The organism is Rhodococcus cercidiphylli (assembly GCF_033042225.1).
GTDB lineage: Bacteria > Actinomycetota > Actinomycetes > Mycobacteriales > Mycobacteriaceae > Rhodococcoides.
Genome location: NZ_JAWLKE010000001.1, coordinates 1 through 461373, shown reverse-complemented (window position 1 = coordinate 461373; position 461373 = coordinate 1). Strand labels below are relative to the sequence as shown.

Here is a 461373-nt window from a genome sequence, read left to right as displayed (position 1 = left end):
CAACGACGCCATCGAAGAGATGGTCTCCAGCGGTGCCTGGGAGCAGGCCTTCAACGACACCGTCGGCGCATCGGGCTACCCGCTTCCCGCAGCGCCGACAGTCGACCGCTACTGATCGACTCGATCGTCGTGTCCCGCAAGCCTCGCTTGCGGGACACGACGGTTCGATCTCTCCGAGCCGTGAGGATCAACAAGCACCGTGAATCTATTGAGCAAGTACGGCGATCAACTGATCGAAGCATTCCTGACGACGATCTATCTGACATTGGCATCACTCGTCGGTGCGCTGATCATCGGAACCATCGTCGCCGCCATGCGGGTATCTCCTATTCCGATCGCACGTGGAATCGCTGCCACGTACGTCACCATCTTCCGTAACACTCCGTTGACCCTGGTCATCCTGTTCACCTCGTTCGGCCTGTTTCAGACAATGGGCGTCTCTCTGGCGTCTCAGTCGTCCCCTACGGGCCTCGACGACAACAACTTTCGCCTGGCAATCCTCGGTCTGAGCATCTACACCGCGTCGTTCGTCGCCGAATCGCTGCGGTCCGGAATCAACACGGTCCCGGTCGGTCAGGCCGAAGCGGGTCGCTCACTCGGCATGACGTTCACACAGAACATCTCCATCGTCGTTCTGCCACAGGCATTCCGAGCCGTGATCGGACCTCTCGGCAGCGTCGTGATCGCGCTCACCAAGAATACGACCATCGCATCGGTGATCGGCGTCGCCGAGGCGTCGTTCCTGATGAAGAACATGATCGAGAACGAGGCCGCGATCTTCGTCGTCGGTGGCATCTTCGCACTCGGGTTCATGATCCTGACGCTCCCGACCGGGTTGCTGTTCGGCTACATCAGCAAGCGATTGGCGGTGTCATGATGAGTGATGCAGTAGCAGTTCTGTACGACGTCCCGGGCCCGAAAGCGGTACTGCGATACCGCATTCTGACCGTGGTCGTTGCAGTCGTCTCGCTGGGGATCGCGTTTCTGATCTACCGGGCGCTCGACTCGAAGGGGCAGTTGACCGCTGAGAAGTGGGATCCGTTCCTCGAATCGACCACGTGGACCACCTATCTGTTGCCCGGTATTCAGGGCACGCTGGTGGCAGCGGCCCTGTCGATCGTGTTCGCCCTGATCCTCGGTGCCGTACTCGGTATCGGCAGGTTGTCCGATCATCGAGTCGTGCGAGTGATCAGTGGCGCATTCGTCGAGGTGTTCCGCGCCGTTCCGGTGCTGATCCTGATGATCTTCCTGTACGCCGTCTACGCCGACTACGAGGTCTTCAAAGTCAAGTACCTGGCCTTGGCTGCGGTGGTCACGGGTCTGACCCTGTACAACGGTTCGGTCATTGCCGAGATCGTGCGTGCCGGCGTCAATTCCCTGCCCAAGGGCCAGCGCGAAGCCGCGTCGGCGTTGGGCATGCGCAAGAGCCAGGTCATGCTCCTGGTTCTGCTCCCCCAGGCCGTCACCGCCATGCTTCCGGCGATCATCTCGCAGATGGTGGTAGCACTGAAGGACTCGGCGCTGGGTTACGTCATCGGCTACGTCGAAGTCGTCCGTTCCGGGCAGCAGGTGGGCGCGTTCTACAGCAACTACCTGCCGTCGTTGGTGATTGTCGCCGTCATCATGATCATCATCAACTCCGCTTTGACGAAGCTGGCCACCGTGGTGGAACGTCGTCTGCGTTCTCGCAAGCGCAAGGCCGGCGCGACTGAAGTGGTTCCGGCTCTCGACGGTGGTCAGGCAGCCTGACCACACGACACTGAAACTGGTCGAGGCCCTCGACAAGTAAGGCCCGCAACACCGATGGTGTTGCGGGCCTTACTGTTTCTCGACGGCACCGGCTCGAGGTGGACGATCACATCGAGTCGGGGCCGTCGAAGTCTTCGGTATCGGCACCTGCGCAGTCGAGCTGCTCTTTGACCACTGCGAATGCCATCGACTGCGAGTAGCCGCGGCGGGCGAGCATGCCGACCAGCTTGCGCACAACCTTGTCTCGCTCGGTTCGAGCATCGGGTCCGCTGGGATCGGGCAACTGCAGCGTGCGGAATCGCTTGCGTATCAACTCGGCTGCGCGCTGACGCTCGTCGTCGGCATCGATCAGATCGAGTGCATCCACAGCGAGTTCGTTGCTGACTCCCTTGTTGCGGAGCTCCATGCTCAATGCACGTTTGCCCTTGCCGGAGTACTTGTGCCGGGATTGGACCCACTGCTGAGCGAAGGATTCGTCGTCGACCAGCTTGGCCTTCTCGAGCCGGTCGAGAACGGCGTTCGCGATCTCTGCGGTGAAACCCTTCTTGGCCAGGCTCGCTTCGAGTTCGTGCCTGCTTCGCGCTCGGTCGGTCAGCAACCGAAGGCAGACATCTTTCGCCTGCGCCTCGGTGCCGCCGCCTTCGTCTCGCTGCTGCACAGCGACAACAGGTTAGAAGTCGACCGGAGCAGCTGCGGGCTCCTCTGCGGTGACGTCCGCGCCGATCTGCAGCTTCTCCATGATCTTCTTCTCGATCTCGTCCCGTACGTCCGGGTTCTCGAGCATGAACTTGCGGGCGTTCTCCTTGCCCTGACCGAGCTGGTCACCTTCGTAGGTGAACCACGAACCCGACTTACGAATGAAGCCGTGCTCGACGCCCATGTCGATCAACGAGCCTTCGCGGCTGATGCCCTTGCCGTAGATGATGTCGAACTCGGCCTGCTTGAACGGCGGTGCAACCTTGTTCTTGACCACCTTGACCCGGGTTCGGTTACCGATGGCATCGGTTCCGTCCTTCAGGGTCTCGATGCGGCGGATGTCGAGGCGAACCGAGGCGTAGAACTTCAATGCCTTACCACCGGTGGTGGTTTCGGGAGAGCCGAACATGACGCCGATCTTCTCGCGCAGCTGGTTGATGAAGATGACGGTGGTGCCCGAGTTGCTCATGGCACCGGTGATCTTGCGCAGCGCCTGGCTCATCAGGCGGGCCTGCAGACCCACGTGGCTGTCGCCCATCTCACCCTCGATCTCGGCGCGCGGTACCAATGCCGCCACCGAGTCGATCACGAGGATGTCGAGAGCACCCGATCGGATCAGCATGTCGGCGATTTCGAGAGCCTGCTCACCGGTATCGGGCTGCGACACCAGCAAGGCATCGGTGTCGACGCCGAGCTTCTTCGCGTAGTCCGGATCCAGAGCGTGCTCGGCGTCGATGAAGGCAGCGATGCCGCCGGCTCGCTGAGCACTGGCCACTGCATGGAGGGCGACGGTGGTCTTACCCGAGGATTCCGGACCGTAGACCTCGATGACACGTCCACGCGGCAACCCTCCGATGCCGAGTGCCACGTCGAGCGCGATCGATCCCGTGGGGATGACGGCGATGGGCTGTCGGACCTCGTCACCGAGGCGCATCACCGAGCCCTTGCCGAAGTTCTTGTCGATCTGCGCAAGTGCGAGATCGAGCGCTTTGTCGCGATCGTATGCAGCCATCGTGAGCTCCCTGTGTCGTGTCGTTCAGCTGTGTCGTATCGATCAGCTTTGTCGTCGGTAACGCTAGAACGGGGTACCGACAAGAAGTTTCTCGAGACCGCTCAGCAACCGTTGACATCAGCATAGGGGAACACGTGTTCGAGTCAACTACCTCGGCTTTCGACACGCCGGAAAAGATCGACCGGACCGGTGCGGTACTACCAGCGCTCTTTCGGAACGTCGAACTCGTAACAGATCGAGCGCCACACTTCTCGCGGGTCGACGCCGTCCTCGATGGCCTGCGCTCCGGTGCGACCGATGCCGGACAACACATGATCGGCCAGCAGGGAGTTTCCTCGAACGGAGCCGAACTCCTCGGTGAGGAGTTCACGAAATTCGGTCAGACGCACAACGACAACCCTAGCGCCCGCTCCGTGGACCGCTGCGGGCGAGCACGTGACGACACACCGACACCGGATCCTCGACGGACTGCGACCCGTCCGCCGCCGCCCCCGCTGCCCGAGCGAAACGCGGATCGGACAGCACCGTGGCCACCGCGTCGGCGATCGAGGTCGGCGTCGGGGGTCGTACGATGACCGCACTCCCCTGCCGGGCGGCCCGATTCGCCAGCTCCCACTGATCACCACCGCCGGGGACGGCCACCACCGGAACGCCGTGGACGAGAGACTTGGCCAGCATGCCGTGGCCACCGCCGCATACCACTACATCGGCACGGCGCAGCAGTTCGTCCTGGCGGCCGAGGCCTGCGTTCGCCCAGCTCGGGAGAGCGTTGGGACCTCCGTCGAGAACGGAGGCCACGACCCGCACCCCCTTGCCGTCCAACCCTTTCAGCGCCATCTCGAGCATTCCTTCCGCACCGGTGAAGGCGGTCGACGGCGCGACCATCACCAGCGGTGCCGAGCCGTCGGGAGCATCGAGCAGGTCGTCCGTCGGCTCCCACAGCAGCGGGCCGACCACGTGCGCCTCCGCCGGCCAGTCGGGACGGTGCACCTCGAGCGCGGGAATGGTGGCAACGAGCCGAGCAGCGGGGCCCGGGTCCTCGGCAGGCAACCCGATGCTCGTCCGTGCGTTGGAACGCTGTACGCGCCCCTGAGCGATCGAGCGTGCCGTCAACGCGCGCATCACCACATCGCGCAGCCTGCCCCGAATCCCGATACCCGGAGCCAAGCCACTTCCGATGGGAGGCAACCCTTTCGAGGGCGAATACAGAGGATGGGGCGAGAGTTCGACCCAGGGGATACCGAGACGCTCGGCGGCCATGCCACCCCCTGCGGTGAGGATGTCGGACACGACGAGATCGACGTTCTCCCGCTCGAGGTCGGGTAGCAACTCGGTCGAGACGAACGCCGCCCGAGAGTGGATCCGTTGTCCGGCATCGAGATCGTCGTCTTCCGGCCGCGGTGCGAGTCCACCCAGCGGAAGCGCTCGCAGGCCCGCGGCGTGCGCGGCGGGTACCCAGCGGCTACCGGTGAAGAGGATCGGTTCGTCGCCGGCCGCGCGGAAGAGCAGAGACAGGGCGATCGCCGGAAAGGCATGCCCCGGATCGGGCCCGGCCACCACTGCTACTCGCACCGACCCAGCGTGCCACACTCGAGCCGTACCGCTCGACGTGTGCCGAGATCAGGTCGCGAGAGGGGCGGTCAGGTCAAGACGCAGCCTCGTTCACGCACCCTCGGGTCGCAAGTAACGGTCGACGGCGAACGCCATCTGGCGTGTCACCTCGGCACCGGACACCCGCTCGGACACCATCTCCGCGGACTGGACCGCAGACTGCACCATCAGCAACACCAACGTGGCCAGAGTGGTGGGATCCCCCGCACGAATCGAGGAATCACGTTGTCCGGCAACGACCAGAGAAGCCAGTGCATCGATGATCAACGCCTGACTGGTTCCGAGCCGATGCAGAATGTACGTGGCGAGCACGTCGGAATCGGAACGCAGAATCTTCACGAAAAGCGGATGGAGTCGAATGCGGTCGGCAACGTCACCCACGGCAGTCACGAGCTGATCACGAGCCGGTGCCGAAGCGTCGAAGCTCGGAATCAGGGCACCGATCTCTCGCGTGAGCAGGCTCGACACCACAGCTCGTGTATCGGCCCATCTTCGGTACACGGTGGGCCTGCTGACCTTGGCGCGACGCGCAATCTCGGCCAAGGTCGTGCGCTTGACTCCGTGTTCGAGGATGCAGGACCGGGCCGCGTCGAGAACGGTGTTCTCGACCGACTTCTCGGGAGCAGCGGTCACGGACGACGACTGCGGTTGCTCCGACGAGACAGGACTCGACGCCGGCTGCTCGATCACGTGCCACCTTTCTCGATTCGGACAAAAAGACCGTATTACGCGTAGTAACAGTCTATTTCGTTACAGTACCTCACGGTTACACGCACATCGGGCCCGAAGATCGCCGGTAACACGCATGCGCAATCTGCGTCGGGGGCATTCGACCAGGAATCGCCTCGGTCACCACCACGGCAATCGTCGACCCTGGCAAGCTGATCGATGTGATCGAAAAATCGTTGCGAGCATGACCCGATCGGTGACGGTGTTGACCAATCCGATGGCCGGCGGTGGGCACGCGGGGCACGCCGGACGGTGCGCCGTGGCTCGACTGCGGGAGCGTGAACTTCACGTCACGGCCATCGAAGGCCGCACACCCGGGGATGCGTTGACTTTGCTCGAGAAGGCAGTCGGCAGCGGTACGGACGCGGTGGTCGCCGTCGGCGGCGACGGGCTAGTCAATCTCGTCGTCCAAGTACTGGCCGGCACCGACGTCCCGATGGGCCTGATCCCGGCCGGTACCGGCAACGATCTGGCACGGTCTCTGGGACTGCCTCGAAGCAATGCTGTTCACGCCGCCGACATCGTCGCCGACAACGTCACCCGCGCAATCGATCTCGGACGGATCGGCGAGCGCTGGTTCGCCACCGTCCTGTCCAGTGGTTTCGACTCGCTGGTCACCGAGAGGGCCAAGCGACTGCGCTGGCCACGCGGACCGCTGCGGTACAACGCAGCGATGATGCTTCAGCTGGCGTCCCTCCGAAAGCTGCCGTACGTCATCGAACTGGACGATGCCGAGCTTCGTCTCGACGCCACCCTGGTCGCTGTCGGAAACGGCAGAAGTTACGGTGGCGGGATGGTCGTGTGCCCCGCCGCGCTCGTGGACGACGGGCTTCTCGACGTCACCGTCATCCGAGGGGTGAGCCGGACTCGACTGCTCGGACTGTCCCCCACGCTCTACCGGGGAACACACATCGACCGGCCCGAGGTGGACACCTACACCTCGACGCAGGTCACGCTGCGATGCGACGGAATCGTCGCCTATGCGGACGGTGAGCGAGTCGCCGAACTACCTGTCACCGCGCGTTGCGTGCCGCGGGCACTTCGGGTGTTCGTGAATCAGGATCCCTTGGCTCGCGGGTGACCGAGCCGCCGCGTCAGAACTTCAGCGACGAGCGATCGTTGTCGGAGGAGATCGCCTTGTACAGCCATACCAGGCCCAACACGATCGCGCCGGCCACCACGAGCCAGAAGACACCCTTGATGATGGTGCCCAGAAGCGCGAGCGCAATCCAGATCAGAACGATGAATCCCAGTACTTTCCAGAACATGAGTGCTCCTACCGTGTCGCCGCGCACCGTGTCGTTTCGCGTACTTCGATACTGGCACTCGCGCGCGACGAACACATCGGGGTGAACCCTGAATTGTCTCAGCGGTGCCGCGACCGAATCTGGTCGAGTTCGGTGAGCGCCTCGGCCCACCCCTGCAGTCGATCCGTAGCCGACAGCAGCTCGCGTCGATGCGATTCCACGACCGTCGTCGACGCCGATCCTGCCGGTCCGGTCATCCGCGCGGCCGCGGCCACGAGCTGCTCGTACTGATCGACACCGGTGGCGAGTTCGGCTGCAGCCGAGGCTATTCCGCCGCGCAGGTGCTCGCGGGTCACAGCGCTTGCCGCCCCCGCACGTTCCAGAGCGGCGATGTCGACGGCGACTCCTTCGAGGCCGCGGGCTGCGTCGGAGGTCACCCCGATCATCTCCTCGACGTCCTCGGCACCGATCGTCTCGGACCTCGCCAGGATTCCCAGTAGCTCGAACAGACTCTGCTCGGCACCGGCCAGTCGGGTCATCGACTCGTACGCGGCAGATCCGCGCTGAGGCAACACGCGCTTGGTCGGTAGTCCCACCGGCACCGGCTGCGCTCGAAGACGCCGCAACCGCGTCACCGCGAATGCGGCCGGGACGGCCATCAGCGCAGCACTACCGCCGCCCACGAACAGAGTCCACTCCGGTGCCGACAGCACGGCCATCCCCGCAGTTCCCACGGCCGTCGTCGTGGACGCGGCACCGAACCTGATTCCGCGTCGTCTGGCGCGGCGAATTTTCTTCAGGTGCTTGACGCGGGGATCCCTTCGGCGCCCTGCGGCGTCGAGAATCGAGGTCCCGACACTCCGAGCGGACTCCGCCAGAGATTTGACCACGGCACCGGACTCGGTGACGGCTGCGGTCACGGCCTCGCGATCGAGCGAAACGGCCGGCCGCTTACGCGACCGGCCGGATTCGTGTTCTCTACTGTTCATGTCGACGTTGCTGTCGGACGTCCGAGCTGTTCGCCGGCTCGATCTATGCCTGAGCCGGCGGCTCGGGCGTCGCGTCCGGGGACTTCGAGATCGAGGGCTTCGCCGCGGCATTGCCCGACGGCAACGAGTCGCCTGCCATCGATGCACGAATCTGTTCGAGGCGGCTGTGACCCGCCATCTGCACCGACGCCTGCTGAACCTCCATCATGCGACCCGACACGGTGTTCTGGGCCAGCTCTGCCGATCCGAGGGCATCTGCGTAGCGACGTTCGATCTTGTCGCGCACCGCGTCGAGGCTCGGGGTGTTGCCGGGCGCGGACAGCGTGCTGTCCATCGACCGCAGGGATTCGCTGACCTTCTCCTGCATCTTCGCCTGCTCGAGCTGGCTCAGTAGCTTGGTGCGTTCTGCGACCTTCGACTGCAGAGCCATGGCGTTCTGCTCAACGGCCTTCTTCGCCTGGGTGGCTGCCTGCAAGGACTGGTCGTGCAGGACCTTGAGGTCCTCGACACTCTGCTCGGCGGTCACCAGCTGTGCTGCGAACGCCTCGGCTGCGTTCGTGTACTGCGTGGCCTTCTCGATGTCGCCTGCAGTGGCGGCCTGATCGGCCAGCGTCACCGCCTGCCGCGCGTTCGCGTTGAGCTTCTCGACCTCGTCCAGCTGACGGCTGAGCTTCATCTCGAGCTGGCGCTGATTACCGATGACCGACGCGGCCTGCTGGGACAGAGCCTGATGCTGTCGCTGTGCGTCTTCGATCGCCTGCTGAATCTGAACTTTGGGGTCGGCCTTCTCGTCGATCTTGGAATTGAAGAGCGCCATCATGTATTTCCAGGCCTTGACGAAAGGATTAGCCATGGGGTGGTCCTGCCTCCATCTGTTGCGCCGCGGTGGCCGCGTACGGGTCGGCTGCTCTCGCAGTGACCGAAATGAACCTGTCCGTGCTGTGAAAGTCGGGTGCGTGGTCTGGGTCAGGAGTGGAAACTGGGTACTTTTCCGATCTTAGGCGGCGGCGAGTGCTCTGGCAGCAGGTGCCGGAATCACGACGCGAGTATCGCCGTCGATGCGGGTGGCGACCGCCGCCTCGTCGAGCCGCGCGGCGGCGGTCGAGGCGTCGGACAGTGTCACACTGACATCGCTCATGACGTCCGAGAGCGGGACGGCGAGGGCGTCGCAGATCGCAGCGAGGAGCTCGCTCGACGCTTCCTTGCGACCGCGTTCGACCTCGGAAAGGTATCCGAGGCTGACGCGTGCGGTGTTCGAGACTTCACGCAGGGTTCGGCTCTGTGCGACGCGAGTACGCCGCAAACTGTCGCCGAGTGCTTCACGCAATAGCAGCGCCATCTCGCTCCTCCTCGTTGGTGTTCGTGCCGACGGCTGTGCCGTCGAGACGACAACGTTCACATCTCGTTCGTCCGGAGCCGTCACGATGTTCAACGTCCCAGTCGGTCCGATTGGTTCCCGACCCTATATGCCCGTTCACTGCGACACGCGCCGAAACAGCTGCGACACGGCCACCACGACTGTAGCCCGCCGACGAGTTCACGCGGAGGACACGCCTCGGCGCAGACGAACGGCCTGCACCACGTAGTCCATACCGGTGTAGACGGTGAGCAGTACCGCCAGCGCCATCAAGGCGACCGCGACCGGGTCGAACACGCTCGGCAGCGGGCACAGGTACACCCCGATCGCGAACGTCTGCACCAGAGTCTTCACCTTGCCGCCGCGCCCTGCGGGGATCACTCCGTGGCGGATGACGGCGAACCGCACCGCGGTGATGCCGATTTCCCGCACACCGATTATCACCGTCACCCACCACGACAGGTCGCCCAACATCGACAGTCCGACGAGCGCGGCACCGATCAGAGCCTTGTCCGCGATGGGGTCGGCCATCTTCCCGAAATCGGTGACGAGACCGTACTTGCGGGCCAACTGACCGTCGATCCGGTCGGTGATGGCAGCAGCAGCGAAGATCGCGGTTGCCGCCAGCCGCCAGGATGTGTCGTGGCCGTCACCGACGAACAGTGCCGCGAGAAAGACCGGCACCAGTGCGATTCGGAGCACCGTCAGGACGTTCGCGATATTGAGCAACGGCACTTCGTCCGGACCACCGGTGACAGCGTTGCCGTGAGGCAGTCCCGAATCACGTGGGACCGAAGCACCGGAGGGACGGTTGCCCGGAATCTCGCCACTGGATGGAACGCCGTGATCGGGCGTCACCGGCCCGCTCATCGGCAGAACCGCGCGCCGTCGACGACGTACCGGTCGGTGTGTCGGCTTCGGCGCAGCACCGATCCGCCGAGACGGGGACACAGCTCACTGAACGACACACGAAAAGTTTATCGGTTGCGGTACTGACTACTGTTCACCCCATGACTTCTGGGCCGAATCGGGCGAGTCGCGACATCGCAGACCCCGAATCCGACGTGCAATCCGACATCGCGGACCTCGGCTCCGCGAACGACGGCACCCTCGTCGTGCGTCGAGCCAGAACCTCCGACATCCCCGAGATCAAGCGTTTGATCGACATCTACGCCGGACGCATTCTGCTCGAGAAGAACCTCGTCACCCTGTACGAGGCGGTGCAGGAGTTCTGGATCGCCGAGCGTGACGGCGAGATCATCGGCTGCGGTGCGTTGCATGTGCTGTGGGCCGATCTGGGCGAGGTTCGCACGGTCGCCGTCGATCCCGCCGCCAAGGGGCACGGCGCAGGCCACCTGATCGTCGCCAAACTGATCGAGGTCGCTCGTGATCTGGCGCTGCAGAAAGTGTTCGTGCTGACCTTCGAGGTGGACTTCTTCTCTCGACACGGGTTCGCCGAGATCGACGGAACCCCCGTGACGGCCGAGGTCTATGCGGAAATGTGCCGTTCCTACGACACCGGCGTGGCGGAGTTCCTGGACCTGAGTTACGTCAAACCGAACACTCTGGGCAACACGCGGATGCTGCTGTCGCTCTGACAGAATTCCGGGATCACCCCTCGAATCCGGAAGAGAGCTCCATGCCCCTGATCGCCGTCAGCTACACCTACTCACCCGCCACCACGGACGGACGCGACACCCACCGCGCAGCGCACCGCGCCTGGTTGGCCGACCTACTAGACCGGAAAACTCTGGTGTCGAGTGGACCGTACGCCGACGGCAGCGGTGCGCTCCTGCTGGTGGAGGGCGCGGATGCTGCCACCGTCGAGAAGCTGTTCGCGCAAGACCCGTTCGCGGTGGAGAACCTGATCGAGTCGGCGACCTTCCACGAATGGACGCCCGTCATGGGCACCTTCACGTCCTGATCTGCCCCACTCCCCCCCCGTTCGCGTGAATGGACCACTGCACCGCCGAGACGGCTGCAGTGATCCATTCACCCAGGCCGGGAAGCGGTCAGAACTCCTCCGACGCGGGCTGCTCGTCCGGGTCGCCGCCCTTGATTGACCACAGCAAACCGTCGAGCTCGTCGGGCTTGACGAGTACCTCGCGGGCCTTCGAGCCTTCGCTCGGGCCGACCACTCCGCGGTTCTCCATCAGGTCCATCAATCGCCCGGCCTTGGCGAAGCCGACTCGAAGCTTGCGTTGCAGCATCGACGTCGAACCGAACTGACTCGTCACGACCAGTTCGACCGCCTGCAACAGCACGTCGAGGTCGTCGCCGATGTCCGGGTCGACGTCCTTCTTGTCCGAGACCTTCGCAGCGGTGACGGTCTCGTTGTACTCCGGCTCGGCCTGGTTCTTCGCGAAGTCGACGACGGCGGCGATTTCCTCGTCGGTGATGAACGCACCCTGCAGACGCGTCGGCTTGCCCGCACCCATCGGCAGGAAGAGCGCGTCTCCCATACCGATGAGCTTCTCCGCACCCGGCTGGTCCAGGATGACGCGGGAGTCGGTCAGGGACGACGTGGCGAAGGCCAGACGCGACGGCACGTTCGTCTTGATCAAGCCCGTCACGACGTCGACCGAAGGACGCTGGGTGGCGAGCACCAGGTGAATGCCGGCGGCGCGCGCCTTCTGGGTGATCCGCACGATCGCCTCTTCGACGTCACGCGGGGCAGTCATCATCAGGTCGGCCAGCTCGTCCACGATGGCCAGGATGTAGGGATACGGCCGGTAGACGCGTTCGCTGCCCAGTGGTGCGGTGATCTCGCCGGACCGCACCTTCTTGTTGAAGTCGTCGATGTGACGGACCTTGTTGATCTGCATGTCCTGGTAACGCTGCTCCATCTCCTCGACGAGCCAGGCCAGCGCCGCGGCAGCCTTCTTGGGCTGCGTGATGATCGGGGTGATGAGGTGCGGAATTCCCTCGTAGGGCGTCAGCTCCACCATTTTCGGGTCGATCAGGATCATCCGAACCTCGTCCGGGGTCGCCCGTGCGAGCAGCGAGACGAGCATCGAGTTCACGAAGCTCGACTTACCGGAACCGGTCGATCCGGCCACCAGCAAGTGCGGCATCTTCGCGAGGTTGGCGCTGACGAAGTCGCCCTCGATGTCCTTACCGAGTCCGATCACCAACGGATGGTGATCCTTACGCGTCGACGGCGCAGTGAGCACGTCCGCCAGACGGACCATCTCACGGTCCGAGTTGGGCACCTCGATACCGACCGCGGACTTGCCAGGGATAGGCGCGAGCAGGCGAACGTTGTCGGTGGCGACGGCGTAGGCGATGTTGCGTGCGAGTGCCGTGATCTTCTCGACCTTGACGCCGGGGCCCAGCTCCACCTCGTAGCGGGTGACCGTGGGGCCGCGGGTGAAACCGGTGACCGCGGCATCGATCTTGAACTGTTCGAGTACCTCGGAGATCGCCTCGATCATGGCGTCGTTGGCCTGGCTGCGGGTCTTGGGCGGATCTCCGTCGATCAGCAGCGACAGCGACGGCAGCGTGTAATCCCCGTCGACGACGCGATCGACGACGATCTTGTCGTCCTCGGCCGGCTGTTTCGGTTCGGCCGCCTTCACGATCGGCTTGGGCTTCGGCCGCGGGGGCGCGACCGGCTCGGGAGCAGGTGCGGGGACAGCGGCGGCGGGTGCGATGACCTCGGTGGCAGCCTCGGGCGGCGGGGTCTTGCGCGCGCGTGACGGCTTGACGACCGGGATGTATTCCTCGGTCGGGTAGTTGTCGTAGGGGTCCGCGCCTCCGTGGACCGGGTAGCCGTCGGCGTCGAAGTTGCTGTCGTAGTCGCCGTAGCCCTCGTCACCGAATTCGGAGCCGAAGTCGGCCGGGTCGTACTCGTCGTATTCGTCGCCGCGGCTGTCGGTGCCGAACAGTGCACGCATCCGATCGGGTACATCGCGCACGGTGGTGCCGGTGAGAAGCAGCACTCCGAACAGGCCGGCGAGCAGCAACAACGGCACGGCCAGCCACACGGTGAGGCCGTCGGCTATGGGTCCACCTGCCACGTATCCGACGAAGCCTGCGCCCTCGGATCGGCCGGCGGCGTCGGTCGGTGAGCCTGCGGCCATGTGCCACAGTCCGAGGATCGGCAGGCCGAGCAGGATCGATCCCAGAACAAGTCGCGGCCGTACCTCGGGATGCGGTTCGGAGCGCATCAGAACGACGGCGATGGCGACTCCGAGCACGGGCACGACGTAGCCGGCTCCACCGATGACGGCGCGGATACCCACCTCGATCCATTCGCCGACCGGTCCCCCGGCGCTGAGCCACACACTCGCGGCGATGACGACACTGGCGGCGATCAGTCCGAGGGCGATCCCGTCCCGCCGGTGGCCGTGCTCGATGTCGGCGGCTTTGCTCACCGTCCGCGTCGTGGCACCGACTCCGCGTGCTGCCATCGACCAGGTGGAGGCGATACCTCGCCCGATCGCGTCGAGGGCACCGCGTGACTTCTTCTTCGCCGCGGGCCGCCGAGACGTCGACGCACCCCTGGCAGGGGCCTTACCGCGGGAGGACGCGTTCGCACGCGACGTCGCGGGATTGCGCGGCGCGGTGGGCTTCTTCGGCGTCGTCACGGTGCGCGCAGTACGCCCGCCACCGGACTTACGGGCGGTGCCGGACGCGCGCGAGGAGCCGGATCCGCTGGATCCGGCTCTGGCGGTGGAGGTGCTGGTCTTTCCTGCCATGCCCTCAGGCTAGTCGCAACAGCCCCGTCGAAACCATCCGCAACACCAGTAACAGCGGGGGTGAATGTGTCAGAAGCTCAGATCGAGTGCCTTCACGGCAGCCACGTCGTCCGCCGAACCCTCGTACAGCACCTCGATCTGATCGCGCCCGAACGCGTAGAGCAGCAGTTCCGACGGCTCCCCCACCACGGTCACGCCCGGGCCCGATCCACCCTTGAACGTGGCCGTGCGGCCGTCCGGGGTGCGGACGTGAACCGGAATCGGCGCAGAACGGTGTCCGGCCCGGCCTATCAACCGAACTTGCGGCCACAGGCGCGTTTCCACCGCGGCCGGCAACACTCGTCGAGTCCAGCTCTCGCCTGCCCGGCGGAGATCCTCGTGATGAACGAACATCTCACCGAGATTGATCAGGGGGTCCAGCAGTGCGAACGGCGACCACATGGGCGGCCCCGTCCGTATGTCCTCCACTACCGTCGTGAACGGTTTGTTCGCAACGGATCGCTGGACGCGCTCCGTGTACCCCGCGAGCGGAGAGAGAAATATGCCGGGCGAGGCGTCCAGGCGTCGTTCCCGGACGACGAGATGCGCCGCCAGATCGGCTGCGGTCCACTCTCCGCACAGCGTCGGCGCATCGGGACCCACGTCGAGAAGGGTCTGGACCAGTTGGGAACGTTCATCCTGGGCGAGGCTCACGCGGTCCACGGTACGTCCCGAGCGATCCGACGGCATCCCGCCGCCCCACACTCCCCGATGTTCGATGCACCTGCGGCGTCGGTAGCCTCCCAACAGTGCCGGTATCGGAAATTCTCGTCATCCTGCTCGCCGGACTCGGAGCCGGAGCCATCAACGCCGTCGTCGGTTCCGGGACGCTGATCACGTTTCCGACGTTGGTCGCATTCGGCTATCCCCCGGTGGTCGCCACCATGTCCAATGCGGTGGGCCTGGTGGCGGGAAGCGTCTCGGGTACGTGGGGTTATCGCCGAGAGTTGCGTGGACAATGGCATCGACTGCGGTGGCAGTTGCCTGCCTCGTTCTTGGGCGCGCTCGGCGGTGCCTGGCTGCTGCTCCATCTACCCGAAACCGTGTTCGCCGCAGTGGTTCCGGTATTGCTCATCGGCGCGCTGATTCTCGTTGTCGCACAACCGAGAATCCAGGCCTGGGCCAAACGGCGATCGGAAGCCGCAGGCAAGGCCGCGAACCACATCAGCCGTACCCGGATGGCCTTGGTCACCGGCGGCACTCTGCTGGTCGGCATCTACGGCGGCTATTTCACTGCCGCACAAGGCATCCTGCTCATCGGGGTGATGGGAGCGCTGCTCCCCGAGACCATGCAGCGGATGAACGCAGCCAAGAATCTTCTGTCATTGGTCGTCAATGTCGTTGCAGCGGTGACGTACACGATCTTTCGCTTCGACGACATCAGCTGGCAGGCAGCGGGACTAATCGCGGTCGGCTCGCTGATCGGTGGAGCCGTCGGAGCGCGCTACGGCCGCCGGCTCTCGCCGGCGGCCCTGCGCGGCGCCATCGTCGTCCTCGGTCTGATCGGACTCTGGCGACTGCTCGTCTAGACGATCGCGTCCAGTTCGGCTGTGGGAGCGCCTAGTTCGACTGCGGTTGCGGCTTGACTGCGATGATCGTCGGAACGATCATCGGCTTGCGGCGATACTTGTCCGCCACCCACCGACCGACGACACGACGCACTGCCTGCGCGATGCGGTGCGTATCGGACACGCCGTCGGACGCCAGACGCTGCAACTCCGACTCGACGAGTTGACCGGCTTCCTTGAGTGCAGCCGGATCGTCGGAGAATCCGCGACCGGACACCTCGGGCGCGGTCACTGCACGACCGGTGGCCGAATCGACGGCGACGCTGATCGCGATGAAACCGCCCTCGCCCAGCACCAGTCGGTCGGACAGCGTCGAATCGCCGACGTCACCGACAGAGAGGCCGTCGACGTAGACGTGCCCCACAGGCACCTGTCCGACGATCTCGGCGAGACCGTCGACCATGTCGACCACCACGCCGTCCTCGGCCAGCACCACTCGCTCCTCGGGTACGCCCGTCGCCTTGGCCAGCGCCGCGTTGGCGCGCAGGTGACGCCACTCGCCGTGCACCGGCATGGCATTGGTGGGCCGAACGGCGTTGTAGAGGTAGAGCAGCTCTCCCGCCGACGCATGGCCGGAGACGTGAACCTTCGCATTCTGCTGCGTCACGACGGTCGCACCCCGCTTGGCGAGGCCGTTGACCACCGCGAACACCGAGTTCTCGTTGCCGGGAATGAGTGAGGACGCCAGCACCACGAGATCGTTCGCCTTGACGTTGATCTGTCGATGCTCGCCGCGAGCCATCCGGGACAGCGCCGACAACGGCTCGCCCTGCGAACCGGTGGAGATCAGCACCAACCGGTCGTCGGGAAGCGTTGCGGCAGTGTCGACATTGACCTCGAGACCGTCGGGCACACGCAGGTAGCCGAGATCCTGAGCGATCTGCATGTTGCGGACCATCGACCGGCCGACGAACGCCACGCGGCGGTTGTACCGCTCGGCGACGTCGATGACCTGCTGAATGCGGTGCACGTGGCTGGCGAACGACGCAACGATGACGCGTTGCTTCGCCTTGCCGATGACGGTGTCGAGTACTCCGCCGATCTCGCGTTCCGGCGTGACGAATCCGGGCACCTCGGCATTGGTGGAGTCGACCAGAAAGAGGTCGACACCCTCGTCGCCGAGCCGGGAGAAGCCGGCCAGGTCGGTCAGACGACCGTCGAGCGGCAGCTGATCGAGCTTGATGTCACCCGTGTGCAGCACCAGCCCGGCATCGGTCCTGATGGCGATGGCGAGCGCATCGGGAATGGAGTGGTTCACCGCGAAGTATTCGCAATCGAACGGGCCGTGCTGCGTGTGCTGACCCTCGATGACCTCGACGAGGTTCGGGCGCAGCCGATGCTCACGACACTTCGCCGCTACCAGGGCGAGCGTGAACTTCGATCCGACGACGGGCAGATCGGGCCGCAGGCGCAGCAGGAACGGGACTGCTCCGATGTGATCCTCGTGGCCGTGCGTCAGGACCACGGCCTCGACGTCGGCCATGCGGTTCTCGATGTGCCGGAAATCGGGCAGGATCAGGTCGACACCGGGTTGCTGGTCCTCGGGAAAGAGCACGCCGCAGTCGATGATCAGCAACTTGCCCTGGTGCTCGAACACGGTCATGTTGCGGCCGATTTCGCCGATACCACCCAGCGCGACCACACGCAGGCCCTTGAACGGTGCCTTGGGCGGAGTTCCGAGTCGCTGTGTCGGATCGAACTCGCGCCGCTTGTCGGGACGCTGAGTCCGCGCCGAGTTCTGCACCATCGGCTTGCCCTGGCGGGCGCCTGACGGTCGGCCCTGTGCGGGGGCCGGCCGCTCGGACGGCGGTCCGGCGTTTCGGGTTGCGCGTCCGCGCGATCTGTTCGGTCGTGTCATACAAGAACTCCTGCCGCCCGCAGCTCCGCTGCGAGCAATTCGATGTGGTCGATGCTCGGTGGCACCTGGGGAAGTCGTGGTTCGCCGACATCGATTCCGATGAGGCGAAGGCCGGCCTTCGATGCGCTGACGCCGCCGAGGCGCGCGACCGAACGAATGACCGGAATGAGGCTGACGTTGATCGCCTGAGCACGCGCAATGTCGCCCATCATGAAGGCGGTGTGCAGCTCGCGGAGGCGAGCCGGAACGAGGTGGCCGATGACGCTGACGAAGCCGGTTGCTCCGACCGAGAGCCAGGGCAGGTTCAGCGGGTCGTCGCCGGAGTAGAACTGCAACCCGGTCGACGCGATCAGTTCGGCACCTGCGTTCAGATCGCCCTTGGCGTCCTTGACCGCGAGGATCCGTGGATGCTCGGCGAGTCGACGCAACGTCTCGGTCTCGATGGGAACGACCGACCGCGGCGGAATGTCGTAGAGCATCACGGGCAGGTCGGTGGCGTTCGCGACCGCGGTGAAGTGCGCGTACAGACCGGCCTGCGGCGGGCGGGAGTAGTACGGGGTGACGACCAGAAGACCGTGTGCGCCTGCACGGGCGGCGTCACGGGCCAGCTCGACGCTGTGTGCGGTGTCGTTGCTGCCGGCTCCGGCGATGATGCGTGCCCGATGACCGACCGCGGCGATCACCGCGCGGAGCAGTTCGAGCTTCTCGTTCTCGGTGGTGGTCGGCGACTCGCCCGTTGTGCCGGCCAGAACCAGTCCGTCGTTGCCCTGCTCGACGAGATGATGTGCCAGCCGAACGCCCGCATCGATATCCAACTTGCCGTCCGCTGTGAACGGGGTCACCATCGCGGTGAGCACCGTACCGAACACAGGCGCAACGGAAGGAGCGGCGTCACCGTAGGTCATGGCAGCAGATTACCCGGTGCTTTGCCCACTCTCGCGCAGCGGGACTCCCCGCCGACAAGGTCCAGCCATACCCGGTCTACGCCGCAACCGAACCTCGTACTCAGACCTCGGTCACGAACGGGCTGCGGGCGACTTCCGTACCGTCCGGCAGCGTCGAGATCTCGAAGTCGCCGAACACGTCGGGAGCCACTCCCACGAGCTTACGCAGACATTCGACGGCAACGCGTCGAATCTCCACGTCCGCATGCTCGGAGGCGCGCATCGACACGAAATGCCGCCATGCTCGGTAGTTTCCGCTCACCACCACGCGTGTCTCGGTCGCGTTCGGCAACACCGACCGAGCCGCCTGCCGCGCCTGCTTACCCCGCAGAGCGGCGTTGGTGACCGATTCCAGTTTCCCCTCCAGCGCACCGAGCAGTTCGGTGTAGGCCGCCCGACTCGCCTCGGTCGCAGACGCGAACAGCGCCTCGAGCTCGGGATCGCCTTCGACAGCCGGTGGAAGAACCACGTTGGCGTCGTGTTCGGGAACGAATCGCTGCGAGAGTTGCGAGTAGGAGAAGTGCCGGTGCCGGATCAGTTCGTGTGTGCACGATCGCGAGATTCCGGTGATGTAGAAACTCACGCTCGCGTGCTCGAGAACCGACAGGTGTCCGACGTCGAGCAGATGACGCAGATACGACGCATTGGTCGCGGTCCGAGGATTGGGCTTGGACCAGCTCTGGTAGCAGGCACGACCGGCGAACTCGACCAATGCCTGCCCGCCGTCCGCGTCGGTTTCCCAGGGAATGTCGACGGGCGGAACGAACTCGGTTCGGGCGACCAGTTGCACTTTCAGCGCAACCGTCCGCGGCACAGCTCTACCTTCGTTTTCTGCTGACACCGCACAACCCTAAACGCGGCACCGATGCCCGGCGAACGATGGCGTCACGGTGCCGCCACATGACGTCACCAGGCGCGCTTGACCGACGTCAACTATGACGCCACACTGGCGTCATGGAACTGGACAAGTACACCGCGTCGCTACGCACGGATCTACTCGCAGCGGCCGCTCTGGGCGACGAGCACACCCGCCAAACGGCCGAAGCTCTCGGCAAGACGGCGGAGGCGTCGGCCAGATTGATGCTGCTCACGGCACTGTCGGACTTCGCGGCAGAGATATCGAACGACCTGGATGGTCATACGGTCACCGTTCGCCTCGACGGTACGCAGGCGCACGCCGATGTTCGACGCGACGGCCCGCTGCCCGGTCTGCACGACGGCGATCCGGCAGAGCCCGTCACCGAGGACTACCCGACCATGGACGACGTGTCCGGTGAGGTCCGACGGGTGACGCTGCGATTGGTCGAGCAGATCAAGGAACGGGCCGAGGACGCCGCGAACAACAGCGGAGTGTCGCTCAATTCGTGGTTGTCGCAGGCAGTTCAGGGCGCACTGCGTGATCAGATGCGCAAGGACCGTGGCTGGAACAACTGATCGGCCTACTTCTTCTCGCGCCACTCCCGCTCGAAGGGCAACCGCCACGCGTGTGGGGCGATGAGTTGATGGATCGCGTTGGGCCCCCATGACCCCGGTGCGTACGACCGGACCGGGGGTGGATCGGCGAGCAGCGGTTCGGAGACCTGCCACAGCCGCTCGATACCCTCGGCCGTGGTGAACAGGGTGTGATCGCCGTACATGGCGTCGAGGATCAGCCGTTCGTAGGCTTCGAGTACGTCTCCGACTCGTTCGGTTTCGTGAATCGCGAACTGCATGCTGAGTTTGTCGAGGTGCATACCGGGACCGGGCCGCTTGCCGTAGAACGACAGCGAGACCTTCGAGGCGTCCGCGAGGTCGAAGGTCAGGTGGTCGGGACCTTGCGCTCCCACACCCGAGCCGGCCGGGAACATGCTCTTCGGTGGTTCCCTGAAGGCGATCGAGATGATGCGCTGCCCTTCGGCGAGTCGCTTACCGCTGCGCAGATAGAAGGGCACACCGGCCCAGCGCCAATTGTCGATTTCACACTTGAGAGCCACGAAGGTGTCGGTATCGGAGTCGGGGGCTACGCCCTCTTCTGATCAGTATCCCGAGTATTGCCCTCGCACAACGTTTTTCGGGTCCAGGGGCAGCATGGATCGGAAGACCTTGTTCTTCTCCTCGCTGATGGCGCGGGGTTCGAGCGCCGTCGGCGGTTCCATGGCCATGAACGCCAGCACCTGGAACAGGTGCGTGACCACCATGTCCTTGTACGCGCCGGTGGATTCGTAGAAACCGGCTCGGCCGTCCAGTGCGAGCTTCTCCGGGATGTCGATCTGGACGTGATCGATGAAGTTGCGGTTCCAGATCGGCTCGAACAACCCGTTGGCGAACCGGAAGGCCAGGATGTTCTGAGCGGGTTCCTTGCCGAGGAAGTGATCGATCCGGAAGACCTGATCCTCGTCGAACGTTTGGTGAACCCGAGCGTTCAGCGCGATCGCGCTCTCGAGGTCGGTGCCGAACGGCTTCTCCATGATGATCCGTGAGCGCTTCACCAGATCTGCCGATGCGAGCGTATCCACCACTGCCAGAGCAGCTCTCGGCGGAACAGACAGGTAGTGCAGCCGTTCGGCGCTTCCTCCGAGGTCGATCTCGGCCTCGGCCACGGCCTCCCCCAACGCCGCCGGTCCTGCCTGCTGCGACACGTAGGTCAGTCGCGAGGCGAAACGATTCCATTGCTCGTCGCCGACTTTGCGACTCGAGTGGGTGTTGATCGATTCGCGAGCGAGAGCGCGGAATTCGTCGGTCGACATCTCTTCGAGAGATGTGCCGACGACCCGGATGTTCGGCGCGAGATCGGACAGCGCCAGATGCATCATCCCGGACAGCAGTTTTCGCTTGGCCAGGTCTCCTGTCGCCCCGAACAGGACGACGACCTGGGGTGGGAGTTCGGGGGCGGTGTCTGTCCGTCGCGAAGTCACACTGGAAATAGTGACACCGATTCTGCCGACCTGCACTTCGGCAGAATCGAACCCCCGACCGACGTCATCGCAGTGCGGCGACGAGGTCTCCCCGGTCCCCCACCACCACGCGTTCGAGTTCGAGCCAGTCCGCCATCTCTCGCAGGACGTCTCGTAGTCGAGGCGCAATGTCACCGGCGTTGCGGTCGCCTTCGACGTAGGCCGCGATCACGTGCAGTTCGGACTGCGCTCGCACTGCCTTGAGATCGACGCGAGCCACCAGATGCCCGTCGAGCAGAAAGGGAAACACGTAGTAGCCGTGAACTCGCTTGTGCTGTGGGGTGTATATCTCGATTCGGTAGTGGAAGTCGAACATTCGCTGCACCCGGGGCCGAAAGAAGATCATCGGATCGAACGGGCACAGCAGTGCGGCGGCGGTGGCCGTTCGCGGTGTCCTGGCGTCGCGGTGCAGGTATGCCGGTGCGTTCCAGCCTCGGACGGTCACCTGTTCGAGTACGCCGTCCTCGACAAGTTCGCCGATCGCCGCCTTGGCCTGCTTCTGCGAGAGCCGGTAGTAGTCCCTCAGATCCGGCTCGGTACCGATTCCCAATGCCCGAGAGGATTTTTCGATCAGTTGCCGTACCGCGTCCGGTTCGTCGACGCGCCTGTGCAGAACGTTCTCCGGGATCACTTGTTCGCTGAGCTCGTACCGGCGCACGAATCCCGTCCGTGTCGGCACGGTCACCACGCCGGCCGCGAACAGCTGTTCGCAGACGACCTTGACATCACTGCGATCCCACCAGGGACCTTTGCGACCGGGGGTGTCCAGTTCGAGGTGCTTCTCGATCTCACCCGCGCTGGCCGCACCGATGTCGCCGATCACCGCGAGGACGTCGTCGACGAGAGTCGGTTCGCGATCGAGGATGTGAGCAGCTCCGCCCCACCGCCCGTGTCGATACAGCTCCATTCGCCATCGCATGAGCGGCCAGTCGTCCACGGGCAGCAATGCGGCCTCGTGGGCCCAGTACTCCACCATTCGACGAGGTCGACGCGCAGTGTCGGTCCATGCGGCGTCGTCGACGACAGTGCGATCGTAGGCACCGACGCGGCTGAACACCGGTGCGTAGTGCGCGCGCACCACCACCGACACGGAGTCGATCTGCAACAGCCCGGTGGTGTCGATGGCTGCGTGAACCGCGGCCTTGCTCGCCGGCCGAGTACGCGACCGCCTCGACGCCAGCCCTTGGGCGGCCAGGGCGGTACGACGCGCGGCGGCGGCACTCATCTCCTGCATCGGACCAGCCTGTCACGGCCCACCGACACGTCGACTCACGTGCTGAACAGGTTCGCCGCCTTGAGGATCAGTTCGTACAGTCCGTAGGCGAACGGCACGGCAACCCACGCCCATGCGACCGCCATCGTGACCTGCTTGCGTCCGCCGCTCATGCCTTCGCTCCTGTGGTCGTCGCGGCCTTCGCCGGATCGGCTTCGTGGTACTTCGATGCGACCGGCTTGATCGCCTCGTTGGCAAGGAAGCCGACCACGAGCAGACCGATCATCACGTAGAACGCCGGTAGGTATCGGCCGGTGGTTCCGGGTTCTCCGGCGTCGGCGATGGCGTTGACGATCAGCGGCCCCAGGACACCGGCCACCGACCACGCGGTGAGGAGTCGTCCGTGGATCGCGCCCACCTGATACGTACCGAAGAGGTCCTTGAGATAGGCCGGAACCGTGGCGAATCCCGCACCGTAGAACGAGAGAATGAGCAAGGCCGAGACCATGAACAGGATCTTGTTGGTGTTGGTGAACAACGCGATGTACAGGTACAGGAGAGCGCCGACACCGAGGTACATCCGGTAGATGTTCTTACGCCCCACCACGTCGGACACCGAAGACCAGACGAACCGTCCGATCATGTTGGTCAGGGAGAGGAACGCGACGAAACCGGCAGCCGCAGCGGCGAGAGATTCGGGCGAGGTCGCGTCGGGAAAGAAGTCCTGATAGATGCCCGATCCGCGCTCGAGAATGCCTATTCCGGCAGTCACGTTGAAGCACAGGACGACCCACAGCAGCCAGAACTGGGGAGTCTTCACTGCGTTCGCGGCCGAGACGTTGTGCGTCGAGATCATCGCCGATGACGCGGGCGGGGTCCATCCGGCCGGGGTCCATCCCTCGGCCGGCACTCTGATCAGCACGACTCCCAGTGCCATGAACACCGCGTATCCGACGCCGAGCGTGAGGAACGTCTTGGCGATGGACCCGTCGGTGAAACCGCCGAAGTTCACCATCAGCTGGCTGGTGAGGGGCGACGCGATGAGTGCGCCGCCGCCGAAGCCCATGATGGCGATACCGGTGGCCATGCCCGGCCGGTCCGGGAACCATTTCATCAAGGTCGAGACCGGTGAGATGTAGCCGATTCCGAGGCCGATACCGCCGACGAACCCGTAGCCGAAGATCACCAGCCAGAACTGTCCGAGGGCCATGCCGAGCGCGGACAGCAGCAGTCCCGAGACGAAGAAGACCAGGGAGACGGCCATCGCCCACCGCGGACCGTTCTTCTCGACGCGGGTTCCGAAGATCGCCGCGGACAGGCCGAGCATCACGATGGCGAGCTGAAACGGAATGGCAGTGACGGTGCCGCTGAGCCCGAGTGCGTCGGGCTGCGAGATGGCGTTCTTGAACACGCTCCAGGCGTAGGCGGATCCGATCGCGAGGTGAATGGACAGCGCGGCCGGGGGTATCAACCAGCGGCTCCACTCGGGTGTCGCGACGATGGCGGAGCGATCGAGAATGCGGAGGGTCATCGAAATCCCTTGAGATAGAAAGCGGTACAAGCGTGCAGTATCTTCTGCAGTCAAACACGTGTACCGCCCTGCTCGCTCACAACTGCCAATAGTTTCTTCACCGAACTCACTTTTCTGGCCGCGTATCCTCGCGGCAGTGGATATCGAGCGGTGGCGCAGCAGATTGCCGGTGAGACGAGCCTCCGACGGTGAGGTGATCGGGTGGACCGTCGCCCACGACACGAGTGCACAGGACGAATACGACGACGGTTACACCGTCGATGCCGTCAATCCCGCCGGCATCACCGTTGCGCACGGCGTGCCGATCGAGACTGCGATCGCCCAGCTCGAGGATCGCGGTCTGGCATCGCTGTCGGCTCCACATTGGACCAAGGCACCCCTGCCACTCGAATCCGAGACCGATCTGAGTGCACCGCAGGAGGACTGGCCGTGGCGGCGGGTGCTGATGACGCAGCTCGACGACAATCGAGTGTGGATCAGGCCCGCGTATCCGAGTTGGCCGGAGCGCCTGCTCGAGATTCCGCTGCCGATCCCGGCCGACGACATCCTGCGCCCGGACTCCCCCGCCGACTCCGACTGAATCAGTAACGCGCCACTAGGGACCTCAGCGCGTCGGCTACGTCGCATCTCTCGGGTCGGGTGTGTGGGCAACCGAAGGAGCTCGAGAGGAAGCCCTCAGATCGACAACCCCGCCGCAACGGTTCCGCCGAGTTCGTAGCAGCGTTCACGTGCAGGTTTGCCGCTCTCGGCGACGTGCAGGGTGCCGAACACCTTCTCCAGACCCCAGCCCGACGCGATCTTCTCGATCGCCCGTCCGGCACCCACGGTGTCGTCGTTGCCGTGAACCCAAGCAGCGTAGGGCTTTCCGGCAACGGCACCGAGACACGGGTAGTACACGGTGTCGAAGAAGTGTTTCAGAGCCCCGCTCATGTATCCGAAATTCGCCGGTGTTCCGAAGAGAAAGCCGTCGGCACCGAGTACGTCGGGAACGGTCGCGCCGAGAGCAGGCACACTGCGCACGTCCACGCCGGTGATCTCGGGGTCGTGAGCGCCGTCGAGAACTGCCTCGAGAAGCTCGTGGGTGAGCGGGCTCGGGGTGTGATGAACGACCAGCAGGGTGCGCGTCATCGAAGGTCAGTTCTCGTCCCGTTCGAGTGCCACAGCCCGCTTCATCGTCTCGCGGGCCCGTCCACGGTCACCGGCGTAATCGTAGGCGCGAGCCAGTCGGTAGGAGTTGCGCCAGTTGTCCGGATCCTTCTCCCACTCGGTCTTGACCTGTTGGAACAACTCGTCCGCCGCATCACGTTCGATTCGTCCCGACGGCCTGCGCGGAAGATCCGCGACGTCGAGTTCGAGGCCCTCCTCGTGAATGCGCGAGGCCAGCCGCTGGTGGTCGAAGCCGGCTTTGAGGGTGGCCCACACGATCCACAGCCCGAGTATCGGCAGCAGCAGGACCCCGATCCCGAGGGAGATGCTCGCCACGCCACCGTTCTGGATCAGCGTCACACCGCGCTGGCCGAGCAGAAAGAAGTAGAAGCCGAGAATCAGCACCATCACCGCGAGGATGGCGAGCACCTTCGTCGTTTTGTTCACCGTCGATCAGCTCACAGATCCAACAGCGGATCGAGGCCGACGGTCAACCCCGGTCGTCCGGCGATCTCGCGGACTCCGAGAAGCACACCGGGCGCAAACGACGTGCGATCGAGCGAATCGTGCCGAATGCTCAGTGTCTCACCCTGCGTGCCGAGCAGAACCTCTTGATGCGCAACCAGTCCCGCGAGCCGGATCGAGTGCACACGCACTCCGTCCACATCGGCACCACGTGCGCCGTCGAGTTCGGTCGTCGTCGCATCGGGGCTCGCCGGAGTGCCTGCGGCGGCGCGTGCCTCGGCAATCAGCGCGGCGGTGCGGTACGCCGTGCCCGACGGCGCATCGGCCTTGTTGGGGTGGTGCAGTTCGATCACCTCGACCGAGTCGAAGAACCGAGCGGCCTGCTGCGCGAATCGCATCGACAGCACCGCGCCGATGGCGAAGTTCGGTGCGATCAGTACACCCGTCTGCGGCGATCCCGCCAGCCATTCGCGAACCTGCTCGAGCCGCCGTTCGTCGAATCCGGTGGTGCCGACCACTGCATGGATACCCTGCTCGATCAGGAACTGCAGGTTGTCCATCACCACGTCGGGGTGCGTGAAATCGACGACCACCTGGGCGTTCGCATCGACGAAGTTCGCCAGCGGATCGCCCTGGTCGACGGTCGCCACGAGCTCGAGATCCTCGGCTGCCTCGACGGCGGCACAGATGGCCTGCCCTACCTTGCCGCGTGACCCCAGTACCCCTACTCGAACAGGTGCCGTTGCACTCACGTCGTACCCACACTCGTTTCGTCGTCTTGTCGGTTCTACCGACCTCAGAGCCTACTTCTCCACGATCCGTCCCAGCAGCTACGGTCGTCCGGTGCCATCCACCGTCCTGTTCGCCGACCGCGTCGATCTCGTTCGCGGCGGCCGATACCTGCTCAGCGATGCCTCGCTGCGGGTCGAGGAGGGTGAGCACTGGGTGTTGCTCGGTGCCAACGGCGCGGGCAAATCCACCTTGCTCAGCTTGCTCGGCGCGCTCGTCCATCCAACGCACGGCGCAGTGCACGTTCTGGGCCATCGCCTCGGACGAGTGGACATGCGCGAATTGCGGACGCACATCGGCCACGTCGACCCGCGGTTGAAGATCGAGGCTCCGCTGACGCTGTTCCAGGTGGTGCTGACCGGGTTGACCAACACTCCGGATCTGATCCCGAGATGGTCGGCCGACAACCACCAGATCGCCCGCGCTCACCGTCTGATCGAATCCCTCGGCGTCGCCCATCGCACCGACGCGTCGTGGCACACGCTCTCGCAGGGCGAACGAGGCCGAGCGCTCATCGCGCGCGCACTATTGCCCGACCCGGCGCTGCTGTTGCTCGACGAGCCTGCCACCGGGCTCGATCTTGCTGCCCGCGAACAACTTCTGAGTGCACTCGACTCGTTGCGGGCCGAACATCCGACCCTGTCCAGCATTCTGGTGACGCATCACCTCGAGGAAATCCCGACCTCGACCACCCACGCCCTGCTCGTCCGCGACGGAAGAGTGCAGACGCAAGGAGCCGTCGACGTAGTACTGACCACCGACAACATCAGTGAGTGCTTCGACCATCCCATCGAGATCTCGAAGCAACGCGGGCGGTGGGTCGCCACGGCGGCCCACCGCTGATGCTCGGTCGAAGACAGCTGAAACTCAGTCGAATACGATGACCTGACGGATCGCGTTGCCGTCGGCCAATTCGTCCATGCCGCGGTTGATCTCGTCCAACGTGATTCTCGACGAGATCAGCTTCTCGACGGGAAGCCGTCCCTCACGCCACATCTGTGCGTACGTCGGGATGTCGCGAGCCGGTACAGCGGAGCCCAGGTAGCTGCCGATGATCGTGCGGGCTTCGGCCACCAGGCCCAGCGGTGAGATGGACGAGCGGGCGTCGGGTGCGGGGAGACCGACGGTGATGGTCTTGCCGCCGGGAGCCGTTGCAGCGACTGCAGTTTCGAATGCTCGCGCGTTGCCTGCCGCCTCGATGACGATGTCGGCCTTGATTCCCTTCTCGGCGAGCTCGGCCGGTGAGTACACCTGCGTTGCGCCCAGATCGGTTGCGGTGGACAGCTTGTCCGGGACCCCGTCGACTCCGATCACCTCACCGGCGCCCACCGAGACGGCCGTCAGAACCGCTGCCATACCTACTCCGCCGAGGCCCACCACCATCACCGATTGACCGGGCTTCGGAGTACCGGCGTTGAGCACAGCGCCACCGCCGGTCAGTACCGCACAACCGAGGACCGCTGCGATATCGGCGGGGATGTCGTCCTCGACCGGCACCACGGACTTTCGGCTCACCACAGCGTGTGTGGCGAATCCGGAAACTCCGAGGTGATGCTTGACCTCTTCCCCGTCACGGTGCAACTTGATGCCTCCGCCGAGCAGTGTCCCGGCATTGTTCGACGCGCTGCCGGTGACGCACGGCATCTGGCCGTCGGTGGCGCACCCGGCGCATTCGCCGCAGCGTGGCAGGAATGTCATGACGACGCGGGTACCGACCGCGATGTCGTCGACGCCCGCGCCGACCTCCTCGACGCGGCCTGCGGCCTCGTGGCCGAGCAACATCGGCACCGGACGAACTCGATTGCCGTCGACCACCGACAGATCCGAATGACACAGGCCCGCGGCTTCGATTCTGATCAGCAGCTCCCCCTCGCCCGGCGAACCGAGCTCGAGGTCGGAGACGGTGATGGGATGCGAGTCCGCGAAGGGACGAGATCGGCCGATTTCTTCGAGTACTGCGCCGCGAATCTTCATCCCGCCAGACTATGCGGCTCCGCCGCAGTGGTGTGGAAAAGTGCCGTGGGGGGCACATAAGCGCACCACTGCGCGTAGCGCACTACAGCGGCAGACGGGGCCTGAGCAGGTGCGCAACCAGTGCCGTCCACCCGGTTTGGTGCGTGGCCCCCAGTCCCTCGCCGGTGTCTCCGTCGAAGTACTCGTTGAAGCTGGGGTGCACGCTCCACAGTGGGTCGAGGCTGGATTCGATGCGCTCGCCGTCGGCGGGTCTCTTGCCGTCCACCGGTCGGAACAGTCCGGCGAGACCGTTGTCGATGAGATCGGCGGCATCGGTGAGGGTGCGATGGTTGCCCGAGCCGGTGGGGATCTCGATGGTGAACGAGTCGCCGTAGTACCGGCCGTAGGCGCGCAGCTTGTCGGCCAGCAGGACGTTGACCGGGAACCACACCGGACCGCGCCAGTTGGAGTTGCCCCCGAACATTCCGGTGCGCGACTCCCCCGGCTCGTATTCGATGGACAGGCTCCGGCCGTCCACGTCGAACGTGACCGGTTCGCGGTACGAGGCCGAGAGCGATCGAATCCCGAAGTGCGACAGAAACTCTTCGGAGTCGAACATGCGAGCCAGGATGCGCTTGAGCCGTTCGGGTTGAACGAGTGTCAGCAGCATGCGCACCTCGCCGCCCTCACGCCGAGCCAGCAGCGGGCTGACCATCTCCGGTCGCCTGCGTTGAATCCAGCGCAGGCGAGCGGTGAGATCGGGACATTCCTCCTCGACCCACGGCGGGATCTCGGTGGCACCGAGGATGGGCAGCAGTCCCACCATGGACCGCACGCGCATCGGGACCGCATCGCCCTCGGGCTGAACCAGGACGTCGTAGAAGAAACCGTCCTCCTCGTGCCACAGCGAAATATGCTGCGATCCGAAGGAGTTCACTGCCTTGGCGATCGAGAGGAAGTGCGAGAAGAACTTGGTCGCGACGTCGTCCCAGGCGCTGTCGTGTCGCGCGAGTTCCAGCGCGATCTTGAACATCTGCTGGCAGTAGAACGCCATCCAACTCGTCGCGTCCGACTGTTCGAGCCGAAATCCGGGTGGCAGTGGGGCAGATCGATTGAACAGTCCGATGTTGTCCATGCCGAGGAATCCACCCTCGAAGATGTTCGAGCCCTCGGAGTCCTTTCGGTTGACCCACCAGGCGAAGTTGAGCAGCAGCTTGGTGAACACCCGCACCAGGAATTCGCGATCGCGGTAGCCGTCGATGCGATAGACGTGCCATGCCGCCCACGCGTGCACGGGTGGGTTGACGTCACCGAATTCCCACTCGTACGCGGGCAGTTGGCCGTTGGGGTGCATGGCCCACTCCCGGCACATGAGCACCAACTGTTCCTTGGCGAAATCGGCGTCCACGTGCGCCAACGGAATAGCGTGGAAAGCCAGGTCCCAGGCCGCGAACCACGGGTACTCCCACTCGTCGGGCATCGAGATCACATCGGCCAACGCCAGGTGACGCCAGTGCGCATTGCGTCCACCCGGGTCCTGCCTCGAGTCCGGAGCCGGAGCGCCGACCTTGTCGCCCTCGATCCACTCCTCCACGTCGTATCGGTAGAGCTGTTTGGTCCACAGCAAACCGGCGTAGGCGCGCCGCGCGACATGCCGGTCGACATCGGTGAGGTCGGCTCCGATCACGGCGCCGTAGAACTCGTCGGCCTCGGCCTGCCGGTCGGCGTGGACGGCATCGAATCCGGCCCCGAACGTCTGCTCGTCCGGCCGGTTGGGCGACAACCGCAATCGGACCGATTCCGTTGCACCGGGGGCGATGTCGTCGAAGCGGTACCAGAACGCAGCCTTCGTTCCGGTCTGCTCGGGGTTGACCGCATCGAGCTCCCCGTCGACGACTCGGCGGCCAATGCCGTCCTTGGGGTACGCCGAGATGTTCTCCTGCCCCCACAGAGCCTCGGCATTGGTTTCGTTGTCGCAGAACAGAACTGCCGGTGTTCCCTCGGCACTGAGGTAGTAGCGACCGAGAAATCCGTGGTCGACGGCGATGGCTTCGAGTCCACCTGCCATCAGGTCCGGTGGGCTCAGCTGCGCCAGCGTGCCGCCCCGGTCGTCGCGTCCCCACGACCAGGTGTTGCGCAGCCACAGGTGCGGCAGTAGATCGACCGACGCCGCCTCGGGGCCGTGGTTGGTGATCGAGATGGTGATGCAGATGTCGTCGGGTGAGGCCTTGGCATACGTGACCTGGACGTCGAAGAATCTGTTCTCGTCGAGGATGCCGGTGTCGGCCAGCTCGTATTCGCGGTCGTCACGTCCGCGTCGAGCATTCTCTTCCCGCAGGCGGGCGTACGGATACTCCGCGTGCGGATAGCGGTAGAGCCACTGCATCCAGCTGTGCGTCGGTGTTCCGTCGACGGCCCAGAAGTATTCCTTGACGTCCTCGCCGTGATTGCCCTCCTCGTTGGCGAGGCCGAACAACCGTTCCTTGAGGATCGGGTCCTTTCGATTCCACAGTGCGAACGAGAAGTTCAGGAACCCGAAGCGGTCGCAGATTCCGCCGATACCGTCCTCGCCCCAGCGGTAGGCGCGCTTGTGCGCCTGATCGAACGGAAACGACGCCCAGGCATTGCCGTCCTCCGAGTAGTCCTCGCGCACGGTGCCCCACTGGCGCCCCGCCAGGTACGGGCCCCACTGACGCCACGGTCCGCTGACCCCGGGCGATTCCGCCAACCGATGGTGTTCGACGGTCGACGGGATGGGAACGCTCACGGGATTGGTGGTCACGGCACACAGTCTGGTCGTTGCCGGTCATCGATGCACGCCGACGTTGGCCGCCAGATACCCGACGCGTCGTTGCACCGCGGCGATCTCGCGGATGCCGTCGGTGAGCAGACTCCGCTCCAGAGGTGACAGATCTGCCATGATCAGCACGTCACCGGGTCGGTGGCCGGCCGTGATCTGGTCGATCTGATGCGACAGTCGGAGCCGTTGCAGCAGCTCGAACACCTCGGACAGTGCAGCGACATCTCGTTCGGAGAGCATGCCGTTGCCCGACGCCGCCGCGAGCCGCGCGGGGGTCGAGGCCGATGCCATGCCGACCGACAGCCCACCCCACCGAGCGAGGTTGACGATGGGCGTCAGGGCATGGGCCTTGAGGTCGAACGTGCCGCCGCGCCGAGCCAACACGTCTCGAAGCGATCGCAGCCGAGCCCGTCCGGCGAGGGCGTCCCGCAGTTGCAACCGCAGGGCGTCGGGGTGATCGACCAGGAGTCGTCGGTAGGCCTCGGGCACCGTGTGCAATTCTTTCGGGCCCCACACCACTCTGCCGTCGATCATCAACGAGGACATGATGAGGCCGGAGTCTTCCGCCGGATTGCCACGTTCGCCGAACGGGTTGCTGAGCCAATGGGCAGCGGCCCTTTCCCATTGACCGGCCGAGCGCGCGAATCGGGGCGAGCTCGCGACCGCGCCGTTGGTGTCCGACGGCAATCCGGCACTGTCGAGGCTCACGTGCACACGGGCGGCCAAGTCCATCAACGCCTCGTCGCGGGTCCACGACACCGCGTTCGATGTCCCTCGCACATCGGGATCTGCGGTGGCATCCGCCCAGGTCAATGCACTGTCGACGTCCGAGGAGGGCATCGCTTCTCGACGCGCCACGCTGCCGAGAGTGATCCAGGCGAAGTGGTCACGCGGCACGTCCGGACGTGCGGTCCATTCGATCTCGACGGCCCGGCGAACGAGGCTGTCGACCACGACGGAGAGGATCGCGCTGACCGCCATCGCATCGGTTCCGCCTTCGAACAGATCCACCACCAGGCGGGGCACGAGCCTGCCTGCGTCGGCGAGTTCGGCGGAGGTCGACGCCGATGCCACAGCTCGCCGGACCACAAAACTGCGTCGGGTGGACGCGGCATGCAGATCCGAATCCTCGACGACGCCGAGTACCTCACCGCGGGTCGACACCACCGGCATGTGCCGCAGGCCTCGCTCGAGCATGTCCATCAGCACGGTGCCGGCCAACCGGTCCGCCGTGACGGTCTCGGCGGGCGACGTCATGACCCGCTCGATCGGCGTATCGACGCCGATACCGGCGGCCACCACACGAATTCGGAGGTCGCGGTCGGTGAAGATGCCGTGGCGCGATCCCCGCAGCGGAACCAGAACGTAGGAGCTGCCCTGCTCGGTCATGTGCCGGACCGCATCTCGGACCGTGGTTCCGACGGGCGTGAACACCGCAGGCGCAGAGACCAATTCACCGACGGTCCGACCGGCGCTGCCCTCCGCCGGTCCCCCACGGTACGCAGAAGAGGAGTTGACGGCATCGGCCAGAAACGCCAGACCGGCGGGCGTGGCGAACAACGGCCGAACCAGCGCACCGGGCAATTGCAGAACGACACTCGGTTCGGTTGCCCGCGCACAGAATTCGACGGTTCCACCCGAGAGCAGCGCCGAGAATCCGAATACCCCACCCGGACCTATCGTGTCGATGGGAACGTCGGTGCGTGAGGTGTCGTCCGGGTGCGTGATCACCACGCGCCCGGTACGCACCACCCACACGGTGTCGGCATCGGCCGAGGCGTCCATCTGTGGACGGTCCACAACCCATGCGCCACTGCCGTACTCGCGTTCGACGGCTGCTGCGGCCATCTCGGCCAGCACAGCCGGTGGCGCGCCCTGAAACGGTGGATGCGCGCCGAGAAAATCGGCCAGCTCCGATCTATCCGCCACGGATCAGGTCGGCGCATTTCTCCGCCATGGTCATCACCGTGATGTTGGGATTGACGTACGGCAGCTTCGGCATCGCCGACGCGTCGACCACGCGCAGGTGCGCGATGCCCTTGACGCGCAACTCGGGATCCAGCACGGCCATGGTGTCGTCCACCGATCCCATCCGCGCCGTGCCTGCCGGGTGATAGACCGTGTTGTGGGTCTTGTGCACGTAGTCCAGCAGGTCGTCGTCGGTGACAGCATCGGGTCCGGGGGCAAGCTCTCGTTCGATCCACCCTGCGAGCGGACCGTCTGCGGCAATCCGACGAGCCAGCTTCAGACCGGCGAGCATCACCGCGTCGTCGTGGCCGTCGGAGTCGGTGAAGTAGCGAGGATCAACCTTGGCCCGATCGCGAAAATCCCTGCTGCGCAACCGAACAGTGCCCCGCGAGCGCCCCTGGGTGACGTTGGGCGTGAGACAGAAACCGTTGTCGGTGGTCGGATAGCCCCAACGAAGGGTGTTCATGTCGAACGGCACACTGCCGTAATGCATCATGATGTCCGGGTAGTTCAGCGAGTCGTCGGTCTGCGCGAACACGCCGATCTCCCACCACTGCGAGGACGTGGTGACCATCGGCTTGCTCGCCTCCCAGAACACCAGCCCCTCGACGTGGTCGTCGAGGTTCTCGCCCACTCCGGGTGAATCGACCCGAACGGTGATCCCCATCTCCTGCAACTGTGCCGCCGGTCCGATTCCGGAGAGCATCAACAACTTCGGCGTGTCGATGGCACCGGCGGTGACGATCACCTCGCGACGCGCCGAGACGGTGTCGTAGCCGGTGAGATCGGGGCGTTGGTACCGCACTCCGGTCGCGGTCAGCGATTCGTCGATCAGAATCTCGCTGATCCAGCAGTCCGTTCGCACCTCCAGGTTGGGGCGCGTGCCGATGATCGGATGCAGGTAGGCGTGTGAGGTCGACATACGCAAGCCGTCTTCGCCCGCATTGATCTGGAACCAGCCGGCACCGTTGAGTACCGGCGTTCCGCGGTTGAATGCGACCGTCGGAAGACCTATCCCGGCGGCCGATTCGAGCACTGCCGCACCGCACGGATCGTTCGGTGGCACGTCGCGAATCCGCACCGGCCCGTCCTGTCCGCGACCGGTGTCGTTGCTCTCGACTCGCGCGACGAGCGGAAGGATGTCCGACGCGCCCCATCCCGTCGCGCCCGCAGCCGCCCAATCGTCGAGGGTTTCCGCCGGCGGGTGAAAGGCGATGCAGGAGTTGTGCGAGGAGCAGCCACCGAGCACTTTCGCCCGCGCGTGCCGCATGAAGCTGTTGCCGCGCTCCTGCGGTTCGACGGGATAGTCCCAGTCGTAGCCGGAGTCGAGTAGATGCATCCACTCCGCCAGTTCGAGAATTGCCTTGTCGCCGACGTCGGTCGGCCCTGCTTCGACGAGGCAGACACTGACGGAGGGGTCCTCGCTGAGCCGAGCAGCGAGGACACACCCCGCCGTCCCGCCACCTGCGACGACGTAATCGAACTGGGTGTCTGTCACTGCACGCTCCTTCTAGTCGCCCGTGGAGGCATGTGATTTCAGAGTGCCGATGTGCTTGCGTCCCTTGACTGCGTACCACAGCAGGCCGATGCCCAGAATGCCGCCGATGTAGACGAACGCACCGAACGTGTTGTACCAGGGGGTTCCGTACACGGCCTCGCGCGGCCAGGCGAGGTTGATCGCCATCCCTGCGCCCCACACCACTGCCGCGATGTTCACCGGCAGGCCCCACCTGCCCATCGTGAAGTACCCGCCGGGCTTCAGGTCCTCCGGCGGCCACTCACCCTTGACTCGTTTGACCAACAGCGGCGCGGTGACCATCAGATACGCGAGGTAGATCATGATGATCGCGATCGACGTGAGGACGGTGAAGATCTGCGGCTGACCGATGTTGACGACGAGAATGACGATGGCCAGCACGCCGATGGTCACTGCGGGCACCACCGGGGTCTGGGTCTTCGGGTTCACCTTGGCCAGACTCTCACCGAAGGGCAGCGCGTTGTCTCGCGCCATGGCGAACGTGAGCCGAATCGCCGCGGTGTGCACCGCCAGCGAGCAGACGAAGACCGCGATGACGATGCAGATGAGGAAGACGGTGCCCAGTGGGCCCCACATCACCGCTTCGACGATGGACTGCAAACTGCCGTCCGGGCTGCCGAGCGACGGATCGTTGAGGTCCGGCGCGGCCATGACGGCGAACACCAGGATGGCTCCACCGATGACGAACGAGGCGAGAATGGCGCGCAGGATGGCCTTCGGCGCGGTACGCCGGGGTTCGACGGTCTCCTCTCCGAGCGAGCTCGCAGTGTCGAAGCCGTACATCACGTAGCCCGACGCCAACGACGCCACCAGGAAGGCTCCGAGGTACCCGCCGCTCTCACCGGCACCGTAGCCGTTGGTGGAGAAGAACACCTCGGGGCCGCGGTTGATGTTGGCCGCGAGCAGAATCGCGATCAACACGGCCGCGATGAGCTCGATGAACACTCCTGCGCTGTTGATCATCGCCATCAGCCGGACCCCGAGCGCATTGATCGTCGTGGTGATGGCGATGAGGATCGCACCGAGCAGCACCGCGTTGGCCGCGAAATCACTGGCACCGGAACCGTCACCGATGATCTGGAATCCGCTCCAGATACGGGGCAGATTCAGCTGCAATGCCAGCGCCACGGCGGACAGCGTCACGATCGAGGCCGTCAGCATCAACCAGCCCGCAGACCATCCGACGATTCTGCGGCCCAACAGCTTCGCCCAGTTGTACACCGAACCCGCTACCGGATACTTCGCGGCCAGTTCCATGAAGCACAGTGCCACGCAGAGCTGACCGACGAACACTGCAGGCCACGACCACAGATACGCCGGTCCGGCCGCACCGAATCCGAAATAGAACAGCTGGAACGTACCGGTGAGAATGGAGATGTAGCTGACGCCCGCGGCAAAGCTGGCGAATTTGCCGAGGCTTCGATCGAGTGACTCCTTGTAGCCGAAGTCGTCCATTCCGCTCGAACTGTCGTTCAGTAGTGCCATGCGCCTGGCCTTTCCGATCTTTTCGTTATCGGGTGCCGAACCACCCCGCCGCCGTGGGCGAGGTGTTGTGCCAAATATGTTTCGCCTCTTGATATTCGGACATTCCGGACGGACCGAGTTCGCGGCCGTTACCGGATTGCTTGAAGCCGCCCCATTCTGCGGCCGCGGTGTAGACGCCGAAGTCGTTGAGCCACACCGTGCCATGGCGAAGCCCACGTACCATTCTTTCGCCTCGCGCGGCGTCGGATGTCCGAACTCCCGCGGCGAGACCGTAATTAGTATCGTTGCCCAACAGGAGTGCTTCGGCCTCGGTATCGAAGCGCTCCACTGTGAGTATGGGCCCGAATGTCTCCTCCTGCACGATATTCATGGACCGATCGCAGTGGTCGAAAATCGTCGGTAGGAAATAGCTACCCTGGTCGAGAGCCGAATTGTCCGGTTTCGTTCCGCCGATGACCAGCGTTGCGCCCTCGTCGATCCCGCCCGCGACGAAGGCCTCGATCTTCTCGCGCTGCGCCTGCGATACCAGTGGCCCGGTCTCGCTCGCCGGGTCCATCCCCGGACCGATCACGATGGTCTTCGCGCGTTCGGCCACGGCTGCAACGAAGCGGTCGGCGACCGATTCCTCGATGATGAGTCGAGTGCCGGCCGAACACACCTGGCCCGAGTGCAGAAAGACTCCGGTCAGGACGTTGTCGACCGAGTCGGCGAATGCCTGATCGTCGGCCACCGCGTCGGCGAACACGATATGTGGATTCTTGCCACCGAGCTCGACGGCCACCTTGGTGACGTTCTCGGCCGCCGCGGCCAAGATGTGCCTACCTGTCGCCAGCCCACCGGTGAAGGAAATGAAGTCGACGTCGCGGTTCCTGGTGAGCGCGTCCCCGAGAACCGCGCCGCTGCCCTGCAGCAGGTTGACCACACCGGCCGGCGCTCCGGCTTCCTCCACCAACTTGGTGAACGCGATGGTGCTGAGCGGAGTCACCTCGCTCGGCTTGAGCACCATCGTGCAGCCGGCCGCCAGCGCCGGGGCAATCTTCCACGAGATCTGCAGCAGCGGATAGTTCCACGGCGCGATCATGACGCAGACGCCGATCGGTTCGTGCACCACTCGGCTGATGATTTCGGGTCGGTCGACGTCGATCAGACGATCGGCCTCGACCACTGCGAGATCGGCGTAGAAGCGGAAGACCGACGTCACGTCGTCGATGTCGATTTCACTCTCGCCGAACGTCTTTCCGGTATCGAGAGTCTCGATACGCGCGAGCTCGGCCTTGTCTCTCTGGAGCAGATCTGCGATGCGATTCAACAGATTGCTGCGCTCACCCACCGTCACCGACCGCCACGGCCCGTCGTCGAACGCCGCCCGCGCCGAGGCCACCGCGCGCAGAGCATCGTCCGGAGTGGCCTCGTCCACGACGGCGACCGTGCTGCCGTCCGCGGGGTTCACGATGTCTCGGGTTCCGCCGTCACCGGATCCCTGCCACTGCCCGTCGACGAACAACGAGGGCCGCAGCGCGGTCGGGTCGAATCCTGCATCGGAGTCGGTCACCGAAACACCTTCTTCCGTATGGGGGTCGTGTCGTGTGTCTACGCTATGCCCTCAGCGCCCGGCGGTCCCGTCGATCCGTTCGTGAACCTCGTCTTCCCGCGGACCGATGCGCGAACATACCGTCCTCCCCGCTGAGAGGCATTGGCCTCCGCCCCTTTTCCTGCTGCGATTGTCGAACATGCGACGGCACTGTGTCGGACATGCAACAGCACAGTGCAGCGCAGCGCATTACGCTGGGATTCATGACTATCGAAGATGTGGGCGGCAGACGAACGGTGACGGCGGACGAGCTTCTTCTCCTGGTGGGTGATCACCTGCTCATAGAGGAGGGTGTCGCGACCGGGTTCATCGAGAGCGCGGGCCAGGTTGCCGAGAGCGTGGCGGTGACGGTGACCGACGGCGTCGACGGAACCACGACGACCGAACGGGTGTTCCTTCCCGATGCCGAGGTGACCATCGAACCCGCCGATCGCGGACGCGCCCCTGTCACGATGTGAGGGCAGGACAATCCCTGCTCAGAAGTACATTCATGTAACTCGAACAACTCTGCTCACACCAGTCACACAGGCACCGAACTGAGCTAGGGTGGCGGAAACCCGTCACCGTTCGGAAGGACGTCAGCAGTGCGACAAGGCCGAGGACACCCGACCGTTCGCGTTGCCGTCGTGTCCTGTGCCGCTGCCCTCGCCGTCGGTTTCGGCTCGTTCACGGCAGTGGCCGATCCCGAGGCGTCGGCCCCGGCAACCGCCGCCGAGTCGGTCCGCTCGGCCGACGCAGATCAGTACAACGGCGCGCAGGACGCACTGGTGAAGGGGCGCTACGACGACGGTTTCGCTGCCCTCGACGCACTCGCACTCGCCGCCCCGGACGACGCCAACGTGGCAGCGCTGCAAACGTTCTATGCCAACGCGACCGCCGATACCGATGCGCTTGCGCAACACTCGGCTCGCCTGCACACGCTGTCTCCCGCCCTCGCCGATGCAGTCGACCGGGCCATCGCCGTCATCGACGAAGCCGCGACGGAGACAATCGACTTCGACCCGATCACCGACGGACCCCGCACCGCGATCGTGGTACTCGGTCTGGGCCTGAACGGCGACGGCAGCACGACCCCGGAGTTGGTGGAGCGTCTGCGCTCGGCCGTCGCCGCCGCGGAGCGCTCCCCCGAGTCCCCCATCATCGTCACCGGCGGAAATCCGCAGAGCGGCGTCACCGAGGCCGAGGCGATGCAGCGATGGCTCGTCGATGAAGGCATCGCGGCCGACCGCATTCACACCGAATCGACCGCGAATTCGACGGTGCAGAACGCACAGCGAGCTACCGCACTGGCCGCCGAGATCGGCGTCGACGATCTCGTGCTGGCGACGACCCCCAGTCATCTTCGACGAGCGATCTCCGACTTCGAGATCGCGGGCGGCGACGTGATCGGCGCTGCGACAGCAACTCCCGACGATCTTCCGGATCTGCCTGCACTCGCTCCGACGGCACGGTTGGGCATGACCGTCGATGCCACCAAGATCCTCGGGATCCCGCGCACCTACTGACGCGTCCACCCTCGCAGCACCGACTCCGTCCCGGCTTCGAACATCGCACGACGGGTCTCGTCGTCGGAGTTCGTCGGCATCGCCAGTTCCAACGACACCAGACCGTGCACGATCGCCCAGAACGAGTGGCTGATCAACTCGACCGGCGCCCCGGCCATGATGCCGTCCGCAACGGCGCGTGCCACCGCCGCCCGGAGCGGATCCATAGCCGCGGATGCGACTTGCGCCTCGTCGGATACATCGATCGAACCGAGTACTCCGCCGAACATCACCGCGTACAGATGCGGATTACGTAGCGCCCACTCTCGGTACGCGATAGCCAATTCACGCAGATCGACCTCGGGATCGCCGGTGACCGGAACCCCGCGCTGAGCGTCCCCGAAACTCGAGAACGACGTGGCGAACAGTGCCACGAGCAGCTCGGCGCGACCACCGAACAGTGAGTAGATCGCGGTGGTCGAAGTGCTCTGCGCAGCCGCGAGTTTACGTAGTGACAACGAGTCGACGCCTTGCTGCGCAACGGTTTCCGCCGCGGCCTCGAGTAGCCGGGTCCGCAACTCGGCGTCGTGAATTCTTGGTCTCGCCACTTGCGAAACCTACCACAACGGTGTTTTATAACAGTGTCACACAACGCTTCGATCATCGAACGGACGGGAACACGTCATGCCAACCATCATCGACGGCCGCACCACGGTCGAATCCGAACGGGACACCGTCACGGTCTTCCTCATCGGAATGCGCATCAACAATCCCCTTGCCGTTCGCTCCTGGTTACCCGCGGTGCGGGCGATGCCGCGGATGCTCGGCCATCTCGAGCGGGATCCCGCATCCGGGATGCTCGGCTACCACTCGTGGTTGGGACGCACCACCATGCTGGTCAGCTATTGGCGCAACGCCGAGGACCTCACCCGGTTCGCCTCCGACCCCGACGCACCACATGCACCCGCCTGGCGCGCCTTCAATCGATCGGTAGCCGCGACCCGCCATGTCGGTGTGTGGCACGAAACCTATACCGCGACAGCACAGAACAGTGAGGCGATCTACGTCAACATGCCTACGTTCGGACTCGCGGGAGCCATCGGTGGACTCCCGGTCGGTACCGGCTCGCACACGTGGAAGCAGCGAATGAAATCTCCGAACTGATTGCTCGACGGCTACAGGAAGTTCCCGGCACGCGCAGCCAGGTCGAGAACGGGCTGCGGGAAGACTCCGAGGGCCACGGTGACCACCACCGAGACCCCGATCGCGCACGACACCGACGCCGTCGGCCGCACGATCGTTGCGGTCCGCTCTCCCGGATCGGTGAAGAACATCAGCACGATCACCCGCACGTAGAAGAACGCTGCAATCGCGCTGCACACCACTCCGACCACGACCAGTGCCGCTCCCCCAGAGCCCGAGGCAGCGCTGAACACAGCGAACTTGCCGATGAATCCACTGGTGAGCGGAATGCCGGCGAACGAGAGCAGGAACAACCCGAACACTGCCGCCACCAGCGGTGACCGACGACCGATTCCGGCCCACCGTTCCAGATCGCTCACTTCACCGCGCTCGTCGCGCGCCAAACCGATGATCGCGAACCCTCCGAGAGTGCTGAAGGCATACGCCAACAGATAGAACATCGTGGCCGACACACCCGAATCACCCACTTCACCCGAATCACCCAATGCCGTCACTCCGGTGAGGATGAACCCGGTGTGCGCGACGGACGAGTACGCCAGCATCCGTTTGACATCGGTCTGCGTCACCGCGACAACGGAACCCAACACCATGGTCGCGATGGCCACGACCCACAGCATCGGCCGCCAACTCGATTCGAGACCGGGAAGCGCCACCCCGAAGATGCGAAGAATCGCACCGAACGCCGCGACCTTGGTCACCGTGGCCATCAGAGCTGTCACCGGAGTGGGGGCACCCTGGTAGACGTCGGGAATCCACGAATGAAACGGCACGGCACCGACCTTGAACAGCAGACCCACCGCGAGCAGGGCGGTTCCGATCAGCGCGAGCGATCTGCCCTGACCGTCCACCGCGATGGCGTCGGCGATGCCGTCCAACCGAACGGTTCCGGCGTACCCGTACAGGAAGGCAACCCCGAACAGGAAGAATGCGGACGAGAACGCGCCCAGCAGAAAGTATTTGAGGGCAGCTTCCTGCGAGAGCAAGCGCCGTCGCCTGGCCAGTCCGCAGAGCAGATACAGCGGCAAGGACAGCACTTCCAGCGCCACGAACATCGTCAGCAGATCCGTGGCCGCCGGAAAGAGCAACATGCCACCGATCGCGAACATCGCCAGAGGAAACACCTCGGTCTGGGCGACGCCTGCATCGATGGCCTCCTTCTCCGCCACGCTGCCCGGAGTGGTCGATGCCTGCGGGGTGAACGAATCGATGCGACGCTCGGCACCGGCCCCGGTGACTGCAACGGTGCGCTCCGCCAACAGCGCGATCGCCGGAATCGACACCAGCACAATGGTTCCCTGCAGAAACAGCGTCGGCCCGTCGATCGCAACCGCGCCGGACATCGCCGACGCCTCGGTGCCTGCCAGACCCAGGATGGCCGCCAGCGCCGCCACCAGTCCCGCGAGAGCGAGACCCACATGCGTGATCCGACGGGCTCGCAGCGGCACGAACGCCTCTACGAGAACACCGAGAACTGCGACCGAGAACACGATCAGCATCGGTGCCAGCAGACCGTACTGCACCTCGGGTGTGGTCATCGCTGACCTCCTGAACTGTCGACGATCGTGGATTGCACTGCCGGAGTGATGACATCGAGCGCGGGTTTCGGATACACCCCGAGCACGATGAGCAACGCGATCAGCGGCACCACCACGGCCAGCTCACGGCGAACGAGATCGGGCACCGTCTCGTTGCCCTCCCGGACCGGCCCGGTCATGACGCGTTGGTAGAGCCACAGTATGTAGATCGCCGACAGCACGAGGGCTCCGGCGGCCACAATCGTGGCGACTCCGTATCGACCGAACGTGCCGATCAGCACGAGGAATTCGCTCACGAACGGGGCGAGGCCGGGTAGCGAGAGCGTGGCGAGTCCCGAGATCAGGAACGTTCCGGCGAGCACCGGTGCCACCTTCTGCACACCGCCGTAGTCGGCGATCGCTCGTGATCCTCGACGCGACACGAGGAAGCCTGCGATCAAGAACAGTGCGGCCGTGGAGATTCCGTGGTTGACCATGTACAGCGTGGCACCGGCCTGACTCTGACCGGTCATGGCGAAGATACCGAGGATGATGAATCCGAAGTGCGAAATCGACGTGTAGGCAATCAGTCTCATCATGTCGGTCTGGCCGATCGCCAGTATCGCGCCGTAGACGATGCCGATGACTGCGAGTGTGATGATCCACGGCGCGAACGTCTGCGACGAGCCGGGGAACAGTTCGAGACAGAACCGCAGCATCGCGAACGTGCCCACCTTGTCCACCACCGACATCATCAGCACCGCCGTGGCGGGTGTGGACTGCACTGCGGCGTCGGGTAGCCACGAGTGGAACGGCCACAACGGTGCCTTGATAGCGAACGCGAACATGAATCCGAGGAACAGTGCGTTCAGAACCATCGGATCCACACCGAGTCCGCCCGATGCCGCCGCGTCGGCGATCGCGCGCAGATCGAATGTCCCGCCGTCGAAAGGCCCGTCGGGTCGCGCGGTCACCACGTACAGGCCGATGACGGCAGCCAACATGATCAGACCGCCGAACAGGTTGTACAACAGGAACTTCACCGCGGCGCGCGTTCGATGCACTCCCCCGAAACCACCGATGAGGAAGTACATCGGAATCAGCATCGCCTCGAAGAAGATGTAGAACAACAACACGTCCAACGCGAGGAACGACACGAGCACCATCGACTCGACCACAAGGATCAACGCCATGTACGTGTGCGACACCCGACGGGAGCCGTAATTCGCGACGCGACTGCCGTCGTACCAGCCCGCGACGAGCAGCAAGGGTGTGAGAACGGTGCTGAGCAACACCAGGACCAGGCCGATTCCATCGAGTCCGAGGGTGTACCGCGCACCGAAAGCCGCTATCCACGAATGGTCTTCGACGAACTGGTACCGATCACCACCGGAGTCGAACGACACTGCCAGGGCGACCGACACGGCCAGTGTTCCGGCAGCGAAACCCACTGCGACACTGCGCGCGACGGTCGGGCGAGCGGCGGGCACCAGGGCGACGACGATCGCACCGAGCATCGGGAGCACCCACAGGACGGTCAACCAGGGAGTCGTCACAGAGCCACCACCATCAGTACCACGAGAACGGCTCCCGCGAACATCGCCAACGCATACGACCGCACATAGCCCGTCTGCAGCCGTCCGGACCGCGTCGATGCGCCACCGATCGAGCTCCCCACCCCGTCCACGACGGCGTCGATACCGTTGTCGGCGTGCACCAGTGCGCGCGTGAGTGTTTGTCCTGGCCGCATGAATGCCGCCTCGTTGACGGCATCTCCGTAGAGATCGGCACGTGCAGCTCGGGTCAGGGGCGAGACATCCTCGGGTGGTGTCGGCGGAACCTCGTTCGCGATGTACTTGCGGTACGCGATGCTCGCACCGACCAGCACGACCACCAGGACGGCGACGGTGACCACCCAGGCCGGAATCGCGTGCTCCTCGTGTTCCGATCCCACCACCGGTTGCAGCCATGCCTCGAGGCGCCCACCCACCGCGAGGAAGGCTCCCGACGCCACCGAGCCGACGGCCAACACGATCATCGGGACGGTCATCGTCGCCGTCGTCTCGTGCGGATGTGCCTGCGCGGACCAGCGTTTCGGACCGAAGAACGTCAACAGCATCACCCGAGTCATGTAGAAGGCCGTCAGCCCTGCACCGAGCAATGTCACGCAGCCGAGAATCGGACCTGCCACTCCCTCGGCGGCGAATGCGACCTCGATGATCGGATCCTTGGCGAAGAAGCCGGAGAACGGCGGCAGTCCGATGATCGCGAGATAGCCGAGGCCGAACGTGACGAACGTGATCGGCATCGCGGCGCGGAGTCCACCGAACTGTCGCATGTCGGTCTCGTCGTTCATCGCGTGCATCACCGAGCCCGCGCCCAGGAACAAGCCCGCTTTGAAGAAGCCGTGCGAGATCAACAGCACGATGGCGTAGGCGTACCCGGAGGGGCCGAGCCCGGCCGCGAGCACCATGTACCCGATCTGACTCATCGTCGACGCCGCGAGCGCCTTCTTGATGTCGTCCTTCGCACAACCGATGACGGCACCGAACAGCAAGGTGACCGCACCGACGGTGACGGTGGCCGCGCGGGCGGTGGGCGACGCCTCGAACACCGGTCCGGAGCGCACGATGAGATACACCCCGGCCGTGACCATCGTGGCCGCGTGAATCAGTGCCGACACCGGTGTCGGGCCCTCCATGGCGTCCCCGAGCCACGATTGCAGCGGCACCTGCGCCGACTTTCCACACGCCGCCAACAGCAACATCAGCGCCATGGCGGTGGCCACCGATTCGCTCGCCTCGCCGATTCCGGCGAACACGTCGTCGTACTGGACGGAGCCGAAGTTCACGAACATGATCATCAGCGCAACGGCCAGGCCGATGTCACCGACTCGGTTGACCACGAACGCTTTTCGGGCAGCCGACGCAGCCGACGGCTTGTGCTGCCAGAAGCCGATCAGCAGATACGACGCCAGACCGACTCCCTCCCACCCCAGGTAGAGGCCGAGGAAGTTGTCGGCCAGAACAAGCAGCAGCATGGCGGCGAGAAACAGGTTGAGGTACGCGAAGAAGCGCCGCCGCTCGGCGTCGTGGCTTATGTAGCCGATGGAGTACACGTGAATGAGCGACCCGACTCCGGTGATCAGCAGGACGAAACAGATCGACAGTTGATCTGCGCGCAAGCCGAAGTCGACCTGCAGTTCGTCGACCGGAACCCACCGGAACAGGGTCTGGGTGAGCATCCTGTTCGACTCGTCACGCCCGAGCATCGAGGCGAGCACCACCGCGGCCACCACGAACGACGACACCGCTGCCGCCGTCGCGACCAGATGCCCCCAGGAGTTGCAGCGCCGGCCACCGAGCAACAGGAACGCCGCACCGAACGCCGGCAGAGCCGGAAGAAGCCACAGGATCGACATCGTTGTTCCCCCGTCAGTTCTTCATCAGTGAATTCTCGTCCATGGAGATAGAACGCCGAGAACGGAAGATGGCCATGATGATGGCCAGGCCCACCACCACCTCGGCAGCGGCGACCACCATGGTGAAGAACGCGAACAACTGCCCGTCGAGATTGCCGTGCATGCGGGAGAACGTCACGAACGCGAGATTGACTGCGTTGAGCATCAATTCGATGCACATGAACACGATGATGGCGTTGCGCCTGACGATGACGCCTGCCGCGCCGATCGTGAACAGCAGAACGGACAGGTAGAGATAGTTCTCCGGATTCATCGCTCGTCACGCTCGATCCGAGGATCGGCGAACATGGCGTTGACGGAGGACTCGGATTCGGTTCCGTCGGGCAGCAGAGCGCGGCGATCCACCCCGTTGTGGCGGGCGTACACCCCTGGACTCGGCAGCGGTGTCACCCTCGAACCATCGCGAAATCGGCCGCGGGCCATTTCTCGCTGACCCTTGACCGGTCCCAGAGCTTCCCGGTGCGCCAGAATCATCGCCCCGATGGTGGCAGTGATCAGCAGTGCCCCGGTCAACTCGAACGCCCACACGTACTCGACGAAGATCAGCTCGGCCAGGCCCTCGACGTTTCCGGTGGAGTTGACGGCGTCGAGACCGGCGAAGTCGAGCCGACCGTTCCGGACCGAATCGCGCAGCAGCACCCCGATGATCAACAGCCCGAAACCGATTCCGATGACGACGGCCGCGATGCGGTGCCCGCGCAGGGTTTCGGTCAGCGACTCCGAGGTGTCGACTCCGACGAGCATCAGCACGAACAGGAACAGCATCATGACCGCGCCGGTGTAGACGACGATCTGCACGACACCGAGGAACAACGCCCCCTGCGCCATGTAGAAGGTCGCCAGCACCACCATCGTTGCAGCGAGGAACAATGCCGAGTAGACGGCTTTGGTACTCATCACCACGCCGAGTGCACCGATGACGGCTACGACGCCGAGGGTCCAGAACTGCACTGCCTCACCGGTGGACGTGGCCTCGAGGGCGAGCTGAGCGATGGCAGTCATCGAACCGGACCGCCCTCGGTTTCGTTTGTTTTCTCGTCGCCGGTGACGATGCCGCGGTAGTAGTCCTCCGCCGAACGGCCCGGAGCCATCGCGTGCGGCGGGGCCACCATGTCCGGCTCGAGCGGAGCCAGCAGGGAGTCCTTCTCGTAGATCAGATCGGCTCGGTTGTCACCGGCGAGTTCGTACTCGTTGGTCATCGTGAGAGCCCTGGTCGGGCAGGCCTCCACACACAATCCACACCCGATGCACCGCAGGTAATTGATCTGATAGACCGCGCCGTAGCGCTCACCCGGAGAGAACCTCTCGGTCTCGGTGTTGTCGGCTCCTTCGACATAGATGGCGTCGGCCGGGCAGGCCCACGCGCACAGTTCGCAACCGATGCACTTCTCGAGACCGTCGGCGTACCGATTGAGTTGATGACGACCGTGGTAGCGAACCTCCGTCGGCTTCTTCTCCTCCGGATACAACTCCGTCTCGGCCTTCTTGAACATCGTCGCGAAGGTGACTCCGAAACCGGCTATGGGACCGAGAAATTCAGGCATCGGCGTTCTCCTTCGGTGACCTGGCGGCGGATGAGCGCACACCGGCGTGCCGGCTCGGGAAAGTCGAGCCCTGGGTGGGAATGGGAGGTATCGGGAATCCGCCTGCCACAGCGTCGAACTCGGCAACGGGCACACCAGGCGGCACGTTCCGCTCCCGCGCACGCCTGCGCACCATCAGCAGCAGTGAACCCAGGACGGCCACCGCGAAGATCATCGACACGACGAACGTGACCAGCGGTACGTCGTAACGATCGGCCCCGAGTACCCGCACCGTCGCGATCACCATCACCCAGATCAGCGCAACGGGAATGAGAATCTTCCAGCCGAAGCTCATGAACTGGTCGTAGCGCAGCCTCGGCAGCGTCGAACGCAGCCAGATGAACACGAACAGGAACACCCAGACCTTGAGGGTGAACCACAGCACCGGCCACCACCCCGAATTGGCACCGCTCCACAAACTCAACGGAATCGGCGCCTGCCAGCCGCCGAGGAACAGCGTGGTCGCGAGCGCCGAGACGGTGACCATGTTGATGTACTCGGCGAGCATGAACATGGCGAAACGAAGAGACGAGTACTCGGTGTGGAATCCGCCCACCAACTCACCCTCCGCCTCGGGCAGATCGAACGGAGCGCGGTTGGTCTCGCCGACCATCGCCGTCACGTACACCAGGAACGACGGCAGAAGCAGGAAGATGTACCAGGTGTTCTGTTGCGCAGCAACGATTCCGGAAGTCGACATGGTCCCGGCGTACAGGAAGACCGCCGCGAACGACAGGCCCATCGCGACCTCGTAGGAAATCACCTGCGCCGTCGAACGCAGCGCACCGAGCAGCGGATAGGTCGAACCCGACGCCCACCCCGCCAACACGATCCCGTACACACCCACCGACGTGACCGCGAGAATGTACAGAACACCCACCGGCAGGTCGGTCATCTGCAGCGGCGTCGTCGTACCGAACACCGACACCTCGGGACCGAACGGAATCACCGCGAAGGCCATGAACGCAGGAACCACCGAAATGATCGGAGCCAGAACGTAGATCGGCTTGTCGACGCCGGTCGGAGTGATCCCCTCCTTCAACGCCAGCTTGATCCCGTCCATCAGCGACTGCAACAGACCCCACGGGCCCACCCGGTTGGGCCCCACCCGCATCTGCATCCACGCCATGATCTTGCGTTCGGCGTAGATCGCGACCAGCGGCGTCAGCACCAGGAAGACGAAGACCGCCAGGGCTTTACCGACAACCAACCACCACGGATCGTTGCCGAACATCGACAGATCGGTCGGCGCGGCCACGATCATGACTGCCTACCTTGGGGTCGTTCCGCAGAACTGCGACGGATACTCACCACTGCGCCGGACCGAACACCCAGCGAGCGATACACCGTCGAACCGGGCGAGTTCATCGGTATCCACACCACGGTGTCGGGCAGATCGGTGATCGTCAGCGGCAACGTGATCGAGCCACGGTCCGTCGCAACACTCACCAGATCGCCGGTCTCGGCTCCGATGGCCGAGGCCGTTGCCGCCGACAGCCGAACGGTAGGTGCGCGACCGGTCGCGGCGAGATTGTCCTCCCCGTCCTGCATTCGTCCCGCATCGATGAGCATCCGCCACGTGGCCAGAATCGTCTGTCCCGGACCGAGGGTCGGAACGTCCGCGTGGGGTGCCACCCGGGCCACCGCGGTGCGCGGGCCGTTCCACACACCGAGGCGAGCCAACTCGGCGCGTGCCGCCGCCGCGTCGGGCACGGCCAGTTCGACGCCCATCTGCGCGGCGATGGCGTCGAGGATGCGTTGATCCGGCATCACCGCGCCTGCACCGAGTGCAGTGTCGAACGTACGGGGTCGGCCTTCCCAGTCGACGAAAGTTCCCGACTTGTCGACCACCGGTGCCACTGGGAACACCACGTCGGCCCGCTCGGTGACCGCGCTGTGGCGCAGTTCGAGGCTCACCACGAACGCCGATCGGTCCAATGCGTCGAGTGCCTCCTGGGGGTCCGGCAGATCGTCGAGATCGATTCCCGCAGTGACCAGAGCGCGATCCGGTCCTGCGTCGGCCAGGATCGCCGCCGTGTCGCGGCCCACCTCCGCCGGCAACTCGGGCACTCCCCACACCGCGGCCACCTCGGCGCTCGCAGCCGCATCGGCAACAGGACGCCCGCCGGGCAGGACGTTCGGCAGCGCCCCTGCGTCGAGCGCACCGCGTTCGCCGGCGCGTCGAGGAATCCAGGCCAGGCTCGCGCCGGTGTCGTCCGCCAGTTTCGATACCGCCGCCAGACCACCGGGAACGCAGCCGAGCCGCTCGCCCACGAGGACGATCGCACCGGGCTCCCGGAGGAGGTGTGCAATCGATTCGGTGCCGCGATCGCCGACGTGCAACGCATCGAGCCAGCCCGGCTCCTCGCCGGGAATCGACTGCAGCAGGACGCCGTCCAGCTTGCGTAGGCCCCGGGTGGAGAACGGCGCGATCGATGCCACCACCACTGCGCTCGCGCGGTGCGCCTTACGTAGCCTCAGGAACACCAGGGGTGACTCTTCCTCGGGCTCGAAGCCGACCAGTAGCACCACGGGGGCGTTCTCGAGATCGGAGTAGGTGACCCCCAACCCGGTCGCCGCGATACGACCGGCCAGGAAACTTGCTTCCTCGGCGCTGTGATCCCGATTGCGGAAGTCGATGTCGTTGGTGGCCAGAACTTTTCGGGCGAACTTGGCATAGGCGTAGGAGTCTTCGAGAGTCGATCGTCCGCCCACGAGTACCGCGGCACGTCCGACCGACCCGGCTAATCCCGTTGCCGCAGCCGCCAATGCAGCCGACCACGACGTTTCGATCAACTCCCCGGATTCGTCGCGGATCATCGGCGAGGTGATGCGGTCGGGTTCGGTGGCGTACTTGAATGCCCACCGGCCCTTGTCGCAGTTCCATTCCTCGTTGACCTGGGGATCGTCACCGGCCAGCCGTCGCAGGACCTTGCCGCGTCGATGGTCCGTGCGTTGAGCACAGCCCCCTGCGCAGTGCTCGCACACGCTCGGCGACGAGGTGAGGTCGTACGGGCGCGCCCGGAACCGATACTCGGTGTTGGTCAGCGCACCCACCGGACAGATCTGCACGGTGTTGCCCGAGAAGTAGGAGTCGAACGGCTCGTCGCCGAAGATCCCCACCTGTTGAATCGCACCACGTTCGAGTAGCTCGATGGACGGATCGCCGGCCACTTGAGCTGCGAAGCGAGTGCATCGCGCACACAGGACGCATCGTTCGCGGTCCAGCAACACCTCGGCCGACAGCGGAATCGGCTTGGGGTACGTGCGTTTGGTCTCGACGAACCTGGACTCGGCCCGGCCCGCAGCCATCGCCTGGTTCTGCAGCGGACACTCACCGCCCTTGTCACACACCGGGCAATCGAGCGGATGGTTGATCAGCAGCAGCTCCATGACGCCCCGTTGCGCCTTCTCCGCCGACTCCGATGTCACTTGGGTGCGCACGATCATGCCCTCGGCCACTGTCGTGGTGCAGGACGCCAACGGCTTGCGCTGCCCTTCGACGTCGACCAGGCATTGCCGGCACGCCCCCACCGGATCGAGCAGCGGGTGATCGCAGAAGCGCGGAATCTGCACGCCCATCAGCTCGGCGGCGCGAATCACCAACGTGCCCTTGGGAACACTGATCTCGTGGTCGTCGATGGTCAGTGTCACCATTTCGACCGGAGTGACCGACTGGTCGGGGGCAGGAGTGGAGCCTGCGGAACGACCGTGTGCTGCTGCCGTCATGACGTCAGCTCCTCTGCCATCAGGGTCGATCGGTGTGGATCGAATGGGCATGCCTGTTCGGTGACGTGTCGGATGTATTCGTCGCGGAAGTACTTCAGCGAGGACACGATCGGGCTTGCGGCTCCGTCTCCCAACGCGCAGAACGATTTTCCGGCGATGCCGTCCGCGATGTCGAGCACTGTCGTGAGGTCGGCTTCGGTACCGGTTCCGCCGTCGAGGCGGCGCAGTATCTGCACCAGCCAGTAGGTTCCTTCTCGGCACGGCGTGCATTTGCCGCAGGATTCGTGTGCGTAGAACTCCGTCCATCGCAACACTGCTCGCACGACGCAGGTCGTGTCGTCGAAGATCTGCAAGGCCTTGGTACCCAACATCGATCCGGCGGCACCGACGCCCTCGTAGTCGAGCGGCACGTCCAGGTGTTCGCCGGTGAACATCGGTGTCGACGATCCTCCCGGTGTCCAGAACTTGAGCTCGTGACCGGGCCGGATACCGCCCGCGTAGTCCAGCAGTTCCCGCAGAGTGATGCCCAGCGGGGCCTCGTACTGGCCGGGCCGACACACGTGGCCGGAGATCGAGTAGAGGGTGAACCCGGGTGATTTCTCGCTTCCCATCGACCGGAACCATTCGATGCCCTTGCTCAGGATCACCGGGACGCTGGCGATGGATTCGACGTTGTTGACGACCGTCGGCCGCGCGTACAGGCCTGCCACCGCGGGGAACGGTGGACGCAGTCGGGGTTGACCTCGTCGCCCTTCGAGCGAGTCGAGCAGCGCCGTCTCCTCGCCGCAGATGTAGGCCCCGGCCCCGGCATGGATCACCAGCTCGAGGTCGAACCCCGATCCGAGGAGGTTCTTGCCCAGGTAGCCGGCGGCGTAGGCCTCGGCAACTGCGGCCTGCAGTCTGCGCAGCACCGGTACCACTTCGCCGCGAACGTAGACGAATGCGTGCGATGCACGTATTGCGTAGGCCGCGATGATGATTCCTTCGATCAACGTGTGCGGGCTCGCCATCATCAAGGGCATGTCCTTGCAGGTGCCCGGCTCCGACTCGTCGGCGTTGACCACCAGATAGTGAGCTTTCCCGTCACCCTGTGGAATGAAGCTCCACTTCGTTCCGGTGGGGAATCCCGCACCGCCACGGCCGCGCAGGCCGGAGTCCTTGACGAACGCGATGAGATCGTCGGGGTCCATGGCGAGGGCCTTCTCGAGCCCCCGATAGCCGTCGTGACTGCGGTAGGTGTCGAGTGTCCACGAGTCCTTCTCGCCCCAGAACTCGCTCAACACCGGTGTCAGGGCCATGTCATTTCCCCTTCGTCGGTGGATCGGTTTCGGTGGTGTTCGTCGGCTGCGGTGGAACGGTCGCCGAAGGAGCCGGAGCCGGTTTCTCGCGCACCGTTTGCGCCACTGCTTCGGCACCGAGATCGGGATGATCGTCCGAAGAGCCGGTGACGGCCCGGGGAGCCGTCATCGAGTGCTCACGGGCGTACCGCAGACCCGCGAGACTGGCTTCGCCTGCGCTGCCGGAGGATTCGAGTGCACCCGGCCGATCGTCGGCGAACCCGGCAAGAATTCGCTCGGTCTCGCGGAACGTGCACAGCGGAGCGCCGCGGGTCGGGGTCACCTGCGCACCGGATCGAAGCGCATCGACCAGTTCCCGTGCCGACGCCGGAGTTCTGTTGTCGAAGAACTCCCAGTTGACCATCATCACCGGTGCGAAGTCGCACGCGGCGTTGCACTCGATGTGCTCGAGGGTGATCGCACCGTCGGCGGTGGTCTCGCCGTGGTCGATATCGAGGTGATCCCGCAGCGCGTCCATGATGGCGTCGCCGCCCATGACGGCGCACAGGGTGTTGGTGCACACTCCGACTCGATAGTTTCCGGTGGGCTCGCGGCGGTACATCGAGTAGAAGGTCGCGACCGCGGTGACCTCTGCTCCGGTGAGATCGAGTACGTCCGAACAGAATTCGATTCCGGCCGGCGTGAGATATCCGTCCTCGGATTGCACCAGGTGCAGCAGCGGTAGCAACGCCGATCGGGCCTGAGGATAACGACTCAGGATGATCTCGGCGTCGGCGCGCAGGCGAGCACGCACGTCGGCGGGATAGGACGCACGGGCGTCGGGGCCGAACAGCTGTACTGCTTCCTCGGGGCGAGCTCCGAGTTGGACGAGCACCGGCTCCGAGCGTGGCGTGGTCATCGGTCCACCCCGCCCATCACCGGATCGATACTGGCAACGGCAGCGATGACATCGGAGATCATGCCGCCCTCGCACATCGCGGCAACCGCCTGCAGGTTGGTGAACGAGGGGTCTCTGAAATGCACTCGGTACGGCCGAGTTCCACCGTCACTGACGATGTGCACACCCAGTTCGCCTCGCGGCGATTCCACCGTGGACAGCACTTGGCCCGCCGGCACACGCATGCCCTCGGTCACCAATTTGAAGTGGTGGATCAACGACTCCATCGAGGTGTCCATGATGGTGCGCACGTGGTCCTGAGAATTGCCGAGACCATCGGGTCCGGAGACGAGTTCGGCCGGCCAGGCGATCTTCTTGTCGTCGATGACCACCGGTCCGGGCCGAAGACGATCGAGAGTCTGCTCGACGATCTTGAGCGATTCCTTCATCTCTTCGACGCGAATCAGATAGCGCCCGTAGCAGTCGCATCCGGTGTCGGTGACGACATCGAACTCGTAGTTCTCGTACCCGCAGTAGGGGTCGGACCGGCGCAGATCGTAGGGCAGTCCGGTCGATCGGAGCACCGGCCCGGTGACGCCGAGGGCCATGCATCCGGTGAGGTCCAGGTAGCCGACGTTCTCGGTTCTGGCCTTCCAGATCGGGTTGTCGTTGAGCATGAGTTCGAGATCGCGTAGCCGTCCGGGAAGAACCCGCAGCAACTCGCGAACCTTGTCGATCGCATCGGCGGGCAGGTCCTGAGACAAGCCGCCGGGACGGATGTAGGCGTGGTTCATTCGAAGTCCGGTGATGGCCTCGAAGACGTCGAGAATCAGCTCGCGCTCCCGGAAGCCGAACAGCATCGCCGTCACGGCACCCAATTCCATTCCACCCGTGGCCAATGCCACGAGGTGCGACGAGATCCGATTGAGCTCCATCAGCATCACCCGGATCACCGTCGCTCGCTCGGGAATGTCGTCGGTGATGTCGAGCAGCTTCTCCACCCCGAGGCAGTACGCGGTCTCGTTGAAGAAGGGCGAGAGATAGTCCATCCGAGTGACGAACGTGACGCCCTGAGTCCAGTTGCGATACTCGAGATTCTTCTCGATACCGGTGTGCAGGTAACCGATTCCACACCGGGCCTCGGTCACGGTCTCGCCTTCGATCTCGAGAATCAACCGCAGCACACCATGGGTCGACGGGTGCTGCGGACCCATGTTGACCACGATGCGTTCCGTGGTCGACCCGCGCGCAAGTTCGACCACGTCGTCCCAGTCCTGGCCCGACACTGCATAGATTGTTTCGTCCGTTGCGCTCATCAGTTGTACGACCTGCGCTCGTTGGGAGGCGCGACCCGAGCGCCCTTGTACTCGATGGGAATACCGCCCAGGGGATAGTCCTTGCGTTGCGGGTGCCCGACCCAGTCGTCCGGCATCTCGATCCGCGTCAGCGCGGGATGACCGTCGAACACGATGCCGAAGAAGTCGTAGACCTCGCGTTCGTGCCAATCGTTGGTCGGATAGACCGCGCAGAGCGACGGTGTGTGCGGATCCGCATCGGGTACAGCGACTTCGAGTCGCAGGCGGCGTCCGTGGGTGATGGACACCAGATGGTAGACCGCGCGCAGTTCCCGGCCGACCTGATCCGGGTAGTGCACACCCGATGCCCCCGTGCACAATTCGAATCTCAGTTCCTCGTCGTCACGGAGAGCGCGGGCGACGGCGGGCACGTGTTCTCGCGAGAGATGCAGCGTCAGTTCGTCGCGAAAGATCACGGCACGCTCGACGGCGTCCTCGAAGGGTACGGCCGCGTCACCGGTGTCGAGGACCGCGGCCAATCGATCGACCACGGCGTCGAAGTAGCTGCCGTAGGGCCGGACAGCCGTGTCCACCGATGCCACCGGCGGCTGCAACCGGCCGTAGCCGGAGGTGTCACCGCTCCCCCGGACGCCGAACATCCCGCGGGGCCCGTCCGCCGTCATCGCAGCAGCCCCTTCAGATCGATGGTCGGGGTGGACGCCAACGCCGCAGCCTCGGCGGCCGCGCGAACCTGCTCGCGATTGACACCCAGCGGCATCTGCTGAATCTTTTTGTGCAGCTCCAAGATTGCGTTGAGCAGCATCTCGGGTCGGGGCGGACAACCGGGTAGGTAAATGTCGACGGGAACGATGTGGTCGACACCCTGCACCACCGCATAGTTGTTGAACATTCCGCCCGAGGACGCGCAGACGCCCATGGCCAGAACCCATTTCGGTTCCGCCATCTGGTCGTACACCTGCCGCAGCACAGGTGCCATCTTTTGGCTGACGCGGCCGGCCACGATCATCAGGTCCGCTTGGCGCGGAGACGCACGGAACGCTTCCATGCCGAATCGTGCGAGATCGAACCGACCGGAGGTGGTAGCCATCATCTCGATCGCGCAGCACGCGAGACCGAAGGTCGCGGGCCACAACGAGCCCTTACGGGCATATCCGGCCAACCCCTCTACGGTGGTCAGCAGAAATCCGCTGGGTAGCTTCTCTTCGAGTCCCATCGATCACACTCTTTCCGCATCCGTTCGAGGTGAGAACCGTGCATCGTGCCGTCGCCGATCAGTGGTTGGACGTCAGTCCCATCCGAGTCCGCCTCGCCGCCACTCGTAGACGTAGGCCACCGACACGTTGACGACGAACAGTGCCATGGCAACCAGTCCGAACGCGCCCAGCACATCGAGATGGACGGCCCACGGATACAGGAAGACGATCTCGATGTCGAAGATGATGAACAGCATCGCGGTCAGGTAGAACTTCACCGGAAATCGTTGTCCCGTCGGCGCATGCATCGTGGGCTCGATGCCGCACTCGTACGCGTCGAACTTCGCTCGGTTGTACCGCGCGGGTCCCACCATGGTGCCGACCATCACCGAGAACACCGCGAACACGACCGCAATGGCACCGAGAACGAGGATCGGAACGTAGGCGTTCATCCCGGCATCTTCTCCCTCGATCGACTACCGCGCCGGCGCGTAGTAAATGCGACGGCCGTACCAATGTGACCTGAACCACACAGTATGGGTTCGGTGTCGATCTCGCGGGATTTCGACGAGTCCAGTTTTCGTAAAGCGTTGACGCGCATGGATCACCCGAATTCGTCCGCCCCATGCAGTGTGACTCAGATCACCTGTCGGCCCCATGCGATCCGCACCGACGAAAACGACAAACCTCCCGACGATCTCGGCCGGCCGAACCAGGCTGCCGACATGGAACAGGAGAAATGATGAAATCGATTTCCGTCTCGGCGCTCGCCGCCGAGGGACTGGGAACTGCCCTGCTCGTGATCTTCGGCGTCGGCACCGCCGTGATCGCGGGCGACACCGTCGGAACCCCGGGCATCGCCCTGGCATTCGGCCTCACGCTGCTCGCGCTGGTCTATGCGATCGGACCGATCTCGGGATGCCACATCAACCCGGCTGTGACGATCGGAGCCCTGATCGCTCGCGCCATCACCCCGATCAAGGCTGTGTTCTACATCGTCGCTCAGGCCGTCGGTGCACTGATCGGCGCGCTGATCGTACTGTTCGTCGCATCCGGCCGTCCCGGATACGACATGGCGGCGGACGGTCTGGGCACCAATGGATTCGGCAGCGCCTCGCCCGGAGGATACGGGCTGGCGTCGGTCGCGGTGTTCGAGACGATCGCGACCGGCCTGCTCGTCCTCGTCGTTCTGGCCACCACGGCCCCCACCGTTCACCCCGTCGTGGCAGCCGGCATTCCGATCGGCCTGACACTGACCGTGGTTCACCTGCTGGGCATCGGAATCGACTCGACGTCGGTCAACCCTGCTCGGTCCTTCGGCCCGGCCCTCCTCGCCGGCGGACCTGCCCTGTCACAGCTATGGGTGTTCGTGGTGTTCCCCATACTCGGAGCTGTCGTCGCCGGCGTGATCCATCGGTTCGTGCTGACGGTGCCCGCATCGGAGAAAACGGTCTGATCTAGCGCGATCGAGAGACCCGGGCACCGACGCGTACCGAGTGCTGCTTCAGCAGATCGACCACTGCTCGACCCAGCCGGATCGGATCCAGCGGGTGCGGAACAGCAGCCTCGGCGCGCGACCACTCGGCCAACCACGCATCGTCCGGACGTCCGATGAGTACCAACACCGGTGGGCAGTGAAGGATCTCGTCCTTCAACTGCTTCGCCAGACCCAGACCGCCGACAGGTGAGGACTCGCCGTCGAGAATCGCCAACGCGACATCGCCTGCATCCATGTGCTCGATGACGACGGCTGCCGTGGCGATGTCGACGTACTCGATGTCACCGAGTGCAGGATCCGGTCGAGTTCCGACGGCAGACCGCACCTGGGCGCGGGTCGCTGCGCTGCTGCTGTACACGAGCACGCGGACACGACCGGATGGACTCGTTCCCGCTGTGGCGTCGGACACATCGCGATGCTACCGCGCGGTCCCCGGCAAACGGATCGAAACAGCCACGGCCGACGTCCATTCGAGGTTGCTGCGCCGGTCAGTTCTCGACGGTGACGACGACCGCGGCAGGTTCTTCGGTGGTGGTCACCGTGAACGCGGGTCGATCGGCCGCAACTCCGACGAAAGCCTGCGAGATTCCGTCGGGATCAGCCAGGAAATCGACCGAGGCGATCGCAGATTCCGCACCACCTCGCACCCGTTCCGGCCCGGCATACGAAGAGAAGGTGTCGTCGGAGTCCGTCGACGTACCCGACAGGTCCACCTGCAACACCGATCTCCCCGGCACTGCCAGCGGTTCACTGGTGCCGTAGCGAATGGCCTCGTCGACGTACCGCACCGTGTAGGACACCGGGCCGTTGCCTGCCAACCCGAACTCGACCGAAAACTCCTCCACCAGCACGTCGGTGACACCGACCGGCGACGCACCTGGGAATCGCGCGCCATCGAGGATCGGAGAAAGCTCTGTCACCGCGGGCGGCAGCGCTTCGACGGTCGGCCTGGGATTGGACATGGGATCACCGACGACCAGTGATCCCGTGACCGTGGTGTAGTTCGTGTCGGCCGAGACCTCGTCGACCGGGCCGCTGCCCCCTGCGCCGGCACAGCCCGCGGCCGAACCGAGCAACAGTGATCCGACGGCCGAGAGCGCGACCGGAGCCCTGCGGTGGCCGTCGTACATCGCCTCACCGTACTGAAGAAACCGATCGGTTCGGTAGTGCTGCCTCGACGCGATTCGGTCACGATTGCACCGACCTCCGATCCTGCTAGCGTCAGAGGGTATGGACCCGAAGAGCTATTCGTCCGGTGAGCGTGTGTTCGGTCCGCCCAACGGGACTTTCGACGCGGATTGGGCTGCGACCGCACTGCGATCGAACCGTCCCGAGTTGGACCACCCCACCTCGGTGCGCCTGGTGGAAAAAGCCTGGGACCTACTCCGAACGCAAGGGCTGCGCGGAGAACGTCTCGCCACTGCGCTGGACCTCGAGCCCGGTCTTGCTGCTGCCGTGTCCGCGGTCGCCACCGAGACCGCCGAGCTGTACCTGGACCCCCGGTAGCTCCAGGTCTCAGCTCGGACCGAACTGCTCCCACGCGAACCCGGCCACGAGCACCGCTGTACCGCCGATTTCGGCGACGATCAACGACACCATGAACAGGTGCGTCCCCGGGACGGGATCGACGAACTGGTTCTCGGTGTCTCGCCGAAATCCGTGGACGGTGTAGCTCGCGACGGCTGCGACGAAGAACACCAGCACCACCGACGCGGCGATCAGATCCACCGTGACCGACCAGGCGCTGAACTGCGCCAGCACTGCGAGCACCAGGGCTGCGAACGAGTACATCAATGCTGCCCGATGGGCGATGTCGACATAACGATGCGCAGTGCCATCCGGCGACGTCGACATCTGGTGATACTTGATCACCCCCAATCCCAATGCCCACAGCAGCAGGAGACCGGCCACGAGGACGATCACCTTGGTGTCCAGGTCCAGCTGCATGTCTTCCTCCCCCACTCGATCCCGCGCCGAAGGTATCACCGGCACCGGAGTTGATACCGTTCCGCAATGCCGGCCGACCCCGTACTGTCCCAGAACACTTTCGGGCTCCGCTTCGACTGGGGTCTGTGCGGTGCCGACGCCATCGTCGACGGCGCAGACGTCGCCGTCGTCGTGGACGTCCTGTCCTTCACCACCACTCTCACGGTTGCTGTGGACGCAGCCATCGACGTCATCCCCAGTCGGTGGCGCGACGACCGGGCCACGCAGTTGGCCGAGCAGTTCGACGCGGTGCTCGCAGTGGGGCGGTCGGCCGCCTCACCGGGCCTGATCAGCTTGTGCCCGGCGACCGTACGGGCCGTGCCTGCTCCGGCACGGCTGGTGCTCCCGTCACCGAACGGATCCACCATCGCCCACGAGCTCGCGAGCACGGCCCCGCTGTGCGTGGGAGCGTCGCTCAGAAACGCATCGGCCGTAGCGCAGTGGATACGTGCCAGGAACCGAGATGCAGTGACAGCGGTCATAGCGGGCGGTGAAAAGTGGCCGGACGGATCCCTCCGGCCCGCCGTCGAGGACCTGTGGGGTGCCGGTGCAGTCATCGCTGCCCTCGTCGACGCCGGAGCTGCCGATGTCTCCCCGGAGGCGCGCGCAGCCGCGGCCGCGTGGCGAGCCGTCGAGCGAGACGTGGGCTCGGAGCTGCGGCAATGCGGCTCCGGTCGCGAACTGGCCGGGATGGGACACCCGGAAGACGTGGACATCGCAGCCGAGGTCGATTCGAGTTCGAGCGTTCCGATTCTGCGCGACGGCGTATTCGTCGACGCGACTCGGGCATGAGTCGACCGGCGCTCGAAAACGACCCACGATGCCGACCCGACACGGCCGGTCGTGTCCGATATTTGGATCGGAACCCCGAATCACGGATCATACGGTGGTGAGTACGGAACGAGTCGCCCCGAAGACCACCGTCGTTGTACCGACGTACAACGAACGTGAGAACCTCCCCAAGCTCGTCGAGCTGCTGGCGGGGTTGCAGGTGGAGGGGCTCGGTGTGTTGGTCGTCGACGACAATTCGCCCGACGGCACCGGCGACGTCGCCGACAAGTTGGCCATCGACGGCCCCATCGAGGTCAGCGTTCTGCACCGCACGGTGAAGAACGGGCTCGGACGCGCATACGTCGCAGGCATGACGAGGGCTCTCGACGAGGGTGCGGACATCGTCATTCAGATGGACGCCGATCTGTCGCACCCCACCGAGGTGATCCCGGCGATGATCGACAAACTGAACACCACCGACGCGGCCGTGGTGCTCGGATCGCGATACGTACCGGGCGGAGCGGTCGCCGCCGATTGGCCCTGGCACCGCAAGGCCCTGTCCGCATGGGCGAACTTCTACGTCAACACGATCCTGCGCCTCGGCGTCAAGGATGCGACAGCGGGATTCAAGGCGTGGCACGCGCGCACCCTGCGCACCATCGATGTTGCCTCGGTCGAGAGCAACGGGTACGCATTCCAGGTCGAGATGAACTACCGAACCGTCAAGCACGGCCTCACTCTCGCCGAAGTGCCGATCACCTTCGAGGAGCGCAGCGAGGGCGAATCCAAGATGAGCCTGTCGGTTCAGCTCGAGTCGGCATTGGTGCCCTGGAAACTGTTGCTGCGCAAGAAGAAGCTCTGACCGAAGCGTCACGGCGTGAAGCGTCGGAATCCGCCTTCGGCACCGATGACCTGACCGGTGATCGAGCCCGAATCAGTCGAGAGCAGCATCGCCACGACCGCCGCGGCCTCGTCCGGAGAGTTCCACCGACCCCGCGGCATGTGGCGCAAGACGAACGCGTCCAGATCGGCACTCGCCCAACCGGTATCGGTCGGACCAGGATTGATCGTGTTGACGGTGATACCCCGTTCAATCAGCGAATCGGCCAAGGTCGGTGTGATCGCGGCGATCGCGCCCTTGGTCACCGCGTAGGGAATCTCGGTCGGCATCGGCCCCTCACCCTGCCCGGACGTGAACAGCACGACGCGTCCGCCGTCGCGGTGATCGACGTACCGTTCCGCAAATTCCTGCACCAGAAGCAAGGACGCGCGCACGTTCACCGCCCACGTCAGGTCGAGGTTCTCTGCCGTCAGAGACCCCAGGTCGCCCAGCTGTGATCGCGCATGGTTGATGACCAACGAGTCGACGGCTCCGAACCTGGATTCGGCAGCATCGAACAGGGCGGCAGGTGCTTCGGGATCGGAGAGATCGATGTCGAGATGCCCGAGTCTGCCTGGCGCGGTGGACAACTCGGCGAGCACCTGCACCGCCCCCGGTGTCCCTGCTCCCCACGGCTCGCTCACGTCGTAGGCATCGCAGGATTGCGCGAAGACGCGGGCGCGCTCATCCTGCAGCAACCTACGGGTGATGGCGTAGCCGATACCGCGGCGTCGACCCACACCGGTGACGAGGACGGTACGCCCATCGCTGTTCATGCTGCATTGTCGACCGTAGCGGCATACACGTCAACGCCGAGAGCACGGTTGGTACCGTCGCACCGGAGAATCCACAGTTCACCGCCCTGCGACTGTGGACCTCCGTGCACGGAAACAGCGACGCGATCGCCGACGCTACCGAACCAGAGACTTGACCGACGCCGGTAGCTGGCGAACGTTTTTGTAGGGTCCGACCACCGCGGCACCGAAAGGACGGTCGAGCAACACGGCAGCGACCTCACGTACCTCGTCGTTGCCGACACTGTCGATCCGCGCCAACGTATCGGTGATGTCGCGGTGATTGCCGTAGTTCAGTTCGCTACGACCGATCCGGTTCATCCGAGAGCCCGAATCTTCGAGTCCCAGAACCAATCCGCCGCGCAACGAACCCTTGGCCCGCGCACACTCCGCGTCGGTGATGCCCTCGGAGGCGACCTTGGCCAGCACTTCCCTGATCACCGTCGTCACCTCGCCCAGGTTCTCCGGCTGACAACCCGCGTAGACGGAGAACGCACCGCTGTCGGCAAACGTGTCCACCGAGGAGTACACCGAGTACGCCAGTCCGCGCTCTTCCCTGATCTCCTGAAACAGACGAGAACTGAGCCCGCCGCCCACTGCCGAGTTCAGCACGGACAACGCCCAGCGATGCCCTTCGTGTCGACCGAACGCACGTACGCCGAGGCACAGGTGCGCTTGCTCGCTGTCACGAGTCGTCAGGCTCAACGTGGGAGCATTGCGCAATCGCGCTGTTCCGCTTCGCCTTTCGGCCGGCCGCAGACCCTTTTCCAGATGGCCCGCGAAAGCGCGACGCACCAACGACACAATCTGCTTGTGATCGACGTTGCCCGCGACAGCAACCACCATGCGCTGCGGCGTGTAGCGGCGAACGTGGAACGAGTGCAATTGCGCACGGGTCATCGACTCGATGGATTCGACGGAGCCGATGATCGGACGCCCGATCGGATGATCACCGAACATGGCTTCCAGGAAGGCATCTCCCAGCAGATCCTCGGGATCGTCGTCGCGCATGGAGATCTCTTCGAGGACCACCTGGCGCTCGACGTCGACATCTGCCGATCGGCAGCGGCCGCGAAGCACCACATCGCTGACGAGATCAATCGCGAGTGCCACGTCCTCGTCGAGCACGTGCGCGTAGAAGCACGTGCTCTCCTTCGAGGTGAACGCGTTCAGCTCTCCCCCGACACCGTCCATCACCTGGGCGATCTCGAGCGCACTACGCGTGGGCGTCGATTTGAACAGCAGATGTTCGAGGAAGTGTGCTGCACCGGCAACACTGGGTTGCTCGTCGCGCGAGCCGACTCCGACCCACACACCGACCGAGGCCGAGCGAACGCCTGGCACGAACTCGGTGACGACCCGAAGACCGCCGGGCAGAGTGGTGCGTTGCACGCCCGTGTCGATGCCGGTGCTCTCTGGAACGGCCGAACGGTACGTCCCGAGGGGACGTACCGTTCGGCTCGATTGCTTCTTACTCAGCGCTGACCTCGGCGGGTGCCTCGGGAGCGTCGGCGGGAGCAGCAGCGTTGTCGTCTTCGACGGGAACGAGGCTGATCTTGCCGCGGTTGTCGATATCGGCGATCTCGACGCGCAACTTCGATCCGACGCTCACGACGTCCTCGACCTTGTTGATGCGCTTGCCGTTACCGAGCTTGGAGATGTGCACCAGTCCGTCGCGGCCCGGGAGCAGCGAGACGAATGCACCGAAAGCCGTTGTCTTGACGACGGTTCCGAGGAATCGCTCGCCGACCTTCGGCAGCTGCGGGTTGGCGATGGCGTTGATCATGTCGATCGCGGCCTGTGCGGACGGGCCGTCCGCTGCACCGACGTAGACAGTGCCGTCATCTTCGATCGAGATGTTGGCACCGGTCTGCTCGGTGATGGAGTTGATCATCTTGCCCTTGGGCCCGATGACCTCGCCGATCTTGTCGACCGGCACCTTGATCGCGGTGACGCGAGGTGCGTACGGGCTCATCTCGTCCGGGGTGTCGATGGCCTCGGCCATGACCTCGAGGATCGTCGTGCGCGCATCCTTGGCCTGCGACAGCGCGCCGGCGAGCACCTTGGAGGGGATGCCGTCGAGCTTGGTGTCGAGCTGCAGTGCGGTGACGAAATCCTTGGTTCCGGCGACCTTGAAGTCCATGTCGCCGAATGCGTCCTCAGCACCGAGGATGTCGGTGAGGGCGACGTAACGGGTTTCACCGTCGACCTCGTCGGACACGAGGCCCATTGCGATTCCGGCGACCGGGGCACGCAGTGGCACACCGGCATTGAGCAGCGACAGCGTCGATGCACAGACCGAGCCCATCGAGGTCGAGCCGTTGGAGCTCAGTGCCTCGGAGACCTGGCGGATGGCGTACGGGAACTCTGCCTGGCTGGGCAGAACCGGCAGCAGAGCGCGCTCGGCGAGTGCGCCGTGGCCGATCTCGCGACGCTTCGGCGAACCGACGCGGCCGGTCTCTCCGGTGGAGTAGGGCGGGAAGTTGTAGTGGTGCATGTAGCGCTTGGACGTCTCGGGCCCGAGCGAGTCGACCTGCTGCGCCATCTTGACCATGTCGAGGGTGGTGACGCCCAGGATCTGGGTCTCGCCGCGCTCGAACAGGGCGGATCCGTGGGTACGCGGGATGATCGCGACCTCGGCGGACAGCGACCGGATGTCTGTGATGCCGCGGCCGTCGATGCGGAAGTGATCGGTGAGGATGCGCTGGCGAACCGACTTCTTGGTCAGTGCGCGGAATGCGGCACCGATCTCCTTCTCGCGGCCGGCGAAGCTGTCTCCGACCGACGTGAGCACCTGAGCCTTGACCTCGTCGAGCTTGCTCTCACGCTCGGCCTTGCCTGCGATGGTCAGTGCCTCGTTGAGCGGGATCTTCGCGGCGTTCTCGACGGCCTCGAAGACGTCCGACTGGTACGCCGGGAAAACCGGGTAGTCGCCGGTGGGCTTTGCTGCCTTGGACGCGAGCTCCTGCTGTGCGGTGCACAGGGCTGCGATGAAGGGCTTCGATGCCTCGAGTCCCTCGGCGACGACCGCTTCGTTGGGGGCGGTAGCGCCACCCTCGATGAGCTCGATGACGTTCTCGGTGGCCTCTGCTTCGACCATCATGATCGCGACGTCTGCGTCGGCACCGGAGCCGGAGACGATGCGGCCGGCGACGACCATGTTGAACACGGCCTTCTCGAGCTGCTCGTTGGTCGGGAACGCGACCCACTGCTTGTCGATCAGGGCGACGCGAACGCCGCCGATCGGACCGGAGAACGGCAGTCCGGCGATCTGCGTCGAGGCCGATGCCGCGTTGATCGCGACGACGTCGTACAGATCGGCCGGGTTGAGGCTCATGACCGTGATGACGACCTGGATCTCGTTGCGCAGTCCGTCGACGAACGTCGGACGCAGCGGCCGGTCGATCAGGCGGCAGGTGAGGATGGCGTCGGTGGACGGACGGCCCTCGCGGCGGAAGAACGATCCGGGGATACGGCCCGCAGCGTACATGCGCTCTTCGACGTCGACCGTCAGCGGGAAGAAATCGAAGCCCTCACGGGGGTGCTTGCCGGCGGTCGTTGCCGACAGCAGCATGGTGTCCTCGTCGAGGTACGCGGCGACTGCGCCTGCGGCCTGCTGTGCGAGGCGGCCGGTCTCGAAGCGGATGGTCCGCTTGCCGAACGTGCCGTTGTCGATGATCGCAGTTGCTTCGTAGACGCCTTCTTCGACGTCCAAAGTTGTGGTTTCCGACATGTGTTCTGTTCTCGTCCTCTCGTCTTTGCCGTGCCCGCGTGGACACACCACCAGCCCTCCTGGCTGTGGCGGCATACCTGTGCCGTCCATCTCCGAGCTTCTCTCGGGACGCGGCTGCGCGGAGGCGGCCATCGATCGAAGCCCACCGGATCTCGTATCCGAAAGGCCACTACCGAAGACCGTCACCACGGCGTGACAGGCATACACGGCGGTGTGCGATTGCTGCGCATCCGCTTTCTCGTGCTGGCGTAACTGTTCTTGCGGTCCAAACACAGATAGCCAACGAGGAACAGTCTAAGCACTGCCTCGTTGGCTACTGCACTATTGCTGCGAGTCGGGTGCGCACCGGCGCGTCGAACCGTGCATCGGTGACATCCTCGCGTCGGTCTGAATTATCGACGCAGACCCAGACGCTCGATGAGCGAGCGGTAGCGGGTGACGTCGACCTTCGCGATGTACTTGAGCAGACGACGACGACGTCCGACCAGCAGCAGCAGGCCGCGGCGGGAGTGGTGGTCGTGCTTGTGCGTCTTGAGGTGCTCGGTCAAGTCGACGATGCGCTTGGTGAGCATTGCAACCTGCGCCTCGGGCGAGCCCGTGTCGGTGGGGTGCAAGCCGTACTCGCCGAGAACGGCCTTCTTCTGTTCGGTGGTCAATGCCACTGGTACTACTCCTGATCAATGACGTCCGCGTGAAAGGAAGCTACGCGCCCGGTGTCGAGACAACGGGATCGAAGCCGGTACAGCCGCCGCGGACCGCAGCGAGCACCGAGGGGACAGCCTATCAGGCCGTGCTGGCCGCCAGGATCGTCCGGGCCCGCTCGGCGTCGCGGCCCATTTCCTCCACGAGGGCTTCCATCGAGTCGAACTTCTCCATGCCGCGCAGTCGGTCGACGAAGTCGACTGCCACGTGCTGGCCGTACAGGTCGGCCTCACCGTCGAGGACGAATGCCTCGACGGTCCTGGTACGACCCGAGAACGTTGGATTGGTGCCCACCGACACGGCAGCCGGATGCCGCTCCCCCGGAGTGACCGTCCCCATGATCGGACCCGGCCCGAGCACTGTGAACCATGCCGCGTACACACCGTCGGCGGGAATGGCCGAGTACATGGGTGGCGCGACATTGGCTGTGGGATAACCCATTTGGCGACCTCGGCCGTCTCCGTGCACGACGACTCCTTCGACGCGATGCGGTCGCCCGAGCGCGGCGGTGGCTGCAGCGACGTCACCGGCGTCCACGCACGATCTGATGTACGTCGAGGAGAACGTCACGGCGTGCTCGGCGAGCAGGTTGACTCCGTCGACTGCGAAACCGGACCGTTCGCCGATCTTGCGCAGCATGGGCACGGTGCCGAGCGCCTTCTTCCCGTAGGTGAAGTTCTCACCGACGACGACCTCGGCAACGTGCAGACGTTCGATCAGGATCTCGTGCACGTATCGCTCGGGAGTGAGCTTCATCAACTCCGGCGTGAACGGCATGACGCAGAAGACGTCGATACCCAATTCCTCGGCGAGTTCGGCTCGCCTCGTCAGGGTCGTCAACTGAGCAGGATGGCTTCCCGGTCGCACGACCTCCATCGGATGGGGATCGAACGTCATGAGCACGCTGGGAACGCCGCGCTTCTTCGCAGCGGCCACCGCTCGCCCGATCAGTTGTGCGTGTCCGCGATGAACGCCGTCGAAGACGCCGATCGTGAGCACGCACCGACCCCAGTCGGCAGGTACATCGTCGAGACCTCGCCATCTCTGCACACCGCGAAGCCTACGGCCCGACGGCCGCTCGGTCACTCTCGGACAGGCGTGTCGCGCGCGGCACGTATGGACAAATAGGTATCCCCACGGTAAATATTTCGGTGTGCCTAACTTTTTTCTTCGCCGGTGTGGATCGCGCCGTGGGCGGATTCTCGCGAGCTGGGCCGTGGTGGGACTACTGGTGGCAGCCTCGAGCGGCTGCGCCCGTGCCGTCGGGGACGACGATCCGGCGATGCTCGACGACGGCAGACCCCTGGTTCTGACGACCTTCACCGTCCTCGCCGACATGGCCGCCAATGTCGCCGGCGATCACCTCCGAGTGGAATCGATCACAAAAGCCGGAGCCGAGATCCACGGCTACGAGCCGACCCCAGGAGACCTACGCACCGCAGAGCAGGCCGAGCTGATCCTGGACAACGGGCTCGGGCTGGAGGCCTGGTTCGAGAAATTCGTCGAGCGCATCCCCGCACCCCACGCCGTGGTGAGTGCGAACGTGGACCCGATCTACATTCGCGACGACGCCTACGCGGGCAAAGCGAACCCCCACGCATGGATGTCGCCCGTCGTGGCCGAGACGTACGTCGAGAACATCGCCGACGCGTTCGTCGCGCTCGATCCCGCCAACACCGACGACTACCGCGCGAACGCAGCCGCATACGTGGGACAACTACGCGAGGTCGGTGCCGAACTGGCCGCGGATCTCTCCGGGCTACCGGCTCGTCAGCGCGCGCTCGTCACCTGCGAGGGCGCATTCGGCTATCTGGCCCGCGACTTCGATCTGCAGGAGGCCTACCTGTGGCCGGTCAACGCCGAGCAGGAAGGAACGCCGAAGCAGGTGGTCCGCACCATCGACTTCGTTCGCGACAACGACGTACCCGCCGTGTTCTGCGAATCGACGGTCTCGGACAAGGCGCAGCTACAGGTCGCCGAGGACACCGGCGCGCGGTTCGGCGGACAGCTCTACGTCGATTCTCTGAGCGACGCCACCGGACCGGTCCCCACGTACCTGGATCTACTGCGCTACGACGCGCGGTTGATCGCCGACGCACTGGTAGGAGAACGATGACCCAGCACACTGGTGACCCTCACCACAGGGCCCGGCACGAGACCGGGGCAGCGCTGACGGTGGACGCCGTCAACGTTCGATACCGCGACGTCGTAGCCCTCACCGATGCCAGCCTGACCCTCGCACCCGGCCGGGTGTGCGGGTTGGTCGGAATGAACGGATCGGGCAAGTCGACGCTGTTCAAAGCCGTCATGGGAATGGTCAAGCCCAACTCCGGCTCGATCACCGTGTTCGGCGGAGACCCGGCGCAGGCGCGCAAGGCCGGCACGGTCAGCTACGTGCCCCAGGCGGAGTCCGTCGACTGGACATTCCCGATCAGCGTGCGCGACGTGGTGATGATGGGCCGATACGGGAAACAGAACTTTCTCCGCACTCCCCGAGCCGCCGATCGACTGGCCGTCGACGAGGCTCTGCAGCGCGTCGACCTCGCCGAACTTGCGAACCGACAGATCGGCCAGCTCTCCGGCGGTCAACGCAAGCGCGCGTTCGTCGCCCGCGCCATCGCCCAGGAGGCATCACTGCTGTTGCTCGACGAGCCCTTCGCCGGTGTGGACAAGAAAACCGAGGCAACCATCACCCGGCTGCTCCGCGAACTCGCAGCACAGGGTGCGTCGGTTCTGGTGTCCACACACGATCTTCACGCCCTACCGGAACTGTGCGACGAAGCGATCCTGCTGCAACAGCGCGTGCTGATGCACGGCAGTCCGATCGACGTACTGCGCCCGGAGAACCTGGCGCTGGCCTTCGGCATCGACCCGTCGAAGGTCGGCGAGTTGGGTGCGGGCACTCGAACTCCGTCCACCCGAACCACGGAAGCGAGCTGAACCGTGTATCTGATCGATTTTCTCGTGGACCCACTCGAATACACCTTCATGCAGCGGGCCCTTCTGGTCACCGTCACCGCCTCGATAGTGTGCGCGGTACTGAGCTGCTGGCTCGTCCTCATCGGGTGGTCGCTGATGGGCGACGCGGTCTCGCACGCAGTTCTTCCCGGCGTCGCGCTGTCGTACCTGTTCGGGGCACCGTTCGCGATCGGAGCGCTGCTGTTCGCGCTCATCGCGGTCGGTGCCATCGGAGTGGTCCGCAACACCACCATCGTCAAGGAGGACGCCGCTATCGGCGTCGTTTTCACCACCTTGTTCGCGCTCGGCGTCGTCCTGATCTCCAAGTTTCCGAGTCAGATCGACCTCAACCACATCCTGTTCGGCAATCTGCTGGGAGTCTCGCAGGCAGACATGGTCCAGGTGTTCGTCCTCGGCGGTATCGCGCTGGTCGTCATGATCGTCAAACGTCGCGACTTCACTCTCTTCGCCTTCGACCGCACCCAGGCCCGCGCCGTAGGCATCAACCCGACGGTGATCTCGGCCGTCATGCTGACCCTGCTCGCCCTGACGACCGTGGTCGCGCTCCAGGCCGTCGGCGTCATCCTCGTGGTGGCGATGCTGATCACTCCCGGTGCGTCCGCCTATCTACTCACGCACAGCTTCGGCCGCATGCTCGTGCTGGCACCGCTCATTTCGGTGGGTTGCGCGCTGGTGGGGATCTACGCCAGCTTCTACCTCGACGTGTCCTCCGGCGGCAGCGTCGTGCTCACCCAGGGACTCGTCTTCGTCCTTGCCTACCTCTTCAGCCCCTCACAAGGCATCGTCGTCCGCGCTCTGCGACAACGCGGACAGGTGCCGGTGGCTCCGGCCGGGTGAGATGTCTTTTTCCATTGGATTGCCTAAGCTCGGCGACGTGGCGCTACGAAAAGACGATCCCGCACCGGCCGACGAGGGCGTCCAGCTGTCCGCGGTTGCGCAGGACTATCTCAAGGTCATCTGGACGGCCAGTGAGTGGAGCGAGGACTCGGTCAGCACCAAGATGCTCTCCGAGCGCATCGGTGTTTCCGCCTCGACGGTGTCCGAGGCGATTCGCAAGCTCGCAGACCAAGGCATGGTCGACCACGCCCGCTACGGAGCCATCTCACTGACCGAGAAGGGTCGTCTCGCTGCCATCGGTATGGTGCGTCGGCATCGACTGATCGAGACCTATCTGGTCAGAGAGCTGGGTTACGGCTGGGACGAAGTGCACGACGAGGCGGAGATCCTCGAACATGCCGTCTCGGATCTGATGATGGATCGAATCGACGCCAAACTGGGCCACCCCGAACGCGATCCGCACGGCGACCCGATTCCGTCCGTCGACGGTGCGATCGAGGCCCCGTCCGCGACCCGCCTGAGCGACTACCTCGACGGACAGTCCGGCCGAGTCGCCAGAATTTCCGACTCCGACCCGGCGATGCTCCGCTACTTCGACTCCGTCGGCATCACGCTGGACCTGCCGATCACGGTGGTCGAACGACGCGACTACGCCGGCACCGTCGCCATCGAGTTGGCCCGCACCGACGCCACCGATTCCATCGATCTCGGCCACCGCGCCGCAGAGGCGATCTGGATGGTTCCGGCGACCTGATCGCCGGGCCGGTGCCGCATCCGTGCCGAATGTTTCAGTGCCCGCGCAAGGTCGCAGGCCGCACGACCATGACCGAACTGGCGCGCTTGCCCTTCTCCTGGAGCAGAGCGATGGTGTGCCCGGTGGGATCGACCGCCGCGTACACCCCGTCGATTCCTATCGGATCCAGCCACCGTCCCTGGCTCAACGATTCCGCCTCACTCGTGTCGATCTGCCGGTGCGGGAACGCCGTTCGGGCCGCCTGATCGATGTCCAGGCTCACGGCCGGGTCCTCTGCCAGTTCTTCGAGTGTCCGTGCGTGGTCGAGGGTGAAGGGTCCGACGCGGGTGCGGCGCAGCACGGTCAGGTGGCCGCCGACGCCGAGCGCCGCGCCGAGGTCGCGCGCCAAGGCCCGAACGTACGTCCCCGACGTGCAGTCGACCTCGACATCGAGGTCGACGAACGCCGATTCGCCCTCCGCCACGTCGCGCCTGGCCGTCACGTCGAATCGGGTGACGCTGACCTTGCGCGGGGCGAGTGTGAATTCCTCACCTGCGCGAGACAGTTTGTGGGCGCGTTGCCCGTCGACCTTGATGGCGCTGACACTGGCAGGAACCTGCTCGATGTCACCGGTCAGGGCGGCAATCGCGGTCGAGATCTCGGTGTCGGAGACATACGCGGCCGAAACATCGGCCAGGACGTCGCCCTCGGCGTCGTCGGTCGTCGTGCTCCGGCCGAGCCGGATGGTGGCGGTGTACGACTTCGTGGTCAGCGAGAGCAGTCCCAGCATCTTGGTCGCACGCTCCACGCCCAGCACGAGCACGCCGGTCGCCATGGGATCCAAGGTCCCCGCATGGCCGACTTTTCTGGTGCGCAACAGTTTTCGGCACGACGCCACCACATCGTGGCTCGTCACTCCCGGCCCCTTGTCGACCACCAGCAGGCCGGCACCGACGAGACCGGACGAAATCTTTTCGCGAGCACTCACGAGAGAGCATTGTGCCAGGCTCGCGGAGCAGGTCGTCACATCACCGAGATCGCGGTCATCACCAGACCGCCCGCCACCATCCATCGACCGTCGAAGGCCCGCAGCGGCGGCCCGGACATCGTGTCTCCCGGCACCAGCAACTCGGAACGGAACGTTCCCGAAATGTCGTCACCGGATCCGGTGCGCTCGAAGGTGATGTGTGCGTCCTCGAAGCCGAGCCAGCGTCCGGTCAACGGCTCCCAGGCCTTGTACGTCGCTTCCTTCGCGCAGAACAACACTCGATCCCAGTGCACGTCCTCGCGGCCCGCGGTCGCGAGCCACTCCCGTTCGGCCTCGAGACTCACCGCCTCGAGCACTCCATCGGGCAGGGGTCCGTGCGGCTCGGCGTCGATTCCCACCGAACGCACCTGCATCGAGTAGGCCAACACCGCACCGCGATACCCGTCGCAGTGCGTCAACGATCCGACCACACCCTTCGGCCACTGCGGAGCACCGGACTTGCCGCGCATGATCGGCGCAGGCTCGACACCCAGCTTCTCCATCGCCACCCGCGCACAGTGTCGGGCCGAGGTGAACTCACGCTTGCGCTTGTCCACCGCCTTGGCCACCAGCGGGGCCTCGAGCGGATGTGGCGTCAAACCCGGTGGGTCCGCGAACAATTCGGCCGAGACGACGCCGTTGGGAAGTATCGATTCGATCACTTTCCTGCCCTCATCTTCTCTACCTCTGCCTCCATCTCGGGCGTCACCGTGAAGTGCCCGCCCCACTTGTTCAACGCGCCCGGCGGATACTCGGGGACCGGAAGAATCTGTCGCAGAACGTTCTTCGGTAGGCCGCGCCGCTGCCATTCGCGCGGATAGCCCACCGACACCTCCTCGAAGCGAACGCCGTCGTAATAGGTCGTCCGCGGAATGTGCAGGTGCCCGTACACCGAGCAGATCGCGTTGTACCGCGTGTGCCAATCCGCCGTCAGAGTGGAACCACACCACAGCGCGAACTCCGGGTAGAACAGCACCTCGGTCGGCTGCCGAACCATCGGGAAATGGTTGATCAACACGGTAGGAACGGAGGTGTCGAGCGCATCGAGACGCTCCCGGGTGGCGTCGATCCGCGCATGGCACCAGGCATCGCGCGTCGCGTACGGCTGCGAGGACAGCAGGAATTCGTCGGTGGCGACGACGTTCTTCTCGCGTGCGATCGCCAGTCCGTGTTCCTTGTCTCTCGCTCCCTGCGGCAGGAACGTGTAGTCGTAGAGCAGGAACATCGGCACGATCGTCGCCGGGCCACCCTCACCCTCCCACCGCAGATACGGGTCCTCCGGGGTGACGACGTCGATCTCGCGGCACAGGTTGACCAGGTACTCGTATCGAGCCGCCCCGTGGATCTGGACGGGATCTTTCACCGTCGTCCACAGCTCGTGGTTTCCGGGAACCCAGATGACTTTCGCGAAACGGCTACGGAGCAGTTCGAGCGCCCACTTGATGTCGTCGGTCTTCTCCGACACGTCACCGGCGACGATCAGCCAGTCCTCGGGCGATTCGGGAAAGATGTCCTCGGTCACGGGCCGGTTGCCCCGATGTCCGACGTGAATGTCGCTCACTGCCCACAGCTTCGCTGCCACTGAAAATTCCTTCCGATGCGCTCGGCCGCCGGCGTCGAATCGCCAGAACCGTCCGAGAACGTACCAACGCCCAATACTCCCCGCAGATTCCGCGGCGTATCCGGGCGGGGTGAGGCGGCAACTCGGTCGACGGTGGGGCGGGAGTACGCGCAGAAAACGAAATCGAGGCCGTTCACCCGCAGATTCGGGTATATGGTGCCTTTCATGACTTGTTTGCGGATGTTTGCTGTGGTGGCATCACGATGACGGTGCCCCCGATCCGCGTCCGAGACGCCGCGGCGCTACTCGGTGTCAGTGACGACACCGTCCGCAGATGGATCGACAGCGGAGCGCTCCCCTCGCTCGAGGACGAGAACGGACGCAAGGTCATCGCCGGCCGGGACCTGGCCGACTACGCGCGCGAACATGCTGTCCCTCCGCCGGAGATCGCGTCGGGCGGAAGCTCTGCACGCAACCGACTCGTGGGGTTGGTCACGGAGGTCGTCTCGGATGCGGTGATGAGCGAGGTGAGCATGCAGTGCGGGCCGTTCACGATCGTGTCCCTGATGAGCACCCGCTCGGTTCGCGAACTGGGGCTGGAGCCCGGCAAGGTCACCGTCGCTGTGGTCAAGGCCACGACCGTCATCGTCGAGACACCGTAGGACACAGGAGATGTTCGTGAAGACACTGCGCCCGGTATTCGCGCTCCTCATTGCAGCCACCCTCGTGCTCGTCGGGTGCAGCTCGCAGTCCGATTCGACCGCGCCCGATGGACCCTCGGACGGCAGCGCGGTCCGAGGCGAGATCACGGTCTTCGCCGCAGCATCGCTTCGCGCGACGTTCACCGAGCTCGGTGATCGATTCGAGGCCGAACACCCCGGCACCTCGGTGGAGTTCAGCTTCGCGGGCTCATCCGATCTGGCCGCGCAGCTGATCTCCGGCGCCCCTGCCGACGTCTTCGCCTCCGCAGATACGAAGAACATGACCGAGACGGTGGACGAGGGCCTGGTTGCGGATGACCCCGTAGACTTCGCGTCCAACACGCTGACCATCGTGACCGCCCCCGGAAACCCGGACGGCATCGCATCGTTCGCCGATCTGGCGAACCCCGACGTTCTCACGGTGATCTGCGCGCCCCAGGTGCCGTGCGGCGCGGCGACGGCCTCGGTCGAGGCCGCTACCGGCACGCAGATCCCGGCCGTGAGCGAGGAATCCTCGGTCACCGATGTGTTGGGCAAGGTGACCTCGGGGCAGGCCGATGCCGGACTGGTCTACGTGACCGACGCTGCCGGGGCAGGAGAGGCCGTGACCGCGGTGCCCTTCGAGGAGTCGAGCGAGGCCGTCAACACCTACCCGATCGCGACACTGAGCGGGTCCGACAACGAGGGCACCGCTCGCGCATTCACCGAGTTCGTCGCCGGACCCGTCGGGCAAGACGTACTCGGTCGAGCCGGCTTCGCAGCTCCGTGACCGTACGAGTCGCACACGACGGGCGGTCGACCGTCGGTGTGCCGGTGTGGATTTTCGTTCCGGCAGCCATCGGTGCACTCCTCGTAGTGGCACCGCTGGCCGCGATGTTCACCCGAATCGACTGGTCCAATTTTCTCGGACTCATCACCTCCGAATCCGCTGTCGCGGCGTTGATCCTGAGCCTGAAGACGGCGACGGCCAGCACCGCAGTGTGCGTGGTTCTGGGCGTGCCGATGGCAATCGTGCTCTCGCGCAGCTCGATTCGCGGGCTCTCGATCCTTCGCTCTCTCGTCGTACTGCCCTTGGTTCTGCCCCCGGTGGTCGGGGGCATCGCGCTGCTCTACACCTTCGGGCGACAAGGCCTGTTGGGCGAGCACCTCGACGCCTTCGGGATTCGAATAGCGTTCACCACCTCGGCCGTGGTGCTGGCACAGGTGTTCGTGTCGCTGCCTTTCCTGGTCGTCAGCGTCGAGGGCGCACTGCGCACGGCCGGCGACCGGTACGACGTGGTGGCCGCGACTCTGGGGGCCACACCCACGACCGTCCTACGGCGCGTCACCGTTCCGCTGATACTTCCCGGACTGATATCGGGAACCGTCCTCGCCTTCGCGCGCGCGCTCGGAGAATTCGGAGCGACCTTGACCTTCGCCGGATCCCTCGGAGGCGTGACCAGGACACTGCCGCTGGAAATCTATCTGCAGCGCGAGAGCGACCCCGATGCCGCGGTGGCGCTGTCGCTGGTGCTGATTCTCGTGGCGGCACTCGTCGTCGTGACCGCACGCGGCACTCGGTCGTCGGGAACGCTGTGAACTCACTGCACCTGCGGGCCACACTCGGCGTTCGCGGCATCGATCTCGAACTGGACGTCCCCGAGGGTGAGACGGTCGCCATCCTCGGACCGAACGGGGCAGGCAAATCGACACTGCTGCAGCTCGTCTCGGGTGTGGTGGCACCCGACGAGGGAATCGTCCGACTCGGCGAGGACGTGCTGACCGATACCGTCTCGAACACCGTCGTGCCGATTCACGCCCGAGGCGTCGCGACCCTCTCTCAGGAAGCTCTGCTGTTTCCTCACATGGACGCTCGCACGAACGTGGCCTTCGCACCGCGTAGCGCCGGCGCCAACCGCGTCGCCGCGCGTGCCGTCGCCGATACCTGGCTCGACGCGGTCGGAGCCTCCCACCTGGCCGATCGCCGCCCCGGCCAGCTGTCCGGCGGTCAGGCTCAACGAATCGCCATCGCGCGCGCTCTTGCGGCCGACCCGCGCCTGCTGCTGCTCGACGAACCCCTCGCGGCGCTGGATGTGGACACGGCACCGAGCATTCGACGAGTACTGCGCACGGTGCTGCGCGCGAGCGGTCGCACGGCCTTGATCGTCACCCACGATCTGCTCGACGTCGTCGCGCTCGCCGATTCCGTGGCGGTCGTCGACGGCGGACGCGTCGTCGAGCGAGGCTCGGTCACCGAGGTCCTGACCGCACCTCGCAGCGAATTCGGTGCCCGCATCGCGGGGGTGAACCTGCTCTCGGGACGGGCTGTCGACGCCGACGACTCGACGTCCCTGACCACGAACTGGGGACTGACGGTCCACGGCTCCGGGCGGTACACCACCGGAACCGCACTGGTGGCGGTGTTCTCCCCCGCCGCCGTCTCGGTACACCCGACGGCCCCACACGCCAGCCCGCGAAACGTGTTCGAGGTGGTGATCGAGGAGATGGAGGTGCAGGGCTCCGGCATTCGTGTTCGGTCTCGCCCGCAACCCGACGGGTCTCCGGGCATGGCTGCAGACATCACCCCTGCCGCGGTGTCGGATCTCGGGCTCGAGCCCGGCGGCACCGTCTTCTTCGTCGTCAAGAGCCGTGAGGTGGCATTGCATCCCGCGTTGCCGTCGCAACCCTGACGGCTATCGGCGGAGTTGGCGATCGCTGCCGATCACCAGCCACTTTCCGGACAGTACCCGGCCTGCGACTGCAAGCATCCGCAGTGCGACGAAGACGCCGAGCCCTGTCCAGATCCCTACCAGTCCCCAGTCGAACACCAGAGCCGACCAGATGAACGGCAGAAAGCCCACGACGGCGCAGGCCATGGTCGCGTTTCTCAGAAATGCAGCGTCGCCGCTGCCGAGCAGCACACCGTCCAACGCGAACACCACGCCGGCAATGGGGATGATCGCGACGAAGATCCACCAGATCGCATGCATCTCGTCGATGACCGATGCGTCGGTGGTGAACAGATCCGGCACGAACGAACGCCCGACGGCGAACACGCCGGCGAGAACGACCGCGAACACCGTCGACCACGCTGTCAATCGCCACGCCAGGGCGCGCGCATCGTCGATCCTGCTCGCACCCAGGGCGGCTCCGACCAGGGTCTGAGCGGCGATTGCCAGTGAATCGAGCATCAACGACACCAGGTTCCACATGTGCAGAACCACCTGGTTGGCGGCGACCGAGGCGGCGCCGAACCTCGACGCGACCGCAGCGGCGGACAGAAAACAGGCCTGGAATGCCAAACTGCGCACGATCAGGTCGCGGCCCAGCACCAGTTGTGCGCGCATCACCGACCAATGCGGGCGCAATTCGGTGCTCGCCCGCACGACTGCGCCGACGAACAGCGCACCGGCGACGCCCTGGCCGATCACGTTCGCCACGGCCGATCCCACCAGCCCGAGCCGTGGGAATCCCAGCAACCCGTGGACCAGGAGGGGGCACAACACCGCTGATACACCGAAGCCGAACACGACGAAACGTAGTGGCGTCACCGTGTTCTGAACTCCACGCATCCATCCGTTTCCGGCCAGCGAAACCAGGATGAACGGCACACCCAGCAGAGCCACGCGCAGCCACGCGACGGCCTCGGCAGCGATGTCCCCGCCCCCGGTCAGCACCGAGACCACGGGCTCGGCGGCGAGCTGCATCACCGCGACGATGGCGATACCGATCGCGAAGGCCAACCACGTCGCCTGCACACCCTCACCGACGGCGTCGCGTTCGCGGCCTGCACCGTGCATGCGAGCCGCTCGCGCGGTCGTGCCGTAGGACAGGAACGTCAGCTGCGTGCTGACCTGGGCCAACACGAGCCCACCGATGGCCAGGCCGGCGAGGGCGAGCGCGCCGAGCCGGCCGACCACGGCGGCGTCGAACAACAGGTACAGGGGCTCGGCAGCGAGGACGCCGAGAGAGGGCAACGAGAGACCGAGGATCTTTCGAGCCGTGACCGGGGTGGAACTCACGACGCCGACAGGGCCTCACGCAGCGCATCGATCACGTCGGGCAGGTCGCCGGTCGCGGTGTAGCCGGCTGCATTGCGGTGCCCGCCACCGCCGAGCGCGCACGCCACCGCCGACACGTCGACCTCGGTCTTCGAGCGCAGAGAGACCACCCAGACCGACCCGAAATCCTGTTGCTTGAGTACCGCGGCGACCTCGGCCTCGGAGGTGGTGCGCACGATGTCGATCACGCTCTCGATCTCCTCGGACCGCAGTCCGGCCGAATCCTCGCTCCTGATGACGGCGTACACCAGCCCTCGTCCGTCGGCTGCGTCGGGAAGCAACGATGCCGAACCGAGCACCGACCCGAGCATCGGCAACCAGTCGAACGGGTGAGTGTCGAGCAGCTTGCGGGCGATGTGAGCCCCGTCGATCCCCGTGGCCAACAGTCTCTCGGCCAACAGATGAGAACCCGGGCGAACCCAGCGGAACGAACCGGTGTCGGTGACCAGACCCGCGAACAGCAGGTGGGCCAGATCGGCATCGATCTCGACGCCCCACCGATCGAACAGCCGCGCGATGACGGCGGTGGTGGACTCAGCAGACGCGTGCACCACGTTCAGCGTTCCGAATCGTGTGTTGCTGCGGTGATGATCGATGACGAGGCTGGCCGACGCCGTATCGAGTCGGTCGCCCAGCGAACCCAGCCGACCCCTGCTTCCGGCGTCGACCGTGACCACCAGGTCGACGGACTCGCTGACCTCGTCTGCGTCGACGAGAAGGTGTCTACCGGGTAATTCGTCCATCGACTCGGGCAGGGACGCCGGTGCTGCGAATGCCACCTGGACGGTCGCGCCGCGACGTTCGAGCACCGAACCGAGCGCAAGCCCACTACCGATCGTGTCGGCATCGGGTTGAACATGACACAGCACGGTCACCGAGGATGCACGTTCGAGCATCTCGATCGCCCGCGCCAGATCCTCGTCGGTCTCCGACACTGCCTCCGAACCGTCGGACATGTCAGTCGGCTTCGGCGGGCTCGACGCCTGCAGGAGTGGAGCCTGCGGAATGACCATCTGTGTCTGCGACTTCGCGTGGAGCTTTGTACGGGTCCGGGTCCCCGGCGGGCTTGGCGTTCGCACGCGCGCGGGCCAGTTCTTCGTCGGCCACGCGGGCGCGTTCGAGCAGGTCTTCCATGTGGCGTGCGGTGTCGGGCACCGTGTCGGTCACGAACGTCAACGTCGGCGTGTACCGCACACCCGTTCCGGCTCCGACCTTCGAGCGCAGCACACCCTTGGCCTTCTCCAGGCCTGCCGCAGCGGCCTGCAGATCGGGCGGTGTATCGAGGTCTTCACCCATCACGGTGTAGTACACCGTGGCGTCGTGCAGGTCGGCAGTCACCTTGGTATCGGTGATGGTCACGAATGCCAGCCGTGGATCCTTGATCTCGTGATCGATCGCCGTTGCAACGATGGCGGCGATTCGCTTGGACAACTTTCGAGCCCTGGCCTGATCCACCACGACAATCACACTCCTCTTTCATGGCCGAACGTCGATTCTGTTCCGACGTGGCGGCGGTTGTGCACTTCTCGTCCGCCGAGCAGCGCTCGGCGGACTTCCCGGATCAATCCTCGGGTCCGAAGATTCTCCGGCGTACTGCCAACAGTTCCAGATCGTGGCGTTCGGCGACATGCCGTTCGCACTCGTCCAGTTTGTCGTGCAGTAGGTCGACGTCGGTACCGGCCGCGGCAACCCCCAGCAGGGACCGCCGAATACGTTCTCGCTCACCGGTTTCGGCAGCCGAGACTCCCAGCCGTTGCAGATCACCGAGCACCGGTTCCACCATCGACCGTTTCTCGGCGAGCGAACGCACATCCCCCAACAACACGTCCAACTCCAGAGCACCCAGATACACGCTGACGTCCTTCGATCAGCTTCGACGACAAAGCCGGTGGCGGTACATCTGTCGTACCACCACCGGCTCGAAAGTCGGAGCGCAGTGTCACTCCCCTGGCTTCACCACCGAGCCGACGCGACCGGGTGCGGAGCCGAAAGGCTCCGCATCCGTTCTAGTCGCGCGGCTTTTCACGGAGCTCGTACGCCTCGATGACATCGCCCACCTTGATGTCGGAGTACGTCACCGTCAAACCACATTCGTAGCCCTCGCGGACCTCCGTCGCGTCGTCCTTCTCGCGACGGAGCGAGGAGATCGTGACGGTTTCCGCGACAACGGCGCTGTCTCGGATGAGTCGCGCCTTGGCGTTGCGACGGATCGTACCGGAGGTGACGAGGCAACCGGCGATGTTTCCGACCTTGGAGGAACGGAACAGCGCGCGGATCTCGGCCTGCCCGAGGGCAACCTCTTCGTACACCGGCTTGAGCATGCCCTTGAGGGCCTTCTCGATCTCGTCGATGGCCTGGTAGATCACCGAGTAGTACCGGATGTCGACGCCTTCACGGTTGGCCAGCTCGGTGGCTTTGCCCTCCGCTCGAACGTTGAAGCCGATGATGATCGCGTTGGATGCCGACGCCAGGTTGACGTTGGTCTCCGTGACGCCACCGACACCGCGGTCGATGACGCGCAGTTCGACCTCGTCGTCGATCTCGATTCCGAGCAGCGCCTCTTCGAGCGCTTCCACGGTTCCCGAGTTGTCACCCTTGAGGATCAAGTTCAGCTGCGAAGTCTCCTTCAGAGCTGCATCGAGATCGTCGAGGCTGATGCGCTTGCGGCTCTTGGCTGCCAGAGCGTTGCGCTTGCGCGCATTTCGACGGTCGGCGATCTGTCGAGCGATTCGGTCCTCGTCGACCACCAGAAGGTTGTCGCCTGCACCGGGCACCGACGTGAAGCCGATGACCTGCACGGGACGGGACGGCATCGCCTCGGTGACGTCCTCGCCGTGCTCGTCGACCATGCGACGAACGCGTCCGTATGCGTCACCGGCGACGATCGAGTCACCGACACGCAACGTTCCGCGAGCGATGAGCACGGTCGCGACCGGGCCGCGACCACGGTCGAGGTGTGCCTCGATGGCGACACCCTGAGCGTCCATGTCCGGGTTGGCGCGCAGATCGAGCGACGCGTCGGCCGTCAGCAGCACCGCTTCGAGGAGGGCATCGATGTTGGTGCCCTGCTTGGCGGAGATGTCGACGAACATCGTCTCGCCGCCGTATTCCTCGGCGACCAGACCGTATTCGGTGAGCTGCTGCCGGATCTTGTCCGGGTTCGCGCCCTCCTTGTCGATCTTGTTCACCGCGACCACGATCGGCACGTCGGCTGCCTGTGCGTGGTTGATGGCCTCCACCGTCTGCGGCATGACGCCGTCGTCGGCTGCGACCACCAGGATCGCGAGGTCGGTGGCCTTGGCACCACGGGCACGCATGGCCGTGAAGGCCTCGTGACCGGGGGTGTCGATGAACGTCACGAGACGCTCGTTGCCTTCGAGCTCGGTCAGCACCTGGTACGCACCGATGTGCTGCGTGATTCCGCCGGCCTCGCCTTCGCGCACCGTGGTGTTGCGAATCGAGTCCAACAGTCGCGTCTTACCGTGATCGACGTGGCCCATGACGGTGACCACCGGGGGACGCTGCTCCAGATCGTCCTCGCCGCCGGCATCCTCGCCGTAGGTGAGATCGAACGAGTCGAGCAGCTCACGATCTTCGTCCTCGGGACTGACGACCTGAACGACGTAGTTCATCTCTCCGCCGAGAAGCTCCAGCGTCTCGTCGTTGACGGACTGCGTCGCGGTGACCATCTCACCGAGGTTGAACAGGGCTTGCACCAGTGCAGCTGGGTTCGCGTCGATCTTGTCCGCGAAGTCCGACAGCGATGCGCCGCGGGCGAGACGAATGGTCTCACCGTTGCCGCGGGGCAGCCTGACGCCGCCGACTGCGGGAGCCTGCATGCTCTCGTACTCGGCGCGCTTCGCCCGCTTCGACTTGCGACCACGACGAACTGCTCCGCCGGGACGACCGAATGCACCTGCTGCTGCGCCGCGCTGACCGGGGCGTCCACCGCCACCGGGACGACCGCGGAAACCACCTGCGGGAGCGCCGCCTGCGGGAGCACCACCGGGAGCGCCGGGAGCGCCGCCGCCGCGGTAGCCACCGCCACCGCCGCCGCCCGGGCGTCCGCCCGGAGCGCCACCGGGACGACCGGGACGACCTGCTGCGGGGCCGGGACGTGCCGAACGGGTCGGCATGGCACCGGGGTTGGGGCGAGGAGGCATCGAGCCGGGGCTCGGACGAGGTCCGGCCTGGCCCGGTGCGGGACGGGGCCCACCCTGCCCTGGAGCCGGACGACTGCCACCGGACGGTGTTGCGGGACGAGGCCCACCTTGTCCGGGAGCGGGGCGTCCGCCACCGGGGCGCGGAGCACCGGGAGCGGGCCGAGGAGCAGGGCGCTCCACGGGAGCCGAGGAGTACGGGTTGTTACCGACACGCGGAGCCTTGGGGCCGGGCTTGGGGCCGGGACCTGCGGGCTTCGGAGCGGCCGGGGCCGGTGCAGCGTCGCTGGTGGCAGCCGACGCGGCGGGAGCCTGCTCGACCGGAGCGGCCGGAGCTGCAGGCTCGGGGGTAGGCGCTGCGGGGGCCGGAGCCGGAGTCGCGGGTGCAGCGGGTGCTGCCTCCACGGGAGCCTGCGCTGCGGGTGCTTCCGGCTCTGCCGGACGCGGTGCCGGCTTGGGGCCGGGACGAGGTCCGCCCGGTTTCGCGGCACCCGGCTTCGCGGTGCTGCTCGCTGCCCGATCGGCCGCTGCGCGACCGTTCGGTGCAGCTGCGGCCGGTGCCGACGCGTCCGTGTTCTCGGACGGGAAGGACTCACGCAGTCGACGCGCCACGGGGGCTTCGACTGTGGATGATGCGGACTTGACGAACTCGCCTTGCTCTTTGAGCCGTGCGAGTAGTTCCTTACTGGTGACACCGAGTTCTTTTGCCAACTCGTGCACGCGGGCCTTGCCTGCCACTGCTCTCCTCACTGAGAGGCCGAGCGAGGCTTGGTGCCCGCACGACCTCGGGTTATCTCCGATGGACGTTCATCGTTGGTGCTTCACGGTGTGCTCATCAGTGCTGTTGCCTGTTCTTGTCGACGGGTGTTGCTCTTGTCGTGTACTCGGCCTGCAGCTGTTCGTGCTCGTCGAGCACGGCTGTCACTGCGGACGATTCCACATTTCCCGATATCCGAAACGCACGACCGAAGACTCGGCGTCGTTCCGCATTGTGCAGGCACTCTCGGCTGTAGTGCAACCACGCACCACGGCCGGACATCGAATGCCGGACATCGGGGACGAGAGCGAATTCGTGCGAACCAGCTTCTCGAACCACGATCCTCAACAGATCGGCGGCCGGCACTCGCTCCCTGCACCCGATGCATGTACGAATCGGCCGGCTTGTCACTACCGGATACTCGCGTTCATGCCCCTGGGCGGAGAGGTCGTTACCGAACCATCGACCACTCTACCGCTGTATTGCCCCGAACTCCGCATTCCGGCCCTACGCGCTGGTCGTCTCGGGTGCCGCCGCATCGCTGCGGATGTCGATGCGCCAACCGGTCAATCGAGCAGCCAGTCGAGCGTTCTGCCCTTCCTTGCCGATGGCCAGAGAGAGCTGGTACTCGGGAACCACGACACGGGCCGCACGGGCAACCGCGTCGACGACGGTCACCGAGACGACCTTCGACGGGGACAGTGCATTCCCGACGAACGTGGCCGGGTCCTCGTCGAAGTCGATGATGTCGATCTTCTCGCCTGCCAGTTCGCTCATCACGTTGCGCACGCGCTGACCCATCGGTCCGATGCAGGCACCCTTGGCGTTGAGCCCGGACACGGTGGACGCGACGGCGATCTTCGAGCGGTGCCCCGACTCGCGAGCCACTGCCACGATGTCGACCGAGCCGTCGGCGATCTCGGGAACCTCGAGGGCGAACAGCTTGCGCACCAGATTCGGGTGCGTGCGCGAGAGCGTGATCTGCGGACCCCGATTGCCCCGGGCAACTCCGACGACGTAGCACTTGATGCGCTCGCCGTGCTCGTAGCTCTCGCCCGGCACCTGCTCTGCGGGCGGCAGCAGGCCGTCGGCTCCGTTGGCGTCACTTCCGATACGGACGATCACGGTGCCCTTCGCATTGGCACGCGTGTCGCGCTGGATCACACCGTTGACGATCTCACCCTCGTGCGTGGAGTACTCACCGAACGACCGCTCGTGCTCGGCGTCGCGCAGGCGCTGCAGGATGACCTGACGCGCCGTGGTTGCCGCGATGCGTCCGAAGCCTTCCGGGGTGTCGTCCCATTCGGAGATCAGATTGCCGTCGGCGTCGAGTTCCTTGGCCATCACCCGAACGGAGCCGGTCTTGCGATCGACGTCGATCCACGCGTTGGACTGGTGCCCCTCGGTGTGCCGGTAGGCCGTCAGCAACGCGGTCTGGATCGTCGAGATCACCATCTCGATCGGAATTCCTTTGTCCGCCTCGATGGCACGCAATGCGGCTATGTCGATATTCACTTGTCCGACCCTTCTTCCGGTGCTTCCACGTCCACGATCTCATCGGTGTTCGCGGGTGACGGCCTACTGCCGACCACACCACCCGCCAGGTCCATCTCTTCGGCACTCGGCCGCGAGAACTCCACCTGTACAACAGCTTTCACAACATCGGACAAGGCAACGGGGCGAGTCGACAGCACACCCTTGTCCTTGATCACCACGGTGACCGAATCGCCGTCGAGCACCCCGACGCGACCGTCGAACTTGCCGTCGGCCAGTTCGATACGCACTTTGCGTCCGCGAGCCCGACGCCAATGCCGTGCTTCGGTCAGTGGGCGGTCGATTCCGGGGGTGGTGACTTCCAACGTGTACGGAGCTTCCCCGAAATCCGTCACGGCATCGAAGGCATCCGAGATCTCGCGGCTCAGTTCCGGGAGAGCGTCGAGGTCGATTCCCTCTTCGCGATCGACCATGATCCGCACTGCACTGTGCTTTCCTGCGGCGACGACGTTCACGTCTTCGAGGTCGTAACCCCATTCTCGAACGAGGTCGGCGAGCAGTTCGACAACCCTTTCCTTGGACGGAACAGGCATGTCGCGAACTCCTCGTGTGTAGTTGTGGGCGATCCGGCGTACGGCAGCCGGACTGCGTTTGGTGAACCAACAGCCTACCGCCCCGCAGGCAGTGCTCGTGACCACGATCGGCCGACGCGACACACGGGCACGGCACGTGCGAGCGCCGCGGTCTGGCACGATATCGGAGTGCCAACGCCGACCGTCCCCTTCGCGCTCAGTCGCCGCGGGTTGTTCCGACTCGCCGGCGTCGCTGCTCTGTCCGCGGCCACCGTGTCGAGCGTTGCGGCCTGCGGTCAGGAGACGATCTCGGGTCCTGCCCTCGACACCTTGACTGCGCAGTTGCGCGCTGCCCGCGCCGACGCCGCGGATGCCACCGCGGCCGCGACGGTGATCGCCGACTACGCCGCCGCCCTGGGGATCGTTGCGGCGCAGCGAACCGAGCACGCCGATGCGCTCGACACCGAGATCGCCCGCGCCACCGGTGCCTCGACCGAGACGTCGTCGGTCACGGCCACCACGACACCCGTTCCCACGACGCCGCCGCCCGATCTCGCCGCCGTGCGAGAGATGTTGACGGCCTCCGCTCGCAGCGCGGCAGATGCGGCTCGCAACGAAAGCGGTTACCGAGCAGGCCTTCTCGGTTCCATCAGCGCCTCGTGCACGGTCTCGGCCCTGGTGGTGCTGGCATGAGCGATCTCGGCCCGGAACAGCAAGGCCTCGTCGACGCACTGGCCGCCGAGTATGCGGCGGTGTTCGCCTACGGCGTCGTCGCGGCATTCTCCAATCCCACGCGCGCAGATCTGGTTGCGTCGAACACTGCCGCCCACCGCGCGCGTCGAGACGCGACCATCGATGCACTCCGGGCGGCGAGTGTCACTGTGCCGCTGCCCGATCCGGCGTATGCGTCCCCGTTCCCGGTGACCGACGCGATCTCGGCCGCGCAGTTGGCCGCGCAAGCCGAGATCGACACCAGCATCGCGTGGCGTTCGCTGATCGAACGCAGCAGGTCGGGAGCGACCCGCGACATGGGTGTTCAAGCGCTGACCGACGCCGCGATTCGCCTCGCGACGTGGCAGCAAATTCTGGGAGTCAGTCCGTCGTCGACGGCATTTCCCGGCCAACCGTGAGCACCTGTGCCGATCCGACGGAACGCCCCGGCATGAACAACGCCGCCACCAGTCCGATCGCCACTGCCCCAGCGCCGACGAGCAGAGCGGGTGCCAAGGCGTCGGTGTAACCGGTGGGCGTCAGTGATCCACCGGCTCCGATGAACACCGCTGTCAATACCGCGATGCCGAGTGCGATACCCACCTCCCGCACAGTGGAGTTCGCACTGCTGGCGGTGGCATGATCGTCGTCCTTCATGTCCCGCAGCACTGCGGTGGCGGACGGAGCGAACGTCAGCCCCATGCCCACTCCCGCCATCAGCAGGGCCGGGACCATCGACGAATACTCGGTGTCGGGTCCCAGAATCAGCGCCATCCACACGAGCGAGACCGACTGCAGCGACAGGCCGCCGACCAACAGCCCACGCAGTCCGACGCGCTCGGCAAGCAGACCTGCGATCGGTGCGACCACCATCGGTGCGGCGGTCCACGGCAGCGTGCGTAGGCCCGCCTGGAACGGCGTGTAGTTCATCACGATCTGAAGGTATTGCGCGAGGAGGAACACCGCCCCGAACATGCCGAGCGAGAACGTGATTCCGATGATGTTGGCGATGGTGAAGCTGCGCGAACGAAAGAGTGCGAGCGGCAGTACCGAGTGTCGGGTGCGCGAGGCGCGCAGAACGAACGCCACGAGCAGCACCGCCGAGCCGATGAAACCGGCGAGCACCGTGGCCGACGCCCACCCGTCGTCGTTGCCGTGGACCACCGCCCACACCAGGAGGAAAACACCGCCGCCTGCGAGGACCACGCCGGGCAGATCGAGCGGTTGGATGCGCCCTGCTGTTTCCTTCAGCGCGACGTACGCCAGCGGAACTGCGACGAGGGCCACCGGAACGTTGATCCAGAAGATCGCCTGCCAGGAAATCCCGTCGACGACGGCTCCGCCGACCACCGGTCCCAGCGCGACGCCGAGTCCGGAGACTCCACCCCATATCCCGATTGCCATCGCGCGCTTGCCCACCGGTACCACCGCGGCGAGCAACGCCAGGGACAACGGCATGATCGCGGCGGCACCGATTCCCTGCACGGCGCGCGCGGCGATGAGTATCGCTGGACTCGCAGCGAGCGCGCTGGCCACCGAGGCAAGAGTGAAGACCGCGATGCCGCCGAGGAATACCGCGCGCCTGCCCCACCTGTCGCCGAGCGTCGCCGCCGTCAGCATGAAGGTGGCGAAGCTGAGGGTGTACGCGTTGAGGAACCACTGCAGTTGTCCGACAGAGGCGTTCAGGTCCTGCTGGATGACCGGTAGTGCGCTGGTCATCACCAGATTGTCGAGGGTTGCCATGAACATCGGCAGGGATGCTGCGAGGATGCCGAGCCACACGGGAACGTTCCGAGTGGCGGGCTGCACTGCAGGTGGAGAGTCTGTGGCGGTCATTGCGGTCGTCCCGTCTCGCGCTTGTAAGCATCGAATGATTACTTATTCGAGACCGTAAGTTATCAACTGATAACCTGTCAACATGTCCGACCCGTCAGCGCCCAAGCCCAGAGCCACCCGCATGGATGCGGCCGACCGCCGAGAGCTCGTGCTCGACGCAGCGATGCGCGCGTTCGCGCGCGGGGGTTACGCCGGCACCAGTACCGATGCGGTCGCGAAGGAAGCGGGCGTCTCTCAGCCGTATGTGGTCCGCATGTTCGGCACCAAGGTCGAGTTGTTTCGTCTGGTGTTCCAACGCTCCGTCGACGGCATCATGGCCGCGTTCGATGCCGTGCTGGCAGCGGGCCCGCTCGACCCCGACGACGACAGCACCTGGGCGAATCTCGGTTCCGCCTATGCCGATCTGGTGGCCGATCGCGACCTGTTGATGGTCATGATGCACGGATTCGGCGCAGGCTCGGTACCCGAGATCGGCCGGGCAGCCCGGGAGGGAATGGGCGCCATCTACAGCCAGATACGTGCCGGCACAGGTTGTTCCGAGGATCAGGCACGGCAGTTCATCGCGCACGGGATGCTGCTCAACGTCCTCATGTCGATGCAGGCGCTCGAGCATCCGAACGACAGCGCCGGACTGCACGAGATGACGGTGTGCGCGTTCGGAACCAATCTGGTCCCGGCCGATCCCGGCTGAGCGTCGGCGCTAGGGACGCATCTCGTACCGACCGTCGTACGAGACGACCTCGTTCCACACCGTCTCGAAACGCCCCGCGTCGACCGCCGGCTTGCGAATCGAATCGAGCGCCCACTGCTGTTGCGCTCCAGTCGATGACGGCTTCCCGTACAGCGCGACGGCATAGCCGGAGAAGTCTCTGATCTGGAAGTCGAAGATCTGGTCCATCATCTCGGACGAGATCTCGTCGGCCTGCTCGAGCAGAAGGTGACCGTAGACCACGAGCGAGAACAGGTGACCCACCACCAGCAGGAAATCGAGGTCCTTCTGTTGGGACTCGTCGGGCGCACACTCGGCGAGGAACGAGGTGAATGCCTGTGCCTGCTCGTAGAAGCGTCCCACGTTGGGGATTCCGGAGTGCTTCTCGTACAACGGCTTCCAGTCGTGGAACCGCACCGAACTCGCACCGCGGGCCGGCCCCTGGGCGAAGAAGAAGCTGTCGTCGACCGGCTCGGTTCGGGTACCGACGTCCGGATAGTCGGTGGGCGAGAACATGTAGGCCGGCATGAATTTGAGCATCAGCGCCACGTTGACGTGCACCGTGCCCTCGAGCTTGGGCAGTGTTCCGATCAGCTGGGCGGCTTCGCGGAAGTAGGTATTCTTCTCGTAGCCCTTGGCCGCGATGACGTCGTGCAGCAGCCGCACGACCGTTTCACCCTCCGAGGTCACCTTCGCCTTCGTCATCGGGTTGAACAGCAGGTAGCGCCGGTCCTCGGGCCCTGCGGCACGGAAGTAGTCCAGTGCCCGCGCGCTGAAGAGCTTCATCGCGATCAAGCGGGAATAGGCATCGACGAACGCACTGCGCACGTGCGGAAAGTCGGTGACCCGATTGCCGTACAGAATTCTGTTGTTCGCATGCGTGATCGCCTCGTGGAAGGCGTGCTCACAGATGCCGATGGATCCAGTGCACAGGTTGAACTTTCCGACGTTGACCGTGTTGAGAGCTGCCGAGAACGCGTCGGCACCGGTGTGCAGGATGTCCTGTCGCCGGACGGGGTAGTTCTCGAGCGCGAACGTGCTGACGTACATCTGACCGTGAACGACGCTCTCGCGGAGCCGATAGGCCGGGTGCGCACTGTCGGCCACGAAGAACACGTACGAATCGGGTCCTTCGACGTCGGTACGTCGGCCGAACACCGAGACCATGTTCGCCACGTTGCCGTTTCCGATGTAGTACTTCTCCCCCGACGCGGTGAACTCGAGCTCGGAGTCCTCGGTCGCGGGCGTCAACAGCATGTCGGTGGAGTAGACGTCGGCTCCGTGCGCGCGCTCGGACAGACCGAACGCCATCACCCCGCCGCGGTCCAGCTCGCGTGCGGCGCGGCGTTTGGCGTCGTCGTTGGCGCTCATCCAGATGGGACCGAGACCCAACACGGTGACCTGCCAGGTGTACCAGTAGGCCAGACCGTAGAACCCGAGAACCTCGCTCAGCGCGGCATTGCGGGCGGCGTCCCAGCGCGTGTTCGGCGACCCGTCCGTATAGGCGGCAGGCGTGGAGAACGTCGCGAACAACTTCTGCTCGGCGACGAATTCCAGAAAATCCGCCGGCCATACGCTGTCGAGATCGTCCGCCAACAGCCTGCCTTTGCCGCGACTCTCGAACCAGTCGATCAGTGCACGCAATTGTCGGCGAGAATCCTCGTCGAGCTCGGCCGGATCGAAGGTTGTGGGATCGAACAGCGCAAAGTGAGACACGTGATGACCTCTCATAGTCGTTGACCCGAAGCTACCAGCGGGTAAACAACCGCGCAGAGAGATCGCGAGACTCCTCTACGGAGTGCGGCGCACGGCCTTCACGATCTCCCCGACCGCCGAGTCGATGTCCAGCTCGCGACTCTCACCGGAGAAGCGATCGCGAATCTCGACCTTGCCGTCGGCCCAGCCACGGCCGAGAACGACCACCAGCGGGACGCCGATCAGTTCCGAGTCCTTGAACTTCACTCCTGGTGAGGCCTTGCGATCATCGAAGAGCACCTCGATTCCCTGCGTATCGAGTTGTGTCGCAATCGATTCCGCACCGGCGCGAGCCGCGTCGTCCTTGTTGGCGATCACCAGATGGACATCGGCGGGCGCAACCTCCGACGGCCATCGCAGACCCTTGTCGTCGTGCATCTGCTCGGCGATCACGGCGACCAGACGGGAGACGCCCACACCGTACGAACCCTGAGTCAGGCGAACCGGCTTGCCGGTCTCACCGAGGACGTCGACCGAGAACGCATCGGTGTACTTGTAGCCGAGCTGGAAGATGTGCCCGATCTCGATTCCGCGAGCACTGACGAGTGGGCCGCGACCGTCGGGAGACATGTCGCCGTCGCGCACCTCGGCTGCTTCGATGGTGCCGTCGGGGACGAAATCGCGACCGGCGACGAGGTTCACCACGTGCTTGCCCTTGACGTCCGCGCCGGTGATCCACGACGTTCCGTCGACGACCCTCGGGTCGACGAGGTAGCGAACACCGTTGGCCTGCAACGCGCGGGGCCCGATGTACCCCTTGACGAGGAACGGATTGGCAGCGAAGTCCGCGTCGGTCAACAGGGCGAACTCGGCAGGCTCCAGGGACGCTTCGAGGCGCTTCTCGTCGACCTCTCGGTCACCGGGCAGACCGACGGCGAGCAGTTCCCACTCCCCTTCTGCGTTGCGCACCTTGAGCAGAATGTTCTTGAGCGTGTCCGCGCCGGTGACGGTGCGTCCGAGATCCGCGGAGTTGGCCCACTCCACCAGGGTCGCGATGGTCGGGGTGTCGCCGGTCTCGTGGTCGACGGCGGCCGGCTGTCCCTCGATGGGCTGCGGCGCCGGTGCCGGAGTGGTGACGGCCTCGACGTTGGCCGCGTATCCCGATTCGATGCAGCGCACGTAGGTGTCCTCGCCGATGTCGCTCTCGGCCAGGAATTCCTCGGAGGCACTGCCTCCCATGGCACCGGACGTCGCGGCGACGATGACGTAGCTGACACCGAGGCGGGCGAAGATGCGCTGGTACGCCTCGCGGTGGGCGGCGTAGGACTTCTTCAGTCCGTCCTCGTCCATGTCGAAGGAGTACGAGTCCTTCATCACGAATTCGCGGCCACGCAGAATGCCGGCGCGGGGACGTTCCTCGTCGCGGTACTTGGTCTGAATCTGATACAGCGTGACCGGCAGGTCCTTGTACGAGTTGTATTCGGCCTTGACCGTCAACGCGAACAATTCCTCGTGGGTGGGACCGAGCAGCATGTCGTTGCCCTTGCGGTCCTGCAGCCGGAACAACGCGTCGCCGTATTCGGTCCACCGATTGGTGGTCTCGTACGGCTCGCGCGGCAGCAGTGCGGGCAGAGAAATCTCCTGCGCACCGATGGCGTTCATCTCCTCGCGCACGACGCGCTCGACCTGCCGCAGCACCCGCAGACCCAGCGGCAACCAGGAGTAGACGCCAGGCGCGATACGACGGACATAGCCGGCGCGGACCAACAGCTTGTGGCTGTCGACCTCGGCGTCGGCGGGGTCGTCGCGAAGGGTACGAAGGAACAACTGCGAAAGACGGGTGATCACGGGTTGTCAGACTAGTCGCTCACGCAGTGCCTGTGAGCAGGCGGCCGTACAGTGAGTAGCCTCGTGCCCGTGCTGATTCTGCTGCCTCCCTCCGAGACGAAGTCCGACGGCGGTTCCGGAGCACCTCTCGATCTGGACCGACTGTCGTTGCCCACGTTGACACCGCTCCGCCGAAAGCTCGCCGACGCGCTGGTGGAACTCGCCGGCGACGTCGATGCATCGATCGCGGCGCTCGGCCTCGGCCCCACCCAGAAGGACGAGATCGAACGCAACGCCCGAGTGTGGACCTCACCGACCACACCTGCGCTGCAGCGGTACACCGGCGTGCTCTACGACGCCCTCGATGCGGCGTCGTTCACTCGGGCCGGTCGCGCCCGAGCGGACGCGCGGCTGTGGATCGGCTCGGCCCTGTTCGGAGCCGTCCGTGCCTGCGACCCGATTCCGTACTACCGACTCTCCGGTGGATCGACCGTTCCGAATTTCGGCACCCTGCGCTCACACTGGAAGCCCGAGCTCTCCGACGCCATCGACGCCGAGGACGAGGGGATCGTCGTCGACCTCCGATCCGGCACCTACCAGCAGCTCGGTCCCGTCCCCGGTGCGATCACCGCCACGGTGCTCACCGAGAAGCCCGACGGCACCCGTTCGGTGGTGAGCCACTTCAACAAGCACCACAAGGGCCTGCTGGCACGCGCGTTGACTCTGACCACCGCCGAGCCGAAGGACGCGAAAGCCGTTGCGCGCGTGGCGTCCAAGGCCGGACTGCGAGTCGAAGTGGCATCGAGCACCGAATTGATCGTGCTCACCGAATGAGCGAGATTCCTGGACTGCTCCGCCGCGGCGCCGACGCCTCGGTCGGCAAGACCAAGAGCCAACGCATCGCCGACGACGTCGCAGATCGACTGGTCTCGATGGACGCGACCGAACTCGGCTCTCGCGCGCTGACGAACATGATCGAGACGATGTACGAAAACGGTTGGCAGCCCATGGATCTGGTGCACGTCGTGCGGCGTCAGCACACGGTGGCAGTGGCCGATCTCGCTGCCGCGGTACTGCTGCATCAGGCCGATCTCGCCGACGCGGACTCGCGGGCTCCACAGGACTGGGTGGATCAGATGTCCACGATCTGCGAGCAGTTCCCGAAGGTTGCGGCCCGGGTCGAGGCCACGCCCGATTTCCTGACCGCGTACCTGACCTCTTCCGGTAAGACCGATTACATCGCGGCCAGTGATCAGTGGCTCGACGTACTCACCCTGCTCGGTCGATGGCAGACACTCCCCCGGTGGCCTCAGCTCGGCCCGAAGCCGTCCCAGTGGCCGCGCACTCGTCCTACGGTGACCGGTGTCGCCGGCTCCGACTCCCCGAACACCAAGATGCTGAGCAAGATTCGCGGGCTACTGGCCAAGGCCGACGCCACGGACTTCGAGGAGGAGGCCGAGACGCTGACGGCCAAAGCCCAGGAGTTGATGACGCGCTACTCCATCGACACCATGTTGCTCTCGCAGGGCCACATCGATATTCACGGCCGACGCGTTCATGTCGACGGCCCGCATGCCCCGGCCAAGGCGCAGCTGTTGCACGTCGTCGGAACCGCCAACCGCGTCAAAGCGATCTGGGACCAGGAGTTCGCCGTCGCAACCCTGGTCGGAGCGCCGGTGGACGTGGAACAGACCGAGTTGCTGTTCACCTCTCTGCTCGTTCAGGCCACACGCGCCCTCGGGCATTCACCGCAGGCGAAGAAGCGCAAGAAGGCCGGATCGGCGGCGTTCGGCAAAGCATTCCTGTACGCGTACGCCGTCCGTATCGGAGACCGCCTCACCGACGCCGATGCGAACGCCCTCGAGGAGGCGAGTCACGAATCCGGTGATCTACTACCGATACTCGCCGCTCAGACCGTCGCCGTCGAAGCCGAATTCGATCGACTGTTCCCGACGGCGAAGCCGATGCGCGGCCCACGCCTGGACGCCGAGGGATGGGATTCGGGCCAGGCTGCGGCGGATCGGGCCGATCTCTCGCGCTGAGGTGTGGGAGTCGACTGTCGATCCGCAAGGCAAAATGGTTCCGTGCCGGAAACTCTCGACGACATCATGACGCGAACGTCCGAACTCCTCACCGCCCGTGACATGGCCGCACTGTCCACTCTGATGGGTGAGCTGTCGACGACCGATGCGGTGCGCATGCTCGAGCGGGTCGACTCGTCTCGACGCGCGGTGTTGTTTCGTCTTCTGCCCAAGGACGAGGCCGTAACGGCCTTCGAGCGATTCGACGCCACCGTTCGCGGCGAGTTGTTCGAGAGTCTGCGCAGCGACGACGTGATCGCGCTGTTCGAGGATCTCGACCCGGACGACCGCGTCGAGCTGCTCGACGAACTCCCCTCCAATGTCGCGCATCGGCTGCTGGTGGGCCTGTCTCCCGACGAGCGCGCACTCACCGCGCCCATGCTGGGGTACGACCGCGGGTCGGTCGGCCGCCGGATGAGCCCGGAGTTCGTTCGACTGCGGACTGCAGCGACCGCCGCCGACGCACTCGTCGCCGTGCGGCGCACCGGCTCGGACGCCGAGTCGGTGTACCTGTTGCCGATCACCGACGATGACCGAACTCTGCTGGGGGTGGTGACCCTCGCCGACCTGGCGACCGCGGCACCGAGCACCCCGGTCGGCGACCTGTACTCGGATCATCCTGTGGTCGAGGCCGATTCGTCGGCGGAGGAGGCCGCACGACTGTGCTTCGAGCACCGCAGTCCTGCGGTGGTGGTGGTCGATTCCGAGCAACGGCTGATCGGCATTCTCACACTCGAGCAGTCCTCACGAATCCTGGAGGAAGCCGAGGACGAGGACGCCGCCCGCGCCGGTGGCTCGGAGCCGCTGCGCCGGCCATATCTGTCGACGCCGGTGCTGTCCATCGTTCGCTCGCGCGTGGTGTGGTTGCTGGTGTTGGCGCTGTCGGCCATCCTCACGGTGCAGGTTCTCGAGATCTTCGAGCACGCACTCGCCGCAGTCGTCACTCTCGCGCTGTTCATTCCGCTGCTGACCGGGACCGGCGGCAATACCGGCTCCCAGGCCGCGACCACTGTCACGCGGGCACTCGCACTGGGCGACGTGCGACCGCGCGACATCGCCGCCGTGCTGTTTCGCGAGGTTCGCGTCGGCGCGACGATGGGTGCGATGCTCGGCACCCTGGGTTTCGTCATCGCCGGACTCGTCTACGACTGGCACCTCGGGGTCGTCATCGGTACGACGCTGCTGTCGATCTGCACTCTCGCAGCCACGGTCGGCGGTGCAATGCCGCTGATCGCCAAGAAGATCGGGGTGGACCCGGCGGTCTTCTCGACGCCCTTCATCTCCACCTTTTGCGACGCGACGGGGTTGATCGTCTACTTCCTCATCGCCAAGGCCGTACTGGGCGTGTGATCGGCCCTGCTCGTCAGCACTTCTGGGCGTCTTCCTGAGCGGCCTGCGCCTGCGCGACCTGCTGCGGCGTGAATCGAATGAACACCGCAGCGATTCCCGCGACCACGGCGCAGACTGCGCAGCAGAAAAGCGCGAACATGTAGCCCGAGCTCAACGCGTCGAGTTGGCTGTCGTTCATCAACGTTGCCGGTCCGGAGATGCCACCGAGAGACAATGTTCGAGAGGTGACCAACGCGCCGATCACGGCGAGCGCCAGCGGTCCGCCGAGGGTCTGGGCAACCAGGGCGATAGCGGTCAACGGGCCGATCTCGGTGGGGCTGACTCCGGCGATGGCGCACAGCGGAAGCGGCACGACCGTCAGGCCGACGCCGAATCCGATACCGATGACGGGGAAGAACAGTCCGGGGAAGTACGACGAGTCCGCGTTCATCGTCGCGACCGACACCATCAGCCACCCGACCATGATGACGGCACCGCTCAGAATCAACCACCGTGGGGCGATGCGCGTCACCAGCTGCGAGGCCAGGAATGCGGCGGCACCGAGTCCGAAGGCGAACGGCACGAACGCCAGGCCCGCGTGCAATGGGCTGTATCCCAGGATGTCCTGGACGAACAGTGCCACGTAGGCGGCGAGGCAGAACATCACGCCACCGGCGAAGAAGATGGCCACGAACGTCGCTACCCGGTCTCGGCTGCCGAACAGCGAGAACGGCAGCAATGGATTGTCGGCGCGGCGCTCGACCAGCAGGAACAGCCCGAGGAAGAGCAGTCCGGCGATCAGCGAGACGATGACGATCGGATTGGTCCAGCCGAGTTCGGTGCCCTCGCTCAGAGCGAGCACCACTCCGGTGCAGCCGAGCGTCGCCAGAATCGCTCCCGGCACGTCGAGCGGTAGCTTTGCCCCCACCGTCTCCTGCAGAGACACGACTGCGAGCACCACGATGACGACACCGATCGGCACGTTGATCAGGAAGATCCACCGCCACGACACCTCGGTCAGCGCACCGCCGATGATCAGGCCTGCGATGGAGCCGACACCGGTCATGGCCGCGTAGATCGCGATGGCCTGGTTTCGTACCGGGCCCGGCGCGAAGGTGGTCGCCACCAACGCGAACGCCGTGGGCGACGCCACCGCGGCTCCGACGCCCTGGAGCGCGCGCGCCGCTACCAGCGTTGCCTCGTTGACCGCGAGCCCGCACAGCAGGGATGCGATGGTGAACAGCACGACGCCGGCCAGGAACATCTTCTTGCGACCGAATGCGTCACCGAGTCTGCCGCCGAGGAGCATGAGCCCGCCGAAGGCGAGGGCATACGACGTGAGCACCCAGTTGCGTCCGGCATCGGAAAGGCCCAGATCCGCCTGCAACGGAGCAAGTGCCAGATTGGCCACGGTGCCGTCGAGCACCACCATCAACTGCAGACCACTCAGGACGATGATCGCCAACCCGAATGCTCTGGTCGTCACCGGGTATTTGATCTCGGTGGTGGACGTATCGGACATCGAGGACTCAGGCACGAGTCTTCACGTTACCGGCGTGCACAGAGAAACCGGCAACGGTCCCGATAACGACGATCGCGGGAGGCCTGATCCCCGCTTCGCGAACGGCGTCGGCGACGGTGCTCAACGTCGCTCGAACCTCGCGCTGAGTACGCATGGTGCCCTCCTGTACGACGATGACCGGGGTATCGGACGCCCGGCCGCCCGCGATGAGTACGTCGGCGAACTGCCCGATCCGTTCGACGGCCATGAGCAGGACGATGGTGCCCTTGAGTTTGGCCAACGCGTCCCAGTCGACGAGCGAATCGGGATGGTCGGGTGCCACGTGGCCGCTGACAACGACGAACTCGTGGGTGACGGCGCGATGCGTCACCGGGATCCCGGCGGACGAGGGCACCGAAATGGCGCTGGTGATGCCGGGCACCACGGTGACCGGAATTCCCTCGGCAGCGAGCGCTTCGAGTTCTTCGTATCCCCTACCGAACACGTAGGGGTCGCCGCCCTTGAGTCGGACGACGAACTTGCCTGCCTTCGCCCCGTCGATCAGCGCCTGGTTGATCGCCTCCTGCGCCATCGCGCGGCCGTACGGAATCTTCGAGGCATCGATGACCTCCACGTGCGGGCCCAGTTCGGCCAGCAGCTCGGGCGGCGCGAGCCGATCGGCCACCACGACATCGGCATAGGCGAGCAGCCTGCGCCCGCGGACGGTGATGAGGTCCGGATCGCCGGGTCCGCCACCGACCAGCGCGACGCCCGTCAACGGCGCACGGTCCGAGTCGGCGACCACACCGGACTGCAGGGCTTCTATGACGGCATTGCGTACCGCGGCCGATCGACGGTGCTCACCGCCGGCGAGCACTCCGAGGGTCAGCCCGTCCCATTCGGCGGACGCCGGGGTGACCGCGGTGCCGTCCTTGGCGATGTCGGCTCGCACACAGAAGATCTTGGACGCGGTGGCCTCGGCGACGATGGCGATGTTGGTCGCGGCCTCGTCGGTGCACGCGACGGCGTACCAGGCGTCGGCGAGGTCGCCCACGCGATAGTCACGCAACTCCATGGTCACCTGACCGGCAGTTGCCATCGCCTCCACAGCGGGCGTGGCCTCCCGAGTGATGACGTGAACCACGGCACCGCAGGAGATGAGCAGCGGCAATCGGCGCTGCGCGACGGTGCCGCCACCGACCACGACGACGCGTCGACCTTCCAGATTGAGGCCGACCAGATAGGGAGAGTCAGTCGCGTTCACGAGAGGAAACGCTACCGCGCGCGCTGCACCCGCTTCTCGTCCCATACGGGCTCGTTCGATTCGTAGGCCTGACCAGTGCTGCCGAACACGAGGAATCGGTCGAAGCTGCGCGCGAACCAGCGGTCGTGGGTCACGGCGATGACGGTGCCGTCGAACGCGGCGATGGCGTCTTCGAGTGCGTCGGCGGACATCAGGTCGAGGTTGTCGGTCGGCTCGTCCAGCAGCAACAGGGTGGCCCCGGAGAGTTCGAGCAGCAGAATCTGTACGCGCGCCTGCTGGCCACCGGAAAGATTGTCGTAGGACTGTTCGGCGGCTCGGGCCAGACCGTAACGGTCCAGTGCCCGGCCTGCGGCCTCCCGGCCCATGCCGTCGCGGTGTTCGTTGCCCATGTGCAGGATGTCGAGGAGTGTGTTGCCCGCGAGATCGGGCCGAGTGTGGGTCTGCGCGAACAGGCCGGGCCGAACGCGGGCGCCGAGCACCGCGGTGCCGGTGTGCGGAACGGGATCGAGTGCCAGTTCCTGAACCGGCTCGTGCTCCTTCTCCGGATCGGTTCCACCGTTGGCGAGCAAACGCAGGAAGTGCGATTTGCCGGAACCGTTGGAGCCCAGCACGGCGACGCGGTCTCCGTACCAGATCTCGGTGTCGAAGGGCTTCATCAGTCCGGTCAGTTCCAGTGCCGTACACACCAACGCGCGCTTGGCTGTGCGGCCGCCGCGCAGACGAACGGTGACGTGCTGCTTCAACGGCACCGCTTCCGGCGGTCCGGCCTCCTCGAACTTCGCCAATCGAGTCTGGGACGCGTGATAGCGCGCAGCGACCCCGTCGTTGAACTTGGCCTTCTCCCGCAGGCGCAGCACCAGTGCACGGAGTTTGACGAGTTCCTCGTCCCACCGCCGTCGCAGTTCGTCGAGCCGAGCATTCCGGTCCTCACGCGCGGCGTGATACGTCGCGAACCCGCCGCCGTGCACCCAGGAAGTGGCACCGCTGACGCCCGGTTCCAGCGTCACGATCCGATTCGCGGCGTTGGCGATGAGCTCCCGGTCGTGACTGATGAACAGGACGGACTTGTCGGAATCACGAATGGTCGCTTCGAGCCAACGCTTGCCCGGCACATCGAGGTAGTTGTCCGGTTCGTCGAGAAGCAACAGATTGTCCGAGCCCGCGAACAACGCTTCGAGCACCAGGCGCTTCTGCTCACCGCCACTGAGAGTCGATGCAGCGCGCCACTTCGCGCGGTCGAACGGCATTCCGAGGGCCGCCGTGGTGACCTTGTCCCAGAACGGTTCGAGGTCGTAACCGCCGACATCGCCCCAATCCGACAGGGCCTGCGCGTATTTCATCTGGGTCTTCTCGTCGTCGACCTCGATCATCGTGTTCTCGGCGGTGTCGAGGGCAGCGGCGGCCGTCCGCACGGCCGGGGACGCAACCGACAGCAGCAGATCACGCACTGTCGAGTCGTCTCGTAGCTGGCCGACGACCTGCCGCATCACTCCGAGCGAGCCCGAACTCGACACCGATCCCTCGTCGGGGGTCTCGTCACCCGCGATGATGCGCGTCAGCGTGGTCTTACCGGTTCCGTTGGGCCCGATGAGGGCGGTCTTGGCACCGTCGCCGACACGAAACCCGACACCGTTGAGCAACTGCCGCCCGTCGGGCAGGAAGTAGACGATGTCGTTGAGTTCGAGGTGGGCCACAACGAACCAGCCAACCTCATCGGCCCGGCTATGGCCAATCGTTTACCGTTCGCTAGGGGAGGGCCAGGGTCGACGTCTCGGTGAGCACCTGCTTGCCCGCATCGTCGACGTGAGCATGGTGCACCCGCAACCGGGCGGAGTCGCCGTGCAGAGTCAGCAGCATGACGCCGTTGGCGAACCATGGCCCGGCCTCGGCCTCCCATTCGACACCGGAGGGGCCCACGTGGGCAGCGCGCGCCAGCTTCGACAGAATTCGGGCGGCGGGACGCTTGATGGCCAGCTTGTTGACCGCGCGAATCGGCAGATCGAGCGGATTGCGGAACGGAGACATGGTGAGCTGATACGTGGCCGGTACATCGCGCCCGCCGACACCGAAGTCCGCGTTCGCCACGTAGGAACAGTGCACGTCTCCGGACAGCCACATGATCGAGGCGGGTTTGTTCTCGCCGCGGGAGAGCTCACGCGTCAGAGCGGCCATGTCGTTGAACGAGTTGGTGAAAGCGGCCCAGTGTTCGAGATCGAGACCGATCCGCATCTTCTCGGCCACCTTGGCCGACATCGACCCCCAACTGCCCTGCGCCACAGCCTCGTTCCACTGTTCCAGGTAGTGCAGCGCGGGCAGCATGAGGTAGGGCAACGACGATCCGAACAGCAGATGCCGCGGAGTGGTCTCGAGCGCGCGTTCACGTACCCACGCCCACTCCTTCTCGTCGACCATTTCTCTGTTGTCCGGATCCAGGTTTCGAGAGCAGCGCGAATCGATCATGATCAGCCGCGTGTCGCCGAAGTCGCGGTAGAAGCTCCAGCGTCCGGTCTCGGGCCGCCGGTCGACTCGTAAAGCGAAGTCTGACAACAACTTCTCGCGCTCTGCGTCACTGGCGGCCGATCGTACCGCGGCATACATCTCGTCCTGCGCAAGTTCCTTGGGCGAGAGGTTGCCCAAGTGCTGATACACCCAGTACGACGAATACGCCCCGACCACTCGGTCGTTCCACCAGGGCCGCGTCACGATGTCTCCACGCCAAGAAGCGGAGGAATTCCAGTCGTCGCGCAGGTCGTGGTCGTCGAGGATCATGCACGACGGGATGCTCGCCAACAGTGTCCGCACCGGCTCGAGTCCCCAGGACTCTCGGTACAGCCACGAGTACTCCTCGAAGTCGCAGATCTCGTTCTCCGCGTCGGTACCGACGGCACTGCGCGGACCCTCGCCGGACCGACGCCGCGCCTGCAGCCGTTCGACGATCTCCGGCGACGGATCGTCGGCGTAGACCTGATCGCCCAGGAGCAGCAAGGCCTGCGGCCACCGGCTCGGGCCCTCCTCGATCAGCGCGTTCCCGAGCCCGGCCAACGCGTCGGCTCCGATCTCCTTCAAGGATTCGTCGCTGTAGTTGTCACCTCGCCGACAGGATCCGAATGCCAGCGTGACAGGTCCTTCGGCGTCGACCGTGTGAATGGCCGCCCTTCTGCCATCCGGGGGCCACACTCGACGCTCGTCGACGAACACCTCGTAGTGCACCGGAGAGTTGGCGGGCAGACCTTCGAGTGGCACCAGCGCATAGTGGTGTCCGTGCACGCCCCACGTTCGTTCTTCTGCGCGGACGCCGACGTCGGTCACGACCGATACGGTCGACGATTCGGCCATCTCGAACCACAGGGTCGCAGTCTCGGTGCCGACGTACCGGACGATCGGGCCGAGCAGGACAAGGCTGTCGGAAGTCATTGGATCCACATTGCCTGCGTCGGCCCGCTTTCGCCAGTCAGTGGCGCGGATCGGTCCTCACGAGCGGGCTGCGATCACAACCTTTCCCCGTACGTGCCCGGTCTCGACCAACCGATGCGCTTCGCGAAGCTGCTCGGCATCGATCGGAGACAGAACCGTCGTGACAGTGGTGCGCACCGAACCCGCATCGACGAGCTCGGCCACTCTGGTCAGTAGCTCGTGCTGGCGAATCAGATCCGGCGTGTCGTGCATCGGACGCGCGAACATGAACTCCCAGTGCCACGAGATCGCCTTCGTCTTGAGCGGCAGAACGTCGAGCGTCTCCGGATCGTCGATCGCCACGATCTGACCGAACGGCGTCAACAGGTCCGCGTAGATCTCGACCTGCCCGGAGGAATGAGCAGTGAACACGTAATCGACACCGTCGGGTGCTACTCGGCGTACTTCCTCCCGAAGATCGCGTCGGTGATTCACCACCTCGGCCGCACCGAGAGAACGGACCCACTCCACGGCGTCCTCGTCCGCTGCCGTCGCGATCACGCGGACACCAGGAACGAGAGCCCGAACCAGCTGCAGCACAACGGATCCCACACCCCCGGTGGCGCCCACCATCAGCAAAGTTCCGGTGGTCTCGGCAGTGATGCGGAGCTTGTCGAACAGACCTTCCCAGGCAGTGATCGCAGTCAGCGGCAATGCCGCAGCCTGTGCGAAATCGAGGGTGGTCGGCTTCTTCGCCACGATGCGTTCGTCCACTGCATGGAACTGCGAGTTCGTTCCGGGTCTGCCGATGTCGCCCGCGTAATAGACCTCGTCGCCGGGCGCGAACATGGTGACGTCGGCACCGACAGCGCGCACCACACCGGCGGCGTCGAACCCGAAGACCTTCCGGGTGCCCTGCGGATCGTTGCCGGCGCGGACCTTGACGTCCACCGGATTCACCGACACGGCGCGCACGTCGACCAGAAGATCGCGTGGGCGCACGGTGGGCAGGTCGAGGACCACATCCGTCAGGCTGGCGGGATCGTCGATCGGAAGCGAGCGGGTGTAGGCAACGGCTTTCATCGTCTCGGTCATACCTACAGGATGGCCCGAACCCCCTGTCCACCGTCAAGGCAGAGCTCGACCACGGCAACGGTGACACCGTCCAGACCGAACCTGGGTACCGTCAACTTCGTCGAACGACCGGCCAGCAGTGCCGCTGCTTCGGCGACGCTGGCGCATCCGACGGCATCGAGCACACGAACCGACACGGTCGGTGTCACGACGGTCGACAGTTCTCTCGCCGAGTACGTCACGCCCCGAACCCCCATGCTCGACGCCACCGCGGCAACCAGGTCGGCTTTCCGGTCGATGGAGGCGATCGCCTCGACGCTCCAGTCCGGTTGCAGCACCGTCGAGATCGCCGCTTCGACGTCGGCGGAATCGACGACGGCTCGGGCACCTATTCCGACGACGACCCGCATTCTTGCGATCCCTCTACACTCGCGCGTAGTCGACTGCGGCGGCAACGAACCGGGTGATGGATCCGGGATTGCCCGCAGCATGGGTGTGCAGGTACGACGCGTGGACCCCGCCCTGCACGAAGCCCTCGCGCGCCGCAGTTCTGCCGTCGGGGCTCTGCTTGTGCCAGCCCCACGCGGCCGAGGCGCTCTCGCGCACGTCCACGAGTTTCGTTCGGTGGAACTCGTGGCCGGTGACTCGGGTGCCCGCGTCGAACAGTGTGGACGATTCGAGGGCAACCGCATCGCGGTATCCCAGCGTGAGGGTGTTTCCGAATTCCGCGTCCACGTCGACGACCCCGGCCATGGCATGACCGTCCAATCGGCTTGCCAGATACAGCAATCCGGCGCATTCGGCATGAATGGGCAAACCCTTGGCCGCGGCCGTCCTGATATCGGCCAGCAACAGTTCGTTCGCCGCCAACGCGGCCGCATGCTCCTCGGGGAATCCGCCGGGGAGAACGACTGCCGCTGTGCCGGTGGGTAATCCGTCACGCAGTGGATCGAACACGGCGACGTCGGCCCCCGCTGCGCGGAGCAGTTCGACGTGCTCGGTGTATCCGAAGGTGAATGCCGGGCCACCGGCCACCGCGACGACGGGCGATCCCTCGCAGGTGCCTACCTCGTCCTCCGGGGACCACTGCGGCGCTGTCACCGACGATCGAGCGAGCGCGCTCACTGCCTCGATGTCGACGAACCTCGAGACGAGAGCGCTCATCGCGTCGACGGCATCGGTTGCGGCACCGCCGTGTTCGACTGCGGTGATCAACCCCAGATGCCGTGACGGGACCACCAGTTCGCTCATGCGCGGCAACGCGCCCAGTACCGGAACACCCACCCGTTCGCACGCTTGACGCAACACGTCCTCGTGCCGCTGACTGCCGACGCGATTGAGAATCACACCGCCGATGCGGACGCTGGCGTCGAACGTCGAGAACCCGTGCAGCACAGCGGCAAGCGATTGACTGTGTCCACGGGAGTCGACCACGAGGATCACCGGGGCACCGAGCATCGCGGCCACCCGAGCGGTCGATCCCTCGGCGGAGGCCTCCCCCGGTCCGGTCATGTCGATCTTGCCGTCGAACAGTCCCATGACGCCCTCGACGACCGCGATGTCGCAGCCCCGACTGCCGTGTCGGAACAGGGGCCCGATGCGGTCGGCACCGACCATCACGGCGTCGAGATTGCGGCCCGGAAGACCGGCCGCGAGTGAGTGATATCCGGGGTCGATGTAGTCCGGACCCACCTTGAACGGTGCGACGGTGCGGCCGGCGTTGCGCAGCGCGCCCATAAGTCCGGTGGCCACCGTCGTCTTTCCGCTGCCCGACGCGGGGGCCGCGATCACCACTGCGGGACAGGACTGGTTCACCATTCGATGCCTCGCTGACCCTTGCGTCCGGCGTCCATCGGATGCTTGACCTTGGCCATCTCGGTGACCAGGTCCGCTGCCTCGATCAGTTCACGGGGCGCGTCGCGTCCGGTGATGACGACGTGCTGATTGCCCGGTCGGCGGGTCAGGACATCGACCACCTCGGCGACGTCGACCCACCCCCACTTGAGCGGGTAGGTGAACTCGTCCAACACGTAGAAGCGGTGCGACTCCTGCTCGATTCGCCGGGCGATCTCCTGCCAGCCCTCGGCCGCGGCCTCGGCGTGATCGACGTCGCTGCCCTTCTTTCGAGTCCACGACCAGCCCTCGCCCATCTTGTGCCATTCGACGGCTCCGCCGACCCCGGTGCTCTCGTGCAGTTCGCCGAGTGTGCGAAACGCCGCTTCTTCGCCGACCTTCCACTTGGCACTCTTGACGAACTGGAACACTCCGACGTCGAAACCTTGATTCCAGGCCCGTAGCGCCATTCCGAAAGCGGCCGTCGATTTTCCCTTGCCCGGTCCGGTATGCACGGCAAGCACGGGCAGATTGCGGCGCTGACGCGTCGTGAGGCCGTCCTGCGGAACGGTTCCGGGAGCCGGTACACCCTGAGGCATCGCGAACCCCCCTACGCCGCTGCGCGAACGACGGCGGCGACCTGCTCCGCCGACAGATCCGCCAGCGCCACGTAACCGCCGCCGAGGCACGTCGCGAAATCGGCAGCGAGCCCGAGGCGCACCATTCCCGATTCGCAGTCGACGACGACGGAGGCGATCTTGTCCGACGCGATACGTCCCGCGGCGATTCGGGCCCGGCCGACGGGATCGGTGCCTCCGGTGGCACGGCCGTCGGTCAGCGCGACGACCAGAGCGCGGCGCAGTGGATCTCGAACACGCTCTCGCAGAACGAGTTCCCGTGCCTTCAGAAAGCCCTGCGCCAGTGGCGATCTGCCACCGGTCTTCATCTTCCGCAACCGGGTCACGGCCACGTCCACCGACGACGTCGGCGGCAACACCGTTTCGGCTTCCGTGCCGCGCACGGTGATCACCGCCACCTTGTCGCGGCGCTGATACGCATCGCGCAGCAGCGAGAGCACCGCACCGGTCACCGCGGACAGTCGATCTCGCGCAGCCATCGAACCCGAGGCATCGACGACGAAGACGATGAGGTTGCCCTCGCGTCCCTCCTTGATCGCGCCCCGCAGATCCGCAGGCTCGAGCTTCAACCGGCCGGAGGTGCGGCCGCGGACGACCTGCTGCTCGGCCGCGGCGAACAGGGTGCCCACCAGGTGCAGGCCCTTGCCCGCCTCGACGGTGGGACGTACCGATCGTCCGTGCGCGGACCGTGACCGCGAGCGTCGACCAGGCGCACCCTCGCCCACTCCGGGAACCTCGAGCAACCGTGCTCTGAACTGTGCTCCCGGAGTACCTGCCTGTTTCTCACTGCCGGTACCCGAGGGCGGCGGTGGTTGCGCCGAATCCTCGTGCGAATCGGAGGACTGTGTGTCGGAGGGCTGCGTATCGGAGGGTTGGCACTGGGAGGCATCGTCGGGAGCCTCGGGATCGGGAGCTCCCCCACCGCCGTCGGGGTCGGGATCCGGATCCGGCTGCTGCTCGGCCTGTTCGGCCGCGTCCCGCATGGCGTCGTCCAGTTGCTTGTCGTCGATGCCCGGCTCGTCGAAGGGATCGCGCCGACGCCGGTGCGGCAGCGCCAGTTCGGCGGCAATCCGCACGTCTTCCTCGGCCACGTCGCTTGCGCCTCGCCAGGCGGCGTGGGCGGATGCGGTGCGAGCGAGCACAAGATCGGCGCGCATACCGTCGACGTCGAAGGATGCGCAGAGCGCGGCGATACGCCGAAGTTCCTTGTCGCTCAACACCACATCGTCGAGAATCTTTCGGGCGGCCAGAATCTGCTCGGCCACTGCGATGTCCTCGTTGCGGTACTCGGCGGCGAATGCGTGCGGGTCACGCTCGTAGTTCATCCGACGGCGGACGACGTTCATGCGAACGTCCACGTCCCGCGACGCCGTCACCTCCACTGCCAGACCGAACCGGTCGAGCAGCTGCGGGCGAAGCTCGCCCTCTTCGGGATTCATCGTGCCCACGAGAACGAATTGCGCTGGGTGGGAATGAGAGACACCGTCACGTTCGACATGCACCCGCCCCATCGCGGCCGCGTCGAGCAATACGTCGACCAGGTGATCGTGCAGCAGATTCACTTCGTCGACGTAGAGCACTCCACGGTGCGCAGCCGCGAGCAGACCGGGTTGAAACGCACGTTCGCCGTCGCGCAGAACCTTCTCGAGGTCGATGGACCCCACCACTCGATCCTCGGTTGCCCCCACCGGAAGTTCGACGAGCTTCGCCGGACGCGAGCCGTCCTCGTCCTGCACGGCGGGCAGCAGTGCCGCGAGTGCGCGCACCACCGTCGATTTCGCGGTGCCCTTCTCTCCTCGCACCAGTACACCGCCGATACCGGGGTGCACGGCACACAGAATCAGCGACAACCTCAGCTGATCCTGACCGACGATCGCACTGAACGGATATCCCGGTTCGGGAACACTCCCACTTCGCTGCACAGCCAATTCCCTTCGTGCCCGGAGTTCCGCGCCGGACGTTCGGTCGAGATACGCGAAGCCGAGCGGCGATCTGGCTGACAGGGGAATCTCCTCGAGCGAAGATTCTCCTGAACACAGTGGCGGGACCGCGCCTGATTGACACAGGACTTCTCCGCGACCGACTTCGAACGGAACACTACCGCCGAACGAACGAATGCCACACACGGTAGGGCCGTGTGTGGCATTCGTTCTTCTCGTACTACAGGGAGGTCAGCTCTCGCTCCAGGCGGTGCCGCCACCCCGACGCATCGGCGTGTGCGGGATGCCGTCCTCGAGAACTTCCTCGCCGTCCGGCAGGAAGCCGTGCTTGGCGTACATGTCGACGAGGTAGCTCTGAGCGTTGATCCGGCACGGAGCCGAACCGACCTCGGCAAGCGCGGCTCGCAGAATTCGCGTGGTGTGGCCCTGTCCCCTGGCCGAGCGCTGCGTGCAGAGCCGGCCGATACGGAACGCCTTCTCGCCGTCGTCGTGCTCCTCGAGCAGGCGGAGTGTGCACACCACTTCGCCGTCCCGTTCGAGCCAGAAGTGCCGTGTCTCGGTCAGCAGGTCACGCCCGTCCAACTCCGGGTACGCACACGCCTGCTCGACCACGAACACCTCGACACGCAGCTTCAACAGGTCGTACAACGTGCTGTTGGACAGGTCTAGTGCCCATGATCGTTTGAGAGCTGCTGCTTGCGTATTCATACCTTTTGCTATCACACACCCGTGGGCTGTGCGAGCTCACGAGCATTTTCCAGTTGCAGTGTCTTGGACGTCCAGCCCCAGACCTCGTCGAACAACGAGCTGTTCTGCGCCAGCTTGACCCCCAGCGACGGGACCATTTCCTTGAGCTTGGGCTGCCACGCGTCGTACTTGTCACCGAAGCACCGCTGCAGCACGTCCAGCATGGCCGGAACGGCGGTGGATGCGCCGGGAGAGGCACCGAGCAGTCCGGCGATGGTGCCGTCCGCTGCGTTGACCACAGCGGTGCCGAACTCGAGCACACCGCCGCGACCCTTCTTGCGGATCACCTGGACGCGCTGACCCGCGGTGACCAGCTCCCAGTTCTCGCCGAGCACCGAGGGCGCGAACTCACGCAGCGTCTCGACACGATCCGCCTGCGACTGAGCCAGTTCACTGACCAGGTACTTGACGAGTCCGAGTTCGGTCACGCCGACCCCGAGCATCGACATCAGGTTTCCGGGCTTCACCGAGCTGGGCAGGTCGGTGATTTTGCCCTGCTTGAGGAACTTGGGCGACCAGCCGGCGTACGGACCGAACAGCAGACCCTGCTGGCCGTTGATCACGCGGGTGTCGAGGTGCGGGACCGACATCGGCGGAGCACCGACCGAAGCCTTGCCGTACACCTTGGCCGAGTGCTGCTCGATCAGAGCCGGATCGGTGCACCGCAACCACTCGCCGCTGACCGGGAAGCCGCCGAATCCCTTGATCTCCGCGATTCCGGACTTCTGCAGCAGGTGCAGTGCGCCGCCGCCTGCGCCGACGAACACGAACTTGGCGTTGACGGTCTTCTTGACGCCGGTGCGCTGGTTGGCCACCCTGACGTCCCAGCTGCCGTCGGACTGCTTGGTGATGTTGCGCACATCGTGTCCGAAGTGCACTGTGCCGCCCGCGGACGACAGGTAGTTCAGCAGTTGCTTGGTGAGCGCACCGAAGTCGACGTCGGTGCCTTCCTGACTCCAGTTCAGGGCCACGGGATCGGAGAAGTCACGGCCCTTGGCCATCAACGGCAGTCGCGCCGAGAACTCGTCCTTGGAGTCGATGTACTCCATGCCTGCGAACAGTGGGTTGCCCACGAGCGCCTCGTACCGGGCACGGAGGTACTTCACGTTCTCGGCCCCGTGCACGAAGCTCACGTGCGGAATGGGGTTGATGAAGTTCTTTGCGTCGGAGAGCACACCGGTCTCGATTCCGTGTGCCCAGAACTGACGCGACACCTGGAACTGCTCGTTGACGTTGAGCGCCTTGGCGATATCGACGCTGCCGTCCTTGTTCTGCGGCGTGTAGTTCAGTTCGCACAGTGCTGAGTGGCCGGTGCCCGCGTTGTTCCACGCGTCGCTGCTCTCGGCTGCGGCCGCGTCGAGCCGCTCGTAGACGTCGATCGACCAGTTCGGCTCGAGCTGACGGAGCAGCGCACCGAGGGTGGCGCTCATGATTCCGGCACCGACCAGAACGACGTCGGTCTTGATCCGCTTACCCTGCTCATCTTTGGACACTGGAGAATCGACTTCCTTGTCTGTGGAGGTCTCGGCCGGTGGCGGTATCGACCGGAGAACTCTGCTGTAGAGGGCTGCTTCACCCGATGCGGTCAGGTTACTAGCTGGGCCTACCCCGTCGGACACCACGTCAACCCGGTTCCGATTGTGCTCCTCGGACGCCGCCCGCGGTGCCCACTACAGTTGTGATCTGTGACTACCTGGGTGCCCGACGTCCTCGGCGACGGCTACGAACAGACGACCATTCCACTCGGCAACGATCCGGACGGCGAAGGGCAGGTCGAGGCCACTCTCGTGCGGTACCAACCGCCCGGTGCCGCCAACTTCGAGCGTTCGGTGATCTACGTCCACGGTTTCACCGACTACTTCTTCCAGCGCCACATCGCCGAGCACTTCGCAGCGCAGGGATACGCCTTCTACGCCCTGGACCTGCGTAAATGCGGACGCTCGCGCCGCGAGGGCCAGACCGCACACTTCGTGACCGATCTGGCGATGTACGACGCCGAGCTGAACGAGGCTCTCGCCCTGGTCCGCGCGGAACGCCCGGGTGCCCCGGTCCTGCTCATGGCGCACTCGACCGGCGGGCTCGTACTGCCGCTGTGGCTGAACCGTCTCAACAGACAGGAGGGCGGATCGGCCGGGCTGGGCCTGTCGGGTGTGGTCCTCAACAGCCCGTGGTTCGACCTGCAGGGCCCACCTGCCATCCGCAGCGTCGGTACCGCCGCGATCGACGTCATCGGCAGGTTCCGGTCCAAGGCACAGGTTCCCGGCGGCGGGCTCGATACGTACGGGTTGTCGCTCGCGGCATCGGAGAACGGCGAGTGGGACTACGACCTCGACTGGAAGCCCTTGGCAGGCTTCCCCATCACCTTCGGGTGGATTCGCGCCGTCCGCCACGGACACGCCGAACTTCATCGCGGCCTCGACATCGGTATCCCCGCACTGATTCTGCGCTCCAAGGTGACGCACTTCTCGCGCCGATACAGCTCCGCGGTCGACGCCGCAGACGCCGTACTCGACGTTCGCCAGATCGCGCGCTGGGCGGGCTGCCTGGGCGACCGCACCACGATCGTGCCCATCGAGGGAGCCCGCCACGACGTCTTTCTGTCCACCGAGACTCCACGCGCTCGGGCCTTCGAGGAAATGGACGAGTGGATCGAGTGGTTGCACCGAAGCGAGAGCACCGACCACGCGTCGGGCAAGGACCACACCGAGAGCGGGCACATTTCATGACCGAGCATTTCGACGTCGCGATCATCGGCTCCGGATCCGGCAACTCGATCGCCGATTCGCGCTTCGAAGACAAGAAGATCGCTCTGATAGAGGAGAACTCGACCTTCGGCGGCACCTGCCTCAACGTCGGCTGCATCCCCACCAAGATGTTCGTCTACGCCGCCGAGGTTGCGCGGACGGTACGCGATTCCTCGAAATACGGTGTCGACGCCCACGTGGACGCTGTGCGCTGGCCGGACATCGTCGATCGCGTCTTCGGCCGCATCGACCCGATCTCGGAGGGCGGCAAGCGTTACCGCGCCGAAGGCAGCCCGAATCTCACCCTGTTCGAGGGTCACGCACGCTTCGTCGGCCCGCGCACCATCGACACCGGCACCGGCACCGTGATCACCGCCGACCAGATCGTCGTCGCCGCCGGATCGCGTCCGACGGTGCCGCAGTCCATCGCCGATTCGGGTGTCACGTACCACACCAACAGTGATGTGATGCGTCTCCGCGAGCTACCCGAGCACCTGGTGATTCTCGGATCCGGTTACATCGCAGCAGAATTCGCGCACGTCTTCTCTGCTCTCGGCTCCAAGGTGTCGATAGTGGCCCGCAAGGACACCTTGCTCCGCGCACTGGACGCCGACATCTCGAAGCGATTCACCGAGCTCGCCCGCGCCAAGTGGGACGTCCACCTCGACTCCGGCGAGACCACTCCCCTGTCCGAGGGCGGGTTGCACGGGGTCCAACTCGCCGACGGCACCAAGGTCCTCGGCGATGCGTTCCTCGTCGCCGTGGGCCGCGAGCCCAACGGAGACCGTCTCGATCCGGCTGCGGCAGGCATCGAGCTCGACCACGAAGGCCGCATCGTGGTGGACGAATTCGGCCGCACCACGGCCGAAGGAGTGTTCGCACTCGGCGACGTATCGTCCCCGTACCAACTCAAGCATGTGGCCAACCAGGAAGCTCGCGTCGTTCAGTACAACCTGCTGCAGGACGCGTGGCACGGCGACACCTCGACGCTACGGAAGAACGACCATCGGTTCGTTCCCGCGGCGGTGTTCACCGATCCCCAGATCGCCGAGGTGGGCATGACCGAAGAGCACGCCCGCGACGCCGGCCTGGACATCACCGTCAAGGTCCAGAACTACGGAGATGTCGCCTACGGCTGGGCCATGGAGGACAGCGAAGGTCTGTGCAAGATCATCGCCGAGAAGGGCACTGGGAAGATCCTCGGCGCGCACATCATCGGCGCACAGGCCCCCACGTTGATCCAGCCACTCATCCAGGCCATGAGCTTCGGTTTGTCCGCTCAGGACATGGCCCGCGGCCAGTACTGGATCCACCCAGGTCTTCCCGAGGTGGTCGAGAACGCTCTACTGGGACTCGAGCTGTAGTTCCGGTTACCAGGGGCTGGTGCGGAGCACGATCTCGGTGGCCAGCGCAGCCGGCTCGTCGGCGACGACATTCGCGCTGCCGTCGAGTTGGACCACGCGGAAGTCCGCGTAGACGAACCGTCCGCTCGCGTCGGCGGATGCGCGGCCCAGAGAGGACCCGACGACCAATGTCGTCGGCAGCTCGACCGGGGGGCAATCCGCGCCGCGCACGGTCCCCTGCTCGTCGGCGATCGCGGGGTGGCACCGGTTCACCGCGATCAGACTGGCGAAGCGTCCGAAGGTCTTGGCGGCCAACGTCCATGCCGACTCCGCACCCGCTCCGCTGCCGACGAGGTGCACCCACGACAGCTTCAGCTCGTCGAGAACCGTCAGGATCGCCTCGTCGCTGACGCCGTCGATGCTTTCCAGCGCAACAGTTTTCAGATCCGAATTGTGCAACCGTTCACTGACGGCGTCGTAGACATCCACCGGATCGCCTGCATCGGGAAGCAAGAGAACGGCGTGCCTGCTGTCCGGGCCTGCGACTCGCACCGAACATTGCCCACCCGCAGCACTCACATGCGTGAACTCCATGGGGACGACGGTACTGCCTCTTGCGCCGACCACGCGTCGGTTCTATGGTTAGTTACATGAGTAATGAACCACTGAGGCAAGCAACCTCGACGCACCGGCGGCGGTTCTGATGGACGAGGGCAGGCCGATCTTCCTGCAGATTGCCGAGATGATCGAGAACTCCATCATCGACGGCTCCCTGGCAGAGGAAGAGCAGGTCCCCTCGACCAACGAACTGGCCGCATTCCATCGAATCAACCCGGCCACCGCAGGAAAGGGACTCGCCAAGCTCGTCGCCGACGGTGTCGTCTACAAGAAACGAGGAATCGGAATGTTCGTGACCACAGGCGCTCGGGACGCTCTTCGATTCCGTCGCCGAGACCTCTTCGCTCGCCAGTACATCGATCCGCTCGTCACCGAGGCTCGCAAGCTCGGCATGACCGTCGACGAACTCAAGACCATGCTCGACAACTGGGAGGCAGCACGATGAGCGTCCACACCCTCGACTCGTTCGACGAACCCAGCAGCATCGTTGCGTCGGCCACGCACCTGACCAAGAACTTCGGCTCGTTCACCGCGGTCGACGATGTGAGTTTCGAGATCGAACGCAACAAGATCTACGGCTTCCTCGGCCGCAACGGCGCGGGTAAGACCACCGTCATGCAGATGATGACGGCTCAAATGCGCCAGAGCGCCGGGGACATCTCGGTGTTCGGACAACGTCCTTGGGAGAACCCTCACGCGCTCGGTCACGTGTGCTTCGTCAAGGAAAGCCAGAAGTATCCCGATGATCTCAAGGTCAAGCACGCCGTCTCGCACGCGTCACATGTCCTTCCACACTGGGACGGCGACTTCGCCGCCGAGTTGCTGCACGACTTCGACCTGCCCCTCGGCCGCAAGATCAAGAAGCTCTCGCGAGGAATGACGTCGGCTCTCGGAATCGTCATCGGACTCGCGTCACGTGCACCACTGACCTTTTTCGACGAGCCCTACTTGGGACTGGACGCGGTCTCGCGACACCTGTTCTACGACAGATTGCTGGCCGACTACGCCGAGCACCCCAGGACCGTCGTTCTGTCCACTCACCTCATCGATGAGGTCAGCGATCTCATCGAACACGTGATCCTCATCGACAAGGGCAGGATCGTGCTCGACGACGAGTCGGATGCTCTGCGCGAGAGTGCATTCGAGATCACCGGTCCTGCGCCGGCTGTCGACGAGTTCGCCGCTGCTCACCGGACCCTGCGCCGCTCCGCTCTTGGACCGAGCGTACGAACGACGATCGACGCCCGACTGACTGCACAGCAGAGATCCGACGGCCGAGCCGCAGGGCTCACCATCGAAGCTGTTCCACTGCAACAGTTGATCATCGAACGCACCACCGCCGAGGAGGCGTTGACATGAAACGGATACTGAACGTAGCTCGCATCCACAACACTTCGTGGGCAACGACATTCGTGTGGCCGATGGCGGTTCTCGCGATCGCCTTCGTGATCACCTTCGGCATATTTCTGGTCATCCCGACCACAGACTCCGAATACAACTTCACCGGTAGCGTCTTCTCGATCTATGGATTCGCCATGGCGTTCTACATCACCGCGATCACTCAGTGCTTTCCCTATGCCCTGGGTCTGAGCGTCACCCGCCGCGAATTCCTCACCGCCACAGCGTTGGTAGGTGTGTGCCAGTCGATTGCATTCGGCACGATCATCTATGTGCTGTCCTTGATCGAAGCAGCCACGGATGGATTCGGCCTGAAACTGCGAATGTTCGGCATCGCTCGGTACGCGACCGACAATCCGTTGGTGCAGTGGGCCGCACTCGTTACCGTCATGCTGCTCCTCGGCGGCATCGGTGCATTCATCGGCGTCGTGTATCGACGGTTCCGCACCAACGGATTGTTCACCCTCGGACTCGGAGCGCTCGTAGTCTTCGGCGGCGGATCTGTACTCGTGACCTGGCAGAACTGGTGGCCCGACGTCGGCGACTTCTTCACCGATACACCGCGAATTCTGCTACTGGTCGTCATTCCGTTGACCATCACGGCGATACTGTCTGCGGCCAGCTGGTTCGGCCTGCTCAAAGCAACTGCGTGACAATGGTGTCGAGGCCCGGATCGACGCCGTGCTCGATGAGGTCGAGTACGGCGTCGACGTCGAGGTTGTCTTCCACCAGATCGGCCAACAGATTCAACTGCTGCTCCCGCAGTGCCGCGACCGACGTGTCGGGTGCCACCTCGAATCCCGTGCGACCCGATTTTTCCGCCACCCATGTGAGCAACGAACGACGGAAATCGTCGGACTCGAGCAATCCGTGCCAGTGGGTACCCAGAACGCTGCCGCGTAGGCTGCCTTCGGCGATACCCGACGCGGTGGTCGACAAGGCGTCGTCGCCGTTTCGTGCGACCCGGCCGTGGTGAATCTCGTAGCCCGACACGGAATTCCGGCCGAACTGCATCGACCGGCCCGCCACCTGCGCGAGTACCTTGTCGGTAGCGAACTCGATGTCGAGATCGAGCAGACCGAGACCCCGGACTGCCCCCTCTCCGGATTCAACGGTGTCGTCGATCGTTCGGCCCAACATCTGATAGCCACCGCAGATCCCCAGAACCGGAAGGCCCGCAGCCCCGCGTGCCGCGATCGCATCGGCAAGACCGGTGCGTCGCAACCATTCCAGGTCCGACACGGTGGACTTACTGCCCGGAACGACCACCAGATCCACATCCTGTAGCCGGGACGGCTCGGTGACCCAGTGGACCGACACCCCGGGCTCGCAGGCCAACGCCTCGACATCGGTGGTGTTGGAGATTCTCGGCAAACGCACGGCCGCGACGCGCAACCACTGCGAGCCGTGCGGTGCACGCGGCCGCCCCACCGGAGCATCGGGAACGGTTCCGAGTGAATCCTCGGCGTCCATCCACAATCCGTCGGCGAACGGAACGACACCGTACGTCGGACGTCCTGTCAACGCGCGCAACTGATCGAGACCGGGTGCCAGCAGAGCAGGATCACCGCGGAACTTGTTGATCACGAACCCGGCGACGAGCGCCTGATCCTCCGGAGACAGCACCGCAACGGTGCCGAACAGATGAGCCAGCACTCCCCCTCGATCGATATCCCCCACCACGATCACCGGAAGAGACGCCGCCGTCGCCAACCCCATGTTGGCCAAGTCCGTGGCGCGCAGATTGATCTCGGCGGGCGAGCCGGCCCCCTCGCAGATCACCACATCGAATTCCTCACGCAGAGAGGCCAATTCGTCTGCCACCACGGCGCGCAACGACTGCCGATGCTGGATGTAGTTGCTCGCACTCACCTGCGCAACGGCCCGCCCGCGCACCACCAACTGCGAGGTCCGGTCACTCCCCGGTTTCAGCAACACCGGATTGAAGCGGACACTCGGCTCGAGACCACAGGCCGACGCCTGCATCGCCTGCGCTCGACCGATCTCACCGCCGTCGAGCGTGACCACCGAATTGTTGGACATGTTCTGCGCCTTGAACGGAGCAACCCGCACGCCCCGTCTCGCCAACATCCGACACAGCCCGGCAACCAACACACTCTTGCCCGCATCCGACGTCGTCCCCGCAACCAGCAGAGCACCTTTCGGATTCACGGGAGGGTCAGAATCTCGCTGCCAGTCTCGGTGACCACAAGGGTGTGCTCGAACTGCGCGGTCCACTTCTTGTCGTGCGTGACCACCGTCCAACCGTCGTCCCACATCTCGGCGTTGATCGTGCCCAGGTTGATCATCGGTTCGATCGTGAACGTCATACCCGGCTCGATGACGGTGTCCACCGACGGCTGGTCGTAATGCAGAACGACCAGACCGTTGTGGAAAGTGGTACCGATGCCGTGACCGGTGAAATCCTCCACCACGCCGTAGCCGAATCGGTGCGCATACGACTCGATGACGCGGCCGATCACGTTGAGCGCGCGCCCCGGCTTGACCGCCTTGATGGCACGCATGGTGGCCTCGTGCGTACGTTCGACCAGCAGGCGCGCTTCCTCGGAGACGTTGCCGGCCAGGAATGTCGCGTTGGTGTCGCCGTGGACGCCGTCGATGTACGCGGTGACGTCGATGTTGACGATGTCGCCGTCCTGAATCACGGTGGAATCCGGGATGCCGTGGCAGATGACCTCGTTCAGGGAGGTGCAGCAGGACTTCGGAAACCCTCTGTAGCCCAACGTGGACGGGTACGCACCGTGATCGATCATGTACTCGTGGGCAATCCGGTCCAGCTCGTCGGTGGTGATTCCCGGTGCCACCGCCCGGCCCGCTTCCTGTAGTGCCCTGGCCGCGATCTTCGACGCCACTCGCATCTTCTCGATGACCTCGGGGGTCTGGACCCAGGGCTCACTGCCTTCGGCCACGGTCGACTTCCAGGCGTATTCGGGGCGCTCGATGGACTTGGGCACCGCAAGGACGGGCGATACGACGCCTGGTACGAGTGGCTGACGGGGCTTGCTCTCGGCGGTCACAGACATGGCGTCCAGAGTAGTCGGCTCGTATTCGGCCCCGAACCGCAGCGCAGTGGCCCGTGCCAGTCGAAACAGCGCTTGCCGTTGTGGATATGATCTGGATCACGTTCGTCGCTCGTGCATCCGACACGGGAAAGGAATCTCCGTGGTCCATTCGAATCTGTTGCGGCCCCGTGACGGCGATGCCCTGCGCGCCGAACTGCGCCAGGTGGCAGCGACGTCCGACGTGCCCGTCGTGTTCGGCGGCGAGGTCTCCTCGGAGACCCTGTACCTGAGTGAATTCCATGGAACCAGAACCCGAGGCCTGGACGGACTCGCCATCCCACCGAGATCCGGCCTCGGCGGGCGAGTCATGGAACAGCGCAGGCCCGCGGCCGTGAGCGATTACGGCGCGTCGATGTCGATCACCCATCACTTCGACCGACCGGTACTCGGCGAGGGCCTCAAATCCATACTGGCGGTGCCGGTGGTCGTTGCCGGTGTGGCGCGAATAGTGATGTACGCGGCCCTACGGGAACGCGGCCCCCTCGGAGATCGCGTCGGCGACATCATGACGACCGCCGCCAGGCGTCTCGGCCAGGAGATCTCCGTGCGTGACGAGGTCGACCGCCGGATCCGTCTGCTGGCGACCACCCGCTCGATGCTCGACTCGGATCTCTCCCGCACGGCCGAACTGCGCAGCGTCCACGAGGAACTGTCCGATCTCGCCCGATCTGTCGGTGACGTGGCCATCCGGCGCAGACTCGACGCGGTCGCAGCCCGCGTGGCCGCGTCGTTCGGCCAGGAGATGCCCCACGACCCACGGACCCAGGACGTGTCGCAGTCGCTGACACCACGAGAGATCGACGTGATCTCGCAAGTTGCTCTGGGCTGCACCAACATCGAGGTCGCCGCGCGTTTGTCGATCGGTGCCGAGACCGTCAAGTCGTACCTGCGCAGCGTGATGCGCAAAACCGAATCGCACACTCGATACGAAGCCGTGGTGGCCTGCCGTCGACTCGGAGTGCTGCCCTCCTGAACCGGGCACACCGCCGAGCGGTCAGTACCCGGGCGGCAGTTGCTCGAACATCTCTCGGGTCACCGCGACCGCATTGTCCGAGCTGCCGCCCCGCACCACGAGGGTGGCGAAGGCGATGTCTCCGCGGTAGCCGACGAACCACGAGTGCGAGCCGCCGTCGACCTCTGCTTCGCCGGTCTTGCCGTACACCTCGCCCTGGTCTGCGATGCGCTCGGCCGTACCGCTGGTCACCACCGAACGCATCATCCCGCGCAGCCCGTCGACCATCGCAGGCTCGATCTGCGGATGCTCTCCCGTGATCACGGTGTCGCGTCCGACCAGGAGGTTCGGCACCGGCGTCGAGCCATGGGCCACCGTCGCGGCGGCCAGGGCCATACCGAACGTCGACACGACCACTCGGCCCTGACCGAAGCCGTCCTCGGTGCGCTGGACGAGCTCCTCGGCCGGGGGCACCGAACCGGAATCGGTCGGCAGCCCGACGACGTCGTAGTCCGGCCCGACGCCGAACTGAGATGCCGCCACGGTCAATGCATCCGGTGCCATCTCGCTGGCCAGCTTGGCGAACGAGGTGTTGCACGAGCGGGTGAACGCAGTACTCATCGTCACGTCACCCAATGCGAACTCGTTGTAGTTGGGCACACTGCGCTCACCGATCACGATTCGACCCGGACACGGGACGGTGCTGCCCGGAGACGCGAGTCCGCTCGAGATGGCGGCACCGGCGGTGATGATCTTGAAGGTCGATCCGGGTGGGTAGAGGCCGGCCGACGCGACCGGTCCGTCCCGATCGGCAGCCGGGTTCTGTGCCACCGCCAGAATCGCCCCGGTGGACGGCTGGATGACCACCGTCATCGCCTGCTCGGTGCGTGCGTTCACCGCACGCTGCGCCGCGACCTGAATGTTGCGATCGAGACTGATGGAGAACGACGGAGAGGGCTCCGGAGGAGTGTCGGTGAGGACATCGATGTCGACGCCGTTGCGGTTCGTGGTGACCACACTCCAGCCCGCCTTGCCGTCGACCTCGTCGATGACGGCCTTCTTGACCTGGCCGACCAGGTCCGGCGCGAACGTGGGGTCGGTGGACACCAGATCCGATTCGTCGGATGCGGTCACTCCCGGGATCTCGGTCAGCGCGGCCGAGATGGGCTGGTAGTCACTGTCTCGAAGCAACGCCACCGGATAGTCGCCGTCGACAGAGGTGGCGGATTCGACGATGGACTGCGCGGTGATGGACGCATCGAACGGCGTCAGCAACGTCGACAGCGCCGTCGCCGAGGCCACCACATTGTTCGCATCGGCCGCGTCGAATTTGATTCGGTGCACCACCCCGGGCACCAACACATCGGTCCCGGAGCGCTCGTTGACTCGTGCGCGCGGAGCCGCCGTGGATCGCAAGGACATCGTCTGAGTGTCACCGAGCTTGGGATGGATGTCCGACGCCGTCCAGCGCACCACCCACTCGCCCTCGCTGCGACCCATGTTCAGCTGACCGTCGTACGTCCACACCCGATCCTTCGGCAGCTGCCACGTGTATTTGTAGCCGACTGTGGCGGTGTCGCCGTCGACCTGCACCGACGTCGTCTCCGCTTCCAGAGCCTCGGCCTGAAGATTGGTCCACGCCTCGGTCAGTGCCGTGGCCGCCGCGTCGGGCTTGTCGGTGTCCGCGGCCGCGGCGGCGATGTCGTTGGACTCGAACGCGGCGAGAAATGCCTGGGCAGCCGGCTCCGGGCCGTCGGGCTTGGGGGTACATCCGGCGAGGGCGGCAGCAACGACGGCTGCGACCACCGATACCGCGCCGATCCGATACCGCACTTCGGTTGCACCACGTGATCTCATTGCGCCCCATAGTAATAGGGCGCTGCCTCCGGCTGCGGCAACGAATCGCGGTTCGGCACAACCCGTTCGAGCGACGGCCGATCTAGTCGAGGAGCACGGTCGTGAAGGTCGCCACCTGGGTCAGCCCGATCTTCGCGTACGCCCGCCTGGCGACGTAGTTGAAACTGTTGACGTACAGGCTTGCGGTGCGGCCCTGGCGGACCACCGAATTCACCACCGCTGCGGTACCGGACGCACCGAGACCGTGCCCACGCCGATCGGGGTGAACCCATACCCCCTGGATCTGCCCCACCGTCGCCGACTGCGACCCGATCTCGGCCTTGAACACCACCCGACCGTCCTCGAATCGAGCCCACGCACGCTGCGCGGCAATCAGACTCGAGATCCGTCGCCGGTATCCGCGGCCGCCGTCGTTCTGCCTCGGGTCGACGCCGACTTCCTCGATGAACATGGCCACGGCCGCAGTCAGATACACGTCCAGTTCCTCTGGGCGAACGAGACGTACGTGTGGATCGGGGGTGACCGACGATCGAACCGACGTGGCCAGCAATGGCTGCTCACCGCGAACCTCACGAGCCGGGCCCCAGTCGGTTTCGAGCATCTCCCACAGCGGCAGTGTCAGCTCGGCTCGACCGACCAGTGAGGAACACAGCCGTGGACCGCGACATGCGCGGTCGGCGAACGACCGTAGATCGTCACTCGATCCGAGCAGAGGGACGAGGTTGGCTCCGTAGAAACACAACGACTCGTCCGGTCCGCCCCGGCTCCACATCTCACCATGAAACGATCTCGGATCCAGTCCGGATTCCTGCACCCTGGCGGCGACCATGCAGGTGGCAACCGGGTCGGCATCGAGCACCCGTAAGACGTGCGCTACGTCTCGATTACCGAGAGGCTTCGCACCGAGGAGCTTGAGCACCTGCCGACCTCCTGACCCACCTACCGCATACACACCGACCGAGCGTGTAGCGAATCATTCCAGAGAACCTGTTCCCTCGGTGGCAGAGCGGCAAACCGGACACCGACCGGATCGATCATCCTCAGCTGACCGTGACCACCGGAGCGCCGCCGTCTGCGGTCTCATCCTTCTCGAATTCCTCGGCGATGCGCATTGCTTCCTCGATCAAGGTCTCCACGATCTGAGCCTCGGGCACGGTCTTGATGACCTTGCCCTTGACGAAGATCTGGCCCTTGCCGTTGCCCGACGCCACGCCGAGGTCGGCGTCGCGCGCCTCGCCCGGACCGTTGACCACGCATCCCATGACGGCGACGCGCAGCGGAATTTCCATGCCCTCCAGGCCTGCGGTGACCTCGTCGGCGAGGGTGTACACGTCGACCTGCGCGCGTCCGCACGACGGGCAGGAGACGATTTCGAGCTTGCGGGGACGCAGGTTGAGCGACTGCAGAATCTGGTTACCGACCTTGATCTCCTCGGCCGGCGGAGCCGACAGGGACACGCGGATGGTGTCGCCGATTCCACGAGACAGCAGTGCGCCGAAGGCCACCGAGGATTTGATGGTGCCCTGGAAAGCGGGGCCGGCCTCGGTGACGCCGAGGTGCAGCGGGTAGTCGCACTGCGCGGCCAGCTGCTCGTACGCGGCGACCATGATGACGGGGTCGTTGTGCTTGACGGAGATCTTGATGTCACCGAATCCGTGTTCCTCGAACAGGCCCGCCTCCCACAGCGCGGACTCAACGAGGGCCTCCGGTGTCGCCTTGCCGTACTTCTTCATCAGGCGAGGATCGAGCGAACCGGCATTGACGCCGATGCGGATCGGAATGTTCGCGTCACCGGCGGCCTTGGCGACTTCCTTGACCCGGCCGTCGAATTCCTTGATGTTCCCCGGGTTGACGCGCACAGCGGCGCATCCTGCATCGATCGCGGCGAAGATGTACTTGGGCTGGAAGTGGATGTCGGCGATCACCGGAATCTGACTCTTCTTGGCGATGATCGACAGCGCATCCGCATCGTCCTGTGTGGGGCATGCCACACGCACGATGTCGCAGCCCGACGCCGTCAGTTCGGCGATCTGCTGCAGAGTGGCGTTGATGTCGTGGGTCTTGGTGGTTGTCATCGACTGCACCGAGATGGGGCTGTCGCTGCCCACTCCCACCGACCCGACCTGGAGCTGCCTGGTCTTTCGACGCGGCGCGAGTACCGGTACCGGCGGTGCCGGCATTCCCAATCCGACTGACACGGACACAGTGGCCTTCTTTCCTAGCTACGACTGACGAGTCTACTTAGAACAATTGAATCGGGTTGACGATGTCCGCCGTGAGTGTCAACAAGGAGAACCCGATGAAAACGACGATGACCACGTAAGTGACCGGCATCAGCTTCATGTAGTCCACCGGCGCGCCGTCCGGTAGGCCACGGCGGTTGCGGAAGATGTTGCGAATGCGCTCGTAGATGGTCACGGCGATGTGGCCACCGTCGAGCGGCAACAGCGGCACGAGGTTGAATGCCCCGAGGAAGAAATTCAACGACGCGAGCAACCCGATGAACGTCGCCCAGTTCTCCGTCTCCGCAGCCTGACCACCGATGACACTGGCACCGACGACGCTCATCGGGGTGTCGAGGCCACGCTCACCGCCGAAGATCGACTCCCACAGCGCCTGCACCTTGGTCGGCAGTTGCACGAGTGCCTTGCCGGTCTGCACGAAGATGTCGCCGGTGAAAGCGAAGGTCTCGGGTACCGCCTCGATCGGGTTGTACGTGATGTTCGGTGGCGGACCCCCGGTGACACCGACCGCCCCGACCGTCGTCGATTCCTTCGCTCCGGTGTCGGGATCGACGACGTATCGCTGAACCTGTGTGACCGGGACGGTGATGGTCTGCGACGCACCGTTGCGATCCACTGTCAGCTCGACCGATCCGGTGGAGGCCTGAATGGCCAGAACCGCATCCGACCAGACCTCAGTGGGGGTGCCGTCCACCGCTGTGATGATGTCGCCCTCACGCAGCCCTGCCGCGGCGGCCGGACCGTCACCCGAGCAATCGGCGATCTCACCGTCCGGTGTCTGCGTCGTTCCGACGCAGCCGACACCCTGGACAGTCGTGGTCGGAGTGACCCGATCGGGCGTGCCCCACCCGAGAACGAGCGCGTAGATCAGCACGATTCCCAGTACGAAATTCATCGCGATGCCGCCGACCATGACGACGATCCGCTTCCACGTCTTCTGGCGATACATCGCGCGCTCGACCTCGTCGGGCGCGAGCTCGTCGATCGCCGTCATCCCGGCGATGTCGCAGAATCCGCCGGCCGGAATTGCCTTGAGGCCGTACTCGGTCTCGCCGCGTCGGAAGGAGAAGATCTTGGGGCCGAACCCGATGTAGTAACGGCGAACTTTCATGCCGAGCGCTTTCGCGGTCCACATGTGTCCTGCCTCGTGCAGCGCGATCGACACACCGATGCCGACGGCGAACAGCACCACACCCAGAGCAAACAGCATGTGTGTCTACAGGCCCTTCTGTTTCAGGAGCTCACGCGCATGTGCGCGAGCCCAGGAATCCGCCGCGAGGACGTCGTCCACGTCGGTCGGCACCGTCGACCATTGTCCACTGCCGTCATCGACCACCGCGCGCACCGTCTGCACTATCTGCGGGAACTCGATGCGCCCGGCGAGGAACGCCTCGGCGGCGATCTCGTTGGACGCGTTGTACACCGCCGTCGTGCACCCGCCCATGATTCCGGCCTCGCGGGCCAGCTGCACGGCGGGGAACACTCGATCGTCGAGTGGCTCGAAGTCCCAGGAGAACGCTGCAGTGAAATCGAGTGCACGCGCGACATCGGGAACTCGATCGGGCCACCCGAGCGCCAACCCGATCGGAAGCTTCATGTCCGGCGGGCTGGCCTGGGCAATGGTGGATCCGTCCACGAACGTCACCATCGAATGGACGATGGATTGCCGATGCACGGTGACGTCGATCTTCTCGTAGGGCACCCCGAACAGCAGATGCGCTTCGATCAACTCGAGGCCCTTGTTGACCAAGGTTGCCGAGTTCAACGTGTTCATCGGACCCATCGACCAAGTCGGATGGGCCGCGGCCTGGGCAGGCGTCACCGACTTCAGTTCCGCCTCGCTCCACCCACGGAACGGGCCGCCCGATGCGGTCAGGATCAGTCGATCCACCTCGCTTCGGTGGCCACTGCGCAGGCACTGCGCCAGCGCCGAGTGCTCCGAGTCCACCGGAACTATCTGTCCCGGTGCGGCGGCAGCGAGCACCAGTTCCCCGCCGGCCACCAGAGATTCCTTGTTCGCCAACGCCAGCCGGGCTCCGGTCTTCAACGCCGCCAACGTCGGCTCGAGACCGAGCGAGCCCACCAGCGCGTTGAGCACCACGTCCGCCTGCGTGGACTCGACGAGCTCGGTGACCGCGCGCGGCCCGCTCAGAACCCCGGGAAAGTCGAGCTCGGCGGCAGCGGTGGGGTCGGCCACGGCCACGCGTCGAGCACCGGTCTCGGCGATCTGACGGCGAAGTAGGTCGATGTTTCCACCGCCCGCAGCAAGACCGACGACGACGAAACGGTCGGGGTCGGTGGCGATGACGTCGAGCGCTTGGGTTCCGATCGAGCCGGTGCTCCCCAGCAGCAACACTCGAATCGGCTCGGGACGATCCGAGGAGGTCGTTCGCTCACGATGGTCTGGCACCGGTCCATTGTTGCCTACCGAGGCTGAGAAACCCCTATGTGCCGCCGTAGCTGGCACGCTGGAGGGCATGGACGTCTCGAAGTATCGCGCGGCATCGTTCAACTACGTCGACGTAGGAGCAACGAGCGGCAGGCTCCCGTCCGGCTACCACCACGTCGAGAAGTCGCGGGTCATCGGATCCGGACTCGAGGACTTCGTGGCCGCAGCCGACACGCTGATGCGCTGGGACATGCACCGCGGCACCGGACTGAAGGTCCATTCCGACGCCGACAACGCCGTCCCCGACGCAGTGGTCGTTCTCACGCTCGGGCCCGTTCGCATCCCCTGCCGTGTCGTCTACGTCATCGACGAAGCCAACCGACAGGGCTTCGCCTACGGCACCCTCGACGGTCATCCCGAGTCCGGCGAGGAACTGTTCTACGTCGACTACTCCCCCGAGGACGGGACGGTGTCCGCGCACATCACCGCGTTCTCGAACCCCGGCCGCTGGTACACCAGGCTCGGCGGTCCGGTGGGCAAGCGGGTCCAGGCCCTGTTCACCGACCGCTATCTGACGGCGTTGGCGTCGGCGTGCCGGTCGCCGCGCTGAGTCAGGAGGAGGGTGGGTGCACCGCGCGCCAGTGCTCGGCGATGTCGATTCGCTTGGCCACCCACACCTTGTCGTGAGACTGAACGTGATCGAGAAAACGCTCGAGGGCGGCGATACGAGCCGGTCTGCCCACCAGCCTGCAGTGCAGTCCGACCGAGAGCATCTTGGGGCTGCCGTTCTCCCCCTCGGCGTACAGCACGTCGAACGCGTCCCGTAGATGCGCGTAGAACTCGTCCCCGGTCGAGAACCCTCCCGGCGACGCGAAACGCATGTCGTTGGTGTCGAGGGTGTACGGCACCACCAGGTGATCGACGATCTCGGAGCCACGAGACACCTTCTCCCAGTAGGGAAGATCGTCGGCGTAGGAATCCGAGTCGTACACGAAGCCGCCGTGCTCGACGACGAGCGACCGGGTGTTCGGAGAGTCACGCCCGGTGTACCACCCGAGCGGGGCCGAGCCGGTGAGGCTCTGAAGGATGGCCACGGCCTCGGCCATGTGCTCACGCTCGACGTTCTCGTCGATCTGCTGATAGGACAGCCACCGCAGACCGTGGCAGGCGATCTCGTGGCCCAATTCCGCAAGCGCGGCAACCACTTCCGGGTTTCGTTCCATGGCCTTGGCGACAGCGAACACCGTCAGGGGTAGGTCGCGCTTCTCGAACGCCCGCAGCACCCGCCACACGCCTGCCCTGGAGCCGTACTCGTACAGCGACTCCATGCTCATGTGCCGATTCGGAAAGGCTTGTGCCCCGATCATTTCCGAGAGGAATGTCTCGGATTTGGTGTCACCGTCGAGGACGTTGTTCTCCGCACCCTCCTCGTAGTTGAGGACGAACTGGACGGCGATGTTGGCCTGACCCGGCCACTGGGCGTGCGGCGGCGTGCGGCCGTACCCCACCATGTCTCGGGGGTAGCTCAGCGGAAACTGGGTCAGTGGATGCGGAAGGCGCTCGGACGTCACCGCCGCAGTCTCTCACCGAAGTCGGCAGTCGCGCCGGATGAGCACACAACCCTGATGGCTACGACGGGCGGTCGTATGCCAATATTGTCCGAACGCGGCAGGCTCGACGCCTCGTGAAGGACGACTTCGAGAATTCATCACCCGAGAGGACCGACCGGTGGCAAATACCGAACTGGAATCCGCTTCGTACGACCCGGTCGTCGATACCCGCAACGAGGTGCCGGACGTGCCGTCCGCCGAGTGGGGGTGGAGTGGTGAATCGAACCGCGCGATGCGGGTGGCCGCCATCGTCGTCGCCGTGTTCCTGCTGTTCATGATGATCGGCAACCACACCGGCAAGGTCGAGGATCTGTGGTTGGTCGGATTCGCCGCGATGTTGGTCGGGCTCGTGGTGCGAGACGTCATCGTCCGCCGTAAGCCCCGCTAGCAACCGAGTCAGTTCTCGGCTGCCAGCTGACCGCACGCTGCGGCGATCTCCTGACCGCGGGTGTCTCGGACGGTGCACGAGACGCCCTGCGCAATCACCCGTCGGACGAACTCTCTCTCCACCGGCTTCGGGCTGGCGTCCCATTCGCTACCCGGAGTCGGATTGAGTGGGATCAGGTTCACGTGAACTCGTGAGCCGAGTGCCTTGTGCAGCTTCTTGCCCAGCATGTCTGCTCGCCACGGCTGGTCGTTGACGTCTCGGATCATCGCGTACTCGATCGAGACACGACGACCGGTCTGGTCTGCGTAGTACCTTGCCGCCGACAACACCTCTGCCACCGACCAACGGTTGTTCACAGGAACCAGCGTGTCGCGGAGTTCGTCGTCGGGCGTGTGCAGCGACACCGCCAACGTCACCGACAGTCCCTCGTCGGCCAGCTTGCGGATTGCCGGTGCCAGACCGACCGTCGACACCGTCACCGAGCGCTGCGAGAGACCGAGTCCGTCTGGTGCGGGCGAGACGATCTTGCGCACCGCGGAGACGACCCTCTTGTAGTTCGCCAGGGGCTCGCCCATCCCCATGAAGACCACGTTCGACAGTCGACCTTCGCCCCCGTGGACCACGCCGTCGCGCAGGTCGGCTGCAGCCGAACGGACCTGGTCGACGATCTCGGCCGTCGACAGGTTCCTCGTCAGACCTGCTTGGCCGGTCGCGCAGAAGGGGCAGGCCATTCCGCAGCCGGCCTGACTGGAGATGCACAGAGTGGCCCGATCCGGGTACCGCATCAGAACGCTCTCGAGCAAGGTCCCGTCGTTGGCCTTCCACAGGGTCTTGCGAGTGTCACCGTCATCACATGCCAGGTGCTTGATCGGCGTCAGCAGCGTGGGAAAGAGATCGGCACCGACCTTTTCGCGGGCCTCGGCCGGCAGATCGGTCATCTTGGTGGTGTCGGCCTCGAGACGCCCGTAGTAGTGCCGGGCCAGCTGATCGGCGCGAAACGCAGGTAGACCGAGCGCCTTCACCGCATCCCGCAGACCCTCTTTGTCCAGGTCGGCGAGGTGGCGCGACGGCATACCGCGACGCGGCGCAGTGAAGACCAAGGGGAGATTGGGCCTCTTCTGCTCGGTCGACGTGTTCGTTGCCTCGACGGAGTCGCTCATACTCCACCCCACATCTTTCGGTGACACTGCATTCCACCATTGTCCACCCCATCGCCTCGCAGTCCTATTCGCGACTGTTTCCGTCCGTTATCCGATGGGTACCGAGGTCGTGGCCGGATGCACGTGCATTCGGCCTTCACGTGCGGAAGGATCATCGACATGGCCACCAGAGCTGACGACAATCACGAGACATCGCTGGACAAATCGGGCGCAGCGCACCCCGGCGAGCACAGCGCCTCGGGCGACCTCGCTCCGATCACGACTCCGGATTCGGACGGCCATTCCGCTCCCGATCCCGAGTTCGTTCCCGAGCGACAGGCTGCCGCTCCGACCGATATCGCCCACACTCGCACCGCCGCCCTGTGGACCGGCCTGGTGGTCGGAGCTGTGGTCCTGGTGATCCTGCTGGTGTTCATCGTGCAGAATCTCGACTCCGTCACGGTCCAGATCTTCGCGTGGCAGCTCGATCTGCCCCTCGGCATCAGCATGTTGCTGGCCGCGATCGCCGGCGCGCTGGTGATGGCAATGGTGGGCGGCGCTCGAATCCTTCAGGTGCGACGTTCGGCCAAGAAGAAGTAGCGCCACTCGTGAACACTATGTACAGAAGCTGGCGCTGATTCACTGAATCGATCAGGCTTGGGGTGCCCCACTTCACTCGAGGAGCATGACGTGACAACTTTCATGGAGACACCTGTGGCATCCGGCGTTGCCCCGGACCGAGCCCGGTCCTGGCTGCTGGTGCCGGCCACCAAGCCCGAGACCTTCGGCGACGCCGTAGCGTCGGAAGTCGATGCCGTCATCCTCGACATCGAGGACGCAGTCGCTCCGGCCAAGAAGCCGGCCGCGCGCGAGGCCGTCGTGCAGTGGCTCGGCGAAGGAAACTCTGCGTGGGTGCGCATCAACGATGCAACGACCCAGTATTGGGCCGATGACCTCGCCGCGTTGTCCGGTCTGCCCGGACTGGTCGGCGTCATGCTCGCGAAGACCGAGAGTGGCGGTCAGGTCGAGGCCACAGCTGCTCGCCTGGCACCAGGCACTCCGATCCTGGCATTGGTCGAGTCGGCGATGGGCCTCGAAGCCGCGACGGAGATCGCCCGTGCGGAGTCGACCTTCCGTCTCGCTTTCGGCAGTGGCGACTTCCGCCGCGACACGGGTATGAGCGACGACCCGCTGGCTATGGCATACCCCCGTTCGCGCCTCGTCGTCTCCTCACGCGCAGCGCGCATTCCGGGACCGATCGACGGACCGACGCTGACCGCCAACGACAGCATCCTCGGACGCGACGCGGCTCTGACCCTGTCGATGGGCATGACGGGCAAGTTGTGCATGCACTCGGAGCAGGCTGCCATCGTCAACCGCGAGCTCGCCCCGTCACCGACGGATGTGTCGTGGGCCCGTGACGTCATCGATGCCCTCGGTGCCGACGGAGCACACGTCAAGGACGGAAGCGACCTGCCCCGCCTGGCGAAGGCGCTCAAGATCAACGAGCTGGCCGAGATCTTCGGGATTTCCGCCGCCTCCTGAAACCACCTGGGGTCGAGGTGCGTTCGGCGAAAGGCCCATCGGCTCGCTAACGCAGCTCGATTCCGGTCGGTTTGTACCGGACGTGGACTCGATACCGCACGTCGAACGAGACACCGTCCACCGACTTCACGGCCTCACGTGCAACGCGTGGGCCGAACTCGATTCCCAGCACATCGCGCAGCATGCGTCGATTCGGAAACGACCATCTCGTGTCGACGCGGGTGAGTGCGAAACCCTGTGCCTCGAAGAACGCCTCGACTGTTGCCGGGTCGTAATGCGGTAGATCGGCCCGCATCCAATCCCCGTACGGCGACGCGGTCGCGTCCAGATCCACGACAACCAACGCCCCTCCCGGCCCGAGCACGCGCATGGCGTCGACGATTCCCGGCCCGCAGCCCGGTCCGAAGAAGTACGCGGTGCGCGCATGGACGACGTCCACGGTGCCGTCGTCGATCGGTAGGGAATCCGCCTGCGCGGTCTTCACCTCGACATTCGGTAGGTTCGCGACTCGCAGTCTCGCCGCAGCAGCGAGTGGTTCGTGCGGCTCGACGCCTATCACCCGGTCGGCCTCGGCCGCGAAAGCCGGAAGATGAAAGCCGCTCCCGCAACCGACGTCGACGATCGTCTTGGCCGTCCAGTCCGCAACCGAACGGATCGCGTCGAACAGAGCACCGTCGACGTCCTGAGCACGGTTCTCCGCCTCGTACAGGTGTGGCCAGTTCCAGATGTTCGGGCTGGGAATCACCCCGGTGACTTCGCTGCGCACGCCCGAGAGCAGTCTGCTCAGAGGAGAACGGTGAAGACGAGCCATGCCACGAAAGCCGAGGGCAACAGCGAATCGAGCCTGTCCATGATGCCGCCGTGGCCGGGCAGCAGGGTGCCCATGTCCTTGATGCGGAGGTCACGCTTGACCTGCGACTCGATCAGATCACCCAACGTGCCGGTCACCACCAGAACCACGCCGAGAAGGATGCCGATCATCGAGTTGGCCTCGAGGATGAGCGTCACCGTCAGCAGACATCCGATGATGCAGAAGATGAGCGAACCGGCGAGCCCCTCCCAGGACTTCTTCGGGCTGATGGCGGGTGCCATCGGGTGCTTTCCGAACAACACACCCGCGATGTAGCCGCCGATGTCCGAGCACACGACGCCGATGACGAACACCAGGATGCGGCCTGCTCCGTTGTCCTGCAGCACCATCAGGACGGTGAACGAGGCCAACAGCGGCAACCAACATGCGACGAGGACGGTGACGGAAAGTTCTTCGAGGTAGTTCTTCGGAGCGGTGCCGAATCCCTGCCGCAGGAGCAGCCACACCATGCACACCAGGACGGTGCCCACCGCCGCGCTGAGCACACCGACTGCCCCGAACGGCCAGCCGAGCCAGATCATCGCCTGACCGCCGAGGATCAGGGGGATGCGGGGCACGAGGACCCCACCCTCGCGCAGGCGCTTGGACACCTCGTAGGTGGCGACGGCCAACGCGACGGCCACCACGCCGATCCACACCAGCGGCACGAAGACCAGGACGAGAATCAGGCCGATTCCCAACGACCCGCCGACTCCGATCGCGGCAGGAAGATTACGACCTGCCTTGCCCGTCGACTTCGCTGCGGCGACCCCGGACGAGGCAGCGGGCGTACCGCTGCCCTCCTGCCGATCCGGTCCCACCACTGTCGTCATCTCCTCGAAATTCATCGTCATCCGTCGTGAAAAGCTGCTGTCGAGGTCGGGTCAGACCTCCATCAGCTCGCCCTCTTTACGCTTGACGAGTTCGTCCACGGAGGCGGTGTACTTGGCAGTGGTCTTGTCAAGATCGTTCTCGGCGCGGACGACCTCGTCCTCGCCTGCTTCGCCGTCCTTCTGAATGCGCTTGAGCTCTTCCATCGTCTTCCGGCGAACGTTGCGAATCGATACCTTCGCGTCCTCGCCCTTGCCCTTGGCCTGCTTGACGAATTCGCGGCGACGTTCCTCGGTGAGCTGCGGAACTCCGATTCGAATGAGGTTGCCGTCGTTGGTGGGGTTGACACCGAGATCGGAGTTGCGGATGGCGGTTTCGATCGGACCGAGCTGATTGGACTCGTACGGCTTGATGACCACGAGGCGCGCTTCGGGGACGCTGATACTTGCCAGCTGAGTGATCGGTGTCAGAGCACCGTAATACTCGATGACGATGCGAGAGAACATCCCGGGGTTGGCACGTCCGGTGCGAATCGAGGACAGATCGTCACGTGCAACCGATACGGCCTTTTCCATCTTCTCTTCGGCATCGAAGAGAGCTTCGTCAATCACGATCTGTCCTCCATCGTCTTCGTCTTCGATTCGCTCACGTCACTGTCGGCAACGATCACGACGTGACCAGCGTGCCGATGTTCTCACCGGAAACGGCGCGAGCGATATTTCCCTGAATCAGCAAATTGAACACCAGCATCGGCATCTGATTGTCCATGCACAGACTGAAGGCCGTCGCATCGGCAACCTTGAGTCCCTGCTCGATGGCCTCGCGGTGCGTGATCGTGTCGAACATGGTTGCATCGGGATCCAGTCGCGGATCGGCCGAATACACGCCGTCGACAGCCTTGGCCATCAACAACACCTCGGCACCGATTTCCAGCGCGCGCTGTGCAGCCGTGGTGTCGGTGGAGAAATACGGCATACCCATGCCGGCTCCGAAGATCACCACGCGCCCCTTCTCCAGATGACGTCGTGCGCGGAGCGGGAGGTACGGCTCTGCTACCTGACCCATCGTGATCGCGGTCTGCACCCTGGTGGCAACGCCTTGCTTTTCCAGAAAGTCCTGCAGTGCAAGACAATTCATGACGGTTCCGAGCATGCCCATGTAGTCCGAACGGGACCTGTCCATGCCGCGCTGCTGAAGTTCGGCACCACGGAAGAAATTGCCACCGCCGATCACCACTGCGACCTGAACCCCGGTGGCCACCACCTCGGCGATCTGTTCGGCGACGTTGTTCACGACATCCGGATCGAGACCGACCTGGCCGCCTCCGAACATCTCCCCACCCAGTTTGAGCATCACGCGTCGGAACCCGGGACGGTCAGGGGCCGGATCGGTCATAGCTCTCCTCGGTACTCGTCGAACACTACGGTTTCCTCTTGGATCATCCTGCCCTATCGAGGCCCGGGTGGTGGACAGGGCTCCGGCCTGCACACCCACCTGCCCCGCGCACGAGCGATGCCGCCCACTCGATGGAATCGAATGAACGGCATCGCTCGACCGAACCGGTGCGCAGACTAGCTGGCACCGACCTCGAAGCGTGAAAAGCGGGTGATGGTGACGCCGGCCTCGTCGAGAATGGCCTTGACGGTCTTGTTGCCGTCCTGCACCGACTTCTGTTCGGTGAGAACGACGTCCTTGAAGAATCCGTTGACGCGACCTTCGACGATCTTCGGCAGTGCCTGTTCCGGCTTGCCTTCTTCGCGAGCGGTTTCCTCGGCGATGCGACGCTCGGCGGCCACCAGGTCCTCGGGGACCTCGTCGCGCGTGACGTACTTGGCCTTGAGGGCGGCGATCTGCATCGCAGCTGCGCGCGCGGCATCGCCTGCGGCGTCGCCGTCACCGGTGTACTCGACGAGCACGCCCACGGCAGGCGGCAAGTCCGCGCTGCGCTTGTGCAGGTACGTCGCGGTGTTGCCGTCGTAGGACACGACGCGACGAAGCTCGAGCTTCTCGCCGATCTTGGCCGACAGCTCGTTCAGGGCCGTTTCGACAGTCTTGCCGTTGAGGTCGAGCGCCTTGAGAGCATCGACGTCTGCAGGCTTGCCTGCCGCAGCCGTCGCCGCAACGGATGCGGCGAACGTCTGGAACTCGTCGTTCTTGGCCACGAAGTCGGTTTCGGAGTTGATCTCGACGAGCACTCCACCCTCGGCGACGACGAGGCCTTCGGCGGTGTTGCGCTCGGCGCGCTTGCCGACGTCCTTGGCACCCTTGATACGCAGGTACTCGACGGCCTTGTCGTAGTCGCCGTCGTTCTCGGCGAGCGCGTTCTTGCAGTCCATCATTCCGGAGCCGGTGAGCTCACGGAGCCGCTTGACGTCGGCGGCAGTGTAGTTCGCCATCGTGGGCGAGCCTCCTCAAATGTCTGGGTACGTGCGTTGACGAAAAATGCTGTTCTCAGGGCGCGATCGACGGGCTCGTTGCGGAGCCGTGCCGACCTCGAGCCTGACATACCGAAGCGGCCCCGGCCCACCCCTGAGGGTGAACCGGGACCGAATTCGATCAAGCCTGAGCGGCCGGTGCTTCTTCTGCTGCCGGTGCTTCTTCTGCTGCCGGGGCTTCTGCTGCCGGGGCATCGGCTGCGGGAGCGTCCGCTGCCGGGGCGTCCGCCACGGGAGCCTCTGCTGCGGGAGCCTCCGCTGCCGGTGAAGCCTGAGCGAGCTGCTCGAGCTCCCACTCGGCGAGGGGCTCGCCTGCGCCGACCTCGGGCTTGGCGTCGGATGCAGTGTTCTGACCTGCTCGCGCCTGCACGCCCTCGGCGACTGCGGATGCGACGACCTTGGTCAGCAGCGCAGCGGAACGGATCGCGTCGTCGTTACCCGGGATCGGGTAGTCGACCACGTCGGGATCGCAGTTGGTGTCGAGGATCGCGATGACCGGGATGTTCAGCTTGCGAGCCTCGGCAACCGCGAGGTGCTCCTTGTTGGTATCGACGATCCAGATGGCCGACGGAACCTTGGACATGTCCCGGATGCCACCGAGGGTGCGGTCGAGCTTGGTCATCTCACGCGTGAGCATGAGGATTTCCTTCTTGGTGCGTCCCTCGAAGCCACCGGTCTGCTCCATGGCCTCGAGCTCCTTGAGGCGGAGCAGACGCTTGTGCACCGTCTGGAAGTTGGTGAGCATGCCACCGAGCCAGCGCTGGTTCACGTAGGGCATGCCCACGCGGGTTGCCTCAGCGGCGATGGACTCCTGCGCCTGCTTCTTGGTGCCGACGAACAGAACCGTGCCGTTGTGGGCGACGGTCTCCTTGACGAACTCGTAGGCCTTGTCGATGAAGGTCAGAGTCTGCTGCAAGTCGATGATGTAGATGCCGTTGCGGTCGGTGAAGATGAATCGCTTCATCTTCGGGTTCCAGCGACGGGTCTGGTGTCCGAAGTGTGTGCCGCTGTCGAGCAGCTGCTTCATTGTTACTACAGCCATGGCTGAATAACTCTCTTTCGATGGTGCGGTTGACGCAGAGTGTCGGTGACCTCTGCCCTGGCGCCCGCTGAAGTTGCCGGACCCGACATCACGAAGATCTCAGGACCGCCGACAACCGGTTCTCGTATCGGTGATTCTGCTCGAGGCAGACGATGCGATGACGCGGACGCGCGAAGTCGACCCGTGCACGCACAGGCCGCAAGTGACGAGTGTAGACCTGCCACGGCCCCCGTCATAACCAGGCCCGACTGTCAAGGGATTCCGATGCCTGTGGACAAAGAAACTTCTTGTCCACAAATCGCGTCCTGGTTCGTTCGATTGCTCATATCCACGACATGGTCGACGGGTGAACATCTCTCTCACGCTCCGCGCACTCGCGGTGTGCCTCGTCACCGCGGTAACACTCTCGACGCCGGTCGCCTCGGCGCAACCAGGCGCATTCGCCTGGCCGCTGCAGCCGAGGCCGCAGGTCGTCACCCCGTTCGACCGTCCCGAGCAGAAATGGCTGCCCGGCCACCGTGGTGTCGACCTCGCCGCCCACGAGGGCCAGTCGGTTCTCGCCGTCGCCGACGGAATCGTGGTGTACGCCGGGTCGGTCGCGGGCAAGCCCGTCGTATCGGTCGATCATCCGAGCGGACTGAGATCGACGTACGAACCGGTGTCGGCGTCGGTTGCCGCCGGAACGCGGGTTCGGCGAGGGACCGTGTTGGGTTCGGTGACATCGGGGCACGAGGGCTGCTCGGCGACGTGCCTCCACTGGGGCATCAGACGGGGCCGCGACTACCTCGATCCCACGGCGACGGTGCGCGCAAGCCCGATCAGGTTGAAACCCCTCGACGAATGACGGCAGATCATCCTCAGCGCTGGGGGCCGGAGTGCCTGCCGGACGCCGCAGGAAAATCGTCGGCCACCATCGCGGCGAGTTCGACGAACGCGCTTCGAGTCTGGGGACGCAACAGGTCGAGGTCGACCACTGCACCCTCGGCCAGGTGCTCGTCGAACGGAATCACCAACACAGCGCGGCAGCGCTCGAGAAAATGCTGTTGCAGCAGGTTCATGTCCACCGCCGACGAACCCGGGCGAACCGAACTGATCACCACGACGGTCCGCTCCACCAGGTGTCCGTAGCCGTGCAGTTCCAACCAGTCCAACGTCGCCGCAGCACTGCGCGCACCGTCGACTGCAGGCGAGCTGACCAGAACCAGTGCGTTCGCCAGTTGCAGCACCCCGTTCATCGCCGAGTGCATGATCCCGGTACCGCAGTCGGTCAGGATCAGGTTGTAGTACACCTGCAACATATCGATGACGGCGCGGTAGTCCTCCTCGCCGAACATCTCCGACGCTGCGGGATCGCGCTCGCCTGCCAACACTTCGAGTCGACTCGGTGCCTGCGAGGTGTGCTCGCGGATGTCGGAGTAACGACGAATGTGTGGTGCCGCGGCGAGCAGATCACGCACGGTCGACGACGTCTGCCGCGGAACTCGCTCACCCAGGGTGCCGAAGTCGGGGTTCGCGTCCACGGCGATGACGCAATCTCCGCGCAGCGACGCGAAAGTCGAACCGAGACCCAGCGTGGTCGTCGTCTTGCCGACGCCACCCTTGAGCGACAGAAACGCGATCCGGTAGTCGCCGAGCACCGGCTGCCGAATACGTTCGACCTGGTTTCGGTACCGCTCTTCCGCCGTCGATTCGCCGGGGTTGATGACTCCGCCGGTGAGTCGGTGCACTCCTCGCCGCCAGCCGGAGTTCGACGCTCGCTTGGGACGCTTGAGCAACGAATCCGCGCCCAGATCCTGACTGTTGGGTCGGTAGGCGTTGGGCGCCCCCGACCACGGTTGCGGCGACCACCGATCCGGCTGCGTTCGCGAATCCTCGGTGTGTGGCGGTACCGGCAGGTACCGGTCCGGCTGCGCTGCCGGCGGCCCTGGCTCGAGCGGCACCGGCGGGTTGTACCTCGGCGGCAACGGCTGTCGGTCGCCCGAGTCGGGCGTCTGCCAGGGTGGAGGTTGCCGAGGCGTCGAACGGGGAGTGGACATCGAGCCCGACGATACGGGCCCACTGCCGTTGTCGCGTGCGCTGTCCGATCGACCAGGGGGATTCCGATGGTCGGCGGCAGAGCCGTCACGGACATGCATGGACCACGTCTCCGAAGTACCTTGCGGTCGGTCGCGGTCCACGGTCCCCCGTATTCGGTGTCGTCAGTCGTCCACGACGCTACCAAACGTTGCGCCGCCGACGCTCGGCTCATGCCCGGGGATGAGCCTGATCGTGCACGGCACGCAGCCGTTCCACCGAGACGTGTGTGTAGATCTGGGTGGTCGCCAGAGAGGCGTGGCCGAGCAGCTCCTGCACCACCCTCAGATCGGCTCCACCTTCGAGCAAGTGAGTTGCCGCTGTGTGGCGCAGGCCGTGCGGACCGAGGCTGGGACCACCGGGGACGGTGTCGAGTACCTCGTGCACCGCCGTTCTGGCCTGCCGTTGATCGAGCCGTCCACCTCGACGCCCCAGCAGCAATGCGGCACCGGATCGATCCGAGGCCAGTTCGGGTCTGCCGCTGACCAGCCAGTTCTCGACCGCATGCGCTGCCGGCGCACCGTACGGTGCCGAGCGTTCCTTGTTGCCCTTGCCGAGCACACGGATCAAGCGACGCTCGGTGTCCACGTCGTCGATGTCGAGTCCGCACAACTCCCCCACGCGCACCCCGGTCGCGTACAGCAACTCGACGATGAGCCTGTCCCGCAGCGCGATGGGGTCGAGCTCGGCGGCACCCGATTCGGCCGCGGCCAACGCGTGCTCTGCCTGGCTGTGGCGAAGAACACCGGGCAGCGTACGGTGGCCGGCCGGACCGGCCAGGCGTTCCGCCGGTGCCACCGCCACCGCTCCCACCCGTTCGAGCCACTTCCCGAACGTCCTCGCCGACGAGGTTCGTCTCGCCATCGATGTTCTGGCCGATCCGGCGGCCGAGTGCGTCGCCAACCACGAGCGCACCGCGCGGAGGTCGAGGTCGGCGATGGTCGCATCCGGCGAGGACTCAGCGAAGTGCGCGAGCAGTGAACGAGCATCGGAGACGTAGGCCCGGATGGTGTGCTCGGAACGCTCTCGACCGAGTCGAAGATGTTCGGCGAACTCCTCGACGTGAATGCCGAGGTGAGGCGGCAGCGAATCGGTCATCAGCTCAGCTTGGGCTTTGGCAGGCCGCGCGACAACCGGACACGCCGTTCGGGGTGGGTCGTCGCGGGATCAGGCGTCGACACCGGATTCGGCCTGCGCGAGTTCGCGCTTCCACACTCGGAACGTCTCCTCGGTTCGGCCGCGACGCCAGTAGCCCGAGATCGAGGCCCACTCGGCACCGACCCCTCGCTCCTTACGGATGTAGGGCCGAATGTTGTGCATGACGGCCTGGGCTTCTCCGTGCACGAAGACCTGAGCCTGCCCCGGCAGCCATTCCGTTTCCTTCACCGCTGCAATCAACGGTGCGTTGTCTCCGGCTCGGTCGTCTCCCACCTCGTTCGAGGACGCACCCCGGTGAATCCAGGTCACGTCGACGACGGCGAGCGTCTCCATGTAGATCTCGTCGTGCCTGTCGGCAACTTCGATGAAGACCTTGGCGACGGCATCCTCCGGGAGCGCCTCGACGGCAGCCGAAATCGCCGGAATCGCCGATTCGTCGCCGGCGAAGAGGTGCCAGTCCGCGTCGGGTCGTGGGGCGTACCCACCCGACGGGCCGAAGAACGACATCTCGTCCCCCGGCTTCGCCCGGGTGGCCCACGGCCCGGCGACTCCCTCGTCTCCGTGCACCACGAAGTCGATGGCGATCTCCCGAGCGCGAGTATCGACCGAGCGAACGGTGTACGTGCGCATGATCGGTTCGTCATCGGTCCCGAAGAACAACTTGACGTAGGCGTCGGTCTCGTCGATCGCATCGAAATCGTCGAAGCCGGCCCCACCCAGGTAGACCCTGTGCATGTGCGGGGTGAGCGCTTCGGTGCGCAGGACGGACAGGGTGGTTTTCTTGCGTGGCACTTCTGACCCCTCTTCGAGTGAACGACGCCGACAGCCGATGCGTCGACTAAGCATTACCTAACACCCTACCGTTCGGCTCTCGAATCGTGGTGCGCTCACCCACGCACGACGCGGAACCATCCGGTCTCGTCGCTGGCGACGAATCCGTCCATCTCCAGTACCGGCAGGGATGCACGCACCTTGTTCAGCGGAACACCGGAGTGCTCGGACAGCTCTCTACTCGACACCGAACCGGTGGCCGGCAACGCGTCGTAGATCAACAGGGCAGTGTCCGACAGCGCATCGGTCTCCCGAAAGAGGTCGGGTCGAGGCTCCTCCGGGGACCCGAGTGCACCCGCCTCGGCGACGACATCGTGAGAGCTCGACACCAGCACGGCCTCGCCGTCCCGGATCATGCGGTGACAGCCCGTGGACGTCGGCGAGGTGACCGGCCCAGGGACCGCGAGCACGGGCCTACCCAATTTCGCTGCCCACGCCGCTGTGTTGCGAGCGCCGCTGCGCCACCCGGCCTCGACGACCACCACAGCGGATCCGAGTGCCGCGACGAGCCTGTTGCGAGCGAGGAAACGATGCTTTGCCGGTGTCGTACCCGGCGCGTATTCACTGAGAACCAAGCCACTGGCAGCGATCTGCCGCAGTAACCGCGAATGGCCCGCTGGATATGCGCGATCGACGCCACAGGCGAGTACCGCCATCGTCGTACCCTCGACTCCGAGAGCCGCCCGGTGCGCCGCGGCGTCGATACCGAAAGCGGCTCCCGAAATGACTGTCCAACCGTCGAGCGCCAGATCGGCGGATATCTCCGCTGTCACATGATCACCGTAGGGACTCGATGCGCGTGTCCCGACGATGGACACCGAACGCTCGGTGATCGTTGCGACCGGCCGAGTTCCCAGCGCCCACAACGCAATCGGTGGACAGGTATCCACCCCTGCGGTCATACCCGGTCCGTCGAATCCGAGGAAGCGCCACGCCGGCCACTCGTCGTCGTCCGGCGTGATCAACCGACCGCCGAGCGCAGCGATGTGATCGAGATCTGCTGCTGCGGTATCGATGTGGGCGCGGACCGCGAGCCGCTCCCCCAACCTACCCGCCCGCACGGCTTCTGCCGTCGCTTCGGGACCGTGAGCGGCAGCATGATCGACCACCGGTCGATACGGACCCTGCGCCACGCGAGAGAGATACGCCCAGGCGAGACGGCGCGCGTCGTGCGTCATGCCACTCCCCTGTCACGGAAATCCAACGCCGCTCCGACCTCGTCGGCACCGGGGACCGAACCACCGGCCAGATCGTTCAGCGTCCACGCCACCCGAATGGCTCGGTCTGCGCCGCGCGCGGTCAGCGATCCGTTGCGCAACGCGCGCTCGACCGGAGCGAGCGTCGAGCGCGCCAATCGAAATCGTTGGCGCAGTGCGGGTCCGGGAACCTCCGCATTGGTCCTCCAGCCGAACTCTCGCCACCGCTGCGCGGCGGCGTCCCTGGCCCCGGTCACACGTGCGCGAATTTCGCTCGTACCCTCCCCCACCTCGTCGACCAGTGCACCTGTCGCGACACCCATCATCTGAATGCGCAGATCGACGCGGTCCAGCAACGGCCCGGACAGCTTGCCGAGATATTTGCGTCGCGCTGTGGGCGGGCAGACACAGTCGACCTGCCGCGCAGGCGCACACGGACACGGATTGGCGGCGAGAACCAACTGAAATCTGGCCGGATACCTGGCCACACCGTCACGACGGGCAATGCGAATCTCCCCGTCCTCCAACGGAGTACGCAATGCCTCGAGTACCCGAACACTCATCTCGGCGCACTCGTCCAGAAACAGGACTCCGCGATGTGCGCGGCTGACCGCTCCCGGTTTGGCCATTCCGGTTCCGCCCCCGACCAAGGCACTCACCGAGGTCGAATGATGCGGCGCGATGAACGGCGGTGACGTGATGAGCGGCCGCGCGGTGGTCAACAGACCCGCCACCGAGTGGATGGCTGTCACTTCGAGCGCTTCGGATTCGGTCAGCGGCGGCAGAATTCCCGGAAGGCGTTGCGCCAGCATCGTTTTTCCGATGCCCGGTGGCCCGGTCAACATGATGTGATGTGCGCCTGCGGCGGCGACCTCCAGAGCCCATCGCGCATCCGCCTGTCCGGCGACATCACTGAGGTCCGGATAGATCTCCTCGTGCCATTCGGTCGGGACGGGTGATTCGAGGGCCTTCTCACCGCGAAGCCAGGCCACCACGTCCCCGAGCGAACCCGCACCCAGCACCTCGATCCCGTCCACCAGACCCGCCTCGGGCAAACACTGCAGCGGAACGACCACTCGCTGCCAGCCCGCACTCTTGACCGCGAGCACCCCGGGCAGGACCCCACGGACTGCGCGCAGCCTCCCATCGAGTGCCAATTCACCCAGAAACACGGTGTCGGACAGGCATCCGCGCGGAATCGCCTTCGCGGCATCGAGAACCGACAAAGCGAGTGCAAGGTCGTACACAGATCCGCCCTTCGGCAACGTCGCGGGCGACAGAGCGAGAATCACCCGACTGTCCGGCCAGGTACCGCCCGAGTTCTTCACCGCGGCTTTGACCCGGTCACGCGATTCGTTCAGCGCAGTATCGGGAAGACCGACAAGATGCGTACCGGGTAGGCCCTGCCCGATATCGGCTTCGATTTCCACCAGCACACCGTCGACCCCGCTGACCGCAACCGAATGCGCTCTCCCGAGTGGCATCAGAACGCGGCCCGAACGTGCGTGATGACCGGTTCCTCGTTGCGACCGACCACGATCGCGATCACGTCGAATCTGATCTGCACCCACGGTCCCTGCTGCAGCGAAAGCCATCGCAGCGCCAGCCCTCTGATTCGAGTCTGTTTCGTGTACGTCACCGCTTCGGCGGGTGTTCCGTATCCGATTCCCGATCGAGTCTTCACTTCGACGAACACCACCGTCTCGCCCTCGCGCGCAATGATGTCGAGTTCTCCGGAACGATGCCGCCAGTTCCGCTCGATCACCTCGAGACCGATGTCCTCGAGATGGCGCACCGCGAGTTCCTCACCGCGCGCACCGAGTTCCTGATTGGTTGCCATGTCCGCCATTCCTCCACTCTCCGACCGTGCATTGCGGCCGATTCGGTCGTCTCGACGGTGACACGACCCGAAGGAGGAGAAGCGAAGAAAGTGCAGGTGGGAAATTGCCCTGTGGACAACTGCTCGACTGTGGACGAACGGTCCGATTGTCGGCGGCGATCAGTCCACTGTGTCGGACCGCCGTGCTACGGCTCGTAGCGTGTCCGAGCCGCCGGGTGAAAGCGGACTCGATACGCAAAAAGCTCCGTCCTGATTCAGAGAATCGGACGGAGCTGATGCGGCGTGTCGATACCGGCATCGAAAGTGCCGATACGCAAAACGTGCTGCCGAGACACCCAGCCTCGGTTCGCGAAGGACGGTCAGTGAGCAGCCTCGTAGGCCGCCTGCACATCCTGACTTATACGGCCGCGGGCACTGACCTCGTGGCCATTCTCGCGGGCCCATGCTCGAATGTCCTGCAGATCCACCTTGCCGCGGGCCGGTGCAGATGCAGCGCCGCCCTTACGGGTGCGGCGTCCGGAAATCTTCTCGGCGTGCTCGATCCAGAATGCCAACTGTTCGTGCAATTCGTTGGCATGTTTGAGGTTCAAATCGATGCGGTACTGGTTTCCACCGATGCCGAATTCGATGGATTCACCTTGGCCGTCTTTGATGACCGATCCGTCTACATCGTCGATCATCTGCACAAGCGTCTTGCGTGCCATCTCGTACCTCTTACACGTCTGGGGGATGTGATATTCAAGTTCTACCACCCATTCTCGTATCCACGCAAAGAACTGCAGGCGTTTCGTGACGTGTCGAATCGACGAATATCGGTGCAGAAATTGTTCAGCATTTCGAGCGACTAATCGACCAATTCGAATAGCTTTGTTGCGCAATCGATTTCACACGGGAAACCCGATCTCAACCGCCGTGCACCATTGGACGGGGAACAACTTTCCGTGACACCGAACACGGAAACAGGACATGCGGACCGATTTGGCCGGGCGTCCAATTTTTCGGGTGGCAAAACGATCGGTACAGCACGACCGCACCGCATCGGGTGGTTCGCAGCACGGTGCTCCGACATCCGACGCTCAGGGCGACTCCGTCACGCTCCAGCGTCGGACGAGGAGCTATTCCGGCAGACGCAGATCTGGTTTGTCCAACTCTTCGATGTTGACGTCCTTGAAGGTGATCACCCGGACATGCTTGACGAAACGGGCGGGGCGATACATGTCCCACACCCACGAGTCGGACATTCGCAATTCGAAGTAGATTTCACCGTCGGCGTTGTGCGGAATGAGTTCGACGGAGTTCGCCAGATAGAACCGCCGCTCGGTTTCGACGACGTAGTTGAACTGACCCACGATGTCCCGATACTCGCGATACAGCGAGAGCTCCATCTCGGTTTCGTACTTTTCGAGATCTTCGGCACTCATCGGTCTCTTTCATCCTCCAGTCGGGCGTGAACAGCAATCATCGCGTACCGGCGTCGCGGCAGTCCATTCGCCCCAGGGCGTCGACGGCGTCCGGAGAAAGCCCCGCGGCGGCCGCTGCGACATTCGCATAGGACATTCGATGCTCGCGGCTGGGCCCGAGAGCGGTCATGGCGGCCGAGTGAGCACGGGTGCTGTACCCCTTGTGCACGGCGAATCCGTAGCCGGGAATCGTTTCGTCCAACTGCACCATCAATCGGTCCCGGGAGACCTTCGCGAGCACGCTCGCCGCGGCGATGCACGCTGCGGTGGCGTCACCGCCGATCACCGGTAGCGACGGAACCGGAAGTCCGGGCACTCGAAAGCCGTCGGTGAGTACGTAGCCCGGGGTCATGCCGAGCCCGGCAACCGCGCGTCGCATTCCTTCGATGTTCGCCACGTGGACCCCGATGCGGTCGACCTCGGCCGCATCGATCGACACCACGCTCCATGCCAGTGCCAACCTCTGGATCTTGGGAAAGAGCTCTTCGCGTCGTCGCTCGGTCAACTTCTTCGAGTCGTCCAGATCCGCCAGGGCGGCATGTGCGCGCGCCCCGAGAACACACGCTGCGACCGTCAACGGACCGGCGCAGGCTCCTCTTCCCGCTTCGTCGACTCCTGCGACCGGACCGAGTCCGCCCCGCTCCAACGCCGATTCCATCGTCCGCAATCCGGCCGCTCGTCGGATGATCGGACGCGGCGGCCACGACGACCGAGTCAGAGTTGCGCGCGCACGCGGCGCACGTCGCGGGGTTGCCGTCATCGACCCTGGATGTCGGGAGAATCCAGGATGCCGGTTCGTGACGGCGGCAGCGCGATGAACACGGCCTTCCCGATCACGTTGTCGAGGGGAACGGTGCCGGTGAACTCGTCGGTGACGTGATACCGGGAATCTCGCGAGTTGCTCCGGTTGTCGCCCATGACCCAGACGTTGCCCTCCGGCACGGTGACGGGGTCGAAGCATCGTCCGGACTTCAGTTCGGTGTCGCACGTCATCGTTCCCGGGGTGAACGGGAAATCCATCTGAATGTACGGCTCGTCCAACGGCTGTCCGTCGACGAGCACCCGCCCCTGGTCGTCACAGCATTCGACGGTCTGACCGCCGGTGGCGATGACGCGCTTGACCAGATCGTTTTCGTCGGGCGCGACGACGCCGATCAACGAGCCGACTTCCTGGGCGCCACGAATCACCGAGTTGTCGGACCGCTGTGACACGAATTCGTCGTTCCACGAATCCGGGCCACGGAAGACGACGATGTCGCCGGGCTTCGGGTCGCCGAACCGGTATCCGATCTTCTCCACCACGATGCGGTCACCGGTGCAGCCGGTGCAGCCGTGCAAGGTCGGCTCCATCGATTCGGACGGGATCAGATACACCCGTGCGACGAATGTCTGGAGCAGAAAACTCAGTACCAGCGCTACCAGAATCAGAATGGGGAGCTCACGCCAGAACGATCGGGGCTTGCGTTCCCGACGCTTCTTCCGTGAAGACTCGTCGTCGGGCTCGTCGGTTGGATCCTGTGGGGACTGCGTCACGTGATCAGGTTAGCCGGAACCGTCGCCCGCACGGCCGGACGGTCTGCGCATGGGCGGTTCGCGGCTCTCGATCCGCCCGTCGACAGGGTGGAACGCGGGTCGATCGCGGGCAGAACGCACCATGCCGCGTCGCCCTGACGGGCAACGCGGCATGGTGTGAACTGATGTGTCCGGGCGGAACCGGTCAGCGCTTTTCCTTGATCTTGGCGGCCTTGCCACGCAGATCGCGGAGGTAGTAGAGCTTGGCGCGACGGACGTCACCGCGGGTGAGGACCTCGAACTGAGCGATGTTGGGGCTGTGCACCGGGAAGGTGCGCTCGACGCCGACGCCGAACGAGACCTTGCGGACCGTGAACGTTTCGCGAACGCCACCGCCCTGACGTCGGATGACGACGCCCTTGAAGATCTGAATGCGCTCCTTCGAGCCTTCGATGACCTTGACGTGCACGTTCAGCGTGTCGCCGGGACGGAAATCGGGGATGTCGCTACGCAGCGACTGATTGTCGAGAAAGTCCAGAGTGTTCATCGGTTGTGCCATCCTTGCGTTCTGCGCATGAGTAGAGGAACCGAGCGGCTCGCTGACGCAGCGGCTCGACTGGTTCGTACTCCGAGTGAGGTCCGTGCCTGCTAGAGGCAACCCGACCATTGTGCCAGACCATCAGGCGTTCGACGAAATCGGCGCTTCTCGGCTCGCCGCCGTCCCGCTCGGCATCGGCGCAGGCAATACCGTTCGCGCCAATTCCTGCTCGGTGGCCTCACGTGCATGCACGATGCTCGGCTTGCCTGCGATCGCGTCCTGAAGATAGATCTTGGCCCGGATGATCGGCCGTCGCCACCGCTTCTCCCGGCGCAGTGCGCGTTCCATCTTCTTCGGCCTGGTGGTGTAGCGCCACCTCGCCCACGGGGCACTCGGCCTGCTCAACCGCACTGCGGCCAGAACGAGGATCGGCAGGACGAACAGCCCGAGCAGTCCGGTCCAGATCTTTCCTTTGAGCAGGACGACGACACCCAGCGCGAGATTGGCCAGGGCCAACACCGCAAGGGTGCCGCGCACCCACGGGTCGGGATCGGCCCGGAAGCCGGCCGGGCTGAGCAGCTCCAGAGGGTGCAAGCCGAGCAGCAGCAGGCCGGTGAATCCCACTGCCGCGAACACGGCGTCCACCGATGTGCGCCCCTGTTCGGACCAGTAGACATCGCGGAGATAGAAGATCAACGCGAACTCGTCGAGGACGAGAGCAGCCCCGATACCGAAGACCGCTGCCAGCACCGCCCCCACCGACTCGGAACCGTCGACGTACACCGCGATCAAGCCGATCCCCGCGAGCAGCATCAGCACGATCCCGAAGACGACATGGTGGATGTGCTGACCGCCGGGCGTGATGTTTCCCGGCCACCACTTCACATCTGCGCGAATCATCCTGACGCTGAGTCGGATCAGCAGAAACCCCACCAACAGCCCCAGTAGGAAACACAGCAGCGGCAGGCGGCCGTGATCGATGACCCCGTGTTGCAACCACCTCACGTGTGGCTCACGTCCTTCCTGCCGAACGGCCGAACGACCGGTGAATCACCTTTCACACTATTCGTGTTCGGGACCGCCCAGGGCAGCATCGACCCGAGGATCCGCCCGCTATTTTCCGAATCCCGCCTTCCGTAGCGCATCGGCCATGGAGCCGGCCGCCGGTGCTGCCGACTGGCCGCCGCCGCGCTGTGGGCGCGCGTCTCGACTGCGGTTGCTCTGGCCGCTGCCCGCAGCTCGGCGCTGGCCTCGGGGCCGGTCGGGCTGCTGTCCGCGAGAGGCGTCCTTGCCGCCACCGGCACCGGGCTCGTCGTCCAACCGCAGACTCAGGCCGATGCGCTGCCGCGGGAGGTCGACCTCCATGACCTTGACGCGCACCACGTCACCGGACTTGACGACCTCGCGAGGGTCCTTGACGAAGTTGTGCGACATCGCCGAGACGTGCACCAGCCCGTCCTGGTGCACACCGACGTCGACGAACGCGCCGAACGCTGCCACGTTGGTCACGACACCTTCGAGCGTCATACCCGGCTTCAGATCGGCGACCTTCTCGATACCGGCGGCGAAGGTGGCGGTCTTGAACTCGGGGCGAGGGTCGCGTCCCGGCTTCTCGAGTTCGGAAATGATGTCGGTGACGGTGGGCAGACCGAATCGCTCGTCCACGAATTCGGCAGGGTCGAGACCTCTCAGCAGAGCCGTGTTACCGACTACCTCGCGCACACCCAGGCCTGCCTTGCCGACGATGCGCCGCACGACGGGATATGCCTCCGGGTGAACACTCGACCGGTCCAGGGGATCCGCTCCCCCGGAGATACGAAGGAATCCGGCGCACTGCTCGAAAGCCTTGGGGCCCAAACGCGGTACATCTTTGAGCGTGCTGCGGCTGGAGAACGGACCGTTCCGGTCGCGGTGCGCCACGATGCTCTCGGCGAGAGAGCCGGCGATACCGGAGACCCGCGAGAGCAACGGAACCGACGCGGTGTTGACGTCGACGCCGACGGCGTTCACCGCGTCCTCGACTACGGCCCCGAGGGAACGGGCCAGCAGGGTTTCGGAGATGTCGTGCTGGTACTGCCCGACGCCGATGGACTTGGGATCGATCTTGACCAACTCGGCCAGCGGATCCTGCAACCTGCGGGCGATCGAGACGGCACCGCGGATCGATACGTCGAGTTCGGGCAGCTCGCTCGAGGCGTACGCGGAAGCGGAGTACACCGACGCTCCGGCCTCGGACACCACCACCTTGGTCAGGTTGGCGGCGGGGAACTTGGCGATCAATTCTGCTGCCAGCGAGTCGGTTTCACGCGATGCGGTGCCGTTGCCGATGGCGATCAGTTCGACCTTGTGTTTGGCGGCCAGGCCGGCGAGGGTGGCCACCGCCTGATCCCACTTGCCCTGCGGCTTGTGCGGGTAGATGGTGTCGTGGTCGACGACCTTGCCGGTGGCGTCGACGATGGCGACCTTGGTGCCGGTACGGAAGCCCGGGTCCAGGCCCATGGTTGTGCGGTTGCCGGCCGGTGCGGCGAGCAGCAGATCCTTGAGGTTGCTCGCGAAGACGTCGACGGCGTCCTTCTCGGCCGACTGACGCAGTCGCATACGAGTGTCGAGGGAGACGGTCACCAGCATCTTGGTGCGCCACGCCCATCGGACGGTATCGAGCAGCCACTTGTCGGCGGGCCGTCCTCGATTCTCGATCCCGAACTTGGTCGCGATCCGACCTTCGTAGACGCTCGGCACCCCGGGGGTCGGTTCGTCGCGCTCGGGCTCGAAACCGAGGGAAAGTATTTCTTCCTTCTCGCCTCTGAGCGTGGCGAGGATTCGGTGCGAGGGCAGGCTAGTGAACGGTTCCGAGAACTCGAAGTAATCGGAGAACTTGGCACCCTCCTCCTCCTTGCCCTTGCGAACCGACGCGACGAGCTTGCCGGATGTCCACATCAGTTCGCGCAGCTCGCCCACCAGGTCCGCGTCCTCGGCGAAGCGCTCGACGAGAATCGCCCGTGCGCCGTCGAGTTGCTCCTGATCGAACTGGGCCGGGTCGGTGGTGGGGTCGGAGAACAGAGCGTCGGCGACGGGCTCGTGCCCGGCCTCACGTGCGATCTGCGCCTTGGTTCGACGCTTTGGCTTGAACGGCAGATAGATGTCCTCGACGCGCGCCTTGGTATCGGCCAGCATCAGCGACTGCTCCAGCGCGTCGTCGAGCTTGCCCTGCGAGCGGATGGACTCGATCACGGCGTCTCTGCGCTCGTCGAGCTCGCGCAGATACCGAAGTCGCTCATCGAGCTGACGCAGTTGCGTGTCGTCGAGGGTGCCGGTGACTTCCTTGCGGTAGCGCGCGATGAACGGGACCGTCGACCCGCCGTCGAGCAGTTCCACGGCGGCACGAACCTGTTCTTCACGAACGTCGAGTTCTTCGGCTATGCGCTTGTTCACAGATTTCAGAGCAGTGGTCACGGCGATGGACCCTACCGCTACTGTGGGACAAGTCGGTCAGCGGTTCAACGTGTGGGAGAGATACGCGGATGGTCAGGGGGTCTCGGTTCCTGGCTGCAGCCTGCGCCTCCCTGATACTGGCCGGATGCTCGGCTCCTCCCGACGACCAGGTTGGTGACTCCGCCTCGAAGGACACCGCCGAGACGTCGGCGTCGCCCTTTCCCGATATGAAAAAGGTCGACGGCGTAGCCCTCGAAGCTCGTATCCCGATGGCGATCGCGTCGGCCCAGGCCCGCGGTGCCGATGTCGATTTCGCACTGTTGGATCGTCAGACGGGCTCCTACTACAGCAGCAATGCCGATATCCAGGTCGAAACCGCGTCGGTATCCAAGCTCTTCATCGCCGACGAGGTGTTGTTCCGAGCGCAATCGGAGAACCGTCCGGTCTCCGCCGACGACCTGACCACCATGACCAGCATGCTCGAGTTGTCCGACGACAACGCCGCGTACACGCTCTGGTATCGCTACGGCTCGTCGGAGATCGTGCGCACGGTTGCGGCTCGCTACGGCTTGACGAGCACCACTCCGCCCGGGGACGACGAGTGGTACAACACCGAGACCACGCCCAGCGACCTGGTCGGTTACTACGCGGGGTTGCTCAACGGCAGCGGCGGTCTGACCACGGCATCCACGGACATCGTGATCGGAATGCTGCGCCGTTCGGCACCGATCGCCGCGGACGGCTACAAGCAGCATTTCGGGATCGTCGACGGTTTGCCCGGCGAGAGTGTGCACGCTGTGAAACAGGGCTGGATGTGCTGCGTATCCGATCGGTGGGTACACCTGTCGACGGGCACCATCGGTGTCGACAACCGCTACGTTCTGGCTCTGTCGTCACGCGAGGACATCTTCTACGCCGACGACATGGAAAGTTACCCGGACACCGCGGTGGTCGACGTCAGTGACGACGCCAGCGCGCTGCATGCCAGGGACACTCTCACCGGATTCGTCTCGATGCTCTTCCCCGACGGCACCGTCAGCTGAATTCGTCAGTCCTGCAACAGGTCCGGACGACGCTCGGCGGTCCTGTCCAGTGACTGCTGTCGGCGCCACGCAGCGATCTTGGCGTGATCACCCGAGAGCAGTACCTGCGGAACGTCGAGATCACGCCACTGTGCGGGACGCGTGTAACTCGGCCCCTCGAGCAGACCGTCGGAGAACGAATCCTCCTGGTGCGACTGCTGATTGCCGAGAACCCCCGGCATCAGTCGCACCACGGCCTCGGCCATGACGAGAACAGCCGCTTCGCCGCCGATGAGCACGTAGTCGCCGATGCTGACTTCCTCGACACGGACCCGACGTGCGGCGTCGTCGAACACTCGTTGATCGATGCCTTCGTATCGGCCGCAGGCGAATACGAGATGCTGCTCGGCGGACCATCGCTCGGCTGTCCGCTGGGTGAACGGCACACCGGCAGGCGTCGGGACGACGAGGAGAGAATCGTCGGTCAGCACGTCGTCGAGTGCGTCTCCCCAGACGGTCGGCTTCATGACCATTCCCGGCCCGCCGCCGTAGGGCGAATCGTCGACGGCCTTGTGCACGTCATGAGTCCACGACCGCAGATCGTGGACCTCGACCGAGACGAGGCCGCGGTCGATTGCTTTGCCCAGCAACGCGGTTCGGAGCGGCGTGAGGTACTCGGGAAAGATGGTCACGACATCGAGGCGCACGATCTACTCCGGATCCAGCAGACCCTCGGGCGGATCGATCTCGATCGTCTTGTCTGCCAACGACACCGTAGTCACGATGGCCGCTACGAACGGCACGAGGATTTCGGCACGTGCTGCTTCGCCGGAACTCGGATCCGGCGTGATGGAGAGCAGCTCCCCCGCTGCGGAGTGGAGAACTTCGCGGACCGTTCCCACGACGGTGCCGTCGGTGAGGATCACCGTGAGGCCTTCGAGTTCGTGGTCGTAGAACTCGTCCGGGTCGTCGGACGGCGGAAGGTCGTTGGATTCGACGACGAACAGAATGCCCCTGAGTTGGTCGGCGGCCGTCTTGTCGTCGATACCGTTCAGACGCAGCAGAAGCCGCCCGGAGTGTTCCCGGACGGCGTCCACTGTGTACGAGGCTGGCTCGGCGTTCGATCGAGGCTTGCGGCCCGAGAGAACGGTTCCTTCGGCGAAGCGGTCGTCGGGGTTGTCGGTGCGAACCTCGACGACGACTTCGCCTTTGATGCCGTGCGACTTCGCGACACGGCCGATGACCAGCTCCATGATGGGTACGTGACCTACTGGTCCGTGTCGACCACGTCGACGCGGATGCCGCGACCACCGATTCCCGAGACGAGAGTGCGCAGTGCTGTAGCGGTACGACCGCCACGGCCGATGACCTTGCCCAGATCGTCGGGGTGCACGTGGACCTCCACGGTGCGGCCACGACGGCCGGTGATCATCTCGACGCGAACGTCATCGGGATTGGCGACGATGCCGCGAACGAGGTGTTCGACGGCATCGGCGACAACGGCACTCACTTCTCAGCAGCCTCGGCGGCCGGCGCGTCTGCCGTCTCGGTTGCTGCAGCGTCGGTGGTCTCCGCAGCGGCGTCGTCGGCCTTGGGAGCCTTCTTCTTCTTGGCGGTGGTGGCCTCGCCCTGGGGCTCGGAGTCGGCCTGCGCCAGTGCGGCGTTGAACAGGTCGAGCTTGGACGGCTTGGGCTCGGCGAGGCGGAGGGTTCCCTCGGCACCGGGGAGGCCCTTGAACTTCTGCCAGTCGCCGGTGATCTTGAGCAGAGCCTCGACAGGCTCGGTCGGCTGTGCGCCCACGCTCAGCCAGTACTGCGCCCGCTCGGAGTTGATCTCGATGATGCTGGGGTCCTGCTTGGGCTCGTACGTGCCGATGGTCTCGATCGCACGGCCGTTACGACGGGTGCGGGCATCGGAGATGACGACGCGGTAGTGCGGGGTGCGGATCTTGCCGATACGCATGAGCTTGATCTTGACAGCCATGTTCTGGTGGAGCCTTTCGAAAGTTGGTCACGGCGCAATTCAGCGGTCCGCACGGCATGCGAACCCGGTTTTGCGTTGAAGGGTGTTGTGACCGCCGCTCGGTACGTAACCGGATGACGGGCGAACAGCTGTTCATTGTGCCAGACGGGTCGCACTATCGGTGAATCGGGCCCGCAGAACCACTCCCGTCAGGCGAGCAGGACCACCAGGGCAGGAAGGGTGTTGTTCAACGAGTGTGCCGTGATCGACGCGACGATCGAACCGGAACGCATTCGAGCGATTCCGATTGCGAATCCTCCCCACAGCAGCACCACCAGGCGCCACCACTCTCGGTGCCACACCGCGAACAACACCGCGGTGATCGCCAGGACCACCCATCGGTTGCCCAACCAGGCCATCGGCATCGGGCGGGTGCGTTTCTCGAGCGCTCCCCACAGCATGCCGCGGAACATCGTTTCCTCGCAGATCGGTGCACCGAGCCAAATCCACAGGGCCAGAACGATTTTCAAGCCGACTGCCGTATCCGTGACCGTGCCGAGGGGCGTCGGGTCGCCGACTTCGATACGGGACAACAGAATCAGAGCCAGCACTATGCCGCCGACCACGGCGACGCCACCCCACGCCAACCCGGATCGGAGGTGCCCGAGAAATTCGGGGATGGATCTGGGGAGGCCGAAGTCGACGACGGGGCCGTTGCCCCGCGACTTCGAGATGGCCACCGCTACTCCGGTGGCGAGCAGGCTCGGGATCATGATGCCCACCACGAAGACGGCCGAGGCGTCCGACGTCACGACGAGGCCGAGCACCAGGAATCCGGCCAGATTGAGCCCCAGCACCAGCGCCGCGGCCGGCAGTCCCCACCGTTGGCCGCGTCTGCGTTCGAGCGCGGCCTGCTCGGCGCGCCAGTAGGTTTCGGACAGTCCCGATCCCTGCTGATGAACGTGATTCATCGGAGCCAGACCGGCCCAGCTGGGGCGGTCGGGATCGGCTCGTCCTGCGCCGTCACCCGGGTCGGTCACCCCCGGACCGTCGATCCACTCGTCGTGCGACCACGCCGGTCGGTCACTCGTCCTCGAAGGATCACCAGATCCGGGTTGGACAGCACATCCGGTCCTCCCCGCGGATCTTCGGAGTAGACGACGAGATCGGCGGGCGCGCCGTGTTCGAGGCCCTGTCGACCCAGCCACGACCGCGCGTCCCAGCAGGCGGCACCGAGTGCGTCGGTCGGTGAGAGTCCGACGGCCGCGAGCGCGGCGACCTCGTCGGCGATACGACCGTGCGCGATCGAACCGCCTGCGTCGGTGCCTGCGTAGATCGGAATGCCTGCGTCATGAGCTCGTCCGACGGTATCGGCGACGCGTTCGTGCAGCGCCCGCATGTGCCGGGCGTAGACGGGATACCGGGTAGCGGAGTCGGCGATGCCGGGGAACGTCTCGATGTTGATCAGCGTCGGTACCAGTGCGGTGCCGTGATCGACCATCATCTCGACGGTCTCGTCGGTCAGGCCGGTGCCGTGTTCTATGCAGTCGATTCCCGCCGCGATCAATCCGGGCAGGGCATCCTCACCGAAGACGTGTGCGGTCACCCGCGCGCCCTCGGCGTGGGCAGCGGCGATGGCGTCGACGAGGATCGAGTCGTTCCACAGCGGTCGGAGATCTCCCACCGAGCGGTCGATCCAGTCGCCGACGAGCTTGACCCAGCCATCGCCGAATCGTGCCTGTTGGGCCACCGCCTCGGGCAGCTGCGATTCGTCCTCGATGTCGATTGCCAGACCCGGGATGTAGCGCTTGGGTGATGCGATGTGACGGCCCGCTCGGATGATGCGGGGAAGGTCCTCGTATTCGTCCAGCTCGCGCGTGTCCACCGGAGACCCGGCGTCGCGCAACAGCAGAGCGCCGACGCCTCGCTCGGTCTCGGCCTGGCGGATCGACCCGATCAGGTCGGTGTGTCCCCCGCCGTACTCGATTCCCACATGGCAGTGGGCGTCCACCAGACCGGGCAGAATCCAGCCGCCGTCGTGAACGAGATCGGCATCCGCGATCGGCTCCGTGGACAGGACGCCACCCTCGATCCACAGATCGATCTCGGACCCGTCCGGCAGTCCGCGGCCCCGCACCCGCATCGCCGACACGTGCGCGCTTACTTCTTGGGTAGTTTCAGCTGCGACAGATCGATGCCTTCGAGCCCCGGTGGCAACTGGTCGAGGCCCTTGGGCATGGACGACAGGTCGGGCATTCCGGCAGGCATTCCGCCCGGCATGCCCGGGAATCCACCGCGGATCTTCGGCTGCGTCGGGCCGCGTGCACCCTTCTTGCCCTTCTTGCCCTTCTTGTTGTTCCGCACCTGCTTGCGCGCGCCCGGCATTCCCATCCGACCGGCCATCGCAGACATCATCTTGCGCGCCTCGAAGAATCGGTCGACCAGCTGATTGACGTCGGAGACCTTGACGCCCGAGCCGTTCGCGATACGGAGTCGACGCGACGCGTTGATGATCTTCGGGTCGTTCCGCTCCTGTGGCGTCATGCCGCGGATGATCGCTTGCACGCGGTCGAGTTGTTTCTCGTCGACGTTGGCGAGCTCTTTCATCTGCCCGGCACCGGGCAGCATGCCCAGCAGGTTTCCGATGGGTCCCATCTTGCGGACGGCCATCATCTGCTCGAGGAAGTCGTCGAGCGTGAGTTGCCCCGAGCCGATCTTGTTGGCCGTCGCCTCGGCCTGCTCGGCATCGAAGTGCTGCTCGGCCTGCTCGATGAGGCTCAGCACGTCGCCCATGCCGAGGATGCGGCTGGCCATGCGATCGGGGTGGAAGACGTCGAAGTCCTCGAGCTTCTCACCGGTCGACGCGAACATGATCGGCTGGCCGGTGACCTCGCGGACACTCAGCGCGGCACCGCCGCGAGCATCGCCGTCGAGCTTGGTGAGAACGACACCGGTGAACCCGACGCCGTCACGGAACGCCTCGGCGGTACTGACGGCATCCTGGCCGACCATCGCGTCGAGAACGAACAGAGTCTCGTCCGGCTGGACCGCGTCACGAATTCCCGCGGCCTGACTCATCAGCTCGGTGTCGATGCCGAGGCGACCAGCGGTGTCGACGATGACCACGTCGTACTGCTTGCTTCGAGCCTCGGCGATGCCGGCCCGGGCGACCTCGACGGGATCCGCGGCCGAGACTCCGAGTGCATTGTCGCCGCCCCCGATGGACGTGCCCGGATGCGGCGCGAAGACAGCGGCACCGGCGCGCTCGCCCACGATCTGCAGCTGGCTCACGGCACCGGGACGCTGGAGGTCGCACGCGACGAGCAGTGGGGTGTGGCCCTGGCCCTTCAGCCATTTCGCGAGCTTGCCCGCCAGCGTCGTCTTACCCGAACCCTGCAGACCGGCGAGCATGATCACCGTTGGCGGGTTCTTGGCGAACACGAGCCTGCGAGTCTCGCCGCCGAGGATGCCGACCAGTTCCTCGTTGACGACCTTGACTACCTGCTGGGCGGGGTTGAGCGCGCCCGAGACCTCGGCACCCTTGGCCCGGGTCTTGATGCGGCTGATGAACTCACGTACGACGGGCAGTGCCACGTCCGCTTCGAGCAGGGCAAGACGGATCTCACGGGCGGTGGCGTCGATATCCGCGTCGGACAGTCGACCTTTGCCACGCAGGTCCTTGAGAGTCCCGGTCAACCTGTCGGAAAGGGATTCGAACACCGATTGCACTCCTGAGCTAGCCGATCACCGAAAACGAGCCGAATCCGGCACGGTCACCACACTAGCGGCAGCCCGCCGCGTCGTCGCTGGGGCGTTCGACTGTCGTGTCGAACGTGGCGATGTCGAGTCAGGCCAGGCGCGCGGAATCGTTCCACGTCACTGCAACTCCCCGCGTCGCGAGCCACTGCGCGGGGTCGACCTTGACGCCGGAGGGATCGTGTACCTCGAAGTGCAGATGTGGGCCCGTCGACTGGCCGCGGTTGCCCACGGTTGCGATCTGCTCACCGGCCGCCACGCGCTGGCCGGGCTGAACCGAGAAGTCGTTGACGTGTCCGTAGACCGTCTCGGTGCCGTCGTCGTGCCGCACCTTGACCCAGAGACCGAAGCCGGATGCAGGTCCTGCGTCGGACACGGTGCCGTCAGCGGCGGCGTAGATGGGCGTTCCGATGGGTGCCGCGATGTCGAGGCCACTGTGCTGGGTTCCCCACCGCGAGCCGAAGTTGGACGTCAACACTCCTGCCACGGGCTGCACTGTGCCCTTCTTCAGCGAGCGCAGGCTGTCGAGAGGAGACTCCGTACCCAACTGCCCCAGGCCGACGTCGTCGAGCCATTGCTGGGCGGCGGCACCGGGATCGGCGACTCCGAACGAAGCCAGGGGGTCCGCGGTCGGAGCCGGTTCCGCAGCAGGCGCGGGTGCGGTAGGCGCGGCCTCGGGCGGTGCCGGCTGCGACGGTGCGGGCGGTGGCGCGAACTGTGGGGTAAGGAACTGCGGGAGTTCGAACTGGGGCAGCTCGAATCCCGCGGGCAGCAGACCCTCCGGTACGGCGAACGGCAGTCCTGCTGCGGGTGGCTCGGGGATCGGCGCGGCACCTGCGGTACCGGCACCCATCGTCGTGGCGCCGACGACGATCGCGCCGGTCGCGGCGACGATGGTTGCCGCCCGTCGCCCGAGGTCGGGTGTGTCCTGTACGGCGCGGTGTCTGCCGCTCGTCGGACGTGCCGCGATGTCGGTCGGTGTGTGGACGGTCGACCGTCGGTGGGATCCCACAGTTGGTGCCTCTCGAAAGATCAGGAGTGGAGCCTGCAGGAACGACGTGGTTCGAGCAGTGTGGAGCCTGCAGGAACGACGTGGTTCGAGCAGTGTGGAGCCTGCAGGAACGACGTGGTTCGAGCAGTGTGGAGGTCGCTCGAACGGTCGAGAGTGTCGTTTCTGCGTCTGGGACGAATGTAACAAATCGGCATCGGCGGCAGGCCCGGTGGCCGGAAGTTCGTGAATAGTCACCAGCGCGAGTCGGTCTGCTCTCGCATTCCGACCCGCGGTCAGGTGCCTTCGGGCTTTTCCGGGGGCTTGGGTGGTTCCGGGGCAGGCACCACCGCGAGGATCGCGCGCTCGAGGTCCTCGCGAACCGCCCTGCTGTCGGCTCCCGCAAGGTCGATGCAGAAGGAGTCGACCACCGAGCTACCCAGGGTCGAGACGCGGGCCCACCGGATGTCCGATCCTTGCTGTTCGATCGCACTGGCCAGTCGGCAGAGCAGACCGAGCCGGTCCTCTGCTCGTAGCTCGAGCACCACCTGACCCGGTTCGTTGTCGTCGAACCACAGCACCCGAGGCGGGGCTTGGGCGTAGAGAACCGGGACTGCAGAATCCTCGGAATCGTCCTCGACGGTTTCGGCTCTGGCGTCGCGTTCCTTGGCGTCGAGCACGGCGACGAGGTCGAGTTCGCCGGCCTGGGCTCGGATGATTTCCTGCCGCAGCAGACCGGCCTGTGGCGGGGATCCGAAGAGCGGCGCGACGTCGAACGAGTTGATCGCCGATCCCTCGTGACTTCCGAGGGAGGCCGAAAGAACGCGAAGCGAATGCAGTGCGAGAACTCCCGCGGCGTCGGAGAGCAGCCCGGGCGTGTCGGGGGCGATGACGGTGACGACGAAGGTGTGCAGCCCGTCGGTCGGCGCGATGTCGACATGGACGCCTCCCCGCGCTGCGAGTTCGACGTGCGCAGGGTCGAGTGGATCCGGAGAGGGCAGACTCTCCCCCGCCATCACCAATCGGCAACGGCGCACGAGCTCGCGGATGAGCGAGGCCTTCCAATCGCCCCACACCCCCGGTCCGGTGGCGAGCGAATCTGCCTCGGCCAGTGCGTGGAGCAGCTCGAGCAGGATGGTGTCGGCACCGAGTGCGTCGACGACGGCTTGCACGGTTGCCGGGTCGTCGAGGTCGCGTCTGGTGGCGGTCTCCGGCAGCAACAGGTGGTATCTCACCATCGACGTCAGCAGTGCCACATCGGACGGCCACAGTCCGAGCCTGTTGCCTATCTGGATGGCCAGATCGGCTCCGACGACGCTGTGGTCGCCGCCGCGTCCCTTGCCGATGTCGTGGATCAGCGCGCCGAGCACCAACAGGTCCGGACGCGCAACTCGGGTGGTCAATGCGCTTGCGTAGGCGGCAGTTTCGACCAGGTGCCGGTCGACTGTCCACGTGTGCACGGCATCTCGCGGTGGCAGATCGCGTACCGCGCCCCACTCCGGAATGAGTCTGCCCCACAGTCCGGTTCGATCGAGAGCTTCGATGGCCGCGATGGCTTTGCGACCCGATCCGAGCAACACGAGCAGATCGTTGAGGGCTTCCTTCGGCCAGGGTTCGCGGAGCTCGGGAGCACTGTCGGACAGTCGGTTCAGGGTCGAGGCCGACATCGGCATTCCGGTCTGCGCCGAGGCGGCGGCGACGCGCATGATCAGGCCGGGGTCCTTGTTGGGTCGAGCGTCGCGGGCGAGAACGACTTCGCCGGCATGTTCGACGACCCCCTCGTCGAGCGGCCGCCGGACCGGAACTCGACGGAGGCGTGAAAGACCCTTTCGAGGAAGCGAATTGCCGGCAGTGCGCAGTCCGACGTCGACCGAGTAGCTGATGGTGCGGGCCGAATCGCTCAGTACGCGAGCGAGATCGAAACGGTCACCGATCCGCAGCGCGGCACCGATCTCGTCGGCATCCTGGGCGCGCAGTTGATCCCGTGCCCGACCGGCGACGCGGTGCAGTTCGGTGCGCACGTCCAACAGGCGTCCGTGTGCGAAAGCCAAACCGCCACCGGGCGATTCGGGTCCGAGACCGGGCATGCCGTCGGTCAATTGTGCGATGGAGAGGGCATCGAGCAACTGAACATCACGCAGCCCTCCGCGGCCGCTCTTGAGATCGGGTTCGGCGCGGTGTGCAATCTCACCGCTGCGCGACCACCGCCCGCGGGTCTGCTCGATCAGCTCGTCGAAGCGCCCTCGAATACCGTTGCGCCACTGGCGACGTACGCCGCCGATGAGGAGGTTGCTCAATTCGACGTCGCCGGCGATGTGCCGCGCCTCGAGCATTCCGAGAGATGCCGTCATGTCGGCTGCGGCGACCTGCAGCGCCTGTGGCACCGTTCGCACGCTGTGGTCGAGCTTGATGTGTGCGTCCCACAACGGGTACCAGAGCTTGTCGGCGACATCGGAGACGATGCGTGGTTCGAGATCGTCGTGCAGCAGTATCAGGTCCAGATCCGAATACGGCAGCAGTTCGCGTCGAGCAAGACCGCCCACGGCGACGATCGCGAAACCGGAGTCCGGTTTGATCCCGAGCTCTGCACCTTTGGTGGTCAGCCAGAACTCGTGGAGATCGACCAGAGCCTGCCGAAGCGAGGGTGCATCGAGTCGACGATTGCGTGTTCCGCCGTCGAGCAATTGTTTTCTGGCCCGAGCGAGATCTGCTGCAGCATCGCTCGTGCCCTTCGATGCGGAGCCCATGGAGACCGAAGGCCCCGATCCTGACGCTTTCGCGCCAGAACCGGGGCCCACGGCCCGAGACCCTTTGGGGTCAGAGTGCATCAGCGCCACGTTCTCCGGTGCGGACTCGGATGACCGAGTCGACCGGGGAAACCCAGACCTTGCCGTCACCGATCTTGCCGGTGCGTGCAGCCTCGACGATGACCTCGACGACCTTCTCCACAGCGGCGTCGTCGACGACTACCTCGACACGGACCTTCGGGACGAAGTCGACGGAGTACTCCGCACCTCGGTACACCTCGGTGTGGCCCTTCTGGCGGCCGTATCCCTGAACTTCACTGACTGTCATTCCGAGTACGCCGGCCTGCTCCAGCCCCGTCTTGACGTCCTCCAGGGTGAACGGTTTGACGATTGCCGTGATCAGCTTCATTTTTGCTTCCCTTCACAAGACCTCGAGTGCCCGTTGTCGTACGGTGCAGCGTTCACGTCTATCTCTACCTTGTCAGGCGAAATCATATGCAGTCTCAGCGTGCTCGGCTTCGTCGATGCCGTTCGCCTCCTCTTCGTCGGAGACGCGCCAGCCGAGGGGCTTGAGCGCGAACGCGATGACGGCGGTGACGATGGCGGTGAAGACCAGCGCGAACAGTGCGATGACGATCTGCACGACGAGCTGCTTGTAGTCGCCGCCGTAGAACAGGCCGGTCTCGGATGCGAGGAAGCCGATTCCGATCGTTCCCCAGAGTCCTGCGACGAGGTGAACGCCCACGACGTCGAGCGAGTCGTCGTAGCCGAATTTGAACTTCAGTCCGACAGCGAGTGCGGAGAGCACACCGGCGATGACACCGAGGATCATGGCACCGACCGGCGTCAGTGCGCCTGCGGCCGGGGTGATGGCGACCAGACCGGCGACGATGCCCGAGGCAGCGCCGAGGCTGGTGGCATGACCGTCGCGGATACGCTCGGTGATGAGCCAGCCGACGATCGCCGCTGCCGTGGCGGCGGTGGTGTTGACCCAGGCCACGCCGGCGATGCCGTCGGCGGCGAAGGCGGATCCTGCGTTGAATCCGAACCAGCCGAACCACAGCAATGCTGCGCCGAGCATGACGAACGGAAGGTTGTGCGGGCGGTAGGCGACCTTGCCGAAGCCTGCGCGTTTGCCGATGATGATCGCCAGAATCAGGCCGGCGATACCGGCGTTGATGTGCACGACCGTGCCACCGGCGAAGTCGATCGGAGCGACGTTGGCGACGAGCCCGCCCTCACCGTCGTCGGTGGTTCCGAAGATCATCGCCGCCAGACCGTTCTCGGATCCGGAGAGCAGTCCGCCGCCCCAGACCATGTGGGCCAGCGGGAAGTACGCGAGGGTGACCCAGATGCCGGCGAAGGCGAGCCAGGTGCCGTACTTGACGCGACCGGCGATCGAGCCGCTGATCAGTGCGACCGTGATGATGGCGAAGGTGACCTGGAATGCCACGTCGATGACGTTGGCGTAGCCCCATGCGCCGGCGATGTAGTTACCGTCGGCATCGGTGATCGAATCCTTGAGTCCGAAGAACTCGAACGGGTTGGCGAAGACACCGCCGATGTCCTGGGTTCCGTAGGACATCGACCATCCCCACAGGAAGTAGATGATCGAGACGACGGCCATTGCTCCGAACGACATCATCATCATGTTCAACACGGACTTCGACTGCGACATACCGCCGTAGAAGAACGCCAAGCCCGGCGTCATCAGCAGTACCAGCGATGCTGCCATCAGCATCCACGCGGCGTTGCCGGAGTTGGCCAACATATCCTCGGGACTCACGTACACCCTCCATTCTCCTGCACACCGGTTGGCGCGCCGTTACGCAAGAAGAGTGGTTTCACGAAGTTTCATCCGTGACACTCGGGTGTTTCGGGCATGTGAACGCATGACCGAATTCTGTTGCAAAAAGGTTTCGTGCTGGCGTTTGTGCTTTTGCCCCGGTTCGGGAACTACCCCCGAGTCGAGATCAGCCCAGCAACGCGTCGACGAAGGCACCCGGCTCGAACGGTGCCAGATCGTCGGCACCCTCGCCGAGACCGACGAGCTTGACGGGCACTCCGAGTTCACGCTGCACTTGAAAAACGATGCCACCCTTCGCGGTTCCGTCGAGCTTGGTCAGCACGACTCCCGTGATGTTCACGATTTCGGCGAAGACACGGGCCTGCGTCAGTCCGTTCTGGCCCACGGTTGCGTCGAGAACGAGCAGAACGTCGTCCACGTGGGCCCGCTTCTCGACGACTCGCTTGACCTTGCTCAGTTCGTCCATCAGACCCGATTTGGTGTGCAATCGTCCCGCGGTGTCGATCAGAACCACATCGACGCCGTTCTCGATCCCCTTGCTCACCGCGTCGAACGCGACAGCGGCCGGATCCGCGGCCTCCTTGCCGCGAACCACCTCTGCACCCACTCGCTCGGCCCAGGTCTGCAGCTGATCGGCCGCAGCTGCGCGGAACGTGTCGGCGGCACCGAGCAACACCCGCCGCCCGTCCGCGACCAGCACGCGAGCCAGTTTGCCGGTGGTCGTGGTCTTGCCGGTTCCGTTGACCCCCACCACCAGCAACACCGCGGGCGCGCCGTCGTGCGGCAGCGCGCGAATCGAACGATCGAACTCGGGGTGCAGCTGCGCAACGAGGATCTCGCGCAGCAGAGCCCTGGCGTCGGCTTCGGTGCGAATACTGCGCGCCGCCATCTGCTCACGCAGCGTCCGCATGAGCTCCGCGGTGGTGGCAGAACCTATATCGGCGATCAGGAGGGTGTCCTCGACCTCTTCCCACGAGTCCTCGTCCAGATCGCCGCCGCCGAGAAGGCCGAGCAGGCTCTTGCCCACAGCCGACTGAGATCGTGCCAGCCGGCCACGGAGACGGTCGAGTCGTCCCTCGGTCGGTTCGATGGTGTCCAAGCGGCGAGGCGCGGGAGCAACGGTGTCGGCCACCGACCGCTCGGGCGCAACGGGATCTTCGACGGTGGCATCGGTTGCCGGGGCCTCCGGCTCGGACACCTCCGGTTCGATCCAGACGGTCTCCGATTCGACCGGTTCAGGCGTGGGTACCACCGGCGGCCGCTCGACCGGCGTGGACTCGACGGGGATGTTCTCGACCGGCTTCGGCTCGGCAGGCTTCGGCACGACCGGCTTCGGCTCGGGCTCGGGGGCCTTCGGGGCAACAGGCTCGGCTGTCGCCGTTCCCTGACTGAACGAGAAGCCGCTGCCCGCGGTGTAGCCACCGGATTTGTCCTTGGTGGCCGCGCCCTCGATTCGCGCTGCCTCGTCCGACTTGAGGGACACTCTCCGGCGACGGGAGAGAACCAGCCCGACGACGAGGACGACGAGCAGGACGGCAGCGATCGCCGCGACGATGATCCACGCTTGGTTACTCACGTGGAACATCCTCTCAGGCGATCGCGTCCGTTCGTCACCGGTGGTGCACCGACCGTGAAAATGCGCTTCCCGCCCGCAAGTCCGTGTCGATAACATTCACGGTCATGGAGTGGACCACGGTGCGCGACGCCGCCGAACTGACCGAGATGTTCGGAGAGCCGAGCTTCCGAGCCGCCAACAAGGACCGGCGCACGCTGCACCCTCTGGACGTGCAGTGGCTCGCTACCTCACCGTTCTGCCTCATCGGGACCTCGGACGCGAGCGGGCGATGCGACGTTTCGCCCAAGGGTGATCCGCCCGGCAGCCTGGTGCACGTCCTCGACGACGCCACGATCGCTCTCGCCGAACGGCCGGGCAACCGCCGGATGGACGGCTATCGCAACATCGTCGAGAACCCGTTCGTCGGGCTGAACTTCTTCGTCCCCGGTCGCGGTGACACCCTCCGCGTCAACGGTCGCGCTTCCTTGGTCACCGACGCCCCGTTCTTCGACGAACTGCAGGTCAAGGGCCACCGCCCGATCATGTGTCTGGTCGTCGACATCGAGCAGGTGTTCCATCACTGCGCGAAGGCGTTCATGCGATCAAAGCTGTGGCAGCCCGAGACCTGGGATGCCGACGCCATCCCCGACGTCGCGACGCTGACGAAAGCGTTGATTCCTCAGGCTCCCGAAACGGTGGAGGAACTGCGGGAATACTACGGTCCGTCCTACGCCGAACAGCTCTACCCGAAGCAGTAGCCACGGAGGACGCTGCTCAGGAGACGGTGTCGGATTCAGCGACCGCATCCGGCTCGGTCGGGTCCGGCTGCACTGCGTCCACTGCGACGCGTTCTCGGTTCAACCGCTGCGAGATGACCGTGGTGATTCCGTCGCCGCGCATGCTGACGCCGTACAGCGCGTCGGCCACTTCCATCGTCGGCTTCTGGTGCGTGATGACGATCAACTGCGACTTCTCGCGGAGCTGCTCGAACAGTCCGATCAGTCGACGCAGGTTGGTGTCGTCCAGTGCTGCCTCGACCTCGTCCATGACGTAGAACGGTGACGGTCGGGCGCGGAAAATGGCCACCAGCATGGCCACCGCGGTCAGTGATTTCTCGCCACCGGAGAGCAGCGAGAGCCGCTTGACCTTCTTGCCGGGTGGGCGGGCCTCGACCTCGATTCCGGTGGTGAGCATGTCCGACGGGTCGGTCAGGATCAATCGTCCTTCGCCGCCGGGGAAAAGTTTGGCGAACACCCCGGTGAATTCTCGTTCGACGTCGAGCCAGGCCTCCGTGAAGACCTGCAGAATCCGTTCGTCGACGTCGGCGACCACGCCGAGCAGGTCCTTGCGTGCGGACTTGACGTCTTCGAGCTGAGTGGACAGGAAGTTGTAGCGCTCCTCGAGGGCGGCGAACTCCTCGAGAGCGAGCGGGTTCACCTTGCCGAGTGTCGCAAGGTCACGCTCGGCGCGTTTGGCGCGCTGCTCCTGAGTGGCGCGGTCGAACGGCATCGGGGCAGGTGCCACCACCTGCTCGCCCCGCTCCTTGGCTGCCTCGTACTCGGCCATCTCGAGTTCGGTGGGTGGCAGGGCCACGTCGGGCCCGTACTCGGCCACCAGATCGTCGAGGCCGATGCCGTGTTGCTCGAGAATCGTCGTCTCGAGTTGTTCGATCCGCAGCGCGGCCTGGGCGCGGGCCACCTCGTCCCGGTGCACGGCGTCGGTGATCGACGCCAGCTGCCCCTGCAGGGCTCGAACCTGCTCCTTCACCTTGTCGAGTTCGATTGTGCGCGTTGCACGTTCGGCTGAGAGCTCGTCTCGCCTCCGTGCAGCGGCTGCCACGACCGTGGCCAACCGCGCGGCGACTTCCTCGCCGGATTCTCCGACCGCCGCCGCCACTGCGGCCGCATGCCGACGCGCCGCGCTCTCACGCTCGGCTCGCGCCCTGGCCTCACGCTCGGCTCGCGCCGCCCGTCGAAGCGAATCCGCCTTGCCGCGCACGGACTGTGCGCGCTCTTCGGCGGTCCGCACGTTCAACCGAGCCTCGACCTCGACGGCACGCACTTCGGTCAGTGCCGCTGCCGCCATCTCCCGTTCCATCGTGGTGGCTGCGTCACTGCTCTCGCCGTCTCCCGCGAAACCCGACTGTTCGTCCTCGGCCGTCCGCAGACTTTCCTCGAGCTCGGCCAGCCGCGCAATCGCTTCTTCTCGGCTGGCCTCGGCAGAGCTACGCTGCGTCGTCAATCGCGCCGACTCGGCATGCGCCGAACGCGCCAGTTGACCCAATCGGCCCAACTGCTCGTACACCGCTGCCATGGCAGCATCGGATTCGTTGAGCGCCGCGAGCGCTTGCTCGGCCGATTCGCGCCGGTCCCGTTGTTCGTCCAACGCTCCCGACAGCGCTGCGTCGAGTTCCTCCGCGCGGCGGACTGCCGCCGCCAACTCCACGGTGGACGTGTCGATGGCCGACTGCACCTCGAGGGTGCTCGGACGACGATCCGAGCCGCCGGTGACCCAGCCGGCTTCGACGACGTCGCCGTCCTTGGTGACCGCACGCAGATCACCGGAATCGGAGACGAGACTGTGTGCAGCGTCGAGCGATTCGACGGCGACCACACCGTCGAGCAGGGCCGCCATGGCTCCGGCCAACCGGTCCGGATACTCGATCAGGTCCAGCACCCATCGAGCGCCGTCCGGCAGTTCCGGACGTGAAAACGACTGCGCTGCAGCGACACTGCCGTGCACGATGGACGCGCGCCCGCCGTCGGCCGCACGCAGCGCCAGCACGGCATCCCGCGCGGCGTCGAACGATTCGGCGTGTGCGGCATCGGCGGCCGGACCCATGGCCACTGCCACCGCGACCTCGTATCCAGGCTCGACCGTGAGATGGCCGGCGAGCAGGCCGGACAGGCCGTCCTGCTGGTTCTCCACCAGCCACCCGGCACCGTCCTTGCGTTCGAGGCCCATCGTGAGCGCCTCGATCCTGGCCTCGAACGACGCGACCCTCTTGCCCGCGATGCGTTCTTCTGCCTGCAGCTCCGTCACTCGGGCGTCGGCATGTCGCAGCGCGGCAACGGCGCGTTCGTAATGGGTGTCGAGGCTCAGTTCACTCGCGTCGAGCGTGCCGATCTGATCCTGCACGCTCTCGAACTCACGCTGAGCCGATTCGCCGCGCTCTCGGGCCTCGTCGATGGCCACCGACAAGCGCGCCACCTCCGAGTCGATCGACTCGACCTTGGTTCGGAAGGTGTCGACTCGGCCGGACAGGCGAGCGAACCCTTCGCGCCGGTCGGCCACCGCGCGTACAGCGGCGAGGTGGGCGCGCTCGGCGGCCGCAGCGGCAGCTTCGCGCTCGGCCAACTGCTCGCGTGCCGCCTCGAGGGTCTCACGTGCCATCTCGACTGCTTCGACGAGTTCCATCTCTTCTTCGGCGACCCGCTCGGCCTGCGCTTCGAGCTCGTCCGGGTCCTGCCCTCGACCGGTGGATCGAACGGCGTCGAGATGCCGAGCCCGTTCGTGTGCGATGCGCACCGTCGCGTTGACGCGCTCGGCCAGGGCCGACAGGCGGAACCACGTCTGCCCGGCCGCTTCGGCACTGGGGGTCAGCCGGGCGACGGCCTGCTCGTGTTCGCCGAGTGCCACCGAGCCGGCTTCGAGGGCGTCCTGCACCATCGCGTACTGCTCGCGTGCCGCTTCCTCGTCTTGGGTCTGGTTCGCGAATTCCTCGCGCCTGGCCACCAGATCGTCGGCCACCAGTCGCAATCGGGCATCGCGTAGGTCGGCCTGGACGGTCTGCGCGCGGCGCGCAACCTCGGCCTGCCTGCCGAGAGGCTTGAGTTGGCGGCGCAATTCGGTCGTCAGGTCGGTCAACCGCGCCAGGTTGGCCTGCATCGCGTCGAGCTTGCGGACGGCCTTTTCCTTGCGCTTGCGGTGCTTGAGTACCCCGGCTGCTTCTTCGATGAAGGCTCGCCGGTCCTCGGGCCGCGATTCCAGGATCGCTGCGAGCCGACCCTGCCCCACGATCACGTGCATCTCGCGGCCGATACCGGAGTCGCTGAGCAGTTCCTGGACGTCCATCAAACGGCACGAACTGCCGTTGATCTCGTACTCGCCCGCGCCGTCGCGGAACATACGCCGAGTGATGGAGACCTCGGAGTAATCGATCGGAAGTGCGCCATCGGAATTGTCGATCGTCAGAGTGACCTCTGCGCGGCCCAGCGGGGCCCGCCCCGAGGTGCCCGCGAAGATGACATCTTCCATCTTCCCGCCGCGCAACGCCTTGGCACCCTGTTCACCCATCACCCAGGTCAGGGCATCCACGACATTGGATTTACCCGAGCCGTTGGGGCCGACGACACAGGTGATTCCCGGCTCGAAACGCAGAGTCGTCGCCGAAGCAAAGGACTTGAAGCCCTTCAGCGTCAGACTCTTGAGATACATAGCGTCCGTACTTTACCGGTAGTACGCAGCGATGTGCGCCGAGCCGTCCGCAACGAGCGATCAGCGTTCGACGAAGCCCGTCAGATCTCCGCGGGCGGTGTCCCAACTCTCCACGACGAGCGTGACCGTGCCCGGCGTCCGATCGCCTCGGAGCAAGGCCAGCAGTGCCTCGAGACGCTCACGTGGGCCCTCCGCTATCACCAGGACCCGTCCGTCCGCGTGGTTGGTCGCGTGACCGACCAGTCCGAGTTCGAGGGCGCGCGAGCGCGTCCACCACCGGAACCCGACGCCCTGAACGAGCCCGTGCACCCACGCCGTCAGCCGTTCTTCGCTCACGAGCGAGCCAACTTTCGGACGGTTCCGTCGAAACTGGTGGCGTACAAAGCCGTCTCGTCGAATCCGACCCCGCCGAAGGCTACCGACGAGGTCAGCGGAACACCGGTGGCTATCACGCAGGACGCTCCGGATTCGGGATCGATACGAACTACCCTGCCGGCGAGATTCTGTGCGAGATAGACCGTTCCGTCGACGCCGACGGTCAGGTCGTCCGACATCGTGAGCGGTCCCACGCCGTCGATGCGAATGCGCTCGGAGGGTCCGGACGGATTGTTCTCGTCGAGCACGGTGAGCGTCGTCTCGAGATCGAACGTGTTGGCCACGTACATCTTTCCGCCGCCGATGCCGATTCCGTTGGCCGTTCCCACGTCCGTACGTACCGTCGACACGGTGCGATCGGTCGCGATCCGGGTCAGTCCTGCAGCGGCACCCAGGTTCCGGGTGGTGAACAGATCGCCGGCCTCCGATCGCGTCAGCCCGTTGGGCATCGCCAGACCCGACGCGTACGTCGACCGAACCCCGGTACCGAGATCGATCGTGTCGACGGTGCCGGTTCGCATATCGAAAAGTCCTGCGGCAGCGCTGTTTCCGGTCGTGAAGTACAGCGTGTCACCGTCGGCGCTTAGTCCGCCCGGCGAATCGACGTCGGCAACGAGTGTGCCCCGGTCACCGTTCGGAGCCACGGTACGCAGAGCGCCGGGTCCGATGGGAGAGGTCTCGGAGACGATCATCGAACCGCGGCCGTCGAACTCCAGATTCTCTAGCATCCCGAATCCCGACGCCACCGTGCTCACCGACCACGGACTGCAGGTGCTCGACGCCTCCGAGGTGGGAGCCAGGGCGGTCGCCGCGCCGAGGAGCAGACCCGTGACGACCACGGCTGCTCTGGCTTTCATCAGGCGTCCACGTCGATGTCCAGGGTGACAGTCGTGCCGGCCTTCAGGGTCCGGCCTACCGTGCACACCTTGTCGATGGCGCGCTGGACGACCGTGAGCAGACGCTCCTGTGCCTCGGGGTCCATTTCGCTGAGGTCGACCCGAAGAATTTCGTTCAGTTCCGGGTACAGCTCGTTTTCCCGATCTGCGGTACCCGACACCTCGACGGTGGCGGAGTAGTCGTCTCCCAGTCGACGCGAAAGCGGTAGGTCCGAGCTCATCCCGGTGCACGCTGCGAGGGCGATCTTGAGCAGCTCGCCGGGAGTGAAGACGCCGTCGACCGACTCGGACCCGATGAGCACTTCGGCTCCTCGCGAGCTGCGGCCGGTGTAACGACGTGTGCCTGTGCGCTCGACCCAGAGGTTGGTCGGCGTGCTCTGTTCTGCCATGACCGAAATACTAGGCGGGCGGTTCAGGAGTGGAGCCTGCGGAACGACCCGTGCGCACAGGAGTGGAGCCTGCGGAACAATTTGTTCCCTGTCAGCCACGCACGTGTCGGGGTCGCGGCTGGCACGTGGGGCAGCTGAACGACGAGCGGTTCATGAACTTCTCGCGTCTGATCGGGGCTCCGCATCGCGAGCAGGGCAGGCCCTCCTGCCCGTAGGCGTCGAGGGATCGATCGAAGTAACCGGATTGACCGTTGACGTTCACGTACAGCGCGTCGAACGAGGTTCCGCCCTGTGCCAAGGCCTCGCCCATCACCGCGTGCACCGCTGTGAGAAGGCGCCGCAGCGCCGGCCGTGTCAGAGTCTCCGCGATTCGATTGCCGTGGATCTTCGCACGCCACAGCGCCTCGTCGGCATAGATGTTGCCAACGCCCGACAGCACGGTCTGATCGAGGAGTGCCCGCTTGATCTCGGTGTGCTTGCCGCGCAACACGTTCACCACCGATTCGGCGTCGAACAGTGGATCGATCGGGTCGCGGGCAATGTGTGCGACCGGTTCGGGTACCTCTGTGCCGTCCACGGTGACGATCGGGGCGAGTGCCCAGCCGCCGAACGTGCGCTGATCCACGAAGCGCAGATCGGTGCCGTCGTCGAGTCGAGCACGAATCCGCAGGTGCTTCTCGTCCGGGGCGGACGGCGGCTGCACCAGCATCTGCCCGCTCATACCCAGATGCACGACGGTCGCGAAATCGCCGGGTTCCATCACCAGCCAGAGGTATTTTCCACGCCGTCGAGCGGAGGAGATGCGTTGACCGCGCAACTGGCCGATCAGATCGAGACCACCGAGATCGTGACGCCGCACAGCGCGGGGGTGCAAGACCTCCACCGATCGCACCGTCCTACCGACGACATGAGATTCCAGACCGAGTCTGACGACCTCGACCTCGGGTAGTTCCGGCATCAGGAAGGGTCTGGGGCCGACTCGGCCGGAATCGCAGTGTCGTTGTCCGACAACGCATTCCACGCCAGACTGGCAGCCTTCTGTTCGGCTTCCTTCTTCGATCGGCCGATACCGACGCCGCGGGGGAATCCACCGACCAGCACGGTCGCGGTGAATTCCTTGTCGTGATCGGGCCCGGTGGACGAGATTTCGTACGCGGGAACGCCGAGTGCACGTTCGGCGGTCAATTCCTGCAGGCTCGTCTTCCAGTCCAGTCCTGCACCGAGCTTGGGAGCCCGATCGAGCAGGCCTGCGAACAACGTCAGAACGACGGTGCGCGCAACGTCGATGCCGTGCTGCAGGTGGATTGCACCGAGCAACGACTCCATGCCGTCGGCAAGAATGCTCGGCTTGTCGCGTCCACCGGTCTGCTCCTCACCTTTACCCAACAGCAGGTGGCGACCCAGACCGCCGTCGCCGAGTCCGCGCGCGACCTCGGCCAGGGCATGCATGTTGACCACACTCGCCCTGATCTTGGCCAGTTGACCTTCGGACTTCGCGGGGTGCACCGCGTAGAGATGCTCGGTCACAGCAAGACCGAGGACGGAGTCCCCCAGGAACTCGAGACGCTCGTTGGTCGGCAGACCACCGTGCTCGTACGCGAACGATCGGTGCGTCAGAGCCAATGTCAACAACGGTTCCGACAGAGAGACACCGATAGCGGCGAGGAGCGACTCTCGGTCGTCCCCGCCGCTGGCGGCAGTGGAGCTATTCTTCTGTGAACCGCTGTTGTGCCGGTCCACTACTTCGTGTGTCACGTAAGCGGAAATCAGACCGCTGCGACGACCTGGCGGCCCTTGTAGGTGCCGCACGAGGGGCACGCGATGTGGGGCAGAGTCTTCTCGCCACAACCGCGGTTGGGGCACGTCACGAGGGTGGGCGCAGTGGTTTTCCACTGTGCACGACGCGACCTCGTGTTGGAACGCGACATTTTGCGCTTCGGGACAGCCACTTACTTCTCCTCGGCTTCGTTGTTCACAAGTTCTGTGCTCGGTTCTGGATCCACGCCAAATTTGGCTGCAAGACCAGCCCAGCGAGGATCAATTGTATCGTGAGAGTGGCCGGATTCAGCAATCGCCAGGCGAACGCCGCATTCTGGGCACAATCCCTCGCACTCGTCACTGCAGACGGGGTGGAGTGGAAGCTCCAGACCGACCGCGTCGACGATGACGGGTTCGAGGTCTATCAGGTCGTCGGCGATGCGGTGAATCTCGTCCGCATCGGTGGTCTCCTCGGTGATGCTGTTCGGGTAAGCGAACAACTCGGTCAGGTAGACGTCGACGTTGCCACTGACCGGGTCGAGGCACCGTGTGCACTCTCCGGCCGTGGCTGCTCGTACGGAGCCGGTGACGAGAACGCCCTCCGAGACCGCCTGCAACTGCAGATCGAGCGAGACCGGTACACCGGCTTCGATGGCAATGGCATCGAGGCCGATTCGGGAAGGAGCCGGAACCGTCCGCTCGATGGCCTTCGTCGACCCGGGTCGACGACCGAGGTTGAGAATGTCCAGAACGAATCCGTCGTCCAATTCCGGACGGGTCGTTCTCTTGGGCGGGGGCACGGCTGATCTTCCTTACTGTCGGTATGCCTACTGTCGGTAAGCAACCCCACAACGATACGCATACACGCATACGAGGGCAAATTGCTGCCGTTCAGTGGCGGCTGCGACGCCCCTGCTCCGGGCTTCCGTACGCCGATTCGCCGTACGGCTCGCTGCCGTATTCCGGTACACCCGAGCCGGTTCGCAGTTGCTGACGCCCACGGCCGACCGAACGGATGGTGCCGCTGAGGAACTCCTCGAACTCTGCCAGCTTGGTGTCGACGTAGACGTCGCACTCGCTGCGCATCCGATCCGATTCGGCGTGCGCGCTGTCGATCACCCGAGCCGACTCGGCGTGGGCCGCCTGAACGACCTCGGTTTCCGACACGAGACGGTTCTGTTCGGCGGTGCCGTCTGCGACCGACCGCTCGTACGACGCCGTACCGGACTCGATCATCCGATCGGCTTCGGTGCGGGCGCGAACGGTCAGTGCCTCGTACTCACGCTGGCCTTCCAGCACCGTGCGCTCTGCTTCTGCCTCGGCATCGGCCACGAGCTGGTCGGCGTGCGCCGACGCCTCGGACACCATGCGATCCGCCTGGGCCTTGGCGTCGGCGAGAATGCGATCGGCCGAATCCCTGGCGTTCTCGACGGTGTTCTGGGCCTCGGCATTGGCGGTGCTCACCGTCTTCTCTGCAGTGGCCCTGGCATCGCCGACGAGCTTGTCGCGATGGTCCAGTACGTCCTGGGCGTCGTCCAGCTCGCCGGGGATGGCGTCTCGGACGTCGTCGAGCAGTTCCAGGACGTCGCCGCGAGGGACGACACACCCGGCAGTCATCGGAACGCCGCGCGCCTCCTCGACAATGGCGACGAGCTCGTCGAGCGCCTCGAATACGCGGTACACCGGTTACCCCAATCGTCGAATCTGCCACTGCGCGGTCTTCACTCGCAGTGCTGCGCTACCCAGTCTGCCCGCCGACGCGCGCGTCTGCGCTATACCGGCCCGGTGTGTCGCTCCTCGAACTAGTCTGCCGCCCGCTCGGCGATACGGGCCAGCAGTCGGTCCTGAACGAACGGCGGCAGCATGCCGGTGACGTCTCCCCCGAAGGTCGCGACCTCCTTGATCAACGAACTCGACAGGAAGCTGTGCGCAGGATTCGCCGGAAGAAACAGCGTGTCCACACCGGTCAACGTTCTGTTCATCTGCGCCATCTGCAACTCGTAATCGAAGTCGTTGGCACTGCGCAGACCTTTGACTATCGCCGAAAATCCTTCTTGCCGAGCATAATCGACCAACAAGCCGTACCACGAACCGATTCTGACGTTGGGCAGATGCTCCGTGGCGACCTCGAGCATCTCGATCCGCTCGTCGATGCTGAACATGCCCTTCTTGCTCTTGTTCACCATCACCGTGACCACCACCTCGTCGAAGGCGGCCGCTGCGCGCTCGAAGATGTCGAGGTGACCGTTGGTCACCGGGTCGAAGGATCCAGGGCAGAGTGCGCCAGTCATGCCCGCGAACCTATCAGCCGACACCGGGCTCACCCGTCACGCGCGTGCCGCGATCTCGATTCGACTCTCGCCGTACTTCTTCGACTTCTCCGGAACGAGTCCGGTCGGCCATCGGGTCTCCGGCGACCGCGACGAGCGCTCGAGGACGACGACCGCGTCGGGGGTGAGCCATCCCCCGGTGACGAGCCTGTCCAACAGACCGGCGACGGCAGTGTCGGTGACCGCATACGGCGGGTCGGCCAACACCAGGTCGTACGCCGCATCCGCTGTCCCGGCCAGTACCGAGGCCACCGGGGCACACCGGACCGACGCACCGGGCAGACCCACGGATTCGATGTTCTTTCGCACCACCGCTGCCGCTCGGGCGTCCGACTCGACCAACACCGCCGACGACGCGCCACGCGAGAGTGCCTCGAGCCCCAGTGCCCCCGATCCCGCGAACAGATCCAGCACCGCGGCACCACCCAGTTCCATCCGACTCTCCAGAGAGCTGAACAGCGCCTCGCGCACACGCTCGGAGGTGGGGCGGGTGCCCTGGCCGGGTACCGACAATCGGCGACCGCCCGCGACACCCGCCACGATCCGCGTCATTCGCTGCCGGCCTCTTCGCCCGTCGACCCCCCACCGATGACGACGAGCAGATCGCCGCCCTCCACCTGCTGCACGCCCGAGATCGCCAGACGGGTCACGGTGCCGCCGCGAGGTGCGGTGATCGCGGCCTCCATCTTCATGGCCTCGATCGTGGCGACGGTGTCACCGGCCGAGATCTTCTGTCCCTCTTCGACGGAGAGCGTCACGACACCGGCGAACGGTGCCGGGATATGACCGGAATTCGATCGGTCTGCCTTCTCGACAGTGGGTGCCTCACTCGAGATGGACCGGTCACGCACCGAGACAGGACGCAACTGTCCGTTGAGAATGCACATCACGGTACGCATACCGCGCTCGTCGGGGTCGGAGATCGCCTCGAGCCCGATGAGCAGTTCGACGCCCTTCTCCAGTGCCACCCGATGCTCCTCGCCCTGCCGCAGGCCGTAGAAGAACTGATTGGCCGACAGCCGCGTCGTATCGCCGTACTTCTCGCGATGAGCAGCGAGTTCGGCTGTGGGACCGGGGAACAGCAGACGGTTGAGAGTCTCGCGGCGCTGAGCCGACGTTCCGTCGAGGCTCTTCTCGTCCTCCTCGGTGAGTGGTGTCACCGGCTTGCCCTCACCGCGCCCCTCCAGCGCCTTCGTCCGCAACGGTTCCGGCCATCCGCCCGCGGGCGTACCCAGATCACCGCGCAGGAAGCCGATCACCGAATCGGGGATGTCGTAACGACCGGGGTTCTCGGCGAACTCCTCGGCGGACGCGCTTGCACCGACCAGAGCCAGAGCCAGGTCGCCGACGACCTTCGAGCTCGGGGTCACCTTGGTCAGGCGGCCCAACATACGGTCGGCTGCAGCGTAATTGGCCTCGACGGTCTCGAACCGATCACCGAGCCCGAGCGAAATCGCCTGCTGCCGTAGATTCGAGAGCTGTCCACCGGGAATCTCGTGGGTGTAGACGCGACCCGTCGGTGCAGGCAGCCCGGACTCGAACGGCGCGTACACCTTTCGCACGGCTTCCCAGTACGGCTCCAGGTCGCAGACGGCCTGCAGATTCAGACCGGTGTCGCGCTCGGTGTGTGCCGCCGCCGCAACGATCGCGGACAACGCGGGCTGACTGGTGGTGCCTGCCATCGCCGCACTGGCACCGTCGACGGCGTCCGCCCCGGCCTCCCAGGCCGCCAGGTATGTCGCGAGCTGCCCACCGGGGGTGTCGTGCGTGTGGACGTGCACGGGTAGATCGAAATTCGAGCGCAGCGCCGTCACCAGGGTCTTGGCTGCAGGTGCGCGAAGCAGTCCTGCCATGTCCTTGATCGCGAGCACGTGCGCGCCCGCGTCGACGATCTGCTCGGCCAACTTCAGGTAGTAGTCGAGGGTGTAGAGGTTCTCGTTCGGGTTCGACAGATCACCGGTGTAGCTCAGTGCCACCTCGGCGAGCGCCGTGCCGGTCTCGCGCACGGCATCGATGGCCGGACGCATCTGATCGACATTGTTGAGCGCGTCGAAGATTCGGAAGATGTCGATGCCGGTGTCGGTGGCCTCGGCAACGAAGCTGCGGGTCACCTTCTCCGGATACGGGGTGTAGCCGACGGTGTTCCTGCCGCGCAGCAACATCTGAATTGCGATGTTGGGCACGGCCTCTCGCAGGCTCGCCAGTCGCTCCCACGGATCCTCGTGCAGGAATCGCAGTGCCACGTCGTAGGTGGCACCGCCCCACGCCTCGATCGAGAGCAACTGCGGCGTCGTGCGCGCCACGTACGGGGCGACGCCGAGCAGTCCGCTCGTCCGCACTCGCGTCGCCAGCAACGACTGATGTGCGTCACGGAACGTGGTGTCGGTGACGCCGAGAGCCTTCTGGTTCCGCAGATCGCGAGCGAAGCCCTCGGGTCCGAGCGCCAGCAGACGCTGCCTCGAACCATCGGGAATCGGAGCCTCGAAGTCGACCGCGGGGAGCTTGTCGTGCGGGTACACCGGAGACGGACGCTCACCGTGCGGCTTGTTGACCGTCACATCGGCGAGGTAGGCGAGGATCTTCGTGCCGCGGTCGCCCGAGGATCGCGAGGTGAGCAGTTCGGGGCGCTCCTCGATGAACGAGGTGGTGACGCGACCGGCCGTGAAGTCGGGATCGACCAGAACCGCTTGCAGGAACGGAATGTTCGTGGCCACACCGCGAATCCTGAACTCCGCCAACGCTCGTCGAGCACGGGCCACAGCGGTGTCGAAATCACGGCCACGGCAGGTGAGCTTGACGAGCATGGAGTCGAAATAGGCCCCGACCTCGGCACCCAACGTGGTTCCGCCGTCGAGACGTACTCCGGCACCGCCGGGCGTGCGGTATGCCGTGATGCGTCCGACGTCCGGGCGGAATCCGTTCGCCGGATCCTCGGTGGTGATGCGGCACTGCAGCGCCGCACCGCGCAACACGATGTTCTCCTGCTGCAGACCCAGATCCGCGAGCGTCTCTCCCGAGGCGATCCGCAGCTGGGACTGCACCAGATCCACATCGGTCACCTCTTCGGTGACGGTGTGCTCCACCTGGATTCGAGGGTTCATCTCGATGAAGACGTGATTGCCGCGGGTGTCGAGCAGGAACTCGACGGTACCGGCACACGAGTACTCGATCTGCTTCGCGAACGCCACGGCATCGGCGCAGATCTTCTCTCGCAATCCTTCGGGCAGATTGGGAGCCGGAGCGAGCTCGATGACCTTCTGATGCCGACGCTGCACACTGCAGTCGCGCTCGAACAGGTGCACCACGTTGCCCTGGCCGTCGGCGAGGATCTGAACCTCGATGTGCCGAGGATCGATCACGGCCTGCTCGAGGAACACCGTCGGATCACCGAAGGCCGATTCCGCCTCGCGCGCAGCAGCTTCGATGGATTCGCGTAGCTGCTCGGGCTCGGCCACCCGGCGCATCCCGCGACCACCGCCACCGGCGACCGCCTTGACGAACAACGGGAACGTCATGGTCTCGGACGCCGCGACCAGCTCGTCCACGTCGGACGACGGTTCCGACGACGCCAGCACCGGCAGTCCTGCGGCCTTGGCTGCCGCGATGGCCCGCGCCTTGTTGCCGGTCAGTTCGAGCACGTCGGCGGACGGGCCGACGAAGGTGATGCCGGCCTCGGCGCACGCTGCGGCCAGATCCGGGTTCTCGGAAAGGAATCCGTACCCGGGGTAGACCGCGTCCGCACCGCTGCGCTTGGCAGCGGCGACGATCTCGTCGACCGAGAGATACGCGCGAACGGGATGACCCTTCTCCCCGATCTGATACGCCTCGTCGGCCTTCGTCCGGTGCACCGAGTTCCGGTCCTCGAACGGGAACACCGCAACGGTCGAGGCCCCGAGTTCGTAGGAGGCGCGGAAGGCGCGGATGGCGATTTCGCCGCGGTTGGCAACCAAAACTTTGGAGAACATTGGCTCAACTTACCCGGCAGAGTGAGCCACCGAGGTGTACTGATCTCACCATTCGAGACGAATTGCTCGAATCGGCCGACTGAAACGGTGCAGTGCATCCCGACGGCCGTTCCTGATCGTTCCTGCAGGCTCCACTCCTGCCTTCCCTGGTCGTTGCTGCGGGCTCCACTCCTGCCCCGTCAGGACTTCTGCAGGTAGTCGACTCGATCCGATCTCCAGGCCGACCGCATCATCGACGCGATGCCGGGATCGTTCGCCAGCGACGGGTCCCGCGCGAACAGCGATCGTGCGCAGTCCTGCGCGTCGGCGATGATGTCCTCGTCGTCGATGAACGAGAGCAGTCGCAACCCGCTGACCGTGCCCGACTGTGCGGCACCGAGAACGTCGCCCTCGCGACGAGTGGCCAGATCCAGCTTGGCCAACTCGAAGCCGTCGTTGGTCGCTGCCACCGCCTCGAGCCGGGCGAAGGAGCCGCCCGCGGGGCTGAGATAGCTGATCATGATGCACAGGCCCTGGTGCCCGCCTCGGCCGATTCGGCCTCGCAACTGATGCAGTTGGCTCACGCCGAATCGGTCCGCGTCCATGATGACCATGACCGTGGCATTGGGAACGTCCACTCCCACTTCGACCACCGTGGTGCAGACCAGGACGTCGATCTCGCCGGAGTTGAACTCGGACATGGTGATGTCCTTGTCGTCCCCCGACAATCGTCCGTGCAGCAGCCCCACGCGCAGATCGTGCATCGGTCCGGTGGAGAGGGTCTCGTACAGGTCCACCGCTGCAGTCGTCTCGGGGCCGTCATCCGCGCTCGCGCTCTTCTTCTTCGCAGCGCTCTTCTTCCCGGTCTCGGTGTCCTCGTCGTCGCCGATGCGGGAGCACACCACGTACGCCTGCCGACCTGCTGCCACTTCCTCGCGAATACGCTGCCACGCTCGATCGACCCAGCCCGGTTTGCTCCTGGCGGGCACCACGTTGCTGACGATGGGCGATCTGCCGCGGGGCAGTTCGGTGAGCACCGACGTCTCGAGGTCGCCGAGGGTCGACATCGCGATGGTGCGCGGGATGGGGGTGGCGGTCATCACCAGCAAGTGCGGACTGGTGTTGTCGCGAGCCTTCGCGCGCAACGCATCTCGTTGCTCGACGCCGAACCTGTGCTGCTCGTCGACGACGACCATCGCGAGATCGAGGAACTCCACTCGGTCCTCGATCAGGGCGTGGGTACCGATCACGATGCCTGCATCACCGGTGACCGCATCGAGCAACGCGGACCGCTTGGCCGCAGTGGACATCGAGCCGGTCAACAAGGCGACCTTGGTCGCCAGCTCGTGCGATCCGAGTTCCCCACCGGCTGCGAGGCTTCCGAGCATCGAGCGAATCGAGCGCGCATGTTGGGAGGCGAGAACCTCCGTCGGTGCCAGCAACGCGCACTGGTGTCCGGCGTCGATGACCTGCAGCATCGCCCGCAACGCGACGATCGTCTTACCCGAGCCGACCTCACCCTGCAGCAGCCGCGACATCGGGTGCGGTGCCGACAGATCGTGGGCGATCTCGGCCGCGACCTGGTGCTGACCGGCCGTCAACTCGAACGGCAGACGCCGATCGAACTCCGCCGCGATACCGTCGGTGATCGGTGGGCATCGCGCTGCCACCCGGGTGGATGCGTCGCGTCGGCGGTCGGCGAGAACGAGTTGAACGGCGAGCGCCTCGTCGAACTTGAGCCGCTCGCGCGCGGAGTCCTTGTCCTGTGCGGTGTCCGGGAAATGGATCGACCGCAGTGCGGTGTCGATGTCGACGAGACCGCGCTGCGCACGTACCGACTCGGGCAGCGGATCGACCACTGCGTCGAGTTGGTCGAGTACCTGCCGCACGCAGCGCATGAACGTCCAGCTCTCGACGTCCTTCGCGGCCGGGTAGATGGGCACGAATGCTCGATCGAACACCGACATGTCGACCGCTCCGGAGGAATCGACCGAGCCACGAGCGAGTCCGGCCAGGGTGCCGCCGCCGACGATTCGACCTGCGGGCACGACGGCACCGTCGTTGTCGTCGCCACCGAGAATCACGTAGCTGGGGTGCGTGAGATTCCACCGCTTGCCGAAGTACTTGACCTTGCCGGAGAACATCCCGCGTCGACCCGGCACCACCACATGCTTGAGCTTGTGCGGACTGAAGAAGGTGGCTTCGATGCGCTGTCCGTCGGCGGCGAGTGTCACCGCGAGGAACTGGCCGTTGCGGTTCTTCATCGACCGCAGAGTCGCGGACTCGACCGTCGCGACGATGGTGATGTGCTCGCCCTCGGGCGGCTCCTTCTCCCCCAGCTCCGAACCGTGCGTCATGTAGCGGTGCGGATAGTGCCGAAGCAGATCCTCGACAGTGTGAATACCGAAGACGTCGGCCAGCGGCGTCGCCGCCGCGGCTCCGAGAACGTGATCGAGCCGGTCCACCAACGTTGCCATTGTCCGAGATTCCCTATTCCACTCCGAATTGCACGAGATCCCCCGGCTGCCCACCTGTATAGACCACCACGTCGACTCCGGGGTGTGCGCCCGCCACGTACTCGGCCAACTGATCGCCGAAATCCTCCGACGCCTCGGCACCGACGAGCACTGTCACCATCTCCCCGCCCGTCGCCAGGAGCTGATCGATCAACCGACACCCCGCATCGAGCGGACGGGCGGCGACGATCACCACTTCCTGCCCCGCGAGCCCGATGCAGTCGCCCGGCTCACACGTGCCGACCCACGTCAGCGATCGCTCCCGCGCGATACGCAGAGATCCCCATCTCGTGCCCGCCGCCGCCTCGGACATCGTGAATGCATCGTCGACCGCAGCCCTGGCTGCATCGTGCACCGCGAGCGCGGCCAAACCCTGCACCATGGCCGAGCACGGCAACATCACCACGTCTTTGCCGTCCGCTCGGGCAGCTGCGCCGACGGCAACCAGTTCCTGCGCGGACAACGCGCCGTTCGGCAACACCAACACCTCGCGGTGCTTCATCCCGACGATCGCACGATGCAGCACCGAGGAGTCGATCGCCTCGTCGCACCGCACCACCGTCGCGCCTTCCTGAACGTAGAGATCCGCGGCACCCTCACCGGCCACCAGCGCCAAAATATCGCGACCCACCGACAACGCTGCTCCGTCGTGCGCTCGGGGGCTCACCGCCCCGTCGAACTCGGCGAATCCGAAACACGAGATGCGCACTCCGCGAACGTCTCCGGCTGCGATGCCGAGATCGACGGCACTGCCGGGGTCGGTGGTGTGCACATGCGCGGACCATGCCCCGGAACCGTCACCGGCGACCACGGCGGAATCTCCGATGTCGGCCAGATCCCGTCGAAGTTCCGCCGCCCTCGCGTCGTTCGGGCCGTGCACGACGTAGACCACCTCGTACCCGAGAGGGCGACTCGACCCGTGCCCCGACACACTCTCGGGTGCACCGCCGCACTCCGACGAAACGTTCGACGAACCGCTCACCGCCCGGCGTTCGTGCTCGTGTGGGCGACGGTAACGCCGGCGCGGCGGGGTGCGGCCGATCACCACCTCCACGAGGGCATCCATGATCACCGAGAGACCGAGAGCGCCTGCGTCCACCACTCCCGCCTCGCGGAGTTCGGCGAGTTGATCGGTCGTGCTGTCGACAGCCCGAGCGGTGGCCTCGGCGATGTCGACCACCAGCGTCGAGAGGCCGACGTTGGCTTCGTGGGCGGAGGCCTCCCGATCGGCGGCGTCCAGAACGGTGAGCATCGTGCCCTCGACGGGAACGCTCACTGCCGCTGCGACCAGGACTTTCGCGCGTCGCAACATCGCCTGGATCGACACCGTGTCGAGCGGGCCGTCCGCTGAGGCCTCGGCAACAGCGCGCAACAACTGCGACACGATCACTCCCGAGTTGCCCCGCGCGCCCGCGACCGCCCCCACGGCCAGTGCCCGCCCGATGGCGCGGGCGTCCGCAGTGGGCCCGGCTGCGCGCATCGACTCCACCGCGGCACGGAAGGTGAACATGAGATTGGTGCCGGTGTCCGAGTCTGGAATGGGGAAGACGTTGAGTGCATCGATCTCGTCGCACCGCGCGGTCAGAGAATCGACACAGCGGTAGGCCCACCGTCGGAGGGCCGCCGCATCGATCGATTCGAGAACGTCGACCACGTCGAGCAGCCTCCCCCCGCGTCACATCCGCTACCTGGTCCGAACTCCCTCGCGGACAGTGCCCGAAGCTTAGTCGGGCATGATCGGTGGCGCGCCGTCCGTGAGCCCTCACGCAGCGTCTGCCGTGGCGGTTTGGTGATTGCGGGCCGCGCCGCTATTCTTGCAGGGTTGCCTCGAGGCGATCTTCACGCATTGCAATCCTTGCATCTGCTCGTAGTTCGTTTCGATGTCTTCGACCACATGTATCGATCAACATCTATCAAGGAGTTCGCGACTATGGCTGCCGTCTGCGACGTATGCGCCAAGGGGCCCGGCTTCGGTAAGTCGGTCTCGCACTCGCACCGACGGACCAACCGTCGTTGGAACCCGAATATCCAGACCGTTCACGCTCAGGTTGCGCCTGGTAACTCCAAGCGCATGAACGTGTGCACCTCCTGCTTGAAGGCAGGCAAGGTGGTCCGGGGCTGATTTCGGCCTCGCTCTTCGATTTCCTCCACGGCCTCGACTGCGTGCGAGCACTGTGCCCCGCCTCCGATTTTCGGAGGCGGGGCACAGTCGTTCGTGCATCCGGACCGTTCCGTTCCGTTCTGCTATACAGCCGGTAAGTGCCGGAAGCGGGATCGTGCATCCGTACCGAGGCACCGCGGCCCCACGACGGAATCACGACGTCGGTTAGAGTCCGGAACGTGACTTATTCGGACGCCGACATTTCCAGCAAGGTCCGCATCGAGGACGGTGTACTTCGCATCGTCGTCGCCACCGACGCCGGCGGTGCGTCGCTCGATCTGGATGGTATCGCCGACGGCACCGCGGCTCTGCGCTCCGCCAACGACGGCAGCACCGCGATCGGAAGCGTCCTGCTCATCGGTCGAGGGCCGAATTTCTGCGCAGGTGGCAATGTTCGCGATTTCGCCGGTGCGGCCGATCGCGGTGCCTTCGTGGGTTCTGTCGCCGACACGTTTCACGCCTTCGTTCGTGAATTGGCCGCCGTCACCGTCCCGGTCGTGGCCGGTGTGCACGGTTGGGCTGCCGGTGCAGGAATGAGCCTGGTCTGCCTCACCGACATCGCCATCGGCGGGCCGTCGACCAAGCTTCGCCCCGCGTATCCCTCGATCGGTTTCACTCCGGACGGTGGCATGTCGTGGACACTCCCCCGAATAGTCGGTTCGGGCCGCGCGATGGACATTCTCCTGAACGACTCGATCATCAACGGCGAGGAGGCTGTTCGTCTCGGGATTCTCAGCCGACTGGTGGGCGACGACATCGTCGACAGCGAGGCCGAGCGCCTGGCGCGAACCCTTGCCGTCGGGCCGACATCGGCGTACCAGGGAATCAAGACTCTGCTGCGGGCCGCCGAATCGGTCACGCTGACACAGCAGTTGGACGCCGAAGCCTCCTCGATCTCCGCAGCCGCGTCGTCACCTGCCGGACGTGAAGGCGTCGACGCGTTCGTCGAGAAGCGTCGGCCCGACTTCTCCTGATTCGATCACGGCAGCGTCCAGTCGATCGGTTCGTCTCCCCCCTCGACCAACAATTCGTTGACACGGCTGAAAGGCTTGGATCCGAAGAATCCGCGTGACGCGGACAGCGGAGACGGGTGCGCGGATTCGATGTAGGACACCGATCCGAGCATCGGCTTCAGGCCAGCCGCGTCGCGTCCCCACAGAACGGCGACCAGTCCGGGCGCGTCGGGATTCTCGGCCCGGGCGACGAGTGCACGAATTGCTTGCTCGGTCACCGCTTCCCACCCCTTCTTCCGGTGCGACGCAGCCTGACCCGGCTCTACGGTGAGCACCCTGTTGAGCAACATCACCCCGCGGTCCGCCCAGGGTGTCAGATCACCGTTGCTGGGCGTGGGCAACCCCAGATCGTCCGAGTACTCCTTGAAGATGTTGCTCAGACTGCGCGGTACTGGTCGCACATCCGGGGCAACGGAAAAGCTCAGCCCCACTGCGTGTCCCGGCGTCGGATACGGATCCTGACCGACGATGAGAACGCGAACTCCATCGAAGGGGTGGCGAAAAGCGCGCAGTACGTTCTCGCCGGCGGGGAGGTAATGACGTCCTGCGGCGAGTTCTGCCCGTAGGAAGTCGCCCATGGCAGCAACATTCGACTCGACCGGCGCGAGGGCAGCCGCCCACCCCGATTCGACGCTCTCGGCGAGCGGACGCGGCGTCACCGATCGATCCGCCGCAGCGCGTCGCGGTAGTACGCGGCATTGGCCGAGTACATCTGCACGTTGATGTCGACATGCCCTTCGGGAACCTGGTACCCCTCGCGGATTTTTGCCGGAACCCCCAGTGCCATGGAGCGTTCGGGAACGACGAACTTGAACGGCACCACTGCGCCTGCTCCCACGATCGAGCCGGCACCGATCTTCGAGCCGTTCAGTACCACCGAGCCCGAGGCGATGAGGCAGTTGTTCCCGATGGTCGCACCCTCGACGTGCGCGTTGTGGCCCAGTACGCACCCGGAACCGATGACCGTTGCGTCGATCGGGGTGCAATGCACCACGGTCCCGTCCTGCACGTTGGTGCCCTCGCCGATCGAAATGGTGCCGTAATCGGCCCGCAGAACGGCAGTGGGCCACACCGACGATCCGGCCGCCAGAGTCACCGCTCCGATGACGACGGCGTCGGGATGGACGTAGGCGTCTGGGTGGATGTCGGGTTCGCGATCACCGAGTGCGTAGATAGCCATCTCTGCAACTTAGCCGACCCGATGGACCCGACCGCGTTCACTCGCCCTCGAAACTCGACCATCCCGATCTACCCGAATGGGGGCGTCCGCCGACCGTCACTCGCGGGCCCTGTTCGTCACCGCCGTGCTGGACACGTCCGATCACCGTCCATCCCCGGGGAACGCCTGCGGTATCGGGGAAGGTGCCGACGAGAGCGTGATCCTCGCCTCCGGTGAGCACCCAGTCCAGCGGATCGTGCCCCATCAGTGTTGCAGCCGAACGCACTTCGACCGGGATGTCCAGCAGGTCGGAATCGACGTCCAGCAGAACGCCCGACGCGTCGGCGATGTGGCCGAGATCGGCCAACAAGCCGTCGGAGACGTCGGTGAGCGAGGTCGCACCCGCCTCTGCCGCGTCGATCCCGGCGCGATACGGAGGGACGGGCACTCGGTGCGCGTCCAACACGGCGTCGTGGCCGGTTCTGTCCCTGTTGCCGAGCAGGAGGGCGAGTCCGGCCGCCGACCAGCCGAGCCGTCCCGCGTACGCGATCACGTCACCGGCTCGCGCCCCCGATCGAAGAACCGGGGCCCGGCCCTGAAGGTCGCCGAGCGCGGTGATCGAGATCACCAGCTCCGGCGACTGCACCACATCGCCGCCGACGATGGCCGATCCAGCAGCGACCGCCTCGAGCCACATGCCCTCGTTGAGGCCGTCGGTCACGCTCACCGGCGTGTCGGCCGGGCACCCGAGCGAGACGAGAAAACCCGAGCACTGCGCGCCCATTGCGGCGATGTCCGCGCCGTTCTGCGCGATCGACTTGCGGCCGATCTGTATCGGACTCGACCAGTCGAGCCGAAAGTGCCTGCCGTGCACCAACATATCGGTGGACGCCGCGATCCGGCCGTCGGACGCGGCGACGACGGCTGCGTCGTCACCCGGCCCGACGATGGTCGACGGTGGCTGCACACGGTCTGCGATTGCGCGGGCGATCACGTCGAATTCACCGACCTGCGCGACGGTGCGCTCGCTGCCGGTGGACGAGTCGGTGACGGTGTCGTCGATGATGTTCCTCCCTGAGAACGCGGTGCGTGCGCGACGGTCTCACGCGGAGCGCGCGCCGAGCCTGCGGTACCTTTTAGCGGCGGTCGGGACAGTACCGATGCAGCAGGTTACGTGCGAAGAGAACGTAGTCGAACCAACCTACAGTCGAGAAGTCCGGCAGGGGAAAGGGACCACCGATGGTGCAAGCATTCGTTCTCGTTCAGACCGAGGTGGGCCGTGCGACGGCCGTCGCACAGCAGATCGAGGCCGTCGACGGTGTCGTGTCGGCGGAGGCCGTCGTCGGGCCCTACGACGTGATCGCGCGCGCCGACGGTGCCTCCGACGCCGAGATCGCCGAGATCGTCTCGCGCATCCAGAAGGTCGATGCCATCACTCGCACCCTCACCTGCCCCGTGGCCCCGCAGTCGACGACGTCCGTCGGATAGCTCGTGAATTCACCCGACACCGGCAACGACGCCGGCACCGAAGACAGCCCGGCCGAGACCGAGAGCACGCGCGAGCAGCGCCATCCCGCAGTCATCGCCACCGCGATCGCGTTGCCGGTCGCGCTGGTCGTCGGGGTTCTGGTTGCCGCCATCGCGGTCAACCGCTCACCCGTCCGCGATCCGGTCGCACTGGGCCCGGTCGACTCCCCCGATGCCGCGAGCGCGCAGTGCACGTCCCTGCTCGACGCCTTGCCCGAGAACCTCGGCGACTACACCGGAGCCGAGTTGGCCGACCCGGCCCCGGTCGGAGTCCGTGCGTGGGCCTCGGACGTGGAGAACGCCGAGCCGGTCGTGTTGCGGTGCGGCCTGCCCCGGCCCATCGGGTTCGATGTGGCCGCACCTCTGCAGGTGATCAACGGCGTTCAGTGGTTCGAGGTGTCCGGGGAAGACGACGGGATCGATGCCAGCACATGGTTCGTCGTCGATCGCGGCGTCTATGTTGCCCTGACGATTCCAGGAGACTCGGGCCCCACCCCGTTGCAGGACGCGTCCTCGGCCGTGTCGGATGCGCTGCCCCAGCAACCTCTCGACCCGGCTCCGTTGCAGTAGCGCTGGGCCGCAACGGCTCTAGCGCAAACCGGTGCCGCGGGCGAGGGCGGTGTCGATCAGAGTCGCGATGAGCGTCGGGTAGTCGACGCCCGATTCCGCCCACATCTTGGGGTACATCGAGATCGACGTGAACCCGGGCATCGTGTTGATCTCGTTGATGACCGGACCGTTCTCGGTGACGAAGAAATCCACCCGCGCCAGGCCTTGGCAGTCCAACGCTCGGAAGGCCGCGACGGCGAGTTCACGTATGCGGTCGCTCGTGGCGTCGTCGAGTGCCGCCGGGATGTCGAACTCACTGACATCGTCGAGGTACTTGGTGTCGAAGTCGTAGAAAGCATGATCGTCGATGTCCGCGTCGGGAATTCGGATCTCGGCGACGGCGCTCGCGCGCACGGTGCCGTCGGGAAATTCCAGCACCCCGCACTCGACCTCGCGGCCGTGGATCATGCCCTCGACGATCACCTTGGGGTCGTGTTCGCGTGCGATGGCGATCGCGGTGGGTAGTTGGTCCCACGCGGTGATGCGCGAGATTCCGATGGACGATCCACCTCGGGCCGGTTTGACGAATGCGGGCAGGCCGATTCGGTCACGCTCGGCAGCCGTCAGGTCGTCGACCGCGCGTCGGAGTACGACCTGGCGACCGATCGGCAGTCCTTCGGCACCGAGCAGCTTCTTGGTGAATTCCTTGTCCATGCCCGCAGCGCTGGCCAGCACGCCCGGCCCGACGTACGGAACGCCTGCCAGTTCGAGCAGACCCTGCAGCGTGCCGTCCTCGCCGTACGGTCCGTGCAGAACGGGGAACACGACGTCGACGGATGCAAGCACCGTCCCGCCTTCCCCCTCGCCGAGCGCGAGCAGAGCACCGGCGTGGCCGGGGTCGGTACTGAGAGCAAGCGCGGCTCCCGTCTTGTCGACGGTCGGCAGCACCCTGTCGTGAATCGCCAGCGCATCGATGTCGGAGGAGCCGAGTACCCAGGCACCGTCCGCGGTGATCCCCACCGGGACAACCTCGTACTTGGCCGGATCGAGGTTCTGCAGCACGCTACCTGCCGATACACAGGACACGGCATGCTCGCTGCTGCGGCCACCGAAGACGACGGCAACTTTGATGCGGGGAGTACTCACGATGAGAAACCGTACCGTCGCGGCTCATCGAACGCGGATTCGCCCTGTTCGTCGCGAGACCGCGATCACTGCCTCACTCGGGCTTGATACGACGTCCCAGCAGGTGCCCGACCGCATCCGGAACGGACATGCCGCCGTGACACACCCGATGCACCGCGTCGGTCAGTGGCATCTCGACGTCGTAACTCTCGGCGAGCGCTCGCACCGAGGTGCAGGATTTGACGCCCTCGGCCACCTGCCCGTGCGCTGCCTCCTGCGCACTCTCGAGGGAGCCACCCGAACCCAGTCGCTCTCCGAACGTGCGATTGCGCGAGAGAGGCGACGAGCAGGTGGCGACCAGGTCGCCCACGCCGGCCAGGCCCGACAGCGTCGACGGCTTGGCACCGAGCGCCACTCCGAGTCGGATGATCTCGGCCAGACCCCTGGTCATGATCGACGCGAGGGTGTTCTCGCCGTATCCGACGCCTGCGGCCATCCCGCAGGCGAGGGCGATGACGTTCTTGCAGGCACCACCGATCTCGGCACCGATGACGTCACTGTTGGTGTAAGGCCTGAAATATCCGGTCGCGCAGGACTTCTGAATCTCGAGGGCTCGCTGGGAGTCGGAGCAGGCGATGACGGTGGCTGCGGGCTGCCCCTCGGCGATCGGGCGCGCAAGATTCGGCCCGGACAGGCACGCCACCCGGCTGGTATCGGCACCGGTGACCTGAGAGATCACCTGACTCATCCGCATGAGCGTTCCGGTCTCGATTCCCTTCGCCAGGGAGAGCAGCGTTGCCTGCGGCGGGATCGAGTCGGTCCACGCCCCCAGATTGGCCCGCAGACTCTGCGATGGCACGGCGAGAACCACGATGTCGGCTCCGTCGAGGGCACGCACCGGATCACTCGTCGCGCGGATGGACGACGGTAGCTCGATTCCCGGAAGGTAGTCCTTGTTCTCGTGGTCGTCGGTGATGGATGCAGCGAGTTCCTCGCGGCGGGCCCACATGGTGACGTCCGTTCCGGCATCGGCCAACACCTTGGCGAATGCGGTCCCCCACGAACCTGACCCCAATACCGCTGCTCTGCTCATTCCGCCAACCCCTCGCCTACTTCGCCGATGCCCTGTACACGCGCGCATCACCCTAACTCGCAGACCTGCTCGGGCGGTCGGAGTCGGCACAGATCGGTGACGCTGGCAGGATCGAGCACCATGGGTGCATCACGAGACGACGACGGCGACCGTGTCGTCAGGGTTCTCATCGCGGTGAAGGATCTCACCGCAGCGAAGTCGCGCTTGGCGGCGGAGTTCTCGGCACCCGATCGGACTCGATTGGTGCTCGCGATGCTCAGCGACACCGTTGCGGCCGCCGACGCCGTCTCGGTGGTCGATTCGGTCACGGTGGTCACCCCCGATCCTCTCGTCGCAGAGACGGCCCGAAGGATCGGTGCACTGGTGTTCGACGAACCGGTCCGCGATCCTGCGCTGCAACCGGACCAACGCCTGAACCACGCGTTCGCGGCCGCAGCGCACGTACTGCGTCACTGTGAAGTCGGTGTGGACGACCGTGGGGACGTCCGTGGGGGCGAGGCCGTCGCGCGCCGCGTCGACATCATCGCGTTGCAAGCAGACCTGCCTGCGATGCGTTCGGCAGAACTCGCGCAGGCCTACGCCAGTGCCCGCCGGGGAGGCAGATCGCTCGTGATCGACCATCACGGCACGGGGACCGCCGCCCTGATCCTCAAGGACTCCCCCGACGAGTTGGCACCACTGTTCGGACGGGACTCCGCGCGTCGCCACACCGTCTCGGGCGCACTGGAACTCGACGGCACCTGGCCGGGTCTTCGACTGGACGTGGACACCGCCGACGACGTCCGCGGAGCGCACCGTCTGGGAGTCGGACCGGCGACGGCGGCCGTCCTACACTCGCTCGGGTGGAGTGACGAAGCATCGGCGACGACTGCCTGACGGCGCGTACCGCCGTGGGAGTCGAGTGAACGGAGACTCGAGTTCTGCCATCGGAGTTTCACCGACGCCCGGTATGGGGGATGATCGTGCGGTGAGCAAAGACGACGCGCAGTCAGCGAACCAGGATCCTCCGATCGATACCGGAAAGGCCACCGGTTCGGACCCGGCATGGAGCGCTCCGATCGCGGCGACGATGCCGAGTATTCCCTCCGCGCTTCCGGCCGCCACACCGGAATCCGTCGACGCTGCCACCGTGCTCCCCGAAAATCGCTATCTCAACCGGGAATTGAGCTGGCTCGATTTCAACTCGCGCGTTCTCGCGCTCGCGGAGGACTCGTCGCTCCCCTTGCTCGAACGGGCGAAGTTCCTCGCGATCTACGCGTCGAATCTCGACGAGTTCTACATGGTTCGGGTTGCGGGCCTCAAGCGCCGTGACGAAACCGGACTGTCGGTCCGCTCCGCCGACGGCATGACCCCACGCGAGCAACTCGCGGTGATCGGTCAACGCACCCAGGAGCTCGCGCTCAAGCATGCGCGAGTGCTGCTGGATTCGATTCTGCCCGAGCTCACCGCCGAGGGCATCGCGATCATCCGGTGGTCCGACCTGGACAGCGACGAGCGCTCCCGGCTGTCGGAGTACTTCACCGAGCAGGTCTTCCCGGTACTCACACCGCTGGCCGTCGACCCGGCCCACCCCTTCCCGTACATCAGCGGACTGAGCCTGAATCTCGCTGTGACAGTGAAGGATTACTCCACCACCGGTGAGCACTTCGCCCGCGTGAAGGTGCCCGACAACGTCGATCGCTTCGTGCGGGTCAAGCGCGGCGAGGGAAACCACCGCATCGACGCCTTCCTGTCGATGGAGGAGTTGATCTCGGCTCATCTGGACGTGCTCTTCCCCGGCATGGAGGTCGTCGAGTCTCACGCGTTCCGGATCACGCGCAACGCCGATTTCGAGGTCGAGGAAGACCGCGACGAGGATCTCCTCCAGGCACTGGAGCGAGAGCTCGCCCGTAGGCGTTTCGGCTCTCCGGTCCGCCTCGAGATCGCCGACGACATGACCGAGCACATGCTCGAATTGTTGCTTCGCGAACTCGATGTCGATCCAGGCGACGTCATTCAGGTTCCCGGTCTGCTCGACCTGTCGTGCCTGTGGCAGGTCTACAGCGTCGACCGCCCCAACCTCAAGGACGCACCCTTCGTTCCGGCCACCCACCCGGCGTTCGGTGAGCGCGAGACCCCCAAGAGTGTCTTCTCCACCCTGCGCGACGGCGATGTCCTGGTCCATCATCCGTACGATTCCTTCTCCACCAGCGTTCAACGCTTCATCGAGCAGGCCGCGGCCGACCCGCAGGTGCTCGCCATCAAGCAGACGCTCTATCGGACCTCCGGAGATTCCCCGATCGTCAACGCGCTCGTCGATGCCGCAGGCGCGGGCAAGCAGGTGGTTGCGCTGGTCGAGATCAAGGCGCGTTTCGACGAACAGGCGAACATCGAGTGGGCACGCAAGCTCGAAAAGGCGGGCGTACACGTGGTGTACGGCCTCGTCGGGCTCAAGACGCACTGCAAGACGTGCCTCGTGGTGCGCCGAGAGGGATCCGTCATTCGCCGGTACTGCCACATCGGTACCGGCAACTACAACCCCAAGACAGCACGAATCTACGAGGACGTGGGCCTGCTGACGTCGTCGCCCGAAATCGGGGCCGACCTCACCGATCTGTTCAACTCGCTGACCGGATACTCGCGAAAGTCCAAGTACCGCAACCTTCTCGTCGCACCGTACGGAGTTCGGCGCGGCATCGTCGAGCGCATCGAGGCGGAGGTCGAGCACCTCAAGGAGGGCCGCAGCGCCGGAATTCGCCTCAAGGCCAACGCCTTGGTGGACGAGCAGGTCATCGACGCGCTCTACCGAGCATCGATGGCAGGAGTGCCGGTGAAGGTGGTGGTGCGCGGAATCTGTGCACTCAAGCCAGGCGTTCCCGGTCTGTCGGAGAACATCGAAGTGCGTTCCATCCTCGGCCGATTCCTCGAACACTCGCGTGTTCTGCACTTCCAGGGTGCGGACGAATTCTGGATCGGCAGCGCAGACATGATGCACCGCAACCTCGATCGCCGAGTCGAGGTGATGGCTCAGGTCAAGGATCCTCGATTGGCGAACCAGCTGAGCGACATCTTCGATTCTGCACTCGACCCCACCACTCGATGCTGGGAGCTGGGACCTGACGGCGGCTGGGTCGCGTCACCGGCTCGGGGTGAGAAAGTTCGTGAGCATCAGGTGGACCTGATGCGCAGTCGGAGGAATCAGGGCTCCTGATGGGCACTTCCGACGGCTCCCCCCGCGCCAACATCTTCGCGGCGGGCTCGATCCTGTGGCGACGCTCACCGAGCGGCGGCTCGGGCGTCGAGGTCGCCTTGGTGCACAGGCCGAAATACGACGACTGGTCGTTCCCCAAGGGAAAGCTCGATCCCGGTGAAACAGCTGTCGACGCAGCAGTCCGAGAGGTCAAGGAGGAGACCGGATTCGACTCGAGACTCGGACGGTCTCTGTCCTACGTCACGTACCCGATTCCGGGGCACCGTCGGGTCAAGAAAGTTCTGTACTGGGCAGCGGAGGTCACCGGGGGCGAGTTCGTCCCCAACGTCGAGGTGGACGAACTGCGCTGGGTAGCGCCCGAGGACGTCGGCCGCGAACTCTCTTATCCCATGGACCACAAGATCCTTCGCCGGTTCGTGGCCAAGCCTGCAGACACCTCCACAGTGCTGTTGGTTCGGCACGGCAGTGCCGGGTCGCGCTCACGGTTCAAGGGTAACGACGTCGACCGTCCACTCGACAGGATCGGACGCCGACAGGCCGAATCCTTGGTGTCGTTGCTTCGGGCCTTCGGCGGCGATGCCGTATACGCAGCCGACCGTGCTCGATGTGTGCAGACCGTTGCTCCGTTCGCGGAATCGTTGGGGGTGGACATCACTCCCGAGCACCTCTTGTCCGAGGAAGGGTATGCCGACGACCCGCGCAAGGGCCGCCATCGCGCTCGCGACATCGCCGAACTGCCCGGCACCCCCGTTGTCTGCAGCCAGGGAAAAGTGATCCCGGACTTGATGCGTTGGTGGGCCGAGAAGGACGGAATCACGTTGCCGGCCAACAGAAATCGCAAGGGCAGCGTATGGGTGCTCTCACGCCGCGACGGCAGGCTCATCTCGGCCGATCACATCGCCAGTCCGTTGCCCACCCTCGCCGCCGACGGCTGAGCGGCCAAACGACAAACAGAAGGCCCCCGACTCGATCTTCGGAGTCGGGGGCCTTCTGCCGTCCACAGTCTGTCTCACTCACGCTGCCGCTTCAGCGGCTGCGCCTCACGAGTGAAAACCTGCAGGCTCTACTTCTTCGCTGCGCGCTTCGCGGGTGCCTTCTTGGCCGGAGCCTTCTTGGCCGGGGCCTTCTTGGCGACGGTCTTCTTGGCCGCTGTCTTGGCCGGAGCCTTCTTGGCAGGAGTCGTCGTGGTTGCGGCCTTGCGTGCGGTCGTCTTGGCCGGAGCCTTCTTGGCAGCAGCCGTCGTGGTCTTGCGCGCGGTGGTCTTCGCGGGAGCTGCCTTCTTGGCGGCCGTCTTTGCGGGAGCTGCCTTCTTGGCGGCGGTCTTTGCCGGAGCTGCCTTCTTGGCTGCCGCGGTGGTGGCCTTGCGGGCGGTCGTCTTCACCGCTGCCTTCTTGGCGGCCGTCTTCTTCGCTGCCGCAGTCTTCTTGGCCGGAGCTGCAGCCGAACCGCGCTTGACGGCAGGTCCGGTTGCGGGCAACTTCTGTCCACCGGCGATGACGGCCTTGAACTGCGCGCCCGGACGGAATGCCGGAACGTTGGTCGGCTTCACGCGAACGGTCTCACCGGTGCGGGGGTTGCGGGCGACACGCGCTGCGCGACGACGCTGCTCGAACACGCCGAAGCCCGTGATCGTGACACTCTCGCCGCGGTGGACCGCGCGCACGATGGTGTCGACGATGTTCTCGACAGCCTCTGTGGCGCTCCGCCTATCAGACCCCAACTTCTCGGTCAGGGCGTCAATCAGCTCTGCCTTGTTCATGGATTTCCTCCGCTATATGGTGGTCCATCGTCGGACCGACTACTACAACGGTAAACCCCAAGTCGTCAAGAGTCTATGCGCCACGCCAATTTTCATTCCGGTGTCGCGGAATGGTTCACGGCCCCAAAGCGTGTCGGACCGGTGCCAGGTCAGCTTTCGGAGGGTGTCTCGATCCGCGCCGGGAGGGTCAGGGGTTTGTATGAAGGCCTTGACTTTTCGTACTCCGTAATGGCCTCTACCTGGCGTAACGTCAATCCGATGTCGTCGAGACCCTCCAGCAGACGCCACCGCGTGTAGTCGTCAATCGCGAAGCGCACCACCAACGTTCCAGCCGTTACGGTCTTGTCGACGAGGTCGACAATTAATTCCAGACCGGGCTGTTCTTCTAAGGCTTTCCACAGCAATTCGACGTCCGACTGATCGACTTCGGCGGCCAACAGTCCGGCTTTGCCCGAGTTTCCGCGAAAGATGTCGGCGAAGCGAGAGGCGATCACAACCCGAAATCCGAAGTCCGAGAGTGCCCAGACGGCATGTTCGCGTGATGATCCCGTACCGAAATCGGGCCCGGCAACGAGCACCGAACCTCGGTTGTAGGGCTCGAGATTCAAGATGAAGTTCGGGTCCGAGCGCCACGCCGCGAACAACCCGTCCTCGAATCCGGTGCGCGTGACGCGCTTGAGGTAGACCGCGGGGATTATCTGGTCGGTGTCGACGTTGGACCGCCGTAGCGGAACTCCGATACCGGTGTGTCGAGTGAAAGCTTCCATCGAATGTGCTCCTATGCGTTCGATCGATCCGAGCGAGGACGCGCGTTACGCGAGATCCGCCGGAGAGGACAGGGTTCCGCGGATTGCGGTAGCGGCGGCAACCAGAGGCGACACGAGATGAGTGCGACCGCCCTTGCCCTGCCTACCCTCGAAATTCCGGTTGGACGTCGACGCCGATCGCTCGCCCGCCGCCAGCTGATCCGGATTCATTCCCAGGCACATCGAGCAACCGGCCTGACGCCACTCCGCTCCTGCGGCCGTGAAGATCTCACCCAGGCCTTCCTCCTCCGCCTGCGCTCGCACCCGCATGGACCCGGGTACCACCAGCATTCGCACTCCGTCGGCAACCCGATGCCCTTCGAGAACGGACGCGACGGCCCGCAGATCCTCGATTCGACCGTTGGTGCACGAGCCCACGAACACGGTGTCGACAGCGATCTCGCGGATGGGTGTACCCGCTTCCAGGCCCATGTACTGCAAAGCCTTCTGGGCTGCCGCCCGCTCGCTCTCGTCGACCATCGCCTCCGGATCGGGCACCGTATCGCCCAGTGGCGCACCCTGACCCGGATTCGTTCCCCAGGTGACGAACGGCGTCAACGTGCTGGCATCGATGTGGACCTCGTTGTCGAACACTGCATCCGGATCGGTCGCCAGTTCGTCCCACGCCGCCACCGCCGCGTCCCAGTCGGCTCCTCGAGGAGCGTGCGGGCGTCCCTTCAGGTACTCGTACGTGATCTCGTCGGGTGCGATCATGCCTGCCCGTGCACCGGCCTCGATCGACATGTTGCAGATGGTCATTCGCGCTTCCATCGACAGCTTGCGAATGGCCTCACCGCGGTACTCGAGGACGTAGCCCTGGCCACCGCCGGTGCCGATCTGTGCGATGACGGCAAGGATCAGGTCCTTGCTCGTCACACCGGGGGCGAGCTCACCGTCGACGTTGATCGCCATCGTCTTGAAAGGACGCAGCGACAGAGTCTGCGTCGCCATGACGTGCTCGACCTCGCTGGTACCGATGCCCATTGCGATCGAGCCGAAGGCACCGTGCGTCGAGGTGTGGCTGTCTCCGCACACCACGGTCATGCCGGGCTGGGTCAGACCCAACTGCGGCCCGATGATGTGCACGATGCCCTGATCGAGATCGCCCATCGGGTAGAGCCGAACACCGAATTCCTCGCAGTTGCGGCGAAGAGTGTCGACCTGTGTGCGCGAGACCAGATCTGCGATGGGCGCGAAGATGTCGGCCGTCGGGACGTTGTGGTCCTCGGTCGCGATCGTCAGATCCGGACGTCGGAGTCCGCGGCCGGCCAGCCGAAGGCCGTCGAACGCCTGCGGGCTGGTGACCTCGTGCACCAGATGGAGATCGATGTAGATCAGATCCGGCTCACGCGCTCCGCCTTCTCCGCCGCCTCGGACCACCACGTGCTGGTCCCATACCTTCTCCGCCAAAGTCTTCGGTGTTTCGGACATCGCTGTCGCGGACCTCGTCTTCCCTGTCGTCGTCGCGCCGATGAACGGGCTGGTCCACCTCGCGTGATCGTCTCGACATCATGCCCCCGGCACGCACTGAAGATCTCGTAGTTGTGCAATCTCAGCATTCGGGAGGCTAATATCGTTCTATGAGACAGCATAGCCCCAATGGCCTCGTCGACAAATCGAGCGGTATCGGTGTCCTCGACAAGGCGATGACGGTGCTGCACGCGGTGGCGGAGACGCCCTGCAATCTCAACGACCTGTGCGCTCGAACGAGCCTGCCCCGGGCAACGGCCCACCGCCTCGCGGTAGGACTGGAGACCCACCGCCTTCTCGTACGGGATGCCGACGGCCTGTGGCGGACCGGCCCGGGATTGGGAGAGCTTGCGGCGAGCGCATCGGACACCCTGCTCGACGCTGCCGCCTCGGTCCTCCCACGCCTGCGCGAAATCACCGGTGAGAGTGTGCAGATCTATCGGCGCGAAGGGACAGTGCGGGTGTGCGTGGCATCCATGGAGCCGCCGACCGGACTTCGAGACACCGTACTCGTCGGCGCACGTCTGCCGATGACGGCTGGATCGGGTGCCAAAGTCCTTCTCGCATGGGCAGATTCGCAGACCCAACGAACAGTTCTGCCGGATGCAGAATTCAGCGAGCGTGTTCTGCTCGAAGTTCGGCGGCGCGGATGGGCACAGAGTGCCGGCGAGCGCGAACCGGGCGTCGCGAGCGTCGCCGCGCCCGTGCGAGACGGCAACGACACTGTGGTGGCGGCGATCTCGGTATCCGGACCGATCGATCGAATCGGACGCAAGCCCGGAGCGCGGTGGGCCGCGGATCTTCTTGCCGCCGCGGACGCTCTGCACAAGCGACTCTGAGTTAAACCGCAGCCCCGTCGGCCCGAGTAAAACGAGCTGATCGAGCTGCGAGAGTGGGGTACCTTCGTCTCGAGCGGCCTACCCGGTCGGTCGACGACTGCGAGGAGTCACCCCATGCCCGAATCCGGCAGTGAAGAACTGAAGAAGAAGTTCCGCGAGGTTCTGGAACAGAAGAACAGCAAGTCCCACAATTCCGTCGAACACAAGGACGGTGGACCGAAGGTCAACAACGTCCACGGTCCGGCCGACCATCAGAAGATGTTCCGCCGCAAGAGCGTCTGAGACGCACGCACCGAAACGACAACACCCTCCCGATCCGCGGATCGAGAGGGTGTTGTCAGTTGTAGCCCCGACGGGATTCGAACCCGCGCTACCGCCTTGAGAGGGCGGCGTCCTAGGCCGCTAGACGACGGGGCCAGGAACTTCACCTGCATTGTGTTCGAGCTTGTACGTGCTGAGCCAGCTTAACTGCCTCGGCCTCGGCGACAAAATCGCCTTCACCTGCTCGCTGGGGTACCAGGACTCGAACCTAGAATGGCGGTACCAGAAACCGCTGTGTTGCCAATTACACCATACCCCAATGGACTTGAATCGAATTGCTCATCACGATCGATGTGCACTGCGTTTCGAGCCGGGATAGAGACTATCAAAGGTGACTACCCATTCTCCAAATCGGCTGCTCAGAGCCACCGAAACCGCGCCGTGGACGCGTCGGGGGCGGCCGAGGCACCGTCGAGTGGAGACCGGAAGAGCCCCCTACACACCTCGGCCGACGAGTGGAGCAGACTTGTTCTCCGTGACCGATCGCAGACCCGTCCGAGTCCGATGAAGGTTCTGCTCGTCCCTCAGGGCGAGCAGGCCGTGCTGACCCACCTCGCCGACGACGGCTCGATGCTGAGCGATCCCACCGTGGCCGAGGATCTCATCGCGGCCGTAGCCGAGCTCGAGCGCGACGAACGGCCGAGGTGGGTGTGGGAAGACACGAGCCGGATCTACCCTCGGCTGCTCGAACGAGGAGTGCGCGTACGCCGCTGTCACGATCTCGCACTGGTCGGTGCCATTCTGTCGATGCGGGCCGGCTCGGCGACTGTCCCGTCGGCTCCCGCCGACCTGAGGCCGGGTCTGTTCGACGCGAACCCGAACTCCGATCCGGCGGCGGTTCTCGCCGAGTATCGGCGTCAGCTCCGCGGCGTCGGTGACGATCGCGCACTGCACCTGCTGGCAGCGGCCGAGTCGGCCGGAGGACTGGCCGCAGCGGAGATGACCTTCGACGGGTTGCCGTTCTCGGCGTCGGCGCATCGCCGTCATCTCGAGACGATGCTCGGTACCCGGCCGCTCGATGGATCCCCTCCCCCGGCCCTCGTAGAGCTCGAGAATCAAATCTCCTCGGCGTTCGGCCGACGCGTCAATCCTGCCTCGCCCGTGGAGTTGGTCGCCGCGTTCGCGCGCGTCGGTATCGAACTGACATCGACTCGCGCGCATACCATCCGCGACATCGACCACCCGGCGGTTCCGCTACTGCTGCGGCACCGTGACCTCTCGAAGCTGCATGCCGCGAACGGGTGGGCGTGGCTCGACGCGTGGGTCCGCGACGATCGTTTCCGGCCTGTCTACGTTCCCGGCGCTGTCGTGTCGGGTCGGTGGGCCAGTCGCGGCGGGGGCGGCCTTCAGATCCCGAAACCCCTGCGCGCCAGTGTGATCGCCGATCCCGGCCACACCTTTGTGGCCGCCGACGCCGGCCAGCTCGAACCACGCATCCTCGCGGCGATGTCCGGCGATCCCCGTATGGTCGCCGCGGCAGGCACCGCGGATCTGTACGCACCGGTGGCCGCAGAATCGTTCGACGGCGATCGCAGCCACGCCAAGGTCGCCGTTCTCGGGGTGCTGTACGGCGCAACCTCGGGTGACGCGCGCGCTCTGCTGACGCGACTACGGGCCAAGTTCCCCGGTGCCGTTGCACTGGTGGAGGAGGCCGCCCGCGCCGGTGAACGGGGCGAGGTCGTTCGTTCCTGGCTGGGACGGGCCTGCCCACCGCCCTCGGCGCAGTGGTGGTCCACCGGTGACGCCCATGCGCGTGGCCGGTTCACTCGCAATTTCGTCGTGCGGGCCACCGCCGCCGAGTGGGCGTTGTGTTTGTTGGCCGATCTGCGTGGTCGGTTGGCCGGGAGCGGAGCCCGCAGGAGCGACCGGAATTCCGGAAGCGGCAGCGAGTTGGTGTTCTTTCAGCACGACGAAGTGGTGGTGCATTGTGCGATCGCCGAGTCGGGTCGTGTCGCCGAAGCGATTGCAGGATCGGCGTTGTCGGCCACTCGGCTGGTGTTCGGTGACACGGCCGTCCGGTTTCCGATGGAGACCAGAGTCGACCGCTTCTACGGTGCCTCGGCTGCCGGTTCCGAGCTGGATTCGGACTGAGCTCGCGGCGGGTCGACGAACGTCACGTCGATGTCCTCGAACGGCTTGCTGCGTTGCGCTTCTGCCTGCCCGGTGTACGTGAGCTTGTCGCCCTGGGTCAGTTCGACGTCGTCGGTGAACGGGGCCAGCAGCGCGCGCGGGAAGAGCCGATCGACGCGAACCACGTTGATCTCGATGCACATCACGATGGACACCGACGTCACGTACAGAAACGCCAGCAGTCCCAGAACGACAGCGAACACACCGTTGGTGACGGTCGCGTTGCTGACGACGTACTTCACGTACACACTGCCGAAGGTCTGCAGCAGCTGCCAGATCAGACCGGCAACGACGGCCCCGGGAAGAACCTGTGGGATCGACACCGACCTCGCGGTGGCGAGCCTGAACGCCACGACGAACACACCGACGTAGAAGAACGTGCCGACCACGAACACCACGAGGCCCGATTCCGGACCGAAATATCCTGCGGCACTGAGCACATTGAGCGCTGTGATGGCCAGGACGGCCAGACCCACCGTGCTCAGCAGACCCAAGCCGCGCACCCGGGCGCGGATGGGATCGGGCCGTAGGTTCTTCGGCACCGTCCACGCCGTGTTCATCGCGTTCTGGAGCGCCACGGCCACCCCGAGCCCGCCGTACAGGGAGCCCAGGACACCCACCACCAGACCCACGGTGCCTCCACCGATGCGGTCGGGCCTGCCCAGTTCGTCCCCGATCACCGGGATCTGACCGAGTGCCGAGTTCAGGATCTGTTGCTGCAGTTCCGGACTACCGGCCAATACGATTCCCAGCACCGTCGAGAACAGCAACAGTGCGGGAAACAGCGAGACGAAGGCGTAGTAGGTGATCAGGGCAGCGAGGTAGCCACCCTGATCGTCGACGAACTTGTACACCACCGCAATGGGGTATCCGAGAACCGGCCGCCTGCGCTGGAGTCGATCCAGTCGATCGGAAAAACTCATTCGAGGCTCTCCCCGAGGACCGGGGTGCGCCGGCGGCCGTGCGCCCTCACGCCACCTGGGCGCGTGCCGCAGCCAGGCGCGCCAAGGTCTTCTCGCGTCCGAGCAATTCCATGGACTCGTACAGCGGTGGGCTGATGTGCGACCCGGTCACTCCCACCCGGATCGGGGCGAAAGCCTTGCGCGGCTTGAGCTCCAGCTTCTCGATCAACACGTCCTTGAGAGTCGCCTCCAGGTCGGCCGTGGTCCAGGTCTGCAACGCCGTCAGTGCCTCGACAGTGGCGTCGAGAACGGGTGCGGCATCGGCACCGAGGTTCTTGGCCGCGGCTGCGGGGTCGATCTCGAAGTCCGCCTCGTCGACGAACAGGAACTTCAACAGTCCCCATGCGTCCGACAGGACGACGATGCGGGTCTGCACCAGATCGGCCGCGACAGCGAAGACCTTCTCGTCGACCGGCTCGGTGAGATGGCCCTGTGCGACGAGGTATTCGCGCAAACGCGCCGCGAAATCCTCCGCTGCCAGCATCCTGATGTGCTCGGCGTTGATCGCGTCGGCTTTCTTCTGATCGAAGCGCGCCGGATTGGAATTGACGGACGAGATCTCGAAGGCCGCCACCATCTCGTCGAGCGTGAACACGTCGTGATCGTCCGAGATACCCCATCCGAGAAGCGCGAGGTAGTTCAGCAATCCCTCCGGCACGAAACCACGATCACGGTGGATGAAGAGGTTGGACTCGGGGTCACGCTTGGACAGCTTCTTGTTGCCCTGGCCCATGACGAACGGCAGGTGCCCGAACTCGGGGGTGCGTTCTGCGACACCGATCCGGATCAATGCCTCGTAGAGAGCGAGCTGACGAGGCGTCGACGACAGCAGATCCTCGCCGCGCAGGACGTGGGTGATCTTCATCAGTGCGTCGTCGACCGGATTGACCAACGTGTACAACGGAACTCCGTTACCGCGGGTCAAAGCGAAGTCCGGCACCGTCCCCGCCTTGAACGTGGTCTCCCCGCGCACGAGGTCGTTCCATGTCAGATCATGATCGGGCATCCGCAGTCGCACGACGGCGCCGCGCCCCTCGTCGAGAAATCCCTGTCGCTGCTCCGGCGTCAGATCGCGATCGAAGTTGTCGTAGCCGAGTTTGGGGTCGCGTCCGGCTGTCTTGTGTCGGGCTTCCACTTCCTCCGGCGTGGAGAAGGACTCGTAGGCCTCCCCGGCGTCGAGCAACTGCTGCACGACGGCGAGGTGCTGGTCGCGACGCAACGACTGACGGTAGGGCTCGTACGGGCCACCCACTTCGGGACCCTCGTCCCATTCGAGGCCGAGCCAGCGCAACGCGTCGAGCAGGGCGGCGTAGGACTCCTCGGAGTCGCGTGCGGCGTCGGTGTCCTCGATGCGAAAGACGAAGGTGCCGCCGTGATGCCTGGCGAACGCCCAGTTGAACAGTGCGGTGCGGACCAGGCCGACGTGCGGGGTACCGGTGGGCGACGGGCAGAACCGAACGCGGACGTCTGTTGGTGTGGTCATGTTCGCCCTACTTCTTCGCTGCGACGGGGTTGGTGAGGGTACCGATTCCCTCGACGGTGATCGACACGCTGTCTCCGTCGGTGATGGGTCCGACTCCCTCGGGGGTTCCGGTGAGGATGACATCTCCGGGGAGCAGCGTCATCACCGCGGACACCCACTCGATGATCTTCGGAATGTCATGCAGCAGAAGCGAAGTGCGGCTCCGTTGTTTGACCACGCCGTCGACCTCGGTCTTGATCTCGAGATCGGTCGGGTCGAGCGAGGTCTCGATCCACGGCCCGAGCGGACAGAAGGTGTCGTGTCCCTTGGCGCGCGTCCACTGCCCGTCGTGCTTCTGGTGATCGCGGGCCGAGACGTCGTTGGCGACGGTGTATCCCAGCACCACCTCGTACGCCTTGGCGGCGGGGACGTCCTTGCACGGACGGCCGATGACGATCGCCAGTTCTCCTTCGAAGTGCACTTCGTTCGAGGACGGCGGCAACACGATGGACGCACCGGGGCCGACGATGGAGGTGTTCGGCTTGATGAAGATCACGGGGTCCTTCGGTGCTTCACCGCCCATCTCGGCCACGTGCGCGGCGTAGTTCTTACCGATGGCGATGACCTTGCTGGCGAGGATGGGCGCGAGCAGTCGCACGTCGGCCAGTGGCCACGACCGACCCGTGAACGTGGGTGTGCCGAAAGGATGTTCGGCGATTTCCTTCGCAGTCTGCGAGTCACCCTCACCTTCGATACTCACGAATGCCACACCATCAGGACTTGCAATTCGACCGAGACGCATGTCGGAAGTCTATCGACAAGCGTGGTGTGCACTCCGCCACCGTCCGTTCAGCGCGGTTCGGGCCGGTGTAGGGTCGAACTTTGGTTCCATATTGCAAGAAGCCACGTCCATATATTGAGATGGAGAATCGATGGACGCCACCGCGCAGCTGTCCGACATCGGCGAGTTCAGGCGATGGTTCATGCTTGCCCTCGGCATGCTCGCGCAGACCGCAGGCGCGGTGTTCATCAACGGCGCAGCGTTTCTCATTCCCGCCCTGCACGACGACCGCGGCCTGAGCCTGCCCGCCGCCGGACTCGTCGTCGCCATGCCCACCGTCGGCATCATGTTCACCCTGATCGCCTGGGGTGTGTTGGTCGATCGGATAGGCGAAAGACTGGTTCTCGCAGTCGGGCTCGGCCTGACGGCGCTCGCCGCTGTAGCCGCCGTGTTCACCACGTCCGTTGCTCTGCTGGCAATCCTGCTCCTGCTCGGCGGGATGGCAGCGGCGAGTGCGAACAGCGCCAGCGGACGTGTGGTGGTGGGCTGGTTTCCGCCGCCGCGTCGTGGATTGGCCATGGGAATCAGACAGATGTCGGTCCCTCTGGGCGTCGCCATCGCAGCCCTGACCATCCCACCCATCGCCCGGGACCACGGCGTCGGAGCGGCACTGCTCGTACCCGCGGCCGTGTGCGCAACAGCCGCAGTGATGTGTCTGGCGGTCGTCGACCCTCCGCGTCCCAATCGCATCGATGCCGCGGAGCAGGGTCTGCTCGACAATCCGTACCGGGGCAGCAGGCAGCTGTGGCGCATTCACGCCACCTCGATCCTGTTGGTGGTGCCGCAGTACGTGGTCTGGACGTATGCGCTCGTATGGCTGATGACCGACCGAGGATGGACGGCAGCGGCGGCGGGCGTCCTCGTCACGGTGACGCAGATTCTCGGCGCACTGGGCCGGATGAGCGTCGGCGCGTTGTCCGATCGGGTCGGCAGCCGCATGCGGCCCCTCCGGTGGGTCGCGGTGACCGCCGCCGTCAGCATGCTCGGACTCGGAGTGGCCGACTGGTTCGACTCCCCCGTCGCGATCGTCATGCTCGTCGTCGCGTCGGTCGCCACGGTTGCCCCGAACGGTCTTGCCTTCACCGCTGTTGCCGAGATATCAGGACCGTATTGGAGCGGACGCGCCCTCGGCGTGCAGAACACGAGTCAATACGTGTTCGCGTCGGCCGTGCCGCCGGTGTTCGGGGCCCTCGCGGCGGTCAGCTTTCCCGTCGCATTCCTGGTGTCGGCGGTCTTCCCCGCACTCTCCGTGCCGATCGTCCCCGACGATCCACGTCCCGAGAGTCCCGACGAGAAGGCCGACAGTCCCGAAAAGAATTCCGACCGCGCCGGCTGATCCAGCACGGTGGGGATGTCCGGAAACACGAAATGCCACGGTGGCCGGTCGGCCTACCGTGGCATTCGTGTCGGGCCTACCGTGGCATTCGTGTCGGTTCGGCTAGAGGCGAGCGGCGATTCGTGCGCCGATCTCTTTCGTCGACGCAGTCGTGGTTCCACGCTGCGCGAGGTCCGCTGCGACAGCGGCTTCCACTCGCGCCGCTCCCGCCGCATCGCCGAGATGATCGAGTAGCAACGACACCGACAGGATGGCCGCCGTCGGATCGGCCTTCTGCTGCCCTGCGATGTCGGGAGCGCTGCCGTGCACGGGCTCGAACATGCTCGGATTGGTACCGGTCGCATCGATGTTTCCGCTTGCGGCCAAACCGATTCCACCGGTCACCGCTGCCGAGAGGTCGGTCACGATGTCGCCGAACAGATTGTCGGTGACGATGACATCGAACCGGCCCGGGTCGGTCACGAGGTGAATCATCGCGGCATCGATGTGCTGGTACGCGACCTCGACGTCCGGGAACTCCGTCGCGACCTCGTTCACAGTCCGAGCCCAGAGGCTGCCGGCGAACGTGAGCACGTTGGTCTTGTGCAGCAGCGTCAGGTGCTTGCGCCGTGTCAGAGCCCGCTCGAACCCGTTGCGCACCACCCGCTCGACGCCGTAGCGGGTGTTGACACTGACCTCGGTGGCCACCTCGTGCGGCGTGCCGACGCGAAGCGCTCCACCGTTTCCGGTGTACGGACCTTCGGTGCCCTCACGCACGACCACGACGTCGATCTGCTTGTCACCGGCCAAAGGCCCGACCACACCGGGGTACAGCTTGGCCGGGCGCAGATTGATGTGGTGATCGAGCTCGAACCGAGCTCGCAACAACAGTCCACGCTCGAGCACGCCGCTGGGCACCGACGGATCTCCGATGGCTCCCAACAGAATTGCGTCGTGCTCACGTAGTTCCGCCAACACCGAGTCCGGCAGCAGTTCTCCGGTGGCGTTGTAGCGACGAGCACCGAGGTCGTACTCGGTCTTCTCGGCACCGGGCGCAACCACGTCGAGCACGGCGAGCGCCTCGGTGACGACCTCGGGTCCGATTCCGTCCCCGGCGATGACGGCCAGCTTCATCTCACTCCTCGTGATTGTTCGACTTCGTTCGATCGACTGCGAGCGATGCTCAGGACAGGTCGACCAGCTCGATGGTGGACGCGCCGACCGCCGATGCGATGCTCGCGCTCAGCTCCTCCGGAACGTCCTTGTCGACGCGCAGCAGAATCGTTGCACCGTCGCCCTCGGAGTCCTGGCTCAGGGCGGCGGCCTGGATGTCGATGCCGGCGTCGCCGAGCAGGGTGCCGATCCGGCCGAGGCTGCCGGGCTGATCCGCGTAGTTGACGATGAGGTTCTTGCCCTCGGCACGGAGGTCGAAGTTGCGACCGTTGATGTTGACGATCTTCTCGACCTGCGTGGTACCGGTCAGCGTGCCCGCGACGTTGAGCACCGAACCGTCACCGTAGACGGCGCGGATGTCGACGACACTGCGGTGGTTCTCGCTCTCGGAGGCTGTGGTGACCTCGGCGGTGACGCCACGCTCCTCGGCCAGCGAGGGGGCGTTGACGAACGTGACCGCGTCCTCGATGACGGCGGAGAAGAGTCCGCGCAGCGCCGAGAGCTTGAGGATCTCGACGTCCTCGGTGGCGAGTTCGCCGCGAACGTCGACCGACAGCGAGGTGGGAAGTTCGGTGGACAGAGCGCCGAGCAGCACACCCTGCTTGCGCACGATCTCGAGCCACGGGGAGACCTCCTCGCCCACGGCACCACCCTTGACGTTGACGGCGTCGGGCACGAATTCGCCTGCGAGAGCAAGCAATACGGACTTGGCGACGTCGGTGCCCGCGCGGTCCTGGGCCTCGGTCGTCGACGCGCCGAGGTGCGGGGTGACGACGACCTGAGGCAGCTCGAACAGCGGGCTGTCGGTGCACGGCTCGGAGGCGTACACGTCGATTCCCGCGGCGAAGACGTGGCCACTGGTGATGGCGTCGGCCAGGGCCTGCTCGTCGACCAGTCCACCGCGAGCGGCGTTGACGACGATGACACCGGGCTTGGTCTTGGCGAGGGCTTCCTTGCCGATGATTCCCTTGGTCTCCGGGGTCTTCGGCAGGTGAACCGAGAACATGTCGGCGCGCTCGAGCAGCTCGTCCAGGCTCACCAGTTCGATGCCGAGCTGGGCGGCACGCGCGGCCGAGACGTAGGGGTCGTAGGCGATGATGTGGGTCTCGAATGCGGCGAGACGCTGCGCGAACAGCTGACCGATGCGGCCGAGTCCGACGACGCCGACGGTCTTACCGAAGATCTCGACACCGTTGAACTTGCTGCGCTTCCACTCGTGCTGACGCAGGGTGGCGTCGGCAGCGGGAATCTGGCGCGCGGCCGACAGCAACAGCGTCACCGCATGCTCGGCAGCGGTGTGGATGTTGGAGGTCGGGGCGTTGACGACGAGGACACCGCGCTCGGTGGCTGCAGGTACGTCGACGTTGTCCAGGCCGACACCGGCGCGGGCGACGATCTTGAGCTTGGTTCCGGCGGCCAGAACCTCGGCGTCGACCGTGGTCGCGGAACGCACCAGGATCGCGTCGGCCTCGGGAACCGCGGCGAGCAGCGCGGGGCGATCCGGGCCGTCGACCCAACGGACCTCGACGCCGTCGCCCAATGCCTCGACGGTGGACGGCGCAAGTTTGTCGGCGATCAGAACGACAGGACGGCCTGGCTGGCTCACGTGAAAAACTCCCTATGTCGGTTCGAGACTGTTGTCGGTGAAATTCGGAGCTGGTGCAGCAGAAACAGTTTAGAGGCCGGAGACGTCGAGCTGCGACGCCACCTGGTGCACGCACCGAAGGGCACCCCTACCGATGCAGGGGTGCCCTTCGATCAGCATGCGTGCGAACGTGATTCGATGAGAATCAAGCCGTTTCGGTGATCGGGCGATCGACCCAGCTCATCAGGTCGCGCAGCTTCTTGCCGGTGACCTCGATGGGGTGCTCGGCGTTGGCCTTGCGCAGGCCTTCGAGCTCGGTGTTGCCGTTCTCGACGTTGGCGACCAGGCGACGGGTGAACTCACCCGACTGGATGTCGGCCAGGATGGCCTTCATGCGCTCCTTGGTGCCTGCGTCGATCACGCGCGGGCCCGAGAGGTAGCCACCGAACTCCGCGGTGTCGGACACCGAGTAGTTCATCCGAGCGATGCCGCCCTCGTACATGAGGTCGACGATGAGCTTGAGCTCGTGCAGCACCTCGAAGTACGCCATCTCGGGCGCGTAGCCGGCCTCGACCATGACCTCGAAGCCCGTCTTGACGAGCTCCTCGGTGCCACCGCACAGCACGGCCTGCTCGCCGAAGAGGTCGGTCTCGGTCTCTTCCTTGAACGTGGTCTTGATGACGCCTGCGCGCGTTCCACCGATGCCCTTGGCCCAGGACAGGGCCAGTGCCTGACCTTCGCCCTTGGGGTCCTGGTCGATGGCGATGAGCGCGGGAACACCCTTGCCGTCGACGAACTGGCGACGCACGAGGTGGCCGGGGCCCTTGGGTGCGACCATGCCGACGGTGACGAACTCCGGAGCCTTGATCAGGTCGAAGTGGATGTTGAGACCGTGGCCGAAGAACAGCGCGTCGCCGTCCTTCAGGTTGGGCTCGATCTCCTCGGAGAAGATCTTGGCCTGTGCGGTGTCCGGTGCGAGCACCATGATCACGTCGGCCCATTCGGACACCTCGGCGGGAGTGCCGACCTCGAGGCCCTGCTCCTCCGCCTTGGCGCGGGACTTCGAGCCCGCTGCCAGGCCGATGCGCACATCGACACCGGAGTCGCGCAGGCTCAGCGAGTGCGCGTGGCCCTGGCTTCCGTAACCGATCACAGCGACCTTGCGGCCCTGGATGATCGACAGATCAGCATCGTCGTCGTAGAACATCTCGACTGCCACTGTTTGTAACCTTTCCTCTTCGATTTCGCTGAAAATCACGTCCGCCGCTCAGCGCGACGCTGTGATCGATTTCGGTCCACGTCCGACGGCAACGACTCCCGACTGAACTATTTCTCGAATTCCATAGGGGTCCAACATCTTCAACAACGCATCGAGCTTCGAGCGGGTGCCCGTCGCCTCGACCGTCACGGCCTCGGGAGACACGTCGATCACCTTGGCGCGGAACAGGTTCACCGTTTCGATGACCTCACTGCGCACACTGGCGTCGGCGCGGACCTTGATCAGCACCAACTCGCGAGCCACCGAGGAGTCGTCGTCCTGCTCGACGATCTTGATGACGTTGATGAGCTTGTTGAGCTGCTTGGTCACCTGTTCGAGCGGGAATTCGTCGACGGTCACCACGATCGTCATTCGCGAGATCTCGGGAATCTCGGTGCCGCCGACGGCAAGCGAGGAGATGTTGAATCCACGGCGCGAGAACAGCGCGGCGACGCGGGCCAGCACACCTGGCTTGTCCTCGACGAGGACGCTGAGGGTATGGCTCGTGCTCACTTGTCGGTGCCTTTCACGTCGTCGATCTGCGGGTGCGGGGCCTGCTCGCGCTCCATGGCCTCGTCGAGGCCGGGCTCGCTGCCCACGGTCTCGTCCTCGTCGAACAGCGGACGGATTCCGCGGGCGGCCATGATCTCGTCGTTGCCCGTTCCGGCAGCGACCATCGGCCACACCTGCGCGTCGGCTCCGACGATGAAGTCGATGACGACCGGACGATCGTTGATCGCTCGTGCCTGCGCGATCACCGCATCGACGTCCTCTTCCCGCTCGCACCGCAGCCCGACGCAACCGAGCGCCTCGGCGAGCTTCACGAAATCGGGGATGCGGACGGCACCGTGGGTACCGAGGTTGGTGTTGGAGTAGCGCTCCTCGTAGAACAGGGTCTGCCACTGGCGGACCATGCCGAGGTTGCCGTTGTTGATGAGGGCGACCTTGATCGGGATGCCCTCGACCGCACAGGTCGCGAGTTCCTGGTTGGTCATCTGGAAGCATCCGTCACCGTCGATGGCCCACACCTCGGCGTCGGGGAGGCCCCTCTTGGCACCCATTGCGGCCGGGACCGCGTACCCCATCGTTCCGAGGCCACCCGAGTTGAGCCACGTGCGCGGCTTCTCGTAGTTGATGAACTGCGCGGCCCACATCTGGTGCTGACCGACGCCGGCGCAGTAGATCGCGTCGGGTCCGGCGAACTTGCCGACCGAGCTGATGACGAACTCCGGGGACATCGATCCGTCGGCAGGGCGGTCGTAGCTCAGCGGGTAGGTCTTGCGGATGCCGTTCAGGTAGACCCACCACTGCTCGAGGTCGAGCGTGGTTCCGGTCGCGCGGTCCGCCCGCAGCGCCTCGATGAGCTCGGTGATGACCTCACGGCAGTCGCCGACGATCGGCACGTCCGCGTAGCGGTTCTTGCCGATCTCGGCCGGGTCGATGTCGGCGTGAATGACCTTGGCATCGGGGGCGAAGGACGAGAGCTGACCGGTGACGCGGTCGTCGAACCGGGCACCGAGCGTGATCAGCAGATCGCTCCGCTGCAACGCGGCCACCGCGGCGACGGTCCCGTGCATACCCGGCATTCCCAGGTTCTGATTGTGCGAGTCGGGGAACGCGCCGCGAGCCATCAGAGTGGTCACGACCGGAATTCCGGTCAGCTCGGCGAGCTCGAGCAGTTCCGCCGAGGCGTCGGCCTTGATGACGCCGCCGCCCACGTACAGCACCGGCTGCTTGGCGTCGGCGATGTAGCGGGCTGCTTCGCGGACCTGCTTGCCGTGCGGCTTGGTGACCGGACGGTATCCGGGCAGACGCATCTCCGGCGGCCACGAGAACGTGGTCTGCGCCTGCAGCACGTCCTTGGGGATGTCGACGAGCACGGCACCGGGACGGCCGGAGGAGGCGATGTAGAACGCCTCGGCCATGATGCGCGGGATGTCGGCACCGTCGGTGATGAGGAAGTTGTGCTTGGTGACCGGCATCGTGATACCCGAGATGTCGGCTTCCTGGAAGCCGTCCGTCCCGATCAGACTGCGGGCGACCTGACCGGTGATCGCGACGACCGGAACCGAATCCATCTGAGCGTCGGCCAATGGGGTCACGAGGTTGGTCGCGCCGGGACCGGACGTCGCCATGCAGACGCCGACCTTGCCGGTCGCCTGGGCGTAGCCCGTCGCGGCGTGGCCCGCACCCTGCTCGTGGCGCACCAGAATGTGGCGCACCTTCACGGAGTCGAAGAGCGGGTCGTAGACCGGGAGAACCGCGCCACCGGGAATGCCGAATACGGTGTCGACGTCGAGTTCTTCGAGGGCCCGGACGACCGACTGTGCGCCGGTGACCTTCTCCGGTGCGACGTGGCGTCGCGAACCGTTGGTCGCCGCTTCTGCGGACGGGCTGGTCGACGGGCTGGAGGCTGTCCCCGACTTACGGGTCGTAGGCCCTGGGCGTGCGGTTGGTGCGCTCACTGATTGCTTCCTCAGGAATGTGAAATTGCTGGGCGATCTCTGGGCAAGAAAAAACCCCCGTCAGCGTGAGCTGTACGAGGGTGGCGCGTCGATGCGAGTTTGAACAACCGGCTCAGGCGTTGACGCGCCGGCCGATTACGAGTATCCAATTCCGCTTCACGCGCTCGACGGTAGGCGCGCGCACAGGGAAGAGTCAAACTCGTCACGACGCAATCCCATTATGTGAGATCGCGTAGATGCAATGCGAAGATGAATGGGTGTCGTCTTCGCAGCAGTCCGAACCACCTCGGCCATCATCCCACACCGCACCCGAGTCACCGAACGGTGCCGAGGGAGCGCAACCATCGAGAACCCAGGTCATTCGAGTCCCGCGCCTCGCGCTCCTCGGCGTCGGCCTGCTGTTGTTCGGCACCGGACTGACTGCCGCCAGCTGGCCCGCGGCCATGGGTTGGCTGCTGATCCTGCCGATCGTCGCGGGCATCTGGGTGTTTCGAGTGCGTACGGTCATCTCTCCCGAGGCGATCACGGCTCGACGGTTCGTGGGTTCGGATGTGATCGCGTGGGAATCGGTGGCGGGTCTGCACTTCCCGGATCGCCGCTGGGCGCGGGTGGTCCTGACCGACAAGAGCGAGAAGTCGTTGCCGCTGGTGCGATTCGATCTGCTCCCCCAACTCGCCGTGGCCAGCGGCGGCCGGATCACCGACCCCTATGCCGCTGCAGCAGCCGCGGCCGAAGCCGAGGCCGAAGCCGAAGCCGAGGCCGAGGCTCGAGACCTCAAGGACGGCGAGGACGGCGACGAACAGGCAGCGAAGGAGCAGTAGTCGGCGGCGAGTAACCTCGTCGCTGCGAGAAACCGCCGCAACGAACGAGGACAACGCACTATGCCGCCGCTACGCTCACGGGTCACCACTGTCGGACGCAATGCCGCGGGCGCGCGCTCGCTGTGGCGCGCCACCGGAATGACCGATTCGGATTTCGGAAAGCCCATCGTCGCCATCGCGAACTCGTACACTCAGTTCGTCCCCGGCCACGTGCACCTGAAGAACGTCGGCGAGATCGTCGCCGACGCCGTCCGAGCGGCAGGCGGAGTTCCCCGGGAGTTCCACACCATCGCCGTCGACGACGGGATCGCCATGGGCCACGGCGGCATGCTGTACTCGCTGCCCAGCCGCGAGATCATCGCCGACTCCGTCGAGTACATGGCCAATGCGCACACCGCCGACGCGCTCGTCTGCATATCCAACTGCGACAAGATCACTCCCGGAATGCTCAATGCGGCGATGCGCCTGAACATCCCGGCCGTGTTCGTCTCCGGTGGACCGATGGAGGCGGGCAAGGCCGTGGTCGTCGACGGCGTCGCTCAGGCACCGACCGACCTGATCACCGCGATCTCCGCCAGTGCCAACGACGCCGTGTCCGAGGCAGGGCTCGACGAGGTCGAGCGCAGCGCGTGCCCCACGTGCGGCTCGTGCTCGGGCATGTTCACGGCGAACTCGATGAACTGCCTCACCGAGGCGCTAGGCCTGGCACTGCCCGGCAACGGCTCCACCCTGGCCACTCACCAGGCCCGTCGAGCACTGTTCACGCGTGCCGGCACCACCATCGTCGAGGCCGCTCTGAAGTACTACCGCGACGAGGACGAATCCGTACTCCCTCGCAACATCGCCACTCCGGCCGCGTTCCGCAACGCGATGGCTCTCGACGTGGCGATGGGAGGGTCAACCAACACGGTGCTGCACACCCTCGCCGCCGCACAGGAGGGCGAGGTCGACTTCGACCTGGACACCATCGACGCCATCAGCCGCAAGGTTCCGTGCCTGTCGAAGGTCTCCCCCAACTCCGATTACCACATGGAAGACGTGCACCGCGCAGGCGGAATCCCGGCTCTCCTCGGCGAACTGCGGCGCGCGAACCTCCTCGAAACCGACGTCTCGACCGTGCACACGAAGAGCTTCGAGGAGTGGCTCGACACGTGGGACATCCGATCCGGCAAGGCGTCCGCCGAGGCCGTCGAGTTGTTCCACGCCGCCCCGGGCGGAGTCCGCACCGTCGAACCGTTCTCCACGGGAAACCGCTGGTCCTCGCTCGACACCGACGCCGCAGGCGGCTGCATCCGCGATCTCGAACATGCCTACACGGTCGAGGGTGGCCTGGTGGTACTGCGCGGCAACATCGCCGTCGACGGTGCGATCCTCAAGACCGCAGGCATCGACGAGGACCTGTTCTCCTTCCAGGGTCCGGCACTGGTCGTCGAGTCGCAGGAAGAAGCCGTCTCGGCCATCCTGCAGAAGAAGATTCAGCCCGGTGACGTGCTGGTCGTTCGCTACGAGGGACCCAAGGGCGGTCCGGGCATGCAGGAGATGCTGCACCCGACGGCTTTCCTCAAGGGTGCCGGTCTGGGCAAGGTCTGCGCACTGATCACCGATGGCCGCTTCTCCGGCGGAACGTCGGGACTGTCCATCGGACACATTTCCCCCGAGGCCGCTGCCGGCGGTGTGATCGGGCTCGTGGAGAACGGCGACCAGGTCCGGATCGACGTCGCGACCCGCACCCTCGAGATCCTCGTCGACGAGGAGACCCTCGAGACGCGGCGAGCGAAGATGAACGCGTCCGAGCGACCATGGCAGCCGGTCGACCGTCAGCGCACGGTCACCACCGCTCTGCGCGCCTACGCGGCGTTGGCGACATCGGCGGACAAGGGTGCTGTTCGCTACGTCCCCTGACGGTGAAACGCACGTGAGCGGAACGTCGTAGCAGGCTACGAGGTTCCGCTCACGTGGTCTGGACGGTGTCCGGAGTCAGCGGACGACTGGGTTGGCCCCGTTGAGGAAGATCCAGATGCACACGCCCGCGGCGATACCGACGACGAGTGCGAGGAACGAACCGATCCGCGGACGGGTGGCCCATCCGCGTCGGCCGTCGAATGCGATCTTGCCCGGGCCCGTGAGAATGATCGCGGCAGCGGCGAAGCCGAGAACCGTCTCGTACTCCACGCCGCCGGTGCCCGAGAACTGCAGTCCGGGCTCGACGGCTTGCTTGAAGCACCAAGCGTTGATGATCGTGGCGAGCACAGCGGCACCTGCCAGTGGTGTTGCCAGACCCAGGATCAGCAGCGCGCCGCCGAGGGTTTCGCCTGCCGCGGCCGCGATCGCGAGGATCTCCGAGTAGCGGAATCCGGAAGTCTCCAGCAGGTTCTGAAATCCGTCGAGGCCGGGGCCGTTCCACAGTCCCACGAGCTTCTGCAGTCCGTGACCGAGAAACACCGCGCCGATGGTGACGCGAAGGATGAACAGGCCCAGGTCGGTGCTGCCGCGGCGCGCGGGAACCTCGACGGTCTCCGTACGAATCTCCGGCTCGGACGCGACTGCTGCTGCCGGAGCCGCGGCTGCGGTGGTGCCCAGATACTCGGTGGAGCGATCGGAATAGGCACTCGACGACGTGTTGTCGGAGGCCGACGGACGATCGGTCGACGAATCGGCGAAGGCGGACGGGCGATATGCCTGCATCTTCTCCGTCGGCTGTGCATCGGCCGAGCGTGCATCGGACGAGGACGAGTGCGGAAAGTCGAGTTCGTCGTCGGTTCGTGGCAGTCGGTCCGAACGCTGAGCGCCGAACGCCGTGGTCGGCGCACCCGAGGTATCGGTGCGGTCGGACGCCGGCGTCTCGGAGGTGGAACGCGAGGGTGGAATCTTCTCCGTGGGGTTGTCGTACGGGCTCTCAGCCGGTTCGTACGACGTATCCGGCCGGTTGGGGTCGCGCGGTGTATCGGTCACCTCTCCACACTAGAGCCGATGAGTGCTCGTCACCGACGTTGACGCTCACGGCCGCGTGGCGAGTCTTCCCCGGCGTTCCGTACCGTTCGAAGTATGAAGCCGGTCGGAGCGTCGCCACGAACTGCAACCGCTGCCGTCGTCGCCCTGTCGATGACCGCTGCCCTGCTCGCCGGGTGCGCCCGATTCGACGACTCGAATGCGTCGCCGTTCACTCCTGCGCCGGAGGTGGGCGCGGCCGAACTGGAGCCGACGACCCCCAGCGAGACGACGCCGCCGTCCGATCCCGATGCACCGCCACCGCCGTCCGGTCCGTGTGTCGACCCCGATCCGGCGGTCATCGCGACATGCCTGGACACCACGGGCGGGCTGGTAGCGCTCCCCGACGGACAGTCGGCGCTGGTTGCCGAGCGTCGCACCGGTCGCATCATGGAGGTCACCGCCGGCCGGACACCGGTCGAGGTGGCGCGAATCGATGTCGACGGCACCGGCGACGGCGGCCTTCTCGACATCGCGTTGTCTCCGACGTACATAGAGGACGGGTTGCTCTACGCCCTCATCACCACATCCGCGGACACCAGGGTGGTCCGCCTGGCCCAGGGCGATGTACCCAAGGACATCCTGACCGGTATCCCCCGCGGCACGACGGGCAATCGCGGGGCGATCGACTTCTACACGCCGAACGAATTGCTCGTCCTCACCGGCGACAACGGCGATCCGGGTGCGGCGGCCAGCCCGAACTCATTGTCCGGCAAGTTGTTACGGGTGACCTCACTGTCCCCGACAACGAACCCGCCGCGACCGCAGATCGCGCTCAGCGGTATCGGTACGGCGGGCGACGTCTGCACCGACGGCACCGGAAACATCTACGTCACCGACCGCACCGCGCTCGAGGATCGCCTGCAGCGCATCGACTCACTGGGCGCAGTGTTCAACCCTGTGTGGACGTGGCCGGACCGTCCGGGTGTTGCCGGATGCGCAGCGGGAGAAGGTGGCGTGGCGGTTGCACTCACAACGGCCAAAGCTGTTGCAGCACTGACCACGGACGCGAACACCGGAGCTGTCTCGGCCGAACCGACACTGCTGATCCAGGACGAGTACGGCCAGTTGAACGGCGCGACGAGCTCGGCCGATGGACAGATTCTGGTGGGCACCGTCAACAAGAACGGTGCGGAGCCCGGACCCACCGACGACCGCGTCGTCAAAGTGCCGTTCCCCGGCGGCGGCGGAGGCGGTTTCGACTGAACGAGAAACGACCGAGGCCGAGCGCTCGATTGCGCTCGGCCTCGGTCGTTCTCCGTCGTGATCAGGGCTGGCCGCAGGCCTCTAGTACGAGTTCCTTGACGCGAGCGGCATCGGCTTGGCCGCGTGTCGCCTTCATCACCGCACCGACGATGGCCCCGGCGGCCTGAACCTTGCCGCTGCGGATCTTCTCCACCACACCGGGATTCGCTGCGAGCGCCTCGTCCACGGCGGCCTGCAACTTGGTGTCGTCCTTCTCCAGTACGAGATTGCGCGCAGCCATGACCTCTGCAGGCTCACCCTCGCCCGCCAGCACCCCGTCCACGACCTGACGGGCACCGTTGTTGTTGAGCTTGCCGTCTGCGACCAACGCCGCCACCTCGGCGACCTGAGCCGGGGAGATGGACAGATCGGTCAGTTCGACGCCGGCGATGTTGGCCTGCTGCGCCAGGTACGACACCCACCACGACCGCGCCGCCTGCGCCGACGCACCCGCCTCGACCGTCGCCGCGACCAGCTCGAGCGCACCGGAATTCACCAGATCGCGCATCTCCTCGTCGGAGACACCCCACTCCTTCTGAATCCGACCGCGGCGCAACCACGGCAGCTCGGGCAACGTCGTCCGAAGCTCCTCGATCCAGGCCGCGTCGGGAGCGACGGGCGCAAGATCGGGCTCGGGGAAGTAGCGGTAGTCCTCGGCGGTCTCCTTCTTGCGGCCGGCGGTGGTGGTTCCGTCCGACTCCTGGAAGTGCCGAGTCTCCTGCGTCACCTCTCCGCCCGATTCGAGAACCGCTGCCTGACGCCGCATCTCGTACCGAACGGCAACCTCGACGCTCTTGAGCGAGTTGACGTTCTTCGTCTCGGTGCGCGTGCCGAATTCGGTTGCCGTCTTCTCCATCAGAGACACGTTGGCATCGCAGCGCAACGAGCCCTGATCCATCCGCACATCGGACACGTTCAGCGACTTCAACAGGTCGCGCAACGCGGTGACGTACGCCCGGGCGACCTCGGGCGCACGGGCACCGGTTCCGGTGATGGTCTTGGTCACGATCTCCACCAACGGAACCCCGGCACGGTTGTAATCGAGCAGCGAATGCGACGCCCCCTCGATACGGCCGGTCGCACCGCCCACGTGCGTCGACTTACCGGTGTCCTCCTCCATGTGCGCGCGCTCGATCTCGACTCGAAACGTACTGCCGTCGTCGAGCAACACATCGAGGTAGCCCTCAGTGGCGATGGGCTCGTCGTACTGCGAGATCTGATAGTTCTTCGGCTGATCCGGGTAGAAGTAGTTCTTGCGAGCGAACCGTCCCCACGGGGTGATCGAGCAATTGAGCGCCAGCCCGATCCGAATCGCCGACTCCACCGCAGCCGAGTTCACCACCGGAAGCGCGCCGGGAAGGCTCAGGCACACCGGGCACACCTGGGTGTTCGGCTCGGCACCGAATTCGGTGGGGCAACCGCAGAACATCTTGGTCGCCGTGCCCAACTCCACGTGGACCTCCATGCCCAACACGGGGTCGAACTTGGCGAGCACATCGTCGTAATCGATCAGATCGACGGTTGCAGCAGTCATGGTCAGTAGTTTATGCGTTGCACACGACGCGCGAGTAACCACGTGCACTCGTTACCGTGCACGGGTGACTCCCCCAGAGAAGCAGACACTGTCCATGACCGTGCTGATGACACCCGACATGGCCAACTTCTCTGGCAACGTCCACGGCGGCACGATTCTCAAGTTCCTGGACCAGGTGGCGTACGCCTGCGCCAGCCGCTACGCGGGGGCCTATGTCGTGACTCTGTCGGTCGATCGCGTCGTGTTTCGCGAACCCATCCACGTCGGAGAACTGGTCACGTTCTCCGCGTCGGTCAACTACACCGGCCGCACCTCCATGGAGGTCGGTATCCGCGTGGAAACCGAGAACATTCAGCGCGGTGAATTGCGCCACACCAACAGCTGCTACTTCACCATGGTCGCGATCGGCGACGACGGCAAGCCGAAGACATTGCCCCAGTTGACGCCGACCACCGAGGTCGGTGCTCAGCGCTTCGAGGCAGCGCGGCGACGGCGCGAACTACGCCGCGAGACCGAGGAACGCGAAGCCGAAATCCAGCAGGCCTCCGGTCGCATCTGACGGCTCACGACGCCACACCGAATTCAGCCGAAGAACGCGGCGGCGTCGTCGTATCGGGTCTGCGGTACCCGCTTGAGTTGCTTGGTGGCCTCGGCCAGAGACACCAGGCCGATCTCGGTGCCGCGCAACGAGACCATCTTGCCGAAGTCTCCCGAATGCGCCGCATCGGTCGCGTTGACGCCGAATCGTGTTGCGAGAACACGGTCGTACGGCGTCGGCGTTCCACCGCGCTGGACATGGCCCAGCACCGTGGTGCGTACTTCCTTGTTGATGCGGCGCTCGATCTCGACGCCGAGCTGGTGGGCAACTCCGGTGAATCGAACGTGGCCGAACTCGTCGATTCCGCCGTCGAGAAGCTGCATCGAGCCCTCGATCGGCTTGGCACCCTCGGCGACGACACAGATGAAGTGCGAGTCTCCGCGCTGAAAACGCTTGCGCACCAACGTGCACACCTCTTCGACGTCGAACGGCTGCTCGGGAATGAGCGTCATGTGCGAACCGGACGCCAGGCCGGCGTGCAGAGCGATCCACCCCGCGTGCCGACCCATCACCTCGACGAGCATCACGCGCTGATGGGATTCTGCGGTGCTGTGCAGTCGGTCGATCGCATCGGTGGCGATGGTCAGAGCCGTGTCGAAGCCGAATGTGACGTCGGTGCAATCGATGTCGTTGTCGATCGTCTTGGGCACACCGACCACCGGCACACCCTCTTCCGACAACCACGCGGCAGCGGTGAGGGTTCCTTCGCCGCCGATCGGGATCAACACGTCGATGCCGTTGTCCTCGAGAGTCTGCTTGACCCGATCGAGTCCGGCGCGCAATACATCCGGATTGGTGCGCGCGGTGCCGAGCATCGTGCCGCCCTTGGTGAGCAACCGGTCGTTGCGGTCGTCGTTACGCAGTTGCACCCGACGGTCTTCGAGAAGCCCGCGCCAGCCGTCCTGGAAACCGACGACGGTGGAGCCGTACCGGGCGTCCGCGGTGCGTACGACTGCGCGGATCACCGCATTGAGCCCTGGGCAATCGCCGCCTCCGGTCAGAACTCCGATGCGCATCGATTTTCGCCTCTCTGCTCGCAGGTCCGTGAAGCGGACCCGGTGACGGACGTCAGCCTAATCGGGCGTGGGATGCTGCGCGCGTCGGTACCGTTCGGTGCTCACTTCGTCGAGGCGAGGCCGTGCGTCAGTCGAGCAGACCCACACGCTCGCCGAGCCAGTCCATCTCCTGTTCCAGCGCCGGAGCCCAGACCTGCATCGAGTGTCCACCGGGCAGCTCGCTGTAGTGCGCGTCCACACCGGATGCCACTGCAGCCTCGAACGCACGCTCGGTCTGCGGCCGGAACTCTTCGTCGTCGGCACCCACGACGAAGGCACCGGCCGAATCGGGAAAGCTGTTGCGCGAGAGTATGTTCAGCGGCGTCGTGCGCTCGAAACACGCCTCGTTCGCCGGGGTGTCCGTGCCGTATGCCGCTGTAACGGACTCGCTTCTCGTGCCCCGACGTTGCTCGTCCTCACCCGAGATGTCGAGAAAGGTGGGGTACACCGACGGTGCTGTCACCGCCAGCTGCAGCGCGCACGTTCCCCCGTAGGAATACCCGCCGACCGCCCAGGCCCTCGGATCCGAGGACACCCGAAAATTCGACCGAATCCAGTGCGGCACATCGACCGACAAGTACGTCGCGGCATTTCCGAGATTCGAATCCATGCACATCGGATTCGCCTCGGTGTCACCCAGACCGTCGGCCACCACGACGATCGGGGCCGCACCGCCGTGCCGCGCCGCGAAGGCGTCCATCGTCTGGGCCAGACGACCACCCTCGATCCAGTCGACGACGTGGCCGGGTTGGCCGGTGAGCAGCACCAGCACCGGTAGATCGCTCGCTCCGGCGTCGTACGACGCCGGAACGTAGACGGTGGCGGGCCGCGCGGCGAAGTGCGACACAGTGCCGGGCACGTCCACATCGACCAACCTGCCGGTGCCCTCGGTCACGGCCGGACGGTGGCCCAGCGCCACGGCCACCGTCGGGTATCGAGTGACGGTCAGATTGGTGAGCACCGTCGCCGCCAACAGAAGCGACGCCACGAGACCGAGAGCGCTCAGCGAGCCGAACACCGCTCCCAGTGCTCGGCCTCGTCGGACCCGCAGGACGACAGCGACGGCCAGGACCGACGTCACGACAACGGCCGCCGTCGACGCGAGCACGGGCACTGCACCGGAGAGCAAGGGCAGATGAGCCAGATCGGCAGCCCACCGATGCAGCACCTCGAACTACCTCAGATCGCCGCGAGCGGCCTCGTATGCGGCACCGACGCGGTAGAGCCGCTCGTCCGCGAACGCCGGAGCCATGATCTGCAGACCCACGGGTAGTCCGTCCTCGGAGGCAAGACCCGACGGAACCGACATCGCGCAGTGACCGGCAAGGTTGGTCGGCAGCGTGCAGAGGTCGTTGAGGTACATCGCCATCGGGTCGCCGACCTTGTCCCCCAACGGGAATGCCGTCGTCGGGGTCGTCGGCGACACCAGCACGTCGACCTTCTCGTATGCGGCATCGAAGTCACGTGCGATGAGCGTGCGCACCTTCAGAGCAGAGCCGTAGTAGGCGTCGTAATATCCCGCGGAGAGGGCGTACGTCCCGATCATGATGCGACGCTTGACTTCCGGCCCGAACCCCTGCGCGCGCGTGGTGGCCATGACCTGCTCGGCGCTGTGCTTGCCGTCGTCCCCCGCACGCAATCCGTACCGCATGCCGTCGAACCGAGCCAGGTTGGACGACACCTCCGACGGAAGGATCAGGTAGTAAGCGGCCAGTGCATGCACGAAGTTGGGGCACGACACCTCGACCACCTCGGCACCGAGTTCGGTGAGTGCGGCGACCGCAGCATCGAACGACGAGATCACACCGGGCTGGTACTTGTCCGAGTGCAATTCCTTCACCACACCGACGCGCACGCCCGTCAGGTCACCGCGAGCACCCTCTCGTGCCGCTGCGACCACCGGTCGAACAGCCGTGTCGACCGATGTGGAGTCCCGCGCGTCGTATCCGGCGATGACCTCGTGCAGCAACGCGGTGTCGAGCACGGTCCGACCACATGGGCCACCCTGATCGAGTGACGAGGCACAGGCGATCAGTCCGTAGCGCGAGACGCTGCCGTAGGTCGGCTTGGTTCCCACGGTGCCGGTCAGAGCCGCCGGCTGACGGATCGATCCACCGGTGTCGGTGCCGATGGCCAGCGGGGCCTGGTACGACGCGAGCGCCGCAGCACTGCCGCCGCCGGAGCCGCCGGGGATGCGAGTGGTGTCCCAGGGGTTCTTGGTCGGTCCGTACGCCGAGTTCTCGGTGGACGAGCCCATCGCGAACTCGTCCATGTTCGTCTTGCCCAGCACCGGAATGCCCGCGGCCCGCAGCTTCGTGGTCAGCGTCGCGTCGTAGGGCGACATCCACCCGTCGAGAATCTTCGATCCGGCCGTCGTCGGCATGTCGGTCGTGGTGAACACGTCCTTGAGAGCAAGCGGCACGCCGGCCAGAGCCGAGGCAGGTGCGTGTCCCGCCGACAGTCCCGAATCGACGTCGGTCGCTGCTGCGAGTGCCTCGGCTCCTGCGACGTGCAGAAATGCGTGCAGGTCACCATCGACCTCGGAGATCCGGTCGAGATGCGCCTGGGTCACCTCGACGGCGCTGATCTCACGCGCGTGGATGCGGGTGGCGAGCTCGGACGCGTCGAGCTTCGTCAGGTCGGTCATTCGCTCTCTCCCAGAATCTGCGGCACCGCGAAACGGCCCTCCTCGGCGTTCGGTGCACCGGACAGCGATTGCTCCGGCGTCAGGCCTGGAACGATCACGTCGGGACGCGTCACGTTCACGATGTCACTGGGGTTGGCCGTCGGCGGAACGTCGTCCGTCGCCACTTCGGCCACTGCCTTGACGTGATGAAGAATCGAGTCCAACTGGCCGGCGAACTCGTCGAGTTCGGCGTCGCTGAGAGCCAAGCGCGACAGCCGGGCGAGGTGAGCGACCTCGTCGCGGGAGATGTCTGGCACCGCGTAGACCCCTTTCAGACGGTAGGAGCGGAGCCTGCAGAAGCGGCCCCGTATTCGTGCAGAGCGAACCTCACGGGTTCGCGAACGCGGTCCAGCCTAGTGCGTAGTGTTACGCGGGCTTCGCGCACTCCTCGTGGGCACAGCGGGTGTCGGAATTGTCACGGCCCGCGTTGCGCGACGTACCGGACAGGTCGAAGATGCAAGGATTGCTCGCGCCGGGGTGCACAGTGTTCCCTTCTGCCAGCCAGCAACGACCGCTGACGCTGGGGTGGCCGCAGTACGCCAGAAGTCGAAAGGGAGCGTGACATGTCCTACCTGCTCCGCGTCCAACTGCCGGATCGTCCGGGCAGCCTCGGATCGTTGGCCGTCGCGCTCGGTTCGGTCGGGGCGGACATCCTCTCCCTCGACGTCATCGAACGCGGCGACGGTTATGCGGTCGACGATCTGGTGGTCGACGTTGCTCCGGGTTCGCTTCCGGACACGCTGATCACGGCTGCCGAGAACCTCACCGATGTCCGGGTCGATTCCATCCGCCCATACACCGGCGTCCTCGACACGCATCGTGAACTGGAATTGATCGATCGCGTCGCCGCGGCGTCCGACGATCGACTTCAGGTGCTCGTCGACGGAGCTCCCCGCGTCCTCCGAGTGGGGTGGAGCACCGTCGTCGCCACCAACGCGCACGGCCCGTTCCGTCTGGTGGGCAGCTCGGGGGCTCCCGAGACTCACGCCGCCGAGCTGCCGTGGTTCCCGCTGAGCGCCCCCGCTGCTCTGGATTCCGACGCCGAGTGGGTGCCCCAGGTATGGCGCGACATGGACACCAAGATCGCCGCTGCTCCCCTCGGCACCACCGGCACCGTGCTGATGCTGGGCAGGCCTGGCGGCCCGGAGTTCAGACCCTCCGAGGTTGCCCGACTCGGTTATCTCGCCGGCATCGTCGCGACGGTACTGAACTGACGCGACCGAACCGACGCGACCGAACGGACGCGTCCCGACCCGATCAATCCGCCGAATCGGGTTCTGATTCGGTCGGAGCCACCGCATCGGGTCCCTCGGTCAACAGCAGGGTGAAACCCGCTTCGTCGAGTACCGGCACGCCGAGCTCGATTGCCTTGTCGTGCTTGGACCCCGGAGCTTCGCCGACGACCACGAACGCCGTTTTCTTGGACACCGAACCTGCAGCCTTGCCACCTCGCAGCAGAATCGCTTCCTTGGCCTCGTCACGTGAGTAGGACGTCAGCGACCCGGTGACCACGATCGATAGCCCCTCCAGGTTCCGCTCGATCGACGCATCACGCTCGTCTTCCATCCGAACGCCCGCTGCCTGCCACTTGTCGACGATGGCGCGGTGCCAGTCGACCTCGAACCACTCGGAGACTGCGGCCGCGATGGTGCCACCCACCCCGTCGACCGCCGAGAGCTCCTCGACCGACGCCGCGCGTATCCGCTCGAGGCTGCCGAACTCCCCTGCCAGTGCTCGGGCTGCCGACGGCCCCACGTGCCGAATGGACAGACTGACCAGCACCCGCCACAGCGGCTGATTCCGTGCGGTGGCCAAGTTGTCGAGCAACTTTCGACCGGTGGCGGACAACGACCCGGATTTGGTGCGAAAGATCGCCGTCTTCATCAGGTCGTCCTCGGTGAGCGAGAACAGATCGCCCTCGTCCTCGATGGCGCCGGTGGCCAACAGGTCGGATGCGGCCTCGTACCCGAGGCCCTCGATGTCGAATCGCTGCCGCTCGGCGACGAAGAACACTCGCTCGCGGCGCTGCGCCGGGCAGAACTGCGAGTTGGGGCACCGCAGGTCGGCGTCACCCTCCTTGGCCGGGGCCAGTGGCGTCGAACACTCCGGGCACTCGGTGGGCATGACGAACTCGGTCTCATCGCCGGTCCTGGCGTCGACGACCGGGCCGAGAACCTCCGGAATGACCTCTCCCGCTTTGCGAATGGTCACGGTGTCACCGATCAGAACGCCCTTGCGCTTGACCTCCGAACCGTTGTGCAGCGTCGCCAGCGACACTGTGGACCCGGCCACGAGCACCGGCGTCATGTACGCGAACGGCGTCACTCGGCCCGTCCGGCCCACGCTGACGCGGATGTCGAGCAGCGTCGTGGTGACTTCCTCGGGTGGGTACTTGAACGCGATGGCCCACCGCGGCGCGCGAGACGTCGTCCCCAGTCGACGATGCAGCGACATGTCGTCGATCTTGACGACCAGGCCGTCGATTTCGTGTTCGACGTCGTGTCGGTGCTGGTCCCAGTAGACAACTTTCTCGACGACGGCGTCGACGCCCCGTACTCGGGTCGTGTGGGTGGAGATGGGCAGCCCCCAGGCGCGAAGCGCCTCGTACGCGTGCCACTGCGACTCCGGGGTGAAACCCACCATGCGACCGAAGCCGTGGCAGATCATTCCCAGACGTCGCTTGGAGGTGACCGCCGGATTCTTCTGTCGCAGCGACCCCGCCGCCGAGTTTCGTGGATTCGCGAACGGGGGCTTGCCCTCTGCCACGAGCGAGGCGTTGAGCGCCTGGAAATCCTCGAGCCGGAAGAAAACCTCGCCGCGCACTTCCAACAACTCCGGCACGGGGTACTGCTCGCTACCCGTCAGAGTGTCCGGGATGTCGTCGATCGTGCGTGCGTTGAGCGTCACGTCCTCACCGGTCCGCCCGTCACCTCGGGTGGCACCGCGCACGAGCGCCCCGTTCTCGTACACCAGATTCAGTGCAACGCCGTCGATCTTGACCTCGCACAGATACTCCAGATCAGGCCCTGCCTCGGTCTCGACTCTTTTGGCCCAGGCACGTAGCTCGTCGTGATCGAACACGTTGTCCAAGCTCAACATTCGCTCGAGATGGTCCACGGCGGTGAATTCCGTCGCGAAGCCACCCCCGACGAGTTGCGTCGGTGAATCCGCGGTGCGCAGATCCGGGTGTGCTTCTTCCAGCTCGTTCAGCTCACGCAGCAACGCGTCGAACTCGCCGTCGGACACGATCGGCGCGTCGCGCACGTAGTAGCGGAACTGATGACCGCGTACTTCCTCGGCCAGCATCTGCCATCGCTCACGATCGGCCGACGACGCGGCATCGAGTTCGACACCGACGGTCCCTGCGGTCTCGTCGTTTCCTGCGGGCGGTTCGGTCGCTTCGGGCACGTGTCGAAGATTATCCGAACCCACCGACAGAGAAGCACGGGCTGCAGCCCAGCGACTACCGCCCCAGCAGACCCAGCAACAGCGTCGCGGCGATGATCGCCACCGCGCAGACACCGGCGGTCAAGGCGAATCCGGTCACGAAGGAGTCGGCGTAGATTCCGCCGAGCACGGAGGCCATCACCGACAGCAGCACTCCGGCAGGCAGTCCACGTCGCTGAGCATCCGATAGCCGATACATCGCACGATCATCGCAGAGGTCCCACCCAGGCACACCGGCGCATCGAGCGACGTCGGTTCGAGGGCTCAGATCTCGTCGATGACCAAGCTGTTTCCCCCGGACTGCTTGGACCGGTACATCGCCGCGTCCGCCGTACGGGCTGCTCTGCCGACCACGGACTTCCCCACGTCCCACAGAGCCGAATCCTCGCGCAACAACGCCATTCCCACGCTGACGGTGACGGGGATGTCGTCGCGGTGGTCGCAGAGCACCCGAACCGCGTCGAAGCCGAGATCGACCATCCCCCGCGCATCACCGACCATGGCGACGAGGAACTCTTCTCCACCGGTTCGGGCGAGCACTCCGCCCTGATGCCGGACCAAGCGGCGCAGCCGATCGGCGACGCGCACGATCACTTCGTCGCCGCGGCTGTGCCCGAATCGGTCGTTGACGGACTTGAACTTGTCGATGTCGACAACCAGGAAGGCCATGGACATACCCCGCTTGCTGGCCTGATGCCACAGGTCCAGCAGTTCGCTGTCGATGCCGCGCCGGTTGTACACCCCGGTCAGCGGATCGAGAACCGATCGCTTGGCGTCGTTGGACAGCGTCGTCCACGCCACCTGAGCGAACACCGGTACACCGACGGTGGCGAGAAGGAGAACCACAGTGGCCGTCGCCACCGAAGGCCCGTCGATGTATTCGACCTCCCCGTTCATCACTGCCAGGAACACGCGGACGCCGAACCCGATGATGAACGTCGCGGTCCATACCAGGTGCGCCACCAGCAGTCGCGGACTGAGGAAGTAAGTGCAGAACGCCCCCGTGACGGCGAACAACACGGTTCCGATCAAGGACGCGACGGGTGCGTACAGAATCAACACCGAGGTCGTGAGAATGTCCCCGAAGGCCAGAAACGCGACGAAGAACTTCTTCCCGGGCAGCGGCCCGAACACACACCGCGCGGCGACGAACACCTGGGTGACGAGAACGAAGAGAACCCAGCCGATCGCCACACTGCCCTGAGGACCGAGATCGCTGAACAGCATCAGTATCGACGTGACGGCGTACAGCATCGTGGCGGTGCCGAACACGGCACGAATGATCCCGGTCAGCGGACGGGTCGATCTGTGATTGAGGATCCACTCGAAATCGTGCGGAGCCCGATACCAGTCGGAGGTGGCCGCGGCCAGTTTCGCCAGGAGACCTCGGCGGTGCCTGCCGGAACGCCGGAGGGAGGCAACCTCGTCGAAGTCGCGACCACCTGATGCCATTTCCGAACTCCCACGTATTCAACAGACCCCCAACGGCCATGTGAATAGTGTCACACCTGTTCGACGTACTAATAGTAGTGGGCTCGATCGTCCGGAGTCCGCGGTGTTTCACTCCGTCCGGCTGTGTGATCTCACAACGAATCGGGTGAATCTCCGAACGCGGCGGCCACGTCGTGGGCGAGTCCTGTTGCGCGACGGGCCCACTCCGGTGTGCTGCCCGCCAATCCACATGCAGGCGTCGCAGAAATCCGGGAGGCCAGAACCGACCTGTCGAAACCGAGTCGGTCGATCAATGTGACACCCGGCTCGGCCAGTTCCCGCCATTGAGGCGGCCGCGCGGGGGCTTCGGACGGAATCAACCCGAGCATCAGTGTCTTGCCGGATTGCAGCAGCTCGCCGACTCCGTCGAAGTCGCTGCGGCGCAGCGCAGTCGCGTCGACGGAAACCGCAACGGCACGCGAACGGCGAAGAAGATCGAAGGGAACGTCGCCGTCGCAGCAATGCACCGCAACGGGAAGGTCGATCGTCTCGATCAGTGAATCCAGCAGGTCCAGAACGTTCGGTTCCGGGACTGCCCGCACCGAATCGAGGCCGGTGATGCCCGTCAGGCTACCGGCCAGAACGGCTGCGAGACTTGGTTCGTCGAGCTGAACGACGACCTCGACCCCCAGCCGACGCGTCATCTCCGCACAATGCAGACGCAGTCCTTCGCCGAGAGATTCGGCGAAATGCCGCAGCGCCCCGCGATCGGTCAGGGCCCGATGCCCGTGCCGAAGTTCGACCTGCGCTGCCATCGTGAACGGACCGGCGGCCTGGACCTTGATGGTGCGGCCACTACCGCGAAGGCCCGAGACCTCCCACAATTCCTCGAGCACATCGAGGTCCTCGGCCAGGAAATCGGTCGCCCGACGGCCGGCGAGCATAGGACGTGGCACGACGCGATAGCCGGAGGTGCGTACGTCGAGTTCGACGTCGACCATGATGGCGCCGGTGCGCCCGATCATGTCCGCGCCCAGACCGCGGGCCGGAAGTTCGACGATGTGCGGAAGCTCGGTGAACTCCCCTACGACGACCGCCGCGGCCTCACGGATGTCGGTGCCCGGCCACGAACCGATACCGGTCGCGAGCCCCGCGAAAACGCTCGGGGTCACTCGCGCTCGGATCGAGTGCCCGAGATGGTCGAGCTGCCGATGACGATGTCTCCGTGAATGTCCTTGCGGTACAGCACCGCTGCCTGCCCCTTGGCCACACCGGTCAGAGGAGCCCGCAGTTGGATCTCCATGCCGTCGCCCGCTGCCTCGGCGACGGCCTCGGTCAGTCCACCGTGCGCGCGAACCTGGACGACGCACTCGATGGGGCCGGTCGGGGCGGTGCCTTCGGTCCACACTGCGCGGTCACCGCTGATCGCCCAGACGTCGAGCTTCTGCGCGGAGCCGACCATGACCGTGCCACTGTCGGGTTCGATCGACGTCACGTAACGGGGACGGCCGTCGGCGGCCGGTCCTTCCACACCGAGACCCTTGCGTTGCCCGATGGTGAAGCCGTGCACGCCCTCGTGATCGGCCAGTTCGGCTCCGGTCTCGGAGTCGACGACCTTGCCCGGGCGCACGCCGATGCGCGCGCCCAGGAATGCGCGAGTGTCGCCAGAGGGGATGAAGCAGATGTCGTGACTGTCGGGCTTGTCGGCAACTGCCAACCCTCGCTCGGCAGCTTCCTCGCGAATCTCGGACTTCGGTGTGTCGCCGATGGGGAACATCGCACGCGAGAGCTGTGCCTGGTTCAGTACCGCCAACACGTACGACTGGTCCTTGTCCGCGTCCACGGCACGTCGCAGGACGCCGTCGTGCAGTTGCGCGTAGTGCCCGGTCGCCACGGCGTCGAAGCCCAGCGCGAGGGCGCGGTCCGCCAGAGCGGAGAACTTGATCTTCTCGTTGCAGCGCAAGCACGGATTCGGGGTCTCGCCCGCAGCATAGGACGCGACGAAATCGTCGATGACGTCCTCTTTGAAGCGATCGGCGAAATCCCATACGTAGAAGGGGATTCCGAGTACGTCGGCAGCGCGACGAGCATCACCCGCGTCTTCCTTGGAACAGCAACCACGCGAACCGGTGCGCAGAGCTCCCGGAGCGGTCGACAGAGCCAGGTGCACGCCGACGACGTCGTGGCCCTCGTCCACGGCACGGGCCGCGGCCACGGCCGAGTCGACTCCCCCGCTCATAGCAGCCAGAACACGCATCAGCGATTTCCTCCTCGAGCTCCGACGCCGGCCATTCCGGCGGCGCGAGCACGTTCGACGACCTGCGGCAGAACCGCAAGCACAGTGGTGACGTCCGATTCGGACGAGCCGGCTCCCAGCGAGAACCGCAGTGATCCACGGGCGACGGCCGGATCGCACCCCAGCGCAATCAGTACATGGCTGGCGCTGGCGACGCCTGCGGTGCACGCCGAGCCCGTCGAGCATTCTATGCCCGCCGCGTCGAGCAACATCAACAGCGAATCACCCTCGCACCCGGGAAAGGTGAAATGCACGTTCCCGGCCAGCCGGTCGTCGCCTTCCGGACCGTTGAGGATCGCGTCGGGAACGGCGTCTCGGATTCCGGCGATCAACCGATCTCGTAGTGCTCCGAGTTCTGCTCGGTGCCGCACGGAGTCCTCGACGGTCGAACGCAGCGCAGCCGCCATCGCGACGACGCCTGCAGTGTCCGGAGTGCCCGATCGAACGTCTCGCTCGTGCCCTCCGCCGTGGAAGAGCGGAACACACGGGACCTGGCGGCCGAGCAACAACGCTCCGACGCCCTGGGGTCCGCCGAACTTGTGCGCGGCGATGCTGAGGGCGGACAGGCCGCTCGCGGAGAACCCGACGGGCAGATGCGGCACGGCCTGGACCGCATCGCTGTGCATCGGAACCCCGTATTCGGCGGCCACGCCTGCGAGCTCGGCGATCGGCATGACGGTGCCGATTTCGTTGTTGGCCCACATGATCGTCACCAACGCGGTCTCGTCGGCATGCAGGGCCAGCTCGGCGCGCAGGGCATCCGGGGTGACCCGCCCCTCGGCGTCGACCGGGAGCCACGTGACACTCGCACCGTCGTGTGCGACGAGCCACTCCACTGCGTCGAGCACCGCGTGATGTTCAACCGAGCTGGCGATGATTCTGGTCAGTGCCGCATCGGAGTCTCGACGGGCCGCGAAGATGCCCTTGACGGCAAGGTTGTCACTCTCGGTACCGCCGGAGGTGAAGATCACCTCGGACGGGCGCGCGCCCAGGTCCGCAGCAATCGACTCGCGGGATTCCTCCACCCGACGCCGAGCGGACCGACCGGAGGTGTGCAGCGAGGACGCGTTGCCCACCGTGGCGAACACAGATGTCATCGCCTCGATCGCGCTCGGCAACATCGGGGTCGTCGCTGCGTGATCGAGGTACACCGGTGGCCGCGGCGGGACGGGAGCAGTCGTACTGCGCACAGAAGGCATAACAGGCTAGACGATACCCGCTGCCGTGACCGCGGACCTACCTGCGCGAGGTGGGTCCGCGGTCACGGTGATCGATACTCGGTCAGGCCGCCGCGACCTTCGGCGGCACCGGGCTGCGTTCGGCCTCGGCCACGACCTCGTGCACAGCTGGGTCGTAGACGTCGTCCCGGCGAATCGCCACCTCGCACCGCCGGGCGAGGTCGCGTCGATCGCCGCCGGGTGCCTCCGGGGCCGTGAACTCCACCTCGGCGCGCAGTCCTCGCAGTCGGAAGATCCGGCCGATGGAGGCACCGATCGTTTCGTCTCCCACGAAGCACGTGGCGGTGGTCTGCTCGCCGGTCCGGTCGACGTAGCGCAGCCGAATCGGTTGTACCCAGGTCTCCGAATCGATCGCGGCCTGCAGCAGCGCCGGCCGTAGCGAGCCGTAAGCACGACCACACCAGGTGGTGGCCTCGGGGAAGACGACGACCGACCCGCCTGCGCGGACACGATCGGCAACCTGATCGACGACGCCGGGGAGCTGATGCAGTCGAGCTCGATCGATCGGAAGTACCTTCATGGCCCGCGCCAGGCGACCGAGCAGCGGCCAGTCGATCAGGTCGGCACGCGCCACGAAGGTCGACGGCTGTACCGCGGTGAGCACGACGACGTCGGTCCAGGAGATGTGACCGGCGACGTGCAGTGCACCTGCGGCGGTGCGGGAGCGTTCGCGGTCGGAGCGAGCGTCGAGCACGGTCAGATCGATCCCGATGGCGAACAGCAGAGTGCGAGCACCGATCCGCGTCAGCGAGCGGCGAACCCGCGGGAACGGAACCCCGAGGACGACCAACACCGGCAGCAACCCGAAGGCCACCATCGCCAGTGCGATTCGGAGCGCGAGGACGATTCGTCCCACCGTCGGTGGGTTCTTCGGCAGACAACCGTCACTGCACGGCGACGACGGCATCCACGCGTGCACGATCGGTCGTGTCACCGGACACCCGACTCGAACGTCGTTGCTGCCGAACGTAACCGGTCGAGATAGCGAGTGTTGGCCTCGTGCAGCCCGAGCAATGCGACGAAATCGGCGACACCGAATTCCGGATCATGAGCCGGCTCACCGCAGATAGAGGCACCGAGCCGGAGGTAGCCGTTCATCAACGGCGGCATCGACGTTCGCTTCGCGGGTTCGATGTCGATCAGATCCACCCCGTCGACGACGACCGGAGCGTACGGCCGGACCCGACGGTCGGGCGGCGTGGCGTGCTTGTCCAACAGGCGGTCTCGAACACCGCGAACGTTGGCCCCGATCGGATCCCCTGGTGCCGACTGCATGGGCACCGACACGCACCCCATGACCCACTCGTATCCCGTCACATCGAGGTAGTGCAGGATTCCGGCCCACATCAGCCCGAGCACGGACCCGGACCGGTGATCGGGATGAACTGCAGCCCTTCCCATTTCGACGATGTTCATGCCGACTGGATCGAGCGCGGAGATATCGAATTCGGTTGCCGTGTAGTACCCGCCGGCGGACACGGCGGCCTGCGGAGGCAACATGCGGTAGCAGCCGACGAACGTGTCGGTCCACTGGTCACGAACGAGCAGGTGATCACAGAATTCGTCGAACCGATCGGCGTCGAGGCCGTCGGTGTCGGTGGGAATGGAAAACCCCGGCTCGGAAGCGAACACCTCGTAGCGCAGACGCTGCGCGGCGAGTCGGTGCTCCGGGTCGGTGGACAACACCAGCGAATAACGGTCGGTGGCCGGGACGATCGATGCAGTCGAGCTCATGACGGAAGTGGTCATGAGGTGTGTCTAACGAGCGGGGAAGGCCACCGGGCATCGTCGGGGAAACGTGTCGGAAGAGTTTGTGTGAACAAGGTTGCGCTGCCCGAGACGACAGGCCCCCACCGCGCGAGCGGTGGGGGCCTGTCGTCGAACAGCGCTGGAGGCTATCCCTTGTGCTTCTTGACTGCCTCGGTCAGCTGCGGTGCGACGTTGAAGAGGTCACCGACGATGCCGTAGTCGGCGATCTCGAAGATGGGCGCTTCCTCGTCCTTGTTGACCGCGACGATCGTCTTCGAGGTCTGCATGCCTGCACGGTGCTGGATGGCTCCGGAGATACCCAGCGCGACGTACAGCTGCGGGGAAACGGTCTTGCCCGTCTGACCCACCTGGAACTGGCCGGGGTAGTAGCCGGAGTCGACAGCGGCGCGCGAGGCACCGACTGCGGCACCGAGCGAGTCGGCCAGACTCTCGACGACGGAGAACTTGTCGGCGCTGCCGACACCACGTCCACCGGACACGACGACCGATGCCTCGGTGAGCTCCGGACGGTCGCCGCCGACGATCGGGTCACGTGAGGTGACCTTGACGGCCCCTTCTTCCTGCGCGGGAACCTCGACGGTTTCGCGGGTGCCCGCTCCGGCCTTCGGCTCGGCCTCGACTGCACCGGGGCGCAGCGAGATGACCGGAACGTCGCCGTTGGCCTTGGCCTCGACGGTGAACGCGCCACCGAAGATGGAGTAGACGGCACTGCCGTCGCCGTTGATTGCGACGACGTCGTTGTGGTAGCCCGAGCCGAGGCGTGCTGCGAGTCGTCCCGCAACTTCCTTGCCCTCGATCGTGGCAGCGGTGATGATCGCTGCCGGTGAGACCGACTCCGCGAGTGCCGACAGCACGTCGACCTTCGGGGTGACGAGGAATCCGTCGACCGCGTCGGATTCGGCGGCGTAGATCTTCTCGGCACCGGCTTCGGTCAGTGCGTCGGCGACCTTGTCGGTGGTGCCGACCGGGCCGGTGACGACCGCGGACGGCTCACCCAGCGCACGAGCGGCGGTGATCAGCTCGGTGCTGACCTTCTTCAGTGTTCCCTCGACGTGCTCCACGAGCACGAGTACTTCTGCCATGACTTGCTCCTCGTTTGTCTTCGATTGCTCGGTGGGGCGGGATCAGATGATCTTCTGGCCGACGAGGTAGGTGGCGATCTTGTCGCCGCCGTCGCCCTCGTCGGTGAGCCGCTCGCCTGCAGTCTTGGGAGGCTTGGGGGTGGACGACGTGACGGTCGTTCCCGCGTTGTCGACGCCGACGATGCCGTCCTCGACACCGATGTCGGCGAGCGTGATGGTCTGCACCGTCTTCTTCTTCGCGGCCATGATGCCCTTGAAGGACGGGAAGCGCGGTTCGTTGATCTTCTCGGTGACGCTCACGATGGCGGGCAACGCGGCTTCGAGGCCGAAGATGCCCTCGTCGGTCTCCCGCTCGCCGGTGACCTTGCCGTCGGCTACGACGAGCTTGCGCATCTGCGTCAGGGCCGGGATCTGCAGGTATTCGGCGATGATCGCGGGAACGGCACCGGTGCGGCCGTCGGTGGCCTCGTTGCCGGCGATGATGAGATCGGCCGGCTCGTCGTTCTCGAATGCGACGTTGCCGAGCGCTGCGGCCAGCGCGTATCCGGTCTGGATCGCGTCGGAGCCGTGCAGGGTCGGGTCGTTGAGGTGCACTGCGCTGTCTGCACCCATCGACAAGGCCTTGCGAATGGCGTCGGTGGCGCGGTCGGGGCCTGCGGACAGAACCTTCACCTCACCGCCCTGGGCTTCCTTGATGAGCAGTGCTTCTTCGACGGCCCGCTCGTTGATCTCGTCGAGGACGGCGTCGGCAGCCTCGCGATCGAGGGTGTAGTCACCGTCGGTGAGCTTGCGCTCGGACCACGTGTCTGGAACCTGCTTGATCAAAACAACGATGTTCGTCATGGGTCTGCGTCGACCTCCTGGTCATGTTCTGCTGATCGTGAGTGTTCTAACGGTTGGTGCAGTACTGGTTCGTGCAGTTCTACGGTCTGGGACGAGGTTACCTCACCGTAGTTACTCGTGGGTAACTTACCTCCCTGCCTGTCCGACCATACATCTGCACCCCGACTGTTATGGAGACCACGTTGGCTTACCTCCCGCGCGCCTCCACTAACCTTTCGGCGGTGAACGATTCATCGGCTCAGGCACCGGCACCGGAACCACTCCCCCTCACCGGAGAACGCACCGTGCCCGGCATCGCCGAGGAGAACTACTGGTTCCGCCGCCACGAGGTGGTCTACCGCGCACTCGTCGAGCGCTGCCGCGACCGAACGGTGCTCGAAGCAGGATCCGGAGAAGGCTACGGAGCCAACATGATTGCCGATGTCGCTTCGAACGTTCTCGGTCTCGACTACGACGCGTCGGCCGCCGCACACGTGCATGCCCGCTACCCGAGGGTGACCATGCTGCGTGGCAACCTCGACCGCCTTCCGTTGGCCGATTCCTCGATCGACGTCGTCGTCAATTTCCAGGTGATCGAGCACCTCTGGGACCAAGGTGCGTTCCTTGCCGAGGTGCACCGGGTACTCGCGCCCGGGGGCATTCTGTTGATCAGCACACCGAACCGCATCACGTTCTCGCCCGGCCGTGACACCCCGCTCAATCCCTTCCACACCCGCGAACTCGACGCGGCCGAACTCACCGAACTACTCGTGGACGCTCGGCTCGAGGTCGACGAACTCACCGGGGTCAGGCACGGACGCACTCTGGCCGCCCTCGATGCCAAGCACGGCGGTTCGTTCATCGACGCTCAGATCGAACGAGCACTGGCCGGCGAACCCTGGCCTGCCGAACTCACCGAGGACGTCGCGGCTGTCTCGATCGAAGATTTCGACATCACCGCCGACCGCATCGACGACAGCCTCGACCTGGTCGCCGTTGCCCGCAAGAGCTCGAGCACGGTGATCGGGTGACATCCGGTGCCACCGTGCCGGGCATGTTCTCTCTCGTTCTGCACTCCCACCTGCCGTGGTTGGCCAATCACGGCAGGTGGCCGGTAGGCGAGGAGTGGCTGTATCAGTCCTGGGCCGACTGCTACCTGCCACTCACCGCGATGCTCGAGCAACTGGCCGAGGACGGTCACACCGACGTGCTGTCGCTGGGGATCACCCCTGTTCTGGCCGCTCAACTCGACGATCCACACTGCCTGTCCGGAATGCACCACTGGCTCGGGAACTGGCAGCTCAGGGCCCACGAGGCGACAGATCGCGACCTGTCCGTTCGTGAGCACCGAGGTTCTGCCGCCGCGCTCGATCGATTCGAGGCCCGGTGGCGTCACGGCGGTTCGGCGGTACTCCGGCCGCTGGTCGACAACGGAACCGTCGAACTGCTGGGTGGGCCGCTGGCGCATCCGTTCCAGCCGCTGCTCGATCCGCGGCTTCGGCAGTTCTCACTGAGCGAAGGCCTGCTCGACGCCCGCTGCCGGTGGGGCACCACGCCCCGAGGCATCTGGGCACCCGAATGCGGATTCACCCCCGGCATGGAAACCGAATACGCCGCCGCCGGGGTCTCGCACTTCATGGTCGACGGGCCCGCGATGCGTGGAGACACCTCCCTCGGCAGGCCGGTCTGGGACTCCGACGTCGTCGCGTTCGGACGCGACCTGCCGGTCAGCTACCGCGTCTGGTCACCGAAGTCCGGCTATCCCGGCCACGGTTCCTATCGAGATTTCCACACCTACGATCACGCGACCGGTCTCAAACCGGCCCGGGTCACCGGCCGCTCGGTCGCGTCGAACGACAAGGCTCCCTACGATCCCGCGCGGGCGGCGGCGACGGTGGATCGTCACGTGGCCGACTTCGTCGATGTGGTTCGTCGGCGCCTGATCTCGGAGTCCGAGCGGATCGGTCGCGACGCCCTCGTCGTCGCGGCATTCGACACCGAGCTGTTCGGGCACTGGTGGCACGAGGGTCCGCAGTGGCTCGGCAAGCTGATGCGCGCGCTTCCCGCGGCAGGCATCACCGTCGGCACGCTCGGCGACGCCCGCGAGCAGGGATACGTCGGAGCGCCACTGGAACTGCAGGATTCGTCGTGGGGATCGGGCAAGGACTGGCGGGTGTGGGCGGGCGACGACGTCGCGGACCTGGTCGCGCTCAATGCCGAGGTCTCTCGGACCGCTCTCGATGCCGTCGATACCGCCCGAGCTGCACAGCGTCGCGCCGGTGGACCCGAACTCCGCAATCGCGTCAACGATCAGATACTGCGTGAGACACTGATGGCCGTGGCCAGCGACTGGGCATTCATGGTCAGCAAGGACTCCGCCGCAGGCTACGCGCGGGAACGGGCACACGTTCACGCACATGCGTTGCGCGAGATCGCGGCCGCGGCCGCAGGTGGGTCACCTGTCCGAGCGAACGAATTGGCTCGGCAGTGGAACCGCGCGGACGGGCTGTTTCCTGCGCTGGACGCACGCCGACTGCCCGGTGCACACGTCGGCGACGAGCGAGAAGATGCAGGGGGGCGTCGATGAAGATTCTGATGGTGTCGTGGGAGTACCCACCCGTGGTGGTGGGCGGCCTCGGTCGGCACGTTCATCACCTGGCAACCGAACTGGTCCGGTGCGGCCACGAGGTCGTGGTGCTGTCGCGTCGACCCACCGGAACCGACGCCGCCACCCACCCGACGTCTCACCACATCGAGGACGGGGTGCTCGTCGTCGCCGTAGCCGAGGACCCGGCTCACTTCGTCTTCGGGGAGGACATGCTCGCATGGACCCTTGCGATGGGGCACGCGATGGTGCGTGCCGGCGTCGCGCTGGGAAAGCCGGGTCTGGGCGACGGCTGGCAACCCGACGTCGTGCATGCGCACGACTGGCTCGTCGCGCACCCGTCGATCGCACTCGCGGAGTTCTACGACGTACCGCTCGTCTCGACCATCCACGCCACCGAGGCCGGCCGCCACAGCGGCTGGATCTCCGGCCCCGTCAACCGTCAGGTGCACTCCGTCGAGTGGTGGCTCGCCAACGATTCCGATGCAGTGATCACCTGTTCGGGGTCGATGAAGGACGAGGTCACCACCCTGTTCGGAGTATCCGAGTCGGCGGTGACGGTGATTCGCAACGGAATCGACCGATCCACCTGGCACTTTCGTCGACGAGAGCCCCGATCGGAGCCGGCCAAACTGCTCTACGTCGGCCGACTCGAGTACGAGAAGGGCATCCAGGATGCCATCGCCGCCCTGCCCCGCATCCGACGAAGCCACCCGGGCACCACCCTGCACATCGCCGGCGAAGGAACACAGTTCGCCTGGTTGGCAGGGCTGACACGCACCCACCGGGTTGCCCGCGCAGTGTCTTTTCTGGGCAATCTCGACCACACAGAATTGCTCGGCTGGCTGCACGGAGCCGACGCCATCGTCCTACCCAGTCGATACGAACCGTTCGGCATCATCGCGCTGGAGGCTGCGGCTGCGGGCACCCCACTGGTCGCGTCCACCGCAGGCGGTCTGGGTGAAGCCATCGTCGACGGCGTGACCGGCCTGTCCTTCGAGCCCGGCGACGTCGGTGGGCTCGCTGCAGCCGTGCGGCGCGTTCTCGACAACACGGACGCCGCGCAGGAACGAGCCGTGGCCGCCCGCGACAGGCTCACCGTGGATTTCGACTGGAAACACGTCGCCGAGTCGACGGCCCAGGTCTACCTGGAAGCCAAACGCAAGGTTCGGCATCCGCTGGCCCGCCCGCACATCGCCGAGCGCGCGATCCCCGGCCGTACCTGAGCACACCGGGGTCAGATCTCTCGCGCCGCCTCGGCCTGTCCGAGCGCCTTCTTGCGGGCGATATCCTCCAGCGCAGCAATGTATTTCGCGCGGTCGGCGGCACCGGCTTCCCACGCGTCCTTGCGATTGCGGACGACCTTGGCCGGGGCCCCGACCGCGATGCTGTAATCCGGGATCTCACCCTTGACGACGGCGTGGGCTCCGAGCACGCAGCCCCGCCCGATCCTGGTCTCGCGCAGGATCGTCACCTTGGCGGCGATCCACGTGTCCGGCCCGATCCGCACCGGGCCCTTGACGATTCCCTGATCCTTGATGGGCATGTTCACATCGTCCATCCGATGATCGAAATCGCAGATGTAGCACCAGTCGGCCACCAGCGTCGATGCGCCGATCTCGATGTCGAGGTAGGTGTTGACGACGTTGTCCTTACCGAACACCACCTTGTCGCCGATCCGCAGCGAGCCCTCGTGGCAGCGAATGGCATTACCGTCGCCGATGTGGACCCAGCGCCCGATCTCGAGACGAGAGAGTTCGGGGGTCGAATGTATCTCCACGTTCTTGCCGAGAAACACCATGCCCCTCAGGATCACGTGCGGATTGGCGAGCTTGAACTTCGCGAGGCGGTAGTACCGCACGAGGTACCACGGCGTGTACGCCTTGTTCGCGAGCACCCAGTCGAGGGACGCACGCGTGAGGAACCGCGCCTGCTCGGTGTCGCGTCGTCTCGACCCGCGCCAGCGTGTCCGCAGCGGCGCGTTCCACATACTCGTCATGGACGTTCACCCTAGTTTCTCGTTCGCCCGCTCTCTGCCGGCACCCTTGCGCGGGCTAGGGTTGCCTGTCGACTGTTGCTCGTCGACGAGACGAACACAGACGCCCCGGCACCATGTCGGGCACGGAAATCAAGACACGGGGAGCGATCGATGCGCGGCGTCACGGCCAAGGGCAGGACCGGCAGAAAGGTCACTGCGGTCGCTGCGGCGATAGTCGTGGTGACCGTGAGCGGTTGCAGCGCCGACACCTCGGCCATCGAACCGCTCTCCCCCGATTCGTGGCCCGCAGCGCATGCGAACTCGCACAACAGCGGTTCGACGGCCGTGTCGGTGTCGACACCTCTGTCCCTGGACTGGACGCGCCCCACGGGCGGCACGGTGACCTCTCCGGTGTCCATCGGATCGACGGGCCAGATGTTCGTCACTGCCGCCACCGAATCCGGCTGCAACCTCTTCTCGTTCGAGATCGACTCCGCCCGCAAGCGCTGGTGCAATCGAGTCGGGCCGTCCGTCGTCACTGCCACGCCGACCGTCGATTCGGCCATCAACGTCTACATCGGCGACGACGGCGGCATGAACTCGTACAACGACCACGGACAACTGCGTTGGCGCACACCGGTGTACGGAGTGCCCAAGTCCGCCCAGTTCCTCGGGGACGGCAGCCTGCTCTCGATCACCCAGATGGGCCAGGTCAGCGTTCTCGATTCGCAGAACGGGCAACTCCGAGTGCCCATTCTGGATCTGGTTCCGACGCCGGATTTCCTGACCGAGCCGAACTCCGATTTTCAGCCGATGGACACCGGACTCGCCCAGTGCAGCTCGGGTGGATCCGAATGCCCCGTACCCGCAGCACCCGCGGTGGACAGTGCGACCGGAACGATGTACCTGACACTGTGGCGTCCGGGTTCGATTGCACCACAACTCGTTTCGGTGCAGTACGACCGGGACGGCTCTCCCGGACTCGTCGAACGCTGGTCCTCGGACCTGCTGCCCGCCGGAGTCGCGTCGAGTCCGGTGCTGTCCGAGGACGGGTCGACGGTCTACCTGGCCGACGTCGACGGCAGGTTGACCGCGTTCGACACCGCCGACGGGCGACAGAAGTGGACCGAGGGCACCGGGCTCGGCATCGGTGCCAGTCCCTCGATCGCTTCCGACGGCACGATCGTGCCGTCGGGCGGAGACGGCACCCTCATGGGCGTGCGCGACAACGGAGATTCGGCCGAGCGGGTGTGGGTCCGCGACGACATCGAACAGGCAGGCAGCGCAGCCCAATCCGCAGACGGACGCGGCCATACCGTCGTACGCGAGGACGACGGGCTGGCCCTGCTCACGTTCGATGCGGCCACCGGAGAGACGGTGGACGTGCAACCGGTTCCCGACGTCGTCGGCACCACCGTCGGCACGTCCATCGGCCCGGACGGCCAGGTCGTCACCGCGAGCTACCTCGGCGAGATCTTCACCTACACGGGCTGAGCGACAGCGCCCGGAGCGCAGACGAACGCCACCGCGGACCGTTCGACTCGGGCGATCACCACCGACAACGCCACGGAGCCGCGCAGTTTGAGCCTGGGCCGCAGTATCGCCGGATCCACGTCGACCCCGCGGACGAGAATCTCCACCGAGCCGCAATCCATCCGATTCAGTTGTTGCCGAAGCACTTTCTCCGAGAACTTGGACTGCTTGAGAATTCGAAAGCCGCGAACCCCGGCCGGGACGGTGTCGCCGGTCAGATACGCGATTCGCGGATCGAGTTGCCACAGACCGAATCTGGCTCCGTAGTGCCGAACCAAGCCGGCTCTGACCACCGCCCCGTCGGGATCGACCAGATAGCGGCCGGGGGGCCGAACCGGAATCTCGTCCGACTCGGCATCGGTGAATTCCAGAACACTGCCGTCGGATCGAAGAACCGCTGCCCGACGCCGAACACCGCGCTCGCTCAACCCCTCCGACCACAGGCACGCTTCTCGTACTCCCCCGTCGAGCGAGACCACCTCGATCTCGCCGGCCCAGTCGAGCGCATCGAAATCCAGGCCGGGCGCACACTTGACGACCAGGTCTCGGCCTCGATAGGCGTCGAACAGATCCGGGAGCGGCGGCTGCAGAGCCGCCGGGTCATGGCGTCGCCGACCACCTGCTCGGCGGCCGGGATCGGCAACGACGACGGTCTCACGCGTCGTCGGGGTCAGTGCGTCGGCGCGCAGCAGAGTGGCCTCAGGAACGTTGTGTGCGGCCATCCGAAGCCGAATCGGGTCGAGATCGCTGCCCACCGCCAACTCCGCCGTAGCGACGAGGACGGACAGTTCACTGCCGATCGAACACGTGACATCGTGCACCCGACGCCCCGCGAGTCGAGCGGCCCGCCTCCGCGCGACGAGCGTCGGCGTGGCCTGCTGGACCGCCTCGTCGGTCACCAGCCACCGATCGGAGTCGACCAACTTCACTCGGGCCTTGCGGCGGACCGTGACCGTTTCGATCAGTGCACTCGCGTGGTCCGGGAAGCGAGTGCGCACCGAGGCCGTGTCGCGCACCGACGTTCGAGCGCTGAGCTCGAGATCGTCGACCGCAGCAAGAGCTCCGGCACCGGCCTCGCTTGAAAGGAAGTCGAGGTCGGTGCCGGTGAATTCGTAGCCCACTAGCGGACTCGAGCGCAGAGCCTGCGGCGGTCCGAGCCGATCAAGCGCGAGGGGCGGGCTTGATGCCGGTGATCATCACGTTGTAGAACAGTCCGCGCGGAACCACGTGCTGCAGCACGTTCTCGTCCACCCAGCTCAGTGTCTTCCAACCGCCGAAGGCGAATTTCGCCCAATTCCATCCCAACTTGCCCTCGGGTACTGCGGCCTCGAAGGTCCGAACCGGCCAACCGAGCAGAGCGGCGGCGAACTCCTCGGTGTTCGCCTGCACGGACTCGGCACCGGCCGAGAGCGCGATGTGCTCGAGATCGGTGGGATCGAACGTGTGCAGGTCGACGACGGCCTCCAGTGCCGCCGCTCGCGAGGATTCGTCGAGCTCTTCCTGCGGCTTGCGCCAGCTCGCCAGGAACGGAAGTTTGGTCGCGCGGGTGGTCGCCTCCCACGTGATGCGTCCGAGCCACCGTGCGTAGAAGTTGCCGACCGTGGTGGGTTCGCCCGCGAAAACGAAGCGGCCGCCCGGCTTGAGTACCCGCAGCACCTCTCGCAGGGACTGTTCGACGTCCGGGATGTGATGGAGGACGGCGTGCCCGACGACGAGATCGAACGTGTTGTCGTCGTACGGAATCGTCTCCGCATCGGCGACCCGGCCGTCGACGTCCAGGCCGAGGTGCTCGGCGTTGCGAAGAGCAACCTTGACCATGCCGGGCGACAGGTCGGTGACCGAGCCCTTGTCTGCGATGCCGGCCTGCATCAGGTTGAGCAGGAAGAACCCGGTACCGCAGCCCAGCTCGAGGGCGCGGCCGTACGGAAGTGCGGATTGCGCCGACGCGTCACCGGAGACCGCCTGATCGAATCTGCCGCGCGCGTAGTCGATGCATCGCTCGTCGTAGGAGATCGACCACTTGTCGTCGTAGGTTTCGGCTTCCCAGTCGTGATAGAGCACCTGAGCCAGTTTGGTGTCCGACCGTGCGGCCTCGACCTGCTCGGCAGTGGCGTGCGGGTTCGGGGCTGGATCGACCTGGCGGTCATCGGTCTCGGACGAGGTCGAAGGCATCGCGTTCGAGATCGATCGATTGACACCGTCGTGGGGGCTTGCAGTCATCAGGCGAGCCTACTATCCGGTAGCTGTGGAACAACTCTGCTCTGCGGGACCGTTGCTTCACCGTCCGGTGAAGGTCGCTTTACCAGGGCCGTCGGCCACGAACGACGTCATGCCGATCGTGCGATCCTCGGTGGCGAACAGCGCCGCGAACTGCTGAGCCTCGATCCGAAGACCGGTGGTGAGATCGACGTCGAGCCCCTGATCGATCGACGCCTTCGCCGCTGCGAGCGCTCGCGATGCACCCGTGGTGAACTGCATGGCCCAGGCGCGCGCTGCGTTGTACACCTCGTCCGGTGCCACCACCTCGTCCACCAATCCGATGCGCAACGCTTCCTCGGCACCGACGAAGCGGCCGGTGAAGACCATGTCCTTCGCACGGCTCGGGCCGATCAACCGAGCCAGCCGCTGCGTTCCGCCGCCGCCGGGGATGACACCGAGCAGCACCTCGGGGACACCGAACTTGGCGTTGTCGCCGGCGATCCGACGGTCCGCACCCAGTGCAACCTCCAGCCCACCACCGAGTGCGTACCCGGTCACGGCCGCGACCACGGGCTTGGGAATGGTACTGAGCGAGCCGAGGGCCGACTGCAGATCTCCGGCGATCGCGGCCATCTCCGACGCGGACAGCGCCACCATCTCCTTGATGTCGGCACCGGCGGCGAAGACCTTCTCACCGCCGTAGACGACGACGGCCTTGACGTCGGCATTCACCGTGGCCTCGCGAGCCGCCGCTCGGATCTCGTCCTGCATCTGCCGATCGAGCGCATTCATCGGCGGACGGTCGAGGCGGATGGTGCCGATGCCGTCGGAAACTTCGAAATTCACGAACTCAGCCATGGGCCGAAAGGCTACCGGGCCGAGGCCTAGCGATCCGACCAGGGATGGCGCGTTCCGGCGTAGTACGCGTCGTCGCCGTCGAAGAGCACCCGGACCGTCCCCTCGTCGCGGGTGAGGATCGGCAGAACCGGGGCGATCTCGCGGTCGTGATCGACGACCTGTGCGACGGTGTCGAACCGAGACAGTGCGTCGAGTTGGCTCCAGGTGGGCGGAAGGAGGATGGTGTTCCCCGACCGCCAGTCCGCCAGTGCGTCACCGGTGGACCGCCAGCTCACCGACGCCGCCTCGCTGGTCTCGCCGTCCGCATTCTGTCCTTCGGGAAGCACTGCGACGAAAAACCGGGTGTCGTACCGTCGAGCTTCGCCCACCGGGGTGATCCAGTGCGACCACGGCCGGAGCAGATCCGATCGCAGAACGAGGTCGTGGGCGGTGAGGAATTCGGCGAACGACACCTCACGGCGCTCGAGCCGACCCCGCTCTGCCGCGAACGGAGCCGTATCGGCAACGATCGAATCCGGTGTCGAGCCGGCCAGCAGTACACCGCACTCCTCGAACGTCTCGCGCGCCGCGGCACACACCAAGGCCTGTGCCTTGCCCTCGTCGGTTCCGAAGCGCTCGGCCCACCACGACGGCGGCGGTCCTGCCCAGCGGACGTCAGCTGCCGCGTCTGAGGGGTCGACGCCGCCACCGGGAAACACCGTCATGCCACCCGCGAAGGCCATGCCACCGACACGTTCGAGCAGGAACACCTCGATGTCGGGTCGTGACAGGCCGTCACGAATCAAGATGACCGTCGAGGCGTCCCGGGCCTGTACGTGATCGGCAGCACTGTTCGAGCTCATGAAAGGGAACGTACCGCTGCATTGCGCAGCGGAGTCGATCGGTCCGCTCTATCGGCGGTGCGCCCCGGCAGCGCGGGTCCGCCGCGCGAAGAAGCGACCGTCGACGCGATCGAGTGCGATCGACTGACTGAACGCCTCGGTCAGATTCTCTGCGGTGATGACGTCGTCGACCAGTCCCTGCGCCACCACCCCGCCTTCCTTGAGCAGCAACGCGTGACTGAATCCCGGCGGAATCTCTTCCACGTGATGGGTGATCAGCACGGTCGCGGGGGCGTCGGGATCGGCAGCGAGGTCGGTCAGCCGCGCCACCAGTTCCTCGCGTCCACCGAGGTCGAGACCTGCCGCAGGCTCGTCCAGCAACAGCAGTTCGGGATCGGTCATCAGAGCGCGGGCGATGAGAACGCGCTTTCGTTCGCCTTCCGACAGCGTGCCGTAGGTGCGGGTGGCGAGATGCTCGGCACCGAGGCTCTCGAGCATTTCGACTGCGCGCTCGGTGTCGACCGCGTCGTATTTCTCACGCCAGCGCCCCAACACCGAGTAGCCGGCGGACACCACCAGATCGGATACGAGTTCGTCGGCCGGAATGCGCTGCGCCAGCGAGGAGGACGACAGACCGATCCGCGGTCGGAGTTCGGAGACGTCGGCCTTGCCCATGACCTCGCCGAGAACGTGGGCGACACCGGACGTGGGATGGATTTCGGCCGCAGCGATGCGCAGCAGAGACGTCTTTCCGGCACCGTTCGGGCCGAGGACGACCCACCGTTCGTCCAGTTCCACCTTCCAGGTGACGGGTCCCACCAGGGTCGCACCGCCGCGGCGGACGACTACGTCGGTGAAATCTACGAGCAGGTCGGGATCCGGTTCAGACACGACGCCTATCTTCCCGCACATCGACCGCGCATTCACGGCAGGATGTGCACGCGTGTCGCCCAATGACGATCTGCCTCGTAGCTCCCACCGGACCACCGGCGGCGAGTCCGTCTCGAACCCGCCCGGATCACCGTTCCCACTGGGTGCCACCGCGATGCCGACTGGCACTCAATTTGCAGTCCACGCACCCGAGGCCGACGGAGTCGAGGTGTGCCTGATCGATCCGGACGGCGGCGAGCGACGGGTGGAACTGACCACCCGGACATTCGGAGTTCGACACGCCTTCGTCCCGGGAGTGCGGCCAGGTGATCGATACGGCTTCCGCGCCCACGGGAGATGGGATCCGCACTCCGGCCGCCGGTTCAACGGTGCCAAGATTCTGCTCGATCCCGCGGCACGCCAGGTGATCGGAGCATTCGGAGACCCGTCGGCGTTGCTCGCCTACGAGGACGACCCGTTCGGTGCGCCCAGTTCTCGAGACTCGCTCGGGCACCTCCCGCTCGGCGTCGTCCGCGCAGCCCCCGATCGCGTCGGCCGTCCCGCTCGCCCCGAGGTGCCGTGGGACCGAACCGTCCTGTACGAGCTGCACGTGGGATCGTTCACGGCCCGCAATCCTGCTGTCCCCCAGCATCTTCGCGGTACGTATCTCGGCCTGGCCGAGCCGGCCGTCCTCGAGCATCTCGCTCGCATCGGCATCACGTCGGTCGAATTGCTGCCCGTACACACCACATTCACCGAACCCGGCGTCCGTGCCAGGGGGATGCGAAACCACTGGGGATACTCGACGGGTGCGTACTTCGCACCGGATCCGCGCTTCGCCGCCGTTCCCGGTGACGAGGTGGACGAATTTCGCACCATGGTCGACGCATTGCACGCTGCCGGAATCGAGGTGATCCTCGACGTCGTCTACAACCACACGTGCGAATCCGCGATCGACGGCCCCTCCATCAGCTGGCGTGGGCTCGATGCGCCCGGCTACTACCTGCTGGACGGACGCGGATCGGACGTCGATCTGACCGGCTGTGGCAACACTCTCGATTCCGCGTCGCCCGCGGTCGTGCGGATGGTGTGCGACAGCCTTCGGTACTGGGTCGAGGACATGGGCGTGGACGGGTTCCGATTCGACCTCGCCAGCACTCTCGGCCGACCCGGCGGTTGGCGATTCGATTCTCGCGCACCGTTGTTGACCGCCATCACCACCGATCCCGTACTGGCTCGGGTCAAATTGATCGCCGAGCCGTGGGATGCCACCGGTGCCGGCTATCAGGTCGGCAACTTCGGAGTGGCCTGGTCGGAATGGAACGATCGCTACCGTGACACGGTCCGACGCTTCTGGGCGGGCCAACACGGCGTCCGCGAGTTGGCCTCGCGCCTGGCCGGTTCGGAGGACCTCTTCGCGAGCGGTGGACGCTTGCCATGGGCGTCGATCAACTTCGTCACCGCGCACGACGGGTTCACCGCCCGAGATCTGGTGTCGTACGACCGAAAGCACAACGAGGCCAACGGCGAAGAGAACAGGGACGGTACCGACAACAACTCGTCGGTCAACCACGGAGTCGAGGGTCCGAGCGAGGATCCATCCGTCGCCGAGGCGAGGGGACGCCATGTCCGGGCACTACTGGCAACCCTGACGCTCTCCACCGGAACACCGATGCTTCTTGCCGGCGACGAACTGGGACACAGTCAGGGAGGCAACAACAACGCTTATTGCATCGCCGAGGATGCACCGGCGGCCGACGCCTGGGCGATCGACTGGGACAGTGCCGATCAGAACATGATTCGCTTCGTGGGTCGACTCCTTCGTGTCCGAGCGAGCGCTCCGACACTGCGTCAGCAGGAGTTCTTCACCGGCCGCGCGACACCGACCGGCCGACCCGATCTGGTGTGGTTCGATTCCGCCGGAATCGAATTCGACACGGACCGATGGAACGACGACTCGGTGCGCACCATTCAGGCCTGGGTGGACGGTTCCGACGTCCGCTCCTTCGCCTCCGACGGCGGGCAGGTCGACGATGCCAGCTCGCTCCTCGTTCTCCATTCCGGAGGCCCAGCCGATATCGTTCTGGCGTGCCCGAGTTGGTCGTCGTCTCGGTTCGTTCCGGTTCTCGATTCCTCGAGTGTGGACGGTGTGCCCTCCGATACCACTGCGCTGGAACCGGGTTCGACGATATCGGTGACCGGATCGACGGTCCTGGTGCTGCGCAGCGCAGGCAGGTGAGTCATGAACAGTTGCACGAGCGGACCGACTCCGAGCGCATAGAGAACCGTCCCGACGCCGAGCGTCCCGCCGAGCAACCAACCGGTGAGCACCACCGTGCACTCGATTCCGGTGCGGGTGAGGCGAATCGACCATCCGGTCCTGGCCACCAGACCGGTCATCAGTCCGTCTCGCGGCCCCGGACCCATCCCGGCACCGATGTACAGCGCGGTTGCGAACGCGTTGACCACGATGCCCGACACCATGGCCAGGGTCCTCATCGGCAGCCCGTCCAGGTCCGGCAACATCGCCGACGTCGTGTCCACCGCAACGGCGATCACCACCACGTTGCTCACGGTGCCCAGGCCAGGACGTTGCCGTAGCGGGATCCACATCAGCAGTACGGCCGCGCCGGTGATCGCGGTGATGGTTCCGAAGCTGAGCGACAGGTGGCTTTCGAGCCCCTGATGAAAGACGTCCCACGGGTTGACGCCCAGTCCACCGGCGATCATGAACGACATCGACGCCCCGTACAGCCACAGCCCCACGTAGAGGGCAGCCAACCGAGCAGGGAGTCGGCGACCGGCGAGTAGACGACGTGGTGAGGTGAACATGCTTCCAGTCTCGGGGCTACTGGATATGTTCGGCATAGCCACTTGTGCGACAGTGGACCCCAGAGCTACGGAACGGCGATCACGGTCGTCGAACCGGGTGCCACTTCGGTGAAGCCTGCATCCCGTACCGCGACGGCGCGACCGGCGCGAACCTCGCCCAGTGCACGCGTCCACTGTTCCGGGTTCGCGGATCGGACCGAACATTCGAAGCCCGACGCAGCCCATTCGCGGCATTGCGCTGTGCTCATCGCACCCGCCAGCAGCATGGACGCGTGCCCCACCTGAGCGGCTGCCTTGCCCACCGTCATCGACAGTGAGGCGTCGACCCACAGCACCGGGCCGGCCGAGACCGAAGGCTCGTCGTCGGCCGACACATCGGTTCCACCGATCTGCAGCCGCTTGATCCGAGGATCCAGATCTCCGACCCGACCGGGCACGAACGCACGTGCCGACGCTCCCCCGACGTCGACCGTGACACCCGGAACGTCCTGCGCCGCACGCCACTGCGCACCGCGTGCACGTCGGGCAACCTTCCGGATGCGTGCCGACGTCCACTCGGTGAAGGCCTCGTTCCACGACGCGTCCACGCCCACTCGTGGGTCCAGGCACAACGCAACGGTTGCTCGTGCAGCCGCCTCGAGCAACTCGCTGCGCAGGGGCGGATCGATCTTGGGGATGTGCAGCACCAACGGCATCGCCAGAACCTGTGACGGATCTGCCGGGTCTTCCGCTCCGCCGTACCCACGAGCGAGCTCGGCGTGGCGCGAGACGAACGTGTTCTCCGGTGAGAATACCTCGACTGCAGTCTCGGCCACCACGTCATCCGGTGCGTCGCAGGGCGTGGGATCGCCGGTCACGGGATCGCCGGTCATGGGATCGGGACGCGGCGGACTCCCCCGTCCACTGCGTCCGCGGCTTCGATCTCGTTGCGGGTGACGCCGAGGATGAACAGGACCGCGTCGAGGTACGGATGGGAGATAGCGGTGTCGGCGATCTCTCGCAACGCAGGCTTGGCGTTGAAGGCAACCCCGAGGCCTGCTGCGGTGAGCATGTCGATGTCGTTCGCTCCGTCGCCCACGGCGACGGTCTGCTCCATCGGCACTCCCGACTGCGCCGCGAATTCACGCAGTGCGGTCGCTTTCGCAGCACGATCGACCACTTCTCCGATGACCCGTCCGGTGAGCTTGCCGTCGACGATCTCGAGAGTGTTCGCCTTGACGTAGTCGAGTTCGAGTTCGTGAGCGAGGCCCTCGATGACCTGTCGGAATCCCCCGGACACGACGCCGCACGCGAAGCCGAGACGCCGGAGGGTGCGGATGGTGGTTCTGGCCCCCGCGGTCAGTTCCAGGCTTTCGCCCACTTCGTCGATGACGGATTCGTCGAGTCCCGCCAACACGGCGACCCGCTGTTCGAGCGACTCCGCGAAGTCGATCTCACCGCGCATGGCAGCTTCGGTGACCGCACGTACCTCGTCCTCGCGTCCGGCGCGGGCAGCCAACATTTCGATGACCTCACCCTGGACGAGCGTGGAGTCGACGTCGAACACGATCAGTCGCTTGGATCGCCGTGCGATTCCGCCGCGCTGCACGGCGATGTCGACGCCGATTCCGGCTGCGATGGCCGCGAGCCCCGTGCGCAACTGCAGGTCGGCATCCGGCGACGTGTCGGTCGCGGTCACCTGCAGTTCGAGGCCGGTGACGGGATAGTCGGCAATTCCGCGTATGGAATCGATGTTCGCGCCCTGGCGTGCGAGTTCACGGGAGATGGTGCTGAAAGCGCGCGCTGTCACGGGTCGTCCCAGCACGACGACGACGTGGGTGGCCAAGCTCTGACCACCGCCCCGCGCGGTGTCGATCTCGACATCGACGTGAACGCCGACCGTCGCCATCGCATCCTCGAGCTCCTCCTGCAGTGCCTCGGGATCGCGCGGGCAGGACAGGAGGACGCCCAGTGTCAATCTGCCGCGGATGACCACCTGCTCGACGTCGAGCAGACTGACGTTGTGCCGTGACAGTGCTGCGAACAGCACCGATGTGACGCCCGGCTTGTCGGGTCCCGTCACCGTCACCAGCACTGCGGTGTCGCTCGAAGTCACCGAATCTCCCTTTCGTGCACGGCCCCAGCGGCCGGATAGGTCTTCGTGTCACCTGTCGTGGACGAGCGAGCCCGAACACGCCACGAGATTGTCGCAAGCGAAGAGCCCCACCCGGTAGCCGGGAGGGGCTCTCGCTGCGCTGTGGACTACTTGGGGTCCGGGTCTCCTGACCCTTCGTGATCGCTGGTGGCGATCGGGGCCCGGCGGGCCTGTTCGAGCACTGCGGTGGTCTTACCGCCGTGCGCTCCCGGCCCGACGTGCGCTTCCGCGCGCATCCGCTCGACCATGTGCGGGTAGTGCAACTCGAACGCCGGACGCTCGGAACGGATCCGAGGCAGTTCGGTGAAGTTGTGTCGCGGCGGCGGGCACGAGGTGGCCCATTCCAACGAGTTGCCGTAGCCCCACGGATCGTCGACTGTGACGACCTCGCCGTATCGGTAGGACTTGAACACGTTCCACACGAACGGCAGTGTCGAGGCACCGAGAATGAAAGCACCGACCGTGGAGATGACGTTCAACTCGGTGAACCCGTCCGAGGGAAGGTAATCGGCGTACCGACGCGGCATGCCCTCGTTTCCGAGCCAGTGCTGCACCAGGAACGTGGCGTGGAATCCGAAGAACGTCAGCCAGAAATGCCACTTGCCCAGAGCCTCGTCCATCATCCGGCCCGTCATCTTCGGGAACCAGAAGTAGATGCCGGCGTAGGTAGCGAACACCACGGTGCCGAACACCACGTAGTGGAAGTGGGCGACCACGAAGTACGTGTCGGTGACCTGGAAGTCGATGGGCGGCGATGCCAGCAGAACACCGGTCAGACCACCGAAGACGAAGGTGATCAGGAACCCGATCGAGAACAGCATCGGCGTTTCCAGCGTCACCTGGCCTCGCCACATCGTGCCGACCCAGTTGAAGATCTTCACACCGGTGGGCACCGCGATGAGGAACGTCATGAAGGAGAAGAACGGCAGCAGCACAGCGCCGGTGGCGTACATGTGGTGCGCCCACACGGCGATGGAGAGAGCGGCGATCGCGATCGTCGCGTAGATCAGACCCGAGTAGCCGAAGATCGGCTTACGCGAGAAGACGGGGAACACCTCGGAGACGATTCCGAAGAACGGCAGCGCGATGATGTACACCTCGGGGTGGCCGAAGAACCAGAACAGGTGCTGCCACAGCAACACGCCACCGGTGGCCGGATCGAACAGGTGCGCGCCCAGGTGACGGTCGGCCGCCAGGCCGAGCAGCGCCGCCGTCAGCAGCGGGAAGGCCAGCAGAATCAGGATCGACGTCACCAGGATGTTCCAGGTGAAGATCGGCATACGGAACATCGTCATACCGGGGGCGCGCAGGCAGATCACCGTGGTGATCATGTTGACGCCACCGAGGATGGTGCCGAGACCGGCAACGGCCAGGCCCATGATCCACAGGTCCGCGCCGACGCCCGGCGAGTGCAGAGCCGACGTCAGTGGGGTGTACGCGGTCCAACCGAAGTCCGCTGCGCCACCGGGAGTGATGAACCCGGCCGTGGTGATCAGCGCACCGAACAGGTAGAGCCAGTACGAGAACGCGTTCAACCGTGGGAACGCGACATCGGGGGCCCCGATCTGCAGCGGCAGGATGTAGTTCGCGAATCCGAACACGATCGGCGTCGCGTACAGCAGCAGCATGATGGTGCCGTGCATGGTGAACAGCTGGTTGTACTGCTCGTTGGACAGGAACTGCATTCCCGGTATGGCCAACTCGGCGCGCATCAGCAGCGCCATGAGTCCACCGACCAGGAAGAACGCGAACGATGTCGCGATGTACATGATTCCCAACACCTTGGGATCGGTTGTCGTCACCGCTTTGTGCAGGAACGACCCCTTCGGTCCCGTCCGCGGCGGGAACGGCCGAGCAGCATCCACCGCAGGTGCGGGCCTAGGCGCTAGGGCAGTCACAGATCCTCCTGATTGCGCGTCGGACCTCGAACCACGAGGCGACGTCATCTAGTCGTGCGCTCCTCGAATCGTAGACCTTCGGACCGACGCTTGCCGAACCGGTCCTACCGTGTGTCGTATTGGGCCCGATCGGCCGTGCCCGGATCGCGCGATCTGCCTGCGCTGTCGGCCTTTCCGGCGCAGTCGGGGACGCCGCGGGAGTTGCCGATTCCGCACGCTCCGCGGTGCCCGTTCGGGTGTTCTGCGACGGCCGCCTTCCGATACTGTGTGAGACCACCCGACCCGTCGAAGGAAGTCCAGCGTTGCCACTCCATCCACGAGTCCCCCGTTCGTGTGCGCCGCGCAGGATCGGTGCCGTCGCCTCCGTGTGCCTCGCCGCCGCCGTGGCGCTGGTCGGTTGTTCCGACTCCGAGTCGCAGGACGACGCATCCACCATCGTTCGCACCACCACGAACATCGCCGGTGCCGGAGTGGTCGGCAACAACCGGGACACCGCGGGTCTGTGCCCCGCCCTGGCACCACTCGATCCGACCGGCATCGAGGGTGACACCAGACCCGTCGGACATGCCGAGGGCATCAGCGTCCTTCCGGCCGACCCCCAGCGCATCGTCGTGCTCGATGCCGCAGGCCTGGACGCGAGCTGCGCGGTCGGCATCTGGGAGCGCGTCGTCGGGGCGGCCACGATCGACCCCGATTTCCGGGGCGACGGAGACCAACCGCTGTACCTGGGCACCGGACTGGCGTCCGTTCCGTCCGTCGGGCCGGTGGGTTCACCCGACATCGATGCCATCACCGCCCTCGACCCCGATCTGATCCTCGGTGCCGAGTCGCTCGGATCGACTACCTACGACGAGCTGACAGCCATCGCCCCGACCGTCTTCACCGCAACGGGGCAGGGTTGGAAAGACACCTTTCTGCAGTCCGCGGCGGCGCTCGGTCGCGGCCAGGCGGCATTCGAGGCACTCGCATCGTTCTCCGCCGACGCCGAACGAGTCGGTCGTGAGATCGACGCCACCCAGACTCAGGCGTCCGTCGTCCGATTCGCTGCGGATTCCATCGAGGTGGACGGACCGAACTCGTTCGCAGGCCAGATACTCGACGAGGTCGGAGTCGGCCGGCCCCAGAGCCAGCGCGACGCCACGTTCTCGGTCGAGTCGGACAACCTCACGCCGGTCGAGGGAGACATCGTCTACGTGCGATTCGCGGGCCCCGACGGCGAGAGCTTCGGGCGCGAGGTGATGGACTCCGATGCGTGGCACGCTCTCGGTTCTGTCACCGACGGTCGGGTCTTCGCCGTCGACGACACGGTGTGGTCGGGCAGCGGCGTCGTCGCGGCACGGGCCGTTCTGGACGACCTGTCCGCCTCCCTGAACGCCTACGTCTCCTGACGCGATGCCGATTCCCGAATTCGTCCGTGCCCTGCGCAGTGTCGTCGGAACGTCGCCGTTGTGGTTGTCCGGTGTCAGCGCAGTCGTTCTCGACGACGACCGGCGCGTGCTGCTGACTCTGCGAGCGGACAACAACACCTGGGCCGTGGTCTCGGGAATTCTCGAACCGGGCGAGGAACCCGCCCCGGCAGCGCTGCGTGAGATCGGCGAGGAAACCGGGGTGGACGCCTCGATCGAGCGCTTGACGAGCGTCGACGTGACGGAGCCGATCACCTACCCCAACGGCGACGTCGCGCAGTATCTGGACATCACGTTCCTCGCTCGATACACCGGCGGCATCCCGCATGTGGCCGACGACGAGAATCTCGACGTTGCCTGGTTCGCACTCGACGCGCTCCCGGAAAACCTCACGGCCACTTCGCGATTGCGAATCGAGAAGGCCATCGCCGACGAGCCGTCGGCGTGGTTCCGGCGCTGACTCCCGACCGCACCGAGGGCACAGTTCGACCGAACCTTCCCCCTTTCGATTCGTAATGTGATATCACTTTAATATCACCATCGAGAGGGAGGTACTCATGTCCGCACCTGCAACCGTCGCCGAGAAGCCGACGGGTACCCCGACCACCACCATCGCCGAGCGCCCGGGATGGGATCTTCCCGGCTGGTCGATGCTCGGCATCGGCCTCGCGCTGTTTCTCGGCGGAATCGCTGCGTTCACTGTCGGACTGGTCTTCACCGTCGTCGGACTGATCGTGACCGGGGTCGTACTGTTCGTCCTCTCACTTCCGGCGCTCATGGGCCTGACGCTGGTGCAACCGAATCAGGCTCGCGTTCTTCAGCTCCTCGGGAGTTCGTACAGCGGCACCCTGCGGACGCCGGGGCTGCGCTGGACCAATCCGTTGACGTATCGCAGGGCCATCTCGACGCGAATCCGCAACCACGAAACCGGACAATCCAAGGTCAACGACGCCGACGGCAACCCGATCGAGATCTCCGCCATCGTCGTCTGGCAGGTCGCCGATACCGCACTGGCGTCGTTCCAGGTCGATGACTACGAGGAGTTCGTCGCCGTCCAGACCGAGTCCGCCGTCCGGCACATCGCCGGCAGCTACCCGTACGACGCCGAAGGGCGAATGTCGTTGCGGGAGAACGCCGACGAGATCACTGCCGCCATGTCGGAGGAGGTGCACGCACGGGTACGTTCGGCCGGTGTCGAGGTGATCGAAACCCGAATCAACCGGTTGGCCTACTCCCCGGAGATCGCTCAGGCAATGTTGCGGCGGCAGCAGGCAGGCGCGGTCATCGCCGCCCGTCAGCAGATCGTCGAAGGTGCCGTCGGAATGGTGGAGATGGCGCTCGGGAAGCTGGAGGAAAAGCACGTCGTCGAGCTCGACGAGGAGCGCAAGGCCACGATGGTGTCGAATTTGCTCGTGGTCCTGTGCAGCGACCGAGACACGCAACCGGTCGTCAACACCGGATCGCTGTACCAGTGAGTCATGGCCGTCGAGCGTAAGAAGATTCTGCTGCGGTTGGACCCAGCGGTGCACGACGCTCTCGCCCGTTGGGCCTCCGACGAGTTGCGGAGCACCAATGCTCAGATCGAGTTCCTATTGCGCCGCGCTCTGAGCGAGAAGGGCCGAATGCCCAAGGACGCCGAGGACATTCGCCCGCCGGGACGCCCACCGAATTCGTGAGCGTCCCGGCGTGGCGAACGGGCTCAGAAGTCCCAGTCCTCGTCTTCGGTGTTGACGGCCTTGCCGATGACGTACGAGGAACCCGAACCGGAGAAGAAGTCATGGTTCTCGTCGGCGTTGGGTGAGAGCGCCGACAGGATCGCCGGGTTGACGTCCGTCTCGTCCTTGGGGAACAGGCCCTCGTAGCCGAGATTGTTCAGTGCTTTGTTGGCGTTGTAGCGCAGGAACTTCTTGACGTCCTCGGTCAGGCCGATCTCGTCGTAGAGGTCCTGGGTGTACTCGACCTCGTTGTCGTACAACTCGAACAGCAACTCGAAGGTGTAGTTCTTGAGTTCCTCGCGCTGCGCCTCGCTGACCTTCTCGAGACCCTTCTGGTACTTGTACCCGATGTAGTACCCGTGCACGGCCTCGTCGCGGATGATCAGACGGATCAGGTCAGCGGTGTTGGTGAGCTTGGCCCGTGAGGACCAGTACATCGGCAGGTAGAAGCCGGAGTAGAACAGGAACGATTCGAGCAGCGTCGACGCGACCTTGCGCTTGAGCGGATCGTCACCGTGGTAGAAGTTCAGGACGATCTCGGCCTTGCGCTGGAGGTTGACATTCTCCTCGGACCAGCGGAATGCGTCGTCGATGTCGCGGGTGGAGCTGAGGGTGGAGAAGATGGAACTGTAGCTCTTGGCGTGCACCGACTCCATGAACGCGATGTTGGTGTACACCGCCTCCTCGTGGGGAGTGATGGCATCCGGAATGAGGCTGACAGCGCCGACGGTGCCCTGAATGGTGTCGAGCAGTGTCAATCCGGTGAACACACGCATCGTCAACTGCTTCTCGACGGCGGTCAGCGTTGCCCACGACGGAATGTCGTTTGACACCGGCACCTTCTCCGGCAGCCAGAAATTACTGGTGAGGCGCTCCCACACTTCGGAGTCCTTGTCGTCCTGGACCCGATTCCAGTTGATCGCGGAGACGCGATCGATGAGCTTTACCATGGGTGCCTACCTACAGGTCGATGAGCGAGAACTGGGACGGAACTGCGTGAAAAGTCGCTGACACGAACACTACCCGTTGTGTCCGACAAGTCCGGTAGGCACTACAAAGTGTGCCGCGAGTGTCGCCCGCAGCGACGACCCCTACGCCTGCTTCGGTCTGTCACCACCCCACCGAGCACGGGACGGTTCCGGCTTCGATGGCCTCGACCAACTGCGCATGATCGCGCTCGTTCTGATCGGCGTAGGCGTGGGCGAAAGCCACCATCGCCCGACCGACCTTGTCTCCTCGTCCGAGGTAGTCGGCGATCGCCTCCGCGTCACCACTTCGGGCGTGCGCTCGTGCAAGCACCTCACCGCATGCGGTTGCGAATTCGGTGAGGTACGGCCCGATGATCTCGCCGTCGGGAATGACCTTCATGTCACGAAACTGCCGAACGTAGAAGTTCATGTCCCCCACTGCAGTCCATCCCACGAACATATCGGTGGCACTCTGCAGCATTCGCTGTCCGCTGACCACGCGCGCACCGTGATTGTCGTACCTGCTCGGTTCGAGAAACCGCTCGAACACCGACGGCCCCGCCTGCTTGATCTGCAGGAAGAACGGGTCGCCCGTCCGCCGTTCTTCCAGCAGCGCCAGATACACCCGCATCCCTACGCTCCCGACGCCGACCACCTGCCGAACCACGTCGAGAACTCGGAACCTGGACAGCAGACTCCAGATATGGTCGTCGACCGACTCGCTGTAACCGGCGATGACCGCCTGCACGAGCTCGATCTGGGAATCACCCACGTGGGTGCGAAAAGGCGCGTCCTCGCGAATTCGTCTACGCCCGTCCCTCGTCTCGGTGAACTTGCGGGACGCCCCACGGCTGGTACGACGCTCGGCTTTCGTTTCGATCAGTTTCTCGGCGTGGCGGGCGATGCCCGACGAGAAGTGACCGAGCAATCCCGCGACGTCGATGCGGTCGTACCAGATGTCGATCTCCGGGGTCTTCGCGTACGCCCTCATCTTTCTGCAGTACGCCGCTGTCATCGCTGCGACCGCCCGATCGGAGCGCCGCGCATCGACCCCGTTCTCGCGACCGAGAACCACCAGAGACGTCGCCAGCCTCTCGAGATCCCACTCGAACGGGCCCGGCAGCGTCTCGTCGAAGTCGCGGAGATCGAAGTACAGGTTCCGTTCGGGGGTGGCCCACAATCCGAAGTTCAACACGTGGGCATCGCCACACAACTGGACCTCGATGCCGGTGTGCGGAGTCGACGCGAGATCGGCCGCCATCACGGCCGCGGCCCCACGGAAGTAGGTCCACGGCGACGCGGACATACGGGCGTAGCGGATCGGCAATAGCTCCGGCACCCGAATGGTGTTCTGCGCCAGCACCGTTTCGAGCGCATCATGGCCACGTGAGGCTGGATCCCACTCGCCCAACCCGCTGCGGGGTACGCGCCGTCGGGCGTGTCGACCACGCAACAATTGCTCGGAAGGACGTGCGTCCTTCCGAGCAATTGTCACATCGATATCGGATTCGACCTCGTCGCCCGCTTCGGTGTCCATGCCTGATTATGCTCCGCGGCGCACCGCGATATCGCGGTATTCGCCACAGGCCGACCGACCGAGTCGACTACAGCATGCAGGACACGCAACCCTCCACTTCGGTGCCTTCGAGGGCCAACTGGCGCAGGCGGATGTAGTAGAGCGTCTTGATGCCCTTACGCCATGCGTAGATCTGCGCGCGGTTGATGTCACGAGTGGTGGCCGTGTCCTTGAAGAACAGCGTCAGAGACAGCCCCTGATCGACGTGTTGCGTTGCGGCAGCGTAGGTATCGATGATCTTCTCGTACCCGATCTCGTACGCGTCCTGGTAGAAATCCAGGTTGTCGTTGTCGAGATACGGTGCCGGGTAGTAGACGCGGCCGATCTTGCCTTCCTTGCGAATCTCGATCTTCGACGCCACCGGGTGAATCGACGAGGTGGAGTTGTTGATGTACGAGATGGAACCGGTCGGCGGGACGGCCTGCAGGTTCTGGTTGTAGATCCCGTACTCCTGCACCGACGCCTTCAACGTCGTCCAATCCGCCTGAGTGGGAACGGATACGCCCGCTTCGGCGAACAACTTCGCAACCTTGGGTGTGGCCGGCTCCCAGACCTGATCGGTGTACTTGTCGAAGAATTCACCCGACGCGTACTTGGAGTCCGGGAACCCCTTGAAGTACTGTCCACGAGCCTTGGCCAGCTGATTCGATGCCTGGAGAGCGTGGAACAGCACCGTGTAGAAGTAGATGTTGGTGAAGTCGATGCCCTCGGTCGAGCCGTAGTGAATGCGCTCCCGTGCGAGGTAGCCGTGCAGATTCATCTGCCCGAGGCCGATTGCGTGAGAATCGTTGTTGCCCTGCTCGATCGACGGCACGGAGAAGATGTGCGTCTGATCGGACACTGCGGTGAGTCCGCGAATGGCCACGGCGATGGTCTTGCCGAAATCGGGCGAGTCCATCGTCTTGGCGATGTTCAGCGAACCGAGGTTGCACGAGATGTCCTTGCCGACATGACTGTACGAAAGGTCGTCGTTGAACGTGGACGGCGTCGAGACCTGAAGGATCTCCGAGCACAGGTTGGAGTGAGTGATCTTGCCCTTCACCGGATTCGCGCGATTGACGGTGTCCTCGTACATGATGTACGGGTAGCCGGACTCGAATTGCAACTCGGCGAGAGTCTGAAAGAACTCGCGCGACTTGATCTTGGTCTTGCGGATCCGCTTGTCGTCGACCATCTCGTAGTACTTCTCGGAGACGTCGATGTCTGCGAACGGGACTCCGTAGATGCGCTCGACGTCGTACGGCGAGAACAGGTACATGTCCTCGTTCTTCTTGGCCAGCTCGAACGTGATGTCCGGGATGACGATTCCGAGCGAGAGCGTCTTGATCCTGATCTTCTCGTCCGCGTTCTCACGCTTGGTGTCGAGAAACTTGTAGACGTCGGGGTGGTGAGCATGCAGGTAGACCGCGCCCGCGCCCTGACGCGCACCCAGCTGGTTGGCATAGGAGAACGAATCCTCGAGCAGCTTCATGATCGGGATGACACCCGAGGACTGATTCTCGATGCGCTTGATGGGCGCGCCGGCCTCGCGAATGTTGCTCAGCAGCAACGCAACTCCGCCACCACGCTTGGACAGCTGCAGGGCCGAGTTGATGGAGCGACCGATGGACTCCATGTTGTCCTCGATACGCAGCAGGAAGCACGAGACGGGCTCGCCGCGCTGCTTCTTGCCGGAGTTGAGGAAGGTGGGCGTCGCGGGCTGGAAGCGGCCTGCGATGATCTCGTCGACCAGATCGGTGGCCAGGGCCTCGTCGCCTGCGGCCAGCGTCAGTGCCACCATGCACACCCGGTCCTCGAACCGCTCGAGGTAACGCTTGCCGTCGAACGTCTTGAGCGTGTACGAGGTGTAGTACTTGAACGCCCCGAGGAACGTGGGGAACCGGAACTTCTTCGAGTATGCGTGGTTGATCAGGAACTTCACGAACTCGCGGGAGTACTGGTCCAGAACCTCGGGCTCGTAGTAGTTCTCCTCGACGAGGTAGTCCAGCTTCTCGTCCAGATCGTGGAAGAACACGGTGTTCTGATTGACGTGCTGCAGGAAGTACTGATTGGCGGCCTCGCGATCCTTCTCGAACTGGATCTCACCGTTGGGGCCGTACAGATTGAGCATCGCGTTGAGCGCGTGGTAGTCCATGTCGCCGTCGCCGCGGACGGTGCTGGGTACGGGTCCTGCGTCGGTGATGGTCGGTGCCACGGCGATGCTCCTACTGGGTATGTGGTGTGTGGTGCTCTAGTGCGTGTGGGCGGCGCGTCGGACTTCACGTTCCCAGAAGTCCTCCAGCCCCTCGCGGACCCGCACTACGTCCTCGGGGGTGCCCATCAATTCGAATCGGTAGAGATACGGAACTGCGCACTTCTGCGAAATGACATCTCCCGCGAAGCAGAACGAGTCACCGAAGTTCGTGTTTCCGGCAGCGATGACAGCTCGGATCAACGACCGATTGTGCTTGTCGTTGAGAAACTTGATCACACGCTTGGGGACGTAGTTGGTGTCGCGCCCGGAGTACGTGACCCCTCCCCCGTACGTCGGCACGATGAGGACGTAGGGAGTGTCGACACGAAAGGTGCCGTCCGGATCACGAAGTGGAATGCGTGTCGCGGGAATGTCCAGCTTCGAGACGAAGCGGTGAGTGTTCTCGGACGCGCTGGAGAAATAGACCAGTGAGTGGGTGGACTGCGGTTGGAAACTCACCGCTCACTCACTTCCTCGTTCTGTTCAAGCAGCGTTCGCTGCAAGGCTCTTGATGCGGTCCGGACGGAAACCGGACCAGTGATCGTCACCGGCAACGACGACCGGAGCCTGCAGGTAGCCGAGAGCCATGACGTAGTCGCGCGCTTCGGGGTCCTGCGAGATGTCGATGACGGAGTACTCGATACCGGCCTTGTCGAGGGCGCGGTAGGTGGCATTGCACTGAACGCAGGCGGGCTTGGTGTAAACGGTGATGCTCATGGTGTCCCTCTTTCCGTTGTCGCCATCGGGTGAACCGACGCGACCGATGTGCTCTGCGTGTGGCACCGAGAACATCTCCCGCTCAGGGCGACTTCGACCTGCTCGAACCCATGTGTGCAGGCTCTTCGAGTTGTTGTCTCTCGGTTGGTCAAACACTACACCTAGTGTCCGACATCTGGCTAGAACACGAGATGTTGCGAACAACATGCTTGGTATTCGCTGGTCACGGCGTTGTCGAGCCGCAAGAATCGGACGATATCGGCGTGTCGCACGTCACATCGCACGCATGTTGTTCGTCACAGGGAGACCGGGCCGGGACCATGACGTGTACCGAGAACCGCCGACCCTCCCCACGACACGCCGAAGGGCCCTCGAACTTCTCCGAGAGCCCTTCGGCGATCACGCAGTGGTCAGCGCTGGCGCGCCTTGAACCGCGGTTCCTTCTTGTTGATCACGAACACCGTGCCACGGCGTCGTACCACCTGTGCGCCGGGCTTGTTCTTGAGCGATTTCAAAGAGTTTCTCACCTTCATGCAGCAACCCTACATGAAAACGATTCCCATAACCGAACGGGTCACGCACTCACGAGTTCGTCGGCGGCCTTCACCAGTTCGGCAACGACGTGGCCGATCTCACCGGAGACCTCTGCGTTCTCACGCGGGTGGGCCGAGCCGAACTTGTCGACGGTGCCACCGATGGAGAGCCGAACATCCTCGAGAACGGTTCCGCCGGCGATGCGGACGGCCTTGCTGGTGTCCTCGTGCGCCCACTTCGCTCCGTTGCCGCTGGGGGAAGCGCTGATGACGACGACCGGCTTGCCCACCATGGCACCCGCACCGTAGGGGCGCGAAAGCCAGTCGATGGCGTTCTTCAGCACGGCCGGAATGGTGCCGTTGTATTCGGGCGTGACCAGCAACAACGCCGTGGCCTTCTCGGCAGCGGCCCGCAGAGCGAGTGCGCCCTCGGGCACCGATCCCTCGACGTCGATGTCCTCGTTGTAGAAGGGGACATCTCCGAGTCCGTCGTAGACCACTACCTCGGCACCGGCGGGTGCCACGGTGACAGCAGTCTCGGCGATCCGCTTGTTCACCGACTCGGCGCGCAAGCTTCCGACGAGAACGAGTACATGAGCGTCTGACATGAGGTTATTCCTTCGCGAGTTCGGATGACGTGATCGTCGTGTCAATTCCTACCATCCAAACGGACCGTGGTCCATTTATGTTCCCGGCAAGGTAGGCTTCGTCTGTGACCGGCCCCATGCTGCCCATAGCGGGCGAGGACTCCGAGCGGTGCGACGCAGCCCGCAACCGTCGCCTTCTCCTCGATGCCGCAACGGATCTGGTGGCGGCCGTCGGAGCCGACGCCATCACCATGGACGCGGTGGCCACCAAGGCCGGAGTGGGCAAGGGCACCGTGTTCCGTCGCTTCGGGAACCGGGCCGGGCTGATGCGTGCGTTGCTCGACCACACCGAGAAGAAACTGCAGCACTCGTTCATGTTCGGCGCTCCGCCGCTGGGCCCGGGAGCCGACCCGATCGACCGTCTCGTCGCCTTCGGCCGAGCGCGACTGGAATTCGTCAACGTTCAGGGGGAAGTGCTCCGCGCCGCGGAGAGCGCCGACGACGCGCGGTATTCCGCCCCGGCGCACATGGTCAACTTCACCCACGTGCTGTCGCTGCTCCGCGCCGCCGAGGTGGACGGGGATCTCGAATTGCTCGCGTACTGGCTGCTCACACCACTCGAAGCCACCCTGGTCCTCCATCAGTACCGCGATCTGGGAATGCCGATGGATCGCCTTGCCGACGGTTGGGAAGACTTGGTACGCAGGGCAACTCGAGTCCGATAGCCATCGGGGCAACTCGCACTCGGTAGCTCCTGCGTTCAAAGACGGACGACGGCGGCGGCCGCCGCGTGCAGCGCGGTGCCGTACGAGCGGCCGTGACCGGCTGCGTGAACGGCGAGTGGATGCAGCTGATGCAGTGCTGTGCGTTCGCGCCACCCTGCTCGCAACGGCTGGACCGTCTCGTAGCCGCCGACGACGACGTCGAGGTGGGGGCAACCGAACAGTGCCAGCATCGCCAGATCGGTTTCGCGGTGCCCACCGTGCGCCGCCGGATCGATCAGCACCACTCCCGCGTCGGTCCAGAACACGTTGCCGTTCCAGAGATCGCCGTGAATACGACTCGGCGGCTCTGCATCGTCGAAGTCGCCGTCCGCGATGCGTCCACACGCCGATTCGACGATCGATGCCTCCCCCGGCGTCACGGTTCCGGCGTCGACCGCGATTCGGAGAAACGGCAACACTCGTTCGGCCGCGTAGAAGGCTCCCCAGGATCGGTGCACCGTACTGCTCATGGGCCGGGATCCGATGAACAGCTGACCCGAGAAGGCGACGCCGTCGGCATCCACGGGTGGCGCACCGAACCCGGCGGCTCCGGCCGAGTGTGTCGCTGCGAGCGCGCGCCCGAATCGTTCGGCTGCGGCAGGCGTGGGACGGGTCGCAACCAGCCGCTCGAGTTCGATGTACGCCCGGCCGTGCCCGACGACCCCGACGACCGGGGCCCCGGCCTCGCCGAGCCACCCGAGCCCGGTGGCCTCGGCGGCGTAGAAGTCGGGGTGTGCCTGGGGGATTCGCTTGACGAAGGTATCGGAGGTTCCACTCACGACCACCGACACTACGCACGGCGCGAGATCGGCCCCGGCATTCGTCATTAGGATGACGTGATGGGACACATCAACTCGGAATTGCGCACGGGGATCATGCGCGAGCTGGCCGTGCAGTCGACCATCGACCCGATCACGGAGGTCCGCAGGCGAGTCGACTTCCTCAAGGACTACCTGGCGTCGACGCCGGCCTCGGGGTTCGTGCTCGGCATCAGTGGCGGACAGGACAGCACGCTCACCGGCAAGCTCGCCCAACAGGCTGCGACGGAGCTCCGAGCGGACGGACACGAGGCCGAGTTCGTCGCCGTTCGCCTCCCCTACGGCGTGCAGGCCGACGAGGACGACGCCTCGATCGCGCTGAAGTTCATCGATCCCGACCGCACAGTGACGGTGAACATCAAGGACGCCGCCGACGCCGCAGCGGCCGCGACGGCGGAAGCACTCGGTAGTGCCGGAATCCGAGACTTCGTCCGCGGCAACATCAAGGCTCGCCAGCGCATGGTCGCGCAGTACGCCCTCGCAGGCGAACTCGGCTACGTCGTCGTGGGCACCGATCATGCCGCCGAGGCGATCACAGGCTTCTTCACCAAATTCGGTGACGGCGGCGTCGATCTGACTCCGCTGACCGGCTTGAGCAAGCGCCAGGGCGCGGCACTGCTGCGCGAGCTGGGGGCACCCGAGAGCACCTGGCGCAAGGTTCCCACCGCAGATCTCGAAGACGATCGACCTGCGCTACCCGACGAGGAAGCCCTCGGCGTCACGTACGAGCAGATCGACGACTACCTGGAGGGCAAGGACATCACCGACGAGGTCGCGGACAAGCTGGAGAAGATGTTCCTGGCAACCCGTCACAAGCGCACGGTGCCCGTGACGCCGTTCGACGATTGGTGGAAGAGAAGCAGCTGAATCGGGCAGCCACGGGTCGGCGGCGGGGTGTGCTCAGCCGCCGGCGAAGGGCGGCAGCACGTCGACCCTGCCGCCGATCACGCGCCCCAGATCGCGGGTGAGATCTTCTCCCACCAGGTAGGCCGAGACCCGAAGAATCGGCTCCATCGGCGCGCCGTGCCGGGACAGAATCAGCTCTCTCAGATCTGCGAGGGTGGCACCGACCGGCACGGTGAGGTACTCGGACTCGCAGTGCGACGCGTCGACCGCTGCAGCGAAATACCGCACCTCCACCTGGGTGTCACCCACCGATGGCTCCCATGCTGCGGGTGGGAGGTACGAAGCCGTCGGCGTCGATGCCGTGTCCAGCCCACTTGTTCCACATGGCCCCGCGCCACACCGCTGCCAGTTCCTCGTCGGTGGCACCGCCGCGCAGAGCGGCCCGCAGATCGGTTTCGTCGTCGCTGAACAGACAGGACCGAATCGTTCCTTCTGCAGTGATCCTGGTGCGGTCGCAATCACCGCAGAACGAGCGTGTCACCGACGCGATGATGCCGACGGTGGCGTCGGTGCCGTCGACGCTCCACTCCTCGGCCGGGGCCGAGGGGTCGGCACGCCCCACCTCACGCAGATCGAATTCGGTGGACAGCTCGTCGAGCAAGGTCTGGGCGTCGATCATGTTCGCGCGGGCCCACTCGTGATCGGCGTCGAGCGGCATCTGCTCGATGAATCGAAGTGCCACCCCCTCGTCGAGACACCAGCGCAGCAGATCGACGGCACCGGACAGCGTGTCGCGCATCAGAACGGCATTGACCTTGACCGGTCCGATCCCGGCTCGCTGCGCTGCCCTGATTCCGGCGAGCACGGACGGCAACCGGTCTCGTCGGGTCAAACGAGCGAAATCTTCGCGGTCGACGGAATCCAACGAGACGTTCACTCGGGTCAACCCGGCGTCGGCCAAGGACCGAGCCCGGTGTTCGAGACCGACGGCGTTGGTGGTCATCGACAGCGGCACACCCTCCGCGGCATCGCGGCACAACCGCAGAATGTCGTCGAGGTCGCGGCGCATCAGCGGTTCGCCTCCGGTGAAACGCACATCCCGAATCCCCAGCAGCCGCACGGACACCGAGACCACGCGAGCGATCTCGGCCGGTGTCAGCAACGCTGCCGCCGGGATAGCCGGAAGGCCCTCCTCCGGCATGCAGTACGTGCAGCGCAGCGAACATTTCTCGGTGATCGAGATACGCAGGTCGCGGGCCACCCGGCCGAATCGATCGATCAGGTGTGGCACGTCCGGCCGATCGGACACGGAGTTCACCCCGCCTGCCGCAGAACCCGTGGTGGTGCCGAACCTTGGAATGCCGAGCGAGGTGACACTGTCCACCGTCACCTCGTACCTCGTCTCTGTCGGGAATCACGCCTGTCGTAGATGTGTCTACCCATTATGCCGCAGCCCACACCGAGCGGACGGATCGGCGTGCCTAGGATTGGCACCCATGACGGTTGAGCAGAGGCACGCGATCACTGGATCCGCACGGTGACCGCAGTATCGGTCGAGGAACATGCCGCCGCGGTCGAGATTCTGCTCGCGGCGCTGACAGCGAGAACCGCTCAGCGAATTCCTCTCGACGACGCGTTGGGCCGCGTCTCGTTCGAAGACGTTCGATCTCCGGTCGATCTGCCACTGTTCCGCAACTCGCAGATGGACGGCTACGCCGTGGATTCTCGCTCCGTGGCGACGACCCCGGTGACGCTTGCGGTCTCGACGATCATCGCCGCAGGCCCGACGCAGTCGGCAGTTCTCGCGCCGGGCAGCGCCGCCAAGATCATGACCGGTGCCCCCGTTCCGGACGGAGCGGACACCATCGTCCCCGTCGAGGACACCTCCGTACCGACGGCCGGTTCCGTGACGATCGAAAGAAGCCGCGCAGCAGGCGAATTCGTACGCGAACAAGGAAGCGACGTACGCGTCGGGACAATCCTGGTCGAGTCGGGCCGAGTGCTCGAACCCCGCCACATCTCCGTTCTCGCCGCCGTCGGCTTCGGCGAAGTGGACGTTCGTTCGCGCCCTCGGGTGGCCGTGGTGACCACCGGTGCCGAACTGGTCGACGCCGGTTCGACGCTGACGCCCGGTCAGATCTACGACTCGAACGGCATCACTCTCGCCGCACACCTTCGCGCCAGCGGCGCAGAGGTGGTCTCCGTCTCGCGCAGTTCCGACGAGCCGAGCCGCTTTCGCGAGATCCTCGACGCCGCAGCCGAATCGGCCGAGCTGATCATCACGTCCGGCGGGGTGTCGATGGGCGACTTCGAGGTGGTCAAGGACGTACTCCGCCCGCTCGGCGGCAACTTCGGATCGGTTCGTATGCAGCCGGGCGGACCGCAGGGCATCACGATGTTCGACGGCGTCCCCGTGCTCAGCTTTCCCGGCAATCCCGTCAGTACGGTCGTCTCGTACATCATGTTCGCGCGCAACATCGTTCGGCGAGCGGCCGGTCTGCCGCCGGTGCTCTCGACCACCGCGGCCCTGCACGAATCGATCGTGTCACCGCCCGGTCGCAGACAACTACTTCGGGGCCGATTACGCGACGACGGTCGGGTCGAGCTCGTCGCCGGCCCCGGCTCGCACCTGGTGGCCGCACTGGCATGGGCCGATGTGCTGATCGATATCGACTCCGAGACAACCGAACTCGCCGCAGGAACCGACGTGGAGGTGTGGCCGCTGTGACCACCGACGCCCAGCCACCCCAGCTGTCTCATCTCGACGATCAGGGCCGCGCCCGCATGGTCGATGTGGCGCACAAGAAGGAAACCTCGCGCACGGCCGTCGCCGCCGGTGAGTTCGTCACCACGGCCGAGGTCATCGCGCTCGTGCGCGCCGACGACATGCCCAAGGCGGACGTTCTCGCCACCGCCCGCATCGCCGGCATCTCGGCAGCGAAGCGGACGTCGGAGCTGATTCCGCTGTGCCATCAGCTCGCCCTCTCCTCGGTGAAGATCTCGTTCGGATTCACCGAGTCGTCCATCACGGTCGAGGCAACCGCCCGCACCACCGGACGTACCGGGGTGGAGATGGAAGCACTGACCGCGGTCGCCGTCGCCGGCCTGACCCTGCACGACATGGTCAAGGCCGTCGATCCCGGTGCCACCATGAACGGCGTCCGGTTGCTCACCAAAGACGGCGGCAAGCACGGACATTGGCAGCGGGACGACGCAGAGGTCTCCCCCGAGGCTGCGGCTGCGCCGATCTTCGAGTCCTCACGGTCCGCGGCGGTACTGGTGGCCTCCACCGGTGGCGCGAACGGAACTCGACCGGACACCACCGGCCCCACCATCGCGTCCTGGTTGACCGATCGAGGCTTCGCCGTGCGCGGCCCACTGGTGTACGCCGATGCCGAGATCGCTGCGGGGCTGCAGGACGCTCTGCTCGGCGAACCGTCGCTGATCGTCAGCACGGGCGGCACCGGCGTATCCCCCACCGATGCGACCCCCGAGGCGACGGCAGCGCTCCTCGACATCGACATGTCGGGCATCGCCGATGCCATCCGAACCCGCGGAACGTCTGCGACGCCCCACGCGGTGCTCAGCCGCGGCGTCTCGGGTCTGATCGGACGCACACTGATAGTCAACCTGCCGGGCTCACCGGGTGGCGTGAAGGACGGACTCTCCGTTCTCGACCCGCTCCTCGACCATGTGCTCGCCCAGATCGCCGGAGGAGGCCCCCACGATGAGTGAGCTCGTCGCCCGTATCTCGAACGAACCGCTGAGCACTGCCGAAGTAGAGGCAGCAGTGCAGGATTCGCGTCACGGTGCCGTCGTACTGTTCAGCGGAATCGTGCGCGATCACGACGGCGGACATGCGGTGGAGACTCTGGAATACCGCGCCCACCCCGATGCAGAACGGTTCCTGAGCCGCTGCTGCTCGGAGGTATCGGCAGAGACCGGATTGGCGGTGGCCGCAGTGCATCGCGTCGGCGATCTGCGCGTCGGCGACCTCGCACTCGTAGCGGCCGTCGGCTCGGCTCATCGCGCCGAAGCGTTCGAGGCCTGCGCCCGACTCGTCGAGCGCATCAAGGCCGAGGTCCCGATCTGGAAGCGTCAGGGTTTCGAGGGCGGACGGACCGAGTGGGTCGGGCTCTAGGGAACTAGCCGGTCTCGAGGTAGCGATGGACCGGAAGCATCGCGGAGGCGTCGGCGACGTCGTCCGGTCCTCGCACACAGGCACGCAACCGCTGCTCGACGGCCGACGCATCGAGTTCGGTACCGATCAGCACCAGTGAGGTCTGCTCGGTCTCGCCTCGGGCCCAGGACGCAGCCTCGAATCGAATGTGTCGGCCCACCGTGTGCACGACGAACTTCTGCGGGTAGCCGGCGATGCCGAAATGCACGAATCCCTTGATGCGATAGAGGTTCCCGGAGGGATTCTCCAAGAACTCGATCAACCGACGCGGTTCGACGGGCTCCGCCGTGACGAATTCGGTGTGTGAGTACTGCGCGTGCAGGTGTCGGTCGTGGTCGTGGTCGTGGTCGTGCTCGTGGTCGTGGTCGTGATTCTCTCGGAGTAGTTCGTCGAACGACAGCTGCACCGCCATTGCCGAATTCACCGAGTGATCCTCGCGTCGGTCGAACAGCAGCAGCGGGTCGACGCGACCGAAGGCCACGGGTACGACGGGGACGTCTCCTACGACCGACTGCACCGTCGACACCACCGCGGAGCGTTCGGACTCGCTCACCGCGTCGGACTTGTTCAACACCACCAGGTCGGCCAATTGCAGGTGCTGGTCGATCTCGGGATGCCGCACGCGGGTCTGCGGGAATTCCACGGCGTCGACGACCCCGACGAGCCCGCCGTAGACGATGAATTCGTTCTCGCTGCCCCGGACCATTCTGATGAGATTGCGGGGTTCGGCCAAGCCGCTGGCCTCCACCACGATCACGTCGATGGCGGACCGACGGTGTGCGAGGGCGTCGAACATCGCGTCCATATCGCTGATGTCGACGGCGCAACAGATGCAACCGTTGCCGAGCGAGACCATCGAATCGACCTGGCCGGCCACGAGCATCGAGTCGATGTTGATCGCCCCGAAGTCGTTGACCACAACACCTATTCGGATACCGGAATCATTGCGCAACAGGTGGTTCAGCAGGGTGGTCTTGCCTGCGCCGAGAAAGCCCGCAACTATCACCACCGGAATTCGTCGACGCGCCACGGCGTCCGAGACTACCGGTCGGCGAGAATCTGCTTCAGCAGGCCTCGAGCGAACGTCGAAACACTGCTCACGCTGTCCGGGGTCGCGAGTGCTTCCAGGCCGTCGACGCCCAACGCATTCACGTACGGGGACACGCTCTTGAGCAACCTGGACAATGCGCTGCGCCCCGCGTCCGCGGGGCCTGCGCCGCTGGGTGCTGCCGGAGACGCGGCGGTGTCGGTGGTGGCAGTCGCGGCGGGGGCAGCCGCAGGGGTGGTCGCGGCGTCCGTTGGGGTCGAGGGGGTTTCGGCCCCGAGGAGGTAGTCGATGATCCCCGTCGAGATGGCGATCGCATGCTCGAGCTGACCGTCCGAGCTCTCCAGCAGAGCTGCGTCGTCGGGGTTGGATCCGTTGCCCATCTCCACGAACACGAGGGGCACCGTGGTCAGCGCAGGACCGGCGACATCGGATCGCTCCTGTATCCCGTTCTCGACCCCCGCGTAGTTCGCCGGCTCGAAGCCTGCGCGCACGTAGGAGTCTCGCATCAGCGTCGACGCCGAACGTCCCCCCTCTGACTGGGCAGCGTCGGCAGCGGCGCTCGGAATCGGCAGAGCGGGCACGATCAGATGGAACCCGTGCCTGTCGGTGTCGGTCGTCGTACTCGTGGAGTCCGCATGGATGCTCACGGCCACGTCGGCTCCGGACTCACTGGCTGCCCTCGCCCTGTCGTCGACGCAGCCACCCCAGCCGGTGTCGTCTGCTCGACTCGTCTTCACCGTCGCACCCAGACTTTCGAGGCTCGATCGGACGAGCTCGCTGACCTTCCAGTTGATCGTGTGCTCGGGCACGCCGTCCAGGGTGGTCATGCCGGTGGTCTGGCAGTCCTTGGTGCCGCCACGTCCGTCGTTCACCTGCCGCTGCAGATTCTCCGAGTGTGCGGTGCCCTGATGACCCGGATCGAGGAAGACCGTCTTCCCCGACAACTCCGTGCCTGCGGCGGGTGCCGTGCCGTCCGGTGCTGCCATGGCAGGTGCGGACACGAGCACCCCGGCACCGAGAATCCCGACGCACATCAGCGCCGTCACTACCGATCTGGTCATCGGTGCAGATTTCATAGCGTCTGGCGCAACGGTGGAACTCGCTGCGCAACTCCCCTCTCGACCCCTCGGACACCGCTGATCCGAGCGGGTCACCGCACCGCGGGGCACCACACGTCACAACAGACACTTGCGCCTCAAGTGAAGCAGATATTGCCGTCGACGCGTATCGGGTGATTTTTCGTTAGTGAAACGAGTGCGTTTCGTGACCGATTCGTTGCCGGAAACATCGAAGCGGAGTGCGCCGGCCGATCGCATTCGATCGAACTCGAACCGACTCGAGGATGGCACTACGTATTCAAACCGGACAGTTCGTCTTTCTCACGGATAACGATGAACAGGATCGCCGAGACAATGCTTCTCACAATCACCTCGTCGGTTTCCCGAGCTGTCGAGGTGATTGTGAGAATTCTGCGAATCGAGTAACAATTCCCCGACCCACATGGATAAACACATTGTTCAGCCGTATAGTCGCTTCAGTTCGATCTGGACATCCCCGCATCATCCCCTGCATCATTGGAGAGCTTCAGCATGGCCAGAAAAGTCTATGTGCAACTAGTCGACGACATCGACGAAAAACCGATCGAATCCGGTGGCGAACACATAACCTATTCGGTCAACGGAGTCAGCTACGAAATCGACCTGAGCGACAAGAACGCGAAGGAATTTCACCGCAAGCTCGACTATTACATCGAGCACTCCACCAAGGTCGGTGGAAAGCGAACGAAGAAGTCGAGCACCCCGGCAACCGGTGCCAAGCGCGACGCCAATCAGACCAAAGCCATCAGAGAATGGGCCAAGGCGAACGGCCACAACATCTCGGCGCGAGGCAGAATCCCCGCCGAGGTCGAGCAGGCATTCGACGCCGCTCACTGAGCCACCACAGCCGAATCGGGCTCCGGTCCGACACCCGAAAGCCGATTCGGCAGTCTCGACACCGAAACACAAAAAAAGCGTCGCCCGAGGGCGACGCTTTTTTCATTGACCATCTCGGTGGAGCTTCTTACTCGGTAAAGCATGCTTCTCGGTGGAGCTAAGGGGACTCGAACCCCTGACCCCCACACTGCCAGTGTGGTGCGCTACCAGCTGCGCCATAGCCCCGAGTTACTGCGTGCTCCCGCTCATGCGGTTGCTCGAACGAAGTTACACCATCGGCCGCAGCAGCAACAAATCACCTGGTGCGACCGGTACCGAATCCTCCACGACCGACCGCACCCACGCCCGAGATCAGTTGATCGACGCAAGCCATTCCGAATCACCGAGCGCGTCGACAACCTGACCGTCCACGAGGACCCCCGGCGTTCCCCGGGCACCCGACGCCGCCAGTGCGTCCCGTCCGGTGTTCGCATCCGCTACTGCTGCGTCGCGCTGCGCACCGCTGGTGATGCACTCCGTTGCCAGCTCGCTCGCTCCTGCAGATCCGGCGAGTTCGGCGAGTTCGGCATCGGTTCGGTCGGAGTCACCGCCTTCTTCGGGGCGAAATTCCGGGTCGAACAACCCGGCGTGAAATGCGGAGTAGACCCGCGCGTTCTCGGTCGCTGCCACGCAGTGCGACGCCGCGACGGCACGCGTCGAATAGTCACCGGACGCCGACTGTGGATCCAGGAAATTGACCAGGTGGTAATTCACCGAGACGACACCGTCGTCGATTTTCTGAGCCAACTCCTGGCCGTGTTTCACCTCGAGGTCGCCGCAGAACGGGCACATCGGATCCTCGAAGACATCGATGACCCGCTGCGCTTCCGGACGCGACAGCTGCACCACACCGTCACCCGGCAACGACAATTCGACCGCCGGATTCTTGACCGTTCCGTAGCCGTCGTTGCGGGGAGCGTCGCTTCCGCTCTGCCACATGATCGCCACCACGATGACGATCACCACTACGACGAATGCGATGCCGCCCAATACGTACGTCATCGTGTTGGAGGTTGCCTCGGGTGTGTGTTTCGTACTCGATATCTTCTTCTGGCTCACACAGCGAATACTACGGTTGCGTGCGTCAGGTGCGCTCGCGCCCGAGCGTGTCCGGAACTCGCGACCACCAGAGTCCGGCCAGGAGAAGCAGCGCTCCTGTCACCGCGAAAGCCGGACCGAACGAGACCTGCTCGACGATCATCCCGGCCACGATCGGGCCGATGACCGCACCGACATCGGAGGCCATCTGGAATGCAGCCAGCACGGGCCCTCCGCGCGCCTTCGATCCGATCACGTCGGCAACCGAGGCCTGCTGGGCGGGGCTCATCAGTCCCGATCCGATTCCGGCGATCAACGACACCACGAGAAACAGCACGGGATCGTGCACGTACCCCATCACGACGGTTCCCAGGCCGCACACCGCCAACCCACCCACCATGAAGGGCTTGCGACCGCGCACATCGGACAGGCGACCGGCAGTGGTGAGCACCAGCGCATTTCCCACTGCGAACACGGTCAGCGCGATACCGACGAACACCTCGGATCGCTGCATCGCCTCGACGACGAACAACGGCACCAAGGCCACCCGAACACCGAACACTGCCCACCCGTTGGCGAAATTCGACGCCAGCGCGGCTTGATACGACGGAATCCGCAGGGCGGCGAGCAACGACATCGTGGGCGGTGCCGAGCCCTTCTCCGGCTTGACGAGGTCGGAATTGCCCAGGGTGAAATACACGACGGCCGCGGCGATCACGAGAGCCACGGCGTAGATGACGAACGGCACCCGCAGACCGAATCCGACGAGCGCGCCGCCGACGAGTGGACCGCCGATGGTTCCCAACAGGAAGGCGGTCGCATACAGGCCGGAGATACGGCCACGACTGGTCGGAGGACTGATCCTGATCAGCAGTCCCAATGCCGACACCGAGAACATTGTCGAGCCGATGCCGCCGAGTCCACGAAAGAGCAGCAGCTGCCAGTACGTCTGGGCCAGAGCGCACGCACCGGTGGACACCGCAACGATCAGCAGTCCGATCAAATACACGGGTCGCTCGCCGAGCCGCTGCACCAGAGCGCCACTGGCGGGTGCGAACAGCAACCGCATGAGGGCGAATGCACTGATGACCGCCGACGCCGCGGTGTAGCCGACGCCGAATTCCCGGGCGAACTGTGGCAGAGCGGGCGCGACGATGCCGAATCCGAGCGCGATGACGAACGCCGCAGATACCAGAACCCAGATCTCCGGCGGGAGCTTGCCTCCGGGTTGGAACGCCGGCTCGGGCGTCGAACTGTCGTGATCGGGTGGAGGTGAGTCGGTCACGAGCTCTCGAGTGCGGACGACACCAGTTCACGTGCTGCGGCTTGAACCCGGGCGAGATGCTCCTCGCCCTGGAACGACTCCGCGTAGATCTTGTACACGTCCTCGGTTCCGGACGGGCGCGCAGCGAACCAAGCGCTCTCCGTCGTCACCTTCAGTCCACCGAGGGCAGCCCCGTTGCCCGGCGCCTCGGTCAGCGTTGCCGTGATCGGTTCCCCGGCAAGCTCGGTGGCGGTGATCTGGCTCGGTGAGAGCTTGGCGAGAACGGCCTTCTGCTCGCGGGTGGCCGGCGCGTCGACGCGGGCATACGTCGGATTACCGAACTTCGCGGTGAACTCGCCGTAGCGCTGCGATGGCGTGGACCCGGTGACGGCGGTGATCTCGGACGCCAGCAGCGCGAGGATGATGCCGTCCTTGTCGGTGGTCCAGACTCGGCCGTTGTGGCGGAGGAACGACGCGCCTGCGCTCTCCTCGCCGCCGAAACCGAGCTCACCTGCGAGCAGACCCGGAACGAACCACTTGAACCCGACCGGCACCTCGAGGAGTCGACGACCGAGACCTCCGACGACCCGGTCGATCATCGACGAGCTCACCAACGTCTTGCCCACTGCCGCCGTGGGTGACCAATCGGGTCGGTGCGTGAACAAGTAGTCGATGGCGACGGCGAGGAAGTGATTGGGATTCATCAGGCCACCGTCGGGAGTGACGATGCCGTGCCGATCGGAGTCGGCGTCGTTTCCCGTCGAGATGTCGAAGCGATCGCGGGCAGCGATGAGCGACGCCATCGCGTTCGGCGACGAGCAGTCCATCCTGATCTTGCCGTCGGTGTCCAGAGTCATGAAGCGGAATGTGCCGTCCACCAACGGGTTCACCACGGTCAGGTCCAGATTGTGCCGCTCGGCGATGGCATCCCAGTAATCGACACTCGCACCACCCAACGGATCTGCTCCGATGCGCACCCCGGCCGCGCGAACGGCGTCGAGATCGAGCACGTTCGGCAGGTCGTCCACATAGTTGCCGAGGAAGTCGTAGCGCGAGACGCTCCCCGCGAACGCCTGTGCGAGGGTCACCCGCTTGATGCCCGAAATGCCATCGCGCAGAAGCTCGTTCGCTCGAGCGGCGATGACCGATGTGGCATCACTGTCGGCCGGACCGCCGTGCGGAGGGTTGTACTTGAAGCCGCCGTCCCGGGGCGGATTGTGCGACGGAGTCACCACGATGCCGTCGGCTTGCGCCGACGGGCCGGACTCGTTGTACCGAAGGATGGCGTGACTGACGGCGGGGGTCGGTGTGTACCGATCCCCCGAATCGACCAGGACGTCGACGTCGTTGGCTGCCAACACTTCCAGAGCCGTCGTCCAGGCGGGCTCGGACAACGCGTGGGTGTCCCGGCCGATGAACAACGGCCCGGTGATGCCTTGTGCCGCGCGGTACTCCACGATCGCCTGCGTCGTCGCGACGATGTGTGCCTCGTTGAACGCCGAATCCAGACTGGACCCTCGATGTCCTGAGGTGCCGAACACCACCTGCTGACTGGGTTCCGACACGTCGGGAACCCGCGAGTAGTACGCCGTCACGAGCTGCGAAAGATCGACCAGATCCTCCGGCAGTGCAGTGGTTCCAGCTCTCTCGTGCGCCACGATGCGCCTCCTCGTTGATCGACGAACCGAAATCCTCGACCAACCCTAGCGCCGCTGCCCCACCCGCGAGCTACTTGCCGGCTCGTTTCGGCGGCCGCGGGAGGAAATAGCTGGTCCGCTGCTGGTATTCGCGATACCCCGGACGCTTTTCCATGCTGCGCTCGAGCAACCGCGCACCGGTGGCGAACACCAGGAAGTACGTCATCGCGATGGGCGACAGCAACGTGAACACTCCGGGCCACGCCGACGCCGAGACGAGGAACAGTCCCCACCAGACCGCCGAATCGCCGAAGTAGTTGGGGTGCCGCGTCCAGGACCACAGACCACGATCCATGATCTTGCCCTTGTTCGACGCATCGGCCTTGAAGGCCGCCAACTGCGCATCGCCCACTGCCTCGAACGTCCATCCGAGAATCCACACCAGTACGCCGAGTGCGACCACCGGCAGAACGGATCCGTGAGAGACAGCGGATACCTGCAGCGGCAGGGACACGAACCACAGTGCAACCGCCTGCGTCAGGTAGATCTTCCGCAGCGCATACAGGGTTTCGTTACCGGTGGCCTTGGCGAGCAGTTCGGTGTAGCGCGGATCCTCACCGTGCCCGCGCGAACGTCGAAAGACGTGCAGCGCAAGACGAAGTCCCCACACAGCGACGAGGACGAGCAGAAGTATTCGACGCCACAATTCGCCTGTTCCGGTCGCAGCCGAGATCAGCGCGATCAGAACGAACCCGCCGCCCCACGTCACGTCCACGACGTTGTGGCGTCCGATGCGCGCGCCGATGAGGGCGGTGACGATCATCAGAAGGGCGGTGCCGCCGAGGCTCGCCAGCGATACGGTGAGGAAATCTGACCAGTTCACCGTGGGCACACCCACACCGGCCGCACCGGTTCCATCTCGGACGATCCGTTCTCGGACCGAACCGCCAGAATCTGGTCGACGCCCATCCGGTTGTCCCGGAACGCCATTCCGCCGCCGATCAGGTACAGCCGCCACACGCGAGCGACCTCTTCCCCGACCATCGCCACCACATCGTCGAAGCGCGCCTCGAAACGCTCCGTCCAGACGTCGACGGTCCGCACGTAGTGCTCCCGAAGGGCGTGGACGTCGCGAACCTCGAGTCCTGCCTCCTCGATCATTGCGACGGTCCGCCCGACCGGGCGCATGTACATGTCCGGCGCTATGAACGATTCGATGAATGCTCCGCCGCCGGGGTTGTCCCCTTCTCTTCGCGACATCTGCTGAATCAGCACGCGTCCACCCGGCTTGACGTTGGAGTGCAGTGCGGCGGTGTAGGTGGGGTAATTGGCCTCCCCCACATGCTCACCCATCTCGATCGACGCCACCGCGTCGAAGGGCCCGTCCGGAATCTCTCGATAGTCCTGAATTCGAATCTCGACGTTGTCCTGCAGTCCTCGGTCGGCGATTCGCTTGTCGATGAAGGCTTTCTGTTCGCGCGAGATGGTCACTCCGACGACCTGCGCTCCGTACTCCTGAGCGGCGTGCAGGCTCAGGGACCCCCAGCCGCAGCCGACGTCGAGAAAGCGTTGCCCTGCACGCTTGTCGAGGCCGATCTTTCGACAGACGAGGTCGAGTTTGTCGCGCTGGGCATCGTCGAGGGTGTACTCCGGCGAATCCGAGGTCCAGTACGCCGACGAGTACGCCATGTGCGAATCGAGGACCAATTCGTAGAAGTCGTTCGACAGGTCGTAATGGTGGCTGATCGCAGCGCGGTCACGGAGCACCGAGTGCAACCGCCCCTTCACAGACGCCTGCGACACGGGCGGAGGTAGTGGGCGGCCGAACACTCCGAGATCCTTGGCCAGTTTCGCCAACCGCACCAGCGACGCCGGCCCCGGTCGTATCGCCGAGAGTCGGCGCGCACGCACCACTCCCCAGACGTGATCCAGGGCCGCGGCGAGATCGCCGTCGACGTCCAGCTCCCCGGTGACGTATGCCTGCGCAGCGCCGAGTTCGCCCGGGCTCCACAGCAATCGACGAAGGGCACTCGGGCTCCGCAACAGCACTCGCGGTGCCGACGCATCTCCTGCAATGGATCCGTCCCACGCCTGCAGCCGAACGGGAAGCGGACCACCCACCAGGGGTTCGATCAATTCGGCAATCCGATGTGCAACACCGACACTGCGATCGGTCCGGTCCACGGAAAGTGTCGAGGTGGTCATCGGTTGTCCCTTCGGTCGAGCAAGATCTGCTGAACATCGAGGTACCCGGATCGAAATCCGGCCTCCGAGTAGCACAGGTAGAAGTGCCACATTCGTGCGAACACCTCGTCGAAACCGAGCTCCTCGGCCTCGCTGCGGTATTCACGGAAACGCTTGTCCCACTGAGCGAGGGTGCGCGCGTAGTGATCGCCCATCGACAGACGTTCGCGAACCCTGAGCGATGTGCGCTGCTCGGTCACCTCCTCGATGGCCCGCACTGACGGCAGAAACCCGCCGGGAAATATGTACTTGTGTACCCAGGTGTACGTGTTTCGGGTGGCCAGCATTCGGTCGTGCGGCATCGTGATGGCCTGAAGGGCAACCCGCCCACCCGGCGCGAGCAGCGCGTCGATCGTCTCGAAGTACGTCGCCCAGTACTGATGCCCGACGGCCTCGATCATCTCGACCGACACGATCGCGTCGTACTCGCCGTCGACGAGCCGGTAGTCCAGTAGGTCGATCTGGACCCGATCGCCGTATCCTGCTGCGGCACATCGTTTCTGTGCCAATTCCTGTTGCTCGACCGACAAGGTCACCGAGCGAACGTTTGCCCCTCGCGCAGCCGCGCGGATGGCCAGTTCGCCCCACCCGGTGCCGATCTCGAGCACCCTGGTTCCCTCGCCGACGCCCGCCCGGTCCAGTAGCCGGTCGATCTTGCGGCGCTGCGCATCGGCGAGCTCTTCGCTGTCGTCGTCGCTTCCCGATGCGGCGAACAACGCACTCGAGTAGGTCATCGTCTCGTCGAGGAAGAGCTCGAAGAGCTCGTTCGACAGGTCGTAGTGGCGCGAGATGTTCGATCGCGTGTTCGTGGTCGTATTACGCTCGCTCCGTGGAGGTTTGGGGACATAGATCCCTCGCAGGCGCTGCAGGGACTTCGGAATCAGGGACGCCATGCGCCGCGCGAAGACCTCGAGCACGGCAGTGAGGTCCTCGGCATCCCAGTCTCCGGCCATGTATGCCTCACCGAATCCGATGAGACCGCTGTCGCCGACCCGTGCGGCGAAGTCGTGTGGTCGGTAGACGGTCATCAACGGTGCATCGGCCGAGCCGGCCCCGATCACCTCACCGTCGGGCATCGCGACCCGGACCTGCAATCGCGCGACCGCGCGGCGAAAGAGGAAGTCGGCGACGGGTGCGGCAGCCGCAACCTTGACGCCACCGGGGACATGGGCGATCTGAGGCCAGACCCGCGGATCCACCGATGGACGCGGACCGACAGCGGAAGCACGGTACGGGTTCGACACAGAATCGGCCTTCGACACAGTTGTCATCTGCGGGCCCCTTCCTTCTGGAATTCTCGTGCCCCGGGAGGGGCAGGTTTCTGCACGATCTTCAGCCCCCGAGCCCAGAGCCGAATGCCCTGCCAGCGGATCTGTATCACCACTCGCAGCGGCGCACAGGGGATCTCGAGTGCGGTGCGAAGAATCGACCGCGTCGTCACCTCTCGCCGACGGCCGTCCACGCTCGCCACGAACGGCGACTGACCGGGCCGCTCGAGGACGATCGACAGCCGGAGTGCCGCGTCCGGCTCGGGTAGCAGCATGGAGTATTCGCCGTCGACGTCGTTGAACGGCGAGACGTAGAACTCCTTGGAGGTGCGGGCCGCGCCGCGATGATCGGTGTGCAGCAGATACCGGTATCGCTCGCCGTAGGTGTTGTGGACCTCCGCCACCACGCAGCGGAGGTCTCCGTCGCGATCGTGACACCAGTACACACTCAGTGGGTTGAACGTGTGCCCGAACACCCGCGCGCTGGCCAACATCGTGATCCGTCCGCCGCCCAGGTCGATACCGTTCTCCGCCAGGAACCCGTCCACGTTCTCCCGAATGGTGGCGTCGGGGTCACCGAGATGGTCACGGGCGTCGAACGAGGCCAGCGGTCGCAGCATCCGGGGCAGTTCGGGGAGTGCGTCGAGGTCGACGAACCAGCTGTAGCTCTTGTACGAGAACGTGTTTCGGATCGGCGCGCGTCGAACGTGGTCGATTCGAGTGCGATACAACGCCGCCCCGTGTGCGCGGGTGCTCGGCAGAACGGATGTCAGAGCCACGTGGCCCCCACCCGTTGTGCGGCGCGCGCTCCCGACAACGCACCGTCCTCGTGAAATCCCCAGCCGTGGTACGCACCGGCGAAGGCCACTGTGTCGGTATCCAATTCAGGGAGTCGACGCTGCGCTGCAACCGATTCGGGGGTGTACTGCGGGTGTTCGTAGGTCATCTCGTCGAGTACCGCATTCGGGTCGATGCGATCCGCTCCGCCGAGGGTGACCAGCATCCTGCGATCGGTGTCGCCCAGACGCTGCAACCTGGTCAGGTCGTAGCTGACGAGCACCCGGTCGGGTTTGGCGGCGCAGGACGGCAGGTGGTAGTTCCACGACGCCCGAGCCCTCGTGCTCTTCGGCAACACCGACGAGTCGGTGTGCAGTTGCGTGTGATTGGTCGAGTACGGCAGCGCGCCCAGGATGCTGTGCTCGAGCGCCGTCGGTTCTGCGAGCATCTTCAGCGCGGCACCGGGATGCGCGGCGATCACGGCCGCGTCGAACGTGCGCAGGCGGTCGTGGCCGTCGCGGATCTGCACGGAGTCCTCGGACCTGTACACCGCGCGCACCGGGGTATCGAGCATCACCTCGTCGATGTGCTTCGCAACTCGGCGAACGTATTCGATGGACCCGCCGGTGACGGTGCGCCAGGTGGGAGATCCTGTGACGGTGAGCATTCCGTGGTGGCGGAGAAACGTGAACAGGTAGCGAGCCGGGTAGGCGAGAGCAGTGTCCGGATCGCACGACCACACCGCGGACACCAACGGCGTCATGAAGTGGGATTCGAAGTACGCGGAGAACGAATGATCTGCGAGGAACTGCGCGAGGGTCGTCTCGGACTCCACCGGTTCGGCACTGTCCAGCAGTTCGTTGGCCAGGCGATGAAAACGCTTGACATCGAGCAACATCGAGACGAATCGTGGCTTGAACACCGCGATGCGCTGCGCGAGGATCCCGCGCATGCCCTGGCCGCCCGAGTATTCGAGTCCGCACCCGTCGCAGCGCACGGACATGCTCATGTCCGAATCCTGCGTCGGGACGTTCAGTTCGTCGAACAGGCGCAGCAGAGTCGGATAGGTCCGGTCGTTGTGCACGATGAACCCGGTGTCGACGCCTACCGGACCGTCCGGGCCGTCCACGTAATGGGTGTCCGCATGGCCCCCGAGCCTAGAGTCCGCCTCGTACAACGTCACCGACGAGTTCTTCGACAGCGCGTATGCGGCCGTCAGGCCGGCGATACCGCTCCCGACCACCGCGATACGACGGCGCGTCACGACGGTGTTCCCATGCAGTCGGCCCGCGCATCGGCGATGCCGAGAACGAAGTCACGCGTCGCCCGCGACCAGACCCGCGGATTGCGCAGCATGAAGTGCCCACCCGGAACGGAGAGGTAGCGGGCGTCCGCCCCTCGGGATGCTGCTCGCTCGGTCGCCCGACGCGAGGTTCGCGGATCGGTCCACTTGTCGGCCGTCCCGTGTACGACGAGCAACGCATGCTGCGCGCCGAATCCGTCGGCCTCCGTACCCTCCGGCCACCACGGAGCCAACGCGACGACACCCACGATAAAAGGGTCGTCGATCAGAGCAGCAGCAGTGCGGCCACCCATCGAATGGCCGACGACCACCACGTGAACGTCGGGATACTCGGCGTGAATGCGATCGAGCGCCCACCGCGCATCCTCGACCGGAGACCGCTGGGGGGCGTTCCAACCACGAAACCGATACTGCAGCTGTTGGACCGAAATGCCGCGTGCTCGGCCCGCGCGACGAAGCATCCACGTGAACGGCCACATGCGCAGACCGGCCAGGTGCCAGGGCCTACTGCGCGCCCGGCTCACGTCCTTGCCGCCGCCGAGGACCAACACGACCAGTGCAGGCTCGGAGACTCTTTTCCCGGTCCGCAGAAGTGGAGTCGGCTCGTTGCTCATGACCACTATTCGGCACTGCGGCCGCTTCGGGTGGGATGGGTCGAGTCGAGTCGATTGTGACCTGGCCGACAGAGAAAGAAGACCGGGCCGAGAGTGTGTCTCTCGGCCCGGTCTTCTGCGGTGGAGCTGCCGGGAATCGAACCCGGGTCCTCTGCTGCATTGCCAGGGCTTCTCCGTGTGCAGTCCGCTATGCCTCTACTTGGATCTCCCGATCTCGCGAACAAGTCAGGATGACGATCCCAGCCACTGTTTGATGTTCCTCATCATCCCGCGGCCGGATGAATCGGTGAGCCCTCTAGCTGATGCCAGTACCCGGACCGAGGGCAAGCCCGGACTGACAGACACGCAGTCGCTACTTAGGCAGCGAGTGCGTAGTCGCGCTGATTGGAATCGGCGCTTATAAGGTTGCGATGACGCTTACGGTGGTCTCTCGCCTGCACCGACACGCTTCCCCTGACTCAACATACAAAGTCGAAACCGTTCAGCCCCGTATGTTCCCGAACACCGTGTCCGGGCTGTTCAGTGTAACGCCTCTCCCGAGCACATTCATTCCATTAACGGCCGACCCGGCGATCCGTCGTGTTCGACGCGGCATCTTCGTCCACTCGCTGCACGACAGTGCGCAACATTCGACGGGTCATGACCAGGCGTGCCGGCAGCGAGGCGTACCAGACAGCCCGACCGGCAAGACCGCGAGGAAAGAACACCAGCCGCTGCTCGATGGTCGGCTGCTTTGCAGTTCCTCCCACCGTCAGGTCGAGCCAGGCCTCCCCGGGAAGTCGAGTCGAGGACTTGAGCCGAGTGGTGTGTTCGGTGCCCGACGCGGACGCGTCTGGTCCGGTGACGTCGCGACGCCAACCGGTGAGAACGTCGGCGTCGGCCAATCGTTCGAGAGCGGGCCTGATCGCGGTCGACGGTGCCGCGCTTCGGGCGACCCTGGTGTCGGTGTAGACGACCTCCCCTGCCCATGTCGGATCCGAGGGCAACGGATCCGACGGTGCCGCGGTACCGGTGGCGTCGGTCCACCGCGTCTCGACCTCACCGTCGTCGATCTTGCGCAGTGCCAATCGCACGGAGTCGCGGTAGCCGGTCAGGCCGCCGTCCGGACGCGGTACGACGGCGTCGATGTCCATCTCGTGGCCTACGGCGTCGTACTGCAGAGATTCGATGAGCGGCATCGCCAGGCCGCGCGGAATGGGAGTGACCAAACCGATCCAGTGGCCGGCCAGTCGAGGAGTCAGCACCGGGAGAACGATGATTCGACGCTGCCGCAGGCCCGCGACGTCGGCGTAGATGTTCATCATCTCGCCGTACTGCATGACGTCGGGACCACCGATGTCGAACGTCCTGGATTCGGTGATCGGCGCACTCGCGGCCCCGATCAGGTAGTGCAACACGTCGCGAACGGCGATCGGTTGGATGCGGTTGTGTACCCACCGCGGTGTGGTCATCACCGGTAGCCGATTGGTGAGGTGCCGGATCATCTCGAACGACGCCGAACCGGATCCGATCACGACGCCTGCCTGCAGCACGATCGTCGGCACACCCGAGTCGATCAGTATGCGTCCCACCTCGGCTCTCGACTTCAGGTGTGGTGAGAGCTCACCGGTCGGCGGATGCAGCCCGCCGAGGTAGACGATGCGCCCCACGCCGCATTCCGCCGCTACGGCTGCGACGTTCTCGGCGCTGTCGCGTTCGGTGTCGGCGAAATCCGAGTGACCTGCGGTGCCCATCGAGTGCACCAGGTAGTACACGATGTCGACTCCGCTGAGCGCTGCCTTCAACGATTCCCGATCGCTCAGATCGCCCTGAGCGATCTCGACATCGGCCGCCCACGGCACGGAGTCGAGCTTGGCGGGGGTGCGTGCCAGCACGCGGACCGTGTACCCCTCTTCGAGTAGTCGCGGAGCCAGTCGTCCACCCAGGTATCCCGTGGCACCGGTCACCAGAACGCGGGGAGGCCGGGCGTCGTCCTGAACTGCGGGATCGTGGGAGGGCGAATCGTAACCTGTCATAAGCGGAGTCATTACCCCCGCGCGGTGCGGTTCAACCGGAGAGGGCGATCATCGCGATGGCACCGAGCGCCAACGCCATACCGATCTTCTGCAGAGTGCCGACCCGCTCGCCGAGCATCACCATCGCCAGCAGTACCGTCGCCGCCGGATACAGCGACGCGATGACACTCACCAGGGAGAGCAGACCACCCTGGTAGGCGTAGATCATCGCAGCGTTGGCCACGACGTCGAGCACGCTGACGAAGGCGGCGAGTTTGAGGACGCTGCCGTGCGGAGGTGAGAAGTGACCGGAGGCAAGGGCCACGATCCAGACGACCGCGGTCGCCGATGCGCGCGACGCCGCGAGCGGCCACAGCCCACTGCCGTCTCCGATCCGGTGCAGAAAGATGAAGGCGAACGCGAACGTCACCCCCGAACCGACCGTCAACCAGGCGACCGTTCGGGTGAACTTCATCTCTCGACCACCGGCAACCTCACCGGTCACCTCGTCCGGTGATTCTCTGCTGACCAGCACCACGGCCACCAGTGCGACGGCGATACCGACGAACGCGATCACGCTGGGCCGCTCGCCCATCGACAATCCGACCAGCACCGGGATACCGGCGACCAGCACCGCAGTGACCGGCGAGACCACGGCCATCGGTCCGGCGGCGAGGGCCAGGTAGAACCACCACACGGCAACTCCGCCTGCGACACCCGAGGCCAGTCCCCAGAGCATCGCCGGGAGCTCGATGGTGCCGCCGACGAACGGAGCGACGAGCAGAACGATCACCAGCGAGAGCGGGTAGGACACGATGACCACCCGGAGGGCGGCGACCCGGCGGGATGCGACACCGCCGACGAAATCGCTCACCCCGTAGCCGACGGCAGCTACCAGAGCGAGCAGAACAGCGGTCAGCGCATTCCCTTCACGCGACGGCCCAACTCGCGGGTGACCTCGCGTTCGGCGGTGCGCTTGGCCAACGACTGTCGTTTGTCGTAGTCCTGCTTGCCCTTGGCCAGTGCCAGCTCGACCTTGACCTTGCCGTCGGAGAAGTACATCGACAGCGGCACCAACGTCAGGTTGCCCTCTTTGACCTTGCCTGCGAGTCGGTCGATCTCGCGGCGGTGCAACAGGAGTTTGCGGTTGCGCCGCGGCGCGTGGTTGGTCCAGCTACCGAGCGTGTATTCCGCGATGTGCAGTCCGCGTAGCCAGATCTCTCCGTCGTCGACGGTCGCGAAGGCGTCGACCAGCGAGGCCTTGCCGTCACGCAGACTCTTGACCTCGGTTCCGACGAGGGCAACTCCGGCCTCGACGACATCGAGTATGGAGTAGTTGTGCCGCGCCTTGCGATTGGTCGCGATGGCCTTGCGGCCCTTCTCTTTCACTGCAGGGCCCTTTCTCGAGCGTTCGTCGCGCAGACCGGTTCCACGGGCAACCGCTCCAGCATAGAACCGAACGGCAAGCGAATTTATTCGCGCACGTACAGGCGCAAGGTGATGTAGGCCGTCACCGCAGCCATGCCGACTCCCACCAGCGCCAGGAACGGCGAGACGAGAAGCACGTCACTGTTCGATATCCGGGCCAGGATGTTGGCCTGATACACATCCGACAGAACGTCGTCGATGAACATGTTCTTGGCCGTGAACAAGCCGGCAATGGCAAGCGCGGAGCCGATCAAGGCCGCCACCACCGCCTCGAGCAGGAACGGCAGCTGGGTGTACCAGCGAGTGGCACCGACCAAGCGCATGATGCCCACCTCGGTCCGTCTGGTGAACGCCGCGATCTGAACCATGTTGGCGATCAACAGGATTGCGGCGATCGCCTGCACCGTGGCGATGGCGAATGCAGCGTTGCGCACGCCGTTGAGCACGCTGAACAAGCGTTCGACCAGGTCGCGTTGGTTCAGCACGCTCTGCACGCCGGGTCGATTCTCGAAGTTGTCGTTGATCACCCCGAACCGCTCCGGGTCACTCAGACGAACCTTGAACGACGCGGGAAAGCTGTCGGCACTGACCAGTTCGGCCAGCTCGGGCTGGTCCTTGAACACTCGCTCGGTGGCGTCCTTCACCGCATCCTCACGATTGAGGTACTGCACCGACACCACCGACGGCGTGCTCTCCAGATCCGAGCGCAGGGTGGCGCAGGTGTCCTCGGCGCAATCGGGATCGGTTGCCGAGATGTCGTCGGTGAGGAAGATCTGCACTTCGACCCGATCGAGAAAAATCTGCTGGGTCTTGCCCGCCATCTGCACCACGAGCAGTCCCCCGCCGAACAGGCCGAGAGAAATAGCGGTCGTCAAGATCATGGCGATCGTCATGGTGATGTTGCGGCGAAGTCCGGTGAAGACCTCGCTGAAGATGAAACTTGCGCGCATCGCGGAATCCGAGCCCTTCGATTCGTTCGGTCGTGAAGTCCGATAGGTCCTGGTCGGGTGTCGTCAGCGACCGACGCCGTAGACCCCGCGGGCCTCGTCACGAACGACTCGTCCGTTGTCGAGCTCGACGACGCGTCGGCGCATCGAATCGACGATGTGGTTGTCGTGGGTGGCCATCAGCACCGTGGTTCCGGTGCGGTTGATGCGCTCGAGCAACAGCATGATGTCCTGACTGGTATCCGGATCGAGGTTTCCGGTTGGCTCGTCCGCGAGCAACACGAGCGGACGATTGACGAACGCCCGAGCGATGGCGACTCGCTGCTGTTCACCACCGGACAGCTCGTTGGGCAGACGATCCGACTTGCCGCCGAGTCCCACGAGGTCGAGCACTTCGGGGACGGTGCGCTTGATCATCGAGCGCGGCTTGCCGATCACCTCGAGAGCGAACGCCACGTTCTCCACGACGGTCTTCTGCTGCAGCAGACGGAAGTCCTGGAACACGCAGCCCATGCTCTGCCGCAACCGCGGGACACGACGGGCCGCCAACCTGTTGACATGGAAGTCGGCAACATGGATGTCGCCGGAGGTGGGCGTCTCCTCCTTGAGCAGCAGCCGCATGAACGTCGACTTCCCCGAACCCGACGGGCCGATCAGGAACACGAACTCGCCTTTGTCGATGGAGACCGTCACCTTGTCCAGGGCGGGCCTGGTGGAGGTCTTGTAGGACTTGGAGACATTCGAGGTGCTGATCACGGGTCGCCAGTGTAGTCCTTACTCGCCGGTAGCTGCCGGAACCGCTCGGGCGTCGCGGCGAGTCCCGAGAGACGGTAAAGGCCGACTCAGCGCGCGGATGTCGGCGCAGGTTGGCTGGGTATCAGCGACTGGATTGCCGGCGGAATCGGCACGCCGAACGGCGCGGTCGTCGTCGGTGGCACAGTCGTCGTGGTCGCCGGCTGACCGGATCCGTCGACGCTGTCCGATCCATCCGGATCGGTGGTGGCCGTCGGCGTGGGTGTCACCGTGGTGCTCGTGAAACTCGGCTCCGAGGTTTGCGGCTGGATGTACGGGGTGAGCTCGCCCGGATCGACAGCAATCGGTCCCTGAATCTGTTCGCTGTCCCTTTCGGCGATCTCGGCGCTGACCTGGCCGTACCACAGACCTGTGAGCACGAAGCAGATGCCGAAGGCCACGGTGGACGTCCGGACGCGACCGTTGATCTTGGCCGGTATGCGCCACTGTCGCCAGTTCCGTCGCGGGTGATCGGTTCCGGTCTCCGTCGTGCTCACTGATCCTCCCTCCGGTCTCGTCCCGACGCATCCGGTGCGACCCCGGCCGTACTGACATCGGGAGCAACACTGATGCCCTCGGGGCGTAGTGCGGCAGCCACCCGGACACGAAGTTCTCGTCCCACCTGGAACTGCTTGCCGGGCAATGTTCGCGCCACGAGACGAACGTTGACCTGGCCCACCTCGATGCTCTCCACGCCCATCACGGTCGGTTCGTCGAGCAACAGTGGACGAAGCCGGGTGTCCGCGAACGCGTCGCGGCCGACTGTGCGCAGCAGTGCGTTGACCTGGGTGAGATCCGCGGTGCTCGGCACGGGAACGTCGACGACGGCGCGCGCCCAATCCTTCGACAGATTGATCGCCTTGACGATCTGCCCGTTCGGCACGGTGATGACCTCACCGTCGACGCTACGAACCCGGGTCACGCGCAGCGTCACATCCTCGACCGTGCCCTCGGCGTCCTCGGCAGAACCGTTGACGGCAATCTGCACGACGTCACCGAATCCGTACTGACGTTCGGTGATGATGAAGAACCCGGCCAGAATGTCCTGCACCACGCGCTGAGCTCCGAAACCGAGTGCCGCGCCGATGACCGTTGCGGGTGCCACCAGCCCGCCGACGCCGAATCCGAAACGCCTCAGCACCTCGATGGTGACCAGGATGTAGATGAGGGTGACCACGACCCAGGTGATGACTTGGGCAAGGGCGTGCCGATGCTTGGCGGCCTCGGACCGCACGAGCGCATCGCTGTGCTGGTAGTTCTGGTCGATGCGGGCAGTGATCCGCGACCCGGTCCAGGTGACGAAGCGCGCGGCCAGAAGCCCGCCGAGAATGTACAGCAGTATGCCGAGGGCATTCTGCTTCAGGTCGAGCGTCGGGTTCAACCAGCTCGTCATCGGATCGTCGGAGTGGAGCCTGCGCAATGACCGGTCATCTACTGCTCCCCTCGCATTCGCCATCGAATTCCCGATTCCAGGAATCCGTCGATGTCTCCGTCGAGAACAGTAGACGGATTGTTCACCTCGTACTCGGTACGCAAATCTTTGACCATCTGGTACGGGTGAAGTACGTACGAGCGCATCTGATTGCCCCAGGAGCTGCCGCCGTCTCCCTTGAGGGCGTCCATCTCGGCGCGTTCTTCCTTGCGCTTGACCTCGAGCAGCTTGGCCTGCAGCACTCGCATGGCCGACACCTTGTTCTGCAGCTGCGACTTCTCGTTCTGGCAGGTCACCACGATCCCCGTCGGGATGTGCGTCAACCGAACAGCGGAGTCGGTGGTGTTGACCGACTGCCCACCCGGCCCGGACGAGCGGTACACGTCCACGCGAATGTCGTTCTCGGGGATCTCGATGTGGTCGGTGGTCTCGACGACCGGGAGAACCTCGACCTCGGCGAAGGACGTCTGGCGTCGACCCTGGTTGTCGAACGGACTGATCCGCACGAGCCGGTGTGTGCCCTGCTCCACCGACAACGTGCCGTACGTGTACGGAGCCTTGACCGCGAACGTCGCGCTCTTGATGCCGGCTTCTTCCGCATAGGACGTGTCGTAGACCTCGACACCGTAGCCGTGCTTCTCGGCCCAGCGGATGTACATGCGCATCAGCATCTCGGCCCAGTCGGCGGCGTCGATTCCGCCTGCACCGGACCGGATGTTGACCAGCGCGTCACGTGCGTCGTACTCACCGGACAGCAGGGTCCGTACTTCCATGGCTGCGATGTCCTCACGAAGCGACGCGCGTTCGGCGTCGGCATCGGCGGTGGCGGATGCGGCGTCGTCACCTTCCTCACCCTCGGCGAGCTCGTACAGCACCGGCATGTCCTCGAGGCGCTGACGGAGCTCTTCGACGCGGCGCAGCTCGGCCTGCGCGTGGGACAGCTGGCTGGTGACCTGCTGAGCGTGTTCCTGGTCGTTCCACAGATCCGGTGAGGCCGCCTGATGTTCGAGTTCGTCGATGCGTCGCCGCAGTTCCTCGACGTCGAGAACAGACTCGACGGTGGAGAGAGTGGTGTCGAGCTCGGCAAGGTCTGCAGAAACGTCGGGATGCACGAGAGTCAAGGTTACCGGCACGCGAACCCGAACCCGACCGCCCCCGAGCAACACCGGGCACAGTCGGATGTGTCCGTCGTTAGTCTTACGCGGTGACCGACTACTCCGAGGATCTTTCTCTCGCCCTCCGACTCGCCGACGAGGCCGACGCCATCACCCGGCGACGATTTCTCGCCATGGACCTCTCGGTGGATTCCAAGCCGGATCTGACACCGGTGTCGGACGCGGATCTGGCCGTCGAGACGACGATCCGCGGCGTGCTCGGAGCGCAACGCCCTGCAGACGCGTTGCTGGGCGAGGAATTCGGCGGCACTGCAACGTTCAGCGGACGCCAGTGGGTCGTCGATCCCATCGACGGCACCAAGAACTTCGTCCGTGGCGTTCCGGTGTGGGCGACGTTGATCGCGCTGCTCGACGACGGAATACCCCGTGTCGGCGTGGTGAGCGCGCCCGCCTTGGGCCGACGGTGGTGGGCAGCACTCGATCTGGGAGCCTGGACGGCATCGGACGGGGGTACCCCGCGCCGGATCGAGGTCTCGAAGGTCGATTCGCTGGCGTCGTCGAGCTTGAGTTTCTCGAGCCTGAGTGGGTGGGCGGAACTCGGCATCAGGGATCGGTTCCTCGATCTGACCGACGCCGTATGGCGGGTTCGCGGCTACGGCGACTTCTTCTCCTACTGCCTCGTCGCCGAGGGGGCGGTCGACATAGCCGCAGAACCCGAGGTCTCGCTGTGGGACCTGGCCGCACTCGATGTCCTCGTGCGCGAAGCCGGAGGCGATTTCACCGCACTCGACGCCACCGCAGGCCCGCACGGTGGCAGCGCCGTGGCCACCAACGGCCTACTGCAGCACCAGGTCCTCTCGCACCTGTCCGCCAGCGCCTGAGTTACGCCTGGAGAACTGCAGCCAGAATCAGCGCGATCAGCGGTGTGATGCCCTGGACGAATGCGGGCCGGAAATACTTCGCACCGCCGGTCGCCAGAACGATCGCTGCGCCGACGATGCTCGCGCACGCGAAGTAGACGACGGCGTGGCCCGCGGACCCGCCCACGACGAGGCCCACCACGATGCCGACGGCCAGAAACAGGTTGTAGAAGCCCTGATTGAACGCCATCGGCTTCATCACATCGGCGTCGTTCTGGCTTGCGACCCCGAACTTGGCCCAGATGGCCGGCTTCGACCACAAGACACTTTCCATGACGAAGATGACGACGTGAAGGGCCGCGGCGAGGGCGGCGAAGACCTGGGCGATCGGATGCACGCGAACAGCCTGTCACACCGATACGACGGGTGATACGAAATGTCGTTCGAGTGTCGAGCGCCACCAGTACTTACTCGACAGTAGACAGCTAACTTACTCGGGAGTAAGATCTGTGAAGTCCGTGCCCGACGCCGAGGAACTGGTGATCATGAGCAAGCAAGACAGTGTGGTCGACGCGAAGGCCCCGAAGGTGCCCCGCGATACTTCTGCAGTTGGCCTCAACCCGTTCAAGCGGGATGCGATCGGAACCGCCATGCGCGTTCTGACCGCCATCACCGGATCGGAACTGGCGGAGAAGTACAACCTCCGCCAAACCATCGACCGGGTGACGTACGAGAGCACCAAGACCGGGTTCAAGACCCTCGGCGCTGCCAATCGCACGTTCGCCAAGGTCACCGGTGGCGGCAAGCCCAAGCGTCTCGACGACGGCGCTGCCAAGAACCTGAGCTACTTCGACCTGACGCCGGACGACGAACAGCGCATGATCGTCGAGACGGTCAAGGAGTTCGCCGAGGAGATCCTCCGTCCGGCTGCGTTCGACGCAGACCACAGCGCCTCGTCGCCCGAGGATCTGGTTCGTCGCTCCGCCGAGCTCGGCATCACGCTCATCAACGTTCCCGAGGAGCTCGACGGTGCCGCCAGCGAGCGTGGTGCGGTCACCAACTCTCTCGTCGCCGAGGCCCTCGCCCACGGCGACATGGGCTTGGCACTGCCCATCCTCGCGCCCAGCGGTGTCGCCGTCGCTCTCACCCAGTGGGGCACCGACGCACAGCAGAAGACCTACCTCCCGGCATTCGTCGGCGAGAAGGTGCCGAACGCAGCAGTGGTCGTCAACGAGCCACGCGCACTGTTCGATCCGTACGCGTTGCAGACCAAGGCCGTTCGCTCTCCCAGCGGCTACAAGCTCAACGGAGTCAAGAGCCTCGTGCCCGCTGCCGGCAGCTCCGAGCTGTTCGTCATCGCCGCAGAACTCGAAGGCCGTCCGGCATTCTTCATCGTCGAGTCCGACTCCAAGGGCCTCGTCGTCGAAGCCGACCCGAGCATGGGCCTGCGCGCAGCCGGCCTGGGTCGCCTGATCCTGACCGACGTCGCGGTTCCCGAGTCGGCACTGCTCGGTGACGGTGACGCAGACCAGCGGGCAGCCGAGTACAGCGCTGCCATCGGCCTCGCGCGCCTCGGCTGGGCATCGCTGGCCGTCGGTACGAGCCAGGCCGTACTCGACTACGTCATTCCGTACGTCAACGATCGCGTCGCCTTCGGTGAGCCGATCAGCAATCGCCAGGCCGTGGCATTCATGGTCGCCAACATCGCCATCGAGCTCGACGGCATGCGGTTGGTCACGTTGCGCGGCGCTTCGCGGGCCGAGCAGGGACTGTCGTTCACTCGTGAATCGGCGCTCGCCCGTCGACTCGCCTCCGAGAAGGGCATGCAGATCGGTTCCGACGGCGTGCAGCTGCTCGGCGGTCACGGCTTCACCAAGGAGCACCCGGTCGAGCGTTGGTACCGCGATCTGCGGTCCGTCGGCGTCGCCGAGGGCATCGTTCTCATCTAGCTCGCCGCCCCGAATTTCCATGGCACTCACCCAAGGACATACACGATGATCAATCTTGAACTTCCCAAGAAGCTTCGGGCGCAGGCGAATCAGGCTCATCAGGTCGCTGCCGAGATCTTCCGCCCGATTTCCCGCAAGTACGACCTCGCCGAGCACGAGTATCCGGTGGAACTCGACACCATGGCGTCGATGGTCGAAGGCATGTCCGACGCCGGTGGCGAAATCGGCGGAGCCGCCGGTGGCCGCGAGAAGGACAGCGAGTCGGCCAAGCCCAGCAAGACCGCAAACGCCAACGGCGGCAACATGTCCGCTCTGGTGAACGTGATCGAGACCTGCTGGGGCGACGTCGGCCTCACGCTGTCGATCCCCTACCAGGGACTCGGTAACTCGGCCATCGCCGCGGTGTCCACCGACGAGCAGCTCGAGCGCTTCGGCAAGGTGTGGGCTTCGATGGCTATCACCGAGCCCGGCTTCGGCTCGGACTCCGCAGCTGTCACCACCACCGCCGTCCTCGACGGAGACGAGTGGGTCCTCAACGGCGAGAAGATCTACGTCACCGCCGGCGAGCGTTCCACCCACATCGTGGTGTGGGCAACGGTGGACAAGTCTCTCGGCCGCGCGGCCATCAAATCGTTCGTCGTCCCGCGTGACGCTCCGGGCCTCTCGGTCGCCCGCCTCGAGCACAAGCTGGGCATCAAGGCGTCCGACACCGCAGCCCTGCTGCTCGAGGACTGCCGCATCCCGAAGGACAACCTGCTCGGCACCGCCGAAGTGAACGTCGAAAAGGGCTTCGCCGGCGTCATGCAGACGTTCGACAACACCCGTCCTCTGGTGGCAGGCATGGCGATCGGCGTCGCACGTGCGGCTCTCGAAGAATTGCGTTCCATCCTGGTGGACGCCGGAGTCGACATCTCCTACGAGACGCCCGCCTACAACCAGCACGCGGCGGCCGCGGAGTTCCTGCGCCTCGAAGCGGACTGGGAGGCAGCACATCTGCTCGCACTGCGTGCGGCGTGGATGGCCGACAACAAGGAGCCCAACTCCCTCCAGGCCTCGATGTCCAAGGCCAAGGCCGGTCGCTCGGCAGTCGACATCACCCTCAAGGCAGTCGAATTGGCCGGCACGTACGGCTACTCGGAGCGCCCGCTGCTCGAGAAGTGGAGCCGCGACTCCAAGATTCTCGACATCTTCGAGGGAACGCAGCAGATTCAGCAGCTGATCGTTGCTCGCCGTGTACTCGGAAAGTCGTCGGCAGAACTGAAGTGACACCTGGCTCGTCGTCGAGCCGAGGAGTAACCGCTGAACGGCACCGGACTTTGCGTCCGGTGCCGTTTTTCGTGTGTGAGAAAGAAAAATCGGGAGGCGGTGTCGATATCGTGGTCTGTCGAACGTCGTCATCGTGTACGGCGACTCGCGCCGCGACACCGAGGTACCGAACCCAGGAGCGCACCATGAAGTACATCCTCTTGATCAACGCAGACACCGCACCCGGAGCAGCACCGGGCTGCAGCAGTGTCGAGGACTGGATGACCTACGAGAAGGAGATGAAGGAGGCGGGCGTTCACGTCTCCGGTCACGCGATGGCCGACCTCACGACAGCCACGGCTGTGCGCGTCGACGCCGCCACAGGAGAACGCAGCGTCACCGACGGCCCGTATGCCGAATCTCATGAGGTTCTCGGTGGCTACGACGTCATCGACGTTCCCGACCTGGACGCTGCACTCGAGTGGGCGGCCCGATGCCCGGGCTCCAAGGACGGCGGCACGGTGATCGTACGTCCCCTTGCCGAGTTCTGAACCGCCGAAGCCCGACGGACTCGGTTCTTCGGTGACCGATGCCGAGGTTGGTCGAGCGCTCGACTCGGTCTTCCGCGCCGAGCGCTCGATACTGCTCGCCTCGCTGGTGCAGCTGTATCGCGACCTCGACCTCGCCGAAGAAGTGACCTCGGACGCCATCGAAGCGGCCCTGAAACACTGGCCGGTCGATGGTGTCCCGGCCAGGCCCGGAGCCTGGTTGCTCACCACTGCCCGCCGGAAGGCAGTCGATCGTTTGCGGCGCGACCAGACTCTGGCCGCGAAAGTCGGGGTGCTGCAGGCGGATACGGATCGTACCGAACCGAGTCGCCTGAATTCGCTCGACGATAATCTGCCCGACGACCGACTGCAGTTGTTCTTCACCTGCGCGCACCCTGCCCTTGCCGCCGGTGACCGGCTCGCACTGACTCTTCGATGCCTGGCCGGTCTCACCACCGGCGAGGTCGCCCGGGCTCTGCTCGTCCCCCCGGCGACAGCAGCGCAGCGAATAGTGCGAGCCAAGAACAAGATTCGGGCCGCACGGATACCGTTCCGTCTCCCGGGCCCGGACGAGTTGGCAGGCAGGGTCCCGATGGTGCTCGAGGTGATCTATTCGATCTTCACCGAGGGCTATTCGGCGACGTCGGGTGATCACGTCGGACGAATCGATCTCACCGACGAGGCCCTCGGGATGGGCCGACTCCTGTACGCCGCTTTGCCGACGGAGTCCGAGGTGATCGGCCTACTGGCGCTGATGTTGCTCGTCGATGCCGGACGCGACGCGCGAACCGGACCGGACGGTGAGATCGTCTTGTCGGCCGACCAAGACCGTCGACTCTGGAATGCCGAGTTCATCGCCGAGGGTAGGGAACTCGTGGTCGAGGCTCTCGGCGGCGGCCGGAGCGGTCCTTACGCTCTACAGGCTGCCATTGCCGCACTGCACGACGAATCACTCGACGCCGACAGCACGGACTGGCCTCAGATAGTCGCCCTGTACGACGTACTCATGACGCGGGCACCGAGCCCCATCGTCGCGCTGAACCGGGCGGTTGCGCTGGCGATGCGCGACGGTCCCGCAGCCGGTCTGCACGAATTGGACCTGCTTGCCGACGAGCCGTCCCTGCGCCGCTATCACCCGTATCCCATGGCGAGAGCAGATCTGCTGCAACGACTCGGCAGGTTCGAAGAGGCGGCAATCGACTATGGACAAGCGTTGGATTTCGCCCGAACCGCACCGGAGAAACGCCTGCTTCGCGCTCGGCTCGCAGAGGTGCGCGCGTACCCCGGTCAGGCCGACAGCACCACGTCCACCTGATCTGCAGTCAACGAACGGTCTGCGTACACCAGGCGTACTGCGTCGACATCGGGATTGCCGACGTCGGGTCCACGGGCGATCAACTGCAAGCCCGCGCGCTCGGCCACTCGGGCCGACGCGACGTTGTGTTCGAGGAGGTACGCCACGATCGGCAATTCGGGCTCGGTTCGGTGCGCACACTCGGCTGCGATCTCACACATCTCCGCGGCATACCCGTTGCCCTGTGCGTCGGGATGGAGGCGATACCCGAGATTCCAGAAGGTGTTCCGCCGCTTCGAGCATCCGCCGTAGCCACTGATCGTGCGGCTGCCGCGCTCACGAATAATCCACGTGGACAGTCCATCCCGCCGCCACTGCTCCGCCCAGCTCTGCAACATTCGTTCGGTTGCAGCGGGATCGGTGTGTCGCAGGCTCGGGAAGTGCGTCCACGACTGCGGGTCGCTGCAGATCGCGTACAGCTCATCGAGATCCGTGCCGACCGGCTCGTCGAGATCGAGACGCGAGGTTCGTGTTCGCACACCATGGATCCTAGGGGTGAAGAAGTCTGGTAGACCGGTGGTACACGATCGAGCGAAGGGTGTCACCGTCATGGCCGAGTGGATCAAGAAGATGGAAGAGAATGCGAAAGGCCTCATCGCCGAGGCAGAGCAGGAACTGACCGCACTCGAAGGTGTGGACACCGTCGACCTCACTGCCGATGATGCAGACGACGAAGGAGGCCCCGCCCCTTCCGAAGCAGTCACCAGTGACGATGCCCGCGAGCAGATCACGGACTGAACTCCCGATGCCCAGTCGCCACACGTGGTCCACGACCACACACGACTGGTCGGTGGACGTCGATCTGGATCATCTGTCGCACATCAGATCTCGACCCGGCGAATACGCGCCCGGCGGAGTTCTGCACCTGGTTCTCGAGGTACTCGCCTACGCGGTGGACGAAGCAGAACATCAGGGCGGTGGTCACGCGACAGTCGTGTTGGGCGCGGACGGGACTGTCGAGGTGTCCGACGCAGGTCGAGGCACCGACACCAGGCTCGACGACGGAGTAGCCATCCGTAAGCCCGTCGTCAGCACGAAAGATGTCCGCTTCTTCGACGAATCACAGCCCGTCATGCTCGACGACGGACACGCTCGACGTGGGATGTCCACAGTGGCTGCTCTCTCGCGGATGCTCGAACACACCAACCGGCGGGTCGATGGTTCGTGGACCAGACGGTACGAGCACGGAGTTCCCGTCACCGAGCTGAGCTCGGCTGCGTCGACCGGCAGCACCGGCACCACCGTTCGCTTCCTGCCCGACGTATCTCTGGTGCCAGGAACACTGCTGACGCCGACCGATCTGCGGTCGGTGATCGTCCCGCGCGAGCTTCTGACGGTATCGGTCACCTGGACGTAATCAGGCGAACAAAGACCAACAGATACTGTTCCTTCTCTCCTGGTCTTCCAGCACCAGTTTTCGCACACTGCTCGGGAGCCGGTCGCGCTGCCATTCGAGTTCCTTTAGACCTGCACTCGGCTCCAGGCCGTCACGTGCGGCCGCCCGAGCTGCCTTGATGGCATAGGCGGCCGCTCCGAGGTCGTGTTCGGGTACGTGTGCCACACAGGCTGCCTGCCCCGCGGCGTATGCGGCGAAGCGAGCGCAACCGTGCAGCGGCCGTGCCGCACCCATGGCGTGCCCGCCGAGAGCGCGGGTTGCCATCATCGCGAGCTCGCCGCGCGTCCACGCACGGATACCGTCGATTGCCTCACGCGGCCGCGAGTCGGAAGGTTCGAGCTCCTCGAACAGGTGGAGAACATGTTCCGCACACTCGGCCGCCCAGAGCGCAAGGCTCCGATGGTCGTCATTGGACAGAAGGCCGCCGCGATGCACGGTGATGAGGCGCGGATCTCTGACGGCGGGGAGAATCATGCGAGGCGAACCTTCCGGTATCGAACGTGCAGACTGCGGCCGAGAGTCCGTTCCGGACCCATCAGAGCACGAAAAAAGACCCAGGACATATGTCCTGGGTCTTCTTCAGTGGTAGCGGGGACAGGATTTGAACCTGCGACCTCTGGGTTATGAGCCCAGCGAGCTACCGAGCTGCTCCACCCCGCGTTGCGTCTACGAAGTTACTCCCGTGCGTACAACCAATGCAAATCACGTGACTTCTCCGCGTCCTCGCGCACCCCGACGAGTGCACCGCGACGCGTCACGGCACGCGTTTATCACGCCGAACACCGCAGAAAATAGTGCTCCGCGTCTCTTTTGGGGCGTGTTTCGAGTCACATAACGTTCGGGTTACGAAGTAGAAACATTAGCGCCACGAGCTGGTCTGAGCTGCGGAAACACCCCCCGTCGTCCCAATATGTGGACATCGACCATCCCATTACGGCTCAGTGACGGTGAGCAGATCCTCGACTACCTTCACGGACGGCCCTAAACCGCTGGGCCTGCACCACCCCGCCGCTCCTTTCGCTCTGCCCCGCGGGTGTGGTCCCCAAGACGTACGGGGGCAGAGCCGCGACGATACGAAGCGCCTGGTCACCAACGCCATCCACACCGGCGAGGTGATTGCAGGCCAGTCGCGCCAGTCGAGCGCGGAGAGGATTCACCCCGAATGACCACACTGAACAATGTCGGCAAGCGCGCACTCGGAATGGCCGTCATCGCAGGTGCCGCTGTAGCAATCCCCCTCGGTGTCTCTGCCGGAACCGCCAACGCAGCCCCGAACAACTGGGACGCGGTCGCGCAGTGCGAGAGCGGTGGCAACTGGAGCATCAACACCGGAAACGGCTACTACGGTGGCCTGCAGTTCTCTCAGAGCACCTGGACGGCCAACGGCGGATCCGGATCACCGGCCAACGCATCCAAGGCCGAGCAGATCCGCGTCGCGGAGAACACCCTTCAGACCCAGGGACCGGGCGCATGGCCCGTGTGCGGTCAGCAGCTGAGCAAGGGTGCCTCCGCTCCCGAGCCCGAGGCAGCTCCCGCACCGGCACCGCAGCCGGCTCCGGCACCGGCACCGGCCGTGGCTCCCGAGGCCGCAGCGGCCACGCAGGCTGCACAGGGCGCGTTCGACGCAGCGTCCAAGCTTGCCGACCAGTACGGCTTGAGCACGCAGTTCCAGCACTTCGTTGCTGCCAACGCCCCGGTGCTCGCGCCCATCGGACGCTGATCGCCCGGCAGTTCGTCGAACTGCCACTCACCTCGGCGTTGTACCGCTGTACCGCGTGAACGAGCCAGGTGACGAACGACGAAAGAGCCGCCTCACCATTCGGTGAGGCGGCTCTTCCGCTCGGTCAGCAGGCCGTGGCCTCAGCGATCAGTTACCTGCCTGGTTGTAGGTATCGACGGCGGTCTGCAGATCCTCCAACGCAGTACCGAGCTCCGCGAGATTTCCGCTCTGCTGCGCAGTGCGCACGGCCGCGAGTGCCGAATTCAATTCGGACACGGCCGCATCCCTGGTCGTCGAACCACCGGTGGCCGGGGCCGGAGTTGCCGCAGGCGTACCACCGTCGGACGGCGCGGTTTCGGGAACAGCGCCGGGCTGCGTGGTTCCGTCGGTCTCACCGGGTGCGGTGACTGTGCGTCCGGCACCCGCTCCGAACACCTGCTCGATCGCTTCGGGCAGTGTCGCGGCGTACCCGACGCGGCCCTCGTACGAGACCAACACCCGAATCAACTGCGGATAGGCCGACGCCTCGTTGGTACGAGAGGCGTACACCGGTTCCACGTAGATCAATCCGCCGTCGCCGACCGGGAGTGTCAGCAGGTTTCCGAACTCCACGGTGTTCTCACGGCGCACGATACCGAGACTCTCGGACACGTCGGTCGTGGTCGTCATCTGGTTCTGCACCTGATTAGGACCCTGCGTGGATGTATCCGTCGGCAATCTCAACACGGTGATCTTGCCGTAGTTCTCCGGATCGGAATCCGCACTGACGTACGCGCCCAACACCTCTCGGCGGTAACCGACCAACGCACTGGTCAGCTGGAACGACGCCTGATTCTCCTGGTTCGAGATATCGGATGCGACGACGTAGTACGGGGGCTGCTTGGCCGCGGTGTTCTCTGCGGTCGGGTCGGTGGGAACCTCCCAGAACGCGTTGTTGGTGAAGAACTCTCGCGGATCGTTGACGTGGTACTTGGTCAGCAGTTCACGCTGGACCTTGAACAGGTCTTCCGGGTAGCGGAAGTGATCGCGCAGCTCGTCGGACACCTGGTCCTTCGGGATGACGGTTCCCGGGAACACTCCTTCCCATGCCTTGAGCACCGGATCGTTCTCGTCCTGCTCGTAGAGCTTGACGGTGCCGTCGTAGGCATCGACGGTGGCCTTCACCGAATTTCGGATGTACGAGACCTCTCGGCTCGGCAACGCACGTGTCGTCGTCGACTCGATGCTGTCGGCAGTGGCGTCCTCGAGCGACATCCGCTGGGCGTACGGGAAGTTGTCCAACGTGGTGTACCCGTCGATGATCCAGACGAGCTTGCCCTCGACGATCGCCGGGTAGGTCGATCCATCCGTGGTCAACCACGGTGCGACCTTCTGTACGCGGTCGCGGGGGTCACGATTGAACAGGATCTTCGACTCGTCCCCGATCACGCTCGAGAACAAGATGTTGCGCTCGGCGTACTTGCTGGCGAACACGAGTCGATTGAAGAAGTTACCGACGTCGACGCCTGCGGCACCGGTGTAGGTGTAACTCTTGCTGTCGGTGTCGTACTCGCGGGGCTCGCCGGTGGAACCGACGATCGAGTAGTCCGCGTCGGAGTTGGCGATGACCGGGCCGAAGTAGATGCGCGGCTGATCCAGGTCGCCGGGTCCGTCCTTGCGGATGGTGCCCTCGGAATCGTTCTCGATCCAGTTGACCTGGTAGTTCGGGTAACCACCGCGTCCACCGCTTGATTCGTCTGCGACGGCCTCGTCGACGGAGTTGGCCGGCGCTGCGACGAAGCCGTTTCCGTGTGTGAACACGGTGTGGCGGTTGATCCAGTCACGCTGGTTGGCGTCGAGCGTCTGCGGTGAGATCTCGCGGGCTGCAACGACATAGTCGCGCAGGTTGCCGTCCGCATCCGGGTATCGGTCGACGGCCAGCGTGTCGGGGAACCCGTAGAAGTTACGAATCTGACGCTGCTGGGTGAAGGTGGGCGCGAGGATGTTGGGGTCGAGCAAGCGAATGTTGGACATCGTGGCCGACTCGGACGCCACCTCGCCGGGGCTCAATGCTGCTTCACCGGAATAGTCCCGATAGGTGACCACGTCGTCGTTCAAGCCGTACGCGTCTCGGGTTGCTGCGATGTTCCGCTCGATGTACGTGCTCTCCTTGTCCGCCGCGTTCGGGCGCACCGAGAACTGTTCCATCACCAGCGGCCAGACGGCACCGATGAGGATCGACGACAGCACCAACAAAGCCGTAGCCAACGCCGGGATACGGAGATCACGCAGGAATATCGCTGCGAAGAAGGCGATCGCACAGATGACGGCGATTGCCAGCAGGATCAGTTTGGCCGGCAACACCGCGTTGATGTCGGTGAAGCTGGCACCGGTGAACGTCGGCTCCTTGCGACTGCTCGACAGCAGCGTGTACCGATCGAACCAGTACGCGATGGCCTTCAGCAGGACGAAAGTACCGGCCAGAACCGCGAGTTGAATCCGCGCTGCGCGAGTGAGTGCACCCTCGCGCCCGGCGAGACGAATTCCACCGAACACGTACTGCGTCACCAGGTTCGCGAAGAAGGCAACCAGGATGGCGACGAACAGCCAATTGAGGATGAACCGGTAGAACGGGAGGTCGAACGAGTAGAAACCGACATCCAGATTGAACTGCGGGTCGGTTATGCCGAAGTCGCCGCCGTGGATGAACAACTGCACGGTCGCCCAATTGGTCTGGGCGATCATGCCGGACAAGAACCCGAACACCACAGGAATTCCGATGCCGAACAGGCGCAGTCGGCTCATCACCGTGGTGCGGTATCGCGCGATCGGATCGTTGGGCCCGGCGACGGGCACGAACACCGGACGGTTGCGGTACGCCACCGCCAGAGCTGCGAACACGATGAGTCCGACAACCAGGGCGACGACGAAGAAGATCACCAACCGCGTCAGCAGAGTGGTGGTGTACACGCCGCGGAAGTCGACTTCGCCGAACCACAGCCAGTTCGTGTACACGTCGATCAGACGGGGACCGATGAGTAGCAAACCTGCTGCTACCAAGGCCAATACGAGCAAGATCCGGCTGCGCCGCGACAAGGACGGCATACCGGTGGGGGGCCTCATGCCCACGAGCCACACTCCAACTTCGGGCGACGCCGACCGGCGCCGCAGATGACTTCGGCGGCGCACTCGCCGTGCGCCGCATGTCCGTTTCGCCCTACTGTACGTACGTTGATCCTACGGCTGCGACGCCCGTACCGCGGCCACAGCCGACCGCAGGTCAGGAGCCTCGCATCCGAGGAACCATCCGAATGCGAGGATAGTGCGGTGAGCAACGACAGCGACGGAGTGCCCGGCCGAGACGATTTCGGTGTCGAGTTCGACCCCGAGACGGGTGGACAGGATGTGGCCGACGCCTTGGCACGGTGTGCGCGGGAGGTGGCGGACTTCGTCGATGCCGGCGGATGGCACCAGGCACCCCAGATGTTCGCTTTGGTGCCCACAGCCGCACTCGCCGCGGCCGAGCCGGGACTGCTCGACGATTTGGCCGACGGCGCTGCCCTGACTCCGATCCAACAGCATTCGCTACCCGAGGACATCACCGGCGGCTCCCCCGCCCTGGACGAGTTCCTGGCCACCTCCACGTGGCCCGAGGGTGTCGTCGGATGCGCCTTGGTCCAAGAGATCGTGGTTCTTCCCCCAGCAGCCGAATCGACCCTCGACGATGCCTTGATCCCACTACTCGCCGATCCCGATGCCGCCGACCAGGCCGCTCGCTCGGCCGCCGAGAACCATCCCGAGAAACGAGATGCTCGGTTGATCGTCGCGGTTCTCAAGGACGGTCCGTCCCTGACTCTTCTGCAGTTGCACCCGGACGAGGACGCCGATCCCTTCGCACCCATCGACCTTCGCATCGCGGAGGACCTGGCCCCCAACGTCGTGCACGGTCTCTACGCCACGTTCGATACCGTCGACGACGACTAGCGATTGGGCTGGGTCAGCTGCAGGACGGCACGTCGCCGCCGGAGCCGATCGCCTGCAGCGAGTCGATTGCACCGTCCAACGATTCGACACGCACCAGCCTGAGGCCGTCGGGGACGTTCTGTTGCGCCTCACCGCAGTTCGCGTCCGGCACCAGGAACGTGGTGGCTCCGGCTTCACGGGCGGCGATCAGCTTGTACGGAATGCCGCCGATGGGGCCGACCGTGCCTTCGGCGTCGATGGTCCCCGTCCCCGCGACGAACTCTCCGTTGCTCAGCTCACCGGGACTGAGCTTGTCGACCACGGCCAGGCTGAACATCAGTCCGGCCGACGGTCCACCGACGTCGGCGAGGTTGAACGTCACGTCGAACGGCACGTCCGGCTGCTCCTCGGGCGTGACGCCGAGGTACCCCAATGCTTCGTCGTCGGGCCGGGCTTCGAGCACCACCGAATCCGTCCGCGTCGTGCCGTCCCGGACGTACTCGATATCGATGGAATCACCCGGGGCCCTGGAGCTGACCGCCTCGCGAACCGCGGACGCCGTGGACACCGGGGCTCCGTCGACCGAGACGAGCGTGTCCCCCACGTTCAGCACGCCGGCAGCGGGCCCGTCATCGGCCACACTCGCCACCGCGAGCGTCACCGGCAGATCCAGATGATGCAGCGCGGCGAGTTCGGCGCTGGACTCCGACTCCTCGAAGTCCGCCTGATTACCCTCCTGCACTTCTTCCTTCGACATGTCCGGCGGATAGACCTCCTCGCGCGGAACGAGTCCCTGCCTGCCGCTGGCCCAGAAGCCGAGTGCCTCGAACAGATTGAGCTGATCGCGTACGGCCACGGTCGTCATGTTCAAGTGGCCCGCGGTTGGGTCGACCTCGGTTCCGTCGATCTGCACCACGGGTACCCCGTCGACGTCACCGAGAGTGTTGTACGTCGGGCCGGGGCCGAGAGCGGCGAACGGAACGGTGACGACCGAGCCCGTGACGCCCAGCACCACCACAGGTACCAGCGCAGCGACAAGAGTGGCGATCCTTCGGTTCACTCCGTAGACACTAGATCCGAATACGGTCGACGGTGCAGACCGCCCCTACCGAGTACGTCCGTGCCGACATCTCACGGCTCGGACTGTTCGCCGTCAGCGTGACGATCCACCACTCTCTCCGTTCGTCGGGCTTGTACCGTTGAGTCATGAGCAATTTTGGTTTCGGTGCCTCCGACGACGACCCGGACAAGAAGAAGGATCCGGACGGCTCGGGCAACCCTGCCGGTTTCGGCTTCGGCGGCGAGGGATTCGACCCCGCACAGCTGGGCCAGATGCTCACCCAGTTCGGCCAGATGCTCAGCGGTATGGGAGCTGCGGGCGGAACCGGTTCGGGGCCGGTGAACTACGACCTGGCCAAACAGCTCGCACGTCAGCAGATGGGCGATTTCAGCCCGGTGTCGGCAGGCGAACGAGAGGCCATCACCGACGCCGCACACCTGGCCGAGCTGTGGCTGGACGGGGCGACGACATTGCCGGCCGGTGCTACGAAGACCGTTGCATGGACGCCGGTCGACTGGCTCGACAACACGATCGACACCTGGAAGCGCTTGTGCGACCCGGTCGCCGAGCAGATCTCGGGCATGTGGACCTCCGGCCTGCCCGCCGAGGCGCAGCAGATGGCAGGTCCGATGATGGGCATGCTGACGCAGATGGGCGGAATGGCGTTCGGCTCGCAGCTCGGCCAAGCACTCGGCCAGCTGTCGAAAGAGGTGCTGACCTCCACCGACATCGGCCTGCCCCTCGGACCGTCGGGAACAGCGGCACTGCTGCCGTCGGCCATCTCGTCGTTCAGTGAGGGACTCGAGCAGCCCGACCGTGAGGTATTGGTGTTCCTCGCCGCACGTGAAGCCGCCCACCAGCGGCTGTACAGCCACATTCCGTGGTTGCGGCAACGGGTTCTGGCCACCGTCGAGGAGTACGCGCGCGGCATCCGGATGGACTTCTCGGCCATCGAGGAGGCCGCCGCAGGACTCGACCCGTCCGCGTTGACCGATCCGTCGAAGATCGAGGCGATCCTGCAGCAGGGTGCTTTCGAGCCACAGACGACGCCGGAGCAGAAGCACGCACTCGAGCGTCTCGAGACACTGCTCGCCCTGGTCGAAGGATGGGTCGAGACAGTGGTTGCAGCCGCTTTGGGCGACCGCCTGCCCGGTGCCGTCGCGCTCGGCGAAACGATCCGGCGCCGCCGGGCGTCGGGAGGCCCTGCCGAACAGACCTTCGCGACGCTGGTCGGCCTCGAACTGCGACCCCGCAAGGTTCGCGAGGCCGCCGAGCTGTGGCGTCAGCTCCTCGCCGCAGCCGACGTCGAGGGACGCGACGGTGTGTGGGCACACCCCGATCTGCTCCCCGACTCCTCGGACCTGGACAACCCCGCGGCGTTCATCGACCGCGTGGTCGGCGGTGGAACGTCGAGCTTCGACGACCCGATCGCGCAGCTCGAGGCGATGGAGGCCAAGGAGCGCGCCGAGGCTGCCGAACGCGCCGCGGAAGGCGACGACGAGGGCACCGACGGAGATCCCGAGAAGGGTTCATCCACACCCTGAACCGTCGGGTTCGCGCCACTTCGATCGAGACCGTCGAACGCCTGCTCGGAGGCACTTCCACCCTGTGGATAACGTGCCCTGAGCGGGCGTTCTTCGTTGTCGGTGCTGTCAGAGTGTGTCTCATGATCACTCCGACCGTTCGACTCGATCCTGCAGTGGCAATTCTGCCGCGTCGAGACGGCACCGTTCAGTTGGGCTGGAATCCCGAGACCAGCGTCGTCGTCACGCCACCTCCCGGTGCCGAACCGGGCTCGATACTCGAAATACTCCGACTGCTGGCCGCGGGCCATTCCAGGCCTCATATCGTCTGTCACGCAATGACATTGGGACTGTCGGCCAATCGGACATCGGCGATGCTCGGCGAACTGGAGGACTCCGGGTTGCTGATGCACGGCACGAGGGAACCCGTTCCGCCCGACGCCTCGCCGCATGCGTCGCAGGCCGGACCGGGGACGGTGAAGACCGTGCACCTCGTGGGGCGGGGTCCGATCTCGGACGCGTTGGCCTCCGGTCTGAGTCGAACCGGTGTCACGGTGAGTCGAACGAGTCTGACTCCGACACGCTATCCGCACTCGGTGGTGAGGTCGTGGAACTACGACGTCGTGGTGCTCGCCGACGATCTGGTTGCCGAACCTCGACTGGTGACCGACCTGGTGCGGCTGCGCATCCCACATCTGCAGGTGCGGCTGCGAGACGGGAAGGGCATCGTCGGTCCTTTCGTGTTGCCCGGTCGAACGAGTTGCCTACGGTGCGCAGATCTGACGCGATGCGACTTCGAGCCCGAGTGGCCGCATCTTTCCGCTCAACTGCTCGGCACGGTCGGCCAGGCCAGCAGCGCGACGGTGTTGGCCACGGCAGCGTTCGCGTTCGCTCAGTTGGAGAACCTCATCGGCCGTTCCGACGCCGCGCTTCCCGAGACCGCCGACTGCACCATGGAACTGGACTTCGCAGCAACCGGAACCACCGTGCACAAACGCCTGTGGTCCAAGCATCCTCACTGCGATTGCTGGCACTGACCACACATGCCCGTAGCGAGCTCACCACGACCGATGGGGGTCGGCGCGGGGCGGTCCGAGCAATTGTCGGAAGGTTCAGCCATGATGGAGCTGTGTCTGACATACCGCGCCGTGGATCGACTCGTACTGCAAAACTGGCCAGCATTCCCCTCGGGATGGCCGGTCGTGCCGCCATGGGGTTCGGCAAGAAGCTCGCCGGCGGCAATCGTGACGAAATCGATGCGGACATGGCCGCCAAGGCAGCCGAACAGCTCTTCTCCGTCCTCGGGGAGCTCAAGGGCGGTGCCATGAAGCTCGGGCAGATGCTCTCGGTGATGGAAGCGGCCGTTCCGGAGGAGTATTCGGAGCCGTACCGCGAGGCGTTGACCAAACTGCAGGCGCAGGGCCCGCCCATGCCCGCGAAGACCGTGCATCGGGTGTTGGACCAGCAACTCGGAACTGCGTGGCGGTCACGTTTCCTCGATTTCGACGACACTGCGATCGCGTCGGCGAGCATCGGACAGGTGCACCGCGCAACCTGGGCCGACGGACGCGATGTCGCGGTCAAGATCCAGTACCCCGGCGCGGACGACGCATTGCGCTCCGACCTCAAGACGCTGTCGCGGTTCGCGAACCTGTTCAGCACGGTGCTCGCGGGCACGGACGTCAAGCCGGTGCTCGAAGAATTGACGGCCCGTACCGAGGACGAGCTGGATTACCGTATCGAGGCCGCGAATCAACGTGCCTTCAGCAAGGAATTCGCAGGCGACTCGCAGTTCGCGATTCCCAAGATCGTCGCCAGTGCTCCCAAAGTCGTTGTCAGCGAATGGATGACGGGCAGGCCGTTGGCCGATGTGATCGCGAACGGGACGGCCGAGGAGCGTAACCGGGCGGGCGAACTGCTCGCGTTGTTCGCATTCGTGTCCCCGGCGCGGGCGAAGTTGCTGCACGCCGACCCTCATCCGGGCAACTTCATGATGCTCGACGACGGACGCATGGGTGTCATCGACTTCGGTGCGTGCGCTCCGATGCCCGACGGTCTCCCGCCCGTCCTGGGTCGTATGGTCTCGCTCGCACGCGACGAGAAGTTCGACGAGCTCGTGGTGTTGTTCACGGAGAGCGGCTTCGTGGTGCCGGGCCGAACGGTGACAGAGAAGGAGATCGAAGACTATCTGCGTCCCTTCACCGATCCGATTCACACCGAATCGTTCCACTTCACCCGGGCCTGGCTGCAGAAGGCCGCGGGCACCGCTGCAGATTTCAACAGCGCGCAGTTCCGCACCGTTCGGGCACTGAACATGCCTGCGGAATACGTGATGATCTTTCGCGTGCTGGGCGGGCTGGTCGGGATCTGTGCCCAACTCGACGCCTACGCGCCGTACATGGCGATCCTGACCGAGTGGATGCCCGGCTTCACCGACTGATTCGTTCGGCGAAACCGGGCACCGGTCTCGGGCGTCACGCTGCGTTCTTGCGTGGCCGTCCCCGGGGACGCTTGCGGGCGATGACGACACCCTGCTCAAGGATCTCGCCGCCCCAGACGCCCCACGGCTCGGCCCGGTCGAGGGCCGCGCTCAGGCAGGTACGCCGGATGGGGCATTCGGCGCACAGCGCCTTGGCCTGCTCGAGTTCGGCAGGGGTGTCGGCGAACCACATGTCGGGGTTCGCCGCTCGGCAGGGCACCGACAAGGCCAGTTCCACCGATTCGGTCGAATACTGTGCAGCGTAGGCACTTTCGGACTCTGGTCGGCATGTCGTCCGGATCGTGGCGGTTGACACGTCGGTCTCCTCTACTTTTCGTGCGGCGTCGTTATCGGTTCGAGGGGTGATGCGAACCAGTCGGCCTCACGCTCGGATAGAGGAACTACCTGAACGAGAAAGGCCACGGTCCGCGAGTGCGGGTCCGTGGCCTGGTGGGGCTTGTCGAAGCGTCTACCGACAGTGAAGTCGGTGTCTGCTGTCGAGCACGGACGCACGTGGTGCGCGGTGACGTCGAGCTGCCTGAGCAACTGCTTTCGCTCCTGGTGCCAGGGCGACCTGGGCGGAATTCGACACCGAGGCCGCGTATGCGGACTCGTGGATGGGGCCGAAAGCGGAGGAACGAATCCACGTCTGCGCAACAGAGCCTGCGGCGGCGGCATGAGTGCCGAGGGGGGCAACTCCGAAAGGTGCCGTGCCGAGGACAGGGCTGAACGCGACGGTTGCGTCGGCAACGGCGGCGTGCAATGTGTTGATCATTTTCTTCAGCTCCTGTTCTGGTCTCGTCGGCGGATTGGACAGTGCGCGATCTCCCGCGGCACGTGAAACAGACTAAGCCCCCCGCCGATATCTGCACAAGTTATTTTCTACCTGCGGTTTTACGGAGATTTTCGGACCTCCGCGTCACGTGTCCGAGGCTCGCACCACGGTGAGAACTTCTTCGCCGAACCGTTCCAGCTTCTTGGCCCCGATTCCCGGAATCGCGACCAACCCACGCTCGTCCTGCGGTTGCTGCTCCGCGATGGCCGTCAGCGTGTTGTCGCTGAACACCACGTAGGCGGGCACCTTCAGTTCGCGGGACTTGTCCAATCGCCACGACTTCAGCGCGTCGAGCAGGGCGATGTCGACGTTCGACGGACAACTGTCGCATCGACCCAGCATGGTCGCGGACGTGCCGATCAACGGCTTCCCGCACAACCGGCACTTGGGGCCGGACTTCTTGGCAGCGGGCGCGGCGATACGCGAGGCGGGTGAGTCCTCGGGTATCAGACCGTTGAGAAACCTCGACCGCCGCCGCGATTTGCGTCCACCCTCGTTGCGGGCGAGCGCCCAGGACAGATGCAGGTGGACACGGGCGCGGGTGACACCGACGTAGAGCAGCCTGCGTTCCTCCTCGACGGCCGCCTCGTTGTTGGCACTGGGGTCGTTGCCGATCGCGTGCGAGATCGGCAGAGTGCCGTCGGCGAGACCGACGATGAACACCGCGTCCCACTCGAGCCCCTTCGCCGCATGCAGCGACGCGAGGGTCACGCCCTGGACCGTCGGTGGGTGCCGCGCCTCGGCGCGCGCGGCGAGCTCCCCCAACAACTTCTCGAGGGTCAGTTCCGGATCGTGCACCAGAAGTTCTTCGGTGAGCTGCACCAGACCGCCGAGAGAGGCCCACTTCTCGCGGGCCTGTGCACCGGTCGGCTCGGTTGCCGTGAGGCCGAGCGGGGCCAACACCGCTCGCACCAGAGCCGGCAGTCCCTCGCCCGCCTGTGCGCCGTCGGGCAGATCGTCACGGCCGCCTGCCTGCCGCAACGCGTTGACTCCCTGCCGCACCTCGGGCCTGGTGAAGAACCCCTCGCCGCCACGCACCTGGTAGGGGATCTTCAGCTCGGTCAACGCCTGCTCGTGTGCCTCCGACTGTGCGTTGATGCGGTACAGAATCGCGATCTCGGCCGGCTCGACGCCCTTCGAGATCAATCGCTTGACCGCACGCGCCACACCGTCGGCTTCCGCAGGCTCGTCGTCGTACTCGAAGAACTCCGGCTCGGGCCCCGGCTGACGCTGACCGATCAACTGCAGTCGGGTGCCGGCGATGCGACCGCGAGCGGCACCGATCACGCGATTGGCCAGGGACACCACCTCGGGCGTGGAACGGTAGTCGCGCTCGAGCCGAACCACGGTGGCCTCGGGGTACTTCCGTGAGAAGTCGAGGAGATACCGCGGAGATGCCCCGGTGAAGGAATAGATGGTCTGGTTCGCGTCGCCGACGACGGTGAGATCGTCACGCTCGCCCACCCAGGCGTCGAGCACCCGTTGCTGCAACGGAGTGACGTCCTGGTACTCGTCGACGACGAAGCAGCGGTAGCGCTCACGGAACTCGTCGGCCACCGACGAATGTTCCTCCAGCGCAGCGGCCGTGTGCAGCAGAAGGTCGTCGAAGTCGAGCAACATCCCGTCTCCACCGCGAGACTTGAGCTCCTCGTAACCCGCGTACACGGCGGCGACCTTGGTCGCGTCCATCGGAACGTCACGGCGATTGCTCGCCGCGATGCGCGGATAGTCCTCGGGTGCGATCAGCGATCCCTTGGCCCATTCGATCTCCCCCGCGAGATCTCGGATGGCGTCCGTCGACGTCGACACCCCGGCGCGGTTCGCCGCCTGCGAGACGACGGTGAACTTGCGGTCGAGCAGCTGCCAGCCGGTGTCGCCGACCACCTGCGGCCAGAAGTACTTGAGCTGGCGCATGGCCGCGGCGTGAAACGTACGAGCCTGCACCGGAGGACCGTCTCCCCCGACGCCGAGCTCGCGCAGACGGCCACGCATCTCGCCGGCCGCGCGCGCGGTGAACGTGACCGCCAGCACCTGCCCCGAGGACACATGCCCGGCAGAGACGAGGTGGGCGATACGTCGGGTGATCGTGCGTGTCTTTCCCGTGCCCGCACCGGCCAGAACGCAGACCGGGCCACGGGGAGCCAGTACCGCCGCGGATTGCTCCGGATCGAGTCCGGCGGTCATCGCGTCGTCAGCCATGAGGACCATTGTGTCAGTGCGTACCGACAGTTCCACCCGGGGCCGAACCGGGTGGCCGACGGCCGATGCAGGTGTCGGCCGGAACAATCGCGCCTGCGCTCCTGTTGACTGTTCACGTGACCACTACCGAGAACACCCCGCAGACCCCGGCCGCGCTGACCGTCTACTCCACCACGTGGTGCGGTTACTGCCGCAGGCTCAAGACCCAGCTCGACCAGGCCGGAATCGAGTACGCCGAGATCGACATCGAGCAGAACCCGGAGTCGGCCGACTTCGTCGGCAGCGTCAACAACGGCAACCATGTGGTGCCGACCGTGCTCTTCGCCGACGGCTCGACGGCCACGAACCCCACTCTGGCCGAGGTCAAGCGCGCGCTGTCGCTCTGATCGGACGTCAGGCCGTCGCCGCCCACGCCTCGAGCATTCCCCGTGCGATGGAGATGGAGCCCGGCAGAAGCAACCGGGAGGTCGAATCCGATCCCCAGTCGCCCAGCTCGAGCGCGGCGAGAACTTCTGCCCGATCGAACCAGTGGGCCTCGGCGATCTCGCCGTCCTGAAAGTGCAGCGGTTGCTCCGGGTCGGCGACGGCGGAGAACCCGATCATCACCGATCGCGGAAACGGCCACGGCTGGCTGCCCAGATACTCGATACCGGACACGTCCAGGCCCACTTCTTCTCTGATCTCCCGTGTGACACAGGTTTCCAGCGACTCACCGGCCTCGACGAAGCCCGCGAGCACCGAGAAACGACGCTCGGGCCACGCGGGTGCCCGCGCCAGCAACACTCGGTCGCCGCCGTCGTGAACGAGACAGATCACCGCAGGATCGGTACGCGGGAATTCCTCGTGACCGGTGGACGTGCTCGTTCGCGACCAGCCTGCGCTCGACGGAACGGACGGCGCGCCGTCGAGTGAGCTGAATTGCGCGCTCGCATGCCAATTGAGGATCGCCAGGGCTCCGGTCACCGTCGACAACGCGGCGCTGTCGAGTCGATCGCCGTCGGTGCGCAGGTCTCCGACCGTGCCTGCCACGACCTCCACCCGGCGGGCCCACAGATGCCGATCGCCGTGAATTCCGAGGAACACCGCATCGGCCGTCGGCTCGGTGGCGAGATCCGCGGCAGAGCCGAACACCAGGCCGTTCTCGTCAATCGGGAATCGGCCTCTGCCGTCCACGTTCAGGATGCGAGCAGTCGGCCAACCCGCTGCCAACGCTGCGGTGTCTCGGCGCAGTTCTTCTGCCCTGTTCAGCGGCGATCGGGACAGTCGAGGGGGGTGAGCGAGTTGGAATTTCGGCACGCGCACGACCCTACTTGGCCGTGACTAGTCGCCGACGCGACGGATGTAGAGCAGTCGGTCGGAGGCCTCGACCGCATCGACTTCCGGAGTACCGACTCGGAACAGTTTGCCGCCCCGCACCACCCCGAGAACGATGTCGGTCAGGTGCCGCGGAGACCCGCCCACCTCGTCACGCTCGACTTCGCGCTCGGCGATTGCGAAGCCTGCCTCCGGCGTCAACAGATCCTCGATCATCTCCACGACGGACGGAGTCGACGTGGCGATACCGAGCAGACGTCCCGCGGTCTCGGACGAGACGACAACCGAATCGGCACCGGACTGACGCAGCAGGTGCGTGTTCTCGGCTTCCCTGATGGCTGCGACGATCTTGGCTTTGGGAGCGATCTCTCGGGCGGTCAGAGTCACCAGCACTGCGGTGTCGTCTCGATTGGTCGCCACGATGATCGCCGACGCGTGCTGGGCACCGGTGAGTCTGAGCACGTCGGACTTGGTCGCCGAACCGTGGACCGTGACCAAGCCCATGGCCGATGCGGTGTCGAGCACCATCTGATCGGTGTCGACGACCACGATGTCGGACGCCGACACGCCGTCTCCGAGCATCGCGTCGACTGCGGTACGGCCCTTGGTGCCGAAACCGATGACCACGGTGTGATTGCGCACGCTGCGTCTCCATCGCTGAATTTTGAATGCCTGCCGGGACCGCTCGGTGAGAACCGACAGCGTGGTACCGACCAACAGAATGAGGAATAGGACCCGGAGGGGTGTGATGACCAGGATGTTGACCAGTCGAGCCGACGGGCTCATCGGTGCGATATCGCCGTATCCCGTCGTCGACAGCGACACGGTTGCGTAGTAGAAGGCGTCCAGAAAGGACAATTCACCGTTCTGGTTGTCGCTGTACCCGTCGCGATCGAGATAGACGACGAACGCCGCCAAGAACAGGATGCCCAGCGCCATCAGAACTCGCTTGTAGATGGCGCGCCACGGACTCGATTCCAGTTCGGGTACCCGGAGCACTCCCACGAGGGCGAAGTCGGGCTTGTCGGTCAGCGCGCCGCTGTCACCCAAGCGCGCTCGCAACCTACCTGCCACGTCGCCCGCCGAGGTACTCACCGATGTCGAGATCATTCACGGCACGCAGCGTAACCCCATGCCAGGCTTCCGTGCCGACGACGCTTGGTGTGGCACGGTATGGGCATGACACAGAGATCGAGTCAGGCAGCCGCACTGCGCCTCGCGGGACTGCTCGCCGGAGCCGGAGTTCTGCACTTCGCCACGCCGAAGTTCTTCGATGCCCAGGTACCGACGGCCTTGCCCGGCTCAGCGCGGACCTACACGCAGGTCTCGGGTGTGGCCGAACTCGCCGTGGCCGCAACGCTGGCCGCACCACGGACTCGTCGACTGGGCGGTGCACTCGCGGCCGCGCTGTTCGTCGTGGTCTTCCCCGCCAACATCAACCTCGCGTGGAAGTACGTGCAGAGCCCGAAGACCTCACCTGCTCTCAAAGCAGCGATGATCGCCCGGCTGCCGCTGCAGATTCCGCTGGTCACCGAGGCTCTGAAGGCTCGTCGGAACGCACCGTAGGCTCTGGCTGCTCGGGCCCGGCCCGGCCTTCCAGAAGCTGGGCCAATTCCGTTGCGTCCGGCAGGTTCTCGGGCGAAATGGTGTGACCGCTGCGCACGTAGTGGAACGCTGCGCGCACTCGGTCGAGCGGTACCGGTTCGGCGCGCCCGATGGACATCAGCTCGGCCCACGCCAGCCGGTAGGCCGCGAGCTGCATCGCTACCGCCCGCTGTTCCGACGCCGTCGGCTCTGCGCCCGTCTTCCAGTCGACGACGGTCCAGCCGCCGTCCGCGTCCGCGAACACGGCGTCGATGCGTCCTCGCAGTACCGTTCCCGCCACGGAGGTCTCGAACGGCACCTCCACTTCGACGGGGCTGCGGAGCGACCAGTCCGATTCGAGAAACGCCTGCTGGAGGGTTTCGAGGTCGACGTCGGCCGAGGCTCCGGTGTCGGCCGAGCCCGGCAGTTCGTCGAGATCGAGCAATCGGGTCGCGCCGAAACGGCGCTCGATCCAGGCGTGAAACGCGGTTCCTCTGCGCGCCAACGGGTTCGGCGGAAACGGCAGCGGCCTGCGCAGGCGTGAGGCCAACGCATCGGGGTCCGCCGCGAGGTCGACCAGCTGCGTCACCGACAGGTTGCCGGGAAGAGCCACGTCCACTCCCGCGACCGATCGTGCGGCCCGCTCGGCCAGCAGAGTGTCGACGTCCGCGGCCCAGTTCTCGGGGTCCTCCCGGGTTCGATCCTGGATGCCGTCACGCTCTTCGCTCGGTGTGGCCGAGATATCCGCCAGCGCGCGCAGCACTTCCTGCGCACCGCTCTCGATCGCTCCGCGCCTGGAGCCGAGTGGATCGCGTGGCCAGGACGCGGTGTGCGGCACGGCCCCGAGCGGGTTCGACGCCCCATCCTCCGGGGCTGGTGCCCACTGCTCGATCACCGCGGTGTCGGCGAATTGCTCGATGTGCGTGTGCAACTCGGCGAGAAACTCCGACGGCCCACGCGGCTTCGTGGCGGTCTCGTCCCAGTGATGCGCGGATACCAGCAGCACCCGTTCGGTTCGGGTGAGTGCCACGTAGAACAGTCGGCGATCCTCGGCGAGTCGACGCCTCGCCAGCGCATCCTTGTGACTCTTGACGGCGTCCTCTAGGTCCTTGCGATTGTGGAGTCGGTCGAGTTCGAGGACCGGAACGCCTTCCGAGCCCTCGCCGTCGAGTGCACGGTCACCGCGTAACGACGGCGGCAACTCGGCCATCGCCCCGAGCCAGGTCGAGGATGCGTTCGAGGACGGGAACACGCCCTTCGCCACGTGCGGGACAGCCACCACCTCCCATTCGAGGCCTTTCGCGGAATGGACGGTGAGCACCTGCACACGATGAGGGGCGACGTCGACCTCACCGGGGGCGAGGCCGTCCTCGACCGTCTCCGCAGCGGCCAGGAACGACAGGAATCCGGTGACCGTGGCAGTCGGGTTGTCGGCGTAATCGGCTACCACATGGGCGAATTCGTCGAGATGTTCACGACCGACCGCGCCGTCGGTGCTGATCGGTGTGCGGGCCTGAGCTTCGACGCCGATCCCCATGATCCGTTCTATGTCGCCGACCAATTCCGTCAGCGGCTGACCGATTCGGTCGCGCAGCAGGTGCAGTTCACCTGCCAGGGCGACGATCCGGCGATGCCCCACCTCCGAGTACCGCTCGGCCGGACCGGGATCGGCAATCGCGTCGGCCAGACCGGCCTGCTCCGACTGCTCGCCGGGTAGGGCGTTACCGAGCGCAGCATCGAGTGCCTCCGGGTCGTCGACGCGACCTGCGGTGCCGTAGCCGCCGCGGATCTCGAGTTCTCGGGCGCGCTGCGAGAGTGCCCGCAGATCCGTCGGTCCGATCTGCCACCGAGAGCCGGTGAGGATGCGCATCGCCGAGCCACCGGCAGTGGGGTCGGCTACCAACCGCAGCATCGCGATGATGTCGGCCACCTCGGGAACGTGCAGCAATCCACCGAGCCCCACGACCTCCACCGGCAACCCGCGGCTACGCAGCACCTCCGCGATCGGCTCGGCGTCGGCGTTGCGGCGCACCAGAACCGCGGCGGTGGGCGGCGTGCGATCCTGTTCGAGGGCAGCGCGGTACTCCCCCGCGATCCGGTCGGCGATCCACTCTCTTTCGCCCACAACGGTATCGGTGACGGCCAGTCGGACATCACCGGGAACCGCACCCGGGCGGGCCCGCAGGGTCGGCACCGGCACCCCGACGCGGCGCAGTGGGTCGGTGATCAGGTTGGCCAGCGTCAATGCCTCGGGCGGATTTCGCCAGCTGGTGAGCAGCTCGAGCCGGGGTGCCGGGCTGCCGTCGGCCTTGGGGAAATCGGTGGCGAACCGAGGCAGATTTGCTGCCGATGCGCCGCGCCACCCGTAGATCGACTGCATCGGGTCACCGACGGCGGTCAGGGCCAACTGCGGATCGCTGCCGGAACCGAACAGCGACGACAGCAGGACGCGTTGGGCATGCCCGGTGTCCTGGTACTCGTCGAGCAACACGAGCCGGAATCTCTGCCGTTCGGCGATTCCCACCTCGGCATGCTCGGCGGCGACCCGAGCCGCCATCGACATCTGCGAGCCGAAATCCAGTGCGCCCTCGCGCCGCAGCGTCTGCGCCAGCCGTTCCACCAACGGCAGCAACCCGATTCGTTGATGTTGCGCGTCGAGGATGTTCAGCAACTCCTTTGTGGGGCCACCACGTTGTCGCGGTCCCGGCCCGAGAGTGTGCACCAGCTTCTCCAACTCGACGTGTGCATGGCGCAGATCCTCGGGATCGACCAGATGCTCGGCCAGCTGACCGGAGAGTGCGAGTACGGCCTCGGTCACCGACGTGGGATTGCGGTCGGTGTCCAGGTCGCCGTCCCAGGTGCTGACGACACGGTGGGCCAGCTGCCACAGTTCGGTCTCCGAGAGCAGAGTCGCGGACGGTTCGATCGGCAGCAGCAAGCCGTGCTCGGTGAGCAGTCGGCCCGCGTAGGAGTGGTAGGTGCTCACTTCCGGCTCGGCACCGAGGATTCTCTCGCGCAGTGCCAGGCTGGGGTCGAGTGCGCGCACCAGATCGGATCCGGCCAGCCGAGCCAGCCGAGCTCTGATTCGAGAGGTCAACTGCTGTGCTGCTTTTCGAGTGAAGGTCAGTCCCAGAACCTGGTCGGGGTCGACGAAACCGTTGGCCACCATCCACACCACGCGGGCCGCCATGGTCTCGGTCTTGCCCGCACCTGCCCCCGCGACGACGAGCGTCGGACCGGGCGGCGCTGCGATCACCGCGGCTTGTTCGTCGGTCGGTGGATGCTTCTGCCCGAGCGCCCGGGCGAGCTCGACCGGCGACACCCGTACCGAACCGGTCCGTGTCTTCGTCGATGTCGTCACTGCTCGGTCACCTGCCTTCCCGTCTCGTGTGCAGGGCAACTGGACTTGACCGGGCAGTGCCTGCAGCCGTCGTTGATCCGCGCCTCGAACGTGGGTCCCTGCGTCGCCGATGCGGCCTGATGCACGGTGTCTCGCCACTCCTCGAGTTTCTCCGGCGTCGGCACTTGCTGGACACGCTGCGTTGCCCCGTCCTTGTTGTGGGGCTTGGCCACGAACACCAGCCGCGCTCCGCCGGGCTCGCCCGCAGGCTCGCCCTCGATGGCACCGGCTGCCGCGGCGACCTGGTAGGTGGCCAGCTGATGATGACCCTGGGCATCCTCCTTGGACATCACGGTCTTGGCCGTCTTGACGTCGATGATCACCGGCCGACCGTCCGGATCGTGCTCGAGTCGGTCGATGCGGCCGCGCAACGCCACCGCCGGCTCGTCCTCCGACCGAGCGTCGAGTATGCCGTCGACGCGCACTTCGACTCCGGCCTCGGTGAGCTCGCCTCGACTGCCCTGCAACCAGGTCTCGAAGGTCTCGAGCATCGCCCCGGTTCGGTCGAGTTCGTGCCGTGAGAACCACTGCGATCCGAGGTCCACTGCATCCCAAGCTGTTTCGAGCGCACGCCGGAGTTGCTCCGGCGGTATCCGGCCGGCCACCGCCTGGACGAGAGTGTGTACGAGCGTGCCGGTGACCGCATGGGTGTTGGTGCCGTCGTTGCCGCCGTGACGTTCGAGCATCCACCGCAGCGGACAGGTGGTGAGTTGTTCCACCGTCGACGGCGACAGCGGCACCGGACCGTCGCCGAGCTGCCACAGCGGCGCGTCGGTGCTCGGCCCTGCCACTCCGAACCACTCGTCGGGATGCGCGCCTCGGACACCGGCGTCGGCGAGAGTGGCCAGATGCCGGGCCGCTCGGGCACGCTTGTCCGGATCCTGTTCGGCGACAATCGGATCGCACACCACACTTCGGAGTTCGGCCACCAGCATGGGCAGCGCCAACACTCGGTGCGCGGTCTCCGGCACGGGGGTCCCGGGTGCGAGATCCGACTCGCCTCCGCCGTCGACGCCGCGTAGTTCGTCCACGAATCGCGATCGGACCAGATCCGCATCTCCGGTACTGGAATCGACGGCTGTCACGAGCAAGGTCGATCGAGCGCGACTGCACGCCACCAGAAACAGCGTGCGCTCCTCGGCCAGCAACGGTGCCGACTTCGACAGTCGCCCGTCGAGCGCCGCTGCTGCATCGACCTTCCCGGATACGAGGTCGACCAGGGTGTCGGTGCCCAGCAGGCTGCCACGTGACCGCAGCCCAGGCCACAGGCCTTCCTGTACCCCGGCGACCGCGACGAGCTCCCATTCCCGACCCGCGGCAGAATGCGCGCTCAGCAGCGTCACCGCGTCGGCTCGAACCGTGGCGCGGTGTGAGTTCAGAGTAGGAATCTCCTGCTGCGCAATGTAATCGAGGAATCCACCGATCTGAGCCCGCGGCAACCTGTCGACGTATGCTGCCGCCGCGTCGAACAGCGCCACCACCGCATCCAGGTCGCGGTCGGCCTGGGCACCGGCCGAGCCACCCCAGGCGGACGCGGTGGACCAACGCCGCTCGAGCCCCGATGCCTGCCACGCCGCCCACAGCACGTCCTCGACACCGCGGCCGGTGCGGGCGAGCGCCCGTGCCTTCCGAATGACACCGAGGGCTCGACGCAACGGGGCGGACTCCACATCCGAGAGTCCGCCGATCCACCCGGCGCTCCCCCGAGCGTCGTCGGTGAGTACGACTCTGAGCAGCTCGGCCGAGTCGCGCTCGCCGCCCGATGCGAGTTCGAGCCTGCGCACGCCCCGGCGCAATCGCCGCAGACCCACCGGATCGGCCCCGCCGATCGGCCCGGAGAGCAGCGCGAGTGCATCTTCACCGTCGAAGCTCGGGTCGGAGATCGCACGCAGCACCAGCAGGAGACCCACGGCCCCGTGCTGGCGATGCAGCGGTAGCTCCGAGGTCGGAGTGATCATCGGCACCCCTGCGCCGTGCAGCGCCCGACGCAACGGTGCGAGGGTGCGCGGCACGGACCGCACCACGATCGCCATCTCGGACCACGGCATGCCGTCGATCAGGTGGGCACGACGCATGGCGTCGGCGATGATCGCCGCCTCTTTGGCAGGCGAGGACACGACGTGCACTCGCGCTGCAGGTTCACCGAAGCGTGCGGTGCCCACCGGTTCGGGACAGCGGTGCCGACCGAGCCCGGGCAACCGTCCGGCGATGATGTCGGTCAGCTCTGCGACCTCGGGCACGGACCGGTGATTGCGAGTGAGCATCACGCGACGCGGCGAATCCACCTCGACCAGGTCTGCCACGAAAGAGGGGTCGGCACCGCGAAAGGTGAACACGGCTTGATCGGGATCCCCGGCGACGACGGTGGATTCGGTGTCGGTTCCGATCAGCCGAACCAGCTGTGCCGCTTGCGGATCGAGGTGCTGCGCGTCGTCGACGACGAGGTGCCGGATACGGGCGCGTTCGCTGCGCAGCAATTCGGGATCGGTGGCGAACGCCATGAGCGCTGCACCGATCAGCTCGGCGGCGTCCAGACCCGGTGCCGTGGCTCCGGCCGCTTCCACTCCGACGGCACCGCGCAACAACATGGCCTGCTCGTATCCGGCAGCGAACCTCCCGACGGCAACCCACTCGGGTCGGCCGTGTTTGCGACCCAGTTTGACGAGGTCTTCCGGTCCGATCCCGCGTTCGGCGGACCTGAGCATCATGTCTCGCACCGCAGTCACGAATCCCGCGGTGCCCAGTGCCGGACGCAGCCGCTCCGGCCAGTCTCGAGCTCCGTCCTCGAGATCGCCGCGCAGCATCTCGCGCACCACGGCGTCCTGCTCGGCACCGGTCAGCAATCGCGGCGGCGGATTGCCGTACAGCGAGGCCTGCAGCCGCAGCACCGCGAAGGCGTAGGAGTGCACCGTGCGCACCAACGGTTCACGGGTCGCCCGCAGTGCGTGATCGCCGCTGAAGAGACCAGAGGTGATGACCTCGCGGACGGCGGTTGCCGCCCGTTTGGACTGGGTGAGCACCAGCACCGACTCCGGATCACCGGTGACGATGCGCGAGACGGCGTAATCGGCCACGAGCGATGTCTTACCCGTGCCGGGACCACCCAGGATCTGCCACGGATTCCATCGCGGTGCACCTGTCGCGGCCTCTGCTGCCGAGTCGGGTGTCGAGGACAGCAGCCGCGCTGCCGAGCCGGTCCACTCACGTGCCGGGCGAGCCACCTTGGGCGCACGGACGAGTGTGACCGTCGCGCCGTGTCTGCCGTCCGAGCTCATGACACAGATGCAATCACGAGCCACCGACACATCGGCTGCCGCCCGGACCGATCGCCGGCCCGATCAGTCGAGCAGGCCGTCCCGCAGCGCACGCAGAACTGCGCTCGTTCTGTCGTTCGCACCGAGTTTGAGAATGGCCGACGACATGTGGTTCTTGACGGTTCCCTCGGCCAGATGCAGTGCGTCGGCTATCGATCTGTTGGTGTATCCGCTTGCGACGAGCCGTAGGACGTCGATCTCGCGGGCGGTGAGTGTGTCGGCGACTCCGACGTCGCTCGGGCCGTGTTTCCCTGCCCGAAGAGCGTCCAGCAGTCTCTCGGTGATGGCGGGTTGTGCCAAGGTGCGCCCGGCCGCGAGTTCACGTACGGCACCGCCGAGCCGCTCGAAGGTCACGTCCTTGAGCAGGTATCCCTTCGCGCCCGCACGCAGCGCCCCGAGCACCAACTCGTCGTCGTCGAACGTCGTCAGAACCAAGACCGGAACCCGAATTCCTCTGTCCTGCAAAGCCCGTAGCGTCCACAGTCCGTCGAACCGTGGCATGCGCAGGTCGAGCAACACCACATCGGGAGGATCGAGTTCGATCGACGCGACCGCAGCGGCACCGTCGTCCGCCTCATCGGTCACCTCGATGTCGGGGGCCAGGTCGAGCAGGCTGCGGATACCCTGCCGAACCAGAGTGTGGTCGTCGACGATCAAGACCCTGATCACGGTGCGGGCACCGTCGCATGGACCGCGAACCCGCGATCGACCGAGAACGTGACCGTGCCGCCCAGTCCTTCGATGCGCTCTCGGATTCCTTGCAGCCCGTGCCCCGGCTCGAAATCGGCCGTCGCCCGGCCGTCGTCGCGCACCGAGACCGACAGCGCACCGGTCGAATCCGCGCGTACCTCGATCCACATCTCGTCGGCATTCGCATGACGAATGGTGTTGGTGATCATCTCCTGCACGCAGCGGACCACAGCCACCGCGCGAGCCTCGTCGACCCTGATCTCGGGGTCGACCGTCAGATGCACAACGGGTTCGGGTAGCTGCGCAACCAGACGATCGAGCGACTCCCCCAGCACCGGAGTCCTGGCGCGCACCTCGCCGACCGTCGACCGAACGTCGCCGAGCAGGTCGCGTGCGATGGATTGCGCCCGAAGGACGTGCTCGCGCGCAGGCTCGGAGACCCTGTGAGACGCCACCTCGAGTTCGAGGCTCAGTGCGGTGAGCTGATGACCGAGCACGTCGTGCAACTCTCGTGCGATGCGCAATCGCTCGTCGGCACGGGAGGAATCGTCCAACAACGCACTGGCAGTTCGTAGTTCGGCGTGCGCGACCGCCAGTTCCCGACGCAGCCGAGCCTGTCGCAGCTGTGCGGTCACCGACAACGCACTGGCCACCTGCAGCGCCCCGTAGATCGACGTGATCAGCGCGATCTCCGAGATCCGTCCACCCCGGATCGCAACCGACACCCCCACGCAGCAGGTGTAAACCGCAACGACGACCGCCACCGAGAGACCGGTCACCCGATACACGGCGAACGTCGAGGTGAACACCAGCAGGATGGGCAACCAACCCGCCGTCGGGGCGGTCAGCACCAGAATCGGTGCCAGTACCACCTGTGCGCCGAAGCACGCGCGCACGAGACGATCCGGCAACCGGTCTTCCCACCACATGCCTGCGGTCTGCACGAGCAGAAAGACCACGAACAGCGCAGCCCAGAACCAGCGGGGAACCGCGAGACCGTCGGCGATCGACCGATCGAAGACGACGAGAGCGCCCATCGCGACCGCGAGCGCAGACACGAACGCACCGGCCAGAACGTCGGGTCCGAGGCGTCTCATTCTGTCGACTTTATCGCCCATTTCGTCCGCACACCCCTGCCGAAAGTCACGATCACCATCGGTGACCATCGGCACCTGTGCGCAGGCCACGGCCGATCTAGCGTCGAAATCGAGACCATCGAGAAGGGAGCATCGGATGGCAGCGATCGACGTTCGAGACATCACCCAGCGGTATCGGGGACGGACCGCCGTGGCAGGCGTGCGCCTCACGGTCGCCGAAGGCGAGACGCACGGCCTGCTCGGGCGAAACGGTGCCGGCAAGACGACCCTGGTCGAAACCGTTGCAGGCCTTCGCAGGCCGAGCTCCGGTGCCGTACGAGTTCTTGGACTCGACCCCTTCACCGACCGCGATCGAGTGCGCTCCGTGCTGGGAGTACAGCTGCAGTCCAACGACCTGCACACCGCGCTCACCGTTGCCGAACTGGTCGATCTGTTCGCCTCCTTCCACCGTCGACCTGCCGATGGAGACGCTCTCGTCCGTGCCGTCGGCCTGCACGAGCACCGCCGGGTGCGCTACGAACGGTTGTCGGGAGGCCAGCAACAACGGTTGTCGGTCGTCCTCGCGCTGATCGGTTCCCCTCGGGTGGTCCTGCTCGACGAGCTCACCACCGGACTCGACCCGGATGCACGACGCACCGTGTGGCGACTGATCGAGGACCTCCGCGCAGACGGTGTCACCATCCTGCTGATCAGCCATCACATGGACGAGGTACACCGCCTGTGCGATCGAGTCACCGTCCTCGATCGAGGCTCCGTGGTGGCCACCGGAACACCGGATTCTCTGATCGCCGACGCCGGCCTCGGGGGCGACCACCGAGCCACCCTGGAGGACGCATTCCTGACGCTGACCGAACGGAGCTAGGCATGACCGCACACGAGATCGACGCTGTACCTCGTCCGGGCCTGCGCGCCACCGGCGCACTCGTCCGGGCCGAAATGCGCATGGTCACCCGGGACACGGCAGGTCTGATCGTTCCCATCGCCCTCCCGGTTCTCGTACTGGTGATGAACGGCTCGGGTACTTCGGCGGAGATCGTCGGGCCCGGCACGATCACCGCATTCGATCGGTTCGTACTGCCGCTTGCCCTGACCATGATCATCGCCGTCGTCGGAATCGTGAACATGCCGAGCTTTCTTGCGCTCTATCGCAAGTCCGGCGTACTGAAGCGACTGTCGACGACACCGATCCGACCGACGCAGGTGCTGGCTGCGCAGGTGATCACCAGCGTCGTCCAAGCGACACTCGGAATCGGCATCGCTCTGTCCACGGCTGCGCTGCTCTTCGGAATCACGCCCCCACACAACCCGATCCTGGTTGCGACCGTTCTGGTGCTCGGTGCCGCGGCGATGTACTCGCTGGGGATCGTCGTGGCTGCCATCGCACCCACAGCGAACTCGGCCGTCGCGATCGGCCTGACCCTGTTCCTCGTTCTCGGTGCAGTCGGCGGGCTGTTCGGACCGGTCGCGGATCTGCCCGGTCCGGTTGCGGCCATCGGTGAGGTACTTCCTTTCGGTGCCACCGTCAGTGCGCTGGGATCTGCCTGGGCCGGAACGCCTGTCGACATCGGCGGACCCATCGGACTCGTGGTCGCGGTGATCGCCGGAACCGCCTGCGCGATCCGGTTGTTTCGCTGGTCCTAGCGCGATACGGCATAGTGGTCGACGTGACCGAGTTGAATCTGCACACGTTCGGACCCGCAGACGGTCCCGAAATCCTCGCCGTCCACGGTGTCACCGGACACGGTGCCCGGTGGTGGGACCTCGCCGAGAACCACCTTCCGGAGGCCAGAATTCTGGCACCCGACCTCATCGGCCACGGGCATTCCCCGTCCACACCGCCCTGGGACATCGACGCGCAGGTCACTGCGCTCAAAGCCGTGCTCGACGCCCATGCGCGTGGACCGGTCGTGGTCCTCGGCCACTCGTACGGCGGCGCGTTGGCCGTGCATCTCGCGCAGAGGTTTCCCGAAGCTGTGCGGGCGCTGATTCTGCTCGATCCCGCGATCGCTCTGCCGCCGGAGGAGCTTCTCGAGGTGGCCGAGGCGACCGCGAAATCCCCCGACTACACCGACGTCGACGAGGCGCGCTCGGAGAAGATCCACGGGGCGTGGGCGGACGTGCCCACCGAATTGCTCGACCGTGAGGTCGCCGATCACCTCATCCCCGCCGACGACGGAAAAGTCGCGTGGCGAATGTCGATTCCGGCGATCGTCGCAACGTGGGGAGAGCTCGCACGTCCGATCGTGGTTCCCACCGAGAGTGTCCCGACGATCGTGGTGCGGGCCATGCGCGTCGAACCCCCCTATGTCACAGAGGAATTCCTCTCGGCGCTGCGAGACAAGCTCGGTGACAACCTACGAACGGTCGAACTGGACTGCGATCACATGGTCGGCCAGGCCAAACCGGTCGAGGTCGCCGAGCTGGTGCGATCCCTGCTGTAGATGGCCCCGATCACCGAAGCCCAGGTCGAGAGAGTTCGCGCGTTGGTCGCGTCGATCCCCCCTGGATTCGTGGCCACCTACGGAGACATCGCGGCCGCCGCCGACCTGTCGAGTCCTCGCATCGTCGGATGGATCATGCGCACCGATTCCGCCGACCTGCCCTGGCATCGAGTCCTCGGCGCGAGTGGAAGGCCCGCCCCGCACCTGGCCTCGAGACAGCTGGAGACTCTGCGCAGCGAAGGCGTTCCGAACCACGACGGGCGCGTGCCACTGAGCTCGATTCGATTCGACTTCGGGGCGCTCCCACCGCCACCTCCGCCGACCACTAATCTCGGAGAATGAACATCAGGGACGCACTCGAGCAGTTCGATCCACGCCCCACGGCGAAGTTCGCGCTGTCGAAGGCGAGCAGCTTCGTCGCCTCCGCCGGTCTCGTCGTCGACGAGGTCTCGGGCACCAGGGTGGCCGGGCACATCGAGTTGACGGACGAGCACTTCACGCCCTGGGGGGTCGTCCACGGCGGCGTCTACACCACTGCCGTCGAGAGCGCAGCGAGCATCGGTGCCAGCGAGGCGGTCAAGGATCGCGGTGAATTCGCAGTCGGCGTACACAACGGCACCGACTTTCTCCGCGCTAGCAAGGGCGGCCGCGTCGACGTTGTCGCAGAACCGTTGCAGCAGGGCCGTGTTCAACAACTGTGGCTGGTCACGATCACCGCCTCCGACAGCGGAAAAGTCATAGCACGCGGGCAGGTTCGCCTGCAGAACGTGCCGCTGCCGACATGACGGAGCTCGCAACGTGACGCAACCGGTCTGCGACGCGATCGTCCTCGCCGGCGGTCGAGGGTCGAGGATGGCAGATCCCGAGAACCCCGCTGCGCCGCACGAGGTCGACAAACCTGCCATGACCGTCGGCGGGCGCCGTATGGTCGACATCGCCGTGGACGCGGTAACGAGTTGTCGCACAACGATTCTGGTGGGTCCGACCCGTACCGGAGTGCCCGATCACGTGGTGCAGACTCGCGAGTCCCCCGTGGGCGGCGGCCCGGTCGCTGCACTCGCCGCGGGCCTGCGATCACTCGACGACTGTGCGGAAGGCACCGCAGATCTGGTGGTGGTCATCGCGTCGGATCTGCCCTTTCTCGACGCCGCGACGGTCGAGTCGCTGATCGGTGCCGTATCGCGCTCGCACACCGACGCCGTCTTCGCCCGCGACAGTGCCGGTCGTACGCAATTCCTGCTGGGAGTGTGGCGGCACGCCGCGTTGCGTTCCGCGCTGGCACAGCTGGATTCGGTGGAGGGCGCGCCGATGCGCACGATCCTTCCTGCCGATCATCTGGTGATCGCGGTGTCCGGTGTCGACGACTGCGACACCCCCGCCGATCTTCTCGCCGCCCGTCTGGCCGCACAACAGCCGGAGACGCTCGAGGTGAGCGACGCACTCGAACGCGTTCGGAGCCGACTCCCCGCGTTGCCGATCCGTCGAATTTCCCTGCAGGACAGTGCCGGAACCGTGCTCGCGGAACCCCTCATCTCCCGAACCGCGCTGCCGGCAGTAGACATCTCCGCGATGGACGGCTACGCCGTGTGCGGCACCGATCCGTGGACCCTCCGGTCCGACATCGCGTACGCCGGTACCTCCGACATCGCCCCACTCATCGAAGGAACGGCCGTGCGCATCGCGACGGGCGCAGCGCTTCCGCGCGGAGCGACATCGGTGGTGCGCGACGAGCACATCACCCGCGAGTCCGACGGTTCGGCTCGACGCATGCCGACGGCACCGCAGTCCGACGACACGCGTCGACGCGGCGAGGACTGGCTGCCCGGTACCGAACTGGTCGCAGCCGGCACCCCGATCGATGCGGCCGTACGATCGCTCGCTGCCAGTGCAGAGGTGTTCGAGGTGGCGGTGCGCGGTCCGGTACGCGGACGAGTAATCATCAGCGGCAACGAGATTCGATCCACCGGGCCACTCGCCCCTGGCGAGACCAGGGACGTGCTCGGGTCGGTGTTGCCGGAGTACCTGGCGCACTGCGGCATCACCGTCGTCGACGTGACGCTGCTCGAGGATTCTGCGACGGGGTTTCGAGACGTGCTGACCCGCACTCGGGACGTGGACGTGATCATCGTCGTCGGGGCAACCGGAGGCGGGGCAGCCGATCAGCTCCGCGCGACCCTCGCCGGCATCGATGCCGAGACCGTCGTCGGGCGAATGCGCATGCGTCCCGGCGGTTCTCAGATCACCGCGGCATTGCCCGACGGCACAGTGGTACTCGGCCTACCGGGTAATCCGCTGGCGGCCGTCGGTACCGCGATGCTCGCCGCGCCCGCCATCGTCGATGCCCTGACCGGGAGAACGGTGCGCCCATCGCGGATCGGCCTGTTGTCCAATGCTGCCGAGGTTCGATCCTCGACGCCTCGCATCGTCCCGGTCACCGCGGACGGCACACGGTGGCGGGCAGATACCCGAGTCCGCACGGCGCACCTGGCGCACCTCGTCGGCCGCGACGCACTGGCTGTGATCCCGGCCGAGGTCAGCGCCGACGAGCCGGTGACAATTCTTCCGTTGCCGCACCACTAGTTTCACCGAGAGATCGAACACCCTCGCGGTAACGCGCGACCACGAGATCGACGATCGCGGCATGCACTCCGAGCGGCTCACCGACGCCGTCGGCTCCGGCGTCGGCCAGACGGTTGTGAAAGAGGCCGCGCGCCAACAGATACGACGCCACGAACACCCGAGTGTGCCCGGTTTCTCGCAGAGTCGACACCGCGTCGGACACGGTGGGGGTACTGGTGGCGACGTAGCCGATACGTACCGGGACTCGGGCGACATCGGCCAACATCGCCGCCGCGCGCCGGTGTTCTTCCGACGCACGAGCATCGGACGATCCTGCGGCAGCGAGCACGATCGGATCACCCGAGCGCCACCCGGCGTCACGGAGTCGATCGACCATGACTTCCGCCAGTACCGGATCGGGTCCGAGAGCGCGGGTGACGGCGACGGACGTGTGAGCGCTGTCGGCGATCTCTCGCGGCACATCGGTGTGCACGTGGTAGCCCGACGCGAGGAAGGCGGGAACCACGACAGCCGAGCCGGCAGTGTCGCGCAGCACCTCGGCCGGTGACGGCCCGAGTACGTCGACGAATGCCACGCGCGTGGTACCGATCTGCGTCGACACGGCATCGGCGAGTGCGGCGACCATCTCGACACCACGGGGGTTTCGGGTGCCGTGTGCGACCAGAACAAGAGTCGGTGTCATCAGTACTTTCCCCCTTCTACGACGGCCACTCGATCAGCCGGTTCTTCGGAATCGCAGTCCGTTTCGGTCTCGATGTGATCGAGTGCGATGCGATAGCCACGCTTGACCACGGTCTGGATAGCTTTCGGCGCGCCCAGCGAGGACCTGAGTCTGGTCATCGCCGTTTCCACCGCGTGGGTGTCGCCCCCTCCGCCGGGCAGGGACGCCAACAGGTCCTCGCGGGAGACGACGCGTCCTGGATTGCGCGCCAATGTCTTCATCAACGCCATGCCCGCTGGGGACACCGGTCGAACTTCACCGTCGACCACCACGCACTTACCGCGGACACTGACCACGTGTCCGCCCGCATGCAGCCGACCGGTGCGCCTCGGCAGTTCTTCGGCGATGTGCCGCGCGAGTGCCCCCAGACGCGCCCGTGTCGGCTGTGTGGTGGCCACGTTCAGCTGTTCGAGGGGCGCGGCCGTCACCGGCCCGACGCACACCGGCAGCACCCTCGATCGCATCGACTGCAGCAAGGGTTCGAGCACGCCGTTCTCGTCGGCGCGCATCAGCATCGACGCCACCGCCGGTGCCGAGGTGAAGCTGAGGGCATCGAGATCACCGACGATGACGGCTTCGATCATGCGGTCCATCGGGCTCTGGTCGTCGGGCGCTGTCCAGCGATACACCGGCACCGGCACCACCTCGGCTCCCGCGCAGCGCAACACCTCGCAGAAATCGGGGACCGGCTCCCATTCGGTGGTCGCGCCGTGCAGCTGCACGGCGATGCGTTTGCCTTCCACCCCTTCGGCCAACAGATGTTCGAGCACCTCCGCCGAGGACTCCGAGGCGGGCGACCACTCCTCGCGTAGATCGGCCGCTCGAATGGCTCCTTTCGCCTTCGGACCGCGAGCGAGCAGCCGGGACGCACCGAGTGCGCGCCCCAGTTCTTCTGCCTGCCCCCACCCGTCCGCTGCCTCGACCCAGCCACGAAATCCGATTCCTGTTGTGGCCACGGTTATTTCGGGTGGATCCGCGATGACGGCGGCGGTGACGCGTTCGAGCTCGGCGTCGTCGGCCAGTGGGATGATGCGAATAGCGGGGGCATGCATCACGGTGGCCCCGCGCCGCTCGAGCAGAGTCGCGAACTCCTCGGCTCGACGCGATGCGGTGATCCCGACGGTGAACCCGACCAGAGGCATTGCAGCCCCTGCAATTTCGCTCACGTAGATCCGCCGCGGACGAGCACGACGCCCTCGACGCAGGAGACCTCGAACGATCCGAGGGTGACCTGCGGGTCATCGAGGCAGCGCCCGTCGGCCAGCGAGAAAACCTGCTTGAGCAGCGGCGATGCGACGGTGGGTTCGCCCCCTCGGTCTCCCACCAGTCCGCGTGACATCACTGCTGCACGCCCGTACGGATCGATGTTGCCCACCGCGAACAGTCGTCCGTCGTCGAGCAGAAACAGCGCCGCCTGGGTGCCGCCTCGCAGGAGCACCGCTACCCCGCGCCCCGGAATCAGCGCGTCGAGCGTGCAGGCCGGGGTCCAATCACGAGCGATGTCGTTCGGTACCGCTGATGGTGACTTCACTGCTGACGAATCGATGACAGTCATGGCGTACCTCCTGATCAGCTATTCCACGTTGCTTGTGTTTCTTGGCCGTTAAGTCGCGATTACTCGTCTGTGCACATGCACTCAGTCTCGTGACCTGCCGGTTGTCAGCTCCCGTATCGGCTCACGCGCCCACACGTGGCATTCCCATCAGCACGGGCACCTTGCGCGCGCCGGACTCGTCGAACGCGATCGTGGGGTCGGACTCGTCCGGAGCATTGACGAAGGAGACGAACCGACCGAGCTTCTCGTCGTCTTCGAGCACGCCGGCCCACTCGTCCTTGTATCCGGCGACGTGGCGTTCCATGTCGGATTCGAGCTCGGCACCGATCCCGAGACTGTCCTCGCACACGACGGCTCTGAGGTGGTCGAGTCCCCCGTCGAGCGATTCGAGCCACGGTGCCGTGCGCTGCAGCCGGTCGGCTGTACGCACGTAGAACATGAGGTAACGGTCGATGTAGCTGACCAGGGTGGCATCGTCGAGATTGGACGCGAGCAACTGCGCGTGCTTGGGCGACTGACCTCCGTTACCGCCTACGTAGAGGTTCCAACCACCCTCGGTCGCGATGATCCCGACGTCCTTGCCGCGGGCCTCGGCGCATTCGCGAGCGCAGCCCGAGACGCCGAACTTGATCTTGTGCGGCGACCGCAGACCTCGATAGCGGTTCTCCAGATCGACGGCCATCCCCACCGAATCCTGGACGCCGTAACGGCACCAACTCGATCCGACGCAGCTCTTGACCGTCCGTAGCGACTTCCCGTACGCCTGACCCGACTCCATCCCGGCGTCGACGAGGCGCTTCCAGATCGCCGGCAACTGCTCGACGCGGGCACCGAACATGTCGATGCGCTGCCCTCCGGTCACCTTCGTGTAGAGCCCGAAATCGCGAGCGACCTCGCCGATGACGATGAGCTGTTCCGCAGTGCACTCGCCGCCGGGCATACGCGGCACAACCGAGTAGGTGCCGTTCTTCTGGATGTTGGCCAGAAAGTGATCGTTGGTGTCCTGCAACGACGCCTGCTCGCCGTCGAGAATATGATCGGAGGACGTAGACGCGAGAATCGACGCGACGACAGGCTTGCAGATGTCGCAGCCGGTTCCCGAGCCGTACTTGGCGATCAGCGACGAGAAGGTGCGGGTGTTCGTGGCCCGAACGATCTCGTACAGCTCGGCCCTGGACTGAGCGAAGTGCTCGCACAACGACTTCGAGAGGACCACACCGGACGCGGCGAGCAACGACTTGATCGAGGGCAGGCATCCGCCACAGGTGGTACCCGCGGTGGTGCAGCTCTTCACGGCCGCCAGGTCGCAGGCTCCGTCGGCGATCGCCGAGCAGATGGCACCCTTGCTCACACCGTTGCACGAGCAGATCTCGGCGTCGTCGGGCAGTGCACCGATGCCGACCTGCTCGGCGGCAGGTGAGATCAGAGCGCCCGGATCGCCGGGCAACTCGCGACCGACCAGCGGCCGCAACAGCGAGTACGCGGAGGCGTCGCCGACGAGGATGCCGCCGAGCAAGGTCTTCGCGTCGTCGGTGACGACGAGCTTGGCGTACGTGCCTTTGGGGGCATCGCTGAACACCACTTCGAGAGCGCCCGGCGTTGCCGCCATCGCGTCGCCGAAGCTCGCGACGTCGACGCCCATCAGTTTGAGCTTGGTGGACATGTCGGCACCCGGGAATTGCGCTGCGCCGCCGAGCAATCGGTCGGCCACGACCTCCGCCGTCGAATACCCTGGAGCGACCAGTCCGTAGCACCGACCCTCGACCGCAGCACATTCACCGATCGCGTAGACGGCAGGATCGGAGGTACTGCAGCCGATGTCGACCATGATGCCGCCGCGCTCACCCACCTCGAGGCCACTCTCGCGTGCCAGTCGATCCTGGGGACGCACACCGGCGGAGAACACCAGCAGCGCGGCGTCGATGGTGCTGCCGTCACTCAGTTCGACCGTCAGACCGGCGCTGTCGTTCTCGGAGATCGACGACGTGCCGACTCCCACATGTACGTTCAATCCGAGTTCGGTGACCAGACGCGCCAACAGCGCGCCGCCGCCCTCGTCCACCTGCAGCGGCATCAATCGTGGAGCGAACTCGATGACGTGCGGGGTCATGCCCATCTTCTTCAGCGCATTCGCCGCTTCGAGACCGAGGAGGCCACCGCCGACCACCACACCGACGGCGCCCGGGCCTGCGGCGTCGGCGCGGGCACGGATCTTGTCCAGGTCGTCGAGGGTTCGGTAGACGAAGCACGCGGGCAGGTCGTGTCCGGTGATCGGCGGCACGAACGGGTAGGAGCCGGTGGCGAGGACGAGAGCGTCGTACTCGACGGTGTCCCCCGCCGAGGTCACGACGGTGCGGTGGTCGCGGTCGATGCGATCGGCCCGTACTCCGGTGCGCATCTCGACGAGGGTGTCACCGGGATAGTCGTTGCCCGCCAGAGCGAGTTCCTTGTGGTCCCAGGCACCGACGTAGGACGACAGTCCCACCCTGTCGTACGCCGCCAGTGCCTCCTCGCACAGCACCGTGACCTTCCACTCGGCCGCCTCGTCGCGCGCACGCAACGCTTCGACGAATCGGTGTCCGACCATCCCGTGACCTACCACTACCGCGTTCTTCATTGCGGGTCCTTCCGATCTACGTTGCCGTGCAGTGTGTTTCGTTCTTGGCGGTGATGGATCCTCAGACTGCTACCGGTGCGTCGGCGTCGGCGGGGTTGGTCTTGCGCAGGTAGATCGCCCAGGTCACGATCGCGCAGACGATGTAGAAGGCGAGGAACACCCAGAACGCGGTGGTCGCGGATTTCGCGGTGCCCGAATACGACGCCCGCAGCACCAGGTTGATTCCTACGCCGCCGAGAGCGCCGATCGCGCCGGCGATTCCGATGAGGGCACCGGACATCTTGCGCGACCAGTGCTGCTGCTCGTCGACGGTCATGCCCTGAAGCTGAGCGGATTTCGCAGCGAAGATGGCGGGGATCATCTTGTACACCGATCCGTTTCCGAGGCCCGAGAGCAGGAAGAGTGCGATGAATCCGACGACGAAGAGCACCATCACGGTGCCGCTGGCCGCGCCGGGAGTCGAATCGTCCCAGGTACTGGCCGCAACCAGAATCCCGGTGGCGAACGTCATGGCCACGAACGTGTAGAGGGTGATCTTGCCGCCACCGATCTTGTCGGCGAGCTTGCCGCCGAACGGACGCGACAACGATCCCAGCAACGGTCCGATGAACGCGATCTGAGCGGCCTGCAGCGATGCCTGCGCCTGTAGAGCGGGAGTCGCCGGTGCTCCGTCGGTGAGTCCGGCGAGGAAGTTGATCTGCAGGACCTGCCCGAACGCGAAGCTGAAGCCGATGAACGATCCGAACGTGCCGATGTACAGGAAGGCGATCCACCACGAGTCCGAGAACTTCAACACGTCGATCATGGAGCGTCCGTTGGTCTTCTGGTTGTCCAGGTTGTCCATGTACAGCGCGGCACCGACGGCGGCCAGCGCGATGAAGACGAGGTAGACGGCGCACACGATCTCGGGGGCGGTGTTGCCGATGGTGGCGATGACCAACAGGCCGATGAGCTGGATGACGGGCACACCGATGTTGCCGCCGCCCGCATTCAAGCCGAGCGCCCACCCCTTCTCGCGTTGCGGATAGAACGCGTTGATGTTCGTCATCGAGGATGCGAAGTTACCGCCGCCGAGTCCGGCGAACGCCGCAACGATGATGTAGGTGGTGTACGACGCCGGGTTGAGCATGAAGTACATGGTCAGCACGGTGGGGATCAGGAGCACCAGAGCACTGAAGATGGTCCAGTTACGGCCACCGAACTTGGCCGTGGCGAAGGTGTACGGAATGCGCAGGATCGCGCCGACGAGCGTGGGCACGGCCACCAGGAAGAACTTGCCCGCCGCGTCGATGCCGTAGACCGACAACGGCATGAACAGCACCATCACCGACCAGATCGACCAGATCGAGAATCCGACGTGCTCGGCGATGACCGACCAGATCAGATTGCGCTTGGCGATCTGTTTGCCGCCGGCCTCCCAGGCCTCGACGTCCTCGGAATTCCAGTGCGCGATGTGATGGTTGACGGAGACGGGAACTGTTCCGGGTGGAGCAGTCGCCGTGGTGGCTGAGCCGGCATCTGCCGAAGCGCTGCGAGAAAGGCTGGTCACTAGTGGCCTCCTGATCGGTGTGTGAACCGAACATAGGAAAGCCATGTTGCCGCGGCGCTGCGCGCGATGACTCGTTGATTAACTTGGTCTCACGCGCCGTCGAGCACCGACGTGAGCTGAAGCGTCAACGTGCACCGAACGTCACCAGGTGTCTTCGAGCATCCTCGGTCGGCAGCACAGGAATCCTCCGACCAGCAGAACCGCCACACATCCGGTCAACAGAACCAACGGGAGTCCCCAGCCCCCGGACTCGGTGTGCAGCAGCCCGAACAGAATCGGACCGGTCGAGGACACCACGTAACCCAGCCCCTGGGTGAATCCCGAGAGTGAGGACGAGCCAACGGCCGTGCGCGTCCTGAGGTTGATCAGCGTCAGTGACATCGGGAACGTCATCGTGCCCAGCCCGACCAGGCACACCCACGCGACCGTACCGGCAGTCGGAGACCAGTGCAGGCCCGCGAACCCGCCGAGGTAGCACGCCGCGGCAACCATCACGATGCCGTACGGATTGCGCACGCGCGCACAGAGCGTCGGCGCGGCCAGCGACGTGATCAGTCCCATCGCGCCGAACGCCGCCACCGACGCACCGGCCAAGCCTTCTCCGATCCCCGCATCGATCAGGAGCGTCGGCAACCAGGTGAGCATGGAGTAGGTGATCAGGGAAGTCATTGCGAACATCATCACCATCCCCCACGCCAGCGAGGACCGGTGGATTCGGCCGCTCGGCGATGCGTGGACCGACGCCGACCCGGCTTCACCCGAGACGTCCTTCTCGTCGCGGCCGCGTCGGGCGATGACCACACCGAGCCACGGCAGCGCGGCGGCCAGGCCGACGACGGCCCAGATCCCGATGGAGATGCGCCAACCGTGCGCGTCGGCGATGGGGACGGCCAGCAACGGCGGAACCATGGTGCTGACCTGCATGGCGCAGATGTAGATGGTGCTGACGACGGCGAGCCGCTCGGAGAAATACCGCTTGACCAACGGCGGGATGACGACGTTTCCGATGCCCATGCCCGCGAGAGCGATCGCGGACAGCGCGAGCAGAGACGCGGTGTTCGGCGCGAACGCACGAGTGGCCATACCGATCGTGGTCAGCGCCATCGCCAGCAGAGCTGCCCGCTCCAGGCCGGTGCGCTTGGCGAGAAACGGGGTGGCCAGGCCGAAGACGGCGAACATCGCCGGAGGCAACATGCCGACGATGCCGATGACGGTGGTGCCGAACTGGAGGTCGGTGCCGATTCTGCCGAACAGCGGGCTGATCGAGGTGACGGCGGCGCGCAGAGTCAGCGCGGACACGACGATCGCGGAGAAGACGAGTACTCGACCACGCACGAGCGAGGTACCGACGAGGCGGGTATCGGGGGCGGTGGGCGCACTCACCGCGTAATCATAGGATGACCGGATCATCGGGTGCAAAGCATTACTATCGACGCTGCAACGTCCGTCCCCGGCATGAGGAGTCCACGTGCGGCAGGTCCAGCGATCGAGCCTGATCTCCCAGGTCACCGCTCAGCTGCGCGAAGAGATCACGTCCCAGCGATGGCCGGTGGGTACCCGCATCCCCACCGAACCCGAACTGTGCGAGATCACCGGCACCGGGCGCAACACCGTGCGCGAGGCCGTGCAGGCACTCGTGCACGCCGGCATGGTCGAACGCAGGCAGGGTTCGGGCACCTTCGTCATGACGTGCTCCGATCTCGGCGGAACCCTGGGAAAGTATTTCTCGGACGCCCGGCACCGCGATGTCACCGAGCTACGCGAAACCTTGGAAGTCACTGCGGCGGCTCTTGCGGCCGACCGGCGCGACGACGCCGACATCCGTGCCATGCTCGGCGCGCTGGCCGATCGCAACGCGGCGTGGTCCGACGAGACTCCGCTGGCCGATGCGGTTCGGATCGACGCACGCCTGCACCGCGCCATCGTCGCGGCCAGCCACAACGCCATCTATCTGGAGTTCTACGATTCGCTGCTGCCGGTGATCCACGACGCCATGCGCCACCATGCCATCGAGCACGACGACGATTACATCGACGAACACACGGCGCTCGTGGGGGCGGTGATCGCGGGTGACGCGGCCCGCGCGATGCAGGCCGCTCGATCACTGTTCCACGAACTCTCCGAATCACCGGCTCGCACAGCGGAAGTCACAGAATGAGGCGCACCAGATCTGCCGTTCGCGCCAAGCCGGGGAACGCCTCGGACGTCGAACGCGGATGAAGCGCATGCACTGCGAGACGAAACATCAACGCGCGCAGCAACATCTGCGGCCATTCCGGTAGATCGTCCCAGCGGTTGACCAGACCGTCGTCCGCGTCACCCCAGGAAAGGGCGTCCACCACGGCCACCCCGGCAGCCCAGGGCGCAGGACGCCAGTACGGGGTGATGTCGCTGATCCCTGGCGCCTCGCTACCCGAGAACAAGACCGTTCCGAACAGATCACCGTGCACCAACTGGTCCGGTGACTCGACGGGCTTGCGTAGTGTCGCAAGCTGTTTGACCAATTCCAGGCTGCTCTTGCCATCACTGGACGACGGCTCGGGTGCGCCGGCACCACGAGCAGAGCGCAGCGGGACCGCTTCCCATGCAGCTCTGTCGGCAGCAACGAACACGTCCACATCGGCCCACGGGGCCACGGGGGGCTGAACCAGAAATCGCGGTCGCTCGAGTTGCGCGGTCGCCGCGTGCAACCGCATCGACAACGAGACCACCTCGTCGTGACGAGGCTCCGGTTCGCCGGCGACGAACGTGTCTGCTCGCCAGCCCGACACGACGTATCGACCGTCGGTCGACCGAACCGGTCGGGCGAGACGGACCCCGTCCACGGTCAGCGTCTCGCGCACTTTGGCCGACCATGCGGCGCGGGCATGGTCTGCCACCGGGGACAGGACGACATCGCCCAGACGCCATCCACCGTCCCAGTCCGCACCGAGAGGTGCAGGCTCGACATCGCGCAGCCCGAACGTAGAGATCACGTGCTGAGGAGGTTCGACAGAGCTCACGAGCGCCACGCTACCGCCGATCGCGGTGCTGCTGCGGACGACGCGCACACGCGACACATCAGTACATGGGCAAACCAGGATCGATCTGCTCGGCCCACTCCACTATTCCGCCGTGCAGATGGGCGGCGTCCGAGAAACCGGCTGCCACGAGGGCGGAGAGCACCTCGGCGGACCTGATGCCGGTTTTGCAGTAGAGCACGATGGGGATGTGCTGCGGTAGATCCGACATCGCCGCCCCCGACAGGATTCGACCCTTGGGAATCGAGCGCGCACCGTCGATGCGGACGATGTCCCACTCCACCGGCTCACGCACGTCGATGAGGGCGATCTCGCGACCGGACTGCATCATTGCGTGCAGCTCCGCCGGAGTGATCGATTCGCCGGTGGAGTCGGCGGCCGGCACCACTCCGCAGAATGCCTCGTAATCGATCAGCTCGGTGATCGGCGTGCGGGACGGGTCACGAGTCAGACCGACGGTTCGATAGCTCATCGCCAGTGCGTCGTAGATCATCAACCGACCCAGCAACGTCTCGCCGATTCCGGTGATCAGCTTGATCGCCTCGGTGACCATGATCGACCCGATCGACGCGCACAGCACCCCCAGCACCCCACCCTCGGCGCACGAGGGCACCATACCCGGCGGCGGAGCCTCGGGGTACAGGTCGCGATAATTGATACCTGCGTCGCCGGGGGCTCGATCCCAGAACACCGACACCTGCCCCTCGAACCGGTAGATCGAACCCCATACATAAGGGATTCCGACCAGCGCGGCCGCGTCGTTGACGAGGTATCGGGTGGCGAAGTTGTCGGTCCCGTCGAGCACGAGGTCGTACTGCCGAAAGAGCTCGAGTGCGTTCGACGAGTCGAGTCGAACACGGTGCAGCGTCACCTCGACGCCGTCGTTGAGTTCGAGAATCGAGTCCCTGGCGCTGTCGGCCTTCGGGCGACCCACGTCGGACCGGCCGTGGATGATCTGCCGTTGCAGGTTCGAAAGTTCGACGTCGTCGAATTCCACGATGCCCAGAGTCCCGACACCGGCGGCCGCGAGGTACAGCAGTGCGGGTGAGCCCAGTCCCCCGGCACCGACGACGAGCACGCGGGCGTTGCGCAGTCGCTTCTGACCGTCGGTTCCCACACTGGGAATGATCAGGTGCCGGCTGTACCGGGCGACGTCCTCGGGCGACAGTTCGCCTGCGGGTTCGACCAGCGGGGGTAGGTGGACCACGACGCAGCGACGCTCCTCGACTCGACACGGCGGCCGGTGACCCGGCGCGACACGTTCGAATCTAATCCCCCGGCCTGTCGGAAACCCAGCCGATCAGCCTCGCGGGTAGGGCCACGGATTGAATCGGCAGGTCTTGCCGTCCATCGGAACGACGCCCGCTGGGTCCAGTCGCGCGATGTCGTCGTTGTTCGTTCCGAATGTCTGCTGCATCATCACCGGAGCGAGCCCACCGTCGGTCTCGCACGGTTGGTGCTGCTGGTAGCCGATCGCGTGGCCGACCTCGTGATTGATCTGGTACTGGCGGTACGAGCCGATGTCGCCCTGGAACGAGATCGCCCCACGCACCCACCTCGGCTCGTTGAGCACCACTCGCTCGATGCCGGGGTTGTAGCAGGAGACCTCGAGCTGAATGTCGTAACCGCAGGCCTGCCGGATCGACATCTGCGACGTCAGCGAGATCCTGAAGTCGGGATCGCCCTGATCGATGCGACGGAATCCGAACCGTGGATCGTTGGTCCAACTCTTGGGGTTGGCAAGGGTCTGATCCACCAATCGGCCGAACGACTCGTCGCCGCCGAACCCGACCGTGTCCACGCCGTCCTCGACCTCGACCGTGTAGGTGAACACCCGCTCGGTCCCCTGCCCCACCTGCTCCGTTGTCCCCGGAACGGTGTGCCACGTTCCGGCCCCCTCCACCGCGAACGGACCACCGTCGGGCAGTTCACCCGACGATATCGACGCTGCGAAGTTACCGTCGGCCTGCGGCGGAACGCCGATGATTCCGGTACCCGACGTCGTATCCGAACTCAAGGTGCCGAATCCAGGATCGGCGTTGGCCGACTGCGCTGCGGTGCCGGTGACGGGGTCACCGGTCCGCACGGCATCGAATACGACGAGCGCGGTCACCACGATCAGAATCGGCACCGCGTACGCCCGCCAGCCGTACGTGGACGCGAACTTTCCGAGCTTGCTCTGCTTCCTGATATCGCGATCCGGTCGACGACTGCGCAGCTTCACCTCGCGTTGCGTCGGATCCCACTGCGCGCGGAGCGGTTGATGCGATCCGCGACTGCCCACGCTGCGTGGGAAATCGTCCGCGCGATCGTCGTAACCGTCGTCGACGCCGTCCGACTGCACACCACCGCGGATACGCGGCCCGCCTCGGTCAGTCACTCGAACACGATCTCACAATCCTCACCGCCCGCTGCTCGGCACGCCGATACCGGGAATGGAACTATCGGGTTTTCGGTACGAAAACATCGTACGAACAAACCGCTCGACATGTTCCGGTATCGCCCACTTTCCGCAACGGTCCCCCAGGATCCCGTGGGTGCCGGCCGCCACGAGTATCGTTGCCCGTGATCTGCGCTACGAGCGGTCCGAACCGACGGCCACCCGCCGGAAGTTCATGCCGGACCGTTCGTTGTCGAACCAAGACGAGCGCAGCTGTCGACGCGGATGGGAACATAATTGATGACAGATCTCGACGACCGGAGGTCTTCGGACCGGCCGGCCACCACCGGCAATCGGCGCGGCGCACGGCTGCCTCGCGATGCCCGTCGGGCGCAACTGCTCGCTGCGGCGAGCGAGATATTCGTGACCCGTGGGTACCACGCATCCGGAATGGACGAGATCGCCGAATGCGCGGGCGTCAGCAAGCCGGTCCTGTATCAGCACTTCCCCGGAAAACTCGAGCTCTATCTGGCGGTGCTGCAAAGTTACGTCGACACCCTGATCGCAGGAGTACGCCAGGCTCTGCGCTCGACCACGGACAACAAGCAACGAGTTCGTGCCGCGGTGCTGGCGTTCTACGACTTCGTCGACACCGACACACAGGGATTCCGCCTGGTCTTCGAATCCGATCTGATGGGCGACCCGCAGGTCAATGCACGCGTCGAGCAGGCAACCGAAGCGTGCGTCGACGCCGTCTTCGACCTCGTTGCCCACGATTCCGGACTCGATCCCTATCGAGCTCGCGTACTGGCCGTAGGCCTGGTCGGTGCCAGTCAGTTCACCGCTCGGTACTGGCTCGAAGCCGACCGGCCGATCTCGAAGGAAGACGCCGTCGACACCACGGTCTCGCTGGCCTGGGGCGGTCTGTCGCACGTTCCCCTGCAGGCACCGTAGCCTCGCAACCCGCAAACTCGACACGCCCCTCACTCGATGCGAGTGAGGGGCGTGTTCTGCGTTCCGAGCAGTCTCAGGCGGTCGCGAATCCGACCTTCCGAGAATCGGACGGACCGATCTCGACGTACGACACCTTGGAAGCCTGGATCAAGAACTTGCGTCCCTTCTCGTCCTCCAACGCCAGCACTCCATCCTTACCGGCAAAGGCGGTCGATACGAGCGCTTCGACCTCGGCCGGGGACTGCGTGCTGTTCACGACGAGCTCACGGGAACTCTCCGAAACACCGATCTTGACCTCCACGGTCAACCTCCGAACTCTCGACAACTCTGCTCACGCCAGGCTAGTGCAGCGGCGTCGAGCCAGACGCCCGACGCCCTGTGCTGTCAGCGAACACAGTCCTGTGCGGTCAGTCGAGGCCGAGTGAGGACATCCGTTCCGCGTGTTGTTCCTGCATGCGATCGAACAGTGCGACGACACCGTTGAGGTCTCCCGATGCGGTGATGACGAGATCGGTCAGCGACTCACGGCGAGCGAGCACGAACTGCGCTTGGGTGATGGCCTCACCGAGCAGACGACGACCCCACAGCATCAATCGCGCCTTCTCCTGCGAGCTCGCACGAACCCGATCGGACACCTCGTGCACCACGAATTCCGAGTGCCCGGTCTCGGCCAGCACGTCGCGGACGATCTCGGCCACGTCGGGGGCGAGACTGTGCGCGATCTGCCGGTAGAAATCGGCCGCGATGCCGTCACCGACGTACGCCTTGACCAACGACTCCAACCACGTCGACGGCGTCGTCGACTCGTGGTACTCGTCCAGGGCGCGAACGAACGGGTCCATCGAGGCGTAGACGTCGAGACCACGATCGGACAAGGCTCTCTGCAACGTCTCGAAGTGACTCATCTCCGCAGCCGCCATGCTCGCGAGCGCGACGCGACCCTCCATCGACGGAGCCATTCGAGCGTCGTCCGCCAGGCGATAGAACGCGGAAATCTCGCCGTACGCGAGCACCGCGAACAGATCCGGAATACCGGGGTGATCGTGCGCGATAGCCGGCTCGACTCGATCCGACTCGGGCGACTCGACGACAGTGGTGGGTGAAACTGCGGACGACGGCTCCGACGAATGGGCTCCCATGGCTGGCAATCGTAGTCCGGTGCCCGACGCCTCGTCGCGGCGCGCGCTGGACCTACCGTGACCTGCCGACAATGGAGAATTCCGTTCGGCAAGCTACCATGGTGCTCGATCGTCACTCGCGGACCGATGAAACGGACCGAAGAAGCACACGACGGTCATCGATAATGTGTGCGCACCTGATCCGGGTCGCCTCGACAGCTTCGCCGCAGCGGACATCGCAGTTCGCGGCCGCGCTGAGGCTGACGGCGACATCACATCGGATCGAGGGCATCGACTTCGGCCGGCAATAGGCCTATGCCCTCCTCGTGCGCACGTTCGACCACGAGGAAGGCCAGTCCCCTGAGCAAGATAGTCATCGACCAAGAATCCGACACCGGCGACACCACGCTGTCGGCGCAGCTGGACGACACGCACGTACCCCCCACTTTCGCCGAACTGAACGTGGACCCCACCATCGTTCGTGCGCTCTCCGAGATGGGAATCGAGCGCACGTTCGCCATCCAGGAGTTGACGCTGCCGCTCGCCATCGCGGGCGACGACCTCATCGGTCAGGCACGCACCGGAATGGGCAAGACGTTCGGCTTCGGGGTGCCCCTGCTGCACCGACTCGCCACGGACAACTCCGGTACCTCCCCGCTCGACGGCACTCCCCGCGCCCTGGTGATCGTGCCGACCCGTGAACTGTGCGTTCAGGTCAGCTCCGACCTCGAGAACGCATCCAAGTACCTCAGCGGCGCGAACGGCCCCGTCAAGGTGCTCTCCATCTACGGCGGCCGTCCGTACGAGGCGCAGATCAGCGCGTTGCAGAACGGCGTCGACGTCGTCGTCGGCACCCCGGGCCGACTGCTCGACCTCGCCAAGCAGAACCACCTGATCCTCGGCAAGGTCGGAGTCCTGGTCCTCGACGAGGCCGACGAGATGCTCGACCTCGGGTTCCTCCCCGACATCGAGCGCATCCTCGGCATGGTTCCCGACAAGCGTCAGACGATGCTGTTCTCGGCGACGATGCCCGGCCCCATCATCACTCTGGCCCGGACCTTCCTGACTCAGCCGACGCACATCCGCGCCGAAGAGGCGGAGTCCTCGGCCGTCCACGACCGCACCGCCCAGCACGTCTACCGGGCCCACGCCCTCGACAAGGTCGAGATGGTCGCCAAGGTTCTCAAGGCCGAGGGTCGCGGCGCGACCATGGTGTTCACCCGCACCAAGCGCACCGCCCAGAAGGTCGCCGACGAGCTGGCCGAGCGCGGATACTCGGTCGGTGCCGTGCACGGTGACCTCGGCCAGGTCCAGCGCGAGAAGGCCCTCAAGTCGTTCCGGACGGGCAAGATCGACGTTCTGGTGGCGACCGACGTCGCGGCCCGCGGTATCGACATCGACGACGTCACCCACGTCATCAACTACCAGTGCCCCGAGGACGAGAAGACCTACGTGCACCGCATCGGCCGCACCGGCCGTGCAGGGCGCACCGGCATCGCGGTCACCCTGGTCGACTGGGACGACATCCCCCGTTGGCAGCTGATCGACAAGGCGCTCGATCTCGGCATGCCGGATCCGGTCGAGACCTACTCGAGCTCGCCGCACCTGTTCACCGACCTCGGTATCGCCACCGATGCCACCGGCACGGTACGCAAGGCACCCTCGCGCGCCCCGGAGAAGGCGGACGACGGCGAGGCGACGGCAGCGCCTGCGGCCGACGCGTCTTCGGCTACCAAGCCGCGCCGCTCGCGCAGTCGGCGTCGCACCCGCGCAGGGCAGGACGGCGACAACACCGCCGCAACCAGCGTTGCGCAGAACGATTCCGCACCGGCAACGAAATCGGTTGCCGAACAGTCGGATACGTCCGATGCGGCGTCCGCGGACACGGTCACCAAGACTGCGCCGCGCCGCCGCAGGCGTCGTCGCCCCAGTGGATCGTCCGCCGACGCCGGATCCTCGACTGCGAGCGCGTCGGAGTAATCTCCCGCCGTGCTGGCTCCAGAACGAAGGACGAGAACCGACCTCGTCGTCGCCGCCGTCATCGCGGTGGTGGTAGTGGTTGCCGCGAGCATCGCCTGGTTCACCGGTGATGCTCGCGGAACCACATCGATCCCGGCCGAGGAGCCGCTGGCTCAGGCCGAGCCCGCGCTCACGGTGCCCACTGCGCTCACCGAACTGTGGCGTGCGCCGAGTGCAGCGACGGATTCGACGCGGACCCCGCTGCCTGTCGTCACCGGATCCACGGTGGTGACTGCGGACGGGGGCTCCGTCCTCGGCCGCGATCCGCGGTCCGGTGAGCAATCCTGGTCGTACACACGCGATCTCCCGCTCTGCTCGGTGGTCGCGTCGTGGAACACCGCGGTCGCGGTCTACCGCGACGACCGCGGCTGCTCCCAGGTGACCGAACTCGACGGGGCCACCGGAGAACGCAAGGCACAGCGCACATCCGACGCCGACGATGCGGTCCGCCTGTCCTCCGATGGCACCTACGTGACGTCGAGGGGCGACACTCGCATGGAGCTGTGGCGGTCGGACATGGTGCGCACCCTCGAATACGGTCGAGTCGATGCCCCGGTCAATCCGGGTAGTCAGCCGCGAACTGGGTGCACGCTGCTGTCCTCGGCCTCGACGAACTCGCGGACGGCTGTGCTCGAACAGTGCCCGGGAGAGACCGCTGCCCGATTGTCGCTGATGAATCCTGCACCCAAGGACGCCGGTAAACCTGAGGAGTACGGGTCGACGGTGGTACCGGAACTCGTTCCCCGATCCGACGCACCCACTGCCGGGCAGATCATCGCGATCACGGGCAGCGTTGTCGCGCTGTACATTCCAGCGGAGAACGGCGCGCCCGACCGGGTAGGACTCTACGACGACGCGGCCGCGAAACTGTCCGAATTCACTCTCCCGGCCGGCTCCTCCCCTACCCCGTATCTTCCTGCGACGAAGGCAGGTTCGGCTCTCACCTGGTTCACCGGCACGGGGGTCCAGGCGTTCGATTCCAACAACCTGAGCCCTCTCTGGACCGTCCCCGGAGCCCTCGGAAGTGGAGCGGTCATGGCAGGTCGACTCCTGTTACCGGTGCCCGACGGCATCTCGGTGGTCGATCTCTCCACCGGAGTCTCGACGGCCGACATTCCGGTCGACCGAGGCGATTACGACGGCCCGATACAGATGTCGGTGATCGGCGATGTGATCGTCGAGCAACGCGGTTCCGACGTGGTCGCTCTCGGCTGACCCGCCGGCACGGGCTTCGTTCTACTCCGCCGGATCGTATGTCTTCAGATCGGCTTTACCGTCCCAGTACGCCAGCAGATTCTCGGCAAGTCCTCGATAGGCCTGTGCGCCCTTGTTCTTTCGTCCCGAGAGTACCGTCGCGCCCGAGGCACTGGCCTCGGCGAAGCGTACGGTCCGCGGAATCGGCGGTGCGAGAACCGGCAACGAGTAGCGGTCCGAGACGTCGCCGAGCACATCCCTGCTGTGCGTGGTGCGGGCGTCGAACAGTGTGGGAAGGGCACCGAGCAGCGTCAGATCGGGGTTGGTGATCTGTTGCACCTCGGACACCGTTCGCAACAACTGCCCGACCCCGCGATGAGCGAGGGTCTCGCACTGCAGGGGCACGAGCACCGACTGTGCGGCAGTGAGGCCGTTGAGGGTCAGCACCCCCAACGACGGCGGACAATCGATGACGACGACATCGAAATCCTCGAGGATCGGCGCGAGTGCTCGCTTGAGCGCGAACTCGCGACCCGCGCGCATCAGCAGCAGGGCTTCCGCACCTGCGAGATCGATCGTCGCCGGAAGCAGAACGATTCCTTCCGCAGTCTCGATCAGCACGTCCTCGACCTTCGCATCCCCGGTCAGCACCTCGTGCACCGAGGAATCGAGCTTGTCGGGATTGTGTCCGAGAGAGAACGTCAGACAGCCCTGCGGGTCGAGGTCGACCACCAGGACTCGTCGATCGAGAGCATGCAGCGCAGCCGCGAGCGAAGCCACCGTGGTGGTCTTGGCGACGCCGCCCTTCTGATTCGCAACCGCAAGAATTGTCGTCACGGCCCTGATCCTTGCTTACATCGAGCCGATGAGCGAGGGTTCGGCATCTCTCGGGCGCGTCAGTGCAGCGAGATCGGTGCCGCGGACCGCTCGGTCACGTGCTTCGTCCGGGGCAGGAAGAAGGCGGGAACGAACGTGACGACGATCAGAACCAACGCGACCATGAAGGTGGACCCGAAGGCCCTGGCCGAGATGTCGAAGGCCTCGACCTGGCTGGTTGCGGTCAGTGCGGGCTTCTGTTGAGCGGTCAGCACCACCGACATCAGTGCGGTACCTATCGAACCGGCCGCTTGCTGGACGATGTTCATCAACGTCGAGCCGCGCGCAACCGTCTCGTCGGTCAACGTCTGCAGCGCAGCCGTCATGATCGGCATCATCGTCGAACCGAGTCCGAATCCCATGACGAACAGTGCACCGATGAGCACGGTGTACGAGGTGTCGGTGCCGACCCGAGTGAACACCGCCATCCCTGCGGTGATGAGCACCATCCCCACCAGCACGATCCTGCCGGGACCGAACTTGTCGGCGATCACTCCGGCGATCGGCACCGCGATCATCGCGCCGATGCCCTGTGGTGCGAGCAGCAGCCCGGCAGTCAACGTCGTTTCTCCACGAAGCAGGAAATAGCTCGGGAACAGCAGACCCGCGCCCATGAAGGCGACCATGAAGAGCGTCGTGGTGATCACGGCCACGGTGAGCGACCTGTTCCGGAACAGCCGTAGATCGATCAGGGGATGCTGCACGCGCAGTGCATGGAACACGAACAAGACGATCAACACGAGCCCGACGATGACCGGGACCAGCACCTTCACCGCGAGAACGGTTTCGGTTTCGACGACCGAGGACGCGCCGTAGAGGAACAGTGCGAGGCCGGGCGAGAGCATCAGCATGCCGCGGAAATCGAGCTGTGCGGCACGACGGACAGAGCTGCGTCGCCCATGGCAGTGACGATTCGGAAAGAGAGTAACCGGCCGGTAGGTCTGTACTCAATCGACAAATCGGACACATCCGCAGGTCGACTATGACAAGGGCCACATCGCGAGGGCAGGCATGATCGTTCCATGACCACACACGGCGGCGTCGAGGCAGGCAGAGTCGTTCTACTCCGGCACGGCGAGACCGAATGGGCGCTTGCCGGCAAGCACACCGGTAACACCGACGTCCCCCTCACCAGCGTCGGCGAGCAACAGGCCGTCGAGGCAGGATCGCTGCTCCGATTACTGAACCTGCGCGATCCTCTGGTGATCACGAGCCCGCGAGAGCGCGCACGTCGAACCGCCGAGCTCGCAGGCCTCGAGGCCGATCGGGAGTGGGATGCGTTGTCGGAGTGGGACTACGGAGACTACGAAGGCATCACGTCGACGCAGATCCACGAAACTGTGCCGCACTGGACCGTCTGGACTCATCCGTGTCCTGGTGGTGAGTCCATCGGTGACATCGCCGTGCGCGTCGACATGGTGCTCTCGGTCGTCCTGCCGCTGTTGAGCGGCCGCGACGTCGTGTTGGTCGGTCACGGCCACTTCTCGCGCGCACTGATCGCCGGCTGGACAGAGGCCCCCATCACCGAGGGCAAACGCTTCGCCCTCTCGCCCGCCGCGTACTCGTTGCTCGGCTTCGAGCATTCGTTCCGCCAGCTCGTCGCTCACAACGTGCACCCGTCGATCCTCACCGCCGCCACGGCACCGAAAGGAAACCCAGGATGATTCGCCGCGCCACCGAGGCCGATGTTCCCGCCGTCACCGCTCTCGTGCACGAACTCGCCGCATACGAGAAGTCGTCCTCGCTGTGCACCGTTCGAGACGAGCAGCTTCGCTCCGCTCTGTTCGGAGCGCAGCCGTCGGTGTTCGCGCACGTTGCCGAGCACGAGGGGACGGTGGTGGGGTGCGCGCTGTGGTTCTTGAACTTCTCCACGTGGGACGGAGTCAACGGAATCTATCTGGAGGATCTCTACGTGCAACCCGCCGCGCGGGGAGAAGGCTTCGGAACTGCACTGCTCGCCGCGTTGGCCGCCGAATGCGTCGATCGGCAGTACACGCGGTTGGCCTGGTCGGTTCTGGACTGGAACACCCCGTCGATCGGCTTCTACCGATCGCTCGGGGCAGAGCCACAGGACGAGTGGACCACGTTCCGCCTGACCGAGGATGCATTGGTCGAGTTGGCCATTCAGGCGCGTTGAAACGACTACGTCATCGGAAGTCGTCGTCGACGTCGCTGTATTCGGCGGCCATCCACCGAGAGGACGGCGGGCTGAACAGCAAGACGAGCACGCCGACGACCACGACTCCGAGGGCGACGCCGTAGACGGTCTGATGCGATCCGGTCAACAGCGACCACACGACGGGCAGCAGCAACAGCTGTACGACCGTGGCGATGGATCGTCCCCAGCGTTTTCCGAGGACCAGGGCAACGCCTGCGGCTCCGACTCCGATGCCCAGGACGCCGAACCATCCCGCGGTGCCGTACCCGTTGGCCACTGCGTTCTCCCCTTCTCCGGAGAACGCTCGGACGAGTAGGACGATCGCGGCCACCAACGACGCCACGCCCTGCGCTGCGACGAGCGCCCCGGCGGATCGAAACGTGGCCGGCGGGGTGAGGTTCTCGGGTGAGGTGGACACGCGACCAGCCTAGGCAACCGGGAGTGGAGCGTGCGGAACGACCCGGTTAGTGTCATTGCTCGTGCGTGCGCTGCTGATCGTCAATCCCAATGCGACTTCTACGACTGCTGCGGCTCGGGATCTGTTGGCTCATGCATTGTCGAGTCGGGTGCGGGTGACGGTTGCGCAGACGACTCATCGTGATCATGCGTCGGAGCTGGCTCGGGGTGCCCGTGAGGACGGGATGGGGTTGGTGATCGTTCACGGTGGCGACGGGACGGTCAACGAGGTGATCAACGGTTTGCTCGGGGTGCCGTTGCCCACGTCGATGCAGGCGGTGACGATCGGTGCGATTCCGCCGATCGCGGTCGTTCCTGGCGGTAGTGCGAATGTGTTCGCTCGTTCGTTGGGTATCGAGGCGGATCCGGTGGCGGCGACGAATCAGTTGATCGGGCTGCTCGACGCACGGGCGCGGCGGACGATCGGGTTGGGGCATTGCGACAATCGCTGGTTCACTTTCAACGCGGGTATGGGTCTGGATGCCGATGTGTGTCGGGCGATCGATGCCGGCCGTAAGGACGGCAAGCCGGTGTCTGCGACGCGGTATCTGCGGTCGGCTGTGCAGGAGTTCTTCAAGCACAAGCGGCAGCCGGCTCGGTTGACGGTGGAGGTTCCGGGTCGGGATCCGTTCGAGGGAGTCCACTATGCGTTCGTGTCGAATTCGAGTCCGTGGACTTATTTGAACCAGAGGCCGGTGCACACCAATCCGGGTACCGGTTTCGATTCGGGTCTCGGAGTGTTCGGCATGCGCTCGACTGCGTTGTTCCCTACGTTGCGGGTCTCTCGCCAGCTGCTTGCCAAAGGTGCAGAACCGAAGTCTCGCAAGCTGATTCGTATCGACGATGTACCGAGCGTCCGTATTTCCTCAGCAGAACCGGTCGGTTTGCAGATGGACGGCGACTACCTGGGCGAACGCACCGAGGCCGAGTTCTTCTCCACTCCCGACGCGCTGCAGGTGGTTGCGCCGAGCATGTGAGGGGCCGCGTGTGCCGAGTCCCACTGAGGCGCAGAGCGCACTTTCTGTGAAATCACGAGCGAAATCTGTTCACTCGGGGTACAAAGGAGCGCAGAAGGCTAAAGCGAGCCTAACAGAGTGAGCTTGACCACGGTCACGCGCGTACCCCTTGACTTCACCTGAGTTCGTGAAAGCATTCACAAGCAACAGTGCGGAAACATTGGTTACCCACTCGTGAACAGAAGAGAAACGAAACGGCGCTTCGGCGCCCGGTAAGGAGCAGAGGATGGACTGGCGCCACAAGGCAATTTGTCGCGATGAAGATCCGGAACTATTTTTCCCGGTGGGAAACAGTGGTCCGGCGCTCGCGCAGATCGCCGATGCCAAAGTCGTCTGTACTCGGTGCCCCGTCACCGCTGAATGCCTGTCCTGGGCACTCGAATCCGGCCAGGACGCAGGAGTATGGGGCGCAATGAGTGAAGACGAGCGCCGTGCACTCAAGCGACGCAACGCACGTACGCGCGCACGCAGCTCCGTCTAGGACGCGAAACCAGCACACGCTCGAGGCCCGGTATCCGCTGTAGCGGATACCGGGCTTTCTGCGTTCCACGGGCCTCCAGGGTCCCTCTGGCGGTCGACGAGCCCGTTACGCACTGTTCACCGAACGTGCATCAGGGCCTGGGCACACGCCGTCCCAGGGGAACCCTCAGCATCGCGTCGGTTCCCCCACCCGCCGCGGGATGCAGACCCAGCGATCCGTTCAGCTCCACCGAGACCAGAGTGCGCACGATCTGCAGCCCGAGGCCGTCCGAGCGTTCCAGCGAGAACCCGGTGGGCAAACCGCGCCCGTCGTCGTGGATGACAACATCCAGCCATTTCGCGGACCGGTCGGCTCCGATTCGGACGACACCGGCCGACCCGGCGTCGAATCCATGCTCCATCGCGTTCTGCACCAGCTCTGTGAGCACCATCACCAAGGGCGTCGCGCGTTCGGCCGAGAAGACTCCGAGTTTGCCCTCGCGCACCACTCGCACCCTCGGATTGACCGTGGCGATGTCCAGCATGATCGGCACCAATCGATCGACGATCTCGTCGAGGTCCACTTCCTCGTCCACCGACATCGACAGCATTTCGTGCACGAGTGCAATGGACGTGACTCGGCGGACCGACTCGGACAACGCCGTGCGCGCTTCCTCGTTCTCGAGTCGGCGCGACTGAAGTCGGAGCAGCGCCGCCACCGTCTGCAAGTTGTTCTTCACCCGATGGTGGATCTCCCGAATGGTTGCGTCCTTGCTGAGCAGAGCACGATCGCGGCGCTTGACCTCGGTGACGTCGCGGATCAACACGGCCGCCCCGGCAGACCTTCCGCGCGGCTGCAGGGCCAGCGTGCGCACGAGAACGGTGGCACCGCGGGCATCGACCTCCATCCGGTGTCCCACGTTGCCGTTGAGCGACGACCTGATGTGATCGGCCACTTCCTGCGAGTCGAAAGGGTCGGTGACCAGCGACCGCGTGACCGACGCCAGATCCCGGCCGGACAGCTCGGTCGTCAATCCCATCCGGTGGTACGCCGAGAGGGCGTTGGGACTGGCGTAGTCCACCAACCCCTCGGTGTCGACGCGAATGAATCCGTCGCCTGCACGCGGGGACGAGTTCACATCGGTGCGCTCTTCGGGGGTGGGAAACGTGCCTTCGCTGATCATCAGACACAGGTCGTCGGCGCATTCTCGATACGCCACCTCGAGGGCACTCGGCGGTCGAAGCTGCGCGGGATTGGTATCGCGGGTCAGCACCGCGATGACGTGCTCTCCGCAACGCACCGGAATGCTCTCGGTTCGCGTCACCACGCCTCCGTGCACGATCTTCCGCTGCTGCAGCGCGACCATCACATCGGGGTGCTCGGATTCGGAGATCGTCGTTCCCACGATGTCGTGAGTGAAGACCGTGGGCGCGGTCGTCGGCCGGCACTGAGCCACACACAGTACGTCGGCAGTCCCACTGGACACGTCGTCCGTGCCGACCCACAGCAGCACATCGGCGAAAGACAGGTCGGCCAGCAGCTGCCACTCGCCTACGACGCGTTGGAGATGGTCCACCGCAACACCGGGGAGGTCGGTGTGCTCGGCCAGAAGGTCACTGAGGGTCGACACGAGATCTCACGTGATCGTTGCTCAGGACACGACGGCGATGAGGTCGCCCTGCTGAATGACGTCGCCCACCGCGACGTCCACCGACGTGACCGTCCCTGCGGTCTCGGCCAGCACAGGAATTTCCATCTTCATCGATTCCAGTATCACGAGGGTGTCACCGACCTCGACGGCATCGCCTCGGGCCACGACCACCTGAAACACAGTGGACACCATTTCCGCGCGAACGTCCTCGGACATCGGCGAACCCCTCTCTCACGTCACCACGAACTGCGCTGGACACCCATATGAGACCAGGCCCGTCACAGTAAGCCAATCACACGTGGGAGACTGTAGTGAACAAACGAGAGGAGCCCATCATGGGAAAGCGTGGACGTAAGAAGCGTGCTCGTAAGGGCAACAAGGCCAACCACGGCAAACGTCCCAACAGCTGACGGTTTGCCACAAGCCGCGAGGGGCCGAGAAGCGACTGCTTCTCGGCCCCTCGTCGTTCGTGGGTAGGAGCTGCGACTACTCGGAGTCCGTCTGGCGGATCAGTACGGTTCGTCGAATCTCGACGCTGAGTCGTTCGCGCAACCCGGCCGGTGCCTGGTCTCCCCCGCACTTGCGTGAGATGAGCCGCTTGACCTTCTCTTCGATTCCGTAGGCCTCGAAGCACGATCCGCATTCGTCGATGTGCTTCTGCAGACGGGATCGGCTCGCTTCGTCGCATTCGTTGTCGAGCATCACCCACACGTCCGCGATCACCGCCGAGCAGTCGAGACGCTCGAACTGTGCGTCGCCGTCGTTCCCGCTATCGATCTTTCCGGTGCCCGTCACTGGACTACCTCCTGCTCGTGCCGGTCGACTGCGCCGTCCCGGTTGAAACCACGCTCGCGTGCAACCCCTGCCAGCAGGCCCCGCAGCTGCTTGCGTCCGCGGTGCAGACGCGACATCACCGTGCCGATGGGAGTGCCCATGATCTCGGCGATCTCCTTGTACGGGAACCCCTCGACGTCGGCGTAGTAGACAGCCATCCGAAACTCTTCGGGTAGAGACTGCAGCGCCGCCTTGATGTCGTCGTCCGGCAACGCGTCCAGAGCCTCGACCTCGGCGGAACGCAGCCCCGTCGACGTGTGTTCGGCGGTGGCGGCGAGCTGCCAGTCACTGATCTCGTCGGTCGGGTACTGAGCGGGCTGACGCTGCTTCTTGCGGTAGGAGTTGATGTAGGTGTTGGTGAGAATTCGGTACAGCCACGCCTTGAGGTTCGTGCCCTCACGGAACGACCGGAAAGCCGAGTAGGCCTTCACGAACGTCTCCTGAACCAGATCCTCGGCGTCGGCGGGGTTGCGCGTCATACGCAGAGCTGCGCCGTAGAGCTGATCGAGCATCGGCAGCGCGTCGCGCTCGAAGCGCTCGGTCAACTGCGCCTCGGTCTCGGCAGCTCTGCGCTCCGCGATCGCCTTCTCGTCGTCCACGTCAGCGACGGGATTGCTGGCTTCTGTCACGCTGATCCCTTCGATAGCTTCCACCGCCCAGGCTACCGCGCCCGAAGTCGACTTCTGCGAAGAGATCACCCCCTTCAGCGCGAGGGGACGTCCCGCGGTCAGCACTGCCATTCGTCATTCCTTCCACCTGCATTCGTATCTGTTGTTGCACAACACGGCGTCGCGCCGCCGTGTTCCCGCCCGATCGCTAGAGTCCCGTGAATGGCTGCGTCCACACCCGCTCTCGCGCTGCTCACCGCACGAAAGGTGGCGCACACCGTGCATTCGTACGACCACGACGCACGGGCGCAGTCCTACGGCGAGGAGGCGGCACAGATACTCGTCGAACGACTCGGCGTTCGGCCCGAACAGGTCTTCAAGACTCTCGTCGTCGAACGAGCGGATCGCTCGCTGGCGGTGGCGATCGTCCCGGTGACGACGACGCTCTCGCTCAAGGCCGCGGCCGCCGCGCTGTCCACCAGAAAGATCACGATGGCCGACAGGACTGCCGCCGAGCGCTCCTCCGGGTACGTCTTCGGCGGTATCTCACCTCTCGGCCAACGCAGATCCCTGCCCACCGCGATCGACGTTTCGGCCCTCGGTTTCGAGACGATTCTGTGCAGTGGAGGTCGGCGCGGACTCGAGATCGAACTCGCACCGGCCGATCTCGTCCGGCTCACAGCCGCTACATCCGCGCCCATCGCCGCGCGCTGATCCCGAATGAGAGAAGATGGACGGGTGAGCAATTGGACAGCCCCCGCCGCCGTCGCACCCGTCGACGCGACAGTCACTCTGCCCGGATCGAAGTCGATCACCAATCGCGCACTGATCATCGCCTCGCTCGCCACCGGCTCGTCGACGATCACCGGTGCCCTGCGCAGCCGTGACACCGATCTCATGATCGACGCCCTGACAACCTTGGGCATCGATATCGAGGCCGCGGAGGACGACAGGACGTCGTTGCGGGTGACTCCGGCACCGCTGCGCGGAGGAGCCGTCGACTGCGGGCTGGCAGGTACCGTCATGCGCTTCGTGCCACCCCTGGCTGCGCTCGCCGCAGGCGAAGTGTCGTTCGACGGCGACGAGCAGGCACGTATCCGACCGCTCGACACGATCCTCGACGCTCTGCGCGCGGTGGGGGCCGAGATCGACGGCAGCGCGCTGCCGTTCACGATGCGTGGCACCGGTTCGCTGCGCGGCGGATCGGTCGAGATCGACGCCTCGGGCTCTTCGCAGTTCGTCTCCGGTCTGATGCTCTCCGCTGCGGCCTTCGACGAGGGAATCGAAATCCACCACATCGGCAAGCCCGTTCCGTCGATGCCGCACATCGACATGACCGTGGAGATGTTGCGGCGTGCGGGCGTCCGAGTCGATACCCCCGAGTCCGGTGGTGACGCGAACACCTGGCGGGTGCACCCAGGCCCGGTCGCGCCGATCGACTGGACCATCGAGCCGGACCTGTCCAACGCCACCCCCTTCCTCGCTGCAGCGGTGGTGACGAAAGGCAGAGTGCGCGTGCCGAATTGGCCCGAATCGACAACTCAGCCCGGCGACGCATTCCGCGAGATACTCACCCTGATGGGCGCTCGAGTCGACCTGACCGCAGGCATCCTGACCGTCGAGGGCCCGGATACGTTGCGCGGCATCGATTTCGATCTCCACGATATCGGCGAACTGACCCCAACGGTCGCGGCGCTCGCCGCACTGGCCGAGGGGCCGTCGATTCTGCGTGGCATCGCCCATCTGCGTGGCCACGAGACCGACCGACTCGCTGCACTGACAACCGAGATCGTCCGACTCGGCGGACGCGCCGTCGAGACCGACGACGGCATCCGAATCGATCCGGCACCGCTGCACGCAGGCGTCTGGCACTCCTACGCCGACCACCGCATGGCGACCGCAGGCGCGATCGTCGGCTTGCGGGTACCCGGGGTCGAGGTGGACGACATCGGCACCACCGCCAAGACGCTCCCCGGCTTCGAAACGCTGTGGGACGCAATGCTGTCCGCATCGACACCGAGCGGGGTCGGCTCCTGACCGCGCGCCGGTACGACGAGTCCGACGTTAGGATTCGACCGGGCAAGAGTTCGCGACCACGGACCAAGACTCGACCCGAACACAACGACGCAGAAGCAGGCATGGTCGTGTCCGTCGACCGCGGCCGATGGGGATGCGTGCTCGACGGTGATCCGGCACGGCCGGTCGTGACGATGCGCGCCCGCGAGCTGGGCCGAACTCCGATCGTGGTGGGAGACGAGGTCGGTATCGTCGGAGATCTGTCGGGCAAGGTCGACACTCTGGCTCGCATAGTGCGCGTGGCCGAGCGGCGGACGGTGTTGCGTCGCACCGCGGACGACACCGACCCGTTCGAGCGCGTCGTGGTGGCCAATGCCGACCGGCTGCTCATCGTCGCCGCGCTCGCCGACCCACCTCCTCGCACCGGCTTCGTCGAACGAGCACTCGTGGCGGCGTACGTCGGCGGACTCGAACCCGTTCTGTGCCTGACCAAGAGCGATCTGGCCGACCCCGAAGAATTCACCGCCGCCTTTGCCGATCTCGACGTACCGGTGGTGCTGGCGGGCCAGTCCGAGGACCTCACGGAGCTGACCTCGATGCTGACGAACTCGGTGACCGCGCTCATCGGACACTCGGGCGTCGGAAAGTCCACGCTCGTCAACCGGCTGGTGCCCGACGCGTATCGCGCCACGGGGGTGGTTTCGGGCGTCGGCAAGGGCCGCCACACCTCGACGCAGTCGGTGGCGCTACCGCTACCCGGCGGCGGCTGGGTGGTGGACACTCCCGGGATCCGGTCGTTCGGACTGGCGCACATCTCCCCCGAGAACGTCGTCGCAGCGTTCTCCGACCTGGCCGACACGATCGAGAACTGCCCCCGAGGATGCACGCACCTCGGGCCGCCCGCCGATCCAGAGTGCGCCCTCGACTCCCTCACCGGCGATGCTGCTCGACGTGTCGCCGCCGTGCGTCTGCTCCTCGAGGCCGTTCGAACGAACGACGCTTGGTAGCTATGGACAGGTAGGAACTCGGCAGCGGTCGAAGTCTGCGTCGGGACTCGGATGGTGCCGGTGCGGCAGCCGGTCGTGCGCCGGGCCCGTGCACCTGCCGAGAGGGCACGAAATCGAGCCACCAGACCACCACCATGTGCGGCACGGTGAGCGCGAGCAGGAGGCGAAGCACCTCGGCCACCATCGTCGTCGGGTTCGGTGACGCAACGGTGAACCAGCCGAGGGCGAGCACCGCTGTCAACGCCGCCAGCGACGGCACTGCGGAAAGCCGAACCAGCCGCCAGGTCGCCGCTCGCCCCCGACCATCGACGAGGAGTGCGGCGCAGCCGGGCTCGACCGTCAACAATCGCGCGGTGTGGCGCAGCGCGTGCCAGCAGCCGAACCAGACCGCAAAGGCCACCAGCGGTGGTGCCGCCATCCCGAGGGCACCGATAATTACGACATCGAGCGCCACCGTTCGATGCCCCGACCGCAGGGCGGCGGCCACTGCGACGGACGCCGCAACGCACCACGTCGACACCAGTGCTATCTGAACCGGCGCAAGTGAAATGAGGACGGCCAACTCCGGCGAAACAGCTGTCGCCACTCGAAGGAGCTGATCGCCCGAACGCGCCAACGGCAACACCAGAGCACCGGAGCCCGCTACGACGATCGCAGCAGCCGGAATCCGTCGTGGCAGCCACCCGGTCAGCAACCGGGAGACCTCGAGTTCCCCCATTCCGAAATGCACCGCGCTGAACAGCACGGCCGCGACCAAGGCGATCGGACCGACCCACTCCAGCAGTGCCCATGCTGCGGCAGCCGCGCCCGCATAGACCGCGGCTACCGCCAGTAGCGGTGCACCCCCGGACAATCGCTTTGCCATCAGATGGTCGATCGCCCCGTGCGGGATCCCTGCGAGGAAAGCCACGCCCGCGACAACCAACGCCACCGGCGCGGTGATGGCGGGCAGCCCGATCAGGTGGCCGCTCGACATCACCACCGTCCCCACCACCAACCACCGCGACCATGTCGCAGCAGTCAGCAGTGGGGCGGAGGTGCTTGTCGTCGAGTCGCCCGATTGTTCAGTGAGACTCACGATCGTGCGCTACGAGCCGTTCTTCCCGGCCGACGCGGGCCGAACTTCGAGCTCATTTTCCCGCGCCGCGAAATCGGGGTCATCGGCGAAGGACTTCAGGCGAGCGATCTTGTAGATCAACAGGCCGTACAGCACCTTGGCGAGGATGTCGGCAATCGAGTATCCAGCCTGCTTCGCAACCCACGCCGTGGCTCCGGTGTCCGAGAAGTACAGCGGAATGATGTACGCGATCGGGTACACACCCCAGGTGGCCAGCAGAAGAATCCTCATCCGACTGACGGTTTGCCGCACTGCCGGGGGCTGCCGGTCGAGCGAACGCGTCAGCTCTACGAAAAGCACGTAGAGGATGTACAGGAACGGGATGGTGGACAGCAATCCGAAGACGTTTCGAATGGTGTTGTCAGCACTGATCTCCCCCGGGTAACCCAGTGCGATCATCAGAGCAGACGCCGGGATCAGTCGGTAGAGCAACGAAGCCTGCAGCTTCTTGGCAAGTGCCAGAACGACGATGAGCTCGGTCAGCAGCAGCGGGACCGTGAGCAACCAGTCGACGTAGCGATACCCCTCGTTGAAGGACTCGCCCACCGCCTGGACGTACGTCCCGCGCCCACCCTGGGCGTCGGTGACGAACGCGGACTTGAAGGATTCGAAGATGCGGAAGTAGTGGTATGCAGCAATGCCACACACGATCGCAGAGATAACCAGGGCCTGGCGATACCGCGCAAGCACCCGCGGCTGAGCTGCGAGCAGAAACAGCGAACCGAACAGCTGCGCGGCGATGACCAGGGACAAAAAGTTGTACACCGTGTCGAACTGTGACTGAGTTAGTTCCTCGGGAATCATCTCTCACCTCTGAGCGCGTGATACTTACCGGACGAACTAACCGTACTGTACTGAACTATTAGTTCACTAGTGATTGATCGATCCAGAACTGGTCTTTCTGTACATCAGCTATTTTGGACGCTGCGGCGTATAGTCAGCCGCTTCACACGTGAGGCGAGGTGAACACACATGACATCCGTACAGAAGCTCGAGCAGCTCACGGTGCCCGCCGAACCGCGGGTGGCCCGCACCCGGGCGGACGTCGCGCGTAGCGCTTTGGCGGTTCTCACCCAAGAGGGTTCGGACGCGTTGACCCACGCCCGAGTAGCCGAGATCGCCGGATACTCCAAGACGACCCTGTACTCACATTGGCCTTCCAAAATCGACCTCGTGCTCGTCGCACTCGATGCCCTGGGAGACATGCCTCACCACGAGGCCACCGGCGACCTGCGGAGCGACTTGATCGCCGAATTGAAGTTGTTCCGCCACGCAGTGATCGAGCTGCGGCTCGATCGCGTGCTCATCGCCATGGCCCAGTGGGCGAGCGTCGAAACCGTGGGTCGACTGCGGGACGCCATCAACACCAATGCGCAGCGTCCGGTCCGGCAGATGCTCGAAAAGTCCTTCCAAGGGCCACGATTGGAAGCGGCCATCTCCATGCTCGCCGGCGTGGTCGCCTGCCCGTCGCTGATGTTCGACACCGTCCCGAGCGACGACGTCATCGAGGCGGCCGTGGACATGATCGTCCGCAGCGACTGACGGGCCTCTGCGCCGAAAGCCCGCGATCGGACGCAGGTCGACAACCACACCTTGCCGGCGATGATGTCATCGCGTCGATTCACCAGCGGGGCAGGCTGACCCGACAGAACGGGCGCCCTCGGAGGGTGTCGTTTCGGTCCGCCTACTGTTCGAGGCCATTCGAACGAACGAAGCCTGGTAGCAACCACCCGCTTCGGGGTCGGTTGCCACCAGGCTCCAATTCGGTGCAGGGCTTACGCGGCCTTACCGACCAGCCTGCGAATTCCCTTGCGCTTCTTCGTTTCTGCAATGGCGGTGCGCAAACCACGACGCTTGCCGGTTTCGGGATCGACGGTGAACAGGCCCGCCGGCGCGTCGGCCCATTTGCGCTCGGACGCCGTCTCGGGAGCGTCGTCGCTGGTCGCCCTCAGGTACTTGTTCGGCAGCGACAGCTTCGCGATGGTTCGCCAGGACAGGAAGTACTGGTGAACGATCGAACCGGTCGTGTACGGCAGGTCGTACTTCTCCGCCAGTTCGAGCACTCGAACCTTGATCTCCCGCAGGCGGTTGCTGGGGAGGTCCGGGAACAGGTGGTGCTCGATCTGGTAGCAGAGGTTGCCGCTCATGAACTCCATGACGGGACCGGCATTGAAGTTCGCGCTGCCGAGCATCTGACGCAGGTACCACTGCCCCTGCGTCTCACCCTCCATGTCGGACTTGGTGAACTTCTCCGCACCGTCCGGGAAGTGGCCACAGAAGATGACGGTGTTGGTCCACACGTTGCGCATCATGTTGGCGACGATGTTCGCCGTCAACGTGCTCTTCCAGGCAGGTCCGGTCAGCAACGGGTGCAGGATGTAGTCCTTGCCGATCTGCTTGCCGACCTTCTCGAGCACCTCGCGCCGCTTCTGCTCGAATTCCTCGCGCGGCACTCGACCCTTGGCGACCTTGCCCAGTTCGAGGTGCTGAAGCGCCACTCCGTACTCGAAGAACAACTGCAGCAGCAGGTTGTAGACGGGGTTGCCGATGTTGAAGGGCTTCCACCGCTGATCGCGGGTGACGCGGAGCAGACCGTAGCCGACGTCGTCGTCCATGCCGAGCACGTTGGTGTACTTGTGGTGAATGTAGTTGTGCGTCTGCTTCCAGTGAGCCGACGGGCCCGTGTTGTCCCACTCCCACGACGTGGAATGGATCTCAGGGTCGTTCATCCAGTCCCACTGGCCGTGCATGACGTTGTGGCCGAGCTCCATGTTCTCGATGATCTTCGCGACCCCGAGCATGGCGGTGCCGACCAGCCAAGCGGGACGCTTGCGGCTGGCGAAAAGCACGGCCCGGCCACCGATGTCGAGGGATCGCTGCAGGCGGATCGTGTTCTTGACGTACCGGGCGTCGCGTTCGCCGCGGGACGCTTCGATGTCACGTCGGATGGAGTCGAGCTCGTGGCCCAACGCCTCGATGTCGGCATCGGTCAGATGCGCGTATTCTTTGACGTCCGTAATCGCCATGGGATACAACCTCCTGGCAGTCGTGAACACACAGCTCGCGTAATCAGGCCATGTGCAATTCCGTCACCTACCGTATCGTAAGTTACGGTCCCGTAGGTTAGTGGCGGAAATCTGTGTGACGATTCACAACGGAACGCGGTCACCCGAGCGACGCAGGCTCTTGGCCTGACGCTTGGCTTCCTTCTTGGCGTTGCGCAAGCTCACGCGTGCCTCTTGCATTGCCGAACGCAGACCTCGACGCTGCCCGGTGAGCGGATCGATTCTGAGCGCGTGGACGGTAGGCGAATCGCCCTCCCGCCATCGTCGCTCGGACGACGTCTCGGGAGCGTTGTCGGACGTGGCGCGCAACCACGAGTCGGGCAGCGACAGCTTGTGGATGGTCCGCAGCGCCAGCAAGTACTGCTTGCCGAGCGATCCTGTGGTGTACGGCAGATCGTACTTCTCACACAGAGCGTGCACCTTCTCGGCGATCTCCGAGTACCTGTTGCTCGGCAGATCCGGGAACATGTGGTGCTCGATCTGGTAGCAGAGGTTGCCGCTCATGAAGGCCATGACCGGACCGGCCTCGAAATTGGCACTACCCAGCATCTGACGCAGGTACCACTCGGGGCGTGTCTCGGTCTCGAACTGCCCGATCGTGAACTTCTCGGCGCCATCGGGGAAGTGACCGCAGAAGATCACCGCGTAGGCCCACAGATTGCGGACCAGGTTGGCCGTGGCGTTGGCGGTCAACGTGGATTTCCACGCCGGACCGGACAGTGCCGGGAACAGGACGAAATCCTTGCCGACCTGCTTGGCGATCTTGCGCGCGAAAGCGCGGCTCGCCGGAGACTTCAGCAGACCCTTCTGGTCCTCGCCGTCCAACTGCTTCTGCGCGTCGTAATCGTGCAGCGCGATGCCCCACTCGAAGGTGGTGGCCAGCACGATGTTGGCAAGCGGCTGAACGAGATTGATCGGCTTCCACGGCTCGTCACGAGTCATGCGCAGAATTCCGAAGCCGATGTCGTCGTCCATGCCGACGATGTTGGTGTAGGTGTGGTGCGAGTAGTTGTGGGCTCGCTTCCACTGCTCGGACGGCCCGGTCTGGTCCCACTCCCACGAGGTGGAATGGATCTCCGGATCGTTCATCCAGTCCCATTGCCCGTGCATCACATTGTGACCGAGCTCCATGTTCTCGATGATCTTGGCGACACTGAGCATCGCTGTGCCGGCGATCCACGCCGGCCGATACTTGCTGCCGAGCAGCACCGCGCGGCCGCCGAGCTCCAGCAACCTCTGCAGTCTGATGGTCCGACGGATGTATGCGGCATCGCGCTCGCCACGGCTGTCTTCGACGTCTCGACGAATCGAATCCAGTTCGCGACCGAACGCTTCCATGTCCGCTTCGCTGAGATGAGCGAACTCTTTGATGTCGGTGATGGCCACCGGGTCCTCCAACAGTTGAGTGCAGTGCCCGAAATATCGGGTTTCGACGTGGGCAACCTACGTAAGCGTAACCGAACAGTCTGAGAAGGCAGTGTGCGAGAAACAGACCTACAGTTCCAATGTGCAGTCGCCCGCAGCTGCGGAAATGCACGTCTGGACGCGGTCGCCCTCGCTGTGTTCCTTACCGGAACGCAGGTCTATGACATGCCCCGAAGTCAACGGCACCACACATGTCTGGCAGATACCCATCCGGCAGCCGAACGGCATCTGAACTCCGACGTTCTCGCCTGCTTCGAGCAGACTGGTCGCGCCGTCGACAGTGGTCTTCTTGTCCGACTTGGAGAACGTGACGGTGCCGCCGGCACCGGAGGTATCGGCGCGCGAGATCTCGAACCGCTCCAGATGAAGCCGGTCCTCGATTCCTTCTCGCTTCCAGGTCTTCTCGATCTCCTCGAGCAGTGCTGCCGGTCCACACGCCCAGGTGTCGCGCGTGCGCCAGTCGGGATAGAGCTCGTCGAGCGAGGCGAGTGCGAACTTGCCGTCCGATCGTGTCAGCTGCACATGCGAGGTGAAGTTCGGATGAGATTTCTCGAGCGCAGCGATCTCGGCCGCGAACATGACTTCGTCCTCGGTCGGTGCCGAGTGGATGTGCACGGTGTCGGGCATGTCGCCGTGGCGATCCAAGGCCCGCAGCATCGAGATGATCGGGGTGATGCCGCTACCGGCCGTGACGAACAGGATCTTGTTCGGCGGCGGCACGGGCAGCGCGAAATTGCCCTTCGGGGCGGCCAGCCGAACGATGGTCCCCTGCGGCACACCGCCGACCAGATGCGAGGAGAGGAAGCCTTCCGGCATCGCCTTGACGGTGATGGAGATCAGCTTGTCCTCCCAGTTCGGCGGGGAGGTCAACGAGTACGAACGCCAGTGCCATCGCCCGCCGAGGTGCAACCCGATCCCGATGTACTGGCCGGGCCGGTAGTCGAAATTGAAGCCCCAACCCGGCTGAATCACCAGGGTCACCGCCGTGGCGGTCTCCTTCTCCACTCGCACGATGCGGCCGCGGAGTTCGCGTGCCGACCACAGAGGGTTCGCGAGATGAAGGTAGTCGTCGGGCAACAAGGGGGTGGTGATGCGGGTGAAAGCACCACGCACCATGTTCAGTCTCGGACGCTTGGGGGCCGATACTCCGGCCGCCGGAGCCTCCAGCCACTTCTTCAGATCCATCGGGTGTTCCATCCCCTCGATCGAGATACTGAACCGCTTGCGGTCATCGAGGTTACGCTACCGTAGGTTCGGGTTCGGGAACACCTGTGTCGGTGTGAATCGTGTGCGAACGAACACGACGGAATCACAGCAGTTCGAGCAGAAACGACAACTCTTGCGGGGCGTACCACGCGAGCGTGTGATCCTCGGCATCTCCCAGCACGAACTCCGCATCCTCGTCTCCCATGTCCGCAGCATCGACCGCGGCGACGGCCTTGGCGACCGCCGACTCGGCCCCTTCGAGATCGACGTGGACCGACGCGACCTGATCCATCCGCAACGGCTCTTTCAGCCGGACTACGGCGTCGTCCAGATCGGGACGCAGAGTGGGATCGTCGACATCGGCCGCGATCACCGCCCTCCGGTACACCACCCCTTCGGCGACTGTTCCGGTGTCGGTCTCGTCGTCGACTGCTGCGGCGATCAAACGCAGCGAGGCCCGGGCGGCCTCCCCCATCGCCACCTCGGAGAGCTCCTCGTCGTCGCCGGACGAATAGGCCTCACGCAGTGTCGGTGTCACCGCGAAGGCCGTGCGCGAGACCGGGCTGAACTCGCCCTCCGCCGACAGCACTTTCAAGAACTCCAGCGTCGCCGGAACGTAGACACGCATGACAGAAGACCTCACACTCTCGATTCGTTACTCGCGTCGACCAACTCTTCCAGCGCCTCGTGCAGAAGCGCCGTGACGACGTCCACATCGGGCATGGCACCTCGATCTGCATTGAGCCCGAAGAACACGTAGCCGTCGTAGGACGTCAGCCCGATGCTCATCGCCTGGTTCTCGAACAGCGGCGACACCGGATACATCTCGAGCATGCGCGCACCGCCCACATACAGCGGGAACTGTGGTCCGGGGGCATTGGTGACGATCAGATTGAACACCCGCTGGGACAGCCGACTACCCGCTCGCGCGCCCATCGCGTGCAGGCTCGCAGGCGCGAATCCGGAGATGCGCATCAATGTCTGAGCGGTGACGCCGCGACTCTGCTTGGAGTGGGCCTCGGTGGCGTGCGCAATGTGCGAGAGCCGCACCACGGCATTGGATTCACCGACGGGCAGGTCGACGAGAAACGACGAGACCTCGCTGCGATCTTCCTCGGCCGCCTCGACCGGCCGATCGGCCGCGTCTCCGAAACCGACCCGATCGGCCGAGACGTACACCGACATGGGCACCATGGCCCGCACCGTGGAGGACGCAGTGACGGGCTCGCCTCGAGAGAGCAACCAATTGCGCAGTGCCCCGGTGACGACAGCGAGCACCACGTCGTTGATCGAGCAGCCGAACCTGTTGTGCACTCTGCGGTAGTCGGCGAGCTCGGTCTTGGCCACCGCGAATCTGCGGTTTCGCGAGATCGGGGCGTTCAGCGGACTCGACGGCGCGCTCTGGGTCGCGGTGCGCAGCACGGCCGCGACCTTCGCTGCGGCCCGCAAGGCTCCACCCGCGACACCGGCAGCGCCGTGGACCGCGCCGCGCAGTGCCTCGACGCTCTCCCCCGGACGTACCACCAAGTCGGTGAGAGCATCGATGACCAACGCCGAATCCTTCGGCTCGCGCGCGGGCATCCAGAGTTCCTCGGCCATCGGCGGCGGATTCTTGCTGGCATCGAGAATGACCTGACCGATGTCGAGCGCGTGTTCACCGTCGACCAGCGCCGAGTGAGACTTGGTGAAGACGGCGAAACGATTCTTCGACAACCCCTCGACCAGGTACATCTCCCACAGCGGACGGGTGCGATCGAGTGGGCGCGAGGTCAGCCGCGCGATCAGATCGTGCAGCTGATCGTCCGAACCCGGCTTGGGTAGTGCCGAACGGCGGATGTGGTAGGTGATGTCGAAATCCGCGTCGTCGACCCACACCGGCCTGGCCAGCCCGAAGGCGACCTCACGCACCTTCTGCCGGTACCGGGGAACCAATGCCAGGCGTTGCTCGACCAACGACAGCAGACGGTCGTAGCTGAATCCACTGCGCGGAGTCCGGAAGATGGCGAGCGACCCGAGGTGCATCGGGCTGCTACTGGCCTCGAGAAAATAGAACGACGCATCCTGCGCTGTCAGCCTGGTCGCCATCGCGTGTTCCAGTCCCCGTCCTTGCGTGAAGTACGCGCCGATTCCTGTGGCCGAGCGCGCAGTGTGCTCGAACCTAGAGTACGTGGCGGACGAATGTCGGTCTCGGGGTCGTTCGAGGACCGTGTCGCGTGTTGTTCCCGGGTTTCGACGGGAACCGAACGCGCGCTCGGACCGTCAATGTCGGTGTGAGCGTCATCGAATCGAACGACCCGCCGCACATCGCGGACACCTCGGCCCCGGGCCCGCAACTCCGCGCCGAACATCATTGCTTTCTCTCGCGTGCCGCTCCGTTCGAGCCGCCGCTCAGCTCCGGTGCCGTGCACACGTGGGATCCAGCGGCGATCACCGATTCGCCGCCCGCCCGACACCGACCCTCCGTGCGCAGCAACCGTTCTCGACGGCGCATCGAGCCTCCCGGCCGGCCGACGGTGCCCGCCGATGCGCGCTCGAGTGCCGACCGGGCGATGCGCATGATGATCGAGGTGATCGATCGACGACGCAGCGCAGACCAGCTGTCGCCGTTGTTCACCGCCTCGATGATCGACCTGGTGCGGACCATAGTGCGAAACCCACCGCCAGGAAGGCGACTCGGATTCGCCGCAGTGCGTCGAGTGCATGTGGCGTATCAGTCGGATGTCTCGGCGGAGATCTTCGGCTCGTACACTCGCGGCCCACGTATGTTCGCCTTCGCAGGCCGAATCGAGCTCGCCATCGACCCGCGCCGGCCCGGGTGGACGGTCACGTCGTTGCGAGTGGGGTGAGGGTCGCGTCGCCCCGAGGCGACGCGACCGTCGTGTACTACCTCTTTCGCTTGGAGCGAGCTGCCTTCTTGGGGGCCTTGCTCTGAGTTCTCGCCGCCTCGCGACGCTCGCGGCGGGTGCCCTCGGCCGCGGACTCGCTGCCGGTCGGGGTCGGCCCGGATCGACGAACGGCAGTGCCGCCGCCCTCTGCCGGACCGGAGAAGGTCAGTCTCTGGTCTTCCTGCTCGTCGAGACCCTTCGCCCGCAGCGCCGAGGGCACCGCAGGAGCAGCAGGTGCAGGAGCGGTGGGTGCGGGAGCCGTGGGTGCAGGTGCCGTCGGTGCAGGTGCTGCGGCGGGTGTTGCTGCCGGGCGGCCGGAGCCCACCGGAGAGGACAGTCCAGGAGCCACTGCGAGACCTGCCGAGGCTGCCGGACCTGCCGGAGCCGGTGTGGCTTCGACCTGCAGGTTGAACAGGAAGCCGACCGACTCCTCCTTCAGGCCGTCGAGCATGCCCTGGAACATGTCGTAGCCCTCACGCTGGTATTCGACCAGCGGGTCGCGCTGCGCCATCGCGCGCAGGCCGATGCCTTCCTTGAGGTAGTCCATCTCGTAGAGATGCTCGCGCCACTTGCGGTCGAGAACCGACAGCAGAACTCGACGCTCGAGTTCGCGCATTCCGTTCTCGCCGGCGATACCGTCGATCTCGGCCTCGCGCTTGGCGTACGCCGATCGCGCGTCCTCGAGCAGCGCCTCACGCAATTCGTCGCGGGTCAGGTCGCCCTTCTCGCCGTCCTCGTTCTCGCCGGAGAGGACCTTGTGGTCGATTCCCACCGGGTAGAGAGTCTTCAGCGCGGTCCAGAGCTGTTCCAGATCCCAGTCCTCCACATAGCCCTCGACGGTGGCGCCGTCGACGTAGGCGGTGATCACGTCGGTGATCATGCCCTCGACCTGGCCCTCCATGTCCGCACCTTCGAGGATGCGGCGGCGCTCCTCGTAAATGACGGTGCGCTGCTGGTTCATCACCTCGTCGTACTTGAGAACGTTCTTGCGGATCTCGAAGTTCTGCTGCTCCACCTGCGTCTGAGCACTCTTGATGGCCTTGGACACCATCTTGGCTTCGATCGGGACGTCGTCGGGCAGGTTGAGCCGAGTCATGATCGATTCGAGTGCGCCGCCGTTGAATCGACGCATCAACTCGTCGCCGAGAGAGAGGTAGAAACGCGATTCGCCGGGGTCACCCTGACGACCGGAGCGGCCTCGCAACTGGTTGTCGATGCGGCGCGAATCGTGCCGTTCGGTACCGAGGACATACAGGCCACCGGCCTCGCGCACGGTATCGGCATCGGCCTTGACCTGCGCCTTGACCTCTTCCAGCGCTGGCTCCCAGGCAGCCTCGTATTCCTCGGGGGTCTCGACCGGGTCCAAGCCCTGCTTCCGGAGCTGCAGGTCGGCGAGGATGTCCGGGTTGCCGCCGAGCACGACGTCGGTACCACGACCGGCCATGTTGGTCGCCACGGTCACCGCGCCCTGCCGGCCCGCCTCGGCGATGATCGTCGCTTCCTGCTCGTGGAACTTCGCGTTCAACACGTTGTGTGCGACGCCGCGCTTGGTGAACTGCTTCGACAGGTACTCCGAGCGCTCGACGCTCGTCGTGCCGATGAGGACCGGCTGGCCCTTGCCGTGCCGCTCGACTACGTCGTCGACGACCGCGTCGAACTTGGCCTCTTCGGTCTTGTAGATCAGGTCGCCGTTGTCCACTCGGACCATCGGACGGTTCGTCGGAATCGGAATGACGCCGAGTCCGTAGATCTGATGGAGCTCGGCGGCCTCCGTCTCGGCGGTACCGGTCATGCCGGAGAGCTTGTCGTAGAGGCGGAAGTAGTTCTGCAGTGTGATCGTGGCCAGAGTCTGGTTCTCGGCCTTGATCTCCACCTTCTCCTTGGCCTCGATCGCCTGGTGCATGCCCTCGTTGTAGCGGCGTCCCACCAGGATGCGGCCGGTGAACTCGTCGACGATGATGACCTCGCCGTCGCGGACGATGTAGTCCTTGTCCTTGGTGTAGAGCTCTTTGGCCTTGATCGCGTTGTTGAGGTAGTTCACCAGTGGTGAGTTGGCGGCCTCGTACAGATTGTCGATGCCGAGCTGATCCTCGACCAGTTCGACGCCTGCCTCGTGTACACCGATGGTCCGCTTGCGGATGTCGACCTCGTAGTGGGTGTCGACCTTGAGCATCGGCGCGATGCGGGCGAACTCGCCGTACCACTTGCTCGACGCATCGGCCGGTCCCGAGATGATCAGCGGTGTACGGGCCTCGTCGATGAGGATGGAGTCGACCTCGTCGACGACCGCGAAGTTGTGTCCGCGCTGCACGAGGTCGTCGAGCGAGTGCGTCATGTTGTCGCGCAGGTAGTCGAAACCGAACTCGTTGTTGGTGCCGTAGGTGATGTCCGCGGCGTACGCGGCGCGGCGTTCCACCGGGGTCATGCCGGAGAGGATCACGTCGACCGAGAGACCGAGGAAGCGGTGCACGCGGCCCATCCACTCCGAGTCGCGCTTGGCGAGGTAGTCGTTGACCGTCACCACGTGCACACCCTCGCCGGAGATGGCATTGAGGTAAGCCGGGAGAACACACGTCAGTGTCTTGCCCTCACCGGTCTTCATCTCGGCGATGTTGCCGAAGTGCAGAGCGGCACCGCCCATGACCTGTACGTCGAAGTGCCGCTGCGACAGCACTCTCCAGGACGCCTCACGGGCCACGGCGAAGGCCTCGGGCAGGAGCTGATCCAGGGTCTCGCCGGCGGAGTACCGCTCCTTGAACTCCGCGGTCTTGCCGCGCAGTTCGTCGTCGGAGAGGCTCTCGACGTCCGGAGACAGGGTCGAGACGTGGTCGGCGATGCTCTTGAGCCGCTTGACCATGCGACCTTCACCGACACGGAGCAGCTTGGAAAACGACAGCGACGGCACGGGCTTTCTCGTCCTCGATCCTCGGTTCACGGGTACTGGTACGAACAACACTGCATACTGCACGAGCTCACGGGTTCGTCACCACGACATCTGCGCGGCGGGTAACCCGAACGCGTCCATGGTAGGCGGTGTCGCTGTGAACCCGGCAGCCCGACTATCGGTCGTCGGAGATCGCCGGTCGGCCATTCGGACAACACCGACACAGCACTGCAGGCTCGACGTGGGGATCGAGTCTCCGGCGTCGAGCCTGCAGCGGTGAAAAGATTTCACGGACGGCGAACGTGTCGAACCGTCCCGATCGGTCCGGTCAGGTGAGTCTGATCAAGCCGTAATCGAAGGCGTGCCGTCGGTACACGACCGAGGGGCGATCGGTTGCGCTGTCGTGGAACAGGAAGAAATCGTGGCCCACGAGTTCCATTTCGTACAGTGCGTCGTCGACGCTCATCGGTGCGGCCGAGTGGGTCTTCGTCCGCACGATGTGCCCCGGGCCGCTCTGGTCGTCCTCGAAGGAGTCGAGTTTCGTCTCGGGGTCGAGTGCCAGCGTGTCGTCCTCGGCGAGTTCGGCAGTGGCCTCGGCGACGGACACGGGCCGCTTCTCGCCGTAGTGAACTTTGCGACGGTCCTTGGTGCGCCGGAGTCTGCTCTCGAGTTTCGACGTCACCGCTTCGAGTGCGGCATAGAAACTGTCGGCGCACGCTTCGGCTCGAACGACCGGACCCTTGCCCTTCGCGGTGATCTCCACGCGTTGACATGCCTTGGCCTGGCGGCGATTTCGTTCGTGCTGCAGTTCGACGTCGAACAGGTAGATGGAGGGATCGAAGCGCTCGAGGCGAGCCAGTTTCTCGGAGACGTATATCCGGAAATGATCCGGTATCTCGACGTTGCGGCCCTTGACCACGACGTCCGCATTGCTCTTGGCGGGTTCTTCAGAGGGCTTCTCGTCGAAGAAAACCGAGGCTTGTGAAGGGGTCGTCACGCGTACCTCCCGATATCGGCCACGCCCACTGTTGGACGTGGCAAGTGTTCATGCCGAATGGGGAACCTTCCGGCATCAAAGTCCGGGGCATCACCTCACATCTGGTCCAGTCGGTGCGTGTCCGCGACGTTAGTCGGTCATCGACTCGTGTGCCACCGTTCACCCCGAATTGGTTGTCGGCGTGTCCTTCCACTCCGCCGTCACGCACTCGCCACCACCAGCGCTCCGGCCACCGGCACTCCGAAATCGGTTAGCACTCTTGCCGATTCGGCCAACGTGGCACCGGTGGTGACGACGTCGTCGATCAGCAGAACGGTGAAGTCCGCCGAAGGCGTCGCACGTGCGTCGGCGCGCGAACGAGCCACCCCGACGGCCTCGACCCGCCCTGCCACGTTGTGCTGCCGCTGGCCCGCCGACAGTCCCACCGAATCACGTACTCCACCGGTCATGCGGAGCAACTCGGGAACGAGCACACGCTCCGGTGCCAACTGTTCGGCAGCGACTCGAGCGCATCGCAGAACGGGATCGCCCCCACGAGCCCGCGCCGCACGAGCCCGAGAGGGTGCGCAGATCAGAATCAGCGAACTCAGCTCCGGTGGATCGATCTCACCCGCGTCGCGTAGATGTCCGACGGCCTCGGCGAGCGCTCGCCCGAAAGGCCGGGCCACCGACCGCCGACCTCGCTCTTTTAGTGCGATCACACCACTGCGGCGCGGCCCGCTGTACGTACCCAAGGACCAGCAGGGCACACCGGGATCGACTCGTGGCCGAACGGCGACGGGCGGAACGAACAGGGCCAGAGAACACCCTCCGCACCAGTGCTCCCCCGGCACACCGCACCCGGCGCACTCGAGGGGCAGAACCAGATCGAGGAGCGTCCGCATGGATGCGGAGTCTGCCCCGGCCCACCGACAGACATCTGCGACCGACGTCAGCCGGGCAGAATCGGCACAGCTTTCACTCCGGCCAGACCGGTGACCTCACGCCAGTACCGGTCGCCGACCGGATCGGAATTGTTGAGAGCGAACACGGCCCGTGCATCGGCCACGTACTCCGTTTCCGGCGAGGCATCGACCGCCAACACCGGAGTGGTCAGGTTGCGTGACGGCAACGGATCCATCCGGGATCCGTCGACGCTCACCTGGACCACCGGTGTGTCGGTGGCGACCCGCGCGATCACGATGGTGTCGCCGGTACTCCAGTCCAAACTCGTGGCGTCGCTACCGAGTCCGATGGCCACGGCCCTCGGCTCGGTGAGGGAGTACACACCAGAGGGCTCGCGCACCACCGTCGCCACGTACACGACGCCGTCGACGATGAGCGCCGCTCGCACTCCGTCTCGGGCCAGTCGCAGTTCGGTGATCCGGTTGCCGAGTGTCGTGACGGCAGTGGCCTCGACGGGTATCACCGACACCTGGCCGGTGGAAGGATCGCGGGCGGCCCGGATGACGTTGGTGCCGTCGATCACCGCCCAGGCCGCGTTGTCGTCGGCTCCCCAGGTGGGCCGGGTCATCGATTGCCCCTCGGCCACGGGAAACGCGCCGCCGTCGTAGCTGCCGACCATGAGCGTGCTCGACGGCGCAGGGGCGGGCCGTCCGGTGTCCGCGACTCCTGCCACGAGCGTGCCGTCGTTGGACAGGGCCACCGAGCGCAGATTGCGGGCCTGCCCGAAGTACCCGGGAGCGGGAGTGGTCTCCGCCTCGTCGACGCGAAGCAATTGGCCGGACGCGAGTGCGTGCAGTCCGACACCGTCGCCGGTACTGCCCAGCGGATCGAAGGAGTCGACACCTGCGGTCGTCCACCCGTCGGGCTTGGTCGTGTCGATCGGTTGACCGTCGGCGAGCAGCACGTAGGGTCCGGCGACCTCGGCCGAGGCGAGGGTCCAGATCACCTGCGCAGCAAGCAGTTCGCGGTCGCGATCACCCTTGTTCTGCAGGCCGCCGAAGTCGATCCTGATTCCACCGAGTCCCACCCCCACCTGTGAGGTCTGGCCATCGGCCTTGGTGATGGGTCCGCGGATACTCACGTCGTCGGACAGTTCGTTGCTCACCGCGGCCGACAGCGCGGACTTGGGGCCGTCGATGAGCAGCTGCACGAGTTGGTTGGCGAGCTGGTCCTGCGATCCGCTGGTCCACCGCACATCTGGCACGAGTACGCCACCGAGCGGGTCGACGAAGTAGAGCGATCGCTGCTGGTAGGTGTTCAGAAAAGCGGACCGATCGATGACGACACCGGGCGGCAGTTTCGAGATCCGCCACTGACCGTCCACCCGTGCCATCTCGATCGCGGCGTCGAAGGTGTCCGATCCTGCCTGGTACTCGCCGCCCGAGGCCAGCATCCCGGCCGTCGCCGAGCGGATCGTGAACTGCGCGGTGTCTGCGGTTCGTGGACCGGACAGGGTGTCGATCCGATCCGCCACGACCGTCCGTGCGCCGTCGTCCCAGGTTCCCGACGCCTCCTCGGTGAGAAACTGCCGGGCGGCCTGGTGTCTGTTGGCAGAGACGGCGCTGGCCTCGAAGAAGTCGTCCAGCAGGCGGTCGGGCTCGCGTCCCGGCTCGGGGGCCGGGGCGCTGGTGGGCACGGCACCTGCGGTCAGGGTGCCGATGGCCTGGGGGCTGGACGACTCTGGAAGGCTGGCGCATCCGCTCACGAGGGCGACAACGAGCGCGCACATCGCCAGCACTCGGGTGCGACGGCACGAGAAGATCACGTCGCGGGCTCCGACGTGGCTGTCTTGGCTGCGGTGATCGCGGGAATCGGTTGTCCTTGTGCGAACTTCTTGGTGCTGGGTTTGAGGGGCAGTGGGGATCCGATCACCTTGTGCCCGCGCACGAGCGGCAGAGTGAGTCGGAAGCATGCGCCTTCGCCCAGTGCTCCCCACGCCTCGAGCTTACCGTCGTGCAAGCGGGCGTCCTCGACGCTGATCGCCAGCCCCAGGCCGGTGCCTCCGGATCGTCGAACGCGGGAGGGATCCGAGCGCCAGAACCGGTTGAACACCAGCTTCTCTTCGCCTGGTCGCAGACCGACTCCCTGATCACGCACGACGAATGCTGCCGCGTCGGCATCCGAGCGCAGCCGCAGCAGGACCGGCTTGCCTTCGCCGTGGTCGAGTGCGTTGGCCAGCAGATTGCGCAGAATCCGTTCCACCCGTCGGGGGTCGACCTCGGCGATGACTGCCGTCTCGGGCATGTCGACGATCACTTCGGTGCCGGTCTCGCGCGCCAGGTGCCGCACGGTCGATACTGCCGCCCGGGCGCACATCCGCAGGTCGAGCTGTTCGGCGGCCAGCTCGGCCACGCCCGCGTCGTGGCGGCTGATCTCGAGCAGGTCACCGAGCAGGGTTTCGAACCGGTCGAGCTCGTTGACCAGCAGCTCCGAGGATCGCTTGAGTGCAGGCTCCAGGTCGTCGCTGGCGTCGTGGATGAGGTCTGCAGCCATCCGGACGGTGGTCAGCGGGGTGCGCAGTTCGTGGCTGACGTCGGAGGTGAATCGGCGCTGGAGGTTGCCGAATTCCTCGAGCTGGGTGATCTGTTTCGAGAGACTCTCGGCCATCTCGTTGAACGACATCGCGAGTCTGGCCATGTCGTCCTCGCCGCGGACCGGCATGCGCTCCTTGAGCCTGCCGTCGGCGAACCGCACCGCGATCCTCGACGCCGAACGAATGGGCAGAACCACCTGACGTGCGACGAGCATCGCAATCGCCGCGAGCAGCACCAGCAGCACCACTGCGCCGATGAACAACGTGCCGCGTACGAGCGAGAGCGTGCGATCCTCGCTGGCCAACGGAAAGATGAGATAGAGCTGCAGGGCCGAGATGTCGGATCCGGTGGGCGATCCCATGATCAGCGCCGAGCCGGAGTACCCGCCGTCGCTGTCGGTCACCGTCGCGTACTGCGAACTGATCAGGCCCTTCTTGACGAAGTCGCGCAGGCTGTTCGGGATCTGATCGACCGGGCCCACCGAGGCCTCCGCGCGGGTGGCGTCGCCTTCCACGATCAGGACCGGATCGAACGATCCCGCCGACCCGGTGGTCGACGCGGCGTCCAGGTCCTGATTGGTCAGCGCCGCCCTGGCTCGTTCGAGGCGCGTTGCGAGCCCGCTCGAATCGTCGGCCCCGGCGAGGTTGCCCTCGACGGTGGTCCGCGAACGGTCGAGTTCCTCGGTGGCGGCGGACAGCTTCGCTTCGAGTAGTCGGTCGGTGATCTGAGAGGTCAACACCACCCCGAGGATGAGGATGACCACCAGGGACAGCGTCAGCGTCGACACGACGACGCGCAGCTGCAGTGATCGACGCCAGGCATGGCCCAGCGACGTACTCAGCGAACGAAACCAACGCAGTACGGGAGAGAACTTGCCGTTGATTCGCCGCCGAGAATGGGAAAGACGGATCACGGCGGTCCGGCCTTGTAGCCGACCCCCCTCACGGTCAACACCACCTCGGGGTTCTCCGGATCCTTCTCGACCTTGGCGCGCAGACGCTGCACGTGCACGTTGACCAGCCGGGTGTCGGCCGCGTGGCGGTAGCCCCAGACCTGTTCGAGCAACACCTCTCGGGTGAACACCTGACGTGGCTTGCGCGCCAGTGCGACCAGCAGATCGAATTCGAGCGGGGTGAGGGAGACGAGTTCGTCGCCGCGACTGACCTTGTGGGCGGGCACGTCGATGACGATGTCCGCGATGGACAGCAGTTCGGCGGGTTCGTCCTCGGTCCTGCGCAAGCGCGCACGAACACGAGCGACCAGTTCCTTCGGCTTGAAGGGCTTCATGATGTAGTCGTCCGCACCGGACTCGAGACCCAGTACGACATCGACGGTGTCGGTCTTGGCCGTCAGCATGACGATCGGCACGCCCGAGTCGGCACGCAGGACGCGGCAGACGTCGATGCCGTTCATGCCGGGAAGCATCAGATCCAGCAGCACCAGATCCGGCCGGTTCTCGCGCACGGCCGCCAGTGCTTGGGTACCGTCGCCGACCACGAAAGGCTCGAATCCCTCACCGCGCAACACGATGGTAAGCATCTCCGCCAGAGCCGAATCGTCGTCCACAACCAGAATCCGAGGCTTCATGGTCCTATGGTGTCACTTTCCGAACGCCTGATGGCTGATTGAACATGTCGGCGGCGAGTCGATCGGGATCGACGTCGGCGGTGACGACTCGCCACGGTGACACCCAGTGCGAGGCCGCGAGCCTGCCGTACGCAGCCGAGGTTCGGCTCTGCAGTGAGCCGTCCCTCTCGTAGGCGTCCCGGGTTCGAGCGACGTCCGCACTCTCACGGGCCGCCGCACGCTCGGCGGCGAGCGCCACCGGGACGTCGAGGAGAATCTGGACATCGGGAACGGGCACTGCGAATCGATCGAATTCGAGCGACCTGATCCATTCGACGGCCTCACCGTCCACGGACTGCTCCAGCCGAGCCGCGGTGTAGGCGGCATTGGATGCCACGTACCGATCGAGGAGAACGATGTCGTTGTCCGAGAGCAACTTTCGGATCTCGTCGCCCGCGTCCCGGCGATCGAGCGCGAACATCAGAGCCATCGCGTGCACGCTGCCCGCGGTGTCACCGTGCTCGCCGTGCAACGCCTCGGCCGCCAGATCGGCGTGCACCGACCGGCCGTACCGGGGAAACCCGATGCGCTCGACCGACAGGCCCTCACGTTGCCACGCCGAAACGAGCCGACGGGCGAGCGTGTTCTTGCCCGCTCCGTCGACTCCTTCGATGACGAACAGTTTTCCCACTGACGGTGCGGTCAGTAGCGGTAGTGCTCGGGCTTGTACGGGCCCTCGACGTCGACGCCGATGTACTCGGCCTGCTCCTTGGTGAGCTTGGTGATCGAGCCACCGAGCGCTTCGACGTGGATGCGCGCGACCTTCTCGTCCAAGTGCTTGGGCAGGCGGTAGACCTCGTTGTCGTACTCGTCCGGCTTGGTCCACAGTTCGATCTGAGCGATGACCTGGTTGGAGAAGCTGTTGCTCATGACGAACGACGGGTGGCCCGTGGCGTTGCCGAGATTGAGCAGACGGCCCTCGGACAGCACGATGATCGAGTGCCCGTCCTTGAACTGGTACTCGTCGACCTGCGGCTTGATGTTGATCCGCGTGACATCGGGGGCCTTCTCCAGACCGGCCATGTCGATCTCGTTGTCGAAGTGGCCGATGTTGCCCAGGATGGCCTGGTGCTTCATCTTGCGCATGTGCTCGAACGTGATGATCGACAGGTTGCCCGTCGAGGTGATCACGATGTCGGCCTGCTCGATGAACTCCTCGACCGTGCGCACGTCGAAGCCGTCCATGAGCGCCTGCAGGGCGTTGATCGGGTCGGCCTCGGTGACGGTCACACGTGCACCCTGGCCCTTGAGCGCCTCGGCGCAGCCCTTGCCCACGTCGCCGTAGCCACAGACCAGAACGGCCTTGCCACCGATGAGGACGTCGGTGCCGCGGTTGATGCCGTCGATCAGCGAGTGGCGGGTGCCGTACTTGTTGTCGAACTTGCTCTTGGTGACGGAGTCGTTGACGTTGATGGCGGGGAACGTGAGCTCACCTGCAGCTGCGAACTGGTACAGCCGCAGCACGCCGGTGGTGGTCTCCTCGGTGACGCCCTGCACGGACGCGGCAACCTCGGTCCACTTGGACTTCGATGCCTCGAGCGAACGACGCAGCAGGCCGAGGAACACCTTGTACTCGTCCGAATCGTGATCGTCGTCGGTCGGCGGAACCACGCCTGCCTTCTCGAACTGCGCGCCGCGCAGTACCAGCATCGTGGCGTCGCCGCCGTCGTCGAGAATCATGTTGGCGGGCTGATCGGGCCAGGTGAGCATCTGCTCCGCCGCCCACCAGTACTCTTCGAGGCTCTCGCCCTTCCACGCGAACACCGGGACGCCCTTGGGCTCCTCGACGGTGCCGTACGGGCCGACGACGACGGCCGCTGCTGCATGATCCTGGGTGGAGAAGATGTTGCACGACGCCCACCGCACCTCGGCTCCGAGCGCAACCAACGTCTCGATCAGCACCGCGGTCTGCACGGTCATGTGCAGCGATCCCGAAACTCGCGCTCCCTTGAGCGGCTGTACGTCGGCGTATTCGCGACGCAGCGCGATCAGACCGGGCATCTCGTGCTCGGCGAGCCGAATTTCCTTGCGGCCGAATTCCGCGAGGGACAGGTCCGCGACCTTGAAGTCGATTCCACCGCGGTGTTCCACGGTGAGTGCCGATCCTGACGTAACTGAGGTCGTCATCTTGCCTCTCCTGTTGACTGAGTGTCTGCCGTCCAGGCTATCGGGTCCGCACGCTTCGGGCTCCGACTGCCCGGAAGTGCAGAGGTGGAGCCTGTCGCCTGCGACCGATTGTCGAGAACCCGCGCTATCCGTTTCGTCCGGCTCGCGCCAGGATTCGAGCCCGTTTGCGGGGCAGAATGTTCGCTCGGGTGATATCTCCCTGGTAGTGCGCCAGTACCCGCGGATCCATGACCCGACGCCACAGCGGCGGAATTGCGGCGAGCATCACCATCGAGGCGTAGCCGGCAGGGAGCTGCGGAGCCTCGTCGCAGGAGAGCAGGGTCTGGTAGCGCTTGCCCGGATTGGCGTGGTGGTCACTGTGTCGCTGCAAGTGGTACAGAAATATGTTGGTGCAGATCCTGTCGCTGTTCCAGCTGTGGCGGGGCGAGCACCGAACGTATCTGCCGCGATCGTTGGTTTCCCGGAGCAGGGCGTAGTGCTCCACGTAGTTCACCATCTCGAGCAGCACGAATCCGACGACGGCCTGCAACAGCAGGTACGGCGCGATGGACCAGCCGAACACGATCAACAGCGCGCCGAACAGCACCAGACTGAGCAGCCACGTGTGCAGCAGGGCATTGGTCGGGCTTGCGACCGAGCGGCCTTTGCGCCGAAGTCGCTGCGACTCGAGCTTCCATGCGGAGCCGAGGCCCAGAATCGTGCTGCGCGGTACGAAGCTCCACACGCTCTCGCCCAGTCGTGCGCTCGCGGGGTCGTCGGGCGTCGCCACTCGAACGTGGTGTCCGCGATTGTGTTCGACGAAGAAGTGCCCGTACAGCGTCTGAGACAGGGCGATCTTGGCCAGCCACCGCTCGTGCTGCTCGATGCGGTGGCCCAGTTCGTGGGCCGCGTTGATGCCGGTACCTGCCACCAGACCGACTGTGACCGCGAGGCCGATCTTGTCCACCACGCTCAGATCGCCGTACGCCCACATCCAGCAGGCGACGAAGAGCCCGACGAACTGAACGGGCAGGAAGAGGTACGTACACCACCGGTAGTACCGGTCGTTCTGCAGCTTTTCACTGGCCGAAGCATCCGGATTGTGCCCGTCCTCGCCTGCGATCACGTCGATCACCGGAATGATCACGAAGAACACCAGCACGCCGCTCCACCAGAACAGCGGCATGCCCGTCCAGTAGACCAACTGCGACGGCAGCAATGCCGACGCCGGGGCCAGCAGCCCCAGCATCCATAGATATCGTTTGTTGTCCTGCCAGCGAACCGACCGCTCACTGGCCTTCGAATCCCGCCCCCCGAAAGCGACACCCGAACCCTCCAACGAAGGAATTCGGCCGTCCACACTCACTGTTGCAACACCCTCTCATCGAACTTTTTGAGTCCTCCAAGTCTGTTTTCGAGGGTATAACATTCCAGCGGTTTGATGTGACGCTATCTAAATTGAGCGGAAAGTTCCTGGTCGGAACGCGAGTCGGTGCATCCGCGTCGCCGATGCCGGGGTCAGTTCCCCGACCTGTCGGTACGAGCCTTCTCGGCTTCCCGCAGTCCCATCACCGAGTGCCGCCTGCTGTACACGACGTAGATGACGACACCGGCAGCCATCCAGACCAGGAAGCGCAGCCATGTTTCGACCGACAGGTTCAGCATCAACCACAGGCACGCGAGGACCGCGAGGATCGGCACCAGGGGAACCCAGGGAACGCGGAAACCACGCTCGAGGTCGGGTCGAGTTCGGCGTAGTACCAGAACCCCGGCAGAGACCAGCACGAACGCGAACAGCGTGCCGATGTTCACCATCTCCTCCAGCGTGCCGAGCGGAACGAAAGCGGCGAGCAGGCCGACGATGACACCGACCAGAATCGTCGTTCGGACCGGCGTGCCCTTCTTTCCGGTGTGTGCCAATGCACGCGGCACCAGTCCGTCTCGCGACATCGCGAACAGCACCCGGGTCTGCCCGAGCATCAACACCATCACCACGGTCGTCAGACCGGCGAGTGCGCCGAACGAGATGATGTTCTTGGCCCAAGTCAGTCCGTTGAGCTCGAATGCGGTCGCCAGCGTGGAACTGTCACCGGCCAGATCCGTGTACTTGACCATCCCGGTCAGAACCAGAGTGACGGCCACGTACAGCACGGTGACGATCGCGAGCGACCCGAGGATTCCGCGGGGAAGTGCCTTCTGCGGTTCCTTGGTCTCTTCGGCGGTCGTCGCCACCACGTCGAATCCGATGAAGGCGAAGAACACCAGGGACGCCGCGGCCAGCAGTCCGTACCAACCAAATGTGCTGCCTCCCGCGCCGGTGACGTACGAGAGCAGAGATTGATGCAGTCCCTCGCCCGTGGATCCCGGTTCCGACGGCGGAATGTAGGGGTCGTAGTTGGCGACCTTGATGTAGAAGGCTCCGAGTACGACGACGAACAGCACGACGATCACCTTGATCGCGGTGATGACCAGCGACACCCGCGAGGACAACTTGGTGCCCGATGCGATGAGCACCGTCAGGACCACCACGATCAGCAGTGCACCCCAATCGAAGTTCAGTGAACCGATCTCGAGCACCGGAGCGGCCGTACCGAGCAGATCGCCCAGATAGAGCGACCACGCCTTCGCCACCACCGCGGCTGCGAGGCCGAACTCGAGGATGAGATCCCATCCGATGATCCAGGCGATGAACTCACCGAACGCCGCGTACGAGAACGTGTACGCGCTTCCGGCCACGGGCACCGTCGACGCGAACTCCGCGTAACACAGCGCCGCGAGGCCGCAGGCGATGGCCGCGAGCACGAAGGCCAACGACACTGCCGGTCCCGCAACGTTTCCGGCGGTCCGCGCGGTCAGGGTGAAGATGCCGGCACCGACGGCGACGGCAACACCGAACACGGTCAGATCCCAGGATCCGAGTTCTTTCCGGAGCTTGGTGTCCGGTTCGTCGGTGTCCTGGATCGACTGCTCGATCGATTTGGTCCGGAACCAACCCGTCGTGCGTGGGGTCTTCGCGGGCCGGTCTGCTCTGGTCATCGGGTCTCCGTATCGCCACTTCACATCTGTCGACGGATCACCGAACTCATCCGTCACTTCGATTCACTGTGGCATCAGACTATAGCCTCCGGGCGGACCGTTCGCACAATTACGCAGTCCGAAACCGCAAGCGGCGCAACGATGACCGAATTGCCCGATCTACACGCGTCCGACGGAGGCCACGAACACCTCGGCCTCGCCCGACTCGGCGGTCACGGTGACGGATTCGTCTGCAGCGGGTATCCAGGCGGAGCTGCCCTGCGGCACCGTCAGCCCGAACTGGGTGCCCTTCGTGGCGGCCACGACGGTGCCACTCGTACACAGCAGGATTCTCGGGCCGGAGCCGGGCACGGCGACCGTCTCCCCCGCCGCCACCGCAGTCCGGCTCAGCGCGAATTCGGGTGCAGGCGTGGAATACATGTAGGTCGGTCGATCGTCGGCACCCGGGGTGATGGGCGAAAGATCGGCCGGCTCGAAATCCAACACGCGCAGCAGTTCCGGGACATCGACATGCTTGGGTGTCAGTCCGCCGCGCAGCACGTTGTCGGAGTTCGCCATGATCTCCACACCCGTCCCGCGCAGATACGCGTGCAGGTTTCCGGCGTCGAGGTACAGGCCCTGGCCAGGAGTCAATGTCACCCGATTGAGCAGCAGCGCCGCGAGCACTCCGGCGTCACCGGGATACGACTCCCCGAGCTCGAGCAGAGTTCTGGCCTCGGCGGCGAATCGTCCACCGTCCGAGCGTGCAGGACCGGAAAGATAGTCGATGCACCCCTGGGCGACCGCAGGCAGGATGTCGTCCAATGCCTGCCCGGGCAACGTGATCCACGAGGTGAACACCGTGCGCAGCCCGGAAGCATCGGGCTGAGCGGCCAGCAGGGTTCGATACCCGCCCAAGGCGGGGACGGCCAACGCGTCGAGCAGTTCGACGGTGTCGGTGGGCCGCCGGAAACCCGCCAACGCCTCGAACTCCGTGAGTGCGACGATCAGTTCGGGCTTGTGGTTCGGATCCCGGTAGTTCCGTACCGGTGAATCGATGGGGACACCCGCGGCGTTCTCGCGAGCGAAGCCTTCACGGGCCTGAGCGCTGCTGGGATGCGCCTGCAGAGACAACGGCTCTTCTGCGGCAAGCAGTTTCAGCAGATACGGCAGGCGTGACTCGAAATGTTGCGCGGAGCCGCCCAGGTGAGTGCCCGGATCTCCGTCGATCAGCGTGAGCAGTGGCGTACTGCCGCCCTCGTGCACCACGTGCGCGGAGTCGGCCGGATGAGCTCCGAGCCAGATCTCGGCCTCGGGATGATCGGACGGCACCGGTCGGCCTTGAATTCGAGCCAGTGCTGTTCGCGAACCCCATGCGTAGGACCGAACCGCGCCTCGCAAGAGCTGCACTAGCTACCGCCCATCAACAGCAGATACGCGGCAGTGGTGTCCAACCGCGTCGCCAACACGGACATCGTGTCGAGCACCGAGAGTCTATCCGGATCCGGTGCCGGTGCGGGGTTGTCGAATTCGGATCTCGCGCGGTCGCCGCCGAACAGCGCTTCACTCGAATCGGCGAGCAACAACTCCGATTCCGGAACACCGGCAATTCGTCGTTCGGTCATCGCCCGATCGGCGTCCGAGGCCACCACGACGACGCGCATCGGCAGCGCCGGTGGCGGCCCGTCGAGCTGCTCGTCGTGAAAGAACGAGTCGAATGTCTGTGGTGTGCGCGACGATTCGACAACCGACGCCCGGATGGACGCGGCAATGACGTCGCCCAACTCCCCCGCACCGACGACGACACCCGCCACCCGCAGCAGCACCTCGCTGCCGTGCCGAGCCACCTCGACTGCGGCGGGACTGGCCCCGGTCAGCACCACCCGCCGACCGTTCAACCCACTGGCGAGGGCCTTGGCCGGATTGTGGAACATCTCGTTGGACGGGCTGTTTCGTACCGCTTCCGCGTCGAGCAGGTCCGCAAGTCGAGACAAATTGGGCAGCAACGTCTTCCATGATCCGCCGGCAACCGCCCCGAGTACGGCCACGAAGGCCGCGAGGTAGCGCATCAGAGCATTGTGGTCACGGACTGCGATTCGCGGCGGAAGCCACATGACTCTGGCTCCCCGGACGGCGCGCAACGGCCCCTCCTCCGGGGCGACCACGACGACTTCGGCCCCACGCCGGGCTGCCGCGTCCACCGACTCGGCCAGTCGCGGATCCCCGGCGTCGTCGCCCGCCACCACCACCACGTCGAGAGGGCCGATCCACGGCGGGGTTCCGGTGCTTCGGACCAGGGGCACCCCCAGGCGATCACCGAGCGCGGCGACGAGCAGTGACGCCGCCCGGCTGCTCCGCCCGTCGCCGGTCACGATCACCACGCTTCGGGGACGCAGATCGGCCAACCGCTCCAGGACCGACTCGTCGACCGCGGTCGCGACGGCGCGCACCTGCGCGCCCGCCAGCGCTGCGCTGCGCAAGGAGCCCTCACGATCGGCTGCGATGAGAGCATCCGAATCGTCGAGATCGACCAGAGACGACACTGCCGTCATGGCTGCGACACCTCCCCTTACGTCACCCTGCGCGAAACCGCTGTATACCCACTCATGAACCCTCGGTAACCACTATTCCAGTCCGGCGCGAACGATGCTCAATATCTCTGTCGAAAGCGCATCGACGTCCGCTCCGGTGCGTGCTTCGACGTTCAGCCGGAGCAGCGGTTCGGTGTTCGAGGCTCGGAGGTTGAACCAGGCACCGTCGGCCAGATCGACCGTCACCCCATCGAGTCGGTCGATGCCGGCAGTCCGATCGGCGAATGCCGCCAGGACCGCCTCGGTGCGTTCGGCGGCGTCGTCGACGGTCGAGTTGATCTCGCCCGATGCACTGTAGGTCTCGTAGCTGGCCATCATTTCCGACAGCGGACGGTCCTGTGCTCCGAGTGCGGCGAGAACGTGCAGCGCGGCGAGCATGCCGGAGTCTGCACCCCAGAAGTCACGGAAGTAGTAGTGCGCGGAGTGCTCACCGCCGAAGATCGCCCCGGTGTCGGCCATCTGCTGCTTGATGAAGGAGTGCCCCACTCGGGTACGAACCGGTGTGCCACCGAGCTCGGTGACCAATTCCGGAACCGCGCGTGAGGTGATCAGATTGTGGATGACCACCGCGCCCGGTTCCTTGGCCAGTTCCCGCTCGGCCACCAGGCAGGTGACTGCGGACGGCGAGACCGGGTCGCCCTTCTCGTCGACGACGAAGCACCGATCCGCGTCGCCGTCGAAGGCGAGTCCGATGTCGGCACCGGTCTCGACGACGAAACGCTGCAGATCCACCAGGTTCGCCGGATCGAGCGGATTGGCCTCGTGATTGGGAAAGCTGCCGTCGAGCTCGAAGAACAGCGGCTCGATCGTCACCGGCAACGGCCCGAACACCGCGGGCACCGTGTGACCGCCCATTCCGTTTCCGGCGTCGACGGCGATCTTCATGGATCCGATTCCCGACAGATCGACCAGGTCTCGGACGAACTGCGCGTATTCGTCGAGCACATCTCGCGATGTCGCTGTTCCGGACGGCCCGTCGAACTCCGGTACCCCGTCCACCAATTCGGCTTTGACCGTGGCCAGGCCGGTGTCCTGGCCCACCGGCTTGGCACCGGCGCGGCAGAGCTTGATCCCGTTGTACTTCGCCGGATTGTGACTGGCGGTGAACATCGCTCCCGGGCAATCGAGCATGCCGGAGGCGAAGTAGAGCTGGTCCGTCGACGCCAGCCCGATGTGCACCACGTCGAGGCCCTGAGCGGTGACGCCGTCGGCGAACGCCCGTGACAGTGCGGGCGAGGAATCACGCATGTCGTGGCCGATGACGACCGAGCGCGCGGCCCCTACCTCGTCGCGAACCAGTCGCGCGAACGATGCACCGACGTCACGCACGAACGCCTCGTCGATCTGTTCACCTACGACGCCACGGACGTCGTATGCCTTGATGACGGCGTTGACGGACTCTGCGGTTCGGGCCACGAAGATTCTCCTGGTGATCGTTCTTGACGACGCCGCACATCGGCGTCGGAAATCGAGCGTCGGTAGCGGTGCGATCCACACCGAGTATCGGCATACCGCAGCTGTCCGTTTCGGTCCTGCTCGTCGAACCTTGCCAGACGGCAGACGGACCGGCCAGTCGGACCGGCGCACACCACACTCGGTGTGCTCGGGCTGCTCAGGACGTGGGGTCGGGAAGAACTCGAAGGTGCCCGCGCCTGCCCGTTCGGACGGCCGGAGCGGATCGGCGTTCGGTGTCGGACGGCCGTGAGCTCGAGCGGTCGGAGCTCTCGCGGTCCTCGGACCGGACGCGATCGCCGCGGCCGGCCTCGCGGACGGCCTCGGCCAGAGCCGTCAGGTCGTCCTCGTCGGGGCTCGACGTAGAGTAGCCGCCTTCGTAACGCACCAGTTCCCAGCCCTTGGGAGCGGTGGTGGTCGACGCATGTACCTCGCACAGATCCCAGGAATGCGGTTCGTCGACTGTGGCCAGCGGCCCGACGACCGCGGTGGAATCGGAGTAGACGTATGTGAGCGTCGCAACGGCAGAACGGTTGCAACCAGGCCTGCAGCAGCCACGCAGTGATCTCACGAGTGCAGAGTATCCGGTGGGTGCAACCGACCGAACGACCGACACACCGGACGAGCGCGATAACCTCCCCCTATGCCTCGATTCTCATCCGCGCGCAGGATCACCTCTCGGTCCGTGGCCCGGCACGGACGCGGCGTCCGCGGACCGGTTCTGCCCGAGGACATCCCGGCCAGGCGCTCACGAGCGGAGAAGTTCGACCGGCTGGTGCTCGAAGCGTTCGCGCGGATCGATCATCGATGGCACGAGAAGCTCTCGAAGCTCGACATCGCCGTGGACGAGGTACCCAAGATCAGGGCGTTGGACCCGGAATCGGTGACGTGGCCACCCGAGGTGGTGGCGGAGGGTCCGGTACCGCTCTCGCGACTGGTACCAGCAGGCATCGACAAGCGCGGAGAGACGACACGCGCCAGGGTGGTGCTGTTCCGGCGGCCGCTCGAGCGGCGGGCGAAGCACCCGGAGGACTTGGAAGATCTGTTGTTCGAGGTTCTGGTGGAGCAAGTGGCCACGTACCTCGGCATCGACCCCGACGAGGTCGACCCGGCCGGGGTGTGAACGATCCGTGCGGTTCCGATCACCGAGACCGAACGAAACCGCTCAGCCGATTCCGCGCTTGAGCCTGCGACGCTCGCGCTCGGACAGCCCGCCCCAGATACCGAATCGCTCGTCGTTGGCGAGCGCGTACTCGAGGCACTCGTCCTTGACCTCACAGCCGAGGCAGATGCGCTTCGCCTCGCGGGTGGAGCCACCCTTCTCCGGGAAGAAGGCCTCGGGATCGGTCTGCGCACACAGAGCGCGCTCCTGCCACTGATCCTCGATCTCCTCGAACATCTCGTCGAAACCCGCGACGAGACTGAGGAACGGCTTGGCCGGGGGAACCGACTCGGCAACGAAGGGCATCGAGTCGACGTCGGAATCGGAATCGAGTTCTGTGTCGGAATCCGAGTCCAGTTCGGCGTCGACGACATCGACGTCGTTGTCGGACTCGTCCGTTCGGCCGACGTACGCAGAACCCGCGTCGATCGAGACGCTCGAATCTGCGCCGATGCCGGACTCGGTTTGCGGCGCGTCGTCGACAGCGCTGAGATGTGCAGTGGGTCCGCCCCGCTGATCACGTGTCACGTGCTGGTCATACATCGCTTCCGCCTCCTCACCTGTGGTAGCGCAGATACTTTCGGTCCTCGTGTTCTCGAATACCTTGCCCCGCGCCGGTATTCGATCGAGCTGGTCCAACGTGCCGATCCGACTCTCGACCTCTACTCGACGTCCAGTCAGGGACGAACAGGAAGGGAACGAGTGTTCGAAACCAGGTTCGCTGCAATCGAACTCGTGTTGCGAACACCGAATGACATACCTGTGATTAGACACGTCCAGGTGTGTCGCGGTCAAGCCGATCGCACAAATCCAATACCATCACATGCCCGAAATCGGCGCTCTCCCCGGATCGAAGCCCGTCCCGTGCGTGTCGCATCGGTTCTCCCGGTCACAAACGGTCCCCGCGGACGTCGGCCCACGGGTGGGCGCTCACCCCGCACCACCGCAACCCCATTAGGCTCGCGTGTTGTGAAAGTTACTGTTCTGGTCGGTGGCGTCGGTGGCGCTCGGTTTCTGCAGGGTCTGAAAACCTTGTTCGGCGACGAGCCCGAGCACGAGATCACCGCCGTGGTCAACGTCGGTGACGACGTGTGGATGCACGGTCTTCGCATCTGCCCGGATCTCGACACGTGCATGTACACCCTCGGCGGAGGAATCGACACCGAGCGAGGCTGGGGGCGCATCGCGGAGACCTGGAACGCTCGGGACGAGTTGGCGGCCTACGGTGCCGATCCCGACTGGTTCGGACTCGGCGACCGTGACATCGCCACACACCTGATCCGCAGTCGTATGCTGCGCACCGGCTTTCCGCTGTCCGCCGTCACCGAAGCGCTGTGCAACCGTTGGCAACCCGGAGTTCGGCTCCTGCCCGTCACCGACGACCGCTCCGAGACCCACGTCGTCGTCACCGATCCGGACGACCCGACCGGGGAGCAGCAGCGCGCAATTCACTTCCAGGAGTGGTGGGTTCGGTACCGCGCACAGATCCCGACCCACAGCTTCGCCAACATCGGAGCCGAACAGGCAACTCCGGCACCGGGAGTCGTCGAGGCGATCGCCGAGGCCGACGCCGTCGTCCTCGCTCCGTCCAACCCGGTGGTGAGCGTCGGTGCGATCCTCGCGGTGCCGGGTATCCGCGGGGCGCTTCGCACGACGGCCGCCAAGGTGGTCGGCCTCTCCCCCGTCGTCGACGGTAAGCCGTTGCGCGGCATGGCCGACGAGTGCCTGTCCGTCATCGGAGTGGAGACCACGGCGCAGGCGGTGGGCCGTCACTACGGAAGCCGAAGCGGTACCGGCATTCTCGACGCATGGCTGGTGCACACCACCGATACGGCGGTCGTCGACGGGGTGGACGTGCAGTCGGTTCCGTTGCTGATGACCGACCCCGAGACCACAGCGGTCATGGCCCGAACCGCTCTGCGCGCAGCCGGACTCGACCTGTGACCGACACTCGCGATACCGATTCGCTCCGGTCGGCACCCGAGGATCACGCTCCGGGCGGCTCGATCGAGATACTGCCGGTGACCGGCCTCCCCGAGTTCCGGCCGGGCGACGATCTGGCCGCGACCGTTGCGGACCGAGCGCCGTGGTTGCGTGACGGAGACATCCTGATCGTCACCAGCAAGATCATCTCGAAGGTCGAGGGCCGTCTGGTGCAGGCACCTCGCGATGCGGACGAGCGAGATGCCGCCCGCAGAGTCCTCGTGGAACGGGAAGCCGTGCGCATCGTCGCACGCAAGGGCCGAACCCTCATCACCGAGAACCGACTCGGCATCGTGCAGGCCGCGTCGGGAATCGACGGCTCCAACGTCGACGGAGGCGAACTGGCGCTGCTTCCCGAGAACCCCGACGCCAGTGCCGCCGCGCTCCGCACTGCGCTCGGCGCGCTACTGGGCGTGACGGTCGCCGTGGTCGTCACCGACACGATGGGACGGGCGTGGCGGATCGGCCAGACCGACGCCGCCATCGGTGCGGCGGGCCTGGGCGTCGTACATGCGTATGCCGGAGCCGAGGACGGTCAGGGAAACCAGCTCGTGGTCACCGAGGTCGCGATCGCCGACGAGCTCGCGGCCGCAGGCGATCTGGTGAAGGGGAAGCTCGGCGGAGTTCCGATCGCGGTCGTGCGCGGACTGACCCCCGTCGACGACGGTTCCACCGCGGCGACGCTTCTGCGCGGCGGCGAGGACGACCTGTTCTGGCTCGGTACCGCCGAGGCACTCGATCGCGGTCGACGCGAGGCGCTGCTGCGCCGACGCTCGGTGCGCTCGTTCACCGACGAACCGGTCGATCCCGACGCCGTTCGTGCGGCCGTTGCCGATGCCCTCACCGCCCCGGCCCCGCACCACACCCGTCCGGTTCGATTCGTCTGGGTCAGAACCCCTGCCGTCCGGCGTCGACTGCTCGAGACGATGCGAGAGCAATGGCGAGCCGACCTGGCCGGCGACGGGCTGAGCGAGGAGCGGATCGCTGCGAGACTGAGCCGCGGCGATATCTTGTTCGACGCCCCGGAAATCGTGATCCCGTTCTGCGTGCCCGACGGCGCGCACTCGTACCCCGACGAGAGGCGTCGAACCGCGGAGGACACGATGTTCACCGTGGCTGTCGGTGCGGCCGTGCAGGGGTTGCTCGTCGCCCTCGCGGTGCGTGAACTGGGCAGCTGCTGGATCGGTTCCACCATCTTCGCCGCCGATACCGTGCGCGCCGAACTCGGCCTGCGCGCGGATTGGAAAGCCATGGGAGCCATCGCAATCGGGCATCCCAGCGAATCACTGACCGTCCGGGATCCCGTGGTTCCCGGGTCGTCACTGGTGGAGCTCTGACGTGTCGGCGTCGACTCTGTGGCACTCGGCCGCAACGACACTCGACCGATGGGCACCGTCGGACTCGGGCGAGGAATCGCTGCGGCACACGATGCTGGCGTTTCTCGACAGCAACCCGGACGCCTGCCTGCGGGCCAACGAGGCCGGCCATTTCACCGCGTCCTCGTTGGTGCTCGACACCTCGGGTACCCATGTGCTGCTGACCCTGCATCCGAAGGTCGGTCGGTGGATTCAACTCGGCGGGCACTGCGAACCGTCGGACGAGACGGTTGTCGACGCAGCGCTACGGGAGGCCACCGAGGAATCCGGGATCGCCGATCTGACGGTCGACCCGATCATGCTCTCCGCGCACACGCATCCGATCACCTGCTCGCTCGGTAAGCCGACGCGGCACCTCGACCTGAGGTTCTTGGTCCGGGCCCCGGACGGAGCGCGAGCAGTCCGCAGCGAGGAATCGACGGATCTGCGCTGGTGGCCGGTCGATGCTCTGCCCGACGACGCCGAGCGCGAGACGATCGACCACCTCGTCTCGCTCGCCGCGCGTCGCCGGTAGGGACCGCCTGGGTCAGACGTCGGTGGAGAAGCGGACTCCACCGTCGGGCAACTTGACGCCGGGCCACACGCGCGCGCCGCGGAGCAACTCGCAGCGGGCTCCGATGTCGGCACCGTCGCCGATGACCGCGTCGCGCACCAGAGCGCGGGGTCCGATACGAGCACCGAAGCCGAGAATCGATCGCTCGACGACGGCACCCGCTTCGACGACGGCACCGTCGAACACGACGGCTCCGTCGAGGCGCGCTCCCGCTCCGATCTCCGCACCGCGTCCGACGACCGTTCCACCGATCAGCAGTGCGCCCGGTGCCACTCCCGCGCTCGGATGTACGAGCGATTCGCCGCGATCTCCGTGCAGCGCAGGCGACGGCGCAATGCCGCGAACCAGATCGGCCGAGCCCTTGACGAAGTCCTCGGGTGTTCCCATGTCGCGCCAGTACGCACTGTCGACGTGTCCGTAGACCTTCTTGCCCTCGGCGAGCAAGGCCGGGAACACTTCTCGCTCCACCGACACCGGACGGCCGGCCGGAATGGATTCGATGATCTCGCGCTTGAACACGTAGCAACCGGCGTTGATCTGATCGGTCGGCGGATCCTGCGTCTTTTCGAGAAACGCTGTCACTCGGCCGGATTCGTCGGTCGGCACGCAGCCGAACGCGCGCGGGTCGCCGACACGAACCAGGTGCAACGTGACATCGGCATCGGTGTTCCGGTGCGTGTCGAGGACCGCGGTCAGATCGGTGCCGCCCAGGACGTCGCCGTTGAAGACCATGACGTTGTCCGCGCGCAGGCGCGGAAGTACGTTCCTGATGCCGCCACCGGTTCCGAGCGGTTCGGTCTCGAAGACGTACTCGAGGTCGATGCCCATCGAGGATCCGTCCCCGAAATGCTGCTCGAAGACTTCGGCTTTGAACGACGTTCCGAGGACGACGTGCTCGATACCCGCGGCCTTGATGCGCGCCAGCAGGTGCGTGAGGAACGGCAGCCCTGCGGTGGGGAGCATCGGCTTGGGTGCCGAGAGTGTCAGCGGCCGGAGCCGAGTTCCCTTGCCGCCGACCAGGATGACTGCGTCGGTACGTGCGGCGACCGATGTGGGACTATCCGGCATGTCCAGCCTCTGTTCTCTCGTCCGATTCTCGTCCGTCAACTGCTCGCGCCCGAAGCGCCGAGGCCACAACGATCTTCGAACGAAGACCGAGACCGCCACGCAGGGCCCATCGTAAGGGAGCCTGCCACGTTCGGTCGTGTCGATCGGCCTGGAAGCGGTACGCACTGGTGTGATGTGCGGGCAACATCACTTCCGGATGCCGTCCTGCCGCATGGCCTTTCGAGTGGGTCACCTCGACGTCGGGAACGTAGACGTTGTGCCAGCCCGCTCTGCCCAGCCGGTCGCCGAGATCCACGTCCTCCATGTACATGAAGTAGCGCGAGTCGAATCCGCCGATGGAATCGAACGCCGAACGCCGCAGCAGCAGACAGGATCCCGACAGCCACCCCACCGGCCTCTCGCTGACGGTCTCGTTCTCCTGGCGATACCGCCGAGTCCACGGGTTCGTCGGCCAGAGCTTGCCGAGCACCGCGTGACCCGCACCGGACGTGAGATCGGGTACCGACCGTGCCGACGGGTACCGCGAGCCGTCGGGCTCGCGAATGAGCGGTCCGAGGGCACCTGCCCGTGGCCACCGCGCCGCTGCGTCGAGCAGACCGTCGAGCGATCCGGGATGCCACCGCACGTCCGGATTGGCCACGACGACGAACTCGATGTCGGGGTCGATCTCGGCCACCGCGCGATTGACCGCTGCGCCGTAGCCGATGTTCGCGCCGGTTCGCAGCAACTCGGCCTCCTCGAACGCGACCTCGGCTGCCTCGGGCGCGCCGTCGACCGAGCCGTTGTCCGCCATGATCACCCGAAGGGGCCGCGTCGTCGCCTCACGTAGAGACGTCAGGAACTGGTCAAGGTATTCGCCGGGTGAATAGGTCACCGTCACCACGGCCAGCTCGGAACTCACGCGGGCAAGACTAGCCCGATCTCGCGTCGAACCCTCATGTCGACTGCGTCAAGGCTGCTGTCAACGCATCCGACCACGGCCGCGCCGGGGTCAGGCCGGCATCGACCCACGCCGTCGGTGAGAGCACCGAGTACGCGGGCCGAGGGGCCGGAACCACGTATTCGGCGCTCGAGCACGGCTCGACTCGCTCGGGATCGGCACCGATCCCCGCGAACACCGCGCGTGCGAGGTCGAACCAGCTGGCCTGCCCCGCATTGGTGAAGTGCAGCGTTCGTCCGCGCACAGCAGGGTCGGCTTCGATCTCGAGCAGGCCCGACGCCAGATCCAGGGCGAACGTGGGCGAACCGATCTGATCGTTCACCACGGAGATCGTTTCGCGCTCGCCTTCGAGTCGGCGCATCGTGGTCACGAAATTCTTGCCCGTGTTGTCGTACACCCAGGCGGTCCGCACGACCACGGCCTCGGGCAGCTCCTCGTGCACAGCGAGCTCGCCTGCGAGCTTGGTGCGTCCGTACGCCGACTGCGGTGCGGTCTTCGCATCGACCTCGTACGGTTCGGTTGCTGTGCCGTCGAACACATAATCGGTGGAGACGTGGATCAACCGGGCTCCGACACGCCCGCAGGCGCGCGCGAGATTTCGAGGGCCGTCCGCGTTGACCGCCGAGGCTCGGTCCTCGTCGGTCTCGGCGGCATCGACGGCGGTGTAGGCAGCGCAGTTGATCACCGTTGCCCCCGCGCTCACCGCGGCGTTCACGGCGTCGGGGTCGGTGATGTCCAGGTCGGCGGACGAATATCCGAACACCTCGACTCCGTCACCTCGTTCGGCGGCCAGAGACATCACTCGGCGGCCCAACTGGCCGTGTGCACCGGTCACCACGATCGCATTCACGGTTGCCAAGTGTGGCACGCCGCGTTCGCTTCGGCGAGGCAGCGACCGGTGACAAGTAACCTTCGAACGGCGGGGGGAGAACAAAGAAGTAGGCAGGTTTCAGGCCGGCCGGAAACGAGAGAGGGTCGTCACGGTGCCACGAGATCCAGGCACGCCCGGAGGTGAGCGCACTCCCCCGCCGAGGCGGAGCGCTCCCCGGCGATCCGACGATCCCCTAGCGCGCACCTCGGGACGCTCCAGCGAGCGCGAGGGTGCCGCCCACCGATACGTCGACGACGAACACCGCGAAGAACGCCGCACCGGAGAACGCAGACATGGCGCTCCCAGCGAACGCGCGACCAGATCGCGTCGTCCCGATCGGCGAACCCCTCGCGGTGGCGTCGAGCGACCCGGATCCGGCGGCAGGGGCCCTCGGGTCGGCAGTACCCGCTGGCCCGCGACCCACGTCGCGGTCGCAGTGCTCTCGATCCTGGTCCTGCTGGTGACCGGTTTCGCGTGGCGCAGTGTCGACAGCCTGCGCTCCAATATCGCCACCGCGGGTGGTCTCGGTCTCGGCGGAGCCGCCGACGGTGCCGTCGACATTCTGATGGTCGGCACGGACAGTCGTACCGATGCCCACGGCAATGCGTTGTCCCCCGCAGAACTCGCATCCCTCAACGCCGGCGAAGAGGTGGCGTCCAACACCGACACGATCGTGCTGATCCGCGTTCCGAACGACGGTTCGTCGGCCACCGCGATTTCCATTCCGCGGGACTCGTACGTCGAGGTACCCGGTATCGGCATGTCCAAGATCAACGCCGCGTACGGCGCGACCAAGGAGAACAAGCGACTGGAATTGGTCGAGCAAGGGGTGACGGACGCCGATGCCGAATCCCAGGCCACCGAGGCCGGCCGCGAGGCCCTCATCGATTCGGTCGCCAACCTCACCGGCATCACCGTCGATCACTATGCCGAGGTGGGGCTGCTCGGCTTCGTGCTGCTGACCGATGCCGTCGGCGGTGTCGAGGTGTGCCTGAACAACCCTGTGCAAGAACCACTGTCGGGTGCGAACTTCCCCGCGGGCGAGCAGAATCTCTCCGGTTCGCAGGCTCTGAGTTTCGTCCGACAGCGGCACGATCTTCCGCGCGGAGATCTGGACCGCATCGTGCGCCAGCAGGTGTTCATGGCCTCGCTCGTGCGGAGTGTGCTCAGCGCCAAGACGCTGAGCAACCCCGGCAAACTGGGCCAACTCAGCACCGCGGTGCAGCGATCGGTGACTCTCGATTCCGACTGGGACATTCTGCAGTTCGCCACTCGCCTGCAGGATCTCGCCGGCGGCAAGGTCAAGTTCGAGACGATTCCGGCAGTGGACATCAATGCGACGACCGACTACGGCGAATCGATCGTGCAGGTCGATCCCGCTGCGGTGAAGAAGTACGTCGCAGGCCTGCTTGCCGACGGTAATTCGGCGGAGGCCAACACCGAGGATTCGGACGCACCGGCTGTCGATCCGTCGACGGTGACCGTCGACGTCGCGAACGACAGCGGTATCGACGGGCTCGCCAACGGTGTCGCCGGTTCGTTGACGGCGTTGGGGTACGTCGACGGCACCATCGGAAATTACGAGGGCGCGTCGATCTCGGCGAGCCGCATCCAGGCTGCCGATGTGGACAGTGATGCCGCACGCGCCGTCTCGGCAGCGCTCGGCGGACTGCAGATCACCGCGGACGACTCGCTGTCGGCAGATACCGTTCGGGTGGTCCTCGCGAACGACTACGCGGGGCCGGGCTCGGGTCAGGCTGCGACGGCGGAAACCGTTGCTCCCGAGTCGGGTACGGCGGTTCCCGAGGCACCGGCTGCTCCGATCGACGCCGGTTCCGTCGGCCCGATGTGCGTCAACTGATCGGCGTTCGCTCACTGTGTGAATCGGAGTCGTCGAGCGTCATCTAGGGTCGTGGGGTGGCTTCGAATCTGACTCAGACCCTGCTCGACCCGATTCTCGCCGCCGATCCGGCCGGTCCGCGCATCACGTTCTACGACGATGCGACCGGTGAGCGGGTCGAGGTGTCGGCGGTGACCCTCGCGAACTGGGCGGCCAAGACCGCCAATCTGTTGCGCGACGAGTTCGGCTTCGAGGTGGGCGGCAGGGTGAGTGTGCTGTTGCCCGCGCACTGGCAGACGGCTGCGGCACTGCTGGGAATCTGGTGGGCAGGCGGCGAGGTGATTCTCGGGGCCGACGACTCCGCGGACGTAGCGATGGTGTCGGGTGATCGGCTCGACGAGGCTCCCGACACAGAAGAGGTGCTGGCCTTCTCGCTCGACGCCTTCGGCAAGGCGGTCCCCGATCTGCCGATCGGGATGACCGACTACGCGACGTCGGTGCGGGTGCACGGCGATCAGTTCAGGGTCGCGGGTTCCGGGAGCGCAGCCGCGGCGCTGGACGGACGTTCGGTGGACGAGGTTCTCGCGGCCGCTGGTGAGCGAGCCGCCGCACGGTCCTGGACGGCCTCGGACCGGGTCATGTCCAGCGCGTCCTGGACCACAGCCGACGAGCTGATCGACGGTCTGCTCTCGGTACTCGTCGTGGGGGCGTCACTGGTTCAGGTGGCACATCCGGACAAGGAGAAGTCGCAGCGGCGCGCCGAGACCGAGAAGGTCACCGGCAATTTTGCTCAGCCGGGCTGACGGTAGCCGCCGTCGGCGAGTCCGGCCTCGATCTCGTACTTGTTCGCCGGGCCCCTATGTCGCGCTTCTTCGGCGAGGTAGCGGAACGGGAAGGTGAGCCCGAAGTTCGCCCATTGGTCTGCATGGACGGCCTCGTGTCGCAGTACCCGACGGGCGGTGTTGCCCTTCGTCAGGTAGGCACCGCCGAATGTCGTTCCGCCGCGGCCGAATCCGCCACGCAGACCGGTGCACACGAACAGGGAGAATTCGTCGTCGAAACGCGCCGTACCGCGCCAGAGTCGGGCATAGAACAGCGCCAGCCGCGTCACCAGCATGGACTGCCGACTACCGCGACCGGCGCGCCGGATCTGCTCGCTCCGTGACACGGCTGCGCTCACCCGAGCAGAGTGGTGCGCAGAGCTTTGTCCTTCTCGAGCACCATGGCTTCGAGTGAGGCCTGGAACGCGGACATCCGTTCTTGCAGAGCCGGATCGGAGGCACCGAGAATCCGGACCGCGAGCAACCCTGCGTTGCGTGCACCCCCGATGGAGACCGTGGCCACGGGGACTCCGGCGGGCATCTGAACGATCGAGAGCAGCGAGTCCATACCGTCGAGGTACTTCAGCGGCACCGGCACTCCGATGACCGGCAACGGCGTCGCCGACGCGACCATGCCGGGCAGGTGGGCCGCTCCCCCGGCCCCGGCGATGATGACGCGGATCCCGCGGCCTGCGGCCTCGCGGGCGTAGTCGAGCATGCGCTGCGGGGTGCGGTGCGCGGATACGACGCCTACCTCGAAGCGAATTCCGAACTCCGCGAGCGCTTCTGCCGCGGCTTCCATCGTCGGCCAGTCGGAGTCGCTGCCCATGATCAGGCCGACTGCTGGGCCTGAGTCGATCGTGTTGTCAGTCATCGTGCGGGTCCCATCCGTCGGTCCATTCGGCGTGCGACATCCAGTGCGCTGCGCGCTCGGCTCGCTCGCGCACCGAGGCCACGTAGGCGGGGTCGGCGAGCGAACCCGACTGCGCGCCCAGGATGTTCACGTGTCCGATCTTGCGATCCTTGCGCTCGCCCTTGCCGTACAGATGCACCTTCGCATCGGGCATGCGGGCGAACAGGTGATGCAGCCGCTCGTCCATCGTCATCTCGGGGGCCTGCGGCGCGCCCAGAATGTTGGCCATGACCGTCAGCGGAGCGAGTGGATCGGTGTCACCGAGCGGGTAGTCCAGTACTGCACGTAGGTGCTGCTCGAACTGCGAGGTGCGGCACCCGTCCATGGTCCAGTGACCGGAGTTGTGGGGTCGCATGGCCAGTTCGTTGACCAGGAGCTTGCCGGAGGTGGTCTCGAACAGTTCGACCGCGAGGTCTCCGACCACGCCGAGCGCACCTGCGATGTCGAGGGCAAGCCTGCCTGCGAACGTGGCCACGTCCTCGTCGAGGTCGGGAGCCGGTGCCAGCACCACCGCGCACTGGCCGTTGCGCTGCACTGTCTGCACCACGGGCCACGCGGCTCCCTGGCCGAACGGTGATCGTGCCACCATCGCCGACAGCTCACGGCGCATGGCCACCTTCTCCTCCACCATGAGCGGTACACCCAGGTCGAGTTGTGCGGTGACGATCTCCTCGGCTTCCTCGGCGTCGGCGGGCATCCACACTCCACGCCCGTCGTAGCCGCCGCGCACTGCCTTGAGCACCACCGGCCAACCGTGCTCGTCGCCGAACGCGATCGCGTCCTGCGCCCACGAGACCTCCGCGTAGGCCGGACCGGGCGCGCCCAGTTCGGCGAGCTTGCGACGCATGCGCAATTTGTCCTGGGCGAAGATCAACGCGCTCGGCGGCGGTTGTACGTTGACCCCTTCTGCCACGAGAGTCTCCAGGTGCGCGGTGGGCACCTGCTCGTGGTCGAAGGTGAGCGCATTGGAACCGGTCGCGGCAGTGCGCAGCGCATCGAGGTCGTCGTGGTGGCCGAAGACGACGTCGGGGCTGACCTGAGCTGCCGGCTCGTCGGCACCGGCGGCGAGAACACGAAGGGTCTGTCCGAGTTCGATCGCGGACTGGTGAGTCATGCGGGCGAGCTGACCGCCGCCGATCATCGTCACCACGGGCATTCCGGTCGACGACGGGCGCGCAGCAGTGGGGCGCGGTTCGGTACCTGTCACGGCTCACCATGGTGTCATGTCGCACGCATTCGGTCCGAACCGGCAGTCTCAGGCGAGACGGCGGACTCGGCGAGGACCTGTGGAAACCCTGATGATCGGAGCCTCGGTTCGGCGGAACCGAAATGTGTTTCGTAGACTTCACCGTTGTGCCGACGATCGCAAGCGTGCTCCAGCGCTTACCCACGCCCCTTCGGGACCTCGCGATTCGGCACAGTGAGCTGATCAAGTTCGCCATCGTGGGTGGCACGACGATGATCTTCGACCTCGTCATCTTCTATTCGCTCAGCCTGACGGTGCTCGAGCAGAAGCCGGTGATCGCCAAGATCATCTCGGGTGTACTCGCCACCCTGCTCAGCTACTTCCTCAACCGTGAGTGGGCCTTCAAACACCGCGGCGGACGCGAGCGGCACCACGAGGCACTGCTCTTCTTCGCGATCAGCGGTATCGGTGTGCTCATCGCAGCCGGTCCGCTGTGGATCGCGAACAACGTCTTCGACATCCGCGATACCAGCGAATCCCTGACGACCGTGGTCATCATCGACTTCGTCCTCAACTACATCATCGGCAACCTGTTGCAGATGGCATTCCGGTTCTGGGCACTACGCCGCTTCGCTTTCCCCGAGGACAACGCGCGCACGATCCTGGAAGTGGACGCCGAACGCAACGAGGATCCGACCGACGCAGCGGACGCACTCGACCAACCCTGAGATGCACCGACGCTGAGATGCTCAGCGCGGTTCGCGCCGAGGCACGGCAGGCGACGGTTCCCGCCACGCAGGCAGGAACACCGAGAAGAGTGCCGGGCGGCGTCGCTGCAGTTCCAGACGTCCGCCGTCCGCCTCGATCAGCGCCCGGGCCAGTGCGAGCCCGACACCGGTGGAACCGGCTCCCGAGAATCCGCGGTCGAAGATGTGCGGGGCAAGTTCGTTGTTCACCCCTGGCCCCTCGTCCGAGACCTCGACGCAGACCAGTCTTTCGCGGCGTCCCTCGGTGCTCTCGACGGCCGAGACGGCTCGAACCGCCACCGTGCACGCTCCCTCTCCGTGCACCAGGGAATTGTCGATCAGCACCGAGACCGCTTCGCGCAAGCGCGATCCGGTCACCGAGGCCTTCAGATCCGCGTCGCCCTTGATCGCCAGGGTCCGACCCACGTCCTCGAAGTTTCGCTGCCATTCGACGATGGTTCCTGTCAGTTCCTCGACGACCGAGACCTCGTGCGCGTCGGCCGCGCCGTCACTACGAGAGGATCGAACGAGCTCGTCGATGGCAAGGGTCAGCCGATCCACCTGGTCCATCGCCTCGTTGGCCTCGTCGACCACCGCCGGATCCGGGTGTGTGGAAATCTCGTCCAGACGTAGACGGACAGCGGTGAGGCGACTGCGAAGCTGATGCGAGACATCGGCAACCAACGTGTGCTCACGCTGCAGCCGTCCGGCGATCTCGACGGTGGCCGAGTCCAGAACCTCCGAGACCCGATCGAGTTCGGCGATGCCGTGCCGTCGTGGATCCGGCCTGAAGTCGCCCTCGGCCAGGCGAGCCGCTCGCCGCGCCACATCTTGCAGCGGGTCGGCCAGGCGCTTGGCCGTCACGACGGCCACGACGGTGCCTGCCATCGCAGATGCGAGAACGACGAGCGTCACCGCTCCCAGCGCTTGGCGCTGAAGGGACCGCATGTCGTCGGACGGCACTTCGAGGCGTAGCGAACCCGAGGTACCCATCGACAGCGATTCCACCAGCGGGCGAGGCACGGACGACTGCCCGATGTCCGCGCGCGAGGCGGCATCCTCCGGAGTCGGATAGATGACCACGAGCCGACCGCCCTGCGGGATCGCCAACCGGAGCGAGCCGATGTCGAGTTGCCCCTCGATCAGCCCCGCAGACCCTTCCTGCGAGATGATCTCCGCCGCCATTCGATCCAGGCGTGCCTGCAGGTCGTTGCGGGTGAAATCCTCCACCCACAACCACGCGGTGTACATCAGGGGCAAACCGAGCAGCAACGCCGTCATGACGACGACAGCGAGAATCGAGACCAGAATTCGACGCCGCATCGACCGCTAGTCGCTGTTGATACGGAAGCCGACGCCGCGCACCGTGGCGATGCGACGCTCGGCCACCGGCCCTTCGTCGCCGATCTTGCGACGCAGCCAGGACATGTGCATGTCCAGAGTCTTCGATCCGCGCAACTCTGCGTCGCCCCAGACCTCACGCAGGATCACTTCGCGAGAGACCACTTGGCCCGCATGGTCGAGCAGGACCTTGAGCAGCTCGTATTCCTTGTTGGCGAGAGATATCTCGGTGCCACCGACCAGGACGCGTCGGGCAGCGGGTTCGAGACGGATGGCGCCGACCTCGATCGGGGAATCCTCCCCGGCACCACGGCGGCGGAGCAACGCACGTACGCGGGCCATGAGCTCGGCGAGGCGGAAGGGCTTACCGACGTAGTCGTCGGCCCCGGCGTCGAGGCCGACCACGAAGTCGACCTCGTCGGTGCGTGCGGTGAGCATGAGTACGGCAACCTCGGATCGGTTGGCACGCACCTGCCGACACACTTCGAGGCCGTCCATCCCCGGCAGGCCGAGGTCGAGTATCAACAGGTCGAATTTTCCGTCCAGCGCACGCTGAAGGGTGGCAGGGCCGGTCTGTTCGACGGTCACCGTGTAGCCCTCGCGCCCGAGCGCTCGGGACAGGGGTGCAGCAATGGCTTCGTCGTCTTCGGCAAGCAGCACGTCGGTCACATCGGTCACCCTACGGTTCGAAGGTGAGAACAGCCTGTGTTACCTGCGTTTACCGGCTCGCCAACCGGGCTTGGACTCGCCGGCCGACTCCTCGGGCATCGGCTCGAACGCCGCTTCCCGGCCGTGCACGGGTTCGCGACGGTACTCCATCGAGTCGAATACTTGCTGGTAGAGCAGCGAATGGACGCGTTGTACGTGCGGAATGTCGTCGAACTCGAGTGGGTCGTCCGATGCCGAGGCGATGATCAGCGTGCCGGTCCGCAACATCCGGTCGATCAGTCCGTGTCGAAACTGCACATTGCTGATTCGGCTCATCGGAATGTCGATGCCGGAGTGGGTGAGCACGCCTTGTCTGATCAACACTCGTCGATCGGTGACGATGAAATGCGTGCACTTCCAGCTGATCAGCGGCACCAGGCACCGCCACACGACGATCGCCGACCACAGCACCGCTGTGGCGATCATGGCGGCGTTCGCTGCCGTCGAGTCGAGGCGTGCACTCGCGGCCCCCAGACCGACGCCTGCCAGGCCCGTGACGAGAACGAACGTGACCGACGGCAGGACGAGCATCTTCCAGTGGGGGTGATGATGAAGCAGGAGCTCTTCCTCGTCGGCCAACGCGTCCTGTGGATAACCCACGTGCACTCCTGACTACTCGCTACGACTTCCGTCGAGTCGATATGGTCTCACGCGAGAGGTCGCAGATGAGTGACATCACCGGCGGCCACGGCCAGCACCGACGGGTGATCGGCCCCGGGGTGCTCGACCTCGATCACGATCCGGCCGTGCTCGTCGACGTCGACCGCGGTTCCGACCTTCTCGTCGCCCCCGGGCAGATCGACTCGCACACGCTGCCCGATCGTGCCGCACCTCTCCCGGTACCGGTGGGCGAGGGCGTCGGTGTTCCAGTTCGAGTCGCGCCACGAGTCGACCTCGGCGGCCATCCCCCGCAGAATCGCCCGAACCAACGTGTCGCGGTCGAGAACCGCGGCCCCCTCCAGCGCCAATGACGTCGCCGTGGGTACCGGCAACTCGTCGACGGTCATCGTCACGTTCACCCCGAGCCCGATGACGACAGTGGGCGACGGTCCGTGCGCGGCGACCTCGGCCAGGATCCCCGAGACCTTCTTGCCTCCGATGAGGACGTCGTTGGGCCATTTCAGCCGAGCATCCACTTCACCGACGGTGCGCAACGCGTCGACGAGAGCGATTCCGGTCATGAGCGACACCCAGCCGAGCACGGCGGGATCGATTCCCGGGAACTTCAGCAGCATCGACACGAGGATCTGCGACCGAGGCGCGCCGGAGAACGGTCGCGCATGCCTGCCACGTCCGCTGTCCTGGTGTTCGGCGATCAATGCCGTCCGGTCTGCGTAGTTGGCAACCCCCGCGATCAGGTCGGCATTGGTCGAACCGGTCTCCGCCACCACGTCCAGCCGGGACCACGAGGCCTGCGGGCCGTCCACCAGTGCCCGGCGAAGCGCGCGGACGTCCAGTGGTGGCCGATCGAGGTTTGTCCACATGCGCACCAGCATATGGGCTCGCCGACAGGCCGACGGCCTGTCGCCGACCACCCTCGGTCGGGGCGCAGATCACACTCGCAGTTAAAGTGGTTCCCCATGACCAGCGTCCAGGATTCCACTGCACACGGGTCGGCCGAAGCCCCCGATATCCATACCACTGCGGGTAAATTGGCCGATCTTCGTAAACGTCTCGCGGTTGCGGAGATTCCGTCCGGTGAGGCAGCGGTGGACAAGGTCCACGCCAAAGGCAAGCTCACCGCCCGCGAACGGATCACCGCGTTGCTCGACGAGGGCTCGTTCGTCGAACTCGACGCCCTCGCCCGGCACCGCTCCCAGAACTTCGGGCTCGGAGACAACCGGCCCTTCGGTGACGGTGTCGTCACCGGCTACGGCACCGTCGACGGCCGCGATGTGTGCGTGTTCTCCCAGGACGCAACCGTCTTCGGCGGCTCCCTGGGCGAAATCTACGGCGAGAAGATCGTCAAGGTCATGGACCTGGCCGTCAAAACCGGACGGCCCCTGGTCGGCATCAACGAAGGCGCCGGAGCCCGCATCCAGGAAGGCGTCGTCTCCCTCGGGTTGTACGGCGAGATCTTCCACCGCAACGTCCGCGCCTCCGGAGTCATCCCCCAGATCTCGCTGATCATGGGCCCCAACGCCGGCGGGCACGTCTACTCCCCGGCACTGACCGACTTCGTGGTCATGGTCGACGGCACCAGCCAGATGTTCGTCACCGGACCCGACGTCATCAAAACCGTCACCGGCGAGAACGTCACCATGGAAGAACTCGGTGGCGCGCACACCCACATGGAAAAATCCGGGGTCGCGCACTACGTCGCCTCCGGCGAACAAGACGCCCTCGACTACGTCCGCGACCTCCTGTCGTACCTGCCGAGCAACAATCGCGCCGACGCCCCCCGCACCGCACCCTCGGACCCGATCGCCGGGTCCATCGAAGACAATCTGACCGCCGAGGACCTCGAACTCGACACCCTGATCCCCGACTCACCGAACACCCCCTACGACATGCACGAGGTCATCACCCGGATCCTCGACGACGACGAATTCCTCGAAGTCCAACAAGGCCGGGCACGCAACATCATCGTCGGGTTCGGGCGCATCGACGGCCGATCGGTGGGAATCGTGGCCAACCAACCCACCCAGTTCGCCGGAACGTTGGACATCGACGCCTCCGAGAAAGCAGCCCGGTTCGTGCGGACCTGCGACTGCTTCAACGTCCCGATCATCACCCTGGTCGATGTTCCCGGGTTCCTGCCCGGCACCGGGCAGGAATACAACGGCATCATCCGACGCGGCGCGAAACTGCTCTACGCCTACGGCGAAGCGACAGTCGGCAAGATCACCGTCATCACCCGCAAAGCGTACGGCGGCGCCTACGACGTGATGGGTTCCAAGCACATGGGAGCCGACGTCAACCTCGCCTGGCCGACCGCGCAGATCGCCGTCATGGGAGCCTCCGGTGCCGTCGGATTCGTCTACCGCAAACAACTACTCGAAGCAGCCAAGAACGGGGAGGACGTCGACGCCCTGCGCCTGAAGTTGCAGCAGGAATACGAAGACACCCTCGTCAACCCCTACATCGCCGCCGAACGCGGCTACCTCGACGCCGTCATACCCCCCAGCCACACCCGCGGCCAGATCGTCACCGCACTACGACTACTCGAACGCAAACAAGTCACCCTCCCACCCAAGAAACACGGAAACATCCCACTATGAACGAAGCGAATCATGACGCAGCGAGCGACGAAGCGAATCATGACGCAGCGAATCCGAGCGAGGTGGTTTCCCCGTCCCCTGCGGCTGTTCGGGTGGTGAAGGGCAATCCGAGCGACGAGGAAATCGCCGCGCTGGTGACGGTTCTGACGGCTGCCCAGGGCGGATCCGAGTCGACGGGCGATTCTCGTCCTCGTGAGCTGTGGGGTTCACCGGAGTTGCTGCATCGCCGATTCGCACCCCAGTCGGCGTATTCGTATGCCGCGTCGGGCCGCTACCCACGGTGACGATGCGGTCCTCCGACGCTGCGCCGGGGCCTGTTCGTCTGGTCCTGGCGTCGGCGTCGCCTGCGCGTCTGTCGGTGCTGCGCGGTGCCGGGGTGGAGCCGATCGTCCGGGTGTCGGGTGTCGACGAGGATGCGTTGACAGCAGCGCTCGGGCCGTCGGTGTCTCCGGAAACGGTGGTCACGGAACTGGCCCGAGCCAAGGCCGCCGCGGTGGCCGAGACGTTCTCGGATTCGAGCGACGATCTGGTGATCGTCGGCTGCGATTCGATGTTGGCCATCGGCGGGGAGCTGCACGGTAAGCCACATTCGGTCGAGGTGGCGCGCACGAGATGGCAGTCGATGGCGGGCAACAGCGGCGACTTGCTGACCGGCCACGCTGTGCTCCGGGTGACCGACGGAGTGGTCGTGGCGCAGGCTGCAGCGCACAGTTCGACCGTCGTACATTTCTCGACGCCGTCCTCGGTGGACCTAGAGGCCTACCTCGACTCGGGTGAACCGTTGTCGGTGGCCGGGGCGTTCACGTTGGACGGGCTCGGGGGCTGGTTCGTCGACCGCATCGAGGGCGATCCGTCATCGGTGATCGGCATCGGCCTACCGCTGGTGCGAACACTGCTCACTCGTGTGGGTACGTCTCTGGCCGCACTGTGGGGCAGCGCCCCGTCCTGACCTTCCGGCTCCGCCGACCGCTGGGCCGGACGGAGCCGAGTTCTGCCGTCAGGGCAGAAGATCGATCAATTCGCGAGCCCACTCCTCGGCCATGGTCTTCGGCTTGATGTTCGACGAGCTGTCGTGCCGAGCATGAGTACCGACCTGCTTGCCGCCGAGCTCGGTGAGCTTCTCCGCGATGATCTCGCCGCCGCGGTTGAAGGTGTCCTCGTAGACCCGGTCGCCCAGACCGAACACCGCGAACTGCAGTCCCGCGAGGTCGGGCGCGTCCTCGACGAGCGCATCGAAGAAGGGTTCTGCACCGGTGGGGAGCTCTCCGTCTCCGTAGGTGGAGCAGATGACCACGTGGAAGTCGTCGGTGTCGATGTCGGACACCTCGTACTCGAGCATGTCGCGTACCTCGGCGTCATGATCGCTGAGCACGTCCGCAATCTTGTCGGCGACCTCCTCGGCCGTACCGGTCTCGGACCCGAACAACACGACCACTGCCATGGATCGCTCCCCTTTCTCACACCTGCTCGAACACTCGAACAGTCGGAAAGCATAGCCTCACCGGCGATCCGGTCGAAAATCCGTCCTTGCCCGCGGTTGTGACTTGTCTCGAGGTCACCAGAACTCGGGCGTCAGGCCCCATCGATCGAACTCCACCTCGACCAGCCCTCTCAGGTGCTCCTTGCTGGGAAAGCTGTCCGGATCGAGCCCGGTGACGCACAGGGTGGCGCGTTCGCCCGATTCGTTCCACCAGGCGCTGACGCCACCGCCGGTTCGGCGTAGCAGGGCCACGTCGGTGTTCTGCGTGATCGACCTCATCGCCACCGCGGTGGCGTCGAGACCACCGATGGTCCCCAGTGCGACGCCTCTGGCACCGAGATTCGAGCACAGGCACAGCGGGGCCGAGCCCGACGCGGCGAGTTTGGCCACGATCGCGTCGGGCAGCAACTGCATCAGCGGTTTGAGGAGCTCGAACGTCGTGGTGACCGTGCGATCGGCCTGGGTTCTGAAGGCGTTTTTGCTCGCCGCTCGAATTGCTCCGAGATCGTCGAGGTACGCCCCTCCCGGCTCGACGTGGATCGAGACACCGGACGTCGCGTTGGCACGCCGATCACCCGTGGTCCTGGTACTGACCGGGAGGGCGACGCGTACCCGGTCCTCGGTCGAGACTCGGCCGCTGCCGGTCAGTATCCCGAGCACCACCGCGACCAGGAGGCTGTTGGAACTGCCGCCTTTGTTCGCCGCGGCGGCAGACCACTCCGCAGACAGACAATCGACGACGACGGTGCTCGGCGTCCACGCGCCCTCGGCAGGGGCGACGATCGCACGCGGACGGTCGGCACCGGTGTTCTCCGGTGTTCCTGCGCTCGCGTCGGCGGACGCCGTGGACCGTGCCCGTACCGCGCCCACCGCGGTGCGGCCGAGCGCTCGTGCCGCACCCGAGAGCGCCGCACCGACACGGCCGAGACCATCGGAGAGATCTGCGCGAGAGATCGCCGTCGCGGACAGGGGACCGTCATCGAGGCCGACGCGCAGGAAATCGTCGGGGACGGCGTGTCCGGCCAGCGCGGCCGCGGCTGCGGAGGTGAGGGCCCCGCCGTCGCCGACGACGTGAGAGCCGACCAACGACACGACCGTGCCGCCTTCTTCCACCGACGTGGCCGACAATCGCCACGCCGGTCCCCCGATCGGATCCAACGCCACGGCGGCCTCGTCCTCGATCCACCTGTCGACCGCCGCACGGGCGATCGGTGGCCCGATCACCACCGGATCGGCGGGTCGACGCGCTGCGGTCCAGCTGTCACGGGCTCCGGGCACCCGGGCCCGTCGAACGGATCGATCGATCGGGCCTTCGGCGAGCATTCGCCACATCGATCGCAGCGCGTCCGGAGCGACGGCGCGGTCGAACCGCCAGACGATCTGGTTCACCACCGGTACCCCGAGAACGCATTCCATCCGGAGGAACAGGTCGTCGTCGTACGTCAGTCTTTCCACCCCGCGAGACTATCGCTGCGCGAGCGCGGACGCAGGTGGGCCGCAAATGTGTTTCCCGCCATATGTTTTCCGATCCGAACTGCGGCGGGCGGGACTGATAGGTTGAGGACGTTTTCCACGCCGACGCGACTGCGAGTGACCCTATGAAGTTCGTGATGCCATTCAACGGCAGTCGCGGTGACGTGACGCCCGGTCTTGCGCTCGGCGTCGAACTCGCGGATCGCGGACACGACGTGGTGTTCGGCGCACCACCGAACCTCATGGACTTCGCTCGCGCGAAAACGGCTGAGTCCGAACGAATCGGCGTGGTCTCGTTCGGGCCGGACACCCAGCGACTGCTGGAGTCGGAGTTGATCAGGGTGCGGATCAAGTCGCGTAACCCGCGGACCAAGATGGCGGCACTCGCGGAACTGGCCAATCACGGCTGGGATCAGATGACGGGCGAACTCGAACGGATGGCCCAGGGCTGCCACGCGATCGTCACCGGTTCGCTGGGGCAGGAGATGGCGTTCAACATGGCGGAGCACACAGGCAATGCTTTTGTGGCACTGCACTATTGCCCGCTCCGGCGCAACGACGTCGTGCCCGTGACCCCGGGCATCGCATTACCGGGATACGTCAACCGGTCGATGTGGGCGCTGGCGGAGTCGATGCGCTGGAGATCCATGAAGGCCCGCGAGAACGCTCAGAGGAAGTCCCTGGGTCTGGCACCGACGCGTCATTCGCTGCCTGTTCGGTCCGAACGCTACGGCGGAGTGGAGATTCAGGCGTACGAGTCGGCGCTGTTCCCCGGGCTCGCAGAACAGTGGGGCTCACACCGCCCGTTCGTCGGATTCCTGGGGCTGAACAGCGCTCGCGTCGACTCCGATCCCGCGTTGGAAGAATGGCTGCAGGCAGGCTCCGCGCCGGTGTACTTCGGCTTCGGCAGCATGCCCGTCCCCGATCCCGCGGCGCTGTTGCGCATGATCGAGAACGTGACCCGAAGGCTGGGCGTTCGCGCTCTCGTCTGTGCCGGCTGGAGCGACCTGATCGGTCCCGATCCTGCTGCTGTCCAATCGAATTCGAACATCATGATCGTCGAGTCGGTCGATCACGCGAGCATCCTGCCGCGATGCGTGGCTGCGGTCCACCACGGTGGCGCAGGCACGACGGCTGCGACGGCGCGGGCCGGCCTGCCGACACTCGTCTGCTGGTTCAGCGCCGATCAGCCGTTCTGGGGAGCCGCGCTGCGGCGGATCGGAGCCGGCACCAGCACGAAATTCGCGACCTTGACCGAATCCGTTCTCCAGCAGGGCATTACCGATATCACTACCGAACGCGCCAGGCAGGCGGCACGCCGACTCGCCGGCTCGGTCGCCCCGACTGCAACTGCGGTGGGCGCAGCTGCAGACATCGCCGAGGCGGCAGCGCGGAACCGCTGACGCACTCACCAGAATCGCGCAGTCAACTCCCAGCGACCCAGCGCCTCCGCCAGATGGTCACGCAGTGCCAGGTCATCGACGAATCGATCGGGATCCATGGCGTGGACGGTCACGGTGACGCTCGCGCCCGTCTCGCACAGCCAGGCCGTCAGCCCACCGTCCAACGATCGCGCGAATGCGGCGTCGGCACCCGCGAAGGTCGCCCTGCCCGATACGGCACGAGCTCCGATACCGGCCACTGTGGTGAAGACCTCGGGCAGAGCACCCAGGTTCGACGCCAGGCCTTCCGCACCGTCACGCGGTTGCGGAACACGCGCGACCACGGCGTCGGGCAGCATCTGCACGAGGGCCTGCGAGATGCCTGCGGGTGGTAGACCGGCAGCCTGCCTCGCGGCGAAAGCGGTGAACGCCGCCTTGCTGATTTTCCGAATCGTCGACAGATCGCGGTCGGCCGCGTCGGTGACGGGGACCTCGATCTTGACGATCTTGGTGGCATTGGAGCGAGTGTCGTCGACGGTGCGATCGCTGACCGGCAAAGACCACTGCACCGAGTCTCCGATCGAGGCTCGCCCGGCCTGCCCGGAGGCTGCCGTGAGAACGGCGATGAACAGTGAATTGGACGTGCCACCCCATCGCTGGGCAGCCGCTTTCCAAGTACCTGCGTCCACCTCTGCCACCGCATGAGGCGATACCCAGTCTGCATCCACGGCACCGGCCGTCGGCTGTGAGCGAGTCGGCTGCGAGCGCGGGACAACGACGTCCGGACCGGATCGGGTGGGAATCGGTAGCGCGGACGCAGCGGTGTTCACCAACCAGCCGGCTAGGGACCGCACTTGCCCCACGGCGTCTCGCAGGTCCGAGCCGATGGCCGCGATTCCGTCCTCGGTCGGAACCGACCGAGGGTGCACGGACGGGGAGTTCGCAGCCGCGAACGCGGCGATCAGAGCGCCGCCGTCGGCGACCATGTGCGAAGCGACCAACGAGAGCACCGTCCCTCCGTCTGTCAGAGGAGCTGCCGCCAGTCGCCAACCGAGACCGGTCTCGGGATCGATGTCGTCATCGATGCAACCGTCGGCCCAGGCCGACACTTCGGTCGATTCGATGAAGTGTGGGTGAAAATCCAGTGAATGGGAGACGTTCGAGGCCACCCATCGAGCGCGGGCAGTAGGCACCGTCGACGAGACCACTCGGCGCGCGAGCAGACCGCCGGACAGGTTGTCGCGTAGCTTTTCCAGATCCACTCGCTGGACGGTTTCGTCGAACCACCACAAGAACTGGTTGTAGACGGGATATCCGATGCCGTGATGCATTCGCAAGAATAGGTGATCGGCAAATCCAATTCGAGTCACGCGCCGAACCTACTACATCCACGAAGCAGGGGTAGTGGTGTCAATTCGCCACACCAATGCATTCACATTCGGCAATAGATGCACGAAAAAGACGTCCCGAATGTGTCCCGGACCATGTTCGATCCATTCAGTGGCGTGGGTCGTGTTTCGGGTCGCACGACAGTTTGCACCACACTTCGATTGTGAACTATCATCACGCTGACCAGCAAAGTCAGTGATTCGTTCATAAGATACGACAATCGGACGCTCCCTCGACTCCCGATCGGCGACCGGCGAGTCAAGACGCTCGACAGTGAGAAGTATTACTTTTTCGCGCTGCGAAATAATTTCGCTTTCGCCCTATCGTGTTCTCTGAACTCACTTCGGGTCGACGGCAACGACGTTGTTCTTTCAATGCGGAAAGCAGCAATCCAACAGCAATCGGATAAAGCGACCGGTCGGCTGCCCGATCATCGCCGACGGGTTTACACGATCGACTCGACCGTAATCGAACGTGCAATACCGAACCAACGCCGCGCACCGCTGACCGAGCCCGGAACGGAAGAGGACTCCCATGGAATACACCGAACTCGCCGACTACCCCCTCCCCGCCGGTCGCCTGACCGAGTGGGTCCCCCGCGTCGACGACGACCGTTGGGAACCGGACCCCCGCGGTCTGTCCTACACGCACCAGGACCATTGCGAGCGCAGCGCTCCGGGCTCGTGGATCGGCACGGTGTTCGAGATTCATCGCCGCTACGACGTCGATGCAGTGCGCGCAACCATCACCGCGTACATGGGTCGTCACGAGGCATTTCGGACCAAGGTCAGGCGCGACGAGGAATCCGGTTCCTGGCTGCGCTACACCGCACCCACAGATGCAGTGCAGGTGACCGACCGGGCCCACACCGAACCCCGGACAGAGACTCAGGTCTTCAGCCATCTGCACTCCTGGTTCGGCGACACCGTCTCCCCGACGGCATGGCCGCACTTCGTCCTCGCGACCATCGAACCGGACGACGCCTCCCGCGCTCTCTCGAACGGGCCGGGAGAGTCGTTTCTACTCGCGTTCGCCGCCGACCACTCGGTGATGGACGCCTACAGCCAGATCTACGCCATCAACGAGATCGACAGGCTCTACGCGCACGCCCTCGAAGGCATCGACCCACAATTGCCCGAGGTCGGCAGCTATGTGGACTTCAGCCAGTCCGAGAGGGCTCTCGGCGAGACGCTGACCGGTGACCACAGCGCCGTGCGCACCTGGCAGGACTTCCTGGCCGTGGAGGACGGACGCTTTCCCGCATTTCCCCTTCCGGTGTCGGTCGACCGGTCGCTCACCGGCCCGGCCGCACAGAGCAGCATCTCGTCCTGGCTGCTGACTTCCGAGCAGTCGGATGCCTTCAACGCTGCATGCCGTAACGCCGGGTACAACATGCAGGCCGGAATACTGGCCGCTCTGGCACTGACGAACGTCCGCCTGTCCGGCCGCACGACGTTGCGCACCGTGATGCCGATGCACACCAGAGACGAACAGAAGTGGGCCGCGGCGGTGGGATGGTACGTCGGGATTCTGCCCATGGAGATAGAGCTCGGCGACGCTCGCACCTTCGGGGAGGCAGTCGAGGCTGCAGCAACTGCAGGCGCGGCGAACAAAGGGTTGGCACGGATGCCGTACTCCAAGATCGCCCAGATCCTCGAGTCGACGGAAATTCCTCGATTCGTGGTGTCCTACATAGACCTTCGATTCCTCCCGGATGCCGAGCAGTGGCAGGACCGCAAGGGTCGGGCTCTGCGGAGCAACTGCCACGCCGAGGACGAGGTCTACTTCTGGGTCAACCGGACGCTCCAAGGGCTCAACATCTCCGCGCGATTCCCCAGCTCGGATGTCGCGTCGACCAACGTCCACCGCTTCATCACCGAGTTCGTCGCCGTGTTGACGGCAGTGATCGACTCCGACAGTGGTACCGATACGGTGCTCACGTCGGCCTCACGGTCGGTGACCGTCGCCGCAGAGTGAGTCGTCGAATCAGCCCGCGGCCCTTATCGAGGAGGATGAAGCGACCATGATCATCACCGCTATGGGCAGATGGAATCCTGCTCCCGGCCGACTGCTCGAATGGCACCCCACTGCGGCTGCCCGTGCGAGTGCCCAAGCGGCACCTGTCGATTCGACTCCGGTCTCGTTTCTCCAGGAGGACCACCTGAAGGCCGCGTGGGCGGCCCGCGAACGCGGCGATGTGCACACCGCGTACACCGGGGTGGCAACCGAGATCGACGGTGACGTGGACACGGATGCGATGAGCCGCGCACTGGCCGCCTACGTGCTGCGTCACGAGGGCCTTCGATGCTGGTTCGAGGTCGAGGGAAACAACGTCGTTCGGCATCTCGCCCCACCCGAGGTCGCGGCGTTCGAGGTGACCGACGCCGGAGAAACCACGGACGACGACCGATTCCAACGGTACGTACGAGGGCGTTTCTCGTCCGAGGCGACCGCGGACGCCTGGCCCGGATTCGTCGTCGGTGTCGTGTCCAGGCCCGGCAGCTTCACCCTGTACTACGGCGCAGATCACGCATTCACCGACGGCGGCTCGCAAGCGTTGGTCATCAGCGAGTTGGCCGATCTGTACGCACTCGAGACCGGCGCGGACGTACCTACCCCGGCAGAGGCAGGTAGCCATCTGGCCTACGCCGCCGACGAACGGGCTCGGGCCGCGACGTTCGGGGCCGATTCTCCCGAGATCGCGGCCTGGCGAGACATTTTCACCCGACACGACGGCCGGATGCCTCGGTTCCCGCTCGATCTCGGCCTCGCGCCCGGTGAGAAAGCTCCGGTCCGCATCGTCGAACGCGACCTGTTGAGCAAAGAACTGACCGCTGCATTCGACGCCGCGTGCAAGGCCGCTGGGGCGCGGATGAGCAGCGGCATATTCGCCGCCGTCGGGATCACCGACTTCGAGTTGGCCGGTAACACCGACTACTTCGGGATCACCGTGCTCAGCACCCGGCATCACGGTGACTACGGACAGTCCCAGGGATGGTTCGTCAACTTCGCGCCGGTCGCATTCGAGGTGGCGGGACACGACAGGTTCTCCGACGTCGCGGCTGGAGCCCACCGAGGCTTCGAGCAGGCCAAGCAGATCGCAGAGGCTCCGGTGCACGCCGTGCTGGGCGCGCTGGCCGCCGACGGCACTCTCGGTAGCGAGTTGGCAGTGAGTCCGAACATGCTCTCGTACATCGACTTTCGCTGGTTCCCCGGCGTCGGACGAGACGCGGACACGCGCGCCAAGCATTTCACCGGCGAGGGTTCGACGTCGAACGCATCGATGTGGATCAACCGAGACGGCGAGCACCTGTACCTGGTGGCACAGACCCCTGATACCGACGTTGCCGCCGCAGCGGTGAAGCGGTACCACGATCATCTGGCGCATGTGCTGGAAACCATTGCACGCGAAGGTGATTACAATCTGACGCTCGAAAATCTGGTTCAGGAGCCGGCCGGTGCGGGTCACCTCGATCACTGAGTACACCCCACGCGCGGGCACCGTCGTCGAGTTCACCGCCGTCGTCACCGGGAAACCGCAGCCGTCGACGGTTCCGCCGTCGTTCAACCAACGGTTTCACCTCGGCGATCTGGACGAAGCCGAGCGCGTCTGGATTGCCGGAGCCTTCGAGGTGCAGGGCAGGCTCGACACCCGCGCACTGGGGTGGGCCTTCGAGCGCCTGATCGACCGACACGACACCCTGCGCAGTTCGTTCGTTCGCGGGGCGGCGGGAATCGAGCGGATGGTTCACGAACCGGGTGCGGTCGAGATGAGGGAAACCACTCGAACCACCTTCTCGTCGGGGTCCATGCTCCGGAGTCACCTCCGAAGTTCACTCGAACTACACTGCGACGCACGACGATACCCGTCGTATACCTGTTTCGGAATCGATCGGCCGGACACCTCGACGGTGTTGTGCGCATTCGATCATTCCAACGTCGACGCCATGTCGATCGCAGTCGTGGTCGACGAGATCAACACCCTGTACGACGCCTACCGCCGCTTCCCGTCGAACCCGGAGACAGCCCTGCCTCCGGTCGGCGGGTTCGTCGAGTACTGCCGTGTCGAAGCAACCCAGCCACTCGTCGATCCCACGGACGAACGCATGGTGCGGTGGTCCAACTTTCTCACCGAGTGCGGTGGCACCACGCCGTGTTTCCCGCTCGACCTCGGCGTCGCCGAGGGTGAAACCGCGCCTCAGGCAACGACTGTCACGCCCTTGCTCGACGCGCAGCACACCCTCGACTACGAGCAGCTGTGCGCCCGTTCCGGAGCCGGGATGTTCGCCGGGGTCGTCGCTGCGATCGGGCAGGCCTGCGCCGGTATCGGCGGACCGAGCCGCGTGCCGTTCCTGTTCCCGTTGCACACCCGCCATCAGCAGCAATTCTCGCGTGCACTCGGCTGGTTCACCACGAACGCTCCCATGACCGTGGAGGTACAACACGACCTCACCGACACGATCACCGCGGCCCACACAGCGTTTCGTGCAGCGCTGCCGCTGAGCACCGTTCCGATCCCCCAGGTACTGAACAACCTCGGTGATGCGTTCACCCTGTCGCGTCGAGACGTGTTCATGGTGTCGTACATCGACTACACCAGAATCGGTGGACACGAACGCTTCGACCGAACCGATGCACACCACATCAGCAACGCCACGGTGTCCGACGACGCGCAGTTCTGGGTTTCCCGCACCACGGCGGGCCTGGCATTGCGGTCACGATTTCCCGACACTGCACAGGCACACTCGGTGATGACTGCGTTCACCGCCGAACTCGTCGCCCTCATGCGCGCCGGCGCGGCAAAACCCGAGAGCGCTGCCCTGACGCCCTGACAAACCGCTTCCGCAGGCTCCACTCCTGCCCTCATAGAAGTCGTTCCGCAGGCTCCACTCCTGCCCCGTGACAGAGGTTCCGCATAGGATCGACAGTGCAGACCGTCCACCCCCGGGCGGGCCGCCAGCCGAATATCTTCCGTAGGAGCCGATACGTGCCTGTACCAACCGATTCCAACGCAACGTTCGCCGACTATGCGCATCCGGATCGTCTCGTATCGACCGAATGGCTCTCCGCTCATCTCGGTACCCCCGGCCTTCGGGTCGTCGAATCCGACGAGGACGTGTTGCTCTACGACGTCGGCCACATTCCCGGCGCGGTCAAGATCGATTGGCATCTCGACCTCAACGATCCGGTCACCCGCGACTACATCGACGGCGAGCAGTTCTCGAAACTGATGAGCCGCAAAGGCATTTCCCGGGACGACACCATTGTCGTCTACGGCGACAAGAGCAACTGGTGGGCCGCGTATGCACTGTGGGTCTTCACGCTGTTCGGACATCAGGACGTGCGTCTGCTCGACGGTGGCCGCGACGCCTGGTTGTCGGAGAACCGCGACACCACCCTCGACGTGCCCGAGTTCCCCGCCACCGACTATCCGGTGATCGAACGCGACGATGCACCCATTCGTGCGTTCGCCTCCGATGTTCTCGGCTCGCTCGGAACGGTGCCGCTGATCGACGTTCGCTCCCCCGCCGAGTACACCGGCGAGCGCACCCACATGCCCGACTACCCGGAAGAAGGTGCACTGCGCGGAGGTCACATCCCCACCGCCGTGAGCATCCCCTGGGCGAAGGCAGCCGCACCGGACGGACGGTTCCGGTCTCGCACGGAACTGGACGAGATTTACTCCGGTACCTCCGCCACCGACGACGTGATCGCCTACTGCCGGATCGGTGAGCGTTCGAGCCACACCTGGTTCGTGTTGACCCATCTGCTCGGGTACCAGTCGGTGCGGAACTACGACGGCTCGTGGACCGAATGGGGCAACGCCGTTCGCGTCCCGATCGCCAAGGGCGAGGAGCCCGGATCGGCTCCGGCCACTCGATGAGCGCCTTGCCGGAATCCCTGGCCGAGATAGTCGAGGACTTCGCCGCGGTGGAGGGGCAGGACAAGCTGCAGCTGTTGCTGGAGTTCAGTCGCGAACTGCCTCCTCTGCCGGACCACCTTGCTCAGGATGCGATGGAGCCGGTGCCGGAGTGCCAGTCTCCGCTGTTCCTGTCGGTGGATGCAGGCGATCCGGCGCGGGTCCGGCTGTACTTCAGCGCCCCGCCGGAAGCTCCGACCACGCGGGGGTTCGCCTCGATCCTGGCGCAGGGACTCGACGGTCTCGGCGCACAGGAGATCCTCGACGTACCGGACGACTTCTACTCGGCTCTGGGGCTGAGCGACGCGGTGAGCCCGTTGCGACTGCGCGGTATGTCGGCGATGTTGGCGCGGATCAAGCGTCACCTGCGTTGACCGGCGACGGCGCAGGTGGCGTGCCGTCGTCTTGATCGATACAACGCGTCGTCGTTAGACTCCGCGGCAGGGCCCCTGAGCCCAGTCCCCCCCGATGCGTACGACGAAGGTTGGTTGCTGCCGATATGGAGTTCACGGAGTTGGCGGACTACGCGGTTCCCGCGGGCACGCTCACCGAGTGGATACCCAGCGTCGGCCCGCAGGCCCGCACTCCGGAGGCTGCTGGCTGGCATCCCGACGCCAGGCCGACGTCCTACGTCCACGAGGCTCACCTTCGTACGAGCCTGAGCAGTCCTCGCCGCGGTCGTGAATCATGGCTCGGCGCGGCCTTCGAAATCGCAGGCCCGCTGGACAAGCCCGCGTTTCGCCAGGCAGTGCTGAACTGGATCGACCGGCACGAGGCGATGCGTTCGAGCGCGTCGATCGACGAGGTGACGGGCGAGATGACGCGGGTGACCGCAGCGCAGGGTGCCATCGACATCTGGCAGGTCGAGCAGGAACGGTGCGCGCAATCGAGTGAGGTGTTCGAGCACCTGCAGTATCTGTTCGACGAGTTCACCTCGCCGTTGATCTGGCCCGCCTACGCCTTCGTGACGCTCGAACCGGTGGACGAGACGCGTCCGGTCACCGTGTTCTTCGCAGCGGATCATTCGATCATCGACGGTCTGTCCACGGTGCTGGTCGCGCACGAGATAGCTGCTCTGTACGGCGAGGAACTCGGTGGTGCGCCCGCTGCCCTGTTCGAGGCCGGCAGCTACCTCGACTTCGGTTCCTCCGAACGCGAGAGGAATGCAGAGTTGGAGCATTCGCACGACGCGGTGCGGATATGGCGGGATTTTCTCGTCGACGGCGAAGGCGAGCTAACGGCCTTTCCACTCGACATCGGAGATCCGAGCCCGGACGATCTGCCGCAGGGTGGTTTGTCTGCGTGGGTGCTCGACCCCGATCAGGCCGACTCGTTCTCGGTCGCCTGCCGCAAGACCGGACACAGTCTGTTCGCCGGGTTGCTCGCAGTTCTGGCCATCACCGGCTCCGAACTGGGCGGCGGCACTCGTTTCCGCACGGTGACGCCGGTGCACACTCGCGACGAGCCGCAATGGGCGTCGGCGCTGGGTTGGTTCGTCGGACTGTGCCCCATCTCTTTCGACATCGCCGGTGCGGACTCGTTCGGCTCGGTGGTCGCGGCGGCCTCGGCCGAGGTGAAGAAGACCAAACCGATCGCCCGAGTTCCTCTCGATCGCGTGTTCACCACTCTGGGCTACTCCGCACGCCCGCGTTTCGTCGTCTCGTTCATGGACGTGCGGTTCGCGCCTGCCGCCGAGCACTGGCCGGACTGGAACGCCCGAGCGCTGCGCAGCAAGCAGTACCAGCACGACGTGTACATCTGGATCAACCGCACGCCGCAGGGAATCAACATCGCGGCTCGCTATCCCAACACCGAGCAGGCGACCGCGCGGGTTCACGAATACGTCGGTGCCTTCCGAAAATTGTTGAGCGATGTGGCGGACACCGGTACCGCCCGATTCCCCCTCACGGGCGACGAGCGATCCGATATCGGACATACCGACACCGGTCAGATCGCTACCAATCAGTAGCTCACCGCGGCTCGCCGCCGGTCAGCTGCAGCTCTGCAGACCGATTGCAGCGATGACAGTGCCGATGCTTAGACTCCGACGTGACGTTCGTAACGAAGCACGCGAGAAACACATCCGTAGGAGGCTCAGTGCCCAGCCATGCCAGTGCTCAGATCACCAAGGTTCTTGTCGCCAATCGTGGTGAGATCGCGGTGCGGGTGATCCGGGCTGCGGCCGATGCCGGGTTGGCCAGTGTCGCTGTGTACGCCGAACCCGACGCCGACGCCCCGTTCGTCCGTCTGGCCGACGAAGCGTTCGCGCTCGGCGGTCAAACCTCCGCGGAGTCGTACCTGGTGATCGACAAGATCATCGACGCAGCCACCAAGTCCGGGGCCGACGCCATCCACCCCGGCTACGGATTCCTCTCCGAGAACGCCGACTTCGCCCAAGCCGTCATCGACGCCGGCCTGATCTGGATCGGACCGTCCCCACAGTCCATCCGCGACCTCGGCGACAAGGTCACCGCCCGCCACATCGCCGCCCGCGCCAAAGCACCCTCGGTCCCCGGCACGTCCGAACCGGTCAAGGACGCCGACGAGATCCTCGCCTTCGTCGACGAACACGGCCTACCGATCGCGATCAAAGCCGCGTTCGGTGGCGGCGGCCGCGGCATGAAAGTCGCCCGCACCCGCGAGGAAATCCCCGAACTGTTCGACTCCGCCACCCGCGAAGCCGTCGCCGCGTTCGGCCGCGGAGAATGCTTCGTCGAGCGGTACCTCGACAAGCCCCGCCACGTCGAAGCTCAGGTCATCGCCGACCAACACGGCAACGTCATCGTCGCCGGTACCCGCGACTGCTCGCTGCAACGCCGCTTCCAGAAACTCGTCGAGGAAGCACCCGCCCCGTTCCTCACCGACGCCCAACGCAAAGAAATCCACTCCTCCGCGAAAGCCATCTGCCTCGAAGCCGGCTACTACGGTGCCGGCACCGTCGAATACCTCGTCGGACAGGACGGCCTCGTGTCGTTCCTGGAAGTGAACACCCGTCTGCAGGTCGAACACCCGGTCACCGAGGAAACCTCGGGCATCGACCTGGTGCTGCAGCAGTTCAAGATCGCCAACGGTGAAGAACTGTCCATCACCGACGATCCCGAACCACGCGGGCATTCGTTCGAGTTCCGCATCAACGGCGAAGACGCCGGACGCGGCTTCCTGCCCGCCCCCGGCCCGGTCACCACCTTCCGTGCGCCGTCGGGACCCGGGGTGCGCGTCGATTCCGGTGTCGAATCGGGCTCGGTGATCGGCGGCCAGTTCGACTCGATGCTCGCCAAACTCATCGTCACCGGCGCCACCCGCGAGGAAGCCCTCGCCCGTTCACGTCGAGCACTCGCCGAATTCGATGTCCAAGGACTTGCCACGGTGATTCCGTTCCACGCCGCAGTGGTCTCCGATCCGGCGTTCATCGGCGACGGCGACTCCTTCGACGTCCACACCCGCTGGATCGAAACCGAATGGGACAACCAGGTTCCCCCGTTCACCGCCGGACAACCCATCGACGACGAGGACGTCCTGCCGCGGCAGTCCGTCGTCGTCGAGGTCGGTGGCCGCCGCGTCGAGGTCTCCCTGCCCGGGGAACTGGCCCTCGGCGGCGGCAACGGCGGCGGGCCCGCAGGAGCGGTACGCCGCAAACCCAAAGCCCGCACCCGCGGCGGTGCCGGAGCCGGTGCCGCATCCGGAGACTCGGTCACCGCACCCATGCAGGGCACCGTGGTCAAAGTCGCCGTCGACGAAGGCCAAACCGTCGACGCCGGTGACCTCATCGCCGTCCTCGAAGCAATGAAAATGGAAAACCCCGTCAACGCCCACAAAGCAGGCACCATCACCGGCCTGACCGTCACCGCAGGCGACGCCATCACCCAAGGCACCGTCCTCGCAGAGATCAAATGACGTAGCGATGTCCGAGCTTCCGGAGATCCGAATCGGTACGGCTGATCGGGAGAAGGCCCTCGAGGCACTGAGTCTGCACTTCAGTGAGGGTCGGCTGACTGTGCCCGAATTCGACGAGCGCAGTGCCGTCGTTGCTTCGGCGACGACGCGTGGGGAGATCGACAAGGTATTCGTCGATCTCCCCGCTGCGTCGACGTCGCACACACCCGCCCAGCTCGGGAAATCTCCGGCACCGACCGAGGGCGGTGCCGGAATCGATTGGCGCGCAGTGGTGATGCCCCTGGTCATCTTCGGTTCACTGGCATTGTTCTTCCTCACCGACTTCGATCAGAAGTGGCTGTTCTTCCTTCTCATCCCACTGGCGGGTGCGCTGCTGTCGGCGGGCGGTCACTCGAAGAGTCCGAAGAAAAAGAAGAGGGATCGTTGAAGGCGCTCCTGTTCGACGTGTTCGGCACGGTGGTCGATTGGCGAACCAGCGTGGCCCGCGAGGTCGAGTCGCTGTGTGGTCCCGACATCGACAGTCATGCGTTCGCCGACCGCTGGCGCAGTCTGTATCAGCCGGCGATGGAACAGGTTCGGTCGGGCAATCGACCGTTCACCCGGCTCGATGTACTTCATCTCGAGTCACTTCGAGTCGTGTTGTCGGAGTTCGATGTTCAGCTCGACGACAGTGATGTCGCATCCTTGAATCACGCGTGGCACCGATTGGATCCGTGGCCGGATTCGGTTTCTGGGCTGACCCGACTACGCACCGAGTTCATCATCGCGCCGCTCTCCAACGGCAACATCTCGTTGCTACTCGATATGGCCAAGAATGCCGGACTGCCGTGGGACGCAATCCTCGGAGCAGAACCGGTACAGACGTACAAGCCCATGCCCGATGCTTATCTCCGAACCGCGGACATTCTGGGTCTCGAGCCGAGCGAATGCATGATGGTGGCCGCACACAACAGTGATCTCGCTGCCGCCGCCGACTGCGGCTTCGCAACGGCATTCGTCGCTCGTCGCCTCGAACACGGGCCTAGTCAGACCACCGACCTCGCCGCGGAATCCGACTGGAATCACAGCATCGACTCGATCGATTCTCTCGCAACGCAATTGGGCTGCTGACAACAATTATCGGGTCAGAGGAATCAGCTGGTGCGCGATCCACGCGTCCACGTCCCGGTGCGAACGGAAGCGAACGATCGTCAGCTCCGGGCGACGTGTACTCAGTCGCTGCACTCGCTCGGTAGTCGACCGGTAGGTGTTCCATGCCCATCGAACGATGTGGTCGCGGTCGAAGAGGATGCGGTGCAGTGGGGGTTCGATGTTGCCGTTCCACAGCTCGCGCCTACCGAGCCTGCGGCGTAGCGTCCGAACCATCACCTGCCGCATGACTGTTCGGCGCGGTAGGTCCAGCCACAGAAACAAATCGGCTCGATCGGCGAGACGGTCTCGAACGATGTTGTACTGCCACTCGGTGACCCACGACGGGCGCGCGACGAACTCCTCCACCTCGGACTCGAACGTCGCACGCGGCGTCCAATTCGGGCCGTGGAACAAGCTGTCGATCTCGATGTGTTCGATTCCCAGAATCGATCCGAGACGGGCAGACAGCGTCGTTTTCCCGGAACCGGACGTCCCAGCGACGACGATCCTCGCGGGGCGACAAATTACCGCATCGTTCGGTCCGAAAATCACGGTCAAGACCGTAGCGAATCCTGGGAACCGACAGGTCGTCGACTACGTCGAATGATTGCCACGATCCCGACCATCAGGAGCAACTGCAGAAAAACGATGGCGTTGAGAGCGTCGTTCGGAAGAGGCAGATAGTCGAAGAACTGGGCCGTTCCGGTCACGATCAGTACCAGATAGGACAGTTGCATCGACAGCATGTGCCGTCGCACCCAACCCGCTCGAGAGCGCCCGAACACGGGCTGCGACCAGCCGAACAGCACCAGCGCGGCCGTCAGGATCGACACTGCATGAAACACGCTCCAGCCGTCCCGCAGGTCGGTGATGAAGAACGACGACGCGACCATCACCACCACGGCGACGCCGTACACCCGCCCCCAGCGCCGGTGACGCGGCGTCCCTTTGTGCGCGAGCAGAATCACGGCACCGAGCAGAACCGACAGCAGCGCGGCCGATATGTGCAGCACTGTGATCGGCATCCGCCACCACCTTTCGCGGCCTCGACGCTACCGAATCGCGAGCACCGATGCTGCGTCCAGCGTGCTGTACCCGACTGATATCGCCCTCTACGGTTGGGCACACAGCGCTACGATCGCCTCCGCCATGTGGTTCACGAACTCTCGACGCGTCGACTCGGTCAGCCGGTCGAGTGAGAGGTACGGGTTCAGGTCTTCGAGCTCGACCAACAGCAGCGTTCCGTCGACGGTGCGGCATGCGTCCACCCGAGTGATTCCGTGGTCGATGTCGTTCCAATCGACGAATCGTTGCGCGAACTCTCGGTCCTGAGCAGTAGTCGAGTACGGTTCCAAGTCCCAACGTCGGTCGGGGTCAGGAGCGTACAAGGCGTATTGAACTGTGCGGCCGATGAAGTAGAAGGACACTTCGTACACGAAATCGATTCGCGGCTGAATCAGGCTGCCCGGCTCTACTTCCGATAATCCGGCGCGCCCGGAATGACGCATGCCGATCGAGTCGGCACCCCATTTCGGTTTCACCACATAGGTATTCACCTCGGGTAAGCGCGAGACGTCCCGCGGGTCGTCGACGGTAGGTATGACCGGAAAACCATCTGCGAAAAGATCGACCAGGTACTGCTTGCCTCTCTGGTCGCCTTTGCCGGTCAGCTGGGTGAAGACCTTCGTGCCGTTCTCGCGCGCATGGCGAGCAAACATTTCGAAAGCATCCTGGTACCCCAGCACAGGCCCGGAGTTCCGGATGACGACCACATCGAAGCCGTCCATCAGCGCAAGCGCGTCGAGCGGGTGGCAGAGCGCAATGTCGAACCACTCGCGGAGCTGCGACGACAGAAAGATGTCTTCGTCGCAGTAGCGTCGGCCCTTCGACAGATACGCCAGGTCGGTGACGAAGAGAACGCGTGGACGGGGTGCATGCATCGGGCGACTCCTACCGATCGGAGAGGGGCATCAGCGGCAATCCGAGGCGGTCACGATGTTTGTTTGCGGGCCAACAGAAATGCCTGCGGTGTCGACTCGTATCCCATCGGAGCTCGATGCACGCGGACGTCCACCTCGAAGTTCGCCTCGACGAGCATGCCTGCGACCATGTCGGGGTCGAGTCGGTATGCGTCGTACGAGACCGAGTGTCCGTACGCCTGCTCGAGTCGCACCCGCTCGTTGCCTGCTTGAAATGCCAACAGCAGCAGACCTTCCGGCATCAGCACCCGATGCAATTCGGCAAAGATCTTCGACAATTGGTGCGGAGGCGTGTGGATGATCGAGTACCAGGCAACGATCCCCGCCAGAGAGCTGTCACCCGCGTCCAATGCCTCCATCGATCCGACATCGAATCGCAGGTGCGGGTGTTCGCGCTGCGCGACCTCGATCATGTTGGGCGACAGATCCATCCCCGCTACGTCGAGGCCGAGGCGGTGCAACTGGTCGGTAATGCGGCCGGTTCCGCATCCCACCTCGAGAACACCGCCGGTCGACACTCGGTCCGCGAATGTCGCCAACAGTGCATGCTCGAGATGCCGCCCTTCGAGTTCGTCGCGAACCAGGTCGGCGTAGCTCTCGGCAACGGTATCGTAGGCGGTCCTCGTCATCGAAACATGCTGTTGCTCGGCCACAGTGGCTACGGTACCGGCTCACCCGGTGTCGGCAGGTACGAGTGCGTCAGCATCTCGAAGAAGTGCCCGGTCGGGTCGCGGAAATACACTCCGCGGCCTCCGTGGTCGGTGTTGACGGTGCCGGGTTCGGTCATCCGAGGGTCGGCCCAGTGTTCGACGCCCTGGTCGACCAGCCTGGTATAGGCCGCGTCGAACAGATCGTCGCTGACCCGAAACGCGTAGTGCTGAAACTGAATATCGCCGAAGGGGGGTTCGGCGAATTGGATGAGAATTCCATCGGTGAGTTGCACATTGACGAACGGCCCCCATGACGGGGCCTCGGGTAAAGCGAACAGGGTGCAAAAGAACTCGGCCGATGCGGCACTGTTCTTCGCAACGATGATGGTGTGATCGAACGAAATGGACATGCGCTGCCTCCTGGGCAGTACGACGCCTCCATGCCTGACGCAGTCCGTCATCGACACGCGACGCTGAGGACGATGCTCGCACGGACCCCGAATCCGGGTCAACCGGTGAATTCACGGCCGCGATTCGGTCTTCTTCGATGACAGTATTGCCGAGGAAAGGACCCCACTATGGTCGGTCGACTTCTGTTCGTTCACGGTGCCGGCGGATTTTTCGCCGACGCACCGCTGGCCAACGGACTTGCACAGGCTTTGCACCTCGATCTGTGCATGCCCGAACTGTCAGACACCGCCATGAGTTTCGAGGACTGGGCCGAGCCGGTTCGCCGGCACCTGGACCGGCTCGGACCGGAGGATTCGGTGATTGCGCATTCCTTCGGCGCATCGATCCTCGTCGGGGTCCTGGCAGAGAATCGACGGGAACGGCCGCGGCGGGCAACTCTGTTGGCGATGCCGGACTGGACTCCTCGTGGATGGGACGTCGTCGACTACGCGTTCACCGGCCCGGAGCCCGAGACCGACCTGATGCTCGTCCACTGCCGGGACGACGACGTGGTTCCCATTTCTCACCTGGCGTCGAACTCGACGGCTCTCCCGTCGGCGAGAGTGATCGAGTTGTCGACCGGTGGTCATCAGTTCGACGGCATGATCGACGACATTGTCGCCGAAATGCGCGGATGTAAGCGTCCCCGCGGGGACGCTTACCGGCCCCGATCCTCGTAGTCGATGACGAGGCCGACTCGGCCGAACATGCAGACTGGGCGTCCGCTCACCGATAGTCGTGGTCGATTCCCGTTGCCCATTGCGAACATTCGACGGCGATCACGTCGTCTCTTCCCCGTAGGAAGTCGCGTGCACCGAAGTCCCCCGAGGCCGATGCCACGGCTGCGTCGACGTGTCGACGCGCCAGAACGACCGGATGGCCGGGACGGCCGTCGAACACGGCTCTTGCGAGACCGGTCTCCCGCGCTGCGGCAAGTACTGCCTGCACCACCTCGGGTCCGACGTCCGGCGTATCGACCACGTGCACAACCGCGTATTCCGCGTCCGACGCCGCCGACAGCCCGGTGATGAAGGATGCGCTCATGCCCTGGTGCCAGTCGGGCGCATGCACCGCGATCACACCGTCGGGCACGGGCGCATCCGCCGCTCCCAGCACCACGACCACGCGATCACAGCCGCCGTCGCGCAATGCCTGCACCGCCGTCCTCAGCCACAGCCCGTCGTGGGCGAGCACTTTGGGCGATCCGTATCGCGTTCCGGCACCGGCGGCCAGTACCACTCCGACGGCAAGGTCCGACACGATCGTTCCTTTCACTCTCGGGTGGAGTCTTGGATGTTCGCACAACGTCCACGTCGAGTACGTCCCGAAGTTTGTGCTCGCTCGACTAGCGAGGATAGGCGTGATGACTGATTCTTAGTGCACTTCTCCTGCAGCGTCGCAGGAATCCTGCCCTGTTGCTTCCGCGAGGTGCCCACCCATGTCCGTCAAGCCCACCACACGCAAACGTGTCCATCCTGTCGACGAAGTGCTCCCCGTTCCGAAACTTGCTGCTTACGGGTTCCAACATGTCGTCGCGTTCTATGCAGGCGCGGTCTTGGTGCCGATCATCATCGGCAGCGCGATCGGACTGACCAACGAACAGTTGATCCACCTGATCAATGCGGATCTGTTCACCTGCGGCATCGCATCGATCATTCAATCGGTCGGATTCTGGAAGATCGGTGTCCGCCTGCCGCTCCTGCAGGGCGTGACGTTCGCCGGTGTCTCTCCGGTGATCGCGATCGCGATGGCGAACGGCGGCGGCACCGAGGGGTTGCTGTACGTCTACGGCGCCGTCATCGTCGCCGGTCTCGTCACGTTCTTCATGGCTCCGTACTTCAGTAGGCTGCTGCGATTCTTCCCACCGGTGGTCACCGGTACCGTCATCACGATCATCGGTGTGGCGTTGCTGCCGGTGGCGGTCAACGATGCGGTGACCAATCCTGCTACCCACGAACAGGATCCGTCCAACGGACGGTGGATGGCCTACGCGATCGGCACCCTGCTGATCATCGTGCTGATCCAACGCTTCTTCAAGGGTTTCATGGCCACCATCGCCGTGCTTCTGGGCCTGGTGATCGGTAGCGCCGTGGCGTTCGCTCTGGGAGACATGAACTTCGACGGCACCTCCGAGGCGTCGTGGGTCGGGTTCACGCAGCCCTTCCTGTTCGGTGTACCCAAATTCAGTGTCGTCGCGATCATTTCGATGATCGTGGTCATGCTCATCATCGCCGTCGAAACCACCGGCAGTGTGTATGCGACGGGTGAGATCGTCGGCAAGCGCATCAAGAAGGACGACATCGCAGCGACTCTGCGCGCGGACGGCGTGGCCACCGTCATCGGCGGCACGTTCAACTCGTTCCCGTACACGGCCTTCTCGGAGAACGTCGGCCTGGTCCGCCTGACCGGCGTGCGCAGCCGTTGGGTGGTGGCCACGGCGGGCGGCATCATGATTCTGCTGGGTCTGCTCCCCAAGACCGCAGCCGTCGTGGCATCCATCCCGCCGCCGGTGCTCGGCGGAGCGGCGCTCGCCCTGTTCGCGACCGTCGCCGTGGTCGGAATCCAGACTCTGTCGAAGGTGGACTTCACCGATCACCGCAACCTGATCATCGTCGCGACGAGCCTCGGTCTCGCGATGCTCGTGACCATTCAACCGACGGTCTCCGAGGGTGTGCCCGATTGGCTGGAAATGTTGTTCGGCAGTGGCATCGTTCTCGGCGCGGTTTCGGCAATTGTGCTCAACGTCTTGTTCTTCCACATCGGCAATCGCGGGCAGGCTGTCGCGGGTGGTCCGGGTAAGGGCATCACCCTCGACACGGTCAACGAGATGTCCGCCGAGGACTTCGCTGCCACGTTCGGCGGCTTGGTGCAGGGCACTCCGTGGGTAGTCGAACGCGCGTACCAGCAGCGGCCTTTCGCCGATGCGCACGGGTTGCGCGAGGCGTTCCAGGAGGCATTGTTGGCCGGCAGCACCGAGGAACAGATCGAGCTGATCAACAGCTACCCCGATCTCGGTAGCGAGGACGCCACCGGCACCCTCAACGCAGCGGACCACGTCGGCTTGTCCAACCTGGAGGAGGACGAGCACGACAACATCGTCCAACTCGCCGCCGAATACCGCGAACACTTCGGCTTCCCGCTGGTGATCTGTGCACGGGAGACGGAGCGTTACGATCGAGTTCTGGCCAACGGGTGGTCACGCGTCGAGAACGCACCGTCGGCGGAGCGGTCGTTCGCGATGATCGAGATCGCCAAGATCGCTAACTACCGGTTCGACGACCTCGTGGCCGACGCCAACCCGATCGCGGCCGCGCGGTTCGGTCGCATCAACGACTTCAGATAGCGAGCGAGATGTGCTGCACGAATGGATAGGGCTCGACGGGTTCAATCGGCTCAGTGATCGGCAAGCGATGCATGCACTCTACGAGTGCTGCGCATCGTCGATCTGGGCCCGTCGAGTCGCCCAGGGTCGCCCCTTCGACAGTCGAGATCTGCTGTTGGACAGGGCGGATCGAGTACTTGCCGAACTACCCGAGGCCGAGATCGACCATGCACTCGACGGTCATCCACGCATCGGCGGCAAGGCCGACAACCCGTCCTCGAAACGTGAGCAGGCCGCTGTGACGACGGCGGGTACCGAGGTGCGCGAGAAGCTGGCGGCGGGAAACCGTGCGTACGAGGACAAGTTCGGCCATGTGTATCTGGTGTGCGCCACGGGCAGGTCCGCGGAGGACCTGCTCGCTATCCTCGAGGAGAGGCTCGACAACGATGCCGAAACCGAAAGACGGGTGCTCCGCGTGGAACTGGCCAAGATCAACCGAATTCGCCTCGGACGCATGCTGGGACCAGAGCAGTGACGGGGCTGTCGACCCACGTCCTCGACGCCACCTCGGGGACACCTGCGGTGGGGATGCGGGTGCGGTTGTTCCATCCCGAGAAGGGCGAAATCTCCACCGCCACCACCGATGGCGACGGCCGAATCGGCGAGGTGGTGCCAGGGCCGATCGATCCGGGCGTGTATCGCCTCTCGTTCGACACCGGCGATTATTTCGAGGCGACATCGACACCGAGCTTCTATCCCGAGGTGTCGATCTCCTTCACCGTCACCGATCCCGACGCCCACTATCACGTCCCATTACTGTTGTCCCCCTTTGCTTATTCGACCTATCGCGGGAGCTGACATGACCGACCTGACCGGAAAGATCGTCCTCGGATCCAATCAGTACGGCAAGGCCGAGAACCGCGTGGTGCGGATCTATCGCGACTCTCCCCGGCACGAGATCCACGACATCAACGTGTCGAGCGCTCTGCGCGGCGACTTCTCGCCCGCGCATCTGGTGGGAGATCAGTCCAACGTGCTTCCCACCGACACCCAGAAGCAGACCGCGTACGCGTACGCGAAGACCAAGGGGTTGCTGCATCTCGAGAGCTACGGCCTCGATCTCGCTCGGCACTTCGTCGACGATGTGGAACCCGTCGAAGGGGCCCGCATCGAACTCGAGGAGTACGCCTGGGCTCGCGCGGTGATCGACGGCGTCGAGCACGATCACACGTGGACCCGCAAGGGTGAGGAGATCCGTACGTCGGCGGTGACCGTCGAGGGTAAGGGCGACGCGCAGCAGACGTGGGTGATCAGCGGCTTCAAGGAGATGGTGATTCTCAAGTCCACGGGCTCGGAATTCCACGGATTCCTCGAAGATGACCTGACGATTCTCGAACCCACCACCGACCGGGTGATGGCGACATCGCTGACCGCGCAATGGCGATACACCACCACCGACGTCGAGTGGGACGCCGTGTACGCGGGTGTGAAGGCGGCGATGATCGAGCGGTTCGCCAATCTGCAGTCACTGGCCCTCCAGCAGACTCTGTACGCCATGGGCGAGGCGGTGCTGGAGAAGTATCCGTTCATCGCAGAGATCACGATGTCCGCACCGAACAAGCATCACTTCGTCTACGACCTGGGCAGGTTCGGCATCGAGAACAATCTCGAGGTGTTCAACGCGGACGACCGGCCGTACGGTCTGATTCAGGCAACCGTCGAGCGTGAGGATGCCCCGGACGCCGGAAGTGCCTGGCGGACATACTCTGTCGTCGGATAGAGCGCTGCGCTCACGTGTGCAGCGCCGCAGTCCACTCCACCAACGGGGTCAGGGCTCGCCAGGCATCGCGCACCTTCGTGGCGGCCTTGGGTGTCTCCAGCCACGCGGGCGAGCCGAAATGCTTGCCCGCGGTGAGTGACTTGTGGCGCAACAGGTCGATGCGCGGGTGTTCCAGCTCGTATCCCCGCGGCTTGGTCTTGAGCTTGCCGCCGCCGATCTCGTATCCGGCCTTGGTCAGCGTCGCCAGAATTCGCTCGAGTTCGGCACCGCGGACGTCGTCGTCGACGGTGCGGCGGTAGCGGGCGACACCCTCGGTCGAGGAGTTGTAGAAGCCGCCTGCGACGAACAAGCCGGCGGGGTCGATCTGGACGTAGTAGCCGAGACTGTCCCCACGAGCGACGAATCCACCCTGATGGGTCTTGTACGGCGTCTTGTCCTTCGAGAAACGGACATCGCGGTAGGGGCGAAACACCTTGGCGCTGCCGAATTCCGGTTCGAGGGTCGCGAGCAATGCTGTCATCGGCCCCTTGACCGCGCTGTCGTAGACCTCCTTGTGCTCGCTCCACCAGAGCTTGCTGTTGTCGGCTTCGAGGTCCTCGTAGAAGTCCAGGGCAGCGAAGGGTATTCCGGTGAAGCCAGTCATTCCTCGATCCTATGCGGCCCCGGTGGCCGACGAACGAGGGATGGATTGAAGCGCGAGGTAGACATCGAGCCGGTCCGAGGTGGAATTCAGATCCCGGCCCAGCAACTCCTCCACTCGCTTGATTCGGTACCGCACGGTGTTGAGGTGGACGTGCAACGACTCGGCCGTCCGGTTCCACGATCCACCGGTCGCCAGGAATTCGCGGAGGGTGTCGGTGAGTCCGGCATCGGTGCGCCGGTCGTAGTCGAGCAGTGGAGCGAGAACGTGTTCGACGAACGACCGACGCACGTCGTCCGGCAGAGCCGAGAGCATCGACACCGCCGAGGTCAGTTGCGCACCCGCGGTGACGGTCACCGGGCTTGACCCTTGTCTGCTGACTTCGAGTGCGTGCCGGGCCGATCGCAGCGCGCCGTCGATGGTGATCCCGGTCGCCTCGGAGCTGACCCCCACGAGCAGACGGCTGTGCCCGATGCCGGAACCCAAGCGAGTCAATCGAGTTCGCAGGGTCTGTGTGAAATCAGGATCGTCGGTGTTCACGACAGCGACGATGTCGCCGTGCGTGCTGCACCCGACGCATCCTCCACCGAAGGAGGTGAGTGTGTCGCTGAGAACCGTGCGCAGCATCTCGCGCAGGTCGATCCGTCCGCTGTGAACGACTCTGACGACGACCAGCGAGCGGTCCGGGTCGACGCCTGCCTGACGCAGCCGCGTCAGGGCCTCGGGTCTGGTGCTGTCGGCCTCGATCAACGCCACTGCCTGGTCGGCGATTTCGCGTCGGACCAGTCGCCCCTCCTCGCGTCGAGCACGATCGAGCGCGGCGATGGCCGCGAGCTGGCCGAACGCATCGGCGATGGCGGGTGGGAACGTCGCCACGTCTCCCGCCACCGCGAGGAACCATCGTGTGGTCCGCTGCGCGAGCGCAGGCCCGACACCGAAGATGCTGTACACACCTCCGTCACTGAGAGTGGTTGTCGTGGGCAGCCTTTCGGAGGACAGCGCAGCGTGCGTCAGAGTATCCACGTCGGCATCGGAGAACGCCGAGACCTCGGCCACCAGCCGGCGTCCGGTCGCCGTGAAGATCAGACACGCCATCCCGGTTTCCCTGGAGGTGTGCAGGGCCAACTCGTCGAGCGCTCTGCCGTCCGCGATCGCGGTGAGCAGCTGGCGTTGCCGAACGAGCGAGCTGTTCAGCGAGGCTATGCGATCTCCGGTGACACGGCCGACGAGAAACTCCGTCACCTCGCCGAACGAGACGGTCTCGGGTACCGCGAGCAGGGGTAGTCCGTGCCGCTCGCACGCGTCGATCAAGTCGGGTGGAACGTGGCCGAGCAACCCTTCACCGGCGGCCAGTGCCGAAGCCCCCGAATCGGCGACGGCCCTGACGAACATCTCACTGTCCGCGGGCGTTCGATGCCACACGAGACCGGTGATGACCAGCTCGCCACCCGCGATGTAGCGCGACGGATCGGGCAGATCGGTCGTGTACGTCCAGCGCAGCGTGCGGCCGAGGGCGTCGGTATCGGAGGTGAGCAATCGAATGCCGAGCTGCGTGGCGTCGAGCAAGTCCTTGACCTGCACTGCTGTCCCTCCCCCGGCCCTGGCTGAGCGTGCTCGAAACAGCTGAGCTCGTAGGAAAAACAGTATGTGTGGGTTGTTTCGTGCGAGTTTCGGGCGTATCGCCGAACGACCGAAGATCGGTAACAGATACTCACTACAGTTCGAAGGGACACATCGGGTGTCGGATCTGTCGGCGTGGTGGATCTGCCGGCGAGAACGAGGTGAACGAAGGCCATGGATCTCGGCACTGTCGACGACATTCTGCTTCCCGGCTCCCGCGCGGACCTTCCGCCCGGACGCGCGGACACCGCCGTCCTTGCCGGCGGTACCTGGCTGTTCTCCGAGAAGCAGGACCACCTGGCCACCCTCGTCGATGTCACCGCCTTGGGCTGGGAGCCGTTGACCGTCACCGAGACCGGGCTCGAAATCGCTGCCACCTGCACCATCGAGACTTTGGCGCGCTACACCTCTCCGTGGCCGGCCACCGCATTGTTCCCCCGCTGCGCAGCAGCATTGTTGGCCTCGTTCAAGATCTGGAAGACCGCCACCGTCGGCGGCAACATCGCGCTGGCCCTGCCTGCCGGAGCGATGATCTCGTTGACCGCCGCTCTCGACGGTGTCGGGCAGGTGTGGTCGGGTGATGGGCCCGATCACGACTACCGCATCGCCATCGCGGACCTGATCACGGGCCCGCACGCCAACGCCCTTCGACCGGGAGACGTGCTGCGCAGCATCGATATTCCGCTGCACGCACTTCAGTCCAGAACGGCGATGCGCAAGCTCGCACTGTCACCACTCGGGAGATCGGCCGCCCTGGTGATCGGACGGGTCGACGACGGCGGCGAATTCGTTCTGACCGTCAGCGCGTCGACCGTCCGTCCGTTCGTTCTGCGTTTCCCCGGCCTGCCGACGGCGGACGAACTCGACGACGCGCTCGCCGCCACCATCGGTCCCCAGCACTGGTACGACGACCCCCACGGGGCTCCGGACTGGCGTCGACACATCAGTTGCACTGCAGCGCAGCAGATTCGCGAGGAGTTGTCATGATCGTAGACATCAACGGTGTGCCGACCGATGTCACTCCGCGGCCCGGGCAGTGCCTGCGCACCCTGCTCCGCGAACACGACCACTTCGAGGTGAAGAAAGGGTGCGACGCAGGCGACTGCGGCGCATGCTCGGTGCTCGTCGACGGCGAACCGGTGCACTCGTGCATCTTTCCCGCGTTCCGTGCCGCCGACCGGTCCGTCACCACCGTCGCGGGACTCGGTACACCGGACGACCTCCATCCGATGCAGAGCCGATTCGTCGAAGCCGCCGGTTTCCAGTGCGGATTCTGCACTGCGGGAATGGTCGTCACCGCCTCGACGCTGACCGAGGAAGATCTGGACGAGCTTCCCGAACGGCTGAAGGGAAATCTGTGTCGCTGCACCGGATATCGCGCCGTGTCCGACGCCGTCTGCGGGGTGGTCAACACCGAGAAGTCCGTCGACGGTCCGGCGTGTGGACGGTCGCTCGCGGCACCCGCCAGCACGCGCATCGTCACCGGAACCGAGCCCTACACACTCGACCACACCCCTGCCGGGTTGCTGCACGCCAGTGTTCTCGGAAGTCCACACGCGCATGCGCGGATCGTCTCCGTCGATACCACCGCGGCAGAGCAGGTGCCGGGGGTGCACCTGATCCTGACTGCGAAAGACAGTCCGGCGACGGCATTCTCGACGGCCCGCCACGACCGCCGCGTCGACGATCCGGACGACACCCATGTTCTCGATACCGTCGTGCGCTTCATCGGCCAGCGAGTGGCGATCGTTGTCGCAGAATCGGTGGCAGCGGCCGAGGAGGGGTGCCGCGCTCTTGTCGTCGAGTACGACGTGCTGCCTGCAGTGTTCGATCCGGAGTCCTCGCTCGCACCCGATGCGCCGAAGATCCACGGCGACAAGGACGCGACGGCGCGAATCGCGGATCCGTCTCGCAATCTGGTGGCCGAGCTGCACGGCAGTACCGGAGACGTCGACGCTGCCGTTCGCGACGCGGCGGCGGTGGTCACCGGCCGCTGGACCACGCAGCGGATTCAGCATGTGCACCTGGAAACACACGGCACCATCGGTTGGTTGGACGAGACCGGAAAACTGAATCTACGCACCAGCACTCAGGTTCCGTTTCTGGTGCGCGACGAGATCTGCGAGATCTTCGGTTTGGCACGCGATCGTGTTCGCGTGTTCACCGCGCGCGTCGGCGGCGGATTCGGCGGCAAGCAGGAGTTGCTCACCGAGGACGTGGTGGCGCTGGCGGTACTGCGTACCGGTCGACCGGTGCAGTTCGAGTTCACGCGTACGGACGAGTTCACCGTGGCACCGTGCCGCCATCCGTTCCGCGTCGACGTCACGGCCGCCGCGAGCGCCGACGGCACGCTGACCGCCCTGTCGATCGACGTTCTCACCGACGCCGGTGCCTACGGGAACCACAGTGCAGGTGTGATGTTCCACGGCTGCGGCGAGTCGGTGGCGATCTACCGGTGCGCCAACAAACGGGTCGACGCAAAGACGGTGTACACCAACAACATCCCGTCCGGAGCTTTCCGAGGCTACGGTTTGGGACAGGTGATGTTCGCGATCGAATCGGCGATGGACGATCTGGCGCGAGAGATCGACGTCGATCCGTTCGAGTTTCGCAGACGCAACGTGATCGTCCCCGGCGACGACATCGTCGCCGCCCACCACGAGGGAGACGACCTGCAGTTCGGCAGCTACGGCCTCGACCAGTGCATCGACCTTGCCGAAGCCGCTCTGCGACGAGGCAACGGCGAGCACGCACCGGAGGGCTGGAAGGTGGGCGAAGGAATGGCGGTGGCCATGATCGCGACCATTCCCCCGCGCGGCCACCGCGCCGAGACCTCGGTGGCACTACTACCCGAGGGGCGGTACGAGATACGCGTCGGGACTGCGGAATTCGGCAATGGAACCACCACCGTCCACACTCAGATCGCGGCGAGCGAACTGGGCACGTCCGTCGATCGCATCGGAGTCGATCAATCCGACACCGACTCGGTCACATACGACACGGGCGCATTCGGTTCGGCGGGCACCGTGGTGGCAGGCAAGGCCCTGTATGCGGCGGTTCGCGCGATGTCGGCTCGGATCCTGGATCTGGCCGCCACCGCGACCGGACACCGAAATTCGGACTGCGCACTCGGACCGGAGGGCGTGCGCTGCGGAGATCGCTTCGTCACCCTCGACGACATTCTGGCGATGGCGGGAGGCACCCTCGTCACCGCAGGCAACAGTGGCGGGCTGCCGCGTTCGCTCGCGTTCAACGTGCACGCGTTCCGGGTGGCGGTGCACGAGGACACCGGCATCGTGAAAATACTGCAGTCGGTGCAGAGCGCGGACGCCGGAACCGTGATGAACCCGCAGCAGTGCCGTGGTCAGGTCGAGGGCGGCGTCGCACAGGCGATCGGTAGCGCGCTGTACGAGGAGATCCGCACCGACGGTGCCGGTCTGGTCACCACCGATTCGATTCGTAGCTACCACGTTCCGCAGTTCGCGGACATTCCTCGCACCGAAGTTCTGTTCGCCGACACCTACGACCGTCTGGGCCCGTTCGGCGCGAAGTCGATGAGCGAGTCTCCGTACAACCCCGTGGCACCGGCTTTGGCCAACGCCATTCGCGACGCCGTCGGTGCCCGGCTGTACGACCTACCCATGTCGTCGGACCGCGTCTGGCGGGCAGTCAGCGGTCGTAGAACGTCTGCAGAATGATCGTGCTGCGCGTCTGCACGTTGGCGGTTGCCCGGATCTCCTGCAGCAGGCGTTCGAGCGCCCTCGGCGATTCGACTCGCACCAGCAGAACATAGCTTTCCTCACCGGCAACCGAGTGACACGACTCGATGGCCGACAGATGCTTCAACCTGGCGGGGGCATCGTCCGGTTGGGCCGGATCGATCGGAGTGATGGCGACGAATGCCGACAGCGGACGGCCGAGGGCCTCCGGATCGACCTGGGCCGTGTATCCACGGATGACGCGCCGGGACTCCAGCCGTCGAACCCTCGATTGAACGGCGGACACGGACAGGGAAGCCTTTACCGCCAACGTCGCCAAAGTAGCGCGTCCGTCGGAGACAAGCTCGTCGATGATCAAGCGATCGACGCGATCGAGATTTTCACTCACCTGCGCAATGTAGCCCAGATCCGAGACGAATCAGCGGCCACATCCGTTTCTGCTGGTCGAATCGGTGCTTGTGCCTCTTTTTCACAGGAACAGAGGGGGTAGGGCGAGGACCATGACCGCCGACCAACTGACGTGCGTGAGAATCGGAGCCAGGATTCCGCCGGACGCACGCCTCTGCAGACCCATCACGTAACCGAGCAGGACAGCCGCGAAGCCCAGCATCGGATTGCCGGATGCGAGGGTGGCAATGGCGTAGATGACGGTGGAGATGATCACCGGATGCTTGACCCCGATGGCCGAGTACAGGGCTCCCCGGAAGAAGATCTCCTCGGCGACGCCGTTGAGCAGCGCGATGAAGACGATCAGAACCAGTGACCCCACCCGGGCGTGTGCGAGCACGTTCTCGGTGAAGTCGGCCAGCGGCGGAATCTGCCGAACCACGAGTCCGCCGAGCAAGAAGACTCCGCCCACGGCGAGTCCGATCAGGATGGGGGTGACGATCGGCCGTCTGATCGACCCGCCGACCTGGATACGGCCCAGGTGCAGTGGTCCGGACGCAAATCCACCGATCGTCCAGACTGCGGCCAGCACCAGCGTCAGCGCATAGAACGTCGGGTCACCCGGCTCCGTCTTGAGCGAGAAGTACAGCACCGTCGCGCCGATCACCAAGGTGATCATCACGACGATTCGGCGCTTGCGAAACGCTGCGTCGGACTGTCGGTGATCGCGCTCGACCGGATCGACCAGAGCGGACTTCATCACGTTGAGCGCGGTCGTGGACCACGTTCCCATCACGCCTCCTCGGTATCGGTCAGTCGGCGTACGGCCGACCTCGCGCGTCGATTCACGTCGGCTATCACGTCGAGATTGGTGCGCACCGCTGCCGCGACGGGCTTGGCGTACAGCAGTCGACGCCCGCCGAGGGCTTCGATCAACCCCCAGGTGCGGTCCGAGGATGCCGCGACACCGCGACGCCTGATCCCCAGAGCGTCACCGCCGCTCCAGGCCGCGTCGGTGCTCGCGAGCCGAAGCGGATCCTTCAACGCACACACACCGGGAGGGTCACCGACCATTCCCCGCACACTACGGGCCATGGCGTCGGCAATCGTGGTGAGACCTCGGGGAGGGTCGGGCACGAGTTCACGAATCCGACTCTCCGACGTCGTCATCGTGTTGTGCAGCGACCCGACGAGATCTTCGGCGAGTCCCGCGGGAACCGGAATGATCTTTCCGATGACCTTGCCTGCGAGCGAGGTCGGCACCAGCGGCACCGGAACGCCGATGCGCTGGAGGCCGGCAGCTTCGACGTACGCGAACACCAGATCTCGATACGGCACCACATCCGGCCCACCGATGTCGTAGGAACCCGCCGGGACTGCATCGGTGTCGGCGCTTGCGAGCAGATAGTGCAGCACGTCGTCGACGGCGATGGGCTGCACGGGCTCGGCGAGCCAACTCGGCAGCGGCAGCACCGGCAAGCGGTCGGCGAGGTAGCGCAACATCTCGTACGACGTCGAACCTGCACCCAGGACGATGGCCGCTCTGAGCCAGACCAACTCGACGCCGTCCACCGTCAGAGCCTCGCCGACGTCCGCCCGGCTCGCGAGGTGCTCCGACAGCTGGTCGTCATCGGGTACGAAACCACCGAGGTAGACGATTCGGCGTACTCCCGCCCGCGCCGCCGCCGCGGCGAAATGCTCGGCGGACCGCCGGTCCTGCGCGCGGTAATCGGACTCGCCGATGGCATGCACGAGGTAATAGGCCACGTCGATGTCGCCGGACTGCGCGAACGCGGCAGCGCAGGACTGTTCGTCGGTGACATCGAGCGAGACTGCGGTGACGGAGTCGAAGAAGTCGAAGGTCCGCAGGTTGTCCGGCGTTCGGGAGCCGACGACGACCTCGAACTCGTCGGCCAGCAGAGCTGCCACCAACCGCGACCCGATGTACCCGCTGGCACCGGTGACGAGAGCTCTCATGCTTCGAGGCTAACGGCACTCGGGGCGTTGTGTCGGTGTGGCATTGTCGCTCCTATGGCTCTGGTCTTGGCAGGTGTGGTTCTCCCCGATCCCCTCGGTACCGAAACTGTGCTCCGGCGAGGAGTCGCGGTCGCTCGGGCCGGTGCGGGCTGGATGCTCACCACGACCGCTTTCGCGCTTACCCTGCCCGGCCGAATCGAAGCACTGCTGACGCGCATTGAGACGTTGATGACACGTATCGATCACGTGATCGACTCCGCCGACGCCGTGGTCGCCAGCGTGCAGCGGACAACCGGGGCCGCGGACGAGGTGGTCGCGTCGGCGTCGGTCGCCTCACACACCGCGCTGGAGCTGATCGAGTTGTTCGATCCAATCGCCAAGAAGTCCGAGCCCATGGCCCGCAAGTTCGTCGACAACCTGTCCGAGGAGGAAGTCGACGCCGCAATCGCGATGGTCGATCAGCTCCCCGGACTCCTCGATCACATGGAAGCGCTGCTTCCCATTCTCGCCACCCTCGACACGGTGTCCCCCGAGATTCACGAACTCCTCGGAGTCACCAAGGACGTTCGGCGCGCGGTCATCGGCATTCCGGGATTCAAGTTCTTCCGCAATCGCGGTGAGGACAAGCTGAACGAGGAGCTACGAGACGAAGAGAACTAGGCGCTCGGGCTCAACGCCCCCGGGCGATGCTCGTACGTAGTCGCGTCCACCAGGACGGTGGGTTCGAACCCGCCGGATTCGTTGGTGTGGCGGGCGACTGCGCCGCATGCTCGCGGGCCAGTCGGTCGACCTCGGCGCGGTTGATCCGCCAGCTCTCCATCCAGTTCTCGACGTCCACCGGGCCGAGCGGCACGATCGGCGGCGTCGGGAACCGAATCCAGTCGACGATGCGAGCGTTCAACTCGTCCAACACCTCTCGTGCCGAATCCTCGCGCCGAATGCCGATCAATGTCGACGGCAGCCGCTCGATCTCCTTGCGCAGCTGCAATGCAGTGGGTAGCAAGGCGTCGGCGGGCAGGTTCTCCCGTTTCAGGTAGCCCCGCACCCACCACAGCTCGTCGCCGGGATCGCCGACCGGGATCGGCTTGCCGGTGCCCTCGAGGCCCTCGAACGCACCGTTGTCCTGCGCCTCGCGAATCTGCTTGTCCACCCAGGACTCGAACGTGACTCCTGGTTTCTTGCGTTCGGTCACCCCGTCGACTGTAGATCCGGTGCCGGGCTCCGCGCCACGGCTGCGAACACGACGAAGCCCCGACCCACGTAGGCGGGCCGGGGCCGGTGTCGCGCAGCGGTGCTGGTCAGCCGTACTCGGCGACCAGTCGATCGAATTCCTCGCGGTCGATGACCTGAGGCTCGTTGATGGCGAGAGCCTGCGCGTATTTGCTTGCCAGGTGGTAGTCGCGGCCGAGTGGCCCGTGCTCGGCATCGTCCTCGTCGGACTGGATGCTCGCGCCCGGAGGCACCTCGTTCTGCAGGCCGTTGGTCTTGCTGCCGAGCAGAGCGTCGAGTTTCGCGGAAATCTTCTGCATGATCTCTTGGTCGTCGGTCATGGGGGCGGTGTACCCGAATCGCTCGAATCGACACCGCCGCACGCTCGGGGAACGGCGTGAGGGTTATCTGTCGGTGCCCGGGGGCATGATGATGGGATGGCCAGGCAGAGTACGGGCACCGACGCAGCGGGCGAGCTGTCGGTGATGCAGAAGTTGTCGCGGCCGACCCGGGAATGGTTCACCGGCGCTTTTCCCGCTCCGACGTCCGCGCAGTTGGGCGCGTGGTCGTCCATCTCGAGTGGTTCGCACACCCTCGTGGTTGCTCCGACGGGTTCGGGTAAGACGCTCTCGGCCTTCCTGTGGGCCTTGGACGAGCTTGCGCAGCTGGGTGCGGACAGCACCCGCAAGACCAAAGTCCTCTACATCTCGCCGCTCAAGGCCCTTGCCGTCGACGTCGAGCGGAACCTGCGCGCTCCCCTCGTCGGCATCACCCAGACCGCCAAGCGCCTCGGCCTGAACCCACCGGAGATCTCGGTCGGTGTGCGATCCGGCGACACCAGCGCCGCCGACCGCAGGAACATGATCAAGACGCCGCCGGACATCCTGATCACCACCCCGGAGTCGCTGTTCCTCATGCTCACCTCGGCCGCGCGAGACATCCTCGCCGAGGTCGACACCGTCATCGTCGACGAGGTACACGCCGTCGCAGGCACCAAACGTGGCGCACACCTCGCAGTGTCTCTCGAACGACTCGACGCGATGCTGGACAAGCCGGCTCAACGCATCGGCCTGTCCGCGACGGTGCGACCCCACGAGGAGGTCGGCCGATTCCTGGCCGGTGCCGCTCCCATCGAGATCGTCGCTCCGCCTGCACCGAAGACGTTCGATCTGACGGTCCAGGTGCCGGTCGAGGACATGACCGAACTGGGCGTCACCGACCCGAATGCGGACACCTCGGCCGCTCCCCCGGCGCAGGGATCCATCTGGCCCCACGTCGAGGAGAAGATGGTCGATCTCATCCTCGAGCACAAATCGTGCATCGTCTTCGCCAATTCTCGACGTCTCGCAGAGCGGCTGACTGCGCGGCTCAACGAGGTGTACGCCGAACGGATCGGCGACGGCGTCGAGACCGAGCACAAACCGCCCTCGCAGGTCGGCACTCCCACCGACGTGAACCACGGTGCCGATCCGTTGCTGGCCCGGGCCCACCACGGCAGTGTCAGCAAGGATCAGCGCGCGCTGATCGAAGACGATCTCAAGACCGGCAGGCTGCGCTGCGTCGTCGCCACCAGCAGCCTCGAACTCGGAATCGACATGGGCGCAGTCGATCTGGTCGTCCAGGTCGAAGCGCCGCCATCGGTGGCGAGTGGGTTGCAACGCGTCGGACGCGCAGGTCACCAGGTCGGCGAGATCTCCAAGGGTGTGTTGTTCCCCAAGCACCGCACCGACCTGATCCACTGCGCCGTCACCGTCGAACGCATGACGTCGGGCAAGATCGAGGCGTTGTTCGTTCCCGCCAATCCACTCGACGTGCTGGCGCAGCAGACCGTGGCGGCATGTGCCCTCGAACCGATCGACGCCGAGGACTGGTTCGATTCCGTCCGTCGCACAGGCAGTTTCGCCACCCTGCCCCGATCTGCCTACGAGTCGACTCTCGATCTGCTCTCGGGCCGCTACCCCTCGGACGAGTTCGCGGAACTACGGCCGAGGCTCGTGTGGGACCGCGACGCCAACACTCTCACCGGCCGTCCCGGGTCGCAGCGACTGGCCGTCACCTCCGGTGGCACCATCCCGGACCGCGGCCTGTTCACCGTGTACATGGTGGGCGAAAAGCAGTCCAGGGTAGGCGAACTCGACGAGGAGATGGTCTACGAATCGCGAGTGGGTGACGTGTTCGCTCTCGGTGCCACCAGCTGGCGGATCGAGGAGATCACCCACGATCGGGTGCTCGTCAGCCCGGCGTACGGCCAACCCGGCCGGCTCCCCTTCTGGCACGGCGACGGCCTGGGCCGGCCGGCCGAACTCGGCCGAGCCCTGGGCGAGTTCCTGCGCAGCACCACCGATCGCAGCAACTTGGCCGACCGGCTGAGCTCCGACGGTCTCGACGCCAACGCCGTCAACAACCTCATCGCATTGCTCGACGAGCAACTCGAGGCCACCGGCCAGCTCCCCACCGACAAGACGATGATCGTCGAGCGGTTCCGCGACGAACTCGGTGACTGGCGACTGGTTCTGCATTCCACCTACGGCCAGCAGGTGCACGCGCCGTGGGCGCTCGCAGTCGGCGCGAGGCTGATCGAGCGGTACGGCATCGACGCCGCCCCCACCGCATCCGACGACGGCATCATCGTCCGGCTTCCCGACACCGACGACCAGCCACCGGGCGCAGAACTGTTCGTCTTCGAGCGCGACGAGATCGCCGACATCGTCACCGAACAGGTCGGCGGGTCGGCTCTGTTCGCATCGAGATTCCGCGAATGTGCCGCTCGCGCACTGCTTCTCCCCCGCCGCAACCCGGGCAAGCGAGCGCCGCTGTGGCAGCAGCGCCAGCGTTCGGCCCAGCTGCTCGACGTGGCACGCAAATACCCGACGTTCCCGATCCTGCTCGAGACCGTCCGTGAGTGCCTGCAAGACGTCTACGACCTCCCCGCCCTCGAGGACATCCTGGCCAGAATCGGCCGACGCCAGATCAGAATCGTCGACGTCGAGACGCCGTCACCGTCCCCGTTCGCCAATTCGCTGCTGTTCAACTACGTCGGCGCATTCATGTACGAGGGCGACAGCCCGTTGGCCGAACGCCGAGCCGCCGCACTGTCACTCGACTCGGCGCTCCTCGCCGAGCTGCTCGGACGCGTCGAACTGCGAGAGCTGCTCGACGACAGCGTCATCACCACCACCGAACTCGAGCTACAGCGCCTCCCCGAGGACCGCCACGCCAAGGACATCGAAGGCGTCGCGGATCTGCTGCGACTGCTCGGTCCGCTGACCGTCGAGGAAGTCGGCCTTCGAACCGACGGCGACGAATACCCGCAGTGGCTCACCGAACTCGCCGATGCCAAGCGGGCGATGGAGGTCTCGTTCGCAGGCAAGAACTGGTGGACGGCGATCGAGGACGCCGCTCGGCTGCGCGACGCATTGGGCGTGCCGCTTCCCATCGGAACTCCGGCCGCCTTCATCGAACCCGTCGACGATCCGCTGGTGGACCTGATCAGCCGGTACGCCCGAACACACGGACCGTTCACCCTCGACGACGCGGCGGCGCGCTTCGGGGTGGGCACCGCCGTGGTACGCGACGTCCTGCGCAGACTCGCCGTCGACAAGCGCGTCGTCGAGGGCGAATTTCGGCCCGGAGCCACCGGCAGCGAATGGTGCGAGGCCGAGGTCCTGCGACGTTTGCGGCGCCGGTCGCTCGCTGCGGCCCGGCAGGAGATCGAACCCGTCTCCACCGCCACCCTCGGCCGCTTCCTGCCGGCGTGGCAGCACGTGGACAGCCGACGCCTGAGCGGAATCGACGGCGTCGCGACCGTCATCGAACAGCTTGCGGGCGTTCCTGTTCCGGCATCGGCCTGGGAATCACTCGTACTCTCGTCGCGGGTGACGGACTACAGTCCGGCGATGCTCGACGAACTGACCTCCACCGGAGAGGTGTTGTGGTCGGGGCACGGCGCGATCTCCTCGAAGGACGGCTGGGTGAGCCTGCACATGGCCGACACCGCTCCGCTGACCCTCGTGCCCGCTGCCGAATCCGACCTGTCGGAGTTGCAGATTCGCATTCAGGACGCCGTTGCGGGCGGCGGCGCGTACTTCTTCCGCCAACTTTCCGACACCGTCGGCAGCACCGACGACACCGCTCTGCAGGCCGCCCTGTGGGAGTTGGTGTGGGCGGGCCGTCTGAGCAACGACACATTCGCCCCGCTGCGCGCGCTGTTGAACTCCACGACCACCCGCTCGGCCCCGAGCCATCGAGCACCGCGTCGCACACCGCGGTTGCGCTCGTACCGGCAGTTCGAGCGGCCATCCCTGCCCACCCGCACCGGACCCCCGACCGCGGGTGGACGATGGTCGAGGTTGCCCGAGCTCGAACCCGACCTGACCGTCCGCGCCCATGCGACCGCCGACGTACTGCTCGAACGTTACGGCGTGGTGACCCGCGGTTCGGTGATGAACGAGGGCGTGCCCGGCGGATTCGCCACGATGTACAAGGTGCTCACCGGATTCGAGGATTCCGGTCGCTGCCGTCGCGGCTACTTCGTCGATTCCCTCGGCGGCGCACAGTTCTCCACCTCCGATGTGGTGGACCGGTTGCGCAGCTACGACGAACCGAAGAAGAACGCCACCGCCGTCGTGCTCGCGTCCTGCGATCCGGCCAACCCCTATGGCGGAGCACTGCCCTGGCCGAAAGCAGGCAGCGGCGAGGCCGGTGTCGGAGACAAGCCGGACGAAACGACGAAGCACCGGCCGGGTCGCAAGGCCGGTGCACTGGTGGTCCTCGTCCGGGGCGAATTGACGATGTTCGTCGAACGCGGCGGAAAGTCGGTGCTGACGTTCGGTGAGAACACCGAGGACATCGGCGCTGCAGCAACCGCTTTGGCGGCCACCGTTCGCCGCGGCGGAGTCGACAAGCTACTCGTCGAGCGGATCAACGGTCACGACATTCACAGCACGGACTTCTCCAAGACCCTGACCGAGGCCGGTTTCTCGGCGACCCCACGCGGCCTTCGTCTGCGTCGCTGAAGCACCGCAATACTCCCCAGGAACGAGAGAGGACACCGATGCCCGAGGGCGATACCGTCTGGCGCGCTGCCAACACCCTGCGCGCCGCACTCGAGGGCAGGCAGCTCACCACCTGCGACATTCGCGTACCCCGTTACGCCACAGTCGACTTCACCGGAGAGACCGTCGATTCCGTCGCCTCACGCGGTAAGCACCTGCTGATCAGAGTCGGCGGCTACGTCATTCATTCGCATCTGAAGATGGAGGGCACCTGGCACGTCTATGCACCCGGCGCTCGCTGGCGTCGCCCGGCGTTCCAGGCGCGGATCATCTTGAACACCGCCGACGCGCAGGCCATCGGTTTCGAGCTCGGAGTCCTCGACATCGTCGAGGACGAGGACGAGGTTGTCGGCTATCTCGGACCGGATCTACTCGGTCCCGACTGGGACCCAGTAGCCGCCCTGACCAATTTGGAGTCGGATCCGGCTCGTCCCGTTGGACTCGCGCTGCTCGATCAGCGCAACATCGCCGGGCTCGGCAACGTCTATCGAAACGAGATCTGCTTTCTGCGTGGAATCGACCCGCGTACACCGGTCGGCGACGCCGGTGACCTGAAGAAGACGATCGACCTGTCCTATCGATTGATCATGGCCAACAAGGATCGAAACCAGCGCGTCACTACCGGGGATCGACGCCCGGGCCGACATTTCTGGGTGTACGGGCGCGAGAACAAGCCATGCCGACGCTGCGGAACCACCATCGAATTCGGCTTCATCGGTGACAACCCACTCGAGGAACGGCAGATCTACCACTGCCCGCACTGCCAGAACTGAGGTCTGGCGAGATTGTCCGGTCCATGGTGTCCTTTTCGACGAACCTCGTTCGTCCTTCGTGTGTAGGTCGACGAACGGCGCCGACCACGACGATTCCAAGGAGACCTCATGACCACGTACGCAGCCATCGTCTACACCCATGACGCCGACTGGACCTCGCCCGAGGTCGCGGACGAGATGGCCGAATACGGTGCATTCAGTGCCGCGGCCGGACCCGCGATCATCGGCGGAGCGGTCCTTCACCCCACCTCGACCGCCACCACGGTGCGCGTGTCGGGCGGGAAGGGAGGTGACGTCCTGACAACGGACGGTCCGTTCGCCGAAGCAAAAGAGGTACTCGCGGGGTTCTTCCTCCTCGAGGCACAGGACCTCGATGCCGCGATCGCACTGGCCGCACAGATCCCAGCGGCATGGAACGGAGCAATCGAAGTACGGCCGATCATCCCGATGGCTCAGTGAGCACACCGGCCGAGCACCTGGCGGCCGTGGTCCGTGACGAGGGTCGCCGAGTGCTGGCGACCCTCGTGCGCACCACCGGCAGTCTTGCCGTCGCCGAGGACGCAGTCTCCGAGGCTGTGGTGACCGCCCTCGCTCACTGGCCTCGATCGGGTGTCCCCGACAATCCGCGCGCCTGGCTCACGACCGTAGCTCGAAACAAGGCACTCGACATCATCAGACGCGAGGCCGGGCGCACCACGAAGGAACGAGAGGCGGCGGATCTCGCCGTGCTGAAGCAGAATTGGAGCGAGAGCGACGAGTCCGCGATCGCCGACGATCTGTTGCGGTTGGTCTTCACCTGCTGTCATCCGACGCTCTCCGTCGACGCCCAGGTGGCACTGAGCCTGCGCACGCTCTGCGGGCTCGCCACGTCCGACATCGCCCGATTGATGCTCGTGCCCGAGGCCACCATGGCCAAACGCCTCACACGCGCGAAGAAGAAGATCGCCGCTGCCAACATTCCGTATCGAGTACCGGATTCGGCAGAGTTACCGCAACGACTCGACGCTGTGGCCACCACGGTGTATCTGATGTTCACCGCCGGCCATCTCGGGGGCGAGACGCTGGTGCGGCCGCAGCTGTGCGACGAGGCACTTCGGTTGGCCCGCTTGCTGATCGACCTGATGCCGAACGAGCCGTCACTCCAGGGGCTTCTGGCCCTCATGCTGTTCACGGACTCGCGCCGGGCGACCAGGACCGATGAATCGGGCGGCCTCGCCAGGCTGGAGGATCAGGACAGATCTCGGTGGAATCGAGAGGCTATCGAGGAGGGTGCTCGGTTGATGGACAGTGCACTGCGTCGCAACGACTCTCGGCCCAGCCGCTACACCGTCCAGGCAGCCATCGCAGCATGTCACTCCACTGCAGCGACCTACGCCGACACCGATTGGTCACGAATCGTCATGTTGTACGACGCGCTCGTGGTTGTGGAGAACACCCCGATCGTGGCACTCAACCGCGGTGTCGCCGTAGGGGAAAGCCAGGGTCCTGCCGCCGGGCTCGATGCACTCGACGCCATCGATTCTCTCGGCAGCCACTACCTGTGGCATGCCTGTCGAGCTGTGATGCTCGATCGCCTGGACCGCACGGAAGAGGCCGAGAACGCACGAACGGCTGCGCTTGCTCTCGACCCGTCGCTGGTCGAGAGGGCGTATCTCCGGGCGCAGCTCGCGCCGTCCTCGCGCCCTGTCGAGCAAAGACGGGAAGAAACCTGAAAGCTCGCTGTCAGGTGCGGCCAAGCCTGTTCACAGCTTCGCCGATCACCATGGATCGTATGTTGACACTTGCGATACTCACCCTGCTGATCATGGCCGTGTCCGGCGCGACCGCGGCTCGTGCACCCCGGACGCTGGTTCGACTGCGCTAGATCGTGCGAACAGGTTCGAGGATTTCCTGGCGGGCCTCGGGAGCGACGACTCGCAGCGCGTCTGCCGATTCGTCGTCGGGCTGGCGCTGCGACTCGATCTCGGCTTCCACCCGGGCGCGGTAGGTCTCGACCTCACGGTCGACCATGGCCTCGTCCCAACCCAGCACGGGTGCGATCAACGCGGCCACCTGACCCGCGCAGTTCATCCCGCGATGGGAGTACTCGATGGAAATCCTGGTACGACGCGAGAGCACGTCCTCGAGATGGAGTGCGCCCTCGGCTGCTGCGGCGTACACCACCTCCACCTGAAGGTAGGCCGGCGCATCGGTGAGTGGTTGCAGCAGTTCGGGTTTGCCGTCGGCCATCGCCAGCACCTCGTCGATCAACGAACCGTATCGATCGAGCAGATGCGTCACCCGATGTGGATGCAGCTTGTACATCTCGCCCAGATGCGGTGCCTGATTGACCAGGGCGAAGTAACCGTCGGCACCGACGAGGGGCACCTTCTCGGTGATCGAGGACGCCACTCGCACCGGGATGTCCTCCGCCGCCAGATCGACGGCGTCCTCGGCCATGACTCGGTAGGTCGTGTACTTGCCGCCTGCGATGGCGATGAGTCCCGGGGCCACCCGAGCGACCGCGTGCTCGCGAGAGAGCTTGGAGGTCTCGTCGCTCTCGCCTGCCAGCAGCGGCCGCAGGCCCGCGTACACACCGTCGATGTCCGCGTGGGTGAGCGGCGTGACGAGCACGCCGTTGACCTCGCCCAGGATGTAGTCGATGTCGGCTTTGGTGGCGGCCGGGTGCGCCAGATCGAGATTCCAGTCGGTGTCGGTGGTACCGATGATCCAGTGCGCACCCCACGGAATGATGAACAGCACCGACTTCTCGGTGCGCAGAATGATCGCGGCCTCGCTGACGATTCGATCCCGCGGCACCACGATGTGCACGCCCTTCGAGGCGCGTACGCGGAAGCGTCCGCGCATGTTGGACAGCGACTGAATCTCGTCGGTCCACACGCCGGTGGCGTTGATCACCACGTGTGCCCGCACCTCGGTGGTGGCACCGGTCTCCGAATCACGCACGCGCACACCGGAAACCCGGTCGGCCTCACGCAGGAAGCCGACGACCTGGGTGGAGGTTCGCACCACTGCGCCGTAATGAGCGGCCGTCCTGGCGACGGTCATGGTGTGCCGGGCGTCGTCGACGACGGTGTCGTAGTACCTGATCCCGCCGATCAACGATTTGCGTTTGATCCCGGGCGACATCCGCAGCGCACCGGATCGAGTCAGGTGCTTCTGCTGCGGCACCGATTTGGCCCCACCCATCCGGTCGTACAGAAAAATCCCCGCGGCGATGTACGGACGCTCCCACAACCGGTGCGTGAGCGGGAAGAGGAACTTCAGCGGCTTGACCAAGTGCGGTGCGAGCGTGGACAGGGAGAGCTCGCGTTCGTGCAGGGCCTCACGGACCAGTCCGAACTCGAGCTGCTCGAGGTATCGAAGCCCGCCGTGGAACATCTTGGACGAGCGAGACGACGTTCCCGACGCGTAATCCCGCGCCTCGACCAGCGCCACCTTCAGTCCGCGCGTCGCCGCGTCGAGGGCCGCACCGGAGCCGACGACGCCACCGCCGATCACCACCACGTCGAACTGCTCGGTTCCGAGCTGGTCCCACGCCTCCACCCGCTGGTCGGGTCCGAGGAACTTCGTATTCGATCGGTTGCTCATCTCGAACGCTCCATATCCATCGAAAATCCCCGCATTGCTTGCACGTCAGGCTACCGCCCCAGGTCCTCGAGGCGCAGAACCTGCCGTGGTCGAAACAGTCCGGTCGAAGCAGTCGGGTCGGGGCAATCAGATCAGCGCACCCGAGTCGACGCCGTGTGCGCGGCACCCAATCGTCGCACTGCCTCTGCCAGCACGGCCGGGGTCGATCCGGCGAAGCTCAACCGCAGCGAGTGACGGTACTGCGCATCCGAAGCGAACGCCGTGCCCGGCACGAAGGCAACTCCGTGATCGAGCGCCGCGTCGAGCAACTCACCGGTGTCGGTTCCGTCCCGGAAGGTGGCCCAGGCGAACATGCCACCCTCGGGGCGCGAGACGGTGAGCCGATCACCGAATTCGGCGCCGAGAGCATTCGTCAATGCCGTTGCACGGCAGGCGTACTCGCGCCGCAGAACGACCAAGTGCGCATCGAGCCACGCGGTGTCGGCGAGCATCTCCGCTGCCATCAGCTGCGTCATCGAGGATCCACACAGATCCGCGCCCTGCTTGAGCAGTTCCACCGCCGCACAGATGCTGAGCGGGGCGACGAACCAGCCGACACGGAGCGTCGGAGCGAGGATCTTCGACGCACTGGAGAGTCGAATGACGCGATCGCTGTGGCACGCGATCGGCAGCGGCGGAACGCCGATATCGGATTCCGTTGTGTCGAAACATATCTCACCGTACGGGTCGTCCTCGATGACCCAGAACCCGTAACGATCCGCGAGCGCCGCGAGGTGGCGTCGACGCTGCTCGCTCATCGTGACTCCCCGCGGATTGTGAAAGTTCGCGACAGTGTGGACCACCGCGGGACGCAGCCCCGCCGCCAGTCTGCGTTCGAGTTCGTCGGTGTCCATTCCGGTATCGGTGATCGGAATGGACTCGATGCGCGCTTCGGCGATCGAGAACACCTGCAGCGCACCGGTGTACGCGGGTTCGTCGACCACGACGACAGCACCGGGGTCGATCAGGGCCTGCGCGAGCAACGTCAGGGCCTGTTGCGAACCGTGCGTCACGATGACGGACTCGACCGGAACGGGCATTCCCCCGCGCGTGAGCGATTCCCTGGCTGCAACGACGCTACGCAGAGTGCGGTGGCCGGATGTCTCGCAGTACTGCACCGCGTCGGGGCGACGAAGCGCAGCCTCTGCTGCTGCGGCGATGCGGTCGATCGGTATCAGATCGGTGGCCGGTAGACCTCCGGCGAGGCTGATCACATCGTCGCGTGCAGTCAGAGCCAGGAGGTCACGGATGGCCGAGCTGGTGAGCGATTCGGTGCGGGTGGCCAGGCCGGCGGGACGGTACGTAGTGGACATGAGAGAGGCTCCGGGGCAGCAGGAATGGGGAGACGGCCCGCGGATCCGCTGAGTCGAAGAAGGAGCGGACGGGTGTGTCCGCTCCTTCGACTGTCTCACGTGCTACCGAGATATGAAACGCATTTCTCACATCATGAGATCAGTCCAGATCGTCGTGCGCCATCAGCTGACGCGCGGCCTCGATGACCGAACCGGACAGCGACGGGTACACCGAGAACGTGTTCGCCAGGTCGTTGACCGAGAGGTTGTTCTGTACCGCCATCGCGATGGGCAGAATCAGCTCCGACGCACTCGGGGCGACCACGACGCCACCGATGACGACGCCGGTCGCCGGGCGGCAGAAGATCTTCACGAAACCACGCTTGAGTCCGCTCATCTTGGCTCGCGGGTTCGTGGTCAGTGGCAGCATCACCACGCGCGCCGGTACGTCACCGGCGTCGATCTTGGACTGCGCGACGCCGACCGACGCGATCTCCGGCCGAGTGAACACCGCCGAGGCCACGGTCTTGAGCTTGATCGGGCTGACGGCCTGTCCCAGTGCGTGATACATCGCAATGCGTCCCTGCATCGCCGCAACCGAGGCCAGCGGCAGCAGACCGGTGCAGTCACCGGCCGCATAGATACCGGCGACAGCGGTCCGCGAGACGCGATCCACCCGCAGGTATCCACCCTTGTCGAGTTCGATGCCCACCTTCTCGAGTCCGAGACCGGAGGTGTTGGGCACCGAGCCGACGGTCATCAGGGCGTGGCTGCCCTCGACGGTGCGGCCGTCCGACAGCGTGACCAGAACGCCGTCGTCGGTGCGAACGACCGAATCGGCGCGGGCGTGCTTGACGAGGGTGACGCCGCGCTCGTTGAACGCGTCCTCGAGCACCAGAGCGGCGTCCTCGTCCTCGTGCGGAAGGACGCGGTCGCGGCTCGAGACCGCGGTGACCTTGACGCCCATCTCGGTGTAGGCCGAGACGAACTCGGCACCGGTCACACCGGATCCGACGACCACCAGGTGCTCGGGGAGGGACTCGAGATCATAGAGCTGACGCCAGTTGAGGATGCGTTCGCCGTCGGGCTCGGCTCCCTTGACCACACGGGGACGGGCACCGGTCGCGATGAGCACGACATCGGCATCGAGGATGCGCTCTTCGCCGTCGGCGAGCACCGCCTTGATCTGATGCGAGGCCATCCCGACGTGAGAGTCGATCATCTCGGCGCGTCCGGCCAACAGCTCCACGCCGACGGAGGTGACGCGGTGGGCGATGTCGGAGGACTGCGCCTGCGCGAGGCTCTTCACACGGTCGTGAATCTTCGGCAGCGCGACGGCCGCCTGCGACGGATCGAGGGAGATACCGAGGTCGCTGGCTCGACGCATCTCGGTGCGAATGCCGGTCGAGGCGATGAACGTCTTCGACGGCACGCAGTCCCAGAGAACGCAGGCACCGCCGATACCGTCGGAATCGACGAGCGTCACCTCTCCGCCGTACTGTGCGGCAACCAACGCTGCTTCGTACCCTGCCGGACCACCACCGATGATCACAATCCGGGTCATTGATCCTCTTCTCGCATGCTCGAAATCTCTCGCTGTGTCGCGTCAACGGTATTCCAGAGGCTGCCCTCGCGCGTCGGTAGGGCTGGCTTGCCTTGCCCCGTAGAAGGGCGGACCTGCGGCGACGCACCGAAACACGACCACGAGGCGTCAGTGTGCACCGATACGGTTTAGGCTGGCCGACGTGCCAATTTATGCCGCCTACGGATCCAACATGCATCCGGAGCAAATGTTGCAGCGATGCCCCCACTCGCCCCTGTCGGGAACCGGGTGGCTGCACGGATGGCGGTTGACCTTCGGCGGTGGCGACATCGGTTGGGAAGGCGCGCTGGCCACGGTCGTGGAGGATCCCGACTCGCAGGTCTTCGTCGTGCTCTACGACGTGTCCGAGGAGGACGAGGAGAGCCTGGATCGCTGGGAGGGCTCGGAACTCGGTATTCACCGGAAGATCCGGCTGCGCATCGAGACTGGCCGGGAGCCGGTGCTCGCCTGGATGTACGTGCTCGACGCCTACGAGGGCGGCCTGCCGTCGGCACGCTACCTCGGCGTCATGGCAGAGGCAGCCGAAATCGCCGGTGCCCCAGCCGAATACGTGCGAGACCTACGAACCCGCAACAGCCGCAACGTCGGTCCCGGTACCGCCTCGTAGTTCGATCAGAAGTAGTTCTTCATCACCGACGCCACCCACGTCGGTTCCTTCACGTCTTCACGCTCGGGAACCATGGACTGCAGGAACGGCTTGACATCGAACACCGGTGTGCCGTCGATCGCGTCGAGACCTCGGACTCGGATGCGCAGTCCGTCCACGTCGACGATCACGCACCGCGACACCCCGAGATGATTGGGCCGGTCCTTGACCCGTTGAGCGAGGACTCCCACCCGAGGAAGCGTCGTGTCACCGCGGGGGTTCCGAGAACCGGTGGTCGTCTCGGCCGGATCGCACAGGTGGAAGCCGTAGACCACTTCGAGGTGGGAGAATTCCGCGAGACCGAGGGTCGAGTCGGCGTCGAGCACACTGTCGTGAAGGTCGAGGACGGATTCGACCGATCCCCAATTGTCGTCCATCACCTCGGCGCGTTCGGATCTGACGATCCCGATCGGCGACACCTCGAACGTCATCTCGTCTCCTGCCTCTAGTTCGGATCCAGCGCGATTCCGGTCATCACCTTCACGCCCACGGCCAGTGCTCGTTCGTCGAGATCGAAGGTGGGCTGGTGGATGTCGAGTTGTGGCCCGGTACCCGGCCATACGCCGAGTCGAGCCATCGCGCCCGGCACTCGTTCGAGGTACCACGAGAAATCCTCGCCGCCGCCGGACTGCGCGGTATCGGCCAATGCGTCGGGTCCGACCCTCTCGATCGCCTTCTCGAACGTGTGCGTGGACGCCGGATCGTTGACCACGGGAGGCACGCCGCGACGATAGTGCAGCTCGAAGCGGACACCGGTCGGTGCGAGCAATCCGGTGACGATCTCGCGGACCAGCGGTTCGAGCAACGCCCAGGTCTCGTGGTCGCCGGTGCGGACGGTGCCGGTCAGCATGCCGGTCTGCGGTATGGCGTTGGGGGCCTGGCCCGCGACCACAGCTCCCCACACCATGACCGTGCTGGTCCGCGGGTCGACGCGCCTGCTCAGCATTCCGGGCAGGCCGGTGATGACGGTGCCCAGCGCGTAGATCAGATCGGTGGTCAGGTGCGGCCGAGACGTGTGTCCGCCGGGCGAATCCAGCCGCAGCTCGACGGTGTCGGCCGCAGAGGTGATCGCACCGAGGCGCACGCCGACCTGCCCCACCTCGAGCCGCGGATCACAGTGCAGCGCAAAGATCTTGGTGACGCCGTCGAGCGCTCCCGCGGCCACCGCGTCGAGGGCACCGCCCGGCATGACCTCCTCGGCGGGCTGAAAGATCAGGCGCACCCCGTACTGCAGGTCCGGCAGTGACGCCAGCGCCAATCCGGTCGCGAGCAGCACCGTGGTGTGTGCGTCGTGCCCGCAGGCGTGCGACACCCCCGGCACGGTCGACGAGTACACCGCGCCGGTGTTCTCCTGCAGCGGCAGGGCGTCCATGTCCGCCCGCAACGCCACCCGCGGACCATCGGGCCCGATGTCGCAGATCAACCCCGTTCCACCGGGGAGCGGCTTGGGCGACAGACCCGCCGCTTCGAGCTGCTCCATCACGAACGCGGTGGTGCCGAATTCGCGTCGGGCAAGTTCCGGATGTGCGTGAATGTGCCGCCGCCACAGCGAGAGATCTGCCGTGTGCGCGTGAATCCACCGATCGATCGCGTCCTCGCGGGTACTCACGACTGCGCCGCCGAGCGAGCGGTCACGCCGTCGAGCAGACGGGCGCGAGTACCGGGATCGGCTGCGGCGCGCGCAGCAGTTCTGGCGAGACCGAGAGCTCCGTCGAGCAACGCTCGATCGGCCGACTCGGTGACACACGCGGCCGCGAACTCCGGCTGATGGGTCACCGCTCCTCCCGCATCGAGGCCGACGACGGGATGAATACCGGGTAGAACATTCGTCACGTTTCCCATGTCTGTGCTGCCCAACGGGCGAAATCCTTCCAAATCCGGAGCCAGGGGCGATCGGCCCAATGCTTCGATCTCCTGCCGAAAAGCCGCAGCCAGCCACGAATCCGGCGTCAACGCCGCATAGGTCGGCGACACCGTGCGGATCTCGTGAGTGCACCCGGTGGCGATTGCTCCTGCCTCGAAACACGCGTACGTCTTCGCCGTCAGAGCGTGCAGCGATTCGGTGGTGTTCGCGCGCAGGTAGTAGAGCAGCTCAGCATGGCCGGGCACGATGTTCGGTGCCACACCCCCGTCGCTGACGATGCCGTGGAGCTGCTGACCCGGCGAGAGATGCTGGCGCAGGAGCCCGAGTGCAACCTGGCTGATGGTCACCGCGTCGCCTGCGTTGATTCCCCACTCGGGAGCAGCCGACGCGTGCGCGGCACGGCCGGTGAACTTGACCGCGATGTCCGCCAGCGCCAGCGAGGTCGCACCCACGATGTCGAAGGGACCGGGATGGACCATCAACGCCGCGCCGACGCCGTCGAACACTCCTCGCTCGAGCATCAAGACCTTGCCGCCGCCGGTCTCCTCGGCCGGGGTACCGAGCACTCGCACGGTGATCCCGAGCGCGTCGGCGACCGGAGCGAGCGCAAGCGCAGCACCCACAGCCGAGGCCGCGATGATGTTGTGCCCGCACGCATGACCGATCTCGGGCAGAGCGTCGTACTCCGCGCAGATTCCGATCACCAGATCGCCGCTGCCGAACGACGCGGTGAACGCGGTGTCGATGCTCGCGACGGCCGTCTCGATCTCGAAATCGTGGGCCCGGAGCGTGTCGAGGATCTTGGCGACGCTGCGATGTTCGGCGAACGCCAGCTCCGGTTCCGCGTGGATCGAGTGCGAGAGCGCAACCACTTCGTCGGTGGCGTCGGCCAGGGCGCGGTCCATCGCCTCACCCACGTCGGCACTGTTCGATTCGTCGATCACGAGAGACAGTGTGTCACTAGCGCGACCGACTGTCGGAACAGCTGTGCCGAGTGACTACTTCCCGAAGCTGAAGTTGCTGTCGTCGGTCGCGGTGTTCAGCGCGGCGAGCAGATCCACGTGCATGCGAGCCTTGATGCCGGCCAGGTTGGCACCCCGGGTGCTCGTCAGTGCGGCGGCCTTGGCGACCGCGTCGGACACCAGCGACTCCTCCGCCGCCGTCGCCTCGACGATTCCGGCAGCCACGGCGTCGGCACCGCCGTACCGGCGACCGGTCGTCATCGCCTCGACGGCGGTCTGCTTGGGCAGCCGGGAGTTGATCAGAGCAGACATTCCGACGGTGAACGGCATGTTCAGGTTCACCTCGGGCAGGCAGTAGAAGCCGCGATCGACGCGTTGGATGCGGAAGTCGTGGGAGGTGGCGAACATCGCGCCTGCGCCGAAGGCGTGGCCCTGAACAGCAGCGACGGTGGCCATCGGAAAAGCGAGCAACCGGGTGTAGAGAGTGTGCACGCGGTCGAGATACCAGGTGATCTTGTCCAGGTTGGCGAACAGCCAGTCGGTGTCGAGGCCGTTGCTGTAGAACTTGCCCGCCGACGTGGTGACCAGCGCCGCCGGACCGGTCGAGGCCTCGACCTCGTCGAGCAACGCATGGGTGGCGTCGATCCAGTCCGGATGGAACCGATTCTCGGGATTGTCCGCCCCGTTCTGGGCACCGAGGAACAGGATGTGGACGTCACCGTCGCGTTCGAGATAAGGCATGCAGCGGATACTACCCAACAGTAACTTCCGCCGGTCGCACATCCGTGGCGTCGATCTCCTACTGTTGTTCATCGTGGCAACCACCGACGCACATGCGACCGACCCAGTGACCGATCCCGAGGGTGCCGCGCGCACCGCCGCCGACGCACTCGCCGCAGCAACCGGAGTCGACACCCACACCGTGGCCATCGTTCTCGGTTCCGGATGGCAGGCGGCAGCCGACGTCTTCGGCTCCCCCACCGCGACCGTGCGCATGGCCGACCTGCCCGGGTTCGCGCCACCGTCGGCGTCGGGCCACTCCGGCACCATCACCTCGGTGGACGTCGGCGGCACCCACACACTGCTGCTGCAGGGACGCACGCATGCCTACGAGGGGCACGACCTGCGACGCGTCGTGCATCCGGTGCGAACCGCGATCGCGGCAGGTGCCACGACCGTCGTGCTGACCAACGCTGCAGGCGGTATCCGGGACGGCATGAGCGTCGGACAGCCCATGCTGATCTCGGACCACCTCAATCTGACGGCTCGTTCGCCCCTCGTCGGGGCGGAGTTCGTCGATCTGGTCGACGCGTACTCCCCCGAACTTCGGGCCCTTGCGGCCGACATCGATCCGTCGCTCGAAGACGGTGTCTATGCCGGCCTGCCCGGTCCGCACTACGAAACGCCCGCCGAGATCAGAATGCTGCGCACACTCGGTGCAGACCTCGTGGGGATGTCGACCGTGCACGAGACGATTGCCGCGCGAGCGAAAGGCGCACACGTCCTGGGCATCTCGCTGGTGACCAATCTCGCGGCCGGAATGACCGGTGAGCACCTGAATCACACCGAAGTACTCGCTGCAGGCAAGGAGTCCGCTGCCCGCATGGGATCGCTGTTGCACGAGTTGGTCTCCCGCCTGTGACCGAGGATCTCACCGAGCGAGTACGACGATGGATCGCAGGCGATCCCGACCCCGCTGCTCGCGAAGAACTCGACGGCCTGCCCGAGGCCGAACTCGCCGACAGGTTCAGCGGACCCCTGACGTTCGGTACCGCAGGTCTTCGTAGCCCGGTGCGCGCGGGACCGAACGGGATGAATGTGGCGGTGGTGACGAAAACCTCGGCCGGCATCGCAGCCTGGTTGATCGAGAACGGTCTGGGTGGGTCCACCGTCGTGGTCGGTCGCGACGCCAGGAACGGCTCCGAACAGTTCGCCTTCGCGGCCGCCGAAACCTTCTCCGCCCAGGGCTTTTCGGTGGTGATGCTGCCTCGGCCGCTCCCGACCCCCGTCGTCGCCTTCGCGGTGCGGGCACTCGATGCCGAGCTCGGCGTGCAGATCACCGCGTCGCACAATCCCGCTGCGGACAACGGGTACAAGGTGTATCTCCGCGGCGGCTCGCAACTGATCCCGCCGAGCGACGCCCAGATCGAAGCGCTCATCGAGGCCACTCCCGACGCGATCGAGATTCCGCGCGTGATCGTGCAGCCCGGCGGCTTCGACATCGCGGCTCGATATCTCGATTCCGTTGTCGCACTGCCTCGTTCGAGGGGTCGCGACATCCGCATCGCATTGACTCCCCTACACGGCGTCGGCGGTGAACTTGCGATGGCAGCACTACGTGGTGCGGGGTTCCGCGATATCCGGGTGGTCGAGGAGCAGTTCGAGCCCGATCCTGCGTTTCCGACCGTCACGTTTCCCAACCCCGAGGAGCCAGGAGCGGCAGACGCCGTGCTCGCGCTGGCGGCGGAGATCGACGCCGATATCGCAATTGCCCTCGACCCCGATGCCGATCGTTGTGCGGTCGGGGTGCCGACGGACAGCGGGTGGCGCATGCTGACCGGCGACGAGACCGGGGCCCTGCTCGCGAACCATCTCCTCGCCGATGCGCCCGCCGACTCGTTGGTGGCCAACACGATCGTCTCGTCGCAACTGCTCTCGGCGCTCGCTCCGGCGCGCGGCGCTCGCTATGCCCGCACCCTGACCGGATTCAAATGGCTCGTCCGCGCGGGCGAGGGCCTGGTGTACGCCTACGAGGAGGCCATCGGGCACTGTGTGGATCCGAACGTGGTGCGCGACAAGGACGGTATTTCGGCCGCGGTGGTGCTCGCAGATCTGGCCGCCGGCCTGAAGCAGGATCGTCGCACCCTGCTCGACGTACTCGACGACCTCGCCGTCGAGTTCGGGGTTCACCTGGGTGCGCAGGTCTCGCGGCGGGTCGCGGACCTCGCCGACATCGGGAACATGATGCACCGGTTGCGCAGCGCACCGCCGACGGAACTGGCCGGCCGGACGGTCAACGTCCTGGACTACGCCCAGCGCGACGACGAATTACGCACCGACGCAGTCGAGATCAGCGGGTCGGGGCTGCGGGTGATCGTGCGGCCGTCCGGCACCGAACCCAAACTCAAGGCCTACCTCGAAGTGATCGAGCACGTCGACGGCCCCGAGGACCTGCCGAGAGCGCGGGCGGCGGCAGCCGAGATCCTGGCCGAACTGACCGACTTCGCCCAGCACCTCTAGGCGTCGACGACCCGAACGTCAGAACAGCGCCGACTGCACCGCAGGCAGATCGGACGTGAAGGCCCCGAGTTCGATTCGCCGACCCTTCAACGGCGCAAGATCCGCGACGTAGGTCTCGTCGTCGACGGTCGCGATCACCGCCTGCCCGACGCATGTCCTGATCTCGAGTCCGTGGGAACCGGTTGCGACATCCGCGGGGTAGGCGACGCGGCTGACCTTCTCGCTCAACGCCTCCCGGCCTGCGGGCGGGACCCATGGTTCGTCGATCGGGGTGCAGCCGGCGACGCCGGCCTCGGTCAGCATCTCGCGGACCTGCTGGGCCCGGACGGCGACGGCGGCCTCGAGCCTGTCCACGTCGATCGGCAGACACAGCGACGCGGCTTTCGCCGCGGACCGCACGGCCTGCCGTAGCCCCATCGATTCGGTCACGAGGTCCTCGGCCACCCGGACGGCCTTGCCGTCGTCGGCATGGGCGACGTACTGCGCGCAGATGGCACCCTGCTCGGCGAGCCGACCCCATTTGCGCGTGTCCGCCGCCGTCCCGATCTTGAAGGTGCCGTTGGCGAACGCCGCAAGGTACAGCCAATGCGGTTGCATCACATGTTTTTCCAGATCGCGCGAGACGAATCCGCTGCGATGCACGGTGTGCACGAATCGAAAGCTGTCCTTGTCGGCGCACGTCGCGCACTGTCCCGACGCGACGGCCCGCTCCCGACCGGGGCACGGCACGTAGCGCGGCGGGCCGTCGGCCCGAAATGCCATGCGCCCGGTGCAGTACCGATCGGTCGAAGCACCCGGCGCACGGAAACCGAGCCTGCGGCCGACCAGTTCGTGGAACTCGATCTGCTCGGTGTCGACGTCGAGCACCCGCAATCTCGGTCGCGGTGCAGGTGACGCCTCCGATGGCCAGGAGACACCGAGAACCAATCGACCTGCGACAGAGGGAGTCAGCGCGGACCGAACTGACGATCGCCCGCGTCACCGAGGCCTGGAACGATGAAGGCGTTGTCGTTGAGGCCGTCGTCGATGCTCGCTGCCACCAGTCGCACCGGTAGTCCCGAGGCTTCGAGCGCGGCAACTCCTTCGGGAGCGGCCACGACGCAGATGGCGGTCACGTCCGCCGCACCGCGGCCGACGAGCAGTTCGATCGTGTGGACCATGGATCCGCCGGTGGCGAGCATCGGGTCCAGCACGTAGACGGGCGTCTGCGACAGGTCGTCGGGAAGGGATTCCATGTACGGGACGGGCTGGTGAGTTTCCTCGTCTCGGGCCATTCCGACGAAACCGACGCGGGACTGCGGAATGAGGCTGCTTGCCTTCTCGACCATGCCGAGGCCTGCGCGCAGAACCGGGACCAGCAACGGCGGTCGCGCCAGCCTGGTGCCCTCGGTGACCGCGACGGGCGTGCGTACCTCGAAGGTGTCGATCGCAGCGTCGCGAGTGGCCTCGTAGACCAGCATGTGAGTGAGCTGACGCAGAGCCGACCGGAACGTGGCATTGTCGCTGCGCTCGTCCCGCATCGTGGTGAGCAGGGCTGCGGCCAGTGGGTGATCGACCACGTGTGTTTCCATGCCGACAAGGATAGGACCTGGGCGGCAGGACGCGAACGGCAACTCGGGGGAACCGAATGGCACGTACCCGCGTCGAACCAATTGGGCGTCGCACTCGGCGACCGTGAATCGATCGCATTCTCAGGGGGCACTGATGGCCGAGCTCGTCGTCGAAACCGAGGGGGTCCTCGCGTACGGTGCGGTGGCGTCGACCATGGCCGAGCAGATCGCCGCGGCAAGTGCTGCCGCCGCCGCGTGCGGCCCCGCGGTGCTGGCTCCGGTCTTCGGTCTGATCGGACAGGAGTTTCTCGGTGCGGTCACCGGCACCCATCTGGCGCACACCGACGCCGTCGTGCGCCTGGCGAGCACGGTGGCGAGCATCGGTTCCGCGGCCACCGCATCCGCGGTGTCGTACGCCCTCACCGATGCCGGCACCGGCGCAACCCTTGCGGCCTCGGCCGCTGATACCACCGCGGCCTCGGCCGCCGGTATCGCACAGGACGAGCGGTAAGCGCCGATGATCGATCTGCTGGCCCGTCCCATCGTCGATCTGCTCGGAGCCTTCGGGAACGGGGCGCTCCCCACCGGCGGTCCGGCCGACGTACTGCGCGTGTCCTCGGCAGCGATCGAGGCGGCGCAGGGAATCGGCAGGGTCGCGATCACCGAGCTCGCGGCGAACTGGAACGGTGACGCCGCCGACGCGGCCATTCGGTACGCCGAGAACGCTCATACGAGCGCACTTGCCCTCGCCGACCACGCCGACGACATCGCTGCCGTGGTCGACCAGGCCTGCCGCGACACCAATCGAGGCTTTCTCGAACTGCAGTCGATCGTGCACTCGTTCGTGGGAATCGCACTGTCGGCCGGACCGATCATCGCCACCCCGCCGGGGCAGACCATGCTGATCACGGCGGCCATCGAACACCTCGAACGAGCGCTCGTGGTCGTGGCGCGCGTGCGGGGCGAGTTGGCCGTCCACACCGCGAAAGTCGGCGAACTGGCCGCTCCCCCGACAGTTCCCGGCCCCGTCGGCGGCGGACCGACATCGTCCCCCGGCTCACCCTCGAATCTCATGACCTCGCCCGCGACATCACAGGTGATCGAAGCAGGCGAGAAGCTGGCGAAGACGTTCGCGCAGTCCGTCTCCTCCCCTGCCGCCGGAGCCGAGTCACCGAGCAACGGCGGTGCCCACAACTACCTGGGCAATCCGGGCACCGATCCCTACCGAACCCCCGACAGCACCGGCCGGGGAGTCGAGATCCGGCTACCGGACGGCAGTACCGTCACCGCACCCAACGCCGAAGCCGCAGGTGCCGTCCGTAGCGCACTGACCCAACAGGGCGTGCCCTACGCGTGGGGCGGCACCACGCCGGGCAGCGGACTCGACTGCAGCGGATTGACCCAGTGGGCGTACGCACAGCAGGGCGTCGAGATTCCGCGTCTGGCACAGGAACAGGACATCGGCTCCGCCGTGGCACCGGGTGAGGTGATGCCCGGTGACCTCGCCGTCTGGGACGGACACGTGGCCATGGTGATCGGCAACGGTCAGCTCGTCGAGGCAGGCGACCCGGTGCAGGTGGGGCCGATCAGAACGACCAACAGCGGTATGGGCTTCAAGGGCTTCTACCGTCCGACCGAATGAAGGGCCGGCCAGTGACGGACTCGGACATCACCGTCGTCAGCGCCGTATCGGGAACACGATCGGGATCGGTGACGGTGCGCGCCACCGAACACGGACTGCCGATCGGGATCGCGATCGACGAACGCGAACTGCGCTACGGCGGAGGCGCTTTGGCGTCGACGATTCTCGAGCACTGTCTACGGGCGAGTGCGGCCGCACGAGCTCAGCGCCGCACCCTCCTCGCCGAGGACGGCGTTCCCTCCGATGTTCTGAATCGTCTCGGTCTGCCCACCCGTGCCCGAGTCGCCGCCGAGGCGAACGAGCATCTCGCAGGGGACTCCGCACCCACGAGTTGGTTGAAGCAGGTATGACCCACGCCCACACCACCGAACTCGACGCTCTGGTCGGCAGCGCCCAGCACCGGCTGGACGCACTTCGCGAAACGCACGAGCGATTGGACCGCATCAGAATTCGACTCACCTCGCCGGACGATCTGGTGACCGTCGTCGTCGATGGGTCCGGCGCCCTGGTCGAGCTCGAACTCGCCGAGAACCTCGGATCGGTTGCCGCTCATGCACTCGCGTCGACGATCACCGTCGTCGCTGCCGACGCTGCACGTGCGGCGCTCGACCAGCGCGAGGCGATCCTGCAAAGTCTGCAGGGTTCGTTCACAGACTCCTGAGATAGGCTTCGCGCCATGGCTGGAGACATCATCCCGATCGAACTCGGTCTCACCGCCGGTGACTTCTCGACACTGTGGGCACCGGAGTGGCGAGAAGGCGACGACGAGTGGGAGGCATTCCTCGGACACGAGGAAGACCTGTACGGATTCTCGACCGTCGCGGAGCTCGCGGCATTCGTCAGGTCCGACGACGACAACGACCTCGTCGACCATCCGTCGTGGAAGGTGGTCTCCGCACTCGCCGCACACGAACTCGAGCCCGACGATCTGCACCGCTTCGATCTGGTCGCCGTGCCGGAGTTGGTGGCCTCCGATCCCGAAGCCGACGTTCTCGCCGAACTGCAGGCCACCTTCGACATCGTCTCCTCGATCGGCGATGTCTGCGAACTGCGCCCGGTCACAAGCTTTTTCGGATCCAACCCTTTCGTCGGGGCAGTCGGCGGAGGCGTCGAGAACTTCCTCGGTCGCGAGGGCGGTGAACTGTGGGACCGCATCGGTGCAGCGGTCGCCAAGCACTGGGACGACGTGCTCGACGCGGTCGACTCCATCGTCACCTCCCCCGATGTCGACTCCGCTGCCGTTGCCGTCGCCGAAGCCGAGATCACCGCAGCCGCTGAGAACGCCGTCGACGCCGATGACGTCACGGACGACATCGACTCCGATTCGGACGACGACGACGAAGACGATGACGACTCCGCCGAGGTGGATCGCGATCCGATCGCCGCAGCCGCGGCCGAAGATACGTTCTGGACCACTGTCGGAATCGACCCGATTCGCATCATCACCTCGGACGACACGCTCTACACTCTGCGGTGCTACCTCGGCGACAAGCCGGTGTTCCTCGGTCGCGGCGGTGCCATCAGCGTCTTCGGTTCCGAGCGTTCGTTGGCCCGTTACCTGGCCGACGATCACGATCACGATCTGGCACAGGTCAGCACCTACTCCGATGTTCAGACCGCAGCCATCGACGGCTCCCTCGACATCGAGATCACCGACGACAACGTGTACGTCCTGCCCGGCCTGGCCGACGATCTCGCCGAAGGGCCCACCGCAGTGGACGTCGAACAGTTGGATCTGGCCGTCGAATTGTTCACCGACGCCGCAGATTTCGCCGGTGACGCTTCCGTCGACGAAGCACTCGCCACGTCCACGCCACTGGGTTGGTACGTCTCGTACGCTCTCGAGCCCAGTCCCGACCGGCTCGCGCCGAGCGCACCGTTCGACGTCGAGGCCGAAGCGTGGCGCGCCCTCGAGCGCGAGTTCGAGAGTCGACTGCGCAAGAAGTAGCCGGCCCCCGGGTCTGGTCGATCAGCCGATCAGCACCGCGTACCCCGGCTTGATGACGTCGTCGATCAGCGCCAGCCGCTCGTCGAACGGCAGGAACGCCGACTTCATCGCGTTGATGGTGAATCGCTCGAGGTCACTCCACCCGTAACCGAACGTCTCGACGAGCTTGACCATCTCTCGACTCATCGACGTATCGCTCATCAAGCGGTTGTCGGTGTTGACGGTGACCCGGAATCGCAATCGGGCAAGCAGATCGAACGGGTGGGTCGCCAACGACTCGACGGCACCGGTTTGGACGTTCGAGCTCGGGCACAGTTCCAGGGGCATCCGTGTGTCGCGGACGTAGGCGGCGAGCAGGCCGAGCTCGGGTGTGCCGCCGGCGTCGGTGGTGATGTCGTCGGTGATCCGAACCCCGTGACCGAGCCTGTCGGTGCCGCAGAACGCCACTGCTTCCTGGATCGACGGCAGACCGAACGCCTCTCCCGCGTGAATGGTGAAGTGCGCGTTGCTCGCTCGCATGTATTCGAAGGCGTCGAGGTGACGACTGGGAGGGAAGCCCGCTTCGGCACCGGCGATGTCGAAGCCCACGACGCCGCGGTCACGGAACCGGACCGTCAGTTCGGCGATCTCCCGCGAACGCGCCGCGTGCCGCATCGCGGTGAGCAAGGTGCCGATCGTGATGTTCTTGCCGCGCACCTTGGCCGCGGAGATCCCTGCCTCGAAGCCGGCGAGCGTATGGGTGACGACCTCGTCGAGAGTCAGTCCGCGCTCGAGGTGCTGTTCCGGCGCGAAGCGCACCTCGGCGTACACGACGCCGTCGTCGGCCAGATCCTCGGCGCATTCGCGCGCCACCCGGAACAGTCCTTCGGGAGTCTGCATCACGGCAACGGTGTGCGCGAACGTCTCGAGGTACCGCACGAGCGAGCCGCTGTCCGCGGCGTCGCGGAACCACTCGCCCAATGCCGCGCCGTCGGTGGCGGGAAGATCGCCGTAGCCGCATTCGTCGGCCAGTTCCAACACTGTCTGCGGGCGGAGTCCGCCGTCGAGGTGATCGTGCAGCAACGCCTTGGGAGCTGTCCTGATCGACGCGAGATCGAGTGGCGCACTGCCACCGATCGAGGACTGAGTGTTCTCCGCGGTGCTCATGTGACGACGGTAGCGTGCGGCTCGCACGCACGCGCGTCTGTCGTCACCACTCGGCGAGTCCGCGGATTCCCCCGATCTTCGCCACTTCTGCGACCTATTTCGTTGCATTGTTACTCCGATGAAAACAATTCCGTCGATACACAGCGGATCTGCGACGGAAATCGTAGTGTTCAGCACACACGCGCGGCCGATTCTGTCGGGTCCCCTCCGACGTCCTCGGTCGTCTCGAACCTCGGAGAGATCTATGTCCACTGTGGAACCGCCGAACACCCTTCCGGGTAAAGGACTCAACACCGGCGCTCTCGGGCTGGTCGGCAACATCGTCATCGGCTTGTCGGCGGTGGCCCCGGCCTACAGCCTCGCCGCGACCCTCGGTTACGTGGTTCTGGCCGTCGGCGACAAAGCGCCTTCGATGTTCCTCATCGCCTTCGTTCCGATGCTGCTCACCGCCTTCGCCTACCGCGAACTCGGGCGTGACACACCGGACTGCGGCACCTCGTTCACCTGGGGTACCAAGGCATTCGGGCCCTGGGTCGGTTGGATGGCCGGGTGGGGGCTGGCCGTCTCGGCGATCATCGTGCTGGCCAACGTCGCCGAGATCGCCGCCATCTATCTGTTCGAATTCCTGGGACTGTCCGGGTTGGCGGAGTCGACCGCGGCCAAGGTCGCCCTCGGTTCGTTCTTCATCGTCTCGATGACCTATGTCAGTTTTCGCGGCATCCTCATCAGCGAACGCATGCAGAACGTGTTGCTGGTCGTGCAGTTCGGGGTGCTCATCGGAGTGTCGGTGACTGCTCTGGTCAAGGTGGGTACCGGGACCGCAGGACCGCAGGCCATCACGCCCCAGTGGAGCTGGTTGGTACCCACCGGAGTGACGATGTCCGACGCGGCCCAGGCCATCATCCTGTGCATCTTCATCTATTGGGGGTGGGACGCCTGCCTTGCCGTCGGCGAGGAAACGAAGGATTCGGAGAAGACTCCGGGACGCGCCGCGGTGATCACCACGCTCATTCTCGTGGCCACCTACGTACTCGTCGGATACGCCGTGCAGTCGTTCGCCGGGTTCGGCGACACCGGCATCGGCCTGAACAACCCGGACAACGTCGACGATGTGCTCACCATTCTCGGCGATCCGGTCGCCGGTTCGATCGTCGCGTCGCTCCTACTGCTGACCGTCTCCATCTCGGCACTGTCCTCGACGCAGACGACCATCCTGCCCACGGCCCGCGGAACACTGTCGATGGCCGTGTACGAAGCGATCCCCAAGCGGTTCGCCAGCGTGCACCCCAAGTACATGACGCCCGGCTTCGGCACGCTCGTGATGGGTGCCGCGGCGCTGATGTTCTATCTGGTGCTTACTTTCGTCAGCGCCAACGCGCTGCAGGATTCGGTGGCATCACTCGGGCTCGCGGTCGCGTTCTACTACGGCATCACCGCGTACGCGTGCACCTGGTATTTCCGTCGCACGCTCTTCTCGTCCGTCCGAAACCTGTTCATGCGCGGCATCTTTCCGCTCCTCGGCGGACTGTCGATGACGTGGGCGTTCGTGCAGAGCGCGGTCGACATGATCAAGCCCGACTACGGTTACACCGTCTACGGTCCGATCGGCGGTGTGTTCGTCCTCGGCGTCGGCATGCTGGTACTCGGAATTCCGCTCATGCTGCTGTGCTTCGTGGGCAACAAGGACTTCTTCCAGGGCAAGACACTCACCGCGTCCACCGAAGTCAAGGTTCCGGACACTTACTAGAAGAGAAGGACCGAAAACTCATGAAGATCACCGTCGGCTATCTCGCCACCCCCAGCGGCGACGACGGCGTAGCCCTGGCCACCGCCCTCGCCCGCGCCCTCGACGCGTCCATCGACATCGTGCTGGTCATGGCCGTGGACGAACCGGTCATGGAAGGCAGTGGGCCGTATCGAAAAGTTCTCGCGGCCAAGGCCGAGGGCTGGGTGGCCGACGCGGCCGCCCAGGTGCCGTCGGGCATCGAGGTGACCACACACGTGCTCTCGCACGAGTCGTTCGCCCGTGCCCTGATCGACTTCGCGGTGCAGACCGATGCCGACATGATCGTCGTCGGCGGAGCCGGCGACGGCTTGCTGAATCGGCATTCCGTCGGTTCGGTTGCCGGCCAGCTCCTGCACGCCTCCGAAGTTCCGCTGGCACTCGCACCTCGGGGCTACCGGCTCTCGAACGCACCGATCACCGACCTCACCGTCGCCGTCCCCACCCGGGCCTCTGCCCCGAATCCGTTGCCGTTCGCGATCACTATTGCCAGTGCGGCACACGTGCCGGTGCGCTTGGTGTCGCTGGTCTCGCTAGAGCCGACCGGGGCCCCGAGTGACGAGACCTCACTGGATACGCGTCGACGACAGGTCGCTGCGGCGCAGGACAATCTCGAGCTCGCCGTACGCACTCTCCCCGATATCGACGGTCTGGAGTCGATCGTCGCCGATGGATCGTCGCTGGACGAGGCCATGGGCAACCTCGATTGGAAGCCGGGCGATGTGCTGTTCCTCGGCTCGAGTCGATTGGCCACTCCCAAGCGGGTGTTTCTCGGTTCCAGTGCGGCGAAGATTCTGCGTGCCGCCCCGGTGCCGGTGATCGTCGTTCCGCACGATTAGAGCGGCTTCGCCGCACGTGAGCAGAAGCTCGTAGCAGAGGTCGAGTTTCCGTGCACGTGCGGCGCAGCCGCTCTCATATGGAGGTCGGCCTGTCAACGACGGCATGGTGAAGCGGTGGCACGCACCGTCGTGTGTGCCACCG

General features: G+C 65.3%; 441 protein-coding genes, 4 tRNA genes, 1 other RNA gene and 3 pseudogenes (1 of these 449 only partly in view). 152 read left to right on the top strand and 297 right to left on the bottom strand.

All coding sequences use genetic code 11. From position 1 onward, the window contains the following. The 3 genes from R3P95_RS02235 to R3P95_RS02225 form a co-directional block, all read left to right on the top strand. Positions 1 to 115, top strand: partial view of a glutamate ABC transporter substrate-binding protein gene (locus R3P95_RS02235; protein WP_094688752.1) — the 3' end only. It extends 716 nt beyond the left edge of the window; only the last 115 of its 831 coding nucleotides appear in the window; the start codon falls outside the window, past its left edge; its stop codon occupies positions 113 to 115. Positions 116 to 199: 84 nt separating this feature from the next. Further along, on the top strand, positions 200 to 877 hold the full coding sequence (locus R3P95_RS02230; RefSeq protein ID WP_149405920.1) for an amino acid ABC transporter permease: 678 nt from the start codon (positions 200 to 202) through the stop codon (positions 875 to 877). Continuing rightward, positions 877 to 1749 carry an amino acid ABC transporter permease gene (locus R3P95_RS02225; RefSeq protein WP_068050696.1) on the top strand — a complete coding sequence of 291 codons (873 nt, stop codon included), beginning with the start codon at positions 877 to 879 and terminating at the stop codon, positions 1747 to 1749. Before R3P95_RS02230 ends, R3P95_RS02225 begins: the two co-directional genes overlap by 1 nt. A 106-nt stretch (positions 1750 to 1855) precedes the next feature. Here R3P95_RS02225 and R3P95_RS02220 read toward each other — a convergent pair whose 3' ends face one another. The 5 genes from R3P95_RS02220 to R3P95_RS02200 form a co-directional block, all read right to left on the bottom strand. Continuing rightward, positions 1856 to 2407, bottom strand: coding sequence for a regulatory protein RecX (locus R3P95_RS02220; protein ID WP_149405921.1), 552 nt, complete (start codon positions 2405 to 2407; stop codon positions 1856 to 1858). A 12-nt stretch (positions 2408 to 2419) separates the two neighbouring features. Beyond that, entirely contained in the window at positions 2420 to 3457 is a 1038-nt protein-coding gene (recA, locus tag R3P95_RS02215) for a recombinase RecA (protein WP_008716921.1), read from the bottom strand. A 197-nt stretch (positions 3458 to 3654) separates the two neighbouring features. Then, positions 3655 to 3846 carry a DUF3046 domain-containing protein gene (locus tag R3P95_RS02210; protein WP_027496833.1) on the bottom strand — a complete coding sequence of 64 codons (192 nt, stop codon included), beginning with the start codon at positions 3844 to 3846 and terminating at the stop codon, positions 3655 to 3657. Positions 3847 to 3856: 10 nt separating this feature from the next. Continuing rightward, complete coding sequence (locus tag R3P95_RS02205) at positions 3857 to 5029, bottom strand: glycosyltransferase (protein ID WP_149405922.1); 1173 nt, start codon at positions 5027 to 5029, stop codon at positions 3857 to 3859. A 90-nt stretch (positions 5030 to 5119) separates the two neighbouring features. Beyond that, positions 5120 to 5701: a TetR/AcrR family transcriptional regulator gene (locus tag R3P95_RS02200; RefSeq protein WP_149406050.1), complete on the bottom strand. Its 582-nt coding sequence runs from the start codon at positions 5699 to 5701 to the stop codon at positions 5120 to 5122. Between the two features lie 280 nt (positions 5702 to 5981). Here R3P95_RS02200 and R3P95_RS02195 point away from each other — a divergent pair, with 280 nt between their 5' ends. Continuing rightward, a complete protein-coding gene (locus R3P95_RS02195) occupies positions 5982 to 6878 on the top strand; it encodes a diacylglycerol kinase (protein WP_149405923.1) in 897 nt (298 codons plus the stop codon). A gap of 13 nt (positions 6879 to 6891) precedes the next feature. On the opposite strand, the gene R3P95_RS02190 is transcribed toward R3P95_RS02195, so the two are convergent. The 5 genes from R3P95_RS02190 to pgsA all read right to left on the bottom strand — a co-directional run bounded on the left by R3P95_RS02190 (position 6892) and on the right by pgsA (position 10260). Further along, a complete protein-coding gene (locus R3P95_RS02190; protein WP_179276638.1) occupies positions 6892 to 7065 on the bottom strand; it encodes a hypothetical protein in 174 nt (57 codons plus the stop codon). A 98-nt stretch (positions 7066 to 7163) separates the two neighbouring features. After that, positions 7164 to 8033 carry a phage shock envelope stress response protein PspM gene (gene pspM / locus R3P95_RS02185; protein ID WP_262498344.1) on the bottom strand — a complete coding sequence of 290 codons (870 nt, stop codon included), beginning with the start codon at positions 8031 to 8033 and terminating at the stop codon, positions 7164 to 7166. A gap of 43 nt (positions 8034 to 8076) precedes the next feature. Then, on the bottom strand, positions 8077 to 8886 hold the full coding sequence (locus R3P95_RS02180) for a PspA/IM30 family protein (protein WP_068050702.1): 810 nt from the start codon (positions 8884 to 8886) through the stop codon (positions 8077 to 8079). 144 nt (positions 8887 to 9030) lie between these two features. Then, the gene (locus tag R3P95_RS02175; protein WP_032397883.1) at positions 9031 to 9372 is read right to left on the bottom strand and encodes a helix-turn-helix domain-containing protein; all 342 of its coding nucleotides are present in this window, start codon (positions 9370 to 9372) and stop codon (positions 9031 to 9033) included. A gap of 198 nt (positions 9373 to 9570) precedes the next feature. After that, complete coding sequence (gene pgsA, locus R3P95_RS02170) at positions 9571 to 10260, bottom strand: CDP-diacylglycerol--glycerol-3-phosphate 3-phosphatidyltransferase (RefSeq protein ID WP_394855244.1); 690 nt, start codon at positions 10258 to 10260, stop codon at positions 9571 to 9573. 140 nt (positions 10261 to 10400) lie between these two features. Here pgsA and R3P95_RS02165 point away from each other — a divergent pair, with 140 nt between their 5' ends. Both R3P95_RS02165 and R3P95_RS02160 read left to right on the top strand, forming a co-directional pair. Next, complete coding sequence (locus R3P95_RS02165) at positions 10401 to 10988, top strand: amino-acid N-acetyltransferase (protein ID WP_262498345.1); 588 nt, start codon at positions 10401 to 10403, stop codon at positions 10986 to 10988. Positions 10989 to 11029: 41 nt separating this feature from the next. Beyond that, positions 11030 to 11314 (top strand): YciI family protein, encoded by a 285-nt coding sequence (locus tag R3P95_RS02160; RefSeq protein WP_149405924.1) that lies wholly within the window; start codon positions 11030 to 11032, stop codon positions 11312 to 11314. Between the two features lie 88 nt (positions 11315 to 11402). Here R3P95_RS02160 and R3P95_RS02155 read toward each other — a convergent pair whose 3' ends face one another. Together R3P95_RS02155 and R3P95_RS02150 are read right to left on the bottom strand one after the other, a co-directional pair. Further along, positions 11403 to 14090, bottom strand: coding sequence for a DNA translocase FtsK (locus tag R3P95_RS02155; protein ID WP_317547210.1), 2688 nt, complete (start codon positions 14088 to 14090; stop codon positions 11403 to 11405). A 69-nt stretch (positions 14091 to 14159) separates the two neighbouring features. Next, complete coding sequence (locus R3P95_RS02150) at positions 14160 to 14783, bottom strand: TIGR03085 family metal-binding protein (protein WP_188078630.1); 624 nt, start codon at positions 14781 to 14783, stop codon at positions 14160 to 14162. A 95-nt stretch (positions 14784 to 14878) separates the two neighbouring features. On the opposite strand from R3P95_RS02150, the gene R3P95_RS02145 reads away from it, so the two are divergent. Continuing rightward, positions 14879 to 15658 (top strand): sulfite exporter TauE/SafE family protein, encoded by a 780-nt coding sequence (locus tag R3P95_RS02145; protein ID WP_094614466.1) that lies wholly within the window; start codon positions 14879 to 14881, stop codon positions 15656 to 15658. Between the two features lie 31 nt (positions 15659 to 15689). Here the strand turns inward: R3P95_RS02145 and R3P95_RS02140 are convergent, their stop codons facing one another. The 3 genes from R3P95_RS02140 to thyX form a co-directional block, all read right to left on the bottom strand. Continuing rightward, positions 15690 to 17444: a ribonuclease J gene (locus R3P95_RS02140; protein ID WP_149406055.1), complete on the bottom strand. Its 1755-nt coding sequence runs from the start codon at positions 17442 to 17444 to the stop codon at positions 15690 to 15692. A gap of 107 nt (positions 17445 to 17551) precedes the next feature. Next, positions 17552 to 18460 (bottom strand): 4-hydroxy-tetrahydrodipicolinate synthase, encoded by a 909-nt coding sequence (gene dapA / locus R3P95_RS02135; RefSeq protein ID WP_032377140.1) that lies wholly within the window; start codon positions 18458 to 18460, stop codon positions 17552 to 17554. A gap of 100 nt (positions 18461 to 18560) precedes the next feature. Beyond that, positions 18561 to 19313, bottom strand: coding sequence for an FAD-dependent thymidylate synthase (thyX, locus tag R3P95_RS02130; RefSeq protein ID WP_068050707.1), 753 nt, complete (start codon positions 19311 to 19313; stop codon positions 18561 to 18563). A 140-nt stretch (positions 19314 to 19453) separates the two neighbouring features. Between thyX and R3P95_RS02125 the strand changes: the two genes are divergently transcribed. Then, positions 19454 to 19933, top strand: a complete 480-nt coding sequence (locus tag R3P95_RS02125) for a hypothetical protein (protein ID WP_317532422.1) — start codon at positions 19454 to 19456, stop codon at positions 19931 to 19933. Positions 19934 to 19938: 5 nt separating this feature from the next. On the opposite strand, the pseudogene zwf reads toward R3P95_RS02125, so the two are convergent. The 4 genes and pseudogenes from zwf to R3P95_RS02110 form a co-directional block, all read right to left on the bottom strand. After that, positions 19939 to 21414: pseudogene (zwf, locus tag R3P95_RS02120) on the bottom strand (glucose-6-phosphate dehydrogenase). 43 nt (positions 21415 to 21457) lie between these two features. Further along, a complete protein-coding gene (locus R3P95_RS02115) occupies positions 21458 to 22666 on the bottom strand; it encodes a winged helix-turn-helix domain-containing protein (RefSeq protein WP_317532421.1) in 1209 nt (402 codons plus the stop codon). A gap of 35 nt (positions 22667 to 22701) precedes the next feature. Next, entirely contained in the window at positions 22702 to 22818 is a 117-nt protein-coding gene (locus tag R3P95_RS26235) for an MFS transporter small subunit (protein WP_441344172.1), read from the bottom strand. Further along, the gene (locus tag R3P95_RS02110) at positions 22815 to 24176 is read right to left on the bottom strand and encodes an OFA family MFS transporter (RefSeq protein WP_068050714.1); all 1362 of its coding nucleotides are present in this window, start codon (positions 24174 to 24176) and stop codon (positions 22815 to 22817) included. The genes R3P95_RS26235 and R3P95_RS02110 overlap by 4 nt, the downstream gene beginning before the upstream one ends. A 136-nt stretch (positions 24177 to 24312) precedes the next feature. Between R3P95_RS02110 and R3P95_RS02105 the strand changes: the two genes are divergently transcribed. Next, entirely contained in the window at positions 24313 to 24756 is a 444-nt protein-coding gene (locus R3P95_RS02105; RefSeq protein WP_262498347.1) for a hypothetical protein, read from the top strand. A gap of 95 nt (positions 24757 to 24851) precedes the next feature. On the opposite strand, the gene R3P95_RS02100 is transcribed toward R3P95_RS02105, so the two are convergent. From R3P95_RS02100 to dapB, 3 genes are read right to left on the bottom strand one after another with little or no spacing between them, the layout of a single operon-like run. After that, positions 24852 to 25304: a flavodoxin family protein gene (locus R3P95_RS02100; RefSeq protein WP_317532420.1), complete on the bottom strand. Its 453-nt coding sequence runs from the start codon at positions 25302 to 25304 to the stop codon at positions 24852 to 24854. A gap of 6 nt (positions 25305 to 25310) precedes the next feature. Continuing rightward, on the bottom strand, positions 25311 to 25730 hold the full coding sequence (locus R3P95_RS02095) for a hypothetical protein (protein ID WP_068050722.1): 420 nt from the start codon (positions 25728 to 25730) through the stop codon (positions 25311 to 25313). Positions 25731 to 25780: 50 nt separating this feature from the next. Continuing rightward, positions 25781 to 26539 (bottom strand): 4-hydroxy-tetrahydrodipicolinate reductase, encoded by a 759-nt coding sequence (gene dapB / locus R3P95_RS02090; protein ID WP_068050716.1) that lies wholly within the window; start codon positions 26537 to 26539, stop codon positions 25781 to 25783. 91 nt (positions 26540 to 26630) lie between these two features. On the opposite strand from dapB, the gene R3P95_RS02085 reads away from it, so the two are divergent. Continuing rightward, positions 26631 to 27419, top strand: a complete 789-nt coding sequence (locus tag R3P95_RS02085; RefSeq protein ID WP_262498348.1) for an ABC transporter ATP-binding protein — start codon at positions 26631 to 26633, stop codon at positions 27417 to 27419. A 24-nt stretch (positions 27420 to 27443) separates the two neighbouring features. Here the strand turns inward: R3P95_RS02085 and R3P95_RS02080 are convergent, their stop codons facing one another. The 6 genes from R3P95_RS02080 to R3P95_RS02055 form a co-directional block, all read right to left on the bottom strand. Continuing rightward, on the bottom strand, positions 27444 to 28550 hold the full coding sequence (locus R3P95_RS02080; RefSeq protein WP_094642078.1) for an alcohol dehydrogenase catalytic domain-containing protein: 1107 nt from the start codon (positions 28548 to 28550) through the stop codon (positions 27444 to 27446). Between the two features lie 82 nt (positions 28551 to 28632). Next, on the bottom strand, positions 28633 to 31311 hold the full coding sequence (locus R3P95_RS02075; RefSeq protein ID WP_262498349.1) for an MGH1-like glycoside hydrolase domain-containing protein: 2679 nt from the start codon (positions 31309 to 31311) through the stop codon (positions 28633 to 28635). Between the two features lie 24 nt (positions 31312 to 31335). After that, positions 31336 to 33177 carry a putative nucleotidyltransferase substrate binding domain-containing protein gene (locus tag R3P95_RS02070; protein WP_317532486.1) on the bottom strand — a complete coding sequence of 614 codons (1842 nt, stop codon included), beginning with the start codon at positions 33175 to 33177 and terminating at the stop codon, positions 31336 to 31338. 70 nt (positions 33178 to 33247) lie between these two features. Then, positions 33248 to 34795, bottom strand: a complete 1548-nt coding sequence (locus tag R3P95_RS02065) for a GMC family oxidoreductase (protein WP_317532417.1) — start codon at positions 34793 to 34795, stop codon at positions 33248 to 33250. A gap of 12 nt (positions 34796 to 34807) precedes the next feature. Continuing rightward, on the bottom strand, positions 34808 to 36319 hold the full coding sequence (locus R3P95_RS02060) for an APC family permease (RefSeq protein ID WP_149405934.1): 1512 nt from the start codon (positions 36317 to 36319) through the stop codon (positions 34808 to 34810). A 25-nt stretch (positions 36320 to 36344) separates the two neighbouring features. Next, complete coding sequence (locus R3P95_RS02055; protein ID WP_394855251.1) at positions 36345 to 37835, bottom strand: aldehyde dehydrogenase family protein; 1491 nt, start codon at positions 37833 to 37835, stop codon at positions 36345 to 36347. Between the two features lie 278 nt (positions 37836 to 38113). On the opposite strand from R3P95_RS02055, the gene R3P95_RS02050 reads away from it, so the two are divergent. Both R3P95_RS02050 and R3P95_RS02045 read left to right on the top strand, forming a co-directional pair. Beyond that, complete coding sequence (locus R3P95_RS02050) at positions 38114 to 38368, top strand: hypothetical protein (protein ID WP_068050740.1); 255 nt, start codon at positions 38114 to 38116, stop codon at positions 38366 to 38368. A 126-nt stretch (positions 38369 to 38494) separates the two neighbouring features. Continuing rightward, positions 38495 to 39415: a YdcF family protein gene (locus R3P95_RS02045; protein WP_317532415.1), complete on the top strand. Its 921-nt coding sequence runs from the start codon at positions 38495 to 38497 to the stop codon at positions 39413 to 39415. On the opposite strand, the gene R3P95_RS02040 is transcribed toward R3P95_RS02045, so the two are convergent. Then, complete coding sequence (locus tag R3P95_RS02040; RefSeq protein ID WP_317532414.1) at positions 39409 to 40002, bottom strand: TetR/AcrR family transcriptional regulator; 594 nt, start codon at positions 40000 to 40002, stop codon at positions 39409 to 39411. The genes R3P95_RS02045 and R3P95_RS02040 overlap by 7 nt on opposite strands. Before the next feature lie 76 nt (positions 40003 to 40078). Between R3P95_RS02040 and R3P95_RS02035 the strand changes: the two genes are divergently transcribed. Continuing rightward, positions 40079 to 40558 (top strand): DUF4188 domain-containing protein, encoded by a 480-nt coding sequence (locus R3P95_RS02035; protein ID WP_317532413.1) that lies wholly within the window; start codon positions 40079 to 40081, stop codon positions 40556 to 40558. Positions 40559 to 40569: 11 nt separating this feature from the next. Here the strand turns inward: R3P95_RS02035 and nuoN are convergent, their stop codons facing one another. The 14 genes from nuoN to R3P95_RS01965 all read right to left on the bottom strand — a co-directional run bounded on the left by nuoN (position 40570) and on the right by R3P95_RS01965 (position 56040). Further along, a complete protein-coding gene (gene nuoN, locus R3P95_RS02030; protein WP_317532412.1) occupies positions 40570 to 42132 on the bottom strand; it encodes an NADH-quinone oxidoreductase subunit NuoN in 1563 nt (520 codons plus the stop codon). Further along, the gene (locus tag R3P95_RS02025) at positions 42129 to 43628 is read right to left on the bottom strand and encodes an NADH-quinone oxidoreductase subunit M (protein WP_394855381.1); all 1500 of its coding nucleotides are present in this window, start codon (positions 43626 to 43628) and stop codon (positions 42129 to 42131) included. Before R3P95_RS02025 ends, nuoN begins: the two co-directional genes overlap by 4 nt. A 35-nt stretch (positions 43629 to 43663) precedes the next feature. Then, complete coding sequence (gene nuoL, locus R3P95_RS02020) at positions 43664 to 45532, bottom strand: NADH-quinone oxidoreductase subunit L (protein WP_317532410.1); 1869 nt, start codon at positions 45530 to 45532, stop codon at positions 43664 to 43666. 13 nt (positions 45533 to 45545) lie between these two features. Next, positions 45546 to 45845, bottom strand: a complete 300-nt coding sequence (nuoK, locus tag R3P95_RS02015; protein WP_008717020.1) for an NADH-quinone oxidoreductase subunit NuoK — start codon at positions 45843 to 45845, stop codon at positions 45546 to 45548. Further along, positions 45842 to 46594, bottom strand: coding sequence for an NADH-quinone oxidoreductase subunit J (locus tag R3P95_RS02010; RefSeq protein WP_317532409.1), 753 nt, complete (start codon positions 46592 to 46594; stop codon positions 45842 to 45844). The genes nuoK and R3P95_RS02010 overlap by 4 nt, the downstream gene beginning before the upstream one ends. Next, complete coding sequence (gene nuoI / locus R3P95_RS02005) at positions 46591 to 47136, bottom strand: NADH-quinone oxidoreductase subunit NuoI (RefSeq protein ID WP_149405942.1); 546 nt, start codon at positions 47134 to 47136, stop codon at positions 46591 to 46593. The genes R3P95_RS02010 and nuoI overlap by 4 nt, the downstream gene beginning before the upstream one ends. Beyond that, entirely contained in the window at positions 47129 to 48439 is a 1311-nt protein-coding gene (nuoH, locus tag R3P95_RS02000) for an NADH-quinone oxidoreductase subunit NuoH (RefSeq protein ID WP_317532408.1), read from the bottom strand. Before nuoH ends, nuoI begins: the two co-directional genes overlap by 8 nt. After that, positions 48436 to 50904, bottom strand: coding sequence for an NADH-quinone oxidoreductase subunit G (locus R3P95_RS01995; protein ID WP_317532407.1), 2469 nt, complete (start codon positions 50902 to 50904; stop codon positions 48436 to 48438). The genes nuoH and R3P95_RS01995 overlap by 4 nt, the downstream gene beginning before the upstream one ends. After that, positions 50901 to 52202 carry an NADH-quinone oxidoreductase subunit NuoF gene (gene nuoF, locus R3P95_RS01990; RefSeq protein WP_149405945.1) on the bottom strand — a complete coding sequence of 434 codons (1302 nt, stop codon included), beginning with the start codon at positions 52200 to 52202 and terminating at the stop codon, positions 50901 to 50903. Before nuoF ends, R3P95_RS01995 begins: the two co-directional genes overlap by 4 nt. A 1-nt stretch (position 52203) precedes the next feature. After that, positions 52204 to 53100, bottom strand: a complete 897-nt coding sequence (gene nuoE / locus R3P95_RS01985) for an NADH-quinone oxidoreductase subunit NuoE (RefSeq protein WP_149405946.1) — start codon at positions 53098 to 53100, stop codon at positions 52204 to 52206. Beyond that, the gene (gene nuoD / locus R3P95_RS01980; protein ID WP_068050737.1) at positions 53097 to 54395 is read right to left on the bottom strand and encodes an NADH dehydrogenase (quinone) subunit D; all 1299 of its coding nucleotides are present in this window, start codon (positions 54393 to 54395) and stop codon (positions 53097 to 53099) included. The genes nuoE and nuoD overlap by 4 nt, the downstream gene beginning before the upstream one ends. Continuing rightward, on the bottom strand, positions 54395 to 55057 hold the full coding sequence (locus R3P95_RS01975) for an NADH-quinone oxidoreductase subunit C (RefSeq protein ID WP_149405947.1): 663 nt from the start codon (positions 55055 to 55057) through the stop codon (positions 54395 to 54397). The genes nuoD and R3P95_RS01975 overlap by 1 nt, the downstream gene beginning before the upstream one ends. Continuing rightward, a complete protein-coding gene (locus R3P95_RS01970; protein ID WP_068050739.1) occupies positions 55054 to 55608 on the bottom strand; it encodes a NuoB/complex I 20 kDa subunit family protein in 555 nt (184 codons plus the stop codon). The genes R3P95_RS01975 and R3P95_RS01970 overlap by 4 nt, the downstream gene beginning before the upstream one ends. 72 nt (positions 55609 to 55680) lie before the next feature. Then, a complete protein-coding gene (locus R3P95_RS01965; RefSeq protein WP_032397854.1) occupies positions 55681 to 56040 on the bottom strand; it encodes an NADH-quinone oxidoreductase subunit A in 360 nt (119 codons plus the stop codon). 93 nt (positions 56041 to 56133) lie between these two features. On the opposite strand from R3P95_RS01965, the gene R3P95_RS01960 reads away from it, so the two are divergent. Together R3P95_RS01960 and R3P95_RS01955 are read left to right on the top strand one after the other, a co-directional pair. Continuing rightward, the gene (locus tag R3P95_RS01960) at positions 56134 to 56331 is read left to right on the top strand and encodes a hypothetical protein (RefSeq protein ID WP_149405948.1); all 198 of its coding nucleotides are present in this window, start codon (positions 56134 to 56136) and stop codon (positions 56329 to 56331) included. Then, positions 56331 to 57044 (top strand): aquaporin, encoded by a 714-nt coding sequence (locus R3P95_RS01955; RefSeq protein WP_317547208.1) that lies wholly within the window; start codon positions 56331 to 56333, stop codon positions 57042 to 57044. The genes R3P95_RS01960 and R3P95_RS01955 overlap by 1 nt, the downstream gene beginning before the upstream one ends. Position 57045: 1 nt before the next feature. On the opposite strand, the gene R3P95_RS01950 is transcribed toward R3P95_RS01955, so the two are convergent. Together R3P95_RS01950 and R3P95_RS01945 are read right to left on the bottom strand one after the other, a co-directional pair. Beyond that, positions 57046 to 57495, bottom strand: a complete 450-nt coding sequence (locus tag R3P95_RS01950; RefSeq protein ID WP_317547207.1) for a hypothetical protein — start codon at positions 57493 to 57495, stop codon at positions 57046 to 57048. 79 nt (positions 57496 to 57574) lie between these two features. Further along, the gene (locus R3P95_RS01945) at positions 57575 to 58216 is read right to left on the bottom strand and encodes an AMIN-like domain-containing (lipo)protein (RefSeq protein WP_317547206.1); all 642 of its coding nucleotides are present in this window, start codon (positions 58214 to 58216) and stop codon (positions 57575 to 57577) included. A gap of 100 nt (positions 58217 to 58316) precedes the next feature. Between R3P95_RS01945 and R3P95_RS01940 the strand changes: the two genes are divergently transcribed. Next, the gene (locus R3P95_RS01940) at positions 58317 to 58592 is read left to right on the top strand and encodes a hypothetical protein (protein WP_317547205.1); all 276 of its coding nucleotides are present in this window, start codon (positions 58317 to 58319) and stop codon (positions 58590 to 58592) included. 9 nt (positions 58593 to 58601) lie between these two features. Here the strand turns inward: R3P95_RS01940 and R3P95_RS01935 are convergent, their stop codons facing one another. Further along, positions 58602 to 59033 (bottom strand): hypothetical protein, encoded by a 432-nt coding sequence (locus R3P95_RS01935; RefSeq protein WP_068050748.1) that lies wholly within the window; start codon positions 59031 to 59033, stop codon positions 58602 to 58604. Between the two features lie 66 nt (positions 59034 to 59099). On the opposite strand from R3P95_RS01935, the gene R3P95_RS01930 reads away from it, so the two are divergent. Beyond that, entirely contained in the window at positions 59100 to 59864 is a 765-nt protein-coding gene (locus R3P95_RS01930) for a 2-phosphosulfolactate phosphatase (RefSeq protein ID WP_317547204.1), read from the top strand. A gap of 97 nt (positions 59865 to 59961) precedes the next feature. After that, complete coding sequence (locus R3P95_RS01925; RefSeq protein WP_149405954.1) at positions 59962 to 60705, top strand: polyprenol monophosphomannose synthase; 744 nt, start codon at positions 59962 to 59964, stop codon at positions 60703 to 60705. Between the two features lie 8 nt (positions 60706 to 60713). Here the strand turns inward: R3P95_RS01925 and R3P95_RS01920 are convergent, their stop codons facing one another. From R3P95_RS01920 to R3P95_RS01900, 5 genes are all read right to left on the bottom strand, one after another. Continuing rightward, positions 60714 to 61499: an SDR family oxidoreductase gene (locus tag R3P95_RS01920; RefSeq protein ID WP_317547203.1), complete on the bottom strand. Its 786-nt coding sequence runs from the start codon at positions 61497 to 61499 to the stop codon at positions 60714 to 60716. 135 nt (positions 61500 to 61634) lie between these two features. Further along, positions 61635 to 62921, bottom strand: coding sequence for a M16 family metallopeptidase (locus R3P95_RS01915; RefSeq protein WP_068050751.1), 1287 nt, complete (start codon positions 62919 to 62921; stop codon positions 61635 to 61637). A 67-nt stretch (positions 62922 to 62988) separates the two neighbouring features. Then, positions 62989 to 65250: a polyribonucleotide nucleotidyltransferase gene (locus R3P95_RS01910; RefSeq protein WP_094642123.1), complete on the bottom strand. Its 2262-nt coding sequence runs from the start codon at positions 65248 to 65250 to the stop codon at positions 62989 to 62991. A 392-nt stretch (positions 65251 to 65642) separates the two neighbouring features. Beyond that, positions 65643 to 65912 carry a 30S ribosomal protein S15 gene (rpsO, locus tag R3P95_RS01905; protein WP_032397847.1) on the bottom strand — a complete coding sequence of 90 codons (270 nt, stop codon included), beginning with the start codon at positions 65910 to 65912 and terminating at the stop codon, positions 65643 to 65645. Positions 65913 to 66033: 121 nt separating this feature from the next. Continuing rightward, a complete protein-coding gene (locus R3P95_RS01900) occupies positions 66034 to 67002 on the bottom strand; it encodes a bifunctional riboflavin kinase/FAD synthetase (RefSeq protein ID WP_094669994.1) in 969 nt (322 codons plus the stop codon). Between the two features lie 103 nt (positions 67003 to 67105). Here R3P95_RS01900 and R3P95_RS01895 point away from each other — a divergent pair, with 103 nt between their 5' ends. The 4 genes from R3P95_RS01895 to R3P95_RS01880 are packed head-to-tail and all read left to right on the top strand — an operon-like array spanning position 67106 to position 70522. Next, on the top strand, positions 67106 to 68068 hold the full coding sequence (locus R3P95_RS01895; protein ID WP_394855370.1) for a metal ABC transporter substrate-binding protein: 963 nt from the start codon (positions 67106 to 67108) through the stop codon (positions 68066 to 68068). Beyond that, positions 68065 to 68892, top strand: coding sequence for a metal ABC transporter ATP-binding protein (locus R3P95_RS01890; protein ID WP_149405956.1), 828 nt, complete (start codon positions 68065 to 68067; stop codon positions 68890 to 68892). Before R3P95_RS01895 ends, R3P95_RS01890 begins: the two co-directional genes overlap by 4 nt. A 3-nt stretch (positions 68893 to 68895) precedes the next feature. Beyond that, a complete protein-coding gene (locus tag R3P95_RS01885) occupies positions 68896 to 69768 on the top strand; it encodes a metal ABC transporter permease (protein WP_149405957.1) in 873 nt (290 codons plus the stop codon). A 1-nt stretch (position 69769) separates the two neighbouring features. Further along, positions 69770 to 70522: a metal-dependent transcriptional regulator gene (locus R3P95_RS01880; RefSeq protein WP_373455154.1), complete on the top strand. Its 753-nt coding sequence runs from the start codon at positions 69770 to 69772 to the stop codon at positions 70520 to 70522. A gap of 34 nt (positions 70523 to 70556) precedes the next feature. On the opposite strand, the gene truB is transcribed toward R3P95_RS01880, so the two are convergent. The 3 genes from truB to R3P95_RS01865 are packed head-to-tail and all read right to left on the bottom strand — an operon-like array spanning position 70557 to position 73110. Beyond that, entirely contained in the window at positions 70557 to 71489 is a 933-nt protein-coding gene (truB, locus tag R3P95_RS01875) for a tRNA pseudouridine(55) synthase TruB (RefSeq protein ID WP_149405958.1), read from the bottom strand. Between the two features lie 35 nt (positions 71490 to 71524). After that, positions 71525 to 72190, bottom strand: a complete 666-nt coding sequence (locus tag R3P95_RS01870) for a 4'-phosphopantetheinyl transferase family protein (protein ID WP_149405959.1) — start codon at positions 72188 to 72190, stop codon at positions 71525 to 71527. Further along, positions 72187 to 73110 carry a metallophosphoesterase family protein gene (locus tag R3P95_RS01865; RefSeq protein ID WP_149405960.1) on the bottom strand — a complete coding sequence of 308 codons (924 nt, stop codon included), beginning with the start codon at positions 73108 to 73110 and terminating at the stop codon, positions 72187 to 72189. The genes R3P95_RS01870 and R3P95_RS01865 overlap by 4 nt, the downstream gene beginning before the upstream one ends. A gap of 242 nt (positions 73111 to 73352) precedes the next feature. Between R3P95_RS01865 and R3P95_RS01860 the strand changes: the two genes are divergently transcribed. From R3P95_RS01860 to R3P95_RS01845, 4 genes are read left to right on the top strand one after another with little or no spacing between them, the layout of a single operon-like run. Next, positions 73353 to 73751 carry a TOBE domain-containing protein gene (locus R3P95_RS01860; protein WP_149405961.1) on the top strand — a complete coding sequence of 133 codons (399 nt, stop codon included), beginning with the start codon at positions 73353 to 73355 and terminating at the stop codon, positions 73749 to 73751. A 25-nt stretch (positions 73752 to 73776) separates the two neighbouring features. Beyond that, complete coding sequence (gene modA, locus R3P95_RS01855) at positions 73777 to 74559, top strand: molybdate ABC transporter substrate-binding protein (protein WP_394855380.1); 783 nt, start codon at positions 73777 to 73779, stop codon at positions 74557 to 74559. Then, positions 74556 to 75368 (top strand): ABC transporter permease, encoded by an 813-nt coding sequence (locus R3P95_RS01850; RefSeq protein WP_149405963.1) that lies wholly within the window; start codon positions 74556 to 74558, stop codon positions 75366 to 75368. The genes modA and R3P95_RS01850 overlap by 4 nt, the downstream gene beginning before the upstream one ends. Continuing rightward, on the top strand, positions 75365 to 76459 hold the full coding sequence (locus R3P95_RS01845) for a sulfate/molybdate ABC transporter ATP-binding protein (protein ID WP_149405964.1): 1095 nt from the start codon (positions 75365 to 75367) through the stop codon (positions 76457 to 76459). Before R3P95_RS01850 ends, R3P95_RS01845 begins: the two co-directional genes overlap by 4 nt. A gap of 3 nt (positions 76460 to 76462) precedes the next feature. On the opposite strand, the gene R3P95_RS01840 is transcribed toward R3P95_RS01845, so the two are convergent. The 8 genes from R3P95_RS01840 to rimP all read right to left on the bottom strand — a co-directional run bounded on the left by R3P95_RS01840 (position 76463) and on the right by rimP (position 84834). Next, on the bottom strand, positions 76463 to 77791 hold the full coding sequence (locus tag R3P95_RS01840) for an MATE family efflux transporter (RefSeq protein ID WP_094642139.1): 1329 nt from the start codon (positions 77789 to 77791) through the stop codon (positions 76463 to 76465). Then, positions 77788 to 78786 (bottom strand): DHH family phosphoesterase, encoded by a 999-nt coding sequence (locus R3P95_RS01835; RefSeq protein WP_317547201.1) that lies wholly within the window; start codon positions 78784 to 78786, stop codon positions 77788 to 77790. Before R3P95_RS01835 ends, R3P95_RS01840 begins: the two co-directional genes overlap by 4 nt. A gap of 1 nt (position 78787) precedes the next feature. Then, positions 78788 to 79288: a 30S ribosome-binding factor RbfA gene (gene rbfA / locus R3P95_RS01830; RefSeq protein ID WP_094642414.1), complete on the bottom strand. Its 501-nt coding sequence runs from the start codon at positions 79286 to 79288 to the stop codon at positions 78788 to 78790. A 103-nt stretch (positions 79289 to 79391) separates the two neighbouring features. Further along, positions 79392 to 79682, bottom strand: coding sequence for a DUF503 domain-containing protein (locus R3P95_RS01825; protein WP_068050194.1), 291 nt, complete (start codon positions 79680 to 79682; stop codon positions 79392 to 79394). 154 nt (positions 79683 to 79836) lie between these two features. Further along, positions 79837 to 82728 (bottom strand): translation initiation factor IF-2, encoded by a 2892-nt coding sequence (gene infB, locus R3P95_RS01820; protein WP_149405966.1) that lies wholly within the window; start codon positions 82726 to 82728, stop codon positions 79837 to 79839. Between the two features lie 97 nt (positions 82729 to 82825). Continuing rightward, a complete protein-coding gene (locus tag R3P95_RS01815) occupies positions 82826 to 83158 on the bottom strand; it encodes a YlxR family protein (protein ID WP_188078631.1) in 333 nt (110 codons plus the stop codon). A 96-nt stretch (positions 83159 to 83254) separates the two neighbouring features. Further along, positions 83255 to 84262, bottom strand: coding sequence for a transcription termination factor NusA (gene nusA, locus R3P95_RS01810; RefSeq protein WP_068050201.1), 1008 nt, complete (start codon positions 84260 to 84262; stop codon positions 83255 to 83257). After that, entirely contained in the window at positions 84259 to 84834 is a 576-nt protein-coding gene (gene rimP, locus R3P95_RS01805) for a ribosome maturation factor RimP (RefSeq protein ID WP_149405967.1), read from the bottom strand. Before rimP ends, nusA begins: the two co-directional genes overlap by 4 nt. A gap of 168 nt (positions 84835 to 85002) precedes the next feature. Here rimP and R3P95_RS01800 point away from each other — a divergent pair, with 168 nt between their 5' ends. Next, a complete protein-coding gene (locus R3P95_RS01800) occupies positions 85003 to 85506 on the top strand; it encodes a hypothetical protein (protein WP_149405968.1) in 504 nt (167 codons plus the stop codon). Further along, complete coding sequence (locus R3P95_RS01795; RefSeq protein WP_094669830.1) at positions 85503 to 85943, top strand: ferritin-like domain-containing protein; 441 nt, start codon at positions 85503 to 85505, stop codon at positions 85941 to 85943. The genes R3P95_RS01800 and R3P95_RS01795 overlap by 4 nt, the downstream gene beginning before the upstream one ends. Here the strand turns inward: R3P95_RS01795 and R3P95_RS01790 are convergent. Beyond that, positions 85906 to 87360 carry a DHA2 family efflux MFS transporter permease subunit gene (locus R3P95_RS01790; RefSeq protein WP_149405969.1) on the bottom strand — a complete coding sequence of 485 codons (1455 nt, stop codon included), beginning with the start codon at positions 87358 to 87360 and terminating at the stop codon, positions 85906 to 85908. The two genes, R3P95_RS01795 and R3P95_RS01790, sit on opposite strands and share 38 nt — an antisense overlap. Positions 87361 to 87442: 82 nt before the next feature. Here R3P95_RS01790 and R3P95_RS01785 point away from each other — a divergent pair, with 82 nt between their 5' ends. Further along, complete coding sequence (locus R3P95_RS01785; protein ID WP_262498350.1) at positions 87443 to 88051, top strand: TetR/AcrR family transcriptional regulator; 609 nt, start codon at positions 87443 to 87445, stop codon at positions 88049 to 88051. A 9-nt stretch (positions 88052 to 88060) separates the two neighbouring features. Here R3P95_RS01785 and R3P95_RS01780 read toward each other — a convergent pair whose 3' ends face one another. Both R3P95_RS01780 and R3P95_RS01775 read right to left on the bottom strand, forming a co-directional pair. Next, positions 88061 to 89800 carry an acyl-CoA dehydrogenase family protein gene (locus R3P95_RS01780; protein ID WP_149405970.1) on the bottom strand — a complete coding sequence of 580 codons (1740 nt, stop codon included), beginning with the start codon at positions 89798 to 89800 and terminating at the stop codon, positions 88061 to 88063. A gap of 60 nt (positions 89801 to 89860) precedes the next feature. Then, positions 89861 to 91612 carry a proline--tRNA ligase gene (locus tag R3P95_RS01775; RefSeq protein WP_149405971.1) on the bottom strand — a complete coding sequence of 584 codons (1752 nt, stop codon included), beginning with the start codon at positions 91610 to 91612 and terminating at the stop codon, positions 89861 to 89863. A gap of 69 nt (positions 91613 to 91681) precedes the next feature. Between R3P95_RS01775 and yaaA the strand changes: the two genes are divergently transcribed. The 3 genes from yaaA to mgtE are packed head-to-tail and all read left to right on the top strand — an operon-like array spanning position 91682 to position 95022. Next, positions 91682 to 92425: a peroxide stress protein YaaA gene (gene yaaA / locus R3P95_RS01770; RefSeq protein WP_149405972.1), complete on the top strand. Its 744-nt coding sequence runs from the start codon at positions 91682 to 91684 to the stop codon at positions 92423 to 92425. Next, positions 92422 to 93633 (top strand): DUF2786 domain-containing protein, encoded by a 1212-nt coding sequence (locus R3P95_RS01765; protein WP_149405973.1) that lies wholly within the window; start codon positions 92422 to 92424, stop codon positions 93631 to 93633. Before yaaA ends, R3P95_RS01765 begins: the two co-directional genes overlap by 4 nt. 42 nt (positions 93634 to 93675) lie before the next feature. Then, positions 93676 to 95022: a magnesium transporter gene (mgtE, locus tag R3P95_RS01760; RefSeq protein ID WP_317547199.1), complete on the top strand. Its 1347-nt coding sequence runs from the start codon at positions 93676 to 93678 to the stop codon at positions 95020 to 95022. Between the two features lie 13 nt (positions 95023 to 95035). Here the strand turns inward: mgtE and R3P95_RS01755 are convergent, their stop codons facing one another. The 11 genes from R3P95_RS01755 to mqo form a co-directional block, all read right to left on the bottom strand. Beyond that, on the bottom strand, positions 95036 to 96523 hold the full coding sequence (locus tag R3P95_RS01755) for an MFS transporter (protein ID WP_317547322.1): 1488 nt from the start codon (positions 96521 to 96523) through the stop codon (positions 95036 to 95038). A gap of 7 nt (positions 96524 to 96530) precedes the next feature. After that, complete coding sequence (cobA, locus tag R3P95_RS01750; RefSeq protein ID WP_149405975.1) at positions 96531 to 97811, bottom strand: uroporphyrinogen-III C-methyltransferase; 1281 nt, start codon at positions 97809 to 97811, stop codon at positions 96531 to 96533. Further along, positions 97778 to 99460, bottom strand: coding sequence for an ATP-binding cassette domain-containing protein (locus R3P95_RS01745; protein WP_317547198.1), 1683 nt, complete (start codon positions 99458 to 99460; stop codon positions 97778 to 97780). Before R3P95_RS01745 ends, cobA begins: the two co-directional genes overlap by 34 nt. 52 nt (positions 99461 to 99512) lie before the next feature. Next, the gene (locus tag R3P95_RS01740; RefSeq protein WP_317547197.1) at positions 99513 to 101180 is read right to left on the bottom strand and encodes a DUF7800 domain-containing protein; all 1668 of its coding nucleotides are present in this window, start codon (positions 101178 to 101180) and stop codon (positions 99513 to 99515) included. Between the two features lie 57 nt (positions 101181 to 101237). Further along, entirely contained in the window at positions 101238 to 102254 is a 1017-nt protein-coding gene (locus R3P95_RS01735) for a zinc-binding alcohol dehydrogenase family protein (RefSeq protein WP_317547196.1), read from the bottom strand. 2 nt (positions 102255 to 102256) lie between these two features. Next, the gene (locus tag R3P95_RS01730) at positions 102257 to 102643 is read right to left on the bottom strand and encodes a cobalamin biosynthesis protein (protein ID WP_317547195.1); all 387 of its coding nucleotides are present in this window, start codon (positions 102641 to 102643) and stop codon (positions 102257 to 102259) included. A 13-nt stretch (positions 102644 to 102656) separates the two neighbouring features. Further along, positions 102657 to 104051: a cobyrinate a,c-diamide synthase gene (locus R3P95_RS01725; protein WP_176460475.1), complete on the bottom strand. Its 1395-nt coding sequence runs from the start codon at positions 104049 to 104051 to the stop codon at positions 102657 to 102659. Next, positions 104045 to 104665 (bottom strand): cob(I)yrinic acid a,c-diamide adenosyltransferase, encoded by a 621-nt coding sequence (gene cobO, locus R3P95_RS01720; RefSeq protein ID WP_149405980.1) that lies wholly within the window; start codon positions 104663 to 104665, stop codon positions 104045 to 104047. Before cobO ends, R3P95_RS01725 begins: the two co-directional genes overlap by 7 nt. A gap of 11 nt (positions 104666 to 104676) precedes the next feature. Next, positions 104677 to 106632, bottom strand: a complete 1956-nt coding sequence (locus R3P95_RS01715) for a magnesium chelatase subunit D family protein (RefSeq protein WP_317547194.1) — start codon at positions 106630 to 106632, stop codon at positions 104677 to 104679. 243 nt (positions 106633 to 106875) lie between these two features. After that, the gene (locus R3P95_RS01710) at positions 106876 to 107352 is read right to left on the bottom strand and encodes a GNAT family N-acetyltransferase (protein ID WP_068050238.1); all 477 of its coding nucleotides are present in this window, start codon (positions 107350 to 107352) and stop codon (positions 106876 to 106878) included. 11 nt (positions 107353 to 107363) lie between these two features. Continuing rightward, positions 107364 to 108884, bottom strand: a complete 1521-nt coding sequence (mqo, locus tag R3P95_RS01705; protein WP_317547193.1) for a malate dehydrogenase (quinone) — start codon at positions 108882 to 108884, stop codon at positions 107364 to 107366. Positions 108885 to 109076: 192 nt separating this feature from the next. On the opposite strand from mqo, the gene R3P95_RS01700 reads away from it, so the two are divergent. Both R3P95_RS01700 and mtr read left to right on the top strand, forming a co-directional pair. Next, positions 109077 to 110117 carry an alpha/beta hydrolase gene (locus R3P95_RS01700; protein WP_188078637.1) on the top strand — a complete coding sequence of 347 codons (1041 nt, stop codon included), beginning with the start codon at positions 109077 to 109079 and terminating at the stop codon, positions 110115 to 110117. Beyond that, on the top strand, positions 110114 to 111499 hold the full coding sequence (gene mtr, locus R3P95_RS01695) for a mycothione reductase (RefSeq protein WP_317547192.1): 1386 nt from the start codon (positions 110114 to 110116) through the stop codon (positions 111497 to 111499). Before R3P95_RS01700 ends, mtr begins: the two co-directional genes overlap by 4 nt. Before the next feature lie 6 nt (positions 111500 to 111505). On the opposite strand, the gene R3P95_RS01690 is transcribed toward mtr, so the two are convergent. Further along, positions 111506 to 112072, bottom strand: a complete 567-nt coding sequence (locus R3P95_RS01690; RefSeq protein WP_317547191.1) for an alpha/beta hydrolase — start codon at positions 112070 to 112072, stop codon at positions 111506 to 111508. A 106-nt stretch (positions 112073 to 112178) separates the two neighbouring features. On the opposite strand from R3P95_RS01690, the gene R3P95_RS01685 reads away from it, so the two are divergent. The 3 genes from R3P95_RS01685 to R3P95_RS01675 are packed head-to-tail and all read left to right on the top strand — an operon-like array spanning position 112179 to position 114147. After that, positions 112179 to 112541, top strand: a complete 363-nt coding sequence (locus R3P95_RS01685) for a GntR family transcriptional regulator (protein ID WP_176460506.1) — start codon at positions 112179 to 112181, stop codon at positions 112539 to 112541. After that, the gene (locus R3P95_RS01680; protein ID WP_317547190.1) at positions 112538 to 113455 is read left to right on the top strand and encodes an ABC transporter ATP-binding protein; all 918 of its coding nucleotides are present in this window, start codon (positions 112538 to 112540) and stop codon (positions 113453 to 113455) included. Before R3P95_RS01685 ends, R3P95_RS01680 begins: the two co-directional genes overlap by 4 nt. Then, entirely contained in the window at positions 113452 to 114147 is a 696-nt protein-coding gene (locus R3P95_RS01675) for an ABC transporter permease (protein ID WP_269593631.1), read from the top strand. Before R3P95_RS01680 ends, R3P95_RS01675 begins: the two co-directional genes overlap by 4 nt. On the opposite strand, the gene R3P95_RS01670 is transcribed toward R3P95_RS01675, so the two are convergent. Further along, complete coding sequence (locus tag R3P95_RS01670; protein WP_317547189.1) at positions 114131 to 115666, bottom strand: cobyric acid synthase; 1536 nt, start codon at positions 115664 to 115666, stop codon at positions 114131 to 114133. The two genes, R3P95_RS01675 and R3P95_RS01670, sit on opposite strands and share 17 nt — an antisense overlap. Continuing rightward, a complete protein-coding gene (map, locus tag R3P95_RS01665; protein ID WP_149405988.1) occupies positions 115663 to 116538 on the bottom strand; it encodes a type I methionyl aminopeptidase in 876 nt (291 codons plus the stop codon). The genes R3P95_RS01670 and map overlap by 4 nt, the downstream gene beginning before the upstream one ends. A gap of 139 nt (positions 116539 to 116677) precedes the next feature. Between map and R3P95_RS01660 the strand changes: the two genes are divergently transcribed. Further along, positions 116678 to 117550: a helix-turn-helix transcriptional regulator gene (locus R3P95_RS01660; RefSeq protein WP_262498351.1), complete on the top strand. Its 873-nt coding sequence runs from the start codon at positions 116678 to 116680 to the stop codon at positions 117548 to 117550. A gap of 21 nt (positions 117551 to 117571) precedes the next feature. Here R3P95_RS01660 and R3P95_RS01655 read toward each other — a convergent pair whose 3' ends face one another. From R3P95_RS01655 to dxr, 5 genes are all read right to left on the bottom strand, one after another. Continuing rightward, positions 117572 to 119386 carry a penicillin-binding transpeptidase domain-containing protein gene (locus R3P95_RS01655; protein ID WP_188078638.1) on the bottom strand — a complete coding sequence of 605 codons (1815 nt, stop codon included), beginning with the start codon at positions 119384 to 119386 and terminating at the stop codon, positions 117572 to 117574. 82 nt (positions 119387 to 119468) lie between these two features. Then, positions 119469 to 120305, bottom strand: a complete 837-nt coding sequence (locus R3P95_RS01650; RefSeq protein WP_068050264.1) for a GNAT family N-acetyltransferase — start codon at positions 120303 to 120305, stop codon at positions 119469 to 119471. A 121-nt stretch (positions 120306 to 120426) separates the two neighbouring features. Further along, positions 120427 to 121566 (bottom strand): flavodoxin-dependent (E)-4-hydroxy-3-methylbut-2-enyl-diphosphate synthase, encoded by a 1140-nt coding sequence (gene ispG, locus R3P95_RS01645; RefSeq protein ID WP_269593732.1) that lies wholly within the window; start codon positions 121564 to 121566, stop codon positions 120427 to 120429. A 61-nt stretch (positions 121567 to 121627) separates the two neighbouring features. Then, positions 121628 to 122839, bottom strand: a complete 1212-nt coding sequence (locus tag R3P95_RS01640; RefSeq protein ID WP_317547188.1) for a M50 family metallopeptidase — start codon at positions 122837 to 122839, stop codon at positions 121628 to 121630. 6 nt (positions 122840 to 122845) lie between these two features. Further along, positions 122846 to 124108: a 1-deoxy-D-xylulose-5-phosphate reductoisomerase gene (dxr, locus tag R3P95_RS01635; RefSeq protein ID WP_317547187.1), complete on the bottom strand. Its 1263-nt coding sequence runs from the start codon at positions 124106 to 124108 to the stop codon at positions 122846 to 122848. On the opposite strand from dxr, the gene R3P95_RS01630 reads away from it, so the two are divergent. After that, entirely contained in the window at positions 124107 to 124628 is a 522-nt protein-coding gene (locus tag R3P95_RS01630) for a DUF1990 family protein (RefSeq protein ID WP_068050280.1), read from the top strand. The genes dxr and R3P95_RS01630 overlap by 2 nt on opposite strands. A 1-nt stretch (position 124629) precedes the next feature. Here the strand turns inward: R3P95_RS01630 and puuE are convergent, their stop codons facing one another. Continuing rightward, positions 124630 to 125529, bottom strand: coding sequence for an allantoinase PuuE (gene puuE, locus R3P95_RS01625; protein WP_317547321.1), 900 nt, complete (start codon positions 125527 to 125529; stop codon positions 124630 to 124632). A 217-nt stretch (positions 125530 to 125746) separates the two neighbouring features. On the opposite strand from puuE, the gene R3P95_RS01620 reads away from it, so the two are divergent. Next, positions 125747 to 126016: a DUF2631 domain-containing protein gene (locus R3P95_RS01620; RefSeq protein WP_149405992.1), complete on the top strand. Its 270-nt coding sequence runs from the start codon at positions 125747 to 125749 to the stop codon at positions 126014 to 126016. Between the two features lie 8 nt (positions 126017 to 126024). Here the strand turns inward: R3P95_RS01620 and rlmN are convergent, their stop codons facing one another. Continuing rightward, positions 126025 to 127176, bottom strand: a complete 1152-nt coding sequence (gene rlmN / locus R3P95_RS01615; RefSeq protein ID WP_094642194.1) for a 23S rRNA (adenine(2503)-C(2))-methyltransferase RlmN — start codon at positions 127174 to 127176, stop codon at positions 126025 to 126027. A gap of 159 nt (positions 127177 to 127335) precedes the next feature. Here rlmN and R3P95_RS01610 point away from each other — a divergent pair, with 159 nt between their 5' ends. Then, the gene (locus R3P95_RS01610; RefSeq protein WP_094642422.1) at positions 127336 to 127755 is read left to right on the top strand and encodes a LapA family protein; all 420 of its coding nucleotides are present in this window, start codon (positions 127336 to 127338) and stop codon (positions 127753 to 127755) included. Between the two features lie 102 nt (positions 127756 to 127857). Beyond that, entirely contained in the window at positions 127858 to 128700 is an 843-nt protein-coding gene (locus tag R3P95_RS01605; protein WP_394855379.1) for an HpcH/HpaI aldolase/citrate lyase family protein, read from the top strand. A gap of 46 nt (positions 128701 to 128746) precedes the next feature. On the opposite strand, the gene R3P95_RS01600 is transcribed toward R3P95_RS01605, so the two are convergent. The 6 genes from R3P95_RS01600 to rpsB all read right to left on the bottom strand — a co-directional run bounded on the left by R3P95_RS01600 (position 128747) and on the right by rpsB (position 133858). Further along, entirely contained in the window at positions 128747 to 129445 is a 699-nt protein-coding gene (locus tag R3P95_RS01600; protein WP_317547320.1) for a class I SAM-dependent methyltransferase, read from the bottom strand. Between the two features lie 38 nt (positions 129446 to 129483). Then, on the bottom strand, positions 129484 to 130404 hold the full coding sequence (locus tag R3P95_RS01595) for a phosphatidate cytidylyltransferase (RefSeq protein ID WP_394855369.1): 921 nt from the start codon (positions 130402 to 130404) through the stop codon (positions 129484 to 129486). 30 nt (positions 130405 to 130434) lie between these two features. Continuing rightward, complete coding sequence (gene frr / locus R3P95_RS01590; RefSeq protein ID WP_037189636.1) at positions 130435 to 130992, bottom strand: ribosome recycling factor; 558 nt, start codon at positions 130990 to 130992, stop codon at positions 130435 to 130437. Between the two features lie 55 nt (positions 130993 to 131047). Continuing rightward, entirely contained in the window at positions 131048 to 131776 is a 729-nt protein-coding gene (gene pyrH, locus R3P95_RS01585) for a UMP kinase (protein ID WP_269593623.1), read from the bottom strand. A 176-nt stretch (positions 131777 to 131952) separates the two neighbouring features. Next, the gene (tsf, locus tag R3P95_RS01580) at positions 131953 to 132777 is read right to left on the bottom strand and encodes a translation elongation factor Ts (protein ID WP_037189637.1); all 825 of its coding nucleotides are present in this window, start codon (positions 132775 to 132777) and stop codon (positions 131953 to 131955) included. Between the two features lie 160 nt (positions 132778 to 132937). Continuing rightward, positions 132938 to 133858, bottom strand: coding sequence for a 30S ribosomal protein S2 (gene rpsB / locus R3P95_RS01575; protein ID WP_317547185.1), 921 nt, complete (start codon positions 133856 to 133858; stop codon positions 132938 to 132940). Positions 133859 to 134204: 346 nt separating this feature from the next. On the opposite strand from rpsB, the gene R3P95_RS01570 reads away from it, so the two are divergent. Further along, on the top strand, positions 134205 to 134702 hold the full coding sequence (locus R3P95_RS01570; protein WP_317547184.1) for a M23 family metallopeptidase: 498 nt from the start codon (positions 134205 to 134207) through the stop codon (positions 134700 to 134702). A gap of 13 nt (positions 134703 to 134715) precedes the next feature. Here the strand turns inward: R3P95_RS01570 and R3P95_RS01565 are convergent, their stop codons facing one another. The 13 genes from R3P95_RS01565 to R3P95_RS01505 all read right to left on the bottom strand — a co-directional run bounded on the left by R3P95_RS01565 (position 134716) and on the right by R3P95_RS01505 (position 147919). Further along, a complete protein-coding gene (locus tag R3P95_RS01565) occupies positions 134716 to 135894 on the bottom strand; it encodes a MinD/ParA family ATP-binding protein (protein WP_316629671.1) in 1179 nt (392 codons plus the stop codon). Positions 135895 to 136102: 208 nt separating this feature from the next. Then, positions 136103 to 137029: a tyrosine recombinase XerC gene (locus tag R3P95_RS01560; RefSeq protein WP_269593621.1), complete on the bottom strand. Its 927-nt coding sequence runs from the start codon at positions 137027 to 137029 to the stop codon at positions 136103 to 136105. Positions 137030 to 137098: 69 nt separating this feature from the next. Beyond that, on the bottom strand, positions 137099 to 137881 hold the full coding sequence (locus R3P95_RS01555) for a siderophore-interacting protein (RefSeq protein ID WP_094669808.1): 783 nt from the start codon (positions 137879 to 137881) through the stop codon (positions 137099 to 137101). 95 nt (positions 137882 to 137976) lie between these two features. Further along, complete coding sequence (gene dprA, locus R3P95_RS01550; protein WP_149405569.1) at positions 137977 to 139098, bottom strand: DNA-processing protein DprA; 1122 nt, start codon at positions 139096 to 139098, stop codon at positions 137977 to 137979. After that, complete coding sequence (locus R3P95_RS01545) at positions 139095 to 140600, bottom strand: YifB family Mg chelatase-like AAA ATPase (protein ID WP_317547182.1); 1506 nt, start codon at positions 140598 to 140600, stop codon at positions 139095 to 139097. The genes dprA and R3P95_RS01545 overlap by 4 nt, the downstream gene beginning before the upstream one ends. Continuing rightward, a complete protein-coding gene (locus tag R3P95_RS01540; protein ID WP_149405567.1) occupies positions 140600 to 140956 on the bottom strand; it encodes a YraN family protein in 357 nt (118 codons plus the stop codon). Before R3P95_RS01540 ends, R3P95_RS01545 begins: the two co-directional genes overlap by 1 nt. 359 nt (positions 140957 to 141315) lie before the next feature. Next, complete coding sequence (locus R3P95_RS01535; protein WP_068049609.1) at positions 141316 to 141660, bottom strand: histone-like nucleoid-structuring protein Lsr2; 345 nt, start codon at positions 141658 to 141660, stop codon at positions 141316 to 141318. 411 nt (positions 141661 to 142071) lie between these two features. Then, entirely contained in the window at positions 142072 to 142377 is a 306-nt protein-coding gene (locus tag R3P95_RS01530) for a DUF2469 domain-containing protein (protein WP_008717288.1), read from the bottom strand. A gap of 37 nt (positions 142378 to 142414) precedes the next feature. Beyond that, positions 142415 to 143176, bottom strand: a complete 762-nt coding sequence (locus R3P95_RS01525; RefSeq protein ID WP_188078584.1) for a ribonuclease HII — start codon at positions 143174 to 143176, stop codon at positions 142415 to 142417. After that, the gene (gene lepB / locus R3P95_RS01520; RefSeq protein ID WP_068049600.1) at positions 143173 to 143949 is read right to left on the bottom strand and encodes a signal peptidase I; all 777 of its coding nucleotides are present in this window, start codon (positions 143947 to 143949) and stop codon (positions 143173 to 143175) included. The genes R3P95_RS01525 and lepB overlap by 4 nt, the downstream gene beginning before the upstream one ends. Positions 143950 to 144133: 184 nt before the next feature. Beyond that, positions 144134 to 144475 carry a 50S ribosomal protein L19 gene (gene rplS, locus R3P95_RS01515; protein WP_027496692.1) on the bottom strand — a complete coding sequence of 114 codons (342 nt, stop codon included), beginning with the start codon at positions 144473 to 144475 and terminating at the stop codon, positions 144134 to 144136. A gap of 132 nt (positions 144476 to 144607) precedes the next feature. Then, on the bottom strand, positions 144608 to 145462 hold the full coding sequence (locus R3P95_RS01510; protein WP_149405660.1) for a hypothetical protein: 855 nt from the start codon (positions 145460 to 145462) through the stop codon (positions 144608 to 144610). A gap of 117 nt (positions 145463 to 145579) precedes the next feature. Then, positions 145580 to 147919 carry a Tex family protein gene (locus tag R3P95_RS01505; RefSeq protein ID WP_317547181.1) on the bottom strand — a complete coding sequence of 780 codons (2340 nt, stop codon included), beginning with the start codon at positions 147917 to 147919 and terminating at the stop codon, positions 145580 to 145582. 68 nt (positions 147920 to 147987) lie between these two features. Between R3P95_RS01505 and R3P95_RS01500 the strand changes: the two genes are divergently transcribed. Continuing rightward, positions 147988 to 148941: a serine hydrolase gene (locus tag R3P95_RS01500; protein ID WP_300523306.1), complete on the top strand. Its 954-nt coding sequence runs from the start codon at positions 147988 to 147990 to the stop codon at positions 148939 to 148941. Positions 148942 to 148946: 5 nt separating this feature from the next. Here R3P95_RS01500 and trmD read toward each other — a convergent pair whose 3' ends face one another. From trmD to ftsY, 12 genes are all read right to left on the bottom strand, one after another. Next, positions 148947 to 149627, bottom strand: coding sequence for a tRNA (guanosine(37)-N1)-methyltransferase TrmD (gene trmD, locus R3P95_RS01495; protein WP_149405564.1), 681 nt, complete (start codon positions 149625 to 149627; stop codon positions 148947 to 148949). 3 nt (positions 149628 to 149630) lie between these two features. Beyond that, positions 149631 to 150173, bottom strand: a complete 543-nt coding sequence (rimM, locus tag R3P95_RS01490; RefSeq protein ID WP_149405563.1) for a ribosome maturation factor RimM — start codon at positions 150171 to 150173, stop codon at positions 149631 to 149633. Positions 150174 to 150187: 14 nt separating this feature from the next. Then, the gene (locus R3P95_RS01485) at positions 150188 to 150430 is read right to left on the bottom strand and encodes an RNA-binding protein (RefSeq protein WP_027496687.1); all 243 of its coding nucleotides are present in this window, start codon (positions 150428 to 150430) and stop codon (positions 150188 to 150190) included. Then, positions 150427 to 150903 (bottom strand): 30S ribosomal protein S16, encoded by a 477-nt coding sequence (gene rpsP, locus R3P95_RS01480; protein WP_037189654.1) that lies wholly within the window; start codon positions 150901 to 150903, stop codon positions 150427 to 150429. Before rpsP ends, R3P95_RS01485 begins: the two co-directional genes overlap by 4 nt. Positions 150904 to 151091: 188 nt before the next feature. Next, positions 151092 to 151922 carry a CPBP family intramembrane glutamic endopeptidase gene (locus tag R3P95_RS01475; protein WP_300522744.1) on the bottom strand — a complete coding sequence of 277 codons (831 nt, stop codon included), beginning with the start codon at positions 151920 to 151922 and terminating at the stop codon, positions 151092 to 151094. Then, the gene (locus R3P95_RS01470) at positions 151919 to 153025 is read right to left on the bottom strand and encodes an amidohydrolase family protein (RefSeq protein ID WP_317547319.1); all 1107 of its coding nucleotides are present in this window, start codon (positions 153023 to 153025) and stop codon (positions 151919 to 151921) included. The genes R3P95_RS01475 and R3P95_RS01470 overlap by 4 nt, the downstream gene beginning before the upstream one ends. Before the next feature lie 17 nt (positions 153026 to 153042). After that, entirely contained in the window at positions 153043 to 154602 is a 1560-nt protein-coding gene (gene ffh, locus R3P95_RS01465; protein ID WP_269593617.1) for a signal recognition particle protein, read from the bottom strand. 127 nt (positions 154603 to 154729) lie between these two features. Beyond that, complete coding sequence (locus tag R3P95_RS01460) at positions 154730 to 155650, bottom strand: M23 family metallopeptidase (protein ID WP_317547180.1); 921 nt, start codon at positions 155648 to 155650, stop codon at positions 154730 to 154732. A gap of 272 nt (positions 155651 to 155922) precedes the next feature. Next, positions 155923 to 158454 carry a [protein-PII] uridylyltransferase gene (locus R3P95_RS01455; RefSeq protein ID WP_317547179.1) on the bottom strand — a complete coding sequence of 844 codons (2532 nt, stop codon included), beginning with the start codon at positions 158452 to 158454 and terminating at the stop codon, positions 155923 to 155925. Further along, a complete protein-coding gene (locus R3P95_RS01450) occupies positions 158444 to 158782 on the bottom strand; it encodes a P-II family nitrogen regulator (RefSeq protein ID WP_019664269.1) in 339 nt (112 codons plus the stop codon). Before R3P95_RS01450 ends, R3P95_RS01455 begins: the two co-directional genes overlap by 11 nt. Before the next feature lie 72 nt (positions 158783 to 158854). Next, on the bottom strand, positions 158855 to 160144 hold the full coding sequence (locus R3P95_RS01445; RefSeq protein WP_188078600.1) for an ammonium transporter: 1290 nt from the start codon (positions 160142 to 160144) through the stop codon (positions 158855 to 158857). 202 nt (positions 160145 to 160346) lie between these two features. Next, positions 160347 to 161756 (bottom strand): signal recognition particle-docking protein FtsY, encoded by a 1410-nt coding sequence (gene ftsY, locus R3P95_RS01440; RefSeq protein ID WP_149405558.1) that lies wholly within the window; start codon positions 161754 to 161756, stop codon positions 160347 to 160349. Between the two features lie 104 nt (positions 161757 to 161860). Here ftsY and R3P95_RS01435 point away from each other — a divergent pair, with 104 nt between their 5' ends. Further along, positions 161861 to 162493: an MSMEG_1061 family FMN-dependent PPOX-type flavoprotein gene (locus R3P95_RS01435; protein ID WP_149405557.1), complete on the top strand. Its 633-nt coding sequence runs from the start codon at positions 161861 to 161863 to the stop codon at positions 162491 to 162493. A 16-nt stretch (positions 162494 to 162509) separates the two neighbouring features. On the opposite strand, the gene smc is transcribed toward R3P95_RS01435, so the two are convergent. The 14 genes from smc to R3P95_RS01365 all read right to left on the bottom strand — a co-directional run bounded on the left by smc (position 162510) and on the right by R3P95_RS01365 (position 180034). Further along, positions 162510 to 166172: a chromosome segregation protein SMC gene (smc, locus tag R3P95_RS01430; RefSeq protein WP_317547178.1), complete on the bottom strand. Its 3663-nt coding sequence runs from the start codon at positions 166170 to 166172 to the stop codon at positions 162510 to 162512. Positions 166173 to 166232: 60 nt separating this feature from the next. Then, a complete protein-coding gene (locus R3P95_RS01425) occupies positions 166233 to 166508 on the bottom strand; it encodes an acylphosphatase (RefSeq protein ID WP_149405555.1) in 276 nt (91 codons plus the stop codon). Then, positions 166505 to 167404 (bottom strand): SMP-30/gluconolactonase/LRE family protein, encoded by a 900-nt coding sequence (locus tag R3P95_RS01420; protein WP_317547177.1) that lies wholly within the window; start codon positions 167402 to 167404, stop codon positions 166505 to 166507. Before R3P95_RS01420 ends, R3P95_RS01425 begins: the two co-directional genes overlap by 4 nt. Further along, on the bottom strand, positions 167404 to 167832 hold the full coding sequence (locus R3P95_RS01415; RefSeq protein WP_269593611.1) for an OsmC family protein: 429 nt from the start codon (positions 167830 to 167832) through the stop codon (positions 167404 to 167406). The genes R3P95_RS01420 and R3P95_RS01415 overlap by 1 nt, the downstream gene beginning before the upstream one ends. A gap of 91 nt (positions 167833 to 167923) precedes the next feature. Then, complete coding sequence (gene mutM, locus R3P95_RS01410; protein WP_243593391.1) at positions 167924 to 168790, bottom strand: bifunctional DNA-formamidopyrimidine glycosylase/DNA-(apurinic or apyrimidinic site) lyase; 867 nt, start codon at positions 168788 to 168790, stop codon at positions 167924 to 167926. Next, positions 168790 to 169572, bottom strand: a complete 783-nt coding sequence (rnc, locus tag R3P95_RS01405; RefSeq protein WP_149405658.1) for a ribonuclease III — start codon at positions 169570 to 169572, stop codon at positions 168790 to 168792. The genes mutM and rnc overlap by 1 nt, the downstream gene beginning before the upstream one ends. A gap of 26 nt (positions 169573 to 169598) precedes the next feature. Then, positions 169599 to 169781 carry a 50S ribosomal protein L32 gene (gene rpmF / locus R3P95_RS01400; protein ID WP_032397784.1) on the bottom strand — a complete coding sequence of 61 codons (183 nt, stop codon included), beginning with the start codon at positions 169779 to 169781 and terminating at the stop codon, positions 169599 to 169601. Then, complete coding sequence (locus R3P95_RS01395) at positions 169782 to 170390, bottom strand: YceD family protein (protein ID WP_176460482.1); 609 nt, start codon at positions 170388 to 170390, stop codon at positions 169782 to 169784. Between the two features lie 91 nt (positions 170391 to 170481). Next, positions 170482 to 171273, bottom strand: coding sequence for a DivIVA domain-containing protein (locus R3P95_RS01390; RefSeq protein WP_317547175.1), 792 nt, complete (start codon positions 171271 to 171273; stop codon positions 170482 to 170484). Between the two features lie 119 nt (positions 171274 to 171392). Beyond that, entirely contained in the window at positions 171393 to 171881 is a 489-nt protein-coding gene (coaD, locus tag R3P95_RS01385) for a pantetheine-phosphate adenylyltransferase (RefSeq protein ID WP_094642224.1), read from the bottom strand. Between the two features lie 36 nt (positions 171882 to 171917). Next, a complete protein-coding gene (gene rsmD, locus R3P95_RS01380) occupies positions 171918 to 172472 on the bottom strand; it encodes a 16S rRNA (guanine(966)-N(2))-methyltransferase RsmD (RefSeq protein WP_149405552.1) in 555 nt (184 codons plus the stop codon). Beyond that, entirely contained in the window at positions 172469 to 175885 is a 3417-nt protein-coding gene (locus tag R3P95_RS01375; RefSeq protein WP_317547173.1) for a pyruvate carboxylase, read from the bottom strand. Before R3P95_RS01375 ends, rsmD begins: the two co-directional genes overlap by 4 nt. Before the next feature lie 179 nt (positions 175886 to 176064). Beyond that, positions 176065 to 178341: an ATP-dependent DNA helicase RecG gene (gene recG / locus R3P95_RS01370; protein WP_317547172.1), complete on the bottom strand. Its 2277-nt coding sequence runs from the start codon at positions 178339 to 178341 to the stop codon at positions 176065 to 176067. A gap of 13 nt (positions 178342 to 178354) precedes the next feature. Then, positions 178355 to 180034 carry a DAK2 domain-containing protein gene (locus tag R3P95_RS01365; protein ID WP_317547171.1) on the bottom strand — a complete coding sequence of 560 codons (1680 nt, stop codon included), beginning with the start codon at positions 180032 to 180034 and terminating at the stop codon, positions 178355 to 178357. A gap of 276 nt (positions 180035 to 180310) precedes the next feature. On the opposite strand from R3P95_RS01365, the gene rpmB reads away from it, so the two are divergent. Then, on the top strand, positions 180311 to 180502 hold the full coding sequence (gene rpmB / locus R3P95_RS01360; RefSeq protein ID WP_008717389.1) for a 50S ribosomal protein L28: 192 nt from the start codon (positions 180311 to 180313) through the stop codon (positions 180500 to 180502). Between the two features lie 218 nt (positions 180503 to 180720). Next, positions 180721 to 181515 carry an enoyl-CoA hydratase/isomerase family protein gene (locus R3P95_RS01355; RefSeq protein ID WP_149405548.1) on the top strand — a complete coding sequence of 265 codons (795 nt, stop codon included), beginning with the start codon at positions 180721 to 180723 and terminating at the stop codon, positions 181513 to 181515. Between the two features lie 5 nt (positions 181516 to 181520). Here R3P95_RS01355 and R3P95_RS01350 read toward each other — a convergent pair whose 3' ends face one another. From R3P95_RS01350 to R3P95_RS01340, 3 genes are read right to left on the bottom strand one after another with little or no spacing between them, the layout of a single operon-like run. Next, complete coding sequence (locus tag R3P95_RS01350; protein WP_317547170.1) at positions 181521 to 182213, bottom strand: uracil-DNA glycosylase; 693 nt, start codon at positions 182211 to 182213, stop codon at positions 181521 to 181523. Further along, complete coding sequence (locus R3P95_RS01345) at positions 182210 to 182734, bottom strand: gamma carbonic anhydrase family protein (protein WP_094669801.1); 525 nt, start codon at positions 182732 to 182734, stop codon at positions 182210 to 182212. Before R3P95_RS01345 ends, R3P95_RS01350 begins: the two co-directional genes overlap by 4 nt. A gap of 37 nt (positions 182735 to 182771) precedes the next feature. Then, on the bottom strand, positions 182772 to 183776 hold the full coding sequence (locus R3P95_RS01340; protein ID WP_317547318.1) for a thiamine-phosphate kinase: 1005 nt from the start codon (positions 183774 to 183776) through the stop codon (positions 182772 to 182774). Positions 183777 to 183952: 176 nt separating this feature from the next. Here R3P95_RS01340 and R3P95_RS01335 point away from each other — a divergent pair, with 176 nt between their 5' ends. Both R3P95_RS01335 and R3P95_RS01330 read left to right on the top strand, forming a co-directional pair. Next, complete coding sequence (locus tag R3P95_RS01335) at positions 183953 to 184201, top strand: Lrp/AsnC ligand binding domain-containing protein (protein WP_037189711.1); 249 nt, start codon at positions 183953 to 183955, stop codon at positions 184199 to 184201. A 3-nt stretch (positions 184202 to 184204) separates the two neighbouring features. Continuing rightward, on the top strand, positions 184205 to 184810 hold the full coding sequence (locus tag R3P95_RS01330; protein ID WP_068049543.1) for a DUF3515 domain-containing protein: 606 nt from the start codon (positions 184205 to 184207) through the stop codon (positions 184808 to 184810). Positions 184811 to 184828: 18 nt separating this feature from the next. Here the strand turns inward: R3P95_RS01330 and R3P95_RS01325 are convergent, their stop codons facing one another. Together R3P95_RS01325 and R3P95_RS01320 are read right to left on the bottom strand one after the other, a co-directional pair. Beyond that, entirely contained in the window at positions 184829 to 185935 is a 1107-nt protein-coding gene (locus tag R3P95_RS01325) for a D-alanine--D-alanine ligase family protein (RefSeq protein WP_269593603.1), read from the bottom strand. 73 nt (positions 185936 to 186008) lie between these two features. Next, positions 186009 to 187007 (bottom strand): NAD(P)H-dependent glycerol-3-phosphate dehydrogenase, encoded by a 999-nt coding sequence (locus R3P95_RS01320; RefSeq protein WP_317547169.1) that lies wholly within the window; start codon positions 187005 to 187007, stop codon positions 186009 to 186011. Positions 187008 to 187109: 102 nt separating this feature from the next. Between R3P95_RS01320 and cofC the strand changes: the two genes are divergently transcribed. The 3 genes from cofC (at position 187110) to R3P95_RS01305 (ending at position 191132) form a co-directional block, all read left to right on the top strand. Beyond that, positions 187110 to 187883: a 2-phospho-L-lactate guanylyltransferase gene (gene cofC / locus R3P95_RS01315; protein ID WP_394855377.1), complete on the top strand. Its 774-nt coding sequence runs from the start codon at positions 187110 to 187112 to the stop codon at positions 187881 to 187883. 193 nt (positions 187884 to 188076) lie between these two features. Further along, entirely contained in the window at positions 188077 to 190197 is a 2121-nt protein-coding gene (locus tag R3P95_RS01310) for an RNA degradosome polyphosphate kinase (protein WP_255183299.1), read from the top strand. Next, complete coding sequence (locus R3P95_RS01305) at positions 190197 to 191132, top strand: NUDIX hydrolase (RefSeq protein ID WP_149405544.1); 936 nt, start codon at positions 190197 to 190199, stop codon at positions 191130 to 191132. Before R3P95_RS01310 ends, R3P95_RS01305 begins: the two co-directional genes overlap by 1 nt. A 128-nt stretch (positions 191133 to 191260) precedes the next feature. Here the strand turns inward: R3P95_RS01305 and R3P95_RS01300 are convergent, their stop codons facing one another. The 3 genes from R3P95_RS01300 to leuC form a co-directional block, all read right to left on the bottom strand. Further along, positions 191261 to 191956, bottom strand: coding sequence for an HU family DNA-binding protein (locus tag R3P95_RS01300; protein WP_149405543.1), 696 nt, complete (start codon positions 191954 to 191956; stop codon positions 191261 to 191263). Positions 191957 to 192105: 149 nt separating this feature from the next. Next, on the bottom strand, positions 192106 to 192723 hold the full coding sequence (gene leuD, locus R3P95_RS01295) for a 3-isopropylmalate dehydratase small subunit (protein WP_269593600.1): 618 nt from the start codon (positions 192721 to 192723) through the stop codon (positions 192106 to 192108). Between the two features lie 45 nt (positions 192724 to 192768). After that, complete coding sequence (gene leuC, locus R3P95_RS01290) at positions 192769 to 194193, bottom strand: 3-isopropylmalate dehydratase large subunit (RefSeq protein WP_149405541.1); 1425 nt, start codon at positions 194191 to 194193, stop codon at positions 192769 to 192771. 149 nt (positions 194194 to 194342) lie between these two features. On the opposite strand from leuC, the gene R3P95_RS01285 reads away from it, so the two are divergent. Further along, positions 194343 to 195071 carry an IclR family transcriptional regulator gene (locus R3P95_RS01285; protein ID WP_094688811.1) on the top strand — a complete coding sequence of 243 codons (729 nt, stop codon included), beginning with the start codon at positions 194343 to 194345 and terminating at the stop codon, positions 195069 to 195071. A gap of 114 nt (positions 195072 to 195185) precedes the next feature. Next, on the top strand, positions 195186 to 195353 hold the full coding sequence (locus R3P95_RS01280) for a DUF5302 domain-containing protein (protein WP_176460484.1): 168 nt from the start codon (positions 195186 to 195188) through the stop codon (positions 195351 to 195353). Positions 195354 to 195415: 62 nt separating this feature from the next. Here R3P95_RS01280 and R3P95_RS01275 read toward each other — a convergent pair. Together R3P95_RS01275 and R3P95_RS01270 are read right to left on the bottom strand one after the other, a co-directional pair. Continuing rightward, positions 195416 to 195488 (bottom strand) — tRNA-Glu (locus tag R3P95_RS01275). A 91-nt stretch (positions 195489 to 195579) separates the two neighbouring features. Beyond that, positions 195580 to 195651 (bottom strand) — tRNA-Gln (locus R3P95_RS01270). 245 nt (positions 195652 to 195896) lie between these two features. On the opposite strand from R3P95_RS01270, the gene R3P95_RS01265 reads away from it, so the two are divergent. Continuing rightward, on the top strand, positions 195897 to 197483 hold the full coding sequence (locus tag R3P95_RS01265) for a bifunctional 3'-5' exonuclease/DNA polymerase (RefSeq protein WP_317547166.1): 1587 nt from the start codon (positions 195897 to 195899) through the stop codon (positions 197481 to 197483). On the opposite strand, the gene R3P95_RS01260 is transcribed toward R3P95_RS01265, so the two are convergent. From R3P95_RS01260 to R3P95_RS01250, 3 genes are read right to left on the bottom strand one after another with little or no spacing between them, the layout of a single operon-like run. After that, the gene (locus tag R3P95_RS01260; protein ID WP_188078580.1) at positions 197441 to 198445 is read right to left on the bottom strand and encodes a YihY/virulence factor BrkB family protein; all 1005 of its coding nucleotides are present in this window, start codon (positions 198443 to 198445) and stop codon (positions 197441 to 197443) included. The genes R3P95_RS01265 and R3P95_RS01260 overlap by 43 nt on opposite strands. Before the next feature lie 46 nt (positions 198446 to 198491). Further along, complete coding sequence (gene gltX / locus R3P95_RS01255) at positions 198492 to 199967, bottom strand: glutamate--tRNA ligase (protein ID WP_317547165.1); 1476 nt, start codon at positions 199965 to 199967, stop codon at positions 198492 to 198494. A gap of 7 nt (positions 199968 to 199974) precedes the next feature. After that, complete coding sequence (locus tag R3P95_RS01250; RefSeq protein WP_094642252.1) at positions 199975 to 200748, bottom strand: fumarylacetoacetate hydrolase family protein; 774 nt, start codon at positions 200746 to 200748, stop codon at positions 199975 to 199977. Positions 200749 to 200878: 130 nt separating this feature from the next. Between R3P95_RS01250 and R3P95_RS01245 the strand changes: the two genes are divergently transcribed. Beyond that, positions 200879 to 202123 carry an MFS transporter gene (locus tag R3P95_RS01245; protein WP_317547163.1) on the top strand — a complete coding sequence of 415 codons (1245 nt, stop codon included), beginning with the start codon at positions 200879 to 200881 and terminating at the stop codon, positions 202121 to 202123. 102 nt (positions 202124 to 202225) lie between these two features. Here R3P95_RS01245 and R3P95_RS01240 read toward each other — a convergent pair whose 3' ends face one another. The 5 genes from R3P95_RS01240 to R3P95_RS01220 form a co-directional block, all read right to left on the bottom strand. After that, positions 202226 to 203236, bottom strand: a complete 1011-nt coding sequence (locus tag R3P95_RS01240) for a 3-isopropylmalate dehydrogenase (protein ID WP_149405538.1) — start codon at positions 203234 to 203236, stop codon at positions 202226 to 202228. Between the two features lie 49 nt (positions 203237 to 203285). Beyond that, positions 203286 to 204881 carry a phosphoglycerate dehydrogenase gene (serA, locus tag R3P95_RS01235; RefSeq protein ID WP_317547162.1) on the bottom strand — a complete coding sequence of 532 codons (1596 nt, stop codon included), beginning with the start codon at positions 204879 to 204881 and terminating at the stop codon, positions 203286 to 203288. 184 nt (positions 204882 to 205065) lie between these two features. After that, positions 205066 to 206067: a ketol-acid reductoisomerase gene (gene ilvC, locus R3P95_RS01230; protein ID WP_317547317.1), complete on the bottom strand. Its 1002-nt coding sequence runs from the start codon at positions 206065 to 206067 to the stop codon at positions 205066 to 205068. A 60-nt stretch (positions 206068 to 206127) separates the two neighbouring features. Then, positions 206128 to 206631: an acetolactate synthase small subunit gene (ilvN, locus tag R3P95_RS01225; RefSeq protein ID WP_032397758.1), complete on the bottom strand. Its 504-nt coding sequence runs from the start codon at positions 206629 to 206631 to the stop codon at positions 206128 to 206130. After that, positions 206628 to 208583: an acetolactate synthase large subunit gene (locus R3P95_RS01220; protein WP_068049511.1), complete on the bottom strand. Its 1956-nt coding sequence runs from the start codon at positions 208581 to 208583 to the stop codon at positions 206628 to 206630. The genes ilvN and R3P95_RS01220 overlap by 4 nt, the downstream gene beginning before the upstream one ends. A 257-nt stretch (positions 208584 to 208840) precedes the next feature. On the opposite strand from R3P95_RS01220, the gene R3P95_RS01215 reads away from it, so the two are divergent. Together R3P95_RS01215 and ilvD are read left to right on the top strand one after the other, a co-directional pair. Continuing rightward, on the top strand, positions 208841 to 209404 hold the full coding sequence (locus tag R3P95_RS01215; RefSeq protein ID WP_317547161.1) for a PH domain-containing protein: 564 nt from the start codon (positions 208841 to 208843) through the stop codon (positions 209402 to 209404). Positions 209405 to 209464: 60 nt separating this feature from the next. Further along, the gene (gene ilvD, locus R3P95_RS01210; RefSeq protein ID WP_149405536.1) at positions 209465 to 211306 is read left to right on the top strand and encodes a dihydroxy-acid dehydratase; all 1842 of its coding nucleotides are present in this window, start codon (positions 209465 to 209467) and stop codon (positions 211304 to 211306) included. Positions 211307 to 211381: 75 nt separating this feature from the next. On the opposite strand, the gene R3P95_RS01205 is transcribed toward ilvD, so the two are convergent. Next, the gene (locus tag R3P95_RS01205; protein ID WP_317547160.1) at positions 211382 to 212356 is read right to left on the bottom strand and encodes a DoxX family protein; all 975 of its coding nucleotides are present in this window, start codon (positions 212354 to 212356) and stop codon (positions 211382 to 211384) included. Positions 212357 to 212449: 93 nt separating this feature from the next. On the opposite strand from R3P95_RS01205, the gene R3P95_RS01200 reads away from it, so the two are divergent. Continuing rightward, positions 212450 to 213598: a PQQ-dependent sugar dehydrogenase gene (locus R3P95_RS01200; protein ID WP_269593592.1), complete on the top strand. Its 1149-nt coding sequence runs from the start codon at positions 212450 to 212452 to the stop codon at positions 213596 to 213598. A gap of 61 nt (positions 213599 to 213659) precedes the next feature. Here R3P95_RS01200 and gatB read toward each other — a convergent pair whose 3' ends face one another. After that, positions 213660 to 215171: an Asp-tRNA(Asn)/Glu-tRNA(Gln) amidotransferase subunit GatB gene (gene gatB, locus R3P95_RS01195; protein ID WP_094671441.1), complete on the bottom strand. Its 1512-nt coding sequence runs from the start codon at positions 215169 to 215171 to the stop codon at positions 213660 to 213662. Positions 215172 to 215265: 94 nt separating this feature from the next. Here gatB and R3P95_RS01190 point away from each other — a divergent pair, with 94 nt between their 5' ends. Continuing rightward, positions 215266 to 215730 (top strand): acyl-CoA thioesterase, encoded by a 465-nt coding sequence (locus tag R3P95_RS01190; protein ID WP_262498317.1) that lies wholly within the window; start codon positions 215266 to 215268, stop codon positions 215728 to 215730. Between the two features lie 23 nt (positions 215731 to 215753). Here the strand turns inward: R3P95_RS01190 and R3P95_RS01185 are convergent, their stop codons facing one another. From R3P95_RS01185 to gatC, 4 genes are all read right to left on the bottom strand, one after another. Then, positions 215754 to 216785, bottom strand: coding sequence for an ATP-dependent 6-phosphofructokinase (locus R3P95_RS01185; RefSeq protein WP_094642260.1), 1032 nt, complete (start codon positions 216783 to 216785; stop codon positions 215754 to 215756). Between the two features lie 127 nt (positions 216786 to 216912). Next, complete coding sequence (locus R3P95_RS01180; RefSeq protein WP_317547159.1) at positions 216913 to 217992, bottom strand: alpha/beta hydrolase; 1080 nt, start codon at positions 217990 to 217992, stop codon at positions 216913 to 216915. Positions 217993 to 217998: 6 nt separating this feature from the next. Continuing rightward, on the bottom strand, positions 217999 to 219471 hold the full coding sequence (gatA, locus tag R3P95_RS01175; RefSeq protein WP_317547158.1) for an Asp-tRNA(Asn)/Glu-tRNA(Gln) amidotransferase subunit GatA: 1473 nt from the start codon (positions 219469 to 219471) through the stop codon (positions 217999 to 218001). Continuing rightward, positions 219468 to 219767 (bottom strand): Asp-tRNA(Asn)/Glu-tRNA(Gln) amidotransferase subunit GatC, encoded by a 300-nt coding sequence (gene gatC / locus R3P95_RS01170; protein ID WP_068045762.1) that lies wholly within the window; start codon positions 219765 to 219767, stop codon positions 219468 to 219470. Before gatC ends, gatA begins: the two co-directional genes overlap by 4 nt. Positions 219768 to 220073: 306 nt before the next feature. Between gatC and R3P95_RS01165 the strand changes: the two genes are divergently transcribed. Then, positions 220074 to 220724, top strand: coding sequence for an ACT domain-containing protein (locus R3P95_RS01165; RefSeq protein WP_149405531.1), 651 nt, complete (start codon positions 220074 to 220076; stop codon positions 220722 to 220724). Positions 220725 to 220767: 43 nt separating this feature from the next. Here R3P95_RS01165 and ligA read toward each other — a convergent pair whose 3' ends face one another. From ligA to R3P95_RS01115, 10 genes are all read right to left on the bottom strand, one after another. Beyond that, positions 220768 to 222816, bottom strand: a complete 2049-nt coding sequence (ligA, locus tag R3P95_RS01160) for an NAD-dependent DNA ligase LigA (protein WP_394855376.1) — start codon at positions 222814 to 222816, stop codon at positions 220768 to 220770. Positions 222817 to 222973: 157 nt separating this feature from the next. Beyond that, positions 222974 to 223156 (bottom strand): hypothetical protein, encoded by a 183-nt coding sequence (locus R3P95_RS01155; protein WP_068045768.1) that lies wholly within the window; start codon positions 223154 to 223156, stop codon positions 222974 to 222976. A gap of 65 nt (positions 223157 to 223221) precedes the next feature. Further along, complete coding sequence (locus tag R3P95_RS01150) at positions 223222 to 224409, bottom strand: GGDEF domain-containing protein (protein WP_149405530.1); 1188 nt, start codon at positions 224407 to 224409, stop codon at positions 223222 to 223224. 131 nt (positions 224410 to 224540) lie between these two features. After that, positions 224541 to 225560 carry a methionine synthase gene (locus R3P95_RS01145; protein ID WP_317547155.1) on the bottom strand — a complete coding sequence of 340 codons (1020 nt, stop codon included), beginning with the start codon at positions 225558 to 225560 and terminating at the stop codon, positions 224541 to 224543. Further along, positions 225557 to 226645 (bottom strand): tRNA 2-thiouridine(34) synthase MnmA, encoded by a 1089-nt coding sequence (mnmA, locus tag R3P95_RS01140; protein WP_121870206.1) that lies wholly within the window; start codon positions 226643 to 226645, stop codon positions 225557 to 225559. The genes R3P95_RS01145 and mnmA overlap by 4 nt, the downstream gene beginning before the upstream one ends. Beyond that, a complete protein-coding gene (locus tag R3P95_RS01135; protein ID WP_317547153.1) occupies positions 226645 to 227883 on the bottom strand; it encodes a cysteine desulfurase family protein in 1239 nt (412 codons plus the stop codon). Before R3P95_RS01135 ends, mnmA begins: the two co-directional genes overlap by 1 nt. 82 nt (positions 227884 to 227965) lie before the next feature. Beyond that, a complete protein-coding gene (locus tag R3P95_RS01130) occupies positions 227966 to 228856 on the bottom strand; it encodes a lysophospholipid acyltransferase family protein (RefSeq protein WP_255183285.1) in 891 nt (296 codons plus the stop codon). Then, complete coding sequence (locus R3P95_RS01125) at positions 228853 to 229671, bottom strand: GNAT family N-acetyltransferase (protein WP_149405528.1); 819 nt, start codon at positions 229669 to 229671, stop codon at positions 228853 to 228855. The genes R3P95_RS01130 and R3P95_RS01125 overlap by 4 nt, the downstream gene beginning before the upstream one ends. Before the next feature lie 146 nt (positions 229672 to 229817). Next, positions 229818 to 230774, bottom strand: coding sequence for an electron transfer flavoprotein subunit alpha/FixB family protein (locus R3P95_RS01120; RefSeq protein ID WP_149405527.1), 957 nt, complete (start codon positions 230772 to 230774; stop codon positions 229818 to 229820). A 42-nt stretch (positions 230775 to 230816) separates the two neighbouring features. Next, the gene (locus R3P95_RS01115; protein WP_068045787.1) at positions 230817 to 231617 is read right to left on the bottom strand and encodes an electron transfer flavoprotein subunit beta/FixA family protein; all 801 of its coding nucleotides are present in this window, start codon (positions 231615 to 231617) and stop codon (positions 230817 to 230819) included. A gap of 170 nt (positions 231618 to 231787) precedes the next feature. On the opposite strand from R3P95_RS01115, the gene R3P95_RS01110 reads away from it, so the two are divergent. The 3 genes from R3P95_RS01110 to R3P95_RS01100 are packed head-to-tail and all read left to right on the top strand — an operon-like array spanning position 231788 to position 235427. Then, positions 231788 to 232627, top strand: a complete 840-nt coding sequence (locus R3P95_RS01110; protein ID WP_094642266.1) for a class I SAM-dependent methyltransferase — start codon at positions 231788 to 231790, stop codon at positions 232625 to 232627. Between the two features lie 23 nt (positions 232628 to 232650). Next, positions 232651 to 234183: a glycoside hydrolase family 57 protein gene (locus tag R3P95_RS01105; RefSeq protein WP_317547316.1), complete on the top strand. Its 1533-nt coding sequence runs from the start codon at positions 232651 to 232653 to the stop codon at positions 234181 to 234183. Continuing rightward, positions 234180 to 235427: a glycosyltransferase family 4 protein gene (locus R3P95_RS01100; RefSeq protein WP_317547151.1), complete on the top strand. Its 1248-nt coding sequence runs from the start codon at positions 234180 to 234182 to the stop codon at positions 235425 to 235427. The genes R3P95_RS01105 and R3P95_RS01100 overlap by 4 nt, the downstream gene beginning before the upstream one ends. 11 nt (positions 235428 to 235438) lie before the next feature. On the opposite strand, the gene R3P95_RS01095 is transcribed toward R3P95_RS01100, so the two are convergent. Then, positions 235439 to 236200 carry an acyltransferase gene (locus tag R3P95_RS01095; protein WP_068045796.1) on the bottom strand — a complete coding sequence of 254 codons (762 nt, stop codon included), beginning with the start codon at positions 236198 to 236200 and terminating at the stop codon, positions 235439 to 235441. A 150-nt stretch (positions 236201 to 236350) separates the two neighbouring features. On the opposite strand from R3P95_RS01095, the gene R3P95_RS01090 reads away from it, so the two are divergent. Next, complete coding sequence (locus R3P95_RS01090) at positions 236351 to 237673, top strand: outer membrane protein assembly factor BamB family protein (RefSeq protein WP_317532353.1); 1323 nt, start codon at positions 236351 to 236353, stop codon at positions 237671 to 237673. On the opposite strand, the gene R3P95_RS01085 is transcribed toward R3P95_RS01090, so the two are convergent. The 5 genes from R3P95_RS01085 to R3P95_RS01065 form a co-directional block, all read right to left on the bottom strand. Then, a complete protein-coding gene (locus tag R3P95_RS01085; RefSeq protein WP_317547150.1) occupies positions 237661 to 238833 on the bottom strand; it encodes a THUMP-like domain-containing protein in 1173 nt (390 codons plus the stop codon). The two genes, R3P95_RS01090 and R3P95_RS01085, sit on opposite strands and share 13 nt — an antisense overlap. Before the next feature lie 40 nt (positions 238834 to 238873). Continuing rightward, positions 238874 to 239884 (bottom strand): class I SAM-dependent methyltransferase, encoded by a 1011-nt coding sequence (locus tag R3P95_RS01080; protein ID WP_188078598.1) that lies wholly within the window; start codon positions 239882 to 239884, stop codon positions 238874 to 238876. Positions 239885 to 239989: 105 nt separating this feature from the next. Next, a complete protein-coding gene (locus tag R3P95_RS01075; protein ID WP_317547149.1) occupies positions 239990 to 240769 on the bottom strand; it encodes an enoyl-CoA hydratase/isomerase family protein in 780 nt (259 codons plus the stop codon). Positions 240770 to 240795: 26 nt separating this feature from the next. Continuing rightward, positions 240796 to 241611, bottom strand: coding sequence for an NUDIX hydrolase (locus R3P95_RS01070; protein WP_149405520.1), 816 nt, complete (start codon positions 241609 to 241611; stop codon positions 240796 to 240798). 48 nt (positions 241612 to 241659) lie between these two features. Further along, positions 241660 to 242502 carry an ABC transporter ATP-binding protein gene (locus tag R3P95_RS01065; protein WP_068045832.1) on the bottom strand — a complete coding sequence of 281 codons (843 nt, stop codon included), beginning with the start codon at positions 242500 to 242502 and terminating at the stop codon, positions 241660 to 241662. A gap of 31 nt (positions 242503 to 242533) precedes the next feature. Between R3P95_RS01065 and glgX the strand changes: the two genes are divergently transcribed. Next, the gene (glgX, locus tag R3P95_RS01060) at positions 242534 to 244699 is read left to right on the top strand and encodes a glycogen debranching protein GlgX (protein WP_394855368.1); all 2166 of its coding nucleotides are present in this window, start codon (positions 242534 to 242536) and stop codon (positions 244697 to 244699) included. On the opposite strand, the pseudogene yczE reads toward glgX, so the two are convergent. The 4 genes and pseudogenes from yczE to ctaD form a co-directional block, all read right to left on the bottom strand. Then, positions 244690 to 245292 (bottom strand): annotated as a pseudogene (yczE, locus tag R3P95_RS26230) (membrane protein YczE); the annotation flags it as partial. The gene glgX and the pseudogene yczE overlap by 10 nt on opposite strands. 65 nt (positions 245293 to 245357) lie before the next feature. Next, a complete protein-coding gene (locus R3P95_RS01050) occupies positions 245358 to 246164 on the bottom strand; it encodes a peptidyl-tRNA hydrolase (RefSeq protein WP_317547147.1) in 807 nt (268 codons plus the stop codon). Then, on the bottom strand, positions 246161 to 247387 hold the full coding sequence (gene serB / locus R3P95_RS01045; RefSeq protein WP_068045812.1) for a phosphoserine phosphatase SerB: 1227 nt from the start codon (positions 247385 to 247387) through the stop codon (positions 246161 to 246163). The genes R3P95_RS01050 and serB overlap by 4 nt, the downstream gene beginning before the upstream one ends. Before the next feature lie 146 nt (positions 247388 to 247533). Further along, positions 247534 to 249324, bottom strand: coding sequence for an aa3-type cytochrome oxidase subunit I (gene ctaD / locus R3P95_RS01040; protein ID WP_068045815.1), 1791 nt, complete (start codon positions 249322 to 249324; stop codon positions 247534 to 247536). Positions 249325 to 249626: 302 nt separating this feature from the next. Here ctaD and R3P95_RS01035 point away from each other — a divergent pair, with 302 nt between their 5' ends. The 4 genes from R3P95_RS01035 to R3P95_RS01020 all read left to right on the top strand — a co-directional run bounded on the left by R3P95_RS01035 (position 249627) and on the right by R3P95_RS01020 (position 252406). Continuing rightward, positions 249627 to 250712, top strand: a complete 1086-nt coding sequence (locus R3P95_RS01035) for an iron-siderophore ABC transporter substrate-binding protein (RefSeq protein ID WP_317547146.1) — start codon at positions 249627 to 249629, stop codon at positions 250710 to 250712. A gap of 4 nt (positions 250713 to 250716) precedes the next feature. After that, positions 250717 to 251190, top strand: coding sequence for an NUDIX hydrolase (locus R3P95_RS01030; protein WP_149405518.1), 474 nt, complete (start codon positions 250717 to 250719; stop codon positions 251188 to 251190). A 97-nt stretch (positions 251191 to 251287) separates the two neighbouring features. Then, positions 251288 to 252205, top strand: a complete 918-nt coding sequence (locus tag R3P95_RS01025) for an SPFH domain-containing protein (protein ID WP_317547145.1) — start codon at positions 251288 to 251290, stop codon at positions 252203 to 252205. Positions 252206 to 252208: 3 nt separating this feature from the next. Further along, a complete protein-coding gene (locus R3P95_RS01020) occupies positions 252209 to 252406 on the top strand; it encodes a hypothetical protein (RefSeq protein ID WP_037189794.1) in 198 nt (65 codons plus the stop codon). A 23-nt stretch (positions 252407 to 252429) separates the two neighbouring features. On the opposite strand, the gene nrdF is transcribed toward R3P95_RS01020, so the two are convergent. From nrdF to R3P95_RS00985, 7 genes are all read right to left on the bottom strand, one after another. After that, positions 252430 to 253395: a class 1b ribonucleoside-diphosphate reductase subunit beta gene (nrdF, locus tag R3P95_RS01015; RefSeq protein ID WP_008717549.1), complete on the bottom strand. Its 966-nt coding sequence runs from the start codon at positions 253393 to 253395 to the stop codon at positions 252430 to 252432. A 160-nt stretch (positions 253396 to 253555) separates the two neighbouring features. Next, the gene (locus tag R3P95_RS01010; protein ID WP_149405517.1) at positions 253556 to 254950 is read right to left on the bottom strand and encodes a DUF2252 domain-containing protein; all 1395 of its coding nucleotides are present in this window, start codon (positions 254948 to 254950) and stop codon (positions 253556 to 253558) included. 67 nt (positions 254951 to 255017) lie between these two features. Beyond that, positions 255018 to 257183, bottom strand: coding sequence for a class 1b ribonucleoside-diphosphate reductase subunit alpha (nrdE, locus tag R3P95_RS01005; protein ID WP_317547144.1), 2166 nt, complete (start codon positions 257181 to 257183; stop codon positions 255018 to 255020). Positions 257184 to 257219: 36 nt separating this feature from the next. After that, a complete protein-coding gene (nrdI, locus tag R3P95_RS01000) occupies positions 257220 to 257681 on the bottom strand; it encodes a class Ib ribonucleoside-diphosphate reductase assembly flavoprotein NrdI (protein ID WP_149405515.1) in 462 nt (153 codons plus the stop codon). A gap of 24 nt (positions 257682 to 257705) precedes the next feature. Then, positions 257706 to 257939, bottom strand: coding sequence for a redoxin NrdH (locus R3P95_RS00995; protein WP_068045912.1), 234 nt, complete (start codon positions 257937 to 257939; stop codon positions 257706 to 257708). 410 nt (positions 257940 to 258349) lie between these two features. Then, positions 258350 to 258472, bottom strand: a complete 123-nt coding sequence (gene ykgO, locus R3P95_RS00990; protein WP_037189801.1) for a type B 50S ribosomal protein L36 — start codon at positions 258470 to 258472, stop codon at positions 258350 to 258352. Positions 258473 to 258513: 41 nt separating this feature from the next. Continuing rightward, positions 258514 to 259080 (bottom strand): NAD(P)H-dependent oxidoreductase, encoded by a 567-nt coding sequence (locus R3P95_RS00985; protein WP_149405514.1) that lies wholly within the window; start codon positions 259078 to 259080, stop codon positions 258514 to 258516. 104 nt (positions 259081 to 259184) lie between these two features. Here R3P95_RS00985 and R3P95_RS00980 point away from each other — a divergent pair, with 104 nt between their 5' ends. Further along, the gene (locus R3P95_RS00980) at positions 259185 to 259784 is read left to right on the top strand and encodes a TetR/AcrR family transcriptional regulator (protein WP_149405513.1); all 600 of its coding nucleotides are present in this window, start codon (positions 259185 to 259187) and stop codon (positions 259782 to 259784) included. Positions 259785 to 259819: 35 nt separating this feature from the next. Here the strand turns inward: R3P95_RS00980 and R3P95_RS00975 are convergent, their stop codons facing one another. After that, the gene (locus R3P95_RS00975) at positions 259820 to 260650 is read right to left on the bottom strand and encodes a fructosamine kinase family protein (RefSeq protein WP_394855366.1); all 831 of its coding nucleotides are present in this window, start codon (positions 260648 to 260650) and stop codon (positions 259820 to 259822) included. Positions 260651 to 260662: 12 nt separating this feature from the next. Between R3P95_RS00975 and nadE the strand changes: the two genes are divergently transcribed. Continuing rightward, positions 260663 to 261508, top strand: coding sequence for an ammonia-dependent NAD(+) synthetase (gene nadE / locus R3P95_RS00970; protein WP_317547143.1), 846 nt, complete (start codon positions 260663 to 260665; stop codon positions 261506 to 261508). A 33-nt stretch (positions 261509 to 261541) separates the two neighbouring features. Here nadE and R3P95_RS00965 read toward each other — a convergent pair whose 3' ends face one another. Beyond that, positions 261542 to 261796, bottom strand: coding sequence for a ubiquitin family protein (locus R3P95_RS00965; protein ID WP_300521490.1), 255 nt, complete (start codon positions 261794 to 261796; stop codon positions 261542 to 261544). Further along, a complete protein-coding gene (gene moaA, locus R3P95_RS00960; RefSeq protein ID WP_149405648.1) occupies positions 261789 to 262847 on the bottom strand; it encodes a GTP 3',8-cyclase MoaA in 1059 nt (352 codons plus the stop codon). The genes R3P95_RS00965 and moaA overlap by 8 nt, the downstream gene beginning before the upstream one ends. 177 nt (positions 262848 to 263024) lie before the next feature. On the opposite strand from moaA, the gene R3P95_RS00955 reads away from it, so the two are divergent. Genes R3P95_RS00955 through R3P95_RS00945 form a run of 3 tightly spaced genes read left to right on the top strand, consistent with a single transcriptional unit; the run spans position 263025 to position 265628 of the window. After that, positions 263025 to 264215, top strand: a complete 1191-nt coding sequence (locus tag R3P95_RS00955; RefSeq protein ID WP_317547142.1) for a molybdopterin molybdotransferase MoeA — start codon at positions 263025 to 263027, stop codon at positions 264213 to 264215. Beyond that, on the top strand, positions 264212 to 265222 hold the full coding sequence (gene moaCB, locus R3P95_RS00950; protein WP_317547141.1) for a bifunctional molybdenum cofactor biosynthesis protein MoaC/MoaB: 1011 nt from the start codon (positions 264212 to 264214) through the stop codon (positions 265220 to 265222). The genes R3P95_RS00955 and moaCB overlap by 4 nt, the downstream gene beginning before the upstream one ends. Further along, positions 265215 to 265628 (top strand): molybdenum cofactor biosynthesis protein MoaE, encoded by a 414-nt coding sequence (locus R3P95_RS00945; RefSeq protein ID WP_068045866.1) that lies wholly within the window; start codon positions 265215 to 265217, stop codon positions 265626 to 265628. Before moaCB ends, R3P95_RS00945 begins: the two co-directional genes overlap by 8 nt. Before the next feature lie 4 nt (positions 265629 to 265632). Here the strand turns inward: R3P95_RS00945 and R3P95_RS00940 are convergent, their stop codons facing one another. Beyond that, entirely contained in the window at positions 265633 to 266697 is a 1065-nt protein-coding gene (locus R3P95_RS00940; RefSeq protein WP_317547140.1) for a CobW family GTP-binding protein, read from the bottom strand. Between the two features lie 11 nt (positions 266698 to 266708). Beyond that, positions 266709 to 267776, bottom strand: a complete 1068-nt coding sequence (locus R3P95_RS00935) for an N-acetylmuramoyl-L-alanine amidase (RefSeq protein ID WP_317547139.1) — start codon at positions 267774 to 267776, stop codon at positions 266709 to 266711. A 528-nt stretch (positions 267777 to 268304) separates the two neighbouring features. On the opposite strand from R3P95_RS00935, the gene R3P95_RS00930 reads away from it, so the two are divergent. Next, entirely contained in the window at positions 268305 to 268649 is a 345-nt protein-coding gene (locus R3P95_RS00930; RefSeq protein WP_037190211.1) for a histone-like nucleoid-structuring protein Lsr2, read from the top strand. 152 nt (positions 268650 to 268801) lie between these two features. Here R3P95_RS00930 and R3P95_RS00925 read toward each other — a convergent pair. From R3P95_RS00925 to prfB, 19 genes are all read right to left on the bottom strand, one after another. After that, a tRNA-Ala gene (locus R3P95_RS00925) sits at positions 268802 to 268874 on the bottom strand. 126 nt (positions 268875 to 269000) lie between these two features. Further along, a complete protein-coding gene (locus R3P95_RS00920) occupies positions 269001 to 269747 on the bottom strand; it encodes a DsbA family protein (RefSeq protein ID WP_179276653.1) in 747 nt (248 codons plus the stop codon). 25 nt (positions 269748 to 269772) lie between these two features. Then, positions 269773 to 270930, bottom strand: a complete 1158-nt coding sequence (locus R3P95_RS00915) for an MFS transporter (RefSeq protein WP_094642463.1) — start codon at positions 270928 to 270930, stop codon at positions 269773 to 269775. A 77-nt stretch (positions 270931 to 271007) separates the two neighbouring features. Then, on the bottom strand, positions 271008 to 272648 hold the full coding sequence (pgm, locus tag R3P95_RS00910; protein ID WP_283347004.1) for a phosphoglucomutase (alpha-D-glucose-1,6-bisphosphate-dependent): 1641 nt from the start codon (positions 272646 to 272648) through the stop codon (positions 271008 to 271010). A 70-nt stretch (positions 272649 to 272718) separates the two neighbouring features. Next, on the bottom strand, positions 272719 to 273450 hold the full coding sequence (locus R3P95_RS00905; RefSeq protein WP_394855375.1) for a DUF1295 domain-containing protein: 732 nt from the start codon (positions 273448 to 273450) through the stop codon (positions 272719 to 272721). A gap of 56 nt (positions 273451 to 273506) precedes the next feature. Further along, entirely contained in the window at positions 273507 to 274832 is a 1326-nt protein-coding gene (locus R3P95_RS00900) for a cyclopropane-fatty-acyl-phospholipid synthase family protein (RefSeq protein WP_317547137.1), read from the bottom strand. After that, positions 274829 to 276142 carry a cyclopropane-fatty-acyl-phospholipid synthase family protein gene (locus R3P95_RS00895; RefSeq protein ID WP_317547136.1) on the bottom strand — a complete coding sequence of 438 codons (1314 nt, stop codon included), beginning with the start codon at positions 276140 to 276142 and terminating at the stop codon, positions 274829 to 274831. The genes R3P95_RS00900 and R3P95_RS00895 overlap by 4 nt, the downstream gene beginning before the upstream one ends. Further along, complete coding sequence (locus R3P95_RS00890) at positions 276139 to 276918, bottom strand: DUF1365 domain-containing protein (protein ID WP_317547135.1); 780 nt, start codon at positions 276916 to 276918, stop codon at positions 276139 to 276141. The genes R3P95_RS00895 and R3P95_RS00890 overlap by 4 nt, the downstream gene beginning before the upstream one ends. Beyond that, on the bottom strand, positions 276909 to 278180 hold the full coding sequence (locus tag R3P95_RS00885) for an NAD(P)/FAD-dependent oxidoreductase (RefSeq protein WP_317547134.1): 1272 nt from the start codon (positions 278178 to 278180) through the stop codon (positions 276909 to 276911). Before R3P95_RS00885 ends, R3P95_RS00890 begins: the two co-directional genes overlap by 10 nt. Continuing rightward, the gene (locus R3P95_RS00880) at positions 278177 to 278833 is read right to left on the bottom strand and encodes an alpha/beta hydrolase (protein WP_317532336.1); all 657 of its coding nucleotides are present in this window, start codon (positions 278831 to 278833) and stop codon (positions 278177 to 278179) included. The genes R3P95_RS00885 and R3P95_RS00880 overlap by 4 nt, the downstream gene beginning before the upstream one ends. 118 nt (positions 278834 to 278951) lie before the next feature. Beyond that, positions 278952 to 279322, bottom strand: a transfer-messenger RNA (tmRNA) gene (gene ssrA, locus R3P95_RS00875). A gap of 65 nt (positions 279323 to 279387) precedes the next feature. Next, on the bottom strand, positions 279388 to 280848 hold the full coding sequence (locus R3P95_RS00870; RefSeq protein ID WP_317547133.1) for an SDR family NAD(P)-dependent oxidoreductase: 1461 nt from the start codon (positions 280846 to 280848) through the stop codon (positions 279388 to 279390). 31 nt (positions 280849 to 280879) lie between these two features. Continuing rightward, positions 280880 to 281734 (bottom strand): DMT family transporter, encoded by an 855-nt coding sequence (locus R3P95_RS00865; protein WP_317547313.1) that lies wholly within the window; start codon positions 281732 to 281734, stop codon positions 280880 to 280882. A gap of 8 nt (positions 281735 to 281742) precedes the next feature. Next, the gene (smpB, locus tag R3P95_RS00860; RefSeq protein ID WP_032370736.1) at positions 281743 to 282216 is read right to left on the bottom strand and encodes an SsrA-binding protein SmpB; all 474 of its coding nucleotides are present in this window, start codon (positions 282214 to 282216) and stop codon (positions 281743 to 281745) included. A gap of 83 nt (positions 282217 to 282299) precedes the next feature. Further along, the gene (gene ftsX, locus R3P95_RS00855; protein ID WP_068045894.1) at positions 282300 to 283205 is read right to left on the bottom strand and encodes a permease-like cell division protein FtsX; all 906 of its coding nucleotides are present in this window, start codon (positions 283203 to 283205) and stop codon (positions 282300 to 282302) included. A gap of 63 nt (positions 283206 to 283268) precedes the next feature. After that, on the bottom strand, positions 283269 to 283958 hold the full coding sequence (gene ftsE / locus R3P95_RS00850; RefSeq protein ID WP_027496574.1) for a cell division ATP-binding protein FtsE: 690 nt from the start codon (positions 283956 to 283958) through the stop codon (positions 283269 to 283271). Between the two features lie 86 nt (positions 283959 to 284044). Further along, positions 284045 to 284491 (bottom strand): hypothetical protein, encoded by a 447-nt coding sequence (locus tag R3P95_RS00845; RefSeq protein ID WP_317547132.1) that lies wholly within the window; start codon positions 284489 to 284491, stop codon positions 284045 to 284047. Further along, complete coding sequence (locus R3P95_RS00840) at positions 284488 to 285387, bottom strand: mechanosensitive ion channel family protein (protein WP_149405496.1); 900 nt, start codon at positions 285385 to 285387, stop codon at positions 284488 to 284490. Before R3P95_RS00840 ends, R3P95_RS00845 begins: the two co-directional genes overlap by 4 nt. 38 nt (positions 285388 to 285425) lie before the next feature. Continuing rightward, positions 285426 to 286538 carry a peptide chain release factor 2 gene (gene prfB, locus R3P95_RS00835; protein WP_068045939.1) on the bottom strand — a complete coding sequence of 371 codons (1113 nt, stop codon included), beginning with the start codon at positions 286536 to 286538 and terminating at the stop codon, positions 285426 to 285428. A gap of 92 nt (positions 286539 to 286630) precedes the next feature. Here prfB and R3P95_RS00830 point away from each other — a divergent pair, with 92 nt between their 5' ends. After that, the gene (locus R3P95_RS00830) at positions 286631 to 287422 is read left to right on the top strand and encodes an inositol monophosphatase family protein (protein WP_149405495.1); all 792 of its coding nucleotides are present in this window, start codon (positions 286631 to 286633) and stop codon (positions 287420 to 287422) included. Between the two features lies 1 nt (position 287423). Here the strand turns inward: R3P95_RS00830 and R3P95_RS00825 are convergent, their stop codons facing one another. Then, entirely contained in the window at positions 287424 to 287798 is a 375-nt protein-coding gene (locus tag R3P95_RS00825) for a DUF1304 domain-containing protein (RefSeq protein WP_317547131.1), read from the bottom strand. Positions 287799 to 287940: 142 nt separating this feature from the next. Here R3P95_RS00825 and R3P95_RS00820 point away from each other — a divergent pair, with 142 nt between their 5' ends. The 4 genes from R3P95_RS00820 (at position 287941) to R3P95_RS00805 (ending at position 292458) form a co-directional block, all read left to right on the top strand. Continuing rightward, on the top strand, positions 287941 to 289350 hold the full coding sequence (locus R3P95_RS00820) for an acyl-CoA dehydrogenase family protein (protein WP_149405644.1): 1410 nt from the start codon (positions 287941 to 287943) through the stop codon (positions 289348 to 289350). Between the two features lie 45 nt (positions 289351 to 289395). Next, on the top strand, positions 289396 to 290616 hold the full coding sequence (locus tag R3P95_RS00815; RefSeq protein ID WP_068045941.1) for an acyl-CoA dehydrogenase family protein: 1221 nt from the start codon (positions 289396 to 289398) through the stop codon (positions 290614 to 290616). Between the two features lie 185 nt (positions 290617 to 290801). After that, complete coding sequence (locus tag R3P95_RS00810) at positions 290802 to 291146, top strand: YciI family protein (protein WP_149405493.1); 345 nt, start codon at positions 290802 to 290804, stop codon at positions 291144 to 291146. Between the two features lie 31 nt (positions 291147 to 291177). After that, on the top strand, positions 291178 to 292458 hold the full coding sequence (locus R3P95_RS00805; RefSeq protein WP_317547130.1) for an RNA polymerase sigma factor: 1281 nt from the start codon (positions 291178 to 291180) through the stop codon (positions 292456 to 292458). Here the strand turns inward: R3P95_RS00805 and R3P95_RS00800 are convergent. Further along, entirely contained in the window at positions 292431 to 292976 is a 546-nt protein-coding gene (locus tag R3P95_RS00800; protein WP_262498300.1) for a GNAT family N-acetyltransferase, read from the bottom strand. The genes R3P95_RS00805 and R3P95_RS00800 overlap by 28 nt on opposite strands. Before the next feature lie 16 nt (positions 292977 to 292992). Between R3P95_RS00800 and R3P95_RS00795 the strand changes: the two genes are divergently transcribed. Both R3P95_RS00795 and R3P95_RS00790 read left to right on the top strand, forming a co-directional pair. Then, positions 292993 to 293235 carry a hypothetical protein gene (locus R3P95_RS00795; protein ID WP_269593548.1) on the top strand — a complete coding sequence of 81 codons (243 nt, stop codon included), beginning with the start codon at positions 292993 to 292995 and terminating at the stop codon, positions 293233 to 293235. A 7-nt stretch (positions 293236 to 293242) separates the two neighbouring features. Beyond that, positions 293243 to 293854: a DNA topoisomerase subunit B gene (locus R3P95_RS00790; RefSeq protein WP_317547128.1), complete on the top strand. Its 612-nt coding sequence runs from the start codon at positions 293243 to 293245 to the stop codon at positions 293852 to 293854. Here R3P95_RS00790 and R3P95_RS00785 read toward each other — a convergent pair whose 3' ends face one another. Beyond that, positions 293855 to 294367 carry a putative immunity protein gene (locus tag R3P95_RS00785; RefSeq protein WP_317547127.1) on the bottom strand — a complete coding sequence of 171 codons (513 nt, stop codon included), beginning with the start codon at positions 294365 to 294367 and terminating at the stop codon, positions 293855 to 293857. A 109-nt stretch (positions 294368 to 294476) separates the two neighbouring features. Beyond that, positions 294477 to 294553: transfer RNA gene (locus R3P95_RS00780), tRNA-Met, on the bottom strand. Positions 294554 to 295055: 502 nt separating this feature from the next. On the opposite strand from R3P95_RS00780, the gene R3P95_RS00775 reads away from it, so the two are divergent. Then, the gene (locus R3P95_RS00775; protein ID WP_317547126.1) at positions 295056 to 295613 is read left to right on the top strand and encodes a transglycosylase family protein; all 558 of its coding nucleotides are present in this window, start codon (positions 295056 to 295058) and stop codon (positions 295611 to 295613) included. A 147-nt stretch (positions 295614 to 295760) separates the two neighbouring features. Here the strand turns inward: R3P95_RS00775 and R3P95_RS00770 are convergent, their stop codons facing one another. Continuing rightward, positions 295761 to 298721: a UPF0182 family protein gene (locus tag R3P95_RS00770; protein WP_188078571.1), complete on the bottom strand. Its 2961-nt coding sequence runs from the start codon at positions 298719 to 298721 to the stop codon at positions 295761 to 295763. A 276-nt stretch (positions 298722 to 298997) separates the two neighbouring features. Here R3P95_RS00770 and R3P95_RS00765 point away from each other — a divergent pair, with 276 nt between their 5' ends. Then, complete coding sequence (locus R3P95_RS00765; RefSeq protein ID WP_317547312.1) at positions 298998 to 299576, top strand: PPA1309 family protein; 579 nt, start codon at positions 298998 to 299000, stop codon at positions 299574 to 299576. Positions 299577 to 299589: 13 nt separating this feature from the next. Here R3P95_RS00765 and R3P95_RS00760 read toward each other — a convergent pair whose 3' ends face one another. After that, positions 299590 to 300615: a YlbL family protein gene (locus R3P95_RS00760; RefSeq protein ID WP_269593545.1), complete on the bottom strand. Its 1026-nt coding sequence runs from the start codon at positions 300613 to 300615 to the stop codon at positions 299590 to 299592. A 146-nt stretch (positions 300616 to 300761) separates the two neighbouring features. Here R3P95_RS00760 and R3P95_RS00755 point away from each other — a divergent pair, with 146 nt between their 5' ends. From R3P95_RS00755 to R3P95_RS00745, 3 genes are all read left to right on the top strand, one after another. After that, on the top strand, positions 300762 to 302159 hold the full coding sequence (locus R3P95_RS00755) for a zinc-dependent metalloprotease (protein ID WP_269593544.1): 1398 nt from the start codon (positions 300762 to 300764) through the stop codon (positions 302157 to 302159). Positions 302160 to 302281: 122 nt separating this feature from the next. Continuing rightward, positions 302282 to 303175, top strand: a complete 894-nt coding sequence (locus R3P95_RS00750) for a hypothetical protein (RefSeq protein WP_149405485.1) — start codon at positions 302282 to 302284, stop codon at positions 303173 to 303175. A gap of 92 nt (positions 303176 to 303267) precedes the next feature. Continuing rightward, positions 303268 to 304578, top strand: a complete 1311-nt coding sequence (locus tag R3P95_RS00745; RefSeq protein WP_068045967.1) for an ABC1 kinase family protein — start codon at positions 303268 to 303270, stop codon at positions 304576 to 304578. A 34-nt stretch (positions 304579 to 304612) separates the two neighbouring features. Here the strand turns inward: R3P95_RS00745 and R3P95_RS00740 are convergent, their stop codons facing one another. The 3 genes from R3P95_RS00740 to R3P95_RS00730 all read right to left on the bottom strand — a co-directional run bounded on the left by R3P95_RS00740 (position 304613) and on the right by R3P95_RS00730 (position 307651). Then, entirely contained in the window at positions 304613 to 304933 is a 321-nt protein-coding gene (locus R3P95_RS00740) for a WhiB family transcriptional regulator (RefSeq protein WP_037189857.1), read from the bottom strand. 153 nt (positions 304934 to 305086) lie between these two features. After that, positions 305087 to 305392, bottom strand: coding sequence for a hypothetical protein (locus R3P95_RS00735; protein WP_317547125.1), 306 nt, complete (start codon positions 305390 to 305392; stop codon positions 305087 to 305089). Positions 305393 to 305536: 144 nt separating this feature from the next. After that, positions 305537 to 307651, bottom strand: coding sequence for an ATP-dependent DNA helicase UvrD2 (locus R3P95_RS00730; RefSeq protein WP_373455157.1), 2115 nt, complete (start codon positions 307649 to 307651; stop codon positions 305537 to 305539). A 116-nt stretch (positions 307652 to 307767) separates the two neighbouring features. On the opposite strand from R3P95_RS00730, the gene R3P95_RS00725 reads away from it, so the two are divergent. Further along, positions 307768 to 308037: a mycoredoxin gene (locus tag R3P95_RS00725; protein ID WP_032398313.1), complete on the top strand. Its 270-nt coding sequence runs from the start codon at positions 307768 to 307770 to the stop codon at positions 308035 to 308037. A gap of 7 nt (positions 308038 to 308044) precedes the next feature. Here R3P95_RS00725 and nudC read toward each other — a convergent pair whose 3' ends face one another. Together nudC and R3P95_RS00715 are read right to left on the bottom strand one after the other, a co-directional pair. Continuing rightward, the gene (gene nudC / locus R3P95_RS00720; protein ID WP_149405483.1) at positions 308045 to 308947 is read right to left on the bottom strand and encodes an NAD(+) diphosphatase; all 903 of its coding nucleotides are present in this window, start codon (positions 308945 to 308947) and stop codon (positions 308045 to 308047) included. 24 nt (positions 308948 to 308971) lie between these two features. After that, on the bottom strand, positions 308972 to 310039 hold the full coding sequence (locus R3P95_RS00715) for a potassium channel family protein (protein WP_094670884.1): 1068 nt from the start codon (positions 310037 to 310039) through the stop codon (positions 308972 to 308974). A 105-nt stretch (positions 310040 to 310144) separates the two neighbouring features. On the opposite strand from R3P95_RS00715, the gene R3P95_RS00710 reads away from it, so the two are divergent. Beyond that, positions 310145 to 310531: a DoxX family protein gene (locus R3P95_RS00710; protein WP_094670882.1), complete on the top strand. Its 387-nt coding sequence runs from the start codon at positions 310145 to 310147 to the stop codon at positions 310529 to 310531. On the opposite strand, the gene R3P95_RS00705 is transcribed toward R3P95_RS00710, so the two are convergent. The 4 genes from R3P95_RS00705 to R3P95_RS00690 all read right to left on the bottom strand — a co-directional run bounded on the left by R3P95_RS00705 (position 310494) and on the right by R3P95_RS00690 (position 319050). After that, entirely contained in the window at positions 310494 to 313910 is a 3417-nt protein-coding gene (locus R3P95_RS00705; protein WP_317547123.1) for an ATP-dependent helicase, read from the bottom strand. The genes R3P95_RS00710 and R3P95_RS00705 overlap by 38 nt on opposite strands. Continuing rightward, positions 313907 to 317224, bottom strand: a complete 3318-nt coding sequence (locus tag R3P95_RS00700; protein WP_317547122.1) for an ATP-dependent helicase — start codon at positions 317222 to 317224, stop codon at positions 313907 to 313909. The genes R3P95_RS00705 and R3P95_RS00700 overlap by 4 nt, the downstream gene beginning before the upstream one ends. Before the next feature lie 63 nt (positions 317225 to 317287). Then, entirely contained in the window at positions 317288 to 317932 is a 645-nt protein-coding gene (locus tag R3P95_RS00695) for a response regulator (protein WP_094670856.1), read from the bottom strand. Next, complete coding sequence (locus tag R3P95_RS00690; RefSeq protein ID WP_317547121.1) at positions 317929 to 319050, bottom strand: histidine kinase; 1122 nt, start codon at positions 319048 to 319050, stop codon at positions 317929 to 317931. Before R3P95_RS00690 ends, R3P95_RS00695 begins: the two co-directional genes overlap by 4 nt. Positions 319051 to 319186: 136 nt before the next feature. On the opposite strand from R3P95_RS00690, the gene R3P95_RS00685 reads away from it, so the two are divergent. The 6 genes from R3P95_RS00685 to R3P95_RS00660 are packed head-to-tail and all read left to right on the top strand — an operon-like array spanning position 319187 to position 324071. Next, the gene (locus R3P95_RS00685) at positions 319187 to 319912 is read left to right on the top strand and encodes an ABC transporter ATP-binding protein (protein WP_317532327.1); all 726 of its coding nucleotides are present in this window, start codon (positions 319187 to 319189) and stop codon (positions 319910 to 319912) included. Positions 319913 to 319914: 2 nt separating this feature from the next. Next, on the top strand, positions 319915 to 320691 hold the full coding sequence (locus R3P95_RS00680; RefSeq protein ID WP_317547120.1) for an ABC transporter permease: 777 nt from the start codon (positions 319915 to 319917) through the stop codon (positions 320689 to 320691). 14 nt (positions 320692 to 320705) lie between these two features. Then, the gene (locus R3P95_RS00675; RefSeq protein ID WP_317532325.1) at positions 320706 to 321491 is read left to right on the top strand and encodes an alpha/beta hydrolase; all 786 of its coding nucleotides are present in this window, start codon (positions 320706 to 320708) and stop codon (positions 321489 to 321491) included. Beyond that, positions 321492 to 321833 carry an MGMT family protein gene (locus tag R3P95_RS00670; RefSeq protein ID WP_068046009.1) on the top strand — a complete coding sequence of 114 codons (342 nt, stop codon included), beginning with the start codon at positions 321492 to 321494 and terminating at the stop codon, positions 321831 to 321833. After that, positions 321830 to 322276 (top strand): PaaI family thioesterase, encoded by a 447-nt coding sequence (locus R3P95_RS00665; RefSeq protein WP_256989530.1) that lies wholly within the window; start codon positions 321830 to 321832, stop codon positions 322274 to 322276. Before R3P95_RS00670 ends, R3P95_RS00665 begins: the two co-directional genes overlap by 4 nt. Positions 322277 to 322289: 13 nt before the next feature. Beyond that, positions 322290 to 324071: an NTP transferase domain-containing protein gene (locus tag R3P95_RS00660; RefSeq protein WP_317532323.1), complete on the top strand. Its 1782-nt coding sequence runs from the start codon at positions 322290 to 322292 to the stop codon at positions 324069 to 324071. On the opposite strand, the gene R3P95_RS00655 is transcribed toward R3P95_RS00660, so the two are convergent. From R3P95_RS00655 to R3P95_RS00630, 6 genes are all read right to left on the bottom strand, one after another. After that, complete coding sequence (locus tag R3P95_RS00655) at positions 324025 to 324753, bottom strand: sirohydrochlorin chelatase (protein WP_317547119.1); 729 nt, start codon at positions 324751 to 324753, stop codon at positions 324025 to 324027. The two genes, R3P95_RS00660 and R3P95_RS00655, sit on opposite strands and share 47 nt — an antisense overlap. Continuing rightward, the gene (locus R3P95_RS00650; protein ID WP_255183303.1) at positions 324753 to 325934 is read right to left on the bottom strand and encodes a uroporphyrinogen-III synthase; all 1182 of its coding nucleotides are present in this window, start codon (positions 325932 to 325934) and stop codon (positions 324753 to 324755) included. Before R3P95_RS00650 ends, R3P95_RS00655 begins: the two co-directional genes overlap by 1 nt. A gap of 20 nt (positions 325935 to 325954) precedes the next feature. Next, complete coding sequence (nirD, locus tag R3P95_RS00645; protein ID WP_094642301.1) at positions 325955 to 326347, bottom strand: nitrite reductase small subunit NirD; 393 nt, start codon at positions 326345 to 326347, stop codon at positions 325955 to 325957. 121 nt (positions 326348 to 326468) lie between these two features. Next, positions 326469 to 328964: a nitrite reductase large subunit NirB gene (nirB, locus tag R3P95_RS00640; RefSeq protein WP_149405473.1), complete on the bottom strand. Its 2496-nt coding sequence runs from the start codon at positions 328962 to 328964 to the stop codon at positions 326469 to 326471. 61 nt (positions 328965 to 329025) lie between these two features. Next, on the bottom strand, positions 329026 to 330417 hold the full coding sequence (locus tag R3P95_RS00635) for a nitrate/nitrite transporter (protein WP_149405640.1): 1392 nt from the start codon (positions 330415 to 330417) through the stop codon (positions 329026 to 329028). A 237-nt stretch (positions 330418 to 330654) separates the two neighbouring features. After that, positions 330655 to 331896, bottom strand: a complete 1242-nt coding sequence (locus tag R3P95_RS00630) for an MFS transporter (protein WP_283347027.1) — start codon at positions 331894 to 331896, stop codon at positions 330655 to 330657. An 85-nt stretch (positions 331897 to 331981) separates the two neighbouring features. On the opposite strand from R3P95_RS00630, the gene R3P95_RS00625 reads away from it, so the two are divergent. After that, the gene (locus R3P95_RS00625) at positions 331982 to 332671 is read left to right on the top strand and encodes a FadR/GntR family transcriptional regulator (RefSeq protein ID WP_317547118.1); all 690 of its coding nucleotides are present in this window, start codon (positions 331982 to 331984) and stop codon (positions 332669 to 332671) included. Here R3P95_RS00625 and R3P95_RS00620 read toward each other — a convergent pair. The 3 genes from R3P95_RS00620 to R3P95_RS00610 form a co-directional block, all read right to left on the bottom strand. Next, on the bottom strand, positions 332661 to 333515 hold the full coding sequence (locus R3P95_RS00620) for a TIGR02569 family protein (RefSeq protein ID WP_068046053.1): 855 nt from the start codon (positions 333513 to 333515) through the stop codon (positions 332661 to 332663). The two genes, R3P95_RS00625 and R3P95_RS00620, sit on opposite strands and share 11 nt — an antisense overlap. A gap of 58 nt (positions 333516 to 333573) precedes the next feature. Next, a complete protein-coding gene (moeZ, locus tag R3P95_RS00615) occupies positions 333574 to 334740 on the bottom strand; it encodes an adenylyltransferase/sulfurtransferase MoeZ (RefSeq protein ID WP_317547116.1) in 1167 nt (388 codons plus the stop codon). Positions 334741 to 334833: 93 nt separating this feature from the next. After that, on the bottom strand, positions 334834 to 335817 hold the full coding sequence (locus R3P95_RS00610) for a DUF3152 domain-containing protein (RefSeq protein WP_149405639.1): 984 nt from the start codon (positions 335815 to 335817) through the stop codon (positions 334834 to 334836). Between the two features lie 396 nt (positions 335818 to 336213). Between R3P95_RS00610 and R3P95_RS00605 the strand changes: the two genes are divergently transcribed. Next, the gene (locus R3P95_RS00605; protein ID WP_068046045.1) at positions 336214 to 336867 is read left to right on the top strand and encodes a TetR/AcrR family transcriptional regulator; all 654 of its coding nucleotides are present in this window, start codon (positions 336214 to 336216) and stop codon (positions 336865 to 336867) included. Positions 336868 to 336940: 73 nt separating this feature from the next. Here the strand turns inward: R3P95_RS00605 and R3P95_RS00600 are convergent, their stop codons facing one another. Further along, on the bottom strand, positions 336941 to 337168 hold the full coding sequence (locus tag R3P95_RS00600; RefSeq protein WP_068046048.1) for a DUF3107 domain-containing protein: 228 nt from the start codon (positions 337166 to 337168) through the stop codon (positions 336941 to 336943). A 106-nt stretch (positions 337169 to 337274) separates the two neighbouring features. Next, positions 337275 to 338006 carry a ferritin-like domain-containing protein gene (locus tag R3P95_RS00595; RefSeq protein ID WP_262498296.1) on the bottom strand — a complete coding sequence of 244 codons (732 nt, stop codon included), beginning with the start codon at positions 338004 to 338006 and terminating at the stop codon, positions 337275 to 337277. A gap of 294 nt (positions 338007 to 338300) precedes the next feature. Here R3P95_RS00595 and R3P95_RS00590 point away from each other — a divergent pair, with 294 nt between their 5' ends. Both R3P95_RS00590 and R3P95_RS00585 read left to right on the top strand, forming a co-directional pair. After that, the gene (locus tag R3P95_RS00590) at positions 338301 to 339965 is read left to right on the top strand and encodes a DEAD/DEAH box helicase (protein ID WP_317547115.1); all 1665 of its coding nucleotides are present in this window, start codon (positions 338301 to 338303) and stop codon (positions 339963 to 339965) included. Positions 339966 to 339974: 9 nt separating this feature from the next. Continuing rightward, positions 339975 to 341219, top strand: coding sequence for an Rv3212 family protein (locus tag R3P95_RS00585; RefSeq protein ID WP_317547114.1), 1245 nt, complete (start codon positions 339975 to 339977; stop codon positions 341217 to 341219). Between the two features lie 21 nt (positions 341220 to 341240). Here R3P95_RS00585 and R3P95_RS00580 read toward each other — a convergent pair whose 3' ends face one another. Together R3P95_RS00580 and R3P95_RS00575 are read right to left on the bottom strand one after the other, a co-directional pair. Next, positions 341241 to 342035, bottom strand: coding sequence for a ParA family protein (locus R3P95_RS00580; protein ID WP_317547113.1), 795 nt, complete (start codon positions 342033 to 342035; stop codon positions 341241 to 341243). Between the two features lie 59 nt (positions 342036 to 342094). Beyond that, positions 342095 to 342937: pseudogene (locus R3P95_RS00575) on the bottom strand (MFS transporter); the annotation flags it as partial. Positions 342938 to 343096: 159 nt separating this feature from the next. On the opposite strand from R3P95_RS00575, the gene R3P95_RS00570 reads away from it, so the two are divergent. Together R3P95_RS00570 and R3P95_RS00565 are read left to right on the top strand one after the other, a co-directional pair. After that, on the top strand, positions 343097 to 343738 hold the full coding sequence (locus R3P95_RS00570; RefSeq protein ID WP_149405466.1) for an acid phosphatase: 642 nt from the start codon (positions 343097 to 343099) through the stop codon (positions 343736 to 343738). Continuing rightward, complete coding sequence (locus R3P95_RS00565) at positions 343735 to 344211, top strand: GNAT family N-acetyltransferase (RefSeq protein WP_149405465.1); 477 nt, start codon at positions 343735 to 343737, stop codon at positions 344209 to 344211. The genes R3P95_RS00570 and R3P95_RS00565 overlap by 4 nt, the downstream gene beginning before the upstream one ends. A gap of 10 nt (positions 344212 to 344221) precedes the next feature. Here R3P95_RS00565 and R3P95_RS00560 read toward each other — a convergent pair whose 3' ends face one another. Next, positions 344222 to 344650 carry a hypothetical protein gene (locus R3P95_RS00560; protein WP_149405464.1) on the bottom strand — a complete coding sequence of 143 codons (429 nt, stop codon included), beginning with the start codon at positions 344648 to 344650 and terminating at the stop codon, positions 344222 to 344224. A 61-nt stretch (positions 344651 to 344711) separates the two neighbouring features. Between R3P95_RS00560 and R3P95_RS00555 the strand changes: the two genes are divergently transcribed. Then, complete coding sequence (locus tag R3P95_RS00555; protein WP_068045641.1) at positions 344712 to 345665, top strand: diacylglycerol/lipid kinase family protein; 954 nt, start codon at positions 344712 to 344714, stop codon at positions 345663 to 345665. Positions 345666 to 345930: 265 nt separating this feature from the next. Beyond that, positions 345931 to 346185, top strand: a complete 255-nt coding sequence (locus tag R3P95_RS00550) for a WhiB family transcriptional regulator (protein ID WP_032366305.1) — start codon at positions 345931 to 345933, stop codon at positions 346183 to 346185. A 130-nt stretch (positions 346186 to 346315) separates the two neighbouring features. Here R3P95_RS00550 and R3P95_RS00545 read toward each other — a convergent pair whose 3' ends face one another. Together R3P95_RS00545 and R3P95_RS00540 are read right to left on the bottom strand one after the other, a co-directional pair. Then, positions 346316 to 347794 (bottom strand): sensor histidine kinase, encoded by a 1479-nt coding sequence (locus R3P95_RS00545; protein ID WP_068045643.1) that lies wholly within the window; start codon positions 347792 to 347794, stop codon positions 346316 to 346318. 21 nt (positions 347795 to 347815) lie between these two features. Beyond that, complete coding sequence (locus R3P95_RS00540; RefSeq protein WP_008717734.1) at positions 347816 to 348031, bottom strand: biotin/lipoyl-binding carrier protein; 216 nt, start codon at positions 348029 to 348031, stop codon at positions 347816 to 347818. Positions 348032 to 348150: 119 nt separating this feature from the next. Between R3P95_RS00540 and R3P95_RS26090 the strand changes: the two genes are divergently transcribed. Next, a complete protein-coding gene (locus R3P95_RS26090; RefSeq protein ID WP_370878772.1) occupies positions 348151 to 348225 on the top strand; it encodes a 50S ribosomal protein bL37 in 75 nt (24 codons plus the stop codon). Positions 348226 to 348301: 76 nt separating this feature from the next. Here R3P95_RS26090 and rsrA read toward each other — a convergent pair whose 3' ends face one another. After that, complete coding sequence (gene rsrA, locus R3P95_RS00535) at positions 348302 to 348610, bottom strand: mycothiol system anti-sigma-R factor (protein ID WP_262498294.1); 309 nt, start codon at positions 348608 to 348610, stop codon at positions 348302 to 348304. Then, entirely contained in the window at positions 348607 to 349389 is a 783-nt protein-coding gene (locus R3P95_RS00530; protein WP_094642309.1) for a sigma-70 family RNA polymerase sigma factor, read from the bottom strand. The genes rsrA and R3P95_RS00530 overlap by 4 nt, the downstream gene beginning before the upstream one ends. A gap of 90 nt (positions 349390 to 349479) precedes the next feature. On the opposite strand from R3P95_RS00530, the gene ybaK reads away from it, so the two are divergent. Genes ybaK through rsgA form a run of 3 tightly spaced genes read left to right on the top strand, consistent with a single transcriptional unit; the run spans position 349480 to position 352280 of the window. Beyond that, positions 349480 to 349971 carry a Cys-tRNA(Pro) deacylase gene (gene ybaK, locus R3P95_RS00525; RefSeq protein WP_149405463.1) on the top strand — a complete coding sequence of 164 codons (492 nt, stop codon included), beginning with the start codon at positions 349480 to 349482 and terminating at the stop codon, positions 349969 to 349971. A 6-nt stretch (positions 349972 to 349977) separates the two neighbouring features. After that, positions 349978 to 351294, top strand: coding sequence for a 3-phosphoshikimate 1-carboxyvinyltransferase (gene aroA, locus R3P95_RS00520; RefSeq protein WP_149405462.1), 1317 nt, complete (start codon positions 349978 to 349980; stop codon positions 351292 to 351294). Further along, on the top strand, positions 351246 to 352280 hold the full coding sequence (rsgA, locus tag R3P95_RS00515; protein WP_188078567.1) for a ribosome small subunit-dependent GTPase A: 1035 nt from the start codon (positions 351246 to 351248) through the stop codon (positions 352278 to 352280). The genes aroA and rsgA overlap by 49 nt, the downstream gene beginning before the upstream one ends. Here the strand turns inward: rsgA and R3P95_RS00510 are convergent. Together R3P95_RS00510 and R3P95_RS00505 are read right to left on the bottom strand one after the other, a co-directional pair. Beyond that, positions 352204 to 353358, bottom strand: coding sequence for a beta-carotene 15,15'-dioxygenase, Brp/Blh family (locus tag R3P95_RS00510; RefSeq protein ID WP_317547112.1), 1155 nt, complete (start codon positions 353356 to 353358; stop codon positions 352204 to 352206). The genes rsgA and R3P95_RS00510 overlap by 77 nt on opposite strands. 9 nt (positions 353359 to 353367) lie before the next feature. Next, entirely contained in the window at positions 353368 to 354162 is a 795-nt protein-coding gene (locus R3P95_RS00505; protein ID WP_223145633.1) for a bacteriorhodopsin-like, read from the bottom strand. A 207-nt stretch (positions 354163 to 354369) separates the two neighbouring features. Here R3P95_RS00505 and R3P95_RS00500 point away from each other — a divergent pair, with 207 nt between their 5' ends. Next, complete coding sequence (locus R3P95_RS00500) at positions 354370 to 354939, top strand: TetR/AcrR family transcriptional regulator (protein ID WP_149405458.1); 570 nt, start codon at positions 354370 to 354372, stop codon at positions 354937 to 354939. Between the two features lie 233 nt (positions 354940 to 355172). Here the strand turns inward: R3P95_RS00500 and R3P95_RS00495 are convergent, their stop codons facing one another. The 5 genes from R3P95_RS00495 to R3P95_RS00475 all read right to left on the bottom strand — a co-directional run bounded on the left by R3P95_RS00495 (position 355173) and on the right by R3P95_RS00475 (position 361178). After that, entirely contained in the window at positions 355173 to 356423 is a 1251-nt protein-coding gene (locus R3P95_RS00495; RefSeq protein WP_283347038.1) for a fatty acid desaturase family protein, read from the bottom strand. Positions 356424 to 356546: 123 nt separating this feature from the next. Continuing rightward, positions 356547 to 357848: a fatty acid desaturase family protein gene (locus tag R3P95_RS00490; RefSeq protein ID WP_149405456.1), complete on the bottom strand. Its 1302-nt coding sequence runs from the start codon at positions 357846 to 357848 to the stop codon at positions 356547 to 356549. A gap of 108 nt (positions 357849 to 357956) precedes the next feature. Continuing rightward, on the bottom strand, positions 357957 to 359072 hold the full coding sequence (locus R3P95_RS00485; RefSeq protein WP_094642485.1) for a ferredoxin reductase: 1116 nt from the start codon (positions 359070 to 359072) through the stop codon (positions 357957 to 357959). A gap of 124 nt (positions 359073 to 359196) precedes the next feature. Further along, entirely contained in the window at positions 359197 to 359721 is a 525-nt protein-coding gene (locus R3P95_RS00480) for a DUF6912 family protein (RefSeq protein ID WP_068045663.1), read from the bottom strand. A gap of 11 nt (positions 359722 to 359732) precedes the next feature. Continuing rightward, complete coding sequence (locus R3P95_RS00475; protein WP_317547110.1) at positions 359733 to 361178, bottom strand: WS/DGAT/MGAT family O-acyltransferase; 1446 nt, start codon at positions 361176 to 361178, stop codon at positions 359733 to 359735. Between the two features lie 185 nt (positions 361179 to 361363). On the opposite strand from R3P95_RS00475, the gene R3P95_RS00470 reads away from it, so the two are divergent. Next, complete coding sequence (locus tag R3P95_RS00470) at positions 361364 to 361939, top strand: Rv3235 family protein (protein ID WP_283347040.1); 576 nt, start codon at positions 361364 to 361366, stop codon at positions 361937 to 361939. Positions 361940 to 361976: 37 nt separating this feature from the next. Here R3P95_RS00470 and secA read toward each other — a convergent pair whose 3' ends face one another. The 14 genes from secA to R3P95_RS00400 form a co-directional block, all read right to left on the bottom strand. Beyond that, positions 361977 to 364883, bottom strand: a complete 2907-nt coding sequence (secA, locus tag R3P95_RS00465; protein ID WP_149405453.1) for a preprotein translocase subunit SecA — start codon at positions 364881 to 364883, stop codon at positions 361977 to 361979. Positions 364884 to 365190: 307 nt separating this feature from the next. Beyond that, positions 365191 to 365859, bottom strand: coding sequence for a ribosome hibernation-promoting factor, HPF/YfiA family (gene hpf, locus R3P95_RS00460; protein WP_149405452.1), 669 nt, complete (start codon positions 365857 to 365859; stop codon positions 365191 to 365193). Positions 365860 to 366059: 200 nt separating this feature from the next. Next, positions 366060 to 366527 (bottom strand): ComF family protein, encoded by a 468-nt coding sequence (locus R3P95_RS00455; RefSeq protein ID WP_317547109.1) that lies wholly within the window; start codon positions 366525 to 366527, stop codon positions 366060 to 366062. A 263-nt stretch (positions 366528 to 366790) separates the two neighbouring features. Beyond that, entirely contained in the window at positions 366791 to 368569 is a 1779-nt protein-coding gene (gene lpqB / locus R3P95_RS00450) for an MtrAB system accessory lipoprotein LpqB (RefSeq protein ID WP_394855365.1), read from the bottom strand. Beyond that, positions 368566 to 370251, bottom strand: a complete 1686-nt coding sequence (mtrB, locus tag R3P95_RS00445) for an MtrAB system histidine kinase MtrB (RefSeq protein ID WP_149405450.1) — start codon at positions 370249 to 370251, stop codon at positions 368566 to 368568. The genes lpqB and mtrB overlap by 4 nt, the downstream gene beginning before the upstream one ends. Next, positions 370248 to 370925, bottom strand: coding sequence for an MtrAB system response regulator MtrA (gene mtrA, locus R3P95_RS00440; RefSeq protein WP_027496508.1), 678 nt, complete (start codon positions 370923 to 370925; stop codon positions 370248 to 370250). The genes mtrB and mtrA overlap by 4 nt, the downstream gene beginning before the upstream one ends. A 4-nt stretch (positions 370926 to 370929) precedes the next feature. Next, positions 370930 to 371595, bottom strand: a complete 666-nt coding sequence (locus R3P95_RS00435; protein WP_149405449.1) for a dTMP kinase — start codon at positions 371593 to 371595, stop codon at positions 370930 to 370932. 11 nt (positions 371596 to 371606) lie between these two features. Beyond that, positions 371607 to 373091, bottom strand: coding sequence for an adenosylhomocysteinase (gene ahcY, locus R3P95_RS00430; RefSeq protein ID WP_149405448.1), 1485 nt, complete (start codon positions 373089 to 373091; stop codon positions 371607 to 371609). Between the two features lie 124 nt (positions 373092 to 373215). Beyond that, on the bottom strand, positions 373216 to 374319 hold the full coding sequence (locus R3P95_RS00425) for an alkane 1-monooxygenase (protein WP_149405447.1): 1104 nt from the start codon (positions 374317 to 374319) through the stop codon (positions 373216 to 373218). A 269-nt stretch (positions 374320 to 374588) separates the two neighbouring features. Next, entirely contained in the window at positions 374589 to 376106 is a 1518-nt protein-coding gene (locus R3P95_RS00420; protein ID WP_269593509.1) for an amino acid permease, read from the bottom strand. A 159-nt stretch (positions 376107 to 376265) separates the two neighbouring features. Then, complete coding sequence (gene manA, locus R3P95_RS00415; RefSeq protein ID WP_317547108.1) at positions 376266 to 377495, bottom strand: mannose-6-phosphate isomerase, class I; 1230 nt, start codon at positions 377493 to 377495, stop codon at positions 376266 to 376268. Beyond that, positions 377495 to 378637 carry a tobH protein gene (locus R3P95_RS00410; RefSeq protein WP_068045700.1) on the bottom strand — a complete coding sequence of 381 codons (1143 nt, stop codon included), beginning with the start codon at positions 378635 to 378637 and terminating at the stop codon, positions 377495 to 377497. The genes manA and R3P95_RS00410 overlap by 1 nt, the downstream gene beginning before the upstream one ends. Before the next feature lie 72 nt (positions 378638 to 378709). Beyond that, complete coding sequence (locus R3P95_RS00405; protein WP_269593508.1) at positions 378710 to 380092, bottom strand: phosphomannomutase/phosphoglucomutase; 1383 nt, start codon at positions 380090 to 380092, stop codon at positions 378710 to 378712. A 196-nt stretch (positions 380093 to 380288) separates the two neighbouring features. Further along, entirely contained in the window at positions 380289 to 380699 is a 411-nt protein-coding gene (locus tag R3P95_RS00400) for a DUF3499 domain-containing protein (RefSeq protein WP_176460497.1), read from the bottom strand. 72 nt (positions 380700 to 380771) lie between these two features. Here R3P95_RS00400 and R3P95_RS00395 point away from each other — a divergent pair, with 72 nt between their 5' ends. Beyond that, positions 380772 to 381251 carry a metallopeptidase family protein gene (locus tag R3P95_RS00395; protein ID WP_094642321.1) on the top strand — a complete coding sequence of 160 codons (480 nt, stop codon included), beginning with the start codon at positions 380772 to 380774 and terminating at the stop codon, positions 381249 to 381251. A gap of 42 nt (positions 381252 to 381293) precedes the next feature. On the opposite strand, the gene R3P95_RS00390 is transcribed toward R3P95_RS00395, so the two are convergent. Then, complete coding sequence (locus R3P95_RS00390; protein ID WP_027496498.1) at positions 381294 to 381527, bottom strand: WhiB family transcriptional regulator; 234 nt, start codon at positions 381525 to 381527, stop codon at positions 381294 to 381296. 732 nt (positions 381528 to 382259) lie between these two features. Here R3P95_RS00390 and cofD point away from each other — a divergent pair. Genes cofD through R3P95_RS00375 form a run of 3 tightly spaced genes read left to right on the top strand, consistent with a single transcriptional unit; the run spans position 382260 to position 385163 of the window. Continuing rightward, a complete protein-coding gene (cofD, locus tag R3P95_RS00385) occupies positions 382260 to 383234 on the top strand; it encodes a 2-phospho-L-lactate transferase (protein WP_068045705.1) in 975 nt (324 codons plus the stop codon). After that, positions 383231 to 384610: a coenzyme F420-0:L-glutamate ligase gene (locus R3P95_RS00380; protein WP_317547107.1), complete on the top strand. Its 1380-nt coding sequence runs from the start codon at positions 383231 to 383233 to the stop codon at positions 384608 to 384610. Before cofD ends, R3P95_RS00380 begins: the two co-directional genes overlap by 4 nt. 1 nt (position 384611) lies before the next feature. Next, the gene (locus R3P95_RS00375) at positions 384612 to 385163 is read left to right on the top strand and encodes an NUDIX hydrolase (RefSeq protein ID WP_394855364.1); all 552 of its coding nucleotides are present in this window, start codon (positions 384612 to 384614) and stop codon (positions 385161 to 385163) included. Between the two features lie 12 nt (positions 385164 to 385175). Here the strand turns inward: R3P95_RS00375 and R3P95_RS00370 are convergent, their stop codons facing one another. Genes R3P95_RS00370 through rfbD form a run of 3 tightly spaced genes read right to left on the bottom strand, consistent with a single transcriptional unit; the run spans position 385176 to position 388060 of the window. Then, positions 385176 to 386270 carry a mannose-1-phosphate guanylyltransferase gene (locus R3P95_RS00370; protein WP_068045714.1) on the bottom strand — a complete coding sequence of 365 codons (1095 nt, stop codon included), beginning with the start codon at positions 386268 to 386270 and terminating at the stop codon, positions 385176 to 385178. Beyond that, positions 386260 to 387171, bottom strand: a complete 912-nt coding sequence (locus R3P95_RS00365) for a glycosyltransferase family 2 protein (protein ID WP_094642323.1) — start codon at positions 387169 to 387171, stop codon at positions 386260 to 386262. The genes R3P95_RS00370 and R3P95_RS00365 overlap by 11 nt, the downstream gene beginning before the upstream one ends. A 34-nt stretch (positions 387172 to 387205) precedes the next feature. Further along, positions 387206 to 388060: a dTDP-4-dehydrorhamnose reductase gene (gene rfbD / locus R3P95_RS00360; RefSeq protein WP_094642496.1), complete on the bottom strand. Its 855-nt coding sequence runs from the start codon at positions 388058 to 388060 to the stop codon at positions 387206 to 387208. 457 nt (positions 388061 to 388517) lie between these two features. Here rfbD and R3P95_RS00355 point away from each other — a divergent pair, with 457 nt between their 5' ends. Beyond that, positions 388518 to 389942 (top strand): LCP family protein, encoded by a 1425-nt coding sequence (locus R3P95_RS00355; protein ID WP_317547105.1) that lies wholly within the window; start codon positions 388518 to 388520, stop codon positions 389940 to 389942. A 56-nt stretch (positions 389943 to 389998) separates the two neighbouring features. Next, complete coding sequence (locus R3P95_RS00350) at positions 389999 to 390724, top strand: TIGR03089 family protein (RefSeq protein WP_317547104.1); 726 nt, start codon at positions 389999 to 390001, stop codon at positions 390722 to 390724. On the opposite strand, the gene R3P95_RS00345 is transcribed toward R3P95_RS00350, so the two are convergent. Genes R3P95_RS00345 through R3P95_RS00335 form a run of 3 tightly spaced genes read right to left on the bottom strand, consistent with a single transcriptional unit; the run spans position 390712 to position 392811 of the window. Beyond that, entirely contained in the window at positions 390712 to 391101 is a 390-nt protein-coding gene (locus tag R3P95_RS00345) for a hypothetical protein (RefSeq protein ID WP_255183293.1), read from the bottom strand. The two genes, R3P95_RS00350 and R3P95_RS00345, sit on opposite strands and share 13 nt — an antisense overlap. Next, positions 391098 to 391616, bottom strand: a complete 519-nt coding sequence (gene purE / locus R3P95_RS00340) for a 5-(carboxyamino)imidazole ribonucleotide mutase (RefSeq protein ID WP_269593499.1) — start codon at positions 391614 to 391616, stop codon at positions 391098 to 391100. Before purE ends, R3P95_RS00345 begins: the two co-directional genes overlap by 4 nt. After that, complete coding sequence (locus R3P95_RS00335) at positions 391609 to 392811, bottom strand: 5-(carboxyamino)imidazole ribonucleotide synthase (RefSeq protein WP_373455168.1); 1203 nt, start codon at positions 392809 to 392811, stop codon at positions 391609 to 391611. Before R3P95_RS00335 ends, purE begins: the two co-directional genes overlap by 8 nt. Positions 392812 to 393008: 197 nt before the next feature. On the opposite strand from R3P95_RS00335, the gene R3P95_RS00330 reads away from it, so the two are divergent. Further along, positions 393009 to 393569 carry a GtrA family protein gene (locus tag R3P95_RS00330; protein ID WP_317547103.1) on the top strand — a complete coding sequence of 187 codons (561 nt, stop codon included), beginning with the start codon at positions 393009 to 393011 and terminating at the stop codon, positions 393567 to 393569. Positions 393570 to 393590: 21 nt separating this feature from the next. Here R3P95_RS00330 and R3P95_RS00325 read toward each other — a convergent pair whose 3' ends face one another. The 4 genes from R3P95_RS00325 to R3P95_RS00310 are packed head-to-tail and all read right to left on the bottom strand — an operon-like array spanning position 393591 to position 397120. After that, on the bottom strand, positions 393591 to 394910 hold the full coding sequence (locus R3P95_RS00325) for a sensor histidine kinase (RefSeq protein WP_094642328.1): 1320 nt from the start codon (positions 394908 to 394910) through the stop codon (positions 393591 to 393593). A gap of 6 nt (positions 394911 to 394916) precedes the next feature. After that, positions 394917 to 395597: a response regulator transcription factor gene (locus R3P95_RS00320; RefSeq protein ID WP_037190266.1), complete on the bottom strand. Its 681-nt coding sequence runs from the start codon at positions 395595 to 395597 to the stop codon at positions 394917 to 394919. Between the two features lie 39 nt (positions 395598 to 395636). Beyond that, entirely contained in the window at positions 395637 to 396236 is a 600-nt protein-coding gene (locus tag R3P95_RS00315; protein ID WP_317547102.1) for a PH domain-containing protein, read from the bottom strand. A 47-nt stretch (positions 396237 to 396283) separates the two neighbouring features. Next, entirely contained in the window at positions 396284 to 397120 is an 837-nt protein-coding gene (locus R3P95_RS00310; RefSeq protein WP_317547101.1) for a biotin--[acetyl-CoA-carboxylase] ligase, read from the bottom strand. A 96-nt stretch (positions 397121 to 397216) separates the two neighbouring features. On the opposite strand from R3P95_RS00310, the gene R3P95_RS00305 reads away from it, so the two are divergent. Genes R3P95_RS00305 through R3P95_RS00295 form a run of 3 tightly spaced genes read left to right on the top strand, consistent with a single transcriptional unit; the run spans position 397217 to position 399806 of the window. Next, positions 397217 to 398857 carry an acyl-CoA carboxylase subunit beta gene (locus R3P95_RS00305; protein ID WP_317547100.1) on the top strand — a complete coding sequence of 547 codons (1641 nt, stop codon included), beginning with the start codon at positions 397217 to 397219 and terminating at the stop codon, positions 398855 to 398857. Next, positions 398854 to 399141 (top strand): acyl-CoA carboxylase subunit epsilon, encoded by a 288-nt coding sequence (locus R3P95_RS00300; protein WP_269593493.1) that lies wholly within the window; start codon positions 398854 to 398856, stop codon positions 399139 to 399141. The genes R3P95_RS00305 and R3P95_RS00300 overlap by 4 nt, the downstream gene beginning before the upstream one ends. 2 nt (positions 399142 to 399143) lie before the next feature. Beyond that, entirely contained in the window at positions 399144 to 399806 is a 663-nt protein-coding gene (locus R3P95_RS00295; protein ID WP_094669205.1) for a Maf family protein, read from the top strand. Between the two features lie 48 nt (positions 399807 to 399854). Here the strand turns inward: R3P95_RS00295 and R3P95_RS00290 are convergent, their stop codons facing one another. Together R3P95_RS00290 and R3P95_RS00285 are read right to left on the bottom strand one after the other, a co-directional pair. Beyond that, entirely contained in the window at positions 399855 to 400298 is a 444-nt protein-coding gene (locus tag R3P95_RS00290; protein ID WP_068051234.1) for a flavodoxin domain-containing protein, read from the bottom strand. 114 nt (positions 400299 to 400412) lie between these two features. Further along, a complete protein-coding gene (locus tag R3P95_RS00285) occupies positions 400413 to 401792 on the bottom strand; it encodes a hypothetical protein (RefSeq protein WP_317547099.1) in 1380 nt (459 codons plus the stop codon). Positions 401793 to 401947: 155 nt separating this feature from the next. Between R3P95_RS00285 and R3P95_RS00280 the strand changes: the two genes are divergently transcribed. Further along, complete coding sequence (locus tag R3P95_RS00280) at positions 401948 to 403213, top strand: glycosyltransferase (protein WP_317547098.1); 1266 nt, start codon at positions 401948 to 401950, stop codon at positions 403211 to 403213. A 5-nt stretch (positions 403214 to 403218) separates the two neighbouring features. Here the strand turns inward: R3P95_RS00280 and R3P95_RS00275 are convergent, their stop codons facing one another. Next, positions 403219 to 404523: a hypothetical protein gene (locus R3P95_RS00275; protein ID WP_317547097.1), complete on the bottom strand. Its 1305-nt coding sequence runs from the start codon at positions 404521 to 404523 to the stop codon at positions 403219 to 403221. 592 nt (positions 404524 to 405115) lie between these two features. Here R3P95_RS00275 and R3P95_RS00270 point away from each other — a divergent pair. From R3P95_RS00270 to R3P95_RS00230, 9 genes are all read left to right on the top strand, one after another. Then, positions 405116 to 406558 carry a condensation domain-containing protein gene (locus R3P95_RS00270; RefSeq protein WP_317547096.1) on the top strand — a complete coding sequence of 481 codons (1443 nt, stop codon included), beginning with the start codon at positions 405116 to 405118 and terminating at the stop codon, positions 406556 to 406558. A gap of 46 nt (positions 406559 to 406604) precedes the next feature. Next, a complete protein-coding gene (locus tag R3P95_RS00265; RefSeq protein ID WP_317547095.1) occupies positions 406605 to 408062 on the top strand; it encodes a condensation domain-containing protein in 1458 nt (485 codons plus the stop codon). Beyond that, positions 408040 to 409413 (top strand): condensation domain-containing protein, encoded by a 1374-nt coding sequence (locus R3P95_RS00260; protein ID WP_317547094.1) that lies wholly within the window; start codon positions 408040 to 408042, stop codon positions 409411 to 409413. Before R3P95_RS00265 ends, R3P95_RS00260 begins: the two co-directional genes overlap by 23 nt. Before the next feature lie 155 nt (positions 409414 to 409568). Further along, positions 409569 to 410465 (top strand): sulfurtransferase, encoded by an 897-nt coding sequence (locus R3P95_RS00255; RefSeq protein ID WP_094639333.1) that lies wholly within the window; start codon positions 409569 to 409571, stop codon positions 410463 to 410465. After that, positions 410462 to 410875 (top strand): SufE family protein, encoded by a 414-nt coding sequence (locus R3P95_RS00250; protein WP_037188062.1) that lies wholly within the window; start codon positions 410462 to 410464, stop codon positions 410873 to 410875. The genes R3P95_RS00255 and R3P95_RS00250 overlap by 4 nt, the downstream gene beginning before the upstream one ends. 125 nt (positions 410876 to 411000) lie before the next feature. Continuing rightward, positions 411001 to 412470, top strand: coding sequence for a condensation domain-containing protein (locus R3P95_RS00245; RefSeq protein WP_317547093.1), 1470 nt, complete (start codon positions 411001 to 411003; stop codon positions 412468 to 412470). Positions 412471 to 412598: 128 nt separating this feature from the next. Beyond that, entirely contained in the window at positions 412599 to 414395 is a 1797-nt protein-coding gene (locus R3P95_RS00240; RefSeq protein WP_317547092.1) for an acetyl/propionyl/methylcrotonyl-CoA carboxylase subunit alpha, read from the top strand. A gap of 7 nt (positions 414396 to 414402) precedes the next feature. Continuing rightward, a complete protein-coding gene (locus R3P95_RS00235; RefSeq protein ID WP_068051410.1) occupies positions 414403 to 414822 on the top strand; it encodes a DUF1707 SHOCT-like domain-containing protein in 420 nt (139 codons plus the stop codon). After that, positions 414819 to 415505, top strand: coding sequence for a haloacid dehalogenase type II (locus tag R3P95_RS00230; RefSeq protein WP_317547090.1), 687 nt, complete (start codon positions 414819 to 414821; stop codon positions 415503 to 415505). The genes R3P95_RS00235 and R3P95_RS00230 overlap by 4 nt, the downstream gene beginning before the upstream one ends. Before the next feature lie 6 nt (positions 415506 to 415511). Here R3P95_RS00230 and R3P95_RS00225 read toward each other — a convergent pair whose 3' ends face one another. The 5 genes from R3P95_RS00225 to R3P95_RS00205 all read right to left on the bottom strand — a co-directional run bounded on the left by R3P95_RS00225 (position 415512) and on the right by R3P95_RS00205 (position 418565). Continuing rightward, positions 415512 to 416078, bottom strand: coding sequence for a P-loop NTPase family protein (locus tag R3P95_RS00225; RefSeq protein ID WP_317547089.1), 567 nt, complete (start codon positions 416076 to 416078; stop codon positions 415512 to 415514). 2 nt (positions 416079 to 416080) lie between these two features. Then, entirely contained in the window at positions 416081 to 416551 is a 471-nt protein-coding gene (locus R3P95_RS00220) for a DUF2306 domain-containing protein (protein WP_317547088.1), read from the bottom strand. 87 nt (positions 416552 to 416638) lie between these two features. Beyond that, positions 416639 to 417466: an ATP-grasp domain-containing protein gene (locus R3P95_RS00215; protein WP_317547087.1), complete on the bottom strand. Its 828-nt coding sequence runs from the start codon at positions 417464 to 417466 to the stop codon at positions 416639 to 416641. Positions 417467 to 417516: 50 nt separating this feature from the next. Continuing rightward, positions 417517 to 418134: a class I SAM-dependent DNA methyltransferase gene (locus R3P95_RS00210; RefSeq protein ID WP_317547086.1), complete on the bottom strand. Its 618-nt coding sequence runs from the start codon at positions 418132 to 418134 to the stop codon at positions 417517 to 417519. A 29-nt stretch (positions 418135 to 418163) separates the two neighbouring features. After that, entirely contained in the window at positions 418164 to 418565 is a 402-nt protein-coding gene (locus R3P95_RS00205; RefSeq protein WP_149405421.1) for a VOC family protein, read from the bottom strand. Between the two features lie 168 nt (positions 418566 to 418733). Between R3P95_RS00205 and R3P95_RS00200 the strand changes: the two genes are divergently transcribed. Beyond that, a complete protein-coding gene (locus tag R3P95_RS00200) occupies positions 418734 to 419285 on the top strand; it encodes an alpha/beta fold hydrolase (protein ID WP_317547085.1) in 552 nt (183 codons plus the stop codon). 46 nt (positions 419286 to 419331) lie between these two features. On the opposite strand, the gene R3P95_RS00195 is transcribed toward R3P95_RS00200, so the two are convergent. Then, positions 419332 to 419868 (bottom strand): nucleotidyltransferase family protein, encoded by a 537-nt coding sequence (locus R3P95_RS00195; RefSeq protein ID WP_317547309.1) that lies wholly within the window; start codon positions 419866 to 419868, stop codon positions 419332 to 419334. 175 nt (positions 419869 to 420043) lie between these two features. Between R3P95_RS00195 and uraD (R3P95_RS00190) the strand changes: the two genes are divergently transcribed. The 4 genes from uraD (R3P95_RS00190) to pucL are packed head-to-tail and all read left to right on the top strand — an operon-like array spanning position 420044 to position 423707. Then, positions 420044 to 421948 carry a 2-oxo-4-hydroxy-4-carboxy-5-ureidoimidazoline decarboxylase gene (gene uraD, locus R3P95_RS00190; RefSeq protein ID WP_317547084.1) on the top strand — a complete coding sequence of 635 codons (1905 nt, stop codon included), beginning with the start codon at positions 420044 to 420046 and terminating at the stop codon, positions 421946 to 421948. Between the two features lie 10 nt (positions 421949 to 421958). Then, positions 421959 to 422462 carry a 2-oxo-4-hydroxy-4-carboxy-5-ureidoimidazoline decarboxylase gene (gene uraD, locus R3P95_RS00185; protein WP_269593477.1) on the top strand — a complete coding sequence of 168 codons (504 nt, stop codon included), beginning with the start codon at positions 421959 to 421961 and terminating at the stop codon, positions 422460 to 422462. After that, positions 422459 to 422785: a hydroxyisourate hydrolase gene (gene uraH, locus R3P95_RS00180; RefSeq protein ID WP_032376865.1), complete on the top strand. Its 327-nt coding sequence runs from the start codon at positions 422459 to 422461 to the stop codon at positions 422783 to 422785. The genes uraD (R3P95_RS00185) and uraH overlap by 4 nt, the downstream gene beginning before the upstream one ends. A 1-nt stretch (position 422786) precedes the next feature. Continuing rightward, positions 422787 to 423707 (top strand): factor-independent urate hydroxylase, encoded by a 921-nt coding sequence (gene pucL, locus R3P95_RS00175; RefSeq protein ID WP_094638994.1) that lies wholly within the window; start codon positions 422787 to 422789, stop codon positions 423705 to 423707. A 10-nt stretch (positions 423708 to 423717) separates the two neighbouring features. Here pucL and R3P95_RS00170 read toward each other — a convergent pair whose 3' ends face one another. Then, the gene (locus R3P95_RS00170) at positions 423718 to 424350 is read right to left on the bottom strand and encodes a DUF2461 domain-containing protein (protein ID WP_317547081.1); all 633 of its coding nucleotides are present in this window, start codon (positions 424348 to 424350) and stop codon (positions 423718 to 423720) included. A gap of 9 nt (positions 424351 to 424359) precedes the next feature. Beyond that, entirely contained in the window at positions 424360 to 425928 is a 1569-nt protein-coding gene (locus tag R3P95_RS00165) for a PucR family transcriptional regulator (RefSeq protein WP_317547080.1), read from the bottom strand. 213 nt (positions 425929 to 426141) lie between these two features. On the opposite strand from R3P95_RS00165, the gene R3P95_RS00160 reads away from it, so the two are divergent. Together R3P95_RS00160 and R3P95_RS00155 are read left to right on the top strand one after the other, a co-directional pair. Continuing rightward, positions 426142 to 426954 (top strand): FAD binding domain-containing protein, encoded by an 813-nt coding sequence (locus R3P95_RS00160; RefSeq protein ID WP_317547079.1) that lies wholly within the window; start codon positions 426142 to 426144, stop codon positions 426952 to 426954. After that, the gene (locus R3P95_RS00155) at positions 426951 to 429665 is read left to right on the top strand and encodes a molybdopterin-dependent oxidoreductase (protein WP_317547078.1); all 2715 of its coding nucleotides are present in this window, start codon (positions 426951 to 426953) and stop codon (positions 429663 to 429665) included. The genes R3P95_RS00160 and R3P95_RS00155 overlap by 4 nt, the downstream gene beginning before the upstream one ends. On the opposite strand, the gene R3P95_RS00150 is transcribed toward R3P95_RS00155, so the two are convergent. The 3 genes from R3P95_RS00150 to R3P95_RS00140 form a co-directional block, all read right to left on the bottom strand. Beyond that, positions 429637 to 430074 (bottom strand): Lrp/AsnC family transcriptional regulator, encoded by a 438-nt coding sequence (locus R3P95_RS00150; protein ID WP_317547077.1) that lies wholly within the window; start codon positions 430072 to 430074, stop codon positions 429637 to 429639. The genes R3P95_RS00155 and R3P95_RS00150 overlap by 29 nt on opposite strands. Positions 430075 to 430155: 81 nt before the next feature. Then, a complete protein-coding gene (locus R3P95_RS00145) occupies positions 430156 to 430866 on the bottom strand; it encodes a CPBP family intramembrane glutamic endopeptidase (RefSeq protein WP_068051435.1) in 711 nt (236 codons plus the stop codon). Further along, a complete protein-coding gene (locus R3P95_RS00140; protein ID WP_317547076.1) occupies positions 430866 to 432050 on the bottom strand; it encodes an NAD(P)H-binding protein in 1185 nt (394 codons plus the stop codon). The genes R3P95_RS00145 and R3P95_RS00140 overlap by 1 nt, the downstream gene beginning before the upstream one ends. Before the next feature lie 54 nt (positions 432051 to 432104). Here R3P95_RS00140 and R3P95_RS00135 point away from each other — a divergent pair, with 54 nt between their 5' ends. Beyond that, positions 432105 to 432710, top strand: a complete 606-nt coding sequence (locus R3P95_RS00135) for a ribulose 1,5-bisphosphate carboxylase large subunit (RefSeq protein ID WP_317547075.1) — start codon at positions 432105 to 432107, stop codon at positions 432708 to 432710. A 10-nt stretch (positions 432711 to 432720) separates the two neighbouring features. Here the strand turns inward: R3P95_RS00135 and R3P95_RS00130 are convergent, their stop codons facing one another. Together R3P95_RS00130 and R3P95_RS00125 are read right to left on the bottom strand one after the other, a co-directional pair. Next, positions 432721 to 433242, bottom strand: a complete 522-nt coding sequence (locus R3P95_RS00130) for a DnaJ family domain-containing protein (RefSeq protein ID WP_317547074.1) — start codon at positions 433240 to 433242, stop codon at positions 432721 to 432723. A 106-nt stretch (positions 433243 to 433348) separates the two neighbouring features. Further along, positions 433349 to 433600 carry a modification methylase HgiDII gene (locus R3P95_RS00125; RefSeq protein ID WP_068051442.1) on the bottom strand — a complete coding sequence of 84 codons (252 nt, stop codon included), beginning with the start codon at positions 433598 to 433600 and terminating at the stop codon, positions 433349 to 433351. Positions 433601 to 433696: 96 nt separating this feature from the next. On the opposite strand from R3P95_RS00125, the gene R3P95_RS00120 reads away from it, so the two are divergent. The 4 genes from R3P95_RS00120 to R3P95_RS00105 all read left to right on the top strand — a co-directional run bounded on the left by R3P95_RS00120 (position 433697) and on the right by R3P95_RS00105 (position 440798). Beyond that, a complete protein-coding gene (locus R3P95_RS00120) occupies positions 433697 to 438274 on the top strand; it encodes an ATP-dependent helicase (protein ID WP_394855363.1) in 4578 nt (1525 codons plus the stop codon). Positions 438275 to 438312: 38 nt separating this feature from the next. Beyond that, a complete protein-coding gene (locus R3P95_RS00115; RefSeq protein ID WP_317547073.1) occupies positions 438313 to 439086 on the top strand; it encodes a DNA-formamidopyrimidine glycosylase family protein in 774 nt (257 codons plus the stop codon). A 108-nt stretch (positions 439087 to 439194) separates the two neighbouring features. Beyond that, positions 439195 to 439545 (top strand): YciI family protein, encoded by a 351-nt coding sequence (locus R3P95_RS00110; protein WP_068051448.1) that lies wholly within the window; start codon positions 439195 to 439197, stop codon positions 439543 to 439545. Further along, positions 439542 to 440798 (top strand): RNA polymerase sigma factor, encoded by a 1257-nt coding sequence (locus R3P95_RS00105; protein WP_317547072.1) that lies wholly within the window; start codon positions 439542 to 439544, stop codon positions 440796 to 440798. The genes R3P95_RS00110 and R3P95_RS00105 overlap by 4 nt, the downstream gene beginning before the upstream one ends. 148 nt (positions 440799 to 440946) lie before the next feature. Here the strand turns inward: R3P95_RS00105 and glpD are convergent, their stop codons facing one another. The 3 genes from glpD to R3P95_RS00090 form a co-directional block, all read right to left on the bottom strand. Next, complete coding sequence (glpD, locus tag R3P95_RS00100; protein WP_149405403.1) at positions 440947 to 442677, bottom strand: glycerol-3-phosphate dehydrogenase; 1731 nt, start codon at positions 442675 to 442677, stop codon at positions 440947 to 440949. A gap of 131 nt (positions 442678 to 442808) precedes the next feature. Continuing rightward, a complete protein-coding gene (locus R3P95_RS00095; RefSeq protein ID WP_317547071.1) occupies positions 442809 to 444029 on the bottom strand; it encodes an aminotransferase-like domain-containing protein in 1221 nt (406 codons plus the stop codon). Positions 444030 to 444168: 139 nt separating this feature from the next. Next, positions 444169 to 445572: an NAD(P)H-quinone dehydrogenase gene (locus R3P95_RS00090; protein ID WP_068051456.1), complete on the bottom strand. Its 1404-nt coding sequence runs from the start codon at positions 445570 to 445572 to the stop codon at positions 444169 to 444171. Between the two features lie 181 nt (positions 445573 to 445753). Between R3P95_RS00090 and R3P95_RS00085 the strand changes: the two genes are divergently transcribed. Then, complete coding sequence (locus R3P95_RS00085) at positions 445754 to 446218, top strand: gamma-glutamylcyclotransferase (RefSeq protein WP_037188123.1); 465 nt, start codon at positions 445754 to 445756, stop codon at positions 446216 to 446218. A gap of 5 nt (positions 446219 to 446223) precedes the next feature. On the opposite strand, the gene R3P95_RS00080 is transcribed toward R3P95_RS00085, so the two are convergent. From R3P95_RS00080 to R3P95_RS00065, 4 genes are all read right to left on the bottom strand, one after another. Continuing rightward, positions 446224 to 446688 (bottom strand): SAM-dependent methyltransferase, encoded by a 465-nt coding sequence (locus R3P95_RS00080; RefSeq protein ID WP_317547070.1) that lies wholly within the window; start codon positions 446686 to 446688, stop codon positions 446224 to 446226. Positions 446689 to 446702: 14 nt separating this feature from the next. Then, positions 446703 to 447866 carry a M20 family metallopeptidase gene (locus R3P95_RS00075; RefSeq protein ID WP_269593465.1) on the bottom strand — a complete coding sequence of 388 codons (1164 nt, stop codon included), beginning with the start codon at positions 447864 to 447866 and terminating at the stop codon, positions 446703 to 446705. Further along, complete coding sequence (locus tag R3P95_RS00070) at positions 447863 to 449026, bottom strand: M20 family metallopeptidase (protein ID WP_317547307.1); 1164 nt, start codon at positions 449024 to 449026, stop codon at positions 447863 to 447865. Before R3P95_RS00070 ends, R3P95_RS00075 begins: the two co-directional genes overlap by 4 nt. Positions 449027 to 449119: 93 nt before the next feature. Further along, entirely contained in the window at positions 449120 to 449824 is a 705-nt protein-coding gene (locus R3P95_RS00065; RefSeq protein WP_068051643.1) for an enoyl-CoA hydratase/isomerase family protein, read from the bottom strand. Between R3P95_RS00065 and R3P95_RS00060 the strand changes: the two genes are divergently transcribed. Further along, positions 449823 to 450725 (top strand): purine-nucleoside phosphorylase, encoded by a 903-nt coding sequence (locus R3P95_RS00060; protein WP_394855362.1) that lies wholly within the window; start codon positions 449823 to 449825, stop codon positions 450723 to 450725. The genes R3P95_RS00065 and R3P95_RS00060 overlap by 2 nt on opposite strands. Further along, a complete protein-coding gene (locus R3P95_RS00055) occupies positions 450722 to 452323 on the top strand; it encodes a phospho-sugar mutase (protein ID WP_317547068.1) in 1602 nt (533 codons plus the stop codon). Before R3P95_RS00060 ends, R3P95_RS00055 begins: the two co-directional genes overlap by 4 nt. An 18-nt stretch (positions 452324 to 452341) precedes the next feature. Here the strand turns inward: R3P95_RS00055 and R3P95_RS00050 are convergent, their stop codons facing one another. After that, positions 452342 to 453190 carry a DUF2797 domain-containing protein gene (locus tag R3P95_RS00050; protein WP_317547067.1) on the bottom strand — a complete coding sequence of 283 codons (849 nt, stop codon included), beginning with the start codon at positions 453188 to 453190 and terminating at the stop codon, positions 452342 to 452344. A gap of 80 nt (positions 453191 to 453270) precedes the next feature. Beyond that, positions 453271 to 453894, bottom strand: coding sequence for a uracil phosphoribosyltransferase (gene upp / locus R3P95_RS00045; RefSeq protein ID WP_037188128.1), 624 nt, complete (start codon positions 453892 to 453894; stop codon positions 453271 to 453273). 133 nt (positions 453895 to 454027) lie between these two features. On the opposite strand from upp, the gene R3P95_RS00040 reads away from it, so the two are divergent. Genes R3P95_RS00040 through R3P95_RS00020 form a run of 5 tightly spaced genes read left to right on the top strand, consistent with a single transcriptional unit; the run spans position 454028 to position 457463 of the window. Further along, positions 454028 to 454384, top strand: a complete 357-nt coding sequence (locus R3P95_RS00040; RefSeq protein ID WP_269593462.1) for a type VII secretion target — start codon at positions 454028 to 454030, stop codon at positions 454382 to 454384. Between the two features lie 6 nt (positions 454385 to 454390). Next, positions 454391 to 455515, top strand: a complete 1125-nt coding sequence (locus R3P95_RS00035; RefSeq protein WP_317547066.1) for a C40 family peptidase — start codon at positions 454391 to 454393, stop codon at positions 455513 to 455515. Continuing rightward, on the top strand, positions 455512 to 455865 hold the full coding sequence (locus tag R3P95_RS00030; protein WP_317547065.1) for a hypothetical protein: 354 nt from the start codon (positions 455512 to 455514) through the stop codon (positions 455863 to 455865). The genes R3P95_RS00035 and R3P95_RS00030 overlap by 4 nt, the downstream gene beginning before the upstream one ends. After that, entirely contained in the window at positions 455862 to 456176 is a 315-nt protein-coding gene (locus R3P95_RS00025) for a YbaB/EbfC family nucleoid-associated protein (protein WP_094639011.1), read from the top strand. Before R3P95_RS00030 ends, R3P95_RS00025 begins: the two co-directional genes overlap by 4 nt. A 15-nt stretch (positions 456177 to 456191) precedes the next feature. After that, positions 456192 to 457463, top strand: a complete 1272-nt coding sequence (locus R3P95_RS00020) for a primosomal protein (protein WP_317547064.1) — start codon at positions 456192 to 456194, stop codon at positions 457461 to 457463. Between the two features lie 21 nt (positions 457464 to 457484). On the opposite strand, the gene R3P95_RS00015 is transcribed toward R3P95_RS00020, so the two are convergent. After that, positions 457485 to 458609, bottom strand: a complete 1125-nt coding sequence (locus R3P95_RS00015) for an adenosine deaminase (protein ID WP_283347088.1) — start codon at positions 458607 to 458609, stop codon at positions 457485 to 457487. A 244-nt stretch (positions 458610 to 458853) separates the two neighbouring features. On the opposite strand from R3P95_RS00015, the gene R3P95_RS00010 reads away from it, so the two are divergent. Together R3P95_RS00010 and R3P95_RS00005 are read left to right on the top strand one after the other, a co-directional pair. Continuing rightward, a complete protein-coding gene (locus tag R3P95_RS00010; protein ID WP_283347089.1) occupies positions 458854 to 460356 on the top strand; it encodes an APC family permease in 1503 nt (500 codons plus the stop codon). A gap of 20 nt (positions 460357 to 460376) precedes the next feature. Further along, positions 460377 to 461231, top strand: coding sequence for a universal stress protein (locus R3P95_RS00005; protein WP_317547063.1), 855 nt, complete (start codon positions 460377 to 460379; stop codon positions 461229 to 461231). The last annotated feature ends 142 nt before the right edge of the window (positions 461232 to 461373 follow it).

Excerpts from the sequence above, each read along its gene's own strand:
- R3P95_RS01835 (WP_317547201.1), bottom strand. The coding sequence starts at position 78,786 with ATGTCCGACGGTTCGGAGGCAGTGTCGGAGACCGACGAGGATCTGGCG.
- nuoF (WP_149405945.1), bottom strand. The coding sequence starts at position 52,202 with ATGGCCCTGACACCGGTGTTGAGCGAGTTCTGGGGCGAGAAGGACTCG.
- R3P95_RS01240 (WP_149405538.1), bottom strand. The coding sequence starts at position 203,236 with ATGAAGCTGGCCGTCATCGCCGGGGACGGAATCGGACCCGAGGTCGTC.
- R3P95_RS00605 (WP_068046045.1), top strand. The coding sequence starts at position 336,214 with ATGACAGATCTCGACGACCGGAGGTCTTCGGACCGGCCGGCCACCACC.
- mtr (WP_317547192.1), top strand. The coding sequence starts at position 110,114 with ATGACCGAGCATTTCGACGTCGCGATCATCGGCTCCGGATCCGGCAAC.
- R3P95_RS01070 (WP_149405520.1), bottom strand. The coding sequence starts at position 241,611 with ATGAGCTCGAACAGTGCTGCCGATCACGTACAGGCCCGGGACGCCTCG.
- rsmD (WP_149405552.1), bottom strand. The coding sequence starts at position 172,472 with ATGACGCGGATCGTGGCGGGTGTCGCGGGCGGTCGCCGATTGTCGGTA.
- R3P95_RS01530 (WP_008717288.1), bottom strand. The coding sequence starts at position 142,377 with ATGAGTGCCGAAGATCTCGAAAAGTACGAAACCGAGATGGAGCTCTCG.
- R3P95_RS00280 (WP_317547098.1), top strand. The coding sequence starts at position 401,948 with ATGCCATTCAACGGCAGTCGCGGTGACGTGACGCCCGGTCTTGCGCTC.
- R3P95_RS02140 (WP_149406055.1), bottom strand. The coding sequence starts at position 17,444 with ATGGTGCAGAACTCGGCGCGGACTCAGCGTCCCGACAAGCGGCGCGAG.
- R3P95_RS00160 (WP_317547079.1), top strand. The coding sequence starts at position 426,142 with ATGGATCTCGGCACTGTCGACGACATTCTGCTTCCCGGCTCCCGCGCG.
- R3P95_RS01020 (WP_037189794.1), top strand. The coding sequence starts at position 252,209 with ATGGCCGTCGAGCGTAAGAAGATTCTGCTGCGGTTGGACCCAGCGGTG.
- R3P95_RS01080 (WP_188078598.1), bottom strand. The coding sequence starts at position 239,884 with ATGCCTTCGACCTCGTCCGAGACCGATGACCGCCAGGTCGATCCAGCC.
- R3P95_RS01115 (WP_068045787.1), bottom strand. The coding sequence starts at position 231,617 with ATGACGAACATCGTTGTTTTGATCAAGCAGGTTCCAGACACGTGGTCC.
- R3P95_RS01105 (WP_317547316.1), top strand. The coding sequence starts at position 232,651 with ATGTTCTCTCTCGTTCTGCACTCCCACCTGCCGTGGTTGGCCAATCAC.
- R3P95_RS01890 (WP_149405956.1), top strand. The coding sequence starts at position 68,065 with ATGACCCAGCACACTGGTGACCCTCACCACAGGGCCCGGCACGAGACC.
- R3P95_RS01595 (WP_394855369.1), bottom strand. The coding sequence starts at position 130,404 with ATGACGATGAATTTCGAGGAGATGACGACAGTGGTGGGACCGGATCGG.
- R3P95_RS01245 (WP_317547163.1), top strand. The coding sequence starts at position 200,879 with ATGGACGCCACCGCGCAGCTGTCCGACATCGGCGAGTTCAGGCGATGG.
- R3P95_RS00390 (WP_027496498.1), bottom strand. The coding sequence starts at position 381,527 with ATGTTCGAGGAGATCGAGGATCAGTGGCAGGAGCGCGCTCTGTGTGCG.
- R3P95_RS01285 (WP_094688811.1), top strand. The coding sequence starts at position 194,343 with ATGAGACAGCATAGCCCCAATGGCCTCGTCGACAAATCGAGCGGTATC.
- R3P95_RS00305 (WP_317547100.1), top strand. The coding sequence starts at position 397,217 with ATGACCAGCGTCCAGGATTCCACTGCACACGGGTCGGCCGAAGCCCCC.
- R3P95_RS00655 (WP_317547119.1), bottom strand. The coding sequence starts at position 324,753 with ATGACACCGACTCTTGTTCTGGTCGCACACGGCACCCGAAACCCCCGT.
- purE (WP_269593499.1), bottom strand. The coding sequence starts at position 391,616 with ATGACTGACAACACGATCGACTCAGGCCCAGCAGTCGGCCTGATCATG.
- R3P95_RS01200 (WP_269593592.1), top strand. The coding sequence starts at position 212,450 with ATGAAGCCGGTCGGAGCGTCGCCACGAACTGCAACCGCTGCCGTCGTC.
- R3P95_RS00590 (WP_317547115.1), top strand. The coding sequence starts at position 338,301 with ATGCCCTCCTCGTGCGCACGTTCGACCACGAGGAAGGCCAGTCCCCTG.
- ispG (WP_269593732.1), bottom strand. The coding sequence starts at position 121,566 with ATGCCGGCACCGCCGGTACCGGTACTCGCGCCGCGTCGAAAGACCAGG.
- R3P95_RS00475 (WP_317547110.1), bottom strand. The coding sequence starts at position 361,178 with ATGGCGACCAGGCTGACAGCGCAGGATGCGTCGTTCTATTTTCTCGAG.
- R3P95_RS02010 (WP_317532409.1), bottom strand. The coding sequence starts at position 46,594 with ATGACTGCCATCGCTCAGCTCGCCCTCGAGGCCACGTCCACCGGTGAG.
- R3P95_RS01940 (WP_317547205.1), top strand. The coding sequence starts at position 58,317 with ATGGACCCGAAGAGCTATTCGTCCGGTGAGCGTGTGTTCGGTCCGCCC.
- R3P95_RS00025 (WP_094639011.1), top strand. The coding sequence starts at position 455,862 with ATGACCCACGCCCACACCACCGAACTCGACGCTCTGGTCGGCAGCGCC.
- R3P95_RS00810 (WP_149405493.1), top strand. The coding sequence starts at position 290,802 with ATGAAGTACATCCTCTTGATCAACGCAGACACCGCACCCGGAGCAGCA.
- R3P95_RS01100 (WP_317547151.1), top strand. The coding sequence starts at position 234,180 with ATGAAGATTCTGATGGTGTCGTGGGAGTACCCACCCGTGGTGGTGGGC.
- R3P95_RS01970 (WP_068050739.1), bottom strand. The coding sequence starts at position 55,608 with ATGGGACTCGAAGAGAAGCTACCCAGCGGATTTCTGCTGACCACCGTA.
- R3P95_RS01655 (WP_188078638.1), bottom strand. The coding sequence starts at position 119,386 with ATGAGATCACGTGGTGCAACCGAAGTGCGGTATCGGATCGGCGCGGTA.
- R3P95_RS00730 (WP_373455157.1), bottom strand. The coding sequence starts at position 307,651 with ATGGCTGACGACGCGATGACCGCCGGACTCGATCCGGAGCAATCCGCG.
- leuC (WP_149405541.1), bottom strand. The coding sequence starts at position 194,193 with ATGTCCGAAACACCGAAGACTTTGGCGGAGAAGGTATGGGACCAGCAC.
- R3P95_RS00815 (WP_068045941.1), top strand. The coding sequence starts at position 289,396 with ATGATCAATCTTGAACTTCCCAAGAAGCTTCGGGCGCAGGCGAATCAG.
- smc (WP_317547178.1), bottom strand. The coding sequence starts at position 166,172 with ATGTATCTCAAGAGTCTGACGCTGAAGGGCTTCAAGTCCTTTGCTTCG.
- R3P95_RS01305 (WP_149405544.1), top strand. The coding sequence starts at position 190,197 with ATGGGCACTTCCGACGGCTCCCCCCGCGCCAACATCTTCGCGGCGGGC.
- R3P95_RS02035 (WP_317532413.1), top strand. The coding sequence starts at position 40,079 with ATGCCAACCATCATCGACGGCCGCACCACGGTCGAATCCGAACGGGAC.
- R3P95_RS00335 (WP_373455168.1), bottom strand. The coding sequence starts at position 392,811 with ATGCCCGTGGTGACGATGATCGGCGGCGGTCAGCTCGCCCGCATGACT.
- R3P95_RS00200 (WP_317547085.1), top strand. The coding sequence starts at position 418,734 with ATGGTCGGTCGACTTCTGTTCGTTCACGGTGCCGGCGGATTTTTCGCC.
- R3P95_RS00570 (WP_149405466.1), top strand. The coding sequence starts at position 343,097 with ATGACCACACACGGCGGCGTCGAGGCAGGCAGAGTCGTTCTACTCCGG.
- R3P95_RS00300 (WP_269593493.1), top strand. The coding sequence starts at position 398,854 with ATGAACGAAGCGAATCATGACGCAGCGAGCGACGAAGCGAATCATGAC.
- gatA (WP_317547158.1), bottom strand. The coding sequence starts at position 219,471 with ATGACCGACCTGACGAAGCTCGACGCGTCCGAGCTCGCCACCCGCATC.
- R3P95_RS00700 (WP_317547122.1), bottom strand. The coding sequence starts at position 317,224 with ATGAGCTCGGACGGCAGACACGGCGCGACGGTCACACTCGTCCGTGCG.
- R3P95_RS00110 (WP_068051448.1), top strand. The coding sequence starts at position 439,195 with ATGACCACGTACGCAGCCATCGTCTACACCCATGACGCCGACTGGACC.
- nuoE (WP_149405946.1), bottom strand. The coding sequence starts at position 53,100 with ATGACCACGCCACGCTCGGAGCCGGTGCTCGTCCAACTCGGAGCTCGC.
- ilvD (WP_149405536.1), top strand. The coding sequence starts at position 209,465 with ATGCCGCCGCTACGCTCACGGGTCACCACTGTCGGACGCAATGCCGCG.
- R3P95_RS00905 (WP_394855375.1), bottom strand. The coding sequence starts at position 273,450 with ATGATCGTCACCGCCCTCATCGGCGCGCGCATCGGACGCCACAACGTC.
- nirD (WP_094642301.1), bottom strand. The coding sequence starts at position 326,347 with ATGACTGTCATCGATTCGTCAGCAGTGAAGTCACCATCAGCGGTACCG.
- R3P95_RS01265 (WP_317547166.1), top strand. The coding sequence starts at position 195,897 with ATGAAGGTTCTGCTCGTCCCTCAGGGCGAGCAGGCCGTGCTGACCCAC.
- R3P95_RS00420 (WP_269593509.1), bottom strand. The coding sequence starts at position 376,106 with ATGACCAGAGCAGACCGGCCCGCGAAGACCCCACGCACGACGGGTTGG.
- ykgO (WP_037189801.1), bottom strand. The coding sequence starts at position 258,472 with ATGAAGGTGAGAAACTCTTTGAAATCGCTCAAGAACAAGCCCGGCGCA.
- R3P95_RS02115 (WP_317532421.1), bottom strand. The coding sequence starts at position 22,666 with ATGCAGGAGATGAGTGCCGCCGCCGCGCGTCGTACCGCCCTGGCCGCC.
- R3P95_RS26235 (WP_441344172.1), bottom strand. The coding sequence starts at position 22,818 with ATGAGCGGCGGACGCAAGCAGGTCACGATGGCGGTCGCATGGGCGTGG.
- rplS (WP_027496692.1), bottom strand. The coding sequence starts at position 144,475 with ATGAACACTCTGGACTTTCTCGACAATCAGTCGCTGCGTAGCGACATC.
- R3P95_RS00095 (WP_317547071.1), bottom strand. The coding sequence starts at position 444,029 with ATGTCCACTACGTACCGTCCCGCCGGCCTGGCCACCCGCACCGAATCG.
- R3P95_RS01545 (WP_317547182.1), bottom strand. The coding sequence starts at position 140,600 with ATGCCACTCGGGAGAGCGCATTCGGTTGCGGTCAGCGGGGTCGACGGT.
- R3P95_RS00290 (WP_068051234.1), bottom strand. The coding sequence starts at position 400,298 with ATGGCAGTGGTCGTGTTGTTCGGGTCCGAGACCGGTACGGCCGAGGAG.
- R3P95_RS00235 (WP_068051410.1), top strand. The coding sequence starts at position 414,403 with ATGTCCGAGCTTCCGGAGATCCGAATCGGTACGGCTGATCGGGAGAAG.
- mnmA (WP_121870206.1), bottom strand. The coding sequence starts at position 226,645 with ATGCGTGTTCTGGCTGCTATGAGCGGGGGAGTCGACTCGGCCGTGGCC.
- R3P95_RS01785 (WP_262498350.1), top strand. The coding sequence starts at position 87,443 with ATGTCCGACCCGTCAGCGCCCAAGCCCAGAGCCACCCGCATGGATGCG.
- R3P95_RS01755 (WP_317547322.1), bottom strand. The coding sequence starts at position 96,523 with ATGTCCGATACGTCCACCACCGAGATCAAATACCCGGTGACGACCAGA.
- R3P95_RS01260 (WP_188078580.1), bottom strand. The coding sequence starts at position 198,445 with ATGAGTTTTTCCGATCGACTGGATCGACTCCAGCGCAGGCGGCCGGTT.
- R3P95_RS01030 (WP_149405518.1), top strand. The coding sequence starts at position 250,717 with ATGCCGATTCCCGAATTCGTCCGTGCCCTGCGCAGTGTCGTCGGAACG.
- R3P95_RS00670 (WP_068046009.1), top strand. The coding sequence starts at position 321,492 with ATGGCCCCGATCACCGAAGCCCAGGTCGAGAGAGTTCGCGCGTTGGTC.
- R3P95_RS01025 (WP_317547145.1), top strand. The coding sequence starts at position 251,288 with ATGTCCGCACCTGCAACCGTCGCCGAGAAGCCGACGGGTACCCCGACC.
- R3P95_RS02110 (WP_068050714.1), bottom strand. The coding sequence starts at position 24,176 with ATGACCCTCCGCATTCTCGATCGCTCCGCCATCGTCGCGACACCCGAG.
- dapA (WP_032377140.1), bottom strand. The coding sequence starts at position 18,460 with ATGACCTACGGTGACGCCGCTCCTTCCGTTGCGCCTGTGTTCGGTACG.
- R3P95_RS01610 (WP_094642422.1), top strand. The coding sequence starts at position 127,336 with ATGGCCACCAGAGCTGACGACAATCACGAGACATCGCTGGACAAATCG.
- R3P95_RS01165 (WP_149405531.1), top strand. The coding sequence starts at position 220,074 with ATGTCCTACCTGCTCCGCGTCCAACTGCCGGATCGTCCGGGCAGCCTC.
- R3P95_RS00785 (WP_317547127.1), bottom strand. The coding sequence starts at position 294,367 with ATGATTCTCCCCGCCGTCAGAGATCCGCGCCTCATCACCGTGCATCGC.
- nuoL (WP_317532410.1), bottom strand. The coding sequence starts at position 45,532 with ATGTCGATCCTGTGGCTTCTTCCGGCTCTGCCGGCGTTCGGTGCGGCG.
- coaD (WP_094642224.1), bottom strand. The coding sequence starts at position 171,881 with ATGACTGGCGCACTCTGCCCTGGATCCTTCGACCCGGTGACCAACGGT.
- R3P95_RS01450 (WP_019664269.1), bottom strand. The coding sequence starts at position 158,782 with ATGAAGCTGATCACGGCAATCGTCAAACCGTTCACCCTGGAGGACGTC.
- ligA (WP_394855376.1), bottom strand. The coding sequence starts at position 222,816 with ATGCTGGCCGAGGAAGTACGCGGTCATCAGTTCCGCTACTACGTGCGC.
- R3P95_RS00370 (WP_068045714.1), bottom strand. The coding sequence starts at position 386,270 with ATGCCGGATAGTCCCACATCGGTCGCCGCACGTACCGACGCAGTCATC.
- rimP (WP_149405967.1), bottom strand. The coding sequence starts at position 84,834 with ATGCCTGTTCCGTCCAAGGAAAGGGTTGTCGAACTGCTCGCCGACCTC.
- R3P95_RS00565 (WP_149405465.1), top strand. The coding sequence starts at position 343,735 with ATGATTCGCCGCGCCACCGAGGCCGATGTTCCCGCCGTCACCGCTCTC.
- R3P95_RS01880 (WP_373455154.1), top strand. The coding sequence starts at position 69,770 with ATGTCTTTTTCCATTGGATTGCCTAAGCTCGGCGACGTGGCGCTACGA.
- R3P95_RS00210 (WP_317547086.1), bottom strand. The coding sequence starts at position 418,134 with ATGACGAGGACCGCCTACGATACCGTTGCCGAGAGCTACGCCGACCTG.
- R3P95_RS00930 (WP_037190211.1), top strand. The coding sequence starts at position 268,305 with ATGGCCAGAAAAGTCTATGTGCAACTAGTCGACGACATCGACGAAAAA.
- R3P95_RS00065 (WP_068051643.1), bottom strand. The coding sequence starts at position 449,824 with ATGCCTTATCTCGAACGCGACGGTGACGTCCACATCCTGTTCCTCGGT.
- R3P95_RS01945 (WP_317547206.1), bottom strand. The coding sequence starts at position 58,216 with ATGTACGACGGCCACCGCAGGGCTCCGGTCGCGCTCTCGGCCGTCGGA.
- R3P95_RS01780 (WP_149405970.1), bottom strand. The coding sequence starts at position 89,800 with ATGAGAGGTCATCACGTGTCTCACTTTGCGCTGTTCGATCCCACAACC.
- nuoH (WP_317532408.1), bottom strand. The coding sequence starts at position 48,439 with ATGATCGTGGCCGCGCCGACCGATCTGTCGATGTTCGGCAACGATCCG.
- R3P95_RS00480 (WP_068045663.1), bottom strand. The coding sequence starts at position 359,721 with ATGCGTGTCTACGTTCCGGCGACGCTGGAGTTCTTGAAAGTGCTGTCG.
- R3P95_RS02225 (WP_068050696.1), top strand. The coding sequence starts at position 877 with ATGAGTGATGCAGTAGCAGTTCTGTACGACGTCCCGGGCCCGAAAGCG.
- R3P95_RS01310 (WP_255183299.1), top strand. The coding sequence starts at position 188,077 with ATGCCGAGTATTCCCTCCGCGCTTCCGGCCGCCACACCGGAATCCGTC.
- R3P95_RS00265 (WP_317547095.1), top strand. The coding sequence starts at position 406,605 with ATGATCATCACCGCTATGGGCAGATGGAATCCTGCTCCCGGCCGACTG.
- R3P95_RS01795 (WP_094669830.1), top strand. The coding sequence starts at position 85,503 with ATGAGCGATCTCGGCCCGGAACAGCAAGGCCTCGTCGACGCACTGGCC.
- R3P95_RS01920 (WP_317547203.1), bottom strand. The coding sequence starts at position 61,499 with ATGAACAGCGATGGGCGTACCGTCCTCGTCACCGGTGTGGGTCGACGC.
- R3P95_RS02070 (WP_317532486.1), bottom strand. The coding sequence starts at position 33,177 with ATGGCCGCAGCAGCCGTCGAACGCGAGTACGGCAGTGGCGCATGGGTT.
- R3P95_RS02050 (WP_068050740.1), top strand. The coding sequence starts at position 38,114 with ATGACTATCGAAGATGTGGGCGGCAGACGAACGGTGACGGCGGACGAG.
- cobO (WP_149405980.1), bottom strand. The coding sequence starts at position 104,665 with ATGCCTCAGGGTGTACCGGCTCCCGGAACCGTTCCGCAGGACGGCCTC.
- R3P95_RS00550 (WP_032366305.1), top strand. The coding sequence starts at position 345,931 with ATGGACTGGCGCCACAAGGCAATTTGTCGCGATGAAGATCCGGAACTA.
- R3P95_RS01470 (WP_317547319.1), bottom strand. The coding sequence starts at position 153,025 with ATGCGGGTGCGGGGCCGCGGACTGCCGGACGGGTCCGAGATCGATCTG.
- R3P95_RS01560 (WP_269593621.1), bottom strand. The coding sequence starts at position 137,029 with ATGACCGATTCGCTGCCGCCTCACCTCGGCATTCACGTCGAGGAGTTC.
- R3P95_RS00005 (WP_317547063.1), top strand. The coding sequence starts at position 460,377 with ATGAAGATCACCGTCGGCTATCTCGCCACCCCCAGCGGCGACGACGGC.
- R3P95_RS01765 (WP_149405973.1), top strand. The coding sequence starts at position 92,422 with ATGAGCGAGATTCCTGGACTGCTCCGCCGCGGCGCCGACGCCTCGGTC.
- R3P95_RS02060 (WP_149405934.1), bottom strand. The coding sequence starts at position 36,319 with ATGGCACTACTGAACGACAGTTCGAGCGGAATGGACGACTTCGGCTAC.
- R3P95_RS02100 (WP_317532420.1), bottom strand. The coding sequence starts at position 25,304 with ATGACGCGCACCCTGCTGGTCGTTCATCACACCCCGAGCCCGCTCACC.
- R3P95_RS00650 (WP_255183303.1), bottom strand. The coding sequence starts at position 325,934 with ATGCCTCTGGTCGGGTTCACCGTCGGGATCACCGCATCGCGTCGAGCC.
- R3P95_RS01605 (WP_394855379.1), top strand. The coding sequence starts at position 127,858 with ATGGAGACACCTGTGGCATCCGGCGTTGCCCCGGACCGAGCCCGGTCC.
- R3P95_RS00755 (WP_269593544.1), top strand. The coding sequence starts at position 300,762 with ATGAGCAATTTTGGTTTCGGTGCCTCCGACGACGACCCGGACAAGAAG.
- ahcY (WP_149405448.1), bottom strand. The coding sequence starts at position 373,091 with ATGACGACCTCAGTTACGTCAGGATCGGCACTCACCGTGGAACACCGC.
- R3P95_RS00900 (WP_317547137.1), bottom strand. The coding sequence starts at position 274,832 with ATGACCACCTCGACACTTTCCGTGGACCGGACCGATCGCAGTGTCGGT.
- R3P95_RS01525 (WP_188078584.1), bottom strand. The coding sequence starts at position 143,176 with ATGACGGCAACCCCGCGACGTGCGCCGCGTGCGCGCGCAACTCTGACT.
- recA (WP_008716921.1), bottom strand. The coding sequence starts at position 3,457 with ATGGCTGCATACGATCGCGACAAAGCGCTCGATCTCGCACTTGCGCAG.
- R3P95_RS01690 (WP_317547191.1), bottom strand. The coding sequence starts at position 112,072 with ATGGAGTTCACGCATGTGAGTGCTGCGGGTGGGCAATGTTCGGTGCGA.
- R3P95_RS00070 (WP_317547307.1), bottom strand. The coding sequence starts at position 449,026 with ATGGACCGCGCCCTGGCCGACGCCACCGACGAAGTGGTTGCGCTCTCG.
- R3P95_RS02125 (WP_317532422.1), top strand. The coding sequence starts at position 19,454 with ATGGAACTGGACAAGTACACCGCGTCGCTACGCACGGATCTACTCGCA.
- R3P95_RS01050 (WP_317547147.1), bottom strand. The coding sequence starts at position 246,164 with ATGACCGGCGATCCCGTGACCGGCGATCCCACGCCCTGCGACGCACCG.
- R3P95_RS01420 (WP_317547177.1), bottom strand. The coding sequence starts at position 167,404 with ATGAAAGCCAGAGCAGCCGTGGTCGTCACGGGTCTGCTCCTCGGCGCG.
- R3P95_RS01010 (WP_149405517.1), bottom strand. The coding sequence starts at position 254,950 with ATGGACACCGAAGCGGGCGACGAGGTCGAATCCGATATCGATGTGACA.
- R3P95_RS01150 (WP_149405530.1), bottom strand. The coding sequence starts at position 224,409 with ATGGCATCAGGTGGTCGCGACTTCGACGAGGTTGCCTCCCTCCGGCGT.
- R3P95_RS01860 (WP_149405961.1), top strand. The coding sequence starts at position 73,353 with ATGACGGTGCCCCCGATCCGCGTCCGAGACGCCGCGGCGCTACTCGGT.
- R3P95_RS01125 (WP_149405528.1), bottom strand. The coding sequence starts at position 229,671 with ATGACCACTTCCGTCATGAGCTCGACTGCATCGATCGTCCCGGCCACC.
- R3P95_RS00030 (WP_317547065.1), top strand. The coding sequence starts at position 455,512 with ATGAAGGGCCGGCCAGTGACGGACTCGGACATCACCGTCGTCAGCGCC.
- R3P95_RS00170 (WP_317547081.1), bottom strand. The coding sequence starts at position 424,350 with ATGACTGGCTTCACCGGAATACCCTTCGCTGCCCTGGACTTCTACGAG.
- R3P95_RS02165 (WP_262498345.1), top strand. The coding sequence starts at position 10,401 with ATGACTTCTGGGCCGAATCGGGCGAGTCGCGACATCGCAGACCCCGAA.
- R3P95_RS01375 (WP_317547173.1), bottom strand. The coding sequence starts at position 175,885 with ATGTTCTCCAAAGTTTTGGTTGCCAACCGCGGCGAAATCGCCATCCGC.
- ilvC (WP_317547317.1), bottom strand. The coding sequence starts at position 206,067 with ATGTTCTACGACGACGATGCTGATCTGTCGATCATCCAGGGCCGCAAG.
- R3P95_RS01190 (WP_262498317.1), top strand. The coding sequence starts at position 215,266 with ATGACCGTGCTGATGACACCCGACATGGCCAACTTCTCTGGCAACGTC.
- R3P95_RS01280 (WP_176460484.1), top strand. The coding sequence starts at position 195,186 with ATGCCCGAATCCGGCAGTGAAGAACTGAAGAAGAAGTTCCGCGAGGTT.
- R3P95_RS00020 (WP_317547064.1), top strand. The coding sequence starts at position 456,192 with ATGGCTGGAGACATCATCCCGATCGAACTCGGTCTCACCGCCGGTGAC.
- R3P95_RS00395 (WP_094642321.1), top strand. The coding sequence starts at position 380,772 with ATGCCTCGATTCTCATCCGCGCGCAGGATCACCTCTCGGTCCGTGGCC.
- R3P95_RS00790 (WP_317547128.1), top strand. The coding sequence starts at position 293,243 with ATGCCCAGTCGCCACACGTGGTCCACGACCACACACGACTGGTCGGTG.
- R3P95_RS00425 (WP_149405447.1), bottom strand. The coding sequence starts at position 374,319 with ATGCTGGGGCTGCTGGCCCCGGCGTCGGCATTGCTGCCGTCGCAGTTG.
- R3P95_RS01110 (WP_094642266.1), top strand. The coding sequence starts at position 231,788 with ATGGAGACCACGTTGGCTTACCTCCCGCGCGCCTCCACTAACCTTTCG.
- R3P95_RS01090 (WP_317532353.1), top strand. The coding sequence starts at position 236,351 with ATGCGCGGCGTCACGGCCAAGGGCAGGACCGGCAGAAAGGTCACTGCG.
- rlmN (WP_094642194.1), bottom strand. The coding sequence starts at position 127,176 with ATGAGCGACTCCGTCGAGGCAACGAACACGTCGACCGAGCAGAAGAGG.
- R3P95_RS01455 (WP_317547179.1), bottom strand. The coding sequence starts at position 158,454 with ATGCACTCTGACCCCAAAGGGTCTCGGGCCGTGGGCCCCGGTTCTGGC.
- R3P95_RS01790 (WP_149405969.1), bottom strand. The coding sequence starts at position 87,360 with ATGACCGCCACAGACTCTCCACCTGCAGTGCAGCCCGCCACTCGGAAC.
- R3P95_RS02190 (WP_179276638.1), bottom strand. The coding sequence starts at position 7,065 with ATGTTCTGGAAAGTACTGGGATTCATCGTTCTGATCTGGATTGCGCTC.
- map (WP_149405988.1), bottom strand. The coding sequence starts at position 116,538 with ATGTCTGTGACCGCCGAGAGCAAGCCCCGTCAGCCACTCGTACCAGGC.
- gltX (WP_317547165.1), bottom strand. The coding sequence starts at position 199,967 with ATGACCACACCAACAGACGTCCGCGTTCGGTTCTGCCCGTCGCCCACC.
- dprA (WP_149405569.1), bottom strand. The coding sequence starts at position 139,098 with ATGACGCACGACGCGCGCCGTCTCGCCTGGGCGTATCTCTCTCGCGTG.
- R3P95_RS00145 (WP_068051435.1), bottom strand. The coding sequence starts at position 430,866 with ATGGGAACGTGGTCCACGACCGCGCTCAACGTGATGAAGTCCGCTCTG.
- tsf (WP_037189637.1), bottom strand. The coding sequence starts at position 132,777 with ATGGCGAACTACACTGCCGCCGACGTCAAGCGGCTCCGTGAGCTCACC.
- puuE (WP_317547321.1), bottom strand. The coding sequence starts at position 125,529 with ATGGTGGGGTACGGCCGCACGCCGCCGCACGCCCAGTGGCCGGGTCAG.
- R3P95_RS00690 (WP_317547121.1), bottom strand. The coding sequence starts at position 319,050 with ATGAGACGCCTCGGACCCGACGTTCTGGCCGGTGCGTTCGTGTCTGCG.
- pyrH (WP_269593623.1), bottom strand. The coding sequence starts at position 131,776 with ATGACCGATCCGGCCCCTGACCGTCCCGGGTTCCGACGCGTGATGCTC.
- pucL (WP_094638994.1), top strand. The coding sequence starts at position 422,787 with ATGACCGACCTGACCGGAAAGATCGTCCTCGGATCCAATCAGTACGGC.
- R3P95_RS00735 (WP_317547125.1), bottom strand. The coding sequence starts at position 305,392 with ATGATCAACACATTGCACGCCGCCGTTGCCGACGCAACCGTCGCGTTC.
- ybaK (WP_149405463.1), top strand. The coding sequence starts at position 349,480 with ATGGCTGCGTCCACACCCGCTCTCGCGCTGCTCACCGCACGAAAGGTG.
- R3P95_RS00220 (WP_317547088.1), bottom strand. The coding sequence starts at position 416,551 with ATGCCGATCACAGTGCTGCACATATCGGCCGCGCTGCTGTCGGTTCTG.
- R3P95_RS01710 (WP_068050238.1), bottom strand. The coding sequence starts at position 107,352 with ATGAATACGCAAGCAGCAGCTCTCAAACGATCATGGGCACTAGACCTG.
- R3P95_RS00530 (WP_094642309.1), bottom strand. The coding sequence starts at position 349,389 with ATGGCAGTGCTGACCGCGGGACGTCCCCTCGCGCTGAAGGGGGTGATC.
- R3P95_RS01345 (WP_094669801.1), bottom strand. The coding sequence starts at position 182,734 with ATGGCTATCTACGCACTCGGTGATCGCGAACCCGACATCCACCCAGAC.
- R3P95_RS00120 (WP_394855363.1), top strand. The coding sequence starts at position 433,697 with ATGGCCAGGCAGAGTACGGGCACCGACGCAGCGGGCGAGCTGTCGGTG.
- R3P95_RS02160 (WP_149405924.1), top strand. The coding sequence starts at position 11,030 with ATGCCCCTGATCGCCGTCAGCTACACCTACTCACCCGCCACCACGGAC.
- R3P95_RS01435 (WP_149405557.1), top strand. The coding sequence starts at position 161,861 with ATGGAGTGGACCACGGTGCGCGACGCCGCCGAACTGACCGAGATGTTC.
- R3P95_RS02180 (WP_068050702.1), bottom strand. The coding sequence starts at position 8,886 with ATGGCTAATCCTTTCGTCAAGGCCTGGAAATACATGATGGCGCTCTTC.
- R3P95_RS01680 (WP_317547190.1), top strand. The coding sequence starts at position 112,538 with ATGAGCGTCCACACCCTCGACTCGTTCGACGAACCCAGCAGCATCGTT.
- R3P95_RS00540 (WP_008717734.1), bottom strand. The coding sequence starts at position 348,031 with ATGTCCGAGGACGTTCGCGCGGAAATGGTGTCCACTGTGTTTCAGGTG.
- dxr (WP_317547187.1), bottom strand. The coding sequence starts at position 124,108 with ATGCCCTCCAGCGTGCCAGCTACGGCGGCACATAGGGGTTTCTCAGCC.
- R3P95_RS01995 (WP_317532407.1), bottom strand. The coding sequence starts at position 50,904 with ATGACGGCAGCAGCACACGGTCGTTCCGCAGGCTCCACTCCTGCCCCC.
- R3P95_RS00215 (WP_317547087.1), bottom strand. The coding sequence starts at position 417,466 with ATGCATGCACCCCGTCCACGCGTTCTCTTCGTCACCGACCTGGCGTAT.
- R3P95_RS00410 (WP_068045700.1), bottom strand. The coding sequence starts at position 378,637 with ATGACGGCAGTGTCGTCTCTGGTCGATCTCGACGATTCGGATGCTCTC.
- R3P95_RS00995 (WP_068045912.1), bottom strand. The coding sequence starts at position 257,939 with ATGAGCATCACCGTTTACACCAAGCCCGCCTGCGTTCAGTGCAATGCC.
- R3P95_RS00295 (WP_094669205.1), top strand. The coding sequence starts at position 399,144 with ATGCGGTCCTCCGACGCTGCGCCGGGGCCTGTTCGTCTGGTCCTGGCG.
- R3P95_RS01135 (WP_317547153.1), bottom strand. The coding sequence starts at position 227,883 with ATGCCTTCTGTGCGCAGTACGACTGCTCCCGTCCCGCCGCGGCCACCG.
- R3P95_RS02155 (WP_317547210.1), bottom strand. The coding sequence starts at position 14,090 with ATGGCAGGAAAGACCAGCACCTCCACCGCCAGAGCCGGATCCAGCGGA.
- R3P95_RS01725 (WP_176460475.1), bottom strand. The coding sequence starts at position 104,051 with ATGGTGAACCAGTCCTGTCCCGCAGTGGTGATCGCGGCCCCCGCGTCG.
- leuD (WP_269593600.1), bottom strand. The coding sequence starts at position 192,723 with ATGGAAGCTTTCACTCGACACACCGGTATCGGAGTTCCGCTACGGCGG.
- R3P95_RS01930 (WP_317547204.1), top strand. The coding sequence starts at position 59,100 with ATGCCGGCCGACCCCGTACTGTCCCAGAACACTTTCGGGCTCCGCTTC.
- R3P95_RS00775 (WP_317547126.1), top strand. The coding sequence starts at position 295,056 with ATGACCACACTGAACAATGTCGGCAAGCGCGCACTCGGAATGGCCGTC.
- R3P95_RS00840 (WP_149405496.1), bottom strand. The coding sequence starts at position 285,387 with ATGACGAGCTGGTTGAACCCGACGCTCGACCTGAAGCAGAATGCCCTC.
- R3P95_RS00015 (WP_283347088.1), bottom strand. The coding sequence starts at position 458,609 with ATGAGCACCGCGGAGAACACTCAGTCCTCGATCGGTGGCAGTGCGCCA.
- R3P95_RS00060 (WP_394855362.1), top strand. The coding sequence starts at position 449,823 with ATGCAGCGGATACTACCCAACAGTAACTTCCGCCGGTCGCACATCCGT.
- R3P95_RS00135 (WP_317547075.1), top strand. The coding sequence starts at position 432,105 with ATGGCTCTGGTCTTGGCAGGTGTGGTTCTCCCCGATCCCCTCGGTACC.
- nirB (WP_149405473.1), bottom strand. The coding sequence starts at position 328,964 with ATGAAGAACGCGGTAGTGGTAGGTCACGGGATGGTCGGACACCGATTC.
- R3P95_RS01735 (WP_317547196.1), bottom strand. The coding sequence starts at position 102,254 with ATGACCGAGACGATGAAAGCCGTTGCCTACACCCGCTCGCTTCCGATC.
- nuoI (WP_149405942.1), bottom strand. The coding sequence starts at position 47,136 with ATGCCTGAATTTCTCGGTCCCATAGCCGGTTTCGGAGTCACCTTCGCG.
- nadE (WP_317547143.1), top strand. The coding sequence starts at position 260,663 with ATGGGACACATCAACTCGGAATTGCGCACGGGGATCATGCGCGAGCTG.
- R3P95_RS01500 (WP_300523306.1), top strand. The coding sequence starts at position 147,988 with ATGGTCAGGGGGTCTCGGTTCCTGGCTGCAGCCTGCGCCTCCCTGATA.
- nuoD (WP_068050737.1), bottom strand. The coding sequence starts at position 54,395 with ATGAGCGCAACGGACGAAACAATCTATGCAGTGTCGGGCCAGGACTGG.
- uraD (WP_317547084.1), top strand. The coding sequence starts at position 420,044 with ATGTCCGTCAAGCCCACCACACGCAAACGTGTCCATCCTGTCGACGAA.
- R3P95_RS01955 (WP_317547208.1), top strand. The coding sequence starts at position 56,331 with ATGAAATCGATTTCCGTCTCGGCGCTCGCCGCCGAGGGACTGGGAACT.
- R3P95_RS01155 (WP_068045768.1), bottom strand. The coding sequence starts at position 223,156 with ATGTATCGGCTATCGGATGCTCAGCGACGTGGACTGCCTGCCGGAGTG.
- R3P95_RS01095 (WP_068045796.1), bottom strand. The coding sequence starts at position 236,200 with ATGACGAGTATGTGGAACGCGCCGCTGCGGACACGCTGGCGCGGGTCG.
- R3P95_RS00040 (WP_269593462.1), top strand. The coding sequence starts at position 454,028 with ATGGCCGAGCTCGTCGTCGAAACCGAGGGGGTCCTCGCGTACGGTGCG.
- R3P95_RS00665 (WP_256989530.1), top strand. The coding sequence starts at position 321,830 with ATGAACATCAGGGACGCACTCGAGCAGTTCGATCCACGCCCCACGGCG.
- mtrA (WP_027496508.1), bottom strand. The coding sequence starts at position 370,925 with ATGAAGCCTCGGATTCTGGTTGTGGACGACGATTCGGCTCTGGCGGAG.
- R3P95_RS00250 (WP_037188062.1), top strand. The coding sequence starts at position 410,462 with ATGAGCGCCTTGCCGGAATCCCTGGCCGAGATAGTCGAGGACTTCGCC.
- cobA (WP_149405975.1), bottom strand. The coding sequence starts at position 97,811 with ATGGGACGAGAAGCGGGTGCAGCGCGCGCGGTAGCGTTTCCTCTCGTG.
- R3P95_RS01675 (WP_269593631.1), top strand. The coding sequence starts at position 113,452 with ATGAAACGGATACTGAACGTAGCTCGCATCCACAACACTTCGTGGGCA.
- R3P95_RS00010 (WP_283347089.1), top strand. The coding sequence starts at position 458,854 with ATGTCCACTGTGGAACCGCCGAACACCCTTCCGGGTAAAGGACTCAAC.
- R3P95_RS01335 (WP_037189711.1), top strand. The coding sequence starts at position 183,953 with ATGGTGCAAGCATTCGTTCTCGTTCAGACCGAGGTGGGCCGTGCGACG.
- R3P95_RS02025 (WP_394855381.1), bottom strand. The coding sequence starts at position 43,628 with ATGCTCGGTGCGATCGTCGTCGCCCTGGTGCCCGCCGCTCGCCCGACC.
- R3P95_RS01415 (WP_269593611.1), bottom strand. The coding sequence starts at position 167,832 with ATGGCAGAACAGAGCACGCCGACCAACCTCTGGGTCGAGCGCACAGGC.
- R3P95_RS00035 (WP_317547066.1), top strand. The coding sequence starts at position 454,391 with ATGATCGATCTGCTGGCCCGTCCCATCGTCGATCTGCTCGGAGCCTTC.
- R3P95_RS00090 (WP_068051456.1), bottom strand. The coding sequence starts at position 445,572 with ATGACCCGGATTGTGATCATCGGTGGTGGTCCGGCAGGGTACGAAGCA.
- R3P95_RS00245 (WP_317547093.1), top strand. The coding sequence starts at position 411,001 with ATGGAGTTCACGGAGTTGGCGGACTACGCGGTTCCCGCGGGCACGCTC.
- glpD (WP_149405403.1), bottom strand. The coding sequence starts at position 442,677 with ATGAGCAACCGATCGAATACGAAGTTCCTCGGACCCGACCAGCGGGTG.
- R3P95_RS01640 (WP_317547188.1), bottom strand. The coding sequence starts at position 122,839 with ATGCTGTTTGCTCTGGGTGTGGTGCTGTTCGCCGTCGGCATCGGTGTG.
- R3P95_RS00880 (WP_317532336.1), bottom strand. The coding sequence starts at position 278,833 with ATGAGCAACGAGCCGACTCCACTTCTGCGGACCGGGAAAAGAGTCTCC.
- rpsP (WP_037189654.1), bottom strand. The coding sequence starts at position 150,903 with ATGGCTGTCAAGATCAAGCTCATGCGTATCGGCAAGATCCGCACCCCG.
- R3P95_RS02195 (WP_149405923.1), top strand. The coding sequence starts at position 5,982 with ATGACCCGATCGGTGACGGTGTTGACCAATCCGATGGCCGGCGGTGGG.
- R3P95_RS02095 (WP_068050722.1), bottom strand. The coding sequence starts at position 25,730 with ATGGTGCTGATTCTCGGCTTCTACTTCTTTCTGCTCGGCCAGCGCGGT.
- R3P95_RS00895 (WP_317547136.1), bottom strand. The coding sequence starts at position 276,142 with ATGACAACTGTGTCGAAGGCCGATTCTGTGTCGAACCCGTACCGTGCT.
- R3P95_RS00710 (WP_094670882.1), top strand. The coding sequence starts at position 310,145 with ATGACACAGAGATCGAGTCAGGCAGCCGCACTGCGCCTCGCGGGACTG.
- ftsX (WP_068045894.1), bottom strand. The coding sequence starts at position 283,205 with ATGCGCGCAAGTTTCATCTTCAGCGAGGTCTTCACCGGACTTCGCCGC.
- R3P95_RS01120 (WP_149405527.1), bottom strand. The coding sequence starts at position 230,774 with ATGGCAGAAGTACTCGTGCTCGTGGAGCACGTCGAGGGAACACTGAAG.
- nuoN (WP_317532412.1), bottom strand. The coding sequence starts at position 42,132 with ATGACCACACCCGAGGTGCAGTACGGTCTGCTGGCACCGATGCTGATC.
- R3P95_RS01630 (WP_068050280.1), top strand. The coding sequence starts at position 124,107 with ATGGACGTCTCGAAGTATCGCGCGGCATCGTTCAACTACGTCGACGTA.
- R3P95_RS01965 (WP_032397854.1), bottom strand. The coding sequence starts at position 56,040 with ATGAACGCCTACGTTCCGATCCTCGTTCTCGGTGCCATTGCGGTCGTG.
- R3P95_RS01300 (WP_149405543.1), bottom strand. The coding sequence starts at position 191,956 with ATGAACAAGGCAGAGCTGATTGACGCCCTGACCGAGAAGTTGGGGTCT.
- R3P95_RS00870 (WP_317547133.1), bottom strand. The coding sequence starts at position 280,848 with ATGACAGGTTACGATTCGCCCTCCCACGATCCCGCAGTTCAGGACGAC.
- R3P95_RS00975 (WP_394855366.1), bottom strand. The coding sequence starts at position 260,650 with ATGACGAATGCCGGGGCCGATCTCGCGCCGTGCGTAGTGTCGGTGGTC.
- R3P95_RS00680 (WP_317547120.1), top strand. The coding sequence starts at position 319,915 with ATGACCGCACACGAGATCGACGCTGTACCTCGTCCGGGCCTGCGCGCC.
- R3P95_RS01910 (WP_094642123.1), bottom strand. The coding sequence starts at position 65,250 with ATGTCGGAAACCACAACTTTGGACGTCGAAGAAGGCGTCTACGAAGCA.
- R3P95_RS00310 (WP_317547101.1), bottom strand. The coding sequence starts at position 397,120 with ATGTGGACAAACCTCGATCGGCCACCACTGGACGTCCGCGCGCTTCGC.
- aroA (WP_149405462.1), top strand. The coding sequence starts at position 349,978 with ATGAGAGAAGATGGACGGGTGAGCAATTGGACAGCCCCCGCCGCCGTC.
- R3P95_RS00935 (WP_317547139.1), bottom strand. The coding sequence starts at position 267,776 with ATGACCAGATCGGTAGTGACGGCGCTGATGTGCGTCGGGATTCTCGGT.
- pspM (WP_262498344.1), bottom strand. The coding sequence starts at position 8,033 with ATGAACAGTAGAGAACACGAATCCGGCCGGTCGCGTAAGCGGCCGGCC.
- R3P95_RS00485 (WP_094642485.1), bottom strand. The coding sequence starts at position 359,072 with ATGGATCTGAAGAAGTGGCTGGAGGCTCCGGCGGCCGGAGTATCGGCC.
- R3P95_RS00750 (WP_149405485.1), top strand. The coding sequence starts at position 302,282 with ATGATCACTCCGACCGTTCGACTCGATCCTGCAGTGGCAATTCTGCCG.
- R3P95_RS01250 (WP_094642252.1), bottom strand. The coding sequence starts at position 200,748 with ATGCGTCTCGGTCGAATTGCAAGTCCTGATGGTGTGGCATTCGTGAGT.
- R3P95_RS00500 (WP_149405458.1), top strand. The coding sequence starts at position 354,370 with ATGACATCCGTACAGAAGCTCGAGCAGCTCACGGTGCCCGCCGAACCG.
- R3P95_RS01075 (WP_317547149.1), bottom strand. The coding sequence starts at position 240,769 with ATGGCTGAGTTCGTGAATTTCGAAGTTTCCGACGGCATCGGCACCATC.
- R3P95_RS01445 (WP_188078600.1), bottom strand. The coding sequence starts at position 160,144 with ATGTTGGCCAACTCCGGCAACGCCGCGTGGATGCTGATGGCAGCATCG.
- R3P95_RS00685 (WP_317532327.1), top strand. The coding sequence starts at position 319,187 with ATGGCAGCGATCGACGTTCGAGACATCACCCAGCGGTATCGGGGACGG.
- R3P95_RS02175 (WP_032397883.1), bottom strand. The coding sequence starts at position 9,372 with ATGGCGCTGCTATTGCGTGAAGCACTCGGCGACAGTTTGCGGCGTACT.
- R3P95_RS00140 (WP_317547076.1), bottom strand. The coding sequence starts at position 432,050 with ATGAGAGCTCTCGTCACCGGTGCCAGCGGGTACATCGGGTCGCGGTTG.
- R3P95_RS00275 (WP_317547097.1), bottom strand. The coding sequence starts at position 404,523 with ATGCATCACGGCATCGGATATCCCGTCTACAACCAGTTCTTGTGGTGG.
- R3P95_RS01565 (WP_316629671.1), bottom strand. The coding sequence starts at position 135,894 with ATGTCCACTCCCCGTTCGACGCCTCGGCAACCTCCACCCTGGCAGACG.
- R3P95_RS01185 (WP_094642260.1), bottom strand. The coding sequence starts at position 216,785 with ATGCGCATCGGAGTTCTGACCGGAGGCGGCGATTGCCCAGGGCTCAAT.
- rimM (WP_149405563.1), bottom strand. The coding sequence starts at position 150,173 with ATGGAGCTGGTCATCGGCCGTGTCGCGAAGTCGCACGGCATCAAAGGC.
- recG (WP_317547172.1), bottom strand. The coding sequence starts at position 178,341 with ATGGCAACGTTGGTGGACCGGCTCGATCACGTTCTCGGAGCCGCGGCG.
- R3P95_RS00115 (WP_317547073.1), top strand. The coding sequence starts at position 438,313 with ATGCCCGAGGGCGATACCGTCTGGCGCGCTGCCAACACCCTGCGCGCC.
- R3P95_RS02080 (WP_094642078.1), bottom strand. The coding sequence starts at position 28,550 with ATGAAGATTCGCGGCGCAGTACTCGAAGAAATCGGCCGATCTCGTCCC.
- mutM (WP_243593391.1), bottom strand. The coding sequence starts at position 168,790 with ATGCCGGAACTACCCGAGGTCGAGGTCGTCAGACTCGGTCTGGAATCT.
- R3P95_RS00325 (WP_094642328.1), bottom strand. The coding sequence starts at position 394,910 with ATGCGGCGTCGAATTCTGGTCTCGATTCTCGCTGTCGTCGTCATGACG.
- R3P95_RS00080 (WP_317547070.1), bottom strand. The coding sequence starts at position 446,688 with ATGACGTTCGAGGTGTCGCCGATCGGGATCGTCAGATCCGAACGCGCC.
- R3P95_RS00945 (WP_068045866.1), top strand. The coding sequence starts at position 265,215 with ATGAGTGAGCTCGTCGCCCGTATCTCGAACGAACCGCTGAGCACTGCC.
- R3P95_RS01730 (WP_317547195.1), bottom strand. The coding sequence starts at position 102,643 with ATGCGGGTCGTCGTCGGAATAGGTGCCCGAGCCGTCGTCGATTCCGCC.
- R3P95_RS01935 (WP_068050748.1), bottom strand. The coding sequence starts at position 59,033 with ATGCAGCTGGACCTGGACACCAAGGTGATCGTCCTCGTGGCCGGTCTC.
- R3P95_RS01740 (WP_317547197.1), bottom strand. The coding sequence starts at position 101,180 with ATGACTTCCGACAGCCTTGTCCTGCTCGGCCCGATCGTCCGGTACGTC.
- gatB (WP_094671441.1), bottom strand. The coding sequence starts at position 215,171 with ATGACTGCTGCAACCGTCGATCTGATCGATTACGACGATGTGCTCGCC.
- upp (WP_037188128.1), bottom strand. The coding sequence starts at position 453,894 with ATGGAAACACACGTGGTCGATCACCCACTGGCCGCAGCCCTGCTCACC.
- R3P95_RS00205 (WP_149405421.1), bottom strand. The coding sequence starts at position 418,565 with ATGTCCATTTCGTTCGATCACACCATCATCGTTGCGAAGAACAGTGCC.
- R3P95_RS01320 (WP_317547169.1), bottom strand. The coding sequence starts at position 187,007 with ATGAGCAGAGCAGCGGTATTGGGGTCAGGTTCGTGGGGGACCGCATTC.
- R3P95_RS00155 (WP_317547078.1), top strand. The coding sequence starts at position 426,951 with ATGATCGTAGACATCAACGGTGTGCCGACCGATGTCACTCCGCGGCCC.
- nrdF (WP_008717549.1), bottom strand. The coding sequence starts at position 253,395 with ATGGTAAAGCTCATCGATCGCGTCTCCGCGATCAACTGGAATCGGGTC.
- R3P95_RS00985 (WP_149405514.1), bottom strand. The coding sequence starts at position 259,080 with ATGTCAGACGCTCATGTACTCGTTCTCGTCGGAAGCTTGCGCGCCGAG.
- rpsB (WP_317547185.1), bottom strand. The coding sequence starts at position 133,858 with ATGGCTGTAGTAACAATGAAGCAGCTGCTCGACAGCGGCACACACTTC.
- R3P95_RS00125 (WP_068051442.1), bottom strand. The coding sequence starts at position 433,600 with ATGACCGACGACCAAGAGATCATGCAGAAGATTTCCGCGAAACTCGAC.
- R3P95_RS00270 (WP_317547096.1), top strand. The coding sequence starts at position 405,116 with ATGGAATACACCGAACTCGCCGACTACCCCCTCCCCGCCGGTCGCCTG.
- nuoK (WP_008717020.1), bottom strand. The coding sequence starts at position 45,845 with ATGAATCCGGAGAACTATCTCTACCTGTCCGTTCTGCTGTTCACGATC.
- R3P95_RS00595 (WP_262498296.1), bottom strand. The coding sequence starts at position 338,006 with ATGGGAGCCCATTCGTCGGAGCCGTCGTCCGCAGTTTCACCCACCACT.
- R3P95_RS01065 (WP_068045832.1), bottom strand. The coding sequence starts at position 242,502 with ATGTGCGGGAAGATAGGCGTCGTGTCTGAACCGGATCCCGACCTGCTC.
- pgsA (WP_394855244.1), bottom strand. The coding sequence starts at position 10,260 with ATGAGCGGGCCGGTGACGCCCGATCACGGCGTTCCATCCAGTGGCGAG.
- rpmB (WP_008717389.1), top strand. The coding sequence starts at position 180,311 with ATGGCTGCCGTCTGCGACGTATGCGCCAAGGGGCCCGGCTTCGGTAAG.
- R3P95_RS01540 (WP_149405567.1), bottom strand. The coding sequence starts at position 140,956 with ATGGCAACCAATCAGGAACTCGGTGCGCGCGGTGAGGAACTCGCGGTG.
- R3P95_RS01975 (WP_149405947.1), bottom strand. The coding sequence starts at position 55,057 with ATGACGGCGGACGGGCCCCGCGGGATGTTCGGCGTCCGGGGGAGCGGT.
- R3P95_RS01535 (WP_068049609.1), bottom strand. The coding sequence starts at position 141,660 with ATGGCACGCAAGACGCTTGTGCAGATGATCGACGATGTAGACGGATCG.
- R3P95_RS00495 (WP_283347038.1), bottom strand. The coding sequence starts at position 356,423 with ATGGCGATTACGGACGTCAAAGAATACGCGCATCTGACCGATGCCGAC.